Raw genomic sequence first — 461,373 nt, forward strand, 5'->3', positions numbered from 1 at the left:
GCAGCTCCAGCGTGTAGTGCGTCCAGCCCATTTTTTCCATATGACACGGTGTGTGATAGACCACCTTCAGCGGAGTTTCTTTCAGCGGCAACGCGCGACCTTCGTCAAGCATGCGCCAGATCCAGCGCGTGGCTAAATCGATATGCGAGCGCAGATGGCTGTTATCCACATCCAGCAGGTGAGGATATTCATCGCGCAGCGTAAAAGCGCAGGTGGAAGAGGTAGCGATAACCGGCAATCCCTCCGTGCCGATGGCTTGCTCCAGCGAGCGCACATTAAATTGCGCCTGTTTTTTTGCTTTATCGAAAAAGCCATTCGCAATCAATGGTACACCACAACACTTTTCCCGCTGCAACAACTGTACGCCGATGCCCATATGGTTCAGCACGCGGATCAGATCTTTACCCAACTGGGGATGGTTGTAATTCACGTAGCAACCGTGGAAAAACGCCACCTGCTGCGCAAATGCCTGTTGCTGCGCGGCAATGCTGCGATACCAGCGGCGAAATGTGCCGCTGGAATATTTTGGCAACGTGCGGTGGTGATCGATTTTTAATGCGGTATCCAGTAACTGGCGCACGGGTTTGAGTGATGTTGCCGCATTCACCAGCGGCGCCATTGGTGTTGATAGCGTCCCCATCAGGTCGGTGTGGCTGAGAATGGCATTACGTATGGAGAGTTTTTTCGGTGCGTACTGAGCACGGGCGCGCTGAATAATATCGCCAATTTTCACGCCGGACGGGCAGGCGGTTTCGCAGCGTTTACAATTGGTGCAGTACTTCAGCGCATCATCATACAGCGCGGCGTCTTTTAACCGCAGGCGCTCGCCATCAGGGCCTGCCTGTTTCGGGCCAGGGTAAGCGGGGTTGACGCGGCTGACCGGGCAGGCGGTGGTGCAAACGGTGCATTTAATGCAGCTTTCAAATTGCGTATTGCTCATTGTTCGCCTCCCTGTGCGCTAATTAGCTGTGCGGCATGCAGCGCGGTAACGACGCAAACGCCGCCGCCGCACCCCTGGGCGATGGCATCAAAACCACCCAGCACGGAACCAACCACATAGAGATTGTTCACGGCGTTGCCCTCGCGCAGGCCGTGTAGTTGCGCGTCGGTCTGCACGCCAAACTGCTGCCACGGCTGGCTGTCAAACACATCATCGTGATACCACTCCTGACGCTGTGCGCTTTGCAGCACGTCGAGATCAAACACCGTTTCCCGCACGCGGTCGCGCCCGGCAACCAGCCCGTTACTGAAAAAACTGCCGCTGGCGAGCACCACATTGCGCGCGCGCAGCGGGATATCTTCATGTTTACGCGTCCACACTTGTGTGACTCGCTGGTCGGCGATATCGGCACGCAGTACATCGTCACCGGGCATCCAGTTACCACCGCTGCGTATAAACGCTTGTTGCAGGCGCTGTTGCATGCGCATACCCGGTACGGAAGGCGGCAGCGTGGGCAACAGGCGCAGCGGGCAGGCCAGTTGCTGATTAAGGCGTGTAAAGACGCTGCTGTCTGTCAGACCAAAGCAGGCGGGCAGATAGAGCATCGCGTAGTGCTGGCTTAGCGGCAGCAGCGCTTCGTACAGGGCGTTGTAGTGCTCGGGCGCGTCCAGCAGGCGGGCGATATTCACCGCGCGAAATTCACTGGGGTTGTCGCGCAGCCGATCCAGCAGCGGCAGGTCTATCTCTTCTGCTTGCGCGCCAATACCGCGTTTACGCAGCGCACCTGCCGCAAGCTGCGGCTGGAAATCAAGAAAACCACTGATACCGACTACGCCAGTGTGCTGGTGAATTTCTGTTTTTACCGGCGCTTCCTGCGGGCTAAGCCAGGCGGTGCGGAATGTACCAAGCGGCGTTACGCGCTGGTGCGGCGTATCAACATCGCCCTGTAACGCCAGCCCGCAATCTGCCAGCAGCGTCTGCGCCTGTTGTGCGTAATGGCGAACCTGGTCTGCGCCGAACCGGGCATAAGGGTGATTAGCATGGTGCTGTTGGAGGTGCGCGATGGCGCTATCAAGCGTATCGATAGGTTGACCGTCGGGTAAATGCGAAAGCAAATCCAGCGAGCCGGAAGAGAAGCTCAGAGCACTCTGCCCGCGGCTGACAATGGCGCAGCGCTGGCCGCTCTGCGCAAGACGGATCCCGCACACCAAACCGGCCAGCCCGCCCCCGATAATAACCGTATCAAATCTCATCTTCCGCCTCCTTTTCCAGACCACACAATCCCTGATAAACCCAGCGAGTGAATTCACTTTCCCGCAGCGCATCGCCCCAGGCGACGGGTTTAACGCCTTTCCAGCGCTCATTAAGAAAACCGGCCAGTTGGTGCAGCGATTCACTTTCGGTCGTGACATGCATGCGGTTAAGCAACCCGGCTGCACGGCAGGCGCACAGTTCACCCTGGCAAGTGCCCATCCCGACGCGTGTGCGGCGGCGCAAATCTAGCAGCGAATGGACATTGAGGTTTTCGACCGCGTACTGCACTTCACCGGCAGTGACGGCTTCACATTCGCAAACCAGACTGCGGTTATGTCTGTCGCTACCAAGCCAGGCTGGCGTACGATCACCATGGCGATAGACCGCCGAACCGCGTAGCGGCGTCGGCAGAGAGATGATTTTTTTGAGCGCCTGTTCGGTCGGCTCGCGGGAGCCAGGCAGCGGCGCGGTGGCGGTGGTGCAAGGAGCATGATGATTGAGCTTGCGACACACGGCATCCGTCGCCCATTCGGCCATCAGCCGGTAGGTCATCAGCTTGCCGCCGGTAATAGTGATAAAGCCTTCCAGCCCGTCGCGCTGCGCGTGATCCAGCAACACAATTCCCCGGCTGACATTGCGCCCGCTCGGGTCATCATCGCTGGCGACCAGCGGTCGCACACCGGCGTAAGCACGCAGGATGCGCGTTTTCGCCATTACCGGTGCCAGTTTTTCCCCTTCACGCAGCAGAATATCCACTTCGTCAGGCGTGACGCGCAGGTTATCGATGTCGGCGTAATCAATGTGTGTTGAGGTAGTGCCAATCAGGGAAATCGTGTCGCCTGGCACCAGAATATCGGCGTCCGCAGGTTTGCGGCAGCGGTTGATGACGTGCTGATTAATGCGATGATCAAGGATCAGCAGCGCGCCTTTCGCCGGGAACATCCGGATCGACAGGTCGGCATATTCGGCAATGCGCTGCCCCCAGATCCCGGCGGCATTCACCACCACTGGCGCGTGGAGTTCCTGGGTTTCGCCACTGGCAGGGTGATATAGCCGCACACCGCTCACCGTGTCGCCATGGCGGATCAGACCACACACTTCGTGCCCGGTGAGGATTTTGGCGCCGTGCTCGCGCGCGTCCAGCATATTGCTGGCGGTGAGGCGGAAAGGATCCACCGTGCCGTCCGGCACACGCACCGCGCCGATTAGCGCCGGATTGACGCTTGGCTCCATGCGTAGCGCCTCCTGCGGTGAGATGGCCTGCGCCGGTATCCCCGCTTGCAGACAGGCGTCAATAAACTGGCTTTGATACACCAGGTCATCTTCCGGCAGGGTAATAAACAGGCCGTCTGTCGGTTCGATACAGTGGCGGGCGATGCGTTTAAGGATCTGGTTTTCGGCAATACATTCACGCGCTGATTCGTTATCGGTCACCGCGTAACGCGCACCGCTGTGCAGCAGGCCGTGGTTGCGGCCGGTCGCGCCGGTGGCGATATCGTGGCGTTCAAGCAGAACCACACGCAATCCGCGCAGGGCGCAGTCGCGAGCAATGCCTGCGCCGGTCGCGCCGCCGCCGATAATAATCACATCGTAGTCACTGGAGTTGCGCATGTTCGCGTCCTTCTGGTCGACGTTCCTTAGCAACCATTTAGCCATACTATGATTGTGGTTTGTTTGATATCGCGCATATTCGAGCAAAAAACGAAAGTGAAACGCGCTTTCATGCGTGAAGTTAGATGTTTGTCATGTTTCTGTAACAATACCTGCGACAACTCATTCACTCTGGTTAAAACTTTCACTACAATCCGCCGCGAATAACTCTGGTTATGTTCGTTTTCACTCATTAATGAAAGATATGAGTCTTACCGCGCCACGGAGGCCGCTATTATGTTGAGTATTTTTAGACCTGCCCCCCATCAATCGCGTCTGCCCGATGCGCAAATCGATCCGTTGTACCGGCGGTTGCGCTGGCAGATTTTCCTCGGGATCTTTTTCGGTTATGCCGCCTACTATCTGGTGCGTAAGAACTTTGCGCTGGCAATGCCGTATTTAGTCGAACAAGGCTTTTCCCGTGGCGATCTGGGGTTCGCGCTGTCCGGTATCTCCATTGCCTACGGCTTTTCGAAATTTATTATGGGTTCGGTGTCTGATCGCTCGAATCCGCGCGTTTTCCTGCCCGCCGGGTTAATTCTGGCGGCGGCGGTGATGCTGTTTATGGGCTTCGTGCCGTGGGCAACCTCAAGCATCATGGTCATGTTTGTGCTGCTGTTCCTGTGTGGCTGGTTCCAGGGGATGGGCTGGCCGCCGTGTGGGCGTACCATGGTGCACTGGTGGTCGCAAAAAGAGCGTGGCGGCATTGTGTCGGTATGGAACTGCGCGCATAACGTCGGCGGTGGCATCCCTCCGCTGCTGTTCCTGTTGGGGATGGCGTGGTTTAACGACTGGCATGCGGCGCTGTATATGCCCGCGTTCGGCGCGATTCTGGTGGCGATTTTGGCCTTCGCACTAATGCGCGACACGCCTCAATCCTGCGGTTTACCGCCGATTGAAGAGTACAAAAACGATTACCCGGATGATTACAGCGACAAACACGAAGAAGAGTTGTCCGCAAAGCAGATTTTCATGCAGTACATCCTGCCGAACAAACTGCTGTGGTATATCGCGGTAGCGAACGTTTTTGTTTACCTGCTGCGCTACGGCATTCTCGACTGGTCGCCGACCTACCTGAAAGAGGTGAAACACTTCGCGCTGGATAAATCCTCGTGGGCCTATTTCTTCTATGAATATGCGGGCATTCCCGGCACGCTGCTGTGCGGCTGGATGTCGGACAAAGTCTTCCGCGGAAACCGCGGCGCAACGGGCGTGTTCTTTATGACACTGGTGACCATTGCGACTATCGTTTACTGGTTGAACCCACCGGGTAACCCGAGCGTGGATATGGCCTGTATGATCATCATCGGCTTCCTGATTTATGGCCCGGTGATGTTGATTGGTCTGCATGCGCTGGAGCTGGCACCGAAAAAAGCGGCGGGTACGGCGGCGGGCTTTACCGGCTTGTTTGGCTATCTTGGTGGTTCTGTCGCCGCCAGCGCCATTGTCGGTTATACCGTTGATTTCTTCGGCTGGGATGGTGGCTTTATGGTGATGATTGGCGGCAGCATTCTGGCGGTTTTACTGCTGGTTATCGTGATGATTGGCGAAAAGCGTCACCATGCCGATGTGCTGGCGCGTCGTAGCTAACTGGGAGCACTGATGAAAACCACTTTCACCCGTATGACCTCAAGCCTGCTGCTGGCAGGCGCGCTAACCAGCCAGGCGCTGGCCGCCGATAAAATCGTTATCGCCCACCGTGGCGCCAGCGGTTATTTGCCGGAACATACCTTACCGGCGAAAGCGATGGCCTATGCGCAGGGGGCAGATTTTCTTGAACAAGACCTGGTGATGACCAAAGACGACCAGTTGGTCGTCTTGCACGATCACTATCTCGACCGCGTAACGGATATCGCGGAGCGCTTCCCGCAGCGCGCGCGTAAAGACGGGCGTTACTACGCCATCGACTTTACGCTCGACGAGATCCGCTCGCTGAAGTTTACCGAAGGGTTCGAGCTGGAAAAGGGCAAGAAAGTGCAGGTCTATCCGGGGCGTTTCCCGATGGGTAAATCCGATTTCCGCATTCATACGTTTGAAGAGGAGATCGAGTTTGTGCAGGGGTTAAACCACTCTACTGGCAAGAACATCGGTATTTATCCGGAGATCAAAGCGCCCTGGTTCCACCATCAGGAAGGGAAAGACATTGCCGCAAAAACGCTGGAAGTGCTGAAAAAGTACGGTTACACCAGCAAGCAGGATAACGTGTACCTGCAATGTTTTGACGTCAATGAGCTCAAGCGCATTAAGAAAGAGCTGGAACCGAAGATGGGGATGGATCTTAAACTGGTGCAACTGATTGCGTATACCAACTGGAATGAAACGCAGGAGCAGCAGCCGGACGGTAAATGGGTGAATTACAGTTACGACTGGATGTTCAAACCCGGCGCGATGAAGCAAATCGCGCAGTATGCCGACGGCATCGGTCCGGACTACCACATGCTGGTGGCGGACGGTTCAAAACCGGGTAACGTTAAGCTAACGGCAATGGTTAAAGAGGCGCATGCCAGCCATTTGCAGGTCCATCCGTTTACCGTACGCGCGGATCAGCTTCCACCGTACGCCAGCGATGTGAATCAGCTCTACAAGGTGTTGTATCAGCAGGCGGGTGTCGATGGTTTGTTCACCGATTTCCCGGATAAAGCGGTACAGTTTTTACAGCACAAGTAAAACAAAAGGGCCTGTGAAGGCCCTTTTTTACATCTCGATTTCGATATCGCCTTTCGCCCGGCAGCAACAGGGCAAAATTTCCCCTTCGTTGATAAAGGCCAGCGGCTCGGCAATCCAGTCAACCTGGCCTGCCACCAGACGACAGCGGCAGGAGCCGCAGTAGCCTTCGCGGCACTGGTACTCAACTTCCACCTGGTGCGATTCCAGCGCCACCAGCAGGGAAGGATGCTCATCCTGGCACTGTACGTGCATGCCGGAAAGGCTAAGCGTCACACGGCTCATCAGAGCTGGAAGCTACTCAGATCGTCGGTGTCGACTTCAGAGTCGATCTGACCGACCAGATAGGAACTCACTTCCACTTCCTGCGGCGCCACCTGGACGTTATCGGAAACCAGCCAGGTGTTGATCCACGGAATCGGGTTCGAACGGGTCTGGAACGGTAAGTCGAGACCGACTGCCTGCATGCGGATGTTGGTGATGTACTCAACGTACTGGCAGAGAATGTCTTTGTTCAGGCCGATCATCGAGCCGCCCTGGAACAGGTATTCCGCCCACTCTTTTTCCTGTAATGCCGCCTGCACGAACAGGTCATAGCACTCCTGTTTGCACTCTTCGGCGATCTCGGCCATTTCCGGGTCATCAACGCCGGAACGCAGCAGGTTCAGCATATGCTGGGTGCCGGTCAGGTGCAGGGCTTCGTCACGGGCAATCAGGCGAATGATTTTGGCGTTGCCTTCCATCAGCTCTCGCTCGGCGAAAGCGAAGGAGCAGGCGAAGCTGACGTAGAAGCGAATCGCTTCCAGCGCGTTCACGCTCATCAGGCACAGGTAGAGTTTTTTCTTCAACTCGCGCAGGCTGACGGTCACGGTTTTGCCGTTGACGTTGTGCGTGCCTTCTCCCAGCAGGTGCCAGTAGCTGGTCATTTCGATCAGCTCGTCGTAGAAGTGCGAGATGCCTTCCGCGCGTTTGAGGATCTGCTCGTTGGTGACGATATCGTCAAACACCACCGCCGGATCGTTAACGATGTTGCGGATGATGTGGGTGTAAGAGCGCGAATGGATCGTTTCTGAAAACGCCCAGGTTTCTACCCAGGTTTCCAGTTCCGGGATGGAGATCAGCGGCAGTAACGCAACGTTCGGGCTACGACCCTGAATGGAATCCAGCAGCGTCTGGTATTTCAGGTTGCTGATAAAAATGTGCTTTTCGTGTTCCGGTAGCGCCTGGAAATCGATACGGTCGCGGGAAACATCAACTTCTTCCGGACGCCAGAAGAAGGAGAGTTGTTTCTCAATCAGCTTTTCGAAAATGTCATATTTTTGCTGATCGTAGCGCGCCACGTTAACCGGCTGACCGAAGAACATCGGCTCCAGCAACTGATCGTTTTTCGTCTGTGAAAAAGTGGTGTATGCCATGGAATGTGAGTCCTGTCTTGCGAAAAAAAAGGGCGGGTTTCCCCGCCCCTTAGTTAGATCTTACATGCGCCGCTTTCGCAGCCATCGTCCTGGATGGAAGGTGCCAGGTCATCCTGCGCATCTTCCGCGCCATCGCGGGTGTTTTGATAGTACAGCGTTTTCACACCAAATTTGTAGGCGGTCAGCAAGTCTTTCAACAATTGTTGCATCGGCACTTTGCCCGACGGGAAGCGTGACGGGTCATAGTTGGTGTTTGCCGAAATCGACTGATCGATAAATTTCTGCATGATGCCGACCAGTTGCAGGTAGCCGTCGTTATTCGGCATTTCCCACAGCAGCTCGTAGGCATTACTCAGTTTTTCATAATCCGGCACCACCTGACGCAGGATGCCATCTTTCGACGCTTTGATGCTCACATGACCGCGCGGCGGTTCAATGCCGTTGGTGGCGTTGGAGATCTGCGACGACGTTTCAGACGGCATCAGTGCGGAGAGCGTGGAGTTACGCAGGCCGTGCATTTTGATCGATTCACGCAACGCTTCCCAGTCGTAATGCAGCGGCTCGTTGGTAATAGCGTCGAGATCTTTCTTGTAAGTATCGATCGGCAAAATACCCTGCGAGTAGGTGGTTTCGTTGAACCACGGGCACGCGCCTTGCTCTTTCGCCAGCTCGTTAGAGGCTTTCAGCAACCAGTACTGAATCGCTTCGAAAGTCTGGTGCGTCAGGTTGTTCGCACTGCCGTCAGAGTAACGTCTGCCGTTTTTCGCCAGCCAGTAAGCAAAGTTGATGACGCCAATACCCAGCGTACGGCGACCCATAGCGCCACGTTTAGCGGCCAGAATCGGATAATCCTGGTAATCCAGCAGGGCATCAAGCGCACGCACCGCAAGCGTTGCCAGCTCTTCCAGCTCGTCGAGGTTTTTAATCGCGCCGAGGTTAAACGCAGACAGCGTACAGAGCGCGATTTCACCGTTTTCGTCGTTCACATCATCCAGCGGCTTGGTCGGCAGGGCGATTTCCAGACACAGGTTGGACTGACGTACCGGGGCAACCACCGGGTCAAACGGGCTGTGGGTGTTGCAGTGATCGACGTTCTGAATGTAGATACGGCCAGTGGACGCACGTTCCTGCATCATCAAAGAAAACAGCTCCACCGCTTTGATGCGCTGTTTGCGGATGCTGTCGTCTTTTTCATATTGGGTGTACAGGCGTTCGAACTCGTCCTGATCGGCGAAGAACGCGTCATACAGGCCCGGAACGTCGGACGGGCTGAACAGGGTGATATCTTCACCTTTCAGCAGACGGGTGTACATCAGTTTGTTGATCTGTACGCCGTAGTCCATGTGACGTACGCGGTTGCCTTCCACGCCACGGTTGTTTTTCAGTACCAGCAGGCTTTCGACTTCCAGATGCCACATCGGGTAGAACAGGGTTGCCGCGCCGCCGCGTACACCGCCCTGCGAGCAGGATTTCACTGCCGTCTGGAAGTGTTTGTAGAACGGGATACAACCGGTGTGGAACGCTTCGCCACCGCGGATCGGGCTACCCAGCGCACGAATGCGGCCAGCGTTGATACCGATACCGGCGCGCTGGGAAACGTATTTCACAATCGCGCTGGAAGTGGCGTTGATGGAGTCCAGGCTGTCGCCGCACTCGATCAGTACGCAGGAGCTGAACTGACGGGTAGGCGTACGCACGCCGGACATGATCGGCGTCGGCAGCGAGATTTTGAACGTGGAAACGGCGTCGTAGAAACGCTTCACGTAGTCCAGACGGGTTTCACGCGGATAGTTGGAGAACAGGCACGCGGCAACCAGGATATAGAGGAACTGCGCGCTCTCGTAGATCTCGCCGGTCACGCGGTTCTGCACCAGGTATTTGCCTTCCAGTTGCTTCACCGCAGCGTAGGAGAAGTTCATATCGCGCCAGTGGTCGATAAAACCGTCCATCTGCTTGAACTCTTCTTCCGTGTAGTCTTCCAGCAGATGATGATCGTATTTGCCAAGCTCAATCATTTTCTTCACGTGGTCAAACAGCGCAGGCGGTTCGAACTGGCCGTAGGCTTTTTTACGCAGGTGGAAAATGGCCAGGCGCGCGGCGAGGTACTGGTAGTCCGGTGCGTCGCGGGAAATCAGATCCGCGGCGGCCTTAATGATGGTCTCGTGGATATCGGACGTTTTGATACCGTCGTAGAACTGAATGTGTGAGCGCAGTTCAACCTGAGAGATGGATACGTTACTTAGCCCCTCTGCCGCCCAATCCAGTACTCGATGAATTTTGTCGAGATTGATGCGCTCAGTGCCACCATCACGCTTTGTCACCAGCAGACTCTGATTCATGTGATTACCTGTCCGTGAAATAGAAAATATCCCCCCATTTATCCACAATTCGTTGCTGTGATTAACTCTGTGGATAAATACTACATATAGGGGGTTTGCGATAAGAGAAACGCTATATGGTGAGTATTCTAGTAAGGATTCTTTTCAGTACAAGAGTTGATTTTGAGGTTAAATTGAGGTTGCGAAAGGGTGACAATCGCTAAGTCCTCGTATCGTAAGGCCTGGCGGCGATGTCAATATTTCGCAAAAAAAAATGAATTTTTGATCGAGTGCTGATTTCTTCATCGGGAAAGGCAATTGCGCAACTTGATGCTGCGCAATCTTCTATCACTTTATCTGATGACCTTAGTCATTTTTTGCCGTTGTATGTAACATATAGTTCACATCAACGCCCGGCCCTAACGTAAACTGGTTTAACAACGGGTTGTAATGTAACCCGGTGATGTGACGCTCCTGTAACACGGTGCCGTCAACCCAGTTTAAGAGTTCCGCTGGCTTAATAAATTTTTTCACGTCGTGCGTACCTTTCGGCACCATGCGCAGCACATATTCCGCACCGACTACCGCCATCAACCAGGCTTTGCCGTTGCGGTTAATGGTAGAGAAGAAGACATGGCCGCCGGGTTTGACCAGTTGCGCACAGGCTTTCACCACCGATTGCGGATCCGGAACATGCTCCAGCATTTCCATGCAGGTAACGACGTCATACTGCTGCGCGTGTTTTGCCGCATGTTCTTCTACGGTTTCCTGCACATAATTGACCTGAACGCCTGATTCCAGCGCGTGCAAGCGCGCCACCTGCAGCGGTTCAAAGCCCATATCCAGCCCGGTGACATCCGCGCCTTCTTGCGCCATGCTTTCCGCCAGAATCCCGCCGCCGCAGCCGACATCGAGCACTTTCTTACCGAACAGACCGGCAGCGTGTTCGCCAATATAACCCAGACGCAGCGGGTTGATGCGGTGCAGGGGTTTAAACTCACCTTCTTTATCCCACCAGCGCGAGGCGACTGCCTCAAATTTGGCGATTTCAGCATGATCAACGTTTTGAGCGACCGGCGTTTTTTCGGCATTCATGGGCGCAATAACTCCTCTATCAATAAGACCCGTGAGTATATCAGGCCAACGGGATGAATAAACCTTTGCACGGGTGTTATAGGTTTACCTGTATCAAAGCGGTTGTGTTATAATTTGCGACCTTTGAATCCGGGATACAGTAGAGGGATAGCGGTTAGATGAGCGACCTTGCGAGAGAAATTACACCGGTTAACATCGAGGAAGAGCTGAAGAGCTCCTATCTGGACTATGCGATGTCGGTCATTGTTGGCCGTGCGCTTCCGGATGTCCGAGATGGCCTGAAACCGGTTCACCGTCGCGTACTTTACGCCATGAACGTATTGGGCAATGACTGGAATAAAGCCTACAAAAAATCTGCCCGTGTCGTTGGTGACGTAATCGGTAAGTACCATCCCCATGGTGATTCCGCAGTGTACGACACCATTGTCCGTATGGCGCAGCCGTTCTCGCTGCGTTACATGCTGGTCGATGGTCAGGGGAACTTCGGTTCCATCGATGGCGACTCCGCGGCGGCGATGCGTTATACGGAAATCCGCCTGGCGAAGATTGCCCATGAATTGATGGCCGATCTGGAAAAAGAGACGGTTGATTACGTCGATAACTACGACGGCACCGAAAAAATTCCTGATGTGATGCCCACCAAGATCCCGAACCTGCTGGTGAACGGTTCTTCGGGGATCGCCGTCGGTATGGCAACCAACATTCCGCCACATAACCTGACGGAAGTGATCAACGGTTGCCTGGCTTACATTGATAACGAAGACATCAGCATTGAAGAGCTGATGGTGCATATTCCGGGGCCAGATTTCCCGACGGCGGCGATCATCAATGGTCGTCGTGGCATCGAAGAAGCCTATCGCACCGGTCGCGGCAAGATCTACATTCGCGCGCGCGCGGAAGTGGAAACCGATGCGAAAAGCGGCCGCGAAACGATCATCGTGCACGAAATTCCATATCAGGTGAACAAAGCGCGCCTGATCGAGAAGATTGCCGAGCTGGTGAAAGATAAACGCGTTGAGGGTATCAGCGCGCTGCGCGACGAGTCCGATAAAGACGGTATGCGCATCGTTATCGAAATCAAACGCGACGCCGTGGGTGAAGTGGTTCTGAACAACCTCTACTCCCAGACGCAATTGCAGGTTTCTTTCGGTATCAACATGGTTGCTCTGCACCATGGTCAGCCGAAGATCATGGCGCTGAAAGAAATTCTGGCCGCGTTTGTGCGCCACCGCCGTGAAGTGGTAACGCGTCGTACGATTTTCGAACTGCGTAAAGCCCGCGACCGCGCGCATATTCTGGAAGCGCTGGCCGTAGCGCTGGCGAACATCGATCCGATCATTGAACTGATCCGTCGCGCGCCGACGCCTGCTGAAGCTAAAGCAGGTCTGATCGCGCAGCCGTGGGATCTGGGCAACGTCTCTTCCATGCTGGAACGTGCGGGCGATGACGCGGCGCGTCCGGAGTGGCTGGAGCCGGAGTTCGGTATTCGTGACGGTAAATACTATCTGACCGAACAGCAGGCACAGGCGATTCTGGATCTGCGTTTGCAGAAACTGACCGGCCTTGAGCATGAAAAACTGCTCGACGAGTACAAAGAGCTGCTGGAACAGATTGCTGAGCTGCTGCACATCCTTGGCAGCGCTGAACGCCTGATGGAAGTGATCCGCGAAGAGCTTGAACTGGTTCGCGAACAGTTTGGCGACGAGCGTCGCACCGAAATTACCGCTAACACTGCCGATATCAACATCGAAGACCTGATCAATCAGGAAGATGTAGTAGTAACGTTGTCGCACCAGGGCTATGTGAAGTATCAGCCGCTGACCGACTACGAAGCCCAGCGCCGTGGTGGTAAAGGCAAATCGGCTGCGCGTATTAAAGAAGAAGACTTTATTGACCGCCTGCTGGTGGCCAACACCCATGACACCATCCTCTGCTTCTCCAGCCGTGGACGTCTGTACTGGATGAAGGTTTATCAGTTGCCGGAAGCGAGCCGTGGCGCGCGTGGTCGCCCGATCGTTAACCTGCTGCCGCTGGAGCCGAACGAGCGTATCACCGCCATTCTGCCGGTGCGTGAATACGAAGAGGGCGTGAATGTCTTTATGGCGACCGCCAGCGGTACCGTGAAGAAAACCGCGCTTACCGAATTCAGCCGTCCGCGTTCTGCCGGTATCATTGCCGTCAACCTGAACGAAGGCGATGAGCTGATTGGCGTCGATCTGACTTCAGGTAGCGACGAAGTGATGCTCTTCTCTGCGGCGGGCAAAGTGGTGCGCTTTAAAGAAGGTGCTGTGCGTGCAATGGGTCGTACTGCGACCGGTGTTCGCGGTATCAAGCTTGCGGAAAAAGACAGCGTTGTTTCGCTGATCGTGCCGCGTGGCGAAGGCGCAATCCTGACGGTAACGCAGAACGGTTACGGTAAACGTACGGCGGAAACCGAGTACCCGACCAAATCACGCGGTACTCAGGGCGTAATCTCCATCAAAGTCACCGAGCGTAACGGCGCAGTGGTCGGCGCGGTGCAGGTTGATGATTGCGACCAGATCATGATGATCACCGATGCCGGTACGCTGGTGCGTACACGCGTCTCGGAAATCAGCGTGGTAGGGCGTAATACCCAGGGCGTTATTCTGATCCGCACTGCGGAAGATGAAAACGTAGTGGGTCTGCAGCGTGTTGCTGAGCCGGTAGATGATGAAGAGTTAGACTCCATCGACGGTAGCGTGGCGGAAGGCGATGATGATATCGCGCCGGAAGTAGATACCGATACCGACGACGACGCGGCGGAGGACGACGCCGAGTAATGCGTTATGAGGGCCGGTTTCCGGCCCTTTTTCATTGCCGTTGCGGCCTTTGCGATTTATCGCTACCTTAATCACACTCTTTTTTAACTTCCTTGTGGCGGAGTTTCCCCAGGTTGAAATACCTCGTCTCTTTTCGCAGTACCCTGAAAGTCTCCCGCTATCTGTTCAGGGCGCTGGCGCTATTGCTTTGGCTGTTGATTGCCTTTTTTTCTGTCTTTTATATCGTTAACGCTTTGCATGACAAAGAGTCGGAAATTCGCCAGGAATTTAACCTCAGCTCCGATCAGGCGCAGCGTTACATCCAGCGCACGTCTGATGTGATGAAAGAGCTGAAGTACATCGCCGAAAACCGCCTGACGGCGGAAAACGGTATTCTGACTTCTCGCAACCGCGACGACAAAACCGAAGTCCCGACATTTTTACCTCTTTTCCCGGATTCAGACTGCTCCGCCATGGGCAGCTCCTGGCGCGGCTCGCTGGAGTCGCTGGCGTGGTTTATGCGCTACTGGCGCGACAATTTCTCCGCCGCTTACGATCTCAACCGCGTGTTTTTGATCGGCAGCGACAATCTCTGCATGGCCGACTTCGGCCTGCGCGATCTCCCCGTTGAACGCGACGATACGCTGAAAAGCCTGCATGAGCGTATCGTTAAATATCGTAACGCTCCGCAGGATGAGCGCAGTAACAACGTCTACTGGATGAGCCAGGGGCCGCGTCCGGGGATCGGTTATTTCTATGCGCTGACGCCGGTTTACCTCGGCAACCGCCTGCAAGCGCTGCTGGGTACGGAACAGTCCATTCGCATGGAAAACTTTTTCACGCCGGGTAGCTTGCCGATGGGCGTGACAATCCTGGATGACAACGGGCATGCGCTGATTTCCCTTACCGGCCAGGATAGCGGCATTGTTGTCGATCCGCGTTGGATGCAGGAGCGTTCGTGGTTTGGTTATACCTCGGGTTTTCGCGAGCTGATCCTGAAAAAGAGCCTGCCACCGTCATCGCTGAGCGTGGTTTACTCCGTACCGGTTGATATGGTGCTGGAACGCATTCGCATGCTGATACTCAACGCGGTGTTGCTGAATGTGCTGGTCGGTGTGGCGCTGTTTACGCTTGCGCGTATGTACGAGCGGCGGATTTTTATTCCGGCGGAAAATGATGCCCAGCGGCTGGAAGAGCATGAGCAGTTCAACCGTAAAATCGTTGCCTCCGCGCCGGTGGGGATCTGCATTTTGCGCACTCAGGACGGCACGAACATCCTCAGTAACGAGCTGGCACACAACTATTTGAACATGCTGACGCATGAAGACAGGCAGCGGCTTACGCAAATTATCTGTGGTCAGCAGGTCAATTTCGTTGATGTGCTGACCAGCAATAATACCAACTTGCAAATTAGCTTTGTTCATTCTCGTTATCGCAATGAAAACGTGGCGATTTGCGTGCTGGTGGATGTTTCTGCCCGCGTGAAGATGGAAGAGTCGTTGCAGGAAATGGCGCAAGCGGCAGAGCAGGCGAGCCAGTCGAAATCGATGTTCCTTGCGACAGTCAGCCATGAGTTGCGCACGCCGCTGTACGGTATTATCGGTAACCTCGATCTGCTGCAAACGAAAGAGCTGCCGAAAGGGGTCGACAGGTTAGTCACCGCGATGAACAACTCGTCGAGCCTGTTGCTGAAAATTATCAGCGATATCCTCGATTTCTCGAAAATTGAATCGGAACAGTTGAAAATCGAGCCGCGCGAGTTTTCCCCGCGCGAAGTGATGAGCCATATCACCGCCAACTATTTACCGCTGGTGGTACGTAAACAACTGGGGCTGTACTGCTTTATTGAACCGGATGTGCCGATGGCGCTGAATGGCGATCCGATGCGTTTACAGCAGGTGATTTCCAACCTGCTCAGCAACGCAATTAAGTTCACTGATATGGGTTGTATCGTGCTGCATGTGCATCGTGATGCGGATTATCTCAGCATTCGTGTACGTGATACCGGCGTGGGGATCCCGGGTAAAGAGGTGGTGCGTCTGTTCGATCCCTTCTTCCAGGTGGGAACCGGCGTACAGCGTAATTTCCAGGGAACCGGGCTGGGGCTGGCGATTTGTGAAAAATTGATCAGCATGATGGATGGCGATATTTCCGTCGATACCGAGCCGGGCATGGGTAGCCAGTTCACAATTCGTATTCCGCTTTACAGCGCAGTGGCGCCGGTTCGCGCCGATGTCGATGGCCTGGCGGATACGTGCTGCTGGCTGGCGGTGCGTAATGCCTGGCTGTCGGGTTATCTGCAGACATTACTGCAATGGAACGGTATTCAGGTGAAGCAGTACGACGGACGCGCGCTGGGCAACCAGGATACGTTGATCACCGATGATGAACTCTCCGCGTCGTGGACCGGGCGCGCGGCCATTATTTTCTGCCGTCGCCACATCGGTATTCCCGTTGAGCGTGCGCCGGGTGAATGGTTGCACAGTGTTGCGTCGCCACACGATCTGCTGGCGCTGCTGGGGCGCATTTACCGGGTTCAGGTTATCGAGCCGCACGCGAGCAACGCGCTTCCGGCCGAGACCCGCGAAGCTGCGCGTAACGATGACATGATGATTCTGGTGGTGGACGATCATCCGATTAACCGCCGCCTGCTGGCCGATCAGCTGGGATCGCTGGGATATCAGTGTAAAACGGCCAATGATGGCGTGGATGCGCTGAATGTTCTGAGTAAAAACCCTATCGATATTGTGCTCAGCGACGTCAACATGCCGAATATGGACGGTTACCGCCTGACACAACGTATTCGCCAGTTAGGGCTAACGCTGCCGGTGATTGGTGTGACGGCTAACGCGCTGGCCGAAGAGAAACAACGCTGTCTGGAATCGGGTATGGACAGCTGCCTGTCGAAGCCGGTAACGCTGGATATTCTTAAGCAAACGCTGGCGGCATATGCCGCGCGGGTACGAAACAGCCGGGTATAAAAAAGAACCCCGGCGGGTGCCGGGGTTGCGGGATTACTCTTTTTCTGTCTGCGTCAGGGTGACGGAGGAGAGGTAGTTCAGCAGCGCGATATCGTTATCGACACCCAGTTTCATCATTGCTGATTTTTTCTGGCTACTGATGGTTTTGATACTGCGGTTCAGCTTCTTGGCGATTTCCGTTACCAGGAAACCTTCGGCAAACAGGCGCAACACTTCGCTCTCTTTCGGTGACAGGCGTTTGTCGCCGTAACCGCCAGCGCTGATTTTTTCCAGCAGACGGGAGACGCTTTCCGGTGTGAATTTCTTCCCTTTTTGCAGTGCTGCCAGCGCTTTTGGCAGATCTGTCGGCGCGCCTTGTTTCAGCACGATACCTTCAATATCCAGATCCAGCACTGCGCTCAGGATTGCCGGGTTATTGTTCATGGTAAGCACAATAATCGACAGCGTCGGGAAGTGACGTTTAATGTATTTGATAAGCGTGATGCCATCGCCGTATTTATCGCCCGGCATTGACAGATCGGTTATCAATACGTTTGCCTCAAGTTTCGGCAGGTTGTTAATCAGCGCTGTAGAGTCTTCAAATTCACCGACAACGTTTACCCATTCGATTTGTTCGAGTGACTTGCGAATACCGAACAGTACAATCGGATGGTCATCGGCAATAATTACGTTCATATTGTTCATGTATTAGGCTACCTTGCTACAGCAAGCTCTTGACGTAAGCGTCAATGTCGCTGATGTAATTTTCTATGCCTGGAACATCGCTCTCGCGAATTAATTGCTCCAGCGTTTCACACAACTGCTTACCAGGTACCAGATTAAGCATGGCAAACACGCCTTTCAGGCGGTGTGCCGTCTGCGCCAGCGCCGCGAAATCACGCAGCGCCGACTCAGTATACAACCTCTTAACATCATCGGGTACTGTGTCAACAAACAGCGCGTAATAGCCGCTGGCGTGGAGCTCGGCGTTTTCGTCACCCCCCAAAGGCGACTCCGGTACATCCTCCTGCGCCAGTTGCTCTTCAATGAGTTGCAATATTGCTCCCTGCATTGCATTGCTCATATTAAAGTTCACGCGCAATTGGCCTGGGCCAATTTTCCGCACGCCTGCCTCATCATCGCTTAAAAGCAAGCCTGAGGCAGTAAGATTAGACGGATTATCTGTCAAAAAGAGATCATATTCTTGACTTGATAACCGCTCATCCGGGGAAATACAGCTCGCTCCCCAGTTTTCCAACTGGCGAACCACAATATTACGGATTTCGTTAGAGGTAATATCAATCATCGCCACCACGTCATCGAGTAATTTTTCTTCGCTCTCTGCCTGTTGTGGACGGGCCGCCATTTTCACATGCAGTGAATAACGGGTGCCCAGATCCTCACGCGCTTTAATATTCAAATGCCCGCCAAGCTTACGTGCCAGCTGATCGCACAGCCAGAAGGTGAGGGCGTTCGCTTTTCCGTACTGGTCGCCCTGCGTATCGTTTAGGAACGGGAAATGCAGATTATCAATTTCACTGGCGTTCACACCCACGCCGGTATCGAGAATCCGGAAGGTCAGACGGTCTTCTGCCGATTCGTCCACATTCACTTCAAGCGTGATTTTGCCCATCTGCGTAGTTGTGACCGCGTACTGGATCAGCAGCAACAGGATCCGACGCAGTGCATCGCGGTCGCCGTGACGCTCTTCATTGGCCGGAAGCGGGTTATTAATTAAGAGTTGCAGACCTTTACGTTTGATAACCGGCAGGACTTCCGGCACCACTTCGTCAATCAAATCCTGAATAGAGAACAGCGTAGACGAACCTTTCCAGCTGTCGCTTTCCAGCATATGCGCCAGCTGGATTTCATCGACCAACTGAACCAGCCTGTCGGCGTGATCCGCGACAAGATTGCCCTCCTGGCTCTGCAACGCTGCGGCTTCGCTGGCCAGCGATTTCACCGGCTGTTTCAGCGACTCGGCAAGGTTACTCATGAAGCTGGCGCGGCCCTGCTGGTTTTTCTCATAAAGCCGTTGCGCCTGCTTCAGCTTTTTATTGACCAGGACTTCTCTGTCCTGATCGCGAATAATAAAGATCTGCGTACGTGAGGCGACCTGGCTGCGGAACTGGCGGATTTCGTACAGTTCGTTATTAATGGTGGCCTGAATCACGCCCTGATGCTGATCGGCCATGGCCGTAATATTTTGCAGATTCAGGTGCGGTAATAAGTGATCGGCGATTTTATTGCTCAGAACGGTGCGATTCGCTTCCTGATCGTGCACCAGCAGCCCCAGTGGCAGCAGTGACACGATCTCTTCATTAAAGGCGCGCAGCACGCGCAGTTCGTTACTCGCACCAGGCGTTGCCAGACCGTCGGTTTTGCGCCCTGGCATCTGGCGAAAAGTGGTGTAACCGAACAGTGCCAGCGCCAGCAGACCGATATTCAGCAGTAATGGCAGCAGAATATTTTGCAGCGTATCCAGCAGCAGTGTTCCGAATGGCACCTGCCAGACCAGACGCAGCCCGGTACCGTTCAATGCCGAGGAGATCTCAATGCGCGAACTATTAAAGTTGACGGCAACGCTGTCGGTCGTTTCCTTATCCTGCCCGCGCGTGTTGGCTTGTGTGGTATCCGGATCGAGACGGAAGCTATCCAGCGTCATACCGGGTGGGATCAGATCATTAATCGGCAAATCGAATGCGACCACCGTGGCCAGATGACCCGGCTGGTTGAATGTCGTACGCAGCGTGAAGTAATGGCCGTTTTGCCAGGCCAGATGGCGCAGAGATGAAAAGCTTTCGCGTTCATCAAGGGCATTCGCCTGCTGCAGCATTTCCGCACGGCGGGAATCGACAATATTACTGATCGTGTTGTCTTTAAAACCGGACGAAAGGTCCTTTAGCGGCAACGTCGACACCAGGATCATGCTGTTATCCTGGCCGTTGAGGTAATACATCGACCAGGGCACAGTTTCCGCACCCCAGAGCGTATCGAGGTACGTGGAGATCCGCTGCGTCATTTCCAGCGTCGAACTGTCATGGGAACCAAAAATCAACGCTTCTGTTTTACGTCGTGGTTTTTCCAGGTAATAAACATCTTGTTTTAAGCGCGTTTCTTGCAGACCTTCACCAGACGTAGCGGCAGGGGCCGCTGCAATGTTGTCGTAAATTTGCCAGGTAGCGTAGCGCCAGGTGTCGATACGCTTATGAATAGCGTGGGTGATATCGACAATCTGATAGCTTTTATCTTTTAACCAGGCGTTGACCGCACTTTGGATCATCACCCCCATTGTTACCAACAGGACGATAATCAACAAAAGAAAGTAACGGGTGATGTTGCCCGGTATCAGGGAAAATTTGCCAGGGATCATTGTGTCCGATCGACTCATTCTTGTGTGGAACCCGTTATGACAACACTGCTGTTAACACTCAGCGCTCGCTGAGACAATGTTGCTGCCATGCCGTAATAGCCGCCTGAAACATGCGGCGAACGTATAGATGTTGTGTTGCAGAGCAGTGTACAGCAGGCAGTATATCGGTTAATGAGTGAATTTCCAGACTCTCTTTCCCGTTTCAATCTCGAAAACATGGGATAGACACATTGACTAAACGCAGCGGCAAATATGTACAACCTGGAAAAATTGTACATATATTTACCGGTTGGTTGCAGAAAGAACGCGATAAATAACAAACGATTAATTTGACGAATGTGTCAATGAGAAATATCTGGCATAGTAATTGATTAATTAATAGTCGTTACAAATCGTTATTATATCTAAATAATTATTCAAGTTACGTAAATAAGAGTAAAAAAAAACCGAATGCGAAGCATCCGGTTATAAGAGGGGTAAACAGACATTCAGATTCGAATGACGGTAATAAATAAAGTTAATGATGATAGCGTTAGGTATTTTAGTTGCGATTGAAGATTATGGTTTTGCAATCAGTGCTATGATTTTTATTTGTACTATTATGTTGTTTATAAAGTATTTTTTATTTGTTTTTGATTATTCGTGCGTATTTGTTTAGCTATTTGTGCGAAAAAAAGTTCCCTAAAATTTACAAAATGAAACATCTATCATTATGTATGAAACATCTTCAAAGTTTTCGTATCATATTCTCGTTGGATTATTTTTCTATTTTAAGCACAATGATTTTGCCAGCTGATTAGAGGGTTGATCGGCAAGCAGTGGCAATAAAAATGCATATAACAGAGGGTTAATAAAATGAAAGTTAAAGTTCTGTCCCTCCTGGTACCGGCTCTGCTGGTAGCAGGCGCAGCGAATGCGGCTGAAGTTTACAACAAAGATGGCAACAAATTAGATCTGTACGGCAAAGTAGACGGTCTGCACTATTTCTCTGACGACAACGGTTCCGACGGCGATAAGAGCTATGTCCGTTTCGGCTTCAAAGGTGAAACGCAGGTTAACGATCAGGTAACCGGCTACGGTCAGTGGGAATACAACGTTCAGGCGAACAGCGAAGAAGGTGCAAGCGACCAGGCATGGACTCGTCTGGCTTTTGCCGGTATCCGCGTTGCTGATGCAGGTTCTTTCGACTACGGTCGTAACTACGGCGTTATCTACGACGTCACTTCCTGGACCGACGTTCTGCCGGAGTTCGGCGGCGATACCTACGGTGCAGATAACTTCATGCAGTCCCGTGCTAACGGCGTTGCAACCTACCGTAACACTGACTTCTTCGGTCTGGTTGATGGCCTGAACTTTGCTCTGCAATACCAGGGTAAAAACGGTAGCGTAAGCGGTGAGAATACCAACGGCCGCAGCCTGCTGAACCAGAATGGCGACGGTTATGGCGCATCTCTGACTTACGATCTGGGCGCAGGCTTTAGCGTGGGCGGCGCGATGTCCTCTTCCAAACGTACTGCTGACCAGAACGCGACCAACAATGATGCGCTGTTCGGCGAAGGCGATCATGCGGAAGTGTACAGCGGCGGCCTGAAATACGACGCCAACAATATTTACCTGGCAGCACAGTACTCTCAGACCTATAACGCAACCCGTTTTGGTACTTCCAATGGTTCTTCCCCATCAGATGTATACGGTTTTGCCAACAAAGCGCAGAACTTCGAAGTGGTTGCCCAGTACCAGTTCGACTTCGGTCTGCGCCCGTCTATCGCTTACCTGCAATCTAAAGGTAAGGATGTCAGCAACAATACCGGCACTGTTAACTTCGGTGACCAGGATATCCTGAAATACATTGATGTTGGCGCGACCTACTACTTCAACAAAAACATGTCCACCTATGTTGATTACAAAATCAACCTGCTGGACGACAACGACTTCACCAAAGCCGCTGGCATTGCCACCGACAACGTTGTTGCTCTGGGCCTGGTTTACCAGTTCTAAGTTAACAACCGTGATTATTAAGGGGCCGAAAGGCCCCTTTTTTATGGCCCGCGTCGGCCAAAGCTTGCGTTTTAGTGTAGGCTTGCCGCGGGTTAACAAATAACGAGAGATAGAGATGATTTTTCTTCGTGCCGGGGTAGTCGCGGCGTTGTTGTTACTGGCCGGTTGCGACACCGGTAGCAAGGCACAGCCCACCGTGCTGGAAGGCAAAACCATGGGCACTTTCTGGCGCGTGAGTGTAGTCGATATCAGTCCGCAACAGGCACAAACCCTGCAGCAGAAAATACAAACGCAGCTGGATGCTGACGATCATCTGATGTCGACCTGGAAGGACGACTCCGCGCTAATGCGCTTTAACCACTCGACCAGCACCGCGCCGTGGCCGGTCAGCGCTGAGATGGCGGATATTGTCACCACCTCGCTGCGTGTCGGTGAAAAAACGGATGGCGCGATGGATATCACCGTCGGACCGCTGGTTAATTTATGGGGTTTTGGCCCGGATAAACAGCCGGTAAAAACGCCGAGTCAGGCACAAATTGATGCGGCGAAAGCGCGTACCGGTTTAGCGCATTTAACCGTGATCAACCGCGCCGGGGAGCAATTCCTGCAAAAAGATCTGCCGGAACTGTTTGTTGACCTTTCGACGGTAGGCGAGGGGTACGCGGCGGATCACCTGGCAAAGTTAATGGAGCAGGAAGGGATCGCGCGTTATCTGGTTTCTGTTGGCGGCGCATTAGCCAGCCGGGGCATGAACGCGCAAGGCCAGCCGTGGCGCGTGGCGATCCAGAAACCGACCGATCGTGAGAATGTTGCCCAGGCGGTGGTCGATATCAACGGTCATGGCATTAGCACCTCTGGCAGCTATCGTAATTATTACGAGCTGGACGGCAAACGCATTTCACACATTATCGATCCACGTAGCGGGCGGCCAATCCAGCATGCGCTGGTATCGGTCACGGTTATCGCGCCCACGGCGCTGGAAGCGGATGCCTGGGACACCGGTTTAATGGTGCTCGGCACCGAGCAGGCAAAAGAGGTAGTGAAGCGGGAAGGGCTGGCGGTATTTATGATTATCAAAGACGGCGACGGTTTCCGCACCTGGATGTCGCCGCAGTTTTCTGCGTTCCTGCTAAGTAAAAAAAATTAAACCGCAAGATTGCGGGTGTCTGGATCCGCGCATACGGGCACAGTGAGGCTAAGCTTACATGAGGAGCCTGACATGAACGACACCACATTATTAGATGAACAGCGCTGGCAAGCGGTGCTGGCCCGTAACGCGCAGGTCGATGGTCAGTTTGTCTTTGCCGTGCTGACCACCGGCATTTTTTGCCGCCCCTCTTGCACGGCACGCCACGCCCTGCGCCAGAATGTGCGTTTTTATCCTGATGTGCAGAGCGCGCAGGACGCTGGTTTTCGCCCCTGTAAGCGCTGCCAGCCGGATAAAACCCACCCGCAGCAACAGCGGCTGGATAAAGTCGCCAAAGCCTGCCGTTTACTGGAGCAGGATACGCCCATCACGCTGGAGCAACTGGCCGCCGAAGTGGCACTTAGCCCTTATCATTTTCACCGTTTATTTAAATCCGTTACCGGTATGACGCCAAAGGCCTGGCAACTGGCTTTTCGCGCTCGCCGCTTACGCAACACCCTGACTGTCAGTGAAACCGTTACCGACGCCGTGCTGGCTGCCGGCTTCCCGGATAGCAGCAGTTATTACCGCCAGGCCGATGCATCGCTGGGGATGACGGCACAGCAGTTTCGCCGCGGCGGCGATGCAACTGATGTCTGGTATACCTTGAGCGACTGCGCGCTGGGACGCTGCCTGGTGGCGGAGAGCGAACGTGGAATTTGCGCCATTTTACTGGCCGACAGTGACGAGCAGCTTCTTGCCCAGTTGCAGGCGATCTTCCCGCGCGCCCAGCGTGCGCTGGCGAATGATGCGTTCAGCGAACGTGTGGCGCACGTTATTGGTCGGCTCGACAATGCCTATGCCCCCTTTACGCTGCCGCTGGATCTGCGCGGCACCGCTTTCCAGCTACAGGTATGGCAAGCACTGCGCGAAATCCCCGCTGGTGAGACGGTAAGTTACCAGGCACTGGCGCAAAAGCTGGGTAAACCGCAAGCGGTGCGGGCGGTTGCCAGCGCCTGCGGCGCAAACAAACTGGCAATTGTGATCCCTTGTCATCGCGTGGTGCGCAGCGATGGTGCGCTTTCCGGTTATCGCTGGGGGATAGCGCGCAAAGCCCAGTTGCTCCAGCGAGAACGTAACAAAGAGGAGACGTAATGCTCGATCTGTTTTCCGGAGAACAACCCTGGCAGGAACCGTTGGCATCGGGCGCTGTTGTGTTGCGGCGCCTAGCATTAGCACCCGCCGACCAATTGTTACGCGGTATTGCGCAGGTGGTCAGCCAGTCGCCGCTGCGCCATATGGTCACCCCTGGCGGTTATACCATGTCGGTGGCGATGACCAACTGTGGCAAACTCGGCTGGACCACCGACAAGCGTGGTTATCTCTATGCGCCGGTCGATCCGTTAACTCAACAGCCGTGGCCGCCGATGCCTGCGGCTTTTTCTGCGTTGTGCCAGCAGGCGAGCGAGGCGGCGGGTTATCCGGATTTCCGTTCGGATGCCTGTCTTATCAATCGTTATGTGCCCGGTGCGAAATTGTCTCTGCATCAGGATAAAGATGAGCCCGACCTGCGTGCGCCGATTGTGTCTGTGTCGCTCGGTTTACCGGCCGTTTTCCAGTTTGGCGGGCTGAAACGTAGCGATCCGCTGCAACGGCTGATGCTTGAACACGGCGATGTTGTCGTATGGGGCGGCGAGTCGCGGCTCTTTTACCACGGCATTGCGCCGCTAAAAGGCGGCTATCACCCGGCAACCGGCGAGTGCCGCTACAACCTGACATTTCGCCAGGCAGGCAATGGCGAATAAAAATAAGAATTATTCTTGATGTAACCCGATAGCCGTTTAAACTGCTGGCTGATTTTGTTGACCGGGTGTTGTTATGGAACTTCTCCTTCTTGTCTGGCGTCAGTATCGCTGGCCTTTTGTCGGTGTGCTCGCGCTTACCCTCCTGAGCGCCGCGTTTGGTATCGGCCTGATTGCTTTTATTAACCAGCGGCTGATTGAAACGGTGGATATATCACTGACCGTATTACCGGAGTTTCTCGGTCTGTTGCTGTTATTGATGGCGGTGACGCTGGGATCGCAACTGGCGCTGACTACGCTCGGTCACCGTTTTGTCTTCCGTCTGCGCAGTGAATTTATCAAACGTATTCTCGACACCCCGGTCGAGCGCATTGAACAACTGGGTAGTGCTGCGCTGCTGGCCGGTCTGACCAGCGACGTGCGCAATATCACCATCGCCTTTGTGCGCCTGCCGGAACTGGTGCAGGGCATTATTCTGACCATCGGTTCCTGTATCTACCTGGCGATGCTCTCTGGCAAGATGCTGCTGATCACTGTGCTGTGGATGGCGCTGACCATCTGGGGCGGGTTCGTGCTGGTTTCCCGTGTGTACAAACATATGGCGAGGCTGCGCGAAACAGAAGACAAGTTGTACAACGATTTCCAGACCGTGCTGGAAGGGCGCAAGGAGCTGAACCTCAACCGCGAACGTGCGGAACACATTTTCGACCAGATGTACCTGCCGGATGCGCGTGAGTATCGCCATCATATTATCCGCGCGGATACGTTCCATTTAAGCGCGGTAAACTGGTCGAATATTATGATGCTGGGCGCAATCGGCCTGGTGTTCTGGATGGCAAACAGCCTCGGCTGGGCGGATACCAATGTCGCCGCAACGTATTCCCTGACGCTGCTTTTTTTGCGCACGCCGCTGCTGTCAGCAGTGGGTGCCTTGCCCACGCTACTTAGTGCGCAGGTGGCTTTCAAAAAACTCAAACAGTTTGCGCTGGCACCCTATAAAGCCGAGTTTCCTCGTCCGCAGGCTTTCCCAAACTGGCAAACGCTGGAACTGCGCGATGTTACCTTTAAATATCAGGACAACGACTTCGCGATTGGCCCCGTCAACATGACGCTGAAGCGCGGCGAGCTGGTGTTTTTGATTGGCGGCAACGGCAGCGGCAAGTCGACGCTGGCGATGCTGTTAACCGGGCTGTATCAGCCGGTTTCCGGCGAGATCCTGCTTGATGGCAAACCGATGGCGCAGGATAAACCGGAAGATTACCGCAAATTATTTTCGGCGGTCTTTACCGACGTCTGGTTGTTTGACGACCTGCTGGGGCCGGAAGGCAAGCAGGCGGATCCGGCGCTGGTGGAAAAGTGGCTTGAGCAACTGAAAATGTCGCACAAGCTGGAGCTGAACAACGGCAAGATCCTCAATCTGAAGCTGTCGAAAGGGCAGAAAAAACGCGTCGCGTTGCTGCTGGCACTGGCGGAAGAGCGCGATATTTTGCTGCTGGATGAATGGGCGGCGGATCAGGACCCGCATTTCCGCCGTGATTTCTACCAGGTATTACTTCCGTTAATGCAGCAGATGGGCAAAACCATTTTTGCCATCAGCCATGACGATCACTACTTCGAGCATGCCGATCGCCTGCTGGAGATGCGCAACGGCCAGCTCACCGAGTTGGTGGGTGAAGAGCGTGCGCACGCTTCCCGCGACGCAGTAGCACGTACCGCCTGACAAAAACGCCCCTTCTGCCGAGGGGGCGTTCGCTGGTTTTTTATCCAAACGCCTGCGCTGTTTATTATTTTTTACAAAACCTCCCGCTATGCTTAAGGCTACTCTGCTCTGGCTTCGGAGCGCTTTGCCACACTCAGGGACCGGCCAATGCCAGTTATCAAAAAAAACAGCGTCAAACTGCGCGACGAAGAGCGTGCGCGGTTGATTTGGCTGCTCACCACCCATAAACCGCTCACCGCCGCGCTGCTTGGCGAAATCACGCTGGTTGAGCAGGTCGATAGTGCCGAGCTTGAGCACGATCTCGCCGAAGTGAAAGTGCTGGTTTCGCATCTGCCGCCCCCGGATTTAGCTGACACCCTTGAAGCGCTGCCGGTGGTTGAACGCCATGCGTTATGGCGGCTCATCGATGATGATAAGCGCGGTAAAGTGCTGCTGGAAGCGTCCGAAAACGTCTGGGATGACCTGATCGATGAGATGAGCGACCGTGCGCTGCTGGACGCGCTTGATACGCTGGATATCGATGAGCAAATCTGGCTGGTGCAGCATCTGCCGCGTAACCTCACCGGGCGGCTGATGGCGACATTGCCGCCATCAGAGCGCGCCCGTATGCGGCAGGTCATGCGTTATGGTAAAAATTGCGTCGGCGCAATTATGGCGTTTGAAGTCATCACTGTCCGCTCGGAAGTCACGCTGGCGGCTGTCCAGCGCTATCTGCGCCGTCTCGGTAAAATGCCGGAGAACACCGATAAACTGTTTGTTATCGGACGTGATAATCGGCTAATGGGTGAGCTTGGGCTGCAAACTATTCTGCTTAACGCCGCCGGACGGCGGGTGAGCGAAGTGATGGATGCCGATCCGGTCACCTTCTCACCCGAAGACGAAGCGGAAAAAGTGGCGCGCACCTTCGAGCGTGACAATTTACTCAGCGCGGCGGTGGTGGATGAAAACGGCATGCTGATGGGGCGTTTGACCATCGATGAAATCGTTGATGTGGTGTACGAAGAGACCGACAACGATATGCGCCAGATGGGGGGCTTGAGTACCGAGGAAGATGTTTTCGCCCCGGTAAGTAAAGCGGTGAAAACTCGCTGGGTATGGCTGGCAACCAACTTATGTACTGCGTTTATCGCATCACGTGTCATTGATGGTTTCGAACACACCATCTCGCAACTGGTGGCGCTGGCGTCGTTGATGCCGATTGTCGCTGGCATCGGCGGCAATACGGGGAATCAAACCATAACCATGATTGTTCGCGCATTGGCTTTGCAGAACATTCAGCCGGGAAACTTTACCTTTCTTATTCTGCGTGAAATGGGTGTGGCGCTGATTAACGGCCTGGTGTGGGGCGGGATTATGGGCGGTGTCACATGGTGGCTGTACGACGATGCGGCGCTGGGCGGCGTGATGACGCTGGCAATGGTGTTGAACCTGCTGATGGCGGCGCTAATGGGGGTATTAATCCCGATGGTGATGACCCGGCTGGGGCGCGACCCGGCGGTCGGCTCCAGCGTGATGATCACCGCCATTACCGATACCGGCGGCTTCTTTATTTTTCTTGGGCTGGCGACGATTTTTTTGCTGTAAACAGGCTTTTTTCCCGCAGCGCCGCTGGCGTAATCGCCAGCGTAACCAGCCCGGCAACAACGCCGATAGCCAGATTACCGGTGCTGACGGTGGCAACCACGGTGACCAGCATCACCAGCGTTTCAACAACCGGCGCTCGCATTAGCGTCGCAGGTTGCAAACTGTTCCAGTTAAAGGTCTTAAACGCGACAATCGCCATAATCCCCGCTAATACCACCATCGGGATTTTCGCCATCACATTGCTTAATGCCGTTACCAGCAACAACAGCACCAGCGCAGCAGCAAGGGTCGAGATACGCGTGCGGCCTTTGCCCATCTCCACGTTGACAATGGTCTGGCCGATCATGGCGCACCCGGCAATCCCGCCGTAGAAGCCTGCCAGAATGTTCGCGATCCCAAGCCCGGTGCTTTCCCGGCTTTTATTAGATGGCGTATGTGTCAGATCGTCGACCAATTTGGCGGTCAGCAGAGACTCCATCAGGCCGACAAACGCGATGCTCAGCGCACAGGGCCAGACAATGCTCAGCGTATGCAGATTCAATGGCACCAGCCATTGCGTCAGGCCTGGCAAACCACCCTGCATAGAACCTTCATCCCCCACGGTGGGCAGCAACTGACCGGTAAAAACGGTGAACGCCGTGAGCAGCACAATCGCCACCAGCGGTGCAGGAATACTTTTAACCCAGCGCGGGAGCCACAGCACAATCAGAATGGTGAGGGCGAACAGTGCCAGAATCAGGGGATCTTTATGCCAGAAATGCGGTACCTGAGCGAAGAAAATCAAAATTCCCAGTGCATTAACAAAACCGGTCATAACTGCATGTGGGATAAAGCGCATCAGCCGCGACATTCCGCTCAGACCGAAAATAATCTGGATCACACCCGCGAGTAAAACCGCCGGCAAGATGTATTCCACACCGTTTTGATGAACCATCGGACCGATAACCAACGCGACTGATCCCGCCGCCGCCGTGACCATAGCCGGGCGTCCGCCGAACAAAGACATGCTAAAACAAAGCACTACTGATGCAATCAGGCTTACTTTCGGGTCCACACCTGCGATAACAGAAAATGAGATAACTTCCGGGATCAGCGCCAGCGCGGTGATAACGCCTGCCAGAATTTCACGGGTAAAAAGCTGAGGTGAGCGCAGGAGGTGGCTTACGCGCAGTGCAGAATGGGTTGTTTTTTCAGTCATAAAGGTTCGCAGGTGAGGGTTGCCAGAAAAACAGTGACAAACAGTATCCCTGCGTTCAGCAAAGCGGGGGATGATAGCAGATTTCCAGCCAATGTGACCAGCAATAAGTGTTAAATTTAATGCAAAAAATCAACTTATTAGTAACATTAATACAATGAATATTTAATGTTTAAACATTATTTAAATCTCACTTTTTAAGTGCTACGGTAGGGATGCTAACTACTTTACCCTCAATAAATGCGAATAAAGCAGCACTAAAAGTAAGGCAATATCATCATGAAAAAAATGACTGCCAGGCTGTTTTCGATGGCTGTCGGGCTTAATGCTGTCTCAAAAGCAGCAAAAATGTCCGCATCGAAAGAGCAGGAAACAGATGTGCTTTTAATCGGTGGTGGGATCATGAGCGCCACGTTGGGAACCTGGTTGCAGGATCTCGAACCCACCTGGTCGATTACCATGGTGGAACGGCTGGATGCCCTGGCGGAAGAGAGCTCGAACGGCTGGAATAATGCCGGAACCGGGCATGCCGCCTTAATGGAACTGAATTACACCCCACGCAGCGCGGACGGCTCTGTCAGTATTAAAAAAGCGATTGAAATCAACGAAGCATTTCGCATTTCTCGCCAGTTCTGGGCGCATCAGGTGAAAACCGGCGTATTGCGCGAACCGCGTTCATTTATCAATACCGTGCCGCATATGAGCCTCGTCTGGGGCGACGATAACGTGAACTTCCTGCGCGCGCGCTACAAAGCGTTGCAGCAGTGTTCCCTGTTCCGCGGTATGCGCTATTCCGAAGATGCTGAACAGATCAAACAGTGGGCGCCGCTGGTGATGGAAGGGCGCGATGCCCGGCAAAAAATTGCCGCCACGCGTACCGAAATCGGCACCGATGTGAACTTTGGCGAACTGACGCGCCAGATGATTGGTTCATTGCAGAAAAAAGAGAACTTCGCTTTGCAACTGGGCACTGAAGTGCGCGGTCTCAAACGCAATGCCGATAATAGCTGGAATGTGACGCTGCATAACCTGCAAAGTGGCGCGGAACAGGTCATCAAGGCGAAGTTTATTTTTATTGGCGCCGGTGGCGCAGCGCTGAAGTTGTTGCAGGCATCCGGAATTCCGGAAGCGGCAGACTATGCGGGATTCCCGGTTGGCGGGCAATTCCTCGTGGCGGAAAACCCGGCGGTGGTCAACCACCATCTGGCGAAAGTCTACGGCCAGGCGACCGTGGGTGCGCCTCCTATGTCGGTACCGCATATTGATACGCGCATTATCGATGGTAAACGCGTGCTGTTGTTTGGGCCATTCGCCACGTTTTCGACGCGTTTTCTGAAAAACGGTTCTCTGTGGGATCTGCTGCGTTCGACTAACTCGTCGAACATTCTGCCAATGCTGACCGTGGGGATGACCAACTTCAGCCTGGTGAAATATCTGGTTAACCAGGTGCTACAAAATGAGGACGACCGCTTCGACGCGCTGCGTGAGTACTATCCGCTGGCGCAGAAAGAGGACTGGCGTTTATGGCAGGCGGGTCAGCGTGTGCAGATCATCAAACGCGAAACGGGCAAGGGCGGTGTTTTACGCCTCGGAACCGAAGTTGTGAGCGATAAAGAAGGCACCATTGCCGCGCTGCTTGGCGCGTCACCGGGCGCCTCGACCGCAGCGCCGATCATGCTGGAGTTGATGGAAAAAGTGTTCGCTGAGCGTTTCGCTTCTGATGCCTGGCAGGCAAAACTGAAAGAGATCATTCCTTCTTTCGGCACCGAGCTGAATGGCAATATTGAAGCCGCTGACCAGGAACTGCGCTACACCAGCGAGATCCTCGGCCTGAAATGCGACGAGTCGCTGGTGGCAGATATCACGCCGCCAGTGCAAAAACCGACAACACAGCCGCACAACGACGGCGAGCAGGTTGCGGATATTGCGCTGTAATTGCTTTTGTAAAATGAAAATCCCGGCAAAATCGCCGGGATTTTTTTATGCATAAGGCAGATTAATTACGTTGGTATTTCACGGAAAAGAAGTAATTAATCGTTTTCTGCCTGCAATGACTTTTCAGTATAATTAATATTGATCCTAAATAATTTCAATATGAAATAAAAATTAACGGATCAGATATTCCTGATATATGGCTTAAGTCGTGGCGTTTTCCTGTTAGAATCGCCAGTCTTTCAAGACGGTGCGATAAATATGAACAGGATTGTTCTATAGGTAAACATAATGATCTCTAAAATAAATAAGCTGCTCAGTTCAGCACTGAATAATTCCAGCGCAAATGAAGCGGCACAGGCACTTAAAATGGCTGCCAGCATCATGCAGAAAGAGGGGCTGAATCCGAAAGACTTTTTGGCCTCGAAAGCTGAACGGAATGCCGAGCTGGAATTACTGAGATCTGAATATGCTGATTTGCAACAAACATATGAAAGTATGCGCCATGCCAACTCGCGCCTGGAGCGTGAGTTAGAAGCTGCCAGAAAAGGCGGAAGCAATTATGCCGATCTGCGTGAAGCCAAGGAACTTGCTATAAAATGGCACCGTATCTCGCAAGAGCACGAGGCACATTTAAACGTATTGGGCCCGGCTGCGGCTGCGGCGCAGGAAACCATAAAACGGCAAGGCGAAAAGCTGAGCGACTTGCGCGGTTGGGTAAAGACCCTGATTTTATTAACAGGAGTAGCCTCTGTTGGTGGTTATGTTTTTGGCGGTGCTGCTGCGAATAATTCAATGAACGAGAGTATTGATGCGTTGCGCTTACAACTAGACAATAAAGATGAAAAGATAGCTGCGCTTCAAAAACAGATCCAAATCTCGGCGGCTAAACCCACGGCTAAACGTAAAACAGAGCAGCCGCAAGATAGTAACCAGAATAAGAAAGCGAATATATTTGATCAATTCGATGACAATTCCGCGGATAGCAAACTTACCGCGCAAGGCTCATATGGGCGCAAAGGAATATATAATTTAAAAGCGGATTGCGTGAATGCTCGCGGTAATATATTTAGCCCACAATGGAAAGTGGATATCAATAATTTTTTGGTTGAAGAGTCAACGCACATTCTACCTGATGGCTATTCGCTCTCTTTGCCGGATAAATCCGTTCCGGGAGTCGGACAAAAATTCAAACTGACCTATCAGGGCGGGAGTGTTGTCAATTGCACGGTGGTTGACGCTTCGTAATAGCCTGCTTTTAGTAACAAGCCACATGTTTTACCTTCATTTTACCTTTGTTTTACCTTAGGCAAATCGCAGACATAAAAAAACCAACCGTAATAGGTTGGTTTTCTTGGGATTTTTTGGTCGGCACGAGAGGATTTGAACCTCCGACCCCTGACACCCCATGACAGTGCGCTACCAGGCTGCGCTACGTGCCGACATGTGGCGCTAATAGTACCCTTTTCATGGCTGATTGCAAGCTAAGGGCAGGCTGAGTGATTCATAATTAATCAATCAGTTAGCGATAAAACGTTTTTCATCCGTCAGAACCTGCAGCAGCAAACTGAGTTGTGGTTTCTGATCGCGAATTTTCTCACCCTGCGCATTCCAGGTCTGGTAATTCCCATTCTGATTCAGCACCAGCGTTAGTTCCGGCGTGGTAATCGCCAGCACGTCGCTATCGGCAGCGGTTACCCAGTTATGACGGCGCGTGGCGTTAAACAGATCCTGGCCTTGCGAATACTCGCTTGCCGGCGTGCTGACATGCAGCAGTCGCTGCATCAGCGTGGTCATAATATCTTTATGATCCGTTAATTTGCTAACGCGTTGCGCCGGCGTCCCCGGCCAGTGCACAACCAGCGGCACCTGTAACCGACTGCGTGACCAGTCAAAATGGTTATCTTCTTTGCTTTCCGGAACACCATGTCCGGCGGTAATAATCACCACCGTGTCATCAAGCTTACCGGAGGCGCGCAGGGCATCCAGCACGCGGGCGATTTGATCGTCGACACTGGCCGCGGCTTTGCCATATTTACGGGCAAAGCCTGGCTGCGTCATATCAACAGACGCTGTGCCGTTTAGCGAAATCCACGAGAACCAGCGATTATCTTCCTGTGCATAATGCCCCAGCCAGCTAATCCACTGGTCGGCGGTTTGCTCATCGCTCTGCACTTTTGCAGCGGGTAGCGAAAAATCAGATAGCAGCGCCTGGCGATAGAGCGGGCTGCTGAAACCATCGGAAGAGAACAGCCCCAGTTGATAACCCTGCTGGTTAAAGGCGGTAATAAGCGCCGCCGGAATACGCGCCGACAGCACGCCATCCATATAACTTGGCGATATGCCATAAAACAGACCGAAATAGCCACCATCGGCGCTATTGCCAGAACTCATATGCTGCGTAAACGTGACGTTTTGCTGGGCGAAACTCGCCAGCTGCGGCATCTGTTTCTCATAACGTGAATAGTTGAGACCGTCGACGGTAATCAGCAACACGTTTTGGCCGGAACCCATATCCTGGTAACGCAAATCACTTAGCGGATACTGTACCGATACCGCTTCCGGGTTGCCTTGCTCAACAAGGCGACGCTGGTAATCCTGCGCATCCAGCAGCCCATGTTTTTCCAGAAAACGACGCGCGGTCATCGGGTAGGAGAGCGGCAGATTCGCCCGCTGCATGGTAATGGGGCGATAGAAATTGGCGTCGGCCCAAATGTACATCACATGGGTGGCAACAAAGGCGACGAAGAAAAAAGCGGCCAACGGTTTGGCGAAATGGCGACGCCGGGTGAGGCTGCGCAGTTTCTGCCAGCTCCAGGTCGCAAACAACATCTCAATCAGCAGGATCACCGGTACGCTGATAAACATTAATTGCCAGTCGCGCGCGGTTTCGTTCTGGTCCGGGTTAATGACCAGTTCCCAGACGATCGGGTTGAGATGCAGGTGAAAACGGGTAAAGACTTCGCTGTCGATCAGCAACAGCGTCATGCCAGCGGTTGCCAGCAGCGCGGACAGCACGCGCATCAGCCGCTGGGACATCACAATAAATGTCAGTGGAAACAGCACCAGCAGATAGGTGGCGAACACCAAAAAACTAAAATGCCCGACCACGCTCAGGTAGGAGTAAATACGCCCGGAGAGGGTGGTCGGCCAGTCGGCAACAAACAGATAACGGCTACCGAGCACGATGGACAACAGAATGTTGAACAACGCGAACCAGTGCCCCCAGCTTACCATTTGGGAGACTTTTTCACGGTAGCGCTGACGATTAGTCACCATAAACTGTCGATATTTCCCTTAATGCGCGTGGTCGTCGCCGATGGACGATTGTAACGCCTGCGCGAAAGACTTCGCGATAGCCTGACGCTGTGCGGGGGCGACGCTGGTGTTAATCAGGTTCGTCACCATATTGCCCAACACCATCAGGGAGAGATCGGTCGGTGCTTTGTGTTTTTCCAGTACGTTAGCCAGCTCACTCAGAAGCTTTTCAACGTGTTCATCACTGTAGCGGGAGATTTGTGGCATAAATCGAAATCAGTCTGTTCATGAAAGGGCAACATATTACCGTAGCAACAGCTTTTTTTCTGCTTTTTTATCAGCAGTTGCACAGTCGCGTTGGTGGTGGTTGAATACCGCCGGTCTAAAAGGAGAGTTTATCATGAGTCTGGACATCAACCAGATTGCCCTGCACCAGCTTATCAAACGTGATGAGCAAACCCTCGAACTGGTGCTGCGCGATTCTTTGCTGGAACCCACCGCGCCTGTTGAAGAGATGGTCGCTGAATTACACCGGGTTTACAGTGCGAAAAATAAAGCCTACGGCCTGTTTAATGATGAGAGCGAGCTGGCACAAGCGCTGCGTCTTCAGCGCCAGGGTGAAGAAGAGTTTCTGGCCTTCAGCCGTGCGGCAACCGGGCGCTTACGTGATGAACTGGCAAAATATCCGTTCGCTGATGGCGGTATTGTGCTTTTCTGCCACTACCGTTACCTGGCGGTGGAATATCTGCTGATTGCGGTGCTGAACAACTTAAGCAGCATGCGTGTTAATGAACATCTGGATATCAGCTCTACACACTATCTGGATATTAACCATGCGGATATTGTCGCGCGTATCGATCTCACGGAGTGGGAAACCAATCCGGAGTCGACGCGCTACCTGACATTTCTGAAAGGCCGGGTAGGGCGAAAAGTCGCCGATTTCTTTATGGATTTCCTCGGGGCTAGCGAAGGGCTGAACGCCAAAGCGCAAAATCGTGGGTTGTTGCAAGCGGTGGACGATTTTACCGCACAGGCGGAGCTGGACAAATCAGAACGCCAGACGGTGCGCCAGCAGGTTTACACCTACTGTAACGAGCAGTTGCAGGCGGGCGAAGAGATTGAACTGGCCTCGCTCTCCAAAGAACTGGCAGGCGTGAGCGAAGTCAGTTTCGAGGAGTTCACCGCAGGTCAGGGCTACGAGCTGGAAGAGAGCTTCCCGGCGGATCGCAGCACGCTGCGTCAGCTGACCAAATATGCCGGTAGCGGTGGCGGCCTGACCATCAATTTCGATGCTTTGCTACTCGGTGAGCGCATTTTCTGGGATCCGGCGACCGATACGCTGACCATTAAAGGTACGCCGCCGAATCTGCGCGACCAGCTGCAACGCCGTTTGTCCGGCGGGAAGTGATCCTCTGAACCTGCCCGTTTGGGCAGGTTGTCTGCTTTACGCCCCCACGGGAGCCCTTAACCCGGGTATCGATTTCACATTACTGCGCGCGAACATTGCTCAACCAGCTTAAACAGGAGCAGGCAGTGAAAGAGGACTATTCACGTATGGGCCAGCCGCTTATCGATAGCGAGCGGGCATAAAAAAACCCCGCCGAAGCGGGGTTTCTTCAACTTGTCGGCGATTAAGCGCGAACGAAGTCGATGTGGTTCAGTTTGGCTTTGTACGGGTGACGTTGTACAGCCTGAACTTTCACTTTTACTTCTTTGCCATCAACAGCGATGGTCAGAACTTCGCTGTAGAACTCAGCTTTCGCCTGCATGTTCCACAGTTTGTCGTGATCCAGTTCGATAGCGATTGGCGCTTCAGTTCCACCGTAAACGATAGCCGGGAACTTGTTCGCTGTGCGCAGGCGGCGGCTCGCACCCTTACCCTGCTCTTTACGTACTTCTGCGTTAATAGTAAACATTTGAATCTCTCTTAAATAATCCTGTTACAGGCGACCCAGCAACAGGCAGATGATCGGCTTTGCGGATGCAAAAGCGGGCGGTATTCTATCCCTGAATGTTCGATACATCAATCAAAAGCGCGTTTATCCCCGTAATTCATGTGCCCGCCGGAAACGCCCTTCATAATCGAACACTTTTTCCCGCACTTGCCAGTACTGGCCTTTCATGCGCGCGACGACGAAATCAGGGTGGCGTAATAACGCCTGCTGCGCCACGATATCTGCTGCGACAATCCAGCGCAGCGGCACGCCTGGCGTGCGAGTGTGTGGGCGAATAAAGAGTTGCTCAAAGGCGGTACGTTGCGCGGCGGTTTGCAGACGGAAGCGCTCACTGACATCCGCGCCATCTTCATCGTAATAGGTAATTTTCAGCCATTCGCCTTTTTCATCCGCACCCTGTTGCAACGTCATGCCACTGCAGCGCAGCACCAGAGCATCCTTCAGTTTCAGCGCCGCTTTTAGCATATCGTCCGGGTCGACCAGCACCGTATCGCAGGTGCGACAGCGCCGGGCGGCAATATCATTTTCTGCGTTGCACTGCGGGCAGTTTTTAAAGCGAAAACGGAAATCGCACTGTTCGCGGTGACCGTCATCATCTTCCAGCCAGCCCTGGCAGCGGCGACCGAAATGTTCAATCAGCGTACCGTCGGCGGTGGTTTTTCCCCAAAAGGTATTGGCAAAACCGCATGCCGGGCAGAACACTTGTACCGGCACATTATCGCTTTTTCCTTTTGGCGCGCCGATTTCCGGGGCGTAGAGATCGTGCGGGTTGCCCGCATAGTCAAGGATTAAACAGTCAGTTTTTCCCGGTGCGAGGCGCAGGCCGCGGCCGACAATTTGCTGATACAGGCTGACGGATTCTGTCGGGCGCAGGATAGCTATCAAATCTACATGCGGCGCATCAAAGCCCGTTGTCAGCACCGCGACGTTGACCAGAAAGCGAAATTGCTGATTTTTGAAGGCTTCGATTAAGGCATCACGCTGCGGACCGGGGGTTTCACCAGTAATTAGCGCTGCGTCATTGGCAGGTAACAAGCCCGTTATCTCGCGTGCATGTTCAACGGTGGCGGCAAAAATCATCGCCCCTTTGCGCGTCTGCGCAAATTCAACAATCTGGCTAACAATGTGCGGCGTAACGCGCTGCTGCTTTTTCAGCTCACGGTTTAAATCCGCTTCGCTAAAAAGGCCATTACTTTGCGCCTGCAAACGGCTGAAATCGTACTGCACGACCGGCATATCCAGCCGTTCTGGCGGTGTGAGGTAACCGTGTTTAATCATGTAGCGCAGCGGCAGTTCATAAATGCAGTCGCGAAACAGCGCCTTTTCATCACCGCGCACCATTCCATGATAGTGAAAACGGTAAATCCAGCCTTTACCGAGGCGAAAAGGTGTCGCCGTCAGGCCTAGCAAACGCAGGTGAGGGTTCACTTCGCGCAAGTGGCTGAGGATTTGCTGATATTGGCTGTCATCGTCGTCGCTGATGCGGTGGCACTCATCGACCACCAGCAGGGAAAACTCACCCTGAAACTGCGCCAGATTACGCGCGACGGACTGTACGCTGCCAAACACCACTTTGCCGTGGCTCTGTTTGCTTTTAAGACCGGCGGCGAAAATATCGGCCTCCAGCCCAAGCGCGACATACTTCGCGTGGTTTTGCGCCACCAGCTCTTTAACATGCGCCAGTACCAATACGCGCCCGCGCGCAAGCCGCGCCAGTTCGGCGATAACCAGGCTCTTTCCTGCACCGGTGGGCAGCACAATGACTGCAGGTTCGGCATGTTGACGGAAGTGGGCGAGGGTGGCGTCCACGGCTTCGCGTTGATAGGGGCGTAAGGTAAAAGTCATTATCTCGCAGGGGTTACACATTCACACTGCACAGTATGCCACGAATCTTTCCTTTGAGCGGTCTGTGATGCTCGTTATACTGTTTGGGTACTCATTTCTGTTTTCGGGCGCATTGCCCGCACCCAGCACCATACAGGCAAAAAAATTTCATGCGACTTGATAAGTTTATCGCTCAGCAACTCGGCGTCAGCCGCGCTATTGCCGGGCGTGAAATCCGCGGCCAGCGCGTTACGGTCAATGGTGAGATCGTCAGAGATACCGCCTTTAAACTGCAACCCGAACACGAGGTTGAATACGACGGCAATTCCCTCGTTCAGCAAAATGGCCCGCGCTACTTTATGCTGCACAAGCCAGAAGGCTACGTCTGCTCGACGGACGATCCGGATCATCCGACGGTCCTCTATTTCCTCGATGAGCCGGTGGCGCATAAGCTGCACGCGGCGGGGCGCCTGGATATTGATACCACCGGTCTGGTATTGATGACCGACGACGGTCAATGGTCGCACCGCATCACTTCGCCGCGCCATCACTGCGAAAAAACCTATCTGGTAACGCTTGAATCACCGGTGGCAGATGACACCGCTGAGCAGTTTGCCCGTGGCGTACAGTTGCATAATGAAAAAGATCTCACCAAACCTGCGGTGCTGGACGTTATCACGCCAACACAAGTGCGTCTGACCATCAGCGAAGGGCGTTATCACCAGGTCAAACGGATGTTCGCCGCCGTCGGCAACCATGTAGTAGGCCTGCACCGTGAGCGCATTGGTGCGATTGAGCTTGACGCGGATCTCGAACCGGGCGAATACCGGCCATTAACCGAAGACGAAATTGCCAGCGTTGGCATGCCACCCCGCTAATTCAGGAGATTTACGTGACCCGCAGGCCACACTCATCACTGAGCATTGTGTTTATTCTTGGCCTGCTGGCCATGCTGATGCCGTTATCCATCGATATGTATCTGCCCGCGCTACCGGTGATTGCCGAACAGTTTGGCGTTCCGGCGGGCAGCGCGCAGATGACGCTGAGCACCTATATTCTGGGCTTTGCGGTCGGCCAGTTGTTATACGGGCCGATGGCCGACAGCATTGGGCGTAAGCCGGTTATTCTCGGCGGTACGCTGGTTTTTGCCGCCGCTGCCGTTGCCTGTGCGCTGGCGCAGAGCATTGAGCAGTTGATTACCATGCGCTTTTTTCATGGTCTTGCGGCGGCTGCGGCAAGCGTGGTGATTAACGCGCTAATGCGCGATATCTATCCGCGTGAGGAGTTCTCCCGCATGATGTCGTTTGTCATGCTGGTGACCACCATTGCGCCGCTGCTGGCACCGATGATCGGTGGCGCAGTATTGGTCTGGTTCAACTGGCACGCCATTTTCTGGATCCTGGCGATTGCTGCATTGCTGGTCTCGGCAATGATTGTCTTTTTTATCCGCGAAACGCTTCCGGTTGAAAAACGGCAAAAATTTCATTTCCGCACCACACTTGGCAACTTCGCGTCGCTGTTTCGCCATAAACGCGTGCTGAGCTATATGTTGGCGAGCGGTTTCAGCTTTGCTGGTATGTTCTCTTTTCTCAGCGCCGGACCGTTTGTCTATATCGAAATTAACCATATCTCGCCGCAGGACTTTGGTTACTACTTTGCGCTGAACATTGTGTTCCTGTTTGTGACGACGATGATTAATGGTCGTATCGTTCGCCGCGTCGGCGCACTGAACATGTTCCGCAGCGGGTTGTGGGTGCAATTTGCCATGGCGTTGTGGATGGTGGTGACTGCACTGCTGGATGTCGGTTTCTGGTCGCTGGTGCTGGGCGTTGCGGCGTTTGTCGGCTGCGTTGCGCTGGTGGCTTCAAACGCGATGGCGGTGATCCTGGATGAGTTTCCGCACATGGCGGGCACGGCCTCATCGCTGGCGGGGACGTTCCGTTTTGGCATTGGTGCCATTGTGGGTGCTCTGCTATCGATGGCGACCTTTAACACCGCCTGGCCGATGATTTGGTCAATTACCTTCTGCGCTACCTGCTCGATTCTTTTCTATCTCTACGCCAGCCGGGCGAAAAAACCGGCGTAACCTACCTGAACAGGGAGCAAAAACGCTCCCTTTTTTGATACATGTCAACCAGAAACAACTTACCATTCCACGCATTTGTTTATTTTATGTAAAATCCGTTCGTGTAAAAAGTCACATCATTGTAGTGAAAAAGGTTGAGTTAGATCGCAGAAACGGGTACATATACCCCGAAACCGGGCCTGTCGCTTACCCATAATATCCTGATAAATGAGTGACTACCCCACACGCTACGCGGGAATCCGTCATTTCTGTGTGGTTGACAGGATGAATTGTCAATAGTGTGTTAATATAGGTGTGAAATATTTGTGAAGTAAAAGTACTTCCGGGGAAAGAACGTGAATACATTACAGCTCTCCATCATCCACCGTCTGCCCCAGTGCTATCGCTGGTCAGATGGTTTTGCAGGTGCCAAAGTTGAACCGATTCCGCAAAATGGTCAGTCAGCGGACGACACGCTTGTCGCCTTAAAACTGTTGAGTCCGGATGGCGACAACGCATGGCCCGTCATGCACAAGCTCAGCCAGGCGCTGAGCGATATCGAAGTGAATTGCTCCGTGCTTGAGTGCGAAGGGGAACCGTGCCTGTTCGTCAACTGCGAGGATGAATTTGCCGCGACGTGCCGCCTGAAAAATTTCGGCGTTGCCATCGCGGAACCCTTCTCAGGACAAAATCCTTTCTGATTTAGCTTAATGCCAGAAGCTGGCGTGTATACGCCTGGGCAGGCGCATCAAACACACGCCGGCACTCTCCTTGCTCCACTACTTCACCCTCTTTCAGCACAATCACTTGATGGCACAAGGTGCGCACAACCTGCAGGTCGTGGCTAATGAAGATGTACGCCAGCCGGTAGGTTTCCTGTAAGGCTTTCAGCAGCGCGAGAATTTGCGCCTGCACCGTGCGATCCAGCGACGATGTCGGCTCATCAAGAATTATCAGCTCAGGTTTGAGGATCAGCGCACGGGCGATAGCGATACGCTGGCGCTGGCCGCCGGAAAACTCACCCGGGAAGCGGTGCCGTGTTTCGGCATCCAGCCCGACTTCACGCATCACCTCGATCACACGCTGTTCGCGCTGTTCACGCGAGAGCTCCGGGTGATGCACCCGCAGCCCCTCTTCGATAATTTGCTGCACGTTCAGCCTTGGGTTCAGGGATGAGTTCGGATCCTGAAAGACCACCTGAATGCGATGGCGCACCGGCAGCATCTGTTTGCGGTTCCATTGATGCAGCGGTTTGTTATCAAACAGGATCGTCCCGCGCGAGGCCACCAGACGCAGCAACGCTAATCCGGTGGTGCTTTTCCCCGAACCGGATTCCCCCACCAGGCCGAGCGTTTCACCGGGGCGCAACGTAAAGCTGATGTCCTTCACCACCGTGTTGTTATCCACCACGCGCTTAAAGATCCCTTTGCGAACAGGGAAGCTAACGGCGAGATTTTCGACCTGCAACAAGGGTTGTGCATCGGGATGAAGGGCGACGGGCTCGCCGCTGGGCTCGCTATTGAGCAGCTTTTGCGTATACGGATGCGTCGGTGCGCTGAACAAGCTATGTGCACTGTTTTGCTCGACACAGCGGCCATTTTGCATCACCGCCACATTGTCCGCCAGCTTACGCACAATGCTTAAATCGTGGGTGATAAACAGCAGCCCCATATTCAGCTCATCGCGCAACTCGCGCAATAACGTCAGGATTTGCGCCTGCACGGAGACATCAAGTGCGGTCGTCGGCTCATCGGCAATCAACAGTTCAGGACGCGTAAGCAGCGCCATCGCGATCATCACGCGCTGGCGTTCGCCACCGGAAAGCTGATGCGGGAAATCGCCCAGGCGCGCGCGGGCGTTGCGGATGCCCACGCGATCCAGGCAATCAAGAATTTCTGCCCGCGCTGCTTCACGCCGCATACCACGATGCAACGAGAGCACTTCATAGAGCTGTTTTTCCAGCGTATGCAGCGGGTTCAGGGAGACCATCGGCTCCTGGAAAATCATGGCGATTTTATTACCCCGCACGCCGCGCAAGGTTCTTTCGCTGGCATGCAATAACGAATCGCCATGAAACAGGATATCGCCGGAAGGGTAAACCACCGGCGGTGAAGGGAGCAGGCGCAGGATCGATAACGCGCTAACGCTTTTACCGGAACCGGATTCGCCCACCAGCGCCAGCGTTTCGCCCGCCTCAATCCGTAAGGAGAGATCATTAACGACAGGATGCAGCGTATCACGCTGGCGAAAGGCAATACTCAGCGCATCGACAGAGAGCAGGGGAGTCGCCATTTTACACCGCCTTATTGGGGTCAAACGCGTCGCGCACGGCTTCGCCAATAAAAATCAGCAGCGAAAGCAGCAGCGCGGTAGAAACAAATGCGGCGATACCCAGCCACGGTGCCTGTAAATTATTTTTGCCCTGCAATAGCAATTCGCCGAGCGACGGTGAGCCGAGCGGTAGGCCAAAGCCGAGGAAATCGAGCGAAGTGAGCGTGCCGATCGAGCCACAAAGGATAAAAGGCAGGAATGTCAGCGTCGCGACCATCGCATTGGGCAGCATATGACGCAGGATAATGCCCCGATCGCCCACGCCCATGGCCTGCGCGGCGCGGATATAGTCGAAATTACGTGTACGCAGAAATTCGGCCCGCACGACACTCACCAGCGTCATCCAGCCGAACACCACCGTGATGCCGAGAAGCCACCAGAAGCCAGGTTGGATCACACTCGAAAGTAAGATGATTAAAAACAGCGTCGGTAATCCTGACCAGACTTCAATAAAGCGCTGACCGAGTAGATCGATTTTACCGCCGTAATAACCCTGTACCGCACCGGCCAGGATACCGATAACGCTGGAAAAGAGGGTTAGCATTAAACCGAACAGTAGCGAGATGCGCGTGCCGTAAAGGAGTCGCGCCAGCACATCTCCGCCGTTCGCATCGGTACCGAGCCAGTTTTGCGCCGAAGGCGGGGAAGGGAAGGGCTGCGTGGTGGCGTAGTTGATGCTGCGCGCACCAAAACGCACCGGTGCCCACAGCACCCATCCGTGCTCTTCAAGCTGTTTTTGCAGCCACGGATCCTGGTAATCAGCAGGTGTGGCGAAGGGACCGCCAAAGTCGCTTTCGCTGTAATCTCTCACCACGGGCGCGAACCAGTGCCCCTGATAGCGCACCAGCAGAGGCTTATCGTTAGCCACCAGCTCGGCACACAAACTCAGAATAAAAATCACCAGGAAAATCCACAGCGACCAGTAGCCACGGCGGTTATGGCGAAAACGCGCCCAGCGCGCCCGGTTGATGTAGCTTAATTGAATCATCAGCGCCCCTCGAAATCGATTCGCGGATCCACCAGCGTATAGGTGATATCACTGAGGATATTCAGCAGCAGGCCGATCAAAGAGAAAATATAGAGTGTGCCAAACATCACCGGATAGTCCCGCGAGACGGTGGCTTCATAACCCAACAGCCCCAGCCCGTTAAGGGAGAAAATCACCTCAATCAGCAACGAACTGGTAAAAAACATGCTGATAAATGTCGCCGGGAAACCGGCAATCACCAGCAGCATGGCGTTACGGAACACATGTTTGCGCATAATATTGCGCTCACTGACACCTTTGGCACGCGCAGTCACCACATACTGCTTGCGGATCTCGTCAAGGAAGGAGTTTTTGGTCAGCATGGTCAGCGCGGCGAAACCACCAATCACGGTTGCCAGCACCGGTAGCGCGATGTGCCACAAGTAGTCGGTGATTTGCTTATACCACGGCAACGTGTCGAAATTGGTCGACACCAGCCCGCGTAGCGGGAAGAAGTCGTAATAGCTGCCTCCCGCGAAGAAAATAATCAACAAGATGGCAAACAGAAAAGGTGGAATGGCGTAGCCGACAATAATCAGCGCGCTGCTCCAGCTATCAAAGCGGCTACCGTTATAGACCGCTTTGCGAATGCCAAGGGGAATCGACACCAGATAGATAATTAGCGTACCCCACAGGCCAATGGTCACCGAAACCGGCAGGCTGTCTTTAATCAGCTGCAACACCGACGCGCTGCGAAACAGGCTGTCGCCAAAGTCGAAACGCGCATAATCCCACAGCATTTTGAAGTAGCGCTGGTACATCGGTTTATCAAAACCGTAGCGCTTTTTGATCTCTTCAATCACTTGTGGATCGAGGCCGCGACCACCGCGATAGTGGCTGTTATTGCTCAACGCATCGCCGACGCCTGTGCGTGCATGTGTGGCGCCCATGCCGCCGCTACCGGGGAGGTTGCTTTGATCGCCATACTCAATAGCCGCAATAGCCTGATCGACCGGGCCGCCGGGAGCAATCTGCACGATAAAAAAGTTGATGGTGATAATTGCCCAAATCGTAGGAATGATCAGCAATAACCGGCGAATGAGATACGCGCCCATCTCTTCTCCTTAACGTCTGGCAGCGGGCAGTTTCGCCGCCTTGTTTACGTCATACCACCAGGTGTCGAACCCAAGCGAGTAGACGGGGCGAATGCCGGGCATGGAAAACTTATCCCAATAGGCGACGCGATCGGCTGCCATGTACCACATTGGCAGCATGTAAAAGTTCCAGGTCAGCACGCGATCCAGCGCGCGTCCGAGCGGAAGTAACTTCTCTTTGTTTCCCTGCCAGTGGTTGATCTGCCCGATAAGATTATCGACCGCCGGGTTTTTGACACCGGCAGCATTATACGAAGAGTCAATGTATTGCGAGCTCCAGGATATCTGCAAATCGCCGCTCGGCCACGGTTGCGCGCGCCACAGACTCGGCATCATGTCATAGTCGCGGCTGCGCAGACGATTGGTGGCCTGCGAGTTATCGACCTGGCGCACATCCATATTGATGCCAAGCCGAGCAAGGTTGTGCTGAAACGGCAAAACCCACTGCGTATTGCCGCCGGAGGGCAGCAGCAGTTCAAAGGTGAAAGGCTTGCCGGTTTTCGCGTTAACGCGCTGCTGATTTTTCAATATCCAGCCGGATTCAGTGAGCAATTTATCGGCTTTCAGCAGGTTTTCACGGTCATAGCCGTCCGCGTTTGATTTCGCGGGCGAATAAATGGAGGTAAAGACTTCCGGCGGCACTTGCGCTTTTAGCGGCGCGAGAAGCGTCAGTTCATCGGCGTCAGGATAGTTACGCGCCGCATATTCGGTGTTCTGGAAATAGCTGTTGGCGCGACTGTATGCTCCGTAGAACAGCGCTTTGTTCATCCATTCAAAATCAAAGGCCAGCGATACGGCTTCGCGCACGCGGCGATCGCTAAATACCGGACGCGTGGTGTTAAATGCCAGCCAGCGCGTGTCCTGTGCGGAGGTGTTTGGCTGCTCATCTTTAACGATATATCCCCGGCTGAAATTGCTGCCGATATAGCGCGTCGCCCAGTTTTTCGCATCGCCTTCGCTGCGCAGGTCGTAAGCGCCCGCTTTGAAAGCTTCAAACGCCACGTTGTCATCGAGGTAGTAGTCGTAACGAATATTATCGAAATTCCAGCGCCCCCGATTCACCGGCAAATTTGCCGCCCAGTAATCGCGAACGCGGGTATAGGCAATATATTGCCCCATACGCCAGGTGCTGATTCGATAGGGACCGCTGCCCAGCGGCGGCTGGACGAGCGGATCGCTCAGCTTATGATCTTTCCAGAATTTCTCCGGCATAACGGGCAGCGTTAACAGGCTGAGCATGTCCTCTTTACCCGGTTTCGCCAGCACAATACGCACGGTCAGCGGCGAAATGGCTTTGACGGTCGTGCCTTTATAGACCAGGCGGAACTGCGGCACGCCTTCGGTCATAAACTTCTGAAAGGTAAAGGCGACGTCACTGGCGCGGATGGGTGAACCGTCATGAAATATTGCCCGCGGATTGATGCTGATCTCCATCCACGAATAATCATCGGCGTAGCGCGCCATTTCCGCGACCAGCGGGTAATAGCTCCCGGGCTCATCGTCCGAGGTGGTAAACAGGGCGTCGTAGAGCGCTTCAGTGCGCACCGCTGGGTTCCCGCGTAATGCGTAGCGGTTGAAGTTATCAAACGTGCCAATGACGGACAGCGTGACGTTACCGCCTTTAGGCGCGGCGGGATTGACGTAATCAAAATGGGAAAAATTAATCGCGTATTTGGGTTCGCCAATAACGGCAAATGAGTAGCTCTCTTTTATGGTTTGCGCCTGACATGTCAGGCCGACAAAAGCCAGCAATAAAGCTGAAATGCGCACAAACTTCATCCGGTGTGTTCCTTTGACCTGCAACGCGACAGGCTCGCTAACTACTTATCATTGAATAATAAGGGAGGCCTGGTCTGATGTGAAATTATTCACGCTAAAGCATTGTGGTGAACTCTGGCGGATGCCATGCGACAAATTGCTCCAGCGTCAGCGGTCGGCTGAAGAAATAGCCTTGCATATAATGAATGCCGTGTTCGCGTAGCCACCTGGCTTGTTCTGGCGTTTCAACACCTTCGGCAACCGTGAGCATATTTAACCGCTTGGCCAGCGTGAGGACAGCGTCAAGCACCGGCGATGTCACGGTTTCTGTGCCGATGGCGTTAACGAAACCACGGTCGATTTTCAGATAATCAAGCGTAAAGCGTTCCAGATAGATCAATGCACTGTGTCCGGTACCAAAATCGTCGATAGCGATTTCATAACCTTCGTTGCGCAGCGAATCAAACAGTTTGGTCACTTCCGTATAGCGCAGCATATCCCGCTCGGTGATTTCCAGCACGATGTTGAAGTGGTGCGGGGGCAGGGAGTGGGCGAAGTCGCGGATGTCGTCAAGGAAATTGGCGGCATGCAAATGGCCAGGCGCGATATTAACGCCCATTTTTGCGCCCGGCGGGAGCAGTGTTTGTAATACCGGCGCATCACGAGCAATGAGATCAAACAGATGCAATGTCAGCGGCACAATAAGCTGCTGCGCTTCGGCAAAGTGAATAAAAGCGTCAGGCGATATTTCTCCTGCGGTGGGATGCCGCCAGCGCATCAGCACTTCGATACCCGTCACTTTTAAATCTTTCGCGCCGATAACGGGCTGATAAACGACATAAAACTGGTCGCGCTTAATCGCGGTGAGGATCTCTCTGCCGGGGCGCAATTGCGTATTAAGAATGAAGGCACTCAGCAATGCTGCCAGCATGCCAAATGTGGCTCCCAGCAGCGCGGCGAATTGTATATCTTCCGGACGCCACTTTTCTGCGTAGAGATAAAGTGTGATTGGCGAACCTTCAATCCGGGTGGTCAGAAAAGGGGACTGAGGCATATTGCTCAGGTTAATAAGCCCGCTGGAAAACGTGGAGACAGTCCGATCGCCAATACCCAGGGCGATGCCGGTTAGATCCGGCTGCTGCGAGGTGTAAAGCCTGTAGGGTGTCAGATTGATATTCAGCGTAGCGAATACGCCCCGATGATCCAGTAATGGGCTGCGAAACCAGAGTGCAATGGCGGGTTTATCCGGCATCATCGGGGTTCCGGGTAAAAACACCATATCGCTGGTTTTATCGAGATCGATTTCCGGTACCAGATCTTTCATCGCAAGGCTCATCTCGCCGGTGGCCGAGGAGCAAAAGGCGTAGCGATCTTTTACCAGTAAAAAAGCGCGCACGTTCATGCTGAAGGCGGCGCGGGAAGTAAGCTCACTGGCGACGGCGTGGCAATCATTCAGCGTGAGTGGTTGGAGCGATTCGGCAGTGGCGCGGATATCGTTGAGATAGTCCGAAAGCCAGGACTGCATATTAGCCAGCAGCGTATCGTATCGGGCTTCCCGCCGTTGTTGTTCGAACCAAAACTGACAGCCACTCGCGATTAATGCTGAAAACAGACCGATAAGCAGACTGGTCAGCAAAATTTTTCGATTAACGGAAAAATGGCGGGTGAACATGGCGTTGGGCCCATTGTAGGTGCTCGGGGCGGCGTGGTAATAGAGTCGGACTATAACCTGAAAAGATTCGTATAGCATAACGCAGACATAAAAAAACACTGCCGGAGCAGTGTTTTTTTATACTTAACGCCAGCCAAGGGAAAACCAGCATTAAGCAATTAGCTGCGTGTCAGGATGCGTCGCGCTTCATTGTAGCGCTTCTTCCAGTACGGCTCATCCATGCTTGAAATCATGACACCGTTGCTGGTGGAAGCATGAACAAATTGGTTATTACCAATATAAATGCCAACGTGTCGGCCGGTCGAACCCGCGCGGAACAGAACTAAGTCGCCTGTGCGCAAACTGGTGCGCGAGATGGACTTGCCTGTTTCCTGCTGTTCCCAGGTGGAACGCGGCAGTTCTAAACCAAACTGTTCACGGAAGGTGCGCTGCACAAAGCCGGAACAATCGATGCCTTTTTTGGTGTCGCCGCCCAAACGGTAGCGAACGCCTTTCCAGTCAGCATATTGATCCATAATTCGGCCTTTGACGTCCAGATTACGAACCATATTTTCAAATTCATCCTGAGAGGCTTGCAGTGAAGAGTTGTCTTCGCCCACAGCAAGCGTCTCAGAATGCACGTTCTTTGCGGTATTTGTAGAACAAGCTGAAAGCAGAACCGCTACTGCAATCGCGGGTATCGCCCGCACGATATATCTCAAAATCGGCTGAGATTTGACCATGTTGCTTATTTTCCCTTGAAGTCCTTAACGATAAATATCGTTATAAAAAATGCCAACGCAGCGAGATTAATTATCTGAATGCATCGAGACAAATGCTCTGACGTAATTTTGTGGAAGAACGCACAAATTTACGCGCAATGAGAAAAAGAGCACTCTTTGCGACAAGACGAACCGAGGTTACCTGAACATCTTCGGCATGGCGAGCGGTTTTCTTTAATTTTTTATAAGAAATTATGATACAGAAAGTGAATTTTCAGGATTGAATAAAAAATAATCAATTTAGCTTAAATAGCGTGCAAATTGCTCTTTTATAGGCAGATTGGCGTGACGAGAAAATGACAAAATTAGGGAAAAGCCGGGATTACGCATCAGGAATCGAAAACGATCCCTGATGAATGCGTGTTATTGATAATCGAAAGTTGTTTAAATTTTGTTATTTCCGGGCAGGAAATGATCAAAGGCAGAAATAATTTTGTCGCTAAGTGGTGTTAGCAAACACCACGGTAGACCGATCAAAACAGCCGAAAGAGAACCGATAGCAATATCAGTAAACCAGTGTGCGCCAATCATCACGCGCGGGAAGGCGAAAACCACAAAAATAATCAGGGCAACCCCAAACGCTTTTCGGCCAAAATATCGCCACATTACACCAGCAAAAATAAGCAGCATCATGCCGTGATCGCCAGGGAAGCTGTCTTTCGAGGCGTCTTTGGTGGGGAAGTCGAGCAAATCGCTAACCCGGTGAATATCGGTAAAGAACAGCGACGGGCTGGCGCGTTTGACGGGCATCAGATGCTGCGCCAGTTGATTAATCACCACGGCTATCAGCAGCATTGTCAGGCCAGTCATCAGAATACGGCGTCGGCCGGTCGCATCCTCTTTTAACCAGAAAGAGAGCATTAAACAGCCCATCGCCACCAGCGAGCAGGCGTCAAAGGCGCGGTTATTGGTTAGCGCCACCAGCCACAAATAAGCGCGGTTTTCCACCAGACCCTGGTTGAAAAAATGGAACATTGCGGCGTCCAGCGGAAACCAAAAACCGTGGTTAGCGGGTAAGTACCAGGAAATAAATAGCGCCAGTCCTGCGGCGTTCAACAGTAAAATGAGCGGTAAACGAGTTTTCATTACGAGTCTGTCTTCAATTAACACGGCGGCAACGTTAGTGTTACTCACTTAAACGAAGCTTCAACAAAGCGGACTGAAGTGTATTCCAGTCCGCCTCCGAGGCGGTGATCAGTTCAATACGGCTGTCCGGGGGCGCGACGTTTTGCGTTTCGATATGCAGATCCTGCCCCTGGCGGTTAACACGCAGCAACCCTTCCGGAATGCGCATCACCCCTTTAACGCGTTCAACCGGCGCAAGCCGCGCCCACTCCAGCAAACCGATGGTGTCAAACACCGTCTCTTCATCAAAAATCCAGCCACAGGCATGATGGCCCTGACCGCTGTTAAGGCTGCGGCGCCAGCGCTGGTGTGCCGGCAAGCTTAATGCCGCGAGACCTTTTTTCTCGCCATGGGCATGGTTATGCGCGGCACTTGAAGGCAGCTCACGCAGGTTACGGCGAGGAAGATCAAGCAGTGCGCCGTCAATTACGCCCTGGGTCGCGCTAACCTGTAAGCGATCGCCACCAAACTCGGTCCACCACGTCTCCAGTGCCTGCTGGCTCTGCGGCGTGGCGCGATCTTGTTTATTGGCGACAACGACATCTGCCGCCGCTAACTGGTCGCGAAAGTTTTCGTTGGTAAGTGCTTTTTCATCCAGTAACTGGCGGGGATCGAGCAAGCAGAGCGTTGCGCGCAGGTCTATCCACGGCTCATACACCGGCGCGGTGAGCATATCGAGGATCTGTTTTGGGTGGCCCAGGCCTGTCGGTTCAATCAATAAGCGGTCAGGTTTCCCCTGGCGCAGCAATGTATTGAGACCCACCTGCATCGGCAGGCCATTCACGCAGCACATACAGCCGCCCGGGATCTCTTTAAGCAGCGCACCGCTGTCAGCCAGCAGCGCGCCATCAATGCCGACTTCACCAAATTCATTCACCAGCACGGCCCATTTTTCCTGCGGGTCTTTATTGGCCAGCAAATGCAAAATCGACGTGGTTTTGCCGCTTCCGAGAAAGCCGGTGATGAGGTTGGTTTTGGTCACAAGTGCTCCAGGCGTCAACGAAATGTAAGGGTGACTGACGATCCTGGCGAAAAAAGTGCGAAAAGAGAAGGGCGCGGACGGCGTAAAAGCACTAACCGTCCGCTTAAGTAGCAGAAATTGTTAATTATCGAGTGCGCGCTTCACCGCAGCATGCGCACCTTCGGTGGTGAGCGTCTGCCATGCGCGATTAATGGCATTAACAAACGTCGGGTTGTGCGGCAGGTCGCTACCGAAAATCTCTTTCAGTGTCAGCAGGGCCGTTACGCGTTCATCGACGCTGCTGGTTTCAACAATCGCGTGAATTTTATCCGCCAGCGGATCGCGAATATCAATGCTGTTACCGGCGTCATCCACGCCGCTGACATAGCGCATCCAGCCCGCAATGCCCAGCGCTAACAGCGGCCACGGCGTTTCGCGTTGCAAATGCACCCGAACACCATCCAGCATACGCTGCGGCAGCTTCTGGCTGCCATCCATGGCGATTTGCCAGGTACGGTGCTTCAGCGCCGGGTTTGAAAAACGGTCGATCAGGCTATCGGCATAAGCGGTGAGATCAACGCCGGTAATGCGCAGCGTCGGGGCTTGTTCCTGGAGCATCAGGCGGCGCACTGCCGTGCGGAAGACGTCATCCTGCATGCAATCATTAATATGCGCGAAGCCTGCCTGGTAGCCGAGATAGGCCAGAAAAGAGTGGCTGCCATTAAGCATGCGTAACTTCATCTGCTCCCACGGCTGTACATCCTGAACCAGTTGTACGCCGGCCACTTCCCATTCGGGACGTCCGGCGACGAAATTATCCTCAATTACCCACTGAATGAACGGCTCACAACTGATGGCGCACGGATCAAATATGCCCAGCGCTTCGCCAATTTCCGCCAGTGATTCATCTGTTGCCGCCGGAACAATGCGATCCACCATGGTGGCCGGAAAGCTCACATTCTCCTCTATCCACTGCGCCAGTTCCGGTGAGCGGGTTTGCGCCATTCCGAGTACGGCATTTTTAACAATATGACCATTATCGGGAATATTATCGCAGGAGAGCACGGTAAAGGGCGGCAGCCCGCGTTCACGGCGACGGGAGAGTGCTTCAACCAGAATCCCTGGCGCTGAATGCGGTTCGCCCGGATGCTGGAGATCGTGTGCGATGCGCGGCTGCTGCAGATCCAGTTTGCCGCTGGCAGGATCGATGCAATAGCCTTTTTCGGTAATCGTCAGGGAAACAATCGCCACTTGCGGTTCGCAAAATTTTTCAATGATGGCGGGCAGAGAATCAAGTTTCGCGTTCAGACATTCGTTCACCGCACCAATGATTATCGGCTGGTTCCCCTCCGCCCCTTTTTCCAGCACGGTGTATAAATGATCCTGCTCGCGTAACTGAGACATGAGCATATCGCCGCTGAACAGGCTGATTTCACAGATCCCCCAATCGCCACCTTGCGCGTTCAGCACCCGGTTGGTCAGCAGCGCCTGATGCGCGCGATGAAATGCGCCAAAACCAAAGTGCACAATTCGCGAGCGCAGTTGTGTGCGGTCATACTGGGGTTGCTGCACGCTGGCGGGCAGCGTTACGGAGGCGATTGTCTTCATCTATATACACCTGATTAACCAATAATTAACAATGTGCAGTGTAAAGTTATATGACAGCAAAAAGAATTGGTATGCCGTAATTATCCGGGGAATGTGAGCTGGATCAATCATTGCTGTGGGAAGATTTGACCGCTGCAATTAAGCATGTATGGTAGTCGTCATATGTTTGTGTGTATTGGTATAACAACTTTGTAGAGGGTAAGGCAATGGAACAAACCTGGCGTTGGTATGGACCGAACGATCCGGTGTCGCTTGATGATGTGCGTCAGGCAGGCGCGACGGGCGTCGTGACCGCACTGCACCATATCCCGAACGGCCAGGTCTGGCCGGTTGACGAGATCAAAGCGCGTCAGGCGCTGCTGGCGGAAAAAGGGCTGGTCTGGTCGGTGGTCGAAAGTATTCCGGTGCATGAAGATATTAAAACTCATACCGGGCAGTACGATACCTTGATTGCCAACTATCAGCAGAGCATCCGCAATCTGGCAGCCTGCGGCATTGATACCGTGTGCTACAACTTTATGCCAATCCTCGACTGGACGCGTACCGATCTGGAATATGAACTGCCGGATGGTTCCAAAGCGCTGCGTTTTGACCAGATTGCTTTTGCCGCGTTCGAGCTGCATATCCTGAAGCGCAAAGGCGCAGAAGCTGATTACAGCGAAGAAGAGCAGCGCCAGGCGCAGGCCTACTTCAACGCCATGACGGAAGCGGAAGTGGAAAAGCTGACACGCAATATCATTGCTGGTCTGCCGGGCGCTGAAGAGGGGTATACCCTGGAGCAGTTCCATGCGCGCCTTGCTGAATATGACGGTATCGACAAAGCGCAACTGCGCGAAAACATGGCCTATTTCCTGCGCGCTATCGTGCCGGTTGCGCAGGAAGTGGGTGTGCGTATGGCGGTTCACCCGGACGATCCGCCGCGCCCGATCCTCGGCCTGCCGCGTATCGTTTCTACGCTTGAAGATATGCAGTGGCTGAAAGAAGCGGTAGACAGCATCAATAACGGTTTCACCATGTGCACAGGTTCATACGGTGTGCGTGCAGATAACGACTTAGTGCGGATGATCGAGACGTTTGGCGATCGCATTCACTTTACGCACCTGCGTTCCACCTGCCGCGAAGATAACCCGAAAACGTTCCATGAAGCCGCGCATTTGCAGGGTGATGTGGATATGGTGTCGGTGGTTGCCGCCATTCTGACCGAAGAGCAGCGCCGCAAGAAAGCCGGTGATTTGCGCCCGATCCCGTTCCGCCCGGATCACGGCCACCAGATGCTTGACGATCTGCGTAAGAAAACCAACCCTGGTTACTCGGCGATTGGTCGCCTGAAAGGGATGGCGGAAGTGCGCGGCGTTGAGCTGGCGCTGAAGAAAACGTTGTTCCGCGATCTGTTGTAATTTGATTTATCGTTGGAAAATAAAAAGCCACTTCAATGAAGTGGCTTTTTTCATGCATCACGCTTATCAGTCGGCGCGGCCCATATAGCGGCGCTCTTCGATATGAATACGGATTTTCTCGCCGGTGGTCAGGTATTCCGGCACCTGAACAACCAGACCGGTGGTCAAGGTTGCCGGTTTGGTGCGCGAGCTGGCGGAAGCGCCTTTGATACCCGGTGCGGTTTCCACAATTTCCAGATCCACCGTCTGCGGCAGTTCAAGGGCCAGCAACTGGCCGTCCCACAGTAGAACCTGCATATCCGGCATACCGCCTTCCGGAATAAACAGCAGCTCTTCTTCAATCTGCTCTTTATTGAAGGTATACGGCGTGTAATCTTCTTTATCCATAAACACGTATTCGTTGCCGTCAACATAAGAGAAGTCGACAAAACGACGGTTCAGGGTCACGGTATCAAGGATATCGTCGCCTTTAAAACGCTCTTCCACTTTCAGCCCGGTGCGGACATCGGAAAAACGCATTTTGTAGAGCGTTGCCGCGCCACGGGCGCTCGGTGACTGAATATCAATATCTTTCACAATCAGCAGCTTGCCGTTGTAATTCAGCACCATACCTTTTTTAATTTCGTTCGCTCTTGGCATTGCAAGGGTCCTGTAAATTGAAAATAACAAAAATATCGCGACAAACTACTCGCGAGGGCCTTTTCAGGCAAGTGGAATCGGAGAGTTTTGCGTTCACAGGGCAAAAGATGGTAGCTTGCGCCCTGCACGCGCAGCCCCGCGCGCCTGATAATCGAGAACGTTTATGGAATGCCGCCCGGACTGTGGAGCCTGCTGTACCGCCCCGTCCATCAGTAGCCCGATACCCGGCATGCCTGACGGGAAGCCCGCTAATACGCCCTGCGTTCAGCTCGACGCGCAAAAGCGCTGCAAAATCTTCGGCTCGCCGCTGCGCCCAAAAGTGTGCGCCGGGCTGCAACCGAGCCGTGACATGTGTGGCGCAAACCGCGAGCAGGCGATGGTTTATCTGCTCGATCTTGAGCAGCAAACCGCGCCTTAAATATCTTTTATCCGGCTCAGGCAAACCTGCGTAACCAGCGTCATCGCCAGCGCAATCCAGAACACCGCGTGATAACTCCAGATCTCTGCCACCACGCCAGCCAGCGAACCGGCGATGATCCAGCCGACGCGCGTGGTATTAGTATAAAGGGTGGTGGCTGAACCCGCCTGGCCAGGCATCAAATCCTGAAAATAGAGCATGCCAATCCCGGCGAGAATACCGATATAAACCGCGTTCAGCAGCTGCAAAACAAGCAATACCACGGGCGTGTGCACCGTCAGCATTCCGGCATAAAAGAAGATGCCCGCCACGGCGCTAACGCGCATCAGAAAGCGTTTGCCGAAACGCTTTGCGTAATACCCGGCAATTAGCATAGTGGGAATTTCCAGCCCAGCCGCAGTACCCATCATCACGCCGGCCAGTTTCTCCGGCAGATGCAGCTCATCAATAATGAACAGCGGCATATTAATAATATAAAGGCTGTTGGTGCCCCACATCAGCGTACAAATCACGAACAGCAGCAGCGCATCGCGGCGGTGAGTACGTGGGGCTTCTAATACCGCCGATTTCAGCTTTGGCTCTTTACGCATGGTTGGCAGGAACAGCCACACCATTGCGCCGCAGACAATAAAGGCTGCCGCTGCGCACAAATACATGGTGGAAAAACCGAAACCCATCGCCAGCGCGTAGGCCAGCGGCGGGCCAATCACCCACGCCAGGGAGACTTGCGCGCGCAGTATCGAACTGAACATCACGGCTTCACGCCCGGTGCGATCCGCATGCTCGCGCGCAAGGGCAAACATTTGCGGGTTCGCTGTTGAGCCGAAACTGCTGAGGAAAACCCCAACAAACAGCAAAACAAAGTAGTTACGGTTCCAGGCGAACAGCACACAAGCCAGTACGCCGAGCAGGCAACAGAACACAATCAGCGTTTTGCGATCGCCCTTGCGATCGGAGCGTCCGGCAAGAAACTGGCTCACCAGAATGCCTATCACCGCGCTGCCGGTAAAAAAGAAGCCCACCATCGCCGGGCGAACGTGAACTTCATTGGTTAAAAACAGGCTCAGCGTCGGTGTTTGTAGCGCACCGGCAATCCCCGTTAAAAAGGCGACAATCAGGAATGCCGTTGAGGTGAAATCAAAAGCACCGGGGCGAGCAGCGGCGGGAGAATTTTGCATGTTAAATGAGATCCAATAGCGAGACGCGGAGTGTACGCCGCTGCATGAAAAAAACACAGCCTGCTAAGTAAAATTTGCGACAAAAAATCCAAATCTCTTTCCGGGGTTTTTATTAAGGCTGACGAAAGCTGAAAGTGGATTGCTGAACAGAAAGTTTGCTTCAGCAAATTTGCCTTACGCGCGGACGAAATGTGCTGAACCTCAAAATTCTGCAACGCCAAATAAGAGAATTCTTGCTTACAGAACAAAAAAAGTGAATGCTCCTTGAAACGTTTCAGCGTCATCGCGTTATGTCTGAACAACGGCGGTGACGCACTATTTCTCAACCTAGCTGAAACGATTCAAGTCAGCGAGAGAGGGTCACATGTTCCAGTTATCCGTTCAGGACATCCATCCAGGCCAGCAGGCCGGCAATAAAGAAGACGCTATCCGCCAGATTGCGGCGGCACTGGTAGCAGCAGGCAACGTCGCGGACGGTTACGTCGACGGTATGCTGGCGCGCGAAGGGCAAACGTCCACGTATCTTGGCAATGGTATTGCCATTCCGCACGGCACCACCGACACGCGCGATCAGGTGCTGAAAACCGGTGTGAAAGTCTTCCAGTTCCCGCAGGGCATCCTCTGGAGCGAAGGACAGGTGGCGTATGTCGCCATCGGTATCGCCGCCAGCTCCGATGAACATCTCGGCCTGCTGCGTCAGCTGACGCATGTGCTGAGCGATGACTCCGTAGCCGCACAATTGCAGTCCGCCACCTCTGCTGAAGAGCTGCGCGCACTGCTGATGGGCGAAAAACTGAGCGCATCACTCAAGCTGGATAATGAAACCTTAACGCTCGATGTTGCCGCCAGCGATCTGACGACGCTGCAAGCGCTGAACGCCGCGCGCCTGAAAGAAGCGGGTGCCGTTGACGCTGCGTATGTTACCCGCGCCATTAACGAGAAACCGCTGAACCTGGGCCAGGGCATTTGGCTGAACGACAGTGCTGAAGGCAATTTGCTGAGTGCTGTTGCGGTGAGCCGTGCTGCCACCCCGTTTGAGGTGGACGGTGAGCGTGCGGCGCTGCTGGTCAGCGTTGCCATGACCGATGAACAGCCAGTCGCGGTACTCAAGCGTCTTAGCGATCTACTGCTTAACAATAAAGCCAACCTGCTGCTGAATGCCGACGCCGCCACGCTGCTGGCGTTGCTGAGCAGTGACGATGCGGTGGCGGAAGACCTGCTGAGCGAGGAGTTTGTCGTGCGTAACGAACACGGTTTGCACGCGCGTCCGGGCACCATGCTGGTCAACACCATCAAGCAATTTAACAGTGAAATTACTGTCACCAACCTTGACGGTACTGGCAAACCCGCTAATGGACGTAGTCTGATGAAAGTTGTTGCACTTGGCGTGAAGAAAGGACACCGCCTGCGTTTCACCGCGCAGGGTGATGATGCTGAACAGGCGCTGAAAGCGATTGGCGAAGCCATCGCTGCGGGTCTGGGGGAGGGCGCATAAATGAGCAGACGTGTCGCTACGATTACCCTTAATCCGGCCTATGATCTGGTGGGTTTCACCCCGGAAATTGAACGTGGTGAAGTTAACCTTGTGCGTACCACTGGCCTGCATGCCGCGGGCAAAGGGATCAACGTCGCAAAAGTGCTGAAAGACCTTGGTATTGACGTCACCGTGGGTGGCTTCCTCGGTAAAGATAACCAGGACGGCTTTCAGCAGCTGTTCAGTGAGCTGGGCATTGCCAACCGTTTTCAGGTGGTGCAGGGGCGTACTCGCATCAACGTGAAGCTGACGGAAAAAGATGGCGAAGTAACGGACTTTAACTTCTCCGGTTTTGAAGTCACCCCGGCTGACTGGGAACGCTTTGTTAACGATTCGCTGACCTGGCTTGGTCAGTTCGATATGGTTTGCGTGAGCGGTAGCCTGCCGTCCGGCGTCAGCCCGGAAGCCTTTACGGACTGGATGACGCGCCTGCGTAGCCAGTGCCCGTGCATTATCTTCGACAGCAGCCGCGACGCGCTGGTAGCCGGTCTGAAAGCCGCGCCGTGGCTGGTGAAACCGAACCGCCGTGAGCTGGAAATCTGGGCGGGCCGTAAATTGCCAGACTTGAAGGACGTTATTGAAGCCGCCCATGCGCTTCGCGAGCAGGGGATCGCCCATGTGGTGATTTCACTGGGCGCAGAAGGCGCGCTGTGGGTTAACGCTTCGGGCGAATGGATCGCCAAACCGCCGTCAATGGAAGTGGTAAGCACCGTTGGCGCAGGGGATTCAATGGTCGGTGGGCTGATTTACGGTCTGCTGATGCGTGAATCCAGTGAACATACATTACGCCTGGCCACCGCTGTTGCTGCACTGGCGGTAAGTCAGAGTAACGTAGGTATTACCGATCGTACCCAGTTAGCCGCGATGATGGCGCGAGTTGACTTAAAACCCTTCAACTAACAGCAGGAGAGGCATAATGAAAACGCTGCTGATAATCGACTCCGAACTCGGGCAGGCCCGCGCCTATATGGCGAAGACCTTGCTGGGCGCGGCGGCGCAGAAAGCAAATCTGCAATTTATTGATAACCCAGGCGAAGCTGAACTGGCTATCGTGCTGGGTAGCAAGCTGCCAGGCGACAGTGCGCTGGACGGGAAAAAGGTCTGGCTGGGCGATATCAATCGCGCAGTCGCCCACCCGGAACTGTTCCTGAGCGAAGCGAAAAACCACGCATCAGCGTACGTCGCGCCTGCTGCAGCGGCGACAGCCGTGACCAGCAATGGCCCGAAACGCATTGTTGCGGTCACTGCCTGCCCGACAGGCGTGGCGCACACCTTTATGGCGGCGGAAGCTATCGAAACCGAAGCGAAAAAACGCGGCTGGTGGGTGAAAGTGGAAACCCGTGGCTCCGTGGGTGCCGGCAATGCCATCACTGCGGAAGAGGTTGCGCAGGCGGATCTGGTGGTGGTTGCCGCTGACATCGAAGTCGACCTGGCGAAATTTGCCGGTAAACCGATGTACCGCACAACAACGGGTCTGGCGCTGAAGAAAACCGCGCAAGAGCTGGATAAAGCTGTCGCGGAAGCGAAGCCTTATCAGCCGTCGGGTAAACCCTCTGCTGACGCTGCTGAAGGTAAGAAAGAGAGCGCGGGCGCATACCGTCACCTGCTGACGGGCGTTTCCTACATGCTACCGATGGTGGTGGCGGGTGGTCTGTTAATTGCGCTCTCCTTCGCATTCGGTATTACCGCGTTTAAAGAAGAAGGCACGCTGGCGGCTGCGCTGATGAAAATCGGTGGTGGTTCAGCCTTTGCCCTGATGGTGCCGGTGCTGGCGGGCTTTATCGCGTTCTCCATCGCCGACCGTCCGGGTCTGACCCCGGGTCTTATCGGCGGTATGCTGGCGGTAAGTACCGGTTCGGGTTTTATCGGCGGTATTATTGCCGGTTTCCTCGCGGGTTACCTGGCGAAAGGCATCAGTAAAGGCCTGAAGCTGCCGCCGAGTATGGAAGCGCTGAAACCGATTCTGATCATTCCGCTGGTTTCCAGCCTGATTGTTGGTCTGGCGATGATTTACCTGATCGGGACGCCGGTAGCGAAAATCCTGGCGAGCCTGACCTCCTGGCTGCAAACCATGGGCACGGCTAACGCCGTCCTGCTGGGCGCAATCCTCGGCGGCATGATGTGTACCGACATGGGTGGCCCGGTCAACAAAGCGGCATATGCCTTTGGTGTGGGTCTGCTGAGTACGCAAACTTACGCACCGATGGCGGCGATTATGGCTGCCGGTATGGTGCCGCCGCTGGCGATGGGGCTGGCGACCATTGTTGCCCGCAACAAGTTCGACAAAGGTCAACGTGAAGGGGGTAAAGCGGCGCTGGTACTGGGTCTGTGCTTTATCTCTGAAGGGGCTATCCCGTTCGCCGCCCGCGACCCGATGCGTGTTCTGCCGTGCTGTATCGCCGGCGGCGCGCTGACCGGTGCTATCTCCATGGCGATTGGTGCGAAACTGATGGCACCGCACGGTGGTCTGTTTGTGCTGCTGATCCCAGGCGCTATCACGCCGGTACTGGGCTACCTGCTCTCTATCGTCGCGGGTACGCTGCTGGCGGGTCTGGTGTATGCCTTCCTGAAACGGCCAGAAACAGAAGCCGTAGCGAAAGTAGCATAAGAAATTGCCGACATCCGGGAAATGAGAAGGGCCGCTTAGCGGCCCTTTTTTTATGCGGTGGCTTCAGCGGTTTGCTGCGCCTTCAGCCAGGCAATCTCTTCGGCCCAGATATCCGGATTAATGGTTTCCAGGATCATAGGAATGCCATCGAAACGTGCGTCACGCATGATCCAGCGAAACGCGTCATGCCCGATATTCCCTTCGCCGAGGCTGTGGTGGCGGTCAACGCGGCTACCAAAAGTACTTTTGGCATCGTTCAGATGCATACCGCGCAGATACTGGAAACCGACCACACGCTCGAATTCCGCGAAGGTGTCTGCCGTGGCTTGTTCTGTGCGCAAATCATAGCCTGCGGCAAACGCATGACAGGTATCAATGCACACACCGACGCGGGATTTGTCTTCCACACCGTCAATAATCGCCGCCAGATGCTCGAACTTAAACCCCAGATTGCTGCCCTGACCGGCGGTGTTTTCAATCACGGCGGTGACGCCTTCGGTTTGCGCCAGCGCAATGTTGATGGACTCGGCAATTCTTGCCAGGCATTTATCTTCGGGGATCTGCATTAAGTGGCTACCCGGATGGAAGTTCAGCAGCGTCAGCCCCAGTTGCTGGCAACGGCTCAGCTCATCAATAAATGCGTCGCGAGATTTTTCCAGCGCCTCGGCCACCGGGTGACCCAGGTTAATCAGGTAGCTGTCGTGCGGCAGGATCTGACCGGGTGTGAAGTGGTATTTTTCGCAGGCGGCTTTGAATTCGTCGATGGTTTCTGGACTCAGCGGCGCGGCCCGCCACTGGCGCTGGTTTTTGGTAAACAGCGCAAAGGCGGTCGCGCCAATCTCAGCCGCGCGAATGGCGGCATTTGCCACGCCGCCGGAGGCGCTCACATGCGCACCAATGTATTTCATAAAAACTCCTGTTAAACCCGCCAGGGGAAAACGCTCATCATAGCGGGTCAACAGGGCAGAGATGTAGTGGTTTATGCCATCAGGTGATGAACCGCCAGGTTAATGGCACCGCCGCCGACAATCAGCCAGACAAACAGAATCAGCCCCATGACCAGCGGTTTTGCCCCGGCATTCTTCAGCGCGCTGACGTGTGTGGTCAATCCCAGCGCCGCCATCGCCATCGCCAGCAGCAGCGTATCCAGCGTGTTCAGCATGTCCACCATCGATGCTGGCAGCAGATGAAACGAGTTAAACACCGCGACAGCCACAAAGCCCAGCGCAAACCACGGGATCGTCAGCTTGCTTTTTTCTGCGCCTTGCTGCGGGCTGAGCTGTTTGATACGTGCCGCCAGCAGCACTAAAAACGGTGCCAGCATCATCACGCGCAGCATTTTGGCAATCACGGCGGCATTTTCCGTTTCCGGGCTGATGGCGTGTCCGGCGGCAACCACTTGCGCCACTTCATGTACCGTTGAACCCACCCAGATGCCATAGGTTTCCGGGCTGAACCAGTGTCCAACCAGCGGGTAGAGCGCCGGGTAAATAAAGATTGCCAGCGTGCCGAAAATCACGACAGTGGCGACCGCAACGGTCACTTTACTGGCTTCCGCTTTGACCACTGGTTCGGTTGCCAGCACGGCTGCCGCACCGCAAATACTGCTGCCTGCGCCAATCAGCCAGCTGGTTTTTTTATCCAGCCCGAACACTTTTTGCCCAAGAAAACAGGCCAGCAAAAAAGTACTGGATAGCGTCAGCACATCGATGGCGATTCCACTGACCCCAACATCGGCAATTTGCGAAAACGTCAGGCGAAAGCCATAAAGAATAATCCCCAGCCGTAACAGATGCTGTTTGGCGAACAGCACGCCGCTGTCGCAACGATGATGCCAGGCGGGGTAGAGCGTGTTGCCAAGCAGCATGCCGATAAGAATGGCCAGCGTTAAGGCGCTCAACCCAAGACCTGCGACGGAAGGCATCGAGCCAAGCCATAATGCGACGGCGGTAATCAGGCCGGTCAACAGCAAGCCAGGAATAAAATGCCAGGCCGGATGGTGTCGAGTCTGTAACGTGATTTCTGTCATAACCTTCTCCTTTCAATGGAGAAAAGGTTAAGGTGAACTGGTTTAAAGGTAAAATTGATTATATATTTATAATCAATCTTTATAAGTGGTAAGTGACCTCTATGCATATAACGTTACGCCAGCTTGAAGTCTTTGCTGAAGTGCTGAAAAGCGGCTCCACCACTCAGGCTTCGCAGCGGCTGGCGCTCTCGCAATCGGCGGTGAGCGCGGCGCTGACCGATCTTGAAGGCCAGTTGGGTGTGCAATTGTTTGACCGTGTGGGTAAACGGCTGGTGGTGAATGAACACGGGCGTTTGCTCTATCCCCGCGCGTTGGCAGCGCTCGAACAGGCGACAGAAATCGAGCAACTGTTTCGTGAAGATAACGGCGCTATCCGCGTCTTCGCCAGTAGCACGATTGGTAATTACATCCTGCCGGAGGTGATTGCCCACTACCGCCGTGATTTCCCCGATCTGCCGCTGGAACTGAGCGTGGGTAACAGCCAGGACGTGATCAACGCAGTTGCGGATTTCCGCGTTGATATCGGTTTAATCGAAGGTCCGTGCCACACGGCGGAAATTATCGCCGAGCCGTGGCTGGAAGATGAGTTGGTGGTGTTTGCTCCGCCGTCATCCCCGCTGCTGCAAGGGCGCGTAACGCTGGAGCAACTCGCCGCTGCGCCGTGGATCCTGCGCGAACGCGGCTCCGGTACGCGCGAAATCGTCGACTATTTACTCCTCTCGCATCTGCCGCAGTTTCACCTGGGCATGGAGCTTGGCAACTCAGAAGCCATTAAGCACGCGGTACGTCACGGGTTGGGCATTAGCTGCCTGTCGCGGCGCGTCATTGCCGAACAACTGGAAACCGGCAGCTTAAAGGAAGTGCCGATTCCACTGCCCCGTCTGGTGCGTACGCTGTGGCGTATCCACCATCGTCAGAAGCACCTTTCCAGCGCACTAAACCGCTTTATACGCTACTGCGAGATTTGATTGCACCATCAGCAGGCGTCTGCACCGTTTTGGTGGTGCAGACGTAGCGCTGCAACCTTCGATTCATCCCTCAACCTCCCGCATGTCACGCTCCGCCAGAATATATTGTATTGGCACATTAGTTGCAGAAAGTGATTCAAAGAATCTTTTGTTTCATGAGCGATGAGGTGTTGATGATGAAAACGTGGATGAAGGCCGCCGCGGTGGCGACAGTAATGATGGCATGCGCCTCGCAGGCCATGGCGGATCAATTACAGGATATTCAGAAGCGCGGCGTATTGCGCGTGGCAGTACCACAGGATTTCCCGCCGTTTGGCTCTGTCGGCACCGATCTCAAACCGCAGGGTTACGACATTGATATGGCCGAATACCTGGCAAAAGGGATGAAGGTGAAACTGCAACTGGTGCCCGTAACCAGCGCCAACCGCGTGCCGTATCTGCAAACGCATAAAGTTGACCTGCTAATTTCCAGCCTTGGCAAAAATGCGGAGCGCGAAAAAGTGATCGACTTCAGCCGTGCTTATGCACCGTTCTTCCTTGGCGTGTTTGGCCCGAAAGAAGCCACAGTGACCGATGCGAAAGCGTTGAGCGGCAAATCCATCGGCGTTACACGCGGTGCCGTGGAAGACATGGTGCTGAGCGATATCGCGCCGAAAGATGCCGATGTGAAGCGCTACGAAGATAACAACACCACGCTTTCTGCTTATATGTCCGGCCAGGTGCAGTATCTCGCCACCGGTAACGTTGTTGTGGCGGCAATTGCGCGGCAGAACCCGCAAAAAGCGCCGGTCAGCCAGTTTATGCTGAAAGATTCGCCGTGCTATATCGGGCTAATGAAAAACGAACCAGCGCTGAAAGCGGAAGTCGACAAGCTGGTTGAGCAGGCGCTGAAAGAGGGCGAGCTCAACAACTTGTCACAGAAATGGATGCAGGCGCCGTTACCGGCCAACTTTGGCGCGTAACGCATGACGACATCGCTTGATTTCGCCGCGCTCTGGCCGTTCTGGCCGGAGCTGCTGGCAGGGCTTTGGACCACGGTGACCTTAACCACGCTGGCGACGGTTGGCGGTGTGACGATAGGCATCGTCGGTGCGGCGCTGCGTAGCGGTAAACCCGGCGTGGTGAGTGCCATCTGGGGCGCGTATGTTGAGCTTATTCGCAACACGCCTTTTGTGGTGCAACTGTTCTTTATTGTGTTTGGTTTGCCGAGCCTCGGGCTGAAACTCACCGCCGGTGAAGCGGCGCTGATCGCCATGCTGATTAACCTTGGCGCCTACAGCACGGAAATTATCCGCGCCGGGATCCAGGTCGCGCCGAAAGGGCAGTGGGAAGCCGCTCGCGTATTGGGGCTTAGCAAATCGCAAATCTTCTTACGGGTGATTTTGCCTCCCGCGCTGAAACGCATTTATCCAGCACTGGTGAGCCAGTGCATTATCGTTATGCTGGGCTCCTCGGTGGTGTCGCAAGTCTCTTATGAAGAGTTGACCTTTATGGCCAACCTGATTCAGTCGCGCACGTTTTTAAGTTTTGAAGTCTATTTTGTCACCACGCTGCTGTACCTGATGCTGTCGCTGTTGATGCGCCAGTTACTGCTGGCAATTGGGCGCAAATGGCTGGGGAGCGAGAGCTGATGAGTACGTTTACCGACTGGGATATTCTGCGCAACCTGCTACTGGCGGCGCGCTGGACGGTGCTGCTGTCGCTTATCGCCTTTGTCTGCGGCACGCTGGTGACGCTGCCGCTGCTGGTGTTGCGCATTAGCCGCTGGCGTTTACCAAAACGTTTTATCAGCGCCTATGCCGCGCTATTTCAGGGCACACCGCTGTTGATGCAACTGTTCCTGGCTTTTTTTGGCCTTGCGCTGTTTGGTATTGACGTCAGCGCGTGGACTGCAGCGACGCTGGCGCTAACGCTGTTTACCAGTGCCTTCCTGCTTGATATCTGGTACGGCAGCATCAAAGCCTTGCCAAAAGGGCAGTGGGAAGCCTGCCGTTGTCTGGGGCTGAGTTTTGGTCAAACGCTGTTTCGCGTGATTGCGCCGCAGGCTATTCGAATCGCCATTGCGCCGACGGTGGGCTTTTCCGTGCAGGTGATTAAAGGCACGGCGCTGGCGTCGATTATCGGTTTTGTCGAACTCACCAAAGCCGGCACCATGCTCAACAACGTCACCTTTGCACCGTTCAAAGTGTTTGGCCTGGTAGCGTTAGGCTATTTCCTGCTGTGCTATCCGCTGTCGCGCTACAGCCGTTATCTGGAGAAGAAATTCCATGCCGCTCATCACCATTAATGAAGTGCAGAAATATTATGGCGACAACCATGTGCTGAAGGGCGTAAGCCTCGACATTGAAATGGGCGAAGTGGTGTCGATTATTGGTCGCAGCGGTTCGGGCAAAAGCACCTTACTGCGCTGCATGAACGGGCTGGAAGGCTACCAGGATGGCAGTATCAAACTGGGCGGTATGACGGTAACGGACCGGGAATCGCAGGCGCGTGAGATCAGCCGCTCAGTGGGAATGGTATTCCAGAGCTTTAATCTGTTCCCGCATATGACGGCGCTGGAAAACGTCATGCTGGCGCCGCGCCGGGTGCTGAAACTTCCTGCCGATGAATGCCGCCGGCTGGCCATTGAGATGCTGGAAAAAGTGGGGCTCGGCGAGCGTATCGACTACTATCCGGCCAATCTTTCCGGCGGCCAACAGCAGCGCGTGGCGATTGCCCGCGCATTGGCGATGAAACCGAAAGTGTTGCTGTGCGATGAAATCACCTCGGCACTGGATCCGGAGCTGGTCGGTGAAGTGCTGCGCGTGCTGGAGCAGCTTGCCCGCGAGGGGATGACGCTGATTCTGGTGACCCATGAAATGAATTTTGCGCGCGAAGTGGGCGACCGCGTGGTGTTTATGCATCAGGGAAAAGTCTGGGAGCAGGGCGACAGCAAACACTTTTTCACGCAGCCGAAAACACCGGAACTGCAGCAGTTTATCGCTTCGGTACGCGGTCTGAATTGATCTTTCTGCTCCCGCATCCGCGCGGGAGCCTGTTTACCGCCTCGCAACATTGTTCATTCACTGCTTTACTTATAATCCGTTGCCGATCATGAAGGTCTCTAATAAGAGGCGTTTTATGCCGGAAGGCCTGCGTTTCGTTTGCTACAATCGCGCCTCATTTTTTGGATGGATAGCATTTTCTTATGGTTTCCGAAACTAAAACCACAGAAGCGCCCACGCTTCGTCGAGAACTCAAAGCGCGTCATCTGACGATGATCGCCATTGGCGGTTCCATCGGTACAGGTTTGTTTGTCGCATCAGGGGCGACCATTTCTTCAGCGGGCCCCGGCGGCGCGTTGTTTTCCTATATTTTGATTGGCCTGATGGTCTATTTCCTGATGACCAGCCTGGGTGAACTGGCGGCATTTATGCCAGTTTCTGGTTCGTTCTCCACCTATGGTCAGAAATATGTGGAAGAGGGCTTCGGCTTCGCGCTGGGCTGGAACTACTGGTACAACTGGGCGGTGACCATCGCCGTTGACCTGGTGGCGTCGCAATTGGTGATGACCTGGTGGTTCCCGGATACGCCAGGCTGGATCTGGAGCACGCTGTTCCTCGCGGTGATTTTCCTGCTTAACTACATCTCTGTGAAAGGCTTCGGCGAAGCGGAGTACTGGTTCTCGCTGATTAAAGTGGCCACCGTCATTATTTTCATCATCGTTGGCGTGATGATGATTGTCGGTATTTTCCAGGGGGAAAAACCGGCCGGCTGGAGCAACTGGGCGATTGGCGATGCACCATTTGCCGGTGGTTTTTCCGCCATGATCGGTGTGGCAATGATTGTCGGTTTCTCTTTCCAGGGCACCGAGCTAATTGGTATCGCGGCGGGGGAATCGGAAGATCCGGAGAAGAATATTCCGCGCGCGGTGCGCCAGGTGTTCTGGCGTATTCTGCTGTTCTATGTATTTGCGATTTTGATTATCAGCCTGATTATTCCGTACACCGATCCCAGCCTGCTGCGTAACGACGTGAAAGATATCAGCGTCAGCCCGTTCACGCTGGTGTTTGAGCACGCAGGTCTGCTCTCGGCGGCGGCGGTGATGAACGCAGTGATCCTGACGGCGGTGCTGTCGGCGGGGAACTCAGGCATGTATGCTTCCACGCGTATGCTCTACACGCTGGCGTGTGATGGCAAAGCGCCGCGCATTTTCGCGAAATTATCGAAAGGCGGCGTGCCGCGTAACGCGCTGTATGCCACCACGGTGATTGCCGCGCTGTGCTTCCTGACCTCAATGTTTGGCAACCAGACTGTGTACTTGTGGCTGCTGAACACTTCCGGCATGACCGGTTTTATCGCCTGGCTGGGCATTGCCATTAGCCACTACCGTTTTCGTCGCGGTTATGTGGCGCAGGGACATTCGCTGGATAACCTGCCGTACCGTTCAGGTTTCTTCCCGCTGGGGCCGATTTTCGCCTTCGCCCTGTGCCTCGTCATCACGCTTGGGCAGAATTATCAGGCTTTCCTGGCTGACCGCATTGACTGGGGCGCAGTTGCGGCGACATATATCGGTATCCCGCTGTTCCTTATTATCTGGTTAGGCTATAAATTTTCCAAAGGAACCCGTTTCGTGCGTTATAGTGAAATGGAGTTTCCGGAACGTTTCACGAAATAAATTCACTCTTTAGCCCTCTGTATGGAGGGCTTTTTTTCGCCCCTGCCAACATTCACTCCCGCTGCGATAATTTACATAACTTTAATTTGGCGAAATTGATAATCATTATCGTTTACATTAATGTAAGTGCCTGAATAACAAGGGTGTCTGCCCGGGATTGCTGTGCCCGAAGGCCAATAATTTTCCCCGTCAGGGTCAATGTAACGCTGACGGGTTTTGCAGTATGTGAGCAGTATTCTTCGCATTTTTTTGTAGTTACCTCATGGAGTTACGGAATGTTTACCTTGAATCCCATCGTCCGGGGAGGCCTCTGCGCGTCCGCACTTTCTTTGGCGCTGCCGGTAATGGCCGTAGAGAATGGCGAAACGCTGGTGGTTACCGCGTCGGCAACGGAGCAGAACCTGAAAGACGCGCCGGCCAGTATCAGCGTGATCACCCAGGACGATTTGCAGCGCAAACCGGTGCAAAACCTGAAAGATGTGCTGAAAGAGGTGCCTGGCGTTCAGCTCACCAATGAAGGGGACAACCGTAAAGGCGTCAGCCTGCGTGGCCTCAACAGTAGCTACACGCTGATTCTGATTGACGGTAAGCGTGTCAACTCCCGCAATGCGGTTTTCCGCCATAACGATTTTGACCTTAACTGGATCCCGGTCGACGCCATTGAGCGCATTGAAGTGGTGCGTGGTCCGATGTCTTCGCTTTATGGTTCGGACGCCCTTGGTGGTGTAGTGAACATCATCACGAAAAAAATCGGCCAGCGCTGGACGGGCAGTATTACTGCCGACAGCACCATTCAGGAACACCGCGATCGCGGTGACACATGGAACGGCCAGTTCTACACCAGCGGCCCGTTGATTGATGGTGTGCTTGGTCTAAAAGCCTTTGGCAGCGTGGCAAAACGCGAAAAAGATGAACAGCAGAGTTCTAAAACGGATGCCAGCGGCCAGTCGCCGCGTATCGAAGGTTTCACCAGCCGTGATGGCAACGTTGAGTTTGCCTGGACGCCAACCGACGATCACGATTTTACCGCCGGATATGGCTACGACCGCCAGGACAGGAACTCTGATTCGCTGGATAAAAACCGCCTTGACCGGCAAAACTACTCGCTGGCGCACAATGGCCGCTGGGGCGAAGTAAACAGTGAATTGCGTTTCTACGGCGAACAGATCGATAACAAAAATCCGGGTAACAGCAGCGCCATCCGTTCGCAAAGCAATACGCTCGACGGCAAAGTGGTGCTGCCGCTGGGGCAATATAATCAGCTCGTTACGCTGGGGGGCGAGTGGCGTCACGACACCTTAAAAGATCCTGTTAACCTGACCGGCGGCGACAGCAGTGAAACCTCGACCAGCCAGTACGCGCTGTTCGTTGAAGATGAGTGGCGTGTTTTCGAGCCGTTGGCGCTGACTACCGGTGTCCGTATGGACGACCACGATACCTATGGCGATCACTGGAGCCCGCGTGCTTACCTGGTTTATAGCGCCACCGATACGCTGACCGTGAAAGGCGGTTGGGCGACGGCATTTAAAGCGCCTTCTCTGTTACAGCTCAGCCCGGACTGGGCCACCAACTCCTGCAGGGGCGGCTGCCGCATTGTTGGCAGCCCGGAGCTGAAGCCAGAAACCAGCGAAAGTTTCGAACTGGGGCTTTACTACAGCGGAGAAGAGGGCTGGCTGGAAGGCGTACAGGGCAGCGTAACGGCGTTCCAGAACAATATCGAGGACATGATCAATATCAGCCGTACGTCGAGCCTGAGCGAAGCACCGGGTTACTCTAATTTCGTCGGTTTTGAGCGTAATGCCAGCGGCGTACTGGTGCCGGTATTCCGTTACTACAACGTTGATAAAGCGCGGATTCAGGGGGTGGAAACCGAAGTGAAAATCCCGTTCGATGAGGCGTGGAAGCTGACGCTGAATTACACCTATAACGATGGCCGCAACCTGAGCGGTGGCGGCAACAAACCGTTGCAGGATCTGCCGTTCCACACCGCCAACGGCACGCTGGACTGGCAAGCCACGCAGGACTGGTCATTCTATGTTTCCGCCAACTACAGCGGGGAAAAACGCTCTGTATCGCAGGGCGTAACGCCGGGTGGTTACGTAATCTGGAATGCGGGCGGCGCATGGCAGGCGACGAAAAACGTCAAGCTGCGCGCGGGTGTGCTTAACCTTGGCGATAAAGATCTCAGCCGCGACGATTACAGCTACAACGAAGATGGCCGCCGCTATTTCATGGCGCTGGATTACCGCTTCTGATAAGGAAAGCCCGGCAGCAGGACGCCGCCGGGACTACTGCTATTTCAGCAGATGCTGCGCATGGAAGCGCAAATGATCTTCAATAAACGCAGCAATAAAGAAGTAACTGTGATCGTAGCCGGACTGGATGCGCAGCGTCAGCGGCCACGATTTTTGCCGTGCCACTTCCGCAAGCCGCGCGGGCTGTAGCTGATCGGCCAGGAACTGATCATTATCGCCCTGATCGATAAGTGTTGGGATCGCGTCAGTTTCGTTGCTTTCCAGCATCAGTGCGCAGCTATCCCATTCACGCCATTGTTGCGCGTCGTCGCCCAGATAGGCGCGAAACGCTTTTTGCCCCCACGGCACCTGCATCGGGTTCACGATCGGTGCAAAGGCGGAAACGCTGGTATAACGGCCGGGGTTTTTCAGCGCCATGATCAACGCGCCGTGGCCGCCCATCGAATGACCACTGATAGCGCAGCGATCGCTGACGTTAAATTGCGACTGGATAAGCGCAGGTAATTCATCGCGCAGGTAATCATACATACGATAATGCGCCGCCCACGGCTGCCCGGTGGCGTTGAGGTAAAAACCCGCGCCTTTGCCGAGGTCATAGCTGTCCGCATCTGCTACATCGTCGCCGCGCGGGCTGGTATCCGGCATCACCAGCACAATGCCCAACTCTGCGGCCACGCGTTGCGCACCGGCTTTGGTGGTGAAGTTTTCATCATTGCAGGTGAGACCGGAGAGCCAGTACAGCACCGGCGGCGGTGTTGCGCTGTATTGCGGCGGTAAAAAGATGCTAAGTGTCATCGTGCAGTTCAGTACGGCGGAGTCGTGGCGCCAGCGTTGTTGCCAGCCTTCAAAACAGCGGTGCTCTTCAAGCATTTCCATGCGGGGCTCCTTAGAATTTTTACAAACAAAGTAAGGTGACTTCTTGTCATCATACAGACTATTCCCTTTGCTGTGAGTAACTTTCACTTCCGCATAAACGCAACATACTGCATCATAAACATAACTTTACGTTAACATTTGGGGGCGCTAATGGCGCAACGTGTGGCGCTGTGTGGGTTTATTGTGCTGGTTGTCGCGATGGGCATTGGTCGTTTTGCTTTTACGCCGCAGGTGCCGTTAATGATCCGCGACGAACAACTCACCCTGACCAGCGCCGGGCTAGTGGCGGCGATTAACTACCTCGGCTATCTGCTTGGTGCCTGGGACGCAATGCGCGCGCAGCGACATATCGAGGTCCGTCTTTATCTTGGTATTGGCGGCGCGGTGGCACTCACTTTTCTCTCTTCGCTTGCGGATAACGCGCTGCTTCACGGCGCGTTGCGCCTGGTGATTGGCGCAATGAGCGGCTGGGCGATGGTGTTGATTGCCGCCTGGACCAACGAGCGGCTGGCGCATGCCGGAAAGCCAGGGCTGAGCGCCGCGGTATTCGCCGGGCCGGGCGCGGGTATTGCATTAAGCGGCCTGCTGGCGGTGGCAATTCAGGCAAAAGGCTTAAGCGCTGCCTCCGCCTGGCAGGTGTATGGCGTGCTGGCGCTGCTGCTGGTAGCGTTAATTGCTCGCTATTTGCCGCGTCCTGGCGAGTGGCATCGGCCGGGAGAAAAGCCGCAGCCGCTACAGTTAACCACCGATCTTAAACGGCTGGTATGGAGTTATAGCCTGGCCGGGTTTGGCTATATCTTACCGGCGACATTCCTGTCGCAAATGGCGGCGCTGCGTTTTCCTGGCAGCTTGTTTGCCCAGTTTGTCTGGCCGGTGTTTGGTGCCGCAGCGGTGGTGGGGATAGCGCTCAGTATTTTGCTGCGCCACATTGGTCACAGCCATCAACGGTTGGCGGTTGTGCTGTGGTTGCAGGGCGCGGGCGTACTGGCGGCATGGTTGCTGCCAGGGATGAGCGGGCTGGTGTGCGGTGCGTTGCTGGTGGGCGGCGGATTTCTTTGCGCCGTGCAGCTTTCTCTGCTGTATGGACGCGAGCTTGCGCCCAATCACACGCGTTATATGGCCGGGTTATTGACTACCGGCTATGCGATGGGGCAACTGGTTGGCCCTATGACGTCCGCGCTTTCCACCTGGCTTACGCAGCAGCTTGAACCGGCGCTTGGCGTGGCGGCAATTGCCCTGGTCATTGGCGGGGTTTTAGTCTGGAAACGCACGGCCTGAAAGGTGGCAGCGATTTCAATAATTATCGCCGCCGGGGCTGGATTATGTGCGCGACCTCACGCACAATGTTCGCTCACTTTGCGTTAACAACGCGAAGTTCGCCACACCTGCAGGAGAATAATAAACATGTCATCACTCAGTAAAGAAGCGGCGCTCGTTCACGAGGCTCTGGTTGCCCGTGGTCTGGAAACGCCGCTGCGCCCACCGGTGCAAATGGATAACGAATCCCGTAAACGTCTTATCGCCGGGCATATGACCGAGATTATGCAACTGCTGAATCTCGATCTGAATGATGACAGCCTGATGGAAACGCCGCATCGCATCGCCAAAATGTATGTCGATGAGATCTTCTCCGGCCTTGATTACGCTAACTTCCCGAAGATCACCGTTATTGAAAATAAAATGAAAGTCGATGAGATGGTGACGGTGCGCGATATCACGCTGACCAGCACCTGCGAACACCATTTTGTCACTATCGACGGCAAAGCCACCGTTGCCTATATTCCGAAGGACTCGGTGATTGGCCTGTCGAAAATCAACCGTATCGTGCAGTTTTTTGCGCAGCGCCCGCAGGTACAGGAGCGACTGACGCAGCAGATCCTTACCGCGCTGCAAACGCTGCTCGGCACTAACAATGTCGCGGTTTCTATTGATGCGGTGCATTATTGCGTGAAAGCGCGCGGCATCCGCGATGCGACCAGCGCGACGACGACCACTTCGCTTGGTGGCTTGTTCAAGTCGAGCCAGAATACCCGCCAGGAGTTCCTGCGCGCCGTCCGCCACACTAACTAATTCGCTGGAGCCGCCGACATGGAGAGGAATGTCACGCTGGATTTTATTCGTGGCATCGCCATTCTCGGAATCCTGTTGCTGAATATCACCGCCTTTGGTTTGCCAAAGGCGGCCTATCTTAACCCTGCCTGGTACGGCGACATCACCGCGTCGGATGCATGGACCTGGGCGCTGCTCGATCTCTTTGCTCAGGTGAAATTCCTCTCGCTGTTTGCCATTTTGTTCGGTGCGGGTCTGCAAATGTTGCTGCCGCGCGGTAAGCGCTGGATCCAGTCGCGCCTGACGCTGCTGGTACTGCTCGGTTTCATTCATGGTCTCTTTTTCTGGGATGGCGATATTCTGCTGGCTTATGGACTGGTGGGGCTGATTGCCTGGCGCATGGTGCGCGATGCGCAGAACGTGAAGACGATGTTCAACACTGGCGTGGTGCTGTACCTGATTGGCATTGCTGTTCTGTTATTGCTGGCGGGCATTTCGGGTTCGCAGCCGAACCGCTCCTGGTTGCCGGATGCGGCAAATGTGCAGTACGAAACCTGGTGGCGAGTCAGTGGCAGCCTCGGTGAGGCCATCAGCAATCGTGCGGATATGCTCTCTAACGCGCTGCTGGCGCTGGGGGCGCAATATGGCTGGCAACTGGCGGGCATGATGCTGACAGGCGCGGCGCTGATGCGCAGCGGCTGGTTGAAAGGGCAATTCAGCCAGCGCCATTACCGCCGAATGGCTGTGCTGCTGATTGGCTTAGGGCTACTGATAAATATCCCGGCGATTATTGCCCAGTGGCAGCTTGGCTGGTCGTATCGCTGGTGCGCTTTTCTTCTGCAAGCGCCGCGTGAACTTGGCGCGCCGCTACAGGCGGTGGGTTACGCGGCGCTGGCGTGGGGGTTCTGGCCGCAAATCTGCGGTTACAAACTGGTCAATGCCATTGCCTGCGTTGGACGTATGGCGCTCACTAACTATCTGCTGCAAACGCTAATCTGCATCACCTTATTCAATCGTTTCGGGCTGTTTATGCAGTTCGACCGTCTGCAACTGCTGGCTTTTGTACCTGCGGTGTGGGCGGTGAATATCCTCTTCTCTCTGTTCTGGCTCAGGCGTTTTCGTCAGGGACCAATGGAATGGCTATGGCGGCAATTGACCGCTCGTGCTGCAGGGGCATCATTAGCACGCACATCCAGATAACGATCTGGATCACAATCATTAACAAAACGGATGTAACCGTTTCCATTCATGTGATGCCACTCACGTAGCAATCGCCTGCTCGCTGCCAGAATAGCCTCCTTACTTAACACAGGGGGTGGCTGTGAACTGCCGCAATCCAGAAAAGGTGGGTAAAAATGATCACCATTCGTGACGTTGCCCGGCATGCGGGCGTCTCTGTCGCGACGGTGTCCCGCGTGCTCAATAACAGTGCGCTGGTCAGCCCGGAAACGCGCGAAACGGTGATGAAAGCCGTCGCCCAGCTGGGTTATCGCCCGAATGCCAACGCCCAGGCGCTGGCGACGCAGGTTAGCGACACCATTGGCGTGGTGGTGATGGACGTCTCTGATGCCTTTTTCGGTGCGCTGGTGAAAGCAGTAGATACGGTTGCGCAGCAGCACCAAAAATATGTGCTGATTGGCAACAGTTATCACGAGGCGGAAAAGGAGCGTCACGCCATTGAAGTCCTGATCCGCCAGCGTTGTAACGCCCTGATTGTTCACTCAAAAGCACTAAGCGATGAGGAGCTGACAGGTTTTATGGAGCAGATCCCCGGCATGGTGCTGATCAACCGGTTGGTGCCAGGCTATGCGCACCGCTGCGTCTGCCTTGATAACATCAGCGGGGCGGTGATGGCGACGCGCATGCTGCTCAATAACGGTCATCAGCGCATCGGTTATCTGGCCTCCAGCCATCAAATTGAAGACAACGATATGCGCCGTGAAGGGTGGTTCCGCGCGCTGGAAGAGCAGGGGATCAACGCCCCGGATAGCTGGGTTGGCACCGGTTCGCCGGACATGCAGGGCGGTGAAGCGGCGATGGTGGAATTGCTCGGGCGCAACCTGCAACTGACCGCGGTCTTCGCCTATAACGACAGCATGGCGGCGGGAGCGCTGACGGCGCTGAAAGACAACGGCATTGCGGTGCCACAGCATTTATCACTGATTGGTTTCGATGATATTCCCATTGCGCGTTACACCGATCCGCAACTGACGACGGTGCGTTACCCGGTCGCGTCAATGGCGCGCCTGGCAACCGAGCTGGCGTTGCAGGGAGCCGCAGGTAAGCTGGATCCAGAGGCTGCGCACTGCTTTATGCCGACGCTGGTACGCCGCCATTCCGTGACCGCGCGGCAAACTGTGGCACCGATCACTAACTTATAAACTTCGATGATGTAACCGTTTTCAATCTGTGAGTAAATTCACAGTATCTTAACAAGGCGCTGACTATGATGTCAGCGTTTTAGAAGCTGAAACACGATGTAACGGTGATTAATCACTTTCACTATAAGTGAGCGCTTTGAAACATCGAAGAAAGCGAACTTCTGGAGCGTTACCCGGACACGGACGAATGGATTTTTAGAGTGAACTTCGGTCGGCAGTAACGTCTTCGTAACAACTGACCCGCCGAGCATTATTCACAAGAACTACCCTGCATATAAAAAAACCGGAGATACCATGAATAAGAAGGTGTTGACTCTGTCTGCTGTTATGGCAAGCATGCTTTTTGGCGCAGCCGCACACGCAGCGGATACCCGCATTGGTGTGACCATCTATAAATATGACGACAACTTTATGTCCGTTGTCCGTAAGGCTATTGAGAAAGACGCCAAAGCAGCGCCAGATGTTCAGCTGCTGATGAACGACTCGCAGAATGACCAATCCAAACAGAACGACCAGATTGACGTGCTGCTGGCGAAAGGCGTAAAAGCACTGGCGATCAACCTGGTTGACCCAGCTGCGGCAGGTACGGTGATTGAGAAAGCGCGTGGTCAAAACGTTCCGGTTGTTTTCTTTAACAAAGAACCTTCTCGCAAAGCGCTGGATAGCTACGATAAAGCCTACTACGTGGGTACCGATTCCAAAGAATCCGGCGTGATTCAGGGCGACCTGATTGCTAAACACTGGGCGGCGAACCCGGGCTGGGATCTGAACAAAGATGGTCAGATCCAGTTCGTACTGCTGAAAGGCGAGCCGGGCCACCCGGATGCTGAAGCACGTACCACTTACGTTATCAAAGAGCTGAACGATAAGGGCATTAAAACCCAGCAGCTGGCTCTGGATACCGCAATGTGGGATACCGCTCAGGCGAAAGACAAAATGGACGCCTGGCTCTCTGGCCCGAACGCTAACAAAATTGAAGTGGTTATCGCTAACAACGACGCGATGGCAATGGGCGCGGTTGAAGCACTGAAAGCGCACAACAAATCTGCTATTCCGGTATTTGGCGTCGATGCGCTGCCAGAAGCTCTGGCGCTGGTGAAATCCGGTGCAATGGCCGGTACCGTGCTGAATGATGCGAACAACCAGGCGAAAGCAAGCTTTGATCTGGCGAAAAACCTTGCCGAAGGTAAAGGCGCGGCAGATGGCACTAACTGGAAAATCGACAATAAAATTGTTCGTATTCCTTACGTTGGTGTAGATAAAGACAACCTGGCTGAAATCGCCGGTAAATAATATTAAGAAAGCATGTTCTCATTGGGCGCAACGACTGTTGCGCCCTTATAACACGATATGCCAGGCCAACAAGGTATAATTATGGTCAGCAATAATACTCAGTCGTCAGGTGAATTCTTGTTGGAAATGAGCAATATCAACAAGTCTTTTCCAGGCGTAAAGGCACTCGATAATGTCAATTTGAAAGTCCGTCCGCACTCTATCCATGCATTAATGGGCGAGAACGGTGCGGGGAAATCAACATTATTAAAATGTCTTTTTGGGATCTATCAAAAAGATTCCGGTAGCATTCTTTTTCAGGGGAAAGAAATCGACTTCCATTCCGCGAAAGAAGCGCTGGAAAATGGTATTTCGATGGTTCACCAGGAACTCAACCTGGTGTTGCAACGTTCCGTGATGGACAATATGTGGCTGGGTCGTTACCCGACCAAAGGCATGTTTGTCGATCAGGATAAAATGTTCCACGATACCAAAGCCATTTTTGATGAGCTGGATATTGATATCGACCCTAAAGCACGCGTGGGAACATTATCTGTATCACAAATGCAGATGATTGAAATTGCCAAAGCGTTCTCTTACGACGCCAAAATTGTCATTATGGATGAACCGACTTCTTCGCTGACGGAAAAAGAAGTCAATCATCTGTTTAAAATTATCCGTAAACTGAAAGAGCGTGGCTGCGGAATCGTTTATATCTCCCATAAAATGGAAGAGATATTCCAGCTGTGCGATGAAATTACGATTCTGCGCGACGGCCAGTGGATTGCCACCCAGCCGCTGGAAGGGCTGGATATGGACAAGATCATCGCGATGATGGTTGGTCGTTCCCTGAACCAGCGCTTCCCGGACAAGCACAACGTGCCGGGCGAAACCATTCTTGAAGTGCGTAATCTCACCTCGTTGCGCCAGCCCTCTATTCGCGATATCTCCTTTGATTTGCGCAAAGGCGAAATTCTCGGTATCGCAGGTCTGGTCGGGGCGAAACGTACTGATATTGTTGAGACGTTATTTGGCATTCGCGAAAAGTCCGCTGGCACCATTAAACTTCATGGCAAACTGATTAATAATCACACCGCTAATGAAGCGATTAATAATGGCTTTGCGCTGGTGACCGAAGAACGCCGTTCTACCGGTATTTATGCTTATCTTGATATCGGATTTAACTCACTAATCTCGAATATTCAGAATTACAAAAATAAAGTCGGCTTGCTGGATAATAGCCGTATGAAGAGTGATACCCAGTGGGTTATTGACTCCATGCGTGTTAAAACACCCGGCCACCGTACACAAATTGGTTCGCTTTCCGGTGGTAACCAGCAAAAAGTGGTTATTGGTCGCTGGTTATTAACACAGCCAGAAATTTTAATGCTTGATGAGCCGACCCGTGGTATTGACGTTGGGGCTAAATTTGAAATTTACCAACTGATTGCCGAACTGGCGAAAAAGAATAAGGGGATCATTATTATTTCCTCTGAAATGCCTGAGTTGTTAGGCATCACTGACCGTATTCTGGTTATGAGCAATGGCCTCGTTTCCGGAATTGTTGATACTAAAACGACAACGCAAAACGAAATTCTCCGTCTTGCGTCTTTGCACCTTTAAGATCAGGGGCTCCTCATGAGTGCGTTAAATAAGAAAACTTTTCTCACTTATCTGAAAGACGGCGGTATTTACGTTGTTCTTTTAGTGTTACTGGCCATTATCATTTTTCAGGATCCCACGTTCTTAAGTCTGCTGAACTTAAGTAATATTCTGACCCAATCCTCCGTGCGTATTATTATCGCGCTGGGCGTGGCGGGGCTGATTGTTACCCAAGGGACTGACCTTTCCGCCGGACGCCAGGTTGGCCTCGCGGCGGTAGTTGCCGCAACGCTGCTGCAATCGATGGAAAACGTCAACAAGGTCTTCCCGGATATGGCGACAATGCCGATTCCGGTGGTGATCCTGATTGTTTGCGCCATCGGTGCGGTGATTGGTCTGGTGAACGGTATCGTGATTGCATACCTGAACGTGACGCCGTTTATCACCACGCTGGGTACGATGATCATCGTTTACGGTATCAACTCCCTGTACTACGACTTTGTGGGCGCGTCGCCGATTTCCGGCTTCGACAGCGGCTTCTCGACCTTTACGCAGGGCTTTATTGCGCTGGGCAGTTTCCGGTTGTCGTATATCACCTTCTATGCGTTGATCGCCGTGGCGTTCGTCTGGGTGCTGTGGAACAAAACCCGCTTTGGCAAAAACATTTTCGCCATCGGTGGTAACCCGGAAGCGGCGAAAGTCTCCGGCGTTAACGTGGCGCTGAACCTGCTGATGATTTACGCGCTGTCCGGTGTGTTCTATGCCTTCGGCGGGATGCTGGAAGCGGGCCGTATCGGCTCTGCCACCAACAACCTTGGCTTTATGTATGAACTGGACGCCATCGCCGCCTGCGTGGTTGGCGGGGTCTCCTTCAGCGGCGGTGTGGGCACAGTGCTTGGCGTAGTGACCGGTGTGATTATCTTCACCGTCATCAACTACGGTCTGACCTATATCGGTATTAACCCGTACTGGCAGTACATCATCAAGGGCGGCATCATTATCTTCGCTGTGGCGCTGGATTCGCTGAAATACGCACGTAAAAAATAACGCCATCATCTATACCCGGCCCGCTCAACGAGCGGGCTTTTTTTTGCCTGTTTGCTGCCTTCTGCCATGGCTTAAACCCACTGCCTTGCGCCAAAAAACTTCGCTCTCGGCGAGTTGTTAAATTTTTTGCTTCGGTGCTACGCTCAATAAAGTCGCAATATTAATAAGGAGATTGGGGATGAACAGTGAGTGCGCATTTCCTGCACTTTCGGTGATTGGCTGGCAGGTTGGGGTGGTTGAAGATTTAGATGGTGTGGTCATGAAGTTTGGTTGCAGCACAGGCCCCTGCGGCGCGGGAGCAACAACGTTTGATTCGCCCTTTTTTAATTTAACGCCTGATATGGTGAGAAGCCTGATCTACGACCTTGAGCGTAGCCTGCAACAGCATGAGAGCAAAGTGGCCTGACGCTTCGCTTGCACTTCGGGTGCATTCCATGTGCCCGATATTTAAGTCAATTCTGAATGCCTGTATGCCCATAGCTACTTACGCTTGAAAGAATGAATCTGTGAATGATGTTGTATCCGCAGCTCAGGGGCGCTTATGAATTTTGTTTATTTTACTGTTGATAACTTACCGCATGAAAAAAACACTCCTGTTAACTTCTCTTTGAAAAATGTCGAACTGTTGCGCGATGGCGACGTGATTGCTTCACTTGGCGATATCAAAATCACGTCCTTGCCGTTCTTTTACTTTTGCCCGGTACCCACCGGCTTTCGCAAAATAGAGTTCAGAATGAAGAACAGCCCGCCAGCGCGAATTGTATGTAGCACAGGGTACTTAAAAAGCGGGGAATACCTGGTTAATACGCCGGACGGGGAGAAAGCATTGTCCTTCAACGCGTTAAATGGCCACTGGACGCTCGATAAAGCCAGCCGTGCGGTTATCGATCACCGCCATTTTGTGGAGCGGGGTTTTACGCTTGTCCGCCCAGTAAAAACCAACAGCCGCAACGCATCAATGAGCTAACGCTTCAGTTTTTTCCTTTCTTTTGCATATCGATAAGCTGCTCGGCGGTGACTGCCGGGTAGCCTTGCGCGTCGTCCGGCACTTCCTGCATTGACGGAATAGGCACCAGCGGGCCGAGGAAGCGAGGCTCACGCTTGAAGATGTAAAGATCGGCAATCGTGCCCAGCCGCGCACCAAACTCGCGTACGCGTACGCTCCACATATCTTTCGGCGACGGCACGGCGTAACACTGCGCCTGAATCCCCATATGCTGGGCGATAAACAGCGCGCGTTCACAATGGAAACGTTGGGTAATGATAATGAAATCGTTAGTGTCGAAGACTTTCCGGGTGCGCACTATCGAATCGAGCGTACGGAAACCGGCGTAATCCAGCACGATGTCGGCAGGATCGACACCAGCGGCAATCAAATCCTTACGCATGGTCATTGGTTCGTTGTAACTTTGCAGCGCGTTATCGCCGCTCAGCAACAGGTAGTTAACCTTGCCGCTGTTATACGCATTAAGCGCGCCCTGGATCCGGTAGCGATAATATTGATTGATAACGCCGGTGCGGTAGTACTTCGCGGTGCCGAGGACGACGCCGACCTGGCGCCAGGGAAGATCCTGCAAGTCGTCGTAAATGTAGGGGGCGGTTTTCCAGCTCATCCAGCGGTCTAGGCCAAGCGCAGTCAACAGTAGTAAGCCGATAAGGACTAACAAGCTGTAAGTAAAACGCTTTAACATGCAGCAGACTCGAACAGGATTAGAATGTCCCTCAGGCTACTTTACCCGTACGGCAAGCGCAAGAAACGGCAGTTCAATTGCGGGGTTTTTCATCACTGCGGGCGCGAACCCGCAGCGAGAATTATTTACTCAGCAAAACGCGTTCAACTTTATCACATCCCAGCGCGCGCAGCGTGGCGGCGGTGGCATCCCATTGGGTTAGCGGCGCATCGGCGCGTTCCGCCAGTACCGCGCGTTGAATATCCGCGTAATCAAAACCGCTAAGGCTAAGCAGATTCAGTGCGCCTTGCAACGGCGGCAGCGTTGGGTTGAAGGCGGCGTTTTCCGCATAGCTCCCACTGAAGATGCGCCCGTCGCGGCAAAGAATCGCCACGCCTGAGGGTGAAGTCGTGTAAGGCGAGTGGCTTTTATTGGCTGCATGAATGGCCGCCTGCGTTACCTCATCCCCGTTCAGTGAAAAACCGTGGTTCTGTTGATCCATTAACAGCGTTTTGATATCCAGATCTTTGGGACCAAACGCGTCCGGCAGGTAATCGCCCAGCGTATGCGGCGCGCGACCCGGCAGGTTAATGCGCAGATTCAGGCCGCTGTTCAGTTCATTCATAAACTGGCGGCAGTGGCCGCACGGCGTGTAGTTAACAGTGATGGAAGAGAGCGCTTTTTCACCGCGCAGCCAGGCATGGCTGATGGCGCTCTGCTCGGCATGCACGGTTTGTTGCATCGTCGCGCCAGCAAACTCCATATTGGCACCGAAGTACCATGTTCCGCTGACGCCACGCGCAATCGCACCCACGTTGAAATGGGAAAGGTCAGTGCGGGCGCAGGCGGCGGCGAGCGGCAGCAACGCAAACGCCAGCGCGTCCTCGTCCAGCCCCGTCGCGCTTTGCAAAGTTGCCACCTGCTCTGCGCTCAGCATGGCGGGGAAGTGATCATCCGCCAGCAGAGGAGCCAGTGCGGTCTGTAAATTCTCCGCAAGCCCGGAAAAAGCAGGGTGAAAACGTGAATGCATAGCTGTGCCTCATAGCAGTGTATTGGAATCGTAGTTTACGGGGCTGTATAGCCTCAATGTGTGATTCGCTTCACGCTGTATGTGCAACTTATGAAACTCAAATTAAAAATGCGCGACGTATCGCAAATTTTATCCCAGCAACGCGAGGATCACCGGGAACAGAAACGGTGCGACCAGCGAGGTGATAATCCCGCAAATCACTAGCGCCAGCGAACTGAATGCCCCTTCCTGATAATCCAGCTCGGCGCAGCGCGCGGTACCCAGCGCATGCGAGGCGGTGCCCATCGCCAGACCACGTGCTGATTTCGTGGTGATACGCATCAGGTTCAGCAAGGTATGGCCGAACACGGCGCCCAATACGCCAACAAAGATCACGCAGACCGCACTGATTGCCGGGATACCGCCAATGCTGCCGCCAACCGCCATTGCAATCGGTGTGGTGACGGATTTCGGTAATATCGACGCCGCAATTTCCGGTGTCGCGCCCATCAGCAGCGCAACGGCAGTACCGGAAAACATCGCCACCATGCTGCCGATAAAGCAGATCGTAATAATCGATTTCCAGCGGGCGCGAATTTGATGTAACTGCTCATAGAGCGGAAACGCCAGCGCGACAACAGCGGGTTGCAGCAGATCGTTAAGAATTTTACTGCCCTGGAAATAGTGGTCATACGGAATGCCCGTCACCAGCAGGATCGGGATTATCACCACCATCGCCACCAGCAGCGGGTTGAGCAGCGGCAGCTTGAAACGCGCGGCGAGTTTACGCGCGGCGAAAAACACCGCCAGCGTCAGCGGTAACGACCACCAGATATACGTCATCATTCTTTCTGACCTTTTTGTCCTGCCACTTTGCGCTCGCCGTGCACCAGATGGGTGCTCCAGCTCACCACCAAAAAGACGATAATTGTGCTCACCGCACAGGAAACAACAATCGGGCCGAACTGCGCGCGCAGCAGGTCGTAATATTGCATCACGCCTACGCCAATGGGCACGAACAGCAACGCCATATAACGGATCAAAATAAAGCAGCCGGGATTAACCCATTTGGCGGGCAGAATTTGCAGCGCCAGTAGCACGAACATAATCAGCATGCCGATAATGCTGCCCGGAATAGCAATAGGCAGCAGCGATGAAACAAAAATGCCTGCGTAGAGACAAGCGTAAATAAGCACAAACGCACGAAGATACTGCCAGATAATATTCAGTGAGTTACTCATGGTGAAAGCCCTTGTCGAAACGCATTCATCATACAATTAAAGCTAAAAACGTGCTACTGATCACATCATGAATTGTGAGCATACCAAACATTCCATTCAGGAACGTTATGCATTCCCACAAGATTTACCGCCAGGCGTAGCCCAAAGTGTAGTGAAGAAAGGCACTTTCCACGTCTGAACAGAGACGCTACTATGGCGCCTCTTTTTTATGGGGCGAGATATGCGTGTATTACTGGCGCCGATGGAAGGCGTGCTCGATTCGCTGGTGCGCGAGCTGCTGACCGAGGTTAATGATTACGATTTGTGCATCACCGAATTCTTACGCGTGGTGGATCAACGCCTGCCGGTAAAATCCTTCTATAAAATCTGCCCTGAACTGCATCGTCAAAGCCGCACGCCTTCCGGTACGCTGGTGCGTATTCAACTCTTAGGGCAATACCCGCAGTGGCTGGCGGAAAATGCGGCGCGCGCGGTTGAACTGGGCTCCTGGGGCGTCGATCTCAACTGCGGTTGCCCGTCGAAGCTGGTCAACGGCAGCGGCGGCGGCGCGACGTTGCTCAAAGATCCTGAGCTTATTTACCGTGGCGCAAAAGCGATGCGTGAAGCGGTGCCGTCGCACCTGCCGGTGACGGTAAAAGTGCGGCTGGGCTGGGACAGCCCCGCACGCGCGTTTGAAATTGCCGATGCGGTGCAGCAGGCCGGCGCCAGCGAACTGGCGGTTCACGGGCGCACTAAAGAAGAGGGCTACAAAGCGGAGTGTATCAACTGGCACGCCATCGGCAAGATCCGCAAGCGCTTAACCATTCCGGTGATTGCCAACGGCGAGATCTGGGACTGGCAAAGTGCGCAGGATTGTATGGCTGCCACTGGCTGCGATGCGGTGATGATTGGTCGCGGCGCGCTGAATGTGCCCAATCTGAGCCGGGTGGTGAAATATAACGAACCGCGTATGCCGTGGCCGGAGGTTGTCGAATTGTTGGCGAAATATTCACGGCTGGAAAAGCAGGGCGATACCGGTTTGTATCACGTTGCGCGCATCAAACAGTGGCTCGGCTATTTACGCAAAGAATATCTTGAGGCCAGCGAGCTGTTTACCGAGATCCGCGCCTATAAACATTCCGCCGATATCGCACAAGCAATCGCTCGCCAGCGCAGCCGCATTGGCGTCTGACTCGTGCCGATGAACCTTTCGCAGGCTGTCTCGTTATTCGCCCGAATAAAGCTGGTTTGAAGTGCGGTGTGAATTGTTACTGCGCAGGCAGGCGAAACCTGATCATCTGGCAACTGCCGGAGGTCAGGTTTTTTTGTTTCCGGGGTCGGAATGAATAGCGCCAAAATAGTAAACCACGTTGTTGTCGTGGCGCCGGGCGGCAGCCGCGCGCACAAGTGGTGATAAGTTACACCTGGTGAAAACCGGTTGATCTGGAAAGCGTCGCCAAAGCGGAGAGCGCCGGGCGTTACGGTTTTATTGATGTCGAGCGCGATGATAACGGCAACGGCACCCAGGCCGCGCAGCCGTAAGAACAGTTTTTACGGGTATCTCGCCAGTAACGGCGAGAGTCTGAAATAACACACGCTCTGCCCGCTGAAACCGGGCAGACGCGTCAGTTAAGGCGTTTCGCGATAAATTCTTTCAGCCACATTACCGCCGGATCGCTGCTGTGGCGCTGATGCCACAGCATCGCCACCTCAATTGGCTGCACATCCAGCGGCAGCGGGCTGCTGGCAAACCCTCGCGTGCGCTGCCACTCCTGCGCCAGACCTGCTGGTACGGTCGCGAGTGCGGGCATGGTCTCCAGTAATCCCGGCAGGGCGGCGAAGTGCGGCGTAGTGTAGTGGATGCGGCGCTGATGGCCGGTTTTTGCCAGCAACGTGTCGAAGTGGCTGCTGGTGGCTTCCCGGTAGCTGACCATTAAATGCGGCTGTGCGGCAAAAGTATCGATATCCAGCGGTGCGCTCAACGCCAGCTGTTGCGGGTGCCAGAGCGTGATAAACGGCATGGTGGTCAGCACTTCGCGCTCCAGCCAGCGCGGCCCGGCCTCGGCGACGCTTATTGCCATATCCATTTCGCCGCCTTCCAGCCGACCGGCATCGCTGAACGGATCGCTGGCCACCACATTCAGACGCATACCGGGCGCGGCCTGTTGCAGCGCCGGGATCAACTTTGGCATCAACCACATTTCCACCCAGTCCGCCATGCCGAGCGTCAGCGTAACGTTCGCCGTTTGTGGATCAAAGGCTGTTTGCTGAAACAGCGCGCTTTGCAACTGCTCCAGCAACGGCAGCAGCTCGGTATGCAGCTCTACGGCGCGCGCGGTAGGCTGCATTTTATGGCCGCTACGAATAAACAGCGGATCGTCAAACAAGGTGCGCAGGCGCGACAGCACACCGCTCACCGCCGGTTGGCCCAGATGCAACTTATCCGCCGCCGCAGAAACGCTCTGTTCGCGAAACAGCACGGCAAAGGCGATCAATAAGTTAAGATCGATTTTGCGGAAATCATTCTCTTTGATAGTCATTATTGCTCCAATCAATTGGAGTGATAGTAGCCGTTGCCGGATACTGGCGCAATGAAAACGACTGGAGAAGAGTATGAAACATTATCCACTTCTGTTGGCGCTGGCGACGGCGAGTTTGAGTTTTGGCACTATTGCTGCCACACCGCTCTCAACGCACCAGCCGCAAGCGCCGGGTTTTTACCGCATGGCAATGGGCGACTGGCAAATCACCGCCGTTTCCGATGGCACCGTAGCGGTGCCGTTTGACAAACTGCTGACCAATATTACCCCGGAGCAGTTGCAGGAACGGATGGCGCAGGCCAGTTTACCCGTCAATGCCGAAACCTCGATCAACGCCTTTGTGATTAACACCGGTAAGCAGTTGATTCTGGTGGATGCCGGTGCCGGGCAGTTGTTTGGCGACGCGGGCGGTCATCTGCCGGAAAACCTGCGCGCGGCGGGCATTGATCCGGCCACCATTGATACGGTGCTGTTGACGCATATTCATGCCGATCATTCAGGCGGTGTGCAGCGCGACGGCAAACCGGTATTTGCGAATGCCACCGTGCGGGTCGATCAGCGGGATGTCGATTTCTGGCTCAACCCGGCACATGAAAAAGAGGTGGAAGAGGGGCAGCGCCATACTTTTGCGGAATCCGAGCGCTCACTGCGCCCGGTGATGGATGCCGGTAAGCTCAGCCCCTTCCGCGCGCCAACGCAAATTATCCCCGGCATTGAAGCGATCCCGGCACCAGGTCATACGCCAGGTAGCGTGATTTACCGCGTCACTCACGGCGGTAAGACGCTGATGTTGTGGGGCGATATTATTCATGCGCATCCGGTGCAACTGCCGCAGCCGGAAGTGGCAATCCATTTCGATGTTAACCAGCAGCAGGCGGTTAAAACCCGTGAAAATGTGCTGGCGCAGGTCGCGCGCGAAGGGGACTGGGTGGCAGCGGCGCATATTGCTTTTCCCGGTATCGGTAAAGTGATGAAAGCGGAGAACGGCTATCGCTGGGTGCCGGTGAATTACAGCGCGAAGGGGAATTAATCCGTAATGCCGGGTAGCGGGCGCTACCCGGCGGCACAGTTAGAAGATCATCTTAAATACGCCGGTGACCACCAGCAGACCAATCAGAAAGATAATCAGGATTGCCCAAAGCAATATCTTCATCATTTTCTTCGTCCTTTTTATATGCGGGTAGTTAAAAGCGTAGGCAATCTCACGCAGTTGTGCCTTTTTCCTATACTTACCTGTCTATTTGTTAACCAGAGGACGACCTATGCCTGTAACTAAAGTTGCGATTGTGACCGCCGCCGATTCCGGGATTGGCCGACAGTGTGCGCTGATGCTGGCGGAACAGGGATTTGATATCGGTATTACCTGGCATTCGGACGAAAATGGCGCGAAAGAGGCTGCGTTGCATGTTGAGGATTTTGGGCAGCGGGCGGAAACCATCCACCTCGATCTCAGCCAGTTGCCGGAAGGTGCGCAGGCGATTGAGACGTTGATTTCCCGTTTCGGGCGCATTGATGTACTGGTGAATAACGCCGGGGCGATGAGCAAAGCCCCGTTTCTTGATATGAAATTTGAGGACTGGCGCAGCATTTTCACCGTGGATGTCGACGGCGCGTTTCTCTGCTCGCAAATCGCCGCCAGGCATATGGTGCAGCAGGGGCAGGGCGGGCGCATCGTCAATATCACCTCGGTGCACGAGCACACGCCGTTGCCGGACGCCAGCGCCTATACCGCCGCCAAACACGCGCTCGGCGGGTTAACCAAATCGATGGCGCTGGAGCTGGTGGATCACAATATTCTGGTGAACGCCGTCGCGCCGGGGGCGATAGCCACGCCGATGAATAACATGCGCGATGAAGATGCAAAACCGGGTTCGTTGCCCATTGTTCCGCTGACAAGACCGGGCACCACCAAAGAGATAGCCAGCATGGTCGCCTGGCTCTGTTCAGAACATGCCAGCTACACCACCGGACAATCGTTGATTATTGATGGCGGATTTATGCTGGCTAATCCGCAGTTCAAACCGAAAACGGCTTAGTCGTTTGACGCGTTGCGCTGGCGTTTTTTCCGCCGATGATGGAACCACCAGCGCAGCGCAACTACCAGCACGATGGCGAGAATCAGCCAGATCCAGCGTTTTACATGCTGGTCGAACTGGTGCAGCCACGGGCCAATCACTTCCCCGCCTACGTAACCGAGCGTGGTAAACAGCAGCGCCCAGACGATGGCGCCAACAATGTTGAGCGGCAGAAAAATTTTCGGTCGCAAACGGCTGGTACCAATCAACAGCGGGCCAATAATGCGAAAGCCGTACATAAAACGTGAGCCGATAACAAACAGGTAGGGATGGCGGCGAATAAGCGACTGCGCCTGGTGGATTTTGTCCCGGTGGCGGGAGAAGCGGCGCAGGATTTTCGTGCCGTAGCGTCTGCCGACGAGATAAAGCAGCTGATCGCCGATCATGCCGCCAAGCGCCACGGATACCACCACCAGCCAGAACCGTAACAGCCCCTGGTGCGCGGCAACACCGCCCAGCAGGGTAATTGTTTCCCCTTCAGCCACACTGCCAATCACCAGCGCGGCGTAGCCGTACTGGCTAATCAGATGATTGATATCCATTGTTTTTACGTCCTCCCGGTAAAACGCTTATAAGCATACACCCGATATTGCGCCTTCGCCGGAATGACGCCGTTTCGTTGTCGCGGCATTTTTGTTGCTGTACAAAAAATAATCGTAATAGTGAATTATACTGACAGTGTCGATGTTCGGGCTGTCAGCGAGGGGGCGTTATGAACCATGTCTGGGGACTCTTTTCCCATCCCGATCGTGAAATGCAGGTTATCAAGGGCGAAAACGAGACAATTTCGCATCACTACACTCACCATGTATTAATCATGGCGGCGATTCCGGTTGTTTGCGCGTTTATTGGTACCACGCAAATCGGCTGGAATTTTGGCGAAAACAGTGTGGTGACGCTGTCATTGTTTACCGGTTTCTATCTGGCTGTGCTGTTCTATGCGTTGATGCTGGCAGGCGTGGCGGTGATGGGCCGCGTTATCTGGTGGATGGCGCGTAGCTTGCCGCAGCGGCCTTCATTAGGACGCTGTATGGTATTCGCCGGTTATGTGGCGACGCCGCTGTTTCTCAGTGGGATTGTGGCGCTCTATCCACTGGTGTGGCTCTGCGCGCTGGTGGGGACGGTGGCGCTGTTTTATACCGGTTACTTACTGTATGTCGGTATCCCGACCTTCCTGAATATCAATAAAGAAGAGGGGTTGAGTTTCTCAAGCTCGACGCTGGCGATCGGGGTGCTGGTGCTCGAAGTGCTGCTGGCGCTGACGGTGATCCTGTGGGGTTACGGTTACCGCCTGTTCTAAACCTGTTGCGTTGCTGGCGTAAATGTCGGCAACGCAATCTCTCGCAACGATTATCCTCTGGCGACAACCCTGCGTGGCGGCTATTATGCCAAAGCCAGCTCTGTTATTGCTCCGGCTGACAGAAGCGGTGTGCGTAATAACGTGCGTGAATAATTTTCAGAAGTCTCACCATGCAGAAATTTCGAGTTTCCTTATTAAGCCTGGCGTTAATCCTGGCTGCGCCCGTGGCGCCGTTTGCCGTCGCGAAAACCACAGCGGCGACCACCGCCGCACAACCTGAAATCGCTTCAGGTAGCGCGATGATTGTCGATCTGCAAACCAATCAGGTTATCTACTCCAGCCACCCTGATCTGGTGCGTCCTATTGCTTCCATTACCAAGCTGATGACGGCGATGGTGGTGCTGGATGCGCACCTGCCGCTGGATGAGAAACTCAAAGTGGATATCAGCCAGACGCCGGAGATGAAAGGGATCTATTCTCGCGTGCGCCTCAATAGCGAAATCAGCCGTAAAGATATGCTGCTGCTGGCGCTGATGTCCTCGGAAAACCGCGCGGCAGCAAGCCTTGCGCACCACTATCCGGGCGGTTATAACGCCTTTATCGCGGCGATGAACGCCAAAGCGAAAGCGTTAGGCATGAGCAATACGCGCTATGTTGAACCTACGGGGCTGTCGATTCACAACGTCTCGACCGCACGCGATCTGAGCAAGCTGCTGATTGCCACCAAACAGTATCCGCTGATTGGTCAGCTCAGTACCACGCGTGAAGAGATGGCGACCTTTGCCAACCCGGCGTACACGCTGCCGTTTCGCAATACTAACCACCTGGTGTACCGCGATAACTGGAACATTCAGTTGACCAAAACCGGCTTTACCAATGCGGCAGGGCACTGCCTGGTGATGCGCACCGTGATCAACAACAAACCGGTGGCGCTGGTGGTGATGGATGCGTTTGGCAAATTTACCCACTTTGCCGATGCCAGCCGTTTACGTACCTGGATTGAAACCGGCAAAGTGCAGCCGGTTCCGGCGTCTGCATTAAGCTATAAGCGCCAGAAAGCGGCGCAGATGGCGCAAAACCCGTCTGCGGGTGAGCAGACCGCGCAAAACGATTAATTATTCCGGCAGCGTCCAGTCACCGTCGTTGAGTGGACGCTGCATAATCAGCGTATCCCGCCAGTCGCCTTTCTTGTAGCCGACGCTTCGCAACTGCCCGGCAATCTCAAAACCGTGCTTTTTATGCAGCCGCAGCGAACCCGAATTATTGTTGCCATCGCCAATCACCGCAATCAGTTGCCGCCACGGGCCCTCTTCGCAGCGTGCGATCAATGCGCTCATCAACGTACTGCCAATGCCGCGTCCGGTCATGCTGGCATCCACGTAAATCGACTCTTCAAGGGTATAGCGATACGCCTCGCGGGGACGGTAATAACCTGCATAGCAATACCCGACCACGATGCCGTGATAGAGCGCCACCATCCACGGCAAACCCTCTTTCGCGATGCGATTCATGCGGGTGCGCATTTCATCAATAGTGGGCGGGACTTCTTCAAAGGAGGCGCGGCCGTGCAGAACATGCCAGGCGTAAAGCGAGGCGATGGCGTGAACGTCGTCAGGGCAGGCGTCGCGCACTACCACCGCAGGACCGGATAAGATATCGACAGCTGACATGACGGGTGTGCTCCTTCAAAGCAGGCGGCCATAGAAACGTTTCTCTGGCGCTGTTCGCTACTCTATTACGAAAGGAGCACACAATACAGCCCGTCGCCGGGTTATTTCATCGCCGTTGACGATGCGTTATCCGTAACAGATTCTTCCTGCCAGAACTTACGTTTGCTGGTTTTACCGATGCCGGGGTTCATGCTGTTTGTCGGGTCGTTTTCTTTATAAAAACGTTTTAATGGTTCGGCGGCTTCATACAGATGCCCGACGTTATGTTCGGCCGGATACTGCGCGCCACGCTGGCGTAACAGTTCCAGCATTTGCTCTTTCAGCGCATGGGCATCCACGCCTTTTTTCACAATGTAATCCTGGTGGAAAACATGGCACATAAAGTGGCCATAATAGAGCTTATGCACCAGTTGGCTGTCGATTTCCGGCGGCAGATGCTCAAACCAGTCGCTGTCATTGCGGCGCAGCGCGATATCCAGCGCCAGAATATCTTCCACTTCATCGGCATGGACCGCCTGGTAACGAATTGCCGCACCGGCGGCAGCAAAGCGGTGTAAAAATGCTTTGCTCCCTTCTTCCGGTGTGCAGACAAAGAAATCACCCTCGGCACTGGCAAAGTAGGTTTTCAGCCAGTTTTCTGCTTCCGCAATGCCATCGCCGGACATTTTCAGCAGCAGGTGGTGTTCATATTTATCGCGCCACGCTTTCATGCGCGGTGGCAGGTGAGACGGGAAAAAGCCGCTGATTTTTTGCAATGAGCGATCAATAAAATGCGGCTTAAATACCGTCGCCTTTTCCAGCAGCGCTTCGGTGCGGCCTTTCATGGTGAAGAAGAACGGCATTTTATCGGTGCCGAGTTTATCGATCATCAGGAAGGTGTCTTTGCCGTAGCGCTCGGCGATATCGTAAATATCGCGATGCATATACTCCCCGGCGACCGGCAGGTGTTCGAAGTTCGCCAGAATATGACGACGCATCTCCGCCAGCACTGCCGTTTGATTCGTGCCGATGTAGAAGACTTGCTGGCGTGTTTCGGCCGGGAAAGTGTCCAGACGCACGGCGAAAACTGCCAGTTTCCCCGCGCAACCGGAAGATTCAAACAGGCGCTGCGGGTCGGCGTTGTAACGCGCCGGGGTGTCGGCATCGACATCGCGTACGCGGGTTACGTAATCATGATCGTGGCCGTGGCGCTGGTCGTGCAGCACGTCGCTATCGCTAACTCGATCGTCATCAAGCTTGCTGAGGATCTGCTCCGGCGTTTCCCCCAGAGAAATACCTAAATGGTTCACCAGCACCAGTTTGCCCTGCTCATCGATACGCGCGAACAGCGACATTTCGGTGTAGGCCGGGCCGCGTTGTACCAGCGAACCGCCGGAGTTATTGCAGATGCCGCCAATCACCGATGCGCCAATGCATGAGGAGCCGATCACCGAATGCGGTTCGCGGCCCAGCGGTTTAAGCGCTTTTTCCAGCGAATAGAGCGTGGTACCAGGGTAGGCCAGCACCTGTTCGCCGTTATCCAGCAGGTGCAACTTATCAAGGCGCAGGGTACTGATAATCACGATTTCCCGGTCATAATCATTGCCGTTTGGCGTCGAACCTTCTGTCAGCCCGGTGTTCGCCGCCTGCATCAGAATAATTTTATCGGCGTTAACGCAAGCCTGCAGAACGCGCCACAATTCGACCAGCGAACCGGGAAAAACCACCGCCAGCGCATTGCCCTGACCAGAACGAAAGCCTTTACGATAGCGGGCCGTTTTGGCCGGGTCGGTAAGCAGGTGAGAAGCGCCAACCAGCCGTTTGAGTTCGCTGATAAAGGCGTTGTTTGGATGTGACATTATCCACTCCTTGTGGCTAATCATTGTTCAATACACTTCATTCTTCGGGCCGCCTTTGAGTGGCGTTGGCACCCGGAAGCTTATCTCAGTAAGCCTCATAAGAATGTGAAGACCTGCCGCTTTGGCGCGTTATGCATGATGACGTGTAAAGTGCGCATTAATGTTAGCCCTGTAAAACCAAACGGGGGAGCGAATTCGCATAAAAATCAGAGTCCCACTCTGCAACACGTGCCAGGATTATGGCACACTGCGTTTCTTTCGCGGCCAGTGACCGCGGTTATGGGTGAAAAAACAAGAGAGTAAACGACATGAAATGGCTATGTTCTGTAGGTGTCGCTGTGAGCCTCGCGCTGCAACCAGCGCTGGCGGAAGAGATGTTCGGCAACCATCCGCTGACGCCAGAAGCAAGGGATGCGTTTGTCACTGAGTTGCTCAAGAAAATGACGGTCGATGAAAAAATCGGCCAGCTGCGTTTAATCAGCGTCGGACCGGATAACCCAAAAGAAGCCATTCGCGACATGATCAAAGCAAGCCAGGTCGGCGCGATTTTTAACACCGTCACCCGGCAGGATATTCGCGCCATGCAGGATCAGGCGATGCAGCTAAGCCGCCTGAAAATCCCTCTGTTTTTCGCCTATGACGTGGTACACGGCCAGCGTACCGTTTTTCCGATTAGCCTCGGTCTTGCCTCCAGCTTTAACCTTGATGCGGTCAAAACGGTCGGCCGCGTTTCAGCCTATGAAGCCGCTGATGACGGCCTGAATATGACCTGGGCGCCGATGGTCGATGTCTCGCGCGATCCGCGCTGGGGCCGCGTTTCCGAAGGGTTTGGCGAAGATACGTACCTGACCTCTGAAATGGGGCGCACCATGGTAGAAGCGATGCAGGGCAAAAGCCCGGCGGATCGCTACGCGGTGATGACCAGCGTGAAACACTTCGCCGCCTATGGCGCGGTAGAAGGCGGTAAAGAGTACAACACCGTTGATATGAGCCCGCAGCGCCTGTTCAACGACTATATGCCGCCTTACAAAGCCGCGCTGGACGCTGGCAGCGGCGGCGTAATGGTGGCGCTGAACTCGCTTAACGGCACGCCGGCGTCATCCGACTCGTGGTTGTTAAAAGATCTGCTGCGTGATGAGTGGGGCTTTAAAGGCATCACCATTTCCGATCACGGGGCGATTAAAGAGCTGATTAAACACGGCACCGCCGCCGACCCGGAAGACGCCGTGCGCGTGGCGCTGAAGTCCGGCATCAACATGAGTATGAGTGATGAGTACTACAGCAAATATCTGCCGGGCCTGGTGAAATCCGGCAAAGTGACGATGGCGGAGCTGGATGATGCCACCCGCCACGTGCTGAATGTGAAATACGATATGGGGCTGTTTAACGATCCGTACAGCCACCTGGGACCGAAAGAGAGCGACCCGAAAGACACCAATGCCGAAAGCCGTCTGCACCGCAAAGAAGCGCGTGAAGTGGCGCGCGAAAGCATGGTGCTGCTGAAAAACCGTCTGGAAACGCTGCCGTTGAAAAAATCGGGCACCGTGGCGGTGGTTGGCCCGCTGGCCGACAGCAAACGTGATTCGATGGGCAGCTGGTCTGCGGCAGGCGTTGCCGATCAGTCCGTTACCGTGCTGACCGGTATTCGCAACGCGCTGGCCGGTAAAGGGGAAGTGGTGTACGCCAAAGGGGCAAACATCACCAATGACAAAGATATTGTTAATTTCCTCAATCTTTATGAACCGGCGGTGGTTGTCGATCCGCGCTCACCGCAAGCGATGATTGATGAAGCGGTTGCCGCGGCGAAAAAATCCGACGTGGTTGTTGCGGTTGTCGGTGAAGCGCAGGGCATGGCGCATGAAGCTTCCAGCCGTACCGATATCACCATTCCGCAGAGCCAGCGCGATTTGATTGCCGCGCTGAAAGCCACCGGTAAGCCACTGGTGCTGGTGCTGATGAACGGTCGTCCGCTGGCGCTGGTGAAAGAGGATCAGCAAGCCGACGCGATTCTGGAAACCTGGTTTGCCGGGACCGAAGGCGGCAACGCCATTGCCGATATTCTGTTTGGTGATTACAACCCGTCCGGCAAACTGCCGATGTCCTTCCCGCGCTCTGTCGGGCAGATCCCTGTCTATTACAGCCACCTCAACACCGGGCGTCCGTATGATGCCGATAAACCGAACAAATACACCTCTCGTTACTTCGACGAAGCGAACGGCCCGCTCTATCCGTTTGGTTATGGCCTGAGCTACACCACCTTCAAGGTTTCTGACGTGAAGATGTCTGCACCGTCGATGACGCGCACTGGCAAAGTGACCGCCAGCGTAGAAGTGACTAACACCGGCAAACGCGAAGGTGAAACGGTTATTCAGATGTATTTGCAGGATGTCACCGCGTCAATGAGCCGCCCGGTCAAACAACTGCGCGGCTTTGATAAGGTGAACCTGAAACCGGGCGAAACCCAAACCGTCAGCTTCCCGATCGATATTAATGCGCTGAAATTCTGGAACCAGAAGATGAAGTACGATGCGGAGCCAGGTAAATTCAATGTCTTTATCGGCGTTGATTCCGCGCGCGTTAACCAGGGTGAGTTTGAACTGCGTTAACCGCTCACAGGCCGGGAAACCGGCCTGATTTTCCTCGCTATACCTTATTCCTTTATCGTTTAACCTTCTAAGGCGACAAAGCCGCTATTTTTCGGCTACGCTCTTTTCTCAAGCTGCTGAAAAAGTCAGTAAAAAATGAGGGAAGTACAATGACAATCATGAAAAAGATTGCGTGCTCAATAGGGTTGATGGCCGCGGTGAGTCTGCCGTTGCAGGCGGCGGAGCCAGTAAAGGTCGGCTCCAAAATTGATACCGAAGGCGCGCTGCTGGGCAATATCATTTTGCAGGTTCTGGAAAGTCACGGCGTAAAAACGGTCAATAAAGTGCAGCTCGGCACTACACCAGTGGTGCGCGGCGCGATCACCTCTGGCGAGCTGGATATTTATCCGGAGTATACCGGTAACGGCGCGTTCTTCTTTAAAGATGAGAACGATGCTGCGTGGAAAAACGCGCAGCAGGGCTACGAGAAAGTCAAAAAGCTGGATGCTGAAAAAAATAAGCTGGTATGGCTAACTCCCGCCCCGGCGAATAACACCTGGACTATCGCGGTGCGTCAGGATTTGGCGCAGAAAAACAAGCTTAACTCGCTTGAGGATCTGAGCCGCTACCTGAAACAGGGCGGTGACTTTAAGCTCGCCGCTTCGGCTGAATTCATTGAGCGCACCGATGCGCTGCCCGCCTTTGAAAAAGCCTATGACTTTAAGCTGAAACAGGATCAGCTGCTGTCGCTGGCTGGTGGCGATACGGCGGTAACCATTAAAGCGGCGGCACAGCAAACCTCCGGCGTCAATGCGGCAATGGCCTACGGTACGGATGGCCCGGTGGCAGCACTCGGTCTGCAAACCCTGAGCGATCCGAAAGGTGTGCAACCCATTTATGCGCCGACGCCAGTGGTGCGTGAATCTGTGCTGAAAGCCTACCCGGAACTAGATACGTGGCTGAAACCGGTGTTTGCCAGCCTGGATGAGAAAACGTTGCAAAAACTCAACGCCAGCATTGCGGTTGAGGGGCTGGATGCGAAGAAAGTCGCGGCAGACTATCTGAAAGAAAAAGGCCTGGTGAAATAATTACCCCTATGGATGTTTCGATACGCTGCCATAACCGTGTGTTGTTGCTGTTGGCGGTGCTGGGCGGGCTGGCGGCGTGGCTGCCGTTTGTGAACTATGCGCCAAACCGGCTGGTTTCCGGTGAAAGCCGCGCCTTATGGCAGCTTTTTTCCGCGCTGTGGCTAGTTGCACCCTGTCTCTTACTGGTGATGAGCTTTATTCCCGGTCGCGGTGCGCAGGTGGCAACTCTGCTGTTCACCGAAGTGCTGTTCTGCGTGCTGGTATGGAGCGCGGGCAGGGCGGCGACCGATCTTGTGCAGACCGGCAGCCCGCTGGCGCGCACGTCGCCCGGGAGCGGGTTGTGGCTGTGGCTGGCGCTAACGCTGTTGGCCTGTAGCGATGCGATTCGCCGGGTTGTCTCCAACCCCGTATGGCGCTGGCTGTTGCATGCGCAGGTATGGTGCTTTCCTCTCTATTTATTGCTCAGTGGCGCGCTGGATAATCTCTCGCTGTTACGCGAATACACCAATCGCCAGGATGTGTTCAACGATGCGCTGGCGCAGCATTTAACGCTGTTGTTTGGCACGCTACTGCCTGCGCTGGTGGTCGGCTTTGCCGTCGGGCTGTGGTGCTATCGCCATCCTTCCCGCCAGGGGCCGGTGTTCGCGGTGCTCAACGTCATTCAAACTATTCCTTCGGTAGCACTGTTTGGCTTACTGATTGCGCCGTTAGCCGGGCTGGTAAAGCAATTCCCCGAACTTAGCCAGTTGGGGATTGCCGGCACTGGTATGACACCGGCTCTGATTGCGTTAATTCTCTATGCCTTACTGCCGCTGGTGCGCGGCGTGGTCGCCGGGTTAAACCAGGTGTCGCAGGAGGTGCTGGAAAGCGCCGAAGCGATGGGCATGAGCGCGCGCCAGCGTTTCTGGCAGGTGCGCGTGCCGCTGGCGCTTCCGCTGTTGCTGCGCAGCCTGCGGGTGGTGGCGGTGCAAACGGTCGGGATGGCGGTCATTGCCGCATTGATTGGCGCGGGCGGGTTCGGTGCGCTGGTCTTTCAGGGGCTGCTGAGCAGCGCGCTGGATCTGGTGCTGCTGGGCGTCATTCCGGTTATCGCCATGGCGGTGATCGTTGATGCGTTATTTGCCTTAGGGATAGCGCTGCTGAAGGTGAAACATCATGATTGAATTTAACAACGTCAGTAAAACCTTTGCCGGGCAGCCCGCGGTAAGCCATCTCAATTTACAGGTTAAAACTGGCGCGTTCTCGGTGCTGATTGGCACCTCAGGATCCGGAAAATCCACCACACTGAAGATGATTAACCGGCTGGTGGAACATGACGAAGGCACGATTACGTTTGCCGGGGTGGATGTCCGCTCGCTGCCTGTGCTGGAGCTGCGCCGTCGCATGGGTTATGCCATTCAGTCGATTGGTCTATTTCCTCACTGGACGGTGGCGCAGAACATTGCCACCGTGTTGCAGTTACAAAAATGGTCGCGCGCGAAGCGTGACGCGCGGGTCGATGAACTGATGGCCCTGCTTGGGCTGGAGCCTGCCCTGCGCGAGCGCTTCCCGCATCAGCTTTCTGGCGGGCAGCAGCAGCGTGTGGGCGTTGCCCGCGCGCTTGCCGCCGACCCGGAAGTGCTGTTAATGGATGAACCTTTTGGCGCGCTTGATCCCGTGACGCGCGCGGCGTTACAGCAGGAGATGGTGCGCATTCACCGCCTGCTTGGGCGCACCATTGTGCTGGTGACGCATGACATTGACGAAGCATTGCAACTGGCCGATCACCTCGTGCTGATGGATGGCGGAAAGGTGATCCAGCAGGGCACACCGTTATCGATGCTGACCGCGCCGCGTAACGATTTTGTGCGCGAGTTTTTTGGCCGCAGCGAGCTTGGCGTGCGGCTGCTCTCACTGCGCCAGGTGAGCGGTTATCTGCGCAGTGAACGCGTTGACATCGGCGAACCGCTTCAGGAGGCGATGACACTGCGTGAAGCGCTCTCGGCGTTTGTCGCCCAGCAGTGCGAGGTGCTGCCGGTGAATAATGCGCAGGGACAGCCCTGCGGCAGTCTGCATTTTCGCGATTTGCTGCGCGTGGAGGCTGCCTGTGAAGATCCTGCGTGACCCGCTGCTGTGGCTGATGGCGCTGTTTGTTGCGCTGCTGGTCTGGTTGCCGCACAGCGCGGCGCTGTTTAGCGCGTTCTTTCCGCAACTTCCGCGCCCGGTCTATCTGCAGGAGAGTTTTATTTCGCTGACCGCTGCCCATTTCTCGCTGGTCGCGGTTTCCAGCGTGATTGCGATTGTGCTGGGTATTGGCGCAGGCGTCGCGGTCACGCGTTCTGCCGGACGGGAGTTTCGCCCGCTGGCGGAAACCATTGCCGCTGTAGGGCAAACTTTTCCCCCGGTGGCGGTGCTGGCGATTGCCGTGCCGGTGATGGGCTTTGGTAAACAACCGGCAATTATTGCGCTGGTACTGTATGGCGTATTGCCGATCTTGCAGGGCACGCTGGCGGGGATCGCCTCGGTGCCGGAAAGTGTGCAAAGCGTGGCGAAAGGCATGGGCATGAGCGCGTGGCAGCGGTTGTTAAAGGTGGAGTTGCCGCTCGCTGCACCGATGATCATCGCCGGGGTGCGCACGTCGGTAATTATTAATATCGGCACCGCCACCATCGCGTCAACGGTCGGTGCAAGTACGCTGGGTACACCAATTATCATCGGCCTGAGCGGTTTTAATACGGCTTATGTGGTGCAGGGGGCGGTGCTGGTGGCGCTGGCAGCAATTATTGTCGATCGGGGATTTGAGCGGCTGGCGCAGCGGCTCAACCGACACCGCCACGCACAATAAACGAATAACCGGCGAGCATCACGCCACCAATGCCGCCGATAGCCATCAGCAAAAAGATAGCGATAACCAGAATTTTACCAGACTTCATTTTATGCTCCTTCTGAATCAGGCTGGCATTATAAAGGCAAGTTGAGTTGTTAATAAAACATTAAATGCCGAGCAACCAGACGCTGTGCCCCGCTTCGCGCCATGCCAGCATCTGCTGTTGTTGTGCTTCGCCCGGCGTTTCACCGCACCACACCAGCAGTGTCCGTCCGGGGAACATCTCCGGGCGCAATTGGGGCAGGGCGTGCGCCAGAATATCCACCCGCCATCCCTGCTGGCTCGCCATCCAGCCCTCCAGCCACAGCCGCGTGGTGTCCTGCACATTCCAGCCAATCACCAGCGCGTCTTTGCCCGGTTTTTTACGCGCAGATGCCAGGCAGCCGGAAATGTAATTGATCAGGATCCCGTCAAGCAGGCTCAGCATCGCCAGCAGGGCGGGCTGCTGAGTTTGTAGCCGCAATCGTAAGGGGATAAGCAGATGCGTTGTCAGCGCCTGCGCCGGATAATCGCGCCCGTGCTCTTTGATCCACTGATGCAGGCGATGCGGGTCGCCCTGTTGCAGGTATTGCAGGGCGGTTTCCTGCTGGGCGCGCCAGCCATCTCGCGTCTCTTCCAGCGCTGAAGAGAGCAGCTTTTGCACTTTGCTGACCTGCACACCGGTTTCGATCCAGCGTTTGATCTCCCGGATACGGTCAATGTCCTCTTCGGTGAATAACCGGTGGCCGCCATCCGTGCGCTGGGGTTGTAATAGTCCATAACGTCGCTGCCAGGCCCGCAGCGTCACGGGGTTGATGTCGCATAACAACGCCACTTCACCGATTGTGTAAAGCGCCATGGTGTTACCCTCGCCAGCCGACTCCCTGTATAACTGTAGCCGCTGCCGCCTGGCACAGGATGCGCAGCCGCAAAATTGCGCAAAATGTGTGCGAACGATTAATCACACTGGCTTACTTTGTGATGCGGAGCACGATTTTGTATTTTTTTGCAGCGCTTCAAAGAAACATCTGAAAACACCCTGTATGTTACGCGCTTTGGTTGATGTGGTGTTGCGGGTATGTACGAGTTCAATCTGGTGTTGCTGCTGCTTCAGCAGATGTGCGTGTTTCTGGTTATCGCCTGGTTGATGAGCAAAACGCGGCTGTTTATTCCGCTGATGCAGGTAACCGTGCGCTTACCGCATAAACTGCTGTGCTACGTCACCTTCTCCATTTTTTGCATTCTCGGCACCTATTTCGGCCTGCATATCGAAGATTCTATCGCCAACACACGCGCAATTGGCGCGGTGATGGGCGGTCTGCTCGGCGGCCCGTTGGTGGGGGGGCTTGTCGGGTTAACCGGCGGGATTCACCGCTATTCGATGGGCGGTATGACCGCGCTGAGCTGCATGCTCTCTACGTTTGTTGAAGGGCTGCTCGGCGGCCTGGTACACCGCGCGCTGATCAAACGCGGGCGCACCGATCTGGTGTTTAGCCCGTTTACCGCCGGGGCGGTGACCTGCGTGGCGGAACTGATCCAGATGCTGATTATCCTGCTTATCGCCCGTCCGTTTGATAGCGCGTTGCACCTGGTGCAAAGCATCGCTGCGCCGATGATGGTTACCAATACCGTTGGCGCGGCGCTGTTTATGCGCATCCTGCTCGATAAGCGCGCGATGTTCGAAAAGTACACCTCGGCGTTTTCCGCCACCGCGCTGAAAGTGGCGGCGTCGACGGAAGGGTTTTTGCGCCAGGGCTTTAACGAAGAGAACAGCATGAAGGTGGCGCTGGTGCTCTATAAAGAGCTCGATATTGGCGCGGTGGCGATAACCGACAGGGAAAAACTGCTGGCCTTCACCGGCACCGGCGACGATCACCATCTTCCGGGGCGACCTATCTCGTCGGTGTGGACGCAGCGCGCCATTGAAACCGGCGAAGTGGTTTATGCCGATGGTAACGAAGTGCCCTACCAATGTTCGCTCCACCCGCAATGCAAACTCGGTTCGACGCTGGTGATCCCGCTGCGGGGAGAAAACCAGCGCGTGGTGGGCACCATCAAATTATATGAAGCGAAAAACCGCCTGTTCAGCTCCATCAACCGCACGCTGGGCGAGGGGATAGCGCAACTGCTTTCCGCGCAGATCCTTGCCGGGCAGTACGAGCGGCAAAAGGCGCTGCTTACCCAGTCGGAAATCAAACTTCTGCACGCGCAGGTAAATCCGCATTTCCTGTTTAATGCCCTGAACACGCTAAAAGCAGTGATCCGCCGCGACAGCGATCAGGCCGGATTGCTGGTGCAATATCTCTCGACATTCTTTCGTAAAAATTTAAAACGCCCGTCGGAAGTGGTGACGCTGGCGGACGAAATTGAACATGTGAATGCCTACCTGCAAATTGAAAAAGCGCGTTTTCAGTCGCGCTTGCAGGTTCAGTTGCATGTGCCGGAAGCGCTGTCGCACCTGCAACTTCCGGCGTTTACCCTGCAACCGATTGTGGAAAATGCCATCAAGCATGGCACGTCGCACCTGCTTGGCGTGGGCGAGATTGTGATTAACGCCAGCCAGGACGGGCGGCATCTGGTGCTGGACATTGAAGACAATGCCGGGTTGTACCAGCCGAAAAGCGACGCCAGTGGATTAGGCATGAGCCTGGTAGATAAGCGCCTGCGCGCGCGGTTTGGTGATGAGTGCGGCATTACCATTGCGTGTGAGCCGGATCTGTTTACCCGCATTACCCTACGACTCCCGCTGGAGGAACACGCATGTTAAAAGTGCTGATTGTTGATGATGAACCGCTGGCCCGGGAAAACCTGCGTATTCTGCTTCAGGAAGAGAGCGATATTGAGATTGTGGGAGAGTGCGGCAACGCCGTCGAAGCGATTGGCGCGGTGCATAAATTGCGCCCGGATGTGCTGTTTCTTGATATCCAGATGCCGCGTATTAGCGGGCTGGAGATGGTCGGGATGCTCGATCCGGGAAACCGGCCGTATGTCGTGTTCCTGACGGCTTTTGACGAATACGCGGTACAGGCGTTTGAAGAACATGCGTTCGATTACCTGCTTAAACCGATAGAAGCTCGCCGCCTGGAGAAGACCCTCAGCCGCCTGCGTCTTGAGCGGAACGTGCAGGATGTGTCGGTGCTGCCGGAAAACCAGGAAGCGCTGAAATTTATTCCCTGTACCGGGCATAGCCGGATCTGGTTATTGCAGATGGATGAAGTGGCGTTTGTCAGTAGCCGCATGAGCGGCGTGTATGTGACCAGCCAGGAAGGCAAAGAGGGGTTTACCGAGCTGACGCTGCGTACGCTGGAGAGCCGTACGCCGCTGGTGCGCTGCCACCGCCAGTACCTGGTCAACATGGCGCACCTTAAAGAGATCCGCCTCGAGGATAACGGCCAGGCGGAGCTACTGCTGCGCGATGGCCTGACGGTGCCGGTGAGCCGACGTTATCTGAAAAATTTAAAAGAGGCGTTGGGGTTGTAAATTCCTGTGCGATGCCTACACTGCGCGCTGGTTCATCATTTCCGGAAATAAATATGCTTAATAACGATATCCTGCGCAGCGTGCGTTACACCCTGCAAGCTGATAACACCGCGCTGGTGCGCATTCTGGCACTGGCAGACACGGCAGTGACCGTTGAGCAACTGGCGCCCTGGCTGCGCAAAGAAGACGAGGAAGGTTATAAGCCGTGCCCGGATATTGTGTTGTCCGCTTTTCTGAATGGTCTTATCTATGAAAAGCGCGGCAAAGATGAAACCGCGCCGCCGCTGGTGGCTGAACGCAAGCTCAATAACAACATTGTGCTGAAAAAGCTGCGCATTGCCTTTTCGTTAAAGACTGACGATATTCTGGCTATTCTGACCGCCCAGCAGTTCCGCATCTCGATGCCGGAAATCACTGCGATGATGCGTGCGCCGGATCATAAGAACTTCCGCGAATGCGGCGATCAGGTGATGCGCTATTTTCTACGTGGTCTGGCGGTACGCGAGCAAAAACCGAAGGGTAAAACCGAGGCAGAATAATCGATAATCCTTCAGGCTGCATCGCTGGCGGTTTAGCGCCAGGCGGACATCGTCAACAATGCGCAGCCTGAAGGAGAACAGGACTTACTGAACTTCTTTAAAGCCGCGTGATTTCAGCAGCTCTTCTGATTTTTTCATGCTGATTTTGCCATTGACCGTGCCGGTAAACTCGGAACCCTGCAGGTTGTTCAGCGCAGCAAAATCGACTTCGTTGTAATCGACATCCAGCGTCTCTTGCGCGTAGGTTTCCTGATAATCGACGCTCTCTTTGATCCCTTTAATGCTCTGGTATTTTTTGCTGATCGGACCCAGCACCTTCATGGCATCTTCTTTAGTTTTCGCACCGATAGAGGCGTACTCAATTTTGTTTTTGGCAGTTTGACGCTCAACTTCGTCACCTTTGTAGTAATAGGTCAACGTCACTTCCGTGCCCGCCTGAGCAAAGGTAAAGGTTTTACTCTGCTCTTTTTCCCCACAGCCGGTCAGGCCAATGAGTAAAGCGACAGAAAAGAGTGCGGCGATGAGTTTACTGAATTTCACGATAATCCCCTGTTTTCCATGTGAAGTAATGTTTGGTAATGCAAAATTGAGTATAGAAAAAGGCGCTGAATTCAGCGCCTTATTTTTTACTTCACTTGCTGGCCTGCTTTTGCGCCGCTATCCGGGCTTAACAGGAAGATATCTTTCCCGCCAGGGCCGGCAGCCATCACCATCCCTTCAGAGATACCAAAACGCATTTTGCGCGGTGCCAGGTTGGCGACCATCACCGTCAGGCGACCAATTAGCGCACTCGGGTCCGGGTACGCGGAACGGATGCCGGAGAAAACATTGCGTTTTTCGCCATCCAGATCCAGCGTCAGACGCAGCAGTTTGTCGGAACCGTCGACGAACTCGGCGTTTTCAATCAGCGCCACGCGCAGATCGACTTTCGCGAAATCGTCAAAGTTGATGGTTTCCTGAATCGGATTATCCGCCAGCTCGCCGGTTACCGGTGCGGCAGCCGCTTTCACTTCCTCTTTTGACGCTTCCACCAGTGCTTCCACCTGTTTCATCTCGATACGGTTGTATAACGCTTTGAAGGCGTTAACTTTGTGGCCGAGCAGCGGCTGATTGATGGCATCCCACTCAAGCGTGGTGTTGAGGAACGCTTCGGTGCGCTCCGCCAGCGACGGCAGAACCGGTTTCAGCCATGTCATCAGTACGCGGAACATGTTCAGCCCCATGGTGCAGATGGCTTGCAGATCGGCGTCGCGGCCTTCCTGTTTTGCCACCACCCACGGTGCTTGTTCGTCAACGTAGCGGTTCGCCACGTCGGCCAGCGCCATAATTTCGCGTACCGCTTTGCCGAACTCACGACTCTCCCACGCTTCGCTAATGGTCGCTGCCGCGTCGGTAAAGGTTTTGTACAGCGCAGGATCCGCAAGTTCTGCGGCCAGCACGCCGTCGAAACGCTTATTGATAAAACCGGCGTTACGGGAAGCGAGGTTAACCACTTTGTTGACGATGTCGGCATTCACACGCTGGATGAAATCTTCGAGGTTGAGATCGATATCATCAATGCGCGAAGAGAGTTTCGCCGCGTAGTAATAGCGCAGGCTGTCGGCGTCGAAATGGTTCAGCCAGGTGCTGGCTTTGATAAACGTCCCGCGCGATTTGGACATCTTCGCGCCGTTCACCGTCACATAGCCGTGGACGAACAGGTTGGTCGGCTTACGGAAACCGCTGCCTTCCAGCATTGCCGGCCAGAACAGGCTGTGGAAATAGACGATATCTTTACCGATGAAGTGATACAGATCGGCGTCGGACTCTTTCTGCCAGTACGCGTCAAAGCTGGTGGTATCGCCACGTTTGTCGCACAGGTTTTTGAACGAACCCATATAGCCAATCGGCGCATCCAGCCAGACGTAGAAATATTTGCCCGGCGCGCCTGGAATTTCGAAACCGAAGTAAGGCGAATCGCGGGAGATATCCCACTGCTGCAAGCCGGATTCAAACCACTCCTGCATTTTGTTCGCCACCTGCTCCTGCAACGCGCCGCTGCGCGTCCACGCCTGCAACATTTCGCTGAATGACGGCAGATCGAAGAAGAAGTGCTCAGAATCACGCATCACCGGCGTCGCGCCGGACACCACCGACTTCGGCTCAATCAGCTCGGTCGGGCTGTAGGTCGCGCCGCACACTTCGCAGTTATCGCCGTATTGATCCGGTGATTTACATCTCGGGCAGGTGCCTTTCACAAAACGGTCCGGCAGGAACATGCCTTTTTCCGGATCGTAGAGCTGAGAGATGGTGCGGTTTTTAATAAAACCGTTCTCTTTCAGGCGGGTGTAGATAAGCTCCGACAGTTCGCGGTTCTCGTCGCTGTGCGTCGAGTGGTAGTTGTCGTAGCTGATGTTAAAGCCAGCAAAATCGGTCTGATGCTCCTGACTCATGTCCGCAATCATCTGCTCCGGGGTGATCCCCAGTTGCTGCGCTTTCAGCATGATCGGCGTGCCGTGGGCATCGTCTGCACAGATGAAGTTGACCTCGTGGCCGCGCATTCGCTGGTAACGGACCCAGACATCAGCCTGGATGTGCTCCAGCATATGGCCGAGGTGGATGGAGCCGTTGGCGTACGGCAGTGCGCACGTTACCAGAATTTTCTTCGCGACTTGAGTCATAGTAGGCATTACATCTTCTTGAGAAAAAGGGGTATCGATAGTACCAAAAGGGGAATTAGCGCGCTACGCGATCTGCGGACGTTTTAATCCAGACAGGGATTTTTGGGTAAAGATTGCTCCCCAGTACTAAGGGCTTTAAGAACGTTTCAATCCCTATATGAATACATGAGTAATAATTAACCCATGCGTTAACGGCATTTATCCGTAAATGAATAATTGTTGCCCGTGGGGTAAACTTGCTGGCTACAATGTCGTTTTCAGAACAACTACAAAGGAGTCGGGATGAGTTCGCAATCCCAGGCCAAATCCCCGGAAGCGTTACGCGCGATTGTCACCGGGACGCTGGCCGATTTTCAGCACCCAACCCTGAAGCACAATCTCACCGCGCTCAAAGCGGTGCACCATGTCGCATGGCTGGATGACACCCTGCACGTTGAACTGCTGATGCCGTTCGTCTGGCGCAGCGCGTTTGAAGAGTTAAAAGCGCAGTGCAGCGCCGAACTGCTGCGTCTGACCGGCGCACGTGCCATCGACTGGAAGCTGTCGCACAACATCGCCACCTTAAAACGTGTGAAGAACCAGCCGGGCGTCAACGGTGTGAAAAACATCATTGCCATCAGTTCCGGCAAGGGCGGGGTAGGGAAATCCTCCACGGCGGTAAACCTGGCGCTGGCGCTGGCGGCGGAAGGGGCGAAAGTCGGTATTCTCGACGCCGATATTTATGGCCCGTCGATCCCGGTAATGCTCGGTGCGGAGCATGAGCGTCCGACCTCGCCGGACGGCACGCATATGGCGCCGATTATCGCCCACGGTCTGGCGACCAACTCAATTGGCTACCTGGTCACCGATGATAACGCCATGGTGTGGCGCGGCCCGATGGCCAGCAAAGCGCTGCTGCAACTGTTGCAGGAGTCCATGTGGCCGGATCTGGATTACCTGGTGCTGGATATGCCGCCAGGCACCGGTGATATTCAGTTGACGCTGGCGCAAAACATTCCGGTGACCGGCGCGCTGGTGGTGACAACGCCACAGGATATCGCGCTGATCGACGCCAAAAAAGGCATCGTCATGTTCGAGAAGGTGGAAGTACCGGTGCTCGGTATTGTTGAAAACATGAGCATGCACATTTGCAGCAACTGTGGTCATCACGAACCGATTTTTGGCACCGGTGGTGCGGAAAAACTGGCCGAACAGTATCACACCGAGTTGTTGGGTCAGATGCCGTTGCACATTTCGCTGCGTGAAGATCTGGATAAAGGCACGCCGACAGTGGTGAGCCGCCCGGACAGCGAATTTACCGCTATCTACCGTCAACTTGCCGGGCGCGTAGCCGCGCAGCTTTACTGGCAGGGCGAAGTCATTCCTGGCGATATCGCGTTTCGCGCGGTATAAATCAGTCAACCTCTCCCGTTCGGGAGAGGTTTTTCACTTCTTCAGATAGTGCATCAGCACGTAATCCCCTTCCGGCGAAACGCCCTGTGCTTCGATATGCCAGCCGTGGTGCTGATAAAACGCCAGTGCGGTTTTGTTCTGCAGCAAGCATTTCAGCGCGCCGGTGCTGGTAAAGGTGGATTGCGCATGTTTGAGCAGTGCGCTGCCGACGCCTTTGCCCTGAAAGGCCGGGTCGACAAACAGGTTGTGCAGGAAATTGTCGTTTTCATACACCGAGGCGAACCCCAGCCGGTGCCCCTCTTCTTCGGCGACCCAGATGGTTTCATCGAGCGTGGCGGCGTCAAAATCCTCCAGCCGCCAGTCGCAGCCATCAAGCCAGTGCCAGCTCTCTTTGCGGGCGTGTAAAAAAAGGGTGCGTAAAAACGGTCTGTCACTTTCCTGCCAGCGGCGAATAATCATTCAGCTCCTGGTTTAGCGATGGTAAAAGATGTCGCCGTTATAGGCTTTGAGGATTTTGCCTTCGGCATCGGTGATTAGCACATAGTTGCCGCCCATGTAGGTCCAGTGGCTACCGGCTTCGGGGGCTGGCAGGTTACGCAATTGCCACTGTTTAATGTTGTACTCTTCGCTGCGGTACATTGCCGGTACGGTATCGCCAATGGTGAATTTCGTAAAGTCAGCGACAAATTCGTTAATTTCGTAAGATTGCGGCCCGGTTGCGCCTGGTGTAGCGGTTTGCGGTGCGGCAAAGGCCGTCGAGGCGGTTGCCAACAGCGCGCCCAGAAGCATCATTTTTGTTTTACTCATACTCTCTCCAGGTTGTTCTTATACATTTCACGCGGTTGCATAAATAGCACGCCATCATTGCCGTTAACTGACAGCGGAGCAACCACCAAAAAATAACGCTTTGGTAAAAAGTGTAAGCAAACCCAGGGCAGAGCAGGAAAAGCGGACGGCGATTTTCGCTATCCGCTTGTAACCTTTGAGAATAATCCTGGCTAATCGTCAGTCAGCAAACCCTTCCAGCACGATTTTGCCCACCGCCCGCTGGCTTTCCAGCAGCGCATGGGCTTTGCGCAGGTTCGCGGCATTGATGGTGCCAAAGTGCTCACCAAGCGTGGTTTTTAACACGCCTTCATCGATCAACTGCGCCACGCGTGAAAGCAACTGGTGCTGGGCAATCATATCGTCAGTGGTGAACATTGAGCGGGTAAACATAAACTCCCAGTGCAGCGAAATGCTTTTCACCTTCAGCGGCATCGCGTCCAGGCTGTGCGGATCGTCAATCAGCGCCAGTTTACCCTGCGGTTTCAGGGCGTTAATCAGCTGCTGATAATGCTCTTCGGTATTATTGAGGCTGGCAACGTGTGAAACCTGTTTGACGCCAATACGCGCCAGCTCTTCGGTCAGCGGTTTGCTGTGGTCAATCACATAATGCGCACCCAGTTCTTTTACCCACTGCTGGCTGGCGGGGCGAGATGCCGTACCAATGACCGTTAAGCGCGTTAGCTTACGAGCCAGCTGTGTCATGATCGAGCCTACGCCGCCCGCCGCGCCAACAATCAGCAGCACATCATTTTCGTTGCCGCCTTCTTTGATGCCAAGACGGTCGAATAACAGCTCCCAGGCGGTAATGGCGGTTAAGGGCAGTGCGGCGGCGGAAGCGTTATCCAGCGTTTTCGGTTTGCGCGCCGCAATGCGTTCGTCCACCAACTGGAATTCGCTATTGCTGCCGGGGCGGGTCAATGCGCCGGCGTACCACACTTCATCGCCCGGCTGGAACAGCGTCACCGCTTCCCCCACGGCAGTCACCACGCCAACGGCATCCCAGCCCAGTACGCGCGGTGCATCGGCGTTAAAACCGGCGCGCACTTTGGTGTCCACCGGGTTGACGGAAACGGCTTTCACTTCAACCAGCAAGTCGTGGCCGCTGGCGGTTGGTTGTGGCAGTTCAATGTCGGTAAGAAAATCCAGATTGCTGCCGTTCTGCGCGGCGCGGGTAATAGCGATAGCTTTCATCATGGCTCCATTAATGCGTTTTTAGTGTCAATGCAGATAAGGGTAGTCAAAGCCTATCTGATGAAAAACACGCAAAACGGAGCAGCACTTATCCTCGATGAGTGAAAATCAATTGATCTGGCCGTCCGGGGAATCCGGGTTTGGCACCGGAATATCTGCGCTGACGCGCAGATCCTGGTCGTCGAAAATCATGCAGTGGCGGCTATCAAAGGCGAGGGTAATTTTCTGCCACGGACGGAAATGGACATCCCCCGGCAGCAGAATTTTTATGTTGTCATGGCCGTAGCATTGTCCGAACAGGTAGGTGTTATTACCCAGCCGTTCCACCACTTCACACTGAAATTCCAGCGGCGTGCCGCGCGTGACATCCGTCGATAGATGTTCCGGGCGAATGCCGAGCGTAATCGAAGCACCAGGCTCCAGGCGCGAGGTGTCGATACCGAGCGTTAATTGATGCCCCTGCGCCAGCGTGAGGGTCACTTCGCCGGGTTGCCAGGCTTTAACCGTGGCGGGCAGGAAGTTCATCTTCGGCGAGCCGATAAACCCGGCGACAAACTTGTTTTTTGGGTTGTAGTAGAGCGACATCGGCGAGCCCATCTGCTCGACATTGCCGTAGTTCATCACCACGATTTTATCCGCCAGCGTCATTGCTTCCACCTGGTCGTGGGTGACATACACCATGGTGGTTTTCAGCTCCTGGTGCAGGCGCGCAATGTGCAGGCGCATCTCGACACGCAGTTCGGCATCGAGGTTTGAGAGAGGTTCGTCGAACATAAATACGCGCGGGTTACGCACAATCGCGCGGCCAATGGCGACGCGCTGGCGCTGGCCGCCGGAGAGCTGTTTCGGTTTTCGGTCCAGCAGGTGGCTCAGTTGCAGGGTTTTCGCCACCATCTCCACCTGGCGGCGGATCTCCTCTTTCGGCACTTTGTTCACTTTCAGCCCGTAGCCCATATTTTCCGCCACGGTCATATGCGGGTAGAGCGCGTAAGACTGGAACACCATCGACACGCCGCGATGCGCCGGCGCGACATCATTCATCACTTCGTCGCCAATCAATACTTCGCCTTCGCTGACCTCTTCCAGACCGGCAATCATGCGCAGCATGGTGGATTTGCCACAGCCGGAAGGGCCGACAAATACCGCGAATTCGCCATCATCAATCGATAAATTGACATTGTTCAGCGTCACCGTGTCGCCAAACCGTTTGGTGACATTCCTCAGTCGTATATTGGACATCAACGTTCCCCGAATGTAGTAGCCGTTATTTACCGTTTATGCCGTGCGTTGAATGTTTTTTTGTATTACGTATAACAATCATCTGGCGTCGCTGCGTAACGGCGAAAAATCTTGCTATGACTATAACTTCCAGTGTTTTTGCGCCCTATATCGAATTTTCATTTCTGTAATGCCGGTCACATAACTCACCGTTTATGCTCGTTTTATTAATTGGTAAAGCGTAGCGTATAACAAATTCAATAAGGCGGATGAATGCGTCTTAAACCCTGCAATATCAGGTGGTTTATTTAAAAGGTATCCTGATGCTGCGCCATAAAAACCACAAAATTGTTATACCTTGACATGAGGTTGATAATGAAAAAGAACACACTTACTGCACTGATCCTCTCTGCACTCGCCGTTGGCCAGACGGTTAGCCTGTCGGCGCACGCCGCCACTCAGCAGCTTAATGTCTGGGAAGACATTAAAAAGTCGGTCGGCATTCAGGACGCCGTAAAAGATTTCGAACAAAAGTACGACGTCAAAGTTAATGTGCAGGAGATGCCCTACGCGCAGCAACTGGAGAAATTACGCCTTGATGGCCCGGCCGGGATTGGCCCGGATGTGCTGGTCATTCCCAATGATCAACTGGGTGGCGCGGTGGTGCAAGGGTTGCTGACCCCCCTGAATCTGGATAAAGAAAAAGTTGACGCCTTTACGCCTGCGTCAATCAACGCCTTTCGTCTGGATAACACTCTGTATGGCGTGCCGAAAGCGGTGGAAACCCTCGTGCTTATCTATAACAAAGAACTGATTGATAAGCCGCTGCAAAGCCTGCCGGAATGGCTCGACTATTCGAAAAAACAGCGCGCTCAGGACAAATACGGGCTGCTGGCCAAGTTTGACCAGATCTATTACAGCTGGGGCGCCATCGGGCCGGAAGGCGGCTACCTGTTTGGTAAAAACGATAAAGGCGGCTTCAACCCTCAGGATATTGGCCTCAATAAACCGGGCGCGGTGGAAGCCGTCACCTTCCTGAAAAAATTCTACGCCGACGGCGTGTTCCCCTCCGGCATCCTCGGCGATAACGGCCTGAACGCCATCGATTCGCTGTTTACCGAGAAAAAAGCCGCAGCGGTAATCAACGGCCCATGGGCGTTCCAGCCGTATGAAGCGGCGGGTATAAATTACGGCGTCGCGCCGCTGCCGAACCTGGCGGACGGCAAGCCGATGAGCTCGTTCCTCGGCGTGAAAGGCTATGTCGTTTCAACCTGGAGCAAAGACAAAAAGCTCGCTCAGCAATTCATCGAATTTATCAACCAGCCGCAGTACGTGAAAACGCGCTATATCGCCACGCGTGAAATCCCGGCGCAGAAAGCGATGATTGACGATCCGGTTATCAAAAACGACGAAAAAGCCAGCGCAGTAGCGGTACAGGCGGCGCGTGCGACGGCAATGCCGGGTATTCCGGAAATGGGCGAAGTGTGGGGGCCGGCAAACGCCGCGCTGGAGCTGAGCCTGACCGGCAAACAGGAACCGCAGGCGGCGCTCGATGCGGCCACCAAACAGATCCATATGCAAGTTGAAGCGATGCAGGCCAGTAACCAGTAACCGCGTGTTGTTGCGAAACGGGAGGGACACCTCCCGTTGTTGAAAAGGAGTCGTACGTGATTATCAGTCCCAGCGAAAATTTTGCCAAAACGCGTGGCGCAGGGCGACATGCGTGGTGCGGGCTGCTGCTGGCCGTTGTGCCGGGTTTTGGTCAGTTTTATCACCGCCAGTGGTTCAAGGGCCTTATCTTCTTGGTGCTGCTTAGCAGCTTTATGGGCATTTTTTACGATTTTCTGCGTGAAGGATTGTGGGGGTTATACACCCTTGGCGAAGAGGTCCCGCGTGATAACTCCATTTTCTTGCTGGCGGAAGGGATTATCAGCGTACTCATCATCGCCTTCGGTGTGATGGTCTATTACCTCTCGCTGCGCGATGCGTGGGTAAACGGTAAAAAACGCGACGCAGGAAAACCGCTCAATAGCGTGCGCAAACAGTACCAGATGTTGCTCAGCGACGGCTTCCCGTATCTGATGATCACGCCAGGCTTTATTCTGCTGGTGTTTGTGGTGATTTTCCCGATCCTCTTCGGTTTCGCCATCGCCTTCACTAACTACAACCTTTACCACACGCCGCCGGCCAAACTGGTGGACTGGGTGGGGTTAAAGAACTTCGTCAACATCTTTACCTTGTCGATCTGGCGTTCAACCTTCTTTGATGTGCTGCAATGGACGGTGGTCTGGACCTTGCTGGCTACCACGTTGCAGTGCTCCGTTGGGGTGCTGCTGGCGATTCTGGTGAACCAGAAAGATCTGCGCTTTAAGCCGCTGGTACGCACCATTTTTATCCTGCCGTGGGCGGTGCCGGGATTTGTCACCATTCTGGTGTTCGCCGGGATGTTTAACGACTCGTTCGGCGTGATTAACAATGCCATTCTCGCGTTCTTCGGCATTGCGCCGAAAGCGTGGCTGACGGATCCGTTCTGGAGCAAAACGGCGTTGATCATGATGCAAACCTGGCTCGGTTTCCCGTTTGTTTTCGCCATGACCACCGGCGTGTTGCAGGCCATTCCTGACGATTTGTACGAGGCGGCGAAAATGGATGGCGCGGGCACCTGGACACGGCTGCGCACCATTACGCTGCCGCTGGTGCTGTACTCGATTGCGCCGATCATCATCACCCAATACACCTTCAACTTTAACAACTTCAACATCATCTATCTGTTTAACAACGGCGGCCCGGCGGTGGCGGGGGCAAACGCGGGTGGGACGGATATTCTGGTGTCGTGGATTTACAAGCTGACGATGTCCTCCTCGCAGTACGCGATTGCGGCGACCATCACCATTTTGCTGTCGATTTTTGTCGTCGGCCTGGCGCTGTGGCAGTTCCGCGCGACCAAATCCTTTAAAAACGACGACATGGCATAAGGGAAGAAAAATGGCTCAATCACAAAGTATCCGCCGCGAAAAGTGGATCCGCCTGACGCTCTCCTGGCTGGTTATCGCGCTGGTATCGCTGATGATTATCTACCCGCTGGTGTGGACGATTGGCGCGTCGCTGAACGCTGGTAACAGCCTGCTCAGCACCTCGATAATCCCGGAAAACCTCTCGTTTCAGCACTATGCCGATCTGTTTAACGGCCAGGTCAATTACCTGACCTGGTACTGGAACTCAATGAAGATCAGCCTGCTGACGATGGTGCTGACCTTAATCAGCGTCAGTTTCACCGCCTATGCCTTTTCCCGCTTTCGGTTTAAAGGGCGGCAGAACGGGTTGATGCTGTTTTTGCTGCTGCAGATGATCCCGCAGTTTTCGGCGCTGATTGCCATTTTCGTGTTGTCGCAACTGTTGGGCTTAATCAACAGCCATATGGCGCTGGTACTGATTTATGTCGCCGGGATGATCCCGATGAACACCTATCTGATGAAAGGCTATCTCGACGCCATTCCGCGCGATTTGGATGAGTCCGCACGTATGGACGGCGCGAGTAACTTCCGCATTTTTATTGAGATCATCATGCCGCTGTCGAAACCGATTGTGGCCGTGGTGGCACTCTTCTCTTTCACCGGGCCACTGGGGGATTTCATTCTCTCCAGCACCATTTTGCGCACCCCGGACAAATACACGCTGCCGATTGGGCTTTACAACCTGGTGGCGCAAAAAATGGGCGCCAGTTACACCACCTACGCGGCGGGCGCGGTTTTGATCGCCGTTCCGGTGGCCATTCTTTATCTGGCACTGCAAAAATACTTCGTCTCCGGCCTGACCTCCGGCAGCACCAAAGGATAACCACATGAAAAGATTTGCACCCGCTCTGCTTGCTGTCTGTCTTGGTAGTTTGTCCGCCAGCACCTTTGCCGCCGACGCGTTAAAAACGCGTCCTTTTAGCGGCATGCCCGCCGATTTCATCAAAGGCGCGGATATTTCAACGCTGCTCGACGCCGAGAAACATGGGGCGAAGTTTTATAACGAAAATAACCAGCCGCAGGATGCGATCGCCATTCTGAAAGCCAACGGCGTCAATTATGTACGCTTGCGTTTGTGGGTGGACCCGAAAGATGCGCAAGGCCAGGCTTACGGCGGCGGTAACAATGATTTAGCCAGCACGCTGGCGCTGGCGAAACGGGCCAAAGCGCAGGGTATGAAACTGCTGCTCGATTTCCACTACAGCGATTTCTGGACCGATCCGGGCAAGCAATACAAACCCAAAGCCTGGGAGAAGATGGATTATCCGCAGCTGAAAACGGCAATCCATGACTACACCCGCGACACCATCGCCCGCTTTAAGCAAGAAGGCGTGCTGCCGGATATGGTGCAAATCGGCAATGAGATCAACGGCGGCATGCTGTGGCCGGAAGGCAAAAGCTGGGGGCAGGGCGGCGGTGAGTTTGACCGGCTGGCGGGCTTGCTGAATTCCGCTATCGACGGTCTGAAAGAGAACCTGAAGAACGGCGAACAGGTAAAAATCATGCTGCATCTGGCGGAAGGCACCAAGAACGATACCTTCCGCTGGTGGTTTGATGAAATCACCAAACGCAACGTGCCGTTCGATGTCATTGGCCTCTCGATGTACACCTACTGGAACGGGCCAATCAGCGCGTTGCAGGCCAATATGGACGACATCAGTAAGCGCTACAACAAAGATGTGATTGTGGTGGAAGCGGCCTACGGCTATACGCTGGCGAACTGTGATAACGCGGAAAACAGCTTCCAGGCGAAAGAGGAAAAAGAGGGCGGCTACCCCGGCACTGTGCAGGGGCAATATGACTATATTCACGATTTAATGCAGTCGGTAATCAATGTTCAGGGCCATCGCGGTAAAGGTATTTTTTATTGGGAGCCAACCTGGATTGCCGTTCCCGGAAATACCTGGGCCACACAAGCGGGCATGAAATATATCAACGACCAGTGGAAAGAGGGAAATGCCCGAGAAAACCAGGCGTTATTTGATTGCCAGGGGAAAGTGCTGCCATCGGTAAAAGTCTTTAATTAATTTTGGTGTGGTAAATTTCAGGAATTCATTATGAATAAATTTGCGCCTTTAAGCCCGAAGGTTGTCTCGCTATTGCATGGCGCGGACTATAACCCGGAACAGTGGGAAAACTATCCCGATATTATTGATAAAGACATTGCCATGATGGAGCAGGCAAAATGCAATGTGATGTCCGTCGGCATATTCAGCTGGTCGAAACTCGAACCGCAGGAAGGGGTATTTAATTTCGCCTGGCTGGATGAGGTCATCGATAAATTATATGCCGCCGGTATCCATATTTTTCTCGCCACGCCAAGCGGCGCGCGTCCGGCGTGGATGTCACAAAAATACCCGGAGGTGTTGCGGGTCGGGCGCGATCGCGTTCCGGCGCAGCACGGCGGGCGGCACAACCACTGCATGACCTCGCCGGTGTACCGGGAAAAGACGCTGAAAATTAATACGCTGCTGGCAGAGCGTTATGCAAACCATCCCGCAGTGCTGGGCTGGCATATTTCCAATGAATACGGTGGAGAATGCCACTGCGATTTATGTCAGGAGAAATTCCGCGGCTGGCTGAAAGCACGTTATCAGACGCTGGAAAATCTTAACCACGCCTGGTGGAGTGATTTCTGGAGCCACACTTACAGCGACTGGTCGCAGATCCAGTCACCGTCGCCGCAGGGCGAAGTCTCCATTCATGGGTTGAACCTCGACTGGCGGCGTTTTAACACCGCGCAGGTAACTGATTTTTGCCGCCATGAAGTGGCCCCGCTGAAAGCCGCCAACGCGGCGCTGCCGGTAACCACCAACTTTATGGAGTATTTCTACGATTACGACTACTGGCAACTGGCTGAAGCAATTGATTTTATCTCCTGGGACAGCTACCCCATGTGGCACCGGGATAAAGACGAAACGGCGCTGGCCTGTTACACCGCCATGTATCACGACATGATGCGCACGCTGAAAGGCGGCAAACCCTTTGTGCTGATGGAGTCGACGCCGAGCGTCACCAACTGGCAGCCGACCAGCAAGCTGAAAAAGCCGGGAATGCACATTCTCTCGTCACTGCAGGCGGTGGCGCACGGTGCCGATTCGGTGCAGTACTTCCAGTGGCGTAAAAGCCGCGGGTCGGTCGAGAAGTTCCACGGCGCGGTTATTGATCACGTCGGGCATCTGGATACGCGCGTGGGTCGTGAAGTCTGCGCGCTGGGCGACATGCTCAGCAAACTCACTCCGGTAATGGGATGCCGTACCGATGCCCGCGTGGCGATCATCTTCGATCAGCAAAACCGCTGGGCGCTGGATGACGCCGAAGGCCCGCGCAATAAAGGGCTGGAGTATGAAAAAACGGTTAACGAGCACTATCGACCGTTCTGGGAAAAAGGCATTGCCGTGGATGTGATCAATGCCGATGCCGATCTCAGCCGTTATCAACTGGTGATTGCGCCGATGCTGTATATGGTGCGCGACGGTTTTGCCGAACGCGCAGAGGCGTTTGTCGCGGCGGGCGGTCATCTGGTGACCTCTTACTGGACCGGCGTGGTCAATGAGAGCGATCTCTGTTATCTCGGCGGTTTCCCCGGTCCGCTGCGCAAATTGCTTGGCATCTGGGCAGAAGAGATTGATTGCCTGGACGACAACGAGCGCAATCTGGTGCAGGGGCTGGCGGGGAATGAAGCCGGGTTACAGGGGCCGTATCAGGTGCGCCATCTGTGCGAGTTGATCCACACCGAGCGCGCGCAGGCACTGGCAACTTACCGGGATGATTTCTACGCCGGGCGACCTGCCGTGACGGTCAATCATGTCGGCAAAGGCAAGGCCTGGCACGTTGCCTCACGCAACGATCTCGCCTTCCAGCGCGACTTCTTCGCCAACATCATTGATGAGCTGGCGCTGCCGCGCGCGTTGCAACACGATTTGCCGCCGGGCGTCGTTGCCACGGCGCGTACCGATGGTGAAAGCACCTTTGTCTTTATCCAGAACTTTAGCGCCCAGCAGCAGGCGATAACGCTGCCTGGCGGCTATCAGGATTGTTTATCTGGTTCGTCGGTCAGCGGCGCGCTGTCGCTCGCTCCCTGGGATTGCCGGGTTGTTAGTCGTAAAGCGTAAGTGAACCTTCCGCGCCTGCCCATTCGGGCAGGCGTTTTTTTATCTGCTGATTATCAGGAGACTATTATGGTGAGCCTTAAATCCTTCCTGCATTACTTCTCTGAACCGAAAAGCGCGACTGCAACGCCCATCAGCGAAGGGGAGTTACAGAAAATCCAGCGGCTGGCGCAAGCCTTTGGCGGCGCGCCGAATATTTCGCATGTGGATGCTTGCTTAACCCGTCTACGCGTGACGGTAAACGATCTGGCTGTTGTCGATTCTCAGGCACTGCAAAATGAAGGGGCGTTGGGTGTGATTATTCTTGGGCAAGAAGTCCACGCTATTTTCGGTAAACAATCCGATGCGCTGCGTAAATTACTTGATGAACATTTCTCATCTCGCTAATAAATAAAAAAAGGGATACCTGCATGGGTATCCCGAAATAAAACAGTGGCAACTTTGCTCAGTTTGCGGAGATAAAGTAAATAATGATGTTACTCGTTAATACATACAGCGTGGTGCCTTATCTTTTTGCGACAACATAGTTTCCAGTATTGGTTTATTAAAATAAAAAGCCAGGGCAAACAGATTCAGCCAACAAAGAGATAAGGTGAAGGATGAAGCGTATTACCACCAGGCTTCAACCTGAACACCGAAGTTCCAGGTATTATTTTTCGTTCCATCTTCAAATGATTTTCCATCTTCCGAATCATTTAAATAGGAAGCGAAAAGGCGTAACTCAGGACGAGACATAAATTCCGGGCCATCCGCCAGACCGACGGCAAAAGTATATTTCTCGCCGCTCTGTTTGTAGTGAGTGCCGTTTTTATAATCATCTTTCTGGTAGAAACCACCGACTTCACCAATCAGACGCACATAATTGGTGAGCTGATACTGAGCGCGACCAACCAGCGAAACCAGACGCGTTTTGTCGGTGTATTCGGTAATGTCGTTGGCCGAACCGTATGTCAGCACGTGGTTCAGTGAGAACTTATCGGTAATCGGAATCAGGCCGGTGTTAATCACGCGATAGCCGCTGGCGTCATTAACGTAGTGCCACATGTCGTACCAGCCGCCGCCCTGCGACACCATATTCTGTGCCAGCCCTTTGTTGGCGTATTGCAACACCAGCTTGTTGTAGCCGCCAAACATATCCTGGCTGATTTCACCGGTCACCATGACGCCATCATCGGCTTCATACAGGCCGCCATACTCTTTCTGTTTTTTTGTCGGATTTGGCATGGCGTAGTCGATGCCGAACTCGGTCCACGCGCCTGACCATGGTTTCCAGCCCGCGTAACGCAGGTCGATATAGTTGATGTTGACATCGTTATCGTTATCCACGCGGTAATCGACATCGTTAGCGTCGCCACGGATCCACGCCACGGACACTGCGCCCGGACCTAAGGTGTAATTTTCAATACCCGCACCGGAGCCTGAAATATTCCAGTATTTGGTATCGATAATGTGCAGATCGTGGCGCTGGTAGTAACGTTTACCGCCCCAGATCACCGCGTTGGGATCGTTAGGGATAAGCCCTTTGATTTGCAGGTTTAACTGGCGTAAACCAAATTGAGCGTCATCGCCAATGGTGGTTTCGTTGTCGTTGGAGCCGTCGGAAACCATGCTGACCATGGTGTCGAGGTAAAAGCTCACTTCGTCTTTTTTATACACTTCCGAGCCCAGTTCCACTTCCCCGTAGGTGTCGGATTCGTTACCGAGGCGGCCGAGTTTGTTTTTCTGCCACTCCACCTGTCCGCCATCGCCCGACACGCCTACGCCACCGCGCAGGTAACCGTGAAAGTCGATAGGCACAGATGAGGCAGCCAGAATGGATGGTGAAGTCAGCGCAGCGGCTAACGCAAGTGTGAGAGTGCGTAGCGTAGTGTTCATATCATTCCTCTTATTGTTTTGTATTACGTTCACATAAACGCTGTCATAAAATGCCTAAATGTAAAAACAGGCAAACTAACGATTGCGAATGTGTGATTAAGTGCAAATAAATCAGCGTTTTTTGTTACAAGTAGCGAATTCCTTCACAATGTTCGCTATTGTGAGCGTGATACTTATTTGGCAAAAAAGAGGCGAGGAAAAGTGTGGTGAGCGTTTTTTTAGATGGCCCCTGTTACAATCGGCGCATAACAACATAAGGAACCGGACCATGAAGTCTAAAAGTGCGACGTTAGAAGACGTTGCCCGCCATGCGGGTGTCTCCTATCAGACCGTGTCCAGGGTACTCAACAAATCTGCCAATGTATCCGAAGCCACGCGTCTCAAGGTTGAGAAATCCATAGAGTTATTGCGCTACGTACCTAACAGGCTGGCCCAACAGCTGGTCGGCAAGCAGAGCCAGACCATTGGGCTGGTGACCACTTCGCTGGCGCTGCACGCACCATCGCAGGTGGCGGCGGCGGTAAAACGCTACGCCAACCTTGATGGTTACCAGGTGCTGATCTCAATGATTGATGAGAACGTCAACCATGATATCCAGGCTGCCATCAACGAACTGAAATCACAGCTGGTCGATAAAGTGATCATCAACGTGCCGCTGGAGACCGAACAGGCGCAGCGCATCGCGTCTGACAACGATGATATCGTCTGCCTGTTTCTTGATGTTGACCCTTACAGTTCGGTGTTTAACGTTTCGTTTAACCCGGCGGATGGTACCCGTGCCAGCGTCAAACACCTGTACGACTTGGGACATCGGGAGATTGCTTTACTGGCCGGGCCTGAGAGTTCTGTCTCCGCGAAGCTGCGCCTGAAAAGCTGGGTTGAAACCCTTAACGGCTATGGCCTGAAACCGGTGATGGTTTTTCACGGTAACTGGGATGCGCAAAGTGGCTATGCCGGTGCGCTACAGATGCTGCGCGAAACGCCAAACTTTACCGCCGTGTTGGTAGGTAATGATCAGATGGCGCTGGGCGTGTTAAGCGCGTTTCATCAGCACCAGGTGGCGATCCCCGGTGAGAAATCGGTCGTCGGTTATGATGACACCTACGAAAGCTCATTCTTTTACCCGGCGCTGACCACCGTCTCGCTGGATCTTGATTTACAGGGTAAGGAAGCGGTTCGGCGGTTGCTCGACAGCGGTCACGGCGATGCCGCTCGCAGCTCTTCGGTATTGCCCGCACGGCTTATTGTGCGCCACTCAACAGGGGCACTGCAGGCGCAGGACACCAACCTGCAAGAGATCGCCCAGCAACTGCAATCCATTGCACACAAGTTGTGGAAATAATTACGCTTTAATGTCACCTTTCATCCGGCACTTGTGCCGGGTGATATCACCGCGCCGGCTCACTTTCCAATCCATTATTCCGTGTTTCAGCTATGTATATCATTTTGGCCTTGCGCTGAGGCTGCATTTATTTTCGGATTTTTAATTTTATTAATTAACACAAAAATAACAGGCAACTTGTTAATATTTATCACTTCATTGAGCGAAATAAACGACGGTTAAAAAATGCTTTTGTCTGGTAAATGTCCAGCAGTTTGCTGTTAAGATAACTCGTGCATGAGGGTTAACGCCGACGTTTTAGGGTAAATGTAATTAAGCGTTTACTTAATCGATAAATACCTTGTGATCTTAGCGGTAACGGTAATCTGGATATATTTAATATCTTAAGTTCGGCGCGTTATTTTCTGTGTGATAGCGTTTTGTTTTATCTGTTCCATTAATTTATCTTCCATGGCTGTCACGAATTGTTCAGTTGAGGTCGCGGTGCGTCTGCATGAGTTATGGACGTTGCCCGTATTTTACCGAAATAAATTACAGGAACGCTTATTTTAAATATAAGGAAGTTCTCTATGGAAAGGATGGTTAAACCTAATGCAGGGAAGTTAGTACAGCAATTCTCTGCACCCTCTAAACTGGATATGACGCGCTACCCCTCATCCGGTTTAAATAGCGTGCCGAATATGAAAACCACGCTTACACGCCTTTCCTGCGCAGTAAGACTTACCTTTCCCGTGTTGTTGTTTTTTACGGGCATTCCGAGTGCTATGGCCGTAAATATTACGCAAAATACGCTTTACGATAAGCCGGTTGACGATATTACCGATGGTCTTAAGTTCAATCCTAATAGCAGTCTGGAAATTACCGCTGGAGCCGGTACCGTCAATATCACTAACGGCTCTGGTCCCTATGCAGTAGAGATGGACAGCGCTTATTTATGGTTACATGGCGGTTCGCTTAATGGCGCAGGCGATCTGCTTTTGAATGGTCAATCGCATATTCAGTTCGGCGGGGCGCAAATCGGTGGTGTCCCCGCATCGACAAGTGGATATGGCGGCACACTCTCGTTCGGCAACCTTGTGACCAGCACCGGTACTGGTACGTCAACGTCTATTAATATTTATGATGCGCAGTCGGTAATCGTGGCCAATAGCATCAACCTGCAGTCTGAAACAAGCCAGTTCGTCCAGACCCGCGGCACGACCACAGTGGCACATGATATGTCGATTTTACCCAGTGGCGGCGCGGCGAGTGGCGGGTTATCGGTCAGCGGTTCCGCAATTCTCAACGTTGGCGATAATCTCACCGCCGATCTCGCTGGCGGCGGCATGGGGTTGCATATTGCCGATGGCGCAACCGTTAATGTTGGCGGTGATTTAACGCTCTCAAATGATCGAACACTCAATGACATTAATGCGGTCGCGGATAACGCATTAATTCGCAATGCGGACGTGCATGTTAACGGCGATATGAACCTTAATGGCACGCATGCCGGTGACACGGCGTGGCAAATACAGGGTGGTTCTTCCGGGCAACACGTAGTTATCGGCGAAAATATGAATCTTAATGCGTCTGTTGCCGGTAATAACATAAAAACGGTACTCGGTAATAATGCGTGGGTGGATGTGGGGGATAATATTAACCTTGGCAGCGTATCCGGCGCAAATAACACCCTTTATATCGGTGACGCATTAACGGATGAACAAAATCATATTCGGGCAACTCGCATTATTATGAGCGGGGCTGGTAATAATAAAGTTATTTTTAATAATAATTTTTCTACGCAATCGAATGATGATGGCTATGTTTTTAATATGCAAATAGTGGGTGAGGGCAGTGTCGAATATCAGTCGGGTCATACCACTCTGGGTTTAGAGTCTGATTATAGCGGTGATACGCTAATTAGCGGCGGTTTGGTTACGATTAATCATACGAAAGCGCTGGGATCAAACACTATAACAATTAATACTGACGCAAATGACTGGTCGCAAGGGCTGGAAATTGCCGGGATGGAGCACTACGCCTTCACCAATAAAATGATCGGTACCGGTATAACTACCGTGTCAGGGGATGTCATCATTTTTATTAACAAAAACACCTATGCCGGAATGTGGAATATTACCGGAAAAGCGGCAGCCAGTAAGGATTTATTATTCAGTAACAACGCGTTTGGTACGGGTACTATTCATGTTGATGCAAATGGGGAATTCAGCGCGCAAACAGATGCTGCTTTCGAATTTAATAATCATCTGACCGGTACGGGCGATTTTATTGCCGATAATAACCACAAATCGTTTAATTTTACCGCAGATGTGGGGCGTGATTTTTCCGGCGATGTCTATCTCAGAAATAACGATTTTCTGCTGGAGGGGGTCAATACCGCCGCGCTCACTCAGGCCACGCTGCATGTTGAAAACGGCAACACCACTACCGTTGGCGCAGGCACCCAATCCATTGGCGGCCTGGCTTTCAACGGCGGCACCATGGTATTTGGCGATGTCGGCTCTCTACCTTTAGTTGAGGCGGCGGGAAATGTGGATTTGTCCGGGCGCGGCACCATTCAGATCAGCAACAGTAGCAGCTTGCAACATGCGTCGCCTGATATCAGCAAACCGCTCATGCAACAGGACGAGGCGGACGTCGTACATCAGTTGGTGGCAAGCCAGCAAGCGGTGACCGGCGCTGGCGGCAATTTGCTGCTCGTCGATGAAAATGGGCAGGCGGTTTCCGCAGAAACGGAGCACGACGTTACGCAAAATGGCCAGACCGTGGCGAAAGGGCACTATGACTATCGTCTTACCAGCGGTAGCGGCGCGGATGGTATGTATATCAATTACGGGCTGACTGAGCTTGAACTGCTGGCGCAGGGCAATGACGCCCTGACATTGAACGCCGAAGGCAACAGCGATAACGCCGCCGATCTGAGCGCGAAAGTCAGTGGAAGCGGTGATTTACAAATTAATACCGACACCGCAGTTTCACTCTCCAATCAGGATAACGACTACACCGGTACGACGCGGATTGTGGCAGGTGAGTTGCAGTTAGCCAACGATCACACCCTGGGCAACACCTCGTTGGTCGACATGGCCTCTGCAACAGTGCTGGACATTCATGGCTATCAGCAAACGCTGGGCGCGGTGGAGAGCGAGCAGGGATCGCGGATTGATCTTGCTGGCGGCACGCTGACGGTGACCAAAGGCGGCGATATCGCTGGTGCGCTCACCGGCGGCGGCGCGTTGAATTTCACCAGTGGGCAGATGGCTATCCACGGTGACAATACCGCGCTCAGCGCCGATATCACCATAACATCGGGGGCATCCGTCACCCTCGATACTCCTCGTGGGCTGGGAACCGCGGGCATCGACAACCTCGGTTTTCTCAAATTTAACGGTGCTTCCGGTCTGTTTGAAAACACGCTTACCAATAACGGAATTGTTGTGCTGAACGACAGCGACCTCCAGTTTACCGCTGACAATACCCATTTCGGCGGGACGGTTGAGATTGGCGACGGCAGCCAGCTTACGGTTAATACGGGAAATCAGCTGAGTTCAGCTTCGATAATCAATGACGGAACGCTTCGGCTGGTGACTAACGATGACTGGACGGTACAAAACAGCGTGACCGGTTCCGGCGGGCTGGAAAAAGGCGGCCTCGGCATCATCACGCTCTCGCAGGCCGCTGCGCTTTACAGAGGCGAGACGAATATCCGAACCGGCGGCGTGAAGTTTGGTTCCCCCGAAGATCCGTTCACGCTGGAGTCATCGCACGTCAATATCTATCAGGACGCTGCACTTATCGGCAACGGCGCGGTAGCCGGTGATGTCACCAACGCCGGCACCCTGTCGATCGGAACCGGGAAGCAGTCTGCACGCGCGGCCGGTGCCGCCGCAGTAAGTGATGTGTTAACCATTAACGGCAGCCTGAGTAACAGCGGCACTGTTCAGATAGGCGCGGCAACGAGCGGCAACGCGCCGGGTAATCAACTGATAGTGAAGGGCGATTACCAGGGCAGCAACGGTTTAATTAATTTCAACACCGTTCTGGCGGATGACAGCGCCGCCACGGAAACGCTGCGCGTGGAAGGCGATACCAGCGGTACGACAATGGTCAGCGTTAACAATGTCGGCGGCACTGGCTTGCCTACGCTAAACGGGATTCGGCTCATCCAGGTAAACGGTCACTCCGCCGGGCGATTCACTCAGCAGGGGCGAATTGTCGCGGGCGCGTATGAATATATGCTGGTGCGCGGCAACGGGCAGGATCATGCGCACTGGTATTTAAGCAACCAGATGCCAGAAGACGTGCAGCCTGACCCGGAGGACCCGCCGACCGACCCGGAAGATCCACCGGGCGAACCGGAGCAGCCGCCGACTGAACCCGGGCAGCCGCCGTCTGAGCAGCCCGATCCTGACCCGACCCCGTCCCAACCGGAACCACCGCAATCCACTACGCCGGTTAACCGCCCGGAAGGGGGAAGCTACACGGAAAATCTGGCGGCAGCCAATCGCATGTTTGCCTTCCGTTTGCAGGATAGCGAGACCGATAACGCGCAGCAGGGCGATACCGTAGAAAGCGGCATGTGGATGCATCAGGCGGGAACGCGTAATCGCTCGCGCGACGGCAGTGGGCAGTTGAAAACCTCGTCGACTCAGTACGTAGTGATGCTAGGCAGCGACCTGGTGCAGTGGGGCGACGACCGCCAGGGGCGCGGGCGCGCGGGCGTCATGGCCGGGTATGGAAACAACCACAGCAACACGCACTCGGACATCAGCGGTTACGATGCTGACGGTCGGGTAAACGGCTATACGGCAGGCGTATACGGCGCATGGTACGCCGATGATGTGGATAAAACCGGGCTGTATATTGGCAGTTGGGCGCAATACAGCTGGTTTACGAATTCAGTTAGCGGCGAGGAACTCTCTGGCGAGTCGTATCAAGCCAAAGGCGTCAGTGCGTCCGTTGAAACCGCCTGGAACTGGAAAGCCGCAGAGTTTTCCGCCAGCAACGGTTCGCGGACAATCTGGCACATCCAGCCGCAGGCACAGGCTATCTGGATGGGGGTAAAAGCCGAAAATCACCGCGAAGCAAACGGCACGCGCGTCAGCGGCGACGGGAGTAACGCGCTACAAACGCGGCTCGGGATCCGCAGTTGGTTGAACAGCTACGGCAGTGAGGATAATCAACACGGGCGCACGTTACAGCCGTTTATCGAAGCCAACTGGATCCACAACACGCAGCGTTTCGCCACGCGTATGGATGGTGAAACCATCAGCCAGGCGGGCGCGGAGAATGTCGGTGAAGTGAAAATTGGCATTACCGGCAGGTTGAACCCGCAACTGAGTCTGTGGGGCAATGTCGGCCATCAACTCGGCGGCAAAAGCTATAGCAGTACGCAAGCGACGTTGGGTGTTCGTTATGAATTCAAATAGTTGTCCGTACGTCTTACATTGCAGGGTTTGCCCGTATGTGTCGCTTTTGCCGGAAGGCTGGTTTACAACACCCGAAGCGCGCATTATCCTGAGTGGCGGTTACTAAACGGTTAACCGCAACGTATTGATTTTTAAATGACTCGGGGTGCCCTTCGTATGAAGGCTGAGAAATACCCGTACCACCTGATCTGGATAATGCCAGCGTAGGGAAGTCAGATGCCTGCCCGGCATCCCTTCTTCACGCCGGGCAGGAGCGAAACCATGCAACCTGACCTGCTTGATCGTGTGCAACTCGCACATGCGTTACAGCAATTCCGCCGCCGTTCTCCCCTTGTGCACTGTATGACCAATGACGTCGTACAAACCTTTACTGCTAACGTGCTGCTGGCGCTTGGCGCATCACCCGCGATGGTGATTGATAGCGAAGAAGCGCCACAGTTCAGCGCCATCGCCGATGCCCTGTTAATCAACGTGGGTACCTTAACGCGCGAACGCGCTACAGCGATGCGCGCGGCGGTGGAGAGCGCGAATGCCGCGCATAAACCCTGGACACTCGATCCCGTTGCCGTTGGCGCGCTCACGCTACGCACGCAATTCTGCCAGCAATTGCTGGCGTTGCGCCCGGCGGCGATCCGGGGGAATGCTTCGGAAATCCTCGCGCTGGCCGGCATGAGCGCAGGTGGGCGCGGCGTGGATACCACCGATACCGCCAGCGCGGCACTGCCAGCCGCGCAGGCGTTGGCGCGGCAAAGCGGGGCGATTGTCGCGGTAAGCGGCGAAGTGGATTACATCACTGATGGCCTGCGCGTGCTGATGGTCACCGGCGGTGATGTGCTGATGACGCGCGTGGTTGGCACCGGCTGCGCACTCTCGGCGGTGGTGGCTGCCAGTTGCGCGCTGCCGGGCGATAAGCTGGAGAATGTTGCCGCGGCCTGTGCGTTTATGGCGCAAGCCGGTAGCCTGGCCTGCGTGAAAAGCACCGGACCGGGCAGTTTTGTCCCCGCTTTTCTGGATGCGCTGTACACGCTGGGAGGCAACGCATGAAGCGCATCAACGCGTTAACCATTGCCGGTACCGACCCCAGCGGTGGGGCGGGTATTCAGGCGGATCTGAAAACCTTTTCGGCGCTGGGTGCATATGGCTGTTCGGCGATCACCGCGCTGGTGGCGCAAAACACCCGTGGCGTGCAGACGGTGTACCGCATTGAACCCGACTTTGTCGCCGCGCAGCTTGACTCCGTGCTCAGCGACGTGCGTATCGACACCACCAAAATCGGCATGCTGGCGGAAACGGACATTGTTGAAGCCGTCGCGGAGCGACTGCGGCGCTACCAGGTGCGCAATGTGGTGCTGGATACAGTGATGCTCGCCAAAAGTGGCGACCCGCTGTTATCGCCCTCAGCGGTCGCTGCGCTGCGTCAGCATTTACTGCCGCAGGTTTCACTTATTACGCCTAATTTGCCGGAAGCCGCCGCGCTGCTTGATGCGCCACATGCCCGCAGCGAACAAGAGATGCATGTGCAGGGCGAAGCGCTGCTGGCGCTCGGCTGTGAAGCGGTGTTGATGAAAGGCGGTCATCTGGATGACGCCGAAAGCCCGGACTGGCTATTTACCCGCGACGGGGCGCTGCGTTTTACCACCCCGCGCGTGAAAACGAAAAATACCCACGGCACGGGCTGTACGCTCTCGGCCGCGCTGGCGGCGCTGCGCCCGCGCCATGACGACTGGGCATCAACCGTTGCACAAGCAAAACAGTGGTTAACGGCGGCGCTCGCGCAGGCGGATACGCTGGAAGTGGGGCACGGCATTGGGCCGGTGCATCACTTTCATCAGTGGTGGTAAACCGCGATACGAAACGTGCCAGCAGATAATGCTGAAAAAAAGGCCAGCGGTGGAAAATCTGACGAGAGAGAACCAGGCTTATCTCTGCCTGCCGTCAGGCAGGTAAGGATAATCCAATTCGCTTTGCGCGAAGCTTACGGGAGCATAGCTATGACTGATATTGTGCAGTTACTTGGCAAAGACGCCGACAGCCTTCTGCAACACCGTTGTATGACCATCCCCGCTGACCAGCTCTACCTGCCAGGACACGATTATGTTGATCGCGTGATGGTCGACAACAACCGCCCGCCAGCGGTGCTGCGAAATATGCAGACGCTGTATAACCACGGGCGGCTGGCGGGCACAGGCTATCTGTCCATTTTGCCGGTCGACCAGGGCATCGAGCACTCGGCGGGCGCATCGTTTGCCGCCAACCCGCTCTATTTCGATCCGAAGAATATTGTCGAGCTGGCGATTGAAGCCGGTTGTAACTGCGTGGCATCCACTTACGGCGTGCTGGCGTCGGTTTCGCGCCGCTATGCGCACCGCATTCCCTTCCTGGTAAAACTGAACCACAACGAAACGCTCAGCTACCCCACCGAATATGACCAGACGCTGTACGCCAGCGTTGAGCAGGCGTTTAATATGGGGGCGGTCGCCGTCGGGGCGACGATCTATTTCGGTTCACTGGAATCTCGCCGCCAGATTGAGGAGATCTCCGCCGCCTTTGAACGCGCGCATGAACTTGGCATGGTCACCGTCTTGTGGGCGTACCTGCGTAATTCGGCATTCAAGAAAGATGGCGTTGATTATCACGTTTCCGCCGATTTAACCGGCCAGGCGAACCACATTGCCGCCACCATTGGCGCGGATATTGTGAAGCAGAAAATGGCGGAAAATAACGGCGGCTACAAAGCGGTGAATTTCGGTTACACCGACGAGCGCGTTTACAGCAAGCTGACCAGCGACAACCCGATTGACCTGGTGCGTTACCAACTGGCGAACTGCTACATGGGCCGTGCCGGGCTGATTAACTCCGGCGGCGCGGCGGGCGGCGATACCGATCTGGGCGACGCCGTTCGTACGGCGGTTATCAACAAACGCGCGGGCGGCATGGGGCTGATCCTTGGCCGTAAAGCGTTTAAGAAAACCATGGCCGACGGCGTGAAGTTAATTAACGCCGTGCAGGATGTCTATCTTGACGAGAAAGTGACCATCGCCTGATGCGTCAGTTACCCTCCCTGCGGGGAGGGTAAACTAAAAACGCCATTTCATTTCTGCTCAATTCCCTTCCCGATCGTCATCACATTTCCGTAACCTTTTGTGAAAAACGTCACGCACCGTCGTGCGCATGCCCAAAAAATGGCGGCCGCTTAGCGGAAATTGTCCGAGGATGCGGTGTATTTTTGTGCATATATTTGCTTATGAAACGGCTTTTCAAAAAACACCAAGGATCTGTAATGAAAATTGAATCTGTCAATGTCACCGTCTTTCAGCATCCCACGCGTCGCGTTTCCGACAGCGCCGGGCACTCGCACCCGGGGCCGGAAACGCAGGCCAAAATGGCGATGCTGACGATCACCGCAGACGATGGCAGCAAAGGCTATTCCTTCGCGCCGCCGGAAGTGGTGCGCCCGTTTGTGCTCAACGCTTTTTTCCGCAAAGTGATGGTTGGGCAGGATCCGTTTAACCGCGAGCGCATCTGGCAGGATCTGGTGCACTGGCAGCGCGGTAGCGCACATCAGTTAACCGAGCGCGCATTGTCGTTTGTTGAACAAGCGCTGTGGGATCTGATTGGTCGCAAACTCAATATGCCGGTGTACAAGCTGCTTGGCGGCTACCGCGACAAAGTACCCGCTTACGGCAGCACCATGTGCGGCGACGAACTGGAAGGCGGGCTTTCGACGCCGGAAGAGTACGCCGCTTTCGCGGAAAAACTGGTGGCGCGCGGCTACAAAGCCATCAAGTTACACACCTGGATGCCGCCGGTGAAATTCGCGCCGAACCCGAAAATGGACGTCAAAGCCTGCGCGGCGGTGCGTGAAGCGGTCGGCCCGGATATCGACCTGATGATTGACGGCTACCACTGGTACAGCCGCACCGAAGCGCTCTATATCGGCAAGGAGCTGGAAAAACTCAACTTCGCCTGGTTCGAAGAGCCGATGGAAGAAGAGAGCATGTCCTCTTACGTGTGGCTGGCGGAAAATCTGTCGATTCCGGTTATCGGGCCGGAAAGCCTGGGCGGGAAACACCACAGCCGCGCCGACTGGGTAAAAGCGGGTGCCTGCGACATTCTGCGTGCCGGAGCCAACGGCGTGGGCGGCATTTCGCCAACGCTGAAAGTGGCGAACCTGGCGGAATCGTTCGGCATGGATTGTGAAGTGCATGGCAACGGTGCGGCGAGCCTGGCGGTGATTGGCGCAATCCGCAATTGCCGCTGGTACGAGCGCGGTTTGCTGCACCCGTTCCTCGATTATGACCAACCGGCAGCGTACTTAAACAGCATCGTCGACCCGATGGATGAAGAGGGTTTTGTTCATCTGCCGCAGCGACCGGGACTCGGCGAAGACATCAATTTTGCGTATATCGAAGCCAATACCGTCAGCCACGACTGACAGATAACAATAAATGCCCGGAGGCAATGACTTTCGGGCTATACAAGCCGATTTCCGGCAAAACGTACTCTACAAACGGTATGCACAGATGAAAAAAACTTCCCTCGCGGGAGCGTGTTTACTCGCGCTCGCGCTGATGATGGGGAGCGGCGCGGCGTTGGCGAAAACGCCGCCCGATCAGCTCATCATCGGCATGAACATGAACAACCTGCTGACCCTCGATCCGGCGGCGATGACCGGCAACGAAGTGGTCGGCATTGTGGTCAATCTCTACGATTCGCTGGTTGAGCTCGATCCGAATGAACTCACCAACGTCAAACCGGCGCTGGCAGAGTCCTGGGATATCAGCCCGGACGGCAAAACGCTCACCTTCCACCTGCGCAACAACGTCAAGTTTCACTCCGGCAACCCGCTGACCGCGCAGGATGTGGTGTGGTCGATGCGCCGCCTGCTGCATTTGAACCTGGCGCAGGCGTCGGTGTGGAAATCCTACGGTTTTAGCAAAAAGAATATCGACCAGCAGGTGAGCGCACCGGACGACAACACCGTGCAAATCCGACTTCCTAAGCCTAATGATCCGCAACTGGTTATCTACTCGCTGGGCGCGCTGGGTAACCTCGGCGTGCTGGACAGCAAAACCGTGCAAAGCTATGAAGTGAACGGCGACTGGGGCAACCGCTGGCTGACTACCAACGAAGCGGGTTCCGGCCCGTTTATGCTGGAAACCTGGCAGGCGAAAGATGTGCTGCGTATGAAGCGCAATCCCGATTACTGGCGCGAGGAGCCAAAGCTGAGCCGCGTGGTGCTGCGCCATTTCCAGGAGTCGCAAACCCTGCGCCTGATGCTGGCGAAAGGCGATCTGGATATTGCCAACAACATGGCGGTATCGGATATCAACGCGCTGCGTAAAGACCCTGACGTGACGGTTGAAGCGGTGCAAAAGGGCACGGTTTATTACGTGGCGATGAGCATGAAAGAGCCGCATTTCGCCAATCCGAAAGTGCGCGAAGCGGTGCGTTATCTGATTGATTACCAGGGCATCAATAAAGCGCTGATGCCGGGCTACGGCGTGCTGCACCAGCGGCCGATCAAAGCGGGTATGCCGTCAACGCTGCCGGATCCCGGCTACCGGCTGGACATTCCGCGTGCGAAAAAACTGTTAGCGGAAGCAGGTTACCCGCAGGGTTTTGACACCACGCTGCGCGTACTGGCTGACCAGCCGTTTCTTAATATCGCCATTGCCGTGCAGTCAACGCTGATGCAGGCCGGGATCAACGCCAAAATCGTCACCGGCACCGGCAACCAGATTTATGGCGCGATGCGTGAGCGTAAATTCGAAATGCTGGTGGGGCGCGGCGGCAGCGGTGTGGAGCCGCATCCGCACTCGAGCCTGCGCGCGCTGGTCTATAACCCGGATAACAGCGACGAAGCCCGGCTGACCAACTTCCAGGGCTGGCGCACCAGTTTCTACGATAAACCGCTTAACGAGATGATCGACAACGCGTTGCTGGAGCGCGACCCGGAAAAACAGAAAACGGATTATCAGCAAATTCAGTTGCGCTATGACCAACTGATCCCGGCGCTGATCCCACTCTCGCAAATGGTGGATTCGGTGGTGGTGCGTAATGAAGTGAAAAACTTCCAGTCGCACCCGTCTGCCACCACATTCCTGCGCGATGTGTACAAAACGCCCGCCACCGGAGGAGAGAAAGGATGAGTTCGTTACTGCTTGCGCCTGGCTCACGCACCAGACGCCTTTCAAAACGGTTAACTCAGGTGGCGGTGACGCTGTTTGGCCTGTTGCTGCTGACCTTCTTTATTGGCCGCGTGATGCCTGTCGATCCGGTGCTGGCGATTGTCGGCCCGGATGCGGATCACAGCACCTATCAGCAGGTTTATCAGCAACTGGGCTTTGATAAGTCGCTGCTGACCCAGTTCGGCATTTACCTGAACAACCTTTTGCACGGCAATCTCGGCAACGCGTTGCTGACCGGTAAACCGGTGCTGGACGATATTGCGCGCGTCTTCCCGGCGACGCTCGAACTGGCGACGATGGCGATTATCGTTGGCGCCGGGCTGGGGATTCCGCTGGGTGTGCTGGCGGCGGCACGGCGTAACAGTGTGTCCGATTATGTGGTGCGCATTATCAGCCTTGCCGGTTACTCCACACCGATTTTCTGGGTTGGCATGATGGGGTTGCTGCTGTTCTATGCCTGGCTTGGCTGGGTCGGCGGTGCCGGTCGTCTGGATCTGGGGCTGGATGGCGTGGTTTTGCGTCGCACCGGGCTTATCACCGTGGATGCGTTACTGGCAGGCAACGGCGCGGTGTTCTGGAATGCGCTTAATCATCTGGTGCTGCCCGCCTCGCTGCTCGGTTTCCACTCGCTGGCGTATATCAGCCGCATGACCCGCAGTTTTATGCTGGCGCAACTGTCGCAGGAGTTCATCATCACCGCGCGGGTGAAAGGGTTGACGGAACGCCAGGTCATCTGGAATCACGCGTTTCGCAATATCCTCGTGCAACTATTAACGGTGGTGGCGCTGGCTTATGGTTCGCTACTGGAAGGGGCGGTGCTGATCGAAACCGTCTTTTCGTGGCCGGGCTTTGGTTCCTACCTTACCGGCAGTTTATTGCTGGGCGATATGAATGCGGTCATGGGCTGCGTACTGCTGGTCGGGGTGATTTTCGTGATGCTCAATCTGCTCTCCGACATGCTTTACCAACTCTTTGATCCGAGGACGAAATCATGACGGTCTCTTTTGATTCGCCGATCTCTTCGGCAAGCCGCGAGCGCAGCCTGCGCATCAAACGCGGCGTCGGGCGTGCGGCCGGTTTTATCGGCAAAATGGCGCGCAACCCGCTTACGGCTATCGGCGGCAGCATTATTTTGCTGCTGCTGGTGGTGGCGATTTTCGCACCGCTTATCGCCCCCTATAACCCGCTGGTTCAGGATCTGGAAAATGCGCTGAGCGCGCCGAATGCCGCGCACTGGTTTGGCACCGATGAGTTTGGTCGCGATATCTTCAGCCGCCTGGTCTACGGCTCGCGTATCACGCTCTACATCGTGCTGCTGGTATCCATCACTGTTGGCCCTCTGGGGCTGCTGCTTGGCGTCAGCGCCGGGTACTTTGGCGGCAAGGTCGATATGGTGCTGATGCGTGTGACCGACATCTTTATCTCATTTCCAAGCCTGGTGCTGGCGCTGGCGTTTGTCGCGGCGCTTGGGCCGGGGCTTGAACATGTGGTGATCGCCATTACGCTCACCGCCTGGCCGCCGATTGCACGACTGGCGCGCGCGGAAACCCTCTCATTGCGCCAGGCCGATTTTATCTCCGCCGTGCGCTTACAGGGTGCCTCACCGGTGCGCGTGCTGTGGCGTCATGTTGTGCCGCTGTGCCTGCCGTCGGTGATTATCCGCATCACCATGAATATGGCGGGGATCATCCTGACCGCGGCGGGGCTGGGCTTTTTAGGCCTGGGCGCGCAGCCGCCGGAGCCGGAGTGGGGCGCGATGATCTCAAGCGGGCGCACCTACATGATGGAGTGCTGGTGGGTAGTAACCATTCCGGGGCTGGCGATCTTGATCAACAGCCTGGCCTTTAATTTCCTGGGAGACGGCTTACGTGACATCCTCGATCCTCGCAGCGAATAATTCGCCGCTACTCGATGTGCGCAACCTGCATGTCGATTTTATCAACGGGCGCGCGGTGACCCATGCGGTACGCGGCGTCTCCTTCAGTCTTGGTCAGGAGAAACTGGCGATTGTCGGTGAGTCTGGCTCAGGGAAATCCACCGTCGGGCGCGCCTTGCTGCGCCTGCACCCGGCGAAAGCGCGCATTCAGGCAGATTGTATGCAGTTTGGCGATGTTGATCTGCTGAACATCAGCGAAGCGCAGATGCGCCAGGTACGCGGCAAGCGTATTTCGATGATTATGCAGGATCCGAAATATTCGCTGAACCCGGTGGTTTGCGTGGGCGATCAGATTGCCGAAGCATGGCTGACGCACCATCCAGGCAAGAAAGCCGAGGCGAAAGCAAAAGTGCTGGAGATGCTGGATGTGGTGCGCATTCGTCAGCCGGAGCGCGTTTACCACCTCTATCCGCATGAGATTTCCGGCGGGCAGGGACAGCGCATCATGATTGCCATGATGCTGATCACCGACCCGGAACTGGTGATCGCCGATGAACCTACCTCGGCGCTGGATGTTTCGGTACGTTTGCAGGTGCTGGGTTTACTGGACGACTTAGTGAAATCGCGCGGGCTGGGGCTGATTTTTATCAGCCACGACATCAACCTGGTGCGCAGTTTCTGTGACCGTGTACTGGTGATGTACGCCGGACGAGTAGTGGAGTCGATTGCCGCGAAAGATCTCGATAACGCGCAGCACCCCTACACGCAGGGGCTGATTCACGCCCTGCCGGAAATCCATAACCGTCGCCCGGTACTGCCAGTGTTGCAGCGTCAGGCCAGCTGGCTCGGCGAATAAGGAGAGCAGAATGATCAACGTCAAACACCTTCACCTCTCGTTTGGTGAAGGGGAGAAGCGCAATCAGGTGCTGGAGGATGTCAGTTTCAGCGTGCAGCCGGGTGAGATTTACGGGCTGGTGGGGGAATCCGGCTCCGGCAAAACCACGGTGCTGAAATGCCTGGCCGGGTTGTTTACCCACTGGGAAGGCGAGTTAGCAATCAACGGCCAGCCGCTGGAAAAGCGCCTTAGCCCGGCGCGCTGTCGGCTGGTGCAGATGGTGTTTCAGGATCCTTACGGCTCGCTGCACCCGCGTCACACCATTGGCGACATTCTGGAAGAGCCGCTGCAAATTCACGGCATTAACGACCGTGATCGGCGCATCAATACGCTGCTGGATAAAGTAGGGTTAAACCGCGCTTTTCGCGATCGTTATCCGCATCAGCTCTCCGGCGGCCAGCGTCAGCGTGTGGCCATCGCCCGGGCGCTGATTCTGGAACCGCGCGTATTGCTGCTCGATGAACCGACTTCGGCGCTGGATGTCTCGGTGCAGGCGGAAATCCTCAACTTGCTGGCGGCGCTGCATCAGGAGTCTCAACTCACTTATCTGATGGTGACGCACGATCTTGGCGTAATCGCCCATTTGTGCCAGAAAGTGGCGGTGATGCAGCACGGTAAAATCCTCGAGACATTAACCGTCGATGCGCTGGTGAGCGGCGCGGCGCAAACGGATTATACGCGGATGCTGGTTAACGCCAGCCAGCAATATAGCCGCGAGATGGCGCGCGAGGTGGCGGCGTATTAAGTTGGTGGGATTCATTGGCGCTGCTTTAGTATTGTGGAATGGTTCCGTTCACCATCAGAACGGTTCTCACAATAGACTTCATTGCGGTGAACGGGACCATTGCACCCATACGGCATGCCACATCGATTGCCGGATGGTGCATATCCGGCCTACAACAACGTACTTTCAGCAACACTGGCCTGGCTTTGACTTTCGGTCTCACAGCGATGGGGGTGAGTCCCCGCTGAAATCGGCGAACCGGAGCGTGAATGACAAGGGCTGGACGCCATGGATGGCGGCCAGAGGCGAATCGAGCCACGACGGCGAGTCGAGCCGACCGCAGGCAGGAATGCGGGAGGTGAGCGAAGTGCGCAGCACCGATTTCTCGCGGGGTCGCGGGGATTGATAAGGGGAGCGCGGCAGCTCCCCTTATCCCGTTCACAGTATGTGAAGCTTCAGAAACGCCAGAACGTCTGGTGAACGGAACCATTCCACCTGTGCGACATGCCACATCGATTGCCGGGTGTCGCACATCCGGCCTACAGCAACTACTTTTCAGCAACACTGGCTTTGTTTTGACTTTTGGTCTCACAGCGATGGGGGGGAGTCCCCGCTGAAATCGGCGAACCGGAGCGTGAATGACAAGGGCTGGACGCCATGGATGGCGGCCAGAGGCGACTCGAGCCACGACGGCGAGTCGAGCCGACCGCAGGCAGGCATGCGGGAGGTGAGCGTAGTGCGCAGCACCGATTTCCTGCGGGGCCGCAGGGATTGATAAGGGGAGCGCGGCAGCTCCCCTTATCCCGTTCACGGTATGTGATGTTTCAGAAACGCCAGAACGCCTGGTGAACGGAACCATTCCACAGTGGTGGTACATACATTAACGCAATAACGGGCAATCCGGCGGCAACCGGCATTGCAGCGCATTCGGCACCACTTCAATGCGAAATTGCTCACCGCGCAGCGGTTCGCCATCGAGATTAAACGTCATTTCATGCGGGGCATTGATCTCAAACCACGCCGATTTCCCGTCGACAATATGCGGGTTATCTTCCGGCTGTGTCAGGGTGGTGAACAGCGCCGGAAGCAGCTCATCGCCGGTGAAAATCCGTAGCTGTAATAAGCCGTCATTGATCAGCGCCTGCGGGCAGAGTTGCTGTCCACCGCCCGCCTGGCGGCCATTGCCGATGCCGATCACCAGTGCGTCGCCCTGCCAGTGAAAATCCTCACCGGTTATGTCGCAGCGATCCGCTTTCAGCATATCCATGCGCATCAGACCGTGAATCAAATAGGAGACGCCACCGAGCGCTGCTTTGAGTTTTTCCGGCGTTTCGCTGGTAATACGCGTACCAAAACCGCCGGTCGCCATATTGATAAAGCAGGTTTTATCGTTCACGCGGGCGATATCAATCGGCACCGCTTTACCGACAATCGCCAGTTGCAAGGCTTTATCCAGCGCTTCCGGGATGCCTGCGCTGGTGGCGAAATCATTGGCGGTGCCGAGCGGCAAAATGCCCAGCGCCGGGCTTGTCTCTCCGTTGCTGTTCACCAGCGCGGTCGCCACTTCGTTGATGGTGCCATCGCCGCCACCGGCAATCACCGTGGCAACCCCGAGCCGTTGTGCCTCCTCGACATAGCGCACCGCGTCGCCTTTTTCCCAGGTAACGCGCACCTGAATATCCATGCCTTCGTCGCGCAATAGTGTTACCGCTTCGCGCAGGGCTTCGTCTCCGGCGCTTTTACCGTTGAGGATTAACAAACTTGTGGGAAATGCGCTCATTCTCTTCATCCTTATTGAATTCGATGAGAAAAGTGTATCTCAGGAGAGAAAAGTGGGGAGAAAAAGCAGAGAAAGGATGAAAAAAAATCAGCCTGCGTAAGGGAGATTACGCAGGCTAAGGAGGTGGTTCCTGGTACAGCTAGCATTTATGGGTTATGTTTTTCAGCGAGAAGGATAATACCCGTATTAAACGGGGCGGTATGTGATCCGATTCTAAGATTTTTCGCGCCGAAAAAATAACCCTGCTCAATCACTTCGCGTGAGGATTACGAGTTGACTGCCCGGTGAAATTACGCATTAACAGCCCATATTCCAGCGCCATATCCTGCGGAACCGGTAGCCAGACAGTATAACCGTCCCCCGGTGCGACCGGCATGGCTTCGCCTTTGGCGTTTTCCATATGCTCCAGCGTAAAGTTGACGTTGCCCTGTGGCGTCATCAACTCCAGGCTATCGCCAACGGAGAACTTGTTTTTCACCGCTACGGCCGCAAAGTCGCCTTTGCGCTCACCGGTGAATTCACCGACAAACTGCTGGCGTTCGGAAACGGAATAACCGTATTCATAATTCTGATAGTCGTCATGGGTGTGACGGCGCAGGAACCCTTCGGTGTAGCCACGGTGCGCCAGGCCTTCCAGCGTCTCCAGCAGCGAGGTGTCGAACGGCTTGCCCGCGGCGGCATCGTCAATCGCTTTGCGATAAACCTGCGCAGTGCGCGCACAGTAGTAAAACGATTTGGTACGGCCTTCGATTTTCAGCGAATGCACGCCCATCTGCGTTAAACGTTCAACGTGCGCGATCGCCCGCAGATCTTTTGAGTTCATGATGTAAGTGCCGTGCTCGTCTTCGAAGGCGGTCATGTACTCGCCCGGACGCTGGGCTTCTTCAATCATGAACACTTTATCGGTCGGCGCACCAACGCCGAGCGTCGGTTCAATGTTCTGCACGGGGATCGGTTCATGCACATGTACGATATTGCCGATAGCGTCTTCTTTGCCTTCCTGCACCTTATATTCCCAGCGGCAGGCATTGGTACAGGTGCCCTGGTTCGGGTCGCGTTTATTGATATAACCCGAGAGCAGGCAGCGGCCGGAATAAGCCATGCACAGCGCGCCGTGCACGAAGATTTCAATCTCCATTTCCGGCACTTGAGCGCGGATTTCGGCAATCTCTTCTAAAGAGAGCTCGCGGGAAAGGATCACGCGGCTCAACCCCATTTGCTGCCAGAACTTCACGGTCGCCCAGTTAACGGCGTTGGCCTGCACCGAGAGGTGAATCGGCATCTGCGGGAAGTTTTCACGTACCAGCATGATTAAACCGGGATCGGACATAATCAGCGCGTCCGGCCCCATATCTACCACCGGTTTCAGATCGCGAATAAACGTTTTCAGCTTGGCGTTGTGCGGGGCAATGTTTACTACCACGTAAAACTGCTTACCCAGCGCGTGGGCTTCGTTAATGCCGATTTGCAGGTTTTCGTGGTTGAATTCGTTATTGCGCACGCGCAGCGAGTAACGCGGTTGGCCCGCGTAAACCGCGTCTGCGCCATAGGCGAAAGCGTAACGCATATTTTTCAGCGTTCCCGCCGGGGAGAGGAGTTCCGGTTTAAACATGATGTTCTCATTCTGATGACAGGTCAGACAGCCTCACCGCAGTGAGGCAGTAGGGGAGTTCCCCTAAATTTAGGGCGGGAATTGTAGCGCCGTGGGGCAGGGGAGTAAACCCGCGCGTTAGTTCACGCGCAGGTAGGTGCCATCGGCGCTGACGTTATGGCCGAAACCGCAGTTCATCGCGTCATCCGTTTTCATCTCCAGCCTGTTGAAATCCGCCGTCAGATTCAGCGAAATGGTGCATTGGGAAATGCCTTCATCTCGCAAAACGATGTCGCCTTTGCCGTTTTTCAGCGCCACTTTTTCGCTGAAATCGCCCATATTTGGCCCGGAGTACAGCCCCATAATGCCGAAATAAAGACCGGACCAGTCGGCCTGCCAGCTCTCTTTACCCTGCGGTTTGAGCGTGAGTACTTCCCACTCGCTGCGTCCGGCGTACTGCCAGTATTCACCTGCGGCGGAAGCCGGTTTTGGCAGCGCCTGCAGCTTGTCCTGAATACGTGAAAGGTTATATTTCGACTTTTCATCGTCCGGCATAATGGACAGCCACGCCTGCGCTTTGCGGTACTCGCCCTGGCGGATCCAGGTAAGCGCGACGTTGTTGTAGGCGGTCGCTACCAACACATCGTTCGGTTTATCTTTGCCTAATTCGCACTGCTCCAGCCATGCCGCCTGTTCTTCGAACGCCTCGCGTGCTTTGGGGTAGTCTTTCGCTTTGTAATACTGATCGCCTTTTTTGGCGTAATCGGCAATTTTCGCGCAGTCTGCATCCATCTGTGCTTCGGTTAGCTCTGCCTGGCAGTTGAACGCTGCAAAGAAGAGTGTCAGCGCACCGTAGTAGTATTTCCTCACTATCCCTTTCCTTTTATTGTTGTTAGGCCTGGCGGCTGGCGAAACGATACTCTGCCCCAGGCGGCAGCCATCATACAGAGGATTGCGCCGTTGTTCACGGAAGACGTATTCACTGGGGTTATACTTGACGACAGGCCGTGTCAGGCTGCTGTCGGGTTGCTGTCAGGTGCGGATCGTGTTGCTGTCTGCGGGGTTGGGTGACACTACAGGCCGGATTCATCAGGAGAAAGAGTATGAGCGATAACAAAGTAAAAACATTACGTCTGGCTCGGGCCTGGTCGCAGGAACAACTGGCAGAGATGGCGGCGCTGAGCGTCAGAACCGTGCAGAGAATTGAAAATGGCGATCAGCCTTCTCTGGAAACACTCAGCGCACTGGCGGCGGTGTTTGGCGTCAGCGTCACCGAGCTTTCCGCGCAGAGCGAGGCGGGCGAAGAGGCGCTGGATAAACGCATCACCGCAGCGCGGGAACAGCTGGACGCCGAAAGCAGTTTCTGGCGCATGTTGATCACCGCCGTTGTCGTCTGCATGCTACTGTTTTTCCTCAACCGCAGCACCTCGCCGGATAGCGATTGGTCATTGTGGGTGGCGGCGATTTGGGGCGGGCTGGTGGCGGTGAAAGGGCTGCGGATTTTTGTCTTCGCGAATCTGATTAGCCAGTGGCACAAGCAGCGTTTGCAGCGATTGCTGCGTAAATAACATGGATGAAGCGTGTCGGGCGCATGCGCCCGACACGCGACTTACGCCAGTTTGCAGGCGTCGGCTTCCCAGCGGTAGCCGACACCGTAAACGGCGCGGATAAAGGATTGCTCCTCATCCAGCGCTTCGAGTTTGCGGCGCAAGTTTTTGATATGGCTGTCGATGGTGCGGTCCGTCACCACGCGATAGTCATCATAAAGATGGTTAAGCAACTGCTCGCGGGAGAAGACTTTACCCGGCTCGCTGGAGAGGGTTTTCAGCAGGCGAAACTCAGCGGGGGTAAGATCCAACAGCTTGTTGTGCCAGCTCGCCTGGAAACGGCCTTCATCGACAATTAGCGGGCTTTCTGCGTCCAGCCGCTCCAGCTCGCGCTGCGGTTTGCAGCGGCGCAGAATGGTTTTCACGCGCGCCACCACTTCACGCGGGCTGTACGGTTTGCAGATGTAATCATCCGCGCCAATCTCCAGCCCCAGCAGGCGGTCGATCTCTTCGATTTTCGCCGTCACCATAATAATGGGCACGTTAGAAAAACGGCGGATTTCCCGACATAACGTTAATCCGTCGGTACCGGGGAGCATCAAATCCAGCAGGATCAGATCCGGCGGCGTCTGGCGCACGTAAGAGAGCACCTGATCGCCGTGGTTAATCAGCGTTGGCGCGTAGCTTGCCGCGCGCAAATAGTCGAGCAGCAACTGCCCAAGCTTTGGCTCATCTTCAACAACCAGGATGCGTGGCGTGTTTTCATCGATCGGTAACTCAGTCATACATCTCTCGTTTTTTCGCGTTCAAGCGGTAGTTCAACTGTAATGCTAACCCCGCCGAATGGCGAGTGCGCCGCATGGATAGCGCCACCGTGCGCTTCCACAATATTCAAACAAATAGCCAGCCCCAGGCCGGAGCCGCCGCTGGCACGGTTACGTGAGCCTTCCGTGCGATAAAAGCGCTCGAAAAGTCGTTTGAGCTGCTCATCGCTGACGCCCGGTGTACTGTCGGCAAAGCGCATCACCAGTGTGTTGTCACGGGTCATGACCTGGATAAGCGTTTGCCCGCCTGCATCGGTGTAGCGCAGGCTGTTTTCCAGCAGGTTGTTAAATAACTGCATCAGACGATCGGGATCGCCAAACACCGTGGCGCTGGCGGGCACTTCAAGAGAAAGGGTCAGATTGCGGCTGGCGTAACGCTCGCGGAAAGCGCCTGCGGCGATCTCGACCAGCGACACCACATCCACCGGCGCTTTCTGGTAGGCCAGTGCGCCTTCATCGGACATCGACAGCTGATGCAGGTCATTGACCAGCTTGGTCAGCGTGCCAACTTCCGCCTGCAGCGAGGCCACCGATTCCGGTGTGAATTGCCGCACGCCGTCCTGAATCGCCTCCAGTTCGCCGCGCAGCACCGCCAGCGGCGTGCGCAGTTCATGCGAGATATCCGCCATAAAGTCACGGCGCATCTGCTGGTTACGCTCCAGCGTGCTGGCGAGCTGGTTAAAGTCGCGCGCCAGCCGGCCAAGCTCATCCTGGCTACCGGGATTGACGCGGGTGGAGAAATCGCCCGAGGCGAGCCGGTGGGTGCCATCGACCAGCCGTTTTACCGGCGCCAGTAAACCGCGCGCCAGCGGGAAAGTAGCCAGCGCAGCAAGCAGCGTGGCAAGACCGACAATCAGCCAACTGGTGCGCCGCTGCTGGCGATCAAAGTTGATATCGGTATTGCGCGTCAGACGCTCAATCGGCGAAGCGATAACCCAACCGACGGTCGCATTATTAACAACAATCGCCCGGCGAGTGCCGTCCTTTGGTACCGGTGAGCGCGGGCCGACCAGCACAGTATTGTCCTGATCGGTGACCCAGAATTTGGTGCGCCAGCCGTGCGGCGGCATATCCGGCGGTGGCGGGCCAGGCTCGCGTTCCATTTCGCCATCCGGGCCGGGGCGCATGTCGCGGTCCATGCCAGGCGGTGCGTTTCTTTCCATCTCGCGCGGTGGCTCGCCAGGCCGGTCTTCTTCACGATCGTTATCGCGTTCGAATGAACGCAAGAGCTGAAAAATCACCCGGTCGTTGTTGCGCAGAAACTGCCAGCTTCCGTTCTGCGCATACTGCTCGGCCAGCGAGTCGCTCAGCATTTGCAGGCGCTGTTCGTTACCGCGCTTAATGTAGTCAATAAAACCGTGCTCAAAGCTCAGACGCACCGCCCAGTGCATGGTGATCAGCAGAACAATGCAGGTGGCTAAAATCGCCAGAAACAGTTTGGCCGTAATACCCGGCCGCCAGAACTTCATGATTCTCTCCTGTTGCGACGGGCAATCACGACGTTCTGGCTGGCGTCATTCGGGACGCGGGCGAAGAGCAACGCCGGAAGTGAAATAATCACCGCCATGCTGAGGTACGTGTAAAGGAAAACATGGTGCGCCACCCCGCTGTCCGCGGACAGATGCTGCTGACCAAACAGGCCGAGTAGCAGCCCGGCGATGGTCACGCCGATACTCATCGATAACTGCATGATCATTGACAGCAGACTATTGCCGCCACTGGCCAGCTCATCGGGCAGATCTTTGAGCGTTAACGTATTCATGGAGGAGAAGCGCATTGAATTGATCATCCCCTGGCAGAACAGCACCACCGGCAGCAGGTAATACCAGCCGAGCAGGGCCGTTGCCATAAACAGCAGGCTGATGGCGGCCAGGCCAAGCGTGGAACAGACCAGCGCGCGGCGATAACCAAAGCGGTTCACCACCTGTACCACGATGCGTTTCATCCCCATGCTGCCCAGCACCATCGGGATCATCATCAGCCCGGCGTGAAAGGGCGAAAACCCCAGGCCAATCTGCAAAAACACCGGCGTCATAAACGGCAACATACCGCTGCCGATGCGCCCGGTGAAACTTCCGGCCAGACCCAGCGAAAAAGAGGGCGTGCGGAATAACCGCAGATTAAACAACGCGCCGTCGTTGCCTCTGGCATGCAAAAGATAAAAGAGGATCGCCGCAGCGCCCACCGCCACCAGCGCGCCGAGTTGCCACGACGTTAGCCCCAGTCCGCGATTACCATCGAGCGCCAGCGTCAACGTTGCCATGCCGCCCGCGAGCAGCACAAAACCCGCCATATCAAAGCGGCGGTTTTGCAGGGTGTAGTTGGGCATCAGGCTCAGGGTGGCAATCGCACCGAGAATACCCACCGGCAGGTTAATGAGGAAAATCCAGTGCCAGGAGGCATATTCCACCAGGATACCGCCAAGCGCCGGGCCGAGCAGTGGACCAACTTGCCCCGGCAGGGTGACAAAAGTCATCGCCGCCATGTACTGATCGCGCGGGACAATTTTCATCACCGTTAGCCTGCCAACCGGCACCATCATCGCGCCGCCGACACCTTGCAGCACACGTGACATGACCAACTGATCGAGCGTAGAAGCCTGCGCGCAAAACAGTGAGCCGGTGGTAAACAGCAAAATGGCGGCAAAAAAGATGTTTCGCACGCCTACTCTGTCAGCCAGCCAGCCGCTGGCGGGCAGCATCACCGCTACCGTCAGCACATAGGCGACGACCACCATATGCATGTGCAGCGGGCTCTCCCCGAGGCTTTTCGCCATCGAGGGGAGCGCAGTGTTAACAATGGTGGTATCCAGCGACTGCATAAAAAAGCCAAAGGCGACAATCCATAGCTGCCAGCGGATGTTTTTGGGTAGCTCATTCATTCACTAACAGGCTCTCTTTCGTGTCGGCTAAAACGCATGCGCAGGCGGTCGAAGAACAGATAGACCACCGGCGTGGTGTACAGGGTGAGCAACTGGCTCATTACCAGCCCGCCGACAATGGTGATACCAAGCGGCTGGCGTAGCTCGGAGCCATCGCCACCGGAGATAACCAGCGGCAGCGCGCCAAACAGCGCTGCCAGCGTGGTCATCATAATCGGGCGAAAACGCAGCAGACAGGCCTGGAAAATCGCCTCTTCAGCCGTGAGGTTCCCCTGGCGCTGCGCTTCAAGCGCGAAGTCGACCATCATTATCGCGTTTTTCTTTACAATCCCAATCAATAGCATAATGCCAATGAGCGCTATTAAACTGAACGGCGCACCGAAAAGCTCAAGTGCCAGCAGCGCGCCCACGCCCGCCGAGGGCAGGGTAGAGAGAATGGTCAGCGGGTGAACATAGCTCTCGTACAAAATCCCCAGCACGATATAGACCGTCGCAATTGCCGCCAGGATCAGAATGACCTGCGAGTTCATCGTCTCCTGGAACACCTGCGCGGTGCCGGCAAAACTGCCGCGCACGCTGGAAGGGACGCCAAGCTGCGTCATCGCGCGGTTAATGGCGTCGCTGGCTTGCGATAACGAGGTTCCTGTTGGCAGGTTAAAAGCAATGGTTGAGGCCGCCGAAAGCCCCTGGTGATTCACCGACAGCGGCGCGTTGGCGGGCTGCCAGTGCGCGAAGTAGGAGAGCGGGATCGTTTTGCCGTCACTGTTGATGACGTACATCTTATCCAGCGCGCTGACATCCTGGGTGTAACGCGGGTCGACTTCCATCACCACTTTGTACTGGTTTAGCGGCTGGTAGATGGTGGAAATCTGCCGTTGACCGAAAGCATTATTCAACAGGCTGTTAGCTGCCTGGACGCTGATACCGAGTCGCGACATGGTTTCGCGGTCGTACACCAGATTCATCTCCGCACCGTTATCCTGCTGATCCGAGTTAACGTCCGCCAGCTCCGGCAGCGCGGCAAGGGCTTTGCGGATTTTGGGTTCCCATTCGCGCAGGGCGCTGAGCGAGTCCGACAGCAAGGCGAACTGGTAGCTGGCGTTGGCCTGACGTCCGCCGACGCGAATATCCTGCACGGCCATCAAAAACAGGCTCGCGCCCGGCTCTTTGGCCAGCTTGCCGCGCAGACGATCAATGACCTGTTGCGCGGTCTCTTTACGCACATCGCGGGATTTCAGGGTGATAAACATCATGCCGCTGTTAACGCGCGAACCGCCAGTAAAGCCGGTGACATTATCCACCGCCGGATCGTCACGAATGATTTTCATAAAGTCCTGCAACTTGCCGCGCATTGCCTGGAATGAAATGCTCTGATCGGCCTGAATACCGCCCATCAGCACGCCGGTATCCTGCTCCGGGAAGAACGTTTTCGGAATCGAAATATAGAGCCAGATATTGAGCGCGATGGTGCCAATTAACACTAACCCGACTAACCGCGCGTGGTTGAGCACCCATTTCAACGAACGCGCATATTGCCGCTGCAGCGCCACCAGCAGGCGGCCGAAGCCTTTTTCCCGGCTGCGCTCGCGGGGTTTATGCGCTTTTAACAACCAACCGCACATCATCGGCGTTAGCGTCAGGGAAATGGCCAGCGAAATACCAATCGCCACCGACAGCGTGACGGCGAATTCGCGCAGCAAGCGTCCCGGCAAGCCCGCCATCAGCAGCAGCGGCAGGAATACGGCCACCAGCGAGATGCTCATCGATAGCACGGTAAAGCCCACTTCGCGCGTACCTTGCAGCGCCGCCTGCAGCGGTTTCATCCCCGCTTCCAGATGGCGCGAGATATTTTCCAGCACCACAATGGCATCATCGACAACAAAACCGGTGGCAATGGTGAGCGCCATAAGCGACAGGTTATTCAGGCTAAATCCGCATAAATACATGGCGGCAAAGGTGCCGATAAGCGACACGGGCACAGCGACTGCCGGGATCAGCGTTGCGCGGCCTGAACGCAAAAACAGGAATACCACGAGGATCACCAGCGCCACCGAGATAACCAGCGTCTGTTCGACCTCGGCCAGCGAAGCGCGAATGGTCGGCGAGCGATCCTGGGCGATTTGTAAATCGATAGCTGCGGGAATGGTTTGCTGCAAGCCGGGCAGACGCGCGCGAATGCTGTCCACTGTCTGGATAATATTGGCTTCCGGCAGTTTGCGGATCATCAGCAAAATGGCGGGCTTCGCATTGGTCATCCCGGCGTTGCGCACGTCCTGCACCGAGTCAGTGACTTTAGCGACATCGCTTAAGCGCACTGCGGAGCCGTTTTTGTAGTGAATGATTAACGGTTGGTATTCGGCGGCGGTTTTCAGCTCATCATTGGTTTGCACCTGCCAGCGTTGCGAACCGTCTTCCACCGCGCCCTGCGGTTTACGCACGTTGGCATTGCTGATTGCTGTGCGCACCGAATCCAGCGACACGCCCTGGTTAAACAGCGCCTGCGGGTTTAAATCCACGCGTACGGCAGGCAGGGAGCTGCCGCCAACATCAACGTCGCCCACGCCATCAATCTGCGCGATGGTTTGCGCCAGTTGCGTCGAGGCGAAGTCATACAACTGACCCTGCGAATAGGTGTCTGACGTGAGTGTCAGGATCATGATTGGCGCAGCAGACGGATTCGCTTTGCGATAGGTGGGGCGGGATGGCATGCCGCTTGGTAACAGGTTTTGCGCCGCGTTAATCGCCGCCTGCACATCGCGCGCCGCGCCGTTGATATCGCGGTCGAAATTAAACTCAAGAATAATACGCGTGCTGCCCAGCGAGCTGGATGAGGTCATTTCACTCACCCCGGCAATGCGCCCGAGCGAGCGCTCAAGCGGGGTGGCAACAGAGGAGGCCATGGTTTCCGGTGACGCGCCCGGCAGTGAGGCGCTGACCATAATCACCGGAAAATCGACCTGCGGCAGCGGGGCGACCGGCAGCAACCGGAAGCCGAGAATGCCGCACAGCGTAATGGCGAGCGAAATCAAAATCGTCGCCACCGGGCGGTAAATGAAGAGGGCGAAAAACTTCACTTACGCCTCCTCTTCACGGCGCGGGAAACGCTTTTTCACCGCCAGCGACAGGCGATCGAATAACAAGTAAATCACCGGCGTCGTAAAGAGCGTCAGCACCTGACTCACCAGCAAACCACCGACCATGCCAATGCCCAGTGGGCGGCGTAACTCTGCGCCGACGCCAGTGCTCAGCATTAACGGTAGCGCACCAAGCAGTGCCGCCAGGGTGGTCATTAATATCGGGCGAAAACGCAGTAAACAGGCCTGGAAAATCGCATCGCGCGGCGACATGCCCTCTTCGCGTTCGGCGGCGAGGGCGAAGTCGATCATCATGATGGCGTTTTTCTTGACGATACCAATAAGCAAAATAATGCCGATGATAGCAATCACATCCAGTTCACTGCCGGACACCATCAGCGCCAGCAGCGCGCCAACGCCAGCCGTTGGCAACGTTGACAGAATGGTGATGGGGTGAATAAAGCTCTCATACAGCACGCCGAGCACGATATACATCGCCGCGACTGCCGCAACAATCAGCCAGATGGTACTGCCAAGCGCCGCCTGGAACGCCAGCGTGCTGCCCTGGAATTGCGTGGTGATGTCCGTCGGGAAGTTAAGCGTTTTCTCGCTATCCAGCACCGCCTGCACCGCATCGCCGAGCGAATACCCCTCCGCTACGTTGAAGGAAATTGTCGTCGACGGAAATTGATCCAGATGGTTGATGCTCAGCGGGGCGTAGCGTTGCTCCACTTTCGCAATCGACGAGAGCGGCACGACGCCGCCATCGGTGCTGGTCAGGCGAATGTTGTCCAGCGCGGAAAGCCCCGGCGTTTGCGCCGTGTCGTGTTCCAGCACCACGCGATACTGGTTTGCCTGAGTGTAAATGGTAGAGATTAATCGCTGACCAAACGCGTTATAGAGCGCGTTATCCACATCCGCCATGTTGATGCCAAGGCGGCTGGCACTGTCGCGATCGACATTAACATAGGCCACCAGGCCTTTGTCCTGCCAGTCGCTGCTGACATCCGCCAATTGTGGCAGCGCCTGCAGTTTACTCACCAGTTGCGGCACCCAGGTACTGAGCGCATCTAACGAGTTGGCCTGCAAGGTAAACTGATATTGCGTGCGGCTAACGGTGGTATCGATGGTTAAATCCTGCGTCGGTTGCAGGTAGAGTGCGACGCCGGGCACTTTCGCCGCCGCCTGTTGCAGGCGCTCAATCACCGGCTGGACGCGATCGTCGCGCTCATCCAGCGGTTTCAGGTTGATTTGCAATCGTGCGCTGTTAAGCGACGGGTTGGTGCCATCAACCCCGACAAAGGAGGTCAGGCTTTCTACCGCCGGATCGCGCAGGATAATATCGGCCACCTGGCGCTGACGCTCTGCCATGCTGGCAAAGGATGCGGATTGCGGCGCTTGCAGGGTGCCCTGGATAATACCGTTGTCCTGCACCGGGAAGAAACCTTTCGGAATAAACACCCATAACATGATCGACAAAAACAGCGTGCCGACCGCCACACTCAGCGTCAGCCACGGGTGATTGAGCACTTTGCTCAGTAGCCTGCCGTAGGCCGCGATAACGCGCTCGAAGAAGCGCTCCGAGGCGCGAGAAAAACGGTTCTGTTTGCGCAAGGATTCGGCGCTCAGCATGCGTGCGCACATCATCGGCGTCAACGTCAGCGACACAATCGCGGAAATCAGGATCGCTATCGCCAGCGTGACGGCAAATTCTCGGAACAGGCGGCCTACTATATCCCCCATAAACAGCAGCGGGATCAGCACCGCAATCAACGAGAAGGTCAGCGAGATAATGGTAAAACCGATCTCACCAGCTCCTTTCAGGGCGGCGGCGAGCGGTTTTTCGCCTTTTTCGATGTAGCGCGAGATGTTCTCGATTACCACAATGGCGTCGTCGACCACAAAGCCGGTGGCGATGGTCAATGCCATTAGCGTCAGGTTGTTGATCGAGAAATCAAGAAACACCATCGCCGCGAATGTCCCGACCAGTGACAGCGGCACCGCCACGCCCGGAATAATGGTCGCCGGAATATTGCGCAGAAAGACGTAGATAATCATCACCACCAGCGCGATGGCCAGCATCAGTTCAAATTGGGTGTCGTCAACCGACGCGCGGATATTGTTGGTTCTGTCCGATAGCACTTTCACCGTTACCGATTTTGGCAGGCTTTCGGTTAACTGCGGCAGCAGCGTCCGGATGCTGTCGGCGGTGTCGATAATGTTCGCCCCCGGCTGGCGCTGGACATTCATGACAATCGCTTGTTGCTTATTAGCCCACGCACCAAGCCAGCTATTTTCTGCGCCTTGTTCCACGGTCGCGATATCGCCAAGGCGGATCGGCGCGCCGTTCTGATAGGCGACAATCAACTGGCGATACTCTTCGGCAGACTGCATTTGATCGTTGGCGGAAAGTGTGACGGCGCGGGTTGGGCCGTCGAGGCTGCCTTTCGCTGAATTGACGTTGGCGTTACTGATGGCGGTGCGAATGGTTTCGCTGGTCAGCCCGAGAGCAGCAATCGCCTGGGCATTGAGTTTGACGCGCACCGCCGGGCGCTGGCCGCCAGAAAGCGTCACCAGGCCGACGCCGGAAACCTGCGAGATTTTCTGCGCGACGCGTGTTTCCACCATATCTTCCACCTGGGTCATGGGCATGGCGGAAGAGGTGACGGCGAGCGTCATTATCGGTGGGTCTGCCGGGTTAACTTTACTGTAGACCGGCGGGTTGGGCAGATCGGACGGTAGCAGGCTGTTTGCGGCATTCATCGCCGCCTGCACTTCCTGCTCGGCGACATCGAGCGGCAAACTGAGCTGGAACTGCAATGTCACCACCGACGCGCCGCCGGAACTTTGCGACGACATCTGTTTTAAGCCGGACATCTGACCAAACTGGCGCTCCAGCGGCGCGGTAATCGCCGAGGTGACCACATCGGGGCTGGCGCCGGGGTAGAGCGTCACCACCTGAATGGTTGGGTAATCGACTTCAGGCAGCGCGGAAACGGGCAGAAAACGGTAGCCGATAATACCGGCAATCAGGATCGCCACCATCAACAGCGTGGTGGCGACCGGACGCAAAATAAACAGACGGGAAGGGCCGCCCGTCCGGCCCGGCGGTAGCAACTGCATCAGGAATGCGCTCCTTTGGCCGGATGTTCACGCTTTGCCGGTACGGCGTCGGCGTTTTTCGCATCCACGACTTCCACTTTCGCCCCTTCGGTCAGGCGGTCAATGCCGTCCGTCACCACGCGATCGCCCGCCGACAGACCGGCGGCAATCACCACTTTCTGGCTGTCCTGAATACCTGGCGTGACGGTGTGTTTGCTGACCTGATTTTTATCGTTCAGAACCCAGACGAAGTTGCCTTCGTTGCCCATTTGCAGGGCAGCGGCCGGGATCACTACCGCGTCCTGCTGCGTGGCCACCAGCATGCGCGCGTTGACGAACTGGTTGGGGAACAGGGCATCGTCCTGGTTATCAAAGCGGGCTTTCAGTTTGATGGTGCCGGTGGTGGCGTCAATCTGGTTATCGAGGCTTAACAATGTGCCGCTGCTCAGCTTCTGTTTATTGGTGCGATCCCAGGCTTCCACCACCAGTTGCTGACCTGCTTTTTGCGCCTGCACTACGGTTGCGATTTCGCTTTCCGGCAGGGTAAACACCAGATCGATGGGGTGCGTTTGCGTTAACACCACGATGCCGGTGGTGTCGCTGCTGCTGATTTGGTTGCCGATATCCACCTGTTTTAAACCCACGCGCCCGGAAATGGGCGCGGTGATACGGCTCCAGTCCAGCTCTAACTGTGCGCTGGCAACAGAGGCTTCATCGGCTTTCACGGTGCCTTCCGATTCGGTCACCAGCGCTTGCTGGCTATCGAGATCCTGGCGTGAAACCAGGCTGGTTTTCGCCAGTTGCTGGTAGCGAGAAAGGTCACGGCGGGCGTTGGCGAGTGTAGCTTTATCTTTCGCCAGTTGGCCCTGCGCTTGCGCCAGTGCCACTTTGAACTGGCTTGGATCGATTTCCGCCAGCAGATCGCCGGCTTTTACTTGCTGACCTTCCTGGAAATGGATCGCCATAAGCTGGCCCGAAACGCGGCTGCGCACGGTAACGGTGTTAGCGGCGGTAATGGTGCCGAGCCCGGAGAGATAACGCGGTACGGCTTCACGGGTTGCGGTTGCGGCCTGCACCGGCGGCAGCGCACCACCGCGCATACCATGACGGCCACCAGCCGGCGCACCCTGGCGCTGAGTCTGTCCGGTAGCGGTAGAAGAAGGATCTTTATGTGCGAACTGGTACCAGGCTACGCCCGCTACCGCCATGACCACGGCCGCGACAAGCGTGCGGCGAAACGTAACACTGCCTTTCATCGTTATGGGTATCTCATCGGAAAACTAATGGCGAAATAATACTAGTTTAGTAACGGCATGCCCCGGAAAAATGGAGGAAAAATGAAACACTGTCTGGAAACGTATGGCAGGTAGGGTAATTTGCGTTAGGGGTATTTTAAAGAAGAAAATAATGCCGGGAGGGATCCTCCCGGCAAGATATTAACGAAACAGTGTCTGCGCCCAGCGCGCAAGACCGGCAGTGACGGAGCCGAAGTCATCGCCGCCCGCAATCGGGATCCCCGGCAGGGTTTGCGCCAGCGCTTTTTTAATCAGCGGTGAACGCGCGCTACCGCCGGTGAGATAAATCACTTCCGGCGTTTCCGCGCTGTTTGCCAGCGCCAGTTGTACCTGTTCAAGGATGCGTTGCAGCGGTTGATTTAGCGCGCTTTCCAGACCTTCCTGGTCAATTACCGCCGCGAGATTGTCGCTAATAAAGGGCAACTGTGCGCTAACCTGCGCGTCATCGGAAAGGGCGATTTTGCTCTCTTCGGCGCTGCGTACTAACCGGTAGCTGAGACGCTGCCGCCACACTTTCACCAGCAGCGCCACTTTCTCCGCATCGCGGGCGTCGCGCAGGAGATCGTTAAGCAAGCGGCCATTGGCGGCGCTGTAAAACTCGGTCTGCGCGGGAACATCGTTAATCGCTACCGCATTCCACCAGGGCAGGATCGGCAATGCGATACCTTTTTCTGTCTGACCGCCCATGCCGAGCAGCGGCATCAGGCTTTTGAACGCCAGCGCAATGTCTAAATCGTTACCGCCAACGCGGCAACCGCTGTGTCCCAACAGACTGGCGGCGCGCTCTTGCTTGTCGCGCCACTGCGGCCCCATCAGCAATAATGAGCAGTCGGTGGTCCCGCCGCCGATATCCACCACCAACACGCGTTTTTCCGCACTTAGCGTGGCTTCAAAATCGAGCCCGGCGGCGACCGGTTCGAACTGGAACACCACATCACGGAACCCGGCGCGCTTCGCGGCGCGCTCAAGGATCCCTTGCGCCTGCGCGTTCGCCTCATCGCCGCCCAGCCCCTGGAAGTTAATCGGGCGGCCAATCACGGCCTGATCAATGCTTTCCGGCAGTTGTGTTTCTGCCTGCTGGCGAATATGCAGCATCATGGCGCAGACCAGATCTTCGAACAGGGCGATTTGCTGCGGTTTCAGGCCGCTGGCACCAAGGAAGGATTTCGGTGATTTAACAAAGTACACCTCTTCCGGGTCGCTGACATATTGACGCAATGAAGCCAGCCCGAGCTGCACGCTGGCGGCGCTAACCTCAATATCTTCCTCGCGGTTAAAGCTCATCGCCCGGCGCAACAGCGCCTGGGTTTCGCCGTCTGTCGCCGGAACCTGATGGTGGCGATAGAGCCACTCGCTGACCGCTTCACGCGTCGGTGCGCAGAGCATCGACGGGAGTAAGGTACTGTTGTTTTCCATTTTCAGCAGTTGCGCTGCGCCGTCGCGCATCACCGCGATCGAGCAGTTTGCCGTACCGTAGTCAAAACCAACAAACACGTGTTTATCCCCATGCCAGTGAAGAAGGGGGGCGACTTTAGCCGAATGCGTGGCGGGCGACAACCGGAATATGAAAGCAAGGCGGAAAATCCCCGGTTTGTTATGCTGTTAGCGTCACTATTCAGGAGTTGCTATGTACACACTGCACTGGCGCAAGCCATATGACTGGGCGTGGATGTTCGATTTTTTACGCGCGCGCGCCGTGGCGGGCGTCGAGGAGATTAGCGCAACGCGTTATGTGCGCACGTTCCATTTTCACAGGCATCGCGGGCTAATCACCGCCGAGCCTGACGAAGCCACCGCGACGCTGAAGGTCACGCTCAGCGATGGGCTTGTGCCAGTGGCTGAACACTGTCTGGCGCGCCTGCGGTGCTTGTTTGATCTGGATTGCGACGCAGAAGGGGTGAACACCTCGCTGGGCTCACTTGGCGCGGCGCGGCCCGGTTTGCGTTTGCCGGGCAGCGTGGACCCGTTTGAACAGGCGGTGCGGGCGATTTTAGGGCAACTGGTGAGTGTGGCGATGGCGGCGAAACTGACCGCAAAAGTGGCGCAGCGCTTCGGTGAACCGCTGGCAGACGCGCCGGGAATGATCTGTTTCCCCACGCCAGAGAAGCTGGCGCGAGCGCAGCCGGAAGAACTCAAAGCGCTGGGTATGCCGCTAAAACGCGCGGAGTCGCTCATTTTTCTCGCGCAGACGGTTAGCGACGGCACATTTCCGCTTAGCCCACCCGCAGATGTGGAACAAGGGGTGAAAGCGCTGCAAACCTGGCCGGGCATCGGGCGCTGGACCGCGAACTATTTCGCGCTGCGTGGCTGGCAGGCGAAAGATGTGTTCCTGCCGGATGATTACCTTATTAAGCAGCGTTTTGCCGGGATGACGCCCGGGCAAATCCGCCGCTACGCGGCGCGCTGGCAGCCGTGGCGGTCGTATGCGTTGTTGCATATCTGGTATACCGACGGCTGGCAGCCGGAAATGGAGGAGAAATAAGGTTATTAATTGAGCACAAGAGGAAAATAAGGCGTTATTGTCGCAGCAAGTTTGGAACCGGCCAGCGCGGAAAAACCGGAGCGTACACGTAGTACGTGAGGATTTTGAGCACTGCCCGGTTTCAAAATGGCAAGTAAAATAGCCTTATTACCTCTTGTTAGTTGATGGCGAAATAACTGGTATTTAGCATCAAATCCAGCGGCTGCGCCTGCGAAATAATATCCCCGTAGATCAAATCGATACCGATCCCTGACAGGGTATCCATCATTAGCGGCTGATGAGTTGGTCCGGCGATGCTCTTCACGCCCAGTCGCTGCGCGTGGCCCTGAATAATGGTCACCATCATTTCATCCATCAGATTGCCGTGGACGTTGGTGACTAACTCAGGCTCCAGCAACAGGTAGTCGGCCATATGCGGTGTGAGGTGGTTAAACACTTCCAGATCGTGCCCGATATGGCTGAAAATAATGCGGCAACCCGCATGGCGCAGGCGTTTTAGATTCTCATTAATAGTGTTGCCTTCGCGCATCAGCGCATCGGCATGAATAATCAGGTGCAGCAAACGCCCCGGCATTGGCCCACTTTCCAGCATTTGCAGCAGTTCTGTCACCAGAGACTGACTTGCCAGCCCAACGACGGAAAGGGGCAGGGCGACGCCAAGGCCTTTACCCGCGACGGCGGTCGCATGGTTGCGGAAAAATTCGTGAAACACCCGTCTGTCGAGTGCGCGGATAAGTTCCGGTTCCGACAACCCTGAGCGGAACGCGTGCTCCTCCATCACTTCCCCTTCGCTGGTCCACAGGCGCAGCGACAGCAGCCAGAAATTACAGGCCTCCGGCACGCGCGGAGAGGCCACGCCGCGCGCAATCATCAGCAAATGGTTGTCTTTGATCATATGCCACTGCTCATCCAGTGACATCATGCTGCGCTCATGCTGCATCAGCCCTTGCTGCGCTTCGTAGACGGTAACGATGCCGCGACCATTATTCTTGGAGGCGTAACAGGCGATATCCGCCTGCGACATGACGTCTGATGCCAGATAATTGGTCTCATCAATAATCGTAATCCCGGCGCTGGCGCCGATGCGGTGCAAACGGCCTTCCCACATAAACTGGTAATCATTGATGGCTTCCACCATCCGCCCGGAGATATAGCGCGCGCTCTCGATATTGCAGTCTGGCAGCAGTAGACCAAACTCATCGCCGCCGAGACGGGCGAGAATATCGGTGGATCGCAGCATGCTGAGCATCAGCGAGGAAATTTCGCGCAACAAGGCATCACCGGCGGCATGCCCGGCGGTGTCATTCACTGCTTTAAAGCGATCGAGATCGATAAACACCAGCGCGTGTCGCTGGTGGAACTCCTGCACGGTCACCAGCAGGCGCTTGAGATGATTTTCAAAACTGACGCGGTTCGCCAGGTGGGTGAGGGCGTCGTGAGAGGCGCTATAACTGAGCTGGCGCAACATTTTGCGCGACTCGGTGACATCCTGGATAACCAGCACCGAGCCGATATTCTGCCCGTCCAGTGTGCTTAACGGCGTGACGCTGTAGTGGATATCGAAGCTGCCGCCGGTACGACAGTGCAGCACCACATCCTGCTCAATCGCGGTACGCGACATATCGCCGCTATGAATGTTTTCCATCGCCGGACCGTTATCGCCGAAGGTGATACGCAGCACCGTCAATAAGGGCTGACCAATGGCGTGTTCCTGCGGCCAGCCGCTCATTTTTTCCGCCACCGGATTCATAAAGGTGACTTTCATATCAACATCGGTACACAGCACCGCTTCGCCGATGGAATCCAGCGTAATGTGCAGCCGCTCTTTTTCCTGGAACAGCGCATCGTTAAGCTGTTTTACCTCGGTCATGTCCATATTGACGCCGAGCAGTCGCTCCACTTCACCGTTCTTGTTGAGTACGCGGTTGGCAAGGGTGCGGATATGGCGAATCCCCTCTTTAACCGGCACTCTGAATTCCAGCTTGAAGGCGACGCGGGCGGCCAGCGCATCGCGGATAACGCGCTCGGTTTCCGGGCGATCCTCCGGCAAAATGCGTTCGTACCACAGATGCCAGGTCGGTTTCATATGCGCGGGGACTTCGTACATCTCAAACATACGTTTATCCCAACTGATGATGTCTGGCTCCAGCTCCCACTCCCAGATACCGATACCGCCCGCTTCGTTCGCAAGGGTAATGCGTTCCATCAGGCGCTTGTTCACCCACTCGGTTTGTTTCAGATCGTTAATATCTTCTATCTGGGCAATGAAATAGAGCGGGGTGCCGTCGGCGTGGCGCACGACAGAAACGGCCAGCAACCCCCAGACCAGATCGCCATTACGCGTGTAATAACGCTTTTCCAGCGAGTAGGTAGGAATGTCGCCGCGCACCAGTTGGTCAAGCAGTTCGAGGTCTTTGTGTAAATCTTCCGGCCAGGTGAGTTGCTGAAAGTTCATTAAACGCAGTTCATCCTGGCTGTAACCCAGAAACTGGCACAGCGCTTTGTTAGCCTGCAGCCACTGCCCTTCGGTGCCAACTAATGCCATGCCAATCGCGGAATATTCCATGGCGTTACGAAAACGTTCTTCGCTTTCGGTAATGTGCTTCCGCTCGGCGCGAAAGGCGTACATCACCATAGTCATCACGTTAACCGGCAGCAGGATCATCAAAAACGGCAGCCAGGGCGCGTTGGTCATCGCGCCGCTTTTCGGCGCGATAATCAGGTTCGGTTCCCGCGCGATAATCAACGACACCATCATGACGGTTATCAGAAACACCAGAAACGCTTCCATGCGCGGCAGACGAACCGCACTCCACATCAACAACACAATGACGGCGGTAAATGGCCACGGTAAATAGTGCAGCGACAGCCAGCTGAGCGCCAGCGTGATGGCAAGCGTCGCCAGCGTTTCCAGCAATAATTGCGGTTTGCGATGGCGCAGCAGATAGTGCGGTTTGAATAACAGCCCAAGCGGCACCAGCGCCAGCGCGCCAATGGATTCTGACAACACCCAAATAATAAAGGTACGCAAAACGTTTTCAGGCGGTACCAGCAAACAGATCAGCGCACCGCCGACCAGCGGCGGAACCACCGCACTGCCGATGGCAAGGCGGATCCAGTCGCTCAGATTTTGCAGCGGATTATACCAGGGCAGCAATTTACGCAGCAGCACGGCACCGACGGCCGCTTCAACAATATTGACGGCGGTATAGCGCAGATCGACAAAAGAGACGGAAAAAAGCAGGACGGTGGCGGCAACATTCCCCAGCGCGCAGGCGAACGCGATGCCGGGCCACATCTTGCCTGCGTGGCGGTAAAACGCCACGGTCATGATTGCGGTGGGAAACCAGAGCGGGGCAATGACGGTGCCAAAGCGGATCAGTTCCAGCGAGAACAGGGTGAAGATAAAAGAGAGTAGCCCTAAACTGAGCAGCCGCAGTCCAGGATAGGGTGTGGTAACCAAAACGCGCTGGTGTTGTTTCTTCATTACCGCTTAATCCGCAAGCCCTGTACCGTCCGGAACAGAGTCCGACGAATGAAATTTGAAATTTGGATTATGCTAGTACAAACAATTTACAATTCCTATGGCGGGCGCTCATAATTTGACATCATAGTGTTATTAATTACTTAGTGGATGAATAAAACGCGCACCGCGCTCCATTTTTGAGCGGTTTGCTTTGCGAATAATGCGTTTTGCGGGTAAAAAGTGGCGACTTTTTATCACACCTGAATCCCGTGTCTATTCGACTGGTATCGCGACGGTGAAATCCCTATAATTGCGGCGTTTGACGCTCTGGCGTCGCCCTTCCTTTACATCCAGGTTATCAGGTCGCTAAATTTATGACTGATCAGTCTCATCAGTGCGTCATTATCGGTATCGCCGGCGCATCCGCTTCAGGTAAAAGCCTTATTGCCAGTACTCTTTACCGCGAACTGCGCGAACAGGTAGGTGATGAACATATTGGCGTTATTCCGGAAGACAGTTACTACAAAGATCAAAGCCATCTGTCGATGGAAGAACGTGTAAAAACCAACTATGACCATCCGAGCGCGATGGATCACAGCCTGTTATTCCAGCATTTAGAATCGCTTAAACGCGGCGAAGCCATTGAGTTACCGGTTTACAGCTACGTTGAACATACCCGTACGCAAGAAACCATTCGCATTGAAGCCAAAAAAGTCATCATTCTGGAAGGGATCCTGCTGCTGACCGATTCACGCCTGCGCGATGCGATGAACTTCTCGATTTTCGTCGATACGCCGCTGGATATCTGCCTGATGCGCCGTATCAAACGTGACGTTAACGAGCGTGGCCGTTCAATGGATTCGGTAATGGCGCAATACCAAAAAACCGTGCGTCCGATGTTCCTGCAGTTTATTGAACCCTCCAAACAGTACGCCGATATTATCGTGCCGCGCGGCGGTAAAAACCGCATTGCCATTGATATTCTGAAAGCCAAAATCAGCCAATTCTTTGAGTAATAATGTTAGGCTGTCACCGTTCGTATTAATTTGCCCGGCCCCTGAGGCGCGCTCAGGGGTATGTCGCATCAAAAGGAGAATGTGCCATGCGTCTTTGTGACCGAGATATTGAAGCCTGGTTGAACGACGGTCGGCTCGCGATTAATCCGCGCCCGCCGGTTGAGCGTATTAACGGTGCGACGGTTGATGTCCGCCTGGGCAACAAATTCCGCACATTCAGTGGGCACACGGCGGCGTTTATCGATCTCAGCGGCCCGAAACACGAAGTTAGCGCGGCGCTTGACCGGGTGATGAGCGATGAAATTGTGCTGGCAGAAGGCGACGCTTTTTACCTGCACCCTGGTGAACTGGCGCTGGCGGTGACGTATGAATCCGTCACACTGCCTGCGGATTTGGTTGGCTGGCTGGACGGTCGTTCTTCGCTGGCGCGTCTGGGTTTGATGGTGCATGTTACCGCACACCGCATCGATCCCGGCTGGTCAGGCTGCATCGTGCTGGAGTTCTATAATTCAGGCAAGCTCCCGCTGGCACTGCGCCCGGGTATGCTGATTGGCGCGTTGAGCTTCGAGCCGCTTTCTGGTCCGGCAGAACGCCCTTATAACCGCCGTGAAGATGCGAAATATCGCGATCAGCAAGGTGCGGTCGCCAGCCGTATTGATAAAGACTGAGTGAAGTAGAGCTACTGAGGACGCCATGAGAAGAGTGTTAACCACGCTGATGATTCTGTTGGTCGTGCTGGTAGCCGGCCTTTCGGCGCTGGTGCTACTGGTCAATCCCAACGATTTTCGCGCTTATATGGTGCGTCAGGTTGAAGCCCGTAGCGGTTATCAATTGCAGCTTGATGGCCCACTGCGCTGGCATGTCTGGCCGCAGCTTAGCATTCTCTCAGGGCGGATGACCTTAACCGCTCCCGGTGCGCAGACGCCGGTGGTCGCCGCCGACAATATGCGCCTTGACGTTAATCTGTGGCCGTTGCTTTCACATCAGTTGCAGGTCAAACAGGTGATGCTCAAAGGCGCGGTTATCCAGTTAACGCCGCAAAGCGCCGCCGAGCCGCAAAAAGGCGCGCCCGTGGCACCGCGAGAAAACAACCTGCCGCAGGTGGAAGAGGATCGCGGCTGGTCCTGGGATATTGCCAGCCTGCAAGTGGCTGATAGCTTGCTGGTGTTCCAGCACGATGATGATGAACAACTGACGGTGCGCGATATCCGCCTGCAAATGGAGCAGGATTCGTTGCACCAGGCAAAGCTTGATTTCGCCGGGCGGATTAACCGCAACCAACGTGATTTAACGCTCTCTTTCAGCGCGCAAGTAGATGCCCGCGATTATCCGCATAACCTCACCGCTGCCATTGATAACGTGAAATGGCAATTGCAGGGCGGCGATGTTCCGACGCAGGGCATCGAAGGAGAAGGACACTTACAGGCGCAGTGGCAACGTGCCCAGCAGCGCCTGACGCTCAACGATCTGAGCCTGCGCGCGAACGACACCGCGCTCACCGGTAACGGCAGCGTGACGTTTGGCAACCTGCCAGTGTGGGCGCTTGATTTGCAGTTTGATTCTCTCAATCTTGATAATTTGTTACCGCCGGAGCAGACCGCCGATAACAGCGGCTCGCCGCAGCAGCAAGGGCAGGCGCAAAACCGCCTGCCGCGCCCGGTTATCTCCACCAGCCTGGATACACCGCAGTACAACGGGTTACGCAGCTTTACCGCACAGATTGGCATTAGCGCGAAAAGTGTGCGCTGGCGCGGAATGCAGTTTGCGGATGTGGTCGGGCAGTTCAACAATAATGCCGGTTTGCTGTCGATCCCCACGCTGCAAGGAAAAATGGGCAACGGGCAGATCTCGTTACCGGGTGAACTGGATGTGCGCAGTGAGGTATCCCGCGCGACCTTCCAGCCAAAACTGGATAACGTCGAAATCGGCACTATCCTGAAAGCCTTTAATTACCCGATTGCCCTGACCGGCAGCCTGAGCATGGCGGGCGATTTTTCCGGACCGAGTATCGACGCCGAAGATTTCCGCCGACACTGGCAGGGCGAGGCGCATGTCGATTTGAAAAACAGCCGTATGGAAGGGCTCAACTTCCAGCAACTGGTACAGCAGGCCGTGGCGCGCAGTAGCGATGTGCAGGCGCAGGAAAACTACGATAACGCTACGCGCCTTGATAGCTTCACCAGTGATGTGTCGCTGGAAAAAGGAGTGATGACCTTCAGTGATATGCAGGGGAGTTCCGCGCTGCTGTCGCTTACCGGGGAAGGCGAAATGGATCTGCTGAAAGAGCAGGCGGATACCCGCTTTGAAGTGCGTGTGATGGAAGGCTGGAAAGGGCAGAGCGAGCTTATCGATTTCCTGAAAAATACCCCAGTTCCGCTGCGCGTATATGGTAAATGGCAAACGCTCAACTACAGCCTGCAAGTGGATCAATTGCTGCGTAAACATCTGCAGGATGAAGCGAAACGCCGGTTAAATGACTGGGCGGATCGCAATAAAGATCGCCAGAGCGGCAAAGATGTGAAAAAACTGCTTGAGAAGATGTAAGCGAGCCAGTTTGCCGGGTGGACACTGCACCACCCGGCAACGCAATTTACAAAATGCCTTCCAGCGCCAGGTGCTGTAACAACATAATGGTTTTGCCGTCGGCAATCTCTCCGCTGCGAATAGCCGCCAGTGCGGCGCTAAAATCCATCTCCACCACTTCGATATCCTCACCTTCATCGGCTAAACCACCACCATTGCCGGTGCGTCGGCTGTCATCATATTCGGCGATAAAGAAGTGCAATTTTTCGCTGACCGAGCCGGGGCTCATCCACGCTTCAAACACCTTTTGCACCTGCTCAAGCCGGTAACCGGTCTCCTCTTCTGCTTCCTGTTTTATGCGCTCTTCCGCGGCAAGTTCATCCAGTAAGCCAGCTGCCGCTTCCAGCAAAAAGCCGCTGTGCTGATTAACGAACAGCGGCAAGCGAAACTGCCGGGTGAGGATCACGCTGCGTTTGCTCGCGTTATACAGCAGGATCACCGCGCCGTTGCCGCGATCGTAAACTTCGCGGCTCTGGCGCTGCCATTCACCGTCTCTGCGGCGAAAGTCAAAGGTGTACTTCGTCAGTTTGCCCCAATCTTCGGATAAGGGTTTGGTCGCAACAATGCGTACTTGTGCATTTTCAGATGGCATATTCGCTCCTCAGGACGTAAGATTGCATCTTATCGTGCAGTTTCGTGCATTAACAAGATATTTCGTGCAACCGGGAGCACCTCTATGCTGACCTCGCAACGCAAACAACTGATCCTCGCCCGCCTCGCTGAAGAGGGGCAGGTGCTGTCAAAAAATCTCAGTGAGCAGTTCGGCATTTCAGAAGATACCGTACGCCGCGATTTACGCGAGCTGGCGGCGGAAGGGCGCTTACAGCGGGTGCACGGTGGTGCGTTGCCGGCATCGGCGGCGGTGGTTACCTTTTCTGAGCGACAAACATTGCAATCGGATGCCAAGCGGCGGATCGCGCAAAAAGGGGCTGAACTGGTATCACCCGGGCAAGTGGTGATGATCGATGGCGGCACCACCACCAGTGAGTTAATCCGCTTTTTCCCTGACGATCTGCGCATTACCGTCGTCACCCACAGCCCGAGTATCGCTGTCGGGCTGGCACAACATCCGTGCATTAACGTGGTGATGATTGGCGGTCAGCTTTACAAACACTCTATCGTCAATGTCGGGGCGGCGGCGCTGGAGGGGATTGCTCGCGTGCGCGCCGATCTCTTTTTTTTGGGGGTGACCGGCGTGCACGTTGAGGCGGGCTTAAGCACCGGTGATTTCGAAGAGTCGCGTATCAAGCATGCCATGGCGCAAAGGGCGGCGGAGACGGTGGTGCTGGCCTCGCCGGAAAAATTAAATACCGCGTCACCGTGGGTGATCGGTGATATCGGTCTTATCAATACGCTGGTGGTCGATGCACAAACTGATGCGCGCACGCTGGAGCCGTTTGCCCGGCGTGGCATTGCGATTGTCAAAGCGTAGGAAAACAGGCAGGAAATGGCCGGGGCGAACCCCGGCATGTTTTACACTTCGTAATCAAGGTTATTGTCGCTGCGAAGCGGAATAAGCTGCACTTTTTGCACCCGATGGCTTTCGACATCGAGCGTTTTTAGCAGGTAATCCCCCACCTGAACCTCTTCTCCCGGCTGCGGAATGCGTTGTAAATACTCCATCAGCAGCCCGGCAATAGTGTGATACTCGCGTTTATCGTCGAGCGGCAGCGGCACATATTGCACCAGATCCTCCAGCGGCATATGACCATTTGCCGTCCAGCTCCCGTCACTGTTTTTCTGAATATCGTGGCGCGCGTCAATCTCTTCCACTTCGTTGGGCAAGTTGCCGGCGATGGTTTCCATCACATCGCTTAAGGTGACCACACCTTCAACGGAGCCAAACTCATCCACCACAAACGCAAAGTGGGTACGGGCATTACGGAATTGTTCCAGCGCCTGCAACAGCGGCAATCCTTCCGGGAACACCAGTGGCTGGCGCACCAGCACGCGCAGATCGAGCGGTTCGCCGTGCAACGATTGCTGGAGCAGATCGAGGATATGCACTACGCCCAGCAGGGTGTCATCCTCTTCGCCACCGGTAACCACCACGCGCGTATGCTGGTTTTTATCCAGCAGGGCGCGGACTTCAGCCTCCGGCGCGCTCAGATCGATATGTTCAATATCGTGACGCGACGTCATGATGCTGCTCACCGTGCGCTGATTAAGATTCAGCACGCGCTCAATCATCCGCCGCTCTTGCGGATTGAAAATCTGACCATCGTCACCATCACGCAGCATCGAGGCGGCATCGGCATCCAGCTCCGCTTCTTCTTTACGCCCGCTCAGCAAACGCATAACCGTTTCGGTGGTGCGCTGGCGCAGCGTTCGGTCGGCGAACAAAAAACGGCGGCGGTTGAAGATAGCCAGCTGGTTCAGCGCTTCAATCATGACCGAGAAGCCAATGGCGGCGTACAGGTAACCTTTCGGAATATGGAAACCAAACCCGTCGGCCACCAGGCTGAAACCGATCATCAGCAGGAAACTCAGACACAGAATAACAATCGTCGGATGGTTATTGACGAAGCGGGTGAGGGATTTACTCGCCAGCAGCATCAGCGAAATGGCGATAACCACCGCCGCCATCATCACGGCCAGGTGATCAACCATCCCCACGGCGGTGATCACCGAATCCAGTGAGAAAACCGCGTCCAGCACGACAATCTGCGTCACCACGGCCCAGAATTTCGCCCCGCGCCGCTGCGTGGGGTTGTCGCTGTCTTTCCCTTCAAGGCGCTCGTTGAGTTCAACCGTGGCTTTAAACAACAGGAACAGCCCGCCCACGAGCATGATTAAATCGCGGGCGCTGAAGCTGAGTCCGCGAACGGTAAATAAAGGTTGGGTCAGCGTGACCAGCCAGGAAATTGAGGCCAGCAACAGCAGGCGCATCAACATGGCGAGTATCAAACCGGTGACGCGCGCACGGTCACGCTGTGCCGGCGGCAATTTTTCGGCGAGAATTGCAATAAAAACCAGGTTATCAATACCCAGCACCAGTTCAATCACCACCAATGTGACCAGACCAGCCCAGATTGACGGATCGGCAATCCATTCCATCGTTAACGTAACACCTTATGTGATATGACAATTGTCACAACGCGATCATGGATAAAGATGAGATAAATTGCAATGTCAGCCTGCGATTTATCTTATTTTAGGTCGTTATTAAAAACGCTTTAAATGTTATTTCCTTATTGTTTCTGTGACTAACTATCACTATTTAAATATGGAAAATAGGAAAAGTCGCATGGGTAATGCTATGTCGGTTTTTTGTCAATATGCGGTAAATCTTAAAAAGCTAAAATTTTGGTCTTAATATTATTCTTAAAAAGATGTTTATCCCTGTATGTCGCCTTGCCTGCTATTCGCTTAGCTGCAACAATTCCTCCAGCATCGTTCAAATATACCAGCGTCTTTATTTTCAGCATTGTTAATCAGTGCGAAAGCCGGTACCTGCCGTATTTTATCTGGTTGGTAAGTAACGCCACCAGAAAGAGGATGTAATGGATGACTATCAATGACTTATCGTCAATCAGTGAATTGGTAACTGAAAGCCAGGGGCGGTAGCGTGCCTGCGGGTATGTCAATCAGCCTGGATTATTCTGTAATCGCATGTGGTTGAATAAACGCTTTTTAGGACTGATGCCAGTTATATTTCTCAAGAATTAACTGCATTCTGAATCTGTGTACAGCTTGAGCGCTTATTTAAATCGCACAGGATAATTACTCTGCCAAAGTGATAATTAATCAATGATGAAATCTAAAACGAAATTGATGCCATTATTGGTGTCCATTAGCTTGATGAGTGGCTGCACCGTCTTCCCCGGGAGCAATATGTCTACGATGGGAAAGGATGTGATTAAACAGCAGGATGCTGATTTTGATATAGACCGTATGGTGAATGTCTATCCATTAACCCCGCGTCTGATTGAACAATTGCGCCCGCGCACCAATGTTGCCCAACCAAATATGTCACTGGATCAGGAGATTTCAGCCTACCAGTACCGCGTTGGCCCAGGGGATGTGCTGAACGTAACCGTGTGGGATCACCCGGAACTCACCACGCCAGCCGGTCAGTATCGTAGTTCGAGCGATGCCGGTAACTGGGTACAACCCGATGGCACCATGTTTTACCCGTATGTCGGCAAGATTCACGTCGCCGGTAAGACGCTTTCCGAGATCCGTAGTGATATTACCAGCCGTTTAGCGACCTATATTGCTGACCCGCAGGTGGACGTTAATATCGCCGCGTTCCGCTCACAAAAAGCCTATATCTCCGGTCAGGTGGCGAAATCTGGCCAGCAGGCGATCACCAACGTACCGCTGACTGTTCTTGATGCGATTAATGCCGCAGGTGGTCTGACCGACAGCGCAGACTGGCGCAACGTTGTGCTGACACACCAGGGCCAGGAGCAGCGCATTTCGCTGCAGGCGCTGATGCAAAACGGCGATCTCAGCCAGAACCGTTTGCTCTATCCGGGTGACATTCTGTTTGTTCCGCGTAATGACGATCTGAAAGTGTTCGTGATGGGCGAAGTGAAAAAACAGAGCACGCTCAAAATGGACTTCAGCGGTATGACGCTGACCGAAGCGCTCGGCCAGGCCGAAGGTATCGATCTGACCACCTCCAACGCCAGCGGCATTTTTGTTATTCGTCCGCTCAAAGGCAGCGAAAGTGGCCGTGGCAACAAGATCGCCAACATTTATCAGCTCGACATGTCGGATGCGACATCGCTGGTTATGGCAACGAACTTCCGTCTCCAGCCGTATGACGTGGTGTATGTCACGACCGCACCGGTTGCGCGTTGGAACCGTCTCATCAACCAGTTGCTGCCGACAATCAGTGGCGTTCGCTACATGACCAACACGGCCAACGACATCCAAAATCTGCAATGACTATGTTCAACAAAATTCTGGTGGTATGCGTGGGGAACATTTGTCGTTCCCCAACGGCAGAACGGCTGCTGAAAAAATACCAGCCCGCTTTAACGGTGGCGTCAGCCGGGCTGGGCGCGCTGGTTGGACGTAGCGCGGACGCCAATGCCGTGAGTGTGGCGGCGGATAATCAACTCTCTCTGGAAGGGCATTGCGCGCGACAAATTACCGGAAAAATGTGCCGCGAATACGACCTGATTCTGGTGATGGAAAAACGTCATATTGCCCGCCTGTGCGAGATTGCCCCGGAAATGCGTGGAAAGGTCATGTTATTTGGCCACTGGGATAACGAGCGGGAGATCCCCGACCCGTATCGCAAAAGTCGTGAAGCTTTTGAAGCTATTTACACCTTACTTGACCAGTCTGCCCGCCATTGGGCGCAGGCATTGCAAGCTCAGCAGGGATAATAATGACAGAGAAAACACACCATTCGCATTCTGCTGCCCCGGCGGTGGGCAACGACGAAATCGATATTGGCCGTTTGCTCGGCACAATCATTGAGGCTCGCTGGTGGGTGCTGGGCATCACCTCGGTCTTCGCACTGATTGCTGTTGTCTACTGCCTGTTCGCCACCCCTATTTACAGCGCCGATGCGCTGGTGCAAATCGAGCAGAACACCGGAAGTTCGCTGGTACAGGATCTGAACAGTGCGCTGTCAAACAAGCCACCGGCGTCAGACGCGGAAATTCAGCTTATTCAGTCACGACTGGTGCTGGGTAAAACCGTTGACGATCTCGATCTGGATATTTCGGTAGTCAAAAACACTTTTCCGCTGTTTGGCGCAGGGTGGGATCGCCTGATGGGGCGGCAGAACGAGACGGTGAAAGTCACCACGTTCACGCTACCGAAAGGCATGAACGAGCAGACCTTTACCTTAAAAGTACTTAGCCCGAAACAATATCTGCTAAGCAGCGACGGTGGTTTTGAAGCGCGCGGCGAAGTGGGGCAACAGCTCAACAAGCAGGGCGTCACCATGATGGTGAGTGCTATTCAGGCCTCGAATGACAGTGAATTTACCGTCACCAAATATTCGACGCTGGGCATGATTAATAATCTGCAAAGCAACCTGACGGTGGCCGAAAACGGTAAAGATACGGGCGTACTCAGTCTGACTTATACCGGCGAAGATCGTGATCAGATCCGCGCCATTCTGGACAGCATCACGCGCAACTACCTTGAGCAGAATATTGAGCGCAAATCAGAAGAAGCGGCCAAGAGCCTGATCTTCCTCGATAAGCAACTGCCGGAAGTGCGCAAAAACCTTGATGAGGCCGAGGAAAAACTCAACACCTATCGCCAGCGCAAAGACTCTGTGGATCTGCCGCTGGAAGCGAAATCGGTGCTCGATTCGATGGTCAACATCGATGCGCAGTTGAACGAACTGACCTTCCGCGAAGCGGAAATCTCTAAGCTCTATACCAAAGTTCACCCGGCTTACCGCACCCTGCTGGAAAAACGTAAAGCGCTGGAAGATGAAAAATCGAAACTGAACGATCGCATCACCGCGATGCCGGAAACGCAGCAGGAGATTGTTCGTCTGACGCGTGATGTCGAATCAGGCCAACAGGTTTATATGCAACTGCTGAACAAACAGCAGGAACTGCGTATCACCCAGGCGAGCACCGTTGGCGATGTGCGTATCGTCGACCCGGCCATCGCACAACCGGGCGTGCTGAAGCCGAAGAAAGCGCTGATCATTCTTGGCAGCATTATCCTGGGCCTGATTGTTTCGGTGGTCGGTGTGCTGCTGCGCTCGCTGTTTAACCGCGGTATCGAAAGCCCGCAAGTGCTCGAAGAACAGGGCATCAGCGTTTACGCCAGCATTCCGCTGTCGGAGTGGCAAAAAGCGCGCGATAGCGTCAAAACCATCAAAGGGGTTAAACGCTATAAGCAGAGCCAACTGCTGGCGGTGGGGAACCCGACGGATCTGGCCATCGAAGCGGTGCGCAGCCTGCGTACCAGCCTGCACTTCGCCATGATGCAGGCCAATAACAATGTGTTGATGATGACCGGTGTTAGCCCGTCAATCGGTAAAACCTTTGTCTGCGCCAACCTGGCGGCGGTGATTAGCCAGACCAATAAACGCGTGCTGCTGATCGACTGCGACATGCGCAAAGGCTACACCCATGAACTGCTGGGCACCGACAACGTGAATGGTTTGTCCGAAGTGCTGGCCGGGAAGGGCACTATCGAGAGTTGCGCGAAGCCGACCTCTATCAGCAACTTTGACCTTGTACCGCGTGGTCAGGTGCCGCCAAACCCTTCTGAACTGCTGATGAGCGAACGCTTCAGCCAGCTGGTGAAATGGGCCAGCAGCCACTACGACCTGGTGTTGATTGATACCCCGCCAATTCTTGCGGTAACGGATGCGGCAGTAGTGGGTCGCCATGCAGGGACCACGCTGATGGTGGCGCGCTATGCGGTGAACACGCTCAAAGAGATCCAGACCAGCCTGAGCCGCTTCGAGCAAAATGGTATTCAGGTGAAAGGCGTGATCCTGAACTCGATTTTCCGCCGCGCGACCGGTTACCAGGATTACGGCTACTACGAGTACGAATACAAGTCCGATTCAAAATAACCAGACCTTACCTCTGTCCCTCAACGCGCTGCGCCTTTTCCATTACCGGAAAAGGCGGCAGTAAGGGCGAAAGCGGCATGTTGAACGCATTAGGGAACGCATCATGAGCACAACAGCAAACCCGTTAATTTCAATTTATATGCCAACCTGGAACCGGCAGCAGCTGGCGATCCGCGCGATTAAATCGGTGCTGCGCCAGGATTACCCGCACTGGGAAATGATCATTGTTGATGACTGCTCCGCAAGCTTCGAGCAACTGCAACAGTTTGTTGATGAGCTGGGCGACCCGCGTGTCAGTTACACGCGCAACGCTTTTAACTCCGGTGCTTGCGCGGTGCGCAACCAGGCGATTTTGCAGGCGAAAGGCCAGTACATTACCGGCATTGACGATGACGATGAATGGACGCCAAACCGTCTGTCCGTTTTTCTCGCGCACAAACATCTGCTCAATACCCGTGCTTTTTTGTACGCCAACGATTATGTCTGCCAGGGCGAAGTCTATTCGCAACCGGCGAGCTTACCGCTGTACCCGAAATCGCCGTTCTCGCGCAAGCTGTTCTACAAGCGCAACATTGTTGGCAACCAGGTTTTCACCTGGGGCTGGCGTTTTAAAGAGAGCTTGTTTGATACCCAATTGAAGGCGGCGCAGGATTACGACATTTTCCTGCGGATGGTCGAGGAGTACGGCGAGCCGTGGAAAATCGAAGAAGCCACGCAGATACTGCACATTAACCACGGTGAAATGCAGATCACTTCCTCACCGAAGAAATTTTCCGGTTACTTCCATTTTTATCGTAAACACAAAGACAAATTCGATCGCGCCAGCAAGAAATATCAGCTGTTTACCCTCTACCAAATCCGCAATAAGCGGATGAACTGGCGCACATTGTTGACGCTATTTTCTCTGCGTAACGGTAAGCGTCTGGCTGATGGGCTGCGGGGGAAATAATGCGTCTGGAAGATTTTCGCGCTAATCACTGGAATTTGCGCCCGTGCTGCATGGTTGCGGCGTACCGCATTGCCCATTTTTGCTCCGTGTGGCGCAAAAAGCATGTCATCAACAATCTCTGGGCCGCGCCCGTCATTCTGTTGTACCGCTTTGTCACGGAATGCCTGTTTGGCTATGAAATTCAGGCCGCCGCGACGATTGGTCGCCGCTTTACCATTCATCACGGCTATGCGGTGGTGATCAATAAAAACACTGTCGCCGGGGATGATTTCACCATTCGTCATGGTGTCACCATCGGCAACCGTGGGGCCGATAGCCTGGCCTGCCCGGTGATTGGCAACAACGTTGAACTGGGTGCCAACGTGGTGATGATTGGCGATATCACCATTGGTAACAACGTCACCATTGGCGCGGGTAGCGTGGTGCTCGACAGCGTGCCGGACAACGCGCTGGTGGTCGGCGAGAAAGCGCGCGTGAAGGTGATTAAATGAATATTTTGCAATTTAACGTGCGCCTTGCAGAAGGCGGTGCCGCAGGGGTTGCGCTCGATTTACATCAGCGTGCGCTGCAACAAGGCATTTCATCACGTTTTATTTACGGCTATGGCAAAGGCGGCAAAAAAAGCGTCAGCCACGACAACTATCCGCAGGTCTATAAACAGACGCCACGTCTGACTTCCATCGCTAACCTGGCGCTGTTTCGCCTGTTTAACCGCGATGTTTTCGGCAACCTGAATAATCTCTATCGTACCGTGACCCGCACGGAAGGGGCGGTTGTGCTGCACTTTCATGTGATGCACAGCTACTGGTTGAATCTGGATGAACTGGTGACTTTTTGCCAGAAGGTGAAAGCGCACAAGCCGGATGTCACCTTTGTCTGGACGCTGCATGACCACTGGAGCGTCACCGGGCGCTGCGCCTTTACCGATGGCTGTGAAGGCTGGAAAGAGAATTGCCGTAAATGCCCAACGTTGTCGAACTACCCGCCGGTGAAGGTTGACCGTGCGCATAAGCTGGTCGACAGCAAACGTCAGTTATTCAACGACATGCTGGCGCTCGGCTGCCAGTTTATCTCCCCCAGCCAGCACGTAGCGGACGCCTTTAATAGCCTGTATGGCGCGGGGCGCTGCAACATCATTAATAACGGCATCGATGTGGCGACTGAAGCCATTCTGGCCGAGCTGGCACCGGTAAAAGTGACACAAGGTAAACCGAAAATTGCCGTGGTGGCACACGATCTGCGCTATGACGGGAAAACCAATCAACAACTGGTGCGCGACATCATGGCGATGGATGACCGCGTGGAGCTGCATACCTTCGGTAAGTTTTCCCCGTTTGAGGGCAACAATGTCATCAATCACGGTTTTCTGACCGATAAGCGAAAATTGATGAGTGAACTCAACGAGATGGATGCGCTGGTCTTTAGTTCTCGCGTCGATAACTATCCGCTGATTCTGTGCGAGGCGTTATCTATCGGTGTTCCGGTGATTGCCACCCACAGCGATGCGGCTCGCGAAGTGTTGCAGAAATCGGGCGGTAAGACGTTCAGCGAGCAGGAAGTGTTGCCGCTGGTGCAGTGCCATAAAGCCGACATTGCCCAGGCGGTATTTGGCGAAAGCCTTGACGCGTTCCGCGCGCGCAGCCGCCAGGCATACAGTGGCCAACAGATGCTGGAGGAGTATGTCTCATTCTATCAAGGTCTGTAGCTACCTCCTGCTGCCGCTCATTTACCTGCTGGTTAACGTCAAACTCCTCCAGTTGGGGGAGAGTTTTCCCATCACTATCGTGACATTTTTGCCGGTGCTGCTGCTGCTCTATGTTGAGCGCATCAGCGTGAAAAAACTGATGATAGCTCTGGGGGCCGGGGCAGGGCTGACGCTGTTTAACTTCATATTCGGTAAGTCGCTGGACGCCAGTAAATATGTCACCTCGACAATGTTGTTTGTTTATATCGTTATCATCATCGGCATGGTGTGGAGTATCCGCTTCAAAACTATTTCGCCGCATAATTACCGTAAGATCTTGAGATTTTTCTATGCGGTAGTGGCATTCGTGGTGCTACTTGCGGCAATGGAAATGGCGCAGATTATCCTCACTGGCGGCAGTAGTTTAATGGAGGGGATTTCGAAATATCTCATCTATAGCAACAGTTACGTGCTGAATTTTATCAAGTTCGGCGGTAAACGTACTACAGCGTTATATTTCGAACCGGCATTCTTCGCTCTGGCGTTAATCTCAATTTGGCTCAGCATCAAACAGTTTGGTATCAAAACGCCGAAGACCGATGCTATGATTTTGGCAGGGATAGTTCTTTCGGGATCGTTCTCAGGGGTAATGACATTTATCCTGTTTTATCTGCTGGAATGGGCTTTCCAGTATCTGAACAAAGAGGCGATCCGTAAAAAGTTACCATTGGCAATTATTTCACTGGCAGTGTTTATTGTTGGCGTTGTATTTGCTTTTCCATATATCGCAGAACGAATCGGCGATTTAGGTACGGAAGGCTCTTCCTCGTATTATCGTATTATCGGTCCGCTGGTGATGGTGGGATATTCACTGACCAATATTGATGGTGTAGTAAGATTTGGCTCACTTTACGAATATGTCGCATCATTCGGAATCTTTAACGGTGCGGACGTCGGGAAAACAATAGACAATGGGTTGTATCTGCTGATCATTTATTTTTCATGGTTCGCGGTATTACTGACCGGATGGTATCTGTTTAAAGTTGGAAAAATGACGATAAATGCCTTTGGCAACAATCAGAATTTTCGTGTTCAACTTTATCTGTTCACTCCGATATCGTTGTTTTTTACGGGGTCTATCTTTAGCCCGGAATATGCGTTTTTAATTGTTTGTCCGTTTATTCTGCGCAAGGCGTTGAATATCGCGGCTACATGAAGAGGTGGGTCAAATGCTGCTAAGTGTTATTACTGTCGCGTTTCGTAATTATGAAGGTGTGATGAAAACCTGGCAGTCGCTGGCTCACCTGGCGAAAGCGAAAAATATTGAATTCGAATGGATTGTGGTTGACGGTGGTTCTCAGGATGGTACTGAGGAATTTCTGAAAAACCTCAACGGTCAGTACAATTTACGTTATATCAGCGAACGTGATAAAGGCATCTATGATGCTATGAATAAAGGGATCGATATGGCCGCAGGACGCTTTGCGCTGTTTCTCAATTCCGGCGATATTTTCCATGAAGAAATTGTGGATGTTGTTCGTCAGCTGGATGATGAGCAAGAGAACGCAATGTATATTGGCGATGCGCTGCTGGATTTCGGTGATGGCACAAAAATACGTCGTGGCGCAAAACATGGCTGGTATATTTACCACAGCTTACCGGCCAGCCATCAGGCTATATTTTTCCCGGTAAATGGTCTGAAAACTTACCCCTACGATCTGCAATATAAAGTCTCTTCCGATTACGCATTAGCCGCAAGAATGTTTAAAGCGGGATTTCCGTTTAAGCGTTTGAAAGGCCTTGTGTCTGAATTTTCGATGGGCGGCGTATCAACGTCTAATAACCTTGAATTATGTCAGGATGCTCGCAATGTGCAGCGTAAAATATTACGTATGCCGGGCTTCTGGGCACAGTTGTCTTATATGTTGCGTTTACGGACGACCGGCAAAACGAAAGCCTTATATAACAAAGCATAACGCTCAGATATAAGGAAAAATGATGCAGGATTTAAACGGATTCTCCGTGCCGAAAGGCTTTCGGGGCGGCAACGCTATTAAGGTTCAACTGTGGTGGGCGGTTCAGGCGACATTATTCGCCTGGTCCCCGCAGGTGCTGTATCGCTGGCGCGCATTCCTGTTGCGCTTATTTGGCGCAAAGGTTGGAAAAGGCGTGGTTATTCGTCCATCGGTAAAAATTACGTATCCGTGGAAATTAACATTAGGCGATTACAGCTGGGTAGGAGATGACGCAGTGTTATATACGCTGGGTGATATTTCTATCGGTGCGAATTCAGTGGTTTCTCAGAAATGTTATTTGTGCACCGGCAGTCACGATTATATGAGCGCGCATTTTGATATTAACGCGACGCCAATCGTGATTGGTGAGAAGTGCTGGCTGGCGACAGATGTGTTTGTCGCGCCGGGCGTCTCCATCGGCGACGGGACGGTAGTCGGTGCGCGCAGCAGTGTTTTTAAATCGCTTCCGGCAAATGTGATTTGTCGTGGCAATCCCGCAGTGGTGACGCGCGAACGCGTTGAAAAGGTAACTCCCTGAACTGGGACTATTGAGGAAAATAAATTATGTCTAAAGTCGCTCTCATCACCGGCGTAACCGGGCAAGATGGCTCTTATCTGGCTGAACTGCTTCTGGAGAAGGGTTACGAAGTTCACGGCATTAAACGCCGCGCTTCCTCATTCAATACCGAGCGTGTGGATCACATCTATCAGGATCCGCACACCAGCAACCCGAAATTCCATCTGCACTACGGTGACCTGACCGATACCTCCAACCTGACGCGTATCCTGCAGGAAGTGCAGCCGGATGAAGTCTACAACCTGGGCGCGATGAGCCACGTGGCTGTGTCGTTCGAATCCCCGGAATATACCGCCGACGTTGATGCCATGGGTACGCTGCGTCTGCTCGAAGCCATTCGCTTCCTGGGTCTGGAGAAGAAAACCCGTTTCTACCAGGCGTCCACCTCTGAACTGTACGGCCTGGTGCAGGAAATCCCGCAGAAAGAGACTACGCCGTTCTACCCGCGCTCTCCGTATGCCGTTGCCAAACTGTACGCGTACTGGATCACCGTGAACTACCGTGAATCCTACGGCATGTATGCCTGCAACGGCATTCTGTTCAACCACGAATCTCCGCGCCGTGGCGAAACCTTCGTTACCCGCAAAATCACCCGTGCTATCGCCAACATCGCACAGGGTCTGGAATCCTGCCTGTACCTCGGCAACATGGATTCCCTTCGTGACTGGGGCCATGCCAAAGATTACGTGAAAATGCAGTGGATGATGCTGCAACAGGAAAAACCGGAAGACTTCGTTATCGCCACTGGCGTGCAGTACTCCGTGCGTCAGTTCGTCGAAATGGCGGCGGCACAGCTGGGTATCAAACTGCGCTTTGAAGGCACCGGCGTAGAAGAGAAAGGCATTGTCGTTTCTGTGACCGGCCATGACGCTCCGGGCGTGAAACCGGGCGATGTGATTGTTGCCGTTGACCCGCGTTACTTCCGTCCTGCTGAAGTGGAAACCCTGCTGGGCGACCCGAGCAAAGCGCACGAAAAACTGGGCTGGAAACCGGAAATCACCCTGCAGGAGATGGTCTCCGAAATGGTGGCAAAAGATCTGGAAGCAGCGAAAAAACACTCACTGCTTAAGGCCCACGGTTACGAGGTTGCCATCGCGCTGGAGTCCTGAGCATGACCAAACAACGTGTTTTTGTGGCTGGCCATCGCGGGATGGTGGGGTCAGCCATCGTACGGCAGCTCGAACAGCGGGCGGATATCGAACTGGTGCTGCGTTCCCGCGAGGAGCTGAACCTGTTAGATAGCGCGGCTGTGAATGCGTTTTTCGAAAACGAACGTATCGACCAGGTTTACCTGGCGGCGGCGAAAGTGGGCGGTATTGTGGCGAACAATACCTACCCGGCGGACTTCATCTACGAAAATATGATGATTGAGAGCAACATCATTCACGCCGCGCACAAGAACGACGTGAACAAACTGTTGTTCCTCGGTTCGTCCTGCATCTATCCGAAACTGGCTCACCAGCCGATTGCGGAAAGTGAGCTGTTGCAAGGGACGCTGGAGCCGACCAACGAGCCGTACGCGATTGCCAAAATCGCCGGTATTAAGTTGTGCGAATCCTACAACCGTCAATATGACCGTGATTACCGCTCGGTGATGCCGACCAATCTGTACGGGCCGCACGACAACTTCCACCCGAGCAACTCGCATGTGATCCCTGCGCTGCTGCGCCGTTTCCACGAAGCGACGCAGGAAAATGCGCCGGATGTGGTGGTGTGGGGCAGCGGCACACCGATGCGCGAATTCCTGCATGTGGATGATATGGCTGCCGCCAGCATTCACGTTCAGGAGCTGGCGCGCGAAGTGTGGCAGGAGAATACCGAGCCAATGCTGTCGCATATCAACGTCGGCACCGGCGTGGACTGCACCATTCGTGAACTGGCGCAAACCGTGGCAAGCGTGGTGGGCTACAAAGGTCGCGTGGTGTTTGATGCCACCAAACCGGACGGCACACCGCGCAAACTGCTGGATGTGACCCGCCTGCATCAGCTTGGCTGGTATCACGAGATCTCACTGGAAGCGGGGCTTGCGAGCACCTACCAGTGGTTCCTTGAAAACCAGCACCGGTTCCGGGGGTAAGTATGTTTTTGAGTCAGGAAGATTTTGCCACGGTGGTGCGTTCGACCCCGCTGATTTCCATCGATTTGATCGTGGAAAACTCACGCGGCGAGTTTTTACTCGGCAAGCGCACTAACCGCCCGGCCCAGGGATACTGGTTTGTCCCGGGCGGACGCGTGCAAAAGGACGAGCCGCTGGCGGCCGCTTTCGAGCGACTGACTCAGGCGGAACTGGGACTGCGCCTGCCGATGTCGGCAGGCGAGTTTTACGGCGTCTGGCAGCACTTCTATGACGACAACTTTTCCGGCCCGGATTTCACCACGCATTACATCGTGCTGGGCTTTCGCCTGCGCGTGGATGAGGACACCCTCGCGCTGCCGCCGGATCAGCATAACGACTACCGCTGGGGAACGCCGGAGTCGCTGATTGCCGACCCGCTGGTACATGACAATAGCCGCGCCTATTTCCTCGACGCGCAGGGAGTACCGGGCTTATGAAAATCCTGGTCTATGGCATCAACTATTCGCCGGAGCTGACCGGGATCGGTAAGTACACCGGCGAAATGGTGGAATGGATGGCCCGTCAGGGTCATGACGTGCGCGTTATTACCGCGCCGCCGTACTACCCGGAGTGGAAAGTGGGCGAGCATTACAGCGCCTGGCGCTGGCGCAAAGAGCAGGGCGTTGCCACGGTGTGGCGCTGCCCGCTGTATGTGCCCGCGCAGCCATCGACCTTAAAACGGCTGCTGCATCTGGGCAGCTTTGCCCTGAGCAGTTTCTTCCCGTTGATGGCGCAGCGTCGCTGGAAACCGGATCGCATTATCGGCGTCGTGCCAACCCTGTTTTGCACGCCGGGCATGCGCCTGCTGGCAAAACTGAGCGGCGCGAAAACCGTGCTGCACATTCAGGATTATGAAGTCGACGCCATGCTGGGTTTAGGCATGGCGGGCAAAGGTAAAAACGGTCGCGTGGCGAAGCTGGCGACCGCTTTTGAACGCAGCAACCTGCATAACGTTGACAACGTGTCGACCATCTCTCGTTCGATGATGAACAAAGCGCGGGAGAAAGGCGTGGCTGCGGACAACATTATTTTCTTCCCGAACTGGTCCGAAGTGGCGCGTTTTCGCGATATCGACGACGGAGCCGTCGCGCAATTGCGCCAAACGCTCGGCCTGCCGGATGACAAAAAAATCATTCTTTACTCCGGCAATATCGGTGAGAAGCAGGGGCTGGAAAACGTCATTGAAGCCGCCGCAAACCTGCACAACCAGCCGTGGCTGTTTGTGATTGTCGGCCAGGGCGGCGGCAAGGCGAGGCTGGAAAAAATGGTCAGCGAGCGCGGGCTTCACAACGTGAAATTCTTCCCGCTGCAGCCGTACGACGCGTTACCGGCCTTATTAAAAATGGGCGATTGCCATCTGGTTATCCAAAAGCGCGGCGCGGCTGACGCGGTGCTGCCGTCCAAACTGACCAACATTCTGGCGGTCGGCGGCAATGCGGTGATCACCGCCGAAGAGAGTACCGAACTTGGCCAGCTGTGCCTGACCCAGCCTGGCATTGCGGTCTGCGTTGAGCCGGAATCGGTGGACGCGCTGACCTGGGGCATTGAACGCGCACTGGCGATGCCCAAAAACAACACGGTGGCACGTGAATATGCCGAACGCACGCTCGAAAAAGAGAACGTGTTAAGCCAGTTTATTGCAGATATCAGCCCGGAGAATTCCACTCAGCCCGCACGTGCCCGCGAAAGCGCGCATGACGGCGAACTGAACTTCGATGGCAATGGGGATAAATCATGAGTCAAACACAACTCTATCCGGTCGTGATGGCCGGCGGCTCTGGCAGCCGTTTGTGGCCGCTGTCCCGTGTGCTTTACCCTAAACAGTTTCTCTGCCTGAAAGGCGAACTCACCATGTTACAAACCACCATCTGCCGCCTGAACGGCGTGGAGTGCGAAAGCCCGGTGGTGATTTGTAACGAACAGCACCGCTTTATCGTCGCGGAGCAGCTGCGTCAGCTGCACAAGCTGACCGAAAACATCATCCTGGAACCGGCAGGTCGTAACACGGCACCGGCTATCGCGCTGGCGGCGCTGGCGGTGAAACGCCACAACCCGGATAGCGATCCGCTGATGCTGGTGCTGGCCGCTGACCATGTGATTCAGGATGAAGAGGCGTTTCGCACGTCGGTACGCAATGCGATCCCTTACGCTGAAGCGGGCAAACTGGTGACCTTTGGTATCGTGCCGGATCTGCCGGAAACCGGTTATGGCTACATTCGTCGCGGCGCGGTTTCTGCCGGTGAAGTTGATGCGGTGGCGTTTGAAGTGGCGCAATTTGTCGAAAAACCCAACCTCGAAACGGCGCAGGGTTATGTGGCAAGCGGCGAGTATTACTGGAACAGCGGTATGTTCCTGTTCAGCGCCGGTCGCTACCTGGAAGAGTTGAAAAAATACCGCCCGGATATTCTTGAGGCCTGCGAAAAAGCGATGGACGCCACCGACCCGGATATGGACTTTATCCGCGTTGATGAGGAGTCTTTCCTCGCCTGCCCGGAAGAGTCGATTGACTACGCGGTGATGGAAAGAACCGCCGATGCGGTGGTGGTGCCGATGGATGCAGGCTGGAGCGATGTGGGCTCCTGGTCCTCGCTTTGGGAAATCAGTCAGCATACGCCAGAGGGAAACGTCCATCACGGCGACGTCATCAGCCATAAAACAGAAAACAGCTACGTTTACGCGGAATCTGGACTGGTCACTACCGTCGGGGTGAAAGATCTGGTGGTGGTGCAGACCAAAGATGCGGTGCTGATTGCCGACCGTAACGCCGTGCAGGATGTGAAAAAAGTGGTCGAGAAAATCAAAGCCGACGGGCGCCACGAACACCACATTCACCGCGAAGTTTACCGTCCGTGGGGCAAATATGACTCTATCGATTCCGGCGACCGCTACCAGGTAAAACGCATTACCGTGAAGCCGGGCGAAGGGCTTTCCGTACAGATGCATCACCACCGCGCTGAACACTGGGTGGTGGTCGCCGGTACGGCAAAAGTGACGATTGACGGTGAGGTGAAACTGCTGGGCGAAAACGAATCTATCTATATTCCGCTCGGCGCGCGCCACTGTCTGGAAAACCCTGGGAAAATTCCGCTCGATCTGATCGAGGTGCGCTCCGGCTCGTACCTTGAAGAGGATGACATTGTGCGGTTTGCCGATCGTTACGGCCGTATTTAATTCCCGTGCCGGATAACGCGAACTTTATCCGGTTTATAAATTTAAATTAATCAACAAGATATGGCCATTTTACGGTCACGGCTGACTGTTGCCTGAAGAAGAGGTAATGATGGAAAAATTAACCTGTTTTAAAGCTTACGATATTCGCGGCAAGCTGGGCGAAGAACTCAATGAAGACATTGCATGGCGTATTGGCCGCGCCTATGGGGAGTACCTGAAGCCGCAAACCATCGTGCTGGGCGGCGATGTGCGTCAGACCAGCGAAGCGCTGAAACTGGCGCTGGCGAAAGGGTTGCAGGATGCCGGTGTGAATGTGCTGGATATCGGGCTTTCCGGCACCGAAGAGATCTATTTTGCCACTTTCCATCTGGGCGTTGACGGCGGTATCGAAGTGACCGCCAGCCACAACCCGATGGATTATAACGGCATGAAACTGGTGCGTAAGGGCGCGCGTCCGATCAGTGGCGATACCGGCCTGCGCGATGTGCAGCGCCTGGCAGAAGCCAATGATTTCCCGCCAGTGAACCCGGCAAAACGCGGCAGCTATGAGCAAATTAATCTGCGCGATGCCTATATCGATCACCTGATGGGCTATATCGACACCAACAACCTCACGCCGCTGAAACTGGTGATTAACTCCGGTAACGGCGCGGCAGGCCCGGTGGTGGATGCCATTGAAGCCCGCTTTAAGGCGCTGAATGTGCCGGTGACTTTCGTCAAAGTGCATAACGAACCGGACGGCACCTTCCCGCACGGTATTCCTAATCCCTTGCTGCCGGAGTGCCGCGACGATACCCGCAATGCGGTGATTGAGCATAACGCCGATATGGGCATTGCTTTTGATGGTGACTTTGACCGTTGCTTCCTGTTCGACGGGGAAGGGCAGTTTATCGAGGGCTACTACATTGTTGGCCTGCTGGCCGAAGCGTTCCTCGAAAAACATCCGGGTGCGAAGATCATTCATGACCCGCGCTTGTCGTGGAACACGGTGGATGTCGTTGGCCGCGCGGGTGGTACACCGGTGATGTCGAAAACCGGCCATGCCTTTATTAAAGAGCGGATGCGCGAAGAAGACGCTATTTATGGCGGCGAAATGAGCGCGCATCACTACTTCCGTGACTTTGCCTACTGCGACAGCGGCATGATCCCGTGGCTGCTGGTCACCGAGCTATTGTGCCTGAAAGGCAAAACCCTGGCGCAACTGGTGAGCGACCGCATGGTGGCGTTCCCGGCGAGCGGCGAGATCAACAGCAAACTGGCGGACCCGGTGACGGCGATCAACCGCGTTGAACAACACTTCACGCCGGGTGCGCTGGAGATCGACCGCACGGACGGCATCAGCATCGCGTTTGCCGACTGGCGCTTTAACTTGCGCTCTTCCAATACAGAACCCGTTGTACGCCTGAACGTTGAATCGCGGCGCGACGAGGAACTGATGAAAGCGCGAACGCAGGAAATTCTGGCACTGTTAAATCAATAACGATAAGGCGTTCCTCTCCCCGATGCCGGGGAGGGTGAACATTACAGGCAGGTACAACAATGACTCATCTCAAAAAACGCGACCGGGCCAAAACGAATGCATCGTTAATCTCTATCGTGCAGCGCTTCTCCGACATCACCATTATGTTCGGTGGCCTGTGGTTGGTGTGTAAGGTCAATGCGCTGCCGTTCTTCTACATGCATCTGCTGATGGCTCTGATTACGCTGGTTGTTTTCCAGATGATCGGCGGAATGACCGATTTTTACCGCTCCTGGCGGGGGGTAAAAATCATGACTGAATTGACGCTGCTATTGCAGAACTGGACGCTGAGCCTGATTTTCAGCGCCGGTTTGCTGGCGTTCAATAATGATTTTGATAACACCTTCAACATTTATCTCGCCTGGTATTTGTTGACCTCGATGGGGCTGATGATGAGCCGGGCGGTGATCCGCTTTGGCGCCGGCTGGTTGCGCAACCTCGGCTACAACACGCGCCGCGTGGCGGTGGCCGGTGATATGCCGATGGGCCAGGAACTGCTGGAAGGTTTTCGCAATGAACCGTGGCTCGGGTTTGATGTGGTCGGGGTTTACCACGATCCACAACCGGGCGGCATTACGACTGGTTGGGCGGGAAATCTCGACCAGCTGGTGGAGGATGCGAAAAGCGGGAAAATTCACAACGTCTACATCGCCATGTCGATGAACGATGCGGCCTGCATTAAAAAGCTGGTGCGCCAGCTCGCCGATACCACCTGTTCGGTGATCCTTATCCCTGACGTTTTCACCTTTAACATCCTGCACTCGCGGGTGGAAGAGGTGAACGGTGTGCCGGTGGTACCGCTGTATGACACGCCGCTTTCCGGTGTCAACCGCATCCTGAAACGTCTGGAAGATATTGTCCTCTCCTCGCTAATTTTGCTGCTCATCTCTCCGGTGCTGCTGGCGATTTCGGTGGCGGTGAAACTCAGCTCGCCGGGGCCGGTTATCTTCCGCCAGACGCGCTATGGCATGGACGGTAAGCCGATTAAGGTGTGGAAATTCCGCTCCATGAAGGTGATGGAAAACGACAAAGTGGTGACCCAGGCAACGCAGAACGATCCGCGCGTCACCAAAGTCGGCAGTTTCCTGCGCCGCACGTCGCTCGATGAACTGCCGCAGTTTATCAATGTGCTGACCGGCGGTATGTCGATCGTTGGTCCTCGCCCGCATGCGGTGGCGCATAACGAGCAGTATCGCTCGCTGATTGAGGGCTACATGCTGCGCCATAAAGTGAAACCCGGTATTACCGGCTGGGCGCAAATTAACGGCTGGCGCGGTGAAACCGACACGCTGGAGAAAATGGAAAAACGCATTGAGTTCGATCTCGAGTACATCCGTGAATGGAGCCTGTGGTTCGATATCAAAATCGTTTTTCTGACCGTCTTTAAAGGCTTTGTTAACAAAGCGGCGTATTAAGGAAAGGTCATGAGCCTGAGAGAGAAAACCATCAGCGGCGCGAAGTGGTCCGCCATGGCGACCCTGACGATTATTGGTCTGGGGCTGGTGCAGATGACCGTGCTGGCGCGCATTATCGATAACCACCAGTTCGGCCTGCTGACCGTCTCGCTGGTGATTATCGCGCTGGCGGATACGCTGTCGGATTTCGGCATCGCGAACTCCATTATTCAGCGTAAAGAGATAAGCCACCTCGAACTGACCACGCTGTACTGGCTCAATGTTGGGCTGGGTATCGTGGTCTGCATTGCCGTTTTCTCCCTGAGCGGAGCGATCGCCAATGTGCTGAATAACCCGGATCTGGCACCGCTGATTAAAACGCTGTCGCTGGCTTTCGTGGTGATCCCACACGGCCAGCAGTTTCGTGCGTTGATGCAAAAAGAGCTGGAGTTCAACAAGATAGGCGCCATTGAAACGCTGTCGGTGCTGGCTGGCTTCAGTTTTACAGTCATCAGCGCGTTCTTCTGGCCGCTGGCGATGACCGCGATCCTCGGTTATCTGGTTAACAGCGCGGTACGTACGCTGCTGTTTGGCTATTTCGGGCGCAAAATTTACCGCCCCGGGCTGCATTTCTCGCTGGCGTCGGTCAGCTCCAACCTGCGTTTTGGCGCCTGGCTGACAGCAGACAGCATCATCAACTATGTGAACACCAACCTCTCCACGCTGGTGCTGGCGCGTATTCTCGGTGCCAGCGTCGCCGGGGGCTACAACCTGGCGTACAACGTGGCGGTAGTGCCGCCGATGAAGCTCAACCCCATCATTACTCGTGTGCTGTTCCCGGCGTTTGCCAAAATTCAGGACGATACGGAAAAGCTGCGCGTGAACTTCTACAAGCTGCTGTCGGTGGTCGGGATCATTAACTTCCCGATCCTGCTGGGGCTGATGGTGGTGGCGAACAACTTTGTGCCGCTGGTGTTTGGCGACAAATGGAACAGCATTATTCCCATCCTGCAACTGCTGTGTATTGTCGGCCTGTTGCGCGCGGTGGGTAACCCGATTGGTTCGCTGCTGATGGCGAAAGCGCGGGTGGATATCAGCTTTAAATTCAACGTCTTTAAAACGTTTCTCTTTATCCCCGCCATCATCGTCGGTGGACATCTGGCGGGGGCGCTCGGCGTGACGCTCGGCTTTCTGCTGGTGCAAATCATCAACACCGTTCTGAGCTACTTCGTGATGATTAAACCGGTGCTCGGTTCCAGCTACCGTCAGTACATCCTGAGCCTGTGGCTACCCTTTTACCTGTCACTGCCGACCCTGGTGGTGAGCTACGGCTTGGGTCTGGCCCTGAATGGACATCTGCCGCTGGCGGCGATGTTAGCGATTCAGGTCGCGGCGGGCGTGGTGGCCTTCGCCGGAATGCTGATTGTGTCGCGTAATGCGCTGGTAGTGGAGATGAAACGCCAGTTTTGCCGCAACGAGAAACTTAAAACGCTGCTTCGCGCAGGATAAGAAACCTGATTGAACCCCTTTATGAGGTCGTTATGAAATTATTGATCCTTGGCAATCACACATGCGGCAACCGTGGTGACAGCGCTATTTTACGTGGATTGCTGGATGCGATTGCCCTGATTGAGCCTGAGGCAGAGGTGGATGTGATGAGCCGCTATCCGGTGAGCTCATCCTGGTTACTTAACCGCCCGGTAATGGGCGACCCGCTCTATAGCCAGATGAAAGAGCAGAACAACGCCGCCGGGTTGATGGGGCGCGTGAAGAAGGTGCTGCGCCGTCGTTACCAGCACCAGGTGTTGCTCTCCAGGGTGACGGATACCGGTAAGCTGCGCAATATCGCGATCGCGCAAGGGTTTACCGATTTTGTCCGCCGCCTGGCGGACTATGACGCGATTATTCAGGTCGGCGGCTCTTTCTTTGTTGATCTGTACGGTGTGCCGCAGTTTGAGCACGCGCTGTGTACGTTTATGGCGAAAAAACCGATCTACATGATTGGTCACAGCGTGGGACCGTTCCAGAACGAGGCGTTTAACCAGCTGGCGAATTATGTTTTTGGCCATTGCGATGCGCTGATCCTGCGCGAAACCGTGAGCCTCAATTTGATGAAGCAGAGCAATATCACCACGGATAAAGTCGAGCAGGGCGTTGATACCGCCTGGCTGGTGGATCACCATCAGCACGATTTTGTGGCCAGTTATGCCGTGCAGCACTGGCTGGATCTGGCGGCGAAAGAGAAAACCGTGGCGATTACGCTGCGCGAACTGGCGCCGTTTGATAAACGACTCAACACCACCCAGCAGGCCTATGAACAGGCTTTTGCCGAGGTGGTCAACCGGATCATTGACGCGGGTTATCAGGTTATTGCGCTCTCTACCTGTACCGGTATCGATAGCTATAACAAAGATGACCGCATGGTGGCGCTCAATCTGCGCCAGTATGTCAGCGATCCGTCGCGTTACCACGTGGTAATGGATGAACTGAACGATCTGGAGATGGGCAAGATCCTCGGGGCGTGTGATTTAACGGTGGGTACGCGCCTGCACTCTGCGATTATCTCGATGAACTTCGGGACACCGGCGATTGCCATCAACTATGAACACAAGTCGGCAGGCATCATGCAGCAACTCGGGATGCCGGAAATGGCGGTCGATATTCGCCATCTGCTGGATGGTTCTTTGGCGGCGATGGCGGCCGACACGCTGGGGCAACTGCCTGCGATTAATCAACGACTGGCAACGGCGGTGGCGGCGGAACGCGAGCATGGCATGAAAATGGTCAAATCGGTGCTCGATCGCGTACAGGGGGTGAAATGAAAGTCAGCTTCTTTTTGCTGAAGTTTCCCTTATCTTCCGAAACCTTTGTGCTCAACCAGATTGTCGCCTTTATCAATATGGGTTTTGAGGTTGAGATTGTCGCCCTGCATAAGGGCGATATGAACAATACACACGCGGCGTATACCGAGTACCGGCTGGCGGAAAAAACGCACTGGCTGCTGGCCGAGCCGGAAGGGAAGATGGCAAAACTGAGTTATCGCGGGCAGGCGATAGCGCGGGGGATGTGGAAATCTTCTACCTGGAAAGCGTTGAATATGTCGCGTTACGGCGACGAAGCCCGCAATCTGATCCTGCCAGCCATTTGTGGTCTTGCGCCGCGCACGTTCAGCGCCGATGTTTTTATCGCCCACTTTGGCCCGGCAGGCGTTACCGCCGCAAAACTGCGCGAGCTGGGCGTTCTCAAGGGCAAAATTGCCACCGTGTTCCACGGCATTGATATCTCTCATCGCGACGTGTTGAACCACTACACGCCTGAGTATCAGCAACTTTTCCAGCGCGGCGATCTGATGCTGCCGATCAGCGATTTATGGGCCGGTAGACTGAAAAACATGGGCTGCCCGGAGACCAAAATCGCCGTGTCGCGCATGGGGGTCGATATGGCCCGCTTTAGTTTGCGCTCGGTTAAAAACCCCGGTAGTCCGCTGCAAATTATCTCTGTAGCGCGTCTGACCGAGAAAAAAGGGCTGCACGTCGCCATTGAAGCGTGCCGTTTATTGAAAGAACGCGGGGTGGATTTCAAATATCGCATCCTCGGTATTGGCCCATGGGAACGCCGCTTACGCACCCTTATCGAACAATTCCAGCTGGAAGATGTGATTGAAATGCCGGGCTTTAAACCCAGCCATGAAGTGAAAGCGCTGCTTGATGAAGCCGACGTCTTTTTGCTGCCGTCAATTACCGGCGCGGATGGGGATATGGAAGGCATCCCGGTTGCGCTGATGGAGGCGATGGCGGTGGGGATCCCGGTGGTTTCAACTGTCCACAGCGGCATACCTGAATTGATCGAAGCCGGACAGTCCGGCTGGCTGGTGCCAGAAAATGATGCCGAAGCGCTGGCGCAACGTCTGGCTGCTTTTGGTGACATGGAGAGCCGTGATTTAACACCGGTGGTGACGCGGGCGCGCGAAAAAGTCGAGAACGACTTCAACCAGAAAATCATCAACCAGCAACTTGCCAGTCTGTTGCAGACGCTTTAACAGAGGTTTTATGACCGTGAAGAAAACAGCAACTGCGCTATCGCGACGCACCTTCCTGGCCGCCGGTTCCGCGCTGGCGGCACTTCCTTTGCTACACACTCCAGCCGCCCGCGCGTTGGGACGTAACGACACGGTCAGTATCAGTGATTACAACCGCAATGACTGGCCCGCCGCGTTTAAACAAGCTTTTGCTGACGGGCAAACCGTGGAAGTCCCCGCAGGTGTGGTCTGCGACAATATCAACACCGGTATTTTTATTCCCGCCGGCAAAACGCTGCTGGTGCGCGGCGCGCTGAAAGGTAACGGACGCGGGCGCTTTGTGTTGCAGGACGGTAGCCGCGTGGTGGGGGAGAAGGGCGGCAATTTCTATAACATCACGCTGGATGTGCGCGGTTCAGACTGCGTGATCAAGGGCGTGAGCATGAGCGGTTTTGGCCCGGTGATGCAGATTTACATAGGCGGGAAAGAGGCGCGCACAATGCGCAATTTGGTCATCGATAACATCACGGTGAGCAAAGCGAACTATGGCATTTTACGCCAGGGTTTCCACAACGAACTGGACGGCGTGCGGATTACTAATGGTCATTTCAGTGACTTACAAGGTGATGCTATCGAATGGAATGTGGCCATCAATGACCGTAACATCCTGATCTCCGACCATGTGATTGATAATATCAACTGCACCAACGGCAAGATTAACTGGGGTATTGGTATTGGGCTGGCGGGCAGCACCTACGACAATAACTACCCTGAAGATCAAGCGGTTAAGAACTTTGTCGTGGCGAATATTACCGGTAGCAACTGCCGCCAGTTAGTGCATGTTGAAAACGGTAAACATTTTATTATCCGCAACGTGAAAGCGAAAAACATCACCCCGGATTTCAGTAAAAAAGCCGGGATTGATAACGCGACCGTGGCGATTTACGGCTGTGATAATTTCGTTATTGATAATGTTTCAATGGTCAATAGCGCTGGCATGCTGATTGGCTATGGTGTTATCAAAGGCGATTATTTGTCGATCCCGCAGAATTTCAAACTCAACGATATCCAGCAGGACAATAGCAGCAGCAAATATAAGCTGCGCGGCATCCAGATATCGTCCGGTAATGCCACGTCGTTTGTGGCTATCACCAACGTGAAAATGCAGAGCGCGACGCTGGAGCTGCACAATAAACCGCAACATCTTTTCCTGCGTAATATCAATGTGACGCAACAGGCGGCCAACGGCCCGGCACTGAAGCTGAACTTCGATTTACGCAAAGATGTGCGCGGGCGTTTTATGGCGAAACAGGACACCTTGCTGTCGTTGGCGAATATTCATGCAGTCAATGAAAATGGGCAAAGTTCAGTCGATATCGACAGAGTCGATCAGCATATAGTGAATGTCGATAATTTGAACTTCCGTTTGCCGGCGAAGCGGCTCTAAGCGCGGGAAATGGCCTTTTACGATAAATCCTGGTGATTTAGCACCAGGGTTAGGATTACATCTACTGCCTTGCAGGGACATTAGGCGTAACATCTTTCACTTTCCTCGCTGCAAACGCACTGGCGAAAACAGGTTAAAGGTTTATAATTCATCCAATTATTATAGGTGGAAGAAATAATGGTTAATTTGAAAGCAGTTATTCCGGTAGCCGGTCTGGGAATGCATATGCTCCCGGCCACGAAAGCGATTCCAAAAGAGATGCTACCGATCGTCGACAAGCCGATGATTCAGTACATCGTCGACGAAGTTGTTGCTGCAGGGATCAAAGAAATCGTTCTGGTGACCCACTCGTCAAAAAACGCCGTGGAAAACCACTTCGACACCTCCTACGAACTTGAAGCGCTGCTTGAGCAGCGTGTTAAACGCCAGTTGCTGGCGGAAGTGCAGTCTATTTGCCCGCCAGGTGTGACGATCATGAACGTGCGTCAGGCGCAGCCGCTGGGTTTAGGCCACTCTATTCTTTGCGCGCGCCCGATCGTTGGCGACAACCCATTTGTCGTTGTACTGCCGGATATCGTGCTGGATACGGCGACGGCCGATCCGCTGCGTTACAACCTCGCGGCGATGGTGGCACGCTTTGCTGAGACCGGCCGCAGCCAGGTGCTGGCAAAACGCATGAAAGGCGATCTCTCTGAATACTCCGTTATCCAGACCAAAGAGCCGCTGGACACAGAAGGTAAAGTCAGCCGCATTGTGCAGTTTATTGAAAAACCGGATCAACCGCAGACGCTGGATTCTGACCTGATGGCAGTGGGACGCTATGTGCTTTCTGCCGATATCTGGGCGGAACTGGAAAAAACCGAGCCGGGCGCGTGGGGGCGTATTCAGCTGACCGATGCGATTGCAGAGCTTGCAGAAAAACAGTCTGTTGATGCGATGTTGATGACCGGCGACAGCTATGACTGCGGTAAGAAAATGGGGTACATGCAGGCCTTTGTGAACTACGGTCTGCGCAACCTGAAAGAAGGTCAGAAATTCCGCGAAAGTATTAAGAAATTGCTGGCGCAGTAACCAAACGTAAAACTGGTATATAGATTCGCTAATTCAGGGGCAGTGAAGAGTTGCGGTAAGACGAATACGTCTTTCGCATATTCTCACTGCTTTTTTACTTTGTTAATAAAAATCAATAGCTAAAACGGTATCAATGTAGCTTAAACGCAAGGATGTTGCAGTGATTTTTCCTTGTTTCTAGCGCTGTTTAAGCGGAGAATACGCGTTTAGCATTTTGTGCCGGGCGGTGCGTTAAATTAAGGCACCGATGGACGTTGATGCAACTTTAGATTGTTGGAATGCACCCACAGTACACTGGTAGCTGTAGAGCCTGGGGCGGTAGCATATCCGAAATTTGGTTGCGAGTTACAGGCCTGGCTTCCAGGTTTTTTAAGTCAAGACATTGAAAAGCAAGAGCGGATAATTCTCGTGAAAATACTGGTCACTGGTGGTGCAGGTTTTATTGGTTCAGCGGTTGTTCGGCATGTTATTAATAACACGCAGGACTCTGTGGTTAATGTTGATAAATTAACCTACGCAGGTAATCTCGAATCACTGGCAGAAATTGAAAACAATGCTCGTTATTCATTTGAGCGTGCGGATATTTGTGATAGCGAAGCGATGACGCGCATTTTTGCTGAGCATCAGCCTGATGCTGTCATGCATTTGGCTGCTGAGAGCCATGTTGACCGCTCCATCACAGGCCCGGCTGCATTTATCGAAACAAATATCATCGGAACCTATGTACTTCTGGAAACTGCGCGGAAATATTGGGCGCAGTTGGACGATGTTCGAAAATCTGAATTTCGTTTTCATCATATTTCTACTGATGAAGTGTATGGCGATTTGCCGCATCCTGAGGATGTTCCTGCAGGTTCTGTATTACCGCTGTTCACAGAAAAAACGCCCTATTCGCCAAGTAGCCCGTACTCTTCATCAAAAGCATCAAGTGATCATTTAGTTCGCGCGTGGCGCCGGACTTATGGATTACCTACTTTGGTCACCAACTGTTCAAACAACTATGGTCCATACCATTTTCCGGAAAAACTAATACCGCTGATTATTCTCAGCGCTCTTGCAGGTAAACCTTTGCCTGTATACGGCAACGGCGAACAAATCCGCGACTGGTTATATGTTGAAGACCATGCCCGCGCGCTGTACAAAGTGGTGACTGAAGGTGTTGTCGGCGAGACATACAATATTGGCGGTCACAACGAACGCAAAAATATTGAAGTTGTGAAGACTATTTGCACGATTCTTGATGAGGTACTTTCCGAGAAACCGGCAGGCATTCAGCATTTTTCCGATCTGATCACCTATGTCGCTGACCGTCCGGGGCATGACCTGCGCTATGCTATTGATGCCAGCAAAATCAAAGCTGAATTAGGTTGGGTTCCCCAGGAGACTTTCGAATCCGGCATTCGCAAAACCGTTCACTGGTATTTGAATAACCAACAATGGTGGCAGCGCGTTATGGATGGCTCCTATGCAGGTGAGCGCCTGGGACTGGCGGATTAATTAAGGAATAAGTTATGAAAGGTATTGTGCTGGCGGGTGGTTCTGGAACACGTCTTTATCCAATCACCCTTGGTGTGTCTAAACAATTGCTGCCAATTTACGATAAGCCGATGATTTACTATCCATTATCGACTTTAATGCTGGCCGGTATCCGTGATATTTTGATTATTACTACTCCTGAAGATAATGCCTCCTTTGTGCGCATGCTAGGTAATGGTAACCACCTCGGAATCAATATTGAGTACGCTATTCAGCCAAGTCCGGATGGCTTAGCTCAAGCTTTTATTATTGGTGAGGAGTTTATTGGCAATGACTCATGCTGCTTAGTGCTAGGTGATAATATTTTTTACGGACAGTCATTCAGCAATACTCTGAAGAAAACTGCTGCCCGTCAGGAAGGAGCCACTGTTTTTGGGTACCAGGTTAAAGATCCTGAACGTTTCGGCGTTGTAGAGTTTGACAGTAATAACAAAGTTGTCTCAATTGAAGAGAAGCCAACTAGACCAAAATCTAACTTTGCAGTAACGGGACTCTATTTTTACGATCGACGTGTTGTTGAATTTGCTAAACAAGTTAAACCGTCACATCGTGGTGAGCTTGAAATTACTTCTATTAACCAGATGTATCTAGAAAGCGGGCACTTAAACGTTGAACTTCTGGGACGTGGTTTCGCTTGGTTAGATACTGGTACCCATGCAAGCCTGCACCAGGCCTCTTCCTTTGTACAAACTATTGAGAATGTACAGGGGCTGAAGGTTGCGTGCCTCGAAGAGATCGCATGGCGAAATGGTTGGCTCTCCCGTGAAGAGGTTATCAGACTGGCTGAACCAATGAAGAAAAATGACTATGGGCAGTATTTGATAACACTTGTTGGTGAAAAGTAAGAGGCAAAAAAATGCGGGTTATGATTATTGGTTGTAATGGCCAGGTGGGACACTGTTTGGCCGCACAACTTACAGGTAAAGCGGACATTTTAGCCGTGGATCGTAATGAGCTGGATATAACTGATGCGACTCAAGTTGAGATTCAGGTTAAGGCATTCAAACCTGATTTTATTCTGAATGCCGCAGCCCATACTGCTGTGGATAAAGCCGAAGATGAAATTGAAGCATCATGGAAAATTAATGCGGATGGTCCGAAGTTTCTTGCAATTGCGGCACAAGCTATTGGTGCAGTATTGGTGCATATCTCAACCGACTACGTCTTTGATGGTGAAGGAGACGGTGCATATACAGAAGAGATGAAAACTGCCCCGAAGGGAGTGTATGGCAGCAGCAAACTTGCTGGCGAAGAAGCTGTCGCTGCAAATGCAAGCAAATATTTAATCTTGCGCACAGCATGGGTATTTGGAGAGCATGGCAATAATTTTGTCAAAACCATGCTGCGCCTTGCCGAAATGCATAAAGAACTGAATGTTGTTGCAGATCAGTGGGGCGGGCCGACTTATGCTGGGGATATTGCAAGTGCGATTATTTCCATGATCAGCCAGATTGACTCGGGTAAAGTTCCTGAGTGGGGTATTTATCACTATTCTGGGGCACCACACACTAACTGGGCTGATTTCGCTCGTGCCATTTTCGCCAGTGCGTTACAACATCAATGTCTGAAGAATATACCGCAGGTGCATAGCATCCCAAGCAGTGCATATCCGACACGTGCAAAACGCCCCTCAAATTCTAGGCTAAACTGCCAGAAAATTGACAGGCAGTTTGGCATAAAACCTTCAGACTGGCGTACAGCACTCAAGAATATTAAAGAGTATAAATAAGTTATGAAAGTCATTGATACAACTATCCCAGATGTGAAAATTATTGAGCCAGCCGTATTTGGTGATGAGCGAGGTTTTTTCATGGAAACCTGGAATCAGCAGAAATTTGAACAATTGGCCGCTAAGCGTAAATGTAATTTTGTGCAGGATAACCACTCAAAATCCAAAAAAGGGATTTTGCGTGGGCTGCATTATCAGACTGAAAATACTCAAGGTAAGCTTGTCCGAGTTATCAGTGGTGAAGTCTTTGATGTCGCCGTTGATATTCGCGAAGGATCGGCAACATTGGGGATGTGGGTTGGCGAGTTTCTTTCTGCAGAAAATAAACGCCAACTATGGATTCCGGAAGGCTTTGCACATGGCTTCTATGTGACCAGTGAAGAAGCTGAGTTTGTTTATAAATGCACAGATTACTACAACCCTCAGGCCGAACACTCAATTCTGTGGAACGATCCTGATCTGAATATTACTTGGCCTGTCAAAGATGATTTGGTTATTTTGTCGGCAAAAGATCAGATTGGCAAAAAACTTAAAAATAGTATCTTACTGTAAGCCAAATTATTGCATGAAAAATTATCTATTAGAGTTAGTTAATAACAGAACATTAATCTATCAGATGACGAAGCGGGACATTCAGAGTCGTTATAAAGGTTCAGTAATGGGAATGGGGTGGTCCTTTTTCACCCCACTTCTAATGCTCGCTATTTATACATTTGTGTTCTCTGTTGTTTTTAAAGCAAAATGGGGTGTAAGTGATGATGGAAATAAAGCCTCATTCGCTGTAATTCTTTTTGCTGGAATGGTTGTATTTAATATTTTTGCGGAATGTTTTAACCGTTCAGTGACGCTGATTACCAGTAATGCTAATTATGTGAATAAAATTGTTTTCCCTCTCGCGATATTACCTGTCACAGTATTGTTAAGTAGTTTATTTCATGCATTAGTGAGTTTGGTTATTCTGATTGTTGCAAGTATTGTACTATTGAATCAGCTACATTTGACCGTATTACTATTGCCTGTAGTCTGGCTACCATATTTTATGGCATTGGTTGGTATGATGCTTGTTTTGTCATCGATCGGCGTGTATTTACGCGATCTGGCACAGATCACGGGTGTTTTAACTACAGTATTAATGTTTACTTCACCTCTTTTTTTCCCGCGTACTGCTCTCCCCGAATCTTTACAACCAATATTAATGCTAAATCCGCTTGCATATTTTATTGAGGTTACCAGAGACGTAGTGATCTGGGGTAAAATACCCGGATTATTAGCTGTGGCAATATCCTATGGTAGTTCTTTGCTAGCGCTTGCAATGGGTTATTATTGCTTCGAAAAGCTCAAAAAAGGATTTGCCGATGTCATCTAATGTCACAGTAGAAGTCAATGGTGTAAGTAAATGCTATTTTATTTATGCGAATCCAAAATATCGTTTGCTTGGTCCGATTGCTAATAAATTGCGGGAAATTACAGGCTTCCCGGAAAAAAAATATTATAAAGAGCATTGGGCGTTGAAAAATATAAACTTTGCCATTGAGCGCGGAGATTCCGTAGGTGTGGTAGGCAAAAATGGAGCAGGGAAATCGACGCTTTTACAAATGCTTACTGGCACGCTTTCACCGACTTCAGGAAGTATAAAAGTTAATGGGCGTGTTGCCGCTTTGCTGGAGCTAGGAGCTGGATTTAATCCGGAATTTACCGGGCAAGAAAATATCTATATGAACGCCAGCATTCTTGGTTTAACGAAAGAGGAAATCAATGCTCGCTATGATGAGATTGTCAGCTTCGCTGACATTGGTGATTTTATCAACCAGCCTGTAAAAACCTACTCTTCCGGTATGTATGTTCGACTGGCTTTTGCCGTTGCCGCCAATATCCAGCCAGATATACTTATTATCGACGAAGCATTAGCGGTTGGTGACATTCGTTTCCAGCTAAAATGTCTCAAACATATGAATGCATTGAAGGATAATGGAACCACAATACTGTTCGTCTCGCATTCACCGGAACAGGTAAAGCGATTCTGCAACAAGGCTTTGTGGATCGATGGTGGCATGATCCGTGCTTCTGGTTCCGCCAATGACGTTTGCGATCGGTACAATGATTTTATGTATCAGATCCAGCATGCGGATAGCAGCAATAATGAGAGCCGTCAGCAAAAACAGGGCACTCCAGCAAGAATTATCTCGACCAAGCTCAATACAAATTACCTGAAAACAGGAGAAAACCTGTTATTAACCATTGAATATCAGGTAAACGATGAAGTTGTTGATGGCTTAATGGTTGGTGCTGCGTTGTATTCCTCAGAAAGAAAATATTTATATGGGATTAACACTGGGTTAGATAATTATGCTATCGCCAATAAGAAAGGAATCTATACTATCGATTATAAAATTCCTGTTCTACCGTTGCTGCCAGGGTCATTCAGTTTTGATATCGGCATCATGGGAGACAGAAGCCTAATTGGATTCGATTATATTACCGACGCAGAAAAATTCACGGTTTACAACGACTATGAAGGTGAAGGTATATTTTGCATTGAGCATGAATGGTTCCAATCCCCAACAGATTAAATGAGATAGAAATGACTGATAATCATAAATATAGCCGAGAACAGCTAGGAAATAGTGAAGATTCGTTATTTGTCGTATCCTCATTTATCGAAAATGGTTCAGTAGTCCTCGACGTCGGATGCTATGAAGGTGCTCTTGGGAAGTATTTGATTTCCGAAAAAGGCTGCATCGTTGATGGTATAGAATATGAAGATGCGGCGGCGGCCATTGCGGGGCAATCTTATCGCAAAGTTAATGTTGCCGACCTCAATGTCAATAATGTTTTTGCCATGCTTTCGGATAAATATGATTTCATTATTTTTGCTGATGTACTTGAGCATTTATATGATCCAGCTACCGTATTGCAAAATGCACTGGCTTGCCTGAAAAAAAACGGCAAGGTTATTATTTCAGTACCCAATGTGGGTTACCAGGGCGTAATCACCGAGCTGGCAAATGGTGAATTCTTCTATCGCCAAACGGGAATTCTTGATAAAACTCATCTACGCTTCTTTACCCGCAAAAGCCTTAAGAGACTGATTAATAATGCCGGGCTAACAGCCAACGTTATTAGAGATATTCGGCTCTTAAATAATGACTCAGAATTCGCAAACAATGTTACGACAACGAATGCCGACCGACTCAATCAGCTCATTGATATCTTCCCGGATGTGAATGCCTATCAGTTTGTGGCACAATGCTCATTCGGGGGGGAATCTGCGAAAACCGTTGAGAGAAGAGCCCTGGTGCAGAGCGGAGAGCAGTTTAAATTTCGAGCAAAACTCTATTGGCGCGCTGATGATTGCGAATATAACGATGAGAATAGCGTTGCCAAATTGATTCCTTATAACAACCAAAGTATGACAATCAGTCTGGATTTGCCAAAGGGGCAGAGTTTTAGTGAGATAAGGATTGATCTGTGCGAAGAGCCGATGCTCTGTTATTTATTCAATATCACCATTAAGTCTCATACGGATGAAATTCTGCATATTGTGCCTTTGGCCGATATTCGTGCACAGGATAAAAGTACCTATGTTCGCTTGCTAGATGTTGATAAAACAGTAGTTTATTGTTTCCATAATGATCCAGCCTTTGTATTTAATTTAGACGACAAACAGATAAAAGATATCAGTGCTAAAGTAGATATAAGTATTGGTATGTTTAGTCATGCCAGTAATATTTCGAAAGTACTTGAAGATCTAATCTTATCCCGACAACAGCTTCTCGATTCGACTTCATGGAAGGTGACAAAACCGCTACGTTTTGCGGTACGGGTGCAGAAAAAAGCCAAAAGCATGGTGATGAATATGGTGCGTCAATTAAGAGGATTAAACCTCCGCGCCGTACCGACTCAACTCAGTCAATCCATCATAAAAGAGGGGCTGACTGCTACTCTCTGTAAAATTAAGTTCAGACTAAATCAGCACCGAATAGACAAAACTGAAATTTCGTACGAAGATTTTCTTGAGCATGATAAAAAAAGAAGCGATTATGAAGTAGCTCAAATGGTTAAATCTTTTACTAAAGAAAATAGTCCGCTGATTTCGGTTTTACTACCAGTATATAAAAGCGACCTTAATTTCTTACGGGAGTGTATTGACTCCGTCTTTCAACAAAGCTATTCCAATTGGGAGTTGTGCATCTGTGATGATGCATCCGGATCTGCAGAATTGAGCGACCTACTCAGCCAGTACGCCGCAGACAGTCGCGTAAAAGTAATTTGCAATGCTGTAAATAGCCATATCTCACATACTACAAATCAGGCACTGACGTTGGCGACAGGCAGCTACGTTGTGCTGCTTGATCATGATGATCTGTTGCATGTTAATGCATTGCACTATCTGGCTCAGGCGGTCAATGAAAACCATTGCCCGGATATCATTTATACCGATGAGGATCACGTTACCGTGACAGGTGAACGGAAAGCTCCATTCCTGAAACCTGATTGGTCTCCTGCTTTACTCTACAGCCAAAACTATATTGGACACATTACGTGTATCTCACGAACACTGATGAATCAAGTCGGCGGCTTTACGTTGGGTCTGGAAGGTGCACAGGATTATGACCTCGTATTACGGGCAAGCGCTTTGGCAAAAAATATCGTGCATGTGCCGCGTATTCTTTATCATTGGCGAGAGCATCCACAGTCTACAGCCATGAACGCAGATTCAAAGCCATACGCGCACGACGCCGGGAAGACTGCACTGACTAATAACTTAAAGTTAACTTATGCGGATAATTTTGTTGAAGTTGCCGATGGCGAAAATCTGTTTACGTATGAACCGAAGTTCCGAATCAGTTTGGAAACAAAAATATCGCTCATCATTCCAATTAGAGATAAAATCAGCCTCCTTTCCGATCTGATTGATAGTATTAAAGCGAAATCAACTTGGATAAATTATGAAATAGTTGTCATTGACAATGGCTCGGTCGAAGCGGAAACACTGCAATATCTGGCCGATCTGGAGTCTGCGATTAACTGCCGGGTTTTGCGCGATGACTCACCATTTAACTGGTCAAGATTGAATAACAATGGTGCGGCCATTGCAACTGGTGATGTTTTTATTTTTCTTAATAACGATACGCTAGTCATTACGCCAGAGTGGCTGGAGAACCTGGCTTCGTGGGCCTTGCTACCGGATGTCGCTGTTGTCGGACCGCAACTGCTGTATGAGGATGGCACCCTTCAGCACGCTGGAGTAGTGGTAGGTCTTTTTGGTTGGGCTGAACACGTTTTTAAAGGCCAAAGCAATGCTCACCATGTGGGACCATTTGTTTCGCCGGCATTAAATCGTAATGTGCTTGCATTGACTGGTGCCTGCCATGCAATATCTCGTGAGAAATTCAAACGCCTTGGTGGCTATGATGAACAGTTCGAAATTTGTGGCAGTGATGTTGAACTGTGTATCAGGGCCCATAATGAGGGCTATCAAAATATCTACTTGGCTCAAACTAAGCTGTATCATCTCGAATCCAAGAGCCGCAGTAGTTTCGTCCCTGAGTGTGATTTTGAACGTTCGAGAATAAAGTACGAACCTTTCAGAACTGAAGGCTCAGATCCTTTCTATAATATCAATCTCGATAAGTTTAATAATAAACCAACTATCAAATTATGATTAACTTTATAGTAGAAAAGTTGTTGTCAAACCGGGTTGTTTATAAAATTGCTAAAAATGCATACGAGTCACGTAAAATGTCTGCAGCCAGTCCGGTAATTTATGACATACCAGAAATAACACCTTTTAATTTTATTAAAAGTCACGTAAATAATAAGCGTATTAACTTATTGGTACCGGCTTTATCGGAAAAACATGTTTTTGGCGGTATTGCCACTGCGTTGCGTTTTTTCGATTCCATTCGTAAAGAGTTTCCGCAGGCGCGTATCATCGTCACTGATGAAGTCAGTGTAGAACTGAAGTCGGAACAATTTTATTCGGACTGGTTGTTATCTGATCTTTCTGGTGATGATTGCGCAGAAAACTGCATTTGTATAGCTGGAAATCGCAGCGGTGCCACGCTGAAAGTCTCCGAAAATGATTACTTTGTTTCCACCGCATGGTGGACTGCCTATAACACCTTCAAAGCACTGGAGTGGCAGACTGAGGTATTGGGTGTGCAGGGGCGTAAATTGATCTACTTTATACAGGATTATGAGCCCGGATTCTACGCATGGTCATCACGTTTCGCTCTTGCCGACTCAACTTATTCTCATACAGAAAAAACCATTCCGGTTTTTAATACCGCATTGTTAAAAGATTTTTTTATCAATAATGGGTACAAATTCAATGAGTCCTATTTCTTTGAACCTCAGATTAACCCTACTTTATTTGCTGCCCGTGAAAGATCAGTAACAATTGCGAAGGAGCGAAAAATTCTGGTTTATGGGCGCCCAGGTGTGGAACGCAATTTGTTCAACCTTGTAGTGTTTGCATTGCGGGTATGGGCGCAGAAATATGATAAGGCCAACCAATGGACGATTGTTTCGGCTGGTGAAAGTCACGCGGATATTGAATTGAGCCAGGGGGCAACATTGAGGTCGCTGGGCAAGCTGACTCTCGATCAGTATATTCATCAGCTTTCAACTTCTTCTGTAGGTTTGTCACTCATGCTGTCACCGCATCCAAGCTACCCACCACTGGAAATGGCTAGCTTTGGAGTCAAGGTTGTTAGCAATGCTTACGCCAATAAAAAACTCTCTAGTAAAAGTAAAAATATTGTCGAGCCAGCTAATTTTACGCCGGAATCCATCGCCGAAAGTTTAATATCATTATGTGAGCAACATGAAAACAGTGCCGCGGTAATATACGAAGACAATCTTTTTTCTAAAGAAATTGAGTTTTCATTTTCGCATTCTATCGCTCAAAAGATTATGGGAGAATAACGTGGAAATAAACAACAAAATCATTCTTTTTATTCCATGCTATAACTGCCAGGATCAGATTCCACGAGTGCTCAACAGCTTAAAAGAAAATGATAATTACAAAAAGTTTGCCGAGATTCTAATTATTGATAACAGAAGCAGCGATCGGACGGTTGAAAAATCAATCTCTGCGGTGAAGTCACTGGAACTGTACAACGCTGCGGTTTACACCAACAGCACCAATGTTGGTCTGGGTGGAACGCATAAAATGGCATTTCGTCATGCACAGCAAGTGAATGCAACGCATATTGCGGTTCTGCACGGTGACGATCAAGGTAATATTAATGACTTGATATCGCTCATCGATAGCCAGCAAATTAATGTATATGATTGCTGTCTGGGTAGTCGTTTTAGCCACGATTCACGGTTGATGGGTTATGCAAAGTTAAGAATTTTCGGCAATTATATTTTTAACCTAATCTATTCTGTCTGCTCATTTCATTTGGTGAAGGATCTTGGTGCAGGTTTAAATATCTACCAAGTACCAGCGATTGCGGATGCAAGAATACTGAAGTTCTCCAATGACCTGACCTTCAACTGTTTTCTTTTATTATACTCGATTAGCCAGAAGCAAAAAATTAGATATTTTCCAGTGGAGTGGCGAGAAGACGATCAAATATCCAATGTGAAGTTATTCTCACAAGCCATCAGAACGCTAAAAATTGCCGTCAATTATCTTTTCAATGGACTTAATGGCCTGATGGCAATAGGTGACAATACGATTGATTTTGACAATGTTTCTTTAGAAGAAAAATACAAATGGAATAACAGTAATGATTAATCTGGTGATACCTATGGCCGGAAGAGGCAGTAGGTTTTCTAAGCAAGGTTATACCCTGCCAAAGCCGCTAGTAGAACTGGATGGGAAACCATTTTTCTGGTGGGCTATCGAATCCGTACGCCGCAGCGTCGACATCGCTGAGCTGATTTGTGTAGTCTTAAAAGAACACGTAGTCGAACATAATATTGCCCATAAGGTGAGCAGCTATTTTCCTGAAGCAAAATTTGTCATTCTCGACGATGTTACTGACGGTGCGCTGGACACTGCGATGTGTGGTTTGCAATTAATCGATAATGAGCTGCCGATAATCTTTAATGACTGCGATCAGGCTTTTGAGATAAATAATTTCACATTTTATATCAACAAACTTATGCCTCATGGCGACGTTATGGCTTATTTGTGTAATTTCGAATCAGACTCGCCAGCCTATTCATATGCACTATATGAGAAAGAAAAATTAGTACGAACCGCCGAGAAGAAAGTTATTAGTAAATTTGCTATTTCAGGTGCATATATCTTTGCCAACAAACATGTAGTTGTTGAGAACTATGCGCTTTATAAGCAAACCTGTGATTACAATGAAATCTTTATTAGTGGTATCTACAATACTCTGTGTGACAAAGGTTATACAGTGAAAGGAATTTTGTTGGACAGCCATCTGTCATTTGGTACACCAGAAGAATTAAAAGAAGCTGAACAAAAAAAATTATTTCATACATGGCTCTAAGCAAGGATTAAATAATGGTCGCTGTTCTCTATTTCCTGGTTGCTGTCTTTTGCCTGATCCTCGGGCATTCCATCCGCGTTAAACGCTGGAACTCTGTTTTACCAGGTCGGGATGATACTGCTCGCAGTATTCAATTTATGTCACTTTCTCTGGGATATGTTGTCAATTTCTTTGTACCATTGCGCCTGGGTGAAATAGTTCGTGCGGGCGTATTTTCGTATCTGGGGCGACAAAGTTTTGCTTTGTCCTTCGCGTCAGTTTTCTTCGAACGTGTATTTGATCTACTAGTTTGGGGCGCGATCCTGATCTGGTTCAATTCAGCAGCAAACGTAGAATTCAATCTGACCGAATCATTATTAGTAGTAATTGGAGTGTTCCTTTTCTTTACTCTGTGTTCGTTGATTGGTACCAATAAGGGTATCAAAAAAACACTGAATAGCATTACGGCTATATTTAATGACGAAATATCATATTCACTGCGCCATTTTTTCTGGTGTCTTAATGAAGTCTATACATGTTTTAGGCGAAATTTAATTTCATATATCGTGAACAGTGCACTGATGTGGGCGGCATATCTGTTGAGCTATAATTTGATCGCAAGATGTACTGGTGCCTCGGCGTCAATGCTGATTTATTCGTTATTTGACTCACCGTTTAGTTCGACCTTCAGAGCGTTGCAGAATACTTATTCTGCCCAAGCTTTTACCGTCATGATAATGTTTTTCCTTAGCCCAGTATTATTTATATTTGCTTATTATTTTATTAAAAATCGATACAGCTTTGAACCGGGCAAAGTATTGCGTTGGTTTGAGTTTAATAATGATACGGTACCGAATAAACGTGATCTGTTTTCCACCGAGGAACAATATAAAATGTTCCTTATACGTAATTTCAGGAATGATGTTGACCTAATCTCCGAGTTCTATAAAAAAGGAATGGGTAATGACGTTATTCTCTACCGTATTTTTCACGGTGGTTCTGATGCGCTCACAGCATTAATTTCTTGTAATAACAATATGTATGTTAGGAAATTTGCATCGCAGTTAGGCTCAAATAAATTACAAGCACAAAAGAAATGGCTTTGCGAATACTCAAATGAGCTGGTGTTGGCAAACGTCGCCAGTGATAAAAAACTGGAACATGGATATATTTATGACATGCCATATAGTCATACCTCGATTGATTTCTACGAGTTTATTCATTCATCCTCATTCGAGACTTCATGGGGGTATCTCGTTGAAGTCTTAAATTCTATCAAAAGCTTCCATGCTCGTAAAAGTAGTGGGCTGGCTGAAGATTTGATGATCGAAACATATATTTCAACAAAAATGGTTGATAACTTTAATACCATTAAAACTCTATCGTCGATTTTCTTTGATAATACCCAGGTAGTGATTAATGGTCGGCATATCGATCTTGATGCTATCTCCAGTTGGATAAATGATCCTGCCAGGAATGCTGATTTTAATTTCAGAGAAACATCGGTCATTCATGGCGATTTGACAATTGAAAATATTATCATCGATAAAAAACATGATAACGGCTGGTTTATCATCGACCCAAATATCGGTAACTTCTTTGAGTCCCCATTGCTCGATTATGCAAAATTAATGCAGTCTTTGCATCTGGGTTATGAATCACTGAACCGATCAATCAATTGCCACGTTGAGAATGATGAGATTACAGTCAGTATTTTCAGATCTTCTCAATATGCGGCAATCTATGAGAAATACACTCAGTGGATCATTGACAACTTTGGTCAGGATTATCTTAAAGAAGTGTTGTTACATGAAATTATCCACTATACAAGGCTTGTTCCTTATAAATTCAGGAAAGATAAGGCGACAGGAAATGCGTTTACTGCGTGTATGTTGCTGTTGATTAATGAATACATGGAATTAGAGAATATCTCATGATTGAAGCAATATTAAGTGACATGGATGGCACGCTGATTGATACAGAAATTGCTAACGCATCTGCATACTGCTATGCAATTGCACAGTATGGTGGAGCGATTACTGTTGAGGATTTTCAGCAAAACTATGCAGGCATGTCATGGAAGGCTTTCCTGCCGATAATATTGCCCGATGCTAGCGACGAGACACACAAAGCAATCGCCGATCTTAAAAAAAGTAAGTACGTGGATTTTTTCCCGAGTACAACGCTTTATACTGACGTGCTGGATTTCCTTACGCATTCAAAACAATTTGCTCCCGTCGCTCTGGTGACAACCGCCTCCCGACAGGCAGTAGATGGTTTGCTTCGATATCATGGCTTGGAAAATTTTTTCGATGCAATAGTCAGCGGTGATGATGTCGTTAACGCGAAGCCGCATGCTGAGCCCTATTTGGCAGCAGCCACAATGTTGGGTGTAAATATTGCAAATTGTATTGCGTTAGAAGATTCACAGGTTGGTATTAATTCCGCAACCTCCGCCAGGGCAAATGTTTTTATCGTTAAGCATGAAAAATAAACCTATTCGTTTCATTGTGATTTCTGGTGGAGGGTGGTTAATTGATTTAGCCACGATGACCCTTCTTGTCTGGCTGGGACTTGAGCCCATCATTGCTAACTTGTGCAGCGCGACTCTGGCAGTGACCTTTGTTTACTGGATTTCCAGACTGATTGTTTTTGATAAGAAAATTGAACAAAAAGCTTTTACAGGATATTTAGCTTACTACGTTTATAGCTTAATTGTGATCGCTGTTTTTTCTTTGTTGATCCAGTATTTAAGTTATCTACTGCACGGGATAGCCAATGGCGGAATTACGTTTACGATATCTGCTTTTATTGCAAAAGTGGTGATCACTCCTCTTAACTTGTTTATAAACTTCGTTGTATCAAAATATATCGTTGGGAAAACATAATGGCAACAGCAATAACCTCGCTTAACGTATATAAAAAACCGTTACTTCTTGTTGGATCGCTGCTTGCATTGTTTCTTTTGTTTTCACTAAGAAACCTTGACCCAATTCTTTATCCAACAGTTTATGCTGAAGATGCTGTCTGGACAGCAAAAGTTATCGACGAAGGCTTCTGGAATACCGCATTTAATACTCGTGTATTCCCGATCCTCGGTTTTGTCCTATTTTATAAAGCTGCATTGTTACTGTTGGATATTTTTTGCCAAGGAAACCTTTTCTACCTCCCGCTCGTATATTTTATTCTATCCAATCTCTTTTTATCGCTGTGCGTTTTGGCTGCTTACTATGCGTTTCGTAATCTTTTATCGCGCGGTTCACTGTTCTGTTTGCTGACTGCTGTTGTGCTCATGCCTGTAGGGTTTGATGGTAATGAAATATATGGGCGCATTCTCAACCTGGGTTTCATTTTTCCGGTACTACAGGTATTCTTACTCTGCGCGGTGCTGCTTAACAGACAATCGATGCTATTAGCCATTTTCGCGTTGCTGGTTGCGCTGATATCTTGCATGACTCTGCCTGTAGGTGTCGGTTTCCAAGTAGTGTTTGGTGTGATATGTGTCTATTGTGGATACAAAAATAAGTCGTATTTTTTTTATGCGCAGGCATTAGCAAGCATAGCAATTATTTTAGCGTCGCTCTTTATGATTTCCGGAAGAGCAATACATGATAGCGGTGGCGCTGATCTCCCTGTAAAACTTGCAGCGTTTATCGAGTTTGCTCTCTTGCGGGCGTTACTCTATCCTTTACTTTTTAGCGTTTATAAGCATCTGAATGATGTTGCTGTGGTTGTGGTTTTCTTGTGTTTGCTAGTGTCTATCATCTATGCGATGAAACGTTTATTTTGCAATAGCAAAAAACTCATCGATAAAAGATTGCTGGTGATTGCTTTTATTTGGGCATCATTTGGTATTTATTATCTGTCCATCATTGTGATGCGCAGAGGACTTAGTTCGCTGTTCAATGACTATACTACGACTTTTCCGGACAGATATTTTCTCGGTGTAAATATTCTATTTGTCGTAGCGCTATTGGTTATTCTAGACAAAACTATTTTTGCTAAAGCAATTAGCTTGATTATAGCAGTGCCGATGGTGCTCTCTGCGGGGTCGACATTTGAGTTAGGGCGGCCGGCGATGAAAGTATCCGGTTCACCTCTGTGGACTACGGAATATTGCCAATATATTGTTTCTGACAACGATCGCAGCAATGGTTTATCTATCACCATACCGCCTGATGGTTGGCGTTTTCATTCATTGACGTACAGTGTGAGCGAACAACAGCGGCAGGTATTTAGGCAACGTTGTCAGCTATCTGGACTATATTTGATCCCCTTGTTAGACCGTATGCAGCCTGCAATTCTGGTCCAACGTAGTGCGACTATTGATATGGGGCAATTGCCGACGCTAAACGTTGTTGAGGTACATAATGTGATGCTTGCCCCACTGCAGGATGGGTTTAGCGTTAAAATTGTCGGTGACGATCCTCATATTGTTTTGAAAGCTAAGAACACGCAAAATGTTCGTACAGGGGCTACTTTCCATTTTACGGTTAACACAACCGTATCGACCCGGTTACAGGTTTATTATCTGCTAAAGGGCTCTGCGGATTATTCTGAGCAGAATAGTGTCCATTTCCCACTGCAGCGAGGGAAAAACCCTATTTACCTGCGTGTCAACGAGCGTGTATCCCCGGACAAAATCAGGATCGACTTACCTGACGATAGCCCCGATGTATTTATTTTCTCGGGTATTATCACGAATGATTTAGTGAAGTAGTGTACCAGTTATGATTTCTGCTATCATTGTTACTTTTTATCCGCAACAAAATCGCTTGTCAGCGCTGATTTCAGCCTTAGAGGGGCAGGTTAATAACATTTTTATTATTGATAACAGTCCTGATGACCCAGCTATTTTATTGTCTATGGCATCTTCTGATGTCGTCGTTCACCCCCTCGGTAAGAATGTAGGTATCGCGCAGGCGCAGAATATTGGCATCAAAATGTCGAAAGAGCGTGGCGCAAAGGATATCATTCTTTTTGACCAGGATTCTATTCCTTCAGCGACACTGGTCAGCGAACTGCTGGCGGCTAGAGAGTGTGCTGCTAGGGATGGGGTGACGGTTGCGGCGGTGGGGCCTGTTCATTTTGATCTTGATTCCGGCCTGCCTTCACGTTTTGTACGTACGCAGGGTTTAGCACTGAAGCTTATAAAGCCAGATTTTAAATCGGTCTGGTTTATCGCTGATTTCATTATCGCTTCAGGATCGCTGATAAGTCTTGAGGTACTGGAAGAAGTCGGCTTAATGTGTGATGAGCTTTTTATAGATTGTGTAGATATTGAATGGGGATATCGTGCACAGGCACAAGGGCTGGCTTGCGTCATAGCGCAAGGGGCGAAGATGGATCATAAGATAGGTGATAAACCACTTATTTTATTAGGTCGACAAATCACCACCCATGCGCCAGTGAGACATTACTATTTTTTCCGTAATGTGATGCTATTGCTGAAAAGAAACTATATCCCTATTGGTTGGAAACTTAATGTGAGTGCGAAGTCGCTTGCTCAGGCGATTATCTTTACATTGCTGCTGAAACCACGATATACGCATTTTAAATATATTGCCAAAGGGTTCATTGATGGAATCCTGGGACGTACAGGCCCTTATGAAAGATAAAGTATTATTATATGTTGTTAATGCTGACTGGTACTTTAAGCTACATTGGCTTAACCGAGCTATGGCAAATATTGCCAATGGATACAAGGTCGTCGTTATTTCTTGCTTTGATACCCCTGGTCTGAGTAGCGAACTGGAAAAACAGGGTATTGAGTGCCACCATATTAAAATGTCACGAAGTGGCATTAACCCTTTTTTTGAATTCATTACATTATATGCAATTTTGAAACTAGCGCGTAAAATTAAGCCAGACATAATTCATTCGATCACCGTTAAACCTAATATCTATTCGGGTATTATTGGTCGTATTATCCGCCGTCCTGTAGTGAAAAGTGTCACCGGGCTTGGGGTTATTTTTTCAAATGAATCGTTTTTCTTCAGAACGATCCGTCCTATCGTAACTAATCTCTATAAGATCGCTGGGTCCTCCCGTCACGGTGCGTTCGTTTTTGAAAATAATCATGACTTGATATTCTTCAAACGCAATAATATTACTGATTCTCAAAGTCTCTACTTTGTAGAAGGCGCAGGCGTTGATCCTAAGCGCTTTTATCGAGCGCATAACGCTTTCGAACAGGAGAAGAAAAATATTCTCTTTGCAGCTAGATTGTTGAAAGATAAAGGTTTGGATACGCTACTTGTTGCGCTTGATCAATTATATATTGTTCGTCAGGATTTCGTGCTAAATATTGCGGGTATTTATGATTTAGATGCACGCAATGCCTATACGCCTGATGAGATTGAACATATAAGCCAACGTGAATATGTTAATTGGCTTGGCCATCGTACAGATATGGAGAATGTTCTCAGTGGGGCCGATTTAGTGGTGCTCCCTACGCGTTATGGTGAGGGGATACCACGTATATTGATCGAAGCAGCATTCTGCGGTATACCGATTTTGACCACGGACGTTCAAGGTTGCAATGAATTTATTGAAAATAACGTCAATGGTTATCTGATAACCCCGGGCAATGCTACCGAGTTGGCGACGATGCTGGCACACATTTTTGATAATACGCATGAAGCACTATTATTTGCTGAAAGGCTTTATGAAAAAGTGCATTATGATTATTCAGATGAGGCAATTATAAATAAATTCTCGGCAATTTATCGCACCTTGCACGACGAGATAGGTAGCTGATAATCAGGCGAACTAAATTAAACTTTAGTTCGCCATACCCTTATTGAAATGCTTGCGGATTATCAGTGACGATCTTTTCTCCAATGTAACGCGAACCATTAATATTCAGATGATGTGTATCGCGGTACATCAATTTTCCATCCTTTATCATGCTGCATCCATTTGTATCACACAGATATTTCCCCTCAGCCAGTAACTCCACGTTTTCATCTTTATCAGCAATGTTCTGCAATATCGGCAGATACTTTTCCTTCTCCTGATCGGCTTCTGTCCGTGGGATCTCACAGGCTCTATTGCCAAATGACAACCAGCGGAGCCCTTTACACTTATCCGGGGTAAATGGAAAATCTGCTACATCATCAGTAAGAATAACTTTCTTACCAGCGGCGGTGAATAGTTTAGTTGTAGCTGTGATTTGATCTTCAAGCGTACTCCCTGCAGGCGTTTCTCCAAACCGTCCGTGCCAGTACATTGTCAGTACCACTATTTTGATATGTGGATTGCGTACTATGGTCTCATAAAGCCTGGAGAACTTGGGATTGCCGGGGAAAGGAGAACCATCTTCAATATAAAAGGCCACATTTTTCATCGGTAGCGCTTCCGCCATGCCGATAAAAAGATGCTCTGCATGACTGTCACCAAGCAGTACGATGTCAATGACATTTCCCTTTTTTGATTGCATACAACGTGTATACGTGTTCCACTTTAATGCCGTCTTGGCGATATTATCTGGTGTGCACAGAAAAAAATGTGTTGCGATATATTTATGAAACTCGTCGTGCCCAATATCACCAGAATATCCTTTTAGCTCAGCATTTTCGCGTTGCGGAAACCCCTGCTGAAAGTAAACGATAGATCCTATAATACCGATCACAGTAAGCAATGCGGCAAGATTGAAAATGCTACGTGGCGCGTAGGTGGATTTTCTGAATGGCCTTTCAATCACTGTGAATGTCAGCCAGGCAAGGAGAAAAGTGGCAGCCATTAGTACTATTTTTACATTCAAAGCTGGCTCGCTACCATTAATAATCCATGCAAACGAGATCAATGGCCAATGCCAAAGATAGAGCGGGTAGCTAATTAATCCAATAAATACCATCAACCGGGAGGAGAGGACAGTCCGCGCAATTACATTTCCCGATTGAGCAAAAATCAGCATAGTGGTTGCAATTACCGGAAGTAACGCCCAGGTACCAGGGAAAGTTTTGTCTTTATCGATCAAAAATAGCCCTAACACCAGCAAAAGCAACCCGGCGCTAGCCACAAGATTATTCGAGAATGTGACTTGATGAGTACTGCGGGTGCGGCTATGCAGCCACGCCAGAGCCGCGCCTGCAAGTAACTCCCAGGCTCGAGAATCCGGGGAGTAGTAAGCTGCGGAAGTAAAATCTTTGTTCAGGTACCACAGTCCGATCAAAAATGAAGCTCCACCGATAATGGCGATTGTGGCTATTAAGTTTTTTCTGTGTTTAGTACATAAGCAGATAACAACTGGCCATAGAAGATAAAATTGCTCTTCGATACCCAGGCTCCATAGATGAAGCAGCGGTTTTGTAATACTGGTGTTATCAAAATAATTGGCCTCTGATAACAATACCAGATTCTGTACAAACAACGTGCTGCCCGCGATATGTTTGCCAAGCTGACGGTATTCATTGGTTAGCAGAGCGAACCATCCGAAAACAAGGCATGTAATAAGCACCACAGCCAGTGCGGGAAAAATTCTCTTTATACGGCGGGAATAAAAATCCAGAATACTAAATGTTTGCTTTTTATTTTTACTGAGGATAATCGATGAGATCAGATAACCAGATATGACGAAGAAAACATCAACGCCGATAAAGCCGCCGGGAACCATTGTTGGGAAAAAATGATACAGCACCACGGAAACAACGGCGATAGCACGTATTCCATCAATATCCGGGCGATAGCGTATTGTGTAATCTATTTTGCGTGCTGTGGGCATGTAATTGACTTTTAAAGTTATAATGTACCAAAGATGCTACTATAGTGAAGAATTATTCTCAATTTTAGATGTCTATTCTCTTAACTCAACTGATGCATTGTTATGTTTGTTTGCTTTGTGCTTTTCCTGCATGGCGCTCTCGTTCATTCAACATTTTTAGGCTAACATACCATTCACTTAAGACCCTCCGAATCCATTAACGGCTGGGTGACCACACCTGACAGGAGTATGTAATGTCCAAGCAACAAATCGGCGTTGTTGGTATGGCGGTAATGGGGCGCAACCTGGCGCTCAACATTGAGAGCCGCGGCTACACCGTTTCAGTTTTCAACCGCTCTCGCGAAAAGACCGAAGAAGTCATTGCCGAAAACCCGGGCAAAAAGCTGGTTCCTTACTACACCGTACGAGAATTTGTCGAATCCCTGGAAACTCCGCGCCGCATCCTATTGATGGTGAAAGCTGGTGCAGGCACCGACGCCGCTATCGACTCCCTCAAGCCATATCTCGACAAAGGTGACATCATTATTGATGGCGGCAACACGTTCTTCCAGGACACCATTCGTCGTAATCGCGAACTTTCGGAAGAGGGTTTCAACTTCATCGGCACCGGGGTTTCTGGTGGTGAAGAAGGCGCGCTGAAAGGTCCATCAATCATGCCTGGCGGTCAAAAAGAAGCCTACGATCTGGTTGCTCCGATCCTGACCAAAATTGCTGCAGTTGCAGAAGATGGCGAACCTTGCGTGACGTATATTGGGCCGGACGGCGCGGGTCACTATGTCAAAATGGTGCACAACGGCATCGAATATGGCGATATGCAGCTGATTGCGGAAGCTTACGCGTTGTTGAAAGGCGGCCTGAATCTCTCTAACGAAGAGCTGGCGAAAACCTTCAGCGAGTGGAATGCAGGTGAGCTGAGCAGCTATCTCATCGACATCACCAAAGATATCTTCACCAAGAAAGATGAAGAAGGTAAATACCTGGTTGATGTGATCCTCGACGAAGCGGCGAATAAAGGCACCGGCAAATGGACCAGCCAGAGCTCGCTGGACCTCGGCGAGCCGCTGTCACTGATTACCGAATCCGTGTTTGCGCGCTATATCTCTTCCCTGAAAGAGCAGCGTGTTGCCGCGTCTAAAGTGCTGTCAGGCCCGCAGGCGAAAACAGCAGGGGACAAAGCTGAATTTATCGAGAAAGTACGCCGTGCGCTGTACCTCGGTAAAATTGTTTCCTATGCGCAGGGCTTCTCCCAGTTGCGTGCTGCTTCTGACGAGCACAACTGGAATCTGAATTACGGCGAAATCGCGAAGATCTTCCGCGCAGGCTGTATCATTCGTGCTCAGTTCCTGCAGAAAATCACCGACGCCTATGCCGAGACCCCGGCTATCGCAAACCTGTTGCTGGCACCGTACTTCAAGAAAATCGCGGATGACTATCAGCAGGCGCTGCGTGATGTAGTGGCCTATGCCGTGCAGAATGGTATTCCGGTACCGACCTTCTCTGCAGCGGTGGCATACTACGACAGCTACCGTTCTGCAGTGCTGCCGGCGAACCTGATTCAGGCTCAGCGTGATTATTTCGGTGCGCACACATACAAGCGCACAGATAAAGATGGTGTGTTCCATACCGAATGGCTGGATTAATCTGATAATCACCCATCTGGTTTACCTAAGCCCGGTTACTAAAACCGGGCTTTTTTTTCGTCTCAATCGCCGTTTTTTCGGGCGGTCATATTCATTTTGTCGATTATTTCCCGCTAAACCATACATAAACGCCGCTGTTGACGACCGATTGTCGCCTTGACAGTCCCTCAACAGAAGAGGTAAAAACCCCAACAGTTATTGATATAAAGCGGGTGGCGACGGGATCGTCATCTCCGGTTTCATACACTCACAAAAGTTGCTTATCGAATGAAAATAACAATCTCCGGAACAGGTTACGTTGGGCTATCGAACGGGATTCTGATTGCGCAGAACCATGAAGTGGTGGCGCTGGATATCGTTCAGTCCAAAGTAGATATGCTTAATCAGAAGATCTCTCCCATTGTGGATAAGGAGATCCAGGAGTATTTGCAGAATAAGCCGCTGAACTTCCGTGCGACGACGGACAAACTCGACGCCTATCGCGGCGCGGATTTCGTCATCATCGCTACGCCGACGGATTACGATCCGAAATCTAACTACTTCAATACCAGCAGCGTGGAATCAGTGATCCGTGATGTTCATGAGATCAACCCGCAAGCGGTGATGATCATTAAATCCACCATTCCGGTGGGCTTTACCCAATCCATCCGTGAAAAATACGGTATTGATAACGTTATTTTCTCGCCGGAATTCCTGCGTGAAGGTAAGGCGCTGTACGATAACCTGCACCCATCGCGTATTGTTATCGGCGAACGCTCCGAACGTGCCGAACGTTTTGCCGCGTTGTTGCAGGAAGGCGCGATCAAAAAAGATATTCGCGTACTGTTCACTGATTCAACCGAAGCCGAAGCGATTAAACTGTTCGCTAACACCTATCTGGCGATGCGCGTGGCGTACTTCAACGAACTGGATAGCTATGCAGAAAGCCTGGGGCTGAACAGCCGTCAGATTATCGAAGGGGTATGCCTGGATCCGCGTATCGGCAATCACTACAACAACCCATCGTTTGGCTACGGCGGTTACTGCCTGCCGAAAGACACCAAACAGCTGCTGGCGAACTACCAGTCGGTACCGAATAATATTATTTCGGCTATCGTTGATGCTAACCGCACCCGTAAAGACTTTATTGCGGATTCCATCCTGGCGCGTAAACCGAAGGTGGTGGGTGTCTATCGTCTGATCATGAAGAGCGGTTCCGATAACTTTCGCGCCTCTTCGATTCAGGGCATCATGAAGCGTATCAAAGCGAAGGGCGTGCAGGTCATCATTTATGAACCGGTCATGCAGGAAGATGAATTCTTCCACTCCCGCGTGGTACGCGATCTGGACGCGTTCAAACAGGAAGCGGATGTCATTATCTCGAACCGTATGGCCCAAGAGCTGGCGGATGTGGAAGAGAAGGTCTATACCCGCGATTTATTCGGTAACGACTAATTGTTATTGCAGAAAGCAAAACGGCCCGTCAGGGCCGTTTTTTTACACGTTATAAAAATCTCTGTACCAGTCAACAAAGCGCTTCACACCCTCTTTGACAGAAGTCTGGGGCTTGAAGCCAGTCACAGCATACAGCGGTTGGGTGTCTGCGCTCGTCTCCAGCACATCGCCGGGCTGAATCGGCATCATATTTTTCTGCGCTTCAATCCCCAGCGCCTCTTCCAGTGCCGTGATGTAATCCATCAGCTCAACCGGTGAACTGTTGCCAATGTTATAAACATGGTAAGGCGCAGAGCTGGTTGCCGGCGATCCGCTTTCAACAGTCCAGTTCGCATCTGGCTGCGGGATCACATCCTGCATACGGATAATGGCTTCCACGATATCGTCAATGTAGGTGAAGTCGCGCTTCATTTTGCCGTAGTTGTATACATCTATGCTCTTACCTTCCAGCATAGCTTTAGTGAACTTGAACAGCGCCATGTCCGGGCGTCCCCATGGGCCATAGACCGTAAAGAATCGCAGGCCGGTGGTAGGCAAGCCATAGAGATGAGAATAGGTATGCGACATCAGCTCGTTGGCTTTTTTCGTTGCCGCATAGAGTGATACCGGGTGGTCAACCGAATCATCAGTAGAGAACGGCATCTTTCGGTTTAACCCGTAAACGGAGCTGGAGGATGCATACAGCAGATGCTGCACTTTATGATGACGACAGCCTTCAAGTACGTTCAGATGTCCAATCAGATTAGATTCTGCGTAGACGTGCGGGTTTTCCAGCGAGTAACGGACGCCAGCTTGTGCTGCGAGGTGAATAACGCGGTCGAATTTCTCACGCGCAAACAGCTGTGCCATCCCCTCGCGGTCAGCGAGATCGATTTTATGAAAATGGAAATCGGGAGAGGCCAGTAAATCCAGGCGCGCTTGCTTCAGACTGACATCGTAATAGTCGTTGAGGTTATCAATACCCACGACCTGGTGGCCCGCTTTCAACAAACGTTCACTGACGTGATAGCCGATAAACCCGGCAGCGCCGGTGACCAGAAATTTCATCTTCAACCTCAATGTTTGATATGCACAACTTGTGATGCGAAAAACTGTGGTGGGATGATACCTGCTGTGGGAGATAATGGTAACTGCTTTATCAGCGATAAATAAGAGGGAGCGTGATAGCTCCCTAGGTATAGCTTATTTATGCCGCTTGCGTAAATTCTCAATCACGGTTGTTAAATCAAGCTGCTGATCCTGCAACAGCACCAGCAGGTGATACATCAGGTCAGAGGCCTCGTTAGTCAGCTCTTCGCGGTCGTTTACGGTTGCCGCCAGTGCCGTTTCTACACCTTCTTCGCCCACTTTCTGCGCGATACGTTTAGTGCCGCTGGCGTAGAGTTTGGCGGTGTAAGAACTTGCCGGGTCGGCCGTTTTACGCGCGGCGAGCAGCTCTTCTAACTGATAAAGGAACAACCACTGGTGGCTGGTGTCGCCAAAGCAGCTGGATGTTCCCGTGTGGCAGGTTGGGCCGATTGGGTTAACCAGGACCAGCAATGTGTCGTTGTCGCAATCAGGGGCTATCTTCAGCACGTTAAGAAAATGACCCGAGGTTTCACCTTTGGTCCACAAGCGCCCTTTAGTGCGGGAGAAAAAAGTGACTTTGCCGCTTTCCTGCGTTTTTGCCAGCGCCTCTTTGTTCATGTAACCCAGCATCAGCACTTCGCCGGAAACCGCATGTTGCACCACGGCGGGCAGCAGTCCGTCGGTTTTTTCCCAGTCCAGTTGGGCCAGTTGTTGCTCTGTTAACATACCCTGATCTCCACGCCCTGGTCTGCCAGGTACGTTTTTAATTCACCAATATTGATAATCTGCTTGTGAAACACGGAAGCTGCCAGCGCGCCGTCAACGTTCGCATCGCGAAAGGCTTCCAGAAAATGTTCCATGGTGCCCGCGCCACCAGAAGCAATCAGCGGTACGTGGCACACCGCGCGCACTTTCTTCAGTTGTTCAAGGTCGTAGCCATTGCGCACACCATCCTGGTTCATCATGTTAAGCACGATCTCCCCGGCGCCGCGCTTTTGCACTTCCTGCACCCAGTCCAGCGTTTCCCATTGCGTGACCCGGGTCCGGCTCTCATCACCGGTGTACTGATTAACGTGATATTTGCCCGTTTCGGCGTCAAACCAGGTGTCGATACCGACCACAATGCACTGTACGCCAAAGCGATCGGCCAGCCGTGTGATTAATTCCGGATCGGCCAGTGCAGGGGAGTTAATCGAAATTTTATCAGCGCCGAACGAGAGAATTTTCGCCGCATCGTCAGCAGACTTAATCCCACCGGCGACACAGAAAGGAATATCAATCACTTCAGCCACGCGTGATACCCAGCTCTTATCCACTACGCGGCCATCGCTTGAGGCGGTGATATCGTAGAATACCAGCTCGTCCGCGCCTTCTTCGGCGTAGCGTTTTGCCAGCGGCACAATGTCGCCAATAATTTCGTGATTACGAAACTGTACGCCTTTCACCACCTGGCCATCACGCACGTCAAGACAAGGGATTATCCGTTTTGCCAGCATTGAATGGCCTCCTTCACCGTGAATTTACCTTCCAGCAGCGCCCGTCCGACAATTACGCCGCGCACGCCAGTACCGCGCAGGGCGGCAATATCATTTAAACCGCCAATACCGCCGGAAGACTGAAACGCCACCTGCGGCCAGCGGGCACAAATCTCTTCATACAACGCAACGTTCGAGCCCGCGAGCGTGCCGTCGCGGGAAATATCGGTACAAAGCACATGTTTCAGCCCAACAGCCAGGTAGGTTTCCACCAGCGCTTCCAGCGTCACACCGGAGTTCTCCTGCCAGCCGCTCACCGCGACCTGCTTCGTGCCCTGTTCATCGATGCGCACATCCAGCGCCAGCACCAGCTTGTCTGCGCCAAAGCGTGCAAACCAGCCTTTCACAACCTCCGGTGATTTTACTGCCGTCGAGCCGATTACCACGCGAGCAACACCGGCCGCGAGCAGGGCAGCGACGTCCTCTTCCGTGCGTACACCGCCGCCAACCTGTACCGGAACGTTCACCCCGGCAACCAGCGTTTTCAGCAACGGGATCTGGCGTTTCGCCGGATCTTTCGCGCCGGTTAAATCGACGAGGTGCAGCACCTGCGCTCCCTGAGCGGCGTAATCCTGCAAGCGCGGCAGCGGGTCGTTGCCATAATCGCGCTGCTGTGCGTAGTCGCCCTGATGAAGACGTACGACGGTGCCGTCAATTAAATCTAAAGCCGGAATAATCATCACATCTCCAGGAAGTTTTTCAGCAGTTGCGCACCCGCGCGGCCGGAACGTTCCGGGTGAAACTGCACACCGTAGAAATTGTCTTTCTGCACGGCAGCGGTAAACGGCTCGCCGTAATCGCAGCGGGCAATGGTGTACGCATTCACCGGCATGGCGTAGCTGTGCACAAAGTAGAAATAAGCGCCGTCCTCGATGCCCTGGAACAAGCGGTTGCCAGCTTTTGCGTAAACCTGGTTCCAGCCCATATGCGGCAGTGGCAGGCCAACGTCTTTCATCTTCGGCACATCCTGTTCGATGATGCCTAACAAATCGACGCCGTGGGTCTCTTCGCTAAAACGTCCGAGCAGTTGCATCCCCAGGCAGATACCGAGCACCGGTTGCGTACAGGCTTTCACCAGTTCGATCAGCTCGCGCTCGCGCAGCTGATCCATCGCGGCCTGCGCCGTTCCGACACCGGGTAAAAACAGTTTGTCTGCGCGTAGCACCACATCCGGATCGCGACTGACTTGCGGCTCATAACCGTGGCGCGAGACGGCAGATTTCACCGAGTTCAGGTTGGCGCAGCCGGTATCGAGGATCACCACATTCATCACAGCACTCCTTTTGATGAGGGGAGCGTATCGCCTTCCACGCGGATCGCCTGGCGCAGCGTGCGGCCAAATGCTTTAAATAAACTTTCCACACGGTGGTGGTCGTTTTTGCCTTTGGTTTTGAGATGCAGCGTCACGGCCATGGTGTAAGAGAGCGAGCGGAAGAAGTGCTCGACCATTTCGGTGCTCAAATCGCCCACGCGCTGGTAGGCAAATTCCGCTTTATATTCGAGGTGCGGGCGGCCGGAAATGTCCAATGCACAGCGTGCAAGGCACTCATCCATCGGCAACACAAAGCCAAAACGGTTGATACCGCGTTTGTCGCCGAGCGCCAGTTTGAGCGCTTCACCCAGTGCCAGCCCGGTATCTTCTACCGTGTGGTGATCGTCAATATAGAGATCACCTTTCACCGCAATTTCCATGCGAAAACCGCCATGCGTCGCAATCTGATCAAGCATATGGTCGAAGAAACCGACGCCAGTGTGAATTTTGCTGCCGCCTTCGCGATCCAGCCACACTTTGACATCAATCTGCGTCTCTTTGGTGTTGCGTTCAACGTGCGCATACCGATCGCGGCGCGTGAGTTGCTCACCAATCATCGCCCAGTTCAGCGTCTCAGGGTTGTATCGCAAACCGCCAATCGACATGTTGTTCGCCAGCTCAATATCAGTGGCGCGGTCGCCAATCACATAGCTATTCGCGCGATTGAGTGCGCCTTCTGCCAGCCAGCGTTCCACCAGCTTCACTTTTGGCTTACGGCAGTCGCACGCATCGGCAGGCAGGTGCGGGCAAATCAGCACCTCTTCAAAGTCGATGCCCTGGGAGGTGAAGACCTGCATCATCAAGTTGTGCGGGCCATCGAAATCCGCTTGCGGGAAACTGCTGGTACCCAAACCGTCCTGATTGGTGATCATCACCAGTTTGTAACCGGCTTTTTGCAGTTTCAGTAATACCGGGATGACCTCCGGCTCAAAGGCCAGTTTCTCGAATTTATCCACCTGATAATCGGAAGGGGGTTCGGAAATCAGGGTTCCATCACGGTCAATAAACAGGTACTTCTGGCTCATACTGGCTCCGCACGTAAAGCGTCAATGACGCGCTGGCTCTCTGCACGGGTACCGATAGTGATACGCAGGCAGCCGCTTAAAGAAGGTTGTTTGTTCTGGTCTCTCAGGATAATGCCTTGATCCCACAATGATTTAAACACTGCGCTGGAAGCAGTCAGACGCACGAGAATATAGTTAGTCTCTGAGTCGAACACCTGCTCCACACACGCAATATCCCGCAGCGCGGTAACCAGATACTGGCGTTCAACCAGAATTTGCGCCACCCGCTCGCGCATCGCGACAATACCCTGCGGACTAAGCGCTTGCGCGGCAATATCCGCCACCGGTGTAGAGAGCGGGTAGGGGGCAATCACTTTTAACAGCAGAGCGATAACGTCTTCGTTGGCAAGGGTAAAGCCGCAGCGCAGGCCTGCCAGCGCAAACGCTTTGGAGAGCGTGCGCAGTACCACCAGATTCGGGTATTCACTGAGCCAGCCGGCCAGCGTGGCCTGCGGGCAAAACTCAATATACGCTTCATCCGCCACAACAATGGCTTTGCCGCGCGTCATTTCGAGCAAGACGCGGAAATCTTGCGGATTAATAATCTGCCCGGTGGGGTTATTCGGGCTGCAAACATAAATAATTTTGACGCCAGCCAGTTTGTCGGCAATGCCTTGCAGATCCAGCTGCCAGTCAGAAAGCGCGGGCACGGTGCGGTACTCCACGCCCAGCGTCTCGGCGCTGACGCTATACATGCCGTAGGTGGGTGGGCAGAACAGCACTGCATCTTTACCTGGTTCACAAAACGCGCGGATTAGCAGCTCAATCCCTTCATCTGCGCCACGGCTGACCAGCACCTGCTCCGGTTTTACGCCCGCATACTGCGCATAACTTTCGATCACCGCTTTCGGCTGGCACTCCGGGTAACGGTTTAATGTCTGCTGTGTCAGTTCAAAAAGAACCGCTGTCGGGAATTCATTGGCATTCAGCCAGACATCGCCTTTACCACCAAGACGGCGAGCCGACTGATAGGGCGTCAGTTCGCGCACATTTTTACGCGCCAGTTCTTCAATGCTCATGCTTGCTCCTTCAGCGCGTTAACGCGCAACGTGACGGCGTTTTTGTGAGCGGTCAGGCGTTCAGCTGCTGCCAGTGTTTCAATGGTGCTTGCCAGTTGCGCAAAACCTTCCCGGGAGAGCTCCTGCACCGTCATACGTTTCTGGAAATCGGCCAGACCCAGGCTGGAACAGGTGGCGGTATAACCATAAGTCGGCAGCACGTGGTTGGTACCGGAGGCGTAATCGCCTGCGGATTCCGGTGACCAGTCACCGAGAAACACTGAGCCTGCGCTGGTGATGCTCTCAACCAGTGAACGGGCATCGCGGGTCTGAATAATCAGGTGCTCCGGGCCGTATTGGTTGGAGATCGCCACGCATTGCGCTAAATCGCGCGCCACAATCAGGCGGCTGGCAGAAAGCGCCTGGCGAGCGGTTTCCGCGCGCGGCAGTTCCGCAAGCTGGCGTTCAACCGCCTCGGCTACACGAGTCGCCATCTCGCTGTCCGGCGTCAGCAGGATCACCTGCGAGTCCGGGCCGTGTTCCGCCTGCGAAAGCAGATCGGAGGCGACAAAATCTGGCGTTGCGCCGCTATCGGCAATCACCAGCACTTCAGAAGGACCGGCGGGCATGTCAATCGCCGCACCGTCCAGACGCTGGCTGACCTGGCGTTTGGCTTCGGTCACAAAGGCATTTCCTGGGCCAAAAATTTTATCGACCTTCGCGATCGATTCGGTGCCAAAGGCCAGCGCGGCAATCGCCTGCGCGCCACCCACTTTAAAGATCGCCTGCACGCCGCAAAGCTTCGCGGCATAGAGAATTTCATCGGCAATCGGCGGTGGTGAGCAGAGCACCACTTTCTGGCAACCGGCAATACGTGCCGGTGTTGCCAGCATTAACACGGTTGAGAACAGCGGCGCAGAACCGCCGGGAATATACAGGCCAACCGAGGCGATAGGACGGGTAACCTGCTGGCAGCGCACACCCGGCAGGGTTTCAACATCCACCGTTTGCAGCTTTTGCGCGGTGTGGAAGGTGTCGATATTTTTCACCGCTACGGCCATCGCTTGCTTGATGTCGTCACCCAGGCGCGCGCTGGCATCGGCGATTTCCTGTTCTGTGACTTTCAGCGCGTCGACCTGCGTTTTGTCGAACCTGGCGCTGTATTCACGCAGGGCGTCATCGCCGCGCGCTTTCACAGTATCGAGGATCTCAACCACGGTACGCGTGATGCTATCAGAAGCAGAGATCGCCGGGCGCATCAGCAAGTCGCGTTGCTCTGCTTCGCTACAGCTGTTCCAGTCGATTACGGTATTGAAGCTCATGGTCTTACTCCATCATCTTCTCAATCGGCAGCACCAGAATGGAACTCGCCCCCAGCGCCTTCAGTTTTTCCATGGTTTCCCAGAACAGGGTTTCGCTGCTCACCATGTGCATTGCCACACGCTGCTGATCGCCCGCCAGCGGCAGTATAGTGGGGCGTTCAGCGCCAGGCAGCAGGGCGATGACCTCTTCCAGGCGCTCGCTTGGCGCGTGCATCATGATGTATTTCGATTCGCGCGCCTGAATAACACCCTGAATACGGGTCAGCAGTTTGTCGATAAGCTGCTGTTTGGCATCGGTCATTTCACCGTCGCGCTGAATCAGGCAGGCTTTCGAACGGTAAATCACTTCCACTTCGCGCAGACCATTGGCTTCGAGCGTCGCGCCGGTTGACACCAGGTCGCAAATCGCATCCGCCAGACCCGCACGCGGGGCGACTTCAACAGAACCATTTAACAGACAAGATTTGAAAGAGACGCCTTTCTGATCGAGATAGCGTTTTAACAGGTGCGGATAAGAGGTGGCGATACGTTTACCGTCCAGCGCTTGCGGGCCGTTCCAGCTTTCGTCAACCGGGGTTGCCAGCGACAGGCGGCAGCCGCCGAAATCGAGGCGACGCAGGGTGAAATAGCGCGGGTCTTCACCCTGTGCGCGGCGGGTCAGCAGCTCTTCTTCCAGCACGTTTTCGCCGATGATGCCCAAATCAACGACACCGTCCATCACAAGGCCCGGAATGTCATCGTCGCGTACGCGCAGAATATCAATCGGCATATTTTCCGCCAGGGCGATCAGACGCTGGGTGTGCAGGTTAATTTTAATCCCGCAGCGGGCCAGTAATTCGCGTGAATCTTCGCTCAGGCGGCCGGATTTCTGAATAGCTATGCGTAAACGCGAGTTGTCTAACATTCTGTTGTCCTCTTTTATCCTGCTGAATTTGGTTCAAAAAAAAGCCCCCGGAAGAAGATCTTCCGGGGGCTTTCTCTGCGTTCATGCACCACTGGAAGATCCAAATGTCTTCCAGCACACATCGCCTGAAAGACTAGTCAGGATGATGGTGATGATGGTGGTGTTTAAATTGAACGCGGGTCATAAAATTCTCGATGAATGTTTATTCATAAGTTGTCAGTTAACGTAAACCACTTTGGTCGCCCAAGGCAAGGGCTTTTTTTTATCATTAAATCATTTCATATTCGTTCTATGAATTGTCAGTTATCACTGGCTGGCGTAGCCTTAAACAGGTGGAAGCGAGAGTGCAGGGGAGAGGCATGAAAAAGGTCGCGATTATTGGATTAGGATGGCTGGGAATGCCGCTGGCACTGTCATTAACGGCGCGAGGCTGGCAAGTTACCGGCAGTAAAACCAGCCAGGATGGCGTCGAGGCGGCGCGCATGTGCGGCATCGAAAGTTATGTGCTCAACCTTGAACCAGAATTAGTTTGTGAATCGGAGGATCTGGATGCGCTGATGCAGGTCGATGCGTTAGTCATCACCCTCCCGGCGCGTCGCAGTGGCCCCGGCGAAGAATTTTACTTGCAAGCGATGCAGGAGATTGTCGATAGCGCGCTGGCTTATCGCATACCGCGCATTATTTTTACCAGTTCCACCTCTGTTTATGGCGATGCACCCGGCATCATTAAAGAAAACACGCCGCGCCAGCCCGTCACCGCAAGCGGACGGGTGCTGAAAGAGCTGGAAGACTGGCTGCATAATTTGCCCGGCACATCGGTGGATATTTTACGCCTGGCAGGGCTGGTAGGACCGGCGCGCCATCCGGGGCGTTTTCTGGCCGGAAAAACCGCGCCTAACGGTCAGCACGGCGTTAACCTGGTGCATCTCGAAGATGTCGTCGCCGCGATTACGTTGCTGCTGCAGGCGCCGAAAGGCGGGCACATCTATAATCTCTGCGCGCCGGGACATCCGTCTCGCGAAAGTTTCTACCCGGCAATGGCGCGACAGCTTGGCCTGGCGCCGCCTACCTTCACCGCGTCGCGCAGCGATGATGAGAAGGGAAAAATCATCGACGGCAACCGTATCTGTCACGAACTGGGTTTTGAATATCTTTATCCGGATCCCGCGCAGATGCCGCTGGCGTAATTTTTTAGCAATTAGTGCTATTAAAATGTTTAATAATTCAGCGATAGCCTAAAATTCATGCACTTAGTTGCATAAACAGTGCAGGGAAGGCCTTAGCGTATTGTCATCCTGCTTCAGGATGGTGCAAAATACGCCGCTGCAAAAAAATGAAGAGACTAGCCGACGTTAATCCGTCGGTTATTTTTTTTGCAAGCACAAACGTCATTCAATAAAAGAGGCCGGGCTTCGTACCGGATAGATACACATTTAAAAACCGACAGTCGTTGTCGCTGAGGAAATAACACAAATGGGGCAATTTTTTGCTTTTGCGCCGGCACTCGCCGTTCAGGAGAATCGCCATGACGCATAACGTTACTCCAAAAACCTCTCGCGTGGAATTACGTAAGACGCTTACGTTGATTCCGGTTGTAATGATGGGCCTGGCCTATATGCAGCCAATGACGCTGTTTGATACGTTTGGTATCGTCTCTGGCCTGACCGATGGCCACGTGGCAACCGCGTATGCCTTTGCGTTGGTCGCTATCCTCTTTACTGCGCTGAGCTACGGCAAGCTGGTACGTCGCTTCCCGTCTGCTGGCTCTGCGTATACCTACGCCCAGAAATCCATCTCCCCGGCCGTTGGCTTTATGGTGGGCTGGTCATCGCTGCTGGACTATCTGTTCATGCCGATGATCAACATTCTGCTGGCGAAAATTTACTTTGAAGCGCTGGTGCCTTCGGTGCCGTCGTGGATTTTCGTGGTGGCGCTGGTGGCCTTTATGACCATCTCCAACCTGCGCAGTATCAAAACCGTGGCGAACTTCAACACCCTGATTGTTATCCTGCAAATGGGGATTGTCGCCGTCATCGTTGGTTTGATCATCTACGGTGTGTCCCACGGCGAAGGTGCTGGCACGTTGGTAAGTTCCCGTCCGTTCTGGTCAGAAGGTGCCCATGTTGTGCCGATGATCACTGGCGCAACTATCCTGTGCTTCTCGTTCCTCGGCTTTGACGGTATCTCTTCCCTTTCTGAAGAGACCAAAGATGCTGAGCGTGTGATCCCGCGCGCCATCTTCCTGACTGCGCTGATCGGCGGCATGGTATTTATCGGGGCCTCTTATTTCCTGCAACTTTACTTCCCGGACATCTCCCGCTTTAAAGAGCCGGATGCTTCTCAGCCGGAAATCATGCTGTACGTTGCGGGTAAAACCTTCCAGTGGGGCGTGCTGATTTTCTCCAGCGTGACCGTGCTGGCGTCCGGTATGGCCGCACACGCGGGTGTTTCTCGTCTGATGTATGTAATGGGGCGCGATGGCGTATTCCCGACCCGTTTCTTTGGTTATATCCATCCGAAATGGCGTACTCCGGCGTGGAACGTGCTGCTGGTTGGCGCAATCGCGCTGCTGGCGATCCGTTTTGACCTGGTAACGGCCACGGCGCTGATTAACTTTGGTGCGCTGGTGGCGTTCACCTTTGTTAACTTGTCGGTGATCTCCCAGTTCTGGATCCGCGAAAAACGCAACAAGACGCTGAAAGACCATTTCAACTATCTGGTGCTGCCAGTGTGCGGCGCGCTGACGGTTGGCGCACTGTGGATCAACCTTGAGCAAAGCTCAATGATCCTCGGTCTTATCTGGGGCGCTATCGGCTTGGTTTATCTGGCGTGTGTGACGCGCAGTTTCCGCAACCCAGTGCCGCAGTACGAAGATATCGCGCAGTAAATTTTCTTCTGCACATCGAAGCCGGAGCCTTGTCTCCGGCTTTTTTATATCGATTACCTCCCTATTAATAACCTGTCGAACTAAGTTAGATAATTTCGTTATTGGTTCCCGCCATGCTGCACGTGGAAAATTCACGATCTGGTTTTTCTGACGTAGCTACCGTTATGTTTTCAATGATGTTAAGTGGATTGATTTGCGGCGCACTGCTGGGGTTTGTGATGCAGCGTGGGCGCTTCTGCCTGACTGGCGGATTTCGCGATATGTATATCGCCAAAAATAACCGGATGTTTTATGCCCTGTTGATTGCCATCGCCATTCAAAGCGTGGGTGTCTTTGCCTTAATCCAGAGCGGAGCGCTGCAATACAATGCCGGGACGTTCCCGTGGCTTGGCACTGTTGTTGGCGGTTACATTTTCGGACTGGGGATTGTCTATGCAGGCGGTTGCGCGACTGGCACCTGGTACCGTGCAGGGGAAGGGCTGATCGGGAGCTGGATTGCGCTGTTTACCTATATGGTGATGAGCGCGGTTATGCGCTCTCCACATGCTGACGGCATTAACAGCCTGCTGAAAACCTACAGCACAGAACACAACTCGATTGCCGAGACCTTCGGCGTTTCCGTCTGGCCTTTTATCGCACTGCTGCTTGCCGTCACGCTGTGGGCGGTCGCCAGAGAGTTGCGTAAGCCGAAGCTGAAGATTGCGTCATTACCGCCGCGTCGCACCGGGCTTGCGCACCTGCTGTTTGAAAAGCGCTGGCATCCTTTTGTCACTGCGGTACTTATCGGTCTTATCGCACTGCTGGCGTGGCCGCTCAGTGAAGCCACTGGCCGTATGTTTGGCCTGGGCATTACCTCACCAACCGCCAACATTTTGCAGTTCCTTGTGGCGGGGCAGAGTAAGTTCCTCAACTGGGGCGTCTTCCTGGTGCTGGGCATTTTCCTGGGGTCGTTTATTGCCGCGAAAGCCAGCCGTGAATTCCGCGTACGCGCGGCGGATGCACAAACCACGCTACGCAGCGGGTTTGGCGGCCTGCTGATGGGCGTGGGAGCCAGTATGGCCGGTGGCTGTTCGATTGGTAATGGTCTGGTGATGACCGCGATGATGACCTGGCAGGGCTGGGTCGGTCTGGTATTTATGATCCTTGGCGTATGGACGGCGTCATGGTTTTTATATGTCCGTCCGCAGCGCAAAGCGAAACTGGCGACGGCTGCGGCTTAACTTACAGGAGCTGTTATGGCTGTAAAAAAACTGGACGTGGTAACGCAGGTTTGCCCGTTTCCTCTGATAGAAGCAAAAGCGGCGCTGGCGGAAATGGCCCGCGGCGATGAACTGATTATTGAGTTCGACTGCACCCAGGCGACGGAAGCTATCCCGCAATGGGCGGCGGAAGAGGGCCACACCATTACGGATTACCAACAGGTTGGCGACGCCGCCTGGAGTATTACCGTGCAGAAGGCGTAAGCCGATGCCCTCCCGTTAGCGGGAGGGCACTCTCAGACAATTTCTTCGGCGTACTGCCACAACGCTTTCAACAGCGCCTGTTTTTCGCTGTCGCCGTCATATTGCTGGAACAGCGCCTGAAGCGCTTCGGCGTAATGTTGCAAAAACTCAGGAGTAAAGACATTGCGGCGATGGGTGAGCCAGCGCTGCTGTTCTTGCTCATCCAGCGTACCGGGGAAGTTACGCGCCCGGTAGTTAAACAGCAGTTTTTCAATGCGCGCATCGGCAAAGGTGATGTCCAGCGCAGGCAGGTTACGCGGCTCGGTTTCCAGCAAAATTTTCATCGCGGCGCGGTCAGCATCGCTGAAAAAGCCGTTGTAGATCTGTGCGTCCACGTTATCGGAAGGGACAAACGGTTCCGCCTCGGCGAAAATCGCTAATACTTTCTCGCGTACCTGCGGGTTATCGCGCAGGATTTGCAAATTATCCAGACACTGCTGGCGGTTAATGCCCAGCCGCTCGGCATCCTGCGGACGCAGCGTGTTGGCCTGCGCCAGGATCGGGCACTTGTTCAGATGCACCAGTTTCACCGCCACCGCCGCGCTATCGCCGAGTTCCGCTTTCGGCGTATACAGCCTTTCGCGCAGCGCATCGGTATCCAGTTCCAGCAGCGGCGACATGTCTCCCGCCAGATCCACCATAATCACCGCGTTGCGGTTTTCCGGGTGCCAGGCCAGAGGTGCCACCCAACTGGTGTTACCGCGCCAGGCGCCAAACATCCCGGAGACATGCACCAGCGGTTTCATTTGTGGCACATCAATCAGCGTCGCCAGCTTCTGCTTATGGCGATGGCTGAACAGGTAGTCGAACAACTTCGGCTGCTTAGTTTTCACCAGTTGCGCCATGGCGATAGTGGCGTAAACATCCGCCATTGCATCGTGGGCGTTGGCATGTTCAATGCCGTTGGCTTTTGTCAGGTGCTCAAGGCGGAAGCTGGGCAGACCGTCTTCATTTTCCGGCCAGTTAATCCCGTCCGGGCGCAGGGCGTAGCAGGCGCGCATAACGTCCAGCAGATCCCAGCGTGAATTATGGTTCTGCCAGCTCCAGGCATAAGGATCGTAGAAGTTGCGGTAGAAAATATTGCGCGTCACTTCGTCATCAAAACGCACATTGTTGTAGCCGAGAACACAGGTATTTGGCACGGTGAACAGATCGTGAATGCGTTTAGCGAAAGCCGCTTCGTTCTCGCCTTTGGCACGCGCGATTTGCGGGGTGATACCGGTTATCAGCACCGCTTCCGGCTGCGGCAGATAGTCGTCCGCCGGTTTGCAATAGAAGACTTCCGGCTCGCCAATGATGTTGAAATCCGCGTCGGTGCGGATCGCGGCGAACTGCGCCGGGCGATCCAGCGCCGGGCTGGTACCGAAAGTTTCGTAATCGTGAAAGAGAAAAGTGGGCGTTGCGGCGGAATCAGACACCAGATGCTCATCCTGTCAGTAAATATGCCCTCTATGGTAAACCATCCCGGCGCGTGTGCCGAAGGAAAACCGGTCATTCTTCCGCAGACCTTCGCAAAAACAGGTGGTTAAAATCGATCTGTGTCACACTTTTTTGCAATTTAACCAGGTAACGACACACGAAGTTCCGTACAAAGAACGACGATTTTAGATGCTATTGAGGATATTTCATTGAAACGCCGTTTGTTTGCTGCTTCTTTGCTGGCGGTTTGCGTGAACCACGCTTACGCCGACGACTTACCTTTTGCCCCTCAGCCCCCGGCAATTCAGGCGGGCTCATGGGTATTGATGGACTACACCACCGGGCAAATCTTAACTGCGGGCAATGAACATCAGCAACGTAACCCGGCGAGCTTGACCAAACTGATGACCGGCTACGTGGTTGACCGCGCCATCGATAGCCACCGCATCAGGGCTGATGATGTCGTCACAGTCGGAAAAGACGCCTGGGCAAAAGGAAACCCGGTGTTCGATGGTTCTTCACTGATGTTCCTCAAACCGGGCGATCGCCTGACGGTGCGTGACTTAAGCCGTGGTTTGATTGTTGATTCCGGTAACGATGCCTGCGTGGCGCTGGCGGATCATGTGGCGGGCGGGCAACCGCAGTTTGTCGCTATGATGAATGATTACGTCCAGAAGCTGAATCTGCGCGATACCCATTTTGAAACCGTACACGGGCTGGATGCGCCGGGTCAGCACAGCTCTGCGTATGATTTGGCGGTGCTCTCTCGCGCCATCATTCATGGCGAGCCGGATTTCTACCATATGTACAGTGAGAAAAGCCTGACGTGGAACGGCATTACCCAGCAAAACCGCAACGGTTTGTTATGGGATAAGACACTGAACGTTGACGGGCTGAAAACCGGCCATACGTCTGGCGCAGGCTTTAACCTAATTGCCTCAAGCGTGGACGGAGAACGTCGTCTGATTGCGGTGATCATGGGGGCAGACAGCCCAAAAGGTCGTGAAGAGCAGGCGCGTAAGCTGCTTCATTGGGGTCAGCAGAACTTTAATACCGTGGAAATTCTGCGTAACGGTAAAAAAGTGGGTAGCGAGCGTGTGTGGTACGGGGATAAAGAGCAGGTTGATGTCGGCACCGATCAGGATTACTGGCTGGTGCTGCCGAAAGCGGAACTGCAAAACGTAAAAGCCAAATATGTACTGGACAGCAAAGAGCTGGATGCGCCGCTGGCTGCGCATCAGCGCGTGGGGGAAATCCAGCTTTATGACCGCGATAAAGTGATCGCGCACTGGCCGCTGGTCACGCTGGATAGCGTTGGCAAAGGCGGCTTGTTCTCGCGTCTGAGTGATTACCTCCACCATAAAAGCTGATACCGTCAAGCGCAGTCTGGAAGGCATGCGAAGTTGCTCGCATAATTGAGCGGTGGCAGATGGCAGACACAGGTCTGCCCGTTATACTGTATGTTCGAACAGTAACACTAAGGGAGTTAGTATGAGCTACACAGTCAAGCAGTGTGAAAAACGCCGTATCGCCGGGTTTCATCTGGTCGGGCCGTGGGACGAGAAAGTTAAACAGGGATTTGCGCAGCTGTCGATGTGGGTTGATAACAAGCAGATCCAGCCGCTGGAGTGGATTTGCGTTTATTACGACAACCCGGATGAAGTGCCAGCAGAAAAATTGCGGGCGGATGTGGCGATCACCGTTGACGCTGCGTTTCAGGTGCCAGCCAACAGCGAAGGGGTGATGACCACCGAGGTTCCGGGCGGCCAGTATGCCGTGGCGCAGGCGCGGGTTTACAACGAAGAGTTTGCCGCCAGTTGGGATCTCTTTTTCGATGAGTTGCTCACCGATCAGGCATTACAAATTGCGGCCGGACCCTGTTTCGAAATTTATCGTAACGACGGGCAGCGCGACGGTTACTGGGAGATTGAGATGTATATTCCGGTAGAGTCGAAAGTGCTGTAAGCCGTAAACGCATGCAAAGGGACGTCAGGATCAAACTGGCGTCTCTTTTTTGTTTTAAAAGGTGATATCTGCCACTGAAAAATCCTACAATTGCGCCTCTTTTTATTTCTAGCCCGGAGAACGGCCGTGCGCCGCGACAAATCACTCAGCCTTTTTGAAATTCGTCTTTATCGCCATTATCGCGTCGTGCACGGCGTGCGCATTGCTCTGGCCTTTGTACTAACTTTCCTGCTGATCCGCCTGCTGGATGTGCCGGAAGGTACCTGGCCATTAATCACGCTGGTGGTGTTGATGGGGCCAATTTCCTTTTGGGGGAATGTTGTTCCGCGCGCTTTTGAGCGTATCGGCGGCACCATCTTCGGGGCCGCACTGGGGCTGGTGGCGTTAAGGCTGGAGCTGATTTCTTTGCCGGTGATGCTGGTGTGGTGTGCCGTTGCGATGTTTATATGCGGCTGGCTGGCGCTCGGTAAAAAGCCTTATCAGGCGCTGATTATCGGTGTGACGCTCTCGGTGGTGGTCGGCGCGCCTACCGGGGATATGCAAACAGCGCTGTGGCGCAGTGGCGATGTCATTATTGGTTCGCTGCTGGCCATGTTGTTCACCGGCATCTGGCCGCAGCGGGCGTTTTTGCACTGGCGCATTCAGATGGCGAATTATGTCACGGCCTTTAACCGGGTCTATCAGGCGGGGTTGTCCCGCAACCTGGTGGAGCGGCCGCGTCTGGAAAAACACCTGCAAAAAATTCTCAATGACGTGGTAAAAATGCGCGGCTTAATCACGCCGGCCAGTAAAGAGACCCATATCCAGAAAGCGATTTTTGAAGCTATCCAGACCGTCAGCCGTAATTTGGTGTGCATGCTGGAGCTGCAGATCAATGCCCACTGGAGCTCGCGTGCCAGCCATTTTGTCATGATCAATGCGAGTACGTTGCGTGAAACGCAGCAGATGACGCAGCAGACGTTGCTGACCATTGCCCACGCGTTGTATGAAGGCAACCCGCAACCGATTCTGGCAAACACAGAAAAGCTCAATGAGATTGTCACCGAGTTACGCCAGTTAAGCCGCGAGCACCAAAGTGATGCGCTGGTCGAAACGTCTATTCATGGTTACGTCTGGTTAAGCCTGGAGCTGGCGCGCCAGCTGGAATTGCTATCGCATTTGATCTGCCGGGCATTGCGCAAATAAGCGGCAGATAGCCGCTGTACACAGTCTGGTTGTTTCGATTCAGCTGGATTTGTGGTTATGATAGGGAAAAGGAAAAATTATTGTCATATGCAACCGCTTTGGGTAGGTTTGCCTCTAAGCTTGTTGCGTTAACGAATCCGAATCTCACATTATCAGGGGTGTAAAAATGGAAACAACCAAGCCTTCGTTCCAGGACGTTCTGGAGTTTGTGCGTCTGTTCCGCCGCAAAAACAAGTTGCAGCGTGAAATTCAGGACGTTGAGAAGAAGATCCGTGATAACCAGAAGCGCGTACTGCTGCTGGATAACCTCAGCGATTACATCAAACCTGGCATGAGCGTTGAAGCCATTCAGGGCATTATCGCCAGCATGAAAACCGACTACGAAGATCGCGTAGACGATTACATCATCAAAAACGCCGAGCTGTCGAAAGAGCGTCGCGACATCTCCAAAAAGCTGAAAACCATGGGCGAACTGAAGTCGGTTGAAGCGAAAACCGAATAATGCCTCGCGGTGAGAGGTTCGCCTCTCACCCTTATTTCACGCCGCCCGCCACCATCTTCAACAAATAATTTTTCGGCCAGTGCGCCGCCAGCTCACTCTTCGTTAAAAAACGGCAAACCGCTTCCACATCATGTCGTGCCGAATCAAGAAACAGACCCACCACGCTCCCGCTGTGCGCCACGTTCAGACCGTATAAATCGAACCGCTCCACCAGATTGAGCAGGGTAGTGAACGCGGGTTTCGGCAATAGCGCCTGGCTGGCTATCGCGCTGAGCGTTGCGGCTTCGCCGAGCAGTGCGGCATTCTTTTGCGCGCACGCGCGCTGTAACATTTGCCACGCACTGTCCAGTATTTCCGCATTGTCCAGCAGCGCCTGCTGGCGTGCCATCCGGTGATAATCTGCGGTCGTCAGCGTCAGCGGGCTTTCCAGTAGCAGGATCTCGGTGTTCGGCAGCGCGCCACAGGAAATGCGCGTTGCGGCCGTGTTGTGGTCAAACAGCGTCAGGCCTGAAAACAGCGTGCTGTCGGTCGGCTCCAGCGCCACGCAAAGCTGCGCCAGCGTCTCTTCATCCAATGACTGATTGAGGTGTCGGGCTGCTGCCACGGCTGTCGCTGCGATATCGGCGGTGCTGCTGGCCATGCCTTTCGCTACCGGAATCGTCGAGTGGCAGTCGATACGCAGGGTTGATGAGAGTGACGCGGGGAGTTGCCAGTGCGCCAGCAGTTGCCTGAGCATCGCGCGGGTGAGCGGGCGTTCATTGGCAAGCGGCGTACCGGTGGTGACCTCCACGTGGCTGTACCACGCCACCGGGCAGGAGACCAGCTTTTCGCCGCCGAGGATCCAGCCCTGGATAATTTCGCCGCAGGATGCGGGACATGCTGCCTGCGCCACCGTGCTTCCCCTTAAAAATAAAACCGGATAGTGTCACTTCATTCGCGCGAATGCCAGCGTTAACCACTGTCGGTATATATCCATCCGGGTACGAAGCATACCCGGTTATTGCACTCGCAGATGGCTTTTACCGTCGCCAGATAAGGGCCCGATATCGCAAAACGTTTTTCGTCAGCGTTATTACCTGGCTCCGCCTGAGTAAGTGGTTGAATTATGCATGCAGCGTTGAGTCAATTCCGGCGCTAAAAATCGTTTGGCGAAACCTGAATAAATCAGGTGTTGATAAAAGCGGGTGCGCAATACATTGTCATAGCGCAACAAACTCGCGTTTACGCGACGATAAACTGCTTCAGTTTTATTTCCCTGCGGCAATTCAGTGCGCTTTGGGGAAATGTCATGAGCACGCGAACCCTGTTTGCGCGCCGTGACGCAATAAGCCAACAGGTTTTGCCGCCGCTTTTTGCGCGGCTGGGAAGGGGGTGGAAACCCCCCGCAGCCCCCGCTGCTGTGATGCTGACAACCCCGAAAACGCCACTGATCGCCAGATCGGGAAGGACGGGTGAGGATGACGCTAAGCCAGAAGACCGACCTGATGGGCCATTATCAACAACTTCGGTGGGAAGTGGGTTGCTCAGAAGCGTACGGTCGCAAGACCGGGCAAACGCGCACCTGAGACTTCAGCTTTCCGCCCGTAATGGGGTGTCAGGAATGTCTAACAGGTGCAGCGCCTTTCTCCTTGCCGGAACCGGCAGCGGCTGTGGGAAAACCACTGTCACGCTGGGGCTGCTCACTGTTTTTAAGCGCCGTGGCTTACGCGTTCAGCCGTTCAAAGTCGGCCCGGATTACCTTGATACTGCCTGGCACAGCGCCGTTTCTGGCGTTGCCTCCCGCAACCTCGACAGCTTTATGCTGGCGGAACCCACGCTGAACGCGCTTTTTTGCGAGCATGTCACTGACTGCGATGTCGCCGTTATTGAAGGCGTGATGGGATTGTTCGACGGCTACGGCACCGAGCCCGATTATTGCAGCAGCGCCGCGCTGGCAAAACAGCTCGGTGTTGCGGTGATTTTAATCGTTGACGGCAAAGCGGTATCGACCTCCATTGCCGCCACGGTGATGGGTTTTCAGCACTTTGATCCGCAACTGCCGATTGCTGGCGTTATCGTTAACCGGGTCAACAGCGACAGCCATTTTCAGCTACTCAAACACGCCATTGAACGCTATTGCGCGCTGCCGGTGCTGGGTTATGTCCCGACCGCGCCCGGCGTTGCGCTACCGGAGCGTCATCTCGGTCTGGTGACCGCGCGTGAATCATTGGTGGAAGCCCGGCCATGGCACGATTTTGCCGGGCATCTGGAGCAAACCCTTGATATTGACCAATTGCTCGCGCTCAGCCAGGTCACGACCCTTCCCGTAGGGCAAACGCCGCTATTGCCGGACGCCGTTGCAGGCGCAGGGCTGACGCTGGCATTAGCCTTTGATGAAGCCTTTAATTTTTATTACCCCGATAACCTCGATTTACTGGAACGCGCAGGTGTTCACATTGTGCGCTTTAGCCCGCTGCGGGATAGCCAGTTGCCGGAATGCCAGATGTTGTGGCTTGGCGGGGGTTATCCGGAGCTGCATGCGCGGGCGTTATCAGAAAATACCCCGATGCTGGAGGCTATCCGCGCGGCGCATCGGCGAGGTGTGGCGATCTACGCTGAGTGCGGCGGGCTGATGTATCTCGGCACCGCGCTGCGTGACGCGGACGGCGACGAATGGCCGATGGCGAATGTGATCCCCGGACTTAGCGTGATGGGCAACAAACTGACCCGCTTTGGCTACTGCGAAGCCCGCGCCACGCAGCAGACCTTACTGGCAGCGGCGGGTGAAACCCTGCGCGGTCATGAATTTCACTACTCGGATTTCACCGCACAAACGGCGGCGGTGCTTGACTGCCATAAAACCCGCGACGGCGAAGTGCTGAAACGCTGGCAGGGCGGCTGGCAGGTCGGCAACACGTTCGCCAGCTATCTGCATCTGCATTTCGCCCAACGCCCGCAAATGCTCAACCACTGGTTTGCCGCCGCAAGGAGCGCGCAATGACACTGCTTGCCTGGGCGACAGCATTTTTACTCGATCGGTTGCTGGGCGACCCGCTGCACTGGCCGCATCCGGTGCGCTGGATTGGCGCGCTGATTAATTTACTGCAAAGCATGGTGCGGCGCTGCTGCCATAGCGATAACGCGCTGCGCGCGGGCGGCGGCGTGATGTGGCTGGTGGTGGTCGGCGTGAGCTGGAGCCTGGCCTGGGGCGTACTGGTGCTGGCGAACGCCATTCATCCTTGGTTTGGCTGGTGCGTTGAGGTGTGGATGATTTTCACCACGCTTGCCACCCGCTGCCTGGCGGACATGGCGCGGGAGGTCGAGAAGCCGCTGCGCGACGGACTACTTTCCCAAAGCCGCGAAAAACTCTCCTGGATCGTCGGGCGCGATACCCGCCAGTTGCAGCCGCCGCAAATCACTCGCGCGGTGGTGGAAACGGTCGCCGAGAACACCGTCGATGGGGTGATTGCGCCGCTGTTCTTTTTGCTGCTCGGCGGCGCGCCGCTGGCAATGGCCTATAAAGCGGTCAATACGCTGGATTCGATGGTCGGCTACAAACATGAAAAGTACCGCGCCATCGGCATGGTCAGCGCCCGGCTGGATGATGTCGCCAATTTTATCCCGGCACGCCTGAGCTGGCTGTTGCTGAGCGTCGCCGCCTGGTGTTGTCGCCAGAATGCCCGCGCCGCGCTGCGTATCGGTTTTCGTGACCGGAACAATCACAGCAGCCCGAACTGCGCCTGGCCGGAAGGCACAGTGGCGGGTGCGCTCGGCGTGCGCCTTGGCGGGCCAAACGACTACTTCGGCGAACGCGTCGACAAACCCTGGATTGGCGATGACACCCGCGTTATTGATGTTGATGACATCGGGCGAACCATCCAGATGATGTGGCTGGCTTCGACGCTGGCGCTGGCGCTGTTTGCGCTGGTGCGTTTTGTGTGGATGGGAGCCTGAGGATGGAAAAGATGGATTATTTGCAGCAACCGCAGGCTATTGAAGCCAAAAGTTTTGTCATTATCGGCGACATCATTAAAGAGACGCGTCCCGATTACCGCTTTGCCAGCCCGCTGCATGAAGCGGTGATCAAACGGGTCATTCACACCACAGCGGATTTTGACTGGCTCGATATCTTATGGTTCTCCGCCGACGCGCTGGAAAGCCTGTGCACCGCGATTCAACAGGGCTGCACGCTTTACACCGATACCACCATGGCGCTTTCCGGCATTAACAAAACACTGCTGGCGCAGTTCGGCGGTGAAGTGCGGTGCTATATCTCCGATCCGCGCGTGGTGCGCCGCGCCAAAGCCGAAGGCATCACCCGTTCGATGGCGGCGGTTGATCTGGCGCTGGGCGAAGAGGGCGGCAAAGTGTTTGTCTTCGGCAATGCCCCCACCGCGCTGTTTCGCCTGCTGGAAAACAACTCGCCGGTGAACGGCGTGGTTGGCGTGCCGGTCGGGTTTGTCGGCGCGGCGGAATCGAAAGAGGCGCTGGTGGCGAGCGGCTTACCGGGTATTGCCGCACGCGGGCGCAAAGGCGGTAGCAACGTGGCGGCGGCGATCGTTAACGCGTTGCTTTACAGCCTGCGGGAGGCGCAATGAGCGAACAGGCGTTCGACGACCCGGTGTGGCACAACGGAAAAGCGCTGCGCAAAGGTTATACCACCGGCTCCTGCGCGACGGCGGCGGCGAAAGTAGCGGCGCTGATGGTGCTGCGCCAGCACCTTATTCACCAGGTGTCGATTGTCACGCCATCGGGTGTCACGCTGCGCCTGAACGTCGAATGCCCGCATGTGGAAGGCTTGCAGGGGATTGCCGCCATTCGCAAGGACGGCGGCGATGACGTTGATGCTACCCACGGCATGCTGATTTTCGCCCGCGTCACGCTCAATGATGAGGGGGTGATAACCCTGCGCGGCGGCGAAGGCGTTGGCACGGTGACCCGTAAAGGCATTGGCCTGGCGGTGGGAGAAGCGGCCATCAACCGCACGCCGCGCCAGACTATCGAAGCCGCCGTGCGCGAAGTGATTGGTCCGACGCGCGGCGCAGAGGTGGAAATTTTTGCCCCGGAAGGGGAAGCGCGGGCGAAGAAAACCTACAACGCCAGGCTCGGCATTCTTGGCGGCATTTCAATTATTGGCACCACCGGCATTGTTACGCCGATGTCGGAAGAGAGCTGGAAACGCTCGCTGGCGCTGGAGCTGGAGTTAAAACGTGCCGCCGGGATGGAGCGCGTGATCCTGGTGCCTGGCAACCACGGCGAGCGTTTTGTTCGCGAACATCTGGGCGTATCTGGCGAACTCGTGGTCACCATGAGTAATTTCGTCGGCTACATGATCGAAGAGGCGGTGCGCCTCGGTTTCCGGCATATCGTGCTGGTCGGTCACCCCGGCAAGCTGGTGAAAATCGCCGCCGGGATCTTTCACACCCACAGCCATATCGCCGATGCGCGCATGGAAACGCTGGTCGCACACCTGGCGCTGCTTGGCGCGCCGCACGCACTGCTGCTGGCGGTGAGCGAATGCGACACCACCGAAGCGGCAATGGAACACATTGATGCTGCCGGGTTCAGCCACCTTTACGCTCACCTGGCAACCCGCATCTGCCTGCGTATCGAACAGATGCTGCGCTTTACGAACAACCCGCCGCAGTGTGATGCCGTGATGTTCTCCTTTGATAACAAGGTGCTGGGCGCGAACCGTCCGATTGAAGAGATTGCGAGGGATCTCAGATGTTGACCGTGGCCGGAATGGGGCCGGGCAATCTGGCGCTGATGACGCCGCAGGCGCAGGAGGCGGTGGCGCAGGCTGAAGTGCTGGTTGGCGGTAAACGCCACCTGGCGAAGTTCCCCGATTTTGCCGGGCAACGGCGGGCGCTGGATGCCGACATTCCTGCTTTGCTGACGTGGCTGGAAAAACAGAGCGCGCACAATGTCGTGGTGCTGGCCTCCGGTGACCCTTTGTTTTACGGCATCGGCACGCGACTGGTGGCGCATTTTGGTATCGAACAGTTGCGCATTATTCCCGGCATCAGCGCCGCGCAGTACCTCTGCTCGCGTACCGGAATCGATATGAACGATATCTGGCTGACCAGTAGCCACGGGCGCGATGTCGATTTCGATGCCCTGGCGCGTGCCAGCAAGGTTGCGATGGTGACCGATGCCCGCTGCGGGCCAAAAGCCATTGCCGACGCGCTGATTTCGCGCGGGGCAGAAAAGCGCTGGCTGGTGATTGGCGAAAACCTCGGTATGGACAATGAACGTATCCACTGGCTGCGCCCGGCGGATGTGCAGGCGCATTACGAAATGAATGTGGTGGTGATCCTCAATGAACGATGAGCGGTTTATTCGCGGTGAAAAAGTGCCGATGACCAAAGAAGCCGTGCGCGCAGTGGCGCTGTCGAAGCTGGCGCTGCACGATGCCCGCCATCTGATTGATATCGGCGCTGGCACTGGCAGTGTGAGCATTGAAGCGGCGCTGGCGCACCCGCAATTGCAGATCACGGCGATTGAGCGCAACCCGGCAGCGCTCGGGCTACTGGAGGCGAATTGTCAGCGCTTTGCTTGCCGTAATATCACCCTGATCCCCGGTATTGCACCGTTGTTCGTTGAGCAGCCTGCGGATGCGGTATTTATGGGCGGCAGTGGCGGCAATCTGACGCAACTTATCGACTGGTCGCTGGCGCAACTTACCCCCGGCGGGCGGCTGGTGATGACCTTTATCCTGCAGGAAAACCTCAGCACCGCACTGGCGCACCTGGCCAATTGCCTCGTCACTGCGCTGGATTGCCAGCAACTTCAGGTTTCCCAGTTGGCCTCGCTTGGCTGCGGCCACTACTTCAAAGCGCATAATCCCGTTTTTTTAATTTCCTGTGAAAAGGAGCAACACCATGGCTGAGCACGCGGATGCACAAACTGTCTGGTTTGTGGGCGCAGGACCTGGCGATAAAGAGCTCATCACGCTGAAAGGGTATCGACTGTTGCAACAGGCGCAGGTGGTGATTTACGCCGGTTCGCTGATTAATACCGAACTGCTGGAATACTGCCCGCCAGACGCAGAGTGCCACGACAGCGCAGAATTGCACCTTGAGCAAATCATCGACCTGATGGAAGCCGGGGTGAAGGCCGGGAAAGTGGTGGTGCGCCTGCAAACCGGCGATGTTTCTCTGTATGGCTCGGTGCGTGAACAGGGAGAAGTGTTAACCCGCCGTGGCATTCGCTGGCAGGTTGTGCCCGGCGTCAGCGCGTTTCTCGGCGCGGCGGCGGAGCTGGGCGTGGAGTATACCGTGCCGGAGGTGTCGCAAAGCCTGATCATCACCCGCCTCGAAGGGCGCACGCCGGTGCCGGAGCGCGAACAACTGGAGGCATTTGCCAGCCACCAGACCTCGATGGCGATTTACCTCTCGGTACAACGCATTCACCGCGTGGCAGAGCGTTTAATCGAAGGTGGTTACCCGCAGACCACGCCAGTGGCGGTTATTTATAAAGCGACCTGGCCGGAAAGCCAGACGGTGCGCGGCACGCTGGCGGATATTGCTGACAAAGTACGCGATGCCGGGATCCGTAAAACCGCGCTGATCCTCGTGGGGGCATTCCTGGGCGAAGAGTTCCACTACTCGCGGCTTTACGCGGCGGATTTTAGCCATGAATACCGCAAAGCCTGAATCGATAGCGCTGTTTTGCCTGACGCCGGGCGGTGTGGCGCTGGCGGCGCGGCTGCAATCTGCGCTGCCGATGACCTGTTTTACCAGCGAGAAACTGCTCACGGCGGGGTTTCAGCCCTTCGAGGGGAGTTTTGCGAAGAGTCTGCGCGAGGCGTTTTGCCACTTTTCAGCGGTGATTTTTATCGGCGCAACCGGCATTGCCGTGCGCGTTATCGCCCCGCTGGTGAATGATAAGTTTAACGATCCGGCGGTGATCGTCATTGATGAGCGCGGGCAGCATGTTATCAGCCTGCTTTCCGGGCATTGCGGCGGTGCGAATGCGCTGGCGCGCTACCTCGCGGCGGTGCTGGACGCCGATCCGGTGATCACCACCGCGACAGACGTGAACGAACTGGCGGCGCTCGACACGCTGGCCATCCAGTTAGATGCGCGAATGCAGGATTTTCGCGCGGCGGTAAAGACCATCAATCAGATGCTGGTCAGCGGTAAACGCGTTGGCCTGTGGTGCGAAGCGGCGATGCGTGAGGACGTGGCGCGCTGCGATACGCGCGGTTTTATCGCGGTTGAGCGCCTTGATGCGTTACCGGAACTGGATGGTGTCGTGTGTGTAACCACGCAAGCGGCGCTGCCAGCACTGCCGTTGCCCGTTTTCAAGCTGGTGCCGAAACGCATCGTGGCGGGGATGGGCTGTCGGCGCGACACGCCGTTTACGCTGCTCTCGTTGCTGTTGCAACGCCAGTTGCAGACGTACGCCATTGACCCGCTGGCGATGCGCGCGATTGGCAGCATCACCTTAAAGCAGGATGAAAAAGGGCTGATCCAACTGGCGCAAAGCCTGGGCGTGCCGTTTGACGTTTTCACGGCTGAGGCATTGCGGCAATACGAACACCATTTTCCCGCCTCGGAATTTGTCCGCCGCAACGCCGGGGTCGGGAGCGTCTCCGGCCCGGTGGCATGGCTGATGAGCGACGGGCAACTGACTGGCGAAACCCTGCGCGAGCAGGGCGTGACTATTACTTTGGGAGTTTCACACTGATGTTAACGGTAATCGGAATTGGCCCCGGCTCACAGGCAATGATGACCATGGAAGCCGTTGAAGCGTTGCAGGCGGCGGAAATTGTGGTCGGTTACAAAACCTATACCCATCTGGTGAAAGCCTTTACCGGCGATAAACAGGTGATCAAAACCGGCATGTGCAAAGAGATCGAACGCTGTCAGGCGGCGATTGAGCTGGCGCAGGCAGGACATAACGTGGCGCTGATCAGCAGTGGTGACGCGGGGATCTACGGCATGGCCGGGCTGGTGCTTGAGCTGGTGAACAAGCAGCAACTGGATGTTGACGTCCGTCTGGTGCCGGGCATGACCGCCAGCATTGCCGCCGCCGCGCTGCTCGGCGCGCCGCTAATGCATGACTTTTGTCATATCAGCTTAAGCGACCTGATGACGCCGTGGCCGGTCATTGAAAAGCGCATTGTCGCGGCGGGCGAGGCGGATTTCGTTATTTGCTTCTACAACCCGCGCAGCCGGGGTCGCGAAGGCCACCTGGCGCGCGCGTTTGAACTGCTCGCGGCCAGTAAACGCGCTGATACGCCGGTCGGCGTGGTGAAATCTGCCGGGCGTAAGAAAGAGGAAAAATGGCTGACCACGCTTGGCGAGATGGATTTTGAACCCGTTGATATGACCAGCCTGGTGATTGTCGGCAACCGCGCCACTTATGTGCAAAACGGCCTGATGATCACGCCCAGGGGCTACACCCTGTGACCGCCGGGGAGGTGTTGGTTATCGGCGGCACCAGCGATGCGCGGCAAATTTGCCAGCAACTGGACGACGCCAATGTGCGCTACACGCTGTCGGTGGCGACGCCGACCGGGCAGCAGCTTGCAGGGAATATTCGCGGCCAGGTCCGCTGCGGGCGGCTGGAGATGGGCGATATGGTCGCGTGGCTGCAACACTACGGTACGCGCTGGGTCATTGATGCTTCGCATCCGTATGCCGATATGGTGAGCCGCAATATTGCCGCGGCCTGTGAGCAGGCGCAGGTACTGCTTAGCCGCTATCAGCGCCCGGAGCAGTTAGCGGATTTAACCCATCCGTTGCTGTTTTATGTCGCCACGCTGGAAGAGGCCTGCGCCAAAGCCCGCGAACTGGGTGAGCGTATTTTGCTGACCACCGGCAGTAAAGATCTGGCGCGCTGGCGCGCGGGCTTGCCGGATAAAACCTTACTGGCACGTGTGCTCCCCGTGCCGGAGGTGGTGGCGCAGTGCGCGGAGCTGGGTTTTGGCGTCGGCGATATTTTCGCGCTCTGCGGCCCGTTCAGCGCCGAGTTTAACGCCGCGTTTTATCGCCAGTACCGGGTGGAGGTGATGATCACCAAAGCCTCCGGCGCAGAAGGTGGTTATCTGGAAAAAGTACAGCCCGCGCTGGATGCCGACATCCCGTGCATCGTCATTGCCCGCCCGCAACCTGCGGTAAGTGGGGAAGAGTTACTCAATAGTCAGGATGCCTTCGCCGGGCGGCTGCGGCGCTGGCTGGCGGCACAGTGAGGAGAACAGCATGAAAAAAGCCCTTCTGGTGGTGAGTTTTGGCACCAGCTATCACGATACCTGTGAGAAAAACATTGTCGCCTGCGAGCGCGAGCTGGCGGCCAGTTGCCCGGATCGCACCCCGTTTCGCGCGTTCACCTCCGGCATGATCATTCGCAAGCTCAGACAGCGCGACAACCTGCACATTGATACTCCGCTGGAGGCGCTGCAAAAGCTGGCGGAACAGGGTTATCAGGATGTGGCAATCCAGTCTTTGCACATCATCAACGGTGATGAGTACGAAAAAATTGCCCGTGAAGTACAAACGATGCGCCCGCTGTTTAAACGGCTGGTGATTGGTGCGCCGCTGCTCAGCAGCCATGAAGATTACCTGCATCTGATGCAGGCGCTCTCGCGCCAGATGCCGATGGTCGCCGCGGACGAACGCGTGGTGTTTATGGGCCACGGTGCCAGCCACCATGCTTTTGCCGCATATGCCTGCCTTGACCATATGATGGCGGCGCATCGCTTCCCGGCGCGCGTCGGCGCGGTGGAAAGCTACCCGGAAATCGATGTCATCATCGACAGCCTGCGCCGGGAAGATGTCAAAGCCGTTCATCTGATGCCGCTAATGCTGGTGGCAGGCGATCATGCGATTAATGATATGGCTTCCGATGACGACGATTCGTGGAAAACGCAGTTTGAACGCGTTGGTATCGCTGCCACGCCGTGGTTGCAAGGCCTGGGTGAAAACGCTGATATCCGCGCCATGTTTGTTCAGCATTTACAGCAGGCACTTGAACACGCGCTGGAGGTGGCGGCATGAGCGGAAAACTCTATGCCCTCAGCACCGGCCCGGGCGCTGCGGATCTTATCACCGTGCGCGGTGCGCGCATTCTCGGGAAGCTGGATGTGCTGTACGCACCGGCCGGGCGCAAAGGCGGCGACAGACTGGCGCTGTCGATTGTACGCGAGTACCTCGGTGAACAGACCGAAGTGCGCTGCTGTCACTTTCCGATGAGCGCCGACAGCGCGGAAAAAGAGGCGGTATGGGATGAGGTCGCCGCCGCGCTGGAAGCTGAAGTGCAGGCCGGGAAGCAGGTCGGTTTTATTACGCTTGGCGACGCCATGCTATTCAGTACCTGGGTGTTTTTACTGCAGCGCCTGCAACAGCCAGAAAAGGTGGAGATTGTTCCCGGTGTCACCTCGTTTGCCGCCATCGCCGCGCGGGCGCAAATGCCGCTGGCGATGGAACAACAGTCGCTGGCGGTGGTCTCCTGCACTGCGCCGGAAAGTGACATCCGCCAGGCATTGGCGCAGCACGATAGCCTGGTGCTGATGAAAGTCTATGGCCGTTTCGCGCGAATCAAAGCGCTGCTAGCGGAAGCGGGGTTACTCGACCATGCGCTGATGATGGCGGAAGCCACGCTGCCGGGTGAGCAGTGCTGGCGGCAGCTGGGCGAGGTGAACGACGATCAGCCGCTGCCTTACTTTTCGACCATTCTGGTGAATAAACAGTGGAAGAAGGCTTAACCGCGCCGCGTTGCGCGAGGGCTAACTGTGTGCCCCCTGGAGAGCCGATAAGGGGGCAATCATCGTGTTATCGTCAGCCATGACATTGCTTTACTCTACATGGCTTGTGACGAGTAAAACGGCACGGCGGACAGTCATGCCGCTGTGCAAAAGTGAAGACGAATTTTTGCCCGCATATGGGCGACGCAGGTTAAGGAGGCGTCATGACGCAGGCCATTATGCTGCAGGGCACCGCATCGGACGTGGGCAAAAGCGTGCTGGTGGCGGGGTTGTGCCGTATTTTTCATCAGGACGGGCTAAAAACCGCGCCGTTTAAATCGCAGAATATGGCGCTCAACTCCGGTATCACCGCAAGCGGTCATGAGATGGGGCGCGCGCAGATATTTCAGGCCGAAGCGGCGGGTATCCAGCCGGATGTGCGCATGAACCCGGTGCTGCTCAAACCGACCAGCGATCGCAACGCGCAAGTGGTGCTGATGGGCAAAGTCGCGACCGATATGGACGCCGTGAGTTATCACGAATATAAACCGCGCCTGCGCGAGCAGATTATCCGCGTGTACCAGAGCCTGGCGCAGGAGTATGACGCGCTGGTGCTGGAGGGTGCCGGCAGCCCGGCGGAGATCAATCTGCGCGACCGGGATATCGTCAATATGGGCATGGCGGAGATGGCCGCTTGTCCGGTCATTCTGGTTGCTGATATTGACAGAGGCGGCGTGTTTGCCGCGATTTACGGCACGCTGGCGCTGTTACAGGAGCACGAGCGCTGGCGGGTGAAAGGGGTGATCATCAATAAGTTTCGCGGCGATGTCGCGCTGCTCACCCCTGGAATTAAGCAGATAGAAGCATTGACCGGCGTACCAGTGATTGGCGTAATGCCGTGGCTGGAGGTCGACCTTGAAGATGAAGACGGCGTGGCGTTACAGCGCGGGAAATACCTGCGCACCGGCGAGCGGGCGCTGGATATCGCCGTGGTGCAACTCCCGCATATCTCTAATTTCACCGATTTCAACGCGCTCGCCGCTCAGCCGGATGTGCGCGTTCATTACGTGCGCACGCCGGACGAGCTGCACAGCGCCGATCTGCTGATCCTCCCCGGCAGTAAAAACACGCTTAGCGATCTCAACTGGTTGCGCGAAAGCGGGCTGGCGAAAGCAGTGCTGGTACGCCATCGCGCGGGTGTGCCAATTATCGGCGTCTGCGGCGGGTATCAAATGCTTGGCGACACCCTTATTGATGAGGTGGAGTCCGGGCTGGGGCAACTGCCAGGGCTGGGGTTGCTGGCGACGGTGACGCGGTTTGCCCGCGATAAAACCACCACTCGCGTCGAGGCGAGTTTGTCGGAGGCACTACCCGGTTGGCTGGCGCCGTGCGCCGGGCTAACGCTGCGCGGATATGAAATTCATCTGGGTGAAACCACGCGCAGCAGCGGTTGCCAGCCGGCGATGTGGCTACAAAAAGCGGGTCAGCGTGTGGCAGACGGCGCGGTCAGCAACGACGGTCTGGTGTTTGGCACCTATCTGCATGGCTTGTTTGATAACGACGTGTTCACGCGCGCATTGCTTAACGGGCTACGCCAGCGCAAAGGGCTGCCGCCGCTGGATGCGCGCGTTGATTATGCGCAGTACAAAGCGCAGCAGTTTGATATCCTCGCCGACGCCATGCGTCAGCATGTGGACATTGAACGTATTTATCAAATTATGCAGCAACATCAGGAGCAAGCATGTTAACCCTTGTTACCGGCGGCGCACGCAGCGGCAAAAGCCGCCATGCCGAATCGCTGGTCGCGGACGCAAAAACAGTGCTCTATATCGCCACTTCGCAAATCTTTGATGATGAAATGGCAGCGCGTATTGAGCACCATCGGGCGGGACGCCCCCAACACTGGCGTACCGAAGAGCGCTGGCAGCAATTGCCTGCCGTTATTACCCCGCATAACGATCCTGACGAAGCGGTATTGCTGGAATGCATTACAACGCTTGTCACCAATCTGCTGTTTGCTTCTGGCGCGGGCGACGACCCGGATAACTGGGATTACGCCGCGCTGGAAACGCAGGTTCAGCATGAGATTGAGCAACTGATTGCCGCCTGTGCGGCGTGCCCATCGCCGGTGGTGCTGGTGACCAATGAAGTGGGCATGGGCATTGTGCCGGAAAATCGGCTGGCGCGGCATTTTCGCGATATTGCCGGGCGCGTCAACCAGCGTCTGGCGCAGGCGGCAGATCATGTCTGGCTGGTGGTGTCCGGGATTGGAGTCAAAATCAAATGATCAAATTGTTTTTCGCCACGCTCTCTTTTATCAGCCGTTTGCCGGTACCTGGTCGTTGTGTTCAGGGGCTGGATGTTGCGGATTATGTGCGCGGTATTGTGACGTTTCCATTGGTAGGGTTGCTGCTCGGGGCGCTTAGCGGTGTCGTCGTGCTGGCGTTGCAACCCTGGTGCGGCGTGCCGCTGGCGGCGCTTTTGGGCGTGCTGGCGCTGGCCTTGTTAACCGGTGGTTTTCATCTGGATGGCCTTGCGGACACCTGCGACGGTGTCTTTTCCGCGCGGCGGCGCGAACGGATGCTGGAGATCATGCGTGACAGCCGACTTGGTACTCACGGCGGCCTGGCGCTGGTGTTTGTGCTGGTCGCCAAAATCCTGGTTATCAGCGAGCTGCAACTGCGCGGTGTCAGCATGATTGCTGCGCTGGCGATGGCCTGCGCCGCCGGGCGTGGTTGCTCAGTATTACTGATGTTCGGCCATCGCTATGCGCGCGAAGAGGGGCTGGGCAACCTGTTTATCGGCAAAGTTTCCGCCAGAGACACGCTGGTCACACTGGCAATCACGGCGTTGCTGGCGATTGCCATATTGGGCTTGAAAGGGATTATTGCGCTGCTGGTGACGCTGGCGGCGATCTTCCTGCTGGGGCAGATGCTTAAACGCACGCTGGGTGGGCAAACCGGCGACACGTTGGGCGCCGCGATTGAACTTGGCGAACTGGTATTTCTTCTGGCGCTGCTCTGAACAGCCCGCAACATAACGAGAAACAAGATGCAGACATTGACGACACTACTGGCAAGTATCCCGGTTCCCGATAACGTAGCGATGGCGCAGGCACAGCGTCATCTGGATGGTTTACTGAAGCCGGTTGGCAGCCTTGGCCGACTGGAGGCATTAGCGGTGCAACTGGCGGGAATGCCGGGGTTAAACGGCAAGCCGCTTAGCGGTGAGAAGGCCATTGTGGTGCTGTGCGCCGATCATGGCGTCTGGCATGAGGGCGTGGCGGTATCACCGCAGGTTGTCACCGCGATTCAGGCGGCGAACATGACGCAGGCGACGACGGGCGTTTGCGTACTGGCCGCGCAGGCCGGTGCGAAAGTACATGTGCTGGATGTTGGTATTGATGCCGATCCGATCCCCGGTCTTGTGAATATGAAAGTCGCGCGCGGCAGCGGTAATATCGCCACCGGCCCGGCGATGAGCCCAGAGCAAGCCGAAGCGTTGCTACTGGAAACGATGCGCTATACCCGAGAGCTGGCGGCACAGGGCGTGAAGCTCTTCGGTGTCGGTGAACTCGGTATGGCGAACACCACGCCGGCGGCGGCGATTGTCAGCGTGCTGACCGGCGAAGAGCCTGAACATGTTGTTGGCATTGGCGCAAACCTGCCGGAAAGCCTGCTCGGACATAAAGCGCAGGTGGTACGTAAAGCGATTGCCGTCAACCAGCCCAACCCCGCCGATGGCCTTGAAGTGCTGGCAAAAGTGGGGGGGTACGATCTGCTGGGAATGACCGGTGTGATGCTCGGTGCAGCGTCGTGTGGTTTGCCGGTAGTGCTGGATGGTTTTCTTTCTTACGCGTCGGCGCTGTCGGCGTGCCGCATTGCGCCACAGGTCAAACCGTACCTGATCCCTTCGCATCTCTCGGCGGAAAAAGGGGCGCGTCTGGCGCTGGAACATCTGGGGCTGGAGCCGTATCTCAATATGGGCATGCGTTTAGGCGAGGGGAGCGGGGCGGCGCTGGCGATGCAACTGGTCGATGCGGCCTGTGCGATCTACAACAACATGGGCACGCTGGCGGCGAGCAATATTGTGTTGCCGGAAACGAAATAAGATCTCTTTTGCCGGGTGGCGCTTCGCCTTGCCCGGCATTACCCCTCTTTTTGCATCGCCTGCAACAGCGTATCCAGCAATCCCGGAAAGCAGGCGTCGAGGTCTTCACGACGCAGGGAGATCATATTTTCCCGACCCTGCGGGCGCTGCCAGACCACGCCGCTATCGCGCAGTACGCGCCAGTGGTGCGTCATCGTGGATTTCGCCACATCTTCCGGGCGCAGGGCGTTACAACTCAATTCGCTGCCGTCGGCAAGCCGCTTGATCATCGCCAGGCGCAGGGGATTGCCAAGGGCAAAGAGCACATTTTCGAGACGAAATTGCTCACGTTCGGGGTGGTTAGCGATCATAATCTTCCTGTGTCGGCGGTGGCTGTGCTGGGAAAGCAGTAGCCCGTATCGGCGGCTGGGCCGGTACTATACGCAAACTGCTTTGCGAAAGCCACGAGGTCAATCGCGGCTCAACCAATCGTAAGAATAGCAAAAATAGTTCGAATATACTCGTACAGTTGTACTATCATAGATGCCGTGAATGAATAGCGGCCAATTCCGGTCGCGAACTAACAGTCAAATGACTAAGGACGCATCATGCCCCGACCCATCCCCCTCGAACGTTATCGCAACATCGGTATCTCCGCGCATATCGATGCCGGTAAAACAACCACTACTGAGCGCATTCTGTTTTACACCGGGATGAGCCACAAACTGGGGGAAGTACACGATGGCGCGGCAACAACCGACTGGATGGCGCAGGAGCAAGAGCGCGGCATTACTATTACGTCTGCGGCGGTAAGCTGCTTCTGGCCCGGTATGGACAGAGGTTTTGAGCCGCACCGCATAAACATTATCGACACCCCCGGGCACGTGGATTTCACCATTGAAGTGGAACGTTCCATGCGTGTGCTCGACGGCGCGGTAATGGTGTATGACTCCGTGGGTGGTGTGCAGCCGCAGTCGGAAACCGTGTGGCGTCAGGCGAATAAATACCACGTGCCGCGTCTCGCGTTCGTCAACAAGATGGATAGACCCGGCGCGGATTTTTTCCGCGTGGTGCAGATGATGATCGACCGCCTGAAAGCCAACCCGGTGCCGATTGTGATCCCGATTGGCGCGGAAGAGCACTTCACCGGCGTGGTGGATTTGATCAAAATGCGCGAAATCATCTGGGATGACGCGACGCAAGGCATGACTTTCAGCTATGGTCCGGTACCGGATGATCTCATGGCAACCGCGCTGGAGTGGCGTGAGAAAATGATCTCTGCGGCGGCGGAAGCCAGCGACGAGCTGATGGATAAATATCTGGAAACCGGCTCGCTGGACGAAGCGGAAATTATTGCCGGTCTGCGCAAACGCACGGTTGCTGGCGAAATTCAGCCGATGCTGTGCGGCAGCGCCTTTAAAAATAAAGGCGTCCAGCGCATGCTCGACGCGGTGGTCGAACTGATGCCGTCGCCGCTGGATATCCCTGCTATTCAGGGCGTGGATGAAAAAGGCCAACCGGCAGAGCGCCATGCGAATGACGACGAACCGTTCTCGGCGCTGGCGTTCAAACTGATGACCGACCCATATGTTGGCCAGCTCACCTTTATCCGCGTCTATTCCGGCGTGCTGAAAAAAGGCGATGCGGTTTACAACCCGGTGAAAGGCAAGAAAGAGCGTATCGGACGTATTGTGCAGATGCATGCCAACGATCGCCATGAAGTGGATGAGCTGCGCGCCGGGGATATTGCCGCCTGCGTCGGTCTGAAAGATGTCACCACCGGTGACACGTTGAGCGACCCGGATAAAGTGATCACCCTGGAGCGCATGGAGTTCCCTGAGCCGGTTATTTCGCTCGCTATTGAGCCGAAAACAAAAGCGGATCAGGAGAAAATGGGCATCGCGTTGCAACGGCTGGCGTCAGAAGATCCATCATTCCGTCTGCATACTGACGAGGAGTCCGGGCAGACGATTATTTCCGGGATGGGCGAGTTGCATCTGGAAATTATTGTTGACCGCATGAAACGTGAGTTTGGCGTGGAGGCAAATATTGGTCGCCCGCAGGTTACCTATCGTGAAACCTTACGTAAAACCGTGAAGGATATCGAAGGTAAGTTTGTGCGCCAGTCCGGCGGTAAAGGTCAGTATGGTCATGTAGTTCTGACGCTTGAACCGCTGGAGCCGGGTAGCGGCTTTGTATTTGAAGACGCGACCAAAGGCGGCGTGGTGCCGCGCGAGTACATTCCTTCAGTGGAAAAAGGCCTGCGCGAAGCCATGAACAACGGCGTGCTGGCGGGTTACCCGGTTGTCGATGTGAAGGCAACCCTGACCTTCGGTTCCTATCACGATGTCGACTCCTCGGAAATGGCCTTCCGCATGGCGGCGATCTTTGGCTTCAAAGATGGCGCACGTAAAGCGGATCCGGCAATCCTTGAGCCGATCATGCATGTGGAAGTGGAAACGCCGGAAGAGTACGCCGGGAACATTATGGGCGATCTCTCTTCCCGTCGCGGGATGGTGCAGGGTATGGAAGAGCGTTTCGGTAGCCAGATTATCCGCGCCGATGTGCCGCTGGCCGAGATGTTTGGCTACTCCACCACGCTGCGATCCATGTCGCAAGGCCGCGCGACCTACAGCATGGAGTTCCACCATTATGCGGAAGCGCCGCGCAACGTGGCTGATGACATCATCGCCAGCCGCGCAAAAGCATAACGCATAGGCTGTAACAGCAAACCCCGCTTCGGCGGGGTTTTTTCTTATGTGAAGCCGGGTCGCAAAATCAATGCAACGGTGCATTTTGCGGCTGATATTCAGGAATCACGCTTCCATTACTTTCTATCTGTGTATGCAGACACCGACCGAACGCTACATCATTCAAATATAGAATTTGATCTATATAGTTTTTGATCTATATTACTGAGGTGTGTTGTGTGGCAGATAACAATGACGCAGACGTTTGAAAAGTGGTTTGATGCACTGGGTGACAACGATCGCGCCAGTGTGCTGGCGGCGCTGATGGTGCTCCGGGTTAAAGGTCCGCAGCTACCAAGACCTTACGCGGATACAGTAAAAGGCTCGCGTTATAACAATATGAAAGAGCTGCGCATACAAAGCCGTGGCGAGCCGTTTCGGGTCTTTTATGCCTTTGATCCGCAGCGCGTGGGCATATTGCTTTGCGCTGGCAACAAGGCGAGTCATGAAAAACGCTTTTACGATGTGATGATCCAGATTGCAGATCGGGAGCTAACGCACCATCTGCACAAGATTAAAATCAAGGAGTAACACGATGAGCAAAACGCTGGAACAGCTAATTGCCGAACAAAAGGCCGATGTTGTCACCGCTGCGCAGTCACTCGCGCAAGAGATGCTGCTCAACATCCACCTTGCCGAGCTGCGTGAGCGGGTCCAAAAAACGCAGATCGAAATGGCGCAGGAGTTGGGGCTGAAACAACCCACGGTAGCGGTGATGGAAAAGCAGGGGCGGGATATTAAACTTTCCACGCTGAAGCGCTACGTGGAGGCGACAGGCAGCAAGCTATGCATTGATATTGAGCTGCCAGATGGCTCGCACTATGGCTTTGCGCTCTGAAGCGATAACGCGCTGTAAAAAAGAGAAAATCTGCAAAGCAAACTATCATTAGCAAATATCCGTTGCGCCCGAGGAAAAGATGATGCGCTGCGTTAAACTGTTTTGCTGTTGTGTTGCTTTACTCTGTGCCCAGGGCGCGCAGGCCGTGAGCTATCCACTGCCGCCGGAAGGCAGTCGGCTGGTGGGAAGCCCGCAAACTATCACCATTTCGCAGGGAAACACGTTACCGCTGGAAGCGTTCGCCGCGAAGTACGGACAGGGGTTGAGTAATATGCTTGAAGCCAACCCGGATGCCGATCCCTTTTTACCTAAAGCTGGCTCACAACTGGTCATTCCGCAGCAGGTGATCCTGCCCGCTACTGTCCGCGAAGGCATTGTGATTAACGTTGCGGAAATGCGCCTCTACTATTACCCAAAAGATTCGAATACGGTCGAAATCTTACCGATTGGCATCGGCCAGGCCGGACGCGAAACACCGCGCAACTGGGTGACTTCGGTGGAACGCAAGCAGGAAGGGCCAACCTGGACGCCCACGGCGAATACCCGAAAAGCGTACGAGAAAGAGGGAAAAACTTTACCTGCGTTTGTGCCTGCCGGGCCGGATAACCCGATGGGGCTTTATGCTATCTATATCGGGAAGCTGTACGCCATTCACGGTACGAATGCTAATTTTGGCATTGGGCTTCGTGTCAGTCAGGGCTGTATCCGTTTACGCAGCGACGACATTAAATACCTCTTCGACAACGTGCCTGTGGGAACGCGGGTGCAGATTATCGACCAGCCGGTCAAAATCACCACCGAGCCGGATGGCAGTAGTTGGGTGGAAGTTCACGAACCGCTATCCCGTAATCGCGCCGAGTTTGAGTCCAGCAACAAAGTCCCGCTTCCCGCTACCCCAGTATTACATGCGTTGATGAAAGGCGAAGGCATTGATGCGAACCGCGCAAACCAGGAACTGGAGCGCCGTTCCGGTATGCCGGTAAATATTAGTGCGCCTGCTGTGAACAACTCGATAGATAAACAACCGCTATAGAATGGTTTATCAATAAATTTGAACTTTAAGGTTAAACAATCGGTATTTATTCTTCTCAGGGAGTGCGTAGAGTAGGGGCAATCCTGGACGGGAAACTAATTCCCGTCTGCTGATTACCTCTCTGAACAGAAGGATAACGACGCCATGAAGAAGATCGGATTTTTGTCATTTGGTCACTGGACACCTTCGCCGCAATCCGCGACGCGTTCGGCGGCTGATACGCTGCTGCAATCCATCGATCTGGCGGTTGCCGCTGAAGAGCTCGGCGCGGACGGTGCGTATTTCCGCGTGCATCACTTTGCCCGCCAGCTCAGCTCACCTTTCCCGCTACTGGCCGCTATTGGCGCCAAAACGCACAAAATAGAGATTGGCACCGGCGTTATCGATATGCGCTATGAAAATCCGCTGTATATGGCAGAAGATGCCGGCGCGGCGGATTTGATTTCCGGCGGGCGTTTGCAACTGGGTATCAGCCGGGGTTCACCGGAACAGGTTATTGATGGCTGGCGCTATTTTGGCTTTCAGCCGGCGGAAGGCGAAACCGATGCGGATATGGCGCGCCATCATACGGAAACATTTCTGGATGTGTTGCGCGGCGAAGGGTTTGCCAAACCGAACCCTCAGCCGATGTTCCCGAACCCGCCAGGCTTGCTGCGCCCGGAGCCCTGGTCTGAAGGTTTGCGCGAACGTATCTGGTGGGGCGCAGGTTCGAACGCGACAGCGGTTTGGGCGGCAAAACTGGGGATGAACCTGCAAAGCTCCACGCTGAAAGATGATGAAACCGGCGAACCGTTCCATATCCAGCAGGCGCAGCAGATTCGAGCTTACCGTGAAGCCTGGAAAGCGGCAGGGCACGCGCGCTCGCCGCGCGTTTCCGTCAGCCGCAGTATCTTTGCGCTAATGGACGATCGCGATCGGGCTTACTTTGGTGGCAGCCGTGATGACAGCGATAAAATTGGCTTTCTTGATGAGAAAACCCGCGCTGTTTTTGGCCGCAGCTACGCCGCAGAACCGGATAAATTAATCGAACAGCTGAAAAAGGATGAGGCCATTGCCGAAGCGGATACGCTACTGCTGACGGTGCCGAATCAATTAGGCGTAGAATATAATGCGCACGTGATTGAGTCGATTCTTAAGCATGTCGCACCGGCGATGGGCTGGCGTGATTGATTTGAAACTCTGCGCGGGTTTACAAATTAGCGTCGCGATGGATTACGAGATTTTTCGGTGAATTAACAGCCTGTATTCGTGGCAAGACACGCGGGATTGTAACCGTATTCGTTATTATCCGATGTGGGCTAAACCTGAATCATTTTCTGCGTGCAACAGTGCCGGAAAGCGATTCAGGTTTTTTTGCTTCCTGATGGCGGCAAACCAGCGCCAGGTAATAGCCAGGGATAAACACTTATCCCAGCGGAGGGTTTGTTATTTTCCCAGGGAACATATTTCTTCCCCCCTTTTTTGGTAGCGAAAGGCGTTTTCGATCCTTTTCATTGAAGAGCATAATTACGCCAGAATACGAAATAAAGGCCGAGGATATAAATGCACAGAGTATTAACGCTGTTACTGTCGGTTTTACTTGTCGGGTGCATTAGTTCCCCGCAGAAAGCGCAATACAATGCGGAATATGCGAACCGCCAGGATATTCGGGCGCATGAGGTCTATCGCTTCATGACGAAACCCGTCAAATCCAGTGGGGAAAAATATTGGGGCGCAGGAGACTTAGCCGAACTTTTCTATGTTGTTGATGATAAAGCGGCATTGGTTGAGTTACGTTTTAACTACCCGGCGAAATCAATGCAGGTCACCGCGCGCGACGCGCAGAACAAGGTGTTGCGTGAGAGAACTTTTATCCTGCTGGATGAAGCAGCGAGTAAACCGACTGACTCGGATATTAGCTACTTTTATCTGTCAAAAGCGGGTGAGTTATTCACTACGTCCCGAAATTGCACCCCCGATATGAGTGCGGGTTGCCGGTGGTGGAATTATAAACTGTTTATTACTCATAATGCAGACCTGGCGGTGCAGTATGAGCATGGGGCGGCGGGTTTGGCCTTTTTAGTTTTCCCTATGTACAGCTCCAGCCAAAACCTTGAGATTTTCCCGAAAGCGACGGGCGGCTGAACCTTAACTGCCGTTGAAAGCCTTACCTCCTCATCGTGCGGCGCTTTTATAAAGCGCTGCACTCCGTTTTGCAGTGCGGAAATTTATCACCGACACTTAAGCCAAAGACGTAGTCGGCGCAGGCATTGTGCTTTAAACTGCGCGCAGCAAAAACAGAGCAAATGAACGATTAAGTAGGTGGTAAGGTGATGAACGGAAAGATCACAACCTGGTTTAAAGATAAAGGTTTTGGATTTATCAGAGATGAAAACGGAGAAAACCGTTACTTTCATGTGATTAAGGTCGCCAACCCTGAGTTGATTAAAAAAGATGCGGCGGTAACGTTCGAACCCACGACAAACAACAAAGGGTTGTCTGCTTATGCCGTGAAAGTGGTCCCGGATAGCAAATACATCTATATCGCCGGTGAACGAATTAAGCTCACTTCGATCAAATCTTACCTCGTGTACAGCGAAGAAGTTCCTGCCGATACCCGCATCGATAAAGACAACGCGGTGCTGTCTGTTGGCGCGTTGATGGGGAGTATCCGGCCGAAATCAGCTGCTAAACCTGGCGAAATGCGCTCGCTAAAAAAACTGGCAATCACCACTTTTCAGGGAACGACCCTGATCTTCTCCGAAGACGAGATAGACGTGGATGCGACGGTTAAGCTGCTTAAAGTCTAAAAGCATGCAGATTGGTTTGCTGCCGAAACCGGCGTTTTATATACCGCGTTTCGGCACCATTGACTGTGCGCTATGGTACCCGCTTTTTTGCTCAACCTGCTCGGCCATGGCAATGTTTTCGCCCCGTGGCGAGTGTGGAATGGCGAGCGTAATGTTTGCTCTACGCAGGCTGCAATCTGGTCTCGCGGCAACAATTACAGCTATAATCCGACATATTGTTCAACCGGTTTACAGACGAAAATGACAAAACTCACCTTACAAGAGCAGATGCTCAAAGCGGGATTAGTAACCAGTAAGAAAATGGCCAAAGTCCAGCGCACTGCTAAAAAATCACGCGTTCAGGCGCGTGAAGCAAGAGAGGCAGTGGAAGAGAATAAAAAAGCACAGCTTGAGCGCGATAAGCAATTAAGCGAGCAACAAAAACAAGCTGCGTTATCGAAAGAATATAAAGCGCAGGTGAAACAACTTATTGAAATGAACAGGATCACCATTGCCAAAGGCAATATTGATTTTAATTTCACCGATAATAAGTTAATTAAAAAAATAGCTGTGGATAAAAATACTCAGGCACAACTGATTAGCGGTCGTCTCGCCATTGCTCGTCTGGTTGTTGATGGCAAGAATGAGAGTGAATATGCGATTATTCCTGCAATCGTAGCCGATAAAATCGCTCAGCGGGATGCGAATAGTATTGTATTAAACAGCGCACTTAGTCAGGAAGAGCAAGATGAAGATGATCCGTACGCTGATTTTAAAGTGCCTGATGATTTGATGTGGTAATAACCACTGCAAACGATCTCAACCTCCGGGGGAATGTATGAGTAAGGAAGTACCGCTTAAATTTTATGACATCGTGGATGAGTATTCGACGGAAACCGAAAAAACGGTAAAAGAATCAGAACGCGATGCGCTGGCGCACTATTTTCAGCTACTGATCACCCGTTTGATGAATAACGAAGAAATCAGTGAAGAGGCGCAGCAAGAGATGGCCAATGAAGCGGGTATCGACGCGCTGCGTATTGATGAGATTGCGACGTTTCTGAATCAGTGGGGCAACGAGTAACCTCTGTTACCGTGATTCCCGAAAGCACGAAATTGCATTTTTATGTCCGCTCGCCGCAGGAAGCGGACATCGCAACTATCCCCGAACGCGCAAAAGATCAGTAGAGGATATTTGCCATCGCTTTGTACCGTTCAGGTAACGCGCTGTTCAACGCCAGGACTTTTTCAAGAATAGAGAATGTCGGTGCTCCTTTAGCGCGTTCGCAGTCGACAATCGCGGAACGTATTGTCGCTGCTGCTGTAGAAATTTTGTTGAAATACTCTTCCGATTCCGCAGTTTGTAATTCGCCTGAAACAGCGTAACGAACAATTGGCCACTCTGTAAAATCAATTAACGGGAACGCTTCTTTATCGGATGAGATGTTGGCTAATAACAACTCTTCTGCTTTTTTATGATCTTTTTGTGCAGTTGAAAGTAGCTGTAAGCGATATTTTATTTTTAACAGAATATCGCCATTCACTTTTTCTGACGAGAGCGCTGTAATAAAAGCGGATAACTCATCCTCAGGCGGGCTGTGATCATAATGCGTTTTCCGCTGTGTTTCAGAAAGAGATTGGGTGTTATTTAATGCGATCTCAATTAAATAAGTTAAAATTTCTAATGTCATTTGATGTGCCTTATGATTTTTTTCGCGGTATGATTTGGAGCAGCATAAATATACTGGCGACAGTTTTTCATCGCTGTAAATAAAGCCTGTAATGAAAATAACTCATGGCATGCCAACATATGAAAGTCGCTTTATATGAACGTTTTTAAAACGTCTCACAGCTCCTGTTTCATTGTTAAATAACGTCGATCAACCAGGCTTACAGATGAGTATCATTGATGGTGTGTCGTTTGAAAAACGAAAAATAGTGCCGCCTGGTGTGAGTTCAACTCAACATGCTTTACAACGATGGGGGCTGCTGAAGAGAGTCAGCCCTCAGTGAGAAGCGATATCGCCGGTATTCGCTGTTTTCTTTTCTTCATATACGTCCCGGTATTTCGCAAACTGCCAGAGTTTTGCGGCTTAACGGTTAGCGAGGCACAAACCCCGCAAAAGAGAGGCCTGGTTCAGCAGAAAGGTTCAGCAGAGCGGGCTCAGGTATCCTGTATCTTGCGATGACGGCTGTTAATCACAGCGCTACTTTTTCCTGCGGTTGCAGTTGATAAATCCATGCCGTCACATGCTTACCGTCGAGCGTGGTCACATCTACCAGAACACGATCATAGCCCTCTTCGAATTCGTCCAGCATCGGCCAGTGCGTCGCCAGATTAGCGGATACAAACAGGTAACCATCAACCCGGGGAGCGTCTTTATCCAGCACAATGCCGGGGAAATCGGCGGCGGCTCCCCAGCCAAATTCATAAAACGTTCCTGTAACGTAACCCGGCAGCCACTCTCCACCGATGTTTTCCAGAATATAAGCATTCGAATGGCCAGGGCGAAGCGTCCCGTAAACAAACAATGATTCCATGTTCCCTCATTATCTAACGCAATGAATAATCAGCAGAATGATTATCAACATACGTTTAAGCGGTGCGGTTCGCAACTGGCTATCATCATAGGCTGCACGATATTGCGGCCAATACGTTATGAATGCCTGTATCACAATTAACTGAATCAGGAAAATCATTGTTACTTTAAATATAGTTAAGCGCTACTGAAATTTAAGTGAGTACGCATCTACAAAGTATGGGTATATTTTTTTTGCGTTACATTTTTGGGCCTTTTTTTAAAACATGGTTTCGCAAATTAATATTTACTTTGAATTGAAATTAATGTTTTTGTCACTTAGTGGTGAATTTATTCATTTTCATGAATTAATTTTATGAAAAGCTGTGTGATAATTTGGAGGTATATAATGCAAGGGTGAAACTACATTAATATATTCTGTATTGTTAACCAATTAAAATATATTAAAAATACATTTTATAAATAATTTTTGCGTCACTATTTGGTCTCTATCTTACTGTTTAATGGTTATTTTTGTATCGTGGCTGGGTGTGTTTTATAGCTATTTATAAGGAAAATCCTAATATGAGAAATGTGATTTTGACGACATTAATAAAAACTTAATTTTTACTTCGTTGACATTTTTTTCACATTTGGCATTTATTAATTAACACGGAAGTTTTTCCTGTTGAGGGAATATTTATCTAATCTTCATTAAGGTCAAAATTATGCAAGAGAATGTAACCACACTGAATCTAAATATTTCGGAAGACATTTCAGCAGACCTGAAAGAGTTCTTCGAACAACAAGCTTCTGTAGGCATTGGCGGCCCGTCGACGGGTCATAATGCTAATAACGATCTTATTACTTACGACGATTAACATTGCTGTCGGTCTGATTCAACTGCTCTGCGAATTATCGCAGAGCAGTTCTTTAAACGGGAGGGTCAATGTACAGGTTAAGCTCAAGCATAAGAACCAGAACGGCCGAAGATTCATTGATTCTGGCTGACGCAATTGCAGAGAAAATGGGGGTTACACGGGTAACAGACATCACCTGGCTGGATAAAATTGGTATGCCGGTTTATGCCGGGATCCGTCCTTTTGCGGCAAAGGGCTCATTAAATGTTCATAACGGAAAAGGGATGCGCCCAAATGAGGCCAAGATTGGCGCTTTTATGGAGTCAATAGAATTTTCGTTAGCGGAAGGGATGAAGCATCAACACGAAATAAAAAAATATACCCTTAAAGAAATTCAGGCTTCTTTACCGGCGGGACTTGCTTTTTCATCTTTTGGCGCAAAACTCGGTGTCACACTCACGCCCGAAGAAGAAATATATTGTGTACACGCGACAGATATTATTGGCGGAGGAGAGGCGCTTATTCCTGCTGAACTGGTTTTCCATCCGGTCAATCTGGCAGGGCAGCGTTCGCTTTATGGCGGTACGACCACCAACGGTCTATGCTCCGGTAATTCGAAAATGGAAGCCGCCATTCATGGTGTTTGTGAAGTGCTGGAAAGGGATGTTAAGTCTTTTGATATTATCAATGATTGTTCTTACCTTGTTGACAGAAATACAGAGCCAGAAGCAATAAAGGCGTTAAGAAAAAAAATTGAAGATGCGGGCCTTATGTTAGCGTTGCGAAAAACACCTAACGAATTCAATCTACCTTATTTTTCTGCCTTTGTGCTGGAACCTGATAATCAAAGTCCTATCTCTATAGCGGATGGTTATGGGCTGCACCCTGTTGCTGAAATTGCTGCAATACGCGCAATTACCGAGGCGGCGCAGAGCCGTCTGACCCATATTCATGGCGGCAGAGATGATATTGTTAAGCGCATCTTTTTCTATCAACAAAATCCCCACCTTGATGAAGAGATCATCATGAATAACATCAGGGAGAAGATCCTTAACAGTGAATATATCACCTCATTTATCACGCCTGATGAAGAGGGTTATGTCCCCGAGTCTGTAGAAAAATTATGGCATTACATTAAAGAAAAAATGGTATCAGCTGGCTTTCATCACTGTTTTGTTTATGAACTCAATCCAGAAGGTTTTCCGTTTAGCGTATTGCGTGTTGTGGTGCCAAAAGCAGAATTTATTGAAAGCGAGATGAAACGGATTGGCCCGCGTTTTTTGGCGGCTTTCCAGCGTCGGGAAAAAACGAATAAGGAGTAAGTATGCGCTTAGAAAATATATTCCTGTTTATTGGCCCCACCTCCTATGGTATCGCGCTGGATGAAGTCATTACCCCGGAAACTGTCATTTTGCCTCCGGTTCGCCGTGGTGATATTCAGACACTTATCGAGCAAGAAAGTCCGGCGACTATCGTTATTGTCGATGGGATTTATCATGCTTATCCGGCTGTATCGCACGTTGAAATAAAAAACGCGCTTAAACAGGGCTGGGATGTGTGGGGCATGAGTTCAATGGGCGCTTTGCGCGCTGCGGAAATGCATACTCTGGGGATGCGCGGTTATGGCACGGTATTTCAGCGTTTTATGCAAGACAATGATTTGCCTGATGATTATGTCGCACTGGTACACGGTACGGAATCGCCCTGGTTTCCGGTCAGTGAGCCGCTTGTGCATATCGAACATCTTTTGCAGGAAGCTGTACGTTCGTCGGTTATCCCATCTGAAATGAATTATCAACTGATGCATGAGATGCGAAATATGTGGTTTGGTTATCGAACGCTTAAGTATCTGCGGGAGAAAACCTGCACGTTGCCTGCGCCGCAGCGGGCGTCATTTAACGCCATGCTCGACAGGATGAATGATTATCGGCTGAAAAGTATGGATGTGATTCATTTTTTTCAGCAAAAACCGTTCTTATATGACAAAGAGGTCGGGCATGGAAATGAAGTATATTGATATTATTGCTAAATCCAACGGCGTGCCGATGATTTCTGATAAATTTGATGCGCAAACGCTTATTACGCTTGTCGCACATTACCGGCATACTCTTTTACAATGTTTCGATAATTTATCCGAATATTTGGACCCTGAGAGAATTGAGGTTTTTTATCGTGAGCGTAATCAACCTCTGGGGCTGGATTATCCAGAATATGGCGAGCTAAGCGAGTCTGAACAGCAGGCAGTCAATAATGCGATTTCGCATATTTTACAGATTATGCCTGAATGGAAACTTTATTTTTCTATCCCGATTAACTTTAAACGCCTCACTGCAAATGAAAATATGGTCAGTCTGACTAACCATAATATCCCGCAGATAATTTTTCTTGGTGCTAAAGCCTTTAAATCTTACACATGGCTTGAAGAAGTCATTATTCATGAAATGGCGCATATCTGGCTGGGGCTGATTTGCGAAATTGACAGCTTCCACGAACATTCGGAGCAAAGCCGTTATACGCTTCCGTCGGGAACTAAAGACAAAGATGCACGTGGTGTTATTTTTGCCTCGCACTTTGCTGCTTGTGTGCTGAAGTACATGACCAGAAAACGAGTCAGTAAAGATTTTACTCAGCAGGATGACGAGCGTTTTGCCTGGCTGCAGAACTATTTTTCGGGGTGTATGAGCCAGCTGGTAAATATGAATGAACTCAAACCAGCAGGTAAAAAGATCGTGAGTATCATGGGAGATGAGGTGTCCTATGCTTAAAATAATGCTTCCGCGACAATTAATGAATTATACCGATATCAAAGGTGAGTATGAAAGCAGCGCAACCAACGTACAATCTGCTTTGGATGAGCTAACGGACGCTTATCCTTTTTTGAAAATCCAGCTTTTTAATAGTGACAGAACGCTGCGGAATTTCGTCAATGTTTTTGTTAATGAACAAATGACAGAGGATCTGAGTGAGCCGGTTCCTCCGCACTCCAGAGTACAAATCATCGTTGCAGTGGCGGGAGGTTAACCATGAATTCGTTATCTGATAATGAAAAAGAATTCTATCTCCGGCATTTTTCTTTGCCAGGGTTTGATGTCAGTGCGCAGCTAAAAATAAAAAATGCCCGTGTTCTGGTTATCGGCAGCGGTGGTCTGGGCGCGCCCTGTTTGCTCTATCTTGCAGGGGCTGGGGTCGGCCACATAGGTATCGTCGATTCGGATGTTGTAAGCGCGAGTAATCTGCCAAGGCAAGTGCTGTTTGATTACCAGAGCATCGGCGAAAGTAAAGTCGAACATGCCGCCAGGCGTATTACGGCGCTCAATCCTTTTATTGACGTTAAAATCTATCCCGTCTTTCTGGATGAAAAAAATGCTGACGACATTATTAGCCAGTACGATATTGTAGTTGATTGTACGGATAATTTTGATGCGAAATATCTCATCAATGATGTTTGCGAGAAGAAACAAACGCCGCTAGTGTATGCCTCTATTTTTCAGTACGAAGGGCAATTAGCCGTGTTCCATTATTGCCAGAATGCAGAGCCAGCGTTGAGCTATCGCGATTTATTCCCGGAGCCTCCACAGGTCGGGCTGCGCGAAAATTGCAGCGATGCGGGCGTGCTGGGTACGCTACCGGGTATTCTGGGGACGATGCAGGCCGGGGAAGTGATCAAGATAATTACCGGGATTGGGGAGGTACTTACCGATAGCGTCATGATTTATGATTCACTGAGCAACCGGTCCTCATTATTGCGGCTCAAAAAACGCGGTCGGGCAGTTATCAAACCGGCTTATGATGAATCAAGTGAGATCGAAAGCATCAATTTCAATCAGTTGGTTTCGCTGAAAACACACAATGACGGTTTGTGTTTATTGGATGTCAGGGAAACGGCTGAGCGGAATGTTATTTCCATCGGCGGAATGCATATCCCAATGCGGGAGTTGCCGGCACGCATCGCAGAACTCCCTCAGGATCAACTGATAGTGTGTTACTGCAAATCCGGGAGCCGTAGCAAACGCGCTATCCTGTATCTTAAGGATCAGGGGCTTACCCACGTTGTTAACCTTACCGGCGGGATTATGGGGCTAACACAAAGCGAAAAGCAAAATTTGCGCGAATGGGATGGGTTGTATGAAAGTTGATGTGTTGATGCGTCTTGGCCCCCGTTTCTTCTTATTGCAAACGGGCACATCGCTGGGCATGGTGTCGGGGCATATTTTCCGACTGGCTATGGCCTGGTGGTGCCTGCAAGTCACGCACTCTGCGGTCGCTTTTTCTTCACTCATTGCGATATCCGTGGCGGCAGAGATTTACCTTAAACCGTTTCTGGCGTCATTTGGCGATCACTTCAATCGCATCAAATTTATCATTGCCTGCCAGTTTGCTGTTTTAGGGATCATCGCATTATTCTGCCTGGCAATTTATCTGGGATATTTCAACCTGGCGGCTATCACCTCGGGACTCGTGGTGATGAGCGCTATCTCATCTGTACGTGAACCCACGATTATGGGGCTAATTCCCGATCTCGTTGCAGAAGGAGAAGTGACACAAGCTATATCGCACCGGTCGACCATCAATTCCATTATTATGTTGATAGGGCCGGTGATTGCCGCCTCGCTTATTTCGCTTTTTTCAGCAGGGGTTGCGCTGTACATTTCTGCACTGGTTTATGCATTGTCCAGCATCGCGTTTATTATTTTATTGTATAAATATGATGTGGACGCCGTTTCAACAGGCGAAAAGGAGACCTGGTTCCATAAAACGAAAGGGGCATTTAAAGCGATCTATCATGTAAAATCTGAGTTTCATATTGCATTGGTCTCCTCTGTCATTAATTTTACGATGTTTCCTTTCTTTTCCGTGACGATACCGTACTGGATTAGCACTGAATTAAAACTTCCCGCTACCTATCTTGGTGCATTCGAATTCTCATTTGCTCTGGGGCTGATTGTTAGCAGTCTTTATATTAATGCTATCGTAAGAGCATGGGCGGGGCGGCTCAATAATGTTTTATTTGGTTTTGTCCTTTTGGGCAGTAGCGTCATGGCAATTGTCTTGATGGGAAATATCTATATTTCTATTGCGCTGGCGTTTTTCTGCGGTATGGCGTTTATTTTTATCAATGTTAACCTCAGTACGCTGCGCTCAACCGCAACGCCGCGTAATTACCGAACAAGAATGAGCGCCATGGCAGGCTTTTTATCCAGTCTGGCGAACCCTTTTGGCGTGGCCATTGCTGGCTGGTATATCAGTTTGTTGGGGGTGGTTCCGTTTACCGTTATTTCTGGTGCCGTTGTGGTGTTAATTGCCCCTGTAATTCTATGTTCGTTTCATTTGCGTCGGGCACTTTCACTTGATGAAGTTGAAATGAAAGGGTATTACGAAAAAACTTATCCGGAAGCATTTTATAAACGCGGGGAGCACAAATATGAAGCCTGAGAATTATGCCATTGACGTGCTTCTGGGTCATGACCATTTTCAACAATTCATGCACTGTTATCAGCAAAATAAAGTTTATAAATGTCACTTTGACGCGGCAGCAGCAGAAATTTTGACGCCTGCTGATCTCGAAGAGATTATCAACACGCGCCGTCTGTCATTTCCACGCTGTCGATTAGTTCGATCGGGAAAGCCACTTGCGCCTGCGGAATATAATGAACGAAGCCACTCAGCGATGGGCGAGGGAATTATTAAGCTGATTCCGCAACGGGTAATGCAGGAGATTGACAACGGTGCCACTCTGGCGCTGGATTTTGCGGAAGATCTGTCAACGACTATTCGTGCAGTTACCGAGTCATTATCCGTTTTCTTCCAGGAAAGAACCGGGGCAACCATTTTTTTCAGTGTGGGTAATGAAAAAGGATTCACCACGCACTGGGATAATAGTGACACGCTTATTTTCCAACTGAGCGGCAAGAAAAAATGGCGTCTTTATGAACCTGATTTTGCCTTTCCTGTCGCCGAAAACAAATCCGCAATGCCTGTTCCGGATGGGACACCGAGCGAAAGTTTTATTCTCAATACGAACGAATTTCTCTATTTACCGCGCGGGCAGTGGCATGCGCCAGAACCCTGTAACTCACACTCGCTCCATATCTCTTTTGCATTTCGCAGACGAAACGGTATAGATTTCGTCAAATCTTTGTTGCCGCAGTTGGCATCATACTTACCGCTCAGAAAAGACATTAATAAATTCGCCGATGAAGCGGAGCAGGCGCGCTATATCGAGACCGTACGTTCAGTGCTTGACGATATTATCACTACGGATAATCTGAACGCGTTTCTTGTATCCTGCCAGAACAGGCAATTTGTCGCGCCCCCGATGTTGCTACAAGAACTGATAGGAAGAGGTAATGGCGAGTCTGAATCATGATTCCCGGGCAATTAATGAACCTACAGACAAAGTAGGTGATTATAACAACCTGCACAGCAAATTCGCGCAAACCGACCTCTTTCAGGCCTGCCTTCGCCAGGTATTAGGCGATGATTTTATTCCTACGGCTGGGCAATATTCCTTCGTCGGACGAAAGGCACTCAACTGGGTGACGGAGAAATTGCTTCAGAAGGGCGATATTTATTACGCGGCGGAAATTGGTTGTGGCAGCGGTGAATTCGCGCCGTATCTGGTTAAAGCGTTGCGCTGCTCTCTGCTGGCAACTGACTTTAGCCCAGTTGCCATCGAAAAAGCACGGCACAACAATATGCATCCGGAGATTACCTACGAGGTAGCCGATTTTTTTAATCTCCCGGTCACGGATAATAGCCTGGATGCGCTGGTCGGTTTTGATTGCGTTAATCATGCCAGTAGTTATGACCAATTATGTCGAGAGTTATCCAGGGTAATGAAGCCCGGTGGCAGAGTCGCGTTTACTAACTGGATGAAAAATTACCCCTTAACGCAACTGATAAACAGTGATCCGTTATGCAAATGCTTATCCAGGTATGGTTTTACCGTCGATAATATCTTGAGTATCGATAGCCATCTCACTAAGCAGTTCCAGTTTTATGGCCTGGTCTACCAAAACCAGCGCCTGATAAAAGAAACGCTGGGCGCAAATATTTATGACTCACTGATGAGTGAAGCAACGCATCTGTACCAGTTTCGCGGTTCAGTTTCTCATTTTGCATTTACCGCAACATTGAATGACGAATAGGGCAATTTGTCTGGAGTGTTCACCTGACACAGAGTGGGTTGCCGGTCTGGCAACCCATGCTGAGTACGTTTTCTCTGTGACTGGTTTCTTTTCGCGGCTAAGGCGTCTTTCCGGTGACGACACGGTTATTAATGGCGTACACCGTGCATTTAGCCGCGCCCGGACGCTGCTCCTGTTGACAGATACTTAGCGCCGTTTCTGCGGCTTGATGGCTGTTTCTGGCCCAGTACGCAGCGCCCCAGTCGCCGTCCTCGTCTGTGGCAAAGGCTTTTTCATAGCGTTGCGTTGCTGCATATTCTGAGAAGGCTTTTTTCCCGGCGACATTGAGGGCGGGCGGTGCCACCAGGTGCGTTTCGGGCAGAGGCACAGCTTCGCGGGTCGGTAAATGTTGCTGTTTTAGAAATGCAGCCACCGTCTGCCACCAGAAACTCTCCGGCGCTGTATCCATAAAGACATGTCCGTTGTTGCCAAAGGCAGGCATCGTGATGAATTGCGCCGTGTCGCCTCTCTGCTGATAGGCATCGAACATCTCTTTGCCCATCGACGGCGGGAAGGATTTATCATTTTTCGCATACAGCCACAGGGACGGGATCTGCGCTGTTTTCCCGTAACGTGCGTAAGCTTGCAGCAGACCGGTTTTATCGCAGAGTGATTTCCCGTCAATCGCGCCCCTTCCGCCGTCGAAATTGATCACTGCCTTAACGCCTGGTGGATTAGCCGCGCCAGTAGCGATTACCGCAAAACCGCCTGCGGACATCCCGGCAAGGATCGCGTTATCCGCTGCGGCCCACGGCTGGTGGCGCACGGCATCGAGGGCGGCGAGCAGGTTACGGGTGTCCTGCTCCCCGGCCCGCAGATGTAAAGGTTGCGCGCAGGAACCATCGGCATACTCTGCCGCACCGCTTGATTGCCCGTAGCCCTGGCGCAGGACAACCACTGCTGCATAACCGTGGCGCGCAAAGGCGATAGCCGTTGCGGCATAGCGGTTCGGGTTGATTATCCAGCGATCAAATTCGGCAGTGCCAACGGTTCCATTAGTGATTAACACCACGGGCAAAGGCGTTTGGCTGACCATGCGGGTCACAAAGGCATCCAGCACGGCCGGCTGACCATTATCTAAGGTGACCGCAAGCAAAAGTGGCTCTCTTATCAACCCGTCAATCTGTTGGTATTCGGGGGCTTGCCCTGCAACGTCAGCATGGCCTGAGGCAGTAAAAAGAAGGAGTGCGGTGGCGAAAAGGCGTTTTGCCAGACGAGTCGTAAAACGGTTGCGCATGGTGGTTAACCCTGAAATGTTTATCCCTGATAGACGCGGCGTGACTGGCGAGCAACTTTACCTGTCTATTTCATGTGGCGCGGTATTGATTACGCATGTCGATGATTTCTGCAAGCAGCGATTAGAGCATTAAGGTAAGCAAACATTTTCAACGGATTAGGTTATAGATTGAGCTTTATACTGAAGACGCGGAAAGGGGCGGTTTCGGGAGGGGAAAAACTTATCGCGATGCTTAGCGGAGCGATAAAAGCAAAAAGCCTGCTTAAAAGCAGGCTTTTCTGGATCTGGCTCCTCTGACTGGACTCGAACCAGTGACATACGGATTAACAGTCCGCCGTTCTACCGACTGAACTACAGAGGAATCGTTGTGGAGGCTTATCTTAGCGGCGAAAAATCTTTTGTCAAACCTCATTTCTCGCAGGGTGTTCTGACTGCTGAATCCATCGACAATTTGAGTTCGTTATCATCGTTTTCTGCCGAAATGCTTTGCAGGATCAGGGTTTCTCCCCCATCATTTGAAATGTGATTTCACCTTTTGCGGCTAAGGACCAATTTGAACGTCGTTACTCCTCTTCGCCAGGCTGTCATGCGCACGCCGTGGTACAGAAAGCGTAAAAGCTACCGTGTTTTATTCTGGCGAGAAATCACCCCTCTTGCCGTACCTATCTTCCTCGAAAACACCTGTGTCCTGATGATGGGCGTGCTCAGCACCTTCCTCGTAAGCTGGCTGGGCAAAGAGGCGATGGCGGGAGTTGGCCTTGCCGACAGTTTTAACATGGTGGTGATGTCGTTTTTCGCGGCTATCGACCTGGGAACCACGGTGGTGGTGGCGTTCAGCCTCGGTAAGCTGGACGGCGAGCGGGCGAGGGCGGCGACGCGTCAGTCGCTGGTGATCATGACCCTGTTTTCGATTGTGCTGGCGGCGGTGATCCACTACTACGGCACAGAAATTATCGATTTTATCGCCGGGGCGGCAACGGCGGAGGTCAAAGCGCTGGCGCTGACCTACCTTGAACTGACGGTTCTCAGCTACCCGGCAGCGGCCATTGCGCTGATTGGCAGTGGTGCGCTGCGCGGTGCGGGCAATACCAAAATACCGCTGCTGATTAACGGCGGCATGAATATCCTCAACATTCTTATCAGCAGCGTGCTGATCTACGGCCTCTTTGGCTGGAAAGGGATGGGCTTCGCCGGGGCTGGGTTGGGGCTGACCATTTCTCGCTATATTGGCGCGGTGGCGATTATCTGGGTGCTGATGATTGGCTTTAACCCGGCGCTGCGCATTCCGCTAAAAAGTTATTTCGAAAAGCTCAACTTCGGCATCATCTGGGAAGTGATGGGCATTGGTATTCCTGCCAGTATTGAATCGGTATTGTTTAATGGCGGCAAACTGCTGACGCAAATGTTCGTTGCCGGAATGGGCACCAACGTTATCGCCGGTAACTTTATTGCCTTCTCCGTAGCTGCGTTGATCAACCTGCCAGGCAACGCGCTGGGTTCCGCCTCCACGATTATCACCGGTAAACGGCTGGGCAAAGGGCAGATAAGCCAGGCTGAGCGCCAGTTGCGCCATGTATTCTGGCTCTCGACGCTGTTACTGACGGTGCTTGCCTGGGGAACCGCGCCGTTTGCCGGACTTTTCGCCTCGTTTTACACCCAGGAAGACGATGTAAAAGAGGTGGTTAAAGTGCTTCTCTGGCTTAACGCGGCGTTTATGCCCATCTGGGCGGCATCGTGGGTGCTGCCCGCCGGGTTGAAAGGCGCTCGCGACGCCCGTTTCGCCATGTGGGTGTCAATGCTGGGGATGTGGGGCTGTCGCGTCGTCGCCGGTTACACCCTGGGGATTATGCTCGGTATGGGCGTGGTCGGTGTCTGGCTCGGGATGTTCCTTGACTGGGCGGTGCGCGGCGCGCTGTTTTACTGGCGTATGGTCAGCGGGCGCTGGCTGTGGAAGTACCCGAAGCCGCAAAAAAGCCCCATTTCTGCACAGAATGGAGAATAATTCGGCAAACGCGCTGAAATGTGAAAATCAGGCTTTGACAAGGACCTGGGGCATCGCTAATATTCGCCCCGTTCACACGATTCCTCTGTAGTTCAGTCGGTAGAACGGCGGACTGTTAATCCGTATGTCACTGGTTCGAGTCCAGTCAGAGGAGCCAGATTTAAAAAAGCCTGCTTTTAAGCAGGTTTTTTGCTTTTCTGCGTTCTTACATCCCACTTAATTTCCCGCATAACCCATCACGGTGAGTTTCTTCGGCGCGTTTTTCCGGTAACGAAAAGCTGTTTGTTGCCAGCTTTAAACTCGTGGGCGTGAAATGCCTGCAAAAAGAGGTCCTTATCGGTGGTGGTTTGCCATGCCGAAAACGAGCGCCATCCTCACACTGACAGTTGGCAGAATATCCAGGGGCGCATCCATAATGTTTCACCACGAAAGCGCTATTTGTTCCGGAAGCCAAAAATAATCCACAGAATAAACAGTACCGACACCGTCACGGCGAACACCATGCTCGTCAGTTCGAGCGTCGATAAGCTGGCAAAGAAACGCTGAAGGGTCATTACGCCTGCACTTATTAAAATAAAACCCGCCGCAGCGGGTTTGTGAATGAAACGAATGCTTAGCTTGCCTGCACGCGCAGCGGGGCAGTGGCGGCATCCAGCCATGCGCGGGCGTCGTCATCAACCAGTGGCGACAGAGTGTCGCGCACCTGCTGGTGATAGTCATCCAGCCACTGCTGCTCCTGTTCGCTAAGCAGGCTCCACTCCACCTGGCTTAAATCAATAGGAATAAGCGTCAGCGAAGCAAAGCGACAGAATCCCGGCTGGCTTTCCACCACTTCTGCCTGGTTTTCGATACGAATGCCGTAGTTATCCGCTAAATAGTAGCCCGGCTCGATGGTCATGATGTTGCCCACCGACAGCGGCCACGGATTGACCTTTTTCGCAATGCGCTGCGGCTGCTCGTGGATCAACAACTGATGACCAACGCCATGCCCGGTGCCGTGATCGAAATCCAGCCCCAAATCCCACAGCGCCCGGCGGGCAAACGCATCCAGTTGGTGGCCGTGCGTACCTGCAGGAAATTGCAGGGTGAACATCGATAAAAAGCCTTTCAGCACGGCGGTGTAATGCAACCGTTGCTGAGCATTGAGAGGGCCAAACGACAGCGTACGCGTCGCGTCAGTGGTGCCGTTTTGATACTGACCGCCGGAATCATTCAAATAGAAGTTGGCGCAGGTAATCGCTTTGTTCGTTTTTTCGCTGCTGTGGTAATGGCACATCGCCGCGTTGCTGGCGGAGGCTGAAATGGTGCTGAAACTCTGTTCAATAAAGCCGGGTTGCCGCTGGCGGAATGCCAGCTGTTTTTGCTGCGCTTCCAGTTCGGTTACCGGGTTGCCCGCCGCTTCACGGGCGGGCACTTCGCGCGCCAGCCAGGCGAGAAAATTAACCCACGCTGCGCCATCCTGCTGGTGGCTTTCGCGGTAGCCTGCCAGTTCGGTCGCGTTTTTATGCGCTTTGATAAAGGTAATAGGATCGGCGCTCCACAGCACTTCGCCACCCTGTTGCTCGATGGCAAAACGCAGCGCCACCGGCGCGAAATCACCATCAAACAGGATGCGTTTGCCGGCAGCGATTTGCTGGCAACGCGGCAGGAAATCCTCGAAATCATGCAGCGTCAGCGTGGAGGTGAACTGCGCAGATAAACCGACGGTTTTCTGCGGGTTCACAAACCACTCGACGTCTCCCTCGCGACTGAGCAAGGCGAAAGAGTGCGCCACCGGGTTCATCGCGATGTCCGAACCGCGAATATTCAGCAGCCAGGCGATATTATCCGGCAGCGTAATCGCCAGATAATCCGCGCCTTTTTCCGCCAGCACCCGTGCGATGCGTGCGCGTTTATCGGCACTGCTTTCACCGCTGATTGCCAGCGGCATTTCACGGATCACGCCGCACGGTGCCGCCGGGCGATCGGCCCAGATGGCGTCGAACGGATCGCTATTCACTGCCACCAGTTCACAGTGCGTGGCGTTCAGCGCCAGAAACTGGCTGTTAACCATCAACAGCGGCTCAAAACCGATGCGGCTGCCCGCAGGCAATGAAGCGTTTAGCCACTGATCCAGCGGCTCGTTGTGCAAATGGTGGATCTCAAAATCATGGAGATCGACTTCGCTGCGCACCTGTACCTGGTAGCGGCCATCCACGAACAACAGCGCTTTGTCGCGCAGCACCAGTGCCAGCCCGGCAGAACCGGTAAAGCCGGTGAGCCACTGGAGTTTATTGTCATGCGGCGCGCAGTCTTCGCTCTGGTGCGCATCGGCGCGCGGAACAATCATACCGTCAAGCTCCAGGGCGACCAGCCGATCGCGTAACGCTTGTAACGGTGTCGGGGTTTGCATAGTTAATCCTTTTTAATTGTTATCTGAATGGCGGTTCGTTAAAGGTGCGCAATTTACGCGAGTGCAGGCGATCGCCCTCAGCGCGGAGCAGGTCGATGGCTCGGATGCCAATTTGCAAATGCTCGGAAATCGCCCCTTCGTAAAAACGGTTGGCCTGGCCGGGAAGTTTGATCTCGCCGTGCAGCGGTTTATCCGACACGCAGAGCAGGGTGCCATACGGCACGCGGAAGCGATAACCCTGCGCGGCAATGGTGGCGCTTTCCATATCAATCGCCACCGCGCGGCTTAAGTTAAAGCGCAGTGAGGAGGCGGAATAACGCAGCTCCCAGTTGCGATCGTCGGTGGTTACCACCGTGCCGGTACGCAACCGCTGTTTGACTTCCTCACCCGGCATGTCGCTTACCTCTTTGGTCGCGTCGTACAGCGCACGTTGCACTTCAGCGATGCTCGGGATTGGAATATCTGGCGGCAACACGGCGTCCAGCACGTGGTCATCGCGCAGGTAGGCATGCGCCAGCACATAATCGCCAATCGACTGGCTTTCACGCAGGCCGCCGCAGTGGCCAATCATCAGCCAGACATCCGGGCGCAGCACGGCCAGGTGATCGCAAATCGTTTTCGCGTTCGACGGGCCAACGCCAATGTTAATCAGCGTAATGCCCTGACCGTCAGCGGTGACCAGGTGCCAGGCCGGCATCTGGTGTTTTTTCCACGCCAGGTCGGAAATGGCCTGCTCCGGCGCTTCCGTATCGGCAGTGATCCAGTTGCCGCCCGCGCAGGAGAGGGCGACGTAAGGGCTGTCCGGGTTGAGGATTTCGCTACAGGCCCAGCGCACGAACTCGTCGACATAACGCGTGTAGTTGGTGAACAACACAAACGGCTGGAAATGTTCAACCGGCGTGCCAGTGTAGTGACGCAGTCGCGCCAGCGAGAAATCGACACGGCGCGCATCAAAATGGGAGAGCGGGTAAAGCTCGGTCGGGTGGAACAGTCCATCGGCGGTTTCATCACCAATCTGTGCCAGTTCGGTGGTGGGAAAATGGCGCGTTAAGCCCGCGCTCATTGACCTGTCCAGCGTCAGCTCCGAACCGTCAATCACGTAAGGGTACGGGATTTCATGCGCGGATAACCCCACTTCGATGTGCGCGCCATAGTCCTGGCACAGCAGTGTTAATTGTTCGAGTAAATAGGGACGAAACAGCGAAGGGCGGGTGATGGTGGTGGTGTAACAGCCCGAATGGGTGAAGCGGGCGTAGGCGCGGGTTTTCGGTGGGTTCGTCGCGCTGCCATTCCAGCTTACGGATAACTGCGGATAGACGAATAACCCTTGTGCTCGGGCTTCGGTATCGGGAAGCTGGCCGTCGTCAATATAGCGAGCGATCGCCTGACGAAGGGCCTCGACGGAACGGTCGTACAGCGCTTCAAGTTGATCCAGCGCTTGTTCCGGGGTCAGATTTGCACCCTTATTATTCATCTTTATCTCCTTATCTGCTCTACGGCTGTAGCCGATAGTATGTCACAGGAATGTGAAACGAAAGCAGTGCGCAACGGGATTCGGAGGAAACGGATGAGGGAACGATCCGGCGCGAAAGCGCGCGCCGGAAGGCGGATTAGCCGCTGATTTTCACCAGCGTACGACCCTGGATTTTATTACTCAGAAAATCGGCAGCGGTTGCCGGAGCCTGTTCCAGCGTAATTTCGGTTGCCGCCTGCTGGTAGTAACTTTCCGGCAACGTACGTGCGAGATTTTCCCACACCGCACTGCGCTGTGCGGTTGGCACCATCACGGAATCCACGCCTTGCAAACGGACGTTTCGCAGAATAAACGGCATCACGGTGGTCGGCAGTTCGAAACCGCCTGCCAGACCGCATGCAGCAACGCAGCCGCCGTAGTTCATCTGCGCCAGCACTTTGGCTAGTACGTGGTTGCCAACCGTATCGATCGCACCGGCCCACAGCTGTTTTTCCAGCGGGCGGGTTTGTTCAAAATCGCTGCGCGGCAGGATCTCATCGGCGCCCAGATTACGCAGAAAATCATGAGTCGATTCACGCCCGGTCACGGCGGCAACGGTGTAGCCCAGCGCTTTCAGCAGCACGACAGCGGTGCTGCCGACGCCGCCGCTGGCACCGGTGACCAGCACGGTACCGTCCTGCGGTTTAATGCCTGCATCCTGCAGCGCCATAACACACAGCATGGCGGTAAAACCTGCGGTGCCAATGATCATTGCATTGCGCGCACGTAAACTTTCCGGCAGCGCAACCAGCCAGTCACCTTTAACGCAGGCCTGCGCGGCAAGTCCCCCCCAGTGGTTTTCGCCCACGCCCCAGCCGGTGAGGATCACGGCCTGGCCGGGAGCAAAACGCGCATCGCGGCTTTCACTCACGCGACCGCAAAAATCGATGCCAGGCACCATTGGGAACTGACGAATGATTTTGCCTTTACCGGTGATAGCCAGCGCGTCTTTGTAGTTAAGGCTGGACCAGTCAATATCAACCCGAACGTCGCCTTCGCCCAATGCGGGCAGGTCGACCTCTTTCACTTCCGCCAGGGTTTTATTCTCATTCTGTTCCAGAACTAATGCTTTCATGACTGCGTTTTCCTCGTCGGATGAGGTGTATTTTCGGCGTTTTCGCCGTCCTGTGCAGATGCTCCATCCCCCGTCATGCTTCACGCAGCAGGGGCGGTTGTTATGCTGTGTTGGAAAAATTTCCAGTACTGATCCAGCGGCTCGACTGAGCGGAACAGCTTGGCGCGCATCACTGCGCCTTCCCAGCCGGACCAGAACACGCTGGCCAGTTCGCGGCTTGCGGCGTCTGGCGGTAGTTCGCCGCAGGCTTTTGCTTCATCCAGACACCTTGCGACGCGTGTTTCCCAGTTGGCAAGGATGGCTTTCAGGCGCGCCGGGAAGGCTTCTGGCAACAGTGGTGTTTCCTGCAACAGGTTGCCCACCAGACAACCACGGCGGAAACCATATTTCGCCATTCCCATGCCTGCGTGATGTACAAAGGCGGCCATGCGTTGTAGCGGAGTGAGTTGGGTATCGCCTAAAAATTTATCCAGTTTATGGGCGAAAAAGTCGCCGTAAGCAGTGAGCACCGCCATGCCAAATTCCTGCTTACTTTTAAAGCAGTGATAGAACGAGCCTTTAGGAACCGCGATATTTTTGATCACCGCATCAATACCCGCTGAGAGATAGCCGGTTTCCGTTAGCACTTCCAGGCCTGAGCGAATCAGCGCCTGGCGGGTGTCGGTAAAGTCGCGATCGACTTTTGGCGGCCGTCCACGGCGGGGTTTTTGCAGTGCTGCTGTTTCGCCATTCATAATTTAGACCGATTGGTTTTAATTCGGCAAAGGCTACGCCGATTTACCATGCCAGGCAAGCGAAGAAACAAAAAAGCCCGCACGAGGCGGGCTTGCAAACGTTGCCAGTTGGCGCTGTTACCACAAACGCCAGCGGGCAAACCGGGTTACGCGGTGGTATTGATATTACGACCGATTGCCGGGTTGGAAGGTAACTGCGGGATCTGCTGAATCAAGTCGCTGGCGATCGTTTTCTGGGTATCGAGCGCTTTTTTCAGCACCAGCGTGTTGACTTGATTATCAAGCTGATAAGAGTCAAGGCTGCTGGCTAATGATGCAATTTGTATCGGATCCATGCTGTAAATCCTTTATTGTAGAAAAAACAACCAAAGAACAGCTATGAGTATAGCTGCACAGTTTTTATCGGCAGTAAGCGCTGGATCTTTAAGCGAGGCGTAAGACGAACCCGATGATGAATAAGTGAAAACCCGCCGTGGCGGGCTAATGAAAAAAGATTAAGCGCGGGAGCTTTCGGCGAATTTCAGCAGGGCATCGCCATCGAGCCGGTAACGCACCCATTCACTTTGCGCCCGCGCGCCGATGCGCTGGTAAAAATCAATGGCCGGCTGGTTCCAGTCGAGCACGCTCCACTCCAGACGACCGCAGCGGCGCTCAATGGCGTACTGCGCAATCTTTTGCAGCATCGCTTTTCCGGCACCGTTACCGCGAAAATCCGGTGAAACGTAGAGATCTTCCATGTAAATGCCGTTGCGGCCAAGCCAGGTTGAATAACTGGTGAAGAAAACCGCATAGCCCACGGCTTTGCCTTCGATTTCACAGATTAAGGCTTCCGTTTTACTCGTCGCGCCAAACAGGGTTTCGCGGATTTCATCTGCTGTGGTGATCACTTCTTCAGGTGCTTTTTCATACACCGCCAGTTCATAAATCATCGCAAAAATGGCGTTTGCGTCAGTCGGGCAGGCCGGGCGGATGGTAATGCTCATTGCTTTTCCTGTTGTTTTTACCGGGAGTTCAAAATTGATGGTCGCCAGCATAAGCGGTATTGTGCAAAGAATTAAGTGCAATGAAATCACTATTCGATGAATATTATGCATCCAACGTTACGACGTCTTGATCTCAACCTGTTACCTGTTTTCGACGCGGTCTACCGCCACCGTTCTGTGCGCCAGGCGGCACATGAGCTGGCGATGAGCACATCGGCGCTCAGCCACGCGCTCTCAAGGCTACGTGTGACGCTCAACGACCCGTTATTTTTCCGCGAAGGGCACCTTATGTGCCCAAGCGTCTATGCCAGCCAACTTGCGCCCGCGATCGCTTCGGCATTAGCGCATCTGAACCATGAACTCACCCCGCAAGCGGAATTTAATCCCGCGACGACCACAGACTGTTTGCAGGTCGCAATCACCGATTTCACCGCGTTTAGTATTTTTCCCGCGCTGATGGCTGAATTGCAGCACACCGCACCCGGCCTGCGTTTTGAGTTTCGCTATTTGCCCCATAGCCCGGCACTCAATGAGCTACTGGCAGGAGAAGTGGATTTCGCGCTGGGGTTTAGCGCGCCGCAGGATCTTCGTTATGCAGAGCTGGACGAGATCGGCTGGTTTGCGGATGAATATGTCGTTATCAGCAACCAACACAGGCATCAGTTAACGCTGGACGATTATCTTGCCGCGCGCCACCTGGTGGTGACGCCGTGGAATGAAAGCAAAGGCGTGCTGGATTGTGAACTCGAACGTCTGGGTTTTACGCGGCAGGTGGCGATAAAAACGCCCTCGATGCTCAGCGCGCCTTTTATTATCGCCGACAGCGATCTGCTGATGGCGCTTCCGCGTTCGGCAGCGGAAAAGTTTAAGCAGGCGGCAAGGATCACCATTTTTGCGCTGCCTTTTACGGTTGCCCCATTTGAGGTGAAGATTTATTCCCATAAACGCAGCGGCAAGCGAGGAGCGGCACAGTGGTTGCAGAAGGTGTTGAAAGCACTGTCGCATAGGCAAACTACGCGCAATACGTAAAAGTCTGCTTGTGAGCCATACACTGCGCAGGGCGCACAAAAACGGCGATGACTCGTTAGCGAATGCGGCGGGATTGCTGTTCCCTTCCGGGAGCGGCTTCGCGCGTGAGTGTGACCGCGTTCTTATTTATTAATAAGACTTTCGCCGGATGAATGAACCCGCCAAAAATAACACCCTATTTATTAATCAGTTACTTTTTCATAACCTCAAAACGGTTAAGTTGTGAAAGATATACAACTTCTATCGATTAACTCGTTTTTTTTTATTTCCGATATAGAGATAAGGCGCGGTTCGAACGCCCGAAGCCGATGCTGTACCCGCCATATAAAACAACAATAGGTACTCATGCCATGAAACTATCCCTCGCGCAAAAACTTTGGCTCCCTCTCATCGTGGCACTGGTGTGCCTTGCCGGGACACTGCTCTATAGCTCTTTTACGGTCAAAGAAGACCAACTGGCACTGCGCAAAAACGAGTTGCAACATGTTTCGCAACTGGCGCTCAGTATCGTCAAAACACAGGCCGCGCTTGTTGATAAAGGGGCGATCACGCAACCGGAAGCGCAGCAGCGCGCAACCCAGTTAATTAAGGATTTACGCTATGGGGAAACGGGATACTTCACTATTCTGAATACCCAGGCCGAAGTGATTATGCATCCGATCAACGCCAAGCTGATTGGTCAGGGGCCACAGGTTGCGGATGCCAATGGTGCCTACATCTTCAGAGATATGGTTGCGGTTACCCGCGATAATCAGGCCGGATTTACCGCTTACGTTTTCCCCCGTCCCGGCGAGACAGAAGCGCAGCCGAAAATCGCTTACAGCATTCCGTGGACGCCCTGGGGCTGGATCATCACCACCGGTCTGTATGTGGATGATATTGACGCGGCATTCCGGGTTTCGCTCTACCAGAACCTGATTGAGTTTGTGGCTATCAGCATTTTGCTGTCGGTGATCGTTTATCTCATCAACCGGGGAACGTTGCTGGCGCTTGGGGGCGAACCTCGTTATGCCGTTGATGTCGCCGCGCGGATTGCCGCCGGGGATCTTTCGCAGATGGTGGATAAAAAAGCCGGGGATAACTCAAGCCTGATCCACGAAATGGGGGTGATGCGTGAGCAACTGACCGCCGTGATTAAAGATATCCGTGAAGGAGCAGAGATAATCAACACCAGTACTCATGATATTGTCGCAGGAAATCAACAGGTTGCCTCCCATTCTGAGCAGCAGGCGATATCGCTGGAACGCACCTCTTCCAGCATGGAACAGATCACCGCCGCCGTGAAACAAAACGCGGAGAATGCCGGGCAGGCACGTCATCTGGCGAGTGAAGCCGTGGATATTGCTTCGCGCGGCGGTGTGGTAATGCAGAGCATGAATGAAACCATGAACGGTATCTCCGAAAGCGCCGGGAAAATTGCGAGCATTATTGAGGTGGTCAACGGTATCGCATTTCAGACCAATATTCTGGCGCTGAACGCGGCGGTTGAAGCGGCCAGAGCCGGTGAGCAGGGCAGAGGTTTCGCGGTGGTCGCGGGTGAAGTGCGCAGCTTGTCGTTGCGCAGCTCGCAGGCGGCGCAGGAAATTAAAGGGCTGGTGGAAGAGTCCGTCACTCGGGTTAACAACGGCTCGTCACAAATCAAAATTGCCGGCAGCAGTATCGACGAGATGATTGTGGCGGTGCGGCGCGTGTCGGACATCATGTCGGAAATCTCCGTCGCGACCGACGAGCAGAGTAAAGGCATCAGCCATGTTAACGAAGCGATTGTGCAAATTGATGCGGTCACTCAGCAGAACACCGCTCTGGTTCAACATGCGGTATCGGCGGCCAGTGCGCTGGAAGAGCAGACCCGTCGGCTGACGCAAACTGTGGCCTTTTTTAATACCGGCAGATAATCACCGCAGCAACACACTTACGGGCCTGCAGAGGGCAGGCCCGTTAATCCTTTTCCTGCCAGCATCCGCAATAACGGGACTTAAACTTCACTTTTATACTGCGACGAACAGCCTTTATTCCTGAATCGGCCAGACGTAAGCCCTGAACGGTCAGCAATAGCTGAAAGAAGGATAGGGGGAAACCGCGTCTGAGGCGCAAGTGCTCAGCGAACAAAGTAACGTTTTGCCTGAAGGACAGGTTAGTCGACGACAGAAAAGCAAAAAGCCTGCTTAAAAGCAGGCTTTTTAAATTTGGCTCCTCTGACTGGACTCGAACCAGTGACATACGGATTAACAGTCCGCCGTTCTACCGACTGAACTACAGAGGAATCGTGTGAACGGGGCGAATATTAGCGATGCCCCGGGGCCTTGTCAAAGGATGGATCGTGCTGCCGCGATCGTTTGCTGACTATTTCAGCAATCTGCTGCCGGGATAAGCACTTAAGCGCGCATTTGCACCAAAACTGTGCAGTGCATCTTTCATGGGGCAGCATACGAACCACTGTTTCAGTAATAATTCCCCCGGTTGTAATTAGAATCTCTTATTATCCAGCCTGTTAGCGCCTTTCATTTTGCCTAACTAAAATTGGCAAGCATATTGCAACTCCTCTGGCTACATCACATCCGGCGTTGGCACTGGTATCCGTACAGGAGGCAAAATGAACTTAAGACGACTGAAATACTTCGTAAAAATCGTCGATATTGGAAGCCTGACTCAGGCAGCCGAAGTATTACACATTGCGCAACCCGCGCTGAGCCAGCAGGTTGCCACTCTGGAAGGCGAGCTGGATCAGCAATTACTTATTCGCACCAAACGCGGCGTGACGCCGACGGAAGCGGGCAAAATCCTCTACACCCATGCACGGACGATTCTTCGCCAGTGCGAACAGGCGCAACTGGCGGTAAACAATGTCGGACAGTGCCTGCGGGGACAAGTCTCCATTGGCCTGGCGCCGGGCACTGCCGCGTCTTCCGTCACCATGCCGCTGTTGCAAGCGGTGCGTAACGAGTTGCCGGAAGTTATGGTCTATCTGCATGAAAATAGCGGCACAACGCTGAACGATAAATTGCTCAGCGGTCAACTGGATATGGCGGTGCTGTATGAACGCGCGCCTGGCGCGGGGATTAACAGCCTGCCGCTGCTAAAAGAGGATTTGTATCTGGTGGGCACGCGTGACTGCCCGGGCCAGAGCGTCGATCTGACAGCGGTTGCCGATATGAATCTTTTCCTGCCGCGCGATTACAGCGCTGTCCGTTTGCGTGTTGATGAAGCGTTTTCGCTGCGTCGACTGACTGCGAAAATCATTGGCGAAATTGAGTCGATCGCCACGCTGACGGCGGCGATTGCCAGCGGAATGGGCGTGACGGTACTGCCGGAGTCTGCCGCGCGTTCGCTGTGCGCCGCGACCAACGGCTGGATGGCGCGTATCACCACGCCTTCAATGAACTTGCCGTTGTCGTTAAACGTTTCCGCGCGCGGCACGCTCTCGCCGCAGGCGCAGGCGGTGAAAGATATTTTAATGTCATTAGTCAGTCGCCCGGCGATGGAAAGCCATGAGTTGCAGCTGGTGAGCTAAGCATTATTCCTTAATGGAATAAGATGCTGGTTTTTATTATTTGTCCTGCCTGGCCGCAGACTTTAACAATAACGTCATGTCTGACAGGCCAGGAGCAGCGAAGGGTGAATTTCCAGCAACTCAAAATTATCCGCGAGGCGGCGCGGCGGGATTACAACCTGACCGAAGTCGCCAACATGCTTTACACGTCACAATCCGGCGTGAGCCGCCATATTCGTGAGCTTGAAGAAGAGCTGGGGATTGAGATTTTTATCCGTCGCGGCAAACGTTTGTTGGGCATGACGGAACCCGGTAAAGCGCTGCTGGTGATTGCCGAGCGCATCCTTAACGAGGCGAGCAATGTGCGCAGGCTCGCCGATCTCTTTACCAATGACACCTCTGGCGTGCTGACCATTGCCACGACGCATACCCAGGCGCGCTACAGCTTGCCCTCGGTGATTAAAGCGTTTCGCGCACTGTTCCCGGAAGTGCGGCTGGAGTTGATTCAGGGCACCCCGCAAGAGATTGAATCTCTGCTGCATAACGGTGGCGCAGACATCGGCATTGCCAGCGAACGCTTAAGCAATGACAACTCACTCGTGGCGTTTCCCTGGTTTCGCTGGCACCACAGTTTGCTGGTACCCTCCGATCACCCGCTGGCGCAATCCTCACCGTTAACGCTCGAAGATATCAGCCGCTGGCCGCTAATCACTTATCGCCAGGGGATCACCGGGCGCTCGCGTATTGATGAAGCGTTTGGTCGCAAAGGGTTAATCCCGGATGTAGTGCTGAGCGCGCAGGATTCCGATGTTATCAAAACCTATGTCGAGCTGGGGCTGGGTGTTGGGCTGGTGGCGGAGCAATCAAGCGGTGAGAACGAAGAGGGCAAACTGGTGCGGCTGGATACGCAACACCTGTTTGATGCCAATACCGTCTGGTTAGGGTTAAAACGCGGCCAGTTACAGAGGAATTATGTCTGGCGCTTTATTGAGCTGTGTAACGCCGGGTTATCGGTAGAAGATATCAAACGCCAGGTGATGGAGCCGGATGAAGCGGCGATCGATTACCAGATTTAACGCTGGTGATAAGCAACAAAGCCTCCGCATGCGGAGGCTTTGTTTTTACTGATGTGTGTGCGGCGGTGTTTTCATCAGCATCGCTGTCAGAGCGGAGAGCAGACAGCCCGCCAGCAGATAAATGGCGACGGCATGCCACTCGCCGCCGGAAAAGTTCAGTAGTGCGGCGGCAATAAACGGCGTAAAACCGCCGCCAACCACGCTGGCGACCTGGTAACCAACCCCCGCGCCGCTGTAGCGATAACCCGCGCCGAACATTTCGGTGAACATCGGCTGCTGTACGCAAACCACCATATCGTGGGCGATATTGGCCAGCAGTAACGAGAAGATCACCACCCCGAGAAGGGAGCGCGTTTCCAGTGCCATAAAGAACGGGAAGGCGCTAAGCGCGCCGATCAATGCGCCGGTGATGTAGATGCGCCGCCGTCCATAACGATCCGCCATCCAGGCGAATAACGGAATGGTCAGGCAACTAATCCCGCCAACCAGCAAACCGATATTGAGAAACAGCTCACGCGGTAAGCCCAGATTTTGCGTCGAGTAGTTCAGTGCAAAGGCAGTGACGATATACATGGTCAGCAGTTCGCACAGGCGCAGGGCGATGATTTTCAAAAACGCCCCCGGATGGCGAAACAGCGCTTCAAATACTGGCGGGCGTTTTTTTATCTGCGCCGGCTGTTGCGTCTGCGCTCGCTCAAACTCGGCAGATTCTGCCATGCCGTTACGCACCCACAGCGCACCGAGCACCAGTACAATGCTGAATAAGAAAGGCAGACGCCAGCCCCAGCTCAGAAACTGCTCGTTGGTGGTCAGGCTGCTGATGAGCGACACAAGCCCCGTGGAGAGCAACAACCCAACGCCATACCCGACCTGAACGCCGCTGCTGTAGAAGGCTTTTTTCCCGGCGGGCGCACTTTCGACGGCCAGCAGCGCCGCGCCGCCCCATTCGCCACCTACGGCGAAACCCTGGATGGCGCGCAGGATGACCAGTAACGCCGGTGCCCACCAGCCAATGGTGGCAAAAGAGGGGAGAATGCCAATACAGGCGGTGGCGATGCCCATCATCCAGACCGTCATCATCAGCATTCGCTTGCGACCGAGACGATCGCCGAAATGACCAAAGACAATGCCGCCGAGCGGGCGGAATAAAAATCCAACACCAAAGGTGGCGAAAGCGGCGAGCGTACCCATCGCCGGGTCTATCTGCGGGAAAAACTCGCTGTTAAACACCAGCGCAGCGGTGATGCCATACAGTAAAAAATCAAACCAGTCGACCACTGCGCCGGCGAAGCTGCCCCAGGCCGCACGGCGGGCGCGATTCAGTGGTGGTAACTCTTCATCGGGGCGGGTTGTGATGAGCGTGGAGTCCATAGTTGTTCTGTCCGTTCCTCAAAATTGCAAAATTTTCTAGTTTTAATAGGGAGAAAAGGTTACTCACATCGTACGCAGCCAAAAAAGCCGCTATTGAGACTACAGCGACAGCGGACAGGTGAAAACTCTTTTGCAGATCGGGCGGCATGAAAGGGGGAATTTAACTCAGGGGGCGTTCATGCACAGAAGATTATTCGGTTATTGAATGAATTGTGCGCGTGGCATTCGGTCGGTCGATGTTAAACCGCAGGCTCCGGCCATAAGCTATTAATTTTATTATCGGATGCCCGGCCTGGTATGCGCCTGGCAGGCCGGGTATTCGTGTTATTCATTGCATACGGCATTTGTGACTAACGTGCACGATGAATAAGGCGTAAGGCGGCAAGGAGGTTGTTTTTATCCGCTTCGCTAAGATTCGGAGCCATAATTTGTGCCGTCAGCCATGCGGTGTCTGCTTCCGTGAAAGGGCCGGTGAGCAGCCGCTGGCTGATGGCGGTGAGCAACTGGCTATCCAGTTGATTTATCTGTTGCCGGGTTGCGTCCAGACTTCTGACTGTGCTGTTGGCATCCGATGTGGCTAACCAGTCGGCCAGATAGCGATACTGAACGGCTTTGCTGGCGTTCATCAACGCGCGGAAAAAAGGCTCCACAGAGCGGGGATCCAGACCCGCGCCCTGGGCATTTTTCACCGCTTCTGCCAGTACTTTTTGCTCCCGCTCAACATCTTCTACGGGGGAATGGTGCTGTGCCTTGTAACTGGCGACGTCTTTCATTATCAGCATGCGTTCATTGAGCGCAGATGAAAGTGTGCTGAGCGACACCGATGCGACGGAACCTGCAAAAACATTGCCGCACATGAACAATGATGAAAGGAAAACAACCGCAGACTGGAACATCAACTTACCCTCCTGTCAAAACCCAAAAAAAAGCCGTTCTCGGGGAAGAACGGCGAATCGACCATCACGGCTAAAATCACTAACACGATTCATATTCTATTAGTTACGTTAATGAATTATTTCTTAACGGGCGTTTTATGTAAGTAAATGAAACGATGTAAATAAGGTACAAAGAGTGGGGCGCAGCATGAAAATTGTGCTGATGCATTCGGGATGTACAATACGAGGCCGCGAGGCGGCGCGGGATCGCCTGAAGCCGCGTATGTCGATCAGGCTTAACGCTTGTTACCATTGGGAACATTCAGATGACAGATATCACAATCGAACCAGCGCTCAGCGAGCACCTGGCGGCGTTAAGAGCCATTGAACTTGCAGCGTTTGAAACGCTGCGCAAGGCGGGCGCAGTAAGCGGATCTCCTGTCGCTAACAGCCTGGAAGCGTTGCACCAGCTATGTACGCAAGGTGTGTTACTCGTCGCTTTCGCGCCGGGCGAAATTCCTGTCGGGTTTGCCGGAGCCGTGATAACAGAAAACTGGCTGCACATTGCTGAAGCGGATGTTCACCCGGACTGGCAGCGGCAGGGAATTGGGCGGCGCCTGATGCACGCGCTGCTGTCGGAAGGGAAAGCGCGCGGTTTAAACGGCGCCTCGTTGACGACCGATCGTGACGCGCCCTTCAACGCGCCTTTTTACGCTTCGCTGGGTTTTGACATTGTTGAAGGCTGCGCCATTTCATCCCGGCTGAAAGCGGTGCTTGCTGCGGAAACCCAGGCCGGGCTGGATCCGAAACGCCGGGTTGCCATGCAATTATTGTATTGAAATCATTGACCGCTTTTTTATGTGCAAGCGTGCGCGGACGGATAGATAAACCTTTGCTTAGCGCAGGCAAGCGATATATTTCTCACCTGATCGGCGCACAATTTCCGCAGCATGTTGAACGATCTCCCGCCCTTCAAACGCGCCGTAGAGTTTCGCGAATTTCACCGCATCCAACCGGCGTGTCATTTCACGAACCGTCTCTGCCGGCAGCGGCAGCATATTGGGATAGCTCCACATAAAGGAGACGGTATTCGCACCTGGCGCGACCTGAACGATATCACCGGACAGCAGTACACCTTCATCCCGTGCCCAGTGGAGAACACAGCCACCGGCAAAATGGCCGCCAAGTCGCATGATGCTCACGTCTGATGTCAGTTGCAGGGTGTCGCCATCCCAGAGGGTAATGTGCGGGCTGTCGCGCATGATCCACTCGCGATCGCGTTCATGCAGATAAATCGGTGCGTCAAACGTGGCGGCCCAGTCTTGCATGGTGGTGTAGAAATGAGGATGCGAAATAGCGATAGCCTTGAGCCCGCCCAGAGAGGCGATCAGCGTTTTTGTGGCGTCGTCGAGAGTGGAGATGCAGTCCCATAAAATATTGCCCTGCGCTGTTCTCAGTAGAAAAGCGCGCTGCGCAATCGCGAAATCAGGCACGGTTTTGATGCTGAAGAGATCGCTCTCGTGTTGTTGCCATTTATTGACATGCGAGGCCAGAAGGGTTGGAAAATCAATCCATTTCTGTCCCGTTACCGGCACGAACTGGCGTTCATCTTCGCAGATATCGCACCGGTGTGGGTGAGTGTCGGTGATTGCATACGATGTGCCGCATGCGTTGCATAAGGTGATCATTGTCGTCCTCTCTGTTGCGATTACGTCAGTGATAAAGGGGTTTTGCAGAGAATGGCTTCTTTTGCCGGGCGATGCCCGCGCCATTATTTGAATAGCAACATCTTTAGCATGGCACATTGCGGCCGCGATATGTGCTGGACAGTGCGGCCATAGCAGAGGAAAGCGCGATGAACGACTGAACGGTTCAGCGCGCTGTGTCAGAACGGAGGAAAAGTTCAGCGCCGGATTTAAGGCACGTTCGGTGGGAAGGCGTCGCGTTTTTCTGCCCATTTCAGCATGGCATCCAGCGCCGGGCACAGGGCCTGGCCCCACTCCGTCAGCCGGTATTCCACCTTCGGCGGGATCTGCGGATAGACCTTGCGCGACACGATGCTATCCGCTTCGAGCTGCCGCAGTTGCTGGCTTAACATTTTTTGCGAAATGCCAGGAATAAGCCTGCTGAAATCGGAGTAGCGCTGCACTTTTCCATCAAATAAATGAAACAGGATGACCAGCTTCCAGCGGCCTTCCAGTAATCGCAGCACCTGTTCGACGCCAAGCGCGGCGGTATCGGGGGTATAAATCTTACTCATAAGCCTGTTACTAACTTTTTTGTTCGTTCTTGATGATTTGACACTATATGGTGAAAATGAGAGCACCGCAAACCGAAGGAGCCTCTCACCATGTCTTTGTCACTACCCGACGCTATTGCTATCTACTTCGCCATCAGCAATGGCGCAGATATCGCTAATGTTAAACACTGTTTTACGCCTGATGCCGTGGTTATCGATGAACATAAGACCCATCGCGGCCATGAAGCTATCCAGGCCTGGCAACGCGACGTGCAGAGTGCGTTTGAGTACACCGTTGAACCGATCCGGGTGGCTGATGAGGGAACGCGGTTAACGGTGACATCGCATGTTGCAGGCAATTTTCCCGGCAGCCCGGTGCAGCTAAGCCATGCGTTTACCTTACTGGACGGGAAGATCGCCTCACTGGAGATTATGTAATGAGCATGAATCTGAACTTACGTGGGAAACGCGTTCTGGTCACGGCGGGTACCAAAGGCGTTGGGAAGGCGGTTGTTGGCCTGTTTCATGAACAGGGGGCGAAAGTGTTAACCACCGCGCGGATCCCGCCTGATGAATCGTTAGCGGATCACTTTGTGGAGGCCGATCTAACAACGGTAGAAGGTTGTCATCGCGTTGCGCAAGCAGTGCAGAGTCACTTTGGCGGCGTAGACATTATTGTTCATGTTGTTGGCGGCTCGACAGCGCCTGCTGGCGGTTTTGCAGCGTTAGGCGAAGAGGAATGGCAGCAGGAACTGAATCTCAATCTGTTGCCTGCGGTTCGGCTCGACAGAGCGCTTTTACCCGGCATGCTCGCGCAAGGTGCGGGGGTCATTATTCATGTCACCTCTATCCAGCGCGAACTGCCGTTGCCGGAATCGACAACAGCGTATGCTGCGGCAAAGGCTGCACTCTCTACCTACAGTAAAAGCCTGTCCAAAGAGGTCTCGCCAGAAGGGATCCGCGTGCTGCGTGTTGCACCCGGCTGGATCGAAACCGAAGCCTCCGTAGCACTGGCCGAACGGCTTGCGCGCCAGGCGGGAACGGATTACGAAGGTGGCAAGAAAATCATCATGGATTCGCTCGGCGGCATCCCGATGGGGCGCCCGTCAAAACCTGTGGAAGTGGCCACTCTTATTGTGTTCCTCGCTTCATCCTGTGCGGCGGCGATTACGGGAACAGAGTACGTTATCGATGGCGGCACGGTCCCCACCGCGTAATCGAGACGGTCACTGCGCGTGACATCAACGCAGCGGAATGGTGTACGTCGATGGCTGTTTATTCTCTCTCGCGAGCTGGAATGTGCGTAAATCAGGCGCGAAAAAAAGAACGAACAAGGCGGCAGCAAGTTGCCAGACCGGAAAAGCAAAAAGCCTGCTTAAAAGCAGGCTTTTCTGAATCTGGCTCCTCTGACTGGGATCGCCTTTGCCAGTAACTGGCTAATAAGTAAGCTAAACCTGAATTCACTTTCTGTCAAGACCACCAGAATGACCACCAATAGGCGAAGGTTACATAAATCTTAAAATCTGCGCGGAATAGTAGATCACTTTGAGGGAACTCAGCCCGGATTGTGCGATCTGATCAATCGCCAAACCAACCAATATCACCGACCGGACTGAGTGATGCCGATCATAGCACCAATTCCCCGTGACGAACGACGCCTGATGCAGAAAGCGATCCATAAAACGCACTATAAAAATTATGCCTGTCGGCTGACTGCCATGCTGATGCTGCACCGCGGCTGTCGCGTCAGCGACGTTGCCAGAACGCTTTGCTGTGCCCGTTCCTCCGTCGGCCGCAGAATTAACTGGTTCGCGCTGTCGGGGGTTGCAGGACTGAAATCATTACCTGCCGGGTTTGCCCGTCGCGGGCCTTTTGAGCATATCTGCACGTTATTACGTGAGCTGGTAAACATGCTCCCGGCGATTTTGGCTACCAGCGATCACGCTGGATCACAGAGCTTCTGGCAATAAAAATCAATGAGATAACCGGGTGTCAGTTACACGGGTACAGCGCATGGCGCGGGTGCATCATTATGGGTTGCGGGATCGGCTGGTGCGTGGGGGGGAAGATGTGCGGTATGAGGCCAGGCCGCTGATGGGTATAAATAATGAAACAATGGGGAAGATTGAATAAATCATAATTAATAACTTGATTTTGTGATGGTAATAGCTTTTATTTAATTGAGATGTATCCCATTGCTATCATCGGGATGATGTAAAATTTGATTTTTCATCGTAGTCTTGTTCTTAGTATTAAAAAGGATTTATATGTCTGAAGATAACGAAATTTCCCAAAATGAAACCACTCCAGAAGTTGCATCTGAAACAACGCCAGTAGTTAAAGAAAGGAAGCCTAGAAAAAAAGCGACCAAACCAAAGCGTGACTTCCCTCAATACTCTCTAGAAGATTGTAGAAAAATAGCTGACTGTCTGAAGGAATTTAACGCCGGTAACCCATGGGTACCAGGTGAAGTTGCTAAAGCACTGGGTTTAGGTAAAGGGCCAAATTTTTTCTACATGACTGCGTCTGCTCGAGATTACGGCATAACTGTGGGTACTCGCGACACAAGCAAAATTGAACTTACGGAATTAGGGAAGAGTTTAGTATATCCTAAATCACAGGAGGAAGAAGGCAATGCAATATTAAGTAGCTTCTTAAATATAGACTTATTTAAGAAAGTATATGATTACTATCAAGGTGGTAACCTACCTGAGATTGAATATTTAAAGAATACTCTAAAAACTGAATTCGGCATAGATGATCAATTACAAGACGACTTTTATAACTTATATCAACAAAACCTCAAATACGTTCGAGAAAAAGTCGCTAGAGAAGATAGCATTAGTACTAACTCAGTTAATGACAAAACTGCCACAGCTAGTAGTTCCATTATGCTCGGTGAATCTCAAGGGCAAAGTAAACTTATTGCATTTGTTGCTATGCCTTTTTCAGAAAAAACGTCTAACTACCCGCATGGTTATTTTGATGAAGTACTTAAACATCTCATTACGCCTTCTGCGGTGAAGGCTGGATTTAATTCTAAGACGGCAAAAAAAGCAGGGAGTGAAGTTATTCAATCTACGATTGTCAACGATCTTGATGCTGCTGATCTTGTGATAGTTGATCTAACTGAACACAATCCAAATGTGCTTTTTGAATTAGGTATGAGGATTGCCTTTAGTAAACCTGTCTGTTTGATCAGAGCAAAAGGTACTGCACCTATATTTGATATAGACCACATGTTAAGAGTCTATGATTATAATCCTTGCTTATGGCCTTCTACGCTAGAAAGCGATATTCCACAATTGTCAGAGCATATAAAAGAAACATGGATGAATAGGAGCGAGCGTTCATACCTCGATATTCTTAGAGAAAATAAAAGCTAAATAGTTGCGCAGAATACCGCTACACTTTTGCCAGCCCATGTTGACCTCCGGGAAACGGGCTGGGGGTTTCCATAAAATGGCGAACTTTTTTAGCAACTGCCACATTGAACGGCACTGATGATTCCGGGTTATCGTGTCATGTAGTGCCTGTCATAACCGCTCAACGTGGTTCACTGTAAACATCCCGTATAACCGGGTCATGTGATTTTAGATATCTTGACTGTGACCCTTACCCCGAATATGCTCCAGTCATAATCAGGAATAACCGGCTTCATGTTGGCTGCATATTCTGCCAACCGGCAGACTTCTCAGCGAATTCGGATGGTGTCATCCAGCCCAGTGCAGAATGCGGACGCCTCTGATTATAGTGTATGCGCCAGGCCTCGATTTTGCACCGTGCGTCCTCCAGAGACATGAACCAGTTCTCGTTCAGACATTCCTGTCGCAGCCTGCCAGTGAACGACTCCACTGTGGCATTGTCCGTGGGTGTTCCCGGTCGAGAGAAATCGATACGGATCCCCCGTTCATACACCCACTTGTCCAGCATTTTCCTGCAAATCTAGAGCCGTTAATGGTTTTCAGCAACTGTGGTAAGGGGCGTCTGAGCGCGATACTGTTCAGCATCTCCGCCACTTCCGTTGAGCGCAGATTCTGGCCCACACAGATCCCCAGGCATTCACGTGTGAACAAATCGATTATCGTCAGCAGGCGTAACCGGCGGCCGTCAAACAGCGCATCGGAGACAAAGTCCATGCCCCAGACATGGTTCGGATACAGCCCCTGAGGCTGAGACGCAGGGACAGACCTTGCTCGCTGTAGGTCGATAGATGCGTTTATGGTTATCCCGCCAGCCTTCACGTCTGAGCATGACGTGAACTCTGTGGTAGCCATAGTGGACCCGGGTTTCGCTGATCTCCCTGATACGCAGGCGTAGCGCACTGTCGTCTGCCGACACAGAACGATACCTGAACGAGCTGCGGCTGACCTGCAGCGCAAAACAGACCTGCCTTTCGCTGGCTCCGTAGCGTGCCTGCAGATCCCGGACCCATTCGCACAGTCGCGCCAGCGTCAGTTCTTTTTTGCCAGCACATCCTGCAGCATGGCCTTGTCGGGGCTCAGATCGGCCACCAGCTTCTTCAGCCTGAGATTCTCTTCCTCAAGCTGTCGCATGTGCTTCAGTTCAGACGGGGAAATCCCGCCGTATTTCTTGCGCAACGTATAGAATGTTACATCGGAGATACCCAGCTTGCGACAGACCTCCGGTACTGATGTACCCAGTTCAGCCTGCCTGAGGGCAAAGACAATCTGTTCTTCAGTGAATCGTGACTTTTTCATCGGCTCAACCTCCGCTCAGGGGGAGTATTAATCATGCCGGAATTCTGTTTCTGAATGGCGCAGGATTTTGGGTCAGGGTCAGAGATCAAGTGGCCGAGTTTACGTTATTTGTAATTTTTTTCATTGCCTCCCTTGAAAAAAAACGAAGCAGCACTATTTTGTCTATGGCCTTAAAAAACATGGTCGTCAATTCCAGCCTGATTAACGCCTACCAAGGATCAAACATGCCGCTAAGTAACACGGAGCTTCGCTACTATGACAGCAATATCTTGAGGCTGCCCTCTGATAAGAGAACTGAATACCATGCTCAGGTTGATCGCCTGATCGCTGAACTAAAAAAATCTATCAAAGATCAGGATGAGATCAAAATAACTAAAGTCGTTAAAGCTGGCTCCTTTGCAAAATTTACAATTTTACGCAAAACGCATGAAGATCCTGTCGATGTAGATGTGGTTTTTTATATATCAGGTAAGGATGTCACCCAGGAAACTCTTGCAAGTCTTAGCGAAAAAATCTTCAATGCTCTGGTTAAACTTTATCCCAATAAATCTGTTGAAGATTTCCAACTCCAACGTAAAGCGGCTACCGTGACCTTTGTAAAATCAGGGCTGAATGTTGACGTTGTTCCTGTGATTGAAGATACCGATAAAGTAGGATATGGATGGCAATTCGATATTCATGAAGGGACAAAACTTCATACCTGTGCTCCATGCCAGATACAATTTATTCGTGACAGAAAAAATACAGATAACGACTTCAGAACACTTGTTCGACTGGCCAAAAAGTGGCGGAACCATGCTGGGCTAACGCATCTGAAATCATTTACTATTGAGCTCATCATGGCCTATCTGCTCGATAAAAATGGTAAAGATGCGAGTATCGAAAGCCGCTTCAAACAATTCCTGCTTTATATTGCTCAAACAGGGCTAAAAGAGAAAATATTTTTCACTGAAAATGGGAATGATATTCCTGAATTTTCAGATCCCGTTGTAATTATCGATCCGGTTTGCGTAACCAATAATGTTGCCAGCCGCCTGAGCGAAACTGAAAGACTAGAGATTGTGGATGCAGCAACCGAAGCTTGGGAGATCGCGCATCATGCTTCAATTGAGGATGATCTGGCTATCTGGAAAGAGCTTTTTGGGCCACGTTTAAAAGTAAGGGAGGAGGCATGAGTCAGTCTTTTTCTTCAACCGAATCTTACTCAGTGGCAGACGTCCAAAACGTAATGCGACGTGTAACCGCCGACTTCATTATGATTGCCGAAAGCACAAAAGCAGTTGATGTTGAGCAGGTTAAAAAATGGGCGCACGATGTAGAGCTTTTAGCATGCAATGGATATCTTAAACATGTTGATTTGACATTATTAAGTGACGGAAAAGAAATCCGGGCTACCCGCTATGTTGTAAACTCGGAAGCAGGAGAACTGCAGACCAGCAGGCCCGGTGGTGTGCTGTGGCCAACGGTACCGGCACCTTTTCTGAGGATCGTCATATCCTATACAAGCGCCTATGATCAAACAGCTAGGAATAAACTTAGACCCAAACTCAAGATCTCCTGGTCCCCTAGCTCTGCAGACACATCTCACTCTTCCCTTAATTCAACAAAGGGGCGAGACTACGAAAGCAATGGATATGGCATAGAAAGGAAAGATTTTTCATGATGGTTCAACAAAATAAAATTTTTGATAGTGAGACCCCATTACCTGACGATGCCCTTCTTTTACGGCAGAAGACATTACTCGGTTTCGAGAACCGGTACAACAAAATCCACAATCAGTTACGTCTATTGCTGAACTTAGGGAAACTGCAATCTTGGGGAACAAAGTTTCATCAGAATAACTTACCCATCTGTAGTCTTGTTTCCGAACAATATCCACTCGTTATTTTTCATGGGGATGTTGGCACAGGTAAAACTGCAACCGCCGAATGTATTGCAAACATGCTTGCAAAAGATTCCGGGGCAGAAGATTCCATCCTCTTTAAAATCAGTAACAGAGTCAGAGGGAGTGGCAAAGTTGGTGAGATGGGCACTCTCATAAACCAGGCCTTTTCAGAGGTGATAAAATCCGCAGGAAAAAATCGTCGGGGCATACTGATCATTGATGAAGGCGACTCGCTTGCTTCATCGCGAACGCAAGAACATAGTCACCATGAAGATAAAGTCGCCGTAAACACCCTTATTCAGTGCATTGACGATCTGAGAAAATATCAGGGACGTATCGTGATTTTTCTTTGCACCAACCGTTTATCTGTACTTGACGCAGCCCTTATCCGCCGCGCCGCTGTTGTGGAGGAGTTCTCTCGCCCCAGTGATACAGAGCGACTGGCGCTATTTGATATGGATTTACAAGGTTTAGGTTTATCCCCCCAACAAAAGGGTGTCCTGGTTAAGGCAACTGGTCCAAATGAAGGAAATCCCGGATGGACATTCTCCGACATCCGTACACGATTATATCCGGCGGCACTGGCAAAAGCATTTCCGGATAAACCTTTGTCATACGAAATACTCCTTCAGACAGCACTTTCATTAAAGTCATCACCTGTAATGGAGGATCGATAACATGCAGGGCCAATTTTTATCAGGAAGACGCATACATATTACCGGCAGCATTCCGGAACAAACAGAGCTTGCCACTAGTGATGAAGTGGACAAAGCCCGGGCATTTGTTGCCAGCCTTGTTCGCGAGTTAGTACGCCAGGGGGCAAATTTCGTCATTCCTGTTGATGCCGAAAAATTTCGTGCTAGTGATAACAAACCGATATGCTTTGACTGGTTAGTTTGGAATGAAGCAATAAAAAATCTTCATCATCGGCCTTCAGATACCCCGGGACCGCTTATTATTGCAGTGAAACACCATAAAAATGAGGACCAAATTCCCGCAGAATATATTGATAACTGGGATGAATATCGCGGCACCTCGCATGTCAGGATTGAAAGTGCAGCCCACTGGAACATGGCCAGTAAAAGAATGGAGATGCAGTCCCGTTCAGGTGATGTACTCATTACCATCGGAGGGAGTGAGGGGGTGTTGTTTCTCTCAAATCTTTACCATGATGCTGGCAAACCTGTTATCCCTCTCAATTTCAAAATTGGAGCAAACAATACAGGTTCTCGTAAAATTTTCGAATATGCTCTAGCAAGCTCGCATTCAGAGAGACTCTTTAAAACTGAAGATGACCGTTCGTCCCACGATTGGATAAATCTGCTGGACTTTCCTAACCGCAAAACCACGGAAGAACGTGTTCAGACCATCATACAGCTCCTAAAAAACCTTACGCCACCTACTGCATTTTTTGTCTGTTTAATGAATCGGGCGCATGGGGATTACATTGCGGTTAAGAACTACTTTGAATGTGTTATTAAACCCGTAATGGAGAATGAACTGGGGTACCGTATGGTGATTGTTGATGGTAGCCAGGGTTATGAAAATGCGTACATTAACCAAGAAGTCTTCGAACGCCTTCACCGAAGCCGAGTTGTTATCGCAGATATCACAGGCTCCAGACCAAACTGCTTCATTGAACTGGGATATGCATTAGGAAGAGGGCTTACCACAATGATACTCGCCAAAGAAGGCACTCAGTTACCGTTTGATATTCATACTGTATCCGCCCATGTGTGGAACGATGAGGGTGTGGTTGAAGACAAAAAGCGAGAATTCCTTGCACACTGGAATTCCATTAAATCTCGTTCGACATTAGTTTCAATGGATCCTTTAATACCATGACAATTAAAAAAGAAATATTCATCTCTGTTGATATAGAAGCCTCTGGTCCAGTACCAGGGAAATATAATTTACTCAGTATTGGGGCATGTCTGGTGTCTGATACCGATGTGAATTTCTCATGTGAACTTAAACCGATAACTCCCGAATATATTCCTGCCGCACTTGAAGTTACCGGGCTTACCTTAGAAGAACTTGAGGATAGGGGCCTCCCTCCTGAGGAGGCGATGCTGGCTTTTAAAAATTGGATAGACCAGGTTACATCTTCAACTACATTACCTGTCTTTGTTGGCCTGAATGCACCGTTTGACTGGTCTTTTGTTAATTATTATTTCCATGTTTACCTTGGTGAAAATCCATTTGGCTTTAGTGCGCTGGATATTAAGGCTTTGTTTATGGGGCGACTGGTAACATCATGGACCGAAAGTAAGTCATCTCATATGACGCAGTTCCTCGGTGTACCAATGACAGCCAATCACGATGCTTTGAAAGATGCTATATTTCAGGCTAATTTGTTCAATGCAATTATGAAGTTAAAATAAAATCAAGAGGTTGTCATGCAGGATAACGAGTTGTTGGTAGCGCATTATCATAAAACCTATGATTTAACATTTTCAGTATGGGAAAGTAGAAACCAGTCACTACTTATATTACTGGCTGTTGTCGGTTTTTCCACATTATTAACATTCAATGTGTCTGAAACACAGCCCTTACTTGTTGATATTATTGCAAAGTTGTGTGGAATTACGAGTGACGAACGAATAGCAGAGCTTAAGAAAAGTTTTCCGTATGGCATCATACAAAGTATCTTCATTATTGTTGTTTTTTATCTAACAATAAACCTTTACCATAAAACCTCTTTTATTCGACGTAGTTATAAATATTTGGGTGGTGTGGAGTCTGATATTAGAACAGCATTAAATCTACCGACAGAAAGCGTAAGTTTTACACGGGAAGGTGATTTTTATAATAATCATCGTACATTTTCTTCTTTTATGACCGGTCTGAGTTACGTCCTCATTCTAGGTGTCTTGTTATGCTCTTTTCTCGGCATGCGTCTATTAAATGACTGGCATTCCCAAGACTGTTTAATCCTCATTACAGACGGATGTTTAGCATTAGGAATATTATATTTCTTCATAGTATATGCCTATCTTTCGCTAAAAAAATAACCTCTGGAAAAATTTACCGGATAGATTGTTGAATCATATAGTTGATGTAAAATACTCCATCCGGTAAATATAATTTTACATCCACCTCCAATTGATAAAAACATCTTATCAGAAATAAAAATATACCGTATGTTTTATATAAACACGCAGGTGTCATAAAACGGCTTAATCACAAAGAACAATTTCTGTGACGGTCATTCCTAACTTTCAGTCAAAAGGTGGTGCTTAACAGCCTGTAAACTGTATCCTCACTGAAATGGTAAGCGTTAAGTGAGCGCCGTATTGAGGGTTATTTGTCGGCGAGATCTACGTTCTATGGCAAGCAGTTCGGTCACTTTGTTTGAAGACCATTCCGTCAATACACTCAGTATATGGCGAAGGTAGGCTTGCGGACCGATATCGTTCGACCTGTACTTTCCGATCGGATCATACAGCAGAGCTCTGCGCTAACCCTTGTGGTTGCTGCCGAAGAATATATAGTTTTTCTTGCCTAGGCATATTGCACGTAATGCTAGTTCTGCCGCGTTGTTATCTGACTCTGCCAGGCCATCATCACAGTAGTAGTGTAAGTATCCCTGCAAAACGTTCACAATTAAACGACATAGAAATAGCCACCTATGGCTGTAATTTCCTCCTGAAATATCCCCTGGTTTGTATGAAATCGCTGTCATAGCAAAAATCTGCTGAACAATACATGCATGGTCTCGGTCAGAACTCCCCAGGTTCAGTAAGAATAGAAATGGTGATTTATGGTTTCTGTAAAAAACACAAGCACACAAAGGCATAAAGCTCAATAACTCCAGTGCTACACAGGCAGTTATTAATATTGTAGGTTGTAAAGACCAAGGTTCTAGAAATGCAATTTTATTAGGCGGTTATCAATCAGTATTTCGTGAAGTAATTGAAGCGAGGCGATGAACCAGAGCTGGTCCATGGATTTTATGCACGATGCGCTGGTCTGCGGCAGACGCTTCCGGACCTTCAATGTGGTGGATGACTTTAACCGCGAGGCTCTCGCAATAGAAATCGATCTGAATATCCCGGCACAGCGGGTGGTCAGGGTGCTGGACAGGATCGTGGCAAACCGGGGTTATCCGCTGAAACTGCGGATGGATAACGGGCCGGAACTGGTCTCGCTGACGCTGGCGCAGTGGGCTGAAGAGCATGGTGTGATACTGGAATTTATCAAACCAGGGAAACCAACGCAGAATGCCTTTATTGAACGTTTTAACCGGACGTACCGGACAGAAATACTGGATTTTTATTTATGAATGAAGCACGGGAAATTACAGAGCGCTGGCTGGCTGAATATAACAGCGAACGGCCCCATGAATCCCTGAATAACCTGACGCCGGAAGAGTACCGGCTGATGACTGAAACTCCGGAAATCTCAAAAAGTGCGTGGAACTAAAATGGATGTGCTTACACTGGCAAAACGAAAAGCCTTGTATGAGACGGCTCAAAAAGCCCGACCGGAACGGTGGTCAACCTCATGCCGTCAATGGCAGCGGGTCGAGGTGGTGATGTTGAATCCAGAGAAGCCAGAAACTGGGCTGAAAACGGCAGCATAAAAACGAATAAGGGTGTCAACTTCGTTGATAGCTACCGTAGTACTAAAACTGGCGTAATTACACGTTGATTTTCTTTTTTCACTAATTAATACAATACGTTATAGATAAGGCATGGGCGGAGGATGACGTACTTCAAGAACAAAGGATTAATTATCAGAGAGAATTCAACTGCGGCAAGTAAATGCAAAATAGAGAAATAAAAATGAGGAATATAATTAAATCATAAAGTTACAACAAGTCATGGTATTCGAGTCATTGAGCATGATAACTTTTGAGACACACTTGTAAGATTTTATTGGCGTTAGTTTTAATCTTTGTTTCACATTAAAAACTTCTACTGCAATTAACAAAAGTTAATTATCTTATTGATTCTTAGTGATATTTTTTATCGAGTTTTGGCTTATAGCGTGTCGTACCGAACCTATAACAGGTGAATAAATATTGACAATCAAAAATTTTTTTTACAAATTGATGTAGGAAAATTCAGAATAGAGAAAAGGAGTATGGACTATGTCTGGATCAGGCAGTTTTTCATCTGGAAGGGCCTCAAAATTCTATAGCTGTGATGTTATAAAGTTTTATACTAATATTCGCTCTCCCAATCCTTTAATAGTAAAAAAACTAAAAATAGGGGACTTACTAGATATAGAACTACTTGATAATTCCATTTGTGCACTTTTGGGTACTGAGATACTCGGTGGCGTTACGTCTCCAGAATATTATGATAGTCTTTATAAATGTCTTGATGGAGGAACATTGTATCAAGCTTCTATAACTGAAATTAATAACGGTCAAATCAAAGTTTTTATCTATGCCGTTTAAGGACTGCGCATGCATATAATCGGAGGTATATATCGCGAAAAATGTTTACACCCTAATTGGAACTATGTATATGGTTCTGGTGGACGCGCTGCTTTAGCCATATGTGAAATGGGAGAAAACGTTTATTTGCATTCATATGTTAATGATGAATATAAGAAATTTCTTGAAATTGAATCAAGATTTTGTAGCGGTAATCTAACAATTGAGCAGTTTAATACTAATGAATCATTAGAATTCAACTATACATATGGTTTAGCTAATATTACTCCGCCACTTAGCAAAAATAACAACCCAGATATTATTGTTAAAACTGAATCGGTTTTAATGTTTGGCATGATTGAATGTAAATCGAGAATTGAAGCTGTTTATGCAGTTTATGATCCACAAAGTACATTTGATACATTATCTTTTCGTGATACAGGTTCGATAGCAAAACATTTAGCATTAGTTTTAAATGAAAAAGAAATTTATGTACTTGCAAATGCAAGCTGCATTAACAACATAGAAGACACTATACGCATTATTGCTGAAAAAGAAAATGCAGAAGTTGTTGTTGTAAAAAGAGGTCCTGAAGGTGCTTTAGTTTACCATAATAATAAATTTTCAAAGATACCATTGTACATTACGGAGAGAGTATGGAAGATTGGATCTGGTGATTGTTTTTCAGCCCACTTTGCCCTTAACTGGATCGTATTAAAAAAGTCGCCTGAAGAGAGTGCCCTTAATGCTTCAAGGGCGACATCTTACTATTGCCAAACCCAATGTTTACCATCTAAAGTTAATCTTAAATCCTATGAACCAGCACCCTTAGTTATCAACAATAAAAAGAAATGTAGAGTATATTTAGCTGGGCCTATATTTAATTTGGCGCAGTTGTGGATTGTTGAACAAGCCAGGAATAATCTTGTTGATATGGGATTGGAAGTATTTTCGCCTTATCATGATGTAGGTTTATCTAATGATAAAAATTATATTTATGAAAAGGATGTTGTAGGTTTAAATAATTCTGATATGGTTTTCGCAATATTAGATGGTCTTGATAGTGGTACAATTTTTGAAATAGGATTTGCCAGCGCTAAAGGGAAGAAAATAATTATTTATAATGAGAGCGTTGATGATAAAGATCTTGTCATGTTTTCAGGTAGTGAGACTTTTATTATTAATGATTTCGTGTCAGCAATTTATAAAACAGTTTGGGAATCATTATGTATAAAAGAACAGGACTGATTTTATCAGGCGGTATGGACTCTGTTTCTATTGCTTGGTGGAAAAAACCGGAAGTTGCTTTTACTGTTGATTACGGTCAAAAAGCTGCCAATGCTGAAGTTCAAGCTGCTGAGCAAATTTGTAAAATATTAAATATAGAACATCATATTTTGAGAATTGATTGTAGCAGTTTAGGATCAGGTGATTTAGCAGGTAAGGCCTCAGATAAAAATGCGCCTGAAACTGACTGGTGGCCTTATAGGAATCAAATGTTAGTAACGCTAATTGCTATGAAGGCTATTAGTCTTGGAATTGACCGGCTTTTTATTGGTACAGTTAGTAGTGATTCTACTCATAAGGATGGCACTTTAGAGTTCATTACATTGATGTCTGATTTACTTAAATTCCAGGAAGGGAATTTAGTGTTGGAAGCACCAGCCATAAATATGACAACTTATGAATTGATTTGTAAATCAAAAATACCTTATGACTACTTGTTATGGGCTCATAGTTGCCATACTAGCAATATACCATGTGGAAGATGTCGTGGTTGTAACAAATATCATAAAGTTATTAGCGAATTGAATATCTTATAACTTTTATAGCTTATCATAATGGCGGAAAAATGATTAATAATATCTCCATTCATAACTTCAAATCTTTAAATACATCAGAACCAATTGAGATGGGATCGTGTCTATACTTATGTGGACCTAATAGCAGTGGAAAAAGCTCGTTTATCCAGGCTATTTTAATGATAGCTCAAACATTCTCCAGCAATTTCAAAGATGGAAGAGTTATCCTAAATGGTAACTTTATTAAACTCGGGGCGTTCGAGAATATACTTAATCATTCAACTGATTTAAATGAGATATCAATCTCATTTGATCTTTTTCCAGAAAATGATTTTTTAAAGAAAGATGGGATTCAAAAGATATATTTAGAGTTTTCTTTTGGTTCTATTGAGTCGGATGTTGACAAAAGACGATACAACCCTGAATTAAATCGAGTTAAATTAGTTACTTTCAGTAATAACTGTGACTTTGATAATTTAAAACCCAAACTGTCATTTGAGGTGGAAAAATCCTCGTTAATTAGATTAAATTTATATGGTGAAGATATAGCTGATTTACAGAAGATTTATCCAGGATATGAATTTACAGGAGTATCTAAGTTCGATGGATTTATACCAACTAAAATTCAGTTGAGTTATCAAGTCTCAAAGAAAATAAGTCAAGACTTGATACCATTGATGATTAATGAAGAAAAGTTTTTATTTAAGAAAAATATATTTAAAGATGTAGAAAAAAGAGAGCTATCTAATATCTTTATACCGGAAGTGTTTGCCATTAGAATTGTCGAGTTAATTAACGATAAGTTAAGTAATTTAAAAAGAGAGCTGAACATTCCTTCTGAAAAATTTAATGAACGTTATGTCGGCTTAGAAAGTGTATTAACTGTTGGGTTAGAAAGTTTCAAAGAGGATTTTATTGCTATTAACTTTAAATTAAACTCTTCTGATATACCTGATCATTTTTTAAAAGCTAAAACACATATTAAAGAATGGCAATATTTAATCGAAAATCTAGATCAAGAAAAACGCCAACAATTAATAGTTTTATTGGATGAGAACCGGGCTCAACTTCAAGAAATTTGGTTTGAAAACTCAAAGAGATTAATAGCTAATACTGAATATGAAATGCCGGTTCTATCTGAAATAAATGAAGTAATATATAAGCATTTTGCTAGGGGAATAAAATACCTTGGTCCTCTTCGAAATGCACCTGGGCCATTTTATGATACAAACCAGTATGACGACGAAAGTGTTGGTTTAAGAGGTGAGTTCACTGCAGCACTTTTATATAAAAAGAAAAATATGATAATCTCATACAATTTTCCGATCCTATTTAATAAAGAACAAAATATTAAGTTCGAGGAAAGGCGCGATACTTTATACAATGCATGTATTTCGTGGTTATCATACTTAGGTGTTCTCACAGAAATTGAAGTCGGAGATAGGGGAGAGCTTGGTTATAATTTGCAAGTCAAGAATGTTAATGACAAAAAACTACAAGGATTAAGTCATGTTGGGGTTGGTGTAAGTCAGGTTTTACCTATAATAGTAATGTTGTTACTTTCTGAAAAAAATGACATTCTTATTCTTGAGCAACCTGAATTACATTTGCACCCTAAAATCCAATCAAGATTATGCGACTTGATAATTGCTTGTTCTACAACAGAAAGGCAATGCATTATTGAAACACATAGTGAATATATCATTAATAGATTAAGGTTAAGAATCGCACAATCACCTGATTCGAAATTAATAAACTCTAATTTTTTATATTTTGTAAATAAAGTACAGAATTGCTCATTTTTCGAAAAAGTCGACATTAACAGGTTTGGAGCAATACCAAATTGGCCTGAAGGCTTTTTTGATCAAACTGATAAAGAGATTGAGAAAATACTAATTGCAGCTAGTAACAAAAGCAAAAAGGAAAAGAGTTCAATGGAGGATACAGATGCTGATTATTAACACTGAGTATTTGATTGCCCCATTAATTTGTCGTGGGAAGTTTCTTGAACAGTATGTTGAAGATCTAAGGATAATCAATGAAATCATAGATGACGCGAATGTTCAGGTTTTTAAAGAGTATGACATTTTATCGGAGATGGGTAAGGTTGATTTCTATCCGTCAGATTCTTATTTCAAAAAAATAATTTCACAGGATAAAGATACCAGATTTAGTGCTAATGATATTGTGAGAACGCTGTATAAACTTGTAAACGCTGTCCCTGAATTTAGCAATGATATTGATAACTATGATATTGAATGGAAACCTCAAATAACGTCTCCGATATTATCTTATCTTTCAGAAGAAAGAAAATTACACTATAGAAATTTATTCCATAAGATTATTTTCCAATCAATATTATCTCAGCAGGAAAGTTATATTTTCTCAATTCAAAAAAACAGTTCATATAATACTAACTTCGAAGTTGAGATAGATGCAGGAATAACTCTAATAGAACCTGATGTTCTAGGTGAAATGCCTTTTAATATAAACAAAAAAGTTACAGTGTTTGGTAATGTTAGGGATGTTATTGTAAAATTAAATGGCTATGACTTTTATAAAAGTGCTGATTCAATACAAAGTCTAAAGTTGGCTTTTTATTTCGGCGTGCTAAATTACGTATCTATCAATAATCTTAAGAGGTCTATTTCTTGGGATGATTTTGACATCGGTGGGAGTTTCTACAAATCTTTAGTGGATAATCAATGTGCTCATACCCAAAAATTTTCTGCTTTGCTATATGATATGGTTTTGAGAATAATTTGTCGTAAACGTGAAGATCTTGACATCAATCCATTCAGAAAATCAAAAGACTCTAAGGAACAAATTGTGTTTGAGGGGTTTAAGGGTTTTAGGTGCCATCTTACAAAACATCATGAAGGGCTAAGACTTATGTTTTGGGTTGATCCAGAAACCCGGAGATTAATCTTAGCTAACGTTGGTCCAAAAATGGAGTTGGTAATTGCTGAACCCTAAAAATTTCGTGCTTACTATTTAATCTATTGATTAAATCCTCTAATCAATAGAGGGTTTAATCATTATTGTTCAAAGTCAATAATGAAAGGAATCATTGCCTTCGTTTAATGACTAGTTATCAACCCATCTCCTCTAAACGTTATTGTTGGTACCTTGAATTAATATCAGCCTCTCTCGTGAAATTCCCAATAATTGGAGCCTCTATCATTGCTGGTATGTTTATTTCATGATTAAAAAATCCACATATACTAGTTATTTGTAAGCACGCCTGTTATAGTGATTACCTCCCAATATTGGTTCCAAGGGTAATCAGAGAACCGGGATTTTTGATCCCTTCCCAATATCGATGCCAGGTCAAATCAGAGATCCGGACCGTTTTGCTGACTCCGAATAAACTCCTCCGGAGTCTGATTATTTAATCATGAAGGGGCCTCTCTCTGTTATATTCCTGTCGCCACTGTTCGATTTTCTCCTGAACATTCCAGCGACAGGAACCAGTGCACATTCAGACATTCATCACGGAGGCTGCCATTAAATGACTCGACCAGCGCATTATCTGTGGGTTTTCCCGGTCGTGAGAAGTCCATCGTCACCTTATTCTCATATGCCCATCTGTCCAGCAATTATGAGATGAATTAACTGCCATTACCTGTCTGCAGCCGGAGCGGCATACGGTGTTTCATTTGCTTCATGCGCTCGATACAGCAACCACATGCTCTCTACTAGATGCTTAACCGATTCGGATGACGATTTTCCCGAATGGTCCTTCCTCCAGATGTGTGAAGGCTGCCTGCGCGTCAGCTAAATTGTATATTTTATCAATCACCGGTTTAATCTGATGGTGGTCAACCGCCTGACATAAATCTTCGAAAGCCCGTCGGTGGCCCACAGTAATCCCCTGAATAACCGCTCTTTTAAGCATCATGGGGACGGCAGGAACCACCATATCATTGCCCTTAAGGAAACCAATCTGAGCAATCCTGCCTCCCGGTGCAAGGGCATCCGCAGACAGGCGCAGGTTATCCCCACCGATAAGCTCCAGAATATGGTCAAATCCGCGCCCCCCGGACAGTTCAGAAGCCCGCGATGACCATTCCGGTGTCAGGCGGATATTAATCAGACCTGATGCCCCAAGCGCCTTTGCACGCTGTAGCTTTTCTTCACTACGGGAGAGAACGGTCACTTCCGCCCCCAAGGCCCGTGCCAGCTGGAGCCCTGCCAGTGCTACGCCGCCGGTTCCCTGAACCAGCACCCGCTGTCCCTTTCTGAGATTTCCTGTTTCCACCAGCGCGAACCAGGCCGTCAGGGCCGCAACCGGCAGAGTAGAAACTTCTTCATCACTCAGTGTATCAGGAGAGGCGACTGCTACATCTTCGTGGAGTATGACATATTCAGCCAGCATTCCGGGCAGCGGGCCGCCCAGTGAGCGGCCATGACGGACCATGTCTTCCGGTGCATCGGCATCCACCCATTGCGTCCAGAAATTCCCTGTGACACGGTCTCCGTTACGAAAACGGGTCACGCCGGGTCCTTTTGCGACAACAACTCCCGCCATGTCTGAAACGGGCGTGAAAGGCATTTCCGGCAGGTCAGGCAACAGTTTCCCCTCCAGCACCAGTTTATCCCGGTAGTTAAGGGAGACCGCAGAGACTTGAACCAGCAACTCGTTATGCCCTGGTTCCGGCAAAGGCACGTCTGCCAGGTGGAGATTTTCAGTACCGAAAGACGACAACTGCCAGCGTTTCATCATTTGAGCCATAGTGATTTCTCCAGTAAGTTGGAAAAATCATCTTATTGGCAACAATGCGGCGTGTATCGCGATATAAAGGAGTAATATTTCCTCCCATATGGAGACAATTTAATGGCATTCGTTCTGCATTCTCAGTTACTCAGCATGGTTGCTTTTGTGCATACCGTGGAGACAGGCAGTTTCACCGCTGCCGCAGTCCGGATGGGCGTATCAAAATCGGCGACCGGCAAACATGTCGCCCGCCTTGAACAACGGCTCGGTGTTAAACTGCTGAACCGTACCACCCGCAGCATCAGCCTGACCGAAGAGGGGGAGCTGTATTACCGGAGCTGCCTCAGGGTTATGGATGAGCTTGATGAAACAGAATCTCTTCTGGCGTCCCGCAAAAAGGTGGTTTCAGGTACGCTGCGCATCAGTCTTCCCGTCTCATATGGCCGGATTTGTGTCATGCCTGTCCTTGCTACGCTGTGTTCTGAATACCCAGAACTTAAACTGGATATCACGTTCACCGATCGCCGGGTGGACCTTATCGAGGAAAATATCGATCTTGCTGTGCGACTTGGTGACACAGGAAACTCTGCCAGTCTTGCCGGGCGAAAAATTGCCACTCAGCGTTCTGTCATATGCGCTTCTCCTGCATACATTAATCGTCACGGCCTGCCTGGCAGTGCAGAAGAGCTGCTTTCACATGCCTGCCTGGGCTTTTCAAGGGATGGCAGAGTATTGCCCTGGAAAGTGCAGGATGAAAATGGCCGCATGGTCCTGCTTGAACCCACTATCCGTCACATTGTCAGCCACGGGGAAGCTTTGCGGGACGCGGCTGTCGGAGGGATGGGGATTGCCTTCCTGTCAATATGGCTGGTCGGAGACGAAATAGCTAAAGGGCAACTGAGGATTATACCTGTTAAGACCCCCGGGTATGATGCCCCGGTTACGGCGCTGTGGCCTGTTTCAAGAAATCTCTCACCCCGGATCCGGGCGGTGGTGGATAGACTGTACGCTGCGTTCAATGAGGAAACAGCCCGGACCCGGTAGTGATTAATGCCAGAACGAGACAATTTAAGAACAAACCGCCCCCGGTTAGAAGGATTGTCTCGTCCGGCAGGAAAGAATGCTAACACCTACATGAAGTTCCTGTCAGTGCCAGTCCCCGACTCAACACCACCTAAATCGACATTTCACCACTGCGGAGTAAGGTGCGCTACGCCCAGCTATGCAAGGGAAAGTTTTTTCTCCTGTGCGCTTTTCATTCCTGTATCGGCTTCCTGTTAATCGTTTCCCAACGCAACCCGTCCCGCAAGGGTAAATGGCACGCATGCTGCGCCCTTGCGGGCCAGAACGCTGCCGGGAAAGCGAACCGTCAGGCGATACGAAGACGAAAATCACACGACTGATGGAGAAAAATCATGGCTATTTCCCTGCATACCACCCAGACTAGCGCCCCTAACGCCGCCGCGGCGACCAGCGTATCCCCGCTGGACCCGTCAGGCTCCTCAAAAACGAAATTTTCTAAAACCAGAACGGATATTTATCAGACCGTTACCGACAACATCATTACAGCGCTGGAAGCCGGTGTAAAACCGTGGTCCTGCCCGTGGCAGCGTGTATCGGGCATGTCTGGTCTGCCATCCAATTACGCCACTGGTGCGGCTTATAGTGGCATGAATATCATGTTGCTGTGGTGCAGCGCATCTAAACAGGGTTTCAGCGATTCCCGCTGGATGACTTACAAACAGGCTCAGGCAGCAGGTGGACAGGTTCGCACGCGTGAACGTGGCACAACAGCTATTTTCTACACCACCCTGGAGAAGGAAAACGATGCCGGAGAAGTTGAACATATCCCGATGCTGAAAACCTTCACCGTGTTTAACGTTCAGCAAATCGACGGCCTGGCCCTGACAAAGGAAACCGTCAGCCCGGAAGCAACCTTTGACCCGTTGCCGCAGGCTGAAAACCTGTTCAGGAAGAGCGGCGCAAACATCATCGAGAAAGGACAAAATGCTTTTTTCAGTCCATCAACAGATGAAGTCTGGCTACCGGAGCGCCATCTGTTTTCGGATGCGGCTAACTTCTACGCTACCGGCCTGCATGAGCTTGTCCACTGGAGTGGGGGAAAAAAACGCCTGAACCGTGAAATGAAAGGGAAGTTTGGCAGTGCGGATTATGCAGAGGAAGAACTGGTGGCGGAGCTGGGAAGTGCCTTTCTGATGGCGGATTTGGGGATTGATGGTGAGGTACAACATGAAAGCTACATCGCTTCCTGGCTGAAAGCGCTGAAAAACGACAAGCGCTATATTTTCAAAGCGGCCAGCGCCGCCTCTAAAGCACATCGTTACCTGATGGATAAACTCTGAGACCGGAATCAGACAACCGCAAGGGAATGCGGTTACATGGTTTTTAACCGGCAACGCTGCAAGGTGCAGACTGAGGCGGAACGCAGCTCAGCGAGTACCGAACAGTCTGCGCCTCGCAGTGGAATAAAAAAATTCCGGCCTGGCGGTATCGCCGCCAGGCCGGTGAGGCCATCACGATGGCCTGAGTAAAAGCTTACGTATAGCTGCCTAATGACAGGTGTTTCAGTTCATCAAAGGTATAAATGCGAAACACCCGACGGTGGCGTTCTTCCAGCGGGACGTGCTGATGGTTGATGATTACATGCCTGATGCTGTCAAACAGCAGTTCAAGCGAACGCTTCTTCTGTGGATCGGGCACAACATAAAAAACGTAAATCCACTGCTTGCGGGTACGTGCCAGCAGGTGGCTTGCCATGATCGACTGATAACGGGCTCGGGTTTTCAGGCGGCGCTCGGTTTCAATGGCAATAACGTTACCGTCAGGCAGGGTCAGTAACCCGTCCGGGCGATGTTTCACCTGATACTGGCTGATAAAGGTGGCACGGTCGCCGTTAATCCATCCCGAAGCGCCTTTCTTCTCCAGAATAAGCCTGGCGGCCTGATTATCAAGATGATGCTCCAGCGTCCAGCCGGTAATTCTGGACGGTTCAAACCTCGCGGGAAAGATTTTATCATTCGGGGTTAATACCACCGCCAGCCCGTCGCTGGTGATCCCCCATAATGAAATCTTGATTGTCCGTGATTCAAGCATATGCTTCTGGATTAACCCCATTCGCTCCGTTTTTGCCAGCAGCGAATAAAGCGACTTATGATCCCGGAAACCAAATAACAGCATCAGCGTTTTAAAATCGCTATAGGTCTCTTCTTTCAGGAAATTAAGCAGTTGTTTTATTTTCTCGTTGTTGCGCATCTGACGCTCGTGATATGTCGGAATTAGCATAACCTTTCCTTAAAAATCCAGCGGGGACAGGTGTTCTTCATCATCAGGCTCCGGCTTTGCTGATTTGACTTTGGTTTCGTCAATGAAATGATCCGGGTGCGTTGTCATCACATCCGGCATGGCTGGTTTATCATCGTCGCCAAAATCCAGTGTGATCTTAACCGGTGCCGCTGCTGCGGTAATTTCAGGAGAAACCGAAAAGATTTTTAACCGACTCTTTCTGACCTTTATTGGCGACATCAGTGACGCAGCAGGAAGTGACTTTGTCGTAAAGATAAAGCTGACAAAATCAGGCAGGTTCAGGATCATATTACTGTCAATAAAGAAACGTTCGGCCTGGCGAATTGTGCGCTCACTGTCGATAGTCTCCGTCAGCATATTATCCGTTTTAGCCTTACGGAGTTCGTCATCTACCAGAATAGTACCTGACATTCTTGCCACCCATTCCGCCGTATCCGGGTCCATGACGCGATAAACCAGTTTGAATTTGGCATTTTCAACGACAGCCCCGACAACGGCGTCACCTTTCAAATCTGCCGGGCAGTCTTTTAAATCGGCAATGGACTGGTGGTCCATAATAATATGCACGCCTTTATCGCGCGCCGCGCCTAATCCCTCCAATGCTGGTCTGGACAAATGGTATTTAAGTTCGGAAAGATAAATGGCAATGGGGCGAGGTATGTCTGTTATACGGTCGCGCCTTTCTGCTAACTGGTAAAGGCGAACCAACAGCATACGCTGGGCAGTAATAATTTTGCTGTTTCGCATGGAGCCGATAACATAACAGCAGCCGCCTTCATCAAAAATTTGTTTAAGGGAAAAACCTTTCGGTGAATTGATGGAATTTAATAATGCCAGCTCTTCAATTTTTCCAAAAAAAGCTTTAATTTTTTCAGCAATTCCCTGAACGTAATCACCATTATAAACATCACGGATTGTTGCTAATGGATTATCGCTGACAAATTGTGCGGCCATTCGTGCGGCTTTTCGGTCATCAATGCGATAAAAGTCCGATTCCAGACCTTTTTCTGCCAGACTGAAACCCGCAACAAAAAGCTCTTCCAGTTCATCGGCGGTAATATCTTCAATCAGATTTAATTGATATGTCTGTTTTCTCAGGTCAATTAAGGCAAAGGATTTTTCTGCATCCTCACATGCTTTGCGGTAAAGGTGTGGAGCCCATTCATCATCCTTAGGGTCCATAACAAAGACACCTTCACCGGCCAGAATACTTTGGTAAAGCAATATGCCGGTGGCAACCCCTTTACCGGCCCCGGTGGTGCCGATAATATCAGCGTGTTGTTTCTGCCAGTCTTTTAACGGGAGATACATTGGTTCGTTCTCCCTGTCCATGCCAGTAAAAATGCCTTTATTCAGGTCGATATAATCCAGCGGATCATAATGCAGTGTTTCCGGCAACAAGGACTTTACTGTGCGGACATCGGTGCGCAATTCCCGTTCAAGAGTGGTCTTTTTAACAAGGTGTTTCTTTATTTTGTCCAGTTCCGGCGTGAATATCCGGCGAAGCATAATATGAAAAATAATCCCGGTTACAGTGAAAGCAATCCGTACTGACCAGGCCAGTACTGTATTATCACTGGTGAGTCTGGTCTTATACAGCCACTGAAAAAAGCCGATAACGACCGGGGCCAGTGTGCCAGAGAGAAAACACACCATGGAAAAAGCCATAATCAGCTTTTTCCACAACGGGGCTTTTTGCCGTTCATCGCTTTTCATCGACGCAAAAAACGGCATCGTCATCCCCGCTAATAATGCCAGCATCAGTTGTTGCTGTTGCACAAAAGCGAGCAGCGCCAGCATCCCGTTCACTATCGGCGACAGTGAAGCGGCAAGCTTATTTAAAATCATCATGCCTCCTTCGTCAGCGATTCGCCCCATAACATCGCCCCGCCTTTTCGCCCCACGGGGTCGGGCGAAAAGGCGGGGCGAGCGTATGGGCAAAGAAGGTGGCCGCTGTGCGGCCATATGTAGGAAAGCATGCTTTCCTGCACGAAACGGCGTGCGCCAGTACATGCGGGCTGGACGCCCTTATTGCCTGTCGCATGGGGGTAATGTTGTGGCTGGACGCCGCGCCAAAACCCCCAGGGTCAAAGGCGGCACACCGTCGCCCGCTACGCGCGACCAACCCCTTTAAGACGCGCGTTTCGCCTGTTTTTTCTCGCAGGCTCCAAAAAACGGGAACGCTGCTTTAAAGGGGTTGGTCGCGCCTGATCGGCAATATTCCCCGCTGGGGCGGGAAATATTACCTGGCTTGACGGTGTGCGGGGCTTTGCCCCCCAAATAAACCGCTGTCGTGGGCGACAGCTTTTCGCTCGCTGGGGCGGCGAAATTTATTCGGCTCCCCCCGGCCTGCTCAATTCGCTTTGGGCGAATGTTCGCAGGTGGGCGCGGTGCCTGAAAATTAGCAATTTCTGCGAAATTGAATTTTCTGTCCGCGCTCCACATACTTATTTTACGGCTTAACAATTTCTCCGAAATTGAAGCCAAAAATAAGCATGCTTTAAAACCGCCGTCTGTCAGTCTGTGGCGTCATTCGAGACATTATCAATGTTTGTTATTCACATCTGTTCGCGGGCTATATCAGCCCGGCATTCTCGTTCAGCGTTTAATACTGCATGGTAGGTGTCATCATCGACTTTCGTTCCCTGACTTTCGGCATACCGCCTGAGCTTCTCGGCGTCCGATTCATTAAGCTGTGACAGACGATGTCGCAATAAACCGATAAATCGACTCTCATATATCTCGTAATAAAGCCCGCATCCCTGATTGGCTTCTTTTGAAAGAGAATCATAGATACATGTGACAGATATTCTGTCGTGATGCGTTGAGTGTATATTGGCAATAAACAAGTCTTCTTTATTCACTTTTGTTTCTCCATGCAGGAAATATATTAAGATTACGGCCAATGTCAGATTACCCTCTGAACCTGCCAAACCTGGAAAGGATTTTATTCACCGCCTCCGGGTCAGCACTGGCACATATTCCCAAGAAAGCTTTTCTGGCATTCAGTGTGTGGTTAGGTAAAAAACCGTGTTTATTCTTTTTTACGATATTGAAGAAAGCACGCTCCGCAGAACGACATTCACTTCCTCCGCTGTTTCCGGTTGCTTTACCGTACATACAAAGCACCACTTCACATGGGTCAGCAGCGAAAGAATAAACAGGTGTTCCGGCAGCAATGCACAGCACTGCAGTCGCAATAACGGAATATTTCATGATGAAGTCCTTACAGTAAGGCCAGTTTCAGAATGTGAGGGAACGGTTTTAATGCGAAAAATAAATGCGAGTGTCGCTGCATGTCAGGCATCCAGAGACAGGTTGATATTCAATAACGCCTTTTGCGCCATATCGACGCAGCCAGTTTTTTGCAATAAAGAATTCTGCGCCTGATGGCGCTGCAACAACAATACGCGCAGAGTGGGCGGCCGCGTAAAATACAGAGGGCGTCCAGCGTGTCTCATTAAAATTCCGTGTGTGGATGGATAATAACCATTTATCTATAACAATCGGAGAAGGAATAATAATCAGGTTGTCTCGCCATTTCGGTAAACCGGTATTCACTGACTGGCCCGGTTTATCCCATTCAACAGTAACCGGTGGCGGGGGTGAAGAACAGCCGGAAAGTACCAGCGAAAATAGCAGCATATTTATAACCTTCATCATGCTTTCATCTCCTCAAAAAAGGCGCTGCGGTGCAGTGGCCGGAAATAAATATCATTCATCCGGCGCACATTACCGTCAAGGTCGATACTCACGATAACGTCCAGACTGTCCAACACCTTGCGTAACATAAAGGTGTAAGGGAGTCGGGCGCATTGCGGGTTTTCATAACAACGGGTAATAAAACCGTCTACCGCTTCCATTGCCGAACCGGCATGAATAGAGGTCATACTGCCTTCATGGCCGGAACCGGTTATCTTGAGAAAATCCCAGGCCTCACCGCCGCGTACTTCGGTTAATAGTATGCGGTCGGGATTCATGCGGTAATTCCAGCGCAGCAGGTTGGCGGGCGTCACAATTGACCCTTTTTCATCTGCCGATTCCGACGGATAAAAAAGGTGGACGTAGTTTTTATGAATAAATAGGGTGATTTCTGGATTATCTTCAATGGTCGTAATACGAAGATGGCGCGGAATAAAACCAATCAGCATCTTCATATAAGTGGTTTTCCCGGTACTGGTTTCCCCGGCCACCGCAATGGTTTTACCGTATTCCACGCATTTCTCCATAAAGCGCGGAATGTCTTTCGCGTTATATAAGGTCAGTAATTCCTGATCGTGCGTCTGCGTTTTTTCTGTACCCGTCACCCGGTTATAAAACCCGGCGTCGATATAGTCCTGATGCGGGATCTGCACCAGTGAGGGTTTACGCAGGGTGATGGACACCGTGTTACGCTCGCAGGCCGGGGGCACAATCACCTGACAACGTTCGCCTGATTCCAGCGTGGCTGACAGCCCCGGCTTGATATCTTCGATATTGTCGCCGTGATGCTTCGCCAGGCATCTGGCAAAGTAGTAGCAGCCTTCATAATCTAGCGGAACAGTATGCTGTTCCCAGATGCCACCAATTTTGGTGAATAGCTCGCCTGGGCGGTTGACGGCGATCTCTGTCAGTCCTCGGCGATCCAGAAAATCGCCAAAAAATCGCTGCTTATAGCGGTCGAGAGATAGGTTTTTCATGTGATATCCTTGAATCGGATAAATGTGTGGAGGGAGCATGTCGAAGACGAAGGTACTGTTCGCTTATTGCCATGAACTGGGGCGCTGCTTGTCCATTGATGAAGCGCGAACGGAATTTTTTTCCAGAAAGCCGGAAGAAAGAAAGCGGTTCACTTTTTCCTGTAGCGATCGCAACTGTAATGTCACCATCAGTGGCGTTAACTATCACGTCAAAGCTGAAGATGGTGAAAAATTCAAGGCCGCACACTTTCGTTCACCCCATCCTCACAAGTTCGGATGTGAATGGGTCGCGTTTACTGAAGATGCCGAGCAGGGCAGACGTCCGGACGAATCAGAAGCTGATTTCACGGAAAGAAAAGCAAAGCAAAAGCTGACGGACTATATCAACTGCTTTGATCCTTCAATTGATGACCCTGATGGTGAGCCAGCCGATCCCTTTAAGCTTGTTACTCCAGCTTATGTAAAAAAACCTGTCGGGGATGATGAAGAGTCCGATGCAGGTGAAGAGCCACGCTGGAGTCGATACACGCGAACCAACCAGCTGCAGCGACTGATCGACACATGGCAGGAAGCGAAAGAAACGTTGCCTGATGAGTTCAGGGCGTTAAGACTCAGGATCATGCACCACGGTCAGGTCTATCTTCATGAATATATAACGCATATTCAGCGAGGATTGACTAACCCGTACGCGGGTGTCATCTATGGCGGCGGGACGCTAATGCATCGGTATGGACGGGGTTTTCTTTTTAATTTCTTTGATAAACATGAGGGTAAACCTGTTCGCCTGTATGTCAGTAAAGATCTGATGGCGAAAGGCCGGTTTGGTCATTATATCGATGAAATACTGGACACAGAAAACGTCAGGTATTTCCGTGTGTTTCTGCTCAATCCGGTTGTTTCTGAACGGGAAAACAGCGCAGGAAAATCCGTTATCAACCTTGAAATATCAAAGCTGCGTCAACTGGCGATTTACTACGAGCTGAACTCCAGCAGGGCAGATGATTCTCCATCCCCGGAGCAGGAGGGGGACAGTCCGGCATAGCGGGCTAATGTCGTCACAAGAATGATAATATCGGTGACGTCAGGCAGCGATATCTGCTTATGTGCCAGCTGGATATCGTCTGAGGTAAAAGGCGGTACATCCAGAGAACCTTCACCGATGGTGAGGCAGAATGTTTGTTCTTCCCCAAAGTCAATGATGAGCTCTGTCAATGTGCCCCCGGCACGATAACATGTCATGACTATTCTCCTGATCCCGGTAAGGTGTGACATTACGTCGTTGACTACGGCATTGTTGTAATCGTCCCTGACGATGACGTCTGTCGCGGTAACGCCAAACAGAAACTTTCGATTATTCACTCTTCAACCTCAGCGTATAGATGCCGGAAAAATCAATATCCCGCCCTGTGATCAGATTGATGATCTCCCCCTGATTTTTGTCGAGGGTCGGTGGGATATTGATGCTGTTTTCCAGCGTGGTACGTGCCATATCCGCCATGGCCTGACGGCTGTTTTCGGTATAGTCCGTGTTTCGATCTTTCTGACCAGCACTGTTGGATGCCCATGCACCAATATCAGGGATCATACCAACCAGTAATGCGCCACCGAATCGCTCTCTGAAATGCGTGTCGATCCAGCCGTCAACGCCAGCCTCGCCCAGTTCTCCGGCAGCACGGGTATCGACCAGCGGAATATCAAGGTAAGGGGGCTGGCGGGTACGCAGTTTTGTAATGATGAGAAAGGCGCGTTCCTGTCCGTGGGCCATTCCTGTCGCTGCGCCAGTCTGGTAAACGCCTGAAGCCGCAGTCCCTTTTTCAATCAGTTTCGTATTACCGCTTGCACTCCAGATATCCTCGGCGATCGTGCAGCGGATTTTCCCTGCCCGGTCCGAGACAAAGCGGTAATCCAGAGAACAGGGAATAGCGGTATTTTCGGGGACGTACAGGTCCGGGTTGTAGGGAATACGCTGGACCGCTGCAGGGGAGGGGGCCGGTTGTGGCGCAGTGCTGTTTTGCTGAACAATGGATGACGTTCCTGACGGTTGCCCGTCAGAGGTTGCCTGCGTCATCTCCTGCTGCCGGGTCCGTACCGGGGTTTGGGCCGCAGCGGCTGACCCATCGCGACGAACCAGAAAATGGGCTTTATCAAGTTGAGGCGGCATCTCAGCCTCCGGGGCTGTCGTCATGCGCGGGTTGTTTTCCGCCGGTTCCGACGCTTCGGCTTCGGCATTTTGCGTACCCAGATCGGTACGCTGCCGGTAATCTGTCCGGTTCGTCTGTGGCGCAGCATCCTGCCGATTTTCTTCACCGGGTTGCCAGAGAAGATTGCGGTATACCCAGTTGCCCGCCCATGCCAATGCAATCAGCGCAACGGCGGCGATCGCCAGAAACGCGGTGGCTTTCCCGCGCCTGCGCTTTTTCAGTTTGTTGACGGCGGGTTGTAGTGGATCATTCTTTTCATCGTCCTGCTCTATGAGAAGTGCCGCTTCCCGCTTTGTACGGGCCTCGCGCTCCAGCGCGGCGATATCGTCATCTGTCTGTGCCGGAGAAGGTCGGACTCCATCAGACACAGAATGCTGGTATTCGTCATTCATCTGCATGACTCCTTAGTTGTCATTGGGTTGAGGTTTTTCTACCCGTTCAACCTGCGGAGAAACCGTGGCACCATCAGCGGCCTGGACATAACCAAAACCGCGATTTTCCAGACCGACCACTGCGTTTCCGGAACGCAGGACCAGACGGGGCGTGATCTCCTGAATAACCAGTACGGTGAAGTTGCCTTTTCTGCGGATACTGCTGTTAACCACATGCTCCTGGCCGTTCAGCTCTTTCGTTACGGAGGGGATGGATTTGGCCGGAGAGAAACCCACGAACGTAAACCGGCCATCGTCATACGCAAAATCCGGAACGATACGGGTGCTGTCGCGCCCCGGATATTTGAGGTAGTCCCAGTTGCGTGGCGTCTGCGCGGCATTCAGGGCCTGCTGAATGTCAGTCTGCTGCTGTTTTTGCTCCCGCTCCAGCGCTCTGGCCGCTGTCTCACGGCTGGCCTTCTCCCTGTCTTCGACCGGATAACGGTAACTCACCTGGAAAGCAGGCTGCTGAGGTGACTTATCATCGATGACGTTCAGCTCGACGTTGTACAGCCGACGGGTGGTGACGATCAGCATGTTGGTATGCCAGTCCTGGTTGTTAGGGGGGATCACCACCTGCGTGGTGTTGCCGTCTGCGCCGGGCGCGCCCTGAACGAGCGCCACCGGGCGGACGTTGACCCGGTTGGCGTCCGGTGTGGCTTCCCACGCTTCTTCAAAACCGGGTCTGGCACTGATAACCGCTTCGTCGCTGTCAAACACCAGTGTGGTTATGAAACCGGGACGGGTATTGACGACAGTAACGTTCAGCGGGTTATAGACAACCTGCTGAACGCGGGCATCATAGCTACTCGCCTGCGGAACGGCCGCGCTCCATGCCGTGCCGCACAGCATCAGCGCCAGTGCGATAAGGATGATGCTTTTCATTATTCACCTCCCCGGATTTCACGGTCTGCCTGCCAGCTGGTCACGGTAAAACCGAACGGGTTAATCTCCCGCTCCGTATCGCTCATTTCTCTGCCGGGATCGGATTGGAACGTCAGGCGGGCATCCCAGTATTCGGTGCGGATACTGTTATCAGCGAGGCGGCGGATAGTCTTTTTGTATCGGAGAGTTGCGACTTTATCGGGGACAGTGCCTTCGGTGATCTGGTTTGACAGGATGTCGATTTGCACGGTATGAGCCGCGTTCTGCCAGACCTTGTCTGGGGCATCTTTTCCGGCATACAGCGCCAGGTAGTCATCGTTAACCTGAGGACTGTTATAAACCTGTACTGTTGCATAATCGTCCTGCAGGGAAGGGTACACGTACCGTTCACGCAGTCTGACGTAGCTGGCGGTCATCGCCTTCTGATAAGCGTCCTCGCCCGTCAGGCTGGTCTTTGATACGCGGCTGACGTGCTCCACCCGCCCGGTATGATTATCCACGGTGTACAGTTCAACGACCGTTTGTTTCAGCGGCAACATCAGCACTATGGCGATAAGCGCCAGTGCGGCGAGGAGCAGGCCCGCGCCGCCCACCATAAACCCGGCTTTCGTGGCACGTTTGTCCCGCTCAATCATCTGCTGCTCAAAGGTGCGGGAATCCGCAATGAGGGTCTGTTCACTCATGACTGTTTAACTCCGCCATAATCTGAGGGGTGTTCACCGGGATGCCCTGACCACCAAAGGCAGGAGGACGGGGAGACTGTGCACAGCCGGAAAGCGCGCACAGCAAAGCCAGCGCAATCAAGCGTTTCATGGGATTTTTCCTCAGTGAGATCAGTGGAATGAAAACACGGCTATGTTTTCACAAGGGATGTAACGGGGAGATTTCGACCAGGGATGACAGATTTAACGATGGAATTTTTGAACAGCCGTTTCTCTTGATCGCGCCAGTCTCCGGGCTTCGTTGCGGGCAATCATCTGTTCAATCGCATTCTTACGTGCCTGAGCCGCACTGTATCCCGGACCACTGCCGGGTTTACCCGCACTGGCATTTCTCCAGCCCTGAATATTGTCCTGAAGGGTGCGGGTTGTCAGCTGCCCGGCTCTTGCTGCCAGTTTCCCGGCACCAAACGCTGCCGCGCCGATACCCACCGCTGCCAGCCCCTGCATAGATATGGTTGCACTGGCTCCGGCCAGCGCTCCGGCCAGTTTTGCGGAGAGGTAGACCAGTATTGCAGCGCAGACACCGGCCAGACAGACCTGCGCGCCTAACTCCACAATGTTGGATTGTGCTGACAGTTGGGTTGCAATATCTAACCGCGAGTTTAGATAATTAACGACAATGCGCAGTGATAACGCAGAAAACAGAACCGTTAATATGGCGGCGAAAACATTTTGCAGCCAGTTGTTAAACATCGGGCGTAAAAAGCCATACAGCAGACAAAAGATAAATACGGGGGCGGTAATACTCAGCAGTAAAACCATGACTTCCGCGATCATTGAAATAAAGGCGGTGATAATCATTAAAACGAATATTCCGAGCCAGACATAAAATTGAGCCGTCATACCCTCATCTTTTATGTATGTTGAGTTATCCATGTCGTGTAACGTTTTACCCAATACCTTCGCTTTACCCCATAAGCTATCCAGTAACTGCCAGATATTATCGCTGCCGGAAAATCCCTCCTTCAAGCCATTAATGGCGTCAATAACCCCATCGAGATAACCGCTGAAATTTGCCACAAAGGAAAGGATGATCGCCATCCTCATGATGTCCCACATGACATCCTCCATTGGCGTGGACAACTTACCAGCCAGAGTCTGGTAACCGCGCCACATGATATAGAGCGTGGCTGACGTTGCCGCCAGCCCCACCATCATGGAAGAATATGACATCATCAGTCCCTTTGTGGCGTCAGTAACACCTCCTATAAGGTGCTTTTCCACGCCGATAAATACACCACCGGGCATATTAACCTCGCTATGAGTTCAGGTCGGGAGTGGGGGCATTTAACTGCTGAATCTGATAATGGGCTTCATTGGCGTTTTTACAGTTATCGGAAGCATCGCCGATTTTTTGGCATTTTTCGTACACCTCTTTTAGCTCATCGGGATGATCTTTGTACCACTGAGTGGTTTTGGCTTCTTCTTTGCAGCCATTGATGATGAATAATAAGGACAGGATAGAAAAGGTTAATAAACGCATGTGAGACTCCTCTAGCGGTTTAAATCAGGGGTTGGCGCAGTTAACTGTTGCTGATTCCACTGTTTAATACGCTCACCCTCCAGTACTTTTTCGCGTTTTTCTGCTGCCTTAACGCTCATTTCCCACTGGTCAGTGAGCGTGTTCAGCATCACTGATTTTAGCTGAATGCTGTTGGCAAGGTCCTGAGACTCCTTTGAGTCTTTGGATAGTGCGATGCGGTTAGAGAGGCCGTTAATCTCGCCCAGCGTTTGGCTGACCTGCTCCTGGATCTCGCCAGTCTGCTCAAACTGTATCGCTTTATTGATGACCAGCTGTTTGCAGGTATTGGCATAACTTCCTGACTGATCCGCGTTGCAGGTATCGAAGGCCCGGTACTTCGCATATAGCGTATCGAACTGTCCGGAGGTGCCGCCGGAAAGTAGCAGGTCATTGAGTGTCTGGCCCGGTTTGCGCAGTTTTTCCAGATCTGATTTCAGACTCTTCGCCTGATCCACAAAATCAGCGATATCACGGACGCCGGTGGCTGTCGCCAGCTGGTTTTTATACGCCTGGATCTGACTCTGATAATGTTGCGCGGTCTGCATCCAGCGCTGCGCTTCTTTCAACCATTCGAGCTCACGCAGCGGGTCAGCATCAACAAGGACCGGAATACCGGCGTGCGCCAGCGGGCTGACAATGACGCACGCGAAAATCAGGGCATGAAATCGCCTTTTCATCATGGATCTCCTTTGGGTTTTCAGAGTGCCTGAGCCAGGTAGGGTTCCAGCCATTCATGGGGCTGCATGCCTTCACGGTACAGGGAATCAAAGATTTCGAGGTTGTCGGCGCTGCCGCTCATCACTAGGGTGTATCTGCCGATACCGGAGAGGTCGAGCGTCACGCGTGCAGCAAAACGTTTTGTGTCGCCACGCCTGAACTGATTTTTCACGACTACATATTGACGGGCCTGCGGATCCAGATTTTTCACCACATCGAACACTTCCGGTTCAAACTTCATCCCGTCAACATAGTGCGCCCGGTCGGCACTGGGGTTGGCTGCCAGGATCTGCGTGCCGCACTGCTCAATCACGGCGGGCGCAATCTCATCCCTGATGATCTCCGCCGGGGACTGGGTGCCCACAACCAGCATCCCGTTGAGCTTACGAATGGTTTTCAACCGGTTATAGGCGAAATCCTTAAAGATCGGATCCCGCAGCCATTTCCAAAACTCATCCATGAAGATAACCAGTCGTCGTCCGTCGAGCAGCGTGGTGATGCGATACAGCAGGTAAAAGGAGATCGGCGCACAGACATTGGCATCATCCAGAAACTCCGTGCCGTCAATGCCAAAGTTATCGCAGTGGCTGATATCGAAGGTATCCGATGCGTTATCAAACACCCAGCCAAACTCGCCACCCTGCGCCCACTGCGACAGACGAATACTCAGACCGTTCTCCTGCGCCTCACGGGTGGCAGGCTCTGGCAGATTCTCCAGTAAACGGGTGATCCCATGGATCCGATACTGTAGTTCATTACTCATCACCGCCTGTACGGCGTCATTCAGACGGCGTTCATCACGGGGCGTGATGGTCGCGCCGTTACGCGTACACAGCAGTTTCATCAACTGACTGATGAAACTGATATTGCGTTTCGTCGGTGGCAGAGAAAACGGGTTCCACCCCGTGGGGTCGCCATGTGTGATGCGGTAGTAACGGCCTCCCAGTGCCCTTATATTCATCTCCGCGCCCCGATCCTTGTCCAGATAAACGGTGGTCAGTCGTTTGGTTTTCGCATCAGGGGAAAAACTGTCCTTACGCCCGTATTTCTGCTGCATGTTTTCAAGGAACGTCATCAACATGGTTTTACCCGAACCGTTGGTGCCAAGAATGCAGGTACTGGCCGGGTTCTTCTCATTGAATTCGTCCTTGTCCGCCAGCGTGTTATGCAGGTTCAGATAGTAACCATCGCCTGAGGGAGTGCGCAGTAGGGCCATCGCATCCCCCCAGGGCGCGTTATCGCGCTTGCCGGGGTAAAAATTGTGCAGTGCGGCTAGCTCAACAAAATTCTGGCTGCTCAGTTCGCCCTTGCGAGGCCGCAGATGATAGTTACCGGGCAACTGCGCCATAAACGCGGCTGAAAGCGAAAGCGCGGCGGGAACCGGTGTAATGCCGAGGTTGTTCAGGGCATTGCTGATTTCACTGGTATCGGCCACCAGATTGTCCAGTGAGTGGGAAAACACCATGATGGCGAAATGGTGTTTTCCATAGGCGATTTTCCCCGAGGTCAGCATGTCAAGTGCTACATCCAAATCCAGTCGCTGGGAAACGGCATCATCATCTGCACTCATTAACAGACGGCGGGTGCGTTTGATGGCCTTGCGGGCTTCTTCGCGTGACATGCAGGTGTAGGATTGCGTGATCACGTAATCGCAGGGGGCGTACAGCAGCGAGTCCATCATCCCTGTCGCGGTCTCCTCCGGGAACTCCTTCACCTCCAGCCCCCGGAAATACCCTGTACCGCTGGCGTGGTTTATCTGTCCGGACTCGCCAGAAAAGAACAGCGCTGCCGATCCCATCATCGAATACACCGGAGTGCGGGTGACGCGCACCTTACGCCAGTGGTGCGTCAACAGGTACTCATAAAAGGATAACTGGGAGGAGAATACCGAGTGACCTTCGGTGAAGGTGCCGAGAGATCGTGCGGCGTAGCGTGACAGTGCGGTATCGAGCGAGCCTTTGATTTCCAGCATTTCCCGCAGCGCAGCGTCCAGCTCTTTCAGCTTCTGGCCGTCATTCATGCGTCTGCGCCCGGCCTTTTCCAGGCTGACAAACGGACGGTAACAGACGGTCAGGAACAGACGGTTACGGCGAAACGGATCCGCTGCCAGCGAGGCATAATACAGACGGCTGATTTCATCGGCGTAAGGATTGCCGGACGCTTTATGCAGCGAGTCCGTGAACGGCTCCCGCACGTTATGGATATAAAAGGTAACAGGCATCCCCTCGAATGAGCGGATAAGCCCGTGCAACTGATTGCGGTCAATACTGAGGGTTTCTTCTGACTCGCAATCGAACGGGGTGCCCATCAGTTCCCAGGTGCAGTAGAGGTCACTATTTGGAGAGCGAACAACATGCTGATGAATATGCGATGAATACGGAATGTACTTCCTGAGCGTGGCACATTGATTCAGTTTCATGGCGTTGAGAAACTCCGTGATATCAACAGCATCATGCTCAACGGGCATAAATGTTGTTGCGCCAAACAGACGGTTTGCTGCCGGTTTTCCTCTTGCCCTGAGCCAGACAGAAATCAGGCTGAACCGCATGGGTTCATTACGGGTGACAGACTTCATTACCAGAAATTCAACCGGGAGCAAGGCAAGGAAAGCGGCGGAAGTCCAGACAGCGACGATGATGGTGATACCTGTGACACCCAGCAGGGGGACCATCGGCACCCCCCATAGTGCCGCCGGGCGTTTCATTGCCTTAAGTAGCTTTGCCATAGATGACCTCTCAGCTCATCAGCAGTGCGCCGATCTCACTGCCTCCACCAATCAGAATCCCGCCGATGATGATGTAGGCGCACTGGGACAGGCTTTCGCCTTTCCAGAGGGTCTTGTAACCCACCCAGATCACGGCCACGGTGATGGTGATGGCCGCCAGACCATGAAGACCGGTGGAGACCTTTTCCATCACGGTATTTGCGCGAGTGAAACCATCGGCAAACGCCGTGGTTGTAGAAAAAACTGTCAGCATGCAGGCAGATAGGGGGCTGACAGCAACCTTTAGCTTACGGAAACGTGTCATTATTCTTCCTTATCTCGGGTTGGCAGGGAAAGGTTCCGGCGCACTGATGGCGCTGAAGTCTGTACGATGGCGGTTTTCTCCTGACGGAATTTTGTGGGGACACCACGGACGACGGCTTCTGGCCAGATAACGCGGGGACGGGAAGTGTTACCGGCAGGAAAGGCTTCCGGGGGAACGGTTGCCGTTAATTTGTCCTCGCGGGTGCCCGGGACGACATAGCGGGGAGAGGCCGCAGCATAACCAATCCGTTGCACATAGCTGGTTCCTGAAAAAGCCGCTTCCGGCTGTTGTCCGGTACGGAAATTGCCGGAGTAATAGCAGCTCAACGCTCTTTTCAGGGAACCTCCACGTTGGTAACAGTCGCTGAGAATGCGTTCAAAGACGGACAAATTGGTACAGGGATCAAGCAGGTCGCGGGCAGTCACCTGGTAATGACGGAAGTTGGTGCTGGTAATTTGCATCAGCCCCACAGAGTAACGGCGTCCTTGTGCCATAAGACGGCGGATAATCTGCTCGGCTTTTTCCTGGCTGGCGGGATGATGGGAGATAATATTTTGATTACCGAGGGTGCCTGTGGCCTTCGGGATAATTTCGGCGATGGCATAAGGGTTGAAACCGGATTCCACTCGCGCCACGTCGAGCGCAGTAGAGGGATGAATGCTGACGGCGCACTGCATGGCCGCCGCCAGAAAGGCAGAGGTTGAAAGCATAATGGCCTCGGAATTGAAGACAGCGTGCATAGTCAAAAGACCTTGCACGCAGAGGGGAACAGGAAGGGTTAAAGTGCTGTTTCGATATTGCCGGTACCTTGTGAAGTATTGGTGTCCTCTCTTGGCTCAAGCAGAACCAGTTTGCCGGAAACCGCGATACCGGGCGTCAGGACAATATTCAGGCCTGGCTTGCCGTTGTGAGCGAATGCCACGCCAACCCTGGTCCAGTAGGTGTTTTTTTCGCCCTGCGTATCGGGTGTGCTTTCCCGGGTAATAAATACGTGATATATGGGGTTTCTCATGATTATCCTCTAACCAGATCAACAACGAATAAAATCAACGGGTCACATCCCGATTCTGCATTCCGGTTTCAACGGGTCAGCGAGAACATTCAGCGGCACCCTGAATTGTGGTTGCGTGACAGCCCGATTCATATTTTTAAAGAGCAATACTCGCCACGAACGAATAAACGTCCATAAAGCTCGCCAGTGGAACGTGGCGTGATTAGCGTGCGGTGTCAGCGTCAGAATGAAAATAATAAAATCAAAAAGGAAATGAGAGATAAATACACTTCTGTTATTCACTAATGAGTGGGTTTAATTAAATTAATAATCCTGCATCGCATGGGTAAAAATCGCATAGTGATTTATTAAGATAATAAAAACCGTGCAGAGAAGATAACTTCTCTGCACGAGTGCTATCTTGGTATCAACGTTGGTGATGCTCAAGTATGGTTTGGCATTCCGTACAAGTTGCCACACCTGGCAAAGTTTGCCGACGCTTTTCTGGAATGGGTTCACCGCACAATCGACAATAATGTAATGAGGGCGTGGTGGCTGGCTTGAAACGATTCTGTTCAATCATCTCTTCCAGACGTTGCTCATTAAATTCCTGATCGCGATCGATCTCATCTGGCATGTGATGTCCTCCTGTCCAGAGCTTCCTTCTCACAAAGTGTGATGCGGTTCCAGACGACGGTAAGGGAAGACCCTCTTTCTCGAGAAGACAATGATTCAGTGACCTGCATCATTGCCTCCAGAGCGTCAGGTGTATCAAGTCTCTCTGTTCGGTTCTTTTGCCATAACAGCCAGATTTCGGCATCAACGGCTTCATCTGGTATAGGCGTTCGGCCATAAGGTATGGTGACACCCAGCAACCGTCGGCGAGAGCAGACCTCATTCGAGGTGAGACCAAAAAAGTGATTCAGGAGTGCAATAGACCCTCCCAACCTGATGGCCCGATTAATCTGTTGCTGGCATTGAGCCTCTTGGCGGGACAATGTCAGGATTTGTTGTAGAACGTTGTGACGGACAGTGATCGACATAAATTGTGCCGATGCCCGGCTCACGATGAAGAGTTCGTCGAGGGAGAGCTGATTGAGGGCATTCAATTCGTCGAATGTGAATCCTAACATTTCACAATAACGAAAATTACCGTCCTTGAGCGCGGCAAGGGCGTTTGTCAATACCACATAATTCAGTGAGAGAAACATAATGTTATATCTCCCTTCTGTGTGTTAAGCGGTTAGCTAATTTGAGGTTAATCCAATCGTCAATTTCAGATTCGAGCCAGGCTACGCTGGCAGGCCCAATCTTTATTGAAGAGGGGAAGGTGCCGTCTTTCATATACAGGTAGATTTGTGAGCGTTTCAGACCGGTTTTTAATTCCACTTGTTTCAGCCGTAATAACTGATGAGATGTCATAGATACCTCCAGCACAGAAATGGGATATGCCCGGAGATGTCAAATAAGCACATTGAGGGAGAGAATGACAGTTGATGAGCCCGTATTACGGATACCACAATCCTTAATACGGGTTTTTAGGTAGAAGAACTAAGTTTAAGATTACTTTGATGCTAAAAATGATGCGGGTGAACCGCGTTCAAGCGCAGTTTTCAATGTGTCACCGCTGAGACGATCAGTCATGCCTTCTACTGAGGCCCACTGCTCGAAGATGGAAAGCAGTTTATAGGGTTGCTTGATTAATGAACTTATTGACTCATTGTTTTTGCAAGAGAGCCAGAATAGTCTTGATAATGGTGTAGTTATACGTGTCGAGGACAATCGGATATTTTCGTTTTTGAGTCGTAAATTGATTAATTTTTCGAGTTCAGTTTGACGAATGACAAAGCATGCATCCTGAGGCAAATAATGGAGCGGAAAAAATTCTTTATTATAGAGTTTGCTTATAAGATTGGATGAAACTATTTCATTGATTTCCTTTGCAGTACCTTTAGGTAGTCTCCTCAATTGCTGTTCAAATCTTTCCTTCCAGGTCGTTCTCTCAAATACTTGATAAATAATTCCGGAAACAACAACAAAAATACCATAATTTGTATATTCAGGTCTTTTTATTGGTGTTGGGATGTTTAGGGATTTAGCAAGTAGCCGTTGTATTAATTTATACTCATGACCTATTAAAGCTGCTTCAAGTACACTATGGGTAGCAGAAATATACTCACCTTCGGTGCTTGATATTAAATTCCTACCACTGAGGAAGCAAGTGCTATCAAGGATACATATCCTGTTGAACAATGAGCTTTCAGTAGGTTTTACTTTTATTTTAGAATTGAATTCTTTTATTTTTCGAATCGTTATAGATGATTGAAAATATATTGATAGTGATATTTTACCGCATAGTGCACTCCTGCAAATGTCACTGTATGTAATCTTTTTGTTTATCAATTGATTAGCTGTATTTACTGCCTCATCTATGGTAATCCAGTTCGGCATGATATTCTTAATGTTAGATAAGGTGTTATTTTTCTTCATGGCTTAAGTCCTCTTCTTAATTAAGTGCAAAACTTTTTATATCTGCACTTAACAAAGTTGTGGTTTTGATTTTTTTGAAATAAAAACCATAAAAGGATTTTTAATGATACTCTACTGAATGTGTCGATTATGCAAAATAACGAGGGTGTTTATTAGAGTGGAAATAAGGAATGTAAATTTGAGTTTTATATTGTAATCATGAGATTTGCGTCTTAATCGTATCATGGTTAAAATAGTTCTTTAGCCTTTTAAAGGTAATATTCGGCATTCTCTTTAAAGAATGATTAATGCACGGACATTTCTGTTCTATGCAACAAATAACTACTTGTAAAATTAACTTCCAGCTGACAGCGGATAAACGTACAAATAAATATAGTTTTAATGGGATTCTCTGGATGCCGTAAATAAATCCCAATTCATCTCAATCGTAACATTTCAGCACTATGTAAAAGCATTTTTAAGCAGAGGCATCCACCCAGCGGCATTATGCTGAATCAGTTAACTGTAACCCCATAGTGACGCGGAGAGAGGGGTTAACCTAATTCGTATCGTTATGGATTGACACAATCGAAACGAAACAGTATCGTTTCGTTATTATGGATTGTTTTTGTACTGTACGCAAACATCAGTATGTTTACCGTTTGAAGCAGTTTTGATGGTTATAGCGGTGCGATGGTCGCAGTAAAACTTACAAGTGTATGTATTGAAAGGTTTTTACCCAATCGAGTATTACTCAGGTCATCAATGGATAAGACTGCAACCAAGATGTTTTGCCCCAAATCCTCAGTGAGGAGTGACTTCGATTGTGAAGAAAGTGTTGTTGGCAAGATCACCGAGCATCAGCTCAATATGAGCTGCTTATGACGTTTTAAGTAGTAAAATCAGTAGATTAGAAGAATCAGAAGTGTATGAAGGCAACACAGTAAAGTACCACCTTGGTTAAGGTCACATATATTGGCTGGCCATTATGTCACTGATGATGAATGTGTTTCTCCAGACTTATGAGCTTCGATCCCTGATTGATGGCTCTTGGATGTGTATCCCCCACGTTAAAAAGGACTATGCAATGAAGCATCGCTCTCACTCTAGTAAGTTGGTTGGCTGTTCTGTGTCTAATGTTTTGGCTTCTCTTATGATGTCAATTTTCTGGATACCAGCTGCAATAGCGGAAACATCAACTAGTAGCAGTAATGAAACCTCGAAATGGGGGGTGGGTGCCGGTGTTGCAGCCATTCAAAAACCATATCGCGATATTGATGTTGATGTACTGCCTTTACCTTTGTTTTCGTATGAAAACAGATGGATCAGTGCTTCTATTCCTAAAGTAGATCTTAAATTTCTCTCTAACGAGTCATTTACACTGAGCCTACGAGCCAAATATGCCGGGGATGGTTATGATGCGGATGATTCTCCATTTCTTACCGGTATGGATGACCGCAAGGGCGGTGTATGGGCCGGGGGAGCAATGATGTGGAAAACTGGGATTGTCGATCTTTCGGCGGAAATTCTCGGTGAAGTGTCCGGGTATAGTAAAGGCTCTCGAGCAAAATTACAGGCAGAAAAACGGTTTGCATCCGGGACTTTCGGTTTAACGCCAAGGTTCGCCGTCGAATGGGTTGATAGCAAATTTGTTGATTATTACTATGGCGTGAAAAGATCAGAGGTGCGGGTAGATCGCAGTTTTTATGAGGGGAATTCTACCACCAATATGGAGGTGGGAATTCGTATGGATTATACCATGGCTCGCCAGCATACGCTGTTCCTTGATGCAAGTGCCACCCGGTTTGGGAGTGGTATTAAAGATAGTCCATTAGTTGACAACTCAAGTCAGACATCGGTAAGTATTGGTTATATTTACCGTTTCTAATGCGCTTAATGATCTATCGCTCATGGAAATTCATATCATGAGCGATAAAATATCAGTTATGGAATAACCTTGATAGTATTTTCAGACCATACAAAAAGTTACTAACATGCAGTTACCTCTCTTAAAAACGATGTGCCAACCGCTATTTTTACTGGAGAGTATACTCATAATGTTCCAAGCTAAGAGTGAATGCATTCAGTTATTCCCGGTTAGGAACTGCGTGTCTATAAGAAGAAGAACATCGGGACCGTTTGTTGGCATTTAAAATGCAACGAGTTTTACTCATTATTTAATAATTTTTTAAATAAAATCCACTGATAATAAAAAATATTGAGTGAGGGGATTCTATTACTAGGTTTGCTATAGGCCAGTGAAGGGGAGCTATGGAAACCTCAATCAGATGATTTATAAACATAAGCACGTATGAAAACCTCAACTGCGCGTGAAACAATATCTGTAATTTGCTGTTCACTGAGTTGCGTTATTACATTATATAAGCCTGCTTCATTTATCTCAGATTCAAGCAAGCCGAAATAATGACAAGCAACAACATTAGGATCCGCTTCGTATAAATAGCCTCGTTCAATGAGTGGTTTAAAGTATAGTCCTAGATGCTGTATGGCTTTGTTTGGACCTTGTTCATAAAACAATTGACCTAAGTCTGGATTTGCGGACGCCGTAATCATCATACGTCTGGCTGCAAGAGCGCGTGGTGTATGAAAACTAGAAAGAATGTAGTGTCCAAATTTTGTCAGAGCATCTTTACAATTTTCTTCATGGTTTGGGAAAAGAAGTGAGTCTACAGCACTTTCTGATGAACTAATCGGCTGTGGACCATCTCCAGTACAGTACAAGAAATTGATGATTTCATTGTCATTTCCTTGTGATGCTTTGATTATCAGTGCGGAAAACAACGACTCCTTTGAGTCAAAATATCGATACAAAGTAGATTTTGCACTGCCTGATCTTGATGCTATTTGATCCATGGTGGATTGCTCAAATCCGACCTCAAGGAATACGTCTCTTGCTGCGGACAAAAAGGCATTTCGTACACTCTCTGATTTGCTTCTGGACATCAGTGCTCCACTAAATCCTAATCTACGATAAAATGATCTAAGATACCGAAACGATGAAGTATCGTTTCGGTATTGTCAAGTGGTGCGATTGTGGACAGGATAATTTACTTCAAATGGCGAGGCGACCTGCATATTTTTTGAGTTAATTGATAACCTTTACCTGATTCAGGATGCTGGCGTTATTTTTAAATTCCGAAAAAAAGCCATCGTACCGGATTCAAGCCATACGCCAACACCACCACGCTGATTTGCACCCAGTTTCAAGTCTGTAACTATAAGTGATGGAGTTGATTTTCCGTCGAGATAAAGCTCAGCTTTTTCTCCTTTGACAACAATTTTCATGTGTATCCAGCGTTCCATATCCAGTTCAGCATAGCTTTCGTACTTTTCTGGGGATTCTTGTCTCAGTTTGTCAAACCTGTAATCAGGATAAGCGACATACTGAACACTGTGATTACGCCGAACCTGATCTTCAGCAACGCTATTTGTAGGACGGAGGTAGATACTTTCAAAGTGTCCCTTGCTGTCTATACGAAAAGTCAGGCCAATAAAACCTCTGGCATAGGTTGGCGCTTCATCTACAAGCTTACTGGCAATATCAACCTCAATTACACCGTCACCAAAATCAAACGGTAACCAAGCCATATAATTTCGGTCGGCCAGTTTTTCCTTCTTCGGATCCTGAATGGCATCAGTTGGCATGGTCATTTTGAATGCTGGTTCACCTTTGAAGGTACTGTGCTCCAGAGATACGCCGGATAGCGTGAAATCCTTGATGGTAATATTAGCCGAAGCACTTACCGAAAACATTTCAGCAGCACAAAGAAAAACAGTGGTAAAAGGAAGTTTCGGTATCAAACTCATAAGTTCTCCGAGTTGTTTGAATTAACTTTATGGTGCTTGATCCTCTCTCTGGTTAATATTACCGATCGGTATTATCAGTTTGCCTGGAGATGGATGAGACGGTAGCGTTCTTCACATGGATGGATTTATGGTTTTGCTGGTTTTTCATCATATAAAAGTTTTATCCTGAACCCTAAAAAATTTTATACATGAAACGAATTATCTAACCAATAATAAGTGGGGATGTTCGGAAAGATAAAGTTTCATTTTGGATGGACACTCCAAACGTTTCGTAGGGATTCCCAGTACTTAATGGCATAATGCGATAATGCTTATAGAGTAATCAGATACGGATGTGATGTATGTAACAAATACCCTTTATGGCATGTCCACATGATGTAGATGAAGACATTACTAACATCGTTTTATGCCAATCCGTAGGGATGGGAGCATACGGAAGAAACTAGCGGCCTCAATTTAAGAGTCGTTTGATCCAAGGCATAATTGTTCTTAGTGCCTTGAATCAAGATAAAGGTATCTACTTAGCCGTCATCTCGGTCAGAATCCACTGGACAACTGAATTATGTTGCGGTTTCCATCCTAACTCCTGATGGGCGCGAACTGATCTAACCCTACTATTGGAGCCTAATGAGTAGCGAGCCCGCATTCTACCCCAAATCTTTTCAGCATCTTCAATAGGGCAACTTTGAGGTCCTTCAATTTCAAAACGTTTTGCGATGGCTGCCCCGAGTTCTGCAAAGGATGACTCTCCATTTTCTACAAAATAGAATGCTCCTGATGGCGCATTTTCCAGTGCTAGTTGGTAAAGTTTGCATAGGTCATCTATATGTACGTTGGACCAGATGTTCAAACCTTTTCCAATGATGCGTACTACTCCGCTGTCTAATGCCTGATTAATGAGCAGTGGAATCTGTACGCTGTGTGTGTCTGGCAGTTTCCCTTCTCCGTAGATTAGGCTGTTACACAAAACAATGCCTCGTATTCCTTTCGTCCTTAGGATTTTCTCGTCAATCGCTCTTCGTGCTTGTTTTTCAGGAGGGATATACAGTGTACTATTTTCATCGAAGATGACATTGTTGGATTTATTACCATCGCTCATATCAGCAATGACACTTGTTCCACTGGTATGCAGGAGCGGTTTGTTTGTCCCGCGAATAGCTGTCAACAGAGTTTCTACTGTATTTAAGTCATCGCTATTAGCGGCATTGATGACGGCATCTGCCCGTTGGGCTTCGTAAGTAAGTAACTCGCTGTTGTTGAGTTCACCGATAACGGGTTCGATACCTCGGGCTGTAAGTTGTACTGCCTTATCTGGATTACGAGCGAGTCCACGGATGTGGTGCCCAGCGTTACGTAAATAGACTGATAGAGAACCACCGATGTATCCTGTTGATCCAGTTATAAAGATATTCATCACCGACTCCTTTTTTAGAAACCCATAAAACTGCTGAGTTTACCTCTACACAATTGATTTTATATTTCGGTGGATTTTCCCGCATGTAGTGAAAATATCATTCACTTTTTCAATGACAGCTTCGCACTCAGGCAATATGTCTCGACAAAACGCCGTCACAATGATACTTCGTGTATTGCGATAGAAGAGGATTTCTCCTAATACACTTTCAAGCTCCTTGTTAGACCGGGAGACTCTCTGCGGAGTTGTCCCCATTTTTCTGCCGTTTCTTTAAATGAGTTTGAGCGAGCTGTTGTGATAAAAAAAGCAATAAATCCACTTTTGATAACATAACATCCCCCTGCAACTCGCCTAAAATTGAGAATAAAGCAACCTCTCGCCTTTCAGGCGAAGCAGCTGGAAATGGCTTTGAATCCGGGGAGCGTTAGCGAGTAAAACCGGTAAACGTTTTCATGTAAACAGCGCCAAAGGCATCCAGTCTTTTTCTGATATGTTCGTTGGTTTCACCATATACAGTCAGGCCGGTTACATCAACATGTGAAATAAAGCGTTCAGCAAACGGAGCAAAGGTCACATCAACATGAGATACCAGTGCATCCGCCTTATAACCTTCAATGATATGTGCTGTTTTTTGATCATCACTGACGCTGTACATATAGGTCAGTGTTCCCGGTTCTTTTTCAGTCTCTTTTACAATTTCAGACGCCAGATTACGAAAATTAGCAAACTGTCCTTCTTTTACAGAAAGAGTGAATACACACATAATTTCATTCTTCATTACATCATCCTGCATAATGGATAGTAAAGAAATAACATCTCATTTCAATTTTTCTGATTACATCCCGACATTAATCAACATAAATAATCCGGTTGACCTCTTTCGATAATCATCATGTCGATTGGAAATATAAGCAACGAATGTAAATATTGCGTGTTCAGTACCGTGATATCAAGTCAGGCACGGTACTGGACGTCCGGCAATTTTAAAAATGTTCTTTAACCTGACTTTTTCATCGTTTCCGCAAAAATTTCGCCAGAAATAGCCCAGTTTTCAGTTTTCACATCATTGAAAATGACATAAACATATTGTGGGTCGACACTGGCGTGTGTGGCAATCGCTTCTGTTACCGCACGTGCAATAGCAGGTTTAGCCTCATCGCGGCCATCAAACATCTGAATATTTACTACAGGCATGGTATGTCCCCTCATTGTGAATAGTTAACAGATAGTGTGTTGCAGAATCTGTTAACTATCGTCGTACAGAGTGAACAATTGATAAACCCATATGTGGGGGACGCAGTGGGGAATTTTTTTCCCTAATCAGGCAAATCTATCGATATCGGCCAGCCGGATCAGTTCATCAATAATGAACCTGACCCCGGGCATGAGTGCCCTGGCACGAGGCCAGATTACGCTCAGTTCTGTAGGCGACGGTGTCAGTTCCGGTAGAACGGGAATAAGTCTCGCATCAGCAAAATAGGGGCGCAGTAGCGATTCAGGGAACTGTATAATGCCTGCTCCGGCAATCCCCGCTGCTATCATGGCATCACCGTCACTTATCTGATGAAATGGAACCGGATTGAAACGTATATCCTGTCCTTGCGGATCGCGAACTAGCCAGTTGAGTGGCGAGCCTCCCCGCCAGGCCATAACACATCGATGTTTATGCAAATCTTCTAGGGTAAGAGGTGTTCCATAACGGGACAGATACTCTGGTGACGCACACAGGAGCAAATGTTGTGCATTCAGGGAGCGGGCAACTAAATCAGTCGTGTCTTTCAGAGGACCAAAGCGAATAGCAAGATCAAACCCCATATCCAGTGGATCGATAATACGGTCATTGAATGTCAGCACCAGTCGGAGCTCAGGATACTGCGCGGCGATTTGCAACAGTACCGGCATCATAACGGTTTTACCAAATGCAGCAGGCATATCAATTCTGACCACACCTGATGGTTCTGTCTGTCTGGCGAGCAGTGATGACTCTGCGGCCTGCATTGTTTCCAGTGCGCTTCTGCAACTGGCAAGATAAGCCTCACCTTCGGTGGTCAATGTCATTTTTCGTGTTGTACGGTGAAAAAGCTTCGTGCCTAGTCGTTCTTCCAGCCGGACAATGCTCTTACCGATTGCTGAGCGGGTCATTCCCAGTTGCTCGGCTGCTTCTGTAAAACTGTGTGCATCCGCCACGGCAACAAAATGGACAATGGCCCGGAGAGAATCAGTGGTGAAAGGTGCTGGCATACAGGAATTCCACTACAACACACGACGTGTAGCCGGGAGCGATTTCCCCTGGCCAGTGCCGAAGTGACGGGTCGAAAAATCAAGAAAGCTGCGAAGCTTTGGTGTCAGCCTTCTGTCCGGGGCATACATTACATGCAAAGGTCTTGAGGGTACGCTGTACTCGGGTAATACATGTACGAGTCTGCCTGCCACAATGTGCGGCCACACCAGTTCTGTTGGTTGCATTGCAATACCAAAACCAGACAAGGCTGCGCTGATCAGCGCCTCGCCACTGTCCAGAAGCAGACGCCCGGAAACGGGCAGTGAAACATGGCCTTCCGGACCATCAAATTCCCACTGTGTTCTGAGGGTGGTATGAGTGAAGATCAAACATTCATGCTGCAATAAGTCTTCTGGTTTTTTCAGTAACAGTGCTTTTTTCAGATAATCAGGTGCTGCGCAAAGAAGCAACTGGTAAGGGGCAAGGGATTTTGCCATCAAAGCACTGTCCGCCAGCGCGCCGACACGGAAAACAGCATCGTATCCTTCGTCAATCAGGTCCACTTTACGGTTAGTTAGCGTCATTTCGACCGATATTTCAGGATGTTCTTTAAGAAATAGCGGCAGAAGAGGGGCAAGCGCATTGATGCCGAATGTCACGGGGGCATTGATTTTAAGTCTGCCACGCGGAACAACCCTCACTTCCTCGGCAAACGATTCGGCAATTTCTACCTCCGCAAGAATAATTTTTGCACGCTCATAAAAATGATGGCCCGCCTCAGTCAGGCTATGTTGCCGGGTTGTTCTACTTATTAATCGTACACCAAGATGGTGCTCAAGTGCTGCGACATGCTTACCCACAAGTTGTGCGGACAGATTCATTGCATCCGCTGCGGCTGAAAAGGAACCCAGCTCCACAGCTTTGACATAGATAGCCATGCTGGTCAATCGATCCATTGAAAACAATCCAGTTATAATGTCCAAACATTAAAGCAATTTATCATGCTATGACGCAATAATAGACTGGTTTCGTTAATCATCAAGAGGAACGAAACATGAAAATTGGCGTAATTGGTACAGGCAATATGGGGGCAGGACTTGCTGCTCTTTTTTCTGGTAAGCATGACGTGTTTATCGGGCATCGGGACCCGGCTAAAGCCGCTGAATTGGCTCACAAAATAGGTGATTCAGTTCAGGGGGGAGGGATTGCCGCTGCTATCTCCGTTGCAGACATTATTATTCTTGCCACCCCTTACCTTGCAGCAACAGACGTATTTTCAGCCGCTGGTGATCTGGAAGGCAAAGTGCTGGTCGATATTTCTAATCCGGTCAGTGCTGATTTCAGTGAACTGGTTATTGGTCATGAGACCTCAGCGGCAGAAGAAATTCAGAAACTGGTTCCGAAGGCTAACGTTGTAAAAGCGTTCAATACGCTTTTTGCTCAACTGCTCCCGGAAGAATCACGTCAGAGCAACAAATTACAGGTATTTATTGCCGGGAATAATGACCAGGCTCGTGAGCAGGTAGCTGAACTGGCCACATCTGTGAATCTGGAGCCGGTAAATGCGGGCCTTCTCAAGAACAGCCGTTACCTTGAGCCTCTTGGCGCTATGAATATCCAGTTTGGCTATTTCCTGGGTCAGGGGCCGGTAGTCGCTCCTGCCTGGGTGAAAGCCTGAATATTCTGAACAATTATCCGGCTCCCCCTCTGTCGGATAATTTTATTGGAGCCCGTTCGATTACTAAACCGTTTCAGACGGGTTCATCTGCACATACAATTTATCCGGACATTGTCGTGAAAAATTTTAAAAAGTATGTTGTTAAATGGGTTTTCACTCTTCTTATGACCATTTCAACTCATGCCGTATTTGCCGCCTCTGCCGTTGATGTTATTGGTCGGGATTTTGTTTTTTCTGCTCCGCCTGAGGGTATGCCATCCAGGCTGTCCGATTTTAAGGGCTTACAGTTAAATACCTTTACCACAAGTGATGGGGTCAAACTTCGGTACTGGGAAGCAGGGAAAGGGAAGCCTCTGGTGTTTGTTCCTGGTTGGGCAGCTAACGGGGCAGAGTATATCTATGTGATGTACCTTTTAAGCCAGGACTTTCATGTTTATGTACTGGATCCCAGAAATCAGGGGCTATCTGAATCCGCATCCTACGGAAGTCGTATATCTCGTTTTGCCATGGATCTCCGGGAAATGACGCAGCATGCAGGTATTACTAAAGCCAGTTTTAGTGGATGGTCCATGGGGGCATCTGTTCTGTGGAGTTATATCGATTTATTTGGGACTTCTGACATAGAACGAATTGCATTTGTGGATGAGCCCCCCTCTATCTACAGCCATCAAAACTGGACAGAGCAGGAACGCCTGCAAGCTGGCGGAAGTGTGACTTCACCCGAAGCAATGATCGAAGCATTCCGTGGTATGAAAACACCGAATAAGCTTGTTTCCGACCTGAATGCATTCGAACGGGTTCAGTTAATGGACTCTCCATGGTTTGCGAGTTCTGAGAATTTTTCCCGTCAAGTAACTCGTAACAAACCGCAGGATCTCGAACGGGTACTCTTTGATCATCTGACCAATGACTGGCGGGATGTTATTGAACACAAAATAGATATTCCAACGGCAATCTTCACCGGTGAATACAGTCCATATATTGAAAGCCAGCGCTGGATGCAGTCGGTTATTCCAGACTCCAGATTATTTATTTTTACCCGAGCAGAACAAGGTGATCACTTTTTGATGTTCAAAAACCCGCTCAAATTTACGTCTGAACTTAAATCGTTTCTGAACGAGAAAGTGAATGGAAATTTCAACACAACTGAGAGTGATAATAAACTCAATAAATAAAGGGAAATATAATTTTTTTCAACTACCCATTAGGAATTGGATTAGTGGGAGTGCCCCCTATTAAGTTGTCAGGCATGCTTATGGCGCAGTAGGGGGATAAAAGAACCACCACTCATCATAGCCAATTGCTGCATAAGGCGTGCGATTTCGGTTGCCTGCTGTTCACGCTCAGAGGTGGAGCCCTGCTGACGTTGTTAACTGCACCAGGCGTAGAGTTTATAATCGTGCAGGCTGAGCTCCCTGGCGGCTTTGGCCACGCCGATACGCTCAGCCTGCGCCTGCTGGTGAAACTCCGGGGTATATCGATTACGGGATGTCTTCTTCATAGATTTTGCTTGCATCATGGTTCATCTTGTTAACGATTTACTCGCTTAACAGCGTGTCCGCTATGTCGTGGGTAGGATCATGCCTCCGCCGAACCGCACCGTCTCATAAGCCCGGACGTCTGCAACGAGCAGACTCATTACCTAAAACTCAGCCTTACTTACTCATCAGTATCTGTTCTTTTGGTATCCACTACTACCAATTCAACATCGTTCTCTTCGATCAGCTTGAGGATGTTTTTTGGTGGTGTTTTATCCGTGATGATATGATCGATATCCGACCAGCTGCAGGATTGATACATCAGTTGTAGATTAAATTTGGCGAAGGTTGCAATACAAATCACTTTTTTTGACTGTTTAGCCATGGCGACTTTTTGCAGTGCATCAAGTTCTGTATCTGTGGTGATGCCACTTTCCGATAATGCACTGACGCCAATAAATGCTTTATCCGCATAATAACGCTTAATTTGCTCCAAGACGGTATTACCTAATATTGCGTGAGAATAGTCATCAAAATTACCGCCCAATACTGAAATACTAATCCCTTTATTTCCAATGATCTCGCCTAACACTTCAATGGAGTTGGTAATGACACTAACCGGTGACGGAAGCTGGCGGGCGAGGGCGGCAGATGTCGTACCGGCATCAATAAACAGGATCTCTTTTTCATTAATGGTTTTAGCCGCCCAGGCAGAAAGTAATGTTTTTTCAGCACTGTATTGTGCACGCTGAACATAAGGCAATTCGACACGCTTTTCTGCCAGAATAGCTCCACCGCGAATACGCAATATATGTGGAAGTTGTGTCAGTTTGACTAAATCCCGACGTGCAGAATCTGATGAAATATTATACTGCTGACAGATGTAATCGAGAGTCACTTTACCCTGATTTTTTATTAATTCCTCTAACTCGATCAAGCGTTCTTCTTGCGTCATTACGTATTCCAATCTTCTGAGTAAGGATAACCAGGCCATGTTAGCTGAAAACGTGGCTTGCGTACACGGCTTCATGACCGACCGGGTACGTCCTCATGGAAGGAAAACTTACTTCTTATTATTAACACTAAATCACTTAAAAACACTTACTGATATGTCTGTTTAAATGCATCAACATTCATTTTGTGTATAAAAAGCAATCTATATGCTTAAAATTGAGTGATGCTCATCACATAAATATAATGATTTGTAAGTGATTTGGTTCTTTTTGAGATTCGGGTCACGGAATCCTGTGACCAGTACTGAGAGCATGCACCCGTCAAATGAAAAGAACGCTTTCTGGCAGATTTCATTCCCAATACGAAATGACCAGGCGAACGATAGCCACCAGTCCATGGTACGTGACCGAATGAAATGCCGGGCCAGAGTTACACACTATTTTTATAAAGAGGGCTGGATATGAAAAAAATTTTTCTCTGCTGCGCTGCCGGTATGTCAACCAGCATTGTGGTGAATAAAATGAAGCAGGCTGCCAGTGCCAAAGGTATCGAGGCTGAAATTATTGCTGTGGCGATGGAAGAGTTTGAATCGACCATCTCGCATTTTGATTGCTGTCTGATGGGGCCGCAAATCAAATATAAATTCGAAGAGTTTAAGGCGATTGCTCAACGTGAAGGAAAGCCGATAGCCATCATCAGCAATATGGATTACGGCATGCTCAAAGGTGAGAAAATCCTTAATGATGCTCTGAAGATGATTCAGGATTCTCAAACTAACCCAGTGCAATAATTTTACAGGGTAATATCATGTCGAACGCATTTTTTAATTTTATCGAAAATAAAATTACGCCCGTTGCCGCCGTTGCCGGAACCCAGCGTCATATTATGGCGGTTCGCGACGGTTTTATTGGCGCGATGCCTTTTATGATCGTGGGCTCTTTTTTACTTATTTTTGCGTTTCCGCCTTTTGCACCGGATACCACCTTCTTTATTGGCAAACTTTGGTTATCCGTTTCCCAGCAGTATTTCAACGAAATCATGACCCCCTTTCATATGACGATGGGGATTATGGCTTGCTATATCAGTGCAGGGATAGCTTACAACCTGGCACAAACGTACAAGCTGGATGCGTTCTCTTGCGCCATGCTGTCGCTGATGACCTTCCTCCTGATCACTTCTCCCTACAAAGAGGGTTCGCTGCCGGCGGCCTTCCTCGGCGGATCGGGGATTTTTACCGCGATTCTGGTGGGGATTTTCTGTGTTGAGTTGGTCCGCATTCTGAAGCTATACAACATTGGTATCAAGCTGCCAGAACAAGTGCCGGATAAAATTCGCCATTCATTCAACCTTTTGATCCCGGCGATTGTCATTATCTGCACCATCTACCCGTTGAACGTGGTGTTACAACACCAGTTCGGCATGCTGTTACCTGAAATAATCATGACCGCCTTTACCCCGCTGATTTCTGCGGCGGACTCTCTGCCAGCGGTGCTGATTGCTGTCTTACTCTGCCAGGTTTTGTGGTTCTCTGGCATCAACGGCGGGGCGATTGTCGGCGGCATCCTGCAACCATTCTACTTGATTAATCTTGGACTTAACCAGACGGCGCTGGCCAACGGTTTGCCCATCCCACATATCTTCGCGGAGGCGTTTTGGGCCTTCTTTATCAACCTCGGTGGTTCGGGTGCCACGCTGGCGCTGGTTATCCTCTACATGCGCAGTAAAGCGGTACACCTCCGAGCCATCGGCAAGCTGTCGGTGGTACCGGTCTGCTTCAACATCAACGAACCGGTCATCTTTGGTAGCCCGGTGGTGATGAATCCGGTGCTATTTATTCCTTTCATCGTCGCCCCGGTGGTGAACGCAATCATTGCCTGGTTTGCCACCACCAGTGGTCTGATTGCCAAAGTCATCTCTCTGGTTCCCTGGACCACGCCCGCACCGGTTGGCGCTGCGTGGGGTGCAGGCTGGGTCATGAACAATACGTTGCTGGTTATCACGCTGATTGTTATCGACATCTTCATCTACCTGCCTTTCTTCAAAATTTATGAAAAGCAGCTTCTTGAGCAAGAACGTGAGCAGGAAATGGCCACGGCATAAGCCGTCCATTCCGCCTTCTTTTATTGAGTGGAGACAAAACATGGATATGGAATCAACGGTCATGGAGTTGATTATAAACGCCGGGGAATCGCGCAGCTATGCGATGGAAGCCCTGCGTGCCGCCAAACGCGGTGAGTGGGAGCTGGTTGATGCAAAACTTGCTGCTTCGGCGGAAGCCTCGAAACGCGCTCACGATGTTCAGACCATGCTGATTGGCCTGGACGAAGGCTGCGGCAAAGTGCAGGTCAATCTGGTGCTGGTCCACGCGCAGGATCACATCATGACCTCAATGCTGGCCCGTGAACTGATTGCAGAAATCATCGACGTACAGCGCCAGCTACAGCGCTAACCTTCTTATTCAGGAGTAAAAAATGACATTTCCACGTGATTTTTTGTGGGGCGGCGCGGTTGCGGCTAACCAGTGTGAAGGGGCCTGGAATATTGATGGCAAAGGCCCGAGTATTCAGGATGTCACTCCGCAAGGGGTAATGGGGCCGATGACGGAGCATCCGACGGACAATAATCTGAAGCTTGCAGGGATCGATTTTTATCATCGTTATAAAGAGGACATTAAACTCTTTGCGGAAATGGGTTTTAAGGTTTTTCGCACCTCGATTGCCTGGTCACGGATCTTTCCCTACGGCGATGAACAAACGCCAAATGAAGCGGGCCTCGCTTTTTATGATGCGCTTTTCGATGAGTGCCATAAATACGGCATTGAGCCGTTAGTCACTCTTTCGCATTACGAAACACCACTGCATCTGACCAAAGAATATAACGGATGGGCAAACCGGGCGATGATCGGTTTTTATACCCGCTACGTCACCACGGTATTTACACGTTATCAGCACAAGGTGAAATACTGGCTGACCTTCAATGAAATTAACTCCGTGCTGCATCATCCCCTGATGAGCGGCGGCATTTTCACGCCTAAGAATGAACTGAGCCAACAGGATCTCTATCAGGCAGTGCACCACGAATTGGTAGCTAGCGCACTGGCTACGAAGATTGGCCGGGAAATCATGCCGCAGGCGAAATTTGGCTGCATGGTATTAAGCCTGCCCATTTACCCGCTGACGCCAAACCCGGATGACGTCATCGCCTGCATGCATGCCGATCACCGGAATGATTTCTTTGCGGATGTGCACGTTCGCGGAAATTACCCTGGTTATATGCAGCGTTATTTCCGCGAGCAAAACATTGATCTGCAGATGGAAGAAGAGGATGTGCAGATCCTGACGCATACCGTCGATTTCCTCTCATTCAGTTATTACTTCAGTACCTGCGAAACTGTGCAAACTAACGTGGATGGAGCTACCGGAAATTTGATGGGTGGGGTGAAAAATCCGCATTTAGCCGCCAGTGAGTGGGGCTGGCAAATTGACCCACAAGGGTTGCGCTACATCTTAAACAAATACTATGACCGCTATCAACTCCCACTGTTTATTGTGGAGAACGGTCTGGGCGCGAAAGATGTATTAATTACCGAGGGCGTGGGCGAACCCACGGTCAATGACGATTACCGCATCCAGTATTTGCGTGAACATCTGGAACAGGTGCATGAAGCCATTAAGGACGGTGTGCCGGTAATGGGATATACCACCTGGGGTTGTATCGATCTGGTCAGCGCGTCCACCGCACAACTTTCTAAACGCTACGGGTTTATTTACGTCGATCGCAATGACGATGGTAAAGGTTCACTGGCTCGCTACAAGAAAAAATCGTTTTACTGGTATCAGAACGTTATCCATTCCAACGGCGCAGAGCTGTAAGTATTCAGGTGTGATTTAAAACAATGCCACCTGCATTGCGGCGGGTGACACGACGAGGTGGAACATGAAATTAGGCATTCTTGGCACCGGCATGATCGTTAAAGATTTGCTTTCGACGGTTCATAAACTGCCTTTTAGTGGTCTGGCGATTCTAGGCACGCCACAAACGGAAGAGGAAACGCGCGAGCTGGCAGCCCGTTACCACATTGATGATATTTATTTTGATTATCAGGCCATGCTGGACAGCGACGTCGACACAATTTACGTGGCATTACCAAACCATTTGCATTTCCCGTTTGCCAGCCAGGCGCTGCAAAAAGGTAAGCACGTTATTATTGAAAAGCCGATTACCACCAGCGTGGAAGAACTGAACACGCTGAAGAAGCTGGCAACAGGACAAAACGTTATCATGCTGGAAGCGATGAATATTCATTACCTTCCGGCCTATTTATCGCTTCAGTCGCAGCTGTCCCGTATTGGAAAAATCAAGCTGGTGACTCTGAACTACAGCCAATACTCATCGCGTTATGATGACTTTATGGCGGGCATTGTGCACCCGGCTTTTGATGTCAAAAAAGGCGGTGGGGCGCTGATGGACATTAATGTCTACAACCTCCATTTTGTCGCCGGATTGTTTGGTGAGCCGCAAGCGGTTAATTACTTCGCCAATATGCATAACAATATTGATACCAGCGGGATGATGGTACTCGATTATGGTGATTTCAAATGCGTCTGTATTGGCGCTAAAGATTGTAAAGCGCCGACCACCTCGTTGATTCAGGGAGATAAGGGGAATATGCAAATCACCCTGCCGGTCAACCAGATGACAGGTTTCGAGATGGCACTGAATAACGGTGACAGCGCGCAATTTGCGTTTGACCGTCGTGAGCATCGCTTGCTTTATGAATTCCTCGCGTTTATTCGCATTATCGACACCCTGGATTATCAGACTGCTGCACACCTGCTTGACGTAAGCACCCTGGCGGCTCAGATGATTGAAATGGGTAAAAAACAGCTGATTGTGGAGTGAAACAGTGACAACGAAATTAATTCTTGGTTTTATCGGCAATGGCAAAAGTGCTAATCGCTATCACTTGCCGTTTATTCTGTCTCGCGCAGATAAAATAACCACCAAAACCATTTATTCCGCCACGGCAAATCGTGATGGTTGGGATAAATTACCTAACATCACCTATACCAATAATCTGGATGTGCTATTGGGTGACCCGGAAATACAGGTGGTGGTGGTTAGCACCCCGGCCGCCTTGCATTATGAGTTTGCGCTGAAGGTTTTACAGGCCGGAAAACACTGCGTGGTAGAAAAACCCTTTACCCATACACGTGAAGAGGCCGAAACCTTATATAACCTGGCTAAAGAAAAAGGATTAATGGTGCAGTGTTATCAGAATCGCCGTTTCGACAGCGATTTTTTGACCACCCAGAAGGTGATTGAATCGGGCAAGCTCGGTGATTTACTCGAAGTGGAGATGCACTATGACTATTACCGCCCTTACATCCCGGAGTCGGTCAACGAATTCAGTGCCATTAACTCCTACCTGTATGGCCACGGTTGCCACACCCTCGACCAGGTGATTTCATACTTTGGTGCGCCGGACCATGTTAATTACGACGTGCGCCAGCTGTTAGGTGAAGGGCGTATGAACGATTACTTCGATGTGGATATGTTCTACGGTGCATTAAAAGTCTCGGTAAAATCGAGCTATTTCCGCATCAAAGAGCGTCCGAGTTTTGTGGCTTACGGCAAGAAAGGGATGTTTATCAAACACAGTAAGGATAAGCAGGAACATCACCTCAAGCTCTTTTATATGCCTGATAACGCCGATTTTGGTCAGGACACTCCGGAAGATTACGGTGTGCTGACCTGGATGGATGACGCAGGTATATATCACGAAGAAAAAGTTGTCACTGAACAAGGTGATTATGCCCGCTATTATGATGCCCTCTATGAGACAATTATTAACGGCAAAGAAAAACTGGTGAAAGATGATGAAACCCTGCTGCAAATTAATTTACTGCAAGCGGGCATCACTGGCCTGAAGTAAAAAACATCGTACCATAGGGTTGTATTGTTAATATAAAACAATGCAACCCTGTTTTTATAATAAGACCGACCGTCATGGGTGATGTCACCTGTGCACCTCATTACGCCTGTTGTTAAAGAATAACTAAATAAAATTTAATTATAGGATTGATATGAATATTAATATACCCGTACTCTGCTCCGTTACATTAAGTGCCTGTTCTTTATTGGTGGCGAATGCGCTGTATGCAGCGCCGCTAACCCTGGAAGAGCGTGTGGCACTTCTCGAGAATAAGCTCTCCTCCAATATGAAGGAATTAGATGCCACCAAAGCGCAGCTTAAAAAATATGAATCGGTAATACCACCGTTGGAAGTTATTTCTGCCAATGTGGCGGCGCCAGAAAAAGTCGCTCCTGCTTCGTCGATGACTCTGGCAGATATCAGTAAATATGTGAAAGAAGATATCGGCTTTAATTATTCCGGCTATTTCCGCTCGGGATATGCGGTGGGAAACCGGGGCTCGGCAAAATCCTACGCCATTGGTTCCTTGGGGCGTTTTGGTCAGGAAAACAGCTCCTGGTACGATCTTGAATTTTCGCAGCGGGTTTACCGCGATGGCAATAAAACGGCCAAAGCGGTTGTGATGCTCGACGGCAACGTCGGCGGACAATACAGCGCTGGCTGGTTTGACAGCACTTCTGACAACCTGCTGCAATTTTCCGATATCTATCTGACCACGAAAGGTTTTTTGCCTTTTGCCCCGGAGGCTGATTTCTGGGTGGGCAAACATACGTTGCCGAAGTTTGAAATCCAGATGCTCGACTTCAAATATCACAAATCGGACTCCGCCGCCGGGATTGGGCTGGAAAACTGGCAACTGGGGCCAGGCAAGGTCAACGTAGCGCTGGTACGTGAAGACCTTGATGCCCACGCGGTCGACAGCAGCGTCAGCCAGACTCAACAGATCAACACCAACACGATTGATGCCCGCTACACCGCAATGCCCCTATGGGATAGAGCCACGTTGGATCTGTTTGGTCGCTACTCTGCTGCTAACAAAACCGACCTGAATAAGCACGATGAAAACAACGGCACGTATTACAGTGTGAAAGATGCCTGGCATGCCGGGGCGCGGTTGACGCAAAACTGGCAGAACGGCGGGTTTACCTATGTGACTGCCCAGATGGCAAACAACTCGATCGCCAGTGGCATGGCTCTGGTGACCGACTCCAGTGCGCTGTATGGCTATAACGGGCAGTATTACGGTGAACACACTAACGGCACGGCCTGGCGCGTACTCTCCGAAGGGGAAAACTACTTGTTGCCAAACGTGATCATGGCTCATGCCCTGGTGTATGCCGCTGGCAATGATATCTATGACTACTACACCGGTGGCCACACCGACTTCAACTCCACCCGTGCGGTGGTGCGTCCGGCGTATATCTGGGACACCTTTAACCAGACGGGAGTTGAACTGGGCTGGTTCGATCAGCGCAATAAAGCGGGCGGCGAGACGTACCATGAGTCGGGCCTGAAAACGACGTTGTTCCACACCTTCAAAGTGGGCACCAGCATGCTGACCTCGCGTCCGGAGATCCGTTTCTTCGCCACTTATCTGAAAACATTCGATAACGAGATAACTCAGTTCACCTTTAACGACAATAAGAAAGATCAGTTTACCGTCGGGGCACAGGCAGAAGTGTGGTGGTAAATCGCAATTGGCAGCACACTATCTACTATTCTTGATCTTAAATTACGGATTGGTTATCAGACTACCCATGCAGGAATCCTGTCTCATTCTGAACCTGGATTCCTGCATGCCAATATATGCAGATTAAAAAATTATGGCCCACCGATAAATAAGGGCAGTTTGGGATTGCACGTTATCAAGACTGGGTGGTCGGGTGCGATGGAGCAGCAGGCGATTACATAGGATTTTTCACATCGCTTTGGAGAACTGGCATTATCCTACACACCAGCGCTCACTTGCTCGGCGGTATGAGCCATGTCACCAGGATTGGGCAAGTATTAGTTGCGGTGCTCGAGTCCGGCACATAGAAACAGTTCGAACTCGGTGAACCAGGCTATCTTCAGACCCAACGGATGTCAGGCGAGGCTGGCGCTTAAATGCCACTTCAAACAACGCCCGGGGTGTCGTGGGGTGAGGGTTCATGGTGTAACTCCTGTTCGGTGACCCTGGCCGTTGGGCTGCTCGGGTGTTTCGGGTACAAAAGAAAGGGAAGTCAGTTCGCCGGATTTTGGTCTGGTCTGCCGTTTTGCGGCGGTGCTGGATGTGCCGGAAGCGTATTTTTATGCTGTCGATGAAGATCACGCAACGCTAATCTTGCAGTATCATTGTTATAAGAAAAGTAACCCTAATACAACGTTATTGATTATGCCGCAATAGACCTTCCTTTATGTATCAAGTCTGAGTAATTCTCTGACATTACTCGATTTTTTGTGAAATGCTGAGGGGGGAAATTCCTCGCAGTCTGAAAAGCAGATCCTTTATCAGGATCTGCTCTTAAGAGCGTTATCGATCAGGCTGCTCCTGACGCCTAATGTTGTTGAGCATAAATATATGGCGCAACATATCCTTCCCGATTGGTATCCAGATAATCAGCCCACCACTGCATCATTGCCTTACGAGCATCGAGATATTCTGCTTTATGGATGTAAGCTGCTCGAACGCTGTTGCGTTCCTGATGGCTCATTTGACGTTCAACCGCATCCTGTGACCATAGCCCAGACTCCATCAGAGCACTACAGGCCATTGCCCGGAATCCGTGGCCGCAGATTTCATCTTTCGTGTCATAACCCATCAAGCGCAGCGCTTTGTTGACCGTGTTTTCGCACATTGGTTTGTACGGATTATGGTCACCGGGAAATATCAGTTCCTGATGCCCGGAGATTTCCCGTATCTCTTTCAGAATAGCGATGGACTGACGGGATAGGGGAACGATATGCGGCGTGCGCATTTTCGCACCACGCCCGGAATAACGCACACCGGGGATGGTTTCACGGGTAGCCGGAATGGTCCAGATTTTGTTTCTAAAATCGATCTCAGACCAACGGGCAAAGCGCAACTCGCTGGAACGGATGAACAGGTGCAGAGTAAGTGATACTGCCAAACGTGTTAATTCTCGCCCTTGCTTGTAGTCCTCAATGCGAGTCAACAGTTCCGGTAGTTTCTCCAGCAGAAGGGCAGGGTAGTGGCGTTTAACGGGCGGGGCGATTATACCGTCCAGATTAGCCGCCGGATTATGCTCTATCAACTCCTGATGCACGGCATGACGCATGATGTTGCACATATGCTGTCGGGTTCGTGCCGCCACTTCCAGCAGACCTTTTTTCTCAATCCCTTTCAGCAGGTCGATGAAATGGCGGGTTTTTAGTTCTGTGACTGGCAGGTGTCCAATTATCGGGAAGATATGATTGTTCATGCTGGCAAGCAGACGGGCGGCATGGTTCTCTGACCAGGCTCTGTTGTTTTTATGCCAGCTTAGTGCCACTGATTTGAAGGTTTCCTCTGGCGAGGCAGTGACTCTTTCAGCAGAACGTTGTTGTGCTGGATTGATATTCTGCGCCAGTAATTTACGAATACCGTCACGTTGTTGACGAGCATCGGCCAAAGATACACCGGGATAGGCACCTAAGCCGAGGCGTGATTCTTTTCTATTGATGCGATATTTGAGATACCAGAGACGTGATCCGCCTGGATTAACTAAAAGGTACAAACCATGAGAATCAGAAACTTTGAAGGGTTTTTCGGATGCTTTTAAGTTGCGGATTTTTGAGTCGTTAAGAGACATTTGGGGGTCACTCCGTCATCGAACCAACTTGACCCCAAATCTGACCACCAAATTCTCCCGATGCGGAGGGTAAACTGAAAATGCATCGGGAAGACTTTTCACGCTAACTTATTGAATCTGAATCACATAGGGATTCGCAAAGCGGCATGAAAACAAGAATTTGGCTCCTCTGACTGGACTCGAACCAGTGACATACGGATTAACAGTCCGCCGTTCTACCGACTGAACTACAGAGGAATCGTGTGAACGGGGCGCATACTACTGGCCCCGTACTTGAGTGTCAACACTAAATTTAACGCACTGATTCAATTGGCGAATTAAAACACAGGGGCATTTTAATGTACCTGCCTGGCACTTTCGTTATCGCAGCCCGCCTGCCCGCGCAGACGGCTTAGCGGATCCTGCCCATAGAAATGGCAGAAGCGCTGCCACAGTGCCGGGAAGCGGGGAGCAAACAGCTCTGGCGCGCTAAAGAAATACTCGGAAAGCACGGCGAAACACTCTGCCGGATCGGTTGCCGCATAGGCGTCGATACTGGCCGCGCTTTCGCCAACCAGGTCAATCTCATCCTGAATGTTGTCCATCGCGGCGCGCAGATCGTGCTCCCAGCCTGCCACTTCACGCAGCGGAATCAGCGGAATGCCGCTGGCGCGATCGCCGTTGCGCGTATCCAGTTTGTGCGCCACTTCATGAATAATGAGATTGAAGCCGGAAGCGTCGAACGAATCCTGAATATCCAGCCAGTTCAGAATGATGGGGCCTTGTTGCCAGCTCTGCCCGGACTGAACCACGCGCTGATTGTGCACCAGACCAATGTCGTCTTCCCACTCGTCATCGACAACAAACGGCGCCGGGTAGATCAGCACTTCGTGGAAGCCATCCAGCCATTCCAGGCCAAGCTCCAGCACCGGCAGGCAAAACAGTAAGCCGATACGCGCGCTTTTTAGCGCATCCAGCTCGAATCCTTGCAACGGAACCAGGCGTTTTTGCTGCAAAAAGCGGTCAGCCAGATGAACAAGTTTCTCTTGTTCCTCCGGCGACAAATTTGCTAACACAGGGGCATTTAACGCTTCTTCCCAGGGGTATTCTGCGCCTTCGGCAGATTCCCTTGTCTTCCAGGGCCACTTAATCATCGTTTTGCTCGCAAACTCGCCACTTGAACCAAATTAACGGGACAGGGTCTGTTAAAATGCCAAATTACCTGGCATCATGGCAACCATCTGAACGGAGAGATGCCGGAGCGGCTGAACGGGACGGTCTCGAAAACCGTAGTTGGGGCAACTCAACCGGGGGTTCAAATCCCCCTCTCTCCGCCATTATTCAAACAGTTACGCGCTTCGCTTTCAACGACTCCCGTCACAGTTGTTTTTCCACTCTTGCATTTGCACATTTTATAACCTTTTCTTAACATAATTGATAGAAATGAATGCCGCTTTTATCATTAATTTTTGGAGCGTCTCCGCGCAGTCTGAAAATGTCACTCTAAGTGCACTAATTACACTTTTTCTTATTAATTTTTATCCCGTTACGTCTGTTTGTCATTTCCACATGGCACACTCATTCGCGGTCTGCGGCCGTTGCGGGTGAGGGGATTCATCAGTCTCGCTGATATATCTTTAAAATTCATCAACTGAAGATATGATGAGAGAGTTGTCACATTTGTGTCGGGACAATTTCATTTCTTTCATCCCTTAACCCATGCGGAAAAAATCATTATGGACGATAAAGCGGTGCGTAGCCTCGGTGGCAAACTGGCACTCTGGGTGTTCTGGATTTTCTGCGTCTATTTTGTCTGGTCTGTGCTTAACGATATCTGGCCAGTCAGCCAGACGAATTTGCCAGCCGGGTTTAATACTGGCACGGTGGGAACCGCTACCGGGAACTGGCTGAACTCGTTTTTTGGCGTGCTGGTTTTAGCCGTCGTGGGTGCGATACTGGGTGCAATTGCCTGGTACACACGTCCGCAGGATCCGGATGCCTGAAACAGCAGGTAAGGGCTTTCATTAACGGGAACAAGAATGAATGTAATCGACTGGCAGCACCGTTTTGACCAATGGATTTCTCAACATTTTAACCACGGCGACGCCGCGCATGACGTCTCACACTTTCGCCGGGTCTGGAAAACAGCACAAACGCTAATGCAAGGCCAACAGGTTGATGCGCTGGTGGTGCTCACCGCCTGTTATTTCCATGACATCGTGAGCTTTGCCAAAAATCATCCGCAGCGTCACCAGTCTTCAGTCCTGGCGGCAGAAAAAACAGCGGCTATTCTCGAAAGCGAGTTTCCTGATTTCCCGCAAAATGCCGTGGCTGGCGTGCGGCATGCCATTGAAGCGCACAGCTTCAGCGCCGGCATTGCGCCGCAAACGCTGGAGGCGAAAATTGTTCAGGATGCCGATCGGCTGGAATCGCTTGGAGCGATTGGTCTGGCGCGCGTCTTTGCCGTTTCCGGCTCGATGGGCGCAGCCTTATTCGATGGCGAAGATCCATTTGCCGCCGAACGTGAACTGGATGATAAAGCCTTCGCCCTCGATCATTTCCGTTGCAAATTGCTGAAACTACCCGCCACCATGCAGACTGAACAAGGGCGTAAACTCGCCGAACACAACGCGGATTTTTTGGTGCACTTTATGGCGAAACTCAGCGCCGAATTGCAAGGTGATCACCAGCGCGTTGATGAAGAGGTGTTGCGCCGCTTTGGTTTTCATCTGGCCTGACGGAGACGCGCGATGGCGGATGTGCATGATAAAGCGACGCGCAGTAAAAATATGCGCGCCATCGGCACAAAGGATACGGCGATTGAAAAGCGGCTTGCCGCGTGTCTTGCTTCACTGGAGCTCGATTTTCGTGTCCAGGATGCCGCCTTGCCGGGGCGGCCTGATTTTGTGCTCGACGATTATCGCTGCGTTATCTTTACCCACGGTTGTTTCTGGCATCACCACACCTGTTATCTTTTTAAAGTGCCTGCCACGCGCAGGGATTTCTGGCTGGAGAAGATAGGCAAAAACGTTGAACGTGATGCGCGCGATACGGCATTGTTGCTGGAGCAGGGCTGGCGAGTGCTGGTGGTCTGGGAGTGTGCGCTGCGGGGGCGGTTAAAACTCGGCGATGCAGCGCTATGTGAACGGCTGGAAGAGTGGATCTGCGAAGGGCAACAGACTGCGCAGATCGACACTCAGGGGATTCATGCGATGGCGGTTACTTCTCTGCCTCGCAAGGCGTAACTACCGGGCGCGCCGGAAGGAGATATTTACCCAACGTCACCAGCACCACCGCCATAATAATGATGCCCAACGCCAGCCATTCCACAGACGAGAGATGTTCCCCGGCAAAAGTTGTGCCGAGCAGCACGGCGACAACCGGATTGACATAGGCATAGCTGGTGGCAACGGCAGGCGAGACGTTGCGGATCAGGTACATATAGGCGTTGATAGCGATAATGGAGCCAAATAGCGCCAGATAACCGACGGCGAAGAAACCGGAAAGTGGCGGTACTGCGCTCAGGCGCTCGCCGCTTAATACCGAAGCGGCTAACAACACAATGCCTGCGGCCAGCATTTCGATTGCGCCCGCCATCATGCCGCTCGGCAGTTCAATGCGCGAGCCGTATACCGAGCCAAATGCCCAACTTAGCGAACCGGCCAGAATCAACACGGCACCCCACGGATTACCGCTTAAGTTCCCGCCACTATTAAGCAAAACAATGCCCGCCAGGCCAATGGCAATGCCAAACCACTCAAGTTTTCGCGTCTTAATGCCGAAAAAATGACTGAAACACAAGGTAAATAGCGGAACGGTTGCCACAACAACAGCGGCAATTCCCGATGGCACATTTTGGTGTTCGGCGACGGTCACAAACCCATTGCCCACTGCCAGCAGCAGTACGCCAATCAGCGCGGCATTAAGCATCGGGCGAAGTGGCGGCAACTTATGGCCGGTCAGCAATAAGACGCTGGTCAGAATGACGCCCGCAGATAAAAAGCGTGTACCGGCCAGCATAAACGGCGGCCAGCTTTCAACGCCAATGCGAATAACAAAGTACGTGGAACCCCAAATAATATAGAGCGCGAAAAGCGCGCCAATAAGCGGTAAAACTTGCCTGAAACGCATAACCCACCACGGCAAAAGATAAGAGGCTTATAGTAAACGTTAAAACTATCGGCCTGGCGAGTGGTTAATTGCTTAAGAAGTGTTAAATTTTTGTTGACTATAAGAGGTGATTTTCGTCCCGGACTTTTTCCATCATACTGAGAAGCTTTACATCATAAATTCAAAAGGAAGACATTTTGGCAGGAAGTAGTTTATTAACATTACTCGATGATATTGCGACGTTGCTGGATGATATTTCAGTGATGGGTAAACTGGCGGCAAAAAAGACGGCCGGTGTACTGGGCGACGATCTTTCGCTTAACGCGCAGCAGGTCACCGGTGTGCGCGCCAACCGCGAATTGCCGGTGGTGTGGAGCGTCGCGCGTGGATCATTGCTGAATAAGGTGATTCTCGTGCCGCTGGCGTTACTGATTAGCGCCTTTATCCCGTGGGCCATTACACCGTTGTTGATGCTTGGCGGCGCGTTTTTATGCTTTGAAGGTGTGGAGAAAGTGCTGCACACGTTTGAAGCGCGTAAACATAAAGAGAGCCCGGAGGCGCGCCAGCAGCGTCTGGAGGCGCTGGCAGCGCAAGATCCGCAGCAGTTCGAGAAAGATAAAATCAAAGGCGCGGTGCGCACCGATTTTATTCTCTCTGCCGAGATTGTCGCCATCACGCTTGGCATCGTTGCCGAGGCGCCTTTGCTAAACCAGGTGCTGATCCTGTCGGGCATCGCGGTGCTAGTTACCATTGGTGTTTATGGGCTGGTGGGCATCATTGTTAAGCTCGATGATATGGGCTACTGGCTGGTAGAGAAACCGGGCGTGCTGGCGCAGGGGCTGGGCAAAGGGTTGTTATTCACCGCGCCCTGGCTCATGAAGATCCTGTCTGTTGTCGGTACGCTGGCAATGTTTCTTGTTGGTGGCGGGATTGTGGTTCACGGCATTGCGCCGTTACATCATGCTATCGAGCAATTCGCCGCCAGCCAGCCTGCACTGCTGCAAGCGCTGGTACCGATGGTGGCCAACCTGGTGCTGGGCTTTGTGATTGGTGCGGTGGTGGTCGCGGTGATGAAAGGTGTGGAACGTTTACGTGGCGGTGAAAAATAAAATCTCGCGACAAGAACTACGCAAATTTAAGCAACTTCGTCTAAGGTGAAAAAGTTTCGCCCTGATACCGGAGGCAAGAATGGTCTTTTTGGTCAGCGATGAAGTGCAGAGTAAAAAGGGTGGTCCGCTCATGATTGTTACCGGTTATGCCAGCGGTATGGTTGAGTGCCGCTGGTATGACGGCTACGGCGTCAAACGGGAAGCCTTTCGTGAAGATGAGCTAATGCCTGGCAACAGGCGGCGGATCCACGAAGAAGCGTAACCACAAAAACGCCCGGCATTGCTGGGCGTTTTTATTGCCGGATTACACGCGAGCGGGGCGAAAGAGCATTCACAGAAATCTCAGGGAGCCCGTGTGCGGCAGAACCGTGTCGTAAAACAGCCCAGGTCGTTTAAACAACTGCAGCGCTATTTTGTTCCGGCTCAGGTGGTAAACCTTTGCTTTGTGATCGTGATGGTGTGTTCAACGCTCCTGACGTGGCGCGAAGTCATTGTGCTGCAGGGGGCTTATGTCGCCAGCCAGCGTAGCGCGCTGGGAAACGTCAGTAATGCTCTGGATATGCAGATTCAGGTCGGCGTAGACCGGTTACTTTTTTTCCGAAATGGTATGCAGGCCGCACTGCAAAAGCCGTTGGGATTTGAGGCATTAAATTCCGTGCAGGGCGAGTTTGATCGTAAACGCGCCTTACCGTACTGGCAGATTGGTCTGGATAATAGCCGGACGCTGCCTATTTACGGCGTTTCTGATTCTTTAGTTGAACAGAGTGGGCTGCTGCGTCGCGACGAGGAACGTTTACACGACGAACTCATGGCGGCGATGGAGCTTGGGTATCTGTTTCGCCTCTCCTCTGAGGCCGCCATGTTGCCGCGTCAGGCTTATTATTTCTCACGCGCCGGTTTTTTCCTCTCCACACGCGCTGTGGATCGCGAGCAGGACATTATTTCTACCTACTACCGCTTATTAACGCGCCCATGGTTTAGCGGCCAACAGCAACAGGAAAATCGTGCGCGTGGCGTTCGCTGGTTCACGCTTTTAACCAACCCGGAACATAACAGTTTTGTCGCTGCCAGTGTGCCGCTCGATTACCAGCATTACTGGTACGGCGTGCTGGTAATGAGCTTTCCGCTGAGTGCAATTAAGCCGTTACTGATTGATGAACAACTCCAGCAAGATGGTGGGGAATATCAGCTTTACGATAATCATTTCCGCCTGCTTATCAGTACGCAATCACTACAGGATGCCAGTGGCGAGTTTAATCAGGATGAGATCGCTAAGCTACAAGCCGACATGGCGCACGATACCGTCGGTGGCCTGCATCTGGGTACCCGTTATGTGAGCTGGCAAAAGCTTAAACATTTTGGTGGCGTCCTGCTGCGTGTTCACTCTTTGCGTGAAGGCCTTTCCGGGGATTTCGGGCGTATCAGCATTGCGCTCTCGCTGCTGTGGGTGCTGTTTACCGGCATGCTGCTCTTTTCCTGGGTGGTGATCCGCAGAATGGTGACCAACTTGTATAGCATGCAACATACACTGCAATGGCAGGCGTGGTTTGACCCGCTGACGCGTCTTTATAATCGGGGATCGTTCTTTGAGCAGGCGAAAGTGTTATCTGAAGAGGCGCGGGTACAGGGGCGACCCTTCGCGATCATTCAGCTTGATATTGACCATTTTAAGGGCGTCAACGACCAGTTCGGTCATCAGGCCGGTGATTTGGTGTTATCCCACGCCGCCGGGCTTATCAGCAGTTCCATCAGAGAGCAGGATGTCGCCGGTCGCGTCGGCGGCGAAGAGTTCTGTATTTTATTGCCGGACAGCACGCTTGAGCAGGCGGTACAGGTTGCCGAACACATCCGTTCGCGCATTGAAAGTAAAGAGATCCTGATCCACAAGCGTACGACGTTGCGCATTACTGTCTCACTCGGCGTCAGCGCTGCGCAGGAAAGCGGCAATTACGATTTTGAATACCTGCAATCCATTGCCGATAGCCGCTTATACCTGGCAAAAAACAGCGGTCGCAATCAAGTCTGTTCAGTAGATGTGATCCCAAACAGGTGATCGAGGCCTTCGCGCCAGCCCGCCGCTCCCTCTTGTTGCGTATGATATACCCGTGGCGGGCTATCCTGGCGCAGCGTTACGCCCTGGCGATTAAGACCTTTTACCACCACGGCGTACTCAACGTTATCGAGTAGCGGCGCATCGTTTGGTCCATCACCCAGCCCGACCGTGACGGCGCGTTTACCCAGGTAATGGCGATATTGCCGCGTCAGCCAGTTTACGGCCTGATCTTTTCCGCCGCGCTCATCGAGTACATGCCAGAATCGTGCCCCCTGAACAACACGCAAGCCCAGTTGCGCCAGCGCAATATCAAAGGCGTTCATGCGCTCATCGCTGTCGCGCCAGATCAGCGTTTCAGAGGCTTCCTGCAACTTAGCGAGGTTAGCCTGCGCAGGCGTAAGACCCGTTAACTCTGCCAGCACATGTTCATCCAGCTCTGTAAAAGTGGTGAATTTCCAGCCATTGCTCAGACGTAATTGGGTCAGCACGCGGGCGATTTCGGCATGGGGGGAACCGGTAATAATCCGTGGGTAGTCGTCGTGATCTTGCCAATGCTCATCTAACTGAATCACCGCACCGTTTTCGGCGATGAAGGGCAGGCCCTGCAGTTGCAGCATGTTTTGCACAGCTACCATTTCTGCCGCCGTTTTGCTGCTACAGAGGATCACGGGTATTTGCCGCTGGCGCAGGCGCGCAAGCCACTGGGCAGCAGGTTGCCATTCACCCGTGTGGCTATCCAGCAGTGTTCCTTCTATGTCTGTAAAGATCAGTAATGGGTCGTCCAGGCTCGGCATAGTGAGCTCCTTTGGCAGTATGAGTCGGGAGACTTTTGTCGCGCATTGTATGCAGTAGAATACAGTTGTATGTGCTAATTCATTGATTTATAGATATTTCTTGTCTTAAGTCTGTTTTATCTATAGAGTTGTCCCCACATCAGATTCCCTGGTGTACGAATTTTAAGTGCTTCTTGCGAGAGCAAGTTTGTCCCGGCCGTTTCGGCGGCCGGGATGTTTTCTTCAGCGATTCGCCTCCGTAATACTGAAGTCATGCACGTCCAGTTCAAATGCTTCCGCCAGTTCCCGCCAGGTATGATATTCCCGGCCATCAACGCTCACGCGCTGGCCATCTTCGTCATCGACGCGATGCACTTCACTTTCGCTGATTTCGTTAATCGCAGCCAGCAGGGCATCGACATCTATATGCACGTCCCGCTTTGCGGTCTCGCTATACTCTTTGACTGTTTTCACGCCGTCACCTCCTTCATAAATGCAGTGTTAAGTATAGTCGGTAGAAAAAATCGCCAGCTAAACGCAGGCACGCTGTCAGGGCAACGGTTTTGTTCTACACTGGCGTAAATGCGAGAGGAGGGTACTTATGAAGGTTAACGATCGGGTTACGGTCAAAACGGACGGGGGTCCACGCCGTCCGGGGGTGGTATTGGCTGTCGAAGCGTTTAATGAAGGTACGATGTACCTGGTCTCACTGGAAGATTACCCGCTCGGGATTTGGTTTTTTAATGAAAAAGACCACCCGGACGGCGTATTTGTAGAACGTGCAGATTAATATTTCGCCCTCCGCCTGGAGGGTGAATAGAAAAAATTTCTTCAACGCATATTAACAAATATACCAGTGGTAACATTATCTGTTAGCCGCACTACATGATATATAACCTGCTTATTATGCGTTTTAATTTTTCTTTTAATATTACCCTTATGTGATGATACCGTTTTCGCTTTAATATTCATCTGGTCGGAAATTTGAATCGTATCCTGCCCGGACATCCACATTTTCAACATGCTTGACTCGGTACGACTCAGTGAAAGTGTTGGTAAGTTAATGGTCCCAACGCTTTTTTTCTCTTTGTTGAGACAATCTCCCAGAATATTATCCAGCGACTCAGGCTTGATTGATTTAGAACTAATCAATAAGTTTTTGCGAACCAAAAGATATTCGTCAAAGTGGATATTGGCGATAGCCATAAACACAATAAAAAGTGTACGGGGATGCTGATTAATGACTTGCTTAATGTGTTGACTGCTGCTTGGGTCATGAATAAAGCAGTCCTCATTAATAAACACCACGGTTGGCTGGAGTGTGGCGCAAGCTGATTCGAGTTCATCAACAGTCTGGATGTCGTTGATATCTCGTTTTTTAACCCCCCGGCTTGTCAGATACCCTGTTAATCCCAACCGGGTATAACTGCATAAATCCATAATAATCGTTGACATGGCATACCCTCACTCAATGCGTAACGATAATTCACCACCCGCCAGAAGCTTCAGAAGCCATACAGGAAAAACTTATATTACTGAAGTACGACGCGAAACTTCAGGCGAACCCACTATCCCGTAAAGTTAGGTATAATTTGCCAGGAATCATCTTAAAGTAAAGTAAATGTTGCGTTCTGTGAGAAGGCTAAAAACAAATAAGCCGCGCCAGATATATGGTGGGGGATGTTTTGCAAATTTAACTTTAGGAATATCCTCAGAAAGGCATTACAAAAATCAGGGATTACTATTCTGTGGAAGTTCGCTAACAATATCAGCTAACAGGTTGAAAATCTCACTGAATAATCGCTCACAATAAGGGGCGATTAACGACATCATTGCCGCCATCAGTAAAATCCCAACGCTTAACGTAACGGGAAAACCAATCACGAACACCGACAATTGTGGTGCCATGCGGTTCAGTAAACCCAGGGAAAGGTTAATGGTCAGCAGTAAAGTAATAACCGGTAACGCCAGCATCAACCCATTGAGGAAGATCATGCCCGCTGCACGCGTGAGCGCCAGGTACGCATTGCTGTTTACCGGGTTACCGCCAATCGGCAGGGTGTGGAAGGTATCGACCAGCATCGAGATTAACCACAAATGCCCGTTAAACGTGAGGAACAGCAGCAGCGCCAGCATATCGAGGATGCGCGCCAGCACCGGCATGTTTAAGTGGCTGGTGGGGTCGACAAAGGTGGCGAAAGAGAGGCCCATTTGCAAGCCAATCAGCTCACCGGCGGTACGAATAGTCGCAAAGGCGAACTGCATCGTAAAACCGAGCGCGACGCCAATCAGGATCTGCTGCAGCGCCAGCCAAAGTGCCGCTGGCGCAAATACTGGTACATCCGGCGTTGGCGGCAAGGTGGGGGCGATCACGATAGTAATCACAATACCCAGCCCCACTTTTATCCGACGCGGAATACGTGATTCGCTGAGGATCGGTGCGGTCATAATTAACGCCATCACGCGCAGCAGTGGCCAGAAATACATACTGATCCAATGTAGCCACTGATCGCTGGTGACGTTCAACATAAGTCGGCTTACCCGATGATATAAGGAATGTTGTTGAACAGGGTGCGCATGTAATCAAGCAGTAAATTCAGCATCCACGGCCCGGCAACCACAATCGTGACAAACACGGCGATGATTTTCGGGATAAAGGAGAGCGTCATTTCGTTGATCTGCGTCGCCGCCTGCAAAATACTGATAACCAGGCCTGTGACCAGCGCAACCAGCAGCAGTGGGGCAGCGAGCGCGAGTGCGACTTTCATCGCCTCGGTGCCCATCATCATGACCGATTCTGGTGTCATGGCTTACTCCTAACTGTAAAAGCTCTGGGCGAGCGAGCTGACCAGTAACTGCCAGCCATCTACCAGCACGAACAGCATGAGTTTGAACGGCAGGGCAATGGTTGCGGGCGGTACCATCATCATCCCGAGCGCCATCAGGACGCTGGCGATCACCAGATCGATAATCAGGAACGGAATAAAGATCGTAAAACCAATCTGGAATGCGGTTTTCAGCTCGCTGGTGACATAAGCGGGTAGCAGAATACGCATTGATACGGCTTCCGGCCCCTGAATCGGCGGGCTATTAGAGAGACGGGCAAACAGCGCCAAATCGGCTTCGCGCGTCTGACGGAGCATAAATTCACGCAGCGGTTGTGCGCCGCGTTCCAGCGCCACATCGACAGAGATTTTATTCTCGCTAAACGGCTGATAGGCGTCGGTATAAATCTTATCGATCACCGGCGACATAATAAAAAAGGTCAAAAACAGCGCCAGCCCAAGCAGCACCTGGTTCGGCGGCGCAGACGGTGTTCCCAGCGCGTTTCGCAGCAGGCCGAAGACAATGATGATGCGGGTAAAGCTGGTCATCATCAGCAAAATGGCGGGCAGGAAGGTGAGCGAGGTAATAAATACCAGCGTCTGCACCGGCAGCGACCAGCTCTGGCCACCACCGGCTATCGGCTGGCTAATCAAACCCGGAAGTTGTGCAAATGCCGCAGGGGCAACCAGCCATAATCCGGCCAGCGCAAAAGAGAACAAACGGCGCATCAGGATCTCCCGGAACGCTTAAGCAAATTCTTCATCACGGTCTGGAAATCCACATTTTTCACGTTCACGTCTTCACTTTCTGCGGGTGCGGGAGGAAGTTTGTGCAACAGATTGATGTTGGTGGGCGTAACGCCCAGCACCAGGCGTGCATCTTCAACATCCACGATCACCACGCGTTCGCGCGGGCCAACCGTGGTGCTGGCGGTCACTTTTAAACCCCGGCCACTGGCGGTTTTGCCGCCGAGGCCAAGGCGTTTGGCGAGCCACGCGATAATCAGAATTAACGCGATCATGCCAAACAGTGCGCCACTGACCTGCAACAGTGGCGAACCGGAAAGGGCAGACGGTTGGGAAACCGTGGCCTGTGTTTTCATTCTCGACTCAGCGGCTCAAACGACGCATACGCTCGGAAGGGGTGATGATATCGGTGATACGTACGCCGTATTTATCCGCAACGACCACCACTTCACCCTGAGCAATCAGATAACCGTTGATCAGGATATCCAGCGGTTCGCCCGCCAGCCCGTCAAGTGCCACCACGGAACCCTGCGTCAAACGCAGCAGCTCTTTAATTGTCATACGCGTACGACCCAGTTCCACGGTCAATTTGACCGGGATATCCATAATCAGGTCGATATCCTGGAGAGTGCCGCCAACATCACCACCGCCGAGTTGCTGGAACACGGCATCGGCCGCGCTTTTCGTCGCGGGAGTGGTTTTTTGTTCGTTCAACGCGTCAGCCCACAGATCGTCCAGTGCTCCGCTGTTCTCATCGGACGGATTGTTCATATCACTCATTTGGGCTGTTCCTCATTCAGCGAATTCAAAATCGGGTTTATCAAGTGCTCTACACGTAACGCATATTGTCCGTTGACCGTACCATACTGGCTCGTTAGCACTGGTACGCCGTCCACATGAGCGATAATGCGATCGGGTTTATCAATCGGCAGCACATCGCCGGGTTGGAGCTTAAGTATCTGCGACAGGCGCAGGGGAATATCCGCGAAATTGGCAATCAAATTCAGTTCAGAGTGCTGAACCTGACGCACCAGGTTGTCACGCCAGTTCTGGTCTTCATTACGGGAGTTTTCCAGCGGCGGGTTAACCAGCGTTTCGCGCAGCGGTTCGATCATGCTAAACGGCAGACAGATATTGAACTCACCCGTCAGGTTGCCGATTTCAACATGGAACGGCGTGTTCACAACAATGTCGTTTGGCGATGTTGTGATGTTGGTAAATTTCACCTGCATCTCTGAACGCACATATTCCACGTCCAGCGGGTGAATCGCCTTCCACGCGTCACTGTAGGCTTCAAGCGCCAGCTTCAGCATGCGGTTGATGACGCGCTGTTCAGTGTGCGTAAATTCACGGCCTTCCACTTTCGTTGGAAAACGCCCGTCGCCACCGAACAAGTTATCCACGGCGATAAACACCAGGCTTGGCGAGAAAACAAACAGGCCGGTGCCGCGCAGTGGTTTCAGGTGGATCAAGTTAAGGTTGGTCGGAACGGGTAAGTTACGCGCAAACTCATGATAGGGCTGAATGCGGATCGCGCCGACGGTGATATCCGGGCTACGACGCAGCAAGTTAAACAACCCCATACGGAACTGACGCGCAAAACGCTCGTTGATGATCTCCAGCGCTTGCAGACGCTCACGCACCACGCGGCGCTGGGTATTGGGGTCATAGGGGCGAATATCGCTATCGCCACCCATACCCGGTTGCGGATCATCACTCTTATCGCTGTCTCCGTTGAGCAGCGCATCGATTTCGGCCTGAGAAAGAATGCTATCGCCCATGTCTTTACCGCAAAATGAAAGCTGTATAAAGAACGTCAGTGACTTCCTGCTTCGGCTGTCCTGGCACTAACGGCGTTGCGATCGTCTCTTTAATCGCGGTAGCAAGGTTCTGCTTGCCTTCGTTGGTTGCAAGCTGTGCTGCGTCCTGACGTGAGAACAACATCAACAAGCGGCTGCGTACTTCCGGCAGATATTCGCTAAGTCTGGCGCGCGTAGCGTCATCTTTCAGACGCAGTGTGATACCGACATACAACACACGGTCAGCATCGCCCAGATTCACAGTGAAGGTGTCGAGAGCGAAGAAAACCGGCGCAGGCGGAGGAGGCGCTTCCACTTTTGCGTTAGCCGCAGGTTTCTGTTGCATACGCCAGTAACTATAGCCAGCGGTGGCGCAAGCTGCGAGTGTGATTAACACCAGCAGCGGGATCCAGATAGAGCGCTTACGTTTTTTGTTAATAGCGGAGTCAGTCATCTGTTACGGGCTTCCTGTTAATACTGCTTATGAGCTGATTATCCCGTGTCCTGCTCCCGTCAAAGGGTGGAAAAGACGGGGATAATCATGCTACCTCTGGCGTTTAGGCAAAGATGTCGACTGCGCCGTTGCCACGAGCCGCAGATTGCAGGCTCGCCGGGGCGACTAACGCGTCGCCATCATCGGTGCCAAACAGATCGCCTGCGCCCGAACGGGAAGCCTGTTGTTGCTGTTGAGAGGCCTGCTGTTGCTGCTGCTGACCGGCAAAAGACTCACTGCTGATATTGCTCTGACCCAGTTGAATGCCGTTTTCTGCAAGCGACGTACGCAGCATCGGCAGCGCCGCTTCCAGTGCCTGGCGAACATGGCTGTGCGCTGACACCATCTGCAACTGCGCCTGGTTATCTTCGAGCTTAATAGAAATCTGAACCTGACCCAGATCTTCCGGATGCAGACGCAGCTCCGCGCTCTGCTGGCCCTGGCGGGTAAAGAGCGTGACATGCTGGCTGATATTTTGCTGCCACTCATGGCTGCCCAGCGGGGCGCTGATCACCGGTGCGGCAACGGGCGTGCTGGCCTGCGCGGCGCTGGCGGTGGTAGTCACCGGCGCGATGCTGGCAGTGGTATTAGTGGTTTGCAGCGCATTGTCATTATCTTTCTTCACCGCCGCAGAAGAGGAGGCGAGCACCGCCGTCTGCTGGGCATCATCCGCTACATGGAACGGCGTGGTACCGGCAGCGGTGTCATTTTTCGCACTGCCGCGCGGTAAATCGGTATCTGCCGTAAGCGAACTGGTATTCAGTGCGCGGTTCGCTGCTTTAGCGACATCAACGCCGCCGGTTGCACTGGCAGGTTGTGCGCTGGCGTTGTTTAACTGCGCGGCTTGTTGATGCGGCAGCATCGCCATCAGCGCGCTTAAACCTGCCAGCTCTTCATCACTTAAATCGGTTTTGTTTTCGCTATCACCCGCTTTGGCCGTTTTGCTTAACGCGGCCAGCACATCGGTTTTCGCCGCAGGCGTCAGGCCAGAAAACAGTTTTTGCACGTCAGCGTCGCTTGCTGCTGATGCAGTCAGATCGCTTTTCGCACTCTGACGCGCCAGCAGCTCTGCCAGTTTTTGCGCCGGGGTTTGTGCCTGCGTCTCTTCGCCGGTAGCTGCGGTTGCCGCCAGGTTGCCTTTCGCCAGCTTGCCGCTCAGGGCCGCTGCTTGTAGATCGACGAGCGTAATCGGCGCATCGCTCTCCTGTCCCTGGCCGCCGGTCATTGCACCCGTCAGCAGAGCGAGGAAATCTTGTGCAGAATCGCCGCCGCTTTTGCCGGCTTGCACACCGGTGGTGGCATCGGACTCTGTCATTAACAGTTTTGACAAGTTGATCATTCTATTTTCCTCAGGGACGCGCGCTGTGCAAATTCATCCATTTTTTTCTGATCGAGACGGTTTTCCGCCAGTAACGCCGCGGCGCTTTGTCGGTCCTGCAAGGTTTGCCAGGCTTGTAAACGTTGTTTCTTTTCACGCCAGCTACCCAGGGCACTATCGACTTTTTCATTCCACTGCGCTAACTGCTGACGGTGCTGCTCAATCGCTTTTTCCAGCGTCTGAATAAATTGCTGATAATTCTGCCAGCGTTGGTTATCGATCCCCTGGCTCATGTTGTTATTCAGACTGCTGCGATACTCATGCTGATATTCAATCAGCATCTTTAATTGCTCTTCCGCTTGCTGGCAGCCGCGGCGCATCTCACCCAGTTTCAGGGCGGCGTCGTCAACTTCTTTTTCTGCCAAATCCTTTAGCGTCGTTAATGCGCTGTTTTGCGTCATAAGTCAGCTCTCCACTACCTTAGACTGTCGGGAAGATCAGCTCTAATGCCTGTATTGAATCTTCCCACCCGGCACGTTCAAAAATGCCTTGCTGCAGGAAGGCTTCCAGGTGTGGCCACAATGCAATGGCTTTATCCAGCATTGGGTCGCTACCGCGCGCATATGCGCCAACGCTTACCAGATCGCGGTTACGTTGGAAGCTCGACAGCAACTGTTTAAAGTTCCGGACTCTGGCGTAATGTTGTTCCGTAATTAACGCTGTCATCGCACGGCTGATAGAGGCTTCAATGTCAATGGCCGGGTAGTGACCGGCTTCCGCCAGACGGCGGGACAAGACAATGTGCCCATCAAGAATGGCTCGTGCGGAGTCAGCGATCGGATCTTGCTGGTCATCCCCTTCGGTCAGAACGGTATAAAACGCGGTGATCGAACCGCCGCCGTGAATACCGTTCCCCGCGCGTTCCACCAGCGCCGGTAATTTGGCGAAGACAGAAGGGGGATAACCTTTCGTCGCTGGCGGTTCGCCAATTGCCAGCGCGATTTCACGCTGCGCCATGGCATAACGCGTCAGGGAGTCCATGATCAGAAGCACATGCTGACCGCGGTCGCGGAAATCTTCAGCAATGCGCGTCGCGTACGCAGCGCCCTGCATACGCAATAAAGGAGAAACGTCTGCCGGGGCGGCAATCACCACCGAACGTGCGCGGCCTTCTGCGCCAAGGATGTTCTCGATAAAATCTTTTACTTCGCGGCCACGTTCACCAATCAGCCCGACGACGATAACGTCGGCCTGGGTATAACGGGCCATCATGCCTAACAACACGCTTTTACCGACGCCGGAACCGGCGAACAGGCCCATACGCTGACCACGACCGACGGTCAGCAGCGCGTTAATGGCGCGTACGCCGGTATCGAGCACATGCTCAATCGCCGTACGTTGTAAAGGGTTAAACGGCTGCGTGACCAGCGCCCCGGTTTCACCGGTTTCTGGTGCGGGCAGACCATCGAGCGGCTTGCCGCCGCCATCCAGCACGCGGCCAAGCAGGGCAGGGCCGAGCGGCAGTTGTTTTCCGCTTTGCAAACCATCACCTAACACGCTACGGGCATACACGCGCGCGCCAGGCAAAATACCTTCGACTTCTTCCAGCGGCATCAAAAACAGGCGCTGGCCGTTGAAGCCAACCACTTCGCATTCGACTTCGCGTGTTTCGACACCGTCCTGACGCTCAATAATGCAGGTCGCGCCCAGCGGCAGTTGCAGGCCGGTGGCTTCCAGCACCAGCCCTGTCGCACGGGTCAGTCGACCATAACGGCGCACAGAGGGCAGTTGCGCCATCTTGACTTCAAAGTTGTCCAGCGTCGTTAGCCAGCGGGTCAAACGTGCGGTCATTAAACTACTCCCGGCGCCGCCAGACGGCACAGTTCCTGCCAGCGTGTTGCTACGCTGGCGTCGAGATCGCCTTCATCGGCGGACACTTTGCACCCGCCCGGATGGAGGGTCGGGTCGCCACGCAAACGCCAGCCGTGGAGACTGAGAGTTGCGCCAAGCATCTCTTCCACGCGCTGCAAATCGTCCGGATGCACGCGCAATTGCGGTTTCCCGCTGAACAGCGGTTCCTGCTGAATTAAATGCTGGATCTGCTTAATCAGTGCGCTGTTATCAACAACCGGCACCTGGCCTAACACCTGACGCGCGGCTTCCAGCGCCATCTGCATCAGACGCGAGGCGATAACGCTGTCCAGCGCATCCAGCGTGTACTGGAATTCGCTGACCAGCTGCTGCATACGCGCATGGATTGGCGCCTGTTGCTGGCGCGCCTGGTTCAGGCCATCTTCGCGCCCCTGCGCCAGACCTTCCTGGTAGCCGACGTCGTGTCCCGCTTTGCGGCCTTCCGCCAGACCGGCGTTATACCCGGCGTCGTGCGCCTGCATCTGGATCTGCGCCAGCTGCTGTTGCAGCTTTTGCTCCTCTGATATCTCGTCTTCTTCGCCGTCCGCTTCATCCGCTGACGAAGACTCTTTCGTCAGCAGGGGAGCGAACTCGGCGGCCAGCGGGAGAGCCAGATCGTCCGGCTTCCAGACTTTCCACGGCAATTCATTAGACATAGGTATCCTCGCCGCTACCAATTACCATCTCGCCGGTCTCCGCCAGACGGCGAACGATGAGCAGGATGGCTTTCTGTTCGTTTTCCACCTGAGACAGACGCACCGGCCCACGGTTGGCCAGGTCGTCGCGCAGGATATCTGCCGCACGCTGTGACATGTTGCGCAGGAACTTCTCGCGCAACGGCGGCTCGGCGCCTTTGAGGGCAACCAGCAGGGATTCGGAATCCACTTCCTGCAGCAGGCGCTGGATGCTGCGGTCGTCCACATCCACCAGGTTTTCGAACAGGAACATCTCGTCGATAATTTTTTGCGCCAGCTCGCCGTCGAACTCGCGAACGGCGGTAATAACGGCTTCTTCCTGCTGCGTTTTCATCAGGTTGATGATTTCCGCCGCGGTTCTCACGCCGCCCATTTTGCTGCGTTTGAGGTTCTGGCCGTCGAGCAGGTTGTTCAGCACTTCGGTCAGCTCCGCCAGTGCGGCAGGCTGTACGCCGCCGAAGGTGGCGATACGCAGCATCACATCGTGACGCATACGCTCATCAAACAGCGCAAGGATATCCGCCGCCTGAGAACGTTTGAGGTGCACAAGGATAGTGGCGATGATCTGCGGGTGTTCGTCGCGGATAAGGTCGGCGGCGCTCTGCGGCTCCATAAAGTTGAGCGTTTCGATGCCGCTGGTGGTATCGCGCGTTTCGAGAATATCTTCCAGCAGGCTGGAGGCACGCTCTTCGCCGAGGGCTTTGACCAGCACCGAACGCAGGTAGTCGTTGGCGTTGATGTTCAGCGCCGCGAATTGTTCCGCTTCGTTCTCGAACTCCTGCAACACGTCCATCAGCTGTTTGTTTGAGATCTGACGTACGCTGGCCATCGCGGTACTCAAGTGCTGGACTTCGCGGGCGGAGAGGTGTTTGAACACCTCAGCCGCGCGATCTTCGCCAATGGTCATCAGCAGGATGACGCTTTTGTCCGTTCCGGAAAGATTATTGCTCATGTTCGTTACTCATCCACTGGCGAATGACCAGCGCCACGACGCGCGGATCGTTATCTGACATTTCGCGAATACGCTGGCTCATCACCTCGGCGCTCAGGCGCTGGTTAGAGCGACGCTGCTGGTTCTGTTCGTCTTTGCTGAGGCGAACTTCCACCGATTCTTCGATTTCCGCTCTGGCCTGTTGCGCTTCCTGCAGGGCTTTCGCCTCTTCCTGGCGGCGTACCAGCTGCGGACGAACCGCTTTACGCCACAGCAGCCACGCCACGATGAGCACCAGCAACCAGCGACCTGCGGACATCAGCTGTTCGATAAACGACTGCTGTTGCCAGAACGGGAGCTGACCACCGAGATCGTCCGTTGCGTTGAACGGCGAGTTGACGACGTTCAGGGTGTCACCGCGTTTTTCGGTGTAACCCATCGCTTCGCGAGTCAAATCTTCAATCTGTTTAATCTGGTCGGCTGTCAGCGCGGCGGTTTTGCCACCCGGCAGCGAACGATAGTTGACCACCACCGCCACAGAGAGGCGCTCGATATCGCCGACATTCATTTTGGTGTGGCGAATCGTACGGTCGACTTCGTAGTTATTCGTTTCGTTATGCGTGGTGTTACGCGGCCCGGTAGTGGTGCTTGCCGTGCTCGTACCTTGCTGACCCTGCGCATTTTGATTCTGCTGACCGTTCTGCTGACCGTTCTGCTGATTGGCCGCAGGCGTGGTGATCGGTGCAGCATTCGCCGGGGCAGGCTGGTTCGACAGCGCACCCGGAACGCCGCCAGGATACTGGCCGCCAATCTGCTCGCTGCTGTTTACCTGACGTGAACGCAGCACGGCCTGCGACGGATCGCCGCCGTTTGGCGTGTATTGCTCTTCGGTCTGCTCTTTATTCGCAAAGTCTAGTTTCGCCGTTACCTGCGCGTGAACGTTGCCGTTACCCACGATAGGCCCAAGGATCGCTTCGATACGACGCTGGATACGACCTTCAACGTCGGCGGTGTATTTCAGTTGTGCATCATTCAGATCACGACCGGCAACGCCGGATTGGGTCAACAGACGACCGCTCTGATCGACAACGGTCACGTTACCCGGCGGCAAACCTGCCACCGCGCTGGAAACGAGGTGTACCACGGCGCTGATCTGGCCGTCATCCAGAGCGCGTCCCGGTTGTAAATTCACCGTTACGGACGCAGAAGGGGCTTTCTGCTCACGCACGAACAGCGACGGTTTTGGCATCGCGAGGTGAACGCGTGCGCCTTTTACCGGGCCGAGTGCTTCGATGGTGCGCGCCAGTTCACCTTCCAGCGCACGCTGGTAGTTCACTTGTTCGCTGAACTGGCTGATACCGAATTTTTCCTGATCCAGCAATTCAAAGCCCACAGCACCGCCTTTCGGCAGACCCTGCTGAGCCAGTTTCAGGCGCAACTCCTGGACTTTATCGGCGGGAACTTCAATAGCACCGCTACCGTCAGCAAAGCGGTAGGGGACGTTCATCTGCGTCAATTGGGTGACGATAGCGCCGCCGTCCTGATCGGACAGGTTGCTATAAAGCGTGCGATAGTCCGGGCTTTTCGCCCACAGTACCATCGCAACAACAATGGCAACCGCTGCTGCAGCGGCCACCATGAGAGGAATTTTGGGGTTCGCGCGTAAGCGGTTAAGCCACTCAAGAGATTTATTCTGCGGTGCAGTTGTTGCAGTCGCACTCATTGCGCACCTCGTAACTCTGGGTGGATGTTGTTATTTGAGTTGAGAAACAAAACAGACTCCCGGGTCGGCAAACTCGACAAATGTCCATTAACTGGCAGTGTCATTATTTGATGAATCCGAATTTTCTATGCCTCAAATAACCTGGTTTTTTGTCGCTATTTACCGCCATTATCCCATTGACAAGCTGTTAACCTTGTCAGGTATCAAACCATCCGGGGATTTACCATGGCTATACAGGGCATTGAAAGCGTCGTCAGTCAGTTGCAGGCAACTGCCGGAATTGCGCGTAATCAGAGCGTGGAAAGTGAACCGTCTATCAGCTTCGCCGGGCAACTGCATGCTGCGCTGGATCGCATTAGCGATACGCAAAACGCAGCGCGTACTCAGGCGGAAAAATTTACACTCGGTGAGCCGGGCGTAGCGCTGAACGACGTGATGACCGATTTGCAGAAATCATCGATTTCGTTGCAAATGGGCATTCAGGTACGTAACAAACTGGTTTCTGCATACCAGGATATCATGAACATGCAGGTGTAGTGTTCATAACTCGATGATTTATCAGATTGTTACAAGTCTGAGTCTATCGTATGGGGCATAGGTGGGGCAAATCCGGTAATTTCTGGTTGAGGATGACAATCTGATCCTGATTGTTGTCCGTCATAAGTGACCCGTATACCCGGTACACCATCTGGGCATCTGCATGCCCCATTTTTTTCGCGATAAAATTAGAATTTGCACCTGCAATGAGCAATCAACATACGTATGTGTGTCTGGCCTGATAGGCTTCACGATACTGGATCCCAGCTCTGCGCATAGCGGTTTCCCACATCTGGTTGATTGATCCCACTGCGTAATGATGCTCCGCCTGGCTGTTATGCAATGTGATCTGCGGGTTAAACACAAAAGGTCAGGGATGAACAGTTGTCCTTCCATATTCCCTGAGCTTCACTTCAATCTGATATTACTTACCGAGCCGGGTCATTCCGGCCTGGTTTTGCAGTACATCTATTGCTGGCTGAATCAGGTTTATTACCCTGTCTGTTCCCGCTTCCGTTTTGGGTAACTCATGTGGCTCCCTATTGTTGCCAGCAGTGCAGTCAGAACGTTCAATTTCAATTGAACAACTAACTGCAATCAGCACATCAGCATTATTATTGAGTTTTACATCCTTAAGCATCTCTGGAATCGTTCCACCAGGCGCTAAATCTTGTAGTGGTGAGTTTTATCTTTCTACAACCTTATCAGAGCAAACTGTATCAGGTGGCATGAGTGGCTCATCAAATACGTTGTCTTGGGAACAAGAACATTTCTGCCATTAAAAGCTTCGGTACTCAATATACGGACTTAAGTATATTCACTCAGCAACCTATTTTACTGGTCTGCAAGCATAACAGGCGGTACACCAACAGCAACTATAACTATTACCGAGTACATGGTACAAGAATGGTTAATGTTCAGCATTCTGATCCAAAAAAAACAAAAATTATATTTTTTCATGCGTCCTGGATGAGGTGAAATAACCTAATCAGGAAGTAGAGGATTAGGATGGTGATTTATATAAGGAATATGTTGCGGGTATAAACTCCGTTTCTCCTTATTCTGCCGATTTTCTTCCTTCATAATAATAAATTGCCCGATTTTTATGGTCGGGCAGTTATATAGAAAGTGAACATGGAAAACATGTTTTCCGCCTCTTGTCTAAGATCAGCGATACTTATCGCCGAACTGCGCATTTCAAACCTTGTTAATTATCTTCCTTGCTATTTTAATAGAAGGTTTTTCCACAAAGGTAAAAAGAAGATAGGATGCAGCAATATTAATAAAAAGAGCAAAAAAAACCTGACTAAAACCAGTTATTCCATGTGACTTGCCAAAATTTGTTATAAATGAAAATGTAAATAATTGGAATAAATAAAATGAATAAGATATATCGCCAAGTTTTTTAAGAGATCCATATCTGTTTAAACCGAAGTTTTTCTCATATATCACAGCGCATGCAACTATCACAAATGCAACTACCCCCCATTTTCTTGGGCCATGAAGAAATTGGAAGCCAAAATCCATTGGGTTGTGGTTTGGCATCATTATCCCAGACTGGATAATCAAACAGGAAAGTAAAACTAAGAAAATAAGCCCATACCTAAAAGATTCACCATTGAATTTTCTTGGGAAGTGTTTATAAAGTGCGTATGCTATCATTCCGAACACAAAGTCAACCAGCATTGGTGACGATGCAATAGATAACAACCATGTTAAATGAGGAATCGTCGGGACCAGTGACTTATAATTAACCAGAGTTACATGACCATTAAAAATAAACTGGATTATACAGACGGAAAGCAGGCAAAGCAGAGAGCAATACAGCCATCTTAATTTATTATTCTTTGACAAAAAAGTTATGGAAAATATTGAATAGAAAAAAATCTCGTAAGTAAGCGTCCATGCAGGACCATAGAAGTTATAACCAAAAAATGGAGGTTTGCTTTCATAATCTTTGTGAAGAGGTATGATTGCTCTTAATACAGTCTCTACGCTTTTAGAATTAAATTCAAGATCACTATATATGGCAAGCGCTATGATCAAGAGTATCATAACGGGGTATATTCTGAAAACGCGCTTAATAATAAAATGAAGAGCAGACGTTTCTTTTTCAGACGATAAGCAAATAACGAAGCCACTTATAACAAAAAACAGATCAACACCAAATGCAAGTTGACTAAAAAGCATGGTGCCTAAGTTCTGCTCAGCGTAATAACCATTAATAAACCAAACGCTGTGTGAAAAAAAATACAAATAATGCAGCTATCCCTCTGAGATATTGTATAGATAACATCATTTATTAAGTCCATCTTTTGAGAAAAATATTCCTTTGGATAATATCCATAGCAAATACTGATAGTCATATTTATACAGTTTTTTTTATTAAATGGTGATTAATAATCTGAATGTTGTCTTATTTTTAATGTTAAATATATCTTATTGTAAAATTAAACTGGACATGAGAAACCCACATATGAGTGTACGATGATTTGGTGTAATTTATTGATTTTATTAATTTTTTTATAAAAAATTTAATGAAGGTTTATTAATTTAAGACAAAAAACCTCTACATGTATCCTTCTTTTGTAGTTCGATTTTTGTTTATTTAAAAATTTTTATGTCAACTACGAGATTCACACTGCATTCGTTGTTGCTGTTCAGCCAATCCCAAAGGGCTATAAGTGCTTGTGAGCTGCCGATTTTCTGCGCGAGCTTCGCAAACGTAACTGGCATTTCAGCGAGAATGATGCAAACGACTGGATAGAGCGATATCAACGCGACTTCGTTGATAAGACACCTGAATTCGGCAAGAACCGGCTCTGGATGTTGAGAAACATGTGGAGGGGCTGCTACCAGGGCTTTCATCACAAGTTGCAGACCACGTTGAACCGGCAATGAGTGTCGATGCGCTTTGCAACATTGCTATCAATTGCAGAATTATCGATATGTACTGTGGCTGTGCCATTATCACCCGACATTAAAGCCAACAAGCGGTGAGACCGTACTTGCTTTTCGACGGACGCGCACAGTTCGCTAAATGGATGGGGAGCTGATAACTGAAGAAGGTGGGGTTTAAAGGCGGTAGGTTCGATGGCGTCACCATACATAGCGTACTGACTTACACCATAAACGGGGTTCATGATGGAGGCGAGATAGTTTAATGGGGCTGTATGGGGCAAAGCAGTATCATTGAAATTAGACGATCTAAGCAATGTGTAATTTTTACATTAAGCAAATAACCGTTAACTAATGTGCTCCTGGATGATGTGAAATATTTAATTAAAAAAACATGTATATCATGAACATGCAGGTGTAGTGAGCCTTGCTCACGCATAACCACGAATAACGGGAAGATAGCCACCATTCAGGCGGTTATTTTCTCTTTATTTGCGCTTCGCGCGCTTTCCTACCCAATTTTTTCGCACCCTCCCTACCACTTTGCGTGGGCACAGACGATCACATCAGTCATTGCCGTTGCGGATAAAGTCATGCCTACCGTTTTCCACTGACGATACCCGAAGGACAGATTGCGAATGTTTGCCCATATGAGAATCGCCCGCCCTGTAACCGACCTTGAACTGACCTGCCGCATGTATTGCGACGCGCTTGAACTGAGCAAAATTGCGGATTTTACCGATCACGATGGATTTAGCGGCGTGATGGTGGGGCATCACTCTGCGCCCTGGCACATTGAGTTCACCCTGTGTCATCACCATCCGGTGAAACCTGCCGCGACGGCAGAGGATTTGCTGGTGCTCTATTACCCGGATGCTGCTGAATGGGCTGCGCGCTGTGAAGCTATGCGCAAAGCCGGGTTTACGGAAGTCGTCTCGTTTAACCCCTACTGGGATATTTCAGGCAAGAGCTGGCAGGACAATGACGGCTATCGTGTGGTGTTGCAAAACAGAGTCTGGGTAACTGACTGAATGTGGTGAGTCTTATCATAAGCGTGCTTTAAAATGTCCAGGAATAAGTAAGCGGGTGAATCCCGCTTTCGTAAATATTCCTTGCGAAGAAATATCTGATTATTGCGCTCTCTTTATTATATTGACATAAATATACATTTTGTTTTTTACACTGTAGCGCCTGTAACGCAGCGGTGAGGAATATCATGTATCGGAGTACGGAACAAATTGATAATATTCTTTTTGATCTTAATAAGGCAGTTGACGCGCATTATGATTGGTTAATCAATATGTTCGCTTGTGTGGTCAATAATAATATCGATCAGTCGGAAAGCATTAACACACACGCGCACCACCTGTGCCATTTTGGTCGCTGGCTGGATGGGCGTCAACCCGCGAATCCGGAGGAATCCAGCTGCCTTCAGGCAATTGATGCGACACACACACAAATGCATAAATGTGGTCGTGAATTGATGGGGGTGATTAGGGATAAAAAAACAAACACGGATAAGTTTTCAGAATTTAAGCATCGGCTTGCTTTATTTTCCGCAGCGGTGACCGCCTATAAAACGTATTTATTAAAGATGCGTGGTGGTGTAGATATATTAACTGGATTGCCTGGCCGCAGGATGCTGGACGAAAGATTTGAACAGCAATTGAATGAAGTATCAAACCAGAATGTATATATGCTGCTGCTTGATATCGATCGTTTTAAAAATGTGAATGATACATACGGGCATCTGGTCGGTGATGGTGTATTACGTGAGCTGGCGCAACAACTGCGCGATCGGATCCGTGGGGGCGACACCGCTTACCGCTACGGCGGTGAGGAGTTCATCATTATTTTACATGCCCCTTCGGACAGAGAGGCGTGTCAGGCCGCGCTGCGCCTGTGTGAATCGGTTGCAGCGACAACCATTCTCTGTGACGATAAAGCGCTTAACATTACGGTGACCATCGGCGTGACGCAGGCATGGGCAGGCGAGTCTATTGGCGTCGTCGCAAAAAGAGCCGATGCGGCGATGTATCGGGGAAAACAGACCGGACGCAATCGCTGTATGTTTATGGATGAAGGCGGTGAGATTCACCTTATTACCGACTAATATTCCGTTATCTCAGGTTTGGTTTGATTTATATTGCACTTATTGCTGCCACAGAGAATTTTTCTGTTGTCACCGCCAGTTGATTTGATTTTTAATCATAATAAAAAAGCCCTTTAAGGGCTTTTTTATAGCAGGAAAACAGCCTGACAATTATAGGTTCTGGTAGCGGTCTTCCAAACCAATATAATAAGAGGAGTTGACCAGCGCTTGTTTGAGCGCATGCCGATTTTGGCTGTCAAAAAAGGCATAATTAATTTTACCGGCCAGCGCCAGGCCCGTCGGTCGCATCATATGATACGAGTTGTCGCCGGAGCCTATTTTCGGTGCAATATAATTTTTCAGCAGGTCATTGCCCTGCAGATCGAAACTCTCGTTAATACCCAGCGATTTGTGATAAATCACCTGTAATAACAAACTGAGATTATAGTTATCCGGGTGGCTTACCGTTGAATAGCAATCCGGGTTAGCGGAAAGGGTGCGGAAATACTCTTCAGAATAATCGAAGTAAAGCTTGCCTTGTTGAAATAGTGTACGGTATTTCAACGCATCTTCTTTAAGCATATTCGTTTGTTTTTCATTGGAAAAACGCACCGAATGGTACACTTCAATCACGTTTCGAACACTCACATTAGTGAGATAAAGATGCAGCATGCGGTAATCGACATAGACCATAAAATCAGGGATTTTATCTTTATAGTACCCGAGCTGCGGGGTTGAAATGCGGGATTCCATGGTCGGTAGCATGGTGATATCAAAGAATTGGCTTAGGGCCGCGGTTGAAAACGGTCCCCATTTTTCTGCATGATGCTGCATAAAAATGAAATCACACTGTTCTAATTCGTGATAGAAGTTAATGAAGTCATTATGTTCGTTAACTTTATAAATAGGCATATTGAAAATGCCGTCGAACTTTCCTTCATGCAGCCCACTGACGTTCATTATCAAATTTCCCAGAACTTCAAGTTGGCAATTACCAATTAATGCTAATTTCATTTTATTAACGCCCCCAGGCTAATGCATTCCATTGTAATTACAGCGCCTAATTTTATCGTTAGCCTGGGGGGTGAGTACAGGTAAAACCTTATTTTTGTATCAAATAGCGGATCGTCGGCCCATCTTGCTGAATATCCAGCACGGTATAACCGTGATTACGCGCATCCAGCGGAATATTGTTAATGGATTGCGGGCAGTCGCTTACCACTTCCAGAATCTCGCCTTTTTTTAACTGCGGCATCGCTTCAAGCGTGGCAACGGCCGGGTAAGGGCAGGGTTCGCCGCTCATATCAAGACGGTAATCGGGCACAATGTTCATGCTGTCTCCTTAACGGTAGTCGCCGTGTTGGCACGGCGGAAGAAGCGTTTTTCCCAGCCGACGACAAACAAGAAAGCGGCCAGCAACAAAAGATAAGTGACCAGCAGTCCACCCAGCGGACCGAAAGTTTTCAACAGGTTGATTTTGTCCCAGTTGGTAGCCAGCGCAGGGGATAAATCATCCCAGTAGTAGGCCAGGATCGTTGAGCCAATCACGTTACCAAGCCCCACCCACCAGTAATGCACCTGACCTTCTACTGCGCGATACATCCAGCCGGTTTCACAGCCGCCGGCCAGTACAATGCCAAAGCCGAACAGCAACCCGCCGATCACCGCATTCGGACCCGCCCACATGATTTTGGCTTCCATGCCCAACTGGACATAACTAAAGATGCCGATAGCGCTGGCCGCCATTCCGAAAATAATCGCTTTCGCCATCATTGTGCGCCCGGTGATCCACATATCACGGAAGGCCGAGGTAAAACAGATTTGCGCGCGTTCGATAAGCAGACCAAAACCCACACCAAACAGCATTGCCAGGCCTAATTTTGGCTGGTTCATTGCCGTCAGCAACGCCCAGGCCACCATGCCGACGAACACCAGCATGCCGATGCGAAAACGGCGTTTTGCCTGCGCGGGTTTTTGCGTCAGCGGCGAGGCGGCTGAGACTTTTTGCATTTTAACTGGGATGCGAAACAGCGGTAGCAGCGTGAAGCGTGCGCCAAACCACGAGCCAATGGCGGTGGCAATGGCAAAAAACCAAGCGTGTAACGAGAACTGTGGAATACCGGTAAAGAAGGCGGCGAGGTTACAACCCATTGCCAGACGTGCGCCAAAACCGGCAATCATCCCACCGATAATCGCCTGCATGATGCGGATACGGCTGTGTGGTAAACGCAGTTTAACGTTGTTCGCCCACAGCGCGGCGGCGAAACACCCGCCGAACATGCCAATGATCATCATGCCATCAATACGGGTGAGTGGCGTGCCGTCAAGGTGGATCAATTTGAAGTAGCCCCACTCTTCGGTATGCACACCCGCCAGTTGCAATAACTGACCGCCCCAGCGGGTAAATTCGCCGGTGACCGCCCAGAACGTGCCGGTGATACCAAAATAGTAGGTGGAGAGGATGCCCGCAGCGATAACCGCCGGGACGGGAGACCAGAACTTAATCAAAAAGCGGTCTTTGAACTGTTGCCATGACATAAAAATGAGCCTCTGAACTCAGAAGGAGCGGGTAATGCAAAAGAACCCGGATAATACACGGGTGAGATGACAAGCTAACGTAAAAAAGGCGAAAAACCTGGTACAGATCAAACTTGCAGGCGGTGGGGGAAAGGGTGGCGATGATAATGCTTTAATGCCACAATATTTTTTTCTTCGCGAGCAGGATAAATAATGAAAAAGCGAGTGATTATTGGCGCGGTAATGCTGCTAAGCGGCTGCGTCCAGGTAGATAATTACGATGCGGTGGTGAAACAGCCCGCACCAGCAGGGCTGGCGGGTTACTGGCAATCTTCCGGGCCACAAAGCAGCCTGGTGAGCCCGGAAGCCATCGCCAGCCTTATCGTGACAAAAGAGGGTGATACGCTCGATTGCCGCCAGTGGCAGCGCGTGATTGCCGTTCCGGGCAAGCTGATGCGTAATGGCGACAAGCTGTATAACGTGACGCAAAAACGTGACATTTACCGCCTTGAGCGCGAAGGTAACACGCTTGAGTTTGATGGTCTGACATTGCAACGCGTCGATAAACCCACGGTTGAATGCCAGGACGCTTTAACAAAAGCCGGGCTGAAGATTACGCACTAAATGGCACGCCGGGTCTGCATGTTGCCCGGCGCTTTTTTATATCGCATCCTCAATGACCCACACGCTGACGCTCCCACCATGACAGGTGAATCTTCCCTCACCGTATTCATCGGTGGTGATGGTTTCCTCGCGGTTGCCAAGAAAATCCCGCCATACTTTATTGGCGTAATTTTCCCCCAGCGTCAGCGGCTTTTCTCCCTCGTCGCCATTGGACATCACCACCACGCAACCCGGCTCACATTCGGTGCCGCTGCGGCTAAAGGCAATGCAGTTAGGGTGATCAAACCACAGCGTTTGCACGCCGTGGGCGAAACGCTGGCGAGCGAGGATTAGCCGATCGAGATTTTCAATGACTGGCATATCCACGTGGTAGGTTTCGCCATCGCCGCCGGTGTCGTCGTAGCTTGCGCCAAACAGATCCGGGTAAAAGACTGACGGCACGCCATTTTCACGCAGCAGGATCAGCGCATAGGCCAGCGGTTTAAACCAGGCTTCGACCGGCGCTTCCAGGGCTTGCAGGGGTTGCGTGTCGTGATTGGCAACCAGCGTTACCGCGTGAAACGGATCGGCTTCAACCAGTGTTCCGTCGAAGATCTGGCGCATATCGTAATCGCGCCCCTGTTGCGAGGCTTCGTGAAATTTCATATGTAGCGGCGCGTCAAAGAGCATCGTTTTACCCTCAACCTGGCCGATATACTGCTGCAATTTTTCCACTTCATGGGACCAGTATTCAGCAACGATAAACAGCGGTCGAGGCGCCACTTCCTGCACATGCTCGATCCACTCTTTATAGAACCAGGCCGGAATGTGTTTTACTGCGTCCAGACGAAAACCGTCGCAGTGGGTTTGCTCCATAACCCAGCGCGCCCAGTATTTGATCTCTTCCGTCACCGCATGGTTACGAAAATCGATATTGGCGCCCATCAGGTAGTCGAAGTTGCCCAGCTCGTCGTCAACCTGGTCGTTCCAGCCATCACCGGTATAGTCGTTAACAATTTTAAATACACCGTATTCGTCTGGATTTTCGATATGATCGACACCGCTAAAGCATTTGTAATCCCAGATAAATCGCGAATATTGCCCGGCGCGGGTAGGGAAGGTGAAGCGCGTCCAGGCTTCGCATTCGACAATCTCGCCGTCAATTTGTGTACGATCCTGTTGATCGACCCGGTTCACGCGTACCGCTTCTTTTTCATCGGCGCCCATTTTGTGGTTCACCACCACATCCAGCAGCACGGCGATACCGTTCGCCTGCAGGGCGTCAATGGCGGCGAGCAGTTGTGCTTTATCCCCATATTTGGTGGCGACGCTGCCTTTCTGATCAAATTCACCTAAATCGAATAAATCGTAGCTGTCATAACCCACCGATTGGTCGCCTGCGGCACCTTTGTACGCCGGTGGAAGCCAGACCATATTGATACCCATGTCATTCAGCGCACCTGCGCGCGCGCGAAGTTCCGGCCAGAGTGTGCCGCCATCAGGGGAGTACCAGTGAAACGTTTGCAACAGGGTGGGGTTTTTCATCTTCCGTGCTCCTGAATGAGACGTTGGAAGTATGGCTGAGATTTCAGAAACGACGAACCGCTACGCACATATCGGCGGGGTAATCTGTCGGGAGATAAGAATGGGAAGAGGGGGAAGGCAAAAACCGTAGCGGGTGATGGACTGTTCCTGCATCACCCGCCGGGCATGAGATCAGATCTCATTGGGGAATAAAATGTTTCCAGAGAGACGTCCATATGTCGAATGCAGGTTATGTTGTCGGGATGTCTGTCCAACCAATGTCCGCAGCTCGTCCATTCGCTGGCTTAACAGTTCTTTGAGTGAAACTTCATTTTCCAGAATTTGCTGTAGCAACGGGCGAATTTGCGCCTGCATTTCAGGCGCGACTTCACTAATGTCCTGGAACTGTGTCAGTTTCTCCACAGCGGTAATGTATTTCAACTCGTGCTCAATGAGTTCGTCCCAACGCCCTTCCTTCGCGAGGTTAAGCATGGTGCGGCTAGTGACCAACAGCTGCTGATAGTGGTGGAGCAACCCGAAATTTGCTTCCATTAGTAAGTGTCCCGCGCGTTTTGATTATTGGGGCCAATCTCTTTCCAGGCATCAGCAATGTTGTTGAGCAACGTTGAAACTTCATCAATGGCGGAGAGGTCATTGTGGAGATTGGCCTGTAAAAGACGTCGTGTCATATAGTCATAAAGACTGTCCAGGTTTGCGGCGATCTCGCCACCGACTTCATGGTCAAGACCTGCACGCAAACCGTTGGTAATGATATTAATAGCCTTTGAAAGCGCCTGTCCTTTACCGGGAATATCTCCCTGCTCAATCAGGATCGCAGCCCTTTTCATGGCGCTTAACGCGCCATCAAAAAGCAGTACTACAAGCTGATGCGGGCTGGCGCTCAGGACGGCGCTTTCCACGCCGACCTGAGCATAAGCCTGAGTTCCCGATTTCGTATACATTTCAAACCTCAACGAATACTTTATTAATTGGTCTTGTTAAATTGCTGGGTCAAATAGTTACCGGTTGACTCCAGTGACGACACCAGCGTACTTAAACTTGTAAATTGCGCTTTATAACGAGCCATAGTGGCGGTGATCTGGTCGTTAACCCGATCGTACTGCTCAGACAGCTTTTTCAGCGTCTTATTAATTCCATCAGTTGCATTCTGCACGGTGCCGTCAGTACCGAGGAAATCATCCAGCAGATTGCTGGCCTGCGTTGCAAAACCTGTGGTTTTGCCATCACCGGTCAGGAAAGAGATCACGTCAGTCGATTTTTCCGTCAGCGCTTTGTCAAGCTTGGTGCTGTCGACGGTCAATTTGCCGGAGACATCCTGAGTAATACCCAGTTGCGACAGAATGTTATAGCTACCGGTATTGCTCTGAGAAGAGGAGAGCAGCGAGCGCAGACGCGTCTGGATGTTACGCAGCGTACCGTCACCCAGCAGATCGCCGTTTGAGTTGTCCTGAGACGTACTGCCCTGATCCACTTTCGTGTATTTTGTCTGGTTGGCAATGGTCGTTTGCAGTGAGTTATAAGCATCAACAAACGCCTGCACCGCCGCCGTCATTGGCGCATTATCTTTGGTGACCGCCAGCGTTTCCGGGCTGCCGATATTGGTCTTGTTCAGCGTCAGCGTTACGCCTTCCGGCGCATCGGTGATGGTGTTACTGCTACGCGTGATCGCAACGCCGTTGATCTTCAGGTTGGCGTCAGCGGCGGCAACCTGCTGCGTCATGGTATTGCTGGCGCTGCCGGCATTGCTTGAATCATAACTAACGTACTTGGCTAATTCGGTATCATTAGTGGTGATAGTCATCTGGTTGGTGGTACCGCTATCGCGCGAGGTCAGCGCCAGATAGTAGCTGCTGTCATCGGCTTTAATGATACTGGCGGTCACACTTCCTGCTTTCGCGTTGATCGCATCACGGATATCCGACAGGCTGGTCTTATCGCTTGCCAGCGTAACGGTCAGCGGATCTTTTTGACCCGGTTGGGTGATCGTAATGGTACGCGAGCTCAGGCTGCTATCACCTAAATCCGTATCTTTACTTGCCGCTTTCGGGCTGAGCAGAGACTGCGCTGCTGCCAGCGAAGTCACTTCAATAGAATATGATCCTGCCGTTGCACTGGTCGCCAGGGAGGCGGTAAACGCCGTGTTGGTGCTGGATACTTTGGCCGATGCAATTTTGGAGGTGTCTTTCAGCGCGTTGGCCGCTGTTTGCAGTTTGGTCAGCGACGTCTGAACGATACCCCAGGCAGTGAGTTTTGCTTTATACGATGTCTGCTGAGTGGTAATTGGCGTCAGCCTTGTCTCTTCGGCCGTCTGCAGCTGGCTATACAGCGTACTGAGCGACGAACTTAAGCTGGTGCCTGCTCCGATAGAACTAATAGTTGCCATTTCTTTATCCTTCAGTTTTAGACAATCACTGTGGGGATTATCGGCAGCGACTGCGAAAAGATTAGAGGGTTTTTTTTAAAACAATGGCGAAATAAAGATAAAGAATAGCGGGCAGTTTGCGGCTTTAAAAAAATGATCTTTTTTCTAAAGGTTGCTCAGAGGCGGTCGATAATCAGGGTGACGGTGAGAAAACCGTAGGCAGATGCCTGAATCTGATAACTTTTTTTAAGGAATTACATCATGGCTGTTATTAATACTAACACCCTGTCTCTGATGACTCAGAACAACCTGACTAAATCTCAGTCTTCTCTGGGTACGTCTATTGAGCGCCTGTCTTCTGGTCTGCGTATTAACAGCGCTAAAGATGACGCTGCTGGCCAGGCAATTGCTAACCGCTTTACTTCTAACATCAACGGCCTGACCGTTGCTGCACGTAACGCTAACGATGGTATCTCTCTGGCGCAGACCGCTGAAGGTGCGCTGAGCGAAATCAACAACAACTTGCAGCGTATCCGTGACCTGACCGTTCAGGCACAGAACAGCTCCAACTCCGCGTCTGACATCGACTCCATCCAGGCTGAAGTTAACCAGCGTATGGAAGAAGTTAACCGCGTGACCACCCAGACCGACTTCAACGGCATCAAAGTGCTGAACACCGGTTCCGGCACCAGCAGCTACAACTTCCAGGTTGGCGCGAAAGATGGCGAGCAGATTTCCATCAGCCTGACCTCTTCTGATTCTTACAACCTGTACAACGCTACCGGTGCAACTTCCCAGACTTCCGGCCAGACCATCAACGGTACTGCACGTTCTACCGCTGCTGAAGGCTTCGACGTTCTGAGCGGTACGGTGAACAGCGGCGGCACCACCAACGGTAACCCGCTGGCAGATATCGATGCGGCAATCAAAGCGGTTGACACTCAGCGCAGCCTGCTGGGTGCATCCCAGAACCGTTTCGAATCCACCATCACCAACCTGAACAACACCGTGAACAACCTGTCTTCCGCACGCAGCCGTATTCAGGATTCTGACTACGCAACTGAAGTGTCGAACATGTCCCGCGCGCAGATCCTGCAGCAGGCTGGTTCTTCCGTGCTGGCTCAGGCCAACCAGGTTCCGCAGACCATGCTGTCCCTGCTGCGTTAATCGCAAATTACGTAGTATCAGAAAGCGCCGCTTGTCGGCGCTTTTTTATTTCTTTGAAAAATAAGACGAATAAAAATAAAAAAATCCCTAAAGAGTTCGTTAACCCCGTCGATAACAATTAGGACGGTGATGAAGCCGCTGGCGCATACCGGAATATAAATTACTCAATGAAGGATAATAATCATGGCTGTTATTAATACTAACACCCTGTCGCTGATGACCCAGAACAACCTGACTAAATCTCAGTCTTCTCTGGGCACCTCGATCGAGCGCCTCTCTTCCGGTCTGCGTATCAACAGCGCTAAAGACGACGCTGCAGGCCAGGCAATTGCTAACCGTTTTACTTCTAACATCAACGGCCTGACCGTTGCTGCACGTAACGCGAACGACGGTATCTCTCTGGCGCAGACCGCTGAAGGCGCGCTGGGCGAAATCAACAACAACTTGCAGCGTATCCGTGACCTGACCGTTCAGGCACAGAACAGCTCCAACTCCGCGTCTGACATCGACTCCATTCAGGCTGAAGTTAACCAGCGTATGGAAGAAGTGAACCGCGTTACCACCCAGACCGACTTCAACGGCATCAAAGTGCTGAACACCGGTTCTGGCTCCAGCAGCTACAACTTCCAGGTTGGCGCGAAAGACGGCGAAACTATCTCCATCAGCCTGAGCTCTTCCAACTCTTACAACCTGTACAACGCTACCGGTGCAACTTCCCAGACTTCCGGCCAGACCATCAACGGTACTGCACGTTCTACCGCTGCTGAAGGCTTCGACGTTCTGAGCGGTACTGTAAGCAGCGGCGGCGCTACCGACGGTAACCCGCTGGCAGATATCGATGCGGCAATCAAAGCGGTTGACTCTCAGCGCAGCCTGCTGGGTGCGTCCCAGAACCGTTTCGAATCCACCATCACCAACCTGAACAACACCGTGAACAACCTGTCTTCCGCACGCAGCCGTATTCAGGATTCTGACTACGCAACTGAAGTGTCGAACATGTCCCGCGCGCAGATCCTGCAGCAGGCTGGTTCTTCCGTACTGGCTCAGGCCAACCAGGTTCCGCAGACCATGCTGTCCCTGCTGCGTTAATCGCAAATTACGTAGTATCAGAAAGCGCCGCTTGTCGGCGCTTTTTTATTTTGTGATTTGCGCATATTTTCGACGAAAATTGCTCAAAAAATAGAAAAACTACTAAAGAGTTCTGCGAGGTCGTCGATAACAATTATGACGGTGATGAAGCCGCTGGCCCATACCGGAATATAAATTTCTCACTGAAGGATAATTATCATGGCTGTTATTAATACTAACACCCTGTCGCTGATGACCCAGAACAACCTGACTAAATCTCAGTCTTCTCTGGGCACCTCGATCGAGCGTCTCTCTTCCGGTCTGCGTATCAACAGTGCAAAAGATGATGCGGCTGGCCAGGCAATTGCTAACCGTTTTACTTCTAACATCAACGGCCTGACCGTTGCTGCACGTAACGCGAACGACGGTATCTCTCTGGCGCAGACCGCTGAAGGCGCGCTGGGCGAAATCAACAACAACTTGCAGCGTATCCGTGACCTGACCGTTCAGGCGCAGAACAGCTCCAACTCTGCATCTGACATCGACTCCATCCAGGCTGAAGTTAACCAGCGTATGGAAGAAGTGAACCGTGTTACCACCCAGACCGACTTCAACGGCATCAAAGTGCTGAACACCGGTTCCGGCACCAGCAGCTACAACTTCCAGGTTGGCGCGAAAGACGGCGAGCAGATCTCCATCAGCCTGACTTCTTCCAACTCTTACAACCTGTACAACGCTACCGGTGCAACTTCCCAGACTTCTGGCCAGACCATCAACGGTACTGCACGTACTACCGCTGCTGAAGGCTTCGACGTTCTGAGCGGTACAGTGAACAGCGGCGGCACCACCGACGGTAACCCGCTGGCAGATATCGATGCGGCAATCAAAGCGGTTGACTCTCAGCGCAGCCTGCTGGGTGCGTCCCAGAACCGTTTTGAATCCACCATCACCAACCTGAACAACACCGTGAACAACCTGTCTTCCGCACGCAGCCGTATTCAGGATTCTGATTACGCGACTGAAGTGTCGAACATGTCCCGCGCGCAGATCCTGCAGCAGGCTGGTTCTTCCGTGCTGGCTCAGGCCAACCAGGTTCCGCAGACCATGCTGTCCCTGCTGCGTTAATTCGCAACCGCTTAAAAAAGGCATCTTCGGATGCCTTTTTTTATGTGCAATCGTCAGATATAGCGCCTTTTCTGTTAGCTGTTTTGCCTCTCGATCTTTCTTTCGTCCTCCAGAATATTGCATAACGACAGGAACGCCTTTTGCTATCACCCCGGTGGCTTGCGCGGTGATATGAGGATGACAGATGCAAAGCATACTAATCAGCGTTGATCAATTTGACGCGTTTACCCCCCATACCTCTGAACTTATCGATATCGCAGACGCCTTGCTGGCCAAAGGCTGGCGCGTGGATGTCATTAGCTCAACCGCCGGGCAGAAATTAACGAGTGAAATAGCACGCCTGAGCGCGACAGGGCGTTTTACTGTCATTACCGAAAAGCAGGGGGCGCTGGAAACCTATTACAACGCCATCTGGATCTATCGCGGTTTCTTTAGCGAAAAGTTACTTGATGCTATTGAAGCCGGGAAACTCAACGGCGCGATGATCTTTCGCCATTTCAGCGATTACAACGATCTCTACTTGCCGTGGGGCGTGGCGCTGGAAAACCAGTTTGCCGCGCTGACGCTGGATCTCTCCGCGCGCACTTCAGCCATCTTGCTACAGACCGGTGTGGAGAGCGCGCAGCTCAAACATCTGCCGTGGTCAGTACCGGCCAGCTTTGGCGAATTTACCCGCACGCGCGACGCGCAAACCTTGTCTCGCGTTCTTTATATAGCGGGCAAAATGTCGGCGGAAATGTATGAAGTTCAGCAGCAGGCGAGGGAGGCGGGCATCCAGATCGAGTGGTTCGATCTGAGCCAGCAGGTACAACGCCTCGAACCGGCCTGGCTGGAACAGTATGACGTGATCATCGGTAATGACGAAAGCGTGGCGAAAGCGCTGACGCTTGGGATCCCGCTGTTCCTGGTTAACGAAGGTTACGTTGAAGGTTATCTGAATGCCGATAACCTGGCGCGTCATGAAGCCGATCATTTCTGCGCGGTGACGCTACACAACTGCCCTGACGCCAATGAATGGGTGGAACTGCTGCAAAGCGGTTATGCCAGCGCGCGCGAGTGGGCACTGACGCAGCGTGCGACTTTTGTCAGTAAATGGACGTTGGATAACGCGCTGGAGGCAATTTTTTCGCTGCCGTTGGTGGAAAAATCCCGTCAACTGGATAACAAAGCACGCTATACGCTGAATTTCCACAGTAAAGCGGTACTGGCGCAGCAGCAGACCAGCGAATACTCCTTCAGCCGCTGGCTGGAGGATCGCCAGATTAGCGATGCGCGACGCGAAGCGTTGCTCTCTTTCGCCGGCGCAAACCCGGATAAAGCCAGCATCGGTGTGATTATCCTTGGCGATAACGACCGCAGCGCGCAGACCAGACGCTCTGTGGAAAGCCAGTCACTGGCTGCCGCCAGCATTGATGTCATTGCCGATGATAACGCCTGGCCTGCGGCAGTAAATGCGCTGCTAAGTACGCGAGATGCCGATGCGCTGCTGCTGATCCCCGCCGGTTTTACGCTGCGGGACGATGCGTTGTTGCGCTTTGCCGAGCAACGGATGCAGCAACAAAATGCCTGGCTGTTTTACTGCGATGAAATGACGCGCGCGGAAAATGGCGAACCGTTACTGACGCTGCGTCCAGATGTCAATATTGACCTGCTGCGCGGCGTGCCGTATGTCGGGCGCGTTCTGCTTTTTTCGCGTGATATTGCCCGCCAGCTCGGTGGTCTGAACAGCCACTACCCGTCTGCTTCGATGATCGATCTGCTGTGGCGCTTTGTTGAAGGGCAGGGAACTCCTGCGCTGGGCCGCGTTGCCGAAGTGCTGGTGGAAAGCCCGGAAGCGGCGTCATGCTGGAGCGAAAACCCGGCGGTGGTAGCCGAATGCGAACAGATTTTACTGGCGCACCTGCAACGACTTGGCATTCAGGCCTCGCTGGAAGCGGGGTTAGCGGCGAACATTAAACGCCTGCGCTACCACTGGGATGCAAAGCCGCTGGTGTCGATCATTATTCCAACCCGCGATCGCGTTGCGCTGCTTAAACGCTGTATTGAAAGTTTGATGGAGAAGACGCGTTATCAACACTATGAGCTGTTAATTGTTGATAACCAGTCGGTAGAAGAGGATGCCTGCCGTTTTCTCAATGATCTGGCGGCTCTGGGCATCGATCAGGTACGTATTTTGCGCTACGACGCGCCGTTTAACTTTGCCGAAATCAACAACGCTGCGGCGCAACAGGCGCGCGGTGAGGTGCTGGTCTTTCTCAATAATGATTGTGAAATTATTGATGGCGGCTGGCTTGATGCCTTGCTGGAGCAGACGTTACGCCCGGAAGTGGGGCTGGTTGGTGCGCGTCTGGAGTATCAGGATGGCCGTATTCAGCACGGCGGTTTTTTACTTGGTGTGCAGCATGGTGTGGAGGTGGCGTTTGACGGTGCCGACGGCGAAAGCAACGGCTTCCAGCACTATCTGAAAACGCCGCGTAACCTGGCGGCGGTAAGCGCTTCCTGCATGATGGTGCGCAAAGAGGTCTTTTTTGCCCTCAACGGTTTTAACCAGGAAACCTATCCGCTCTATTTTGCCGATGTCGATCTCGGTTTACGTGCGCAGCAACAAGGCTATCTCAATGTCTGGACACCGTACGCCCGCGTGAAACATATGGGCGGTGCCACCCGCTTACTGGGCGATAAGTTCCATGTGCAGGAGCGCCCGTTACTGACGGATTTTGCCACGCTGCGTGGTGAATGGCGGCAAGGCCTGCTCGCAGAACCGTCATACCATCCGTTAATGCAAAAAGCAGGGCAGGCGTTCACGCTCAGCGCGAGCCTGGCGCGCTTGCATCAGCCGTTGCCGGGACGCCCGCTGCCGGTGGTGCTGGCGCATCATGTTAACTGGGTCGGCGGCGGACACCACCGCGTGATGCAACCCTTTAAAGCGCTGGAACGTCACTTGATGATTGAAGGCGGGTTGACCAACACCATTCCTGGCGTGATGGAAGCTGCTGCGCAGCAGCCGGATGTGATTTTGCTGGAGCTGATTACCGGCAGCCGTTTCCCGCAGATTATTCAGCAGTTACGCAGCACCAGTAATGCCAAAATCGTGCTCGAATATGATGACTACCTGCTTAATGTGCCGATCAAAAATGGTTCCCGTCAGCACTTCCCGCAGCAAATGGTGAAGAATTTTCGCAAAGTCGTCGACAGCGCTGACTGGCTGGTGGTCTCCACCGCGCCGCTGGCGGACGCTTACAGCCGTTTCCATAGTGATATCCGCATTGCGCAAAACCGCCTTGCGCCGAACCAGTGGGAACATCTGTTGAGCGAGCGTGGCACGGGCAAAAAAGTGCGCATTGGCTGGGCTGGCGGCAGTTCTCATGCCGGTGATCTGGAGATCTTGTTGCCGCTGATTAAAGCGCTGGAAGGGAAGGTGGAATGGGTCTTTATGGGCATGAAACCACGCAATATCCGCTGTGAATTCCATCCTGGTGTGCCGTTTGAAATGTACCCGGAAAAACTGGCCAGCCTCAATCTCGACCTGGCGTTAGTGCCGCTGGAAATTAATCAGTTCAACGAATGTAAGAGCAACCTGCGTCTGCTGGAGATCGGCACCTGTGGTGTGCCGATCATCGCCACCGACATTGTGCCTTACCGTTGCGATCTGCCGGTTACGCTGGTGGAAAACCGCTTCAAAGACTGGATGACCGCGGTCCAGGCCTATATCAATGATGCCGATTTACGTCATCGCCAGGGCGATGCGCTGCGTGAAGCGGTGCTGAATAACTGGTATTTGCGCGGCGCAGGTTTGGATGACTGGCAGCAGGGCTGGTTACCGAAAGCATAAATTTCTCTGCCAGGCCGGCGGGCCTGGCAAACGTTCAAGGAATATCGATGAATAACCTCGCTCAGTACCCCTATCTGATTGTGGCACCCGATTACTCGGAGGCGTCTGCCGGGATACAAGTGCTGCATTTTTTTTGCCAGACCATAAACAACTCGGGCGGCAAAGCGTGGATCGTGGGCGGGACGGTTAACCCAAAATGGAATACGCCGCGTCTTACGGAAGACGATTACGCGCAATTACAGAAGTCAGGCGAGCCGTGGATTGCGGTGTACCCGGAAGTAACGAGTGGCAACCCGCTGCGGGCGCCGGTGGTGGCGCGCTATATGCTCAACAGAGAAGGGGTGATGAATGGCAATCGCCTCGACTTTTCGCCTGATGATCTGTTTTTCTGGTATCGCGTGGAGTTCGCCGAAAAAGAGTATCAACCGGCGCTGTTAAATATTGAGAATTACGATCTCGATCTGTTCCAGGATGATAATCCACATAAGGATCTGGACTTACTCTATATTAACCGCTTACCCGCCAGCGTTATTGAATATGACAAATTGCCGAAAAATCTGACGGTATTGAGTATGCAAAACCCGCTGCCGCTCGAAGAACTGGCAAAAGTTCTCAAGCGCGGACGCGTGTTATATACCTATGAATCTTCCGGGACCTGCCTGCTGGCTAACTTATGTGGTTGCCCGGTCGTTGGGTTAATCGCGCCAGGTTACGAAAGCTATGCATTAAGTGAAAAAACGATACGTGAAAACGGCAATGCAGGTTATACGCTGGTTAATACTCCGGAAGCTATCGAACACGCACGCGAAAACCTGTATAAGTCGCGCGAGCAATTATTGTTGAGACGCGAACGATCGCTGGTGCAATTCAGGGACTTCATCGAAAAAACACAACGTAAAGCGCAAGAAAAAGCACAACAACATTACCGCAATACGTTTCAGGGTTGGCTTGAAAATAGGGGGGCGGAAAAACGCATTGATACGCGCTCTTCACTGGCGTTGCTGTTCGTTATTCTCAATCCGCACGGCGACAGCGCCGCTGTTAATATCACCGTGGATTCTTTACGTGAAGAATTAGGCAATTTGCCGAATGCCCGCATCCTTCTCGTGCAGGATGGTGTTCATCACGACGCAACGGATAACACCCTCTCGGTTGTCGATTTTCAGCATTACCAGCACCATTTTGCCAGCCTTGTTCAGAGCGCTGCTGCCGACTGGTTACAGGTGGTTCCTGCCGGTGTGACCTACACGCAAAACAGCGTGTATCACTTATCCCGGACACTGCAAGAGCGCTCCGGTGTGCAGGCTATTTATGCTGACGAAGCCGTTAAGCATGCCGATTCAGTGACCCATTTTTTCAAGCCAGAATTTAACCTTGATCTCTTCATTAGTGCGCCATCCCGTTATTTGCAACGGGTTTTCTTCCGCGTGTCGGCATGGCTGGAATGCGGTGGTTGGGACAATAACGCAGGGGCGGCTTTTGAATTCGATCTCATCACAAAATTGGTTGCTCGATATGATATCGCCGCTATTGGTCATTATGCGGATATCGTCAATATTGTTGACGAGAAGATGCTCACTCCCGCAAGCATTGAGACTGAAGGCGGTATCGTTGGTACTTTCGCCGCGCAGCGTAATTTGCCAATAGATCATGTGGAGTATAGCGACGGTGTCGCGTGGCGGATCCATTACCCCCTGAATAATATGGGGCGGGTGAGTATTATCTTAACCCATAATCATGATGCTAATTTAATGACGCGCTGTATCGCGTCGCTGGTCGATAACACGGACTGGCATGATTACGACATTATTATCCCCGTGATAAATACCACCGATGCGATTGTTTTGCAGACCGCGCGGGAAGTTGAAAAACTGTTATCCGGCAAGGTTCAGGTGCTTGAGCTGAATAACTGCAGTGAGGTGCAGGCGATAAATATTGCTGCGTCACACGCTGCGGGCGCGTCTTTGTTGTTGCTAGACGTAAGATCGGTTTTCGTCTTAAAAAGCTGGTTAAACACCTTACTTAATCAGATGGTGCGCCCGGAAGTGGCGTGTAGCGGGCCGAAGATCATTAGCTTTGATAAAAAGCTTATCAGCGCAGGGATGATTGTTGGCGCGGATAACGGCATCGCGAATGTCGGTGCCGGAGAAGACTGGCAATCTTTCGGCTATCAGGCACGTTATCAGTGTGAACAAAATTACTCCGTGCTTAATAGCCTGTGTCTGCTTATCAAAAGAGAATGTTTCACGCAGGTCGGCGGGCTGGATGAAAAATACACGTCGCTTGAAGTGAGTTCAGCCGCGTTTTGCCTTGCTGTGCAAAAAATGGGCTACGTTTCAGTCTGGACGCCGTATAGCATTATTGCCTCGGACAATTACCACTTTATGCAGAGCGAGTACCAGCAATCCCTGTTATCGCAAATGACCGCGCTGATGGAAGAGTTCAGCGAGGTATTTGCAGGCGATCCTGCCTATAGCAAGTCTTTATCGTTGAGTTCGCCACTCTTTACACTGGACGCCTGCGTTACACAACACCGCGTATGTGTAAGCCCGGCGCAAACGCCGGTGGTATTGCTGGTATTGCCTTCGCAGACCGTTTATACAAAACGCTTAACGCACTATTTCCGCATGATGGAAGAAGCCGGTGAGATCGCACTCATTATCAACGATGCCTTGCCTGCGCTACCGGCGTTACTCAGAACGCGTCCCGCCATTACCATTTTGGATGCTCAGTTTAGTGAACGTGATATCAGCACCGTTACGCAGTTTCGCGCGCTGACGGGGCAGGTTGTGCATTGTCTTTTCGATGAAAATGCGGAGCCGCTGATTGCACGCCAGAATAGCCAACATCTGCCGTTTGATCGCTGGCTGGTATTAAATTCCGCGCTGGAAAAATGGGGACGCGGCAAGGGGCTGGACGTTGTGCGAGTCCCTGACTATCTCCCGCCGGCATGGTTTTCACAGGATAAAGCCGTTGCGGTGAATGCTCCACGCCGCGTGTTATGCCCTGTTTTTTCTCTCACCGGGAAAGAGCGGGATTTCATCTGGCAGTTGATTGAAAAAACGCATCACATTGTTGACTGGTATATTTTTGGCGAGTGCTCAGCCAACTGGTATCCGCTGGTGAAGGGCACCTTTAGATACCATGCTAACCCTGTCTCGGTTGAGACGCTGGATGCGCTGAGCCCGGATGCGGTGATGTTGTTCCGCGATAATAATCATGAGCATCGGTTTGCGGATAGTTACGCCGTGTTGCAGTATGCTGCACGAAATATCACCGTTATGTGCAGCGATTTTCCTTGCTTCAATGAGTATGACTTCGTGACGAAACTGAAACCCAAAATGGCACTCTGGACGCAGGCCATCGAAGAATTCGCGGCTACAGGCAACGCCGTATGCGGGAATCAAGAGCAAATCAACCCTCTGCTTAAAGATCGCTATCTCTTTGACGAATCGCGCCAACAAGCGCTGCTCGCCATGCTGAAATAATGCGTAATTTTGCAGCGATGAAACCCGGTGGTGTGACATGACCGGGTTTTTCGCTGAATAGCTGATTACGCAAGCCCAGCCATTTTCCAAAACCTGTGCAGTCCCCGCCAGTTTACCTTTAGCACTGAGGGGAAAAGCGCAACAAAATGCCCCCTGTTTCACCGATAGCTCGCCAGGCGCGTCGTTATGATGAACAGATAATTCCTACGCGCGCAGGTTTGTCTATGGACAATAATATCTTTGTAACCAGCCCTCTTTTGCCACCCCTGGAAGAGTTTATTCCTTACCTTGAGAAGATCTGGAACAACCGGATCCTCACGAATGGCGGTGTTTTCCATCAGGAACTTGAAGAGGCGCTGGCAAGTTACCTGGGCGTGAAACATGTCTGCTTGTTCGCAAACGGTACGCTGGCGCTACTCACCGCACTGCAGGCGCTGCGTGTCACCGGCGAGGTCATCACCACGCCTTACTCCTTTGTTGCCACCTCCCATACCCTGTTATGGAATGGCCTGACGCCGGTTTTCGCCGACATCGATCCGCAAACTTACAATATCAATCCTGAGCGTGTCGAAGAGCTGATCACCCCGCAGACCACGGCGATTATGCCGGTTCACTGCTATGGCATTCCCTGCGATGTTGACAAAATCCAGCAGGTCGCGGATATCTACGGCCTGAAAGTGATTTATGACGCGGCGCACGCGTTTGGCGTGAAGAAAAACGGCGTCAGTATTTTGAATCACGGGGATTTGTCGGTGCTGAGTTTCCACGCAACGAAAGTGTTTAACACTTTCGAAGGCGGTGCAATTATTTGCCACGATGCGCGTACCAAGCAGCGTATCGATTATTTGAAAAACTTCGGTTTTGCCGGGGAAACTCGCGTTGTTGCGCCTGGTATCAATGCCAAAATGAACGAAGTTGAAGCGGCGTTCGGCTTGTTGCAGCTTAAACATATCGATCAGGCGCTGGCCGATCGCCAGGCGCTTTACCAGCATTATGTGGAATTACTGCAGGGAATCGACGGCGTTCGTCTGCTGGATGTGCCTGCTGATGTGACCTGGAACCATGCCTACTTCCCGGTTTTGATTGAGCCGGAATTCGGTATCGATCGCGATTCGCTTTATGACGAGCTGAAAAATGCCGGTATTTTAACGCGCCGCTATTTCTACCCGCTGATTAGCTCCTTCAGTATGTATCGCGGGCTTGCTTCCTCGCAGAAAGAGAACTTGCCGTGCGCAAATATTATCGCTGACAAAGTGCTGTGCTTGCCGATTTATCCGGGGCTTGCGCGCGAAGATCAACAGCGTATCACTGACATCATTCGTGGTGTCGCCGCAACCGCAACACCCGCTGCGGCGGTTATTTCGCTGGAGGGTGCATGACGGCCACGCGCACGGCGATGATCCTCGATGCGGGATTTGCCTCACTGCCTTTACAACGGGCGATCAAAACGGCGGGCTTTACCACGCTGGTGTGCAGCGGTAAGCCGCACGATGCGGGAATGAAGTCTGCCGATATTGCCAAAGTCCAAAATTATGCCGATTGCGATGCGGTGTTAGCGATTGCACGTGAACATAACATTGCGGCCATTACGCCTGGCGTTACCGATGTCTCGTACCTGACGGGGAGCCGTGTTGCCGCCGAACTGGGCCTGCCCGGTTTCGACACGCCGGATGTCAGCGACACGCTTTTTCTTAAAGATCGCTTCCGCGCCTGGGCAGAGCAGCAGGGTTATCCGATCCCGCGTGCGGTAAGACGTGCTGAAGAAGCGCGCCATCTCCCGTTTCCGTTGCTGGTAAAACCGATTGATGCTTATAGCGGCATCGGGATCACCCTGGTGCAGCAGGCCGCAGAACTTGACGATGCAGTGGCAAAAGCCCGTAGCGCTTCGCAAAACGGCGAGTGCGTGATTGAAACCTTTTGCCAGGGCGCGCTCTACAGCCACTCCGCGTTTATCCGCGGTGGGGAGATTGTCTGCGAATTTTTTGTCGATGAGTTCTGCACCGTTTATCCATGGCAGGTCAACAGTAGCAGCTTGAGTCTTTCCCTGACGGAAAGCATGCGTGATCGCGTCAGTGAATGTATGCAAACCCTGGTGCGTCAGCTTCAACTGGTCGACGGTTTGCTGCATACCCAGTTTATTGCCAATGACAACGATTTTTGGCTTATCGAACTTACCCGGCGCTGCCCGGGCGATCTCTATTCCCGTTTAATTGAGCTTTCAACCGGCGTTGATTATTCCAGCGAGTTTGTCGCGCCGTTCCTGGGTTGCCAGCACGCCACCGCGTTTTCAGCGCGGCGACCTGCGCGCCTTCGCGCCATTGCGCGGCACACTATTTCCAGCGATATCGATACCCATTTTACCGGCTACCTTTTTGCACCGCTGGCGGCACGCATTATCGAAACTATTCCGCTGAAATTGCCTGGCGATCGGCTGGAACCCGCGCCGCGTGACAGGGCTGGGTTGGTGTTTGCTGAATTCGATGATGTTGCCGAACTGGCGCGTCTGACGCCGCAACTTAAAAACTATTTTTCTTTTAAAACGACGTAAGGACCGGATTATGGCTAAGCCCTTATCCCTGGCATTTATCGGCGGCGGCCTTAATTCCGCCATCGGTATGACCCATAAAATCGCCAGCCAGATGGATGGACATTTCCAGTTATCTGCCGGCTGTTTCAGCCGGGATGACGCCCTTAATCGGCAAACCGGCATGGCCTGGGGGCTTGATGAGAGCAAGATTTATCAGGATGCGTTGACGCTGCTTGAGAAAGAGCACGCGCATCTGGATGCGGTGGTGGTGCTAACGCCTACGCCTGCGCACCGCGAAATTCTGATGGCGTGTCTGGAATATCCGCTGCCGATCATTTGCGAAAAAGCCTTAGTGGCGAGCGTCAAAGATGCTGAAGACATTCAGCATCGCGTCGACGAGGTAAATAGCCAGCTCTACGTGACGTTCAACTATACCGGTTACCCGATGGTGCGCGAATTACGCCAGCGCTTGCAAAGCGGCGCACTGGGTCGGATTCAGCACGTGATGGTTGAGATGCCGCAAGAGGGTTTTAGCCGTTGTCGCAGCGACGGCAGCGTTGCGCTACCGCAAACCTGGCGGCGCACGGATAACGCCATCCCGACGGTATCGTTGGATCTTGGCGTACATGTCCATCAACTGGTGGAGTTCCTCACCGAGAAACATGCGCTGGATGTCTATGCCGTTAATAGCACCTTTGCCCGTGTGCCGGGCGTAGTGGACACGGTGAATATCGTTTCACGTTATAGCGATGATGTAGTGTGCAACTACTGGTATGGCAAGGCGGCGCTGGGTTATCGCAACGGTTTGCGGATCAGGGTTTACGGCACAGAAGGCAGCGCGGAATGGCTGCAAATGGAGCCCGAGTATCTACGTATTGCGGATATTCACGGCAACGTCAGCATTATTGACCGCACGGCGAGCGATAACACGGTGGCGAACCAGGAGCGGTATTGCCGCTTTAAAGCAGGCCATCCCGCCGGGTTTATTGAGGCCTTTGCGAACTATTACTGTGATATCGCGGCAGCATTACGCGGCGAAGCGAATAGTTATGCTATTGGCTCGCAGGTGGCTTTGAAAGGATTAGCTTTCCTTGAAAGCGCCAACAAAAGCGCATTAGCGCAACAAAAAATCATACTGTGATTGCCACTTATTGTGTACTGAATGAGTCTCTGAGGTAGATATGTCTATTCTTGAAAAAATTAGCGAGTCCAGAAACCATTTTCTCGATACGATCGACGAAATGCAGAAGAATGGTCGTCCGTTGGTATTATGTGGTGCCGGTTATTTAGGGCAAAAAACGTGGGAATTTTTGACCAGCCAGAATGTGAAGGTTGATTATGTCGCGGTCAATGAGAAATATTTTACCGAAGGTTCAACCTTTTACGGTTACGATATCATCAATTTAGACCAACTGACCCGACAAGAAGACACCTATAATTACATTCTGGCTATCCAGTATGTGAGCGCTGAATTAGAAGCGATGCTCGCAAACAACGCCGAAAGCATATTGATCTTCGACCACTCTTTTATTGGCGTAAATACGGACACGCTTTATACCGCCGAATTTTGCCAGGAAAATGAAGCCGTTTTGACGGAGTTTTATAACTCTTTAGGCGATGAGCGCTCAAAAGAAACGCTGGTTGCGTTTATTAATCAACGTATTTGCGCACGCAGCTTGTACTACGGTAAATATTTCGATCCTAACCACTATCTGGCAGAAGACCTGGTGCGTTTACAGGATAACGAAGTGTATGTCGATTGCGGTGCTTACGACGGCGACAGCGTGGTTGCGTTCCTGAAAGCTGCACAGAAGCAGGGCGTGAAGAAACCGGCAAAAATCCTTGCTTTTGAACCGGAAGCGAAAAATTTTGCCTTATTACAGCGTGCCGATATTGGCGATGTTGAACTGAAAGCCATCAATAAAGGTGTCTGGTCGGAAAATACAACATTACGCTTTGATTCCGGAATGGATACCTCGTCTCGTTTAAGCGAAGGGGAAGGCAACACTTCCATTGATGTGGTCAGCATCGATAATGCTCTCGAAGGCACGAATTACGCTACATTTATTAAAATGGATATTGAGGGGGCGGAACTGGAAGCGCTAAAAGGTGCGCAACATACCATTCGTGCATCTTTGCCTGTTTTGACTATTAGCTTGTATCACAAGCCGGAAGATTTGCTGACGATCCCGCAATACATTCGTGAACTGTCGGATAATTATCGTTTTTATTTGCGCGGGCATCATCCGGCGCTGGCTTTTGAGCTGGTGTTATATGCATTACCGGTCGGGAGAACGGTTCAATAAAGTCAAATAACCCCCATTTCACCCACTATTCATCCGATTAAAACCACTCCAGAATCGGATAATCGTGCCGATAACTCAATTAACGCAGGGCTGTTTATCGTGAATTCACTCTATACCGCTGAAGGTGTAATGGATAAACACTCGCTGTGGCAGCGTTATGTACCTCTTGTGCGTCACGAAGCATTGCGCCTGCAGGTGCGTTTGCCGGCGAGTGTGGAACTGGACGACCTGCTACAGGCGGGCGGTATCGGTTTACTGAATGCAGTAGACCGATATGACGCTCTGCAAGGAACGGCATTTACCACTTACGCAGTACAGCGTATTCGTGGGGCGATGCTGGACGAATTGCGCAGCCGCGATTGGGTGCCGCGCAGCGTTCGGCGTAATGCCCGCGAAGTGGCGCAGGCAATGGGGCAACTTGAGCAAGAACTGGGACGTAACGCGACGGAAACAGAAGTGTCGCAGCGTCTTGGAATTCCTGTAGAGGAATACCGTCAGATGCTGCTCGATACCAATAACAGCCAGCTTTTCTCCTATGATGAATGGCGGGAAGAGCATGGCGACAGTATCGAGCTGGTCACTGACGATCATCAACAGGAAAACCCGTTATTCCAGTTAATGGAAAGTAATTTACGTCACCGGGTCATGGAAGCGATTGAATCGCTGCCGGAACGTGAACAACTTGTCCTGACACTGTACTACCAGGAAGAACTCAATCTGAAAGAGATTGGCGCCGTTCTGGAAGTCGGGGAATCGCGAGTCAGCCAGCTCCATAGCCAGGCCATTAAGCGCTTACGTACCAAGCTGGGTAAGTTATAGGTCGGTGATTCTGCATCACTCCTGGTAAATGCCGTACAACGCATTGACAACCAGGAGTTATCATGACGGTGCAGCAACCTAAAAGACGGCCTCTAAGCCGCTACCTTAAAGACTTTAAACACAGCCAGACGCATTGCGCACACTGCCACAAGCTGCTTGATCGCATCACACTGGTACGCCGGGGCGAAATCGTGAATAAAATTGCGATTTCGCGTCTGGATATGCTGTTGGATGAAGCGGCCTGGCAACAAGAGCAGAAAGAGTGGGTCGCACTCTGTCGTTTTTGCGGCGATCTGCACTGCAAAGAGCAGAGCGATTTCTTCGATATCATCGGTTTTAAACAATATCTTTTCGAACAAACCGAAATGAGCCACGGTACGGTGCGCGAGTATGTCGTGCGTTTGCGCCGCCTCGGCAACCATCTCACTGAACTCAATATTTCCCGACAGCTGCTTGAAGAAGGGTTCCTCGACGAAAATCTGGAACCGTGGTTACCTGCGACCAGCACCAATAATTATCGGATTGCCTTGCGCAAATATGCGCAGTTTAAAACCCAGATGCGTTTTGCCGCCGTGCAAAAAATCGCTGTGGGTGCAACATCTGATATATATTAAAAAAGAATAAGATGTAGCCGAGTCGTGCTTGTACTTAGCGTCAGGCACCTTACACTACAGCCAATTTCTTTATCGGGGTAACTATGAAACTAGCACTTTTGGGACGTCAGGCGCTGATGGGTGTAATGGCCGTCGCGCTGGTAGCAGGGATGAGCGTGAAAACATTCGCGGCGGAAAACCTGCTCAATAAAGTCAAAGAGCGTGGCACGCTGTTGGTGGGTCTGGAAGGCACGTATCCGCCGTTTAGTTTCCAGGGCGACGATGGCAAGCTTACTGGTTTTGAAGTGGAGTTCGCCGAAGCGTTGGCGCAGCATCTTGGCGTAAAAGCATCCCTGAAACCCACTAAATGGGACGGCATGCTGGCATCGCTGGATTCTAAACGCATCGACGTGGTGATTAACCAGGTCACCATCTCCGATGAGCGCAAGAAAAAGTATGATTTCTCCACACCGTATACCGTTTCCGGTATCCAGGCGCTGGTGAAAAAAGGAAACGAAGCGGGGATCAAATCCGCAGCGGATCTGAAAGGCAAGAAAGTGGGCGTAGGTCTTGGCACTAACTATGAAGAGTGGCTGCGTAAGAACGTGCAGGGCGTTGATATTCGCACCTATGATGATGACCCGACTAAATATCAGGATTTACGCGTTGGCCGTATTGACGCCATTCTGGTTGATCGTCTGGCCGCGCTGGATCTGGTGAAGAAAACCAAAGATACGCTGGCGGTAGCGGGGGATGCTTTCTCGCGTCAGGAATCCGGCGTTGCGTTGCGTAAAGGTAATGACGATTTGCTGAAAGCTATCGACGCAGCCATTGCCGAGATGCAAAAAGACGGCACCATGAAAACGCTGTCGGAAAAATGGTTTGGAGCGGATGTGACGAAGTAATCGTTACCCGCTAAAAAAAGGCGCTTAATCAAGCGCCTTTTTTATTTCATCGACTTTAGTGTGCATAATAAAAAGCAGTTGCTAACGTTACCTGGTCTTCGGAGGTTTTATGCCCTTGCACAATGTGACCCGCTTTCCGCGCCTCGAATTAATTGGTGCGCCCACGCCGCTGGAGTATTTGCCGCGGCTTTCCGATTACCTGGGACGCGAAATTTTTATTAAACGCGATGATGTCACGCCGGTGGCGATGGGCGGCAATAAGTTGCGTAAACTCGAGTTTCTGGCGGCGGATGCGCTGCGCGAGGGCGCTGATACGCTGATTACCGCAGGGGCGATCCAGTCCAATCACGTGCGTCAGACGGCGGCGGTAGCGGCGAAATTAGGCCTGCACTGCGTGGCGCTACTGGAAAACCCGATTGGCACCACCGCAGAAAACTACCTGACTAACGGCAACCGCTTGTTGTTGGATCTGTTCAATGCACAGATCGAAATGTGCGATGCGTTGACGGATCCCACTGCGCAACTGGAGGAACTGGCGACGCGCGTAGAAGCGCAGGGTTTTCGCCCTTATGTGATCCCGGTTGGCGGCTCCAACGTGCTGGGCGCAATGGGGTATGTGGAAAGCGCGCTGGAAATTGCGCAACAATGCGAAGGTGCGGTTGGCCTTTCGTCGGTGGTGGTCGCTTCCGGCAGTGCCGGTACGCATGCCGGGCTGGCGGTCGGGCTTGAGCAACTGATGCCGGAGGTGGAGCTGATTGGCGTGACGGTTTCACGTAGCGTTGCGGATCAAAAACCGAAAGTGGTGACGCTGCAACAGGCTATTGCGCGAGAACTCGAATTACAGGCCAACGCCGATATTCTGTTATGGGATGACTATTTCGCACCAGGCTACGGCACGCCGAATGATGAAGGAATGGAAGCGGTGAAATTGCTTGCCCGCCTGGAAGGCATTTTGCTCGATCCGGTTTATACCGGCAAAGCGATGGCCGGGTTACTGGATGGTATTGAGCAGAATCGCTTTAAAGATAACGGGCCAATTTTGTTTATCCATACAGGTGGCGCACCGGCGCTGTTTGCCTATCACCCCCATATTTAATTCCAGGACAGAGCAAACATAATGCAAGAGAGTCTACAACTGGTTATCGACTCCGCGCCTTACCTGTTAAAGGGCGCGGTATTTACACTACAACTCAGTATTGGCGGGATGTTTTTTGGCTTACTGCTGGGCTTTCTGCTGGCGCTGATGCGCATGTCATCGCTCTTACCTGTGCGCTGGCTGGCGCGTTTTTACATCTCGATTTTTCGCGGTACGCCGCTTATCGCCCAGTTGTTTATGATCTATTACGGTCTGCCGCAGTTTGGGATTGAGCTGGATCCAATCCCGTCAGCGATGATTGGTCTGTCACTTAATACGGCGGCCTACGCAGCGGAGACGCTGCGCGCGGCGATTTCGTCTATCGATAAAGGGCAGTGGGAAGCGGCGGCCAGTATTGGCATGACCCCGTGGCAGACGCTGCGCCGCGCGATTCTCCCACAGGCCGCGCGTGTCGCATTACCGCCACTAAGCAACAGTTTTATTAGTCTGGTGAAAGATACGTCACTGGCGGCAACTATCCAGGTGCCGGAACTGTTCCGTCAGGCGCAGTTAATTACCTCCCGTACGCTGGAAGTGTTCACCATGTACCTTGCGGCGTCGCTGATTTACTGGGTAATGGCGACGGTGCTTTCTTCGCTGCAAAACTATTTCGAAAACCAGCTTAATCGTCAGGAGCGTGACCCGAAATGAGTGCTATCGACGTGAAAAATCTGGTGAAAAAATTCCACGGACAGACGGTGTTACACGGTATCGATCTGGAGGTGCAGCTGGGCGAAGTGGTGGCGATTATTGGCCCGAGCGGCTCCGGTAAAACTACCTTGTTGCGCAGCATTAACCTGCTTGAACAGCCGGAGAACGGCACAATCCGCGTGGGTGATATCACCATTGATACCGCGCGATCGCTGAGCCAGCAGAAAAGCGCTATCCGCCAGTTACGCCAGCATGTTGGTTTTGTCTTTCAGAACTTCAATCTATTTCCGCACCGGACAGTGCTGGAAAACATTATTGAAGGGCCGGTTATCGTGAAAGGCGAACCAAAGGACGAGGCGGCCGCGCGGGCGCGTGAATTGCTGATAAAAGTGGGGCTGAGTGGCAAAGAGAATAGCTACCCACGGCGCTTGTCGGGCGGGCAGCAGCAGCGTGTGGCGATAGCCCGCGCGCTGGCGATGCGCCCGGATGTGATTCTTTTTGACGAGCCGACATCCGCACTTGATCCTGAGCTGGTGGGCGAAGTACTTAATGCCATTCGCCAACTGGCGCAGGAAAAGCGCACGATGGTGATTGTCACGCATGAGATGAGCTTTGCGCGTGACGTGGCGGACAGGGCAATATTTATGGATCAGGGGCGTATTGTGGAACAAGGGCCAGCGAAAGCGTTGTTTGCTGACCCGCAGCAACCGCGTACGCGTCAGTTTCTGGAAAAATTCCTCATGCAGTAATGCTTTCGCGGTTCAGCGCCCATTTCGGCTGAATCGCGTTTATTTAACTTAAGTTAAATTATCTGGATTTATTACATACAGGTTTTGCAGGGATATTTCCCGACCTTCTGCCGTGCGCCTGAAACGCCAGCCAGTTATTCCCTCCTGAAGATGCCGTTAACGCTGGCGTTAAACGCAACTTATTTCCAGATGTATCGATATTTTATATTTATAATTAAGTTTTATGTGTTAGCTTATTGTATACAAAATAATGATTATTAAAACCAGGGGTATTACCGGTCGGTATGCAGGATATAGAATTCTTTACCTGGCGTCGTGACATGATGTCGCGGTTCCAGGAGATGACAACATCCCAGGATGTTTATTCCGAATTACAGCGGCAGACACAGCTGCTGGAATTTGATTATTTTTCGCTTTGCGTTCGCCACCCGGTGCCTTTTACCCGGCCGAAGTTGAGCGTTGAAACCTCTTATCCACAAGCGTGGATGCAGCATTATCAGGCAGAGAACTACTTTGCTATTGACCCGGTGCTGAAGGCTGAAAACTTCATTCAGGGACATCTTCCCTGGAATGACAAACTCTTTCGCGATGCCACGGTATTGTGGGATGCAGCCCGGGATCACGGATTGCGCAAAGGTATTTCGCAGTGCCTGATGTTGCCCAATCATGCAATGGGTTTTTTATCCGTGTCGCGCACCAGCCTGTTTGGCAAAATGATGTCGGATGATGAAATAGAATTGCGTCTGCAGACGCTGGTGCAGTTAAGCCTGCTGGCATTAACGCGTCTGGAAGATCAGATGGTGCTGGCGCCTGAAATGAAATTCAGTAAGCGTGAACGTGAAATTCTCAAGTGGACGGCGGAAGGTAAAACATCTGCAGAGATCGCGATGATTTTATCCATATCCGAAAATACCGTTAATTTTCATCAAAAAAATATGCAGAAGAAATTTAATGCGCCGAACAAAACACAGATCGCATGCTACGCAGCGGCGACAGGGATGATTTAATTGTCCCTTATGTTTTGCCCGGCAAAGATAGCCAGCTGACAAAGTTATTTTGGCAGCCGGTTATTATTTACTGGCGATAGGCTTGTTTAATTTGCTTAACAGTACCGGAAAATACCGCCGCCTGAGCTTCGTCTTCCATTTGTTCGATTTGCTTTTCCATTTTAAGGATAACGCGTCCAGCGTCTGCCTGGCCCATGGCCTGCAGCATCAGCGTAATCATTGATTTCAGGCAGGAGACTTCCAGCGCCAGTTCCTTTGCATTATCAGCAGTGGAAAAATCAGGTGTGCTCAATTTATTTTCCTCGTTACGGTGTCGCGCACGTGCGCGACGGACACTGTCAAAGCGGCGGAGTATACCATAATGCTGGCAAAAGAAAGCAGTGGTTGTTTTTTGATCATCGCTTTCAGTTTATTAAATTAAACCTGACGGTAATAAGCCTTGCTGTTTTTAATTATCGAAGAATATATGTTGAAGCAAGGTTTAGAGGCAGTTAATTGTTGTTACATGCGAAGCGTGCTAATAATCATATCTGCAAATACAATTTTTGAGTAACACTTTGAAAAGCAGGACTAAAACTTTTTTAGCGCTGCGCTTGAAAAGATCGCGAAACTTTCCACGCTCTGTACAACTTAATTTCCAAAAACGCGAACAAAATCGAAAGTTACTGGTTTTTTAACCTTTCACAGTTAGATGAAAAAAAGTTAATATACGGTGAATTAGGCTTTTGTCGCGTTATCCCTATTCCGGAGATACTCCATTGATCAACGTACTACTTGTTGATGACCATGAACTGGTGCGCGCAGGGATACGACGCATTCTTGAAGACATTAAGGGCATAAAAGTTATCGGCGAAGTCAACTGTGGGGAAGATGCCATTAAATGGTGTCGCGCCAATACGGTTGATGTCGTCCTGATGGATATGAATATGCCCGGTATCGGCGGCCTTGAAGCGACGCGGAAAATCGCGCGTGGTAGTGCTGATACCAAAGTGATTATGCTTACTGTCCACACTGAAAACCCACTGCCCGCGAAAGTGATGCAGGCGGGTGCAGCAGGATATCTCAGCAAAGGCGCCGCGCCGCAGGAAATGGTGAACGCTATCCGCTCGGTGCAGTCTGGTCAGCGCTATATCGCTTCCGACATTGCTCAGCAAATGGCGCTTAGCCAAATCGAACCCGAAAAAACGGACTCGCCGTTCGACAGTTTGTCTGAACGTGAATTGCAGATTATGCTGATGATCACCAAAGGCCAGAAGGTCAATGAGATCTCAGAACAGCTACATCTGAGCCCAAAAACGGTGAATAGCTACCGCTATCGTATGTTCAGCAAATTGAACATTCACGGCGACGTCGAACTGACGCACCTCGCTATTCGCCACGGGTTGTGCAATGCGGAGACGTTAATAAGTCAGTGACTGAAGTTTTTGATTCGAAAGCATTTCTCAAAACGGTTACCAGTAAACCCGGCGTCTATCGTATGTATGACGCCGGTGGAACTGTTATCTATGTCGGTAAAGCGAAAGACCTGAAAAAGCGGCTTTCCAGCTATTTTCGCAGCAACCTTGCCTCGCGCAAAACGGAAGCGCTGGTCGCACAGATCCAACAGATTGATGTCACCGTTACGCATACGGAAACCGAAGCGCTGTTGCTTGAGCATAACTACATCAAGCTCTACCAGCCCCGGTATAACGTGCTGCTGCGTGACGATAAATCCTACCCGTTTATTTTTCTTAGCGGTGATACGCATCCTCGTCTTTCCATGCATCGCGGCGCGAAGCATGCGAAAGGGGAGTACTTCGGGCCTTTTCCGAACGGCTATGCCGTGCGCGAGACGCTGGCGTTGCTGCAGAAAATTTTCCCTGTTCGCCAGTGCGAGAACAGTGTCTATCGCAACCGTTCGCGTCCCTGCCTGCAATACCAGATTGGCCGCTGCCTTGGGCCGTGTGTCGCCGGGTTGGTCAGCGAAGAGGAGTATGCGCAGCAGGTTGACTATGTGCGCCTCTTTCTTGCCGGTAAAGATGATCAGGTAATGACTCAGCTTATCGCTCGCATGGAAAAAGCCAGTCAGGCGCTGGAGTTTGAAGAAGCGGCCCGTGTCCGCGACCAGATTCAGGCCGTGCGCCGCGTAACGGAAAAACAGTTCGTTTCTAATACTGGCGACGATTTGGACGTTATCGGCGTGGCTTTTGATGCCGGAATGGCCTGCGTGCATGTGCTGTTTATCCGTCAGGGAAAAGTGCTTGGCAGTCGCAGCTATTTCCCGAAAGTGCCGGGCGGGACCGAGCTTGGCGAAGTAGTGGAAACCTTTGTTGGTCAGTTCTACTTGCAGGGTAGCCAGATGCGTACCTTGCCGGGTGAAATTTTGCTCGATTTCAACTTGAGCGATAAAACACTGCTGAGCGACTCACTTTCCGAACTCGCTGGCCGGCGGGTGAATGTGCAAACCAAACCGCGCGGCGACCGCGCGCGTTACCTTAAGCTGGCGCGTACCAACGCCGCCACGGCGCTGGCAACCAAACTTTCTCAGCAATCGACTGTTCACCAGCGGCTTGCTGCGCTGGCCAGCGTGCTGGAGTTGCCGGAAGTGAAACGCATGGAGTGTTTCGATATCAGCCACATGATGGGTGAACAAACCGTGGCCTCATGCGTCGTGTTTGATGCCAATGGGCCGTTGCGGGCGGAATATCGACGCTACAACATCAGTGGTATCACGCCGGGTGATGATTACGCGGCGATGAATCAGGTGCTGCGGCGCCGCTACGGTAAAGCGATTGAAGAGAGCAAAATCCCTGATGTGATCCTCATCGATGGCGGTAAAGGGCAGTTAGGGCAGGCGAAAGCCGTTTTTGCCGAACTGGATGTGGCGTGGGATAAAAATAAACCTTTGCTGCTGGGTGTGGCGAAAGGGGCCGATCGTAAAGCGGGTCTGGAAACGTTGTTCTTCGAGCCGGAAGGGGAGGGTTTTAGTCTGCCGCCTGACTCGCCAGCGTTGCACGTTATCCAGCATATTCGCGATGAGTCGCACGATCACGCCATCAGCGGACACCGCAAAAAACGCGCGAAGGTCAAAAACACAAGTTCACTGGAAACCATTGAAGGTGTCGGGCCGAAGCGACGTCAGATGTTGTTAAAATACATGGGCGGTTTACAAGGTTTAATCAATGCAAGTATTGATGAAATCTCAAAAGTGCCGGGGATCTCGCAAGGACTGGCAGAAAAGATCTACTACTCGTTGAAACATTAAGGGCTCTGTAGCACCATAGAGCGAATATTTACGGACAACAGACAGTTAACGCCACTATGCGATTTAATATCCCTACGTTGCTCACTCTATTTCGTGTCATCCTGATCCCGTTTTTCGTGCTGGCGTTTTATCTTCCCTTTCCATGGGCGCCGTTTGTTTGTGCGCTGATCTTCTGTTGTGCTGCGGTAACCGACTGGTTTGACGGTTTTCTCGCGCGTCGCTGGAATCAAAGCACCCGCTTTGGTGCCTTCCTCGACCCTGTTGCTGACAAAGTGCTGGTCGCGATTGCGATGGTGCTGGTCGCAGAACACTATCACAGCTGGTGGGTGACGCTGCCTGCGGCAACGATGATCGCACGAGAGATCATTATTTCTGCGCTGCGTGAATGGATGGCGGAAATGGGTAAGCGCAGTCGTGTGGCTGTTTCATGGATTGGTAAAGTCAAAACCACGTCGCAGATGGTCGCCCTGGTATGGCTCCTCTGGCGTCCGAATATCTGGGTTGAATATGCTGGCATTGCGCTGTTTTTCGTTGCTGCAGTGTTAACGCTGTGGTCAATGCTGCAATACCTCAACGCTGCGCGTGGCGATCTGCTTGAACCGTGATCGTTTCGTCGCAATTTTCAGCAAACGATCCCGGTTTTGAAAAATATCGTTGACTCAGTGCGTCAGGTAAGTAGAATGCAACGCATCGGAAGGCAGCTTAGCTCGCCAGATGATTGTAAAATCAAGAGATTACAACAAATCTTGATAATGCGGGAATAGCTCAGTTGGTAGAGCACGACCTTGCCAAGGTCGGGGTCGCGAGTTCGAGTCTCGTTTCCCGCTCCAGTTTAACGCATCGGCTATATTAGCGGGTGTGGGTTGAAAAACCTGTAGTATTCAGGCGCGTTAGCAAAGCGGTTATGTAGCGGATTGCAAATCCGTCTAGTCCGGTTCGACTCCGGAACGCGCCTCCAATTTCCTTCCCGAGCCCGGATGGTGGAATCGGTAGACACAAGGGATTTAAAATCCCTCGGCGTTCGCGCTGTGCGGGTTCAAGTCCCGCTCCGGGTACCATGGGAAAACAAGAATAAAATCAATGATAAGCAGTGTCGTGAAACCGCCCTTAAAGGCGGTTTTTTTATGCCTGTTTTCCAGCCTTCGCCATCCTTTCGCCATTCGGTTTCATATTATGAAGAGGGCACCTGCAAACCACCGGAATTACTGAAACCTTGCGGTTGTATCTCACCTCTGTTGCTACGTGAAATTTCCCTCTTTCATTTCGCGTTTCTCCTGGAGTGGTAACTGGTCCGTGCATTTGCTGGTGCGAGTAAGTTTCATCGTACTTATGCGACGGAAAGCTTCTGCAAAAACGTCTTGAGGAGTGACAAGATGCGAGCCATTAACGAGGGGAAAAGCGGTGCAAGCATGTACATTGAACATGCCAGCACTCGCACTTTGTAGCGGTGATTAACCGACTTCCGGCAACAACCCGGCGACGATAGAGAACTGAATAACAATAATCGCGATGCCGCAGGCAAAAATCAGACACAGCGCCGGTTTGCCGCCGGGCACGCGATAACCGCTTTGCGGATGATGCTTGCGGCTTTGCCATGCCAGCATTGAAGGCAATAACAGCGCCAGCACGGAAAGTGCAACACCGGCATAGCCCAACGCCATTACAAAGCCACGCGGATAAAACAGCGCGAACGCCAGCGGTGGCAGAAAAGTGATAGCGCCTGTCTGTAAACGCCCTGCGACAGTGTTGCGACGCTGAAACAAATCGGCAAGGTAGTCAAACAGACCGAGCGATACACCAAGGAAAGAGGTTGCTAGCGCCAGGTCGGCAAACAGATGTACCGCTAACTCAACGTGTGGCGACGCCACCACTTCGCGTAATGCCTGCAACAGACCGTTAAGCCCTGCCTGGCTGGCGAGCAGTCCGATAAAGGTCGAAGAATCAATACTGCCAAGCGTTGCCAGTTGCCAGAAAATATAGGCCACCAGCGGGATGGCGCTGCCGGTGATAAACACCCGGCGCAGCTTACGAATATTTCCGCCCATATAACTGACGATGCTTGGGACGCTGCCGTGAAAACCAAACGAGGTAAAAATGACCGGAATGGCAGACAGCGCCAGCCCTTTTTCCAGCGGCATGGTCAGCAAATTAGCCTTATGGATATGCGGCATTAGCAGCGCCAGCATCACAACCAGGAACAAGAGCTTGGCGCTGAACAGGAAACGGTTAAACAGGTCGACCAGGGAGGTTCCTGCGCACACTACGCCACCGGCAACGAGAGTGAACAGCAACACGCCGGCAATGAGCGAAAGCGACAAGTTAAGCCACGCACTGATGCTTGCTGCCAGCAATTCACCTGCGCCGCTAATATATGCCGCCGTCAGCGCATACATCAAAAACACCATGCTAAAGCCCGTCACCCACTGACCATATTTCCCCAGATAACGTCGGGCCAGCGATCCAAGCCCGGTATCTGCCGGAACATGCTGATAAACCTCCAGCAGAAGAAGGGCGGTGTAACACATCACTGCCCATAAGGCGAAAAGTAAAACAAAAGTGGTTGCAAAACCTACGCCTGCCGCTGCCAGCGGCATTGCCAGCATTCCCGCGCCGATGGTTGTTCCGGCGACGATAAAAACACTACCCAGTGTTCGATTCTTCACGCTTTCCTCTGTAATAAAACACACTGCCAGCTCAAGATGCGGCGCAGAGTAAGGCAATTCAGTGATTTCGTCAAACAACCGGTACATGAACTGTATTCATTTCTTTACGAGGGGTTTTCTTAGGGCGTCTGCACGGAGAAATTGTCGGATTTGCCTACTTCATCAGGAGGATGTTTTTACGTAACAATTCAGCGTAGCTTAAAAAATATTATAAATTTTCAAAAATACTGAGGATTGGCAATGCCGGAGACTAATCCCTTCACAGCACGATGGACGCGCAGCGGCAACCTGCTTTGTCACGGTCACTGGGAAATTAGCTGGCAAGGGGCAGAGATAACATTGCCAGAGCCTCGCCAGGAAAAGGATATGGGGACGTGGGCAATCTATTCGATCATTGACCCGGATGATGAAACCTTCGCTCAGGGCTTGCCGGAAGATGAGTGGATTATTGACAGCGTCGACTGGCTGACCGATCTGTTTTACGCAAATGGTATCCCGCTGGAAACCGCAAATTATCGCTACTTTTACCATGCCGTGAATAAGCAAGACTGGCGTTGTACCAGCTGTGCCGGATGCATGTAAACCTGTTTTAGCGCAACACCCGCTTAAAATGTTGAGTTTATGATGCATCTTTTTCGGGGAGGAATTATGACATCCATTCACGGTCATGAAGTGTTGAATATGATGATTGAAACAGGCGAGCGCTACTCAAACGAGAGTCTGACGGCGGCAATTATTCATCGGTTTGGCGAAGCGGCGCGTTTTCATACCTGCTCAGCGGAAGGAATGACGGCGGCTGAACTGGTCGCATTTCTGGCGTCACGTGGAAAGTTTATTCCGGCGGAAGAGGGTTTTTCTACTCACGAAAGTAAAATCTGCAAGCATTAATAAAAAGGCGGTAAAGAATTTTCTTTACCGCCCGTAATATTAGTTTTGTGTGTCCAGCGTCGCCAGTTCTTTATCGATGAAATAGAGACCTTCGCCGCTTTTACCTGCCAGTGTTAATTTATCAATCACTGATTTAAACAGTTTTTCTTCTTCATGCTGTTCCGCCACATACCATTGCAGGAAATTAAATGTTGGATAATCCTGAGTGGTCATCGCAACATGCGCCAGTTCGTTAATTTTTTGCGTGATCAGTTGTTCATGTTCGTACGTTGCGCGGAACAGAACGTCGAGCGAAGCATAATCAGCCACCGGCGATTCAATGGTATTGATACGTGGCAGGCTTCCGGTGTCCGTCAGGTAATCAAACAGGCGCTGCATATGCGTCATCTCTTCCTGTGCGTGACGACGCAGAAACGCGGCCGCACCTTCAAAACTATGGTAGCTGCACCAGGCGCTCATCTGCTGATAAAGCAGGGAAGAAAACAGTTCAAGATTCATTTGTTCATTTAATTTTTCGATCATCTCTGCTTTTAACATGGCGCGGCTCCATAAATATAATTATCAGGCGAAAGGAGCGCTCACTATAATTTGTTATTTAATTATTTGCAAAAGGTAAAATAAAAAATAAGTATTTTAAGAAGAGAATGAGAATAACACGCATTGGCGGAAATTAATTAAATAAATGAGAATTGTTTTTATTTTAATAAAAAGATAAGCCAGTAGAATTATACTGGCTTAAGAATTTACCAGGTCGGTTTGGTTTGCGTAAACGCCACGCCACGGCACTGGTATTGAATGGTCACTTTCGTATTCATACAGACCGACCCGCTAATCAGGCTGCAGGTTTGCACTGGCTGACCGTAAGGTACTGCGGTGGCATAACCCATTTGCTGGCACTGTTTATTAGCAGTTCCCTGCGCGGTGTAGGTGTCGTATTTTGCAGTTTGCATCATCGACTGGTTATAGCTCAGACGCACCAGACCGCTGATGGTATCCACGCTACTGACTTCCGCTTGTTTCGTCATCGTGCATCCCGCGAGCAGGAGCAGCGAGGCGGCTACAACTATTCTCTTCATGAAATCACTCTGTTTCATTTTGGCATGATCTCATCTTATCGCGTTGATTTGCAGGCAATCGACAGAATAACCCGCCGAACAGCCTCTACTAATCGCGACGGCATTGCACGAAGAGCAAAAACTGTGAGCCTGCTTCTGATTTTTAAAACCATTTTTCATTAAATTTGAAAGTATGTTTGTCAGGTAGTAAGGTTTACCCAACCTTTGCTATCTGAAGCATGTCACAGGAGATCTAAAATGAAAATTGCACTGATGATGGAAAACAGCCAGGCGGCGAAAAACGCCATCATCCTCAAAGAGCTGAAGACGGTTGCCGATGAGAAAGATTTCCCGGTATTTAACGTCGGGATGAGCGATGAGAACGACCACCATCTGACCTATATCCACCTTGGTATTATGGCCAGTATTTTGCTGAATGCCAAAGCAGTGGATTTCGTTGTAACCGGCTGTGGCACAGGCCAGGGCGCGCTGATGTCACTGAATATTCACCCGGGTGTGGTGTGCGGTTACTGTATCGATCCGGCGGATGCTTTCCTGTTCGCGCAGATCAACAACGGTAACGCACTGGCGCTCCCGTTCGCGAAAGGTTTTGGCTGGGGCGCGGAACTGAACGTGCGCTTTATCTTTGAGAAAGCCTTTACTGGCCGCAAAGGGGAGGGTTACCCGCCGGAGCGCAAAGAACCGCAGGTGCGCAACGCGGGTATTCTGAACCAGGTCAAAGCGGCAGTGGTAAAAGAGAACTATCTCGATACGCTGCGTGCCATCGACCGTGAACTGGTGAAAACCGCCGTTTCTGGTGAGCGTTTCCAGAAGTGCTTCTTTGAAAACTGCCAGAATAAAGAGATTGAAGCCTTCGTTCGCGAAGTCCTCGCCTGATAATAAAAAAGCCGCAACGTCTGTTGCGGCTTTCTTCTTTTGCCTTTCCTGCATCAGGCTTTCTGTTTACGCGACACGGCGCTACCCGCATCCTTTGTTAGCCGCAGTGTATCAATCATGCCCACCAGGCAAATCAGTGCAATAAACACAAACGCCAGTCGAAAGCTGATCCCCTCAACGGCGGTTATGTGCAACCACGTACTGACATGCTCACCAATGCGAATACCAATTGCACCCAGCGTAATGCCTAAGCCCACCGCTAATTGTGTTGCCGTGCTGAATAACGTGTTGGCATAACTCATTTGCGGCGACGGTACATCGGCAAATGCCAGCGTGCTGACGCCGGTGAACTGCACCGAACGGAACACGCCGCCGAGATAAAGGATCACAAATGTCAGCCACACCGGTGTATGTGCAGTCAATAATGCGCAGGCCAACAGCGCCAGCACATTGAGCGCGCCATTGATTAACAGTAGCTTTTTGAAACCCAGCCAGCGGATAAGCGGCGTAGTGGCAGGTTTGATGGAAAGATTACCGGCAAACACCGCCAGCACTAACAACCCGGCGTGGAACGGATCCATGCCGAATCCGACCTGAAACAGCAGCGGCAGCAAAAACGGCACGGCGCTAATTGAGGCGCGAAACAGTGAACCGCCGTACATGGTTACGCGAAATGTCGGCACTTTCATGGCGTCGAGGCGGATCATCGGCCACGTCGCACGCCGGAAATGGCGCAGGGTAAAAATAAGCGTCAGCGCGCCGAGTACCAGCAAACCAATGGTTAACGTGCCTTGCAGATGTTCAGAACCCAACGCCTCCATGGCGTACACCAGGCTGACCATTGCCACAGACGTGGCAATAAAACCCGGCAAGTCGAATGGACGGCGCTCCTCCTCGCGGATATTGGGGATAATGCGTAACGCCAGCGCAATCGCCAGCAGGCCCAGCGGCACATTAATAAAGAAGATCCAGCGCCAGTTGGCGTAGTGGGTAATAAAACCGCCGAGCGGTGGGCCAATAATAGGCGCGACCAGCGCGGGCCAGGTCAGCGTGGCAATAGCGGTAATAAGCTGGTGTTTCGGTGTGGTACGCAACACCGCGAGGCGGCCGACCGGGACCATTAACGCACCGCCGATACCTTGTAAAATCCGCATTGAGACAAACATATCAACGCTGGTCGACAGCCCGCAAAGCACCGAGGCGAGAGTAAAGATAGCTAGCGCCAGCGAGAAGACATTGCGCGCGCCAAAGCGGTCGGCAATCCAGCCGCTGGCGGGGATCAGCACCGCAAGCGTTATCAAATAGGCACTGATACCAATATTGAGCGCGACGGCCTCCACGCCAAAGGTTTTTGCCATATCTGGCAACGCCGTGGCGATCACCGTGCCGTCGATAAACTCCATAAAAAAAGCGCCGGCTACCAGTAGCGCAGCGGGAGAAAGACCTCCTGTCTTTCGCGAAAGGGTGTTTTCACTCATTGTGGGGCTGCCATTTGCAAAAATAATTGAAGGTGCTAAAAAATATTTTAGCGCGCTAACCGCAGGATTTATAATTGGATTTTTAACAAAGTTACCGCATTTTTGATTTTTGAAACGTGATTTCCATCACATTGAACTTGCTTTTTGTGATGCAGGTCATATTATATGCGCATTGAGACGTAACACCTGCATAACACATCGCCGGAGTAAAAGATGAAACTGCGTAAAATCCTGAAGCATATGTTTGAAACCTATTGCAAGACTTTCAAAGACGTACCGCCAGGCGCTATGTTCTGATGATAAAAAAACCTGCCGTGAGCAGGTTTTTTTATGTCCGCAATTCGGTGACAGAAGGGGACAAAACTACTCTTGCCTGATATTTCCCGCTACTATGACGCCCTTTAGTAAAGGAGCTTCATATGTCGCAAAATCTTTCTGCTGACCAGGAACTGGTCTCTGATGTCGTAGCCTGCCAGCTGGTCATTAAACAAATCCTTGATGTTATCGACGTTATCGCGCCGGTTGAAGTGCGTGAGAAAATGGCGAACCAGTTAAAAAGTATCGATTTTTCCACCCATCCGGCAGCCGCCGATCCGGTGACGCGCCGCGCTATCCAAAAAGCTATCGCTTTAATTGAACTGAAATTCACCCCGCAGGGCGAAGCGCACTGATTTTATTCTTGCTGTGTTGCGCCTGCTGGTCTGTGACACAGCGGGGATTTTGAAACGTTGTTTTGATCAACAATAACGCCACTGAATTCAACCAACCTTGCACAGAAGGAGTCGGGAATGAAAAAAGTGGCGGTGTTGTTAGCGCCCGGTTTTGAAGAAGCGGAAGCGATTATCACCATTGATATTTTGCGCCGCTTGCAGATAGAGGTCGAAACGCTGGCCTGTGCGGAATCCCGCGCGGTGGTCAGCTATCACAATATCCCCATGGTGGCAGACAGCACGCTGGCCGAGCGACAGCAAACGTTGTATGACGCCATTGTGCTGCCCGGCGGTCCGCAGGGCAGCGTCAACCTCGCCGCCAACCCGGCGGTGCTGCAATTTGTTGAACATCATGACGCGGCGGGCAAATTCATTTGCCCAATCTGTTCGGCCGCTGCGCGCGTACTGGGCGCTAACGGCTTACTGAAAGGTCGCCGCTATGTTTGCTCCGGCGATTTATATGAAAACGTGCGTGACGGCGAATACGTTGATGCGCCGGTGGTGGAGGATGGCAACCTGATCAGCGGCAAAGGTCTGGGGCTGGCTTTCGATTTTGCTTTAACGATAGCCGCGCGCCTGCAAGGGAACGAAATCGCAGCGCGAGATCACGCTGAGCATATCTACTATAGCTGGTGATTTTTCTGCCCGGATGCACCCTGTATCCGGGCACAAGGATAAGCTGGCTGATGTTATGGATTATTCTGCTTTTACCCCTCTTATTTGTCAGACAAAAACGGCTGATTTTATGTGATAAATCGCTGAATTTATGTACGGAATTACTGTAATTCAGCCGTGTGATGCCGCTCTCCTATGGAGAATCAATTTCCCGCTAAAACTATTTCCAGCACAGAGCTCCAGTGACGTATGGACTCTAATGCCTTGTTTTATGAACTTTTAAAAGAACCGCTGAGTTGTTTTCCCTACATAAAAGAATGCTAAAGCTGGAGTTTACCATGCACAAATTCACTAAAGCGTTGGCGGCCATCGGCCTGGCTGCCGTTATGTCACAATCCGCTATCGCTGAAACCATGAAGCTCGGATTTCTGGTTAAACAACCGGAAGAGCCATGGTTCCAGACGGAGTGGAGATTCGCCGACAAGGCAGGCAAAGATTTAGGTTTTGAAGTGATCAAAATCGCCGTTCCTGACGGCGAGAAAACCCTGAACGCCATTGATAGCCTGGCGGCCAGCGGCGCGAAAGGGTTTGTTATCTGTACTCCCGACCCGAAACTGGGTTCGGCAATTGTTGCCAAAGCTCGCGGCTACGATATGAAAGTCATCACCGTGGACGACCAGTTCGTCAACGCCAAAGGCGAGCCTATGACCTCGGTGCCGTTAGTGATGATGGCGGCGAGTGAGATTGGCGCACGCCAGGGTGATGAGTTGTACAAAGAGATGCAAAAACGCGGCTGGGATGTCAAACAGACCGGCGTGATGGCGATTACGGCTAACGAACTGGATACCGCTCGCCGCCGTACCACTGGCTCCATGGACGCGCTGAAAAAAGCCGGTTTCCCGGAAAAACAGATCTACCAGGTGCCGACGAAATCGAATGATATCCCCGGTGCGTTTGATGCCGGTAACTCCCTGCTGGTACAGCATCCGGAAGTGAAACACTGGCTGGTACTGGGCATGAATGACAACACAGTACTTGGCGGCGTGCGTGCAACGGAAGGGCAGGGCTTTAAAGCGGCGGACGTTATTGGTATCGGCATTAACGGCGTGGATGCGGTGAGCGAACTGTCCAAAGCACAGGCGACGGGCTTCTTCGGTTCTCTGCTGCCAAGCCCGGATGTTCACGGCTACAAAACCAGTGAGCTGCTGTATAACTGGGTGACCAAAGGCGTGGAGCCGCCGAAATTCACCGCCGTTACGGATGTGGTGTTGATCACCCGCGATAACTTCAAAGAAGAGCTGGCGAAAAAAGGACTGTAATTCTCTGTTGGTTGCGCTCCCCGCATAAGCGGGGAGCCAGACGTACAATGAACTGTTTTGCGGAGACGTTATGCAACAGTCTACTCCTTACCTCTCGTTTCGCGGCATCGGCAAGACATTCCCCGGTGTGAAAGCGCTCAGCGAGATCAGTTTTGATTGTTATGCCGGGCAGGTTCACGCCTTAATGGGCGAGAATGGTGCCGGTAAATCAACGCTACTTAAAATCCTCAGCGGCAACTACGCGCCGACAACCGGTACGCTGGCAATAAAAGGAGAAGAAGTCTCCTTTGCCGATACCACCGCCGCACTGAACGCCGGGGTGGCCATTATTTATCAGGAGCTTCATCTGGTGCCGGAAATGACCGTCGCCGAGAACATCTACCTGGGTCAGTTGCCGCATAAAAGCGGCATTGTGAACCGCTCCCTGCTCAACTATGAAGCGGGTTTGCAGCTTCAACATCTGGGGCTGGATATCGACCCACAAACGCCGCTGAAATACCTCTCCATCGGCCAGTGGCAAATGGTGGAAATAGCCAAGGCGCTGGCGCGTAACGCCAAAGTTATTGCCTTTGATGAACCAACCAGTTCCCTTTCAGCGCGTGAAATCGACAACCTGTTTCGGGTGATCCGCGAGCTGCGTAAAGAGGGTCGCGTCATCCTTTATGTCTCGCATCGCATGGAGGAGATATTTGCCCTGAGCGACGCCATTACGGTGTTTAAAGATGGCCGCTATGTGCGCACCTTTACCGATATGCAGCAGGTCAATCATGATCAACTGGTTAAGGCGATGGTCGGGCGCGAGCTGGGCGATATTTACGGCTGGCAGCCGCGCGAATATGGCGAGCAACGTCTGCGTCTGGAACAGGTGAAAGCGCCGGGAGTGCGGACGCCGATTAGCCTGAGCGTGCGCAGCGGGGAAATCGTCGGCCTGTTCGGGCTGGTCGGTGCCGGGCGCAGCGAATTGATGAAAGGGCTGTTTGGCGGCACGCAGATCACCGAAGGGCAGGTGTTTATTGACGGTGAGCTGGTCAATATTCACAAACCTGCTCACGCGATCCGTGCTGGCATGATGTTGTGCCCGGAGGATCGCAAAGCCGAAGGCATTATTCCGGTGCACTCGGTGCAGGAGAACATCAACATCAGCGCCCGGCGTAAATACATTCGCGCAGGATGTCTCATCAACAATGGTTGGGAGAGCGAAAACGCCGAGCACCACATTCGCTCGCTCAATATCAAAACGCCGGGCGCGGATCAGCTGATTATGAATCTCTCCGGCGGTAACCAGCAGAAAGCCATTCTTGGCCGCTGGTTATCGGAAGAGATGAAGGTGATCCTGCTCGATGAGCCTACGCGTGGGATTGACGTCGGGGCGAAACATGAAATCTACAACGTGATTTATGCGCTGGCGGCCCGTGGTGTGGCGGTGCTGTTTGCCTCCAGTGACTTGCCGGAAGTCCTTGGTGTCGCCGACCGTATTGTGGTGATGCGGGAAGGAGAAATAGCCGGTGAGTTGTTACACGGTCAGGGCGATGAACAGCAGGCGCTGAGCCTTGCGATGCCGAAAGTGAGCCAGGCTGTCGCCTGAGTGAGGAGAATACGATGTCATCTTTAACTACGTCCCGCGCGCCGAAATCGGCGTTCAGCTTCGGGCGCATCTGGGATCAGTTCGGCATGCTGGTGGTATTCGCCGTACTGTTCATTGGTTGCGCTGTTTTCGTGCCAAACTTTGCCTCTTTCGTCAATATGAAAGGGCTGGGGCTGGCGATTTCCATGTCCGGCATGGTGGCCTGCGGCATGCTTTTTTGCCTGGCCTCCGGCGACTTCGACCTCTCTGTCGCCTCTGTCATTGCCTGTGCCGGGGTGACCACGGCGGTGGTGATCAACCTCAGCGAAAGCCTGTGGATTGGCGTCTTTGCCGGGTTGCTGCTCGGCGTGGTGAGCGGTTTTATTAACGGCTTTGTCATCGCACGTTTGAAAATCAACGCCCTGATAACCACGCTTGCGACGATGCAGATCGTGCGCGGGTTGGCCTATATCATCTCTGATGGTAAAGCGGTGGGGATCGAAGATGAGCGCTTCTTTACGCTCGGCTATGCCAACTGGCTCGGCTTGCCTGCGCCTATCTGGCTGACGGTCGGTTGCCTGATTATTTTTGGTTTCCTGCTCAATAAAACCACCTTTGGTCGCAATACGCTGGCGATTGGCGGTAACGAAGAGGCGGCGAGACTGGCGGGTGTGCCGGTAGTCAGAACCAAGATCATTATCTTTGTGCTCTCAGGCCTTGTGTCAGCGGCGGCGGGGATTATTCTTGCTTCGCGTATGACCAGTGGTCAGCCAATGACTTCAATCGGTTATGAGCTGATTGTTATTTCAGCTTGTGTGTTGGGTGGCGTGTCGCTAAAAGGTGGCATCGGAAAAATTTCCTACGTTGTGGCCGGGATCTTGATTCTGGGGACTGTGGAAAATGCCATGAACCTGCTGAATATCTCTCCCTTCTCGCAATACGTTGTGCGCGGCTTGATCCTGCTGGCGGCGGTGATTTTCGACCGCTACAAACAAAAGGCCAAACGCACGGTTTGATGCTTTTTGCTTAAATTTTGCACACGACCTTATAGTGTAACTCCAGACCTTACCAGCCGCTAATCCGGCTGGTAAGTCATGTTTAAAATGGCGAGCAGCGTCACACTGTCTATACTTACATGGCTAATGATAATGAGACGTTAATGAAAAACGGCTCTCATCGGACACTGTAAGGAGGAAACCAGGGTGGAAGACGCACTATCTATACCGCCTCTCATTTCCGGAAATTTTGCCTTTTTTTTCGATTTGGATGGCACCCTTGCGGACATCAAACCGCACCCGGATGATGTTTTTATCCCTGAAGATGTGCTGACCAGACTTTCATTGCTTGCTGAGCTAAATGACAGGGCGTTGGCATTGATTTCAGGGCGTTCAATTGCTGAGCTGGAACAGCTCGCCAAACCCTACCGTTTCCCGCTGGCGGGGGTACATGGGGCGGAGCGCCGCGATATCAATGGTCGAACCGAACGAATGACCTTACCGGAGTCGGTTTTACAACCGCTGGAACGTGAACTCCGGCATGGCATTGCGCCGCTGACCGGCGTTGAACTTGAAACCAAAGGGATGGCATTTGCACTGCATTATCGCCAGGCACCGCAGCATGAAGAGGCGGTCTTTGCCCTGGCAAAAACGCTCATCGCGCACTATCCACAGCTGGCAATGCAGCCGGGAAAATGTGTGGTCGAGCTTAAACCCTCTGGCATTCATAAAGGCGCCGCTATTGACGCGTTTATGCAAACGCCGCCCTTTCTCGGCAAGAAACCGGTGTTTCTTGGCGACGATCTGACTGACGAACATGGGTTTAAAACCGTTAATAAACTTGGCGGCATATCGATAAAAGTTGGCCCTGGCGCAACACAGGCAATGTGGCGTCTGGCTGGCGTAAATGATGTCTATCAATGGCTTGAAAAACTTGTCGACCATCAACAACAAGAACAACGGGCGCTAACAAACAGGAGAGATGGCTATGAGTCGCTTAGTCGTAGTATCTAATCGTATTGCTCCGCCTGATGATAAAAAGTCCAGCGCTGGCGGGCTGGCTGTAGGGATCCTCGGGGCGCTAAAAGCGACCGGCGGGCTGTGGTTTGGCTGGAGCGGGGAGATCGGTGACGAAGATCAACCGCTAAAAAAGGTCACGAAAGGGAATATTACCTGGGCCTCTTTTAACCTCAGCGAAGATCATTACGAGCAGTATTATTCGCAATTTTCCAACGCGGTGCTGTGGCCCGCTTTCCACTATCGTCTGGATCTGGTGAAGTTCCAGCGCGAGGCCTGGGAAGGTTACCAGGATGTCAACGCGCTACTGGCAGACAAGCTATTGCCGCTGATTAAAGACGACGACATTCTGTGGATCCATGATTACCACCTGTTGCCGTTTGCCAGCGAACTGCGTAAGCGCGGTGTCAACAACCAGATCGGCTTCTTCCTGCATATTCCTTTCCCGACGCCGGAAATTTTCAATGCCTTGCCGCCGCACGCCGAGTTGCTTGAGCAACTGTGTGATTACGACTTGCTGGGCTTCCAGACCGAAAGCGATCGTCTGGCCTTCCTCGATAGTTTGTCGATGCAAACACGGCTCACCACGCGAGGTGGCAAAGAGCATGTGGCCTGGGGTAAAAACTTCCGCACTGAAGTCTATCCAATAGGTATTGAGCCGCAAGAAATCGCGCAGCAGGCCGCAGGGCCGCTGCCGCCTAAGCTGGCGCAGTTGAAAAATGAACTGAAGAATGTGAAAAACATCTTCTCGGTAGAGCGTCTGGATTACTCCAAAGGCTTGCCGGAACGCTTCCTTGCCTATGAAACCCTGCTGGAGAAATTCCCTCAGCACCACGGTAAAATTCGTTATACGCAGATTGCGCCCACCTCGCGTGGCGAAGTGCAGGCCTACCAGGATATTCGTCATCAACTGGAAACCGAAGCCGGGCGTATCAATGGTAAATATGGTCAGCTTGGCTGGACGCCGCTCTATTACCTCAACCAACATTTTGATCGCAAAGTGTTGATGAAGGTGTTCCGCTATGCGGAAGTCGGGCTGGTCACGCCGCTGCGTGACGGGATGAACCTGGTGGCGAAAGAGTACGTGGCGGCCCAGGATCCTGAAAATCCGGGTGTGCTAATTCTTTCTCAATTTGCCGGTGCGGCGAACGAACTGACCTCGGCGCTGATCGTTAACCCTTACGATCGCGATGATGTCGCGGCGGCGATGGACAGGGCATTAAGGATGCCGCTGGCGGAGCGTATTTCGCGTCATGCGGAGATGCTCAAGGTCATCAAAGAGAATGATATCCACCACTGGCAGCAGAGGTTTATCAGCGATTTAAAGCGTATCACGCCACGTAGCGCACAAAGCCAGCTACAAAGCAAAGTGGCGACCTTTCAAAAGCTAGCCTGAGGTAACAACGCTCCCGCTCTGGCGGGGGCGTTTTACGCGCTTAACGGCACTAACAGCACATCAACTTCACTGGACTGGACAATGCTTTTCGCCGAGCAGACGGCGCGCGAGAAGAATGTCTGATTGTGATTACCGCACACCACTAAATCGACATCCTTGGTGCGACAAGTATGCAGAATATGCTTGCTCAGCTCGCCGGAGGCGATCAGCGCCTGTTCGATGGGATAATTCGCGTTGCGCACCAGCTCATCCAGAAACTGCTGCGTCTCTTCCTGCAATACATCACGGACGTTTTCCATCATCGGTGCGGCAAGCTGGTTATACAGTTCCGGGTCAGCGGCTAAGGTAATCAGTGTGATGCGGGCATTGGAAGGGCGGGCGATATCAACCGCTTTTGCCAGTAGTTGTTGGCTCTCTGGCGTAACGGCTACGGCGACCAAAAGATGTGCATACGCCATTTTTACTCCCCGATTGAATCAAATTTTTCTCACCATTACTCCGATTCTTAAACCAGTGCAACCTGTGAATATGGCAGGGATGTGAAGGTTATCATAAATATTCATTAATTATTCTAACGTAACGGTATGGTCGCGCTTTAATCACCTTAATCGATTTTAAAAGCTTAACTAAAATTAAGAGAATTTAAGATCGAATTGTTAAATTATCAATCACATTGATTAACAAAAGCGCAATGGTTACTTCGGGTGATTAATTAAGATTGCTTAAAACATAATATATTGTTTTATATAACTTTTTATTTCTGTTTCTTCAATAGGTACACATTGTCAAATGTAAATAGGGCAGCATCCTAATCCTCCGACCAGTTAGCGTGGGTAAGAGGGCGTTTTGCATGCCTATTCGGACAATTGGAATAGAAAAGGAGGGTGATCGCGCAAAAAAACATCAATTCACAAGCGAGACTGATAGATTTCTTGTCCATATTCGCGTAAATTATGTGACGTGTATCACAAAAATTTCAAATTTCCGCACTGGTCAGATTGTATGTGGCAGCACCTACGAGTACAGTTGCGTCGAATTAGGAAAAATCTTAGTTCTTTGTAAGAAATGATTAAGAACGTTGTAAGGCAATTAACATTTGAGCGAAGCGCCTTATCGCAAGATCCTAGTCAGTTATGCATTTAGCCTTTCTTTTTTATACCGGGTTTTTTCCCGGCGACATCACGGGGTGCGGCTCAGCCGCATAAGATACAAGTTGGTTATTCGGGATGGGAAAAATGCATACATCCGAGTTGCTGAAACATGTTTATGACATTAATTTGTCGTATTTACTTCTTGCTCAGCGTTTGATCAGCCAGGACAAAGCGTCCGCCATGTTCCGTCTCGGTATTAATGAAGAGATGGCGACGACACTGGTTGAGTTAACCCTTCCGCAAATGGTGAAGCTGGCTGAAACCAATCAGCTGATTTGCCAGTTCCGTTTTGACAATCATCAGACCATCACTCGTCTGACCCAAGAATCACGCGTGGACGATTTACAGCAAGTTCACACCGGGATTTTACTTTCAACCCGCCTGCTGAATGAGTCTTCACAGACTGGCGACGCGGCCCGGAAGAAAAGGGCATAACGATGAGCGAAAAAAGCATTGTTCAGGAAGCACGCGATATTCAGTTAGCAATGGAACTGATTACGCTGGGTGCGCGTTTACAAATGTTGGAGAGTGAGACGCAGCTTAGCCGCGGTCGTCTTATCAAACTCTACAAAGAGTTGCGTGGTAGCCCGCCGCCGAAAGGTATGCTGCCATTCTCCACCGACTGGTTTATGACCTGGGAACAAAACATCCACGCGTCTATGTTCTGTAACGCATGGCAATTTTTGTTGAAAACAGGCCTTTGCAGCGGCGTTGACGCAGTCATCAAAGCATACCGACTTTATCTCGAACAATGCCCTCATGCTGAGGAAGGACCGCTGCTGGCGCTGACCCGCGCCTGGACGCTGGTTCGTTTCGTGGAAAGCGGAATGCTGGAGTTGTCTCGCTGCAATTGCTGTGGTGGTAATTTTATTACCCACGCACATCAGCCTGTTGGTAGCTTTGCCTGCAGTTTATGCCAGCCGCCGTCCCGCGCGGTAAAAAGACGTAAACTTTCCCAGGATGCTGCCGATATTATTCCACAACTGCTGGATGAACAGATCGATCAGGCTGTTTAACCGAATACAGGTGGAAACACTCCAGCAGCGGTGCAGTTATGCCGCTGCTTTTTTTTTACCTGTTACTCGTGTTAACCCTTTGAAATGTTTATCCCGAGCCTTAGTCATTAGCAGAAGGATGATGTCGTGCTTATCGTATTAGGTTACCTGGTTGTTCTTGGTGCAGTCTTTGGCGGTTATATGATGACCGGCGGAGAACTTGGGGCACTTTATCAACCGTCTGAACTGATCATCATCGGGGGCGCGGGGGTAGGTGCATTCATCGTTGGCAACAACGGTAAAGCCATCAAAGGAACGCTGAAAGCGATGCCTTTGCTGTTTCGCCGTTCGAAGTACACCAAAAGTATGTATATGGACTTGCTGGCGCTGCTGTATCGCCTGATGGCGAAATCACGTCAGCAAGGGATGTTCTCGCTGGAACGGGATATTGAAAACCCGAAAGAGAGCGAGATTTTCGCCAGCTACCCGCGCATTCTCGCGGATGCGACGATGCTTGAATTTATCGTGGATTATCTGCGACTTATCATCAGCGGCAACATGAATACCTTCGAAATTGAAGCGCTGATGGATGAAGAGATTGAAACCCACGAAAGTGAAGCCGAAGTCCCGGCGAACGCGCTGGCGATGGTCGGTGATTCACTGCCGGCGTTCGGTATCGTGGCGGCGGTAATGGGTGTGGTTCATGCGTTGGCCTCGGCAGATCGTCCGGCGGCGGAGTTGGGTGCGTTGATTGCGCATGCGATGGTGGGAACTTTCCTCGGTATTTTGTTGGCATACGGTTTTATCTCTCCGCTGGCAAGCGTACTGCGCCAGAAGAGTGCGGAAACCGCCAAGATGATGCAGTGCGTGAAGATAACCCTGCTGTCGAACCTGAACGGTTATGCGCCGCCGATCGCGGTTGAGTTTGGTCGTAAAACGCTTTACTCCAGCGAGCGCCCGTCGTTTATCGAACTGGACGAACATGTTCGTGCGGTCAGAAATCCTAACCAACAGACGACGACTGAGGACGCATGAAAAACCAGTCCCATCCGATCGTCGTAGTTAGACGAAAAAAACATAAAGGCCATGGCGGCGGCGGACACGGCTCCTGGAAAATTGCCTATGCCGACTTTATGACGGCGATGATGGCGTTTTTCCTGGTGATGTGGCTTATCTCCATCTCCAGCCCGAAAGAGCTTATCCAGATTGCGGAGTATTTCCGCACGCCGCTGGCAACTGCGGTCACGGGTGGGCCAAGAATTTCGAACAGCGACAGCCCGATTCCGGGCGGTGGCGATGACTACACACAGCAACAGGGCGAAGTACAAAAACAGCCCAATATTGACGACCTGAAAAAACGCATGGAGCAGTCGCGCTTGAGTAAATTGCGCGGCGATCTGGACCAGTTAATTGAAGCCGATCCCAAACTGCGCGCATTGCGCCCGCATTTGAAAATCGACCTGGTACAAGAAGGGTTGCGCATACAGATTATCGATAGCCAGAACCGGCCGATGTTTAAAACCGGCAGCGCGGAAGTCGAACCTTATATGCGCGATATTTTACGGGCGATTGCGCCAGTCCTGAATGGGATCCCGAACAAAGTGAGCCTCTCCGGTCACACTGACGATGCCCCTTACGCTAACGGCGATAAAGGGTACAGCAACTGGGAGCTTTCCGCCGATCGCGCTAACGCGTCGCGCCGTGAGCTGGTTGCCGGTGGCCTGGATGATGGCAAAGTGATGCGCGTTGTTGGCATGGCGGCAACCATGCGCCTGGTCAACCGAGGCCCGGATGAAGCAATCAACCGCCGAATTAGTCTTTTGGTGCTGAATAAACAAGCAGAAGCGGCCATTCTGCATGAGAACGCCGAAAGTCAGAGTGCGCCAATAAGCGCGATTACACAGCCAGAGCCAGCGGCAGCGGCAGCACCCGCGCCAGCAGCCTCGTCTCCGGCAGCAGTTCCTACGTCGCCACAAGCCAATCCGAGGTGATAGCGTGAGCATGGATATTAGTGATTTTTACCAAACATTCTTTGATGAGGCCGACGAACTGTTGGCCGATATGGAACAACATTTATTGGACCTGGTGCCGGAAGCGCCGGATTCAGAACAGCTCAACGCCATCTTCCGTGCTGCTCACTCTATTAAAGGCGGTGCGGGTACATTTGGCTTTACCATCTTGCAGGAAACAACTCACCTGATGGAGAACCTGCTTGATGAGGCTCGGCGTGGCGAGATGCAGCTCAACACCGACATTATCAACCTGTTTTTGGAAACCAAAGATATTATGCAGGAACAGCTCGATGCCTATAAAAGCTCGTCAGAGCCAGATGCCGCAAGCTTCGAATACATCTGCAATGCCCTGCGCCAGCTGGCGCTGGAGGCAAAAGGAGAGATCGTTCCTGCCGCTGCGAATGGTGCAAAACTCTCGGTTGTAGAGACCGCACTGGCATCTGATGCGACAGCGCCCGCCGCTGAAAACGACGGTAAATTACGAATCGTTCTTTCTCGCCTGAAAGAGAATGAAGTTGACTTACTCGAAGAAGAGCTGGGCAACCTCGGCACGCTGAGCGATGTCGTGAAGGGGAAAGATACCCTGAGCGTGACGATCGACGGCGGCGTGGGCGAAGACGATATTATCGCGGTGCTGTGCTTTGTTATCGAAGCGGATCAAATTGCTTTCGAAAAAGCTGCGCCAGCGCCCGCAGCAGTAGAGGCTGAAGTTGAAGCCCCGGCTGAAGTGGCTGAAGCGCAGGCAGCAGCGGCTGTCCCGGCGGTGCAAGCGGCTCCGGCTGCGGCACCTGCACTGAAAGCGGTAGCGAAAGAGCAACCGGCAGGCCGTGAAAAACCGGCAGCCCGCGCCAGTGAATCGACCAGTATCCGTGTTGCGGTTGAAAAAGTTGACCAGTTGATCAACCTGGTAGGCGAACTGGTTATCACCCAGTCCATGCTGGCGCAGCGCTCTAACGAGCTGGATCCGGTGACGCACGGTGATTTAATAACCAGTATGAGCCAGCTGCAACGCAACGCCCGCGACCTGCAGGAATCGGTGATGTCCATCCGTATGATGCCGATGGAATACGTCTTCAGCCGCTTCCCGCGCCTGGTGCGCGATTTGGCGAGCAAGCTTGATAAACAAGTGGAATTGACGCTGCAGGGCAGCTCAACCGAACTTGATAAGAGCTTGATTGAACGCATTATTGACCCGTTAACGCACCTGGTGCGTAACAGCCTCGACCACGGTATTGAAACGCCGCAAAAACGTGTGGAAGCAGGGAAGTCGCCTATCGGCAACCTGATCCTTTCGGCGGAACACCAGGGCGGGAACATCTGTATTGAAGTAACCGACGATGGTGCAGGTCTGAACCGTGAGCGTATCCTGGCGAAAGCGATTTCGCAGGGGATGCCAGTGCACGAGAACATGACCGATGAAGAAGTGGGCATGTTGATTTTCGCGCCGGGCTTCTCCACCGCTGAGCAGGTGACTGACGTTTCCGGACGCGGCGTGGGCATGGACGTGGTGAAACGTAACATCCAGGAGATGGGCGGCCACGTTGAAATCAAATCCAGGCAGGGCACCGGCACAACCATTCGTATCCTGCTGCCGCTGACGCTGGCGATCCTCGACGGCATGTCAGTAAAAGTGAACAACGAAGTCTTTATCCTGCCGTTGAACGCGGTGATGGAATCGCTGCAACCGCGTGAAGAAGATCTGCATCCGCTGGCCGGTGGTGAGCGTGTGCTGGAAGTGCGCGGAGAATATCTGCCGCTGGTTGAACTGTGGAAAGTCTTTGACGTTATGGGCGCGAAAACCGAGGCCACGCAGGGGATTGTCGTTATTCTGCAAAGCGCGGGTCGTCGCTATGCATTGCTGGTTGATCAACTGATTGGTCAGCATCAAGTGGTGGTGAAAAACCTGGAAAGCAACTATCGCAAAGTGCCGGGTATTTCTGCTGCCACTATCCTTGGGGATGGTAGCGTTGCGCTGATCGTTGACGTATCAGCGTTGCAGGGATTGAATCGTGAACATCGTATGGCGCACACAGCCGCCTGATTTAGTTAAGAAGGTATAAAACATGACCGGTATGAGTAATGTAGCAAAACTGGCGGGCGAGCCATCAGGTCAGGAGTTCCTGGTTTTCACTCTGGGCGATGAAGAATATGGAATCGATATTCTCAAAGTGCAGGAAATTCGTGGCTATGATCAGGTGACCCGAATCGCCAATACCCCCGACTTTATCAAAGGCGTCACCAACCTGCGCGGTGTGATTGTGCCGATTGTCGACCTGCGTGTGAAGTTCAGCCAGGGCGATGTCGAGTATGATGAAAACACGGTCGTTATCGTGCTGAATCTTGGTCAGCGCGTGGTGGGGATTGTGGTTGATGGTGTTTCCGACGTCCTGTCGCTGGCATCTGACCAGATCCGCCCGGCGCCGGAATTCGCGGTCACGCTGTCGACCGAATACCTGACTGGTCTCGGCGCGCTCGGCGACCGTATGCTGATTCTGGTAAATATTGAAAAACTGCTCAACAGCGATGAAATGGCGCTGCTGGACATCGCAGCCTCGCACGTAGCGTAATAATCACGCCAGTGGCGTAATAATAAAGGTGGGTGAAGTTGCTTCATCCGCCTTTATTTTTGTCTTTTTTTTGTCGCTATAATATATATCCTTCGCGCCCGCTTAATTTCTATTTCATAAAACCCGCTTACTTCTCTTTACCACTGGTCATATATTGTGATGCTTATCACAAATCAAGGTATATATCTTTCAAAAAATTAATGACTTAGCCATTTATCATTCGCTAACTAAATGATTTGAAGGCATTAAATTATCCCTGTTCATGAATTTTGCGCCGTTACGTTTAAGTGGTTGAAGCGCGCAGCGTAAACTAAATTTCTGTTATTCCTGCTTTACTTGTTTGCGTGTTTTCCTTATTTCGGTGGCCAATGAATTGTACGGTGGAATAAACAGCACGCGGTATTTTCGGAGGTGGAAACATGAACAGAAAATTACTTTATGTACTGGCAAGCGGTGTGCTGGTGATGGCCTGGCAAAATGCGCGTGCGGTTACCAGTAGCGGGACGATTGGCGCGACATTGACGTTGACTAACGGCTGCCTGATTAACGGCTCGCCAAGCCAGAACGGTATCAATTTTGGTACGCTCGATTTTGGTACGCATCCGGCAACATTTTCAGAGCTCACCACCCAGCTCACCAACGCAGGCGGCGGTAACAGCTTCGGTATTCAATGTACGACAACCGATTACACCGTGCAGGTAACCGGCAACACCAACTCTACCGCACCTGGCACCGTCGTTGGTACGCCGGGGACGCCTGCCCGTTACCTGGTCAACGCGGCCAATACCACACAAGGCGTCGCCTACAGCCTCTATAGCGATAGTGGCTTCAGCAACGTCATCACTAATAACACCAACATTCCTCGCGCTTCAACGGCCGGTGGCGTTGATAACTACACGCTCTATGGGCGGATCTCCGGCGGTGGCAACAGCGTTAGCGTCGTACCGGGCACCTATACCGATACGATCAATGTGAGCGTGACGTACTAAACCTCCCCACATGATGCCAGGCGGCATGCGTGTTTCCCTGCGGGGAAACCGGGGATCTCTGCGCGTCATTTCTGGGCTGATGCTGTTCGGGGTGATGGCCTCGCAGGGTGCCTTTGCGGTGACGACGCAAACCTTCACCGTGGGCGCAACCATCGCGCCAGGTTGCTCGGTGGTGAGCGGCAGCGGCGGGGCACTCGGTTCACTCAATTTTGGCACCCGCAGCGGCGTGCAGAGCGGACAGGTAACCGCCAGCTTCGTGCCTGGCGCGTCGTTCTCGCTGGGCTGCACGCCCGGCGTGGCGCTGAGTATGAGTATCAACGGCGGGCAGAATTACGCCAACGTGCGCAACATGCAACGCAGCGGTGGTACAGATCGCGTGCCTTATCGTCTCTATACCAGCAGTACGCTGGCGGCAAATACCGAGATCGGCGTCAACCAGGCTGTCTCCGTCGCTTACAGCAATAGCAATACCATCTCGCTGGCGATTTTCGGTGCGGCGCAGCTAACCGGGTTCAGCCCGGCGGGAACCTATACCGATCAACTCACTGTGACATTGTCATGGTAACAAGGGAGAAGGAGATGAAGGTCATTTCGACTGGCCGCGCGGCGGGTTTGCTGTGTACCTGTGCGCTGATGCTTAGCGCGAACAACGCCTTTGCGGCGGCCACTATTCTGCTCTGGCCCATCGATCCGTGGCTCAGCGCTACCAGCAACGCGACCGAATTATGGATCCAGAACCAGGGTGAAGCGCCCACCACCATGCAGGTGCGCATTGTCCGCTGGCAGCAGGAAAAGGGGCTTGAACGCTACCAGCAACAAAACGAGATCGTTGCCAGCCCACCGATTGTGAGAATCGAAAAAGAGAGTAAACAACTGATTCGCCTGATCAAGCAGGCGTCAATTCCGGCGGGAGTTGAACAGGCTTATCGCATCATCGTCGATGAGATCCCGCAGCCGGAAAACAGCGACAAACCGCAGATTGGCCTCAAACTGCAAATGCGCTACTCGATTCCGCTCTTTGTCTATGGCACCGGCATCGAAACCCACGCCAGCGGCGCGCATCATGCGTTGGTGGATACTAAAGATCTACGCTGGCGCATAAGCCGCGACAACGGTAAACCGGCGCTTGAAGTGCGTAACAATGGCGATGTCCATGTCCGTTTAAGCAAAGTCACCGTACGGCAAGGCGGGCAAACGCGGCAGGTTGCTGAGGGGTTACTCGGTTATGTCCTGCCGCACAGCGTACGTAGCTGGCCGCTACCTGCGGGCGTAAACAATCCTGTGGAGATGAAGGCGACAATCAATGCCAGGGAAAGCGAATGGCAGTCGTCCGCAGGCAACTAATTGTGCCGGTCACTTTTATGCTGCTGGGGAGTTCAGCATGGGCGCAGCAGGGCGATGATATGCTCCCGCCGCCGCCCGATGCGCGCGCCATCAACGATCACGCTGTATTCCATTTAAGCCTGGTGATTAACCATTTCGACACCCAGCGGGTGGTGCCCGTGACGCGCCAGCAGAACGCCTTTTTTGTCTCCCGCGCCGATCTCATCCAGGCCGGGCTTCCCGCAGAGCATGTACCACAAGGGGAGGTCAATGTGTCGGCGCTGGAAAATGTGCGCGCCGAATATGACAGTGCGGGTCAGCGTCTGCTGCTTTCAGTGCCCGGCGAGTGGGTGCCGGAGCGTGCAACGGCGTTTAATTCGGGTCTGCGGCGCACGACGCCGAAATATGGCCGGGGTGCGTTACTCAATTACGATGTCTATACCAGCACCACCGAGCACATCGGCGGGCAGGCGGCGCTGTGGCACGAGTTTCGCTACTTCAACGGCAACGGCGTGCTCTCTTCAACCGGTTCACTGCGTAAGACTCTTTCCGGCAGCCTCAGGCAGCAGGAAGGGTATATGCGTTATGACACCACCCTCACATTTACCGATGAAGATGACGCCACGCAGTGGAGCGTGGGCGATGTCATTTCTGATGCATTAACCTGGAGCAGCAGTGTGCGTATCGGCGGCGTCAGTTACGGGCGCGACTTCTCCCTGCGCCCGGATCTGGTCACCTGGCCACTGCCCGCGTTTTCCGGCGAAGCGGCTGTGCCGACTTCAGTGGATGTGTTTATTAACGGCTATCGCGCCGGGAACACCCAGTTACAACCCGGGCCTTTCACGCTGACCAATATGCCCTATATCAACGGCGCGGGGGATGCCGTACTGGTTACCACGGACGCGCTGGGGCGCCAGGTCAGCACCACGCTGCCTTTTTATGTCGCCAGCGATTTGCTCAAAGCAGGTTTAAGCGACGGAGCGATTACCGTGGGTGCGCTGCGGCGCAATTACGGTATTGAGAATGTTGACTATGGGACGCTGGTGGGCAGCGGATCGTATCGCTATGGCGTTAGCGATTATTTAACCCTCGAAGGGCACGGTGAAGCGGCGCAGTCGCTGACGCTGGGCGGCGTGGGCGCGGTGCTGAAACTCGGGCGGCTCGGTGTGGTCAACGGCGCATGGACGCAAAGCAGCATGTTTGGTGATAACGGCAGCCAGCTTGCCTGGGGGTATCAGTACAACACCCGTCTGTTTAGCGTTAACACGCAGCACAGCCGACGCGATCGCGGCTTTGGCAATCTGGCGCTCTACGACCAGCGCAACCTCTACAACAACGAGCAAAGTAACGAGCAACGGCCTGTCGCCAGCCTGAGTCGCAACACGGATCAATATGCGCTGACGGTTAATATGGGCGATTTCGGCAATGTGGGCGCGGCATGGATTGGTGTGCGCAGCTTTGATAATAAAAAGACGGAACTGTTCAACCTCTCCTGGAGCCGCAATCTGTGGGGCGGCAGTAGCCTTTATCTGGCAGCGAGCCGCGACAACCAACAGGGCGACTGGACATTTGCCTTGTCGCTGCAAATCCCGATAGGCGAAACGGATAGCGCGGCGGTGAGTATGGAGCGAACCCCCGATAACGGCTCCACTGAGCGTATCAACTATAACCACGCCATGCCGACCGATGGCGGTTTTAGCTGGAACATGGCTTTTGCGCACCAGTCGCAGGCGAAAAATTACCAGCAGGGCACACTGGGCTGGCGCAATAACAATGTCGAGCTACAGGGCGGCGGTTACGGTGAAAGCGACATGATGACATGGTGGGGTGAAGCGTTGGGTTCGCTGGTATTGATGGATGGCCAGTTGTTCGCCGCCAACCGCATCAATGACGCGTTTGCGGTGATCAGCACCGGCGGTCACGGCGGTGTGCCGGTGAACTATGAAAACCAGCCGGTGGGTGAAACCAACCGTGACGGCTATCTGCTGGTGAGCGGCGTGTCGGCTTATTACCCGGCCAGTTACAGCATTAATACGCTGAACTTACCGGCGGATACGCAACTGAAAGATACCGAGCGCAAAATCTCGCTGCGTCGGCGCAGTGGCTATCTGGTGGAGTTCCCGATGGTACAGGAGCGCGTTGCCAGCGTGATCCTGCATGATGAAAACGGCGACGCGATTCCGCTTGCCAGCGAAGTTGACCGGGCGGGGAAAGCCACGGCGATTGTCGGTTATGACGGCATTGCGTGGCTGGAAAACCTGGATGAGGCCAATGCGCTGCATGTCCGTTTGCCGGATGGCAAAACCTGTGACACCCACTTCACGCTGCTCGCCAATCCTGAACATAAATTGCAAACCTACGGGCCACTGGCCTGTCGGAGGAACCCTTAATGCGTCGGCTACTTGTTCTGTTATTACTCCTGAGTTGCGGGCCAGCGTGGTCGGCCTGTACGGTCAGCACGACCAATGGTGCGTTCGGCACGGTGACCTCGTTTGTGCTTAACGCCACGGCGCAAAACACCACCGCCAGCCTGATTGTGCGCTGCGACGCGGCGCTCAACTTGCTCACCAACGACTCAATTACTCTGACGCTGACCGGGGCGAGCGCCACCGCCTCGAACCGGGGCGTGATGAAACGTTCCGATAATGCCGCCGTGACGGATGCGATCCCGATCCGCGTCTGCGGCCAGGCCAACTGCGCCAATAATAGCGAAGCGACTATCAGCGGTAACAGCTACACCTGGAACGGTGCCGTCTTGCTGGCGTTGCTGGGCACCCGAACCTATACCTTGCCGCTCTATTTTCTCACCGTGCCGGGGCAAAACGTCAGCGCCGGGCCTTATACAGTGACGCTCAATTTTCGCGTCGCGTATAACGTATGTTCGGTGGGGGTTTTAGGATTCTGTTCGACAGCACAAACGGGCACGGCGACCACCAGCCTGCAAATCAACGGCACGGTGACCAACGACTGCACCACCATCAGCGCGCCGAACGTCAATTTCGGCAGTGCGCCGCTGGTGCGCAACTTCCCGACCATTTCGCAATCTGTTGCCATCACCTGCACGAAAGGCATGGTGTACACCGTCGGAATTAACAACGGCGGCTACTACAACGGCAGCGTGCGAAATATGGCCAGCGGCAGCAACCGGCTCAGTTATGAGATTTACAAAGGAGCAACCACCAACCGCTGGGGCAGCGCCGGTGCGGAGCGCTGGTCGAGCGGCGTGTCATCGCAGGTGAGCACCGATGGTCTGCTGCGAACCTACAATTACACCGCACAAATTTTGACGTCGCAGACCACGCCGCCGGGGGGAACATATAGTGATACCTTAACTGTGGATATCGCGTTTTAAGTCAGAATTTAATTCCCTTTCGCAAATGTAAAGTTCCGTGGCCGCATGCCGATAACACCGTTAAGAACTTATCAAGAAGGTGTTGCATGTTGAACCGTATCCGCGTCGTTACTCTGCTTATGAGCGTGCTGGTGGTCTTTGCCTTGTTACAGCTTGTCTCTGGTGGCCTGTTTTTTTCGTCGCTTAAGCAAAACCAGCAAAGTTTTGCGGTCTCCAATGACCTGCGCATGCAACAGACGGAATTAGGTAAAGCCTGGGAGTTGATGCTGCAAACGCGTATCAACCTGAGCCGTTCTTCAGCGCGGATGTTGCTGGATCCGAGCAACCAGCAGAGCAGTGCGAAAACCGATTTGCTGAACAGCGCCAAAGCCTCGCTTGCCGATGCGGCAAAACACTACGATGCTTTCCGTGCGCTGCCATCCCTGCCGGAAACCGACGCCGCGCGCCAGACGCTGGATGAGAAATACCGCACTTATAATGCCGCGCTGGCGGAACTGGTGCAGTTCCTCGAAGGCGGCAATATTAACGGCTTTATGGCGCAGCCGACGCAAGGCATGCAAAACGCCCTTGGCGATGCGATGAAGAAATACGCGGATTTGAGTGAAGGCCTGTATCGCAATGCCTGGGAACAGAGCGTCAGTGATTACACCTTCGCCAAATGGCAGATGGCGATCCTGGCACTGGCGCTGGTGATCGTGCTGGCCGGGGTCTGGTATGGCATTCGCCGTATTCTGCTGTTGCCGTTATCGTCGGTTATTGCCCATATCCGTGAAATCGCCGGTGGCAACCTGACGCATTCGCTGACCATTGCCGGACGCAGTGAAATGACGGAACTGGCGCAGAGCGTTGACCATATGCAGAACGCACTGATCGAAACGGTGACCAACGTTCGTCAGGGTTCTGATGCTATCTACTCCGGCACCAGCGAAATCGCCGCCGGGAACAACGATCTGTCGTCCCGTACGGAAGAGCAGGCTTCCGCACTTGAGCAGACCGCCGCCAGTATGGAAGAGCTGACCGCCACGGTGAAACAGAACGCCGATAACGCCCGTCAGGCCTCACTGCTGGCGCAGAGCGCGTCGGAAACGGCAGAGCGCGGCGGCAAAGTGGTGAACAGCGTTGTAAAAACCATGCACGAAATTGCGGGGAGTTCGCAAAAAATTGCCGATATTATTAGTGTGATTGACGGCATTGCTTTCCAGACCAATATTCTGGCGCTGAACGCCGCGGTTGAAGCGGCGCGAGCGGGCGAGCAGGGGCGTGGTTTCGCCGTGGTCGCCGGAGAAGTGCGCAATCTTGCCAGCCGCAGTGCGCAGGCGGCGAAAGAAATTAAAGGCTTAATTGAAGATTCTGTCTCCCGTGTCGATACCGGTTCTGTGCTGGTGGAAAGCGCAGGGGAGACGATGTCGGACATCGTTAACGCGGTAACACGGGTGAACGACATTATGGGTGAGATAGCCTCGGCTTCTGATGAACAGAGCCGCGGCATCGATCAGGTTGCGCTGGCGGTATCCGAAATGGATCGCGTCACGCAGCAGAACGCGTCACTGGTACAACAATCGGCAGCCGCAGCGGCCGCCTTAGAAGAACAAGCCAGTTTGTTGACGCAGGCGGTATCTGCTTTCCGCCTTTCTTCTGTATCCGGCAAATCGGCGTCGCGTGCTACAACTCCGGCAGCAGGCAGCGCTCAGACCCCGGCGCGGAGTCGCCAACTTGTAACCGGACAAGAGGATAACTGGGAAACATTTTAGCAGGTCTTAACCGCGGACTTTTTCCGCCAGATGGGGCGTTAATGTTAAATCGTATTCGCATCTCGACAACACTTTTTTTGATTTTGATCGTGTGTGGCATTTTACAGGTTGGCAGTAACGGGTTGTCTTTCTGGGCATTTAAAGAGAGCACTTCACATTTACAAGAAGTAGAAAACAGTACACACCAGCGCAGCGCATTAATGCAGATGCGGGCCACGCTGCTTCAGGCCAGCACCGCGTTGAACAAAGCCGGGACGTTAACGGCGCTGAGTTACCCGCCGGATGACATCAAAGCGCTGATGACACAGGCGAAAGCCAGCCTCAAGCAGTCGGCTGAGGTAGAAAAAGAGTTTCTTGGCCTGAAGGTGATGACACCGGAAGGCAAAAAATTACAGGAAATCACGCAGGCCAGTTACACCGCCTGGCGTGGTGACCTGGAGCACCAGGCGACCTGGCTTGAGAATAACCAGTTGTCGGACTTTATGACCGCGCCGGTGCAGGAGTCGCAGGATAAGTTTGATGCCAGTTTCAGTGCGTGGGAGAAACACATTAACCACTTTACTGAACAGGCAAGAGCGGATGGTGAAAGTAATTATCACCGCTCGGCGGTGATTTTTGTGGTGGTGGTTATTCTCGCCGCATTATTGACCAGCGCCGCGCTGTTCTGGTCGCGCAAGATGATTGTCCAGCCGCTGGCGGTAATCAGCAGCCACTTTGACAGCATCTCCGAAGGCAACCTGGCGCGACCGATTGCTGTTGTCGGGCGTAACGAGATCTCGGCGATTTTTACCAGCCTGAAAAAGATGCAAACTGCGTTACGCACCACGGTGAGCGATGTCCGTCAGGGCAGCTACGCGATGCATACCGGCATCTCGGAAATCGCGGCGGGCAACAATGATTTATCGGCGCGAACGGAGCAACAGGCGGCGTCGCTGGCGCAAACCGCTGCCAGCATGGAGCAGCTAACGTCGACGGTTAGCCAGAACGCCGATAACGCGCGTCAGGCTTCCGGGCTGGCGCAGAGTGCGGCGGAAACGGCGAGAAAAGGCGGCCAGCAGACATCTAGCGTGGCAAGTACCATGCAGCAGATTGCCGGCAGCTCGCAGAAAATTGGCGACATCATTAGTGTGATTGATGGCATTGCGTTTCAGACCAATATTCTGGCGCTGAACGCCGCCGTGGAAGCGGCTCGCGCCGGTGAACAGGGGCGTGGTTTCGCCGTGGTCGCCGGTGAAGTGCGTAACCTGGCAAGCCGCAGTGCGCAGGCGGCAAAAGAGATTAAAGGCCTGATTGAAGAGTCGGTTTCCCGCGTTCAGCAGGGTTCCGCTCTGGTGGATACCGCCGCGCAGACGATGACCGAAATCGTCCGCTCTGTCACTCAGGTCAACGATATCATGGGCGAGATCGCCTCCGCGTCCGATGAACAACGGCGCGGGATAGAGCAGGTGGCTCAGGCAGTAACACAGATGGATCAGGTGACACAACAGAACGCTGCGCTGGTAGAAGAGGCAGCTTCCGCCACCGACCAACTGGCTAACCAGGCCGATAACCTTACTGCGCTGGTGGCCGTATTTAAGATTGAAGAGCATGTCGCAATACCCGAAGTGGCACCGCCTAAGGCAGTGCCCGTTGCATCCTGAACCTAGTTGAGAAGGCGCTATGACATCATCCATGCCTAACGGGCAAACGTCATCAATATTGCAACAGATGACACAGCGCCTGGCGCTGTCCGACGCGCACTTCCGTCGGATATGTCAATTGATCTACCAGCGTGCGGGGATTGTCCTCGCGGATCATAAACGCGACATGGTTTACAACCGCCTTGTTCGCCGTTTACGCACGCTTGGGCTAGATGATTTTGGCCGCTATCTGAGCATGCTGGAAGCGAACCAGAACAGCGCCGAGTGGCAAGCGTTTATTAACTCGCTGACCACCAATCTCACCGCGTTTTTCCGGGAAGCACACCACTTCCCGGTTCTCGCGGACCATGCGCGCAAGCGCACGGGGGAATACCGGGTATGGAGCGCGGCGGCGTCGACAGGCGAAGAGCCGTACTCTCTTGCCATTACCCTCGCTGATGCGTTGGGCATGGCACCGGGTCGCTGGAAAGTTTTCGCCAGCGACATCGATACAGAAGTGCTGGAAAAAGCGCGTAGCGGCATTTACCGCCAGGACGAGTTGAAAACCCTCTCGCCCCAGCAGATGCAACGCTACTTTATGCGCGGTACTGGCCCGCATGCCGGGCTGGTGCGTGTACGGCAGGAACTGGCGAACTACGTCGATTTCACCACGGTCAATCTGCTGGATAAGCAGTACAACGTTCCGGGGCCTTTCGACGCAATTTTTTGCCGTAACGTAATGATTTATTTTGATAAAACGACGCAACAGGACATTTTGCATCGTTTCGCTCCGCTGCTTAAGCCAGACGGATTACTGTTTGCCGGGCATTCGGAGAACTTCAGCAACCTCGTGCGTGAGTTTACCCTTCGTGGGCAAACAGTTTATGCGCTGAGTAAGGATAAAGCATGAGTAAAATCAGGGTGTTGTCCGTCGATGATTCCGCATTGATGCGCCAGATCATGACAGAAATTATCAATAGCCACAGCGATATGGAAATGGTGGCGACGGCGCCAGACCCATTGGTTGCCCGGGATTTAATTAAAAAATTCAACCCGGATGTGTTAACGCTGGATGTGGAAATGCCGCGCATGGACGGGCTGGATTTCCTTGAAAAATTAATGCGTTTGCGCCCGATGCCGGTGGTGATGGTCTCTTCACTGACCGGAAAAGGCTCGGAAGTGACGCTGCGCGCGCTGGAACTGGGGGCAATTGATTTTGTCACCAAACCGCAGATTGGCATTCGCGAAGGCATGCTGGCTTACAGCGAGATGATTGCCGAGAAAGTACGCACCGCGTCACGCGCGCGTATCGCGGCACATAAACCGATGGAAGCGCCCGCCATGTTAAAAGCCGGGCCGTTACTCAGCTCGGAAAAACTGCTGGTAATTGGTGCGTCAACCGGAGGAACAGAGGCAATTAGGCATGTACTCCAGCCATTGCCGCTCTCAAGTCCGGGTATTCTTATCACTCAGCATATGCCGCCGGGCTTTACCCGCTCATTTGCTGAGCGTTTGAATAAGCTCTGTCAGATCAGCGTCAAAGAAGCGGAAGATGGCGAGCGCGTATTACCCGGACACGCGTATATTGCACCTGGCGATCGGCATATGGAGCTGGCGCGTAGCGGGGCGAACTATCAAATTAAGATCCATGACGGACCGCCGGTTAACCGGCACCGCCCGTCGGTGGACGTGCTGTTTAATTCGGTGGCGAAACACGCGGGGCGTAACGCCGTGGGGGTTATTCTCACGGGGATGGGCAACGATGGCGCGGCCGGAATGTTAGCAATGCACCAGGCTGGCGCCTGGACGATTGCGCAAAATGAAGCAAGTTGTGTGGTGTTCGGCATGCCGCGTGAGGCCATCAATATGGGTGGCGTCAGCGAAGTGGTCGATCTTAGCCAGGTAAGCCAGCAGATGCTGGCGAAAATCAGTGCCGGACAGGCAATACGTATTTGAACCAGGAGTAATTTTTTATGGCGGATAAAGAGCTTAAGTTTTTGGTCGTGGATGACTTTTCCACCATGCGTCGAATTGTACGTAACCTGCTAAAAGAGCTGGGATTTAACAACGTTGAAGAAGCAGAAGACGGTGTTGATGCGTTAAACAAATTGCAGACGGGTGGCTTCGGTTTTGTTATTTCCGACTGGAACATGCCAAACATGGACGGTCTGGAACTGCTGAAAACGATTCGTGCCGACAGCAATATGGCTTCTATGCCAGTGCTGATGGTTACAGCAGAAGCGAAAAAAGAGAACATCATCGCGGCGGCGCAGGCCGGTGCGAGCGGTTATGTGGTGAAACCGTTTACCGCTGCAACCCTGGAAGAGAAACTCGGTAAGATCTTCGAGAAACTTGGCATGTGAGGACTGGCTAATGATTCAACCTTCAATTAAACCAGCGGACGAACATTCACCCAGCGACATCATTGCCCGGATTGGCAGCCTGACGCGTATGTTGCGTGATAGCCTGCGCGAATTAGGTCTTGACCAGGCGATTGCCGAAGCTGCGGAAGCGATTCCGGATGCGCGTGACCGTCTGGATTATGTAGTACAGATGACCGCGCAAGCGGCAGAACGCGCGCTTAACAGCGTTGAAGCCTCTCAGCCGCACCAGGATGAGATGGAAAAAGGTTCGAAAGCGCTGAGCAAACGTTGGGACGAGTGGTTTGAAAACCCGATCGAACTGGCGGATGCGCGTGAACTGGTGACCGATACGCGCAAATTCCTTGGCGAAATTCCGGGGCACACCAGCTTCACCAACGCCCAGCTGCTGGACATTATGATGGCGCAGGATTTCCAGGACCTCACCGGTCAGGTTATCAAACGCATGATGGATGTTATCCAGGAGATCGAACGTCAGCTGCTGATGGTGCTGCTGGAGAATATCCCGGATCAGTCCGCGCGTCCGAAGCGTGAAAACGAAAGCCTGCTCAATGGCCCACAACTCGACGCGACCAAAGCGGGCGTGGTGGCAAGCCAGGATCAGGTCGACGATCTGCTCGACAGCCTGGGCTTCTGATCTGTCTGTACATGCACCTTCAGCCCGCCTGAAGGTGCATATCTGACAATGAAAAGGGAAGGGGAAACCTTCCCTTTTTTTATTGCAGGAAAATATCCCCAATTGAGAAGGTGTTTGCCAGCGCATGCAGCACAATCGGGACAATCAAGCCGCCCGTGCCAAGCCTGACCACACACAACACCGCAGAAAAAATAAAGAGCTGAATAAAGGTAATGGGCGCGTGATACTGCATATGGATGACGGAGAACAGTAATGAGGTCAGCACAATCCCCACTTGCTGCGGCACTTTTCCCCACCCCAGGCTGGCATTGAGTAAAAAGCCACGAAAGATAATCTCTTCACTCACGGGTGCTACCAGGCACGCCGTTAAAATCCACGCCCAGCGGGTCAATCCGGTGTAATCGCGCAGCGAATCAAGCCAGGGTTCAGGCTGCTGAAACAGTTTTTCCATCACCAGTATCACCCCCAGCGCCAGCAGCGGCACCGTTACGTTGCGCAGCGCCAGTGTGCCAAAGGGTAACAGCCCGTCAAAATGGCGCACGTAATAGCGCCAGAGTAATAACGAGCAAGGCAATAACAGGGCAGTGCCGAGAAACGGCGCGGCAAGGCCATTTCGATAAAGCGTCATAAAACCGGGAATGAAAAAGGCTAAATAAAAGAGACTGTAATAGATAACAAACGCCGCGATGCAAATTGCCGTGTGCGAGATTCTGTCCAGATGTCGTGGCATAAAAAATAACGTCCGTGCCGATAAATACGCGAAGCCGACCATTATAAAGCAGGGCGCTGGCATTTCTGTTCTGCGGTTAATAATCAGGATCTATCGATAAAAAATGGCCTTTAGGCAGGATTTTCTCGATAACGTTGCCGTTTGGTCTGCGTTTCAGCATGCGGGGTTGGACATGACGCGACAACTCAAATGGCGAAAACCCTCTGTTTTTATGCCTTACTCTGCCCATTGGACAGGCTTGACTCTGGCAATATGTCATCAAACCTGTAACCCGTGGATGTGTTGGCCGTGGCCTCTGAAGACAACGACGACAAAACAGAAGCCCCCACAGCGCACCGACTAGAGAAAGCGCGCGAAGAAGGGCAAGTCCCCCGATCCAAAGAACTGACATCGCTACTGATCATGTTGGTCGGTATCGGCATTCTGTGGTTTGGCGGTGAAGCGTTTGGTCGCAGGTTATCGATGGCGCTCTCATCCGGACTGCGTTTTGACCACAAGATTATCAGTGACCAGAACCTGATCCTCGGGCAGATCATCGTGATGTTAAAAAACGTGCTGATCGGCATGTTGCCGCTGCTGACGGGCGTGGTGATCATCGCGCTTATCGCGCCGGTGATGCTGGGCGGACTGGTGTTCAGCACCAAATCGCTGGAGTTTAAATTTTCCAAACTCAACCCGCTCAGCGGGTTGGGGCGTTTGTTCTCCGCGCAAGTGGGTGCGGAGCTGGTGAAAGCGTTGATGAAAGCGCTGCTGATGGGCAGCGTCGCGGGCTTTTTTTTATGGCATCACTGGCCGGATATGATGCGCCTGATGAGCGAATCGCCGCTGACCGCAATGGCGAGCGCCCTTAATCTTGCCGGGCTGTGCGCCATGCTGGTGGCGCTAAGCATTATCCCGATGGTGGGTTTTGACGTTTTCTGGCAGATCTACAGCCATCTGAAAAAACTACGCATGTCCCGCCAGGACATCCGTGACGAATTTAAACAGAGCGAAGGCGACCCGCACATTAAAGGCCGCATCCGCCAGATGCAGCGAGCAGCGGCGCGCCGTCGCATGATGGCCGATGTGCCAAAAGCGGATGTCATTGTGACCAACCCGACGCACTACTCCGTCGCACTGCAATATGACGAGAATAAGATGAGTGCGCCGAAAGTGGTGGCAAAAGGCGCGGGAATGATTGCGCTGCGTATTCGTGAGCTGGGGACGGAGAACCGTGTGCCGATCCTCGAAGCGCCGCCGCTGGCGCGTGCGCTCTATCGCCATTCTGAAATTGGTCAGCAAATCCCGGGCCAGCTGTATGCGGCCGTTGCCGAAGTGCTGGCGTGGGTATGGCAGTTGAAACGCTGGCGTCTGTCCGGCGGGCAACGACCTGTTAAACCTGAGAATCTCCCGGTGCCTGAGGCGCTGGACTTTTTGAACGAGAAGGACACTGATGGCTAATCTGGTAGCAATGCTGCGTCTACCCAGCAATCTGAAATCGACCCAATGGCAGGTTCTCGCCGGGCCGGTGCTCATTTTGCTTATTTTGTCGATGATGGTGCTGCCGCTACCGGCGTTTGTCCTCGACCTGTTGTTTACCTTTAACATCGCACTTTCCATCATGGTGCTGTTGGTGGCGATGTTCACCCAGCGCACGCTGGAATTCGCCGCATTTCCGACCATCCTGCTGTTTACCACCTTGCTGCGTCTGGCGCTGAACGTCGCCTCCACGCGTATTATTCTGATGGAAGGGCATACGGGATCGGCGGCGGCAGGGCGAGTGGTTGAAGCCTTCGGTCACTTCCTCGTTGGCGGTAACTTCGCCATCGGTATCGTGGTGTTCGTCATCCTCGTTATCATCAACTTTATGGTTATCACCAAAGGTGCGGGACGTATCGCCGAAGTGGGCGCGCGTTTCGTACTCGATGGGATGCCCGGTAAACAGATGGCCATTGACGCCGATCTCAACGCCGGGATCATCGGTGAAGACGAAGCGAAACGCCGCCGTTCTGAAGTAACGCAAGAAGCTGACTTCTACGGTTCGATGGACGGTGCGAGTAAGTTTGTTCGCGGCGACGCCATCGCCGGTATTCTGATCATGGTTATCAACGTCATCGGCGGCTTGCTGGTGGGCGTACTGCAACATGGCCTGTCGATGGGTGATGCGGCATCAAGTTACACCCTGCTGACCATCGGTGACGGTCTGGTTGCGCAGATCCCGGCGCTGGTTATCTCTACCGCGGCGGGTGTTATCGTCACCCGCGTCAGCACCGATCAGGATGTTGGTCAGCAGATGGTTGGCCAGTTGTTCAGCAACCCGCGCGTGATGATGCTCAGCGCCGGCGTACTCGGCCTGCTGGGGCTGGTGCCCGGGATGCCGAACTTTGTGTTCCTGCTGTTTACCGCCGCGCTGCTGGGTCTTGCCTGGTGGCTGCGTGGTAAAGACCAGGCCGCACCTGCTGAAGCTGCGCCGATGAAGCTGCCGGAAAATACCCAGGCGGTAGAAGCCACCTGGAACGATGTTCAGCTTGAAGATTCCCTCGGTATGGAAGTGGGTTATCGCCTGATCCCGATGGTGGACTTCCAGCAGGATGGCGAGCTGTTAGGCCGAATCCGCAGCATTCGTAAGAAATTCGCGCAGGATATGGGCTTCCTGCCGCCTGTTGTCCACATTCGCGACAATATGGATCTGCCGCCGGCGCGTTACCGCATCCTGATGAAAGGGGTGGAAATTGGCAGCGGCGAGGCTTACCCAGGGCGCTGGCTAGCGATTAACCCAGGCACGGCGGCGGGTACGCTGCCGGGCGAGCAAACCGTGGATCCGGCCTTTGGCCTGGCCGCTATCTGGATTGAGAGCGCATTGAAAGAACAAGCGCAGATCCAGGGCTACACCGTTGTGGAAGCCAGTACCGTGGTGGCAACCCATCTTAACCACCTGATTGGTCAATTCTCGGCGGAGCTGTTTGGTCGCCAGGAAGCGCAGCAACTGCTTGACCGGGTAAGCCAGGAGATGCCGAAGCTGACCGAAGATCTGGTGCCGGGCGTGGTCACGCTGACTACGCTGCACAAAGTGCTGCAAAACCTGTTGGCCGAAAAAGTGCCCATCCGCGATATGCGCACTATTCTGGAAACGCTGGCCGAGCATGCGCCGCTGCAAACCGATCCGCACGAACTCACGGCGGTGGTGCGTGTCGCGTTGGGCCGCGCCATTACACAGCAGTGGTTCCCGGGGAATGATGAAGTGCAGGTGATTGGTCTTGACACGCCGCTTGAGCGTTTGCTGCTGCAAGCGTTGCAGGGCGGTGGCGGTCTGGAACCGGGTCTTGCCGATCGCTTACTGGAACAAACGCAGGAAGCGTTGACGCGCCAGGAGATGTTAGGTGCGCCGCCGGTGTTGCTGGTTAATCACGCGCTGCGTCCGCTGCTGGCGCGCTTCCTGCGCCGCAGTCTGCCGCAACTGGTGGTGCTGTCGAATATGGAAATGTCGGATAACCGCAGCATCCGTATGACTGCGACCATCGGAGGCAAATAATGCGTTTGCTGGCGTGGTTGGTGGCTCTGCCGTTGTTTGCTCACGCGGCCGGAAACGGCATTGGCGAAGGCATGTGGCAGGCCAGCAGTATCGGTATCCGGCTGGATAACCGTGGCGTGGTCTCTTCATCGCGACCGCTTGGTCCGTCGCAGCCGGTAAACGGGCTGATGACGGATGTCTCCTGGCGCTATGAATTAAATGGCCCGACGCCTGCCGGATTAGTTGTTCGTCTCTGTTCTCAGGCGCGCTGTGTTGAACTGGATGGGCAAAGTGGCACCACGCGCGGCTTTACCGATGTTCCGGCGCTCGAATCGCTGCGTTTTGTCTGGGAAGTGCCCGGCGGTGGACGTTTATGGCCGCCGCTGGAGGTCCGTAGTAACAAAGTGCTGGTTAATTACCGCCAGCCAGCCCGGCAAAACTAACCGCTTCGCTTCAATTAGTTAGCTCGTTTTTCGCCCGAAAATGCCGCCGTAATGGCGGGATTTTGCTATCCGCCCCGCATTTTTGACCCCTCCTTTTGATGCAAAAGAAACGCTGTTTTATAAATCAGTGAAGCGCGTATCGACACTCTTTGCATTTTTGCCAGCCGCGGAATTTTGATGGCAGAAACAGAAAGGTTTCCCGTTGCACATCCTCTTACTTTAGCCGTGTAAGAAATTCCTTTGGCTAAGCCGGATCGTCAAAGGTCCCCCAAAATGAACAGGGTTGACGGCAATGAAAACACGAAAAATTGGATTGGCTAATTATCTCGCCTATGGTTCGGGCGATTTTCTGGGTGCGGGCACAACCGCGTTAACCGCAGCATGGTTACTCTATTTCTATACGACCTTTTGCGGCCTGACGCCTATTGAAGCGACTTTTATCTTCGCGACAGCAAGGGTGCTGGATGCGGTGGTCAGTCCGCTGATGGGCTTTTTAACCGATAACTTTGGTTCGACCTGGCTTGGTAAACGCTTCGGTCGGCGTAAGTTCTTTATTATGCTGGGAATTCCTTGTGTGTTCAGCTACTCGATAATGTGGGTAGGGGACATGAGTTTCTGGTATTACCTGCTGACGTATCTGCTGTTTGATGTGGTCTACACCATGATTCTGGTGCCGTACGAAACGCTGGTACCGGAAATGACTGACGACTTTAAACAGAAAACCAAATTTTCCGGCGCGCGTATCTCCATGGCGCAGATGTCGGCGATTCTGGCCTCGTTCCTGCCGGGCGTTCTGCTGTCACACTTTGGTAAAGACAACCCGGTCTCCTTTTTCTACGCAAGCCTGGTGTTCTCGGTGCTCTGTGCGCTGATGCTGACATTTGTCTGGTGCTTTACCTGGGAGCGTCCGCGCGAAGAGTGGACCGAAGCGGCGCTGCGTGCGGAAGAAGAGAAAAAGAGCCTCACGCTTGGGCAAAGTTTGCGTCGCCTGTTTGTCGAACTCAGCTCCACGCTGCGGATCAAGATTTTCCGCCAGCATCTGGGGATGTACCTCGGCGGCTATATTGCGCAGGACGTGTTTAACGCGGTGTTCACCTATTACGTGGTGTTTGTGCTGATGCAGGAAGCGTCACTGGCCTCCAACTTGCTGGGCACGATGGCGATTTTCCAGTTCATCGCCGTTATCGCCATGATCCCGCTGTGCATCCGTTTCGGACCGGCGCCGTCATACCGCATGGTGGTGGTGCTGTTCGGTCTGAGCGCCGCCTCGTATGCCGTGCTCTACTACGCCGGCTTGAGCGATGTTTATTCGCTGCTGTTGCTGGTTTCCGCCGTTGCCGGTCTGGGACGCGGTGGTATCAACTACGTACCGTGGAACACTTATACCTACATTGCGGATATTGACGAAGTGGTCACCGGCCAGCGCCGCGAAGGGATCTTCGCCGGGATCATGACGCTGACTCGTAAAGCTTCGCAGGCCGGTGCGGTGATGCTGGTAGGGATTGTGATGCAGGCTTCTGGTTTTGTCTCCGGGCAGAAAACCCAGGTGCCAGAAGTGAGCCACACCATTTTGATGATCATGTGCTTTGGCACCATTGCGGTGCTGTGCTGTGGCTTCCTCGTCTCCTTACGCTTCAAGCTGAACCTGAAAACCCACAGCGTGCTGCGTGAAGAAACGGCAAAAATGCGCCAGAGCGGCCGCGCGATGCCAGAAAGCATCACTCCGCAGGCGCGTGAAACCGTCGAAATGCTGGCGGGCATGCCGTATGAATCCCTGTGGGGAAACAACAATATCGGCTATCTGAATCGCAATAAACCTGCCGCGCCATCGCTGAAAGACGCGTCACTGAAATCGACTTACAACTGAGGTTAAGAATATGAAGGTTTGGCCTGTCAAACACAGCCCGTTATTGCGTCAGCCAGAGCGTTTTATCGCCCGTGATGAACTGAAAGCGTTGATCCGCAAGGTGACGCATAACCTGGTCAATATTCACGACAACACCGGCGAGTTCTTACTCCGTCTCGACGATGGGCGCGTGATTGATACCAAAGGCTGGGCTGGCTGGGAGTGGACGCACGGCGTAGGTCTGTACGGAATGTACCAGTATTACCGCCAGACCGGGGAAGAGGGCGTGCGCGAGGTGATTGATAACTGGTTCGCCGACCGTTTTGCAGAAGGTGCGACCACCAAAAACGTCAACACCATGGCACCGTTCCTGACGCTGGCGTATCGCTATGAAGAGACCGGCAATCCGTGCTATTTGCCATGGCTGGAAAGCTGGGCTGAATGGGCGATGAACGAGATGCCGCGCACCGACTGCGGCGGGATGCAGCACATTACGCTGGCGGAGGAGAATCACCAGCAGATGTGGGACGACACGTTGATGATGACCGTGCTGCCGCTGGTGAAAATCGGCAAATTGCTCAACCGACCAGACTATGTGGAAGAGGCGGTGTATCAGTTCCTGCTGCATGTGCAGAACCTGATGGACAGGGAAACCGGGCTGTGGTTCCACGGCTGGAATTACGATGGTCACCATAACTTTGCCAACGCCCGCTGGGCGCGCGGGAATAGCTGGCTGACCATTGTTATCCCGGATTTCCTTGAGCTTGTCGATCTGCCTGAAAACAATGCGGTGCGCCGTTATCTGGTCCAGGTGTTGAATGCGCAAATCGCCGCGCTGGCGAAGTGTCAGCATGAAAGCGGGTTATGGCATACGCTGCTCGACGATGCAGATTCTTATCTGGAAGCGTCGGCAACCGCCGGGTTTGCTTATGGCATTCTGAAAGCGCTGCGTAAGCGTTATATCAGCGCCGATTACACGGATGTGGCGGAAAAAGCGGTGAAAGCGATTGTGGGAAATATTTCGCCGGAAGGGGAGTTATTGCAGGTGTCGTTTGGTACCGGTATGGGCAGTAATCTGGAATTTTACCGCCAGATCCCGCTGACCTCCATGCCCTACGGCCAGGCGATGGCGATGCTCTGTTTGACGGAGTATCTGCGCAAATATTTCTGAGAGGCGCAAAAAGAAAAACCCCGGTTAACCGGGGTTTTTTATGGCTAAAAACGGAGGCGATTACATACGCTCAACGGTTTCAATACCCAGCGTATCCAGACCGAGTTTCAGTGTTTTTGCCGTCAACAGGGCCAGCTTCAGTCGGCTTAAGCGGGTTTCATCGCTTTCGGCGCTAAGGATCGGACAGTGCTCGTAGAAGCCGGAGAACAGACCCGCCAGATCGTACAGATAGGCGCACATCACATGCGGCGTACCTTCACGGGCAACGACGGACAGGGTTTCTTCGAACTGCAACAGACGCGCGGCCAGCTGGGATTCACGCTCTTCGCCAATCACCACAGGTGCGTTTTCCAGCACGCTCTCTTCAATACCCGCTTTGCGGAATACGGAGAGCACGCGGGTGTAAGCGTACTGCATGTACGGGGCGGTGTTGCCTTCAAAGGCCAGCATGTTGTCCCAGTCAAAAACGTAATCGGTGGTGCGGTTTTTCGACAGATCTGCATATTTCACCGCGCCGATACCGACCGCGTTGGCCAGTTTTTCCAGCTCGTCGGCAGACATATCCGGGTTCTTTTCTGCCACCAGACGACGCGCGCGCTCCAGCGCTTCATCCAGCAGATCGGAAAGCTTCACTGTTCCGCCCGCGCGGGTTTTGAACGGCTTGCCGTCTTTGCCAAGCATCATGCCGAACATGTGGTGCTCCAGCGGCACGGAATCCGGCACATAACCGGCTTTGCGCACGATGGTCCAGGCCTGCATCAGGTGCTGATGCTGACGGGAGTCGATGTAGTAGAGCACGCGATCGGCATGCAGCGTTTCATAACGGTATTTCGCACAGGCGATGTCCGTTGTGGTGTACAGGTAGCCACCATCCTTTTTCTGGATGATGACGCCCATCGGTTCGCCTTCTTTGTTTTTGTACTCATCCAGGAACACCACGGTCGCGCCTTCGCTCTCGACCGCCAGACCTTTGGCTTTCAGATCGGCAACGATGCCCGGTAACATCGGGTTATACAGGCTTTCGCCCATCACATCTTTGCGGGTCAGCGTCACGTTCAGGCGTTCGTAGGTTTTCTGGTTCTGACTCATGGTGATATCGACCAGCTTGCGCCACATTTCACGGCAATATTCGTCGCCGCCTTGCAGTTTCACCACGTAAGCGCGTGCGCGTTCAGCAAACGCCGCGTCTTCGTCATAATGTTTTTTGGCTTCGCGGTAAAAACCTTCAAGATCGGCCAGCGCCATTTCACCGGCATTCTCTTGCTGCTGCAGCTCAAGGTAGGCAATCAACATACCGAACTGGGTGCCCCAGTCGCCGACGTGGTTGGCGCGAATCACGTTATGACCGAGGAACTCCAGCGTACGAACCGACGCATCGCCAATGATGGTTGAGCGCAGGTGGCCGACGTGCATCTCTTTTGCCACGTTCGGCGCGGAGTAGTCGATAACCACGGTTTGCGGCTGCGGTGTTGTTACGCCCAGACGATCAGATTTCAGCGCCGCATCTACCTGCGAGGCGAGAAATTCAGGCGCGAGGAAAATATTGATAAAGCCAGGACCGGCGATTTCAACTTTATTGGCAATCCCGTCAAGAGAAAGGTGAGACAGAACCTGCTCGGCCAGTTGTCGCGGCGCCATGCCCAGTTTTTTCGCCACTGCCATCACGCCGTTAGCCTGATAGTCGCCAAACTGAATTTTTGCTGACTGACGAACCTGCGCTTCACAATCGGCTGGCGCGCCTGCTGCAATCATGGCCTGACTGACTTTTTCTGAGAGAAGAGCCTGAATATTCACCGGGATACCTTACTTTTAGGACACCGCGTCGCTGAGGCGGCGTCCGGGTGTTTAATAAAGGCGGGAGTATACTGCAAATGCCCGGTGGCGTCAGCACTGCATAACACGGTAGATTATGCGCTTTGTTATGACTTGCGAGCACTGTTATGCGTACCTGGCAAACCGTCGAAGAGTTGCAGGATATCGTGGAAGATTTGCCACGGTTTACCCAAGATTTGCAAAATTTAACTACCCGTTTGGGGCTGGATATCGCACCCTTAAATGCGGATCACATCTCGTTGCGCTGTCACCAGAACACCACGGCGGAGCGCTGGCGGCGTGGCTTTGAGCAATGCGGCGAACTGCTGTCGGAAAACATCATTAATGGTCGGCCGATTTGCCTGTTCAAACTGCATGAACCGGTGTGCGTCGCCCACTGGAAGTTTACGGTGATTGAGTTGCCGTGGCCGGGTGAAAAGCGCTACCCGCATGAAGGGTGGGAGCATGTTGAAATCGTGCTGCCGGGCGATATCGCCACGCTCAACGCGCGTGCGCTAGCGCTGCTGGCAGATGAAGGTTTAAGCCAGCCGGGGATTTCGGTGAAAACCAGTTCACCAAAAGGCGAGCGTGAACGGCTGCCCAATCCAACGCTGGCGGTGACGGATGGCAAAGTCACCGTGAAGTTTCATCCGTGGACCATTGAAGAGATTGTCGCGAGCGAGCAGTGAAGCAAGCGGAAAGCGAGCCATGGTGAAGAGAGGGAGATGAAATGACCTTACTGGAAATCTGTTGTTATGGCGTCGATGACGCGGTGATCGCTGAGCAATATGGCGCCGATCGCATTGAATTTTGCGCCGCGCCGAAAGAGGGCGGTTTAACCCCTTCCTTTGGCGCGTTAAAAGCGATTCGTCAGGCGGTGACCATTCCCGTACACCCGATCGTGCGCCCGCGCGGTGGGGATTTTTGCTACCGGACCGATGAGTTCGCCACCATGTTGAGCGATATTGAGATGCTCCGTGAGTTGGGTTTCCCCGGGCTGGTCACCGGTGTGCTGACGGAAGAGGGGGATGTGGATATTGTGCGTATGCAGGACATTATGCAGGCTGCGCAAGGGATGGCGGTAACTTTTCATCGCGCGTTCGATATGTGCGCCAACCCACTTCAGGTGGTTGATAATTTAGCGGAATTAGGCATCGCACGTATTCTCACATCCGGTCAGCAGCCGTCGGCAGCAAAAGGACTTTCATTAATCACGGAACTAAATGCCCGGTCTGGTGTTCCAATCATTATGGCCGGCGCAGGCGTGCGTCCGGATAACCTTGAAACCTTTCTCCATGCGGGTATCAAAGAGGTGCATAGCTCGGCAGGCCGCTGGACAGCCTCGCCGATGCGCTATCGCAATCCAGGATTATCGATGTCGTCAGATGCCAGTGCGGATGAATATGCCCGCTACGGTGTGGATGGCGATGCGGTGGCGGTGATGAAAGAGATGATTTTGCACCATCGCCCATAACAGTTTTTACCGCGCATCATGTCGCCCAATATGATGCTTGCTTGTACCAGGCCCCTGCCATTAACAGGGGCCTTTTTTTATCTTACGGTTTGCGGGCAATCAACACCGCGCGAACCGGAGCCGGGTAACCTTCAACGGTTTTACTGTTATCTGCCGGGTTCAGAAAATCGGCCAGTGACTCTGTGACCATCCATGATGTGCGACGTTGCTCTTCGGTGCTGGTAACGCTGGTATCTGCAATGCGTACATCGACAAAACCGCATTTCTCCAGCCAGTTTTTCAGCGCCAGCGCAGAAGGGATAAAATAGACGTTACGCATTTGCGCGTAACGGTCACCTGGCACCAGCACGGTATTTTCATCGCCTTCCACCACCAGCGTTTCCAGTACCAGCTCGCCGTCTTTCACTAACTGATCTTTCAACTGCCACAGATGTTCAAGCGGTGAACGGCGGTGGTAGAGCACGCCCATGGAAAACACGGTATCGAAGGCGTTTAGCGCCGGAAGTTGCTCAATGCCAAGCGGCAAGAGATGTGCGCGACGATCGTCGCCCAACAGCTTACGCACGGCTTCAAACTGGCATAAGAACAACTGCGTTGGATCGATACCAACGGCAAGCTGCGCACCCGCGCCGACCATGCGCCACAGGTGGTAACCGCTGCCGCAGCCGACATCCAGAATGGTGCGGCCTTTCAGATCGGAAAGGTGCGGCAGGACGCGCTCCCATTTCCAGTCGGAACGCCACTCGGTATCGATATCAATGCCATACAGAGAAAACGGCCCTTTGCGCCACGGCATCAGATTACGCAGCAGCGTTTCCATACCTTTGAGTTGACCGGCGCTGAGCGGTTCGGCGCTTTGCGCGCTGACGCTGTGCAGCAGATCCAGATTTGCAGGCGTGATGGTCGGCAGAAACTCCACCGCGTTGTTCCACTGCTTAAACTGCCCGTGCAATGCTTCACGTTGCCAGGCGGCGATCTGGGCGGGTAACGTTTCCAGCCAGTGCGCGAGCGTACCGGTGGCGATTTGCTGATAAAAACGGCCAAACTCAATCATGCTTCAACCGCCTTCAGAGCCACCAGCGAACCAAAATTAAAGCACTGGAACCACAGTTCGCTGTGTTCAAATCCGGCTGTGCGCAGGCGGGTTTTATGTGCTTCAACAGAATCCGTCAACATCACGTTTTCCAGCATGCTGCGTTTCTGGCTGATCTCCAGTTCGCTGTAGCCATTAGCACGTTTAAAGTCGTGGTGCATATTGAACAGCAGTTCACCGACGGTATGGTCTTCAAAACTGAATTTTTCCGATAACACTAACGCGCCGCCAGGGTTCAGCCCCTGGTAAACTTTCTGCAGCAGTTTCAGGCGGTCGTCCGGCTCAAGAAATTGCAAGGTGAAGTTGAGCACCACCATCGAGGCGTTTTCAATGTGAATATCACGAATATCGCCTTCAATCACTTCAACGGGCGTTGGCGCTTTATAGGCATCGATATGACGACGGCAGCGTTCCACCATGGCAGGAGAGTTGTCGACGGCGATAATTTTGCAATCAGCGTGGTGAATGTTGCGACGCACCGAGAGCGTTGCCGCGCCCAGTGAGCAGCCGAGATCGTAGACCTGTGTGGCAGGCTGAACAAAGCGCTCCGCCAGCATGCCGATCATCGAGATAATATTGGAGTAACCCGGTACGGAACGCTGGATCATGTCCGGGAAGACTTCGGCTACCCGTTCGTCAAAAGTCCAGTCGCCCAGGCTAGCGATAGGCGCAGAAAAAAGCGTGTCGCGGTGAGACATAGTGTAAATATCCGGGAAAACAAAGGGGCGTATTGTGCGCTAATGCAGGGAGAAAACCAACTCCCAGGGCATGTACCACAGATTTGCCAGCACCATCAGCAGCAATGAGCAAAAGGTTGCGCCCATGCCGGAACGACGCCAGCGGATCAGGCGGTGGTGAAAGCCGTAATAATGCATCAGACGACCGACGATCAGCAGCAGCCCACAAACATGCACCAACCACGTTTGTGCACCGTCCATCTCCATAAAAAGCAGCAGAATCAGGGCGACGGGAATGTACTCGACTGCATTGCCGTGAATGCGTATCGCACTTTGCAGCTCGCTAAACCCGCCGTCGCCGTAGCTAACACGGTATTGCGTGCGCAGGCGAATAACGTCAAATGAAAATTTTATGAGTAACAATGCACCCAGCACGGCGTAAAGCGCGCTAACCATACTAACTCCCTTTAAGGCTCTGGTGACCGCTTTACAATGATAGGTGGTTCGTTCAGAAAAGAGAAGATTGCAGCGGAAGAGAAGGGGCATCGCCTACGCTCGGGACAGCGGCCTGTAAACCCTGCCACAGAGTTTCCACCAGTTCTGGTGCCTGGGCGATATCCGGCGTATGCAAAAACAAATAGGGGGTGGTGGTCTGTTCCCATAACGGGAGTTTTTGCAGCCATACGGCAAACAGCTGGCGATTTTGTTCCATATTGTCGCTACCAATAAAACGCACCATCGGATGGCTGGCGGTAATCAGCGCATGCACCGGTACTTTCGGTTTTTTGCGCTGCGCTTCGATGATCGCTTCACTGTGCGGAATGGCGCTATGCACCGGTCGGCTATCAAGGATTACCCGGTTCACGCCGCGCGCATGTAAGCCCTGATTGAGCGCTTTTTCCTCTTCGCCTTTAGCGAAAAACGTTGGGTGGCGCACTTCAACGCCATAGGTGAAACCTGCAGGCAGCGCGTCCAGAAATGCCCACAAAGCGGGGAGATCGCGCGGGCTAAAGGTCGCCGGAAGCTGTAACCAGTACTGGCCTATCCGGTTGGCGAGCGGCGACATTCGTTCAAAAAACTCGTCTGTCAGATCGCGGCAGTTACGCAGCGCCGCCTGGTGCGAAATGGTGGCGGGAAATTTAAAGCAGAAGCGAAAATCATCGGTGGTTTGTTCGCGCCAGCGCGCCACGATCTCGGCTTTTGGCAGCGCGTAAAGCGTGGTGTTGCCTTCGACGCAATTAAAGTGACGGGCATACTCTTCGAGGCTGGTAATGCCAAGGCGCACCCACTTGGGGTGCGACCATTGTGGCAGGCCGACATACATCATAACGCGCTGAGGATCTCATCCGTGCTGCGAACACGGCTAATGCGCGGGAAGATATATTTCAGGCTACCCTGATGTTGCTCGTTACTGCCAGCGCTGCAAGCGTCTTCAGCAATCACCAGCGAAAAACCTAATTCCCAGGCGTTGCGCGCGGTGGATTCCACGCCGATATTGGTGGAAATGCCGCACAGCACAATGGTGTCGATGCCGCGGCGGCGCAGTTGCAATTCAAGATCGGTACCGTAGAACGCGCCCCACTGGCGTTTGGTCACTTCAATATCGCTCTCTTTTTTACCCAATGCCTGCGGGTAAACCCACCAGTTTTCTGGCAGGGCATGACCGCCTGTTGCAGCGTCAACCGGCTGTTTCAGCGCTTCGGCGAAATCCGCTGACCAGCCAACTCGCACGAATACAACCGGCGAACCGTTGGCACGAAATTTCTCCGCGAGCTTTGCGGCGCGTTGAACCACGTCCTGCGCTGTGTGCGGGCCACCGGCGAAAGGCAAAATACCTTCCTGTAAATCGATCACCACCAGTGCGGTTTTCTCAGCATTGAGTTCCAGCATAATAACTCCTGAAAAATGAATGACGTCGGCGGATACCTTACGCGTTATGTAGGGGCGGACGGTTTACAAATTTTGTTAAATTTTGTGAGAATGCGCAATAAGCGCGCAGCAAACGCGCGTACAGTCGGTCGCGGGCTTATCGTCAGTCAGAATTTCCAGTATAATAGCCCCCTTTTTTCATCCAGTTGTGACATACGAAAATAGCTGCCACCAGAGTGCCTGCCCCGCAGGCGGCGGGTCGCGCGCAGCTAATTAAGGGATATCTCATGCGTACAGTATATTGCGGGCAGCTCAATCAGTCCCATGTGGGACAGCAAGTAACGCTTTGTGGGTGGGTCAATCGTCGTCGTGACCTCGGTAGCCTTATCTTTATTGATATGCGCGATCGTGAAGGCATCGTGCAGGTGTTTTTCGACCCGGACCGTCAGGATGCGTTCCAGCTCGCCTCTGAACTGCGTAATGAGTTCTGCATTCAGATTACCGGTACCGTGCGTGCGCGCGACGGCAAAAACGTCAACAAAGATATGGCAACCGGTGAAGTGGAAGTGTTCGCCACTGAGCTGAACATTATCAACCGTTCCGACGTGCTGCCGCTGGACTCCAACCACGTCAATACCGAAGAAGCGCGTCTGAAATACCGCTATCTCGATCTGCGCCGCCCGGAAATGGCTCAGCGCCTGAAAACCCGCGCGAAGATCACAAGCTTCGTGCGTCGCTTTATGGATGACCACGGTTTCCTCGATATTGAAACCCCGATGCTGACCAAAGCAACGCCGGAAGGCGCGCGTGACTACCTCGTGCCTTCGCGCGTGCACAAAGGCAAATTCTACGCGCTGCCGCAATCCCCGCAGCTGTTCAAACAGCTACTGATGATGTCCGGCTTCGACCGTTACTATCAGATCGTCAAATGTTTCCGCGATGAAGACCTGCGTGCTGACCGTCAGCCGGAATTCACCCAGATCGATGTGGAAACGTCCTTTATGACCGCGCCGCAGGTGCGAGAAGTAATGGAAGCGCTGGTACGCGAACTGTGGCAGGAAATTCGTGGTGTGGATCTGGGCGACTTCCCGATTATGACCTTCGCCGAAGCCGAGCGCCGTTACGGTTCTGATAAACCTGATTTGCGTAACCCGATGGAGTTGGTTGACGTTGCCGACTTGCTGAAAGCGGTCGAGTTTAAAGTCTTCTCCGGCCCGGCAAACGACCCGAAAGGCCGCGTTGCTGCGCTGCGTGTGCCAGGTGGCGCACAACTTAGCCGTAAACAGATTGACGACTACGGCAAGTTTATCGAAATCTATGGGGCGAAAGGCCTTGCTTACATTAAGGTTAACGAAGCGGCAAAAGGACTGGAGGGGATCACCAGCCCGGTCGCGAAATTCCTGAACGCTGAAATCGTTAGCGCGATCCTTGAGCGCACCGGCGCGCAGGATGGCGACATGATTTTCTTCGGCGCGGACCATAAAAAAGTGGTTGCCGATGCGCTGGGCGCGCTGCGTCTGAAACTGGGTAAAGACCTGAATCTGACCGACGAAGCCAAATGGGCACCGCTGTGGGTGATCGACTTCCCGATGTTTGAAGATGACGGCGAAGGCGGTCTGACCGCGATGCACCACCCGTTCACCTCGCCGAAAGATATGACGGCGGCTGAGCTGAAAGCGGCACCAGAAGATGCTGTTGCTAACGCTTACGATATGGTTATCAACGGTTATGAAGTGGGCGGCGGTTCGGTGCGTATCCATAACGGCGAAATGCAGCAGACTGTATTCGGCATTCTGGGCATCAATGAGCAGGAACAGCGCGAGAAGTTCGGCTTCCTGCTGGATGCGCTGAAATACGGTACACCGCCACATGCGGGCCTGGCATTTGGCCTGGATCGTCTGACCATGCTGCTGACCGGCACCGATAACATCCGTGATGTGATTGCGTTCCCGAAAACCACGGCGGCGGCCTGTCTGCTGACGGAAGCGCCAAGTTTCGCTAACCCGGCGTCGCTGGCTGAGCTGGGTATTTCCGTCGTCAAAAAAGAGACGCCGGAGAATAAATAAGATGGCCTTTAAGCACCCTGTTTCCGTGCTGGTGGTGATTTACGCCGAGGACACGAAACGGGTGCTGATGTTGCAGCGACGCGACGATCCTGATTTCTGGCAGTCGGTTACCGGCAGTCTCGAAGCAGGAGAGGTAGCGTCGCAAGCCGCCATGCGTGAAGTAAAGGAAGAGGTCGACATCGATATTGCTTGCGAGCAACTGACCTTAGTCGACTGTCAGCGCACGGTGGAGTTTGAAATATTTAGTCATTTACGTCATCGCTATGCGCCGGGCGTTACGCACAATACCGAATCTTGGTTTTGTCTTGCGCTGCCCCATGAACGCCAGATTGTTTTTAGTGAACATCTGGCGTACCGCTGGCTTGATGCCCCGGCAGCGGCGGCATTAACCAAGTCGTGGAGCAACCGGCAGGCGATTGAAGAATTTGTTATTAACGCCGACTAATTTCCCCTGGAATTTCAATTCTCAGGAAGGTGGCAACCCCCGGCGTCGCCAGGTACTTACTGTGGTAAGTAACGGGTGCGAACGGGAGCAGCCAACGTGCCAGAGGGCTGAAAGCCGCCGGGAAAAGGCTTTATTGGAGAGTTTTTTATGGCAGGTCATAGTAAATGGGCCAACACCAAACACCGCAAAGCGGCACAGGATGCTAAACGCGGTAAGATCTTTACCAAAATCATACGTGAACTGGTAACGGCTGCTCGCCTCGGCGGCGGCGATATCGGTTCTAACCCGCGCCTGCGTGCGGCGGTTGATAAAGCGCTGTCTAACAACATGACCCGCGACACCTTAAACCGCGCTATCGCGCGTGGTGTGGGTGGTGATGATGACGCGAACATGGAAACCATCATTTATGAAGGTTATGGCCCTGGCGGCACGGCGGTGATGGTGGAGTGTCTGAGTGACAACCGCAACCGCACCGTGGCGGAAGTGCGTCATGCTTTCAGCAAATGCGGTGGTAACCTCGGTACTGACGGTTCTGTTGCCTATCTGTTCAGCAAAAAAGGGGTTATCTCCTTCGACGCTGGCGACGAAGACACCATTATGGAAGCGGCGCTGGAAGCCGGTGCTGAAGACGTGGTGACATTTGATGATGGCGCAATTGACGTTTATACCGCATGGGAAGAGATGGGCGCGGTACGTGACGCACTGGAAGCTGCGGGTCTGAAAGCGGACAACGCTGAAGTCTCCATGATCCCGTCGACCAAAGCCGACATGGACGCGGAAACCGCGCCGAAACTGCTGCGTCTGATCGATATGCTGGAAGATTGCGACGACGTGCAGGAGGTTTACCACAACGGTGAGATCTCTGATGAGGTTGCGGCGACACTCTAATGTCGCTGATTAACTCGCCTGTAACCGGAGACGCATAATGGCGATCATTCTCGGTATCGATCCGGGTTCGCGCGTCACCGGTTACGGCGTGATCCGCCAGACGGGACGGCAACTGACCTATCTCGGCAGCGGTTGTATCCGTACCAAAGTGGATGATTTACCGTCGCGTCTGAAGCTGATCTATGCAGGCGTGACGGAGATCATTACCCAATTCCAGCCGGATTTTTTCGCTATCGAACAAGTGTTTATGGCGAAAAATGCCGATTCAGCACTCAAGCTTGGGCAGGCGCGCGGTGTGGCGATTGTCGCCGCCGTGAATCAGGATTTGCCAGTGTTTGAATATGCTGCACGGCAGGTAAAACAGACGGTGGTGGGGATTGGCAGCGCGGAAAAAAGCCAGGTGCAACATATGGTGCGCACGCTGTTGAAACTGCCCGCTAACCCGCAGGCGGATGCGGCAGATGCGCTGGCTATCGCCATCACGCATTGTCATGTCAGCCAGAATGCGTTGCAGGTGAGCAGCACAAGGCTCAATCTGGCTCGCGGACGATTACGCTAAAAAGCGCCGGTTTACCGGCGCTTTTTTTATAATAGCGAACTTATTTTGCGCGCGTCCTCTTCGGTTGATGGGTTATAGACCACCATTGTCAGGTCCGGTTGCCCTTCCACCGAAAAACTCGAGTACTCCAGCGACAACCGACCAACAGCGCCATGCAGCAGGATTTTGGTGCCTTCTTCCATTACCTCTATATCATTATTTTGCCAGAGCTCGGCAAACTCAGCAGAAGCTGCACTGAGTTCTTCAACCAGAGGACGGATCTCAATCGACGCACCCGCGCGGGTTGCGTCCGCACGAAAAGCGGCCACCAGAAAGCGGGCGAGCGAGTGCCAGTCTGCCTGCGCGGCACGCGCCTGGGGATTAAGAAAAATGCGCCGCAGAATGTTACGTTCATGCGCGGGCTGGCTGGGGTAATCGGATAAAACCACGGTGGCGGCTTTGTTCCAGGCGAGCACATCCCAGGTCGCATTGCGGATCATCGCCGGGCTCAGGTGCATACAGTCCAGCACTTTTTGCAGCCTTTCTGTCACTGTCCCTCTGACCGGGTAATGCATGCCAGGAGCACGACCTAATGCCAGATGAAAAACGTGTTCGCGTTCGCGCTCAGTAAGACGCAGCGCCTGGCAAATTCGCTCCAGCACTTCCGCCGAAGGCGTACCTCCGCGACCTTGCTCAAGCCAGGTATACCAGGTGGCGCTAATACAGGCCAGATGCGCCACTTCTTCACGGCGCAGCCCCGGCGTACGTCGCCGCGCGGTATGAAAACCCAGCGCCACAGGGTCAAGCTGCGCCCGGCGCGATTTCAGGTAACTGCCCAGATCTTTAGGCTGAGAAACGCTTTGCATCCTGTTAGTCCTTATACCCCGATAACATCACTACTTTTCACAACAAAGGATATTTATAAGGATAACGGCGCGAGTCAACATCAGGAGGCACACGCATGCATGTTTTTCTAACGGGCGCGACCGGTTGGGTCGGCGCAAAAGTGGCGGCAGAGTTGATTGCTGCCGGGCACCAGGTGAGCGGCCTGGCCAGAAATACGGATAAAGCACAGACACTGCTGGCCGCTGGAGGGCAGGTTGTTTCCGGAACGCTGGATGATCACTCCCTCTTGTTTGACGCGGCGTCGCGTGCGGATGCGGTGATCCATACCGCCTTTAATCACGACTTTTCCCGTTTTGCGGAAAATTGCGAACAGGACAGACGCGCTATTGAAGTGATGGGGGAGGCGCTGCTTGGTAGCGATCGTCCGTTGCTGGTGACCTCGGGGCTGGCAAGATTGGTTCAGGGGCGGCCAGCAACTGAAAAGGATAAACCTGTCAGCGCGCCGGATTATCTGCGCCGTTCCGAACTGGCGGCACAGGCTCTGGCCGAAAAAGGTGTCAGGGCTGCCAGTGTGCGTCTGGCACCAACCGTTCATGGCGTGGGCGATCACGGTTTTATCCCGATTTTGATCGCGCTGGCGAAGAAAACCGGTGTTTCCGCCTGGCCGGGCGAGGGGAATAATCGCTGGGCGGCGGTACATCGTCTTGATGCGGCGAAGCTCTACCGGCTGGCGCTGGAAAGTGGCGTAAAGGAAACGGTATATCATGCGGTAGCCGAGGAAGGGATCGCGATGCGGGAGATTGCTATCGCCATTGGCAACATGTTGGGGCTGCCCGCTGAACCACGCAGTGCCGACCATTTTGGCTGGTTTGCCACCTTTGCCGCCGCGGATATGTCCGCGTCCAGCGAACGAACCCGCGACGTTTTAGGTTGGCAGCCTGCGCAACGCGACTTACTCACCGATCTTGCGGATGCGGCCTATTACGCGAATTCCTGAACCGCGCTCGCGTTTTCCTGTATATTCGGCTGGATATCTATCCAGCCTTTTTTTATCATACGGCATTACACTTTCAGCCGTTAACGCAGGAGCGTCACGTGATAGGCAGACTCAGAGGCATTATTGTAGAAAAACAACCCCCGTTGGTTCTGCTGGAAGTGGGGGGCGTGGGATATGAAGTCCATATGCCTATGACCTGCTTTTATGAGCTCCCGGACGCCGGAAAAGAGGCGGTTGTTTTTACACAGTTTGTGGTACGTGAAGACGCTCAGCTGTTATACGGCTTTAATAACAAGCAGGAACGGACGCTGTTTCGTGAGCTCATAAAAACCAATGGTGTTGGGCCAAAGCTGGCGCTGGCAATTTTGTCCGGCATGTCGGCGCAGCAGTTCGTCAACGCCGTCGAACGCGAAGATCCTGCGGCGCTGGTCAAATTGCCGGGAATCGGGAAGAAAACCGCCGAGCGTTTGATTGTTGAGATGAAAGATCGCTTTAAAGGTCTGCACGGCGATCTCTTCACCCCGGCTGCTGATTTGGTGCTGGCCTCTCCGGCGAGCCCGACGACGGATGATGCGGAACAAGAAGCCGTTGCTGCGCTGGTGGCGTTGGGCTATAAACCTCAGGAAGCCAGCCGGATGATAAGTAAGATTGTGCGTCCGGACGCCAACAGTGAAACCCTGATCCGCGAAGCGCTGCGCGCGGCGTTGTGAGGTAGAGGATGATTGAAGCAGACCGTCTGGTCACGCCCGCCAGCACCAATATAGAGGAAGTCGCAGACCGCGCTATTCGTCCGAAAATGCTCGACGAGTATATCGGTCAGCCGCAGGTGCGCTCGCAAATGGAGATCTTTATCCAGGCGGCAAAGCTGCGCGGTGACGCGCTGGACCATCTGCTTATCTTCGGCCCGCCGGGCTTAGGTAAAACGACGCTGGCGAATATCGTGGCAAACGAGATGGGTGTCAATCTGCGCACAACCTCAGGGCCGGTGCTGGAAAAAGCGGGCGATCTTGCTGCGATGCTCACTAATCTCGAGCCGCATGATGTGTTGTTTATCGATGAAATACACCGCCTCTCGCCGGTTGTCGAAGAGGTGCTGTATCCGGCGATGGAAGATTACCAGCTGGATATCATGATCGGTGAAGGGCCAGCGGCGCGCTCAATCAAAATCGATTTACCTCCGTTTACCTTGATTGGCGCGACAACACGCGCAGGTTCGCTCACGTCGCCGCTGCGCGATCGTTTCGGTATCGTGCAGCGTCTGGAGTTCTATCAGGTGGCAGATTTACAGCACATTGTGGGGCGCAGCGCGCGCTATATGGGGCTGGAGATGAGCGAGGAGGGTGCGCTGGAAGTGGCGCGCCGCTCACGCGGTACGCCGCGTATTGCGAATCGTCTGCTGCGGCGTGTGCGCGATTTCGCCGAAGTGAAGCACGATGGCGATATCACCGCTGATATCGCGGCCCAGGCGCTTGACATGCTGAATGTCGATGCCGAAGGGTTCGACTATATGGATCGTAAACTACTGTTGGCGGTTATCGATAAGTTCTTCGGCGGCCCGGTCGGGCTGGACAACCTGGCGGCAGCCATTGGTGAAGAGCGCGAAACGATTGAGGATGTGCTGGAGCCGTATCTTATCCAGCAGGGCTTTTTGCAGCGTACGCCACGTGGACGGATGGCGACAGTCAGAGCGTGGAATCACTTTGGTATAACGCCGCCGCAAATGCCATAACGTTAAAGGCCGGAGAGCATTTGCTTCCGGCCTTTCGCTTTAGCTGGCGGGTTTCTTCATCATGCTGAAGATAAACAGCAGCGCCGCGCACAACACCACGGATGGGCCCGCAGGCGTGTCATAAAAAGCCGAAAATGTCAGTCCGCCGGTGACGGCGATCATGCCGATACCGACTGCGATGCCTGCCATTTGCTCCGGCGTACGTGCGAAGCGTCGCGATGTCGCGGCCGGGATAATCAACAGTGAGGTGATGATCAGTGCGCCGACGAATTTCATGGCAACGCCAATCGTTAACGCAGTGACCAGCATCAGCAGCAGCTTCACACGCTGCAACTTCACGCCATCGACAAATGCCAGCTCGGGGCTGATGGTCATCGACAGCAGATTGCGCCATTGCCAGAACAAAATCCCCAGCACCACGACAACGCCCAGGGCGATCGCCACCAGATCGCCGGGTGTTACCGCCAGCAAGTCCCCGAACAGATAGGCCATTAAATCGACACGGATATTTGACATCAGGCTGACAACAACCAGACCAAGCGACAGTGCGCTGTGCGCCATGATCCCCAGCAGGGTATCAATGGCCAGATGAGGTCGTTTTTCCAGCCATACCAGCCCGGCGGCCAGCAGCAGCGTAACGGCGATCACTGCATAAAATGGATTGACGTCCAGCAACAAACCGAAAGCGACACCCAACAGAGAAGCATGCGCGAGCGTATCGCCGAAATATGACATTCTGCGCCAGACAACAAATGAGCCCAACGGTCCCGCCGCGCAGGCGAGCATAACCCCGGCAAGCCAGCCGGGCAGTAATAATTCAATCATGAGTGTCCGTTACCCTGGCGCAGCACAATGCGGCCCTGTAAATCGTGGCGGTGGTTGTGATTGTGGCGATAAATCCCCAACTGTTCCGCGCCACGCTGGCCGAACATGGAGATAAATTCCGGGTGCATTGAAACCACTTCCGGCGTGCCAGAACAGCAAATATGGTGATTCAGGCAGAGCACTTCATCGGTTTTTGCCATAACCAGATGCAGATCGTGAGAAACCATCAATACAGCGCAGTCCAGCTCTTTACGCAACTGGTCAATCAGGTTGTACAGCGCCACCTGGCCATTCACATCAACGCCCTGGGTTGGCTCATCAAGAACCAGCAATTGCGGGCGATTAAGCAGTGCTCGCGCCAGCAATACACGTTGGGTTTCGCCCCCAGACAGTTTTTGCATTGGCGCATCGACCAGGTGTGCGGCCTGCACTCGTTTTAGTGCGGGAATAATATCGCCTTTGCTGGTGCCAGGACGCAGGCGCATAAAACGGCCAACGGTGAGCGGCAGAGTAGCGTCCAGGTGTAATTTCTGCGGCACATATCCGATGCGCAGCGTTTTGTCACGCTTGATCAACCCGGAGTCGGGTGCTACCAGCCCAAGCACAACGCGCACCAGCGTTGATTTGCCCGCGCCATTAGGGCCCAGCAGGGTTAAAATTTTACCCGCGCGTAAATTCAGCGAAATATCAGACAGGACGCGACGTTGGCCGAATGCGACAGTGATTTTTTCGAGCGTTACAAGATTCGTCATAGCATTTATGGGGGTTGCACAAGTTGTCGAATGTTATAATATCACATTCCACTTATTCATTACGATTAATAGTCGCATTATGTTACATAAAAATACGCTTCTTTGCGCAGCGTTATCCGCTGCGCTTCTCGGTGGAGCAGCACAAACTGCTAATGCCGCCGTTGTAACGTCATTAAAGCCGCTGGGATTTATCGCGTCAGCAATCGCTGATGGGGTGACGCCGACAGAAGTATTACTGCCGGATGGCGCTTCAGAGCACGATTATTCCCTGCGTCCATCGGATGTAAAACGCTTACAGAACGCGGACTTAGTATTTTGGGTCGGGCCAGAAATGGAAGCCTTTATGGTGCGTTCCGCGCAGCAAATCCCGGCGAAAAAATTAGTGACGATGGCGGAACTGAATGGTGTGAAAACGCTACTCATGAAAGGGGCGGACGAGGATGAGCACGACCATGATGATGGACATCATCATGACGAAAAAAGTGACGAGCATCACCATCACGGTGAGTACAACATGCATCTGTGGCTCTCCCCAGAGATTGCGCGGCTGTCGGCGGTTGCAATCCACGATAAATTAGTGGAAGTTATGCCGCAAAGTCGAGCCAAGCTGGACGCCAACCTGCAAGCATTTGAGGCATCATTAGCCCAGTCCGATAAGCAGGTCGGTAACGAGCTGGCACCGCTGAAAGGGAAAGGGTATTTTGTTTTTCATGACGCCTACGGCTACTTTGAAAAACACTACGGACTGACTCCGCTGGGTCATTTTACCGTCAACCCCGAAATTCAGCCTGGTGCGCAGCGTTTACATGAAATCAGAACACAGTTGGTTGAGCAAAAAGCAACCTGCGTTTTTGCTGAGCCACAGTTCAGGCCAGCGGTCGTAGAAGCTGTTGCCAGAGGGACATCCGTTCGAATGGGAACGCTGGATCCGCTCGGTATCGGCATCAAGTTAGGCAAAGAGAGCTATCCGCAGTTCCTTGCCCAACTTTCACATCAGTATGCGAGCTGCCTGAAAGGAGAATAACGAGGAAGTGAATACGTGCAACAGATAGCCCGCTCTGTCGCCCTGGCATTTAATAATCTGCCTCGACCCCACCGCGTTATG

The 461,373-nt window shown here is 52.3% G+C and carries 423 protein-coding genes, 9 tRNA genes, 10 pseudogenes, 2 riboswitches and 1 other annotated feature (2 of these 445 cut by a window edge); of the genes and pseudogenes, 272 read left to right on the top strand and 170 right to left on the bottom strand.

Translation table 11 applies throughout. The features are described 5' to 3' along the window. The 3 genes in view from glpC to glpA are tightly spaced (each overlapping or abutting the next) and all read right to left on the bottom strand, a layout consistent with a single transcriptional unit that may run on beyond the window. Positions 1-940 carry the 5' portion of an anaerobic glycerol-3-phosphate dehydrogenase subunit GlpC gene (gene glpC, locus JKP81_RS01630; protein ID WP_200550357.1) on the bottom strand. The gene continues 251 nt to the left of window position 1, outside the view, so 940 of the gene's 1,191 nt are visible here — the first part of the coding sequence; it begins with the start codon at positions 938-940; its stop codon lies beyond the left edge, outside the window. Then, positions 937-2,193: a glycerol-3-phosphate dehydrogenase subunit GlpB gene (gene glpB, locus JKP81_RS01635; protein ID WP_200550358.1), complete on the bottom strand. Its 1,257-nt coding sequence runs from the start codon at positions 2,191-2,193 to the stop codon at positions 937-939. The genes glpC and glpB overlap by 4 nt, the downstream gene beginning before the upstream one ends. Then, positions 2,183-3,805, bottom strand: a complete 1,623-nt coding sequence (gene glpA, locus JKP81_RS01640) for an anaerobic glycerol-3-phosphate dehydrogenase subunit A (RefSeq protein ID WP_020454505.1) — start codon at positions 3,803-3,805, stop codon at positions 2,183-2,185. Before glpA ends, glpB begins: the two co-directional genes overlap by 11 nt. A gap of 276 nt (positions 3,806-4,081) precedes the next feature. Here glpA and glpT point away from each other — a divergent pair, with 276 nt between their 5' ends. Both glpT and glpQ read left to right on the top strand, forming a co-directional pair. Then, the gene (gene glpT / locus JKP81_RS01645; protein ID WP_200550359.1) at positions 4,082-5,434 is read left to right on the top strand and encodes a glycerol-3-phosphate transporter; all 1,353 of its coding nucleotides are present in this window, start codon (positions 4,082-4,084) and stop codon (positions 5,432-5,434) included. Between the two features lie 12 nt (positions 5,435-5,446). Further along, complete coding sequence (glpQ, locus tag JKP81_RS01650) at positions 5,447-6,511, top strand: glycerophosphodiester phosphodiesterase (RefSeq protein WP_200550360.1); 1,065 nt, start codon at positions 5,447-5,449, stop codon at positions 6,509-6,511. 27 nt (positions 6,512-6,538) lie between these two features. Here glpQ and yfaE read toward each other — a convergent pair whose 3' ends face one another. The 4 genes from yfaE to ubiG form a co-directional block, all read right to left on the bottom strand. Beyond that, entirely contained in the window at positions 6,539-6,793 is a 255-nt protein-coding gene (gene yfaE, locus JKP81_RS01655; RefSeq protein WP_200550361.1) for a class I ribonucleotide reductase maintenance protein YfaE, read from the bottom strand. After that, on the bottom strand, positions 6,793-7,923 hold the full coding sequence (gene nrdB / locus JKP81_RS01660; RefSeq protein WP_200550362.1) for a class Ia ribonucleoside-diphosphate reductase subunit beta: 1,131 nt from the start codon (positions 7,921-7,923) through the stop codon (positions 6,793-6,795). The genes yfaE and nrdB overlap by 1 nt, the downstream gene beginning before the upstream one ends. Before the next feature lie 53 nt (positions 7,924-7,976). Beyond that, a complete protein-coding gene (gene nrdA / locus JKP81_RS01665) occupies positions 7,977-10,262 on the bottom strand; it encodes a class 1a ribonucleoside-diphosphate reductase subunit alpha (protein ID WP_200550363.1) in 2,286 nt (761 codons plus the stop codon). A 345-nt stretch (positions 10,263-10,607) separates the two neighbouring features. Beyond that, positions 10,608-11,336 (bottom strand): bifunctional 2-polyprenyl-6-hydroxyphenol methylase/3-demethylubiquinol 3-O-methyltransferase UbiG, encoded by a 729-nt coding sequence (gene ubiG / locus JKP81_RS01670; protein WP_200550364.1) that lies wholly within the window; start codon positions 11,334-11,336, stop codon positions 10,608-10,610. Positions 11,337-11,494: 158 nt separating this feature from the next. Here ubiG and gyrA point away from each other — a divergent pair, with 158 nt between their 5' ends. Together gyrA and rcsC are read left to right on the top strand one after the other, a co-directional pair. Continuing rightward, a complete protein-coding gene (gene gyrA / locus JKP81_RS01675) occupies positions 11,495-14,137 on the top strand; it encodes a DNA topoisomerase (ATP-hydrolyzing) subunit A (RefSeq protein WP_200550365.1) in 2,643 nt (880 codons plus the stop codon). A gap of 113 nt (positions 14,138-14,250) precedes the next feature. Next, positions 14,251-17,097, top strand: a complete 2,847-nt coding sequence (gene rcsC, locus JKP81_RS01680) for a two-component system sensor histidine kinase RcsC (RefSeq protein WP_200550366.1) — start codon at positions 14,251-14,253, stop codon at positions 17,095-17,097. Positions 17,098-17,130: 33 nt separating this feature from the next. Here the strand turns inward: rcsC and rcsB are convergent, their stop codons facing one another. Together rcsB and rcsD are read right to left on the bottom strand one after the other, a co-directional pair. Next, positions 17,131-17,781 carry a response regulator transcription factor RcsB gene (gene rcsB, locus JKP81_RS01685; protein WP_017458563.1) on the bottom strand — a complete coding sequence of 217 codons (651 nt, stop codon included), beginning with the start codon at positions 17,779-17,781 and terminating at the stop codon, positions 17,131-17,133. A gap of 16 nt (positions 17,782-17,797) precedes the next feature. Then, positions 17,798-20,467 (bottom strand): phosphotransferase RcsD, encoded by a 2,670-nt coding sequence (gene rcsD, locus JKP81_RS01690; RefSeq protein WP_200550367.1) that lies wholly within the window; start codon positions 20,465-20,467, stop codon positions 17,798-17,800. Positions 20,468-21,304: 837 nt separating this feature from the next. Between rcsD and JKP81_RS01695 the strand changes: the two genes are divergently transcribed. The 6 genes from JKP81_RS01695 to mgtE all read left to right on the top strand — a co-directional run bounded on the left by JKP81_RS01695 (position 21,305) and on the right by mgtE (position 28,679). After that, complete coding sequence (locus JKP81_RS01695; protein WP_200550368.1) at positions 21,305-22,447, top strand: porin OmpC; 1,143 nt, start codon at positions 21,305-21,307, stop codon at positions 22,445-22,447. Between the two features lie 109 nt (positions 22,448-22,556). Then, positions 22,557-23,594 (top strand): FAD:protein FMN transferase ApbE, encoded by a 1,038-nt coding sequence (gene apbE / locus JKP81_RS01700; RefSeq protein ID WP_200551048.1) that lies wholly within the window; start codon positions 22,557-22,559, stop codon positions 23,592-23,594. A gap of 72 nt (positions 23,595-23,666) precedes the next feature. Continuing rightward, positions 23,667-24,728 carry a bifunctional DNA-binding transcriptional regulator/O6-methylguanine-DNA methyltransferase Ada gene (gene ada / locus JKP81_RS01705; RefSeq protein ID WP_200550369.1) on the top strand — a complete coding sequence of 354 codons (1,062 nt, stop codon included), beginning with the start codon at positions 23,667-23,669 and terminating at the stop codon, positions 24,726-24,728. Then, positions 24,728-25,378, top strand: coding sequence for a DNA oxidative demethylase AlkB (alkB, locus tag JKP81_RS01710; RefSeq protein ID WP_200550370.1), 651 nt, complete (start codon positions 24,728-24,730; stop codon positions 25,376-25,378). The genes ada and alkB overlap by 1 nt, the downstream gene beginning before the upstream one ends. Positions 25,379-25,451: 73 nt before the next feature. Next, the gene (locus JKP81_RS01715) at positions 25,452-27,095 is read left to right on the top strand and encodes a multidrug ABC transporter permease/ATP-binding protein (protein ID WP_200550371.1); all 1,644 of its coding nucleotides are present in this window, start codon (positions 25,452-25,454) and stop codon (positions 27,093-27,095) included. 147 nt (positions 27,096-27,242) lie between these two features. Further along, positions 27,243-28,679, top strand: coding sequence for a magnesium transporter (mgtE, locus tag JKP81_RS01720; RefSeq protein ID WP_200550372.1), 1,437 nt, complete (start codon positions 27,243-27,245; stop codon positions 28,677-28,679). On the opposite strand, the gene JKP81_RS01725 is transcribed toward mgtE, so the two are convergent. Further along, positions 28,642-29,877, bottom strand: coding sequence for a SulP family inorganic anion transporter (locus JKP81_RS01725; RefSeq protein WP_200550373.1), 1,236 nt, complete (start codon positions 29,875-29,877; stop codon positions 28,642-28,644). The two genes, mgtE and JKP81_RS01725, sit on opposite strands and share 38 nt — an antisense overlap. A gap of 276 nt (positions 29,878-30,153) precedes the next feature. On the opposite strand from JKP81_RS01725, the gene mqo reads away from it, so the two are divergent. Both mqo and JKP81_RS01735 read left to right on the top strand, forming a co-directional pair. Next, complete coding sequence (mqo, locus tag JKP81_RS01730) at positions 30,154-31,809, top strand: malate dehydrogenase (quinone) (protein ID WP_200550374.1); 1,656 nt, start codon at positions 30,154-30,156, stop codon at positions 31,807-31,809. 288 nt (positions 31,810-32,097) lie between these two features. Further along, on the top strand, positions 32,098-33,054 hold the full coding sequence (locus JKP81_RS01735; protein WP_200550375.1) for a DUF2786 domain-containing protein: 957 nt from the start codon (positions 32,098-32,100) through the stop codon (positions 33,052-33,054). Between the two features lie 117 nt (positions 33,055-33,171). Here the strand turns inward: JKP81_RS01735 and JKP81_RS01740 are convergent. The 3 genes from JKP81_RS01740 to JKP81_RS01750 all read right to left on the bottom strand — a co-directional run bounded on the left by JKP81_RS01740 (position 33,172) and on the right by JKP81_RS01750 (position 35,331). Continuing rightward, positions 33,172-33,248: transfer RNA gene (locus JKP81_RS01740), tRNA-Pro, on the bottom strand. Between the two features lie 76 nt (positions 33,249-33,324). Beyond that, positions 33,325-35,085: an LPS biosynthesis-modulating metalloenzyme YejM gene (yejM, locus tag JKP81_RS01745; protein WP_200550376.1), complete on the bottom strand. Its 1,761-nt coding sequence runs from the start codon at positions 35,083-35,085 to the stop codon at positions 33,325-33,327. Positions 35,086-35,103: 18 nt separating this feature from the next. Next, the gene (locus tag JKP81_RS01750) at positions 35,104-35,331 is read right to left on the bottom strand and encodes a YejL family protein (protein ID WP_200550377.1); all 228 of its coding nucleotides are present in this window, start codon (positions 35,329-35,331) and stop codon (positions 35,104-35,106) included. 133 nt (positions 35,332-35,464) lie between these two features. Here JKP81_RS01750 and yejK point away from each other — a divergent pair, with 133 nt between their 5' ends. Next, complete coding sequence (gene yejK, locus JKP81_RS01755; RefSeq protein WP_200550378.1) at positions 35,465-36,472, top strand: nucleoid-associated protein YejK; 1,008 nt, start codon at positions 35,465-35,467, stop codon at positions 36,470-36,472. Between the two features lie 223 nt (positions 36,473-36,695). On the opposite strand, the gene rplY is transcribed toward yejK, so the two are convergent. Continuing rightward, positions 36,696-36,980 carry a 50S ribosomal protein L25 gene (gene rplY, locus JKP81_RS01760; RefSeq protein ID WP_065370493.1) on the bottom strand — a complete coding sequence of 95 codons (285 nt, stop codon included), beginning with the start codon at positions 36,978-36,980 and terminating at the stop codon, positions 36,696-36,698. A 123-nt stretch (positions 36,981-37,103) separates the two neighbouring features. Beyond that, positions 37,104-38,864, bottom strand: coding sequence for a DEAD/DEAH box helicase (locus JKP81_RS01765; protein ID WP_200550379.1), 1,761 nt, complete (start codon positions 38,862-38,864; stop codon positions 37,104-37,106). 149 nt (positions 38,865-39,013) lie between these two features. Between JKP81_RS01765 and rsuA the strand changes: the two genes are divergently transcribed. The 3 genes from rsuA (at position 39,014) to JKP81_RS01780 (ending at position 41,609) form a co-directional block, all read left to right on the top strand. After that, the gene (gene rsuA / locus JKP81_RS01770; protein WP_200550380.1) at positions 39,014-39,721 is read left to right on the top strand and encodes a 16S rRNA pseudouridine(516) synthase RsuA; all 708 of its coding nucleotides are present in this window, start codon (positions 39,014-39,016) and stop codon (positions 39,719-39,721) included. Positions 39,722-39,735: 14 nt separating this feature from the next. Continuing rightward, positions 39,736-40,929, top strand: coding sequence for a Bcr/CflA family multidrug efflux MFS transporter (locus JKP81_RS01775; RefSeq protein WP_200550381.1), 1,194 nt, complete (start codon positions 39,736-39,738; stop codon positions 40,927-40,929). A gap of 335 nt (positions 40,930-41,264) precedes the next feature. Beyond that, positions 41,265-41,609, top strand: coding sequence for a YejG family protein (locus tag JKP81_RS01780; RefSeq protein ID WP_200550382.1), 345 nt, complete (start codon positions 41,265-41,267; stop codon positions 41,607-41,609). 1 nt (position 41,610) lies between these two features. On the opposite strand, the gene yejF is transcribed toward JKP81_RS01780, so the two are convergent. The 9 genes from yejF to JKP81_RS01825 all read right to left on the bottom strand — a co-directional run bounded on the left by yejF (position 41,611) and on the right by JKP81_RS01825 (position 53,245). After that, a complete protein-coding gene (yejF, locus tag JKP81_RS01785) occupies positions 41,611-43,200 on the bottom strand; it encodes a microcin C ABC transporter ATP-binding protein YejF (protein ID WP_200550383.1) in 1,590 nt (529 codons plus the stop codon). Between the two features lies 1 nt (position 43,201). Next, a complete protein-coding gene (locus JKP81_RS01790; protein ID WP_200550384.1) occupies positions 43,202-44,227 on the bottom strand; it encodes a microcin C ABC transporter permease in 1,026 nt (341 codons plus the stop codon). Continuing rightward, complete coding sequence (locus JKP81_RS01795; RefSeq protein ID WP_200550385.1) at positions 44,227-45,321, bottom strand: microcin C ABC transporter permease YejB; 1,095 nt, start codon at positions 45,319-45,321, stop codon at positions 44,227-44,229. Before JKP81_RS01795 ends, JKP81_RS01790 begins: the two co-directional genes overlap by 1 nt. Positions 45,322-45,330: 9 nt before the next feature. Continuing rightward, complete coding sequence (locus tag JKP81_RS01800; RefSeq protein ID WP_200550386.1) at positions 45,331-47,139, bottom strand: extracellular solute-binding protein; 1,809 nt, start codon at positions 47,137-47,139, stop codon at positions 45,331-45,333. A 94-nt stretch (positions 47,140-47,233) separates the two neighbouring features. Next, positions 47,234-48,790, bottom strand: a complete 1,557-nt coding sequence (locus JKP81_RS01805; protein WP_200550387.1) for a cyclic di-GMP phosphodiesterase — start codon at positions 48,788-48,790, stop codon at positions 47,234-47,236. Positions 48,791-48,948: 158 nt separating this feature from the next. Further along, entirely contained in the window at positions 48,949-49,512 is a 564-nt protein-coding gene (mepS, locus tag JKP81_RS01810; RefSeq protein WP_017458539.1) for a bifunctional murein DD-endopeptidase/murein LD-carboxypeptidase, read from the bottom strand. Between the two features lie 423 nt (positions 49,513-49,935). Continuing rightward, positions 49,936-50,637 (bottom strand): phosphatase PAP2 family protein, encoded by a 702-nt coding sequence (locus tag JKP81_RS01815; protein ID WP_200550388.1) that lies wholly within the window; start codon positions 50,635-50,637, stop codon positions 49,936-49,938. 40 nt (positions 50,638-50,677) lie between these two features. Then, entirely contained in the window at positions 50,678-51,658 is a 981-nt protein-coding gene (locus JKP81_RS01820) for a GTP-binding protein (protein ID WP_200550389.1), read from the bottom strand. A gap of 120 nt (positions 51,659-51,778) precedes the next feature. After that, positions 51,779-53,245: a mannitol dehydrogenase family protein gene (locus JKP81_RS01825; RefSeq protein ID WP_200550390.1), complete on the bottom strand. Its 1,467-nt coding sequence runs from the start codon at positions 53,243-53,245 to the stop codon at positions 51,779-51,781. Positions 53,246-53,451: 206 nt separating this feature from the next. On the opposite strand from JKP81_RS01825, the gene uxuA reads away from it, so the two are divergent. Continuing rightward, positions 53,452-54,642, top strand: a complete 1,191-nt coding sequence (gene uxuA, locus JKP81_RS01830; RefSeq protein ID WP_200550391.1) for a mannonate dehydratase — start codon at positions 53,452-53,454, stop codon at positions 54,640-54,642. Between the two features lie 66 nt (positions 54,643-54,708). Here uxuA and yeiP read toward each other — a convergent pair whose 3' ends face one another. Further along, on the bottom strand, positions 54,709-55,281 hold the full coding sequence (gene yeiP / locus JKP81_RS01835) for an elongation factor P-like protein YeiP (protein WP_017458534.1): 573 nt from the start codon (positions 55,279-55,281) through the stop codon (positions 54,709-54,711). A gap of 163 nt (positions 55,282-55,444) precedes the next feature. Here yeiP and JKP81_RS01840 point away from each other — a divergent pair, with 163 nt between their 5' ends. Beyond that, on the top strand, positions 55,445-55,699 hold the full coding sequence (locus JKP81_RS01840; RefSeq protein WP_017458533.1) for a YkgJ family cysteine cluster protein: 255 nt from the start codon (positions 55,445-55,447) through the stop codon (positions 55,697-55,699). Here JKP81_RS01840 and setB read toward each other — a convergent pair. Beyond that, positions 55,696-56,877 (bottom strand): sugar efflux transporter SetB, encoded by a 1,182-nt coding sequence (setB, locus tag JKP81_RS01845; RefSeq protein WP_200550392.1) that lies wholly within the window; start codon positions 56,875-56,877, stop codon positions 55,696-55,698. The two genes, JKP81_RS01840 and setB, sit on opposite strands and share 4 nt — an antisense overlap. Positions 56,878-57,241: 364 nt before the next feature. Here setB and fruB point away from each other — a divergent pair, with 364 nt between their 5' ends. The 3 genes from fruB to fruA are packed head-to-tail and all read left to right on the top strand — an operon-like array spanning position 57,242 to position 61,019. Further along, on the top strand, positions 57,242-58,372 hold the full coding sequence (fruB, locus tag JKP81_RS01850) for a fused PTS fructose transporter subunit IIA/HPr protein (protein WP_200550393.1): 1,131 nt from the start codon (positions 57,242-57,244) through the stop codon (positions 58,370-58,372). After that, positions 58,373-59,311, top strand: coding sequence for a 1-phosphofructokinase (fruK, locus tag JKP81_RS01855; RefSeq protein ID WP_017458530.1), 939 nt, complete (start codon positions 58,373-58,375; stop codon positions 59,309-59,311). It begins immediately after the preceding gene. A gap of 16 nt (positions 59,312-59,327) precedes the next feature. Next, positions 59,328-61,019 carry a PTS fructose transporter subunit IIBC gene (fruA, locus tag JKP81_RS01860; protein WP_200550394.1) on the top strand — a complete coding sequence of 564 codons (1,692 nt, stop codon included), beginning with the start codon at positions 59,328-59,330 and terminating at the stop codon, positions 61,017-61,019. A 50-nt stretch (positions 61,020-61,069) separates the two neighbouring features. On the opposite strand, the gene nfo is transcribed toward fruA, so the two are convergent. Both nfo and JKP81_RS01870 read right to left on the bottom strand, forming a co-directional pair. Beyond that, positions 61,070-61,927 (bottom strand): deoxyribonuclease IV, encoded by an 858-nt coding sequence (gene nfo / locus JKP81_RS01865; protein ID WP_200550395.1) that lies wholly within the window; start codon positions 61,925-61,927, stop codon positions 61,070-61,072. A gap of 71 nt (positions 61,928-61,998) precedes the next feature. Then, entirely contained in the window at positions 61,999-63,048 is a 1,050-nt protein-coding gene (locus tag JKP81_RS01870; RefSeq protein ID WP_200550396.1) for a YeiH family putative sulfate export transporter, read from the bottom strand. 101 nt (positions 63,049-63,149) lie between these two features. Here JKP81_RS01870 and yieE point away from each other — a divergent pair, with 101 nt between their 5' ends. The 7 genes from yieE (at position 63,150) to cirA (ending at position 70,928) form a co-directional block, all read left to right on the top strand. Beyond that, positions 63,150-64,016, top strand: a complete 867-nt coding sequence (gene yieE, locus JKP81_RS01875; RefSeq protein ID WP_200550397.1) for a DNA-binding transcriptional regulator YeiE — start codon at positions 63,150-63,152, stop codon at positions 64,014-64,016. A gap of 176 nt (positions 64,017-64,192) precedes the next feature. After that, positions 64,193-64,978 carry a transporter substrate-binding domain-containing protein gene (locus tag JKP81_RS01880; RefSeq protein WP_200551049.1) on the top strand — a complete coding sequence of 262 codons (786 nt, stop codon included), beginning with the start codon at positions 64,193-64,195 and terminating at the stop codon, positions 64,976-64,978. Positions 64,979-64,981: 3 nt separating this feature from the next. Continuing rightward, positions 64,982-65,647, top strand: coding sequence for an amino acid ABC transporter permease (locus JKP81_RS01885; protein WP_200550398.1), 666 nt, complete (start codon positions 64,982-64,984; stop codon positions 65,645-65,647). After that, positions 65,647-66,303: an amino acid ABC transporter permease gene (locus tag JKP81_RS01890; protein WP_017459776.1), complete on the top strand. Its 657-nt coding sequence runs from the start codon at positions 65,647-65,649 to the stop codon at positions 66,301-66,303. Before JKP81_RS01885 ends, JKP81_RS01890 begins: the two co-directional genes overlap by 1 nt. Further along, positions 66,284-67,021, top strand: coding sequence for an amino acid ABC transporter ATP-binding protein (locus tag JKP81_RS01895; RefSeq protein ID WP_065370505.1), 738 nt, complete (start codon positions 66,284-66,286; stop codon positions 67,019-67,021). The genes JKP81_RS01890 and JKP81_RS01895 overlap by 20 nt, the downstream gene beginning before the upstream one ends. Before the next feature lie 182 nt (positions 67,022-67,203). After that, on the top strand, positions 67,204-68,673 hold the full coding sequence (locus JKP81_RS01900) for an amino acid permease (RefSeq protein ID WP_200550399.1): 1,470 nt from the start codon (positions 67,204-67,206) through the stop codon (positions 68,671-68,673). Positions 68,674-68,948: 275 nt separating this feature from the next. After that, complete coding sequence (cirA, locus tag JKP81_RS01905) at positions 68,949-70,928, top strand: catecholate siderophore receptor CirA (protein WP_200550400.1); 1,980 nt, start codon at positions 68,949-68,951, stop codon at positions 70,926-70,928. A 39-nt stretch (positions 70,929-70,967) separates the two neighbouring features. Here cirA and fghA read toward each other — a convergent pair whose 3' ends face one another. Next, a complete protein-coding gene (gene fghA, locus JKP81_RS01910) occupies positions 70,968-71,804 on the bottom strand; it encodes an S-formylglutathione hydrolase (protein ID WP_200550401.1) in 837 nt (278 codons plus the stop codon). Between the two features lie 150 nt (positions 71,805-71,954). Here fghA and JKP81_RS01915 point away from each other — a divergent pair, with 150 nt between their 5' ends. From JKP81_RS01915 to JKP81_RS01955, 9 genes are all read left to right on the top strand, one after another. Continuing rightward, on the top strand, positions 71,955-73,082 hold the full coding sequence (locus tag JKP81_RS01915; protein WP_200550402.1) for a YbfB/YjiJ family MFS transporter: 1,128 nt from the start codon (positions 71,955-71,957) through the stop codon (positions 73,080-73,082). A gap of 126 nt (positions 73,083-73,208) precedes the next feature. Next, a complete protein-coding gene (gene folE, locus JKP81_RS01920) occupies positions 73,209-73,874 on the top strand; it encodes a GTP cyclohydrolase I FolE (protein WP_017459784.1) in 666 nt (221 codons plus the stop codon). Between the two features lie 18 nt (positions 73,875-73,892). After that, the gene (gene yeiB / locus JKP81_RS01925; protein ID WP_200550403.1) at positions 73,893-75,053 is read left to right on the top strand and encodes a DUF418 domain-containing protein YeiB; all 1,161 of its coding nucleotides are present in this window, start codon (positions 73,893-73,895) and stop codon (positions 75,051-75,053) included. Between the two features lie 155 nt (positions 75,054-75,208). After that, positions 75,209-76,234, top strand: coding sequence for an HTH-type transcriptional regulator GalS (galS, locus tag JKP81_RS01930; RefSeq protein WP_200550404.1), 1,026 nt, complete (start codon positions 75,209-75,211; stop codon positions 76,232-76,234). Positions 76,235-76,528: 294 nt separating this feature from the next. Further along, positions 76,529-77,527 (top strand): galactose/glucose ABC transporter substrate-binding protein MglB, encoded by a 999-nt coding sequence (mglB, locus tag JKP81_RS01935; protein ID WP_200550405.1) that lies wholly within the window; start codon positions 76,529-76,531, stop codon positions 77,525-77,527. Between the two features lie 81 nt (positions 77,528-77,608). Next, a complete protein-coding gene (gene mglA, locus JKP81_RS01940; protein ID WP_017459788.1) occupies positions 77,609-79,129 on the top strand; it encodes a galactose/methyl galactoside ABC transporter ATP-binding protein MglA in 1,521 nt (506 codons plus the stop codon). 15 nt (positions 79,130-79,144) lie between these two features. After that, positions 79,145-80,155, top strand: a complete 1,011-nt coding sequence (mglC, locus tag JKP81_RS01945; RefSeq protein WP_017459789.1) for a galactose/methyl galactoside ABC transporter permease MglC — start codon at positions 79,145-79,147, stop codon at positions 80,153-80,155. 178 nt (positions 80,156-80,333) lie between these two features. Further along, the gene (locus JKP81_RS01950) at positions 80,334-80,561 is read left to right on the top strand and encodes a hypothetical protein (RefSeq protein WP_200550406.1); all 228 of its coding nucleotides are present in this window, start codon (positions 80,334-80,336) and stop codon (positions 80,559-80,561) included. 135 nt (positions 80,562-80,696) lie between these two features. Further along, the gene (locus tag JKP81_RS01955; RefSeq protein ID WP_200550407.1) at positions 80,697-81,122 is read left to right on the top strand and encodes a hypothetical protein; all 426 of its coding nucleotides are present in this window, start codon (positions 80,697-80,699) and stop codon (positions 81,120-81,122) included. A 4-nt stretch (positions 81,123-81,126) separates the two neighbouring features. On the opposite strand, the gene sanA is transcribed toward JKP81_RS01955, so the two are convergent. From sanA to JKP81_RS01975, 4 genes are all read right to left on the bottom strand, one after another. Beyond that, the gene (gene sanA / locus JKP81_RS01960; RefSeq protein WP_017459792.1) at positions 81,127-81,846 is read right to left on the bottom strand and encodes an outer membrane permeability protein SanA; all 720 of its coding nucleotides are present in this window, start codon (positions 81,844-81,846) and stop codon (positions 81,127-81,129) included. 121 nt (positions 81,847-81,967) lie between these two features. Continuing rightward, a complete protein-coding gene (cdd, locus tag JKP81_RS01965; RefSeq protein ID WP_200550408.1) occupies positions 81,968-82,855 on the bottom strand; it encodes a cytidine deaminase in 888 nt (295 codons plus the stop codon). Positions 82,856-82,984: 129 nt separating this feature from the next. Continuing rightward, a complete protein-coding gene (locus tag JKP81_RS01970) occupies positions 82,985-83,680 on the bottom strand; it encodes a CidB/LrgB family autolysis modulator (RefSeq protein WP_200550409.1) in 696 nt (231 codons plus the stop codon). After that, positions 83,677-84,075, bottom strand: a complete 399-nt coding sequence (locus JKP81_RS01975; protein WP_045510813.1) for a CidA/LrgA family protein — start codon at positions 84,073-84,075, stop codon at positions 83,677-83,679. Before JKP81_RS01975 ends, JKP81_RS01970 begins: the two co-directional genes overlap by 4 nt. Positions 84,076-84,295: 220 nt before the next feature. On the opposite strand from JKP81_RS01975, the gene dusC reads away from it, so the two are divergent. Beyond that, positions 84,296-85,246 carry a tRNA dihydrouridine(16) synthase DusC gene (gene dusC, locus JKP81_RS01980; protein ID WP_200550410.1) on the top strand — a complete coding sequence of 317 codons (951 nt, stop codon included), beginning with the start codon at positions 84,296-84,298 and terminating at the stop codon, positions 85,244-85,246. A 433-nt stretch (positions 85,247-85,679) separates the two neighbouring features. Here dusC and JKP81_RS01985 read toward each other — a convergent pair whose 3' ends face one another. Continuing rightward, positions 85,680-86,594: a LysR substrate-binding domain-containing protein gene (locus JKP81_RS01985; RefSeq protein WP_200550411.1), complete on the bottom strand. Its 915-nt coding sequence runs from the start codon at positions 86,592-86,594 to the stop codon at positions 85,680-85,682. Between the two features lie 73 nt (positions 86,595-86,667). On the opposite strand from JKP81_RS01985, the gene JKP81_RS01990 reads away from it, so the two are divergent. Continuing rightward, positions 86,668-87,624, top strand: a complete 957-nt coding sequence (locus JKP81_RS01990; protein ID WP_200550412.1) for an MBL fold metallo-hydrolase — start codon at positions 86,668-86,670, stop codon at positions 87,622-87,624. Positions 87,625-87,663: 39 nt separating this feature from the next. On the opposite strand, the gene yohP is transcribed toward JKP81_RS01990, so the two are convergent. Further along, positions 87,664-87,750 (bottom strand): small membrane protein YohP, encoded by an 87-nt coding sequence (gene yohP / locus JKP81_RS23695; RefSeq protein WP_017459799.1) that lies wholly within the window; start codon positions 87,748-87,750, stop codon positions 87,664-87,666. A gap of 106 nt (positions 87,751-87,856) precedes the next feature. Here yohP and JKP81_RS02000 point away from each other — a divergent pair, with 106 nt between their 5' ends. Beyond that, complete coding sequence (locus JKP81_RS02000; protein WP_200550413.1) at positions 87,857-88,630, top strand: SDR family oxidoreductase; 774 nt, start codon at positions 87,857-87,859, stop codon at positions 88,628-88,630. Here JKP81_RS02000 and JKP81_RS02005 read toward each other — a convergent pair. Beyond that, on the bottom strand, positions 88,627-89,211 hold the full coding sequence (locus JKP81_RS02005) for a DedA family protein (RefSeq protein WP_200550414.1): 585 nt from the start codon (positions 89,209-89,211) through the stop codon (positions 88,627-88,629). The two genes, JKP81_RS02000 and JKP81_RS02005, sit on opposite strands and share 4 nt — an antisense overlap. Positions 89,212-89,381: 170 nt before the next feature. Here JKP81_RS02005 and JKP81_RS02010 point away from each other — a divergent pair, with 170 nt between their 5' ends. Next, on the top strand, positions 89,382-89,969 hold the full coding sequence (locus JKP81_RS02010; protein WP_017459802.1) for a Yip1 family protein: 588 nt from the start codon (positions 89,382-89,384) through the stop codon (positions 89,967-89,969). Between the two features lie 170 nt (positions 89,970-90,139). Beyond that, positions 90,140-91,084, top strand: a complete 945-nt coding sequence (gene pbpG, locus JKP81_RS02015; protein WP_200550415.1) for a D-alanyl-D-alanine endopeptidase — start codon at positions 90,140-90,142, stop codon at positions 91,082-91,084. On the opposite strand, the gene JKP81_RS02020 is transcribed toward pbpG, so the two are convergent. After that, complete coding sequence (locus tag JKP81_RS02020; RefSeq protein ID WP_086868216.1) at positions 91,085-91,639, bottom strand: GNAT family N-acetyltransferase; 555 nt, start codon at positions 91,637-91,639, stop codon at positions 91,085-91,087. It lies immediately after the preceding gene. Between the two features lie 101 nt (positions 91,640-91,740). After that, positions 91,741-93,477 (bottom strand): D-lactate dehydrogenase, encoded by a 1,737-nt coding sequence (dld, locus tag JKP81_RS02025; protein WP_200550416.1) that lies wholly within the window; start codon positions 93,475-93,477, stop codon positions 91,741-91,743. Positions 93,478-93,785: 308 nt separating this feature from the next. Here dld and bglX point away from each other — a divergent pair, with 308 nt between their 5' ends. From bglX to JKP81_RS02050, 5 genes are all read left to right on the top strand, one after another. Then, positions 93,786-96,083 carry a beta-glucosidase BglX gene (bglX, locus tag JKP81_RS02030; RefSeq protein WP_044489420.1) on the top strand — a complete coding sequence of 766 codons (2,298 nt, stop codon included), beginning with the start codon at positions 93,786-93,788 and terminating at the stop codon, positions 96,081-96,083. A 149-nt stretch (positions 96,084-96,232) separates the two neighbouring features. Further along, positions 96,233-97,150: an ABC transporter substrate-binding protein gene (locus tag JKP81_RS02035; RefSeq protein ID WP_065370526.1), complete on the top strand. Its 918-nt coding sequence runs from the start codon at positions 96,233-96,235 to the stop codon at positions 97,148-97,150. A gap of 8 nt (positions 97,151-97,158) precedes the next feature. Continuing rightward, positions 97,159-98,313: an ABC transporter permease gene (locus JKP81_RS02040; RefSeq protein ID WP_200550417.1), complete on the top strand. Its 1,155-nt coding sequence runs from the start codon at positions 97,159-97,161 to the stop codon at positions 98,311-98,313. Next, positions 98,306-99,253, top strand: coding sequence for an ABC transporter ATP-binding protein (locus tag JKP81_RS02045; RefSeq protein WP_200550418.1), 948 nt, complete (start codon positions 98,306-98,308; stop codon positions 99,251-99,253). The genes JKP81_RS02040 and JKP81_RS02045 overlap by 8 nt, the downstream gene beginning before the upstream one ends. After that, on the top strand, positions 99,237-99,974 hold the full coding sequence (locus JKP81_RS02050; protein WP_200550419.1) for an ABC transporter permease: 738 nt from the start codon (positions 99,237-99,239) through the stop codon (positions 99,972-99,974). Before JKP81_RS02045 ends, JKP81_RS02050 begins: the two co-directional genes overlap by 17 nt. Here JKP81_RS02050 and JKP81_RS02055 read toward each other — a convergent pair. Both JKP81_RS02055 and mlrA read right to left on the bottom strand, forming a co-directional pair. After that, a complete protein-coding gene (locus JKP81_RS02055) occupies positions 99,949-100,062 on the bottom strand; it encodes a protein YohO (RefSeq protein WP_086868231.1) in 114 nt (37 codons plus the stop codon). The genes JKP81_RS02050 and JKP81_RS02055 overlap by 26 nt on opposite strands. A gap of 60 nt (positions 100,063-100,122) precedes the next feature. Continuing rightward, complete coding sequence (gene mlrA / locus JKP81_RS02060; protein ID WP_200550420.1) at positions 100,123-100,854, bottom strand: HTH-type transcriptional regulator MlrA; 732 nt, start codon at positions 100,852-100,854, stop codon at positions 100,123-100,125. Between the two features lie 219 nt (positions 100,855-101,073). Between mlrA and JKP81_RS02065 the strand changes: the two genes are divergently transcribed. Genes JKP81_RS02065 through JKP81_RS02075 form a run of 3 tightly spaced genes read left to right on the top strand, consistent with a single transcriptional unit; the run spans position 101,074 to position 104,014 of the window. Continuing rightward, the gene (locus tag JKP81_RS02065) at positions 101,074-102,762 is read left to right on the top strand and encodes a sensor histidine kinase (RefSeq protein ID WP_200550421.1); all 1,689 of its coding nucleotides are present in this window, start codon (positions 101,074-101,076) and stop codon (positions 102,760-102,762) included. Next, complete coding sequence (btsR, locus tag JKP81_RS02070) at positions 102,756-103,475, top strand: two-component system response regulator BtsR (protein ID WP_017459820.1); 720 nt, start codon at positions 102,756-102,758, stop codon at positions 103,473-103,475. The genes JKP81_RS02065 and btsR overlap by 7 nt, the downstream gene beginning before the upstream one ends. A 53-nt stretch (positions 103,476-103,528) precedes the next feature. After that, a complete protein-coding gene (locus JKP81_RS02075; RefSeq protein ID WP_020454357.1) occupies positions 103,529-104,014 on the top strand; it encodes a DUF1456 family protein in 486 nt (161 codons plus the stop codon). Between the two features lie 84 nt (positions 104,015-104,098). On the opposite strand, the gene JKP81_RS02080 is transcribed toward JKP81_RS02075, so the two are convergent. Beyond that, entirely contained in the window at positions 104,099-104,554 is a 456-nt protein-coding gene (locus JKP81_RS02080) for a YehR family lipoprotein (protein WP_200550422.1), read from the bottom strand. A gap of 86 nt (positions 104,555-104,640) precedes the next feature. Then, positions 104,641-106,674: a methionine--tRNA ligase gene (metG, locus tag JKP81_RS02085; protein WP_200551050.1), complete on the bottom strand. Its 2,034-nt coding sequence runs from the start codon at positions 106,672-106,674 to the stop codon at positions 104,641-104,643. Positions 106,675-106,956: 282 nt separating this feature from the next. Here metG and apbC point away from each other — a divergent pair, with 282 nt between their 5' ends. Then, positions 106,957-108,066 (top strand): iron-sulfur cluster carrier protein ApbC, encoded by a 1,110-nt coding sequence (gene apbC / locus JKP81_RS02090; protein WP_200550423.1) that lies wholly within the window; start codon positions 106,957-106,959, stop codon positions 108,064-108,066. 33 nt (positions 108,067-108,099) lie between these two features. Here the strand turns inward: apbC and JKP81_RS02095 are convergent, their stop codons facing one another. The 4 genes from JKP81_RS02095 to JKP81_RS02110 all read right to left on the bottom strand — a co-directional run bounded on the left by JKP81_RS02095 (position 108,100) and on the right by JKP81_RS02110 (position 111,324). Next, on the bottom strand, positions 108,100-108,525 hold the full coding sequence (locus tag JKP81_RS02095; RefSeq protein ID WP_200550424.1) for a GNAT family N-acetyltransferase: 426 nt from the start codon (positions 108,523-108,525) through the stop codon (positions 108,100-108,102). A gap of 12 nt (positions 108,526-108,537) precedes the next feature. After that, complete coding sequence (locus tag JKP81_RS02100; RefSeq protein WP_200550425.1) at positions 108,538-108,873, bottom strand: RcnB family protein; 336 nt, start codon at positions 108,871-108,873, stop codon at positions 108,538-108,540. A 198-nt stretch (positions 108,874-109,071) separates the two neighbouring features. Then, the gene (locus tag JKP81_RS02105) at positions 109,072-110,085 is read right to left on the bottom strand and encodes a zinc-binding alcohol dehydrogenase family protein (RefSeq protein WP_200551051.1); all 1,014 of its coding nucleotides are present in this window, start codon (positions 110,083-110,085) and stop codon (positions 109,072-109,074) included. 108 nt (positions 110,086-110,193) lie between these two features. Next, on the bottom strand, positions 110,194-111,324 hold the full coding sequence (locus JKP81_RS02110) for an ABC transporter ATP-binding protein (RefSeq protein ID WP_200550426.1): 1,131 nt from the start codon (positions 111,322-111,324) through the stop codon (positions 110,194-110,196). Positions 111,325-111,678: 354 nt separating this feature from the next. Here JKP81_RS02110 and JKP81_RS02115 point away from each other — a divergent pair, with 354 nt between their 5' ends. From JKP81_RS02115 to JKP81_RS02140, 6 genes are all read left to right on the top strand, one after another. Beyond that, positions 111,679-112,914: an extracellular solute-binding protein gene (locus JKP81_RS02115; protein ID WP_200550427.1), complete on the top strand. Its 1,236-nt coding sequence runs from the start codon at positions 111,679-111,681 to the stop codon at positions 112,912-112,914. A 56-nt stretch (positions 112,915-112,970) separates the two neighbouring features. Then, complete coding sequence (locus JKP81_RS02120) at positions 112,971-114,278, top strand: carbohydrate ABC transporter permease (RefSeq protein ID WP_200550428.1); 1,308 nt, start codon at positions 112,971-112,973, stop codon at positions 114,276-114,278. 10 nt (positions 114,279-114,288) lie between these two features. Then, the gene (locus JKP81_RS02125) at positions 114,289-115,140 is read left to right on the top strand and encodes a sugar ABC transporter permease (RefSeq protein ID WP_020454348.1); all 852 of its coding nucleotides are present in this window, start codon (positions 114,289-114,291) and stop codon (positions 115,138-115,140) included. A gap of 4 nt (positions 115,141-115,144) precedes the next feature. After that, on the top strand, positions 115,145-116,344 hold the full coding sequence (locus JKP81_RS02130) for an arabinogalactan endo-beta-1,4-galactanase (protein WP_200550429.1): 1,200 nt from the start codon (positions 115,145-115,147) through the stop codon (positions 116,342-116,344). 30 nt (positions 116,345-116,374) lie between these two features. Continuing rightward, on the top strand, positions 116,375-118,432 hold the full coding sequence (locus JKP81_RS02135; protein ID WP_200550430.1) for a beta-galactosidase: 2,058 nt from the start codon (positions 116,375-116,377) through the stop codon (positions 118,430-118,432). A 66-nt stretch (positions 118,433-118,498) separates the two neighbouring features. Then, positions 118,499-118,816 (top strand): glucose PTS transporter subunit EIIB, encoded by a 318-nt coding sequence (locus JKP81_RS02140; RefSeq protein ID WP_200550431.1) that lies wholly within the window; start codon positions 118,499-118,501, stop codon positions 118,814-118,816. A 222-nt stretch (positions 118,817-119,038) separates the two neighbouring features. Here the strand turns inward: JKP81_RS02140 and JKP81_RS02145 are convergent, their stop codons facing one another. Then, positions 119,039-120,304, bottom strand: a complete 1,266-nt coding sequence (locus tag JKP81_RS02145) for a maltoporin (protein ID WP_200550432.1) — start codon at positions 120,302-120,304, stop codon at positions 119,039-119,041. Positions 120,305-120,572: 268 nt separating this feature from the next. Between JKP81_RS02145 and JKP81_RS02150 the strand changes: the two genes are divergently transcribed. From JKP81_RS02150 to JKP81_RS02200, 11 genes are all read left to right on the top strand, one after another. Then, positions 120,573-121,646, top strand: a complete 1,074-nt coding sequence (locus JKP81_RS02150; protein WP_200550433.1) for a LacI family DNA-binding transcriptional regulator — start codon at positions 120,573-120,575, stop codon at positions 121,644-121,646. A gap of 764 nt (positions 121,647-122,410) precedes the next feature. After that, positions 122,411-127,072: an autotransporter outer membrane beta-barrel domain-containing protein gene (locus tag JKP81_RS02155; RefSeq protein ID WP_234455460.1), complete on the top strand. Its 4,662-nt coding sequence runs from the start codon at positions 122,411-122,413 to the stop codon at positions 127,070-127,072. 131 nt (positions 127,073-127,203) lie between these two features. Then, positions 127,204-127,299, top strand: a riboswitch (TPP riboswitch). A gap of 34 nt (positions 127,300-127,333) precedes the next feature. After that, complete coding sequence (gene thiM, locus JKP81_RS02160) at positions 127,334-128,116, top strand: hydroxyethylthiazole kinase (RefSeq protein WP_200550434.1); 783 nt, start codon at positions 127,334-127,336, stop codon at positions 128,114-128,116. Next, positions 128,113-128,913 carry a bifunctional hydroxymethylpyrimidine kinase/phosphomethylpyrimidine kinase gene (gene thiD / locus JKP81_RS02165; RefSeq protein WP_200550435.1) on the top strand — a complete coding sequence of 267 codons (801 nt, stop codon included), beginning with the start codon at positions 128,113-128,115 and terminating at the stop codon, positions 128,911-128,913. The genes thiM and thiD overlap by 4 nt, the downstream gene beginning before the upstream one ends. 150 nt (positions 128,914-129,063) lie before the next feature. Further along, on the top strand, positions 129,064-130,116 hold the full coding sequence (fbaB, locus tag JKP81_RS02170; protein WP_131410601.1) for a class I fructose-bisphosphate aldolase: 1,053 nt from the start codon (positions 129,064-129,066) through the stop codon (positions 130,114-130,116). A gap of 236 nt (positions 130,117-130,352) precedes the next feature. Further along, the gene (locus JKP81_RS02175; protein WP_200550436.1) at positions 130,353-131,507 is read left to right on the top strand and encodes a mandelate racemase family protein; all 1,155 of its coding nucleotides are present in this window, start codon (positions 130,353-130,355) and stop codon (positions 131,505-131,507) included. An 88-nt stretch (positions 131,508-131,595) separates the two neighbouring features. Further along, entirely contained in the window at positions 131,596-133,224 is a 1,629-nt protein-coding gene (locus JKP81_RS02180; RefSeq protein WP_200550437.1) for an ABC transporter substrate-binding protein, read from the top strand. Next, a complete protein-coding gene (locus JKP81_RS02185) occupies positions 133,221-134,258 on the top strand; it encodes an ABC transporter permease (RefSeq protein WP_200550438.1) in 1,038 nt (345 codons plus the stop codon). The genes JKP81_RS02180 and JKP81_RS02185 overlap by 4 nt, the downstream gene beginning before the upstream one ends. Further along, complete coding sequence (locus JKP81_RS02190; RefSeq protein ID WP_200550439.1) at positions 134,255-135,160, top strand: ABC transporter permease; 906 nt, start codon at positions 134,255-134,257, stop codon at positions 135,158-135,160. Before JKP81_RS02185 ends, JKP81_RS02190 begins: the two co-directional genes overlap by 4 nt. After that, a complete protein-coding gene (locus tag JKP81_RS02195; protein WP_200550440.1) occupies positions 135,132-135,995 on the top strand; it encodes an ABC transporter ATP-binding protein in 864 nt (287 codons plus the stop codon). Before JKP81_RS02190 ends, JKP81_RS02195 begins: the two co-directional genes overlap by 29 nt. A 10-nt stretch (positions 135,996-136,005) precedes the next feature. Next, complete coding sequence (locus JKP81_RS02200) at positions 136,006-136,779, top strand: ABC transporter ATP-binding protein (RefSeq protein ID WP_200550441.1); 774 nt, start codon at positions 136,006-136,008, stop codon at positions 136,777-136,779. Between the two features lie 859 nt (positions 136,780-137,638). Here the strand turns inward: JKP81_RS02200 and yegS are convergent. The 3 genes from yegS to JKP81_RS02215 all read right to left on the bottom strand — a co-directional run bounded on the left by yegS (position 137,639) and on the right by JKP81_RS02215 (position 140,999). Then, positions 137,639-138,538 carry a lipid kinase YegS gene (gene yegS / locus JKP81_RS02205; protein WP_200550442.1) on the bottom strand — a complete coding sequence of 300 codons (900 nt, stop codon included), beginning with the start codon at positions 138,536-138,538 and terminating at the stop codon, positions 137,639-137,641. 250 nt (positions 138,539-138,788) lie between these two features. Continuing rightward, positions 138,789-140,150, bottom strand: a complete 1,362-nt coding sequence (gene yegQ / locus JKP81_RS02210; RefSeq protein ID WP_200550443.1) for a tRNA 5-hydroxyuridine modification protein YegQ — start codon at positions 140,148-140,150, stop codon at positions 138,789-138,791. Positions 140,151-140,267: 117 nt separating this feature from the next. After that, positions 140,268-140,999, bottom strand: coding sequence for a tetratricopeptide repeat protein (locus JKP81_RS02215; RefSeq protein ID WP_200550444.1), 732 nt, complete (start codon positions 140,997-140,999; stop codon positions 140,268-140,270). Between the two features lie 233 nt (positions 141,000-141,232). On the opposite strand from JKP81_RS02215, the gene JKP81_RS02220 reads away from it, so the two are divergent. Continuing rightward, positions 141,233-141,697 (top strand): helix-turn-helix domain-containing protein, encoded by a 465-nt coding sequence (locus JKP81_RS02220; protein WP_200550445.1) that lies wholly within the window; start codon positions 141,233-141,235, stop codon positions 141,695-141,697. A 41-nt stretch (positions 141,698-141,738) separates the two neighbouring features. Here JKP81_RS02220 and baeR read toward each other — a convergent pair whose 3' ends face one another. The 7 genes from baeR to yegD form a co-directional block, all read right to left on the bottom strand. Continuing rightward, on the bottom strand, positions 141,739-142,461 hold the full coding sequence (gene baeR / locus JKP81_RS02225; protein WP_017458511.1) for a two-component system response regulator BaeR: 723 nt from the start codon (positions 142,459-142,461) through the stop codon (positions 141,739-141,741). Then, positions 142,458-143,969 (bottom strand): two-component system sensor histidine kinase BaeS, encoded by a 1,512-nt coding sequence (gene baeS / locus JKP81_RS02230; RefSeq protein WP_200550446.1) that lies wholly within the window; start codon positions 143,967-143,969, stop codon positions 142,458-142,460. The genes baeR and baeS overlap by 4 nt, the downstream gene beginning before the upstream one ends. Further along, positions 143,966-145,381: an MFS transporter gene (locus tag JKP81_RS02235; protein ID WP_200550447.1), complete on the bottom strand. Its 1,416-nt coding sequence runs from the start codon at positions 145,379-145,381 to the stop codon at positions 143,966-143,968. The genes baeS and JKP81_RS02235 overlap by 4 nt, the downstream gene beginning before the upstream one ends. Continuing rightward, complete coding sequence (mdtC, locus tag JKP81_RS02240; RefSeq protein ID WP_200550448.1) at positions 145,378-148,455, bottom strand: multidrug efflux RND transporter permease subunit MdtC; 3,078 nt, start codon at positions 148,453-148,455, stop codon at positions 145,378-145,380. Before mdtC ends, JKP81_RS02235 begins: the two co-directional genes overlap by 4 nt. Continuing rightward, positions 148,456-151,578 (bottom strand): MdtB/MuxB family multidrug efflux RND transporter permease subunit, encoded by a 3,123-nt coding sequence (locus JKP81_RS02245; protein WP_200550449.1) that lies wholly within the window; start codon positions 151,576-151,578, stop codon positions 148,456-148,458. It lies immediately after the preceding gene. Next, a complete protein-coding gene (locus tag JKP81_RS02250; protein ID WP_200550450.1) occupies positions 151,578-152,813 on the bottom strand; it encodes an MdtA/MuxA family multidrug efflux RND transporter periplasmic adaptor subunit in 1,236 nt (411 codons plus the stop codon). Before JKP81_RS02250 ends, JKP81_RS02245 begins: the two co-directional genes overlap by 1 nt. Before the next feature lie 180 nt (positions 152,814-152,993). Continuing rightward, a complete protein-coding gene (gene yegD, locus JKP81_RS02255; RefSeq protein ID WP_200550451.1) occupies positions 152,994-154,346 on the bottom strand; it encodes a molecular chaperone in 1,353 nt (450 codons plus the stop codon). Positions 154,347-154,479: 133 nt separating this feature from the next. On the opposite strand from yegD, the gene alkA reads away from it, so the two are divergent. Next, entirely contained in the window at positions 154,480-155,334 is an 855-nt protein-coding gene (gene alkA, locus JKP81_RS02260) for a DNA-3-methyladenine glycosylase 2 (protein ID WP_200550452.1), read from the top strand. Between the two features lie 157 nt (positions 155,335-155,491). On the opposite strand, the gene JKP81_RS02265 is transcribed toward alkA, so the two are convergent. Next, positions 155,492-158,821 (bottom strand): diguanylate cyclase, encoded by a 3,330-nt coding sequence (locus tag JKP81_RS02265; RefSeq protein WP_200550453.1) that lies wholly within the window; start codon positions 158,819-158,821, stop codon positions 155,492-155,494. Positions 158,822-159,174: 353 nt separating this feature from the next. Between JKP81_RS02265 and udk the strand changes: the two genes are divergently transcribed. The 3 genes from udk (at position 159,175) to asmA (ending at position 162,360) form a co-directional block, all read left to right on the top strand. Continuing rightward, entirely contained in the window at positions 159,175-159,816 is a 642-nt protein-coding gene (gene udk, locus JKP81_RS02270) for a uridine kinase (protein WP_017458502.1), read from the top strand. A gap of 86 nt (positions 159,817-159,902) precedes the next feature. Next, positions 159,903-160,484, top strand: a complete 582-nt coding sequence (gene dcd, locus JKP81_RS02275; protein WP_017458501.1) for a dCTP deaminase — start codon at positions 159,903-159,905, stop codon at positions 160,482-160,484. Between the two features lie 25 nt (positions 160,485-160,509). After that, positions 160,510-162,360 (top strand): outer membrane assembly protein AsmA, encoded by a 1,851-nt coding sequence (asmA, locus tag JKP81_RS02280; RefSeq protein WP_200550454.1) that lies wholly within the window; start codon positions 160,510-160,512, stop codon positions 162,358-162,360. Positions 162,361-162,406: 46 nt separating this feature from the next. Here asmA and JKP81_RS02285 read toward each other — a convergent pair whose 3' ends face one another. Beyond that, positions 162,407-162,991 carry an NUDIX domain-containing protein gene (locus JKP81_RS02285; RefSeq protein ID WP_200550455.1) on the bottom strand — a complete coding sequence of 195 codons (585 nt, stop codon included), beginning with the start codon at positions 162,989-162,991 and terminating at the stop codon, positions 162,407-162,409. 84 nt (positions 162,992-163,075) lie between these two features. Between JKP81_RS02285 and JKP81_RS02290 the strand changes: the two genes are divergently transcribed. Further along, the gene (locus JKP81_RS02290) at positions 163,076-163,831 is read left to right on the top strand and encodes a DeoR/GlpR family DNA-binding transcription regulator (protein WP_200550456.1); all 756 of its coding nucleotides are present in this window, start codon (positions 163,076-163,078) and stop codon (positions 163,829-163,831) included. A 41-nt stretch (positions 163,832-163,872) separates the two neighbouring features. Here JKP81_RS02290 and JKP81_RS02295 read toward each other — a convergent pair whose 3' ends face one another. Further along, positions 163,873-165,456, bottom strand: coding sequence for a TerC family protein (locus tag JKP81_RS02295; protein WP_200550457.1), 1,584 nt, complete (start codon positions 165,454-165,456; stop codon positions 163,873-163,875). 693 nt (positions 165,457-166,149) lie between these two features. Between JKP81_RS02295 and JKP81_RS02300 the strand changes: the two genes are divergently transcribed. The 37 genes from JKP81_RS02300 to JKP81_RS02480 all read left to right on the top strand — a co-directional run bounded on the left by JKP81_RS02300 (position 166,150) and on the right by JKP81_RS02480 (position 208,353). Continuing rightward, positions 166,150-167,295 carry a polysaccharide export protein gene (locus tag JKP81_RS02300; RefSeq protein ID WP_065370566.1) on the top strand — a complete coding sequence of 382 codons (1,146 nt, stop codon included), beginning with the start codon at positions 166,150-166,152 and terminating at the stop codon, positions 167,293-167,295. 2 nt (positions 167,296-167,297) lie between these two features. After that, positions 167,298-167,741 (top strand): low molecular weight protein-tyrosine-phosphatase Wzb, encoded by a 444-nt coding sequence (gene wzb, locus JKP81_RS02305; protein ID WP_131410552.1) that lies wholly within the window; start codon positions 167,298-167,300, stop codon positions 167,739-167,741. Positions 167,742-167,743: 2 nt separating this feature from the next. Continuing rightward, positions 167,744-169,912 carry a tyrosine-protein kinase Wzc gene (wzc, locus tag JKP81_RS02310; protein WP_200550458.1) on the top strand — a complete coding sequence of 723 codons (2,169 nt, stop codon included), beginning with the start codon at positions 167,744-167,746 and terminating at the stop codon, positions 169,910-169,912. 103 nt (positions 169,913-170,015) lie between these two features. After that, positions 170,016-170,861: a colanic acid biosynthesis glycosyltransferase WcaA gene (gene wcaA / locus JKP81_RS02315; protein ID WP_044489411.1), complete on the top strand. Its 846-nt coding sequence runs from the start codon at positions 170,016-170,018 to the stop codon at positions 170,859-170,861. Next, positions 170,861-171,352, top strand: coding sequence for a colanic acid biosynthesis acetyltransferase WcaB (gene wcaB / locus JKP81_RS02320; RefSeq protein ID WP_131410548.1), 492 nt, complete (start codon positions 170,861-170,863; stop codon positions 171,350-171,352). Before wcaA ends, wcaB begins: the two co-directional genes overlap by 1 nt. Beyond that, a complete protein-coding gene (gene wcaC, locus JKP81_RS02325; RefSeq protein WP_200550459.1) occupies positions 171,349-172,566 on the top strand; it encodes a colanic acid biosynthesis glycosyltransferase WcaC in 1,218 nt (405 codons plus the stop codon). Before wcaB ends, wcaC begins: the two co-directional genes overlap by 4 nt. After that, positions 172,541-173,761 (top strand): colanic acid polymerase WcaD, encoded by a 1,221-nt coding sequence (wcaD, locus tag JKP81_RS02330; protein WP_017458489.1) that lies wholly within the window; start codon positions 172,541-172,543, stop codon positions 173,759-173,761. Before wcaC ends, wcaD begins: the two co-directional genes overlap by 26 nt. 13 nt (positions 173,762-173,774) lie before the next feature. Then, positions 173,775-174,521 carry a colanic acid biosynthesis glycosyltransferase WcaE gene (wcaE, locus tag JKP81_RS02335; protein WP_200550460.1) on the top strand — a complete coding sequence of 249 codons (747 nt, stop codon included), beginning with the start codon at positions 173,775-173,777 and terminating at the stop codon, positions 174,519-174,521. A 22-nt stretch (positions 174,522-174,543) separates the two neighbouring features. Then, positions 174,544-175,098: a colanic acid biosynthesis acetyltransferase WcaF gene (wcaF, locus tag JKP81_RS02340; RefSeq protein ID WP_200551053.1), complete on the top strand. Its 555-nt coding sequence runs from the start codon at positions 174,544-174,546 to the stop codon at positions 175,096-175,098. Between the two features lie 26 nt (positions 175,099-175,124). Next, entirely contained in the window at positions 175,125-176,246 is a 1,122-nt protein-coding gene (gmd, locus tag JKP81_RS02345) for a GDP-mannose 4,6-dehydratase (RefSeq protein WP_017458486.1), read from the top strand. A 2-nt stretch (positions 176,247-176,248) separates the two neighbouring features. Then, positions 176,249-177,214, top strand: coding sequence for a GDP-L-fucose synthase (locus tag JKP81_RS02350; protein WP_065370572.1), 966 nt, complete (start codon positions 176,249-176,251; stop codon positions 177,212-177,214). A gap of 2 nt (positions 177,215-177,216) precedes the next feature. Further along, positions 177,217-177,690 carry a GDP-mannose mannosyl hydrolase gene (locus tag JKP81_RS02355; protein WP_017458484.1) on the top strand — a complete coding sequence of 158 codons (474 nt, stop codon included), beginning with the start codon at positions 177,217-177,219 and terminating at the stop codon, positions 177,688-177,690. After that, on the top strand, positions 177,687-178,991 hold the full coding sequence (gene wcaI, locus JKP81_RS02360; RefSeq protein ID WP_200550461.1) for a colanic acid biosynthesis fucosyltransferase WcaI: 1,305 nt from the start codon (positions 177,687-177,689) through the stop codon (positions 178,989-178,991). The genes JKP81_RS02355 and wcaI overlap by 4 nt, the downstream gene beginning before the upstream one ends. Beyond that, complete coding sequence (cpsB, locus tag JKP81_RS02365; RefSeq protein WP_200550462.1) at positions 178,988-180,424, top strand: mannose-1-phosphate guanyltransferase; 1,437 nt, start codon at positions 178,988-178,990, stop codon at positions 180,422-180,424. Before wcaI ends, cpsB begins: the two co-directional genes overlap by 4 nt. Before the next feature lie 109 nt (positions 180,425-180,533). Beyond that, positions 180,534-181,904, top strand: a complete 1,371-nt coding sequence (cpsG, locus tag JKP81_RS02370; RefSeq protein WP_200551054.1) for a colanic acid biosynthesis phosphomannomutase CpsG — start codon at positions 180,534-180,536, stop codon at positions 181,902-181,904. Between the two features lie 59 nt (positions 181,905-181,963). Beyond that, positions 181,964-183,358 carry an undecaprenyl-phosphate glucose phosphotransferase gene (gene wcaJ / locus JKP81_RS02375; RefSeq protein WP_200550463.1) on the top strand — a complete coding sequence of 465 codons (1,395 nt, stop codon included), beginning with the start codon at positions 181,964-181,966 and terminating at the stop codon, positions 183,356-183,358. Between the two features lie 9 nt (positions 183,359-183,367). After that, positions 183,368-184,846 (top strand): colanic acid undecaprenyl disphosphate flippase WzxC, encoded by a 1,479-nt coding sequence (gene wzxC, locus JKP81_RS02380; RefSeq protein ID WP_200550464.1) that lies wholly within the window; start codon positions 183,368-183,370, stop codon positions 184,844-184,846. Between the two features lie 32 nt (positions 184,847-184,878). Beyond that, entirely contained in the window at positions 184,879-186,159 is a 1,281-nt protein-coding gene (gene wcaK, locus JKP81_RS02385; protein ID WP_200550465.1) for a colanic acid biosynthesis pyruvyl transferase WcaK, read from the top strand. Next, positions 186,156-187,376, top strand: coding sequence for a colanic acid biosynthesis glycosyltransferase WcaL (gene wcaL, locus JKP81_RS02390; protein ID WP_200550466.1), 1,221 nt, complete (start codon positions 186,156-186,158; stop codon positions 187,374-187,376). The genes wcaK and wcaL overlap by 4 nt, the downstream gene beginning before the upstream one ends. 10 nt (positions 187,377-187,386) lie before the next feature. Next, a complete protein-coding gene (gene wcaM / locus JKP81_RS02395) occupies positions 187,387-188,802 on the top strand; it encodes a colanic acid biosynthesis protein WcaM (protein WP_200550467.1) in 1,416 nt (471 codons plus the stop codon). A gap of 177 nt (positions 188,803-188,979) precedes the next feature. Next, the gene (gene galF, locus JKP81_RS02400; protein WP_017458475.1) at positions 188,980-189,873 is read left to right on the top strand and encodes a GalU regulator GalF; all 894 of its coding nucleotides are present in this window, start codon (positions 188,980-188,982) and stop codon (positions 189,871-189,873) included. A 399-nt stretch (positions 189,874-190,272) separates the two neighbouring features. After that, positions 190,273-191,370 carry a dTDP-glucose 4,6-dehydratase gene (gene rfbB, locus JKP81_RS02405; RefSeq protein ID WP_200551055.1) on the top strand — a complete coding sequence of 366 codons (1,098 nt, stop codon included), beginning with the start codon at positions 190,273-190,275 and terminating at the stop codon, positions 191,368-191,370. Between the two features lie 14 nt (positions 191,371-191,384). Then, positions 191,385-192,254, top strand: a complete 870-nt coding sequence (gene rfbA / locus JKP81_RS02410) for a glucose-1-phosphate thymidylyltransferase RfbA (protein ID WP_200550468.1) — start codon at positions 191,385-191,387, stop codon at positions 192,252-192,254. Between the two features lie 20 nt (positions 192,255-192,274). After that, entirely contained in the window at positions 192,275-193,138 is an 864-nt protein-coding gene (gene rfbD, locus JKP81_RS02415; RefSeq protein WP_340223123.1) for a dTDP-4-dehydrorhamnose reductase, read from the top strand. Positions 193,139-193,141: 3 nt separating this feature from the next. Further along, a complete protein-coding gene (gene rfbC / locus JKP81_RS02420) occupies positions 193,142-193,690 on the top strand; it encodes a dTDP-4-dehydrorhamnose 3,5-epimerase (protein WP_200550470.1) in 549 nt (182 codons plus the stop codon). A 13-nt stretch (positions 193,691-193,703) separates the two neighbouring features. After that, on the top strand, positions 193,704-194,504 hold the full coding sequence (locus tag JKP81_RS02425) for an ABC transporter permease (RefSeq protein WP_200550471.1): 801 nt from the start codon (positions 193,704-193,706) through the stop codon (positions 194,502-194,504). Continuing rightward, positions 194,494-195,708, top strand: coding sequence for an ABC transporter ATP-binding protein (locus tag JKP81_RS02430; protein ID WP_200550472.1), 1,215 nt, complete (start codon positions 194,494-194,496; stop codon positions 195,706-195,708). Before JKP81_RS02425 ends, JKP81_RS02430 begins: the two co-directional genes overlap by 11 nt. Positions 195,709-195,719: 11 nt before the next feature. Then, on the top strand, positions 195,720-198,803 hold the full coding sequence (locus JKP81_RS02435) for a glycosyltransferase (protein WP_200550473.1): 3,084 nt from the start codon (positions 195,720-195,722) through the stop codon (positions 198,801-198,803). After that, positions 198,800-200,068, top strand: coding sequence for a hypothetical protein (locus JKP81_RS02440; RefSeq protein ID WP_200550474.1), 1,269 nt, complete (start codon positions 198,800-198,802; stop codon positions 200,066-200,068). Before JKP81_RS02435 ends, JKP81_RS02440 begins: the two co-directional genes overlap by 4 nt. A gap of 1 nt (position 200,069) precedes the next feature. Continuing rightward, on the top strand, positions 200,070-200,888 hold the full coding sequence (locus JKP81_RS02445; RefSeq protein WP_200550475.1) for a glycosyltransferase family 2 protein: 819 nt from the start codon (positions 200,070-200,072) through the stop codon (positions 200,886-200,888). Continuing rightward, positions 200,881-201,615: an NTP transferase domain-containing protein gene (locus JKP81_RS02450; protein WP_200550476.1), complete on the top strand. Its 735-nt coding sequence runs from the start codon at positions 200,881-200,883 to the stop codon at positions 201,613-201,615. The genes JKP81_RS02445 and JKP81_RS02450 overlap by 8 nt, the downstream gene beginning before the upstream one ends. A 14-nt stretch (positions 201,616-201,629) precedes the next feature. Further along, positions 201,630-203,531 (top strand): lysylphosphatidylglycerol synthase transmembrane domain-containing protein, encoded by a 1,902-nt coding sequence (locus tag JKP81_RS02455; protein WP_200550477.1) that lies wholly within the window; start codon positions 201,630-201,632, stop codon positions 203,529-203,531. After that, entirely contained in the window at positions 203,528-204,088 is a 561-nt protein-coding gene (locus JKP81_RS02460) for an HAD family phosphatase (protein ID WP_200550478.1), read from the top strand. The genes JKP81_RS02455 and JKP81_RS02460 overlap by 4 nt, the downstream gene beginning before the upstream one ends. Beyond that, on the top strand, positions 204,078-204,482 hold the full coding sequence (locus tag JKP81_RS02465; protein WP_200550479.1) for a GtrA family protein: 405 nt from the start codon (positions 204,078-204,080) through the stop codon (positions 204,480-204,482). Before JKP81_RS02460 ends, JKP81_RS02465 begins: the two co-directional genes overlap by 11 nt. Beyond that, positions 204,482-206,314, top strand: a complete 1,833-nt coding sequence (locus JKP81_RS02470; RefSeq protein ID WP_200550480.1) for a hypothetical protein — start codon at positions 204,482-204,484, stop codon at positions 206,312-206,314. The genes JKP81_RS02465 and JKP81_RS02470 overlap by 1 nt, the downstream gene beginning before the upstream one ends. A gap of 10 nt (positions 206,315-206,324) precedes the next feature. After that, positions 206,325-207,212 carry a glycosyltransferase family 2 protein gene (locus JKP81_RS02475; protein WP_200550481.1) on the top strand — a complete coding sequence of 296 codons (888 nt, stop codon included), beginning with the start codon at positions 206,325-206,327 and terminating at the stop codon, positions 207,210-207,212. After that, a complete protein-coding gene (locus JKP81_RS02480) occupies positions 207,175-208,353 on the top strand; it encodes a glycosyltransferase family 4 protein (protein ID WP_200550482.1) in 1,179 nt (392 codons plus the stop codon). Before JKP81_RS02475 ends, JKP81_RS02480 begins: the two co-directional genes overlap by 38 nt. Before the next feature lie 40 nt (positions 208,354-208,393). On the opposite strand, the gene JKP81_RS02485 is transcribed toward JKP81_RS02480, so the two are convergent. Beyond that, positions 208,394-210,319 carry an acyltransferase family protein gene (locus tag JKP81_RS02485; protein ID WP_200550483.1) on the bottom strand — a complete coding sequence of 642 codons (1,926 nt, stop codon included), beginning with the start codon at positions 210,317-210,319 and terminating at the stop codon, positions 208,394-208,396. A 233-nt stretch (positions 210,320-210,552) separates the two neighbouring features. On the opposite strand from JKP81_RS02485, the gene gndA reads away from it, so the two are divergent. Both gndA and ugd read left to right on the top strand, forming a co-directional pair. Then, on the top strand, positions 210,553-211,959 hold the full coding sequence (gndA, locus tag JKP81_RS02490) for an NADP-dependent phosphogluconate dehydrogenase (protein ID WP_200550484.1): 1,407 nt from the start codon (positions 210,553-210,555) through the stop codon (positions 211,957-211,959). A gap of 267 nt (positions 211,960-212,226) precedes the next feature. After that, positions 212,227-213,393 (top strand): UDP-glucose 6-dehydrogenase, encoded by a 1,167-nt coding sequence (ugd, locus tag JKP81_RS02495; RefSeq protein ID WP_200550485.1) that lies wholly within the window; start codon positions 212,227-212,229, stop codon positions 213,391-213,393. Between the two features lie 42 nt (positions 213,394-213,435). On the opposite strand, the gene JKP81_RS02500 is transcribed toward ugd, so the two are convergent. The 10 genes from JKP81_RS02500 to hisL all read right to left on the bottom strand — a co-directional run bounded on the left by JKP81_RS02500 (position 213,436) and on the right by hisL (position 221,780). Continuing rightward, on the bottom strand, positions 213,436-214,440 hold the full coding sequence (locus tag JKP81_RS02500) for an NAD-dependent epimerase (protein ID WP_200550486.1): 1,005 nt from the start codon (positions 214,438-214,440) through the stop codon (positions 213,436-213,438). A 135-nt stretch (positions 214,441-214,575) separates the two neighbouring features. Continuing rightward, a complete protein-coding gene (hisIE, locus tag JKP81_RS02505; protein WP_200550487.1) occupies positions 214,576-215,187 on the bottom strand; it encodes a bifunctional phosphoribosyl-AMP cyclohydrolase/phosphoribosyl-ATP diphosphatase HisIE in 612 nt (203 codons plus the stop codon). Continuing rightward, a complete protein-coding gene (gene hisF / locus JKP81_RS02510) occupies positions 215,181-215,957 on the bottom strand; it encodes an imidazole glycerol phosphate synthase subunit HisF (RefSeq protein ID WP_020454277.1) in 777 nt (258 codons plus the stop codon). Before hisF ends, hisIE begins: the two co-directional genes overlap by 7 nt. Next, positions 215,939-216,676, bottom strand: a complete 738-nt coding sequence (gene hisA / locus JKP81_RS02515; RefSeq protein WP_200550488.1) for a 1-(5-phosphoribosyl)-5-[(5-phosphoribosylamino)methylideneamino]imidazole-4-carboxamide isomerase — start codon at positions 216,674-216,676, stop codon at positions 215,939-215,941. Before hisA ends, hisF begins: the two co-directional genes overlap by 19 nt. Continuing rightward, a complete protein-coding gene (hisH, locus tag JKP81_RS02520) occupies positions 216,676-217,266 on the bottom strand; it encodes an imidazole glycerol phosphate synthase subunit HisH (protein ID WP_200550489.1) in 591 nt (196 codons plus the stop codon). Before hisH ends, hisA begins: the two co-directional genes overlap by 1 nt. Further along, on the bottom strand, positions 217,266-218,333 hold the full coding sequence (gene hisB / locus JKP81_RS02525) for a bifunctional histidinol-phosphatase/imidazoleglycerol-phosphate dehydratase HisB (RefSeq protein ID WP_200550490.1): 1,068 nt from the start codon (positions 218,331-218,333) through the stop codon (positions 217,266-217,268). Before hisB ends, hisH begins: the two co-directional genes overlap by 1 nt. Then, positions 218,330-219,391 (bottom strand): histidinol-phosphate transaminase, encoded by a 1,062-nt coding sequence (hisC, locus tag JKP81_RS02530; protein ID WP_200550491.1) that lies wholly within the window; start codon positions 219,389-219,391, stop codon positions 218,330-218,332. The genes hisB and hisC overlap by 4 nt, the downstream gene beginning before the upstream one ends. Continuing rightward, complete coding sequence (gene hisD / locus JKP81_RS02535; protein WP_200550492.1) at positions 219,388-220,692, bottom strand: histidinol dehydrogenase; 1,305 nt, start codon at positions 220,690-220,692, stop codon at positions 219,388-219,390. The genes hisC and hisD overlap by 4 nt, the downstream gene beginning before the upstream one ends. A gap of 4 nt (positions 220,693-220,696) precedes the next feature. Beyond that, entirely contained in the window at positions 220,697-221,596 is a 900-nt protein-coding gene (gene hisG / locus JKP81_RS02540) for an ATP phosphoribosyltransferase (protein WP_086873109.1), read from the bottom strand. A 35-nt stretch (positions 221,597-221,631) separates the two neighbouring features. Beyond that, positions 221,632-221,754 (bottom strand) — a sequence feature (His leader region). Then, positions 221,730-221,780 carry a his operon leader peptide gene (gene hisL / locus JKP81_RS02545; protein ID WP_001364200.1) on the bottom strand — a complete coding sequence of 17 codons (51 nt, stop codon included), beginning with the start codon at positions 221,778-221,780 and terminating at the stop codon, positions 221,730-221,732. It overlaps the preceding feature by 25 nt. A gap of 175 nt (positions 221,781-221,955) precedes the next feature. On the opposite strand from hisL, the gene JKP81_RS02550 reads away from it, so the two are divergent. From JKP81_RS02550 to tsuB, 4 genes are all read left to right on the top strand, one after another. After that, the gene (locus JKP81_RS02550) at positions 221,956-222,783 is read left to right on the top strand and encodes an SDR family oxidoreductase (RefSeq protein WP_200550493.1); all 828 of its coding nucleotides are present in this window, start codon (positions 221,956-221,958) and stop codon (positions 222,781-222,783) included. Between the two features lie 338 nt (positions 222,784-223,121). Beyond that, a complete protein-coding gene (locus tag JKP81_RS02555; RefSeq protein ID WP_200550494.1) occupies positions 223,122-224,483 on the top strand; it encodes an APC family permease in 1,362 nt (453 codons plus the stop codon). 164 nt (positions 224,484-224,647) lie between these two features. After that, a complete protein-coding gene (tsuA, locus tag JKP81_RS02560; RefSeq protein WP_200550495.1) occupies positions 224,648-225,703 on the top strand; it encodes a thiosulfate utilization transporter TsuA/YeeE in 1,056 nt (351 codons plus the stop codon). A gap of 15 nt (positions 225,704-225,718) precedes the next feature. Next, positions 225,719-225,946, top strand: coding sequence for a thiosulfate utilization sulfurtransferase TsuB/YeeD (tsuB, locus tag JKP81_RS02565; protein WP_020454267.1), 228 nt, complete (start codon positions 225,719-225,721; stop codon positions 225,944-225,946). A 32-nt stretch (positions 225,947-225,978) separates the two neighbouring features. Here tsuB and sbcB read toward each other — a convergent pair whose 3' ends face one another. After that, positions 225,979-227,403 carry an exodeoxyribonuclease I gene (sbcB, locus tag JKP81_RS02570; protein WP_200550496.1) on the bottom strand — a complete coding sequence of 475 codons (1,425 nt, stop codon included), beginning with the start codon at positions 227,401-227,403 and terminating at the stop codon, positions 225,979-225,981. A gap of 210 nt (positions 227,404-227,613) precedes the next feature. Between sbcB and dacD the strand changes: the two genes are divergently transcribed. The 4 genes from dacD to JKP81_RS02590 all read left to right on the top strand — a co-directional run bounded on the left by dacD (position 227,614) and on the right by JKP81_RS02590 (position 231,056). Further along, the gene (gene dacD, locus JKP81_RS02575; RefSeq protein ID WP_200550497.1) at positions 227,614-228,774 is read left to right on the top strand and encodes a serine-type D-Ala-D-Ala carboxypeptidase DacD; all 1,161 of its coding nucleotides are present in this window, start codon (positions 227,614-227,616) and stop codon (positions 228,772-228,774) included. A 121-nt stretch (positions 228,775-228,895) separates the two neighbouring features. After that, positions 228,896-229,369 (top strand): DNA gyrase inhibitor SbmC, encoded by a 474-nt coding sequence (sbmC, locus tag JKP81_RS02580; RefSeq protein ID WP_200550498.1) that lies wholly within the window; start codon positions 228,896-228,898, stop codon positions 229,367-229,369. 126 nt (positions 229,370-229,495) lie between these two features. Beyond that, complete coding sequence (locus JKP81_RS02585) at positions 229,496-230,554, top strand: FUSC family protein (RefSeq protein ID WP_200550499.1); 1,059 nt, start codon at positions 229,496-229,498, stop codon at positions 230,552-230,554. Between the two features lie 166 nt (positions 230,555-230,720). Further along, a complete protein-coding gene (locus JKP81_RS02590; RefSeq protein ID WP_017458442.1) occupies positions 230,721-231,056 on the top strand; it encodes a DUF496 family protein in 336 nt (111 codons plus the stop codon). A gap of 31 nt (positions 231,057-231,087) precedes the next feature. On the opposite strand, the gene JKP81_RS02595 is transcribed toward JKP81_RS02590, so the two are convergent. Continuing rightward, positions 231,088-231,948, bottom strand: a complete 861-nt coding sequence (locus tag JKP81_RS02595) for an L-threonine kinase (RefSeq protein WP_200550500.1) — start codon at positions 231,946-231,948, stop codon at positions 231,088-231,090. Positions 231,949-232,373: 425 nt separating this feature from the next. Beyond that, positions 232,374-232,556: riboswitch (cobalamin riboswitch) on the top strand. 100 nt (positions 232,557-232,656) lie between these two features. Between JKP81_RS02595 and JKP81_RS02600 the strand changes: the two genes are divergently transcribed. From JKP81_RS02600 to cobT, 16 genes are all read left to right on the top strand, one after another. Continuing rightward, positions 232,657-234,036: a cobyrinate a,c-diamide synthase gene (locus tag JKP81_RS02600; RefSeq protein WP_200550501.1), complete on the top strand. Its 1,380-nt coding sequence runs from the start codon at positions 232,657-232,659 to the stop codon at positions 234,034-234,036. Beyond that, positions 234,033-234,989: an adenosylcobinamide-phosphate synthase CbiB gene (gene cbiB, locus JKP81_RS02605; RefSeq protein ID WP_200550502.1), complete on the top strand. Its 957-nt coding sequence runs from the start codon at positions 234,033-234,035 to the stop codon at positions 234,987-234,989. Before JKP81_RS02600 ends, cbiB begins: the two co-directional genes overlap by 4 nt. Before the next feature lie 11 nt (positions 234,990-235,000). Continuing rightward, positions 235,001-235,633 carry a cobalt-precorrin-8 methylmutase gene (locus JKP81_RS02610; protein ID WP_200551056.1) on the top strand — a complete coding sequence of 211 codons (633 nt, stop codon included), beginning with the start codon at positions 235,001-235,003 and terminating at the stop codon, positions 235,631-235,633. Beyond that, a complete protein-coding gene (cbiD, locus tag JKP81_RS02615) occupies positions 235,630-236,769 on the top strand; it encodes a cobalt-precorrin-5B (C(1))-methyltransferase CbiD (protein WP_200550503.1) in 1,140 nt (379 codons plus the stop codon). The genes JKP81_RS02610 and cbiD overlap by 4 nt, the downstream gene beginning before the upstream one ends. Next, a complete protein-coding gene (gene cbiE / locus JKP81_RS02620) occupies positions 236,763-237,368 on the top strand; it encodes a precorrin-6y C5,15-methyltransferase (decarboxylating) subunit CbiE (protein WP_200550504.1) in 606 nt (201 codons plus the stop codon). Before cbiD ends, cbiE begins: the two co-directional genes overlap by 7 nt. Further along, positions 237,358-237,927, top strand: coding sequence for a decarboxylating cobalt-precorrin-6B (C(15))-methyltransferase (locus JKP81_RS02625; RefSeq protein ID WP_200550505.1), 570 nt, complete (start codon positions 237,358-237,360; stop codon positions 237,925-237,927). The genes cbiE and JKP81_RS02625 overlap by 11 nt, the downstream gene beginning before the upstream one ends. After that, on the top strand, positions 237,920-238,693 hold the full coding sequence (locus JKP81_RS02630) for a cobalt-precorrin-4 methyltransferase (RefSeq protein WP_200550506.1): 774 nt from the start codon (positions 237,920-237,922) through the stop codon (positions 238,691-238,693). Before JKP81_RS02625 ends, JKP81_RS02630 begins: the two co-directional genes overlap by 8 nt. After that, entirely contained in the window at positions 238,674-239,729 is a 1,056-nt protein-coding gene (cbiG, locus tag JKP81_RS02635; protein ID WP_200550507.1) for a cobalt-precorrin 5A hydrolase, read from the top strand. The genes JKP81_RS02630 and cbiG overlap by 20 nt, the downstream gene beginning before the upstream one ends. Then, a complete protein-coding gene (locus JKP81_RS02640; RefSeq protein WP_017458432.1) occupies positions 239,729-240,454 on the top strand; it encodes a precorrin-3B C(17)-methyltransferase in 726 nt (241 codons plus the stop codon). Before cbiG ends, JKP81_RS02640 begins: the two co-directional genes overlap by 1 nt. Further along, entirely contained in the window at positions 240,451-241,236 is a 786-nt protein-coding gene (locus tag JKP81_RS02645; RefSeq protein WP_200550508.1) for a cobalt-precorrin-6A reductase, read from the top strand. Before JKP81_RS02640 ends, JKP81_RS02645 begins: the two co-directional genes overlap by 4 nt. Positions 241,237-241,246: 10 nt before the next feature. Continuing rightward, entirely contained in the window at positions 241,247-242,041 is a 795-nt protein-coding gene (locus JKP81_RS02650) for a sirohydrochlorin cobaltochelatase (RefSeq protein WP_200550509.1), read from the top strand. Next, positions 242,038-242,748: a cobalt-factor II C(20)-methyltransferase gene (locus JKP81_RS02655; protein ID WP_200550510.1), complete on the top strand. Its 711-nt coding sequence runs from the start codon at positions 242,038-242,040 to the stop codon at positions 242,746-242,748. The genes JKP81_RS02650 and JKP81_RS02655 overlap by 4 nt, the downstream gene beginning before the upstream one ends. A 203-nt stretch (positions 242,749-242,951) precedes the next feature. Then, positions 242,952-244,475 carry a cobyric acid synthase gene (locus JKP81_RS02660; protein ID WP_200550511.1) on the top strand — a complete coding sequence of 508 codons (1,524 nt, stop codon included), beginning with the start codon at positions 242,952-242,954 and terminating at the stop codon, positions 244,473-244,475. Then, complete coding sequence (gene cobU / locus JKP81_RS02665; protein WP_200550512.1) at positions 244,469-245,014, top strand: bifunctional adenosylcobinamide kinase/adenosylcobinamide-phosphate guanylyltransferase; 546 nt, start codon at positions 244,469-244,471, stop codon at positions 245,012-245,014. Before JKP81_RS02660 ends, cobU begins: the two co-directional genes overlap by 7 nt. Further along, positions 245,011-245,751: an adenosylcobinamide-GDP ribazoletransferase gene (gene cobS, locus JKP81_RS02670; RefSeq protein ID WP_200550513.1), complete on the top strand. Its 741-nt coding sequence runs from the start codon at positions 245,011-245,013 to the stop codon at positions 245,749-245,751. Before cobU ends, cobS begins: the two co-directional genes overlap by 4 nt. A 27-nt stretch (positions 245,752-245,778) precedes the next feature. Continuing rightward, positions 245,779-246,837, top strand: coding sequence for a nicotinate-nucleotide--dimethylbenzimidazole phosphoribosyltransferase (cobT, locus tag JKP81_RS02675; RefSeq protein WP_200550514.1), 1,059 nt, complete (start codon positions 245,779-245,781; stop codon positions 246,835-246,837). A gap of 38 nt (positions 246,838-246,875) precedes the next feature. Here the strand turns inward: cobT and JKP81_RS02680 are convergent, their stop codons facing one another. After that, positions 246,876-247,187 carry a helix-turn-helix transcriptional regulator gene (locus tag JKP81_RS02680; RefSeq protein WP_017458424.1) on the bottom strand — a complete coding sequence of 104 codons (312 nt, stop codon included), beginning with the start codon at positions 247,185-247,187 and terminating at the stop codon, positions 246,876-246,878. A 237-nt stretch (positions 247,188-247,424) separates the two neighbouring features. On the opposite strand from JKP81_RS02680, the gene fusA reads away from it, so the two are divergent. The 9 genes from fusA (at position 247,425) to JKP81_RS02725 (ending at position 255,289) form a co-directional block, all read left to right on the top strand. After that, positions 247,425-249,527: an elongation factor G gene (gene fusA, locus JKP81_RS02685; RefSeq protein ID WP_200550515.1), complete on the top strand. Its 2,103-nt coding sequence runs from the start codon at positions 247,425-247,427 to the stop codon at positions 249,525-249,527. Between the two features lie 216 nt (positions 249,528-249,743). After that, positions 249,744-250,097: a type II toxin-antitoxin system RelE/ParE family toxin gene (locus JKP81_RS02690; protein WP_200550516.1), complete on the top strand. Its 354-nt coding sequence runs from the start codon at positions 249,744-249,746 to the stop codon at positions 250,095-250,097. A 4-nt stretch (positions 250,098-250,101) separates the two neighbouring features. Next, positions 250,102-250,404: a helix-turn-helix domain-containing protein gene (locus JKP81_RS02695; protein WP_200550517.1), complete on the top strand. Its 303-nt coding sequence runs from the start codon at positions 250,102-250,104 to the stop codon at positions 250,402-250,404. A gap of 82 nt (positions 250,405-250,486) precedes the next feature. Further along, a complete protein-coding gene (gene ldtA, locus JKP81_RS02700) occupies positions 250,487-251,437 on the top strand; it encodes a L,D-transpeptidase (protein WP_200550518.1) in 951 nt (316 codons plus the stop codon). 144 nt (positions 251,438-251,581) lie between these two features. Beyond that, positions 251,582-252,607, top strand: coding sequence for an LLM class flavin-dependent oxidoreductase (locus tag JKP81_RS02705; RefSeq protein ID WP_200550519.1), 1,026 nt, complete (start codon positions 251,582-251,584; stop codon positions 252,605-252,607). A 501-nt stretch (positions 252,608-253,108) separates the two neighbouring features. After that, complete coding sequence (locus JKP81_RS02710; protein ID WP_234455463.1) at positions 253,109-253,561, top strand: hypothetical protein; 453 nt, start codon at positions 253,109-253,111, stop codon at positions 253,559-253,561. A gap of 188 nt (positions 253,562-253,749) precedes the next feature. After that, positions 253,750-254,226: a cold-shock protein gene (locus JKP81_RS02715; protein WP_200550521.1), complete on the top strand. Its 477-nt coding sequence runs from the start codon at positions 253,750-253,752 to the stop codon at positions 254,224-254,226. A 240-nt stretch (positions 254,227-254,466) separates the two neighbouring features. Then, positions 254,467-255,006 (top strand): DUF2058 domain-containing protein, encoded by a 540-nt coding sequence (locus tag JKP81_RS02720; RefSeq protein ID WP_200550522.1) that lies wholly within the window; start codon positions 254,467-254,469, stop codon positions 255,004-255,006. Positions 255,007-255,043: 37 nt separating this feature from the next. Next, positions 255,044-255,289, top strand: coding sequence for a DUF2543 family protein (locus tag JKP81_RS02725; protein WP_200550523.1), 246 nt, complete (start codon positions 255,044-255,046; stop codon positions 255,287-255,289). Positions 255,290-255,386: 97 nt separating this feature from the next. Here the strand turns inward: JKP81_RS02725 and JKP81_RS02730 are convergent, their stop codons facing one another. Both JKP81_RS02730 and JKP81_RS02735 read right to left on the bottom strand, forming a co-directional pair. Beyond that, the gene (locus JKP81_RS02730) at positions 255,387-255,896 is read right to left on the bottom strand and encodes a hypothetical protein (protein WP_200550524.1); all 510 of its coding nucleotides are present in this window, start codon (positions 255,894-255,896) and stop codon (positions 255,387-255,389) included. A 508-nt stretch (positions 255,897-256,404) separates the two neighbouring features. Beyond that, positions 256,405-256,746 carry a gamma-glutamylcyclotransferase family protein gene (locus JKP81_RS02735; RefSeq protein WP_200550525.1) on the bottom strand — a complete coding sequence of 114 codons (342 nt, stop codon included), beginning with the start codon at positions 256,744-256,746 and terminating at the stop codon, positions 256,405-256,407. 706 nt (positions 256,747-257,452) lie between these two features. Between JKP81_RS02735 and JKP81_RS02740 the strand changes: the two genes are divergently transcribed. From JKP81_RS02740 to JKP81_RS02780, 9 genes are all read left to right on the top strand, one after another. Continuing rightward, positions 257,453-257,605, top strand: a complete 153-nt coding sequence (locus JKP81_RS02740; protein WP_159457499.1) for a hypothetical protein — start codon at positions 257,453-257,455, stop codon at positions 257,603-257,605. A gap of 68 nt (positions 257,606-257,673) precedes the next feature. Beyond that, a complete protein-coding gene (locus tag JKP81_RS02745) occupies positions 257,674-258,906 on the top strand; it encodes a YcaO-like family protein (RefSeq protein ID WP_086873076.1) in 1,233 nt (410 codons plus the stop codon). Positions 258,907-258,908: 2 nt separating this feature from the next. Continuing rightward, positions 258,909-259,601: a TfuA-like protein gene (locus JKP81_RS02750; protein WP_200550526.1), complete on the top strand. Its 693-nt coding sequence runs from the start codon at positions 258,909-258,911 to the stop codon at positions 259,599-259,601. Next, positions 259,582-260,349 carry a hypothetical protein gene (locus tag JKP81_RS02755; protein WP_200550527.1) on the top strand — a complete coding sequence of 256 codons (768 nt, stop codon included), beginning with the start codon at positions 259,582-259,584 and terminating at the stop codon, positions 260,347-260,349. Before JKP81_RS02750 ends, JKP81_RS02755 begins: the two co-directional genes overlap by 20 nt. Continuing rightward, positions 260,342-260,605 carry a MoaD/ThiS family protein gene (locus JKP81_RS02760; protein WP_200550528.1) on the top strand — a complete coding sequence of 88 codons (264 nt, stop codon included), beginning with the start codon at positions 260,342-260,344 and terminating at the stop codon, positions 260,603-260,605. Before JKP81_RS02755 ends, JKP81_RS02760 begins: the two co-directional genes overlap by 8 nt. A gap of 2 nt (positions 260,606-260,607) precedes the next feature. Further along, a complete protein-coding gene (locus tag JKP81_RS02765) occupies positions 260,608-261,720 on the top strand; it encodes a HesA/MoeB/ThiF family protein (protein WP_200550529.1) in 1,113 nt (370 codons plus the stop codon). Then, the gene (locus JKP81_RS02770) at positions 261,710-263,017 is read left to right on the top strand and encodes an MFS transporter (RefSeq protein ID WP_200550530.1); all 1,308 of its coding nucleotides are present in this window, start codon (positions 261,710-261,712) and stop codon (positions 263,015-263,017) included. Before JKP81_RS02765 ends, JKP81_RS02770 begins: the two co-directional genes overlap by 11 nt. Continuing rightward, on the top strand, positions 263,007-263,951 hold the full coding sequence (locus JKP81_RS02775; RefSeq protein ID WP_200550531.1) for a JmjC domain-containing protein: 945 nt from the start codon (positions 263,007-263,009) through the stop codon (positions 263,949-263,951). The genes JKP81_RS02770 and JKP81_RS02775 overlap by 11 nt, the downstream gene beginning before the upstream one ends. Next, the gene (locus JKP81_RS02780; RefSeq protein ID WP_200550532.1) at positions 263,932-264,732 is read left to right on the top strand and encodes a class I SAM-dependent methyltransferase; all 801 of its coding nucleotides are present in this window, start codon (positions 263,932-263,934) and stop codon (positions 264,730-264,732) included. The genes JKP81_RS02775 and JKP81_RS02780 overlap by 20 nt, the downstream gene beginning before the upstream one ends. Positions 264,733-264,829: 97 nt before the next feature. Here the strand turns inward: JKP81_RS02780 and JKP81_RS02785 are convergent, their stop codons facing one another. Together JKP81_RS02785 and JKP81_RS02790 are read right to left on the bottom strand one after the other, a co-directional pair. Further along, positions 264,830-266,008, bottom strand: coding sequence for a dienelactone hydrolase family protein (locus tag JKP81_RS02785; protein ID WP_200550533.1), 1,179 nt, complete (start codon positions 266,006-266,008; stop codon positions 264,830-264,832). Between the two features lie 285 nt (positions 266,009-266,293). Beyond that, positions 266,294-266,369: transfer RNA gene (locus JKP81_RS02790), tRNA-Asn, on the bottom strand. Positions 266,370-266,375: 6 nt separating this feature from the next. Here JKP81_RS02790 and JKP81_RS23735 point away from each other — a divergent pair. The 3 genes from JKP81_RS23735 to JKP81_RS02800 all read left to right on the top strand — a co-directional run bounded on the left by JKP81_RS23735 (position 266,376) and on the right by JKP81_RS02800 (position 268,167). Continuing rightward, a complete protein-coding gene (locus JKP81_RS23735) occupies positions 266,376-266,534 on the top strand; it encodes a DUF5951 family protein (protein ID WP_353891278.1) in 159 nt (52 codons plus the stop codon). A 9-nt stretch (positions 266,535-266,543) separates the two neighbouring features. Continuing rightward, complete coding sequence (locus JKP81_RS02795) at positions 266,544-268,010, top strand: EmmdR/YeeO family multidrug/toxin efflux MATE transporter (RefSeq protein WP_200550534.1); 1,467 nt, start codon at positions 266,544-266,546, stop codon at positions 268,008-268,010. Positions 268,011-268,091: 81 nt separating this feature from the next. Then, a tRNA-Asn gene (locus JKP81_RS02800) sits at positions 268,092-268,167 on the top strand. 456 nt (positions 268,168-268,623) lie between these two features. Here the strand turns inward: JKP81_RS02800 and JKP81_RS02805 are convergent. From JKP81_RS02805 to JKP81_RS02830, 6 genes and pseudogenes are all read right to left on the bottom strand, one after another. Continuing rightward, a complete protein-coding gene (locus tag JKP81_RS02805) occupies positions 268,624-270,402 on the bottom strand; it encodes an aminopeptidase P family protein (RefSeq protein WP_200550535.1) in 1,779 nt (592 codons plus the stop codon). 19 nt (positions 270,403-270,421) lie between these two features. Then, positions 270,422-271,876: an AMP nucleosidase gene (locus JKP81_RS02810; protein WP_131412114.1), complete on the bottom strand. Its 1,455-nt coding sequence runs from the start codon at positions 271,874-271,876 to the stop codon at positions 270,422-270,424. A 136-nt stretch (positions 271,877-272,012) separates the two neighbouring features. Then, positions 272,013-272,990: an MDR family oxidoreductase gene (locus tag JKP81_RS02815; RefSeq protein WP_200550536.1), complete on the bottom strand. Its 978-nt coding sequence runs from the start codon at positions 272,988-272,990 to the stop codon at positions 272,013-272,015. Further along, positions 272,987-273,724 (bottom strand): annotated as a pseudogene (locus JKP81_RS02820) (TetR family transcriptional regulator C-terminal domain-containing protein). The gene JKP81_RS02815 and the pseudogene JKP81_RS02820 overlap by 4 nt, the downstream one beginning before the upstream one ends. Positions 273,725-273,870: 146 nt before the next feature. Further along, positions 273,871-274,059, bottom strand: a complete 189-nt coding sequence (locus JKP81_RS02825) for a YjfB family protein (protein WP_017458405.1) — start codon at positions 274,057-274,059, stop codon at positions 273,871-273,873. A gap of 159 nt (positions 274,060-274,218) precedes the next feature. Beyond that, on the bottom strand, positions 274,219-274,707 hold the full coding sequence (locus tag JKP81_RS02830) for a GNAT family N-acetyltransferase (RefSeq protein ID WP_200550538.1): 489 nt from the start codon (positions 274,705-274,707) through the stop codon (positions 274,219-274,221). A 96-nt stretch (positions 274,708-274,803) separates the two neighbouring features. Between JKP81_RS02830 and JKP81_RS02835 the strand changes: the two genes are divergently transcribed. Together JKP81_RS02835 and JKP81_RS02840 are read left to right on the top strand one after the other, a co-directional pair. Beyond that, a complete protein-coding gene (locus JKP81_RS02835; protein ID WP_200550539.1) occupies positions 274,804-275,736 on the top strand; it encodes a LysR family transcriptional regulator in 933 nt (310 codons plus the stop codon). Between the two features lie 350 nt (positions 275,737-276,086). Next, positions 276,087-277,631 (top strand): methyl-accepting chemotaxis protein, encoded by a 1,545-nt coding sequence (locus JKP81_RS02840; RefSeq protein WP_200550540.1) that lies wholly within the window; start codon positions 276,087-276,089, stop codon positions 277,629-277,631. 292 nt (positions 277,632-277,923) lie between these two features. Here JKP81_RS02840 and JKP81_RS02845 read toward each other — a convergent pair. Further along, positions 277,924-277,999: transfer RNA gene (locus JKP81_RS02845), tRNA-Asn, on the bottom strand. A 330-nt stretch (positions 278,000-278,329) separates the two neighbouring features. On the opposite strand from JKP81_RS02845, the gene nac reads away from it, so the two are divergent. Beyond that, entirely contained in the window at positions 278,330-279,247 is a 918-nt protein-coding gene (gene nac, locus JKP81_RS02850; RefSeq protein ID WP_017458401.1) for a nitrogen assimilation transcriptional regulator NAC, read from the top strand. A 104-nt stretch (positions 279,248-279,351) separates the two neighbouring features. Further along, entirely contained in the window at positions 279,352-280,302 is a 951-nt protein-coding gene (gene cbl / locus JKP81_RS02855; protein ID WP_200550541.1) for an HTH-type transcriptional regulator Cbl, read from the top strand. Between the two features lie 45 nt (positions 280,303-280,347). Here the strand turns inward: cbl and shiA are convergent, their stop codons facing one another. Both shiA and JKP81_RS02865 read right to left on the bottom strand, forming a co-directional pair. Continuing rightward, on the bottom strand, positions 280,348-281,673 hold the full coding sequence (shiA, locus tag JKP81_RS02860) for a shikimate transporter (RefSeq protein ID WP_200550542.1): 1,326 nt from the start codon (positions 281,671-281,673) through the stop codon (positions 280,348-280,350). Between the two features lie 350 nt (positions 281,674-282,023). Then, complete coding sequence (locus tag JKP81_RS02865) at positions 282,024-282,569, bottom strand: chorismate mutase (RefSeq protein WP_200550543.1); 546 nt, start codon at positions 282,567-282,569, stop codon at positions 282,024-282,026. 305 nt (positions 282,570-282,874) lie between these two features. On the opposite strand from JKP81_RS02865, the gene JKP81_RS02870 reads away from it, so the two are divergent. Then, on the top strand, positions 282,875-283,387 hold the full coding sequence (locus JKP81_RS02870) for a GNAT family N-acetyltransferase (RefSeq protein ID WP_200550544.1): 513 nt from the start codon (positions 282,875-282,877) through the stop codon (positions 283,385-283,387). Positions 283,388-283,444: 57 nt separating this feature from the next. Here the strand turns inward: JKP81_RS02870 and JKP81_RS02875 are convergent, their stop codons facing one another. Both JKP81_RS02875 and JKP81_RS02880 read right to left on the bottom strand, forming a co-directional pair. Beyond that, on the bottom strand, positions 283,445-284,236 hold the full coding sequence (locus JKP81_RS02875; protein ID WP_200550545.1) for an MBL fold metallo-hydrolase: 792 nt from the start codon (positions 284,234-284,236) through the stop codon (positions 283,445-283,447). A 227-nt stretch (positions 284,237-284,463) separates the two neighbouring features. After that, on the bottom strand, positions 284,464-284,808 hold the full coding sequence (locus tag JKP81_RS02880; protein WP_200550546.1) for a helix-turn-helix domain-containing protein: 345 nt from the start codon (positions 284,806-284,808) through the stop codon (positions 284,464-284,466). 90 nt (positions 284,809-284,898) lie between these two features. On the opposite strand from JKP81_RS02880, the gene JKP81_RS02885 reads away from it, so the two are divergent. From JKP81_RS02885 to JKP81_RS02910, 5 genes and pseudogenes are all read left to right on the top strand, one after another. Continuing rightward, positions 284,899-285,225: a nuclear transport factor 2 family protein gene (locus JKP81_RS02885; protein WP_200550547.1), complete on the top strand. Its 327-nt coding sequence runs from the start codon at positions 284,899-284,901 to the stop codon at positions 285,223-285,225. Beyond that, a complete protein-coding gene (locus JKP81_RS02890; RefSeq protein WP_200550548.1) occupies positions 285,225-286,004 on the top strand; it encodes an SDR family oxidoreductase in 780 nt (259 codons plus the stop codon). Before JKP81_RS02885 ends, JKP81_RS02890 begins: the two co-directional genes overlap by 1 nt. A gap of 402 nt (positions 286,005-286,406) precedes the next feature. Further along, positions 286,407-286,840, top strand: a pseudogene (locus JKP81_RS02895) (transposase); the annotation flags it as partial. Continuing rightward, positions 286,789-286,920: pseudogene (locus JKP81_RS02900) on the top strand (phage virion morphogenesis protein); the annotation flags it as partial. The pseudogenes JKP81_RS02895 and JKP81_RS02900, both read left to right, overlap by 52 nt. A gap of 134 nt (positions 286,921-287,054) precedes the next feature. Next, positions 287,055-288,173: a hypothetical protein gene (locus JKP81_RS02910; RefSeq protein ID WP_234455464.1), complete on the top strand. Its 1,119-nt coding sequence runs from the start codon at positions 287,055-287,057 to the stop codon at positions 288,171-288,173. Between the two features lie 19 nt (positions 288,174-288,192). Here JKP81_RS02910 and JKP81_RS02915 read toward each other — a convergent pair. Together JKP81_RS02915 and JKP81_RS02920 are read right to left on the bottom strand one after the other, a co-directional pair. Next, positions 288,193-288,347: pseudogene (locus JKP81_RS02915) on the bottom strand (IS630 family transposase); the annotation flags it as partial. A 97-nt stretch (positions 288,348-288,444) separates the two neighbouring features. Beyond that, positions 288,445-289,508 (bottom strand): annotated as a pseudogene (locus JKP81_RS02920) (IS3 family transposase). An 89-nt stretch (positions 289,509-289,597) separates the two neighbouring features. Between JKP81_RS02920 and JKP81_RS02925 the strand changes: the two are divergent. From JKP81_RS02925 to JKP81_RS02950, 6 genes are read left to right on the top strand one after another with little or no spacing between them, the layout of a single operon-like run. Next, entirely contained in the window at positions 289,598-290,683 is a 1,086-nt protein-coding gene (locus JKP81_RS02925; RefSeq protein WP_370568810.1) for a CBASS oligonucleotide cyclase, read from the top strand. Then, positions 290,680-291,171, top strand: coding sequence for a hypothetical protein (locus JKP81_RS02930; protein ID WP_163980214.1), 492 nt, complete (start codon positions 290,680-290,682; stop codon positions 291,169-291,171). The genes JKP81_RS02925 and JKP81_RS02930 overlap by 4 nt, the downstream gene beginning before the upstream one ends. Beyond that, entirely contained in the window at positions 291,168-292,070 is a 903-nt protein-coding gene (locus JKP81_RS02935; protein ID WP_200550549.1) for an ATP-binding protein, read from the top strand. The genes JKP81_RS02930 and JKP81_RS02935 overlap by 4 nt, the downstream gene beginning before the upstream one ends. A gap of 1 nt (position 292,071) precedes the next feature. Continuing rightward, entirely contained in the window at positions 292,072-293,238 is a 1,167-nt protein-coding gene (locus tag JKP81_RS02940; protein ID WP_200550550.1) for a hypothetical protein, read from the top strand. Then, the gene (locus JKP81_RS02945; RefSeq protein WP_137269257.1) at positions 293,235-293,777 is read left to right on the top strand and encodes a 3'-5' exonuclease; all 543 of its coding nucleotides are present in this window, start codon (positions 293,235-293,237) and stop codon (positions 293,775-293,777) included. Before JKP81_RS02940 ends, JKP81_RS02945 begins: the two co-directional genes overlap by 4 nt. Positions 293,778-293,792: 15 nt before the next feature. After that, positions 293,793-294,407 carry a hypothetical protein gene (locus JKP81_RS02950; protein ID WP_200550551.1) on the top strand — a complete coding sequence of 205 codons (615 nt, stop codon included), beginning with the start codon at positions 293,793-293,795 and terminating at the stop codon, positions 294,405-294,407. Positions 294,408-294,696: 289 nt separating this feature from the next. Here the strand turns inward: JKP81_RS02950 and JKP81_RS02955 are convergent. Then, a pseudogene (locus tag JKP81_RS02955) lies at positions 294,697-294,976 on the bottom strand (transposase); the annotation flags it as partial. Between the two features lie 342 nt (positions 294,977-295,318). On the opposite strand from JKP81_RS02955, the pseudogene JKP81_RS02960 reads away from it, so the two are divergent. The 6 genes and pseudogenes from JKP81_RS02960 to JKP81_RS02985 form a co-directional block, all read left to right on the top strand. After that, positions 295,319-295,818: pseudogene (locus JKP81_RS02960) on the top strand (integrase core domain-containing protein); the annotation flags it as partial. 670 nt (positions 295,819-296,488) lie between these two features. Continuing rightward, positions 296,489-296,800, top strand: a complete 312-nt coding sequence (locus tag JKP81_RS02965; protein ID WP_200550552.1) for a hypothetical protein — start codon at positions 296,489-296,491, stop codon at positions 296,798-296,800. Between the two features lie 9 nt (positions 296,801-296,809). Beyond that, on the top strand, positions 296,810-298,027 hold the full coding sequence (locus JKP81_RS02970) for a PfkB family carbohydrate kinase (protein WP_200550553.1): 1,218 nt from the start codon (positions 296,810-296,812) through the stop codon (positions 298,025-298,027). Next, positions 298,006-298,602: a 7-cyano-7-deazaguanine synthase gene (locus tag JKP81_RS02975; RefSeq protein ID WP_200550554.1), complete on the top strand. Its 597-nt coding sequence runs from the start codon at positions 298,006-298,008 to the stop codon at positions 298,600-298,602. The genes JKP81_RS02970 and JKP81_RS02975 overlap by 22 nt, the downstream gene beginning before the upstream one ends. 29 nt (positions 298,603-298,631) lie before the next feature. Further along, the gene (locus JKP81_RS02980; protein ID WP_200550555.1) at positions 298,632-300,542 is read left to right on the top strand and encodes a DUF3696 domain-containing protein; all 1,911 of its coding nucleotides are present in this window, start codon (positions 298,632-298,634) and stop codon (positions 300,540-300,542) included. Further along, on the top strand, positions 300,529-301,557 hold the full coding sequence (locus JKP81_RS02985) for a hypothetical protein (RefSeq protein ID WP_200550556.1): 1,029 nt from the start codon (positions 300,529-300,531) through the stop codon (positions 301,555-301,557). Before JKP81_RS02980 ends, JKP81_RS02985 begins: the two co-directional genes overlap by 14 nt. Before the next feature lie 359 nt (positions 301,558-301,916). Here the strand turns inward: JKP81_RS02985 and JKP81_RS02990 are convergent. Beyond that, positions 301,917-302,177, bottom strand: a pseudogene (locus tag JKP81_RS02990) (integrase core domain-containing protein); the annotation flags it as partial. 110 nt (positions 302,178-302,287) lie between these two features. After that, positions 302,288-303,316 (bottom strand): NAD(P)-dependent alcohol dehydrogenase, encoded by a 1,029-nt coding sequence (locus tag JKP81_RS02995; RefSeq protein ID WP_200550557.1) that lies wholly within the window; start codon positions 303,314-303,316, stop codon positions 302,288-302,290. 102 nt (positions 303,317-303,418) lie between these two features. On the opposite strand from JKP81_RS02995, the gene JKP81_RS03000 reads away from it, so the two are divergent. Then, entirely contained in the window at positions 303,419-304,342 is a 924-nt protein-coding gene (locus tag JKP81_RS03000; RefSeq protein WP_200550558.1) for a LysR family transcriptional regulator, read from the top strand. Between the two features lie 371 nt (positions 304,343-304,713). Next, positions 304,714-305,661, top strand: coding sequence for an ArdC family protein (locus JKP81_RS03005; protein WP_200550559.1), 948 nt, complete (start codon positions 304,714-304,716; stop codon positions 305,659-305,661). Between the two features lie 193 nt (positions 305,662-305,854). Here JKP81_RS03005 and mobC read toward each other — a convergent pair whose 3' ends face one another. From mobC to virB11, 6 genes are all read right to left on the bottom strand, one after another. Next, on the bottom strand, positions 305,855-306,601 hold the full coding sequence (gene mobC, locus JKP81_RS03010) for a MobC family replication-relaxation protein (protein ID WP_200550560.1): 747 nt from the start codon (positions 306,599-306,601) through the stop codon (positions 305,855-305,857). A gap of 9 nt (positions 306,602-306,610) precedes the next feature. Beyond that, positions 306,611-308,470: a type IV secretory system conjugative DNA transfer family protein gene (locus JKP81_RS03015; RefSeq protein ID WP_200551059.1), complete on the bottom strand. Its 1,860-nt coding sequence runs from the start codon at positions 308,468-308,470 to the stop codon at positions 306,611-306,613. A 710-nt stretch (positions 308,471-309,180) separates the two neighbouring features. After that, complete coding sequence (locus tag JKP81_RS03020; protein ID WP_200550561.1) at positions 309,181-309,486, bottom strand: dpoa decarboxylase; 306 nt, start codon at positions 309,484-309,486, stop codon at positions 309,181-309,183. 49 nt (positions 309,487-309,535) lie between these two features. Next, positions 309,536-309,838: a TrbM/KikA/MpfK family conjugal transfer protein gene (locus JKP81_RS03025; protein WP_200550562.1), complete on the bottom strand. Its 303-nt coding sequence runs from the start codon at positions 309,836-309,838 to the stop codon at positions 309,536-309,538. Positions 309,839-309,886: 48 nt separating this feature from the next. Continuing rightward, on the bottom strand, positions 309,887-310,285 hold the full coding sequence (locus JKP81_RS03030; RefSeq protein ID WP_200550563.1) for a cag pathogenicity island Cag12 family protein: 399 nt from the start codon (positions 310,283-310,285) through the stop codon (positions 309,887-309,889). Beyond that, entirely contained in the window at positions 310,282-311,301 is a 1,020-nt protein-coding gene (virB11, locus tag JKP81_RS03035) for a P-type DNA transfer ATPase VirB11 (protein WP_039493181.1), read from the bottom strand. Before virB11 ends, JKP81_RS03030 begins: the two co-directional genes overlap by 4 nt. A gap of 37 nt (positions 311,302-311,338) precedes the next feature. On the opposite strand from virB11, the gene JKP81_RS03040 reads away from it, so the two are divergent. Further along, positions 311,339-312,343 carry a hypothetical protein gene (locus tag JKP81_RS03040; RefSeq protein WP_200550564.1) on the top strand — a complete coding sequence of 335 codons (1,005 nt, stop codon included), beginning with the start codon at positions 311,339-311,341 and terminating at the stop codon, positions 312,341-312,343. Positions 312,344-312,652: 309 nt separating this feature from the next. Here the strand turns inward: JKP81_RS03040 and JKP81_RS03045 are convergent, their stop codons facing one another. The 15 genes from JKP81_RS03045 to JKP81_RS03115 all read right to left on the bottom strand — a co-directional run bounded on the left by JKP81_RS03045 (position 312,653) and on the right by JKP81_RS03115 (position 324,289). Further along, positions 312,653-313,894: a TrbI/VirB10 family protein gene (locus JKP81_RS03045; protein WP_200550565.1), complete on the bottom strand. Its 1,242-nt coding sequence runs from the start codon at positions 313,892-313,894 to the stop codon at positions 312,653-312,655. A 12-nt stretch (positions 313,895-313,906) separates the two neighbouring features. Next, a complete protein-coding gene (gene virB9, locus JKP81_RS03050) occupies positions 313,907-314,818 on the bottom strand; it encodes a P-type conjugative transfer protein VirB9 (RefSeq protein WP_039493187.1) in 912 nt (303 codons plus the stop codon). After that, positions 314,818-315,501, bottom strand: a complete 684-nt coding sequence (locus JKP81_RS03055) for a virB8 family protein (protein ID WP_039493189.1) — start codon at positions 315,499-315,501, stop codon at positions 314,818-314,820. Before JKP81_RS03055 ends, virB9 begins: the two co-directional genes overlap by 1 nt. Next, on the bottom strand, positions 315,494-315,631 hold the full coding sequence (locus JKP81_RS03060; protein ID WP_017346468.1) for a hypothetical protein: 138 nt from the start codon (positions 315,629-315,631) through the stop codon (positions 315,494-315,496). The genes JKP81_RS03055 and JKP81_RS03060 overlap by 8 nt, the downstream gene beginning before the upstream one ends. A gap of 92 nt (positions 315,632-315,723) precedes the next feature. Beyond that, entirely contained in the window at positions 315,724-316,788 is a 1,065-nt protein-coding gene (locus tag JKP81_RS03065) for a type IV secretion system protein (protein WP_200550566.1), read from the bottom strand. Positions 316,789-316,798: 10 nt separating this feature from the next. After that, on the bottom strand, positions 316,799-317,023 hold the full coding sequence (locus JKP81_RS03070; protein WP_039493194.1) for an EexN family lipoprotein: 225 nt from the start codon (positions 317,021-317,023) through the stop codon (positions 316,799-316,801). 11 nt (positions 317,024-317,034) lie between these two features. Next, positions 317,035-317,739, bottom strand: coding sequence for a type IV secretion system protein (locus JKP81_RS03075; protein WP_039493196.1), 705 nt, complete (start codon positions 317,737-317,739; stop codon positions 317,035-317,037). 20 nt (positions 317,740-317,759) lie between these two features. Next, positions 317,760-320,504 (bottom strand): VirB3 family type IV secretion system protein, encoded by a 2,745-nt coding sequence (locus JKP81_RS03080; protein ID WP_039493198.1) that lies wholly within the window; start codon positions 320,502-320,504, stop codon positions 317,760-317,762. A gap of 10 nt (positions 320,505-320,514) precedes the next feature. Next, a complete protein-coding gene (locus tag JKP81_RS03085; protein ID WP_039493200.1) occupies positions 320,515-320,808 on the bottom strand; it encodes a TrbC/VirB2 family protein in 294 nt (97 codons plus the stop codon). Next, positions 320,808-321,518 carry a lytic transglycosylase domain-containing protein gene (locus JKP81_RS03090; protein ID WP_200550567.1) on the bottom strand — a complete coding sequence of 237 codons (711 nt, stop codon included), beginning with the start codon at positions 321,516-321,518 and terminating at the stop codon, positions 320,808-320,810. Before JKP81_RS03090 ends, JKP81_RS03085 begins: the two co-directional genes overlap by 1 nt. Positions 321,519-321,586: 68 nt before the next feature. Then, on the bottom strand, positions 321,587-321,820 hold the full coding sequence (locus tag JKP81_RS03095; protein WP_200550568.1) for a hypothetical protein: 234 nt from the start codon (positions 321,818-321,820) through the stop codon (positions 321,587-321,589). Positions 321,821-322,226: 406 nt separating this feature from the next. Further along, positions 322,227-322,436 carry a TraR/DksA family transcriptional regulator gene (locus tag JKP81_RS03100; protein ID WP_039493204.1) on the bottom strand — a complete coding sequence of 70 codons (210 nt, stop codon included), beginning with the start codon at positions 322,434-322,436 and terminating at the stop codon, positions 322,227-322,229. Then, positions 322,426-323,010 carry a DUF2857 domain-containing protein gene (locus JKP81_RS03105; protein WP_039493206.1) on the bottom strand — a complete coding sequence of 195 codons (585 nt, stop codon included), beginning with the start codon at positions 323,008-323,010 and terminating at the stop codon, positions 322,426-322,428. Before JKP81_RS03105 ends, JKP81_RS03100 begins: the two co-directional genes overlap by 11 nt. 4 nt (positions 323,011-323,014) lie before the next feature. Further along, positions 323,015-323,221, bottom strand: coding sequence for an AlpA family transcriptional regulator (locus tag JKP81_RS03110; RefSeq protein ID WP_039493208.1), 207 nt, complete (start codon positions 323,219-323,221; stop codon positions 323,015-323,017). Between the two features lie 141 nt (positions 323,222-323,362). Next, the gene (locus tag JKP81_RS03115; protein WP_200550569.1) at positions 323,363-324,289 is read right to left on the bottom strand and encodes a hypothetical protein; all 927 of its coding nucleotides are present in this window, start codon (positions 324,287-324,289) and stop codon (positions 323,363-323,365) included. Between the two features lie 1,066 nt (positions 324,290-325,355). Between JKP81_RS03115 and JKP81_RS03120 the strand changes: the two genes are divergently transcribed. Beyond that, positions 325,356-326,156, top strand: a complete 801-nt coding sequence (locus JKP81_RS03120; RefSeq protein ID WP_123333190.1) for a MipA/OmpV family protein — start codon at positions 325,356-325,358, stop codon at positions 326,154-326,156. 392 nt (positions 326,157-326,548) lie between these two features. Here JKP81_RS03120 and JKP81_RS03125 read toward each other — a convergent pair whose 3' ends face one another. The 7 genes from JKP81_RS03125 to JKP81_RS03155 all read right to left on the bottom strand — a co-directional run bounded on the left by JKP81_RS03125 (position 326,549) and on the right by JKP81_RS03155 (position 332,687). Beyond that, complete coding sequence (locus tag JKP81_RS03125; protein ID WP_039493212.1) at positions 326,549-327,232, bottom strand: TetR/AcrR family transcriptional regulator; 684 nt, start codon at positions 327,230-327,232, stop codon at positions 326,549-326,551. Positions 327,233-327,397: 165 nt separating this feature from the next. Further along, positions 327,398-328,096 (bottom strand): DUF1080 domain-containing protein, encoded by a 699-nt coding sequence (locus JKP81_RS03130; protein WP_234455465.1) that lies wholly within the window; start codon positions 328,094-328,096, stop codon positions 327,398-327,400. Positions 328,097-328,613: 517 nt separating this feature from the next. After that, positions 328,614-329,510, bottom strand: a complete 897-nt coding sequence (locus JKP81_RS03135) for an NAD-dependent epimerase/dehydratase family protein (RefSeq protein WP_039493214.1) — start codon at positions 329,508-329,510, stop codon at positions 328,614-328,616. A 424-nt stretch (positions 329,511-329,934) separates the two neighbouring features. Continuing rightward, a complete protein-coding gene (locus tag JKP81_RS03140) occupies positions 329,935-330,288 on the bottom strand; it encodes a putative quinol monooxygenase (protein WP_200550570.1) in 354 nt (117 codons plus the stop codon). Positions 330,289-330,506: 218 nt separating this feature from the next. Further along, positions 330,507-330,704, bottom strand: coding sequence for a 4-oxalocrotonate tautomerase family protein (locus JKP81_RS03145; RefSeq protein ID WP_039359963.1), 198 nt, complete (start codon positions 330,702-330,704; stop codon positions 330,507-330,509). 126 nt (positions 330,705-330,830) lie between these two features. Next, entirely contained in the window at positions 330,831-331,751 is a 921-nt protein-coding gene (locus JKP81_RS03150; RefSeq protein ID WP_039493218.1) for a LysR family transcriptional regulator, read from the bottom strand. Positions 331,752-331,763: 12 nt separating this feature from the next. Continuing rightward, positions 331,764-332,687 carry a LysR family transcriptional regulator gene (locus JKP81_RS03155; protein ID WP_039493219.1) on the bottom strand — a complete coding sequence of 308 codons (924 nt, stop codon included), beginning with the start codon at positions 332,685-332,687 and terminating at the stop codon, positions 331,764-331,766. 98 nt (positions 332,688-332,785) lie between these two features. Here JKP81_RS03155 and JKP81_RS03160 point away from each other — a divergent pair, with 98 nt between their 5' ends. Together JKP81_RS03160 and JKP81_RS03165 are read left to right on the top strand one after the other, a co-directional pair. Next, complete coding sequence (locus JKP81_RS03160) at positions 332,786-333,409, top strand: NADPH-dependent F420 reductase (RefSeq protein WP_072440259.1); 624 nt, start codon at positions 332,786-332,788, stop codon at positions 333,407-333,409. 116 nt (positions 333,410-333,525) lie between these two features. Continuing rightward, positions 333,526-334,584 carry an alpha/beta fold hydrolase gene (locus tag JKP81_RS03165; protein ID WP_200550571.1) on the top strand — a complete coding sequence of 353 codons (1,059 nt, stop codon included), beginning with the start codon at positions 333,526-333,528 and terminating at the stop codon, positions 334,582-334,584. A 194-nt stretch (positions 334,585-334,778) separates the two neighbouring features. Here JKP81_RS03165 and JKP81_RS23740 read toward each other — a convergent pair whose 3' ends face one another. Beyond that, a complete protein-coding gene (locus JKP81_RS23740; protein WP_370568812.1) occupies positions 334,779-334,910 on the bottom strand; it encodes a hypothetical protein in 132 nt (43 codons plus the stop codon). 158 nt (positions 334,911-335,068) lie between these two features. Then, positions 335,069-335,842, bottom strand: coding sequence for a DeoR/GlpR family DNA-binding transcription regulator (locus tag JKP81_RS03170; protein WP_039493222.1), 774 nt, complete (start codon positions 335,840-335,842; stop codon positions 335,069-335,071). A 459-nt stretch (positions 335,843-336,301) separates the two neighbouring features. On the opposite strand from JKP81_RS03170, the gene JKP81_RS03175 reads away from it, so the two are divergent. The 8 genes and pseudogenes from JKP81_RS03175 to JKP81_RS23520 form a co-directional block, all read left to right on the top strand. Beyond that, positions 336,302-336,631, top strand: a complete 330-nt coding sequence (locus JKP81_RS03175) for a PTS sugar transporter subunit IIB (RefSeq protein WP_123333019.1) — start codon at positions 336,302-336,304, stop codon at positions 336,629-336,631. Positions 336,632-336,648: 17 nt separating this feature from the next. Further along, entirely contained in the window at positions 336,649-337,941 is a 1,293-nt protein-coding gene (locus tag JKP81_RS03180) for a PTS sugar transporter subunit IIC (RefSeq protein ID WP_200550572.1), read from the top strand. A gap of 40 nt (positions 337,942-337,981) precedes the next feature. Then, positions 337,982-338,290, top strand: coding sequence for a PTS lactose/cellobiose transporter subunit IIA (locus tag JKP81_RS03185; protein ID WP_123333023.1), 309 nt, complete (start codon positions 337,982-337,984; stop codon positions 338,288-338,290). Between the two features lie 22 nt (positions 338,291-338,312). Further along, the gene (locus JKP81_RS03190) at positions 338,313-339,713 is read left to right on the top strand and encodes a glycoside hydrolase family 1 protein (protein WP_200550573.1); all 1,401 of its coding nucleotides are present in this window, start codon (positions 338,313-338,315) and stop codon (positions 339,711-339,713) included. Positions 339,714-339,777: 64 nt separating this feature from the next. After that, complete coding sequence (locus tag JKP81_RS03195) at positions 339,778-340,743, top strand: Gfo/Idh/MocA family protein (protein WP_039493233.1); 966 nt, start codon at positions 339,778-339,780, stop codon at positions 340,741-340,743. Between the two features lie 4 nt (positions 340,744-340,747). Then, the gene (locus tag JKP81_RS03200) at positions 340,748-341,776 is read left to right on the top strand and encodes a Gfo/Idh/MocA family oxidoreductase (protein WP_039493235.1); all 1,029 of its coding nucleotides are present in this window, start codon (positions 340,748-340,750) and stop codon (positions 341,774-341,776) included. A gap of 151 nt (positions 341,777-341,927) precedes the next feature. Next, positions 341,928-343,466, top strand: a complete 1,539-nt coding sequence (locus JKP81_RS03205; protein ID WP_200550574.1) for a carbohydrate porin — start codon at positions 341,928-341,930, stop codon at positions 343,464-343,466. Positions 343,467-343,988: 522 nt separating this feature from the next. Continuing rightward, positions 343,989-344,162, top strand: a pseudogene (locus tag JKP81_RS23520) (XRE family transcriptional regulator); the annotation flags it as partial. 151 nt (positions 344,163-344,313) lie between these two features. Here the strand turns inward: JKP81_RS23520 and JKP81_RS03210 are convergent. The 3 genes from JKP81_RS03210 to mtfA form a co-directional block, all read right to left on the bottom strand. After that, a complete protein-coding gene (locus JKP81_RS03210; RefSeq protein ID WP_200550575.1) occupies positions 344,314-345,567 on the bottom strand; it encodes an integrase arm-type DNA-binding domain-containing protein in 1,254 nt (417 codons plus the stop codon). A gap of 161 nt (positions 345,568-345,728) precedes the next feature. Then, positions 345,729-345,804, bottom strand: a tRNA-Asn gene (locus JKP81_RS03215). A 98-nt stretch (positions 345,805-345,902) separates the two neighbouring features. Then, a complete protein-coding gene (mtfA, locus tag JKP81_RS03220; RefSeq protein WP_200550576.1) occupies positions 345,903-346,700 on the bottom strand; it encodes a DgsA anti-repressor MtfA in 798 nt (265 codons plus the stop codon). A 93-nt stretch (positions 346,701-346,793) separates the two neighbouring features. Between mtfA and JKP81_RS03225 the strand changes: the two genes are divergently transcribed. The 4 genes from JKP81_RS03225 to JKP81_RS03240 all read left to right on the top strand — a co-directional run bounded on the left by JKP81_RS03225 (position 346,794) and on the right by JKP81_RS03240 (position 348,791). Further along, positions 346,794-346,883: transfer RNA gene (locus tag JKP81_RS03225), tRNA-Ser, on the top strand. Between the two features lie 399 nt (positions 346,884-347,282). Then, positions 347,283-347,549 (top strand): cell division protein DrpB, encoded by a 267-nt coding sequence (drpB, locus tag JKP81_RS03230; RefSeq protein WP_200550577.1) that lies wholly within the window; start codon positions 347,283-347,285, stop codon positions 347,547-347,549. A gap of 36 nt (positions 347,550-347,585) precedes the next feature. Further along, positions 347,586-348,284: a phosphohydrolase gene (locus tag JKP81_RS03235; protein ID WP_200550578.1), complete on the top strand. Its 699-nt coding sequence runs from the start codon at positions 347,586-347,588 to the stop codon at positions 348,282-348,284. 12 nt (positions 348,285-348,296) lie between these two features. Further along, positions 348,297-348,791 carry a very short patch repair endonuclease gene (locus JKP81_RS03240; protein ID WP_200550579.1) on the top strand — a complete coding sequence of 165 codons (495 nt, stop codon included), beginning with the start codon at positions 348,297-348,299 and terminating at the stop codon, positions 348,789-348,791. Here the strand turns inward: JKP81_RS03240 and yedA are convergent. Then, the gene (yedA, locus tag JKP81_RS03245) at positions 348,766-349,677 is read right to left on the bottom strand and encodes a drug/metabolite exporter YedA (RefSeq protein ID WP_200550580.1); all 912 of its coding nucleotides are present in this window, start codon (positions 349,675-349,677) and stop codon (positions 348,766-348,768) included. The two genes, JKP81_RS03240 and yedA, sit on opposite strands and share 26 nt — an antisense overlap. Positions 349,678-349,853: 176 nt before the next feature. Here yedA and JKP81_RS03250 point away from each other — a divergent pair, with 176 nt between their 5' ends. From JKP81_RS03250 to dgcQ, 3 genes are all read left to right on the top strand, one after another. Further along, entirely contained in the window at positions 349,854-350,765 is a 912-nt protein-coding gene (locus tag JKP81_RS03250) for a DUF808 domain-containing protein (protein ID WP_200550581.1), read from the top strand. Between the two features lie 79 nt (positions 350,766-350,844). Next, positions 350,845-351,027 (top strand): YodC family protein, encoded by a 183-nt coding sequence (locus JKP81_RS03255; protein ID WP_017458386.1) that lies wholly within the window; start codon positions 350,845-350,847, stop codon positions 351,025-351,027. Positions 351,028-351,120: 93 nt separating this feature from the next. After that, positions 351,121-352,818 carry a cellulose biosynthesis regulator diguanylate cyclase DgcQ gene (gene dgcQ / locus JKP81_RS03260; RefSeq protein WP_200550582.1) on the top strand — a complete coding sequence of 566 codons (1,698 nt, stop codon included), beginning with the start codon at positions 351,121-351,123 and terminating at the stop codon, positions 352,816-352,818. Here dgcQ and JKP81_RS03265 read toward each other — a convergent pair. Next, positions 352,782-353,612 (bottom strand): mannosyl-3-phosphoglycerate phosphatase-related protein, encoded by an 831-nt coding sequence (locus tag JKP81_RS03265; RefSeq protein WP_200550583.1) that lies wholly within the window; start codon positions 353,610-353,612, stop codon positions 352,782-352,784. The genes dgcQ and JKP81_RS03265 overlap by 37 nt on opposite strands. Before the next feature lie 222 nt (positions 353,613-353,834). Beyond that, complete coding sequence (gene yodD, locus JKP81_RS03270; protein ID WP_017458383.1) at positions 353,835-354,065, bottom strand: YodD family peroxide/acid resistance protein; 231 nt, start codon at positions 354,063-354,065, stop codon at positions 353,835-353,837. A gap of 127 nt (positions 354,066-354,192) precedes the next feature. Here yodD and dsrB point away from each other — a divergent pair, with 127 nt between their 5' ends. Further along, a complete protein-coding gene (dsrB, locus tag JKP81_RS03275) occupies positions 354,193-354,381 on the top strand; it encodes a protein DsrB (RefSeq protein WP_017458382.1) in 189 nt (62 codons plus the stop codon). A 41-nt stretch (positions 354,382-354,422) separates the two neighbouring features. Here the strand turns inward: dsrB and rcsA are convergent, their stop codons facing one another. The 14 genes from rcsA to fliF form a co-directional block, all read right to left on the bottom strand. After that, the gene (gene rcsA / locus JKP81_RS03280) at positions 354,423-355,046 is read right to left on the bottom strand and encodes a transcriptional regulator RcsA (protein WP_017458381.1); all 624 of its coding nucleotides are present in this window, start codon (positions 355,044-355,046) and stop codon (positions 354,423-354,425) included. Positions 355,047-355,322: 276 nt separating this feature from the next. Continuing rightward, positions 355,323-356,120 (bottom strand): flagellar biosynthetic protein FliR, encoded by a 798-nt coding sequence (fliR, locus tag JKP81_RS03285; protein ID WP_200550584.1) that lies wholly within the window; start codon positions 356,118-356,120, stop codon positions 355,323-355,325. A gap of 8 nt (positions 356,121-356,128) precedes the next feature. Further along, entirely contained in the window at positions 356,129-356,398 is a 270-nt protein-coding gene (fliQ, locus tag JKP81_RS03290) for a flagellar biosynthesis protein FliQ (protein ID WP_017458379.1), read from the bottom strand. Positions 356,399-356,407: 9 nt separating this feature from the next. Then, the gene (gene fliP / locus JKP81_RS03295; protein ID WP_017458378.1) at positions 356,408-357,145 is read right to left on the bottom strand and encodes a flagellar type III secretion system pore protein FliP; all 738 of its coding nucleotides are present in this window, start codon (positions 357,143-357,145) and stop codon (positions 356,408-356,410) included. Next, on the bottom strand, positions 357,145-357,519 hold the full coding sequence (gene fliO / locus JKP81_RS03300; protein WP_017458377.1) for a flagellar biosynthetic protein FliO: 375 nt from the start codon (positions 357,517-357,519) through the stop codon (positions 357,145-357,147). The genes fliP and fliO overlap by 1 nt, the downstream gene beginning before the upstream one ends. A 7-nt stretch (positions 357,520-357,526) precedes the next feature. Next, entirely contained in the window at positions 357,527-357,943 is a 417-nt protein-coding gene (gene fliN, locus JKP81_RS03305) for a flagellar motor switch protein FliN (protein WP_020454200.1), read from the bottom strand. Then, positions 357,940-358,944 carry a flagellar motor switch protein FliM gene (gene fliM / locus JKP81_RS03310; protein WP_017458375.1) on the bottom strand — a complete coding sequence of 335 codons (1,005 nt, stop codon included), beginning with the start codon at positions 358,942-358,944 and terminating at the stop codon, positions 357,940-357,942. The genes fliN and fliM overlap by 4 nt, the downstream gene beginning before the upstream one ends. Before the next feature lie 4 nt (positions 358,945-358,948). After that, positions 358,949-359,416 carry a flagellar basal body-associated protein FliL gene (fliL, locus tag JKP81_RS03315; RefSeq protein ID WP_017458374.1) on the bottom strand — a complete coding sequence of 156 codons (468 nt, stop codon included), beginning with the start codon at positions 359,414-359,416 and terminating at the stop codon, positions 358,949-358,951. A gap of 103 nt (positions 359,417-359,519) precedes the next feature. Then, positions 359,520-360,794 (bottom strand): flagellar hook length control protein FliK, encoded by a 1,275-nt coding sequence (gene fliK / locus JKP81_RS03320; protein WP_200550585.1) that lies wholly within the window; start codon positions 360,792-360,794, stop codon positions 359,520-359,522. After that, positions 360,791-361,234 carry a flagellar export protein FliJ gene (fliJ, locus tag JKP81_RS03325; protein ID WP_017458372.1) on the bottom strand — a complete coding sequence of 148 codons (444 nt, stop codon included), beginning with the start codon at positions 361,232-361,234 and terminating at the stop codon, positions 360,791-360,793. Before fliJ ends, fliK begins: the two co-directional genes overlap by 4 nt. A gap of 19 nt (positions 361,235-361,253) precedes the next feature. Beyond that, a complete protein-coding gene (gene fliI / locus JKP81_RS03330) occupies positions 361,254-362,624 on the bottom strand; it encodes a flagellar protein export ATPase FliI (RefSeq protein ID WP_200550586.1) in 1,371 nt (456 codons plus the stop codon). Beyond that, positions 362,624-363,340 carry a flagellar assembly protein FliH gene (gene fliH, locus JKP81_RS03335; protein ID WP_017458370.1) on the bottom strand — a complete coding sequence of 239 codons (717 nt, stop codon included), beginning with the start codon at positions 363,338-363,340 and terminating at the stop codon, positions 362,624-362,626. The genes fliI and fliH overlap by 1 nt, the downstream gene beginning before the upstream one ends. Then, entirely contained in the window at positions 363,333-364,331 is a 999-nt protein-coding gene (fliG, locus tag JKP81_RS03340; protein WP_017458369.1) for a flagellar motor switch protein FliG, read from the bottom strand. Before fliG ends, fliH begins: the two co-directional genes overlap by 8 nt. Then, the gene (gene fliF, locus JKP81_RS03345) at positions 364,321-366,033 is read right to left on the bottom strand and encodes a flagellar basal-body MS-ring/collar protein FliF (RefSeq protein WP_200550587.1); all 1,713 of its coding nucleotides are present in this window, start codon (positions 366,031-366,033) and stop codon (positions 364,321-364,323) included. The genes fliG and fliF overlap by 11 nt, the downstream gene beginning before the upstream one ends. A 225-nt stretch (positions 366,034-366,258) precedes the next feature. On the opposite strand from fliF, the gene fliE reads away from it, so the two are divergent. After that, positions 366,259-366,570 carry a flagellar hook-basal body complex protein FliE gene (fliE, locus tag JKP81_RS03350; protein WP_017458367.1) on the top strand — a complete coding sequence of 104 codons (312 nt, stop codon included), beginning with the start codon at positions 366,259-366,261 and terminating at the stop codon, positions 366,568-366,570. 29 nt (positions 366,571-366,599) lie between these two features. Here fliE and JKP81_RS03355 read toward each other — a convergent pair. The 3 genes and pseudogenes from JKP81_RS03355 to JKP81_RS23745 form a co-directional block, all read right to left on the bottom strand. Next, positions 366,600-367,096 (bottom strand): annotated as a pseudogene (locus JKP81_RS03355) (tyrosine-type recombinase/integrase); the annotation flags it as partial. A 671-nt stretch (positions 367,097-367,767) separates the two neighbouring features. Then, complete coding sequence (locus JKP81_RS03360; protein ID WP_200550588.1) at positions 367,768-368,826, bottom strand: acyltransferase; 1,059 nt, start codon at positions 368,824-368,826, stop codon at positions 367,768-367,770. 348 nt (positions 368,827-369,174) lie between these two features. Next, positions 369,175-369,438, bottom strand: coding sequence for a hypothetical protein (locus JKP81_RS23745; protein ID WP_200550589.1), 264 nt, complete (start codon positions 369,436-369,438; stop codon positions 369,175-369,177). Between the two features lie 668 nt (positions 369,439-370,106). On the opposite strand from JKP81_RS23745, the gene JKP81_RS03370 reads away from it, so the two are divergent. Both JKP81_RS03370 and JKP81_RS03375 read left to right on the top strand, forming a co-directional pair. Beyond that, entirely contained in the window at positions 370,107-370,499 is a 393-nt protein-coding gene (locus JKP81_RS03370; protein WP_200550590.1) for a VOC family protein, read from the top strand. 185 nt (positions 370,500-370,684) lie between these two features. Further along, on the top strand, positions 370,685-371,581 hold the full coding sequence (locus tag JKP81_RS03375; RefSeq protein ID WP_200550591.1) for a diguanylate cyclase: 897 nt from the start codon (positions 370,685-370,687) through the stop codon (positions 371,579-371,581). A gap of 150 nt (positions 371,582-371,731) precedes the next feature. On the opposite strand, the gene JKP81_RS03380 is transcribed toward JKP81_RS03375, so the two are convergent. From JKP81_RS03380 to yedE, 3 genes are all read right to left on the bottom strand, one after another. Further along, positions 371,732-372,574, bottom strand: a complete 843-nt coding sequence (locus JKP81_RS03380) for a WcbI family polysaccharide biosynthesis putative acetyltransferase (RefSeq protein WP_200550592.1) — start codon at positions 372,572-372,574, stop codon at positions 371,732-371,734. An 88-nt stretch (positions 372,575-372,662) separates the two neighbouring features. Then, positions 372,663-372,893, bottom strand: a complete 231-nt coding sequence (gene yedF / locus JKP81_RS03385) for a sulfurtransferase-like selenium metabolism protein YedF (protein ID WP_035890239.1) — start codon at positions 372,891-372,893, stop codon at positions 372,663-372,665. Continuing rightward, on the bottom strand, positions 372,890-374,098 hold the full coding sequence (gene yedE, locus JKP81_RS03390; protein WP_200550593.1) for a selenium metabolism membrane protein YedE/FdhT: 1,209 nt from the start codon (positions 374,096-374,098) through the stop codon (positions 372,890-372,892). The genes yedF and yedE overlap by 4 nt, the downstream gene beginning before the upstream one ends. Before the next feature lie 192 nt (positions 374,099-374,290). Here yedE and yedD point away from each other — a divergent pair, with 192 nt between their 5' ends. Beyond that, complete coding sequence (gene yedD / locus JKP81_RS03395; RefSeq protein WP_200550594.1) at positions 374,291-374,701, top strand: lipoprotein YedD; 411 nt, start codon at positions 374,291-374,293, stop codon at positions 374,699-374,701. A 36-nt stretch (positions 374,702-374,737) separates the two neighbouring features. On the opposite strand, the gene amyA is transcribed toward yedD, so the two are convergent. The 4 genes from amyA to fliD all read right to left on the bottom strand — a co-directional run bounded on the left by amyA (position 374,738) and on the right by fliD (position 378,608). After that, positions 374,738-376,225, bottom strand: a complete 1,488-nt coding sequence (gene amyA / locus JKP81_RS03400; RefSeq protein ID WP_200550595.1) for an alpha-amylase — start codon at positions 376,223-376,225, stop codon at positions 374,738-374,740. Positions 376,226-376,396: 171 nt separating this feature from the next. Beyond that, positions 376,397-376,756: a flagella biosynthesis regulatory protein FliT gene (gene fliT / locus JKP81_RS03405; RefSeq protein WP_200550596.1), complete on the bottom strand. Its 360-nt coding sequence runs from the start codon at positions 376,754-376,756 to the stop codon at positions 376,397-376,399. Further along, a complete protein-coding gene (fliS, locus tag JKP81_RS03410; RefSeq protein ID WP_017458358.1) occupies positions 376,756-377,166 on the bottom strand; it encodes a flagellar export chaperone FliS in 411 nt (136 codons plus the stop codon). Before fliS ends, fliT begins: the two co-directional genes overlap by 1 nt. Positions 377,167-377,189: 23 nt before the next feature. Then, complete coding sequence (gene fliD / locus JKP81_RS03415; RefSeq protein ID WP_200550597.1) at positions 377,190-378,608, bottom strand: flagellar filament capping protein FliD; 1,419 nt, start codon at positions 378,606-378,608, stop codon at positions 377,190-377,192. 240 nt (positions 378,609-378,848) lie between these two features. On the opposite strand from fliD, the gene JKP81_RS03420 reads away from it, so the two are divergent. The 16 genes from JKP81_RS03420 (at position 378,849) to sdiA (ending at position 399,959) form a co-directional block, all read left to right on the top strand. Beyond that, positions 378,849-379,754 (top strand): flagellin, encoded by a 906-nt coding sequence (locus tag JKP81_RS03420; RefSeq protein WP_017458356.1) that lies wholly within the window; start codon positions 378,849-378,851, stop codon positions 379,752-379,754. A 183-nt stretch (positions 379,755-379,937) separates the two neighbouring features. Further along, the gene (locus JKP81_RS03425) at positions 379,938-380,843 is read left to right on the top strand and encodes a flagellin (RefSeq protein ID WP_020454183.1); all 906 of its coding nucleotides are present in this window, start codon (positions 379,938-379,940) and stop codon (positions 380,841-380,843) included. A 198-nt stretch (positions 380,844-381,041) separates the two neighbouring features. Then, entirely contained in the window at positions 381,042-381,947 is a 906-nt protein-coding gene (locus JKP81_RS03430) for a flagellin (RefSeq protein WP_065368156.1), read from the top strand. A gap of 184 nt (positions 381,948-382,131) precedes the next feature. Then, positions 382,132-385,779 carry a glycosyltransferase gene (locus tag JKP81_RS03435; RefSeq protein ID WP_200550598.1) on the top strand — a complete coding sequence of 1,216 codons (3,648 nt, stop codon included), beginning with the start codon at positions 382,132-382,134 and terminating at the stop codon, positions 385,777-385,779. Between the two features lie 47 nt (positions 385,780-385,826). Continuing rightward, positions 385,827-389,267: a glycosyltransferase family 2 protein gene (locus JKP81_RS03440; RefSeq protein ID WP_200550599.1), complete on the top strand. Its 3,441-nt coding sequence runs from the start codon at positions 385,827-385,829 to the stop codon at positions 389,265-389,267. 224 nt (positions 389,268-389,491) lie between these two features. Beyond that, positions 389,492-390,646 carry a DegT/DnrJ/EryC1/StrS aminotransferase family protein gene (locus JKP81_RS03445; protein WP_200550600.1) on the top strand — a complete coding sequence of 385 codons (1,155 nt, stop codon included), beginning with the start codon at positions 389,492-389,494 and terminating at the stop codon, positions 390,644-390,646. Next, positions 390,643-391,815, top strand: a complete 1,173-nt coding sequence (locus tag JKP81_RS03450; protein WP_200550601.1) for an acetyl-CoA carboxylase biotin carboxylase subunit family protein — start codon at positions 390,643-390,645, stop codon at positions 391,813-391,815. The genes JKP81_RS03445 and JKP81_RS03450 overlap by 4 nt, the downstream gene beginning before the upstream one ends. Positions 391,816-391,825: 10 nt before the next feature. Continuing rightward, positions 391,826-392,935, top strand: a complete 1,110-nt coding sequence (locus tag JKP81_RS03455) for a Gfo/Idh/MocA family protein (RefSeq protein ID WP_200550602.1) — start codon at positions 391,826-391,828, stop codon at positions 392,933-392,935. Between the two features lie 40 nt (positions 392,936-392,975). Further along, positions 392,976-394,100 (top strand): FkbM family methyltransferase, encoded by a 1,125-nt coding sequence (locus tag JKP81_RS03460; protein WP_200550603.1) that lies wholly within the window; start codon positions 392,976-392,978, stop codon positions 394,098-394,100. 99 nt (positions 394,101-394,199) lie between these two features. Then, on the top strand, positions 394,200-394,919 hold the full coding sequence (locus JKP81_RS03465; protein WP_007371523.1) for an RNA polymerase sigma factor FliA: 720 nt from the start codon (positions 394,200-394,202) through the stop codon (positions 394,917-394,919). Positions 394,920-394,981: 62 nt separating this feature from the next. Beyond that, positions 394,982-395,533, top strand: coding sequence for a flagella biosynthesis regulatory protein FliZ (gene fliZ, locus JKP81_RS03470; RefSeq protein WP_200550604.1), 552 nt, complete (start codon positions 394,982-394,984; stop codon positions 395,531-395,533). Between the two features lie 83 nt (positions 395,534-395,616). Further along, positions 395,617-396,417 carry a cystine ABC transporter substrate-binding protein gene (gene tcyJ, locus JKP81_RS03475; protein WP_017458346.1) on the top strand — a complete coding sequence of 267 codons (801 nt, stop codon included), beginning with the start codon at positions 395,617-395,619 and terminating at the stop codon, positions 396,415-396,417. Between the two features lie 109 nt (positions 396,418-396,526). After that, positions 396,527-397,513, top strand: a complete 987-nt coding sequence (gene dcyD, locus JKP81_RS03480; RefSeq protein WP_200550605.1) for a D-cysteine desulfhydrase — start codon at positions 396,527-396,529, stop codon at positions 397,511-397,513. A gap of 21 nt (positions 397,514-397,534) precedes the next feature. Further along, positions 397,535-398,203, top strand: a complete 669-nt coding sequence (gene tcyL / locus JKP81_RS03485) for a cystine ABC transporter permease (RefSeq protein WP_086873989.1) — start codon at positions 397,535-397,537, stop codon at positions 398,201-398,203. Then, positions 398,200-398,952 (top strand): L-cystine ABC transporter ATP-binding protein TcyN, encoded by a 753-nt coding sequence (gene tcyN / locus JKP81_RS03490; protein ID WP_200550606.1) that lies wholly within the window; start codon positions 398,200-398,202, stop codon positions 398,950-398,952. Before tcyL ends, tcyN begins: the two co-directional genes overlap by 4 nt. 284 nt (positions 398,953-399,236) lie before the next feature. Then, entirely contained in the window at positions 399,237-399,959 is a 723-nt protein-coding gene (sdiA, locus tag JKP81_RS03495) for a transcriptional regulator SdiA (protein ID WP_200550607.1), read from the top strand. Between the two features lie 67 nt (positions 399,960-400,026). Here sdiA and JKP81_RS03500 read toward each other — a convergent pair whose 3' ends face one another. Beyond that, on the bottom strand, positions 400,027-400,251 hold the full coding sequence (locus tag JKP81_RS03500) for a DUF2594 family protein (protein WP_017458341.1): 225 nt from the start codon (positions 400,249-400,251) through the stop codon (positions 400,027-400,029). A 466-nt stretch (positions 400,252-400,717) separates the two neighbouring features. On the opposite strand from JKP81_RS03500, the gene uvrY reads away from it, so the two are divergent. The 6 genes from uvrY (at position 400,718) to JKP81_RS03530 (ending at position 404,261) form a co-directional block, all read left to right on the top strand. Continuing rightward, positions 400,718-401,374, top strand: a complete 657-nt coding sequence (gene uvrY, locus JKP81_RS03505; RefSeq protein WP_017458339.1) for a UvrY/SirA/GacA family response regulator transcription factor — start codon at positions 400,718-400,720, stop codon at positions 401,372-401,374. Continuing rightward, positions 401,371-403,203 carry an excinuclease ABC subunit UvrC gene (gene uvrC, locus JKP81_RS03510; protein WP_200550608.1) on the top strand — a complete coding sequence of 611 codons (1,833 nt, stop codon included), beginning with the start codon at positions 401,371-401,373 and terminating at the stop codon, positions 403,201-403,203. The genes uvrY and uvrC overlap by 4 nt, the downstream gene beginning before the upstream one ends. A 56-nt stretch (positions 403,204-403,259) precedes the next feature. Then, positions 403,260-403,808, top strand: coding sequence for a CDP-diacylglycerol--glycerol-3-phosphate 3-phosphatidyltransferase (gene pgsA / locus JKP81_RS03515; protein ID WP_017458337.1), 549 nt, complete (start codon positions 403,260-403,262; stop codon positions 403,806-403,808). 149 nt (positions 403,809-403,957) lie between these two features. Further along, a tRNA-Gly gene (locus tag JKP81_RS03520) sits at positions 403,958-404,033 on the top strand. Positions 404,034-404,087: 54 nt separating this feature from the next. Continuing rightward, a tRNA-Cys gene (locus JKP81_RS03525) sits at positions 404,088-404,161 on the top strand. Between the two features lie 13 nt (positions 404,162-404,174). Next, positions 404,175-404,261, top strand: a tRNA-Leu gene (locus JKP81_RS03530). Positions 404,262-404,654: 393 nt separating this feature from the next. On the opposite strand, the gene tyrP is transcribed toward JKP81_RS03530, so the two are convergent. Then, positions 404,655-405,866 carry a tyrosine transporter TyrP gene (gene tyrP / locus JKP81_RS03535; protein WP_200551060.1) on the bottom strand — a complete coding sequence of 404 codons (1,212 nt, stop codon included), beginning with the start codon at positions 405,864-405,866 and terminating at the stop codon, positions 404,655-404,657. A 240-nt stretch (positions 405,867-406,106) separates the two neighbouring features. Here tyrP and JKP81_RS03540 point away from each other — a divergent pair, with 240 nt between their 5' ends. Beyond that, entirely contained in the window at positions 406,107-406,448 is a 342-nt protein-coding gene (locus JKP81_RS03540) for a hypothetical protein (protein WP_200550609.1), read from the top strand. 66 nt (positions 406,449-406,514) lie between these two features. Beyond that, positions 406,515-406,754, top strand: a complete 240-nt coding sequence (locus JKP81_RS03545) for a YecH family metal-binding protein (protein WP_131409484.1) — start codon at positions 406,515-406,517, stop codon at positions 406,752-406,754. 39 nt (positions 406,755-406,793) lie between these two features. On the opposite strand, the gene ftnA is transcribed toward JKP81_RS03545, so the two are convergent. Both ftnA and yecR read right to left on the bottom strand, forming a co-directional pair. Further along, positions 406,794-407,291: a non-heme ferritin gene (gene ftnA / locus JKP81_RS03550; protein WP_017458333.1), complete on the bottom strand. Its 498-nt coding sequence runs from the start codon at positions 407,289-407,291 to the stop codon at positions 406,794-406,796. A gap of 206 nt (positions 407,292-407,497) precedes the next feature. Next, a complete protein-coding gene (gene yecR, locus JKP81_RS03555; RefSeq protein WP_025263568.1) occupies positions 407,498-407,830 on the bottom strand; it encodes a YecR family lipoprotein in 333 nt (110 codons plus the stop codon). 237 nt (positions 407,831-408,067) lie between these two features. On the opposite strand from yecR, the gene JKP81_RS03560 reads away from it, so the two are divergent. Continuing rightward, positions 408,068-408,706, top strand: a complete 639-nt coding sequence (locus tag JKP81_RS03560; RefSeq protein WP_017458331.1) for an RpiB/LacA/LacB family sugar-phosphate isomerase — start codon at positions 408,068-408,070, stop codon at positions 408,704-408,706. A gap of 53 nt (positions 408,707-408,759) precedes the next feature. On the opposite strand, the gene JKP81_RS03565 is transcribed toward JKP81_RS03560, so the two are convergent. Then, positions 408,760-410,184 (bottom strand): MFS transporter, encoded by a 1,425-nt coding sequence (locus JKP81_RS03565; RefSeq protein WP_200550610.1) that lies wholly within the window; start codon positions 410,182-410,184, stop codon positions 408,760-408,762. 213 nt (positions 410,185-410,397) lie between these two features. On the opposite strand from JKP81_RS03565, the gene azuC reads away from it, so the two are divergent. The 8 genes from azuC to otsA all read left to right on the top strand — a co-directional run bounded on the left by azuC (position 410,398) and on the right by otsA (position 417,800). Next, complete coding sequence (azuC, locus tag JKP81_RS03570; RefSeq protein ID WP_017458329.1) at positions 410,398-410,481, top strand: stress response protein AzuC; 84 nt, start codon at positions 410,398-410,400, stop codon at positions 410,479-410,481. Positions 410,482-410,603: 122 nt separating this feature from the next. Next, entirely contained in the window at positions 410,604-410,855 is a 252-nt protein-coding gene (locus JKP81_RS03575) for a DUF2766 family protein (protein WP_017458328.1), read from the top strand. A 117-nt stretch (positions 410,856-410,972) separates the two neighbouring features. Then, positions 410,973-411,530 (top strand): DJ-1 family glyoxalase III, encoded by a 558-nt coding sequence (locus tag JKP81_RS03580; RefSeq protein ID WP_200550611.1) that lies wholly within the window; start codon positions 410,973-410,975, stop codon positions 411,528-411,530. A gap of 317 nt (positions 411,531-411,847) precedes the next feature. Next, entirely contained in the window at positions 411,848-412,828 is a 981-nt protein-coding gene (locus JKP81_RS03585; RefSeq protein WP_131409492.1) for an arabinose ABC transporter substrate-binding protein, read from the top strand. 70 nt (positions 412,829-412,898) lie between these two features. Then, the gene (gene araG / locus JKP81_RS03590) at positions 412,899-414,413 is read left to right on the top strand and encodes an L-arabinose ABC transporter ATP-binding protein AraG (protein ID WP_200550612.1); all 1,515 of its coding nucleotides are present in this window, start codon (positions 412,899-412,901) and stop codon (positions 414,411-414,413) included. 14 nt (positions 414,414-414,427) lie between these two features. Continuing rightward, positions 414,428-415,408, top strand: coding sequence for an L-arabinose ABC transporter permease AraH (gene araH, locus JKP81_RS03595; RefSeq protein ID WP_017458324.1), 981 nt, complete (start codon positions 414,428-414,430; stop codon positions 415,406-415,408). Positions 415,409-415,594: 186 nt separating this feature from the next. After that, entirely contained in the window at positions 415,595-416,401 is an 807-nt protein-coding gene (gene otsB, locus JKP81_RS03600) for a trehalose-phosphatase (RefSeq protein ID WP_200550613.1), read from the top strand. Then, the gene (gene otsA / locus JKP81_RS03605; RefSeq protein ID WP_200550614.1) at positions 416,376-417,800 is read left to right on the top strand and encodes an alpha,alpha-trehalose-phosphate synthase; all 1,425 of its coding nucleotides are present in this window, start codon (positions 416,376-416,378) and stop codon (positions 417,798-417,800) included. Before otsB ends, otsA begins: the two co-directional genes overlap by 26 nt. Before the next feature lie 32 nt (positions 417,801-417,832). Here the strand turns inward: otsA and uspC are convergent, their stop codons facing one another. Next, on the bottom strand, positions 417,833-418,258 hold the full coding sequence (gene uspC / locus JKP81_RS03610; RefSeq protein WP_200550615.1) for a universal stress protein UspC: 426 nt from the start codon (positions 418,256-418,258) through the stop codon (positions 417,833-417,835). Between the two features lie 777 nt (positions 418,259-419,035). Between uspC and flhD the strand changes: the two genes are divergently transcribed. The 17 genes from flhD (at position 419,036) to cheZ (ending at position 436,577) form a co-directional block, all read left to right on the top strand. Continuing rightward, on the top strand, positions 419,036-419,386 hold the full coding sequence (gene flhD, locus JKP81_RS03615; RefSeq protein ID WP_017458320.1) for a flagellar transcriptional regulator FlhD: 351 nt from the start codon (positions 419,036-419,038) through the stop codon (positions 419,384-419,386). Positions 419,387-419,388: 2 nt separating this feature from the next. Beyond that, positions 419,389-419,967: a flagellar transcriptional regulator FlhC gene (gene flhC / locus JKP81_RS03620; protein ID WP_017458319.1), complete on the top strand. Its 579-nt coding sequence runs from the start codon at positions 419,389-419,391 to the stop codon at positions 419,965-419,967. A 126-nt stretch (positions 419,968-420,093) separates the two neighbouring features. Next, complete coding sequence (gene motA, locus JKP81_RS03625) at positions 420,094-420,981, top strand: flagellar motor stator protein MotA (RefSeq protein WP_017458318.1); 888 nt, start codon at positions 420,094-420,096, stop codon at positions 420,979-420,981. After that, positions 420,978-421,937: a flagellar motor protein MotB gene (gene motB, locus JKP81_RS03630; RefSeq protein ID WP_017458317.1), complete on the top strand. Its 960-nt coding sequence runs from the start codon at positions 420,978-420,980 to the stop codon at positions 421,935-421,937. The genes motA and motB overlap by 4 nt, the downstream gene beginning before the upstream one ends. A gap of 10 nt (positions 421,938-421,947) precedes the next feature. Next, the gene (cheA, locus tag JKP81_RS03635; RefSeq protein WP_234455519.1) at positions 421,948-423,999 is read left to right on the top strand and encodes a chemotaxis protein CheA; all 2,052 of its coding nucleotides are present in this window, start codon (positions 421,948-421,950) and stop codon (positions 423,997-423,999) included. Between the two features lie 22 nt (positions 424,000-424,021). After that, positions 424,022-424,525: a chemotaxis protein CheW gene (gene cheW, locus JKP81_RS03640; protein WP_200550617.1), complete on the top strand. Its 504-nt coding sequence runs from the start codon at positions 424,022-424,024 to the stop codon at positions 424,523-424,525. Positions 424,526-424,944: 419 nt separating this feature from the next. Continuing rightward, positions 424,945-425,514 (top strand): spore coat protein U domain-containing protein, encoded by a 570-nt coding sequence (locus tag JKP81_RS03645; RefSeq protein ID WP_200550618.1) that lies wholly within the window; start codon positions 424,945-424,947, stop codon positions 425,512-425,514. Between the two features lie 79 nt (positions 425,515-425,593). Beyond that, complete coding sequence (locus JKP81_RS03650; protein ID WP_200551061.1) at positions 425,594-426,079, top strand: spore coat U domain-containing protein; 486 nt, start codon at positions 425,594-425,596, stop codon at positions 426,077-426,079. Between the two features lie 14 nt (positions 426,080-426,093). Beyond that, positions 426,094-426,858: a molecular chaperone gene (locus JKP81_RS03655; RefSeq protein WP_200550619.1), complete on the top strand. Its 765-nt coding sequence runs from the start codon at positions 426,094-426,096 to the stop codon at positions 426,856-426,858. Then, on the top strand, positions 426,834-429,227 hold the full coding sequence (locus tag JKP81_RS03660) for a fimbria/pilus outer membrane usher protein (RefSeq protein WP_200550620.1): 2,394 nt from the start codon (positions 426,834-426,836) through the stop codon (positions 429,225-429,227). The genes JKP81_RS03655 and JKP81_RS03660 overlap by 25 nt, the downstream gene beginning before the upstream one ends. Continuing rightward, positions 429,227-430,189 carry a spore coat U domain-containing protein gene (locus JKP81_RS03665; protein WP_200550621.1) on the top strand — a complete coding sequence of 321 codons (963 nt, stop codon included), beginning with the start codon at positions 429,227-429,229 and terminating at the stop codon, positions 430,187-430,189. Before JKP81_RS03660 ends, JKP81_RS03665 begins: the two co-directional genes overlap by 1 nt. Before the next feature lie 86 nt (positions 430,190-430,275). Further along, complete coding sequence (gene tar / locus JKP81_RS03670; protein WP_200550622.1) at positions 430,276-431,940, top strand: methyl-accepting chemotaxis protein II; 1,665 nt, start codon at positions 430,276-430,278, stop codon at positions 431,938-431,940. A gap of 41 nt (positions 431,941-431,981) precedes the next feature. Next, complete coding sequence (tap, locus tag JKP81_RS03675; RefSeq protein WP_200550623.1) at positions 431,982-433,580, top strand: methyl-accepting chemotaxis protein IV; 1,599 nt, start codon at positions 431,982-431,984, stop codon at positions 433,578-433,580. A gap of 19 nt (positions 433,581-433,599) precedes the next feature. Then, positions 433,600-434,469, top strand: coding sequence for a protein-glutamate O-methyltransferase CheR (gene cheR, locus JKP81_RS03680; RefSeq protein ID WP_017458307.1), 870 nt, complete (start codon positions 433,600-433,602; stop codon positions 434,467-434,469). After that, on the top strand, positions 434,466-435,515 hold the full coding sequence (locus JKP81_RS03685; protein WP_017458306.1) for a chemotaxis response regulator protein-glutamate methylesterase: 1,050 nt from the start codon (positions 434,466-434,468) through the stop codon (positions 435,513-435,515). Before cheR ends, JKP81_RS03685 begins: the two co-directional genes overlap by 4 nt. A 17-nt stretch (positions 435,516-435,532) precedes the next feature. Beyond that, positions 435,533-435,922, top strand: a complete 390-nt coding sequence (gene cheY / locus JKP81_RS03690; RefSeq protein ID WP_007371559.1) for a chemotaxis response regulator CheY — start codon at positions 435,533-435,535, stop codon at positions 435,920-435,922. A 10-nt stretch (positions 435,923-435,932) separates the two neighbouring features. Then, positions 435,933-436,577 carry a protein phosphatase CheZ gene (cheZ, locus tag JKP81_RS03695; protein ID WP_131409522.1) on the top strand — a complete coding sequence of 215 codons (645 nt, stop codon included), beginning with the start codon at positions 435,933-435,935 and terminating at the stop codon, positions 436,575-436,577. A 79-nt stretch (positions 436,578-436,656) separates the two neighbouring features. On the opposite strand, the gene JKP81_RS03700 is transcribed toward cheZ, so the two are convergent. Then, positions 436,657-437,307: a CPBP family intramembrane glutamic endopeptidase gene (locus JKP81_RS03700; protein WP_200550624.1), complete on the bottom strand. Its 651-nt coding sequence runs from the start codon at positions 437,305-437,307 to the stop codon at positions 436,657-436,659. 288 nt (positions 437,308-437,595) lie between these two features. Between JKP81_RS03700 and flhB the strand changes: the two genes are divergently transcribed. The 5 genes from flhB to JKP81_RS03725 all read left to right on the top strand — a co-directional run bounded on the left by flhB (position 437,596) and on the right by JKP81_RS03725 (position 444,257). Continuing rightward, a complete protein-coding gene (flhB, locus tag JKP81_RS03705) occupies positions 437,596-438,747 on the top strand; it encodes a flagellar biosynthesis protein FlhB (RefSeq protein WP_175274196.1) in 1,152 nt (383 codons plus the stop codon). Then, entirely contained in the window at positions 438,740-440,818 is a 2,079-nt protein-coding gene (gene flhA / locus JKP81_RS03710) for a flagellar biosynthesis protein FlhA (protein WP_017458302.1), read from the top strand. The genes flhB and flhA overlap by 8 nt, the downstream gene beginning before the upstream one ends. Further along, on the top strand, positions 440,818-441,240 hold the full coding sequence (locus JKP81_RS03715) for a flagellar protein FlhE (protein WP_200550625.1): 423 nt from the start codon (positions 440,818-440,820) through the stop codon (positions 441,238-441,240). The genes flhA and JKP81_RS03715 overlap by 1 nt, the downstream gene beginning before the upstream one ends. 292 nt (positions 441,241-441,532) lie before the next feature. Then, positions 441,533-443,107, top strand: coding sequence for an MFS transporter (locus tag JKP81_RS03720; RefSeq protein ID WP_017458300.1), 1,575 nt, complete (start codon positions 441,533-441,535; stop codon positions 443,105-443,107). A 10-nt stretch (positions 443,108-443,117) separates the two neighbouring features. Then, positions 443,118-444,257 carry a glycoside hydrolase family 105 protein gene (locus JKP81_RS03725; RefSeq protein ID WP_200550626.1) on the top strand — a complete coding sequence of 380 codons (1,140 nt, stop codon included), beginning with the start codon at positions 443,118-443,120 and terminating at the stop codon, positions 444,255-444,257. Positions 444,258-444,317: 60 nt separating this feature from the next. Here the strand turns inward: JKP81_RS03725 and argS are convergent, their stop codons facing one another. Then, entirely contained in the window at positions 444,318-446,051 is a 1,734-nt protein-coding gene (gene argS, locus JKP81_RS03730) for an arginine--tRNA ligase (RefSeq protein ID WP_200550627.1), read from the bottom strand. A gap of 146 nt (positions 446,052-446,197) precedes the next feature. Between argS and JKP81_RS03735 the strand changes: the two genes are divergently transcribed. Beyond that, a complete protein-coding gene (locus JKP81_RS03735; protein WP_200550628.1) occupies positions 446,198-446,758 on the top strand; it encodes a VOC family protein in 561 nt (186 codons plus the stop codon). Positions 446,759-446,799: 41 nt separating this feature from the next. Then, the gene (cutC, locus tag JKP81_RS03740; protein WP_200550629.1) at positions 446,800-447,543 is read left to right on the top strand and encodes a copper homeostasis protein CutC; all 744 of its coding nucleotides are present in this window, start codon (positions 446,800-446,802) and stop codon (positions 447,541-447,543) included. 82 nt (positions 447,544-447,625) lie between these two features. Here cutC and cmoB read toward each other — a convergent pair whose 3' ends face one another. Genes cmoB through JKP81_RS03765 form a run of 5 tightly spaced genes read right to left on the bottom strand, consistent with a single transcriptional unit; the run spans position 447,626 to position 451,203 of the window. Further along, positions 447,626-448,597 (bottom strand): tRNA 5-methoxyuridine(34)/uridine 5-oxyacetic acid(34) synthase CmoB, encoded by a 972-nt coding sequence (cmoB, locus tag JKP81_RS03745; RefSeq protein WP_200550630.1) that lies wholly within the window; start codon positions 448,595-448,597, stop codon positions 447,626-447,628. Beyond that, the gene (gene cmoA / locus JKP81_RS03750) at positions 448,594-449,334 is read right to left on the bottom strand and encodes a carboxy-S-adenosyl-L-methionine synthase CmoA (RefSeq protein ID WP_200550631.1); all 741 of its coding nucleotides are present in this window, start codon (positions 449,332-449,334) and stop codon (positions 448,594-448,596) included. Before cmoA ends, cmoB begins: the two co-directional genes overlap by 4 nt. A 39-nt stretch (positions 449,335-449,373) precedes the next feature. Then, positions 449,374-449,769, bottom strand: a complete 396-nt coding sequence (locus tag JKP81_RS03755) for an MAPEG family protein (RefSeq protein ID WP_200550632.1) — start codon at positions 449,767-449,769, stop codon at positions 449,374-449,376. Between the two features lie 52 nt (positions 449,770-449,821). After that, positions 449,822-450,640, bottom strand: a complete 819-nt coding sequence (locus tag JKP81_RS03760; protein ID WP_200550633.1) for a DUF72 domain-containing protein — start codon at positions 450,638-450,640, stop codon at positions 449,822-449,824. Then, positions 450,637-451,203 (bottom strand): hydrolase, encoded by a 567-nt coding sequence (locus tag JKP81_RS03765; RefSeq protein WP_200550634.1) that lies wholly within the window; start codon positions 451,201-451,203, stop codon positions 450,637-450,639. The genes JKP81_RS03760 and JKP81_RS03765 overlap by 4 nt, the downstream gene beginning before the upstream one ends. Before the next feature lie 266 nt (positions 451,204-451,469). Between JKP81_RS03765 and aspS the strand changes: the two genes are divergently transcribed. The 4 genes from aspS to ruvC all read left to right on the top strand — a co-directional run bounded on the left by aspS (position 451,470) and on the right by ruvC (position 455,140). Further along, positions 451,470-453,248, top strand: a complete 1,779-nt coding sequence (gene aspS / locus JKP81_RS03770) for an aspartate--tRNA ligase (protein ID WP_200550635.1) — start codon at positions 451,470-451,472, stop codon at positions 453,246-453,248. A 1-nt stretch (position 453,249) separates the two neighbouring features. Then, positions 453,250-453,693, top strand: coding sequence for a dihydroneopterin triphosphate diphosphatase (gene nudB / locus JKP81_RS03775; RefSeq protein WP_020454127.1), 444 nt, complete (start codon positions 453,250-453,252; stop codon positions 453,691-453,693). Between the two features lie 147 nt (positions 453,694-453,840). After that, a complete protein-coding gene (locus JKP81_RS03780; RefSeq protein WP_045511314.1) occupies positions 453,841-454,581 on the top strand; it encodes a YebC/PmpR family DNA-binding transcriptional regulator in 741 nt (246 codons plus the stop codon). A gap of 37 nt (positions 454,582-454,618) precedes the next feature. After that, complete coding sequence (gene ruvC / locus JKP81_RS03785; RefSeq protein WP_020454125.1) at positions 454,619-455,140, top strand: crossover junction endodeoxyribonuclease RuvC; 522 nt, start codon at positions 454,619-454,621, stop codon at positions 455,138-455,140. Between the two features lie 26 nt (positions 455,141-455,166). On the opposite strand, the gene JKP81_RS03790 is transcribed toward ruvC, so the two are convergent. Continuing rightward, a complete protein-coding gene (locus JKP81_RS03790; RefSeq protein ID WP_200550636.1) occupies positions 455,167-455,985 on the bottom strand; it encodes a helix-turn-helix transcriptional regulator in 819 nt (272 codons plus the stop codon). Positions 455,986-456,080: 95 nt separating this feature from the next. Between JKP81_RS03790 and JKP81_RS03795 the strand changes: the two genes are divergently transcribed. From JKP81_RS03795 to ruvB, 3 genes are all read left to right on the top strand, one after another. After that, the gene (locus tag JKP81_RS03795; protein ID WP_200550637.1) at positions 456,081-456,962 is read left to right on the top strand and encodes an SDR family oxidoreductase; all 882 of its coding nucleotides are present in this window, start codon (positions 456,081-456,083) and stop codon (positions 456,960-456,962) included. A gap of 98 nt (positions 456,963-457,060) precedes the next feature. Further along, a complete protein-coding gene (gene ruvA, locus JKP81_RS03800; protein WP_200550638.1) occupies positions 457,061-457,672 on the top strand; it encodes a Holliday junction branch migration protein RuvA in 612 nt (203 codons plus the stop codon). A gap of 8 nt (positions 457,673-457,680) precedes the next feature. Continuing rightward, positions 457,681-458,691 (top strand): Holliday junction branch migration DNA helicase RuvB, encoded by a 1,011-nt coding sequence (gene ruvB / locus JKP81_RS03805; RefSeq protein ID WP_200550639.1) that lies wholly within the window; start codon positions 457,681-457,683, stop codon positions 458,689-458,691. A 39-nt stretch (positions 458,692-458,730) separates the two neighbouring features. Here the strand turns inward: ruvB and znuB are convergent, their stop codons facing one another. Together znuB and znuC are read right to left on the bottom strand one after the other, a co-directional pair. Then, positions 458,731-459,516 carry a zinc ABC transporter permease subunit ZnuB gene (gene znuB / locus JKP81_RS03810; protein ID WP_020454120.1) on the bottom strand — a complete coding sequence of 262 codons (786 nt, stop codon included), beginning with the start codon at positions 459,514-459,516 and terminating at the stop codon, positions 458,731-458,733. Next, positions 459,513-460,268, bottom strand: coding sequence for a zinc ABC transporter ATP-binding protein ZnuC (gene znuC / locus JKP81_RS03815; protein ID WP_200550640.1), 756 nt, complete (start codon positions 460,266-460,268; stop codon positions 459,513-459,515). The genes znuB and znuC overlap by 4 nt, the downstream gene beginning before the upstream one ends. A gap of 79 nt (positions 460,269-460,347) precedes the next feature. Between znuC and znuA the strand changes: the two genes are divergently transcribed. Together znuA and mepM are read left to right on the top strand one after the other, a co-directional pair. After that, positions 460,348-461,292: a zinc ABC transporter substrate-binding protein ZnuA gene (gene znuA / locus JKP81_RS03820; protein ID WP_200551062.1), complete on the top strand. Its 945-nt coding sequence runs from the start codon at positions 460,348-460,350 to the stop codon at positions 461,290-461,292. A gap of 15 nt (positions 461,293-461,307) precedes the next feature. Then, a protein-coding gene (gene mepM / locus JKP81_RS03825; protein ID WP_200550641.1) for a murein DD-endopeptidase MepM crosses the window boundary here: on the top strand, positions 461,308-461,373 show its 5' end (the start). It continues 1,263 nt past the right edge of the window; the window shows 66 of its 1,329 coding nt (coding positions 1-66); its start codon is at positions 461,308-461,310; its stop codon lies off the right edge, out of view.

Origin of the sequence: Kosakonia sp. LAM2021, assembly GCF_016620385.1 — a bacterium.
GTDB lineage: Bacteria > Pseudomonadota > Gammaproteobacteria > Enterobacterales > Enterobacteriaceae > Kosakonia > Kosakonia sacchari.

Bases quoted from the DNA above. Each gene is read 5' to 3' on its own strand.
- fliL (WP_017458374.1), bottom strand. From the start codon at position 359,416: ATGACTGACTCCGCTATTAACAAAAAACGTAAGCGCTCTATCTGGATC.
- JKP81_RS03000 (WP_200550558.1), top strand. From the start codon at position 303,419: ATGGCATTCGTTCTGCATTCTCAGTTACTCAGCATGGTTGCTTTTGTG.
- uspC (WP_200550615.1), bottom strand. From the start codon at position 418,258: ATGGCGTATGCACATCTTTTGGTCGCCGTAGCCGTTACGCCAGAGAGC.
- JKP81_RS02245 (WP_200550449.1), bottom strand. From the start codon at position 151,578: ATGCAGTTGCTACCGCCGGGCCGGACGGGCGGCCCTTCCCGTCTGTTT.
- dcd (WP_017458501.1), top strand. From the start codon at position 159,903: ATGCGTCTTTGTGACCGAGATATTGAAGCCTGGTTGAACGACGGTCGG.
- JKP81_RS02100 (WP_200550425.1), bottom strand. From the start codon at position 108,873: ATGAGTAAAACAAAAATGATGCTTCTGGGCGCGCTGTTGGCAACCGCC.
- cpsG (WP_200551054.1), top strand. From the start codon at position 180,534: ATGGAAAAATTAACCTGTTTTAAAGCTTACGATATTCGCGGCAAGCTG.
- JKP81_RS03180 (WP_200550572.1), top strand. From the start codon at position 336,649: ATGTCGAACGCATTTTTTAATTTTATCGAAAATAAAATTACGCCCGTT.
- wcaC (WP_200550459.1), top strand. From the start codon at position 171,349: ATGAATATTTTGCAATTTAACGTGCGCCTTGCAGAAGGCGGTGCCGCA.
- JKP81_RS02815 (WP_200550536.1), bottom strand. From the start codon at position 272,990: ATGAAAGCATTAGTTCTGGAACAGAATGAGAATAAAACCCTGGCGGAA.
- fliM (WP_017458375.1), bottom strand. From the start codon at position 358,944: ATGGGCGATAGCATTCTTTCTCAGGCCGAAATCGATGCGCTGCTCAAC.
- hisH (WP_200550489.1), bottom strand. From the start codon at position 217,266: ATGAATGTGGTGATCCTCGATACCGGCTGCGCCAACCTGAACTCGGTG.
- JKP81_RS03025 (WP_200550562.1), bottom strand. From the start codon at position 309,838: ATGAAATATTCCGTTATTGCGACTGCAGTGCTGTGCATTGCTGCCGGA.
- JKP81_RS03110 (WP_039493208.1), bottom strand. From the start codon at position 323,221: ATGACATCTCATCAGTTATTACGGCTGAAACAAGTGGAATTAAAAACC.
- JKP81_RS03755 (WP_200550632.1), bottom strand. From the start codon at position 449,769: ATGGTTAGCGCGCTTTACGCCGTGCTGGGTGCATTGTTACTCATAAAA.
- JKP81_RS01950 (WP_200550406.1), top strand. From the start codon at position 80,334: ATGAACAGTGAGTGCGCATTTCCTGCACTTTCGGTGATTGGCTGGCAG.
- pbpG (WP_200550415.1), top strand. From the start codon at position 90,140: ATGCAGAAATTTCGAGTTTCCTTATTAAGCCTGGCGTTAATCCTGGCT.
- JKP81_RS02660 (WP_200550511.1), top strand. From the start codon at position 242,952: ATGACGCAGGCCATTATGCTGCAGGGCACCGCATCGGACGTGGGCAAA.
- fliH (WP_017458370.1), bottom strand. From the start codon at position 363,340: ATGTCTAATGAATTGCCGTGGAAAGTCTGGAAGCCGGACGATCTGGCT.
- mglC (WP_017459789.1), top strand. From the start codon at position 79,145: ATGAGTGCGTTAAATAAGAAAACTTTTCTCACTTATCTGAAAGACGGC.
- JKP81_RS01725 (WP_200550373.1), bottom strand. From the start codon at position 29,877: ATGACTGAAAAAACAACCCATTCTGCACTGCGCGTAAGCCACCTCCTG.
- JKP81_RS02480 (WP_200550482.1), top strand. From the start codon at position 207,175: ATGGAATCCTGGGACGTACAGGCCCTTATGAAAGATAAAGTATTATTA.
- uxuA (WP_200550391.1), top strand. From the start codon at position 53,452: ATGGAACAAACCTGGCGTTGGTATGGACCGAACGATCCGGTGTCGCTT.
- fliJ (WP_017458372.1), bottom strand. From the start codon at position 361,234: ATGACGCAAAACAGCGCATTAACGACGCTAAAGGATTTGGCAGAAAAA.
- JKP81_RS01895 (WP_065370505.1), top strand. From the start codon at position 66,284: ATGCCGCTCATCACCATTAATGAAGTGCAGAAATATTATGGCGACAAC.
- JKP81_RS02630 (WP_200550506.1), top strand. From the start codon at position 237,920: ATGGCTGAGCACGCGGATGCACAAACTGTCTGGTTTGTGGGCGCAGGA.
- JKP81_RS03235 (WP_200550578.1), top strand. From the start codon at position 347,586: ATGAATGTAATCGACTGGCAGCACCGTTTTGACCAATGGATTTCTCAA.
- JKP81_RS02220 (WP_200550445.1), top strand. From the start codon at position 141,233: ATGAGCGATAACAAAGTAAAAACATTACGTCTGGCTCGGGCCTGGTCG.
- flhD (WP_017458320.1), top strand. From the start codon at position 419,036: ATGCATACATCCGAGTTGCTGAAACATGTTTATGACATTAATTTGTCG.
- JKP81_RS02185 (WP_200550438.1), top strand. From the start codon at position 133,221: ATGAGTTCGTTACTGCTTGCGCCTGGCTCACGCACCAGACGCCTTTCA.
- znuB (WP_020454120.1), bottom strand. From the start codon at position 459,516: ATGATTGAATTATTACTGCCCGGCTGGCTTGCCGGGGTTATGCTCGCC.
- rplY (WP_065370493.1), bottom strand. From the start codon at position 36,980: ATGTTTACTATTAACGCAGAAGTACGTAAAGAGCAGGGTAAGGGTGCG.
- JKP81_RS02115 (WP_200550427.1), top strand. From the start codon at position 111,679: ATGAAAAAGAACACACTTACTGCACTGATCCTCTCTGCACTCGCCGTT.
- JKP81_RS02625 (WP_200550505.1), top strand. From the start codon at position 237,358: ATGAACGATGAGCGGTTTATTCGCGGTGAAAAAGTGCCGATGACCAAA.
- JKP81_RS02975 (WP_200550554.1), top strand. From the start codon at position 298,006: ATGTATAAAAGAACAGGACTGATTTTATCAGGCGGTATGGACTCTGTT.
- JKP81_RS03105 (WP_039493206.1), bottom strand. From the start codon at position 323,010: ATGTTTCTCTCACTGAATTATGTGGTATTGACAAACGCCCTTGCCGCG.
- JKP81_RS02940 (WP_200550550.1), top strand. From the start codon at position 292,072: ATGCAGGGCCAATTTTTATCAGGAAGACGCATACATATTACCGGCAGC.
- JKP81_RS03205 (WP_200550574.1), top strand. From the start codon at position 341,928: ATGAATATTAATATACCCGTACTCTGCTCCGTTACATTAAGTGCCTGT.
- cheW (WP_200550617.1), top strand. From the start codon at position 424,022: ATGACCGGTATGAGTAATGTAGCAAAACTGGCGGGCGAGCCATCAGGT.
- JKP81_RS03685 (WP_017458306.1), top strand. From the start codon at position 434,466: ATGAGTAAAATCAGGGTGTTGTCCGTCGATGATTCCGCATTGATGCGC.
- yegQ (WP_200550443.1), bottom strand. From the start codon at position 140,150: ATGTTTAAACCGGAACTCCTCTCCCCGGCGGGAACGCTGAAAAATATG.
- JKP81_RS02750 (WP_200550526.1), top strand. From the start codon at position 258,909: ATGCGCTTAGAAAATATATTCCTGTTTATTGGCCCCACCTCCTATGGT.
- fliK (WP_200550585.1), bottom strand. From the start codon at position 360,794: ATGATCAACTTGTCAAAACTGTTAATGACAGAGTCCGATGCCACCACC.
- dcyD (WP_200550605.1), top strand. From the start codon at position 396,527: ATGCCCTTGCACAATGTGACCCGCTTTCCGCGCCTCGAATTAATTGGT.
- JKP81_RS03460 (WP_200550603.1), top strand. From the start codon at position 392,976: ATGTCTATTCTTGAAAAAATTAGCGAGTCCAGAAACCATTTTCTCGAT.
- btsR (WP_017459820.1), top strand. From the start codon at position 102,756: ATGTTAAAAGTGCTGATTGTTGATGATGAACCGCTGGCCCGGGAAAAC.
- JKP81_RS02450 (WP_200550476.1), top strand. From the start codon at position 200,881: ATGATTAATCTGGTGATACCTATGGCCGGAAGAGGCAGTAGGTTTTCT.
- JKP81_RS01890 (WP_017459776.1), top strand. From the start codon at position 65,647: ATGAGTACGTTTACCGACTGGGATATTCTGCGCAACCTGCTACTGGCG.
- JKP81_RS02000 (WP_200550413.1), top strand. From the start codon at position 87,857: ATGCCTGTAACTAAAGTTGCGATTGTGACCGCCGCCGATTCCGGGATT.
- ldtA (WP_200550518.1), top strand. From the start codon at position 250,487: ATGCGCTGCGTTAAACTGTTTTGCTGTTGTGTTGCTTTACTCTGTGCC.
- JKP81_RS02835 (WP_200550539.1), top strand. From the start codon at position 274,804: ATGAATATTATGCATCCAACGTTACGACGTCTTGATCTCAACCTGTTA.
- JKP81_RS02720 (WP_200550522.1), top strand. From the start codon at position 254,467: ATGACAAAACTCACCTTACAAGAGCAGATGCTCAAAGCGGGATTAGTA.
- JKP81_RS02970 (WP_200550553.1), top strand. From the start codon at position 296,810: ATGCATATAATCGGAGGTATATATCGCGAAAAATGTTTACACCCTAAT.
- nrdA (WP_200550363.1), bottom strand. From the start codon at position 10,262: ATGAATCAGAGTCTGCTGGTGACAAAGCGTGATGGTGGCACTGAGCGC.
- JKP81_RS02755 (WP_200550527.1), top strand. From the start codon at position 259,582: ATGGAAATGAAGTATATTGATATTATTGCTAAATCCAACGGCGTGCCG.
- JKP81_RS01800 (WP_200550386.1), bottom strand. From the start codon at position 47,139: ATGAAGTTTGTGCGCATTTCAGCTTTATTGCTGGCTTTTGTCGGCCTG.
- cpsB (WP_200550462.1), top strand. From the start codon at position 178,988: ATGAGTCAAACACAACTCTATCCGGTCGTGATGGCCGGCGGCTCTGGC.
- yedA (WP_200550580.1), bottom strand. From the start codon at position 349,677: ATGCGTTTCAGGCAAGTTTTACCGCTTATTGGCGCGCTTTTCGCGCTC.
- JKP81_RS02425 (WP_200550471.1), top strand. From the start codon at position 193,704: ATGAAAAATTATCTATTAGAGTTAGTTAATAACAGAACATTAATCTAT.
- JKP81_RS02770 (WP_200550530.1), top strand. From the start codon at position 261,710: ATGAAAGTTGATGTGTTGATGCGTCTTGGCCCCCGTTTCTTCTTATTG.
- nfo (WP_200550395.1), bottom strand. From the start codon at position 61,927: ATGAAATACATTGGTGCGCATGTGAGCGCCTCCGGCGGCGTGGCAAAT.
- JKP81_RS02680 (WP_017458424.1), bottom strand. From the start codon at position 247,187: ATGATCGCTAACCACCCCGAACGTGAGCAATTTCGTCTCGAAAATGTG.
- gndA (WP_200550484.1), top strand. From the start codon at position 210,553: ATGTCCAAGCAACAAATCGGCGTTGTTGGTATGGCGGTAATGGGGCGC.
- yegS (WP_200550442.1), bottom strand. From the start codon at position 138,538: ATGAGCGCATTTCCCACAAGTTTGTTAATCCTCAACGGTAAAAGCGCC.
- ada (WP_200550369.1), top strand. From the start codon at position 23,667: ATGAACGACACCACATTATTAGATGAACAGCGCTGGCAAGCGGTGCTG.
- cobS (WP_200550513.1), top strand. From the start codon at position 245,011: ATGATCAAATTGTTTTTCGCCACGCTCTCTTTTATCAGCCGTTTGCCG.
- JKP81_RS01915 (WP_200550402.1), top strand. From the start codon at position 71,955: ATGGCGCAACGTGTGGCGCTGTGTGGGTTTATTGTGCTGGTTGTCGCG.
- fliD (WP_200550597.1), bottom strand. From the start codon at position 378,608: ATGGCAACTATTAGTTCTATCGGAGCAGGCACCAGCTTAAGTTCGTCG.
- gmd (WP_017458486.1), top strand. From the start codon at position 175,125: ATGTCTAAAGTCGCTCTCATCACCGGCGTAACCGGGCAAGATGGCTCT.
- mgtE (WP_200550372.1), top strand. From the start codon at position 27,243: ATGCCAGTTATCAAAAAAAACAGCGTCAAACTGCGCGACGAAGAGCGT.
- JKP81_RS03135 (WP_039493214.1), bottom strand. From the start codon at position 329,510: ATGAATATCTTTATAACTGGATCAACAGGATACATCGGTGGTTCTCTA.
- JKP81_RS02355 (WP_017458484.1), top strand. From the start codon at position 177,217: ATGTTTTTGAGTCAGGAAGATTTTGCCACGGTGGTGCGTTCGACCCCG.
- JKP81_RS02135 (WP_200550430.1), top strand. From the start codon at position 116,375: ATGAATAAATTTGCGCCTTTAAGCCCGAAGGTTGTCTCGCTATTGCAT.
- tsuB (WP_020454267.1), top strand. From the start codon at position 225,719: ATGGCTGTAAAAAAACTGGACGTGGTAACGCAGGTTTGCCCGTTTCCT.
- JKP81_RS02435 (WP_200550473.1), top strand. From the start codon at position 195,720: ATGACTGATAATCATAAATATAGCCGAGAACAGCTAGGAAATAGTGAA.
- JKP81_RS02235 (WP_200550447.1), bottom strand. From the start codon at position 145,381: ATGAATGAGCTACCCAAAAACATCCGCTGGCAGCTATGGATTGTCGCC.
- JKP81_RS02650 (WP_200550509.1), top strand. From the start codon at position 241,247: ATGAAAAAAGCCCTTCTGGTGGTGAGTTTTGGCACCAGCTATCACGAT.
- JKP81_RS03265 (WP_200550583.1), bottom strand. From the start codon at position 353,612: ATGCCGAGCCTGGACGACCCATTACTGATCTTTACAGACATAGAAGGA.
- motB (WP_017458317.1), top strand. From the start codon at position 420,978: ATGAAAAACCAGTCCCATCCGATCGTCGTAGTTAGACGAAAAAAACAT.
- JKP81_RS02130 (WP_200550429.1), top strand. From the start codon at position 115,145: ATGAAAAGATTTGCACCCGCTCTGCTTGCTGTCTGTCTTGGTAGTTTG.
- JKP81_RS03765 (WP_200550634.1), bottom strand. From the start codon at position 451,203: ATGCTGGAACTCAATGCTGAGAAAACCGCACTGGTGGTGATCGATTTA.
- JKP81_RS03060 (WP_017346468.1), bottom strand. From the start codon at position 315,631: ATGAAACGCTTGATTGCGCTGGCTTTGCTGTGCGCGCTTTCCGGCTGT.
- flhA (WP_017458302.1), top strand. From the start codon at position 438,740: ATGGCTAATCTGGTAGCAATGCTGCGTCTACCCAGCAATCTGAAATCG.
- JKP81_RS02035 (WP_065370526.1), top strand. From the start codon at position 96,233: ATGACAATCATGAAAAAGATTGCGTGCTCAATAGGGTTGATGGCCGCG.
- JKP81_RS03040 (WP_200550564.1), top strand. From the start codon at position 311,339: ATGTCGAAGACGAAGGTACTGTTCGCTTATTGCCATGAACTGGGGCGC.
- JKP81_RS02765 (WP_200550529.1), top strand. From the start codon at position 260,608: ATGAATTCGTTATCTGATAATGAAAAAGAATTCTATCTCCGGCATTTT.
- fliZ (WP_200550604.1), top strand. From the start codon at position 394,982: ATGACGGTGCAGCAACCTAAAAGACGGCCTCTAAGCCGCTACCTTAAA.
- JKP81_RS02500 (WP_200550486.1), bottom strand. From the start codon at position 214,440: ATGAAATTTCTGGTCACCGGCGCTGCCGGGTTTATCGGCTATCACGTC.
- JKP81_RS02145 (WP_200550432.1), bottom strand. From the start codon at position 120,304: ATGAACACTACGCTACGCACTCTCACACTTGCGTTAGCCGCTGCGCTG.
- cheR (WP_017458307.1), top strand. From the start codon at position 433,600: ATGACATCATCCATGCCTAACGGGCAAACGTCATCAATATTGCAACAG.
- JKP81_RS02005 (WP_200550414.1), bottom strand. From the start codon at position 89,211: ATGGATATCAATCATCTGATTAGCCAGTACGGCTACGCCGCGCTGGTG.
- wcaK (WP_200550465.1), top strand. From the start codon at position 184,879: ATGAAATTATTGATCCTTGGCAATCACACATGCGGCAACCGTGGTGAC.
- metG (WP_200551050.1), bottom strand. From the start codon at position 106,674: ATGACTCAAGTCGCGAAGAAAATTCTGGTAACGTGCGCACTGCCGTAC.
- JKP81_RS02430 (WP_200550472.1), top strand. From the start codon at position 194,494: ATGTCATCTAATGTCACAGTAGAAGTCAATGGTGTAAGTAAATGCTAT.
- rcsD (WP_200550367.1), bottom strand. From the start codon at position 20,467: ATGAGTCGATCGGACACAATGATCCCTGGCAAATTTTCCCTGATACCG.
- JKP81_RS03155 (WP_039493219.1), bottom strand. From the start codon at position 332,687: ATGGATCGATTGACCAGCATGGCTATCTATGTCAAAGCTGTGGAGCTG.
- wcaB (WP_131410548.1), top strand. From the start codon at position 170,861: ATGCGTCTGGAAGATTTTCGCGCTAATCACTGGAATTTGCGCCCGTGC.
- cutC (WP_200550629.1), top strand. From the start codon at position 446,800: ATGACCTTACTGGAAATCTGTTGTTATGGCGTCGATGACGCGGTGATC.
- yeiP (WP_017458534.1), bottom strand. From the start codon at position 55,281: ATGCCAAGAGCGAACGAAATTAAAAAAGGTATGGTGCTGAATTACAAC.
- virB11 (WP_039493181.1), bottom strand. From the start codon at position 311,301: ATGAAAAACCTATCTCTCGACCGCTATAAGCAGCGATTTTTTGGCGAT.
- JKP81_RS02295 (WP_200550457.1), bottom strand. From the start codon at position 165,456: ATGGAATGGATTGCCGATCCGTCAATCTGGGCTGGTCTGGTCACATTG.
- JKP81_RS01840 (WP_017458533.1), top strand. From the start codon at position 55,445: ATGGAATGCCGCCCGGACTGTGGAGCCTGCTGTACCGCCCCGTCCATC.
- JKP81_RS03545 (WP_131409484.1), top strand. From the start codon at position 406,515: ATGACATCCATTCACGGTCATGAAGTGTTGAATATGATGATTGAAACA.
- fruA (WP_200550394.1), top strand. From the start codon at position 59,328: ATGAAAACGCTGCTGATAATCGACTCCGAACTCGGGCAGGCCCGCGCC.
- JKP81_RS03780 (WP_045511314.1), top strand. From the start codon at position 453,841: ATGGCAGGTCATAGTAAATGGGCCAACACCAAACACCGCAAAGCGGCA.
- JKP81_RS02440 (WP_200550474.1), top strand. From the start codon at position 198,800: ATGATTAACTTTATAGTAGAAAAGTTGTTGTCAAACCGGGTTGTTTAT.
- fbaB (WP_131410601.1), top strand. From the start codon at position 129,064: ATGACTGATATTGTGCAGTTACTTGGCAAAGACGCCGACAGCCTTCTG.
- bglX (WP_044489420.1), top strand. From the start codon at position 93,786: ATGAAATGGCTATGTTCTGTAGGTGTCGCTGTGAGCCTCGCGCTGCAA.
- JKP81_RS03565 (WP_200550610.1), bottom strand. From the start codon at position 410,184: ATGAGTGAAAACACCCTTTCGCGAAAGACAGGAGGTCTTTCTCCCGCT.
- galS (WP_200550404.1), top strand. From the start codon at position 75,209: ATGATCACCATTCGTGACGTTGCCCGGCATGCGGGCGTCTCTGTCGCG.
- flhC (WP_017458319.1), top strand. From the start codon at position 419,389: ATGAGCGAAAAAAGCATTGTTCAGGAAGCACGCGATATTCAGTTAGCA.
- wcaF (WP_200551053.1), top strand. From the start codon at position 174,544: ATGCAGGATTTAAACGGATTCTCCGTGCCGAAAGGCTTTCGGGGCGGC.
- nudB (WP_020454127.1), top strand. From the start codon at position 453,250: ATGGCCTTTAAGCACCCTGTTTCCGTGCTGGTGGTGATTTACGCCGAG.
- JKP81_RS02290 (WP_200550456.1), top strand. From the start codon at position 163,076: ATGCTGACCTCGCAACGCAAACAACTGATCCTCGCCCGCCTCGCTGAA.
- yfaE (WP_200550361.1), bottom strand. From the start codon at position 6,793: ATGAGCCGTGTGACGCTTAGCCTTTCCGGCATGCACGTACAGTGCCAG.
- rcsB (WP_017458563.1), bottom strand. From the start codon at position 17,781: ATGAACAATATGAACGTAATTATTGCCGATGACCATCCGATTGTACTG.
- fliF (WP_200550587.1), bottom strand. From the start codon at position 366,033: ATGAGTGCGACTGCAACAACTGCACCGCAGAATAAATCTCTTGAGTGG.
- JKP81_RS03115 (WP_200550569.1), bottom strand. From the start codon at position 324,289: ATGAAGAAAAATAACACCTTATCTAACATTAAGAATATCATGCCGAAC.
- tap (WP_200550623.1), top strand. From the start codon at position 431,982: ATGTTAAATCGTATTCGCATCTCGACAACACTTTTTTTGATTTTGATC.
- yedF (WP_035890239.1), bottom strand. From the start codon at position 372,893: ATGAACATTGTGCCCGATTACCGTCTTGATATGAGCGGCGAACCCTGC.
- mepS (WP_017458539.1), bottom strand. From the start codon at position 49,512: ATGGTCAAATCTCAGCCGATTTTGAGATATATCGTGCGGGCGATACCC.
- JKP81_RS03700 (WP_200550624.1), bottom strand. From the start codon at position 437,307: ATGCCACGACATCTGGACAGAATCTCGCACACGGCAATTTGCATCGCG.
- glpB (WP_200550358.1), bottom strand. From the start codon at position 2,193: ATGAGATTTGATACGGTTATTATCGGGGGCGGGCTGGCCGGTTTGGTG.
- fghA (WP_200550401.1), bottom strand. From the start codon at position 71,804: ATGGAAATGCTTGAAGAGCACCGCTGTTTTGAAGGCTGGCAACAACGC.
- JKP81_RS03090 (WP_200550567.1), bottom strand. From the start codon at position 321,518: ATGCTTTCAACCTCTGCCTTTCTGGCGGCGGCCATGCAGTGCGCCGTC.
- JKP81_RS03030 (WP_200550563.1), bottom strand. From the start codon at position 310,285: ATGATGAAGGTTATAAATATGCTGCTATTTTCGCTGGTACTTTCCGGC.
- sdiA (WP_200550607.1), top strand. From the start codon at position 399,237: ATGCAGGATATAGAATTCTTTACCTGGCGTCGTGACATGATGTCGCGG.
- JKP81_RS03650 (WP_200551061.1), top strand. From the start codon at position 425,594: ATGCTGTTCGGGGTGATGGCCTCGCAGGGTGCCTTTGCGGTGACGACG.
- JKP81_RS03085 (WP_039493200.1), bottom strand. From the start codon at position 320,808: ATGACACGTTTCCGTAAGCTAAAGGTTGCTGTCAGCCCCCTATCTGCC.
- fliG (WP_017458369.1), bottom strand. From the start codon at position 364,331: ATGAGCAATAATCTTTCCGGAACGGACAAAAGCGTCATCCTGCTGATG.
- JKP81_RS03120 (WP_123333190.1), top strand. From the start codon at position 325,356: ATGAAGCATCGCTCTCACTCTAGTAAGTTGGTTGGCTGTTCTGTGTCT.
- JKP81_RS01790 (WP_200550384.1), bottom strand. From the start codon at position 44,227: ATGATTCAATTAAGCTACATCAACCGGGCGCGCTGGGCGCGTTTTCGC.
- glpA (WP_020454505.1), bottom strand. From the start codon at position 3,805: ATGCGCAACTCCAGTGACTACGATGTGATTATTATCGGCGGCGGCGCG.
- JKP81_RS01870 (WP_200550396.1), bottom strand. From the start codon at position 63,048: ATGACAGAAATCACGTTACAGACTCGACACCATCCGGCCTGGCATTTT.
- JKP81_RS02140 (WP_200550431.1), top strand. From the start codon at position 118,499: ATGGTGAGCCTTAAATCCTTCCTGCATTACTTCTCTGAACCGAAAAGC.
- sbmC (WP_200550498.1), top strand. From the start codon at position 228,896: ATGAGCTACACAGTCAAGCAGTGTGAAAAACGCCGTATCGCCGGGTTT.
- JKP81_RS02885 (WP_200550547.1), top strand. From the start codon at position 284,899: ATGTCTTTGTCACTACCCGACGCTATTGCTATCTACTTCGCCATCAGC.
- JKP81_RS02730 (WP_200550524.1), bottom strand. From the start codon at position 255,896: ATGACATTAGAAATTTTAACTTATTTAATTGAGATCGCATTAAATAAC.
- JKP81_RS02965 (WP_200550552.1), top strand. From the start codon at position 296,489: ATGTCTGGATCAGGCAGTTTTTCATCTGGAAGGGCCTCAAAATTCTAT.
- JKP81_RS02475 (WP_200550481.1), top strand. From the start codon at position 206,325: ATGATTTCTGCTATCATTGTTACTTTTTATCCGCAACAAAATCGCTTG.
- fliP (WP_017458378.1), bottom strand. From the start codon at position 357,145: ATGCGCCGTTTGTTCTCTTTTGCGCTGGCCGGATTATGGCTGGTTGCC.
- yejK (WP_200550378.1), top strand. From the start codon at position 35,465: ATGAGTCTGGACATCAACCAGATTGCCCTGCACCAGCTTATCAAACGT.
- hisG (WP_086873109.1), bottom strand. From the start codon at position 221,596: ATGTTAGACAACTCGCGTTTACGCATAGCTATTCAGAAATCCGGCCGC.
- cheZ (WP_131409522.1), top strand. From the start codon at position 435,933: ATGATTCAACCTTCAATTAAACCAGCGGACGAACATTCACCCAGCGAC.
- JKP81_RS03140 (WP_200550570.1), bottom strand. From the start codon at position 330,288: ATGAAGAATGAAATTATGTGTGTATTCACTCTTTCTGTAAAAGAAGGA.
- tcyL (WP_086873989.1), top strand. From the start codon at position 397,535: ATGCAAGAGAGTCTACAACTGGTTATCGACTCCGCGCCTTACCTGTTA.
- JKP81_RS02470 (WP_200550480.1), top strand. From the start codon at position 204,482: ATGGCAACAGCAATAACCTCGCTTAACGTATATAAAAAACCGTTACTT.
- JKP81_RS02610 (WP_200551056.1), top strand. From the start codon at position 235,001: ATGGATTATTTGCAGCAACCGCAGGCTATTGAAGCCAAAAGTTTTGTC.
- mlrA (WP_200550420.1), bottom strand. From the start codon at position 100,854: ATGGCGCTTTACACAATCGGTGAAGTGGCGTTGTTATGCGACATCAAC.
- JKP81_RS02250 (WP_200550450.1), bottom strand. From the start codon at position 152,813: ATGAAAGGCAGTGTTACGTTTCGCCGCACGCTTGTCGCGGCCGTGGTC.
- JKP81_RS01825 (WP_200550390.1), bottom strand. From the start codon at position 53,245: ATGAAGACAATCGCCTCCGTAACGCTGCCCGCCAGCGTGCAGCAACCC.
- yejF (WP_200550383.1), bottom strand. From the start codon at position 43,200: ATGGCGACTCCCCTGCTCTCTGTCGATGCGCTGAGTATTGCCTTTCGC.
- JKP81_RS03665 (WP_200550621.1), top strand. From the start codon at position 429,227: ATGCGTCGGCTACTTGTTCTGTTATTACTCCTGAGTTGCGGGCCAGCG.
- JKP81_RS03095 (WP_200550568.1), bottom strand. From the start codon at position 321,820: ATGAGAAACCCCATATATCACGTATTTATTACCCGGGAAAGCACACCC.
- JKP81_RS03440 (WP_200550599.1), top strand. From the start codon at position 385,827: ATGAATAACCTCGCTCAGTACCCCTATCTGATTGTGGCACCCGATTAC.
- JKP81_RS03735 (WP_200550628.1), top strand. From the start codon at position 446,198: ATGCGTACCTGGCAAACCGTCGAAGAGTTGCAGGATATCGTGGAAGAT.
- JKP81_RS02095 (WP_200550424.1), bottom strand. From the start codon at position 108,525: ATGATTATTCGCCGCTGGCAGGAAAGTGACAGACCGTTTTTACGCACC.
- JKP81_RS02010 (WP_017459802.1), top strand. From the start codon at position 89,382: ATGAACCATGTCTGGGGACTCTTTTCCCATCCCGATCGTGAAATGCAG.
- JKP81_RS03720 (WP_017458300.1), top strand. From the start codon at position 441,533: ATGAAAACACGAAAAATTGGATTGGCTAATTATCTCGCCTATGGTTCG.
- JKP81_RS03450 (WP_200550601.1), top strand. From the start codon at position 390,643: ATGACGGCCACGCGCACGGCGATGATCCTCGATGCGGGATTTGCCTCA.
- fruB (WP_200550393.1), top strand. From the start codon at position 57,242: ATGTTCCAGTTATCCGTTCAGGACATCCATCCAGGCCAGCAGGCCGGC.
- JKP81_RS01985 (WP_200550411.1), bottom strand. From the start codon at position 86,594: ATGACTATCAAAGAGAATGATTTCCGCAAAATCGATCTTAACTTATTG.
- fliT (WP_200550596.1), bottom strand. From the start codon at position 376,756: ATGGAAGCAAATTTCGGGTTGCTCCACCACTATCAGCAGCTGTTGGTC.
- apbC (WP_200550423.1), top strand. From the start codon at position 106,957: ATGAGTTCGCAATCCCAGGCCAAATCCCCGGAAGCGTTACGCGCGATT.
- JKP81_RS03540 (WP_200550609.1), top strand. From the start codon at position 406,107: ATGCCGGAGACTAATCCCTTCACAGCACGATGGACGCGCAGCGGCAAC.
- glpQ (WP_200550360.1), top strand. From the start codon at position 5,447: ATGAAAACCACTTTCACCCGTATGACCTCAAGCCTGCTGCTGGCAGGC.
- JKP81_RS03425 (WP_020454183.1), top strand. From the start codon at position 379,938: ATGGCTGTTATTAATACTAACACCCTGTCGCTGATGACCCAGAACAAC.
- JKP81_RS02075 (WP_020454357.1), top strand. From the start codon at position 103,529: ATGCTTAATAACGATATCCTGCGCAGCGTGCGTTACACCCTGCAAGCT.
- araG (WP_200550612.1), top strand. From the start codon at position 412,899: ATGCAACAGTCTACTCCTTACCTCTCGTTTCGCGGCATCGGCAAGACA.
- JKP81_RS03645 (WP_200550618.1), top strand. From the start codon at position 424,945: ATGAACAGAAAATTACTTTATGTACTGGCAAGCGGTGTGCTGGTGATG.
- JKP81_RS01880 (WP_200551049.1), top strand. From the start codon at position 64,193: ATGAAAACGTGGATGAAGGCCGCCGCGGTGGCGACAGTAATGATGGCA.
- JKP81_RS02175 (WP_200550436.1), top strand. From the start codon at position 130,353: ATGAAAATTGAATCTGTCAATGTCACCGTCTTTCAGCATCCCACGCGT.
- JKP81_RS01975 (WP_045510813.1), bottom strand. From the start codon at position 84,075: ATGAGTAACTCACTGAATATTATCTGGCAGTATCTTCGTGCGTTTGTG.
- JKP81_RS02350 (WP_065370572.1), top strand. From the start codon at position 176,249: ATGACCAAACAACGTGTTTTTGTGGCTGGCCATCGCGGGATGGTGGGG.
- yohP (WP_017459799.1), bottom strand. From the start codon at position 87,750: ATGATGAAGATATTGCTTTGGGCAATCCTGATTATCTTTCTGATTGGT.
- znuC (WP_200550640.1), bottom strand. From the start codon at position 460,268: ATGACGAATCTTGTAACGCTCGAAAAAATCACTGTCGCATTCGGCCAA.
- JKP81_RS02775 (WP_200550531.1), top strand. From the start codon at position 263,007: ATGAAGCCTGAGAATTATGCCATTGACGTGCTTCTGGGTCATGACCAT.
- JKP81_RS02695 (WP_200550517.1), top strand. From the start codon at position 250,102: ATGAGCAAAACGCTGGAACAGCTAATTGCCGAACAAAAGGCCGATGTT.
- cmoB (WP_200550630.1), bottom strand. From the start codon at position 448,597: ATGATTGAGTTTGGCCGTTTTTATCAGCAAATCGCCACCGGTACGCTC.
- JKP81_RS02945 (WP_137269257.1), top strand. From the start codon at position 293,235: ATGACAATTAAAAAAGAAATATTCATCTCTGTTGATATAGAAGCCTCT.
- JKP81_RS02265 (WP_200550453.1), bottom strand. From the start codon at position 158,821: ATGAAGAAACAACACCAGCGCGTTTTGGTTACCACACCCTATCCTGGA.
- galF (WP_017458475.1), top strand. From the start codon at position 188,980: ATGGTTAATTTGAAAGCAGTTATTCCGGTAGCCGGTCTGGGAATGCAT.
- JKP81_RS03080 (WP_039493198.1), bottom strand. From the start codon at position 320,504: ATGGCAAAGCTACTTAAGGCAATGAAACGCCCGGCGGCACTATGGGGG.
- wcaM (WP_200550467.1), top strand. From the start codon at position 187,387: ATGACCGTGAAGAAAACAGCAACTGCGCTATCGCGACGCACCTTCCTG.
- nac (WP_017458401.1), top strand. From the start codon at position 278,330: ATGAACTTAAGACGACTGAAATACTTCGTAAAAATCGTCGATATTGGA.
- hisC (WP_200550491.1), bottom strand. From the start codon at position 219,391: ATGAGCATTGAAGAACTGGCGCGTAAAAATGTGCGCGAACTGACGCCC.
- yieE (WP_200550397.1), top strand. From the start codon at position 63,150: ATGCATATAACGTTACGCCAGCTTGAAGTCTTTGCTGAAGTGCTGAAA.
- JKP81_RS03655 (WP_200550619.1), top strand. From the start codon at position 426,094: ATGAAGGTCATTTCGACTGGCCGCGCGGCGGGTTTGCTGTGTACCTGT.
- JKP81_RS01795 (WP_200550385.1), bottom strand. From the start codon at position 45,321: ATGGGCGCGTATCTCATTCGCCGGTTATTGCTGATCATTCCTACGATT.
- JKP81_RS02465 (WP_200550479.1), top strand. From the start codon at position 204,078: ATGAAAAATAAACCTATTCGTTTCATTGTGATTTCTGGTGGAGGGTGG.
- dsrB (WP_017458382.1), top strand. From the start codon at position 354,193: ATGAAGGTTAACGATCGGGTTACGGTCAAAACGGACGGGGGTCCACGC.
- JKP81_RS03170 (WP_039493222.1), bottom strand. From the start codon at position 335,842: ATGACGCAAGAAGAACGCTTGATCGAGTTAGAGGAATTAATAAAAAAT.
- JKP81_RS02865 (WP_200550543.1), bottom strand. From the start codon at position 282,569: ATGTTCCAGTCTGCGGTTGTTTTCCTTTCATCATTGTTCATGTGCGGC.
- amyA (WP_200550595.1), bottom strand. From the start codon at position 376,225: ATGAAAAACCCCACCCTGTTGCAAACGTTTCACTGGTACTCCCCTGAT.
- fruK (WP_017458530.1), top strand. From the start codon at position 58,373: ATGAGCAGACGTGTCGCTACGATTACCCTTAATCCGGCCTATGATCTG.
- JKP81_RS03375 (WP_200550591.1), top strand. From the start codon at position 370,685: ATGTATCGGAGTACGGAACAAATTGATAATATTCTTTTTGATCTTAAT.
- JKP81_RS02150 (WP_200550433.1), top strand. From the start codon at position 120,573: ATGAAGTCTAAAAGTGCGACGTTAGAAGACGTTGCCCGCCATGCGGGT.
- fliO (WP_017458377.1), bottom strand. From the start codon at position 357,519: ATGAAAACACAGGCCACGGTTTCCCAACCGTCTGCCCTTTCCGGTTCG.
- JKP81_RS02155 (WP_234455460.1), top strand. From the start codon at position 122,411: ATGGCCGTAAATATTACGCAAAATACGCTTTACGATAAGCCGGTTGAC.
- cdd (WP_200550408.1), bottom strand. From the start codon at position 82,855: ATGCATTCACGTTTTCACCCTGCTTTTTCCGGGCTTGCGGAGAATTTA.
- JKP81_RS02980 (WP_200550555.1), top strand. From the start codon at position 298,632: ATGATTAATAATATCTCCATTCATAACTTCAAATCTTTAAATACATCA.
- ugd (WP_200550485.1), top strand. From the start codon at position 212,227: ATGAAAATAACAATCTCCGGAACAGGTTACGTTGGGCTATCGAACGGG.
- cheY (WP_007371559.1), top strand. From the start codon at position 435,533: ATGGCGGATAAAGAGCTTAAGTTTTTGGTCGTGGATGACTTTTCCACC.
- mobC (WP_200550560.1), bottom strand. From the start codon at position 306,601: ATGCTAATTCCGACATATCACGAGCGTCAGATGCGCAACAACGAGAAA.
- JKP81_RS02065 (WP_200550421.1), top strand. From the start codon at position 101,074: ATGTACGAGTTCAATCTGGTGTTGCTGCTGCTTCAGCAGATGTGCGTG.
- JKP81_RS02740 (WP_159457499.1), top strand. From the start codon at position 257,453: ATGCAAGAGAATGTAACCACACTGAATCTAAATATTTCGGAAGACATT.
- JKP81_RS02300 (WP_065370566.1), top strand. From the start codon at position 166,150: ATGATGAAATCTAAAACGAAATTGATGCCATTATTGGTGTCCATTAGC.
- JKP81_RS02715 (WP_200550521.1), top strand. From the start codon at position 253,750: ATGAACGGAAAGATCACAACCTGGTTTAAAGATAAAGGTTTTGGATTT.
- alkA (WP_200550452.1), top strand. From the start codon at position 154,480: ATGTACACACTGCACTGGCGCAAGCCATATGACTGGGCGTGGATGTTC.
- JKP81_RS03065 (WP_200550566.1), bottom strand. From the start codon at position 316,788: ATGCCCGGTGGTGTATTTATCGGCGTGGAAAAGCACCTTATAGGAGGT.
- JKP81_RS03370 (WP_200550590.1), top strand. From the start codon at position 370,107: ATGTTTGCCCATATGAGAATCGCCCGCCCTGTAACCGACCTTGAACTG.
- virB9 (WP_039493187.1), bottom strand. From the start codon at position 314,818: ATGAAAAGCATCATCCTTATCGCACTGGCGCTGATGCTGTGCGGCACG.
- JKP81_RS01750 (WP_200550377.1), bottom strand. From the start codon at position 35,331: ATGCCACAAATCTCCCGCTACAGTGATGAACACGTTGAAAAGCTTCTG.
- JKP81_RS02590 (WP_017458442.1), top strand. From the start codon at position 230,721: ATGGAAACAACCAAGCCTTCGTTCCAGGACGTTCTGGAGTTTGTGCGT.
- JKP81_RS02805 (WP_200550535.1), bottom strand. From the start codon at position 270,402: ATGCAAACCCCGACACCGTTACAAGCGTTACGCGATCGGCTGGTCGCC.
- JKP81_RS01885 (WP_200550398.1), top strand. From the start codon at position 64,982: ATGACGACATCGCTTGATTTCGCCGCGCTCTGGCCGTTCTGGCCGGAG.
- JKP81_RS02045 (WP_200550418.1), top strand. From the start codon at position 98,306: ATGATTGAATTTAACAACGTCAGTAAAACCTTTGCCGGGCAGCCCGCG.
- JKP81_RS02745 (WP_086873076.1), top strand. From the start codon at position 257,674: ATGTACAGGTTAAGCTCAAGCATAAGAACCAGAACGGCCGAAGATTCA.
- JKP81_RS03760 (WP_200550633.1), bottom strand. From the start codon at position 450,640: ATGATGTATGTCGGCCTGCCACAATGGTCGCACCCCAAGTGGGTGCGC.
- JKP81_RS02710 (WP_234455463.1), top strand. From the start codon at position 253,109: ATGACGAAACCCGTCAAATCCAGTGGGGAAAAATATTGGGGCGCAGGA.
- hisD (WP_200550492.1), bottom strand. From the start codon at position 220,692: ATGAGCTTCAATACCGTAATCGACTGGAACAGCTGTAGCGAAGCAGAG.
- cirA (WP_200550400.1), top strand. From the start codon at position 68,949: ATGTTTACCTTGAATCCCATCGTCCGGGGAGGCCTCTGCGCGTCCGCA.
- JKP81_RS02455 (WP_200550477.1), top strand. From the start codon at position 201,630: ATGGTCGCTGTTCTCTATTTCCTGGTTGCTGTCTTTTGCCTGATCCTC.
- JKP81_RS03185 (WP_123333023.1), top strand. From the start codon at position 337,982: ATGGATATGGAATCAACGGTCATGGAGTTGATTATAAACGCCGGGGAA.
- yedD (WP_200550594.1), top strand. From the start codon at position 374,291: ATGAAAAAGCGAGTGATTATTGGCGCGGTAATGCTGCTAAGCGGCTGC.
- pgsA (WP_017458337.1), top strand. From the start codon at position 403,260: ATGCGATTTAATATCCCTACGTTGCTCACTCTATTTCGTGTCATCCTG.
- fliE (WP_017458367.1), top strand. From the start codon at position 366,259: ATGGCTATACAGGGCATTGAAAGCGTCGTCAGTCAGTTGCAGGCAACT.
- wcaA (WP_044489411.1), top strand. From the start codon at position 170,016: ATGAGCACAACAGCAAACCCGTTAATTTCAATTTATATGCCAACCTGG.
- ruvB (WP_200550639.1), top strand. From the start codon at position 457,681: ATGATTGAAGCAGACCGTCTGGTCACGCCCGCCAGCACCAATATAGAG.
- cbiE (WP_200550504.1), top strand. From the start codon at position 236,763: ATGTTGACCGTGGCCGGAATGGGGCCGGGCAATCTGGCGCTGATGACG.
- JKP81_RS02870 (WP_200550544.1), top strand. From the start codon at position 282,875: ATGACAGATATCACAATCGAACCAGCGCTCAGCGAGCACCTGGCGGCG.
- JKP81_RS02840 (WP_200550540.1), top strand. From the start codon at position 276,087: ATGAAACTATCCCTCGCGCAAAAACTTTGGCTCCCTCTCATCGTGGCA.
- hisB (WP_200550490.1), bottom strand. From the start codon at position 218,333: ATGAGCCAGAAGTACCTGTTTATTGACCGTGATGGAACCCTGATTTCC.
- JKP81_RS03075 (WP_039493196.1), bottom strand. From the start codon at position 317,739: ATGAAAAGGCGATTTCATGCCCTGATTTTCGCGTGCGTCATTGTCAGC.
- yecR (WP_025263568.1), bottom strand. From the start codon at position 407,830: ATGAAGAGAATAGTTGTAGCCGCCTCGCTGCTCCTGCTCGCGGGATGC.
- cbiD (WP_200550503.1), top strand. From the start codon at position 235,630: ATGAGCGAACAGGCGTTCGACGACCCGGTGTGGCACAACGGAAAAGCG.
- JKP81_RS01735 (WP_200550375.1), top strand. From the start codon at position 32,098: ATGATCTCTAAAATAAATAAGCTGCTCAGTTCAGCACTGAATAATTCC.
- JKP81_RS02875 (WP_200550545.1), bottom strand. From the start codon at position 284,236: ATGATCACCTTATGCAACGCATGCGGCACATCGTATGCAATCACCGAC.
- JKP81_RS03005 (WP_200550559.1), top strand. From the start codon at position 304,714: ATGGCTATTTCCCTGCATACCACCCAGACTAGCGCCCCTAACGCCGCC.
- JKP81_RS03585 (WP_131409492.1), top strand. From the start codon at position 411,848: ATGCACAAATTCACTAAAGCGTTGGCGGCCATCGGCCTGGCTGCCGTT.
- JKP81_RS03240 (WP_200550579.1), top strand. From the start codon at position 348,297: ATGGCGGATGTGCATGATAAAGCGACGCGCAGTAAAAATATGCGCGCC.
- wzc (WP_200550458.1), top strand. From the start codon at position 167,744: ATGACAGAGAAAACACACCATTCGCATTCTGCTGCCCCGGCGGTGGGC.
- tcyJ (WP_017458346.1), top strand. From the start codon at position 395,617: ATGAAACTAGCACTTTTGGGACGTCAGGCGCTGATGGGTGTAATGGCC.
- cobU (WP_200550512.1), top strand. From the start codon at position 244,469: ATGTTAACCCTTGTTACCGGCGGCGCACGCAGCGGCAAAAGCCGCCAT.
- JKP81_RS03715 (WP_200550625.1), top strand. From the start codon at position 440,818: ATGCGTTTGCTGGCGTGGTTGGTGGCTCTGCCGTTGTTTGCTCACGCG.
- JKP81_RS03660 (WP_200550620.1), top strand. From the start codon at position 426,834: ATGGCAGTCGTCCGCAGGCAACTAATTGTGCCGGTCACTTTTATGCTG.
- JKP81_RS03055 (WP_039493189.1), bottom strand. From the start codon at position 315,501: ATGAGTGAACAGACCCTCATTGCGGATTCCCGCACCTTTGAGCAGCAG.
- ubiG (WP_200550364.1), bottom strand. From the start codon at position 11,336: ATGAATGCCGAAAAAACGCCGGTCGCTCAAAACGTTGATCATGCTGAA.
- JKP81_RS01815 (WP_200550388.1), bottom strand. From the start codon at position 50,637: ATGAAAACTCGTTTACCGCTCATTTTACTGTTGAACGCCGCAGGACTG.
- JKP81_RS02780 (WP_200550532.1), top strand. From the start codon at position 263,932: ATGGCGAGTCTGAATCATGATTCCCGGGCAATTAATGAACCTACAGAC.
- alkB (WP_200550370.1), top strand. From the start codon at position 24,728: ATGCTCGATCTGTTTTCCGGAGAACAACCCTGGCAGGAACCGTTGGCA.
- glpT (WP_200550359.1), top strand. From the start codon at position 4,082: ATGTTGAGTATTTTTAGACCTGCCCCCCATCAATCGCGTCTGCCCGAT.
- drpB (WP_200550577.1), top strand. From the start codon at position 347,283: ATGGACGATAAAGCGGTGCGTAGCCTCGGTGGCAAACTGGCACTCTGG.
- fliI (WP_200550586.1), bottom strand. From the start codon at position 362,624: ATGACCGCACGTTTGACCCGCTGGCTAACGACGCTGGACAACTTTGAA.
- JKP81_RS02825 (WP_017458405.1), bottom strand. From the start codon at position 274,059: ATGGATCCGATACAAATTGCATCATTAGCCAGCAGCCTTGACTCTTAT.
- fusA (WP_200550515.1), top strand. From the start codon at position 247,425: ATGCCCCGACCCATCCCCCTCGAACGTTATCGCAACATCGGTATCTCC.
- JKP81_RS03130 (WP_234455465.1), bottom strand. From the start codon at position 328,096: ATGAGTTTGATACCGAAACTTCCTTTTACCACTGTTTTTCTTTGTGCT.
- araH (WP_017458324.1), top strand. From the start codon at position 414,428: ATGTCATCTTTAACTACGTCCCGCGCGCCGAAATCGGCGTTCAGCTTC.
- JKP81_RS02125 (WP_020454348.1), top strand. From the start codon at position 114,289: ATGGCTCAATCACAAAGTATCCGCCGCGAAAAGTGGATCCGCCTGACG.
- yeiB (WP_200550403.1), top strand. From the start codon at position 73,893: ATGGAGAGGAATGTCACGCTGGATTTTATTCGTGGCATCGCCATTCTC.
- JKP81_RS02910 (WP_234455464.1), top strand. From the start codon at position 287,055: ATGTCTGAAGATAACGAAATTTCCCAAAATGAAACCACTCCAGAAGTT.
- JKP81_RS03150 (WP_039493218.1), bottom strand. From the start codon at position 331,751: ATGCCAGCACCTTTCACCACTGATTCTCTCCGGGCCATTGTCCATTTT.
- cbiB (WP_200550502.1), top strand. From the start codon at position 234,033: ATGACACTGCTTGCCTGGGCGACAGCATTTTTACTCGATCGGTTGCTG.
- cmoA (WP_200550631.1), bottom strand. From the start codon at position 449,334: ATGTCTCACCGCGACACGCTTTTTTCTGCGCCTATCGCTAGCCTGGGC.
- mglA (WP_017459788.1), top strand. From the start codon at position 77,609: ATGGTCAGCAATAATACTCAGTCGTCAGGTGAATTCTTGTTGGAAATG.
- JKP81_RS01805 (WP_200550387.1), bottom strand. From the start codon at position 48,790: ATGTTCACCCGCCATTTTTCCGTTAATCGAAAAATTTTGCTGACCAGT.
- JKP81_RS02020 (WP_086868216.1), bottom strand. From the start codon at position 91,639: ATGTCAGCTGTCGATATCTTATCCGGTCCTGCGGTGGTAGTGCGCGAC.
- JKP81_RS03210 (WP_200550575.1), bottom strand. From the start codon at position 345,567: ATGTCTCTTAACGACTCAAAAATCCGCAACTTAAAAGCATCCGAAAAA.
- shiA (WP_200550542.1), bottom strand. From the start codon at position 281,673: ATGGACTCCACGCTCATCACAACCCGCCCCGATGAAGAGTTACCACCA.
- JKP81_RS03175 (WP_123333019.1), top strand. From the start codon at position 336,302: ATGAAAAAAATTTTTCTCTGCTGCGCTGCCGGTATGTCAACCAGCATT.
- JKP81_RS02285 (WP_200550455.1), bottom strand. From the start codon at position 162,991: ATGCCATCTGAAAATGCACAAGTACGCATTGTTGCGACCAAACCCTTA.
- JKP81_RS02180 (WP_200550437.1), top strand. From the start codon at position 131,596: ATGAAAAAAACTTCCCTCGCGGGAGCGTGTTTACTCGCGCTCGCGCTG.
- JKP81_RS02950 (WP_200550551.1), top strand. From the start codon at position 293,793: ATGCAGGATAACGAGTTGTTGGTAGCGCATTATCATAAAACCTATGAT.
- JKP81_RS03580 (WP_200550611.1), top strand. From the start codon at position 410,973: ATGAAAAAAGTGGCGGTGTTGTTAGCGCCCGGTTTTGAAGAAGCGGAA.
- aspS (WP_200550635.1), top strand. From the start codon at position 451,470: ATGCGTACAGTATATTGCGGGCAGCTCAATCAGTCCCATGTGGGACAG.
- sanA (WP_017459792.1), bottom strand. From the start codon at position 81,846: ATGTTAAAGCGTTTTACTTACAGCTTGTTAGTCCTTATCGGCTTACTA.
- JKP81_RS01715 (WP_200550371.1), top strand. From the start codon at position 25,452: ATGGAACTTCTCCTTCTTGTCTGGCGTCAGTATCGCTGGCCTTTTGTC.
- JKP81_RS02055 (WP_086868231.1), bottom strand. From the start codon at position 100,062: ATGAAGTCTGGTAAAATTCTGGTTATCGCTATCTTTTTGCTGATGGCT.
- wcaI (WP_200550461.1), top strand. From the start codon at position 177,687: ATGAAAATCCTGGTCTATGGCATCAACTATTCGCCGGAGCTGACCGGG.
- JKP81_RS02190 (WP_200550439.1), top strand. From the start codon at position 134,255: ATGACGGTCTCTTTTGATTCGCCGATCTCTTCGGCAAGCCGCGAGCGC.
- rfbD (WP_340223123.1), top strand. From the start codon at position 192,275: ATGATTATTGGTTGTAATGGCCAGGTGGGACACTGTTTGGCCGCACAA.
- dld (WP_200550416.1), bottom strand. From the start codon at position 93,477: ATGTCACATCCAAACAACGCCTTTATCAGCGAACTCAAACGGCTGGTT.
- JKP81_RS02200 (WP_200550441.1), top strand. From the start codon at position 136,006: ATGATCAACGTCAAACACCTTCACCTCTCGTTTGGTGAAGGGGAGAAG.
- asmA (WP_200550454.1), top strand. From the start codon at position 160,510: ATGAGAAGAGTGTTAACCACGCTGATGATTCTGTTGGTCGTGCTGGTA.
- JKP81_RS01695 (WP_200550368.1), top strand. From the start codon at position 21,305: ATGAAAGTTAAAGTTCTGTCCCTCCTGGTACCGGCTCTGCTGGTAGCA.
- thiM (WP_200550434.1), top strand. From the start codon at position 127,334: ATGCAACCTGACCTGCTTGATCGTGTGCAACTCGCACATGCGTTACAG.
- JKP81_RS23740 (WP_370568812.1), bottom strand. From the start codon at position 334,910: ATGAAGAAGACATCCCGTAATCGATATACCCCGGAGTTTCACCAGCAG.
- thiD (WP_200550435.1), top strand. From the start codon at position 128,113: ATGAAGCGCATCAACGCGTTAACCATTGCCGGTACCGACCCCAGCGGT.
- wcaE (WP_200550460.1), top strand. From the start codon at position 173,775: ATGCTGCTAAGTGTTATTACTGTCGCGTTTCGTAATTATGAAGGTGTG.
- rcsA (WP_017458381.1), bottom strand. From the start codon at position 355,046: ATGTCAACGATTATTATGGATTTATGCAGTTATACCCGGTTGGGATTA.
- JKP81_RS03100 (WP_039493204.1), bottom strand. From the start codon at position 322,436: ATGCCAGATGAGATCGATCGCGATCAGGAATTTAATGAGCAACGTCTG.
- otsA (WP_200550614.1), top strand. From the start codon at position 416,376: ATGAGTCGCTTAGTCGTAGTATCTAATCGTATTGCTCCGCCTGATGAT.
- JKP81_RS01765 (WP_200550379.1), bottom strand. From the start codon at position 38,864: ATGACTTTTACCTTACGCCCCTATCAACGCGAAGCCGTGGACGCCACC.
- rfbA (WP_200550468.1), top strand. From the start codon at position 191,385: ATGAAAGGTATTGTGCTGGCGGGTGGTTCTGGAACACGTCTTTATCCA.
- JKP81_RS02995 (WP_200550557.1), bottom strand. From the start codon at position 303,316: ATGGCTCAAATGATGAAACGCTGGCAGTTGTCGTCTTTCGGTACTGAA.
- mglB (WP_200550405.1), top strand. From the start codon at position 76,529: ATGAATAAGAAGGTGTTGACTCTGTCTGCTGTTATGGCAAGCATGCTT.
- JKP81_RS02640 (WP_017458432.1), top strand. From the start codon at position 239,729: ATGTTAACGGTAATCGGAATTGGCCCCGGCTCACAGGCAATGATGACC.
- udk (WP_017458502.1), top strand. From the start codon at position 159,175: ATGACTGATCAGTCTCATCAGTGCGTCATTATCGGTATCGCCGGCGCA.
- znuA (WP_200551062.1), top strand. From the start codon at position 460,348: ATGTTACATAAAAATACGCTTCTTTGCGCAGCGTTATCCGCTGCGCTT.
- baeR (WP_017458511.1), bottom strand. From the start codon at position 142,461: ATGACTGAGTTACCGATCGATGAAAACACGCCACGCATCCTGGTTGTT.
- yedE (WP_200550593.1), bottom strand. From the start codon at position 374,098: ATGTCATGGCAACAGTTCAAAGACCGCTTTTTGATTAAGTTCTGGTCT.
- cbiG (WP_200550507.1), top strand. From the start codon at position 238,674: ATGAATACCGCAAAGCCTGAATCGATAGCGCTGTTTTGCCTGACGCCG.
- JKP81_RS03380 (WP_200550592.1), bottom strand. From the start codon at position 372,574: ATGAAATTAGCATTAATTGGTAATTGCCAACTTGAAGTTCTGGGAAAT.
- rfbC (WP_200550470.1), top strand. From the start codon at position 193,142: ATGAAAGTCATTGATACAACTATCCCAGATGTGAAAATTATTGAGCCA.
- JKP81_RS02935 (WP_200550549.1), top strand. From the start codon at position 291,168: ATGATGGTTCAACAAAATAAAATTTTTGATAGTGAGACCCCATTACCT.
- JKP81_RS03725 (WP_200550626.1), top strand. From the start codon at position 443,118: ATGAAGGTTTGGCCTGTCAAACACAGCCCGTTATTGCGTCAGCCAGAG.
- mqo (WP_200550374.1), top strand. From the start codon at position 30,154: ATGAAAAAAATGACTGCCAGGCTGTTTTCGATGGCTGTCGGGCTTAAT.
- wcaD (WP_017458489.1), top strand. From the start codon at position 172,541: ATGTCTCATTCTATCAAGGTCTGTAGCTACCTCCTGCTGCCGCTCATT.
- JKP81_RS01900 (WP_200550399.1), top strand. From the start codon at position 67,204: ATGGTTTCCGAAACTAAAACCACAGAAGCGCCCACGCTTCGTCGAGAA.
- JKP81_RS02040 (WP_200550417.1), top strand. From the start codon at position 97,159: ATGGATGTTTCGATACGCTGCCATAACCGTGTGTTGTTGCTGTTGGCG.
- tcyN (WP_200550606.1), top strand. From the start codon at position 398,200: ATGAGTGCTATCGACGTGAAAAATCTGGTGAAAAAATTCCACGGACAG.
- JKP81_RS01970 (WP_200550409.1), bottom strand. From the start codon at position 83,680: ATGATGACGTATATCTGGTGGTCGTTACCGCTGACGCTGGCGGTGTTT.
- fliR (WP_200550584.1), bottom strand. From the start codon at position 356,120: ATGTTGAACGTCACCAGCGATCAGTGGCTACATTGGATCAGTATGTAT.
- JKP81_RS02485 (WP_200550483.1), bottom strand. From the start codon at position 210,319: ATGCCCACAGCACGCAAAATAGATTACACAATACGCTATCGCCCGGAT.
- yejM (WP_200550376.1), bottom strand. From the start codon at position 35,085: ATGGTGACTAATCGTCAGCGCTACCGTGAAAAAGTCTCCCAAATGGTA.
- wzxC (WP_200550464.1), top strand. From the start codon at position 183,368: ATGAGCCTGAGAGAGAAAACCATCAGCGGCGCGAAGTGGTCCGCCATG.
- hisF (WP_020454277.1), bottom strand. From the start codon at position 215,957: ATGCTGGCAAAACGGATAATCCCTTGTCTTGACGTGCGTGATGGCCAG.
- JKP81_RS03145 (WP_039359963.1), bottom strand. From the start codon at position 330,704: ATGCCTGTAGTAAATATTCAGATGTTTGATGGCCGCGATGAGGCTAAA.
- JKP81_RS01990 (WP_200550412.1), top strand. From the start codon at position 86,668: ATGAAACATTATCCACTTCTGTTGGCGCTGGCGACGGCGAGTTTGAGT.
- JKP81_RS03560 (WP_017458331.1), top strand. From the start codon at position 408,068: ATGAAAATTGCACTGATGATGGAAAACAGCCAGGCGGCGAAAAACGCC.
- JKP81_RS02760 (WP_200550528.1), top strand. From the start codon at position 260,342: ATGCTTAAAATAATGCTTCCGCGACAATTAATGAATTATACCGATATC.
- wcaL (WP_200550466.1), top strand. From the start codon at position 186,156: ATGAAAGTCAGCTTCTTTTTGCTGAAGTTTCCCTTATCTTCCGAAACC.
- JKP81_RS02550 (WP_200550493.1), top strand. From the start codon at position 221,956: ATGAAAAAGGTCGCGATTATTGGATTAGGATGGCTGGGAATGCCGCTG.
- hisA (WP_200550488.1), bottom strand. From the start codon at position 216,676: ATGATTATTCCGGCTTTAGATTTAATTGACGGCACCGTCGTACGTCTT.
- JKP81_RS03015 (WP_200551059.1), bottom strand. From the start codon at position 308,470: ATGATTTTAAATAAGCTTGCCGCTTCACTGTCGCCGATAGTGAACGGG.
- JKP81_RS03420 (WP_017458356.1), top strand. From the start codon at position 378,849: ATGGCTGTTATTAATACTAACACCCTGTCTCTGATGACTCAGAACAAC.
- setB (WP_200550392.1), bottom strand. From the start codon at position 56,877: ATGCAAAATTCTCCCGCCGCTGCTCGCCCCGGTGCTTTTGATTTCACC.
- JKP81_RS03190 (WP_200550573.1), top strand. From the start codon at position 338,313: ATGACATTTCCACGTGATTTTTTGTGGGGCGGCGCGGTTGCGGCTAAC.
- JKP81_RS02810 (WP_131412114.1), bottom strand. From the start codon at position 271,876: ATGAATAATAAGGGTGCAAATCTGACCCCGGAACAAGCGCTGGATCAA.
- cobT (WP_200550514.1), top strand. From the start codon at position 245,779: ATGCAGACATTGACGACACTACTGGCAAGTATCCCGGTTCCCGATAAC.
- JKP81_RS02705 (WP_200550519.1), top strand. From the start codon at position 251,582: ATGAAGAAGATCGGATTTTTGTCATTTGGTCACTGGACACCTTCGCCG.
- fliQ (WP_017458379.1), bottom strand. From the start codon at position 356,398: ATGACACCAGAATCGGTCATGATGATGGGCACCGAGGCGATGAAAGTC.
- JKP81_RS03435 (WP_200550598.1), top strand. From the start codon at position 382,132: ATGCAAAGCATACTAATCAGCGTTGATCAATTTGACGCGTTTACCCCC.
- JKP81_RS01955 (WP_200550407.1), top strand. From the start codon at position 80,697: ATGAATTTTGTTTATTTTACTGTTGATAACTTACCGCATGAAAAAAAC.
- JKP81_RS02460 (WP_200550478.1), top strand. From the start codon at position 203,528: ATGATTGAAGCAATATTAAGTGACATGGATGGCACGCTGATTGATACA.
- JKP81_RS02600 (WP_200550501.1), top strand. From the start codon at position 232,657: ATGTCTAACAGGTGCAGCGCCTTTCTCCTTGCCGGAACCGGCAGCGGC.
- baeS (WP_200550446.1), bottom strand. From the start codon at position 143,969: ATGAAGTTCTGGCGGCCGGGTATTACGGCCAAACTGTTTCTGGCGATT.
- dusC (WP_200550410.1), top strand. From the start codon at position 84,296: ATGCGTGTATTACTGGCGCCGATGGAAGGCGTGCTCGATTCGCTGGTG.
- JKP81_RS02110 (WP_200550426.1), bottom strand. From the start codon at position 111,324: ATGTCCAATATACGACTGAGGAATGTCACCAAACGGTTTGGCGACACG.
- folE (WP_017459784.1), top strand. From the start codon at position 73,209: ATGTCATCACTCAGTAAAGAAGCGGCGCTCGTTCACGAGGCTCTGGTT.
- JKP81_RS02735 (WP_200550525.1), bottom strand. From the start codon at position 256,746: ATGGAATCATTGTTTGTTTACGGGACGCTTCGCCCTGGCCATTCGAAT.
- JKP81_RS23745 (WP_200550589.1), bottom strand. From the start codon at position 369,438: ATGAAAGCCCTGGTAGCAGCCCCTCCACATGTTTCTCAACATCCAGAG.
- gyrA (WP_200550365.1), top strand. From the start codon at position 11,495: ATGAGCGACCTTGCGAGAGAAATTACACCGGTTAACATCGAGGAAGAG.
- JKP81_RS02555 (WP_200550494.1), top strand. From the start codon at position 223,122: ATGACGCATAACGTTACTCCAAAAACCTCTCGCGTGGAATTACGTAAG.
- mtfA (WP_200550576.1), bottom strand. From the start codon at position 346,700: ATGATTAAGTGGCCCTGGAAGACAAGGGAATCTGCCGAAGGCGCAGAA.
- JKP81_RS03795 (WP_200550637.1), top strand. From the start codon at position 456,081: ATGCATGTTTTTCTAACGGGCGCGACCGGTTGGGTCGGCGCAAAAGTG.
- tsuA (WP_200550495.1), top strand. From the start codon at position 224,648: ATGTTTTCAATGATGTTAAGTGGATTGATTTGCGGCGCACTGCTGGGG.
- JKP81_RS02725 (WP_200550523.1), top strand. From the start codon at position 255,044: ATGAGTAAGGAAGTACCGCTTAAATTTTATGACATCGTGGATGAGTAT.
- ruvC (WP_020454125.1), top strand. From the start codon at position 454,619: ATGGCGATCATTCTCGGTATCGATCCGGGTTCGCGCGTCACCGGTTAC.
- JKP81_RS03125 (WP_039493212.1), bottom strand. From the start codon at position 327,232: ATGTCCAGAAGCAAATCAGAGAGTGTACGAAATGCCTTTTTGTCCGCA.
- JKP81_RS03445 (WP_200550600.1), top strand. From the start codon at position 389,492: ATGGACAATAATATCTTTGTAACCAGCCCTCTTTTGCCACCCCTGGAA.
- wcaJ (WP_200550463.1), top strand. From the start codon at position 181,964: ATGACTCATCTCAAAAAACGCGACCGGGCCAAAACGAATGCATCGTTA.
- fliN (WP_020454200.1), bottom strand. From the start codon at position 357,943: ATGAGTGATATGAACAATCCGTCCGATGAGAACAGCGGAGCACTGGAC.
- JKP81_RS03430 (WP_065368156.1), top strand. From the start codon at position 381,042: ATGGCTGTTATTAATACTAACACCCTGTCGCTGATGACCCAGAACAAC.
- nrdB (WP_200550362.1), bottom strand. From the start codon at position 7,923: ATGGCATACACCACTTTTTCACAGACGAAAAACGATCAGTTGCTGGAG.
- JKP81_RS02985 (WP_200550556.1), top strand. From the start codon at position 300,529: ATGCTGATTATTAACACTGAGTATTTGATTGCCCCATTAATTTGTCGT.
- cheA (WP_234455519.1), top strand. From the start codon at position 421,948: ATGGATATTAGTGATTTTTACCAAACATTCTTTGATGAGGCCGACGAA.
- rsuA (WP_200550380.1), top strand. From the start codon at position 39,014: ATGCGACTTGATAAGTTTATCGCTCAGCAACTCGGCGTCAGCCGCGCT.
- JKP81_RS03195 (WP_039493233.1), top strand. From the start codon at position 339,778: ATGAAATTAGGCATTCTTGGCACCGGCATGATCGTTAAAGATTTGCTT.
- JKP81_RS02880 (WP_200550546.1), bottom strand. From the start codon at position 284,808: ATGAGTAAGATTTATACCCCCGATACCGCCGCGCTTGGCGTCGAACAG.
- JKP81_RS02930 (WP_163980214.1), top strand. From the start codon at position 290,680: ATGAGTCAGTCTTTTTCTTCAACCGAATCTTACTCAGTGGCAGACGTC.
- JKP81_RS02655 (WP_200550510.1), top strand. From the start codon at position 242,038: ATGAGCGGAAAACTCTATGCCCTCAGCACCGGCCCGGGCGCTGCGGAT.
- tar (WP_200550622.1), top strand. From the start codon at position 430,276: ATGTTGAACCGTATCCGCGTCGTTACTCTGCTTATGAGCGTGCTGGTG.
- fliS (WP_017458358.1), bottom strand. From the start codon at position 377,166: ATGTATACGAAATCGGGAACTCAGGCTTATGCTCAGGTCGGCGTGGAA.
- JKP81_RS03790 (WP_200550636.1), bottom strand. From the start codon at position 455,985: ATGCAAAGCGTTTCTCAGCCTAAAGATCTGGGCAGTTACCTGAAATCG.
- JKP81_RS03070 (WP_039493194.1), bottom strand. From the start codon at position 317,023: ATGCGTTTATTAACCTTTTCTATCCTGTCCTTATTATTCATCATCAAT.
- ftnA (WP_017458333.1), bottom strand. From the start codon at position 407,291: ATGTTAAAAGCAGAGATGATCGAAAAATTAAATGAACAAATGAATCTT.
- JKP81_RS03455 (WP_200550602.1), top strand. From the start codon at position 391,826: ATGGCTAAGCCCTTATCCCTGGCATTTATCGGCGGCGGCCTTAATTCC.
- JKP81_RS02105 (WP_200551051.1), bottom strand. From the start codon at position 110,085: ATGAAAGCTATCGCTATTACCCGCGCCGCGCAGAACGGCAGCAATCTG.
- hisIE (WP_200550487.1), bottom strand. From the start codon at position 215,187: ATGTTAACAGAGCAACAACTGGCCCAACTGGACTGGGAAAAAACCGAC.
- JKP81_RS03255 (WP_017458386.1), top strand. From the start codon at position 350,845: ATGGTCTTTTTGGTCAGCGATGAAGTGCAGAGTAAAAAGGGTGGTCCG.
- JKP81_RS03575 (WP_017458328.1), top strand. From the start codon at position 410,604: ATGTCGCAAAATCTTTCTGCTGACCAGGAACTGGTCTCTGATGTCGTA.
- JKP81_RS02890 (WP_200550548.1), top strand. From the start codon at position 285,225: ATGAGCATGAATCTGAACTTACGTGGGAAACGCGTTCTGGTCACGGCG.
- wzb (WP_131410552.1), top strand. From the start codon at position 167,298: ATGTTCAACAAAATTCTGGTGGTATGCGTGGGGAACATTTGTCGTTCC.
- JKP81_RS02830 (WP_200550538.1), bottom strand. From the start codon at position 274,707: ATGAGCATTACCATCCGCCCGGCCTGCCCGACTGACGCAAACGCCATT.
- azuC (WP_017458329.1), top strand. From the start codon at position 410,398: ATGAAACTGCGTAAAATCCTGAAGCATATGTTTGAAACCTATTGCAAG.
- JKP81_RS02785 (WP_200550533.1), bottom strand. From the start codon at position 266,008: ATGCGCAACCGTTTTACGACTCGTCTGGCAAAACGCCTTTTCGCCACC.
- JKP81_RS03045 (WP_200550565.1), bottom strand. From the start codon at position 313,894: ATGAATGACGAATACCAGCATTCTGTGTCTGATGGAGTCCGACCTTCT.
- JKP81_RS03160 (WP_072440259.1), top strand. From the start codon at position 332,786: ATGAAAATTGGCGTAATTGGTACAGGCAATATGGGGGCAGGACTTGCT.